This window comes from Kitasatospora albolonga (genome assembly GCA_002082585.1).
GTDB lineage: Bacteria > Actinomycetota > Actinomycetes > Streptomycetales > Streptomycetaceae > Streptomyces > Streptomyces stephensoniae.
In genome coordinates, this window is sequence record CP020563.1 from 286,917 (window position 1) to 748,289 (window position 461,373).

389 protein-coding genes, 11 pseudogenes and 1 riboswitch (2 of these 401 running past the window's edge) are annotated in these 461,373 nt (G+C 72.8%); of the genes and pseudogenes, 219 read left to right on the plus strand and 181 right to left on the minus strand.

The features are described 5' to 3' along the window. The 5 genes from B7C62_01145 to B7C62_01165 form a co-directional block, all read left to right on the plus strand. Positions 1–271 carry the 3' portion of an iron ABC transporter permease gene (locus B7C62_01145; GenBank protein ARF71016.1) on the plus strand. It extends 1,337 nt beyond the left edge of the window, so only the last 271 of its 1,608 coding nucleotides appear in the window; its start codon lies beyond the left edge, outside the window; its stop codon occupies positions 269–271. Further along, positions 268–1,326 (plus strand): ABC transporter ATP-binding protein, encoded by a 1,059-nt coding sequence (locus B7C62_01150; protein ARF71017.1) that lies wholly within the window; start codon positions 268–270, stop codon positions 1,324–1,326. Before B7C62_01145 ends, B7C62_01150 begins: the two co-directional genes overlap by 4 nt. A 426-nt stretch (positions 1,327–1,752) precedes the next feature. Further along, positions 1,753–2,172, plus strand: coding sequence for a tyrosinase (locus B7C62_01155; protein ARF71018.1), 420 nt, complete (start codon positions 1,753–1,755; stop codon positions 2,170–2,172). 65 nt (positions 2,173–2,237) lie between these two features. Further along, positions 2,238–3,065 carry a tyrosinase gene (locus B7C62_01160; GenBank protein ARF71019.1) on the plus strand — a complete coding sequence of 276 codons (828 nt, stop codon included), beginning with the start codon at positions 2,238–2,240 and terminating at the stop codon, positions 3,063–3,065. Positions 3,066–3,342: 277 nt separating this feature from the next. Then, positions 3,343–4,236 (plus strand): bile acid:sodium symporter, encoded by an 894-nt coding sequence (locus B7C62_01165; GenBank protein ARF71020.1) that lies wholly within the window; start codon positions 3,343–3,345, stop codon positions 4,234–4,236. A gap of 76 nt (positions 4,237–4,312) precedes the next feature. Here B7C62_01165 and B7C62_01170 read toward each other — a convergent pair whose 3' ends face one another. The 3 genes and pseudogenes from B7C62_01170 to B7C62_01180 all read right to left on the minus strand — a co-directional run bounded on the left by B7C62_01170 (position 4,313) and on the right by B7C62_01180 (position 7,531). Next, entirely contained in the window at positions 4,313–5,287 is a 975-nt protein-coding gene (locus B7C62_01170; protein ARF71021.1) for an esterase, read from the minus strand. 356 nt (positions 5,288–5,643) lie between these two features. Then, entirely contained in the window at positions 5,644–6,702 is a 1,059-nt protein-coding gene (locus tag B7C62_01175) for an NADPH:quinone oxidoreductase (GenBank protein ARF71022.1), read from the minus strand. Between the two features lie 116 nt (positions 6,703–6,818). Next, a pseudogene (locus B7C62_01180) lies at positions 6,819–7,531 on the minus strand (type 1 glutamine amidotransferase domain-containing protein). Between the two features lie 260 nt (positions 7,532–7,791). On the opposite strand from B7C62_01180, the gene B7C62_01185 reads away from it, so the two are divergent. The 3 genes from B7C62_01185 (at position 7,792) to B7C62_01195 (ending at position 10,864) form a co-directional block, all read left to right on the plus strand. Further along, a complete protein-coding gene (locus tag B7C62_01185; GenBank protein ARF71023.1) occupies positions 7,792–9,027 on the plus strand; it encodes a 2,4-dienoyl-CoA reductase in 1,236 nt (411 codons plus the stop codon). 163 nt (positions 9,028–9,190) lie between these two features. Further along, positions 9,191–10,147, plus strand: a complete 957-nt coding sequence (locus B7C62_01190; protein ARF71024.1) for an acetoacetate decarboxylase — start codon at positions 9,191–9,193, stop codon at positions 10,145–10,147. Between the two features lie 99 nt (positions 10,148–10,246). Next, the gene (locus B7C62_01195) at positions 10,247–10,864 is read left to right on the plus strand and encodes a TetR family transcriptional regulator (protein ARF71025.1); all 618 of its coding nucleotides are present in this window, start codon (positions 10,247–10,249) and stop codon (positions 10,862–10,864) included. Here B7C62_01195 and B7C62_01200 read toward each other — a convergent pair. After that, complete coding sequence (locus B7C62_01200) at positions 10,861–12,138, minus strand: MFS transporter (GenBank protein ID ARF71026.1); 1,278 nt, start codon at positions 12,136–12,138, stop codon at positions 10,861–10,863. The two genes, B7C62_01195 and B7C62_01200, sit on opposite strands and share 4 nt — an antisense overlap. Before the next feature lie 155 nt (positions 12,139–12,293). Between B7C62_01200 and B7C62_01205 the strand changes: the two genes are divergently transcribed. The 5 genes from B7C62_01205 to B7C62_01225 all read left to right on the plus strand — a co-directional run bounded on the left by B7C62_01205 (position 12,294) and on the right by B7C62_01225 (position 15,471). Continuing rightward, a complete protein-coding gene (locus B7C62_01205; protein ARF76920.1) occupies positions 12,294–12,653 on the plus strand; it encodes a transcriptional regulator in 360 nt (119 codons plus the stop codon). A gap of 112 nt (positions 12,654–12,765) precedes the next feature. Next, positions 12,766–13,758 (plus strand): dihydroxyacetone kinase subunit DhaK, encoded by a 993-nt coding sequence (locus tag B7C62_01210; GenBank protein ARF71027.1) that lies wholly within the window; start codon positions 12,766–12,768, stop codon positions 13,756–13,758. A 78-nt stretch (positions 13,759–13,836) separates the two neighbouring features. Further along, entirely contained in the window at positions 13,837–14,451 is a 615-nt protein-coding gene (locus tag B7C62_01215) for a dihydroxyacetone kinase subunit L (GenBank protein ARF71028.1), read from the plus strand. Beyond that, entirely contained in the window at positions 14,448–14,858 is a 411-nt protein-coding gene (locus B7C62_01220; GenBank protein ARF71029.1) for a PTS fructose transporter subunit IIA, read from the plus strand. The genes B7C62_01215 and B7C62_01220 overlap by 4 nt, the downstream gene beginning before the upstream one ends. Positions 14,859–14,967: 109 nt before the next feature. Next, positions 14,968–15,471: a DNA mismatch repair protein MutT gene (locus B7C62_01225; protein ARF71030.1), complete on the plus strand. Its 504-nt coding sequence runs from the start codon at positions 14,968–14,970 to the stop codon at positions 15,469–15,471. A 45-nt stretch (positions 15,472–15,516) separates the two neighbouring features. On the opposite strand, the gene B7C62_01230 is transcribed toward B7C62_01225, so the two are convergent. The 6 genes from B7C62_01230 to B7C62_01255 all read right to left on the minus strand — a co-directional run bounded on the left by B7C62_01230 (position 15,517) and on the right by B7C62_01255 (position 22,439). Further along, complete coding sequence (locus B7C62_01230) at positions 15,517–17,193, minus strand: ABC transporter ATP-binding protein (GenBank protein ARF71031.1); 1,677 nt, start codon at positions 17,191–17,193, stop codon at positions 15,517–15,519. A gap of 346 nt (positions 17,194–17,539) precedes the next feature. Beyond that, a complete protein-coding gene (locus tag B7C62_01235) occupies positions 17,540–18,580 on the minus strand; it encodes an alcohol dehydrogenase (GenBank protein ARF71032.1) in 1,041 nt (346 codons plus the stop codon). Between the two features lie 118 nt (positions 18,581–18,698). Continuing rightward, positions 18,699–19,478, minus strand: coding sequence for a short-chain dehydrogenase (locus B7C62_01240; GenBank protein ARF71033.1), 780 nt, complete (start codon positions 19,476–19,478; stop codon positions 18,699–18,701). Continuing rightward, positions 19,475–20,140: a TetR family transcriptional regulator gene (locus tag B7C62_01245; GenBank protein ID ARF71034.1), complete on the minus strand. Its 666-nt coding sequence runs from the start codon at positions 20,138–20,140 to the stop codon at positions 19,475–19,477. The genes B7C62_01240 and B7C62_01245 overlap by 4 nt, the downstream gene beginning before the upstream one ends. 106 nt (positions 20,141–20,246) lie before the next feature. Next, the gene (locus B7C62_01250) at positions 20,247–21,467 is read right to left on the minus strand and encodes a serine/threonine protein phosphatase (GenBank protein ID ARF76921.1); all 1,221 of its coding nucleotides are present in this window, start codon (positions 21,465–21,467) and stop codon (positions 20,247–20,249) included. Positions 21,468–21,692: 225 nt separating this feature from the next. Beyond that, entirely contained in the window at positions 21,693–22,439 is a 747-nt protein-coding gene (locus tag B7C62_01255; protein ARF76922.1) for a GNAT family N-acetyltransferase, read from the minus strand. A gap of 883 nt (positions 22,440–23,322) precedes the next feature. Here B7C62_01255 and B7C62_01260 point away from each other — a divergent pair. From B7C62_01260 to B7C62_01275, 4 genes are all read left to right on the plus strand, one after another. Then, positions 23,323–24,198, plus strand: coding sequence for a B/F/G family RNA polymerase sigma-70 factor (locus B7C62_01260; GenBank protein ID ARF71035.1), 876 nt, complete (start codon positions 23,323–23,325; stop codon positions 24,196–24,198). Between the two features lie 225 nt (positions 24,199–24,423). Then, positions 24,424–25,785 carry a bifunctional o-acetylhomoserine/o-acetylserine sulfhydrylase gene (locus B7C62_01265; protein ID ARF71036.1) on the plus strand — a complete coding sequence of 454 codons (1,362 nt, stop codon included), beginning with the start codon at positions 24,424–24,426 and terminating at the stop codon, positions 25,783–25,785. Continuing rightward, positions 25,782–26,987, plus strand: coding sequence for a homoserine O-acetyltransferase (locus B7C62_01270; GenBank protein ID ARF71037.1), 1,206 nt, complete (start codon positions 25,782–25,784; stop codon positions 26,985–26,987). The genes B7C62_01265 and B7C62_01270 overlap by 4 nt, the downstream gene beginning before the upstream one ends. Beyond that, positions 26,984–28,267, plus strand: coding sequence for a sulfite oxidase (locus B7C62_01275; GenBank protein ID ARF71038.1), 1,284 nt, complete (start codon positions 26,984–26,986; stop codon positions 28,265–28,267). Before B7C62_01270 ends, B7C62_01275 begins: the two co-directional genes overlap by 4 nt. Here the strand turns inward: B7C62_01275 and B7C62_01280 are convergent. Further along, complete coding sequence (locus B7C62_01280) at positions 28,260–29,108, minus strand: adenosylcobinamide amidohydrolase (protein ID ARF71039.1); 849 nt, start codon at positions 29,106–29,108, stop codon at positions 28,260–28,262. The genes B7C62_01275 and B7C62_01280 overlap by 8 nt on opposite strands. 217 nt (positions 29,109–29,325) lie before the next feature. On the opposite strand from B7C62_01280, the gene B7C62_01285 reads away from it, so the two are divergent. Then, a complete protein-coding gene (locus B7C62_01285) occupies positions 29,326–30,366 on the plus strand; it encodes a photosystem reaction center subunit H (protein ID ARF71040.1) in 1,041 nt (346 codons plus the stop codon). Between the two features lie 160 nt (positions 30,367–30,526). On the opposite strand, the gene B7C62_01290 is transcribed toward B7C62_01285, so the two are convergent. From B7C62_01290 to B7C62_01335, 10 genes are all read right to left on the minus strand, one after another. Next, entirely contained in the window at positions 30,527–31,321 is a 795-nt protein-coding gene (locus B7C62_01290; protein ARF71041.1) for a histidinol phosphatase, read from the minus strand. Further along, positions 31,318–32,397 carry an iron ABC transporter permease gene (locus B7C62_01295; protein ARF76923.1) on the minus strand — a complete coding sequence of 360 codons (1,080 nt, stop codon included), beginning with the start codon at positions 32,395–32,397 and terminating at the stop codon, positions 31,318–31,320. Before B7C62_01295 ends, B7C62_01290 begins: the two co-directional genes overlap by 4 nt. A gap of 71 nt (positions 32,398–32,468) precedes the next feature. Beyond that, complete coding sequence (locus B7C62_01300) at positions 32,469–33,518, minus strand: ABC transporter substrate-binding protein (protein ID ARF76924.1); 1,050 nt, start codon at positions 33,516–33,518, stop codon at positions 32,469–32,471. A gap of 61 nt (positions 33,519–33,579) precedes the next feature. Next, a riboswitch (cobalamin riboswitch) is annotated at positions 33,580–33,766 on the minus strand. Between the two features lie 100 nt (positions 33,767–33,866). Next, positions 33,867–35,090 carry a 3-oxoacyl-ACP synthase gene (locus B7C62_01305; GenBank protein ARF71042.1) on the minus strand — a complete coding sequence of 408 codons (1,224 nt, stop codon included), beginning with the start codon at positions 35,088–35,090 and terminating at the stop codon, positions 33,867–33,869. Beyond that, the gene (locus B7C62_01310; GenBank protein ARF71043.1) at positions 35,087–35,368 is read right to left on the minus strand and encodes an acyl carrier protein; all 282 of its coding nucleotides are present in this window, start codon (positions 35,366–35,368) and stop codon (positions 35,087–35,089) included. The genes B7C62_01305 and B7C62_01310 overlap by 4 nt, the downstream gene beginning before the upstream one ends. Before the next feature lie 151 nt (positions 35,369–35,519). Beyond that, entirely contained in the window at positions 35,520–37,544 is a 2,025-nt protein-coding gene (locus B7C62_01315; GenBank protein ID ARF71044.1) for an acyl-CoA oxidase, read from the minus strand. A gap of 63 nt (positions 37,545–37,607) precedes the next feature. Continuing rightward, positions 37,608–38,864 carry a 3-oxoacyl-ACP synthase gene (locus B7C62_01320; GenBank protein ARF71045.1) on the minus strand — a complete coding sequence of 419 codons (1,257 nt, stop codon included), beginning with the start codon at positions 38,862–38,864 and terminating at the stop codon, positions 37,608–37,610. Further along, a complete protein-coding gene (locus tag B7C62_01325; GenBank protein ARF71046.1) occupies positions 38,848–39,882 on the minus strand; it encodes a 3-oxoacyl-ACP synthase in 1,035 nt (344 codons plus the stop codon). Before B7C62_01325 ends, B7C62_01320 begins: the two co-directional genes overlap by 17 nt. 178 nt (positions 39,883–40,060) lie before the next feature. Further along, a complete protein-coding gene (locus B7C62_01330; protein ARF71047.1) occupies positions 40,061–40,993 on the minus strand; it encodes a carbohydrate kinase in 933 nt (310 codons plus the stop codon). Positions 40,994–41,167: 174 nt separating this feature from the next. Further along, a complete protein-coding gene (locus B7C62_01335) occupies positions 41,168–41,722 on the minus strand; it encodes a PadR family transcriptional regulator (protein ARF71048.1) in 555 nt (184 codons plus the stop codon). A 126-nt stretch (positions 41,723–41,848) separates the two neighbouring features. Between B7C62_01335 and B7C62_01340 the strand changes: the two genes are divergently transcribed. Further along, entirely contained in the window at positions 41,849–42,274 is a 426-nt protein-coding gene (locus tag B7C62_01340) for a serine/arginine repetitive matrix protein 1 (GenBank protein ID ARF71049.1), read from the plus strand. Between the two features lie 6 nt (positions 42,275–42,280). Here the strand turns inward: B7C62_01340 and B7C62_01345 are convergent, their stop codons facing one another. Further along, positions 42,281–43,153 carry an ABC transporter substrate-binding protein gene (locus B7C62_01345; protein ARF71050.1) on the minus strand — a complete coding sequence of 291 codons (873 nt, stop codon included), beginning with the start codon at positions 43,151–43,153 and terminating at the stop codon, positions 42,281–42,283. A 227-nt stretch (positions 43,154–43,380) separates the two neighbouring features. On the opposite strand from B7C62_01345, the gene B7C62_01350 reads away from it, so the two are divergent. Then, the gene (locus B7C62_01350; protein ARF71051.1) at positions 43,381–44,211 is read left to right on the plus strand and encodes a peptidyl-Asp metallopeptidase; all 831 of its coding nucleotides are present in this window, start codon (positions 43,381–43,383) and stop codon (positions 44,209–44,211) included. A 95-nt stretch (positions 44,212–44,306) separates the two neighbouring features. Further along, positions 44,307–45,317, plus strand: coding sequence for a zinc-binding dehydrogenase (locus B7C62_01355; protein ID ARF76925.1), 1,011 nt, complete (start codon positions 44,307–44,309; stop codon positions 45,315–45,317). Here the strand turns inward: B7C62_01355 and B7C62_01360 are convergent. From B7C62_01360 to B7C62_01410, 11 genes are all read right to left on the minus strand, one after another. After that, positions 45,301–46,239: a ribonuclease BN gene (locus B7C62_01360; GenBank protein ID ARF71052.1), complete on the minus strand. Its 939-nt coding sequence runs from the start codon at positions 46,237–46,239 to the stop codon at positions 45,301–45,303. The genes B7C62_01355 and B7C62_01360 overlap by 17 nt on opposite strands. Before the next feature lie 138 nt (positions 46,240–46,377). Further along, a complete protein-coding gene (locus B7C62_01365; GenBank protein ID ARF71053.1) occupies positions 46,378–46,695 on the minus strand; it encodes a cupin in 318 nt (105 codons plus the stop codon). Between the two features lie 137 nt (positions 46,696–46,832). Beyond that, positions 46,833–51,122 (minus strand): Secreted glycosyl hydrolase, encoded by a 4,290-nt coding sequence (locus tag B7C62_01370; GenBank protein ARF71054.1) that lies wholly within the window; start codon positions 51,120–51,122, stop codon positions 46,833–46,835. A 231-nt stretch (positions 51,123–51,353) separates the two neighbouring features. Beyond that, positions 51,354–52,571, minus strand: coding sequence for a peptidase S8 (locus B7C62_01375; GenBank protein ARF76926.1), 1,218 nt, complete (start codon positions 52,569–52,571; stop codon positions 51,354–51,356). A gap of 103 nt (positions 52,572–52,674) precedes the next feature. Further along, entirely contained in the window at positions 52,675–53,793 is a 1,119-nt protein-coding gene (locus B7C62_01380) for a type III polyketide synthase (protein ID ARF71055.1), read from the minus strand. Positions 53,794–53,827: 34 nt separating this feature from the next. Beyond that, complete coding sequence (locus B7C62_01385; GenBank protein ID ARF71056.1) at positions 53,828–55,108, minus strand: cytochrome; 1,281 nt, start codon at positions 55,106–55,108, stop codon at positions 53,828–53,830. 310 nt (positions 55,109–55,418) lie between these two features. Next, on the minus strand, positions 55,419–56,225 hold the full coding sequence (locus B7C62_01390) for an iron dicitrate ABC transporter ATP-binding protein (protein ID ARF71057.1): 807 nt from the start codon (positions 56,223–56,225) through the stop codon (positions 55,419–55,421). After that, entirely contained in the window at positions 56,222–57,295 is a 1,074-nt protein-coding gene (locus tag B7C62_01395; protein ARF71058.1) for an ABC transporter permease, read from the minus strand. The genes B7C62_01390 and B7C62_01395 overlap by 4 nt, the downstream gene beginning before the upstream one ends. Further along, positions 57,292–58,296 carry an iron ABC transporter permease gene (locus tag B7C62_01400; GenBank protein ARF76927.1) on the minus strand — a complete coding sequence of 335 codons (1,005 nt, stop codon included), beginning with the start codon at positions 58,294–58,296 and terminating at the stop codon, positions 57,292–57,294. Before B7C62_01400 ends, B7C62_01395 begins: the two co-directional genes overlap by 4 nt. Before the next feature lie 35 nt (positions 58,297–58,331). After that, entirely contained in the window at positions 58,332–59,363 is a 1,032-nt protein-coding gene (locus tag B7C62_01405) for an ABC transporter substrate-binding protein (GenBank protein ID ARF71059.1), read from the minus strand. Between the two features lie 241 nt (positions 59,364–59,604). Continuing rightward, positions 59,605–59,934 carry an antibiotic biosynthesis monooxygenase gene (locus tag B7C62_01410; GenBank protein ARF71060.1) on the minus strand — a complete coding sequence of 110 codons (330 nt, stop codon included), beginning with the start codon at positions 59,932–59,934 and terminating at the stop codon, positions 59,605–59,607. 59 nt (positions 59,935–59,993) lie between these two features. On the opposite strand from B7C62_01410, the gene B7C62_01415 reads away from it, so the two are divergent. Continuing rightward, positions 59,994–60,353, plus strand: a complete 360-nt coding sequence (locus B7C62_01415; protein ID ARF71061.1) for a MerR family transcriptional regulator — start codon at positions 59,994–59,996, stop codon at positions 60,351–60,353. 69 nt (positions 60,354–60,422) lie between these two features. On the opposite strand, the gene B7C62_01420 is transcribed toward B7C62_01415, so the two are convergent. After that, positions 60,423–61,196: an AraC family transcriptional regulator gene (locus tag B7C62_01420; GenBank protein ARF71062.1), complete on the minus strand. Its 774-nt coding sequence runs from the start codon at positions 61,194–61,196 to the stop codon at positions 60,423–60,425. A 342-nt stretch (positions 61,197–61,538) separates the two neighbouring features. Between B7C62_01420 and B7C62_01425 the strand changes: the two genes are divergently transcribed. The 4 genes from B7C62_01425 (at position 61,539) to B7C62_01440 (ending at position 64,795) form a co-directional block, all read left to right on the plus strand. Continuing rightward, positions 61,539–62,072 carry a calcium-binding protein gene (locus B7C62_01425; GenBank protein ARF71063.1) on the plus strand — a complete coding sequence of 178 codons (534 nt, stop codon included), beginning with the start codon at positions 61,539–61,541 and terminating at the stop codon, positions 62,070–62,072. A gap of 70 nt (positions 62,073–62,142) precedes the next feature. Then, positions 62,143–63,261, plus strand: a complete 1,119-nt coding sequence (locus B7C62_01430) for an isocitrate dehydrogenase (protein ID ARF71064.1) — start codon at positions 62,143–62,145, stop codon at positions 63,259–63,261. Next, positions 63,258–63,926, plus strand: coding sequence for a hypothetical protein (locus B7C62_01435; GenBank protein ARF71065.1), 669 nt, complete (start codon positions 63,258–63,260; stop codon positions 63,924–63,926). Before B7C62_01430 ends, B7C62_01435 begins: the two co-directional genes overlap by 4 nt. After that, entirely contained in the window at positions 63,875–64,795 is a 921-nt protein-coding gene (locus B7C62_01440) for an SAM-dependent methyltransferase (GenBank protein ARF71066.1), read from the plus strand. The genes B7C62_01435 and B7C62_01440 overlap by 52 nt, the downstream gene beginning before the upstream one ends. Here the strand turns inward: B7C62_01440 and B7C62_01445 are convergent. Continuing rightward, positions 64,785–65,201, minus strand: a complete 417-nt coding sequence (locus B7C62_01445) for a thioesterase (GenBank protein ID ARF71067.1) — start codon at positions 65,199–65,201, stop codon at positions 64,785–64,787. The genes B7C62_01440 and B7C62_01445 overlap by 11 nt on opposite strands. A 253-nt stretch (positions 65,202–65,454) precedes the next feature. Between B7C62_01445 and B7C62_01450 the strand changes: the two genes are divergently transcribed. Further along, complete coding sequence (locus B7C62_01450; GenBank protein ARF71068.1) at positions 65,455–68,484, plus strand: alpha-amylase; 3,030 nt, start codon at positions 65,455–65,457, stop codon at positions 68,482–68,484. Between the two features lie 232 nt (positions 68,485–68,716). On the opposite strand, the gene B7C62_01455 is transcribed toward B7C62_01450, so the two are convergent. Both B7C62_01455 and B7C62_01460 read right to left on the minus strand, forming a co-directional pair. Continuing rightward, the gene (locus B7C62_01455) at positions 68,717–69,772 is read right to left on the minus strand and encodes a hypothetical protein (protein ARF76928.1); all 1,056 of its coding nucleotides are present in this window, start codon (positions 69,770–69,772) and stop codon (positions 68,717–68,719) included. 5 nt (positions 69,773–69,777) lie between these two features. Next, positions 69,778–73,287, minus strand: a complete 3,510-nt coding sequence (locus B7C62_01460; GenBank protein ARF71069.1) for a DNA polymerase III subunit alpha — start codon at positions 73,285–73,287, stop codon at positions 69,778–69,780. Positions 73,288–73,622: 335 nt separating this feature from the next. Between B7C62_01460 and B7C62_01465 the strand changes: the two genes are divergently transcribed. The 5 genes from B7C62_01465 to B7C62_01485 all read left to right on the plus strand — a co-directional run bounded on the left by B7C62_01465 (position 73,623) and on the right by B7C62_01485 (position 79,683). After that, positions 73,623–74,492 (plus strand): alpha/beta hydrolase, encoded by an 870-nt coding sequence (locus B7C62_01465; GenBank protein ARF71070.1) that lies wholly within the window; start codon positions 73,623–73,625, stop codon positions 74,490–74,492. A gap of 397 nt (positions 74,493–74,889) precedes the next feature. Beyond that, positions 74,890–75,306 carry an ATP-binding protein gene (locus B7C62_01470; protein ARF76929.1) on the plus strand — a complete coding sequence of 139 codons (417 nt, stop codon included), beginning with the start codon at positions 74,890–74,892 and terminating at the stop codon, positions 75,304–75,306. Positions 75,307–75,510: 204 nt separating this feature from the next. Next, positions 75,511–77,874: an ABC transporter ATP-binding protein gene (locus tag B7C62_01475; protein ID ARF71071.1), complete on the plus strand. Its 2,364-nt coding sequence runs from the start codon at positions 75,511–75,513 to the stop codon at positions 77,872–77,874. A 9-nt stretch (positions 77,875–77,883) separates the two neighbouring features. Beyond that, positions 77,884–78,663, plus strand: a complete 780-nt coding sequence (locus tag B7C62_01480; GenBank protein ARF71072.1) for a hypothetical protein — start codon at positions 77,884–77,886, stop codon at positions 78,661–78,663. Between the two features lie 42 nt (positions 78,664–78,705). After that, complete coding sequence (locus tag B7C62_01485) at positions 78,706–79,683, plus strand: serine/threonine protein kinase (GenBank protein ARF76930.1); 978 nt, start codon at positions 78,706–78,708, stop codon at positions 79,681–79,683. Here B7C62_01485 and B7C62_01490 read toward each other — a convergent pair. Continuing rightward, entirely contained in the window at positions 79,680–80,633 is a 954-nt protein-coding gene (locus B7C62_01490) for an IS481 family transposase (protein ID ARF71073.1), read from the minus strand. The genes B7C62_01485 and B7C62_01490 overlap by 4 nt on opposite strands. Before the next feature lie 192 nt (positions 80,634–80,825). Beyond that, complete coding sequence (locus tag B7C62_01495) at positions 80,826–81,641, minus strand: NmrA family transcriptional regulator (protein ID ARF71074.1); 816 nt, start codon at positions 81,639–81,641, stop codon at positions 80,826–80,828. A 128-nt stretch (positions 81,642–81,769) separates the two neighbouring features. Here B7C62_01495 and B7C62_01500 point away from each other — a divergent pair, with 128 nt between their 5' ends. Next, positions 81,770–82,192 carry a transcriptional regulator gene (locus tag B7C62_01500; protein ARF71075.1) on the plus strand — a complete coding sequence of 141 codons (423 nt, stop codon included), beginning with the start codon at positions 81,770–81,772 and terminating at the stop codon, positions 82,190–82,192. A 34-nt stretch (positions 82,193–82,226) separates the two neighbouring features. Here the strand turns inward: B7C62_01500 and B7C62_01505 are convergent, their stop codons facing one another. Continuing rightward, the gene (locus B7C62_01505) at positions 82,227–83,537 is read right to left on the minus strand and encodes a hypothetical protein (GenBank protein ARF71076.1); all 1,311 of its coding nucleotides are present in this window, start codon (positions 83,535–83,537) and stop codon (positions 82,227–82,229) included. 179 nt (positions 83,538–83,716) lie between these two features. Between B7C62_01505 and B7C62_01510 the strand changes: the two genes are divergently transcribed. Continuing rightward, positions 83,717–85,099: a hypothetical protein gene (locus B7C62_01510; GenBank protein ID ARF71077.1), complete on the plus strand. Its 1,383-nt coding sequence runs from the start codon at positions 83,717–83,719 to the stop codon at positions 85,097–85,099. A gap of 132 nt (positions 85,100–85,231) precedes the next feature. Here the strand turns inward: B7C62_01510 and B7C62_01515 are convergent, their stop codons facing one another. Further along, complete coding sequence (locus B7C62_01515; GenBank protein ARF71078.1) at positions 85,232–85,957, minus strand: transcriptional regulator; 726 nt, start codon at positions 85,955–85,957, stop codon at positions 85,232–85,234. 66 nt (positions 85,958–86,023) lie between these two features. On the opposite strand from B7C62_01515, the gene B7C62_01520 reads away from it, so the two are divergent. After that, a complete protein-coding gene (locus tag B7C62_01520) occupies positions 86,024–86,719 on the plus strand; it encodes a flavin reductase (GenBank protein ID ARF71079.1) in 696 nt (231 codons plus the stop codon). On the opposite strand, the gene B7C62_01525 is transcribed toward B7C62_01520, so the two are convergent. From B7C62_01525 to B7C62_01540, 4 genes are all read right to left on the minus strand, one after another. Beyond that, complete coding sequence (locus B7C62_01525) at positions 86,716–87,069, minus strand: hypothetical protein (protein ID ARF71080.1); 354 nt, start codon at positions 87,067–87,069, stop codon at positions 86,716–86,718. The two genes, B7C62_01520 and B7C62_01525, sit on opposite strands and share 4 nt — an antisense overlap. Positions 87,070–87,173: 104 nt before the next feature. Further along, positions 87,174–87,431, minus strand: coding sequence for a WhiB family transcriptional regulator (locus tag B7C62_01530; protein ARF71081.1), 258 nt, complete (start codon positions 87,429–87,431; stop codon positions 87,174–87,176). An 81-nt stretch (positions 87,432–87,512) separates the two neighbouring features. Next, the gene (locus B7C62_01535; protein ARF76931.1) at positions 87,513–88,637 is read right to left on the minus strand and encodes a serine/threonine protein phosphatase; all 1,125 of its coding nucleotides are present in this window, start codon (positions 88,635–88,637) and stop codon (positions 87,513–87,515) included. 56 nt (positions 88,638–88,693) lie between these two features. Then, positions 88,694–89,527 (minus strand): transcriptional regulator, encoded by an 834-nt coding sequence (locus tag B7C62_01540; protein ID ARF71082.1) that lies wholly within the window; start codon positions 89,525–89,527, stop codon positions 88,694–88,696. A gap of 168 nt (positions 89,528–89,695) precedes the next feature. Here B7C62_01540 and B7C62_01545 point away from each other — a divergent pair, with 168 nt between their 5' ends. Beyond that, positions 89,696–90,097, plus strand: a complete 402-nt coding sequence (locus B7C62_01545) for an ATP-binding protein (protein ARF71083.1) — start codon at positions 89,696–89,698, stop codon at positions 90,095–90,097. Positions 90,098–90,215: 118 nt separating this feature from the next. Here B7C62_01545 and B7C62_01550 read toward each other — a convergent pair whose 3' ends face one another. Next, positions 90,216–90,917, minus strand: a complete 702-nt coding sequence (locus tag B7C62_01550; protein ID ARF71084.1) for a ribonuclease HI — start codon at positions 90,915–90,917, stop codon at positions 90,216–90,218. Between the two features lie 262 nt (positions 90,918–91,179). Then, a complete protein-coding gene (locus tag B7C62_01555) occupies positions 91,180–91,806 on the minus strand; it encodes a hypothetical protein (protein ID ARF71085.1) in 627 nt (208 codons plus the stop codon). Positions 91,807–91,959: 153 nt separating this feature from the next. Between B7C62_01555 and B7C62_01560 the strand changes: the two genes are divergently transcribed. Next, entirely contained in the window at positions 91,960–93,849 is a 1,890-nt protein-coding gene (locus B7C62_01560; protein ID ARF71086.1) for an ABC transporter, read from the plus strand. 12 nt (positions 93,850–93,861) lie between these two features. On the opposite strand, the gene B7C62_01565 is transcribed toward B7C62_01560, so the two are convergent. Then, positions 93,862–94,122 carry a hypothetical protein gene (locus tag B7C62_01565; protein ID ARF71087.1) on the minus strand — a complete coding sequence of 87 codons (261 nt, stop codon included), beginning with the start codon at positions 94,120–94,122 and terminating at the stop codon, positions 93,862–93,864. Between the two features lie 252 nt (positions 94,123–94,374). Here B7C62_01565 and B7C62_01570 point away from each other — a divergent pair, with 252 nt between their 5' ends. Next, entirely contained in the window at positions 94,375–95,019 is a 645-nt protein-coding gene (locus B7C62_01570) for an SAM-dependent methyltransferase (protein ARF71088.1), read from the plus strand. 646 nt (positions 95,020–95,665) lie between these two features. Next, a complete protein-coding gene (locus B7C62_01575) occupies positions 95,666–97,135 on the plus strand; it encodes a sulfate transporter (GenBank protein ID ARF71089.1) in 1,470 nt (489 codons plus the stop codon). A 15-nt stretch (positions 97,136–97,150) separates the two neighbouring features. On the opposite strand, the gene B7C62_01580 is transcribed toward B7C62_01575, so the two are convergent. Beyond that, on the minus strand, positions 97,151–97,927 hold the full coding sequence (locus B7C62_01580) for an AraC family transcriptional regulator (protein ID ARF71090.1): 777 nt from the start codon (positions 97,925–97,927) through the stop codon (positions 97,151–97,153). Positions 97,928–98,064: 137 nt separating this feature from the next. On the opposite strand from B7C62_01580, the gene B7C62_01585 reads away from it, so the two are divergent. From B7C62_01585 to B7C62_01600, 4 genes are read left to right on the plus strand one after another with little or no spacing between them, the layout of a single operon-like run. After that, entirely contained in the window at positions 98,065–99,117 is a 1,053-nt protein-coding gene (locus tag B7C62_01585) for an iron ABC transporter (GenBank protein ID ARF71091.1), read from the plus strand. Then, positions 99,117–100,214, plus strand: a complete 1,098-nt coding sequence (locus tag B7C62_01590; protein ID ARF71092.1) for an iron ABC transporter — start codon at positions 99,117–99,119, stop codon at positions 100,212–100,214. Before B7C62_01585 ends, B7C62_01590 begins: the two co-directional genes overlap by 1 nt. Beyond that, positions 100,211–101,014: an iron dicitrate ABC transporter ATP-binding protein gene (locus B7C62_01595; protein ARF71093.1), complete on the plus strand. Its 804-nt coding sequence runs from the start codon at positions 100,211–100,213 to the stop codon at positions 101,012–101,014. The genes B7C62_01590 and B7C62_01595 overlap by 4 nt, the downstream gene beginning before the upstream one ends. A gap of 3 nt (positions 101,015–101,017) precedes the next feature. Then, complete coding sequence (locus B7C62_01600) at positions 101,018–102,061, plus strand: ABC transporter substrate-binding protein (protein ARF71094.1); 1,044 nt, start codon at positions 101,018–101,020, stop codon at positions 102,059–102,061. 7 nt (positions 102,062–102,068) lie between these two features. Here the strand turns inward: B7C62_01600 and B7C62_01605 are convergent, their stop codons facing one another. Beyond that, on the minus strand, positions 102,069–103,772 hold the full coding sequence (locus B7C62_01605; GenBank protein ID ARF71095.1) for a multidrug ABC transporter ATP-binding protein: 1,704 nt from the start codon (positions 103,770–103,772) through the stop codon (positions 102,069–102,071). Continuing rightward, positions 103,765–105,546 (minus strand): multidrug ABC transporter ATP-binding protein, encoded by a 1,782-nt coding sequence (locus tag B7C62_01610; protein ARF76932.1) that lies wholly within the window; start codon positions 105,544–105,546, stop codon positions 103,765–103,767. Before B7C62_01610 ends, B7C62_01605 begins: the two co-directional genes overlap by 8 nt. 232 nt (positions 105,547–105,778) lie before the next feature. On the opposite strand from B7C62_01610, the gene B7C62_01615 reads away from it, so the two are divergent. Then, complete coding sequence (locus B7C62_01615; GenBank protein ARF71096.1) at positions 105,779–107,617, plus strand: phage tail protein; 1,839 nt, start codon at positions 105,779–105,781, stop codon at positions 107,615–107,617. Positions 107,618–107,621: 4 nt separating this feature from the next. Here B7C62_01615 and B7C62_01620 read toward each other — a convergent pair whose 3' ends face one another. The 3 genes from B7C62_01620 to B7C62_01630 form a co-directional block, all read right to left on the minus strand. Further along, the gene (locus B7C62_01620; protein ARF71097.1) at positions 107,622–108,059 is read right to left on the minus strand and encodes a hypothetical protein; all 438 of its coding nucleotides are present in this window, start codon (positions 108,057–108,059) and stop codon (positions 107,622–107,624) included. Positions 108,060–108,156: 97 nt separating this feature from the next. Next, entirely contained in the window at positions 108,157–108,552 is a 396-nt protein-coding gene (locus B7C62_01625; protein ARF71098.1) for a hypothetical protein, read from the minus strand. Between the two features lie 91 nt (positions 108,553–108,643). Further along, positions 108,644–109,075, minus strand: a complete 432-nt coding sequence (locus tag B7C62_01630) for a heat-shock protein Hsp20 (protein ARF71099.1) — start codon at positions 109,073–109,075, stop codon at positions 108,644–108,646. A gap of 128 nt (positions 109,076–109,203) precedes the next feature. Between B7C62_01630 and B7C62_01635 the strand changes: the two genes are divergently transcribed. Further along, entirely contained in the window at positions 109,204–109,881 is a 678-nt protein-coding gene (locus B7C62_01635; GenBank protein ARF71100.1) for an HSP18 transcriptional regulator, read from the plus strand. Between the two features lie 175 nt (positions 109,882–110,056). Here the strand turns inward: B7C62_01635 and B7C62_01640 are convergent, their stop codons facing one another. The 6 genes and pseudogenes from B7C62_01640 to B7C62_01665 form a co-directional block, all read right to left on the minus strand. Next, positions 110,057–110,842, minus strand: coding sequence for an S-adenosyl methyltransferase (locus B7C62_01640; protein ARF71101.1), 786 nt, complete (start codon positions 110,840–110,842; stop codon positions 110,057–110,059). A 145-nt stretch (positions 110,843–110,987) separates the two neighbouring features. Next, entirely contained in the window at positions 110,988–111,917 is a 930-nt protein-coding gene (locus B7C62_01645) for a short-chain dehydrogenase (protein ID ARF71102.1), read from the minus strand. Positions 111,918–111,989: 72 nt separating this feature from the next. Beyond that, the gene (locus tag B7C62_01650; protein ID ARF71103.1) at positions 111,990–112,472 is read right to left on the minus strand and encodes an NUDIX hydrolase; all 483 of its coding nucleotides are present in this window, start codon (positions 112,470–112,472) and stop codon (positions 111,990–111,992) included. Positions 112,473–112,502: 30 nt separating this feature from the next. Then, a complete protein-coding gene (locus tag B7C62_01655; GenBank protein ID ARF71104.1) occupies positions 112,503–114,095 on the minus strand; it encodes an apolipoprotein N-acyltransferase in 1,593 nt (530 codons plus the stop codon). Positions 114,096–114,336: 241 nt separating this feature from the next. Next, positions 114,337–114,876: pseudogene (locus B7C62_01660) on the minus strand (hypothetical protein). A 62-nt stretch (positions 114,877–114,938) separates the two neighbouring features. Then, positions 114,939–115,721 (minus strand): glutamate racemase, encoded by a 783-nt coding sequence (locus B7C62_01665; GenBank protein ARF71105.1) that lies wholly within the window; start codon positions 115,719–115,721, stop codon positions 114,939–114,941. A gap of 58 nt (positions 115,722–115,779) precedes the next feature. On the opposite strand from B7C62_01665, the gene B7C62_01670 reads away from it, so the two are divergent. After that, positions 115,780–116,979, plus strand: coding sequence for a glycosyl transferase family 2 (locus B7C62_01670; protein ID ARF71106.1), 1,200 nt, complete (start codon positions 115,780–115,782; stop codon positions 116,977–116,979). Between the two features lie 66 nt (positions 116,980–117,045). Here B7C62_01670 and B7C62_01675 read toward each other — a convergent pair whose 3' ends face one another. Then, positions 117,046–118,362: a Tellurium resistance gene (locus B7C62_01675; protein ID ARF71107.1), complete on the minus strand. Its 1,317-nt coding sequence runs from the start codon at positions 118,360–118,362 to the stop codon at positions 117,046–117,048. A 256-nt stretch (positions 118,363–118,618) separates the two neighbouring features. Here B7C62_01675 and B7C62_01680 point away from each other — a divergent pair, with 256 nt between their 5' ends. The 4 genes from B7C62_01680 to B7C62_01695 all read left to right on the plus strand — a co-directional run bounded on the left by B7C62_01680 (position 118,619) and on the right by B7C62_01695 (position 123,303). Then, on the plus strand, positions 118,619–119,104 hold the full coding sequence (locus tag B7C62_01680; protein ARF71108.1) for a hypothetical protein: 486 nt from the start codon (positions 118,619–118,621) through the stop codon (positions 119,102–119,104). An 86-nt stretch (positions 119,105–119,190) separates the two neighbouring features. Continuing rightward, positions 119,191–120,015 (plus strand): MOSC domain-containing protein, encoded by an 825-nt coding sequence (locus B7C62_01685; protein ARF71109.1) that lies wholly within the window; start codon positions 119,191–119,193, stop codon positions 120,013–120,015. Between the two features lie 34 nt (positions 120,016–120,049). Further along, positions 120,050–120,637 (plus strand): hypothetical protein, encoded by a 588-nt coding sequence (locus B7C62_01690; protein ID ARF71110.1) that lies wholly within the window; start codon positions 120,050–120,052, stop codon positions 120,635–120,637. A gap of 233 nt (positions 120,638–120,870) precedes the next feature. Continuing rightward, positions 120,871–123,303 carry a sporulation protein gene (locus B7C62_01695; protein ID ARF71111.1) on the plus strand — a complete coding sequence of 811 codons (2,433 nt, stop codon included), beginning with the start codon at positions 120,871–120,873 and terminating at the stop codon, positions 123,301–123,303. Here B7C62_01695 and B7C62_01700 read toward each other — a convergent pair. Continuing rightward, positions 123,273–125,687, minus strand: a complete 2,415-nt coding sequence (locus B7C62_01700) for a hypothetical protein (GenBank protein ARF71112.1) — start codon at positions 125,685–125,687, stop codon at positions 123,273–123,275. The genes B7C62_01695 and B7C62_01700 overlap by 31 nt on opposite strands. A gap of 299 nt (positions 125,688–125,986) precedes the next feature. Here B7C62_01700 and B7C62_01705 point away from each other — a divergent pair, with 299 nt between their 5' ends. From B7C62_01705 to B7C62_01725, 5 genes are all read left to right on the plus strand, one after another. Beyond that, the gene (locus B7C62_01705) at positions 125,987–126,832 is read left to right on the plus strand and encodes a DeoR family transcriptional regulator (protein ARF71113.1); all 846 of its coding nucleotides are present in this window, start codon (positions 125,987–125,989) and stop codon (positions 126,830–126,832) included. A 66-nt stretch (positions 126,833–126,898) separates the two neighbouring features. Continuing rightward, on the plus strand, positions 126,899–127,393 hold the full coding sequence (locus B7C62_01710; protein ID ARF71114.1) for an Immediate-early protein 2: 495 nt from the start codon (positions 126,899–126,901) through the stop codon (positions 127,391–127,393). A gap of 111 nt (positions 127,394–127,504) precedes the next feature. Next, positions 127,505–129,514: a hypothetical protein gene (locus B7C62_01715; GenBank protein ARF71115.1), complete on the plus strand. Its 2,010-nt coding sequence runs from the start codon at positions 127,505–127,507 to the stop codon at positions 129,512–129,514. Between the two features lie 77 nt (positions 129,515–129,591). After that, positions 129,592–131,178 carry an NAD(P)-dependent oxidoreductase gene (locus B7C62_01720; protein ID ARF71116.1) on the plus strand — a complete coding sequence of 529 codons (1,587 nt, stop codon included), beginning with the start codon at positions 129,592–129,594 and terminating at the stop codon, positions 131,176–131,178. Positions 131,179–131,238: 60 nt separating this feature from the next. Further along, complete coding sequence (locus B7C62_01725) at positions 131,239–131,718, plus strand: MxaD family protein (GenBank protein ARF71117.1); 480 nt, start codon at positions 131,239–131,241, stop codon at positions 131,716–131,718. 19 nt (positions 131,719–131,737) lie between these two features. Here B7C62_01725 and B7C62_01730 read toward each other — a convergent pair whose 3' ends face one another. Continuing rightward, positions 131,738–132,883 (minus strand): cysteine synthase, encoded by a 1,146-nt coding sequence (locus B7C62_01730; GenBank protein ID ARF71118.1) that lies wholly within the window; start codon positions 132,881–132,883, stop codon positions 131,738–131,740. A gap of 251 nt (positions 132,884–133,134) precedes the next feature. Here B7C62_01730 and B7C62_01735 point away from each other — a divergent pair, with 251 nt between their 5' ends. Together B7C62_01735 and B7C62_01740 are read left to right on the plus strand one after the other, a co-directional pair. Further along, positions 133,135–133,452, plus strand: coding sequence for a hypothetical protein (locus B7C62_01735; protein ID ARF76933.1), 318 nt, complete (start codon positions 133,135–133,137; stop codon positions 133,450–133,452). Positions 133,453–133,784: 332 nt separating this feature from the next. Then, positions 133,785–134,273, plus strand: coding sequence for a hypothetical protein (locus B7C62_01740; GenBank protein ARF71119.1), 489 nt, complete (start codon positions 133,785–133,787; stop codon positions 134,271–134,273). Between the two features lie 113 nt (positions 134,274–134,386). Here B7C62_01740 and B7C62_01745 read toward each other — a convergent pair whose 3' ends face one another. Then, a complete protein-coding gene (locus B7C62_01745) occupies positions 134,387–135,601 on the minus strand; it encodes a hypothetical protein (GenBank protein ARF71120.1) in 1,215 nt (404 codons plus the stop codon). Between the two features lie 353 nt (positions 135,602–135,954). On the opposite strand from B7C62_01745, the gene B7C62_01750 reads away from it, so the two are divergent. From B7C62_01750 to B7C62_01760, 3 genes are all read left to right on the plus strand, one after another. Continuing rightward, positions 135,955–137,082 carry an MFS transporter gene (locus B7C62_01750; GenBank protein ID ARF76934.1) on the plus strand — a complete coding sequence of 376 codons (1,128 nt, stop codon included), beginning with the start codon at positions 135,955–135,957 and terminating at the stop codon, positions 137,080–137,082. Positions 137,083–137,154: 72 nt separating this feature from the next. Continuing rightward, positions 137,155–137,949 (plus strand): hypothetical protein, encoded by a 795-nt coding sequence (locus B7C62_01755; protein ARF71121.1) that lies wholly within the window; start codon positions 137,155–137,157, stop codon positions 137,947–137,949. Positions 137,950–138,142: 193 nt separating this feature from the next. After that, on the plus strand, positions 138,143–138,430 hold the full coding sequence (locus B7C62_01760; GenBank protein ID ARF71122.1) for a hypothetical protein: 288 nt from the start codon (positions 138,143–138,145) through the stop codon (positions 138,428–138,430). A gap of 39 nt (positions 138,431–138,469) precedes the next feature. On the opposite strand, the gene B7C62_01765 is transcribed toward B7C62_01760, so the two are convergent. Continuing rightward, on the minus strand, positions 138,470–139,186 hold the full coding sequence (locus tag B7C62_01765; protein ARF71123.1) for a TetR family transcriptional regulator: 717 nt from the start codon (positions 139,184–139,186) through the stop codon (positions 138,470–138,472). A 207-nt stretch (positions 139,187–139,393) separates the two neighbouring features. On the opposite strand from B7C62_01765, the gene B7C62_01770 reads away from it, so the two are divergent. Then, on the plus strand, positions 139,394–139,849 hold the full coding sequence (locus tag B7C62_01770) for a deazaflavin-dependent nitroreductase (protein ID ARF71124.1): 456 nt from the start codon (positions 139,394–139,396) through the stop codon (positions 139,847–139,849). 84 nt (positions 139,850–139,933) lie between these two features. Here the strand turns inward: B7C62_01770 and B7C62_01775 are convergent, their stop codons facing one another. Beyond that, positions 139,934–140,623: a hydrolase gene (locus B7C62_01775; GenBank protein ARF76935.1), complete on the minus strand. Its 690-nt coding sequence runs from the start codon at positions 140,621–140,623 to the stop codon at positions 139,934–139,936. Between the two features lie 21 nt (positions 140,624–140,644). After that, positions 140,645–141,925: a hyaluronate lyase gene (locus tag B7C62_01780; GenBank protein ID ARF71125.1), complete on the minus strand. Its 1,281-nt coding sequence runs from the start codon at positions 141,923–141,925 to the stop codon at positions 140,645–140,647. A 197-nt stretch (positions 141,926–142,122) separates the two neighbouring features. Between B7C62_01780 and B7C62_01785 the strand changes: the two genes are divergently transcribed. Together B7C62_01785 and B7C62_01790 are read left to right on the plus strand one after the other, a co-directional pair. Next, on the plus strand, positions 142,123–143,487 hold the full coding sequence (locus B7C62_01785) for a dipeptidase (GenBank protein ID ARF71126.1): 1,365 nt from the start codon (positions 142,123–142,125) through the stop codon (positions 143,485–143,487). A 79-nt stretch (positions 143,488–143,566) separates the two neighbouring features. Further along, positions 143,567–143,845 (plus strand): annotated as a pseudogene (locus B7C62_01790) (MBL fold metallo-hydrolase). A gap of 88 nt (positions 143,846–143,933) precedes the next feature. Here B7C62_01790 and B7C62_01795 read toward each other — a convergent pair. Both B7C62_01795 and B7C62_01800 read right to left on the minus strand, forming a co-directional pair. Beyond that, positions 143,934–144,971 (minus strand): ATP/GTP-binding protein, encoded by a 1,038-nt coding sequence (locus B7C62_01795; GenBank protein ARF71127.1) that lies wholly within the window; start codon positions 144,969–144,971, stop codon positions 143,934–143,936. Positions 144,972–145,237: 266 nt separating this feature from the next. Further along, entirely contained in the window at positions 145,238–146,167 is a 930-nt protein-coding gene (locus B7C62_01800; GenBank protein ID ARF71128.1) for a hypothetical protein, read from the minus strand. 298 nt (positions 146,168–146,465) lie between these two features. Between B7C62_01800 and B7C62_01805 the strand changes: the two genes are divergently transcribed. Beyond that, on the plus strand, positions 146,466–147,443 hold the full coding sequence (locus tag B7C62_01805) for a LacI family transcriptional regulator (GenBank protein ARF76936.1): 978 nt from the start codon (positions 146,466–146,468) through the stop codon (positions 147,441–147,443). Positions 147,444–147,616: 173 nt separating this feature from the next. Next, positions 147,617–147,841, plus strand: coding sequence for a hypothetical protein (locus B7C62_01810; GenBank protein ARF71129.1), 225 nt, complete (start codon positions 147,617–147,619; stop codon positions 147,839–147,841). 19 nt (positions 147,842–147,860) lie between these two features. Here B7C62_01810 and B7C62_01815 read toward each other — a convergent pair whose 3' ends face one another. The 5 genes from B7C62_01815 to B7C62_01835 form a co-directional block, all read right to left on the minus strand. Further along, positions 147,861–149,159: an aldolase gene (locus B7C62_01815; protein ID ARF76937.1), complete on the minus strand. Its 1,299-nt coding sequence runs from the start codon at positions 149,157–149,159 to the stop codon at positions 147,861–147,863. A gap of 164 nt (positions 149,160–149,323) precedes the next feature. Then, positions 149,324–150,286, minus strand: a complete 963-nt coding sequence (locus tag B7C62_01820) for an electron transfer flavoprotein subunit alpha (GenBank protein ARF71130.1) — start codon at positions 150,284–150,286, stop codon at positions 149,324–149,326. Positions 150,287–150,347: 61 nt separating this feature from the next. Beyond that, on the minus strand, positions 150,348–151,133 hold the full coding sequence (locus tag B7C62_01825) for an electron transfer flavoprotein subunit beta (GenBank protein ID ARF71131.1): 786 nt from the start codon (positions 151,131–151,133) through the stop codon (positions 150,348–150,350). Between the two features lie 205 nt (positions 151,134–151,338). Further along, on the minus strand, positions 151,339–151,848 hold the full coding sequence (locus B7C62_01830; GenBank protein ID ARF71132.1) for a flavin reductase: 510 nt from the start codon (positions 151,846–151,848) through the stop codon (positions 151,339–151,341). Positions 151,849–152,044: 196 nt separating this feature from the next. Further along, positions 152,045–152,371: a thiol reductase thioredoxin gene (locus tag B7C62_01835; GenBank protein ID ARF71133.1), complete on the minus strand. Its 327-nt coding sequence runs from the start codon at positions 152,369–152,371 to the stop codon at positions 152,045–152,047. Positions 152,372–152,602: 231 nt separating this feature from the next. Here B7C62_01835 and B7C62_01840 point away from each other — a divergent pair, with 231 nt between their 5' ends. Then, entirely contained in the window at positions 152,603–153,325 is a 723-nt protein-coding gene (locus B7C62_01840; GenBank protein ID ARF71134.1) for a 1-acyl-sn-glycerol-3-phosphate acyltransferase, read from the plus strand. Between the two features lie 184 nt (positions 153,326–153,509). Here the strand turns inward: B7C62_01840 and B7C62_01845 are convergent, their stop codons facing one another. The 3 genes from B7C62_01845 to B7C62_01855 are packed head-to-tail and all read right to left on the minus strand — an operon-like array spanning position 153,510 to position 156,759. Continuing rightward, the gene (locus B7C62_01845) at positions 153,510–154,589 is read right to left on the minus strand and encodes a threonine aldolase (protein ID ARF71135.1); all 1,080 of its coding nucleotides are present in this window, start codon (positions 154,587–154,589) and stop codon (positions 153,510–153,512) included. After that, the gene (locus B7C62_01850) at positions 154,568–155,335 is read right to left on the minus strand and encodes a short-chain dehydrogenase (GenBank protein ID ARF71136.1); all 768 of its coding nucleotides are present in this window, start codon (positions 155,333–155,335) and stop codon (positions 154,568–154,570) included. Before B7C62_01850 ends, B7C62_01845 begins: the two co-directional genes overlap by 22 nt. Positions 155,336–155,361: 26 nt before the next feature. Beyond that, entirely contained in the window at positions 155,362–156,759 is a 1,398-nt protein-coding gene (locus tag B7C62_01855) for a hypothetical protein (GenBank protein ID ARF71137.1), read from the minus strand. A 293-nt stretch (positions 156,760–157,052) separates the two neighbouring features. Between B7C62_01855 and B7C62_01860 the strand changes: the two genes are divergently transcribed. After that, a complete protein-coding gene (locus B7C62_01860) occupies positions 157,053–157,736 on the plus strand; it encodes a glycerophosphodiester phosphodiesterase (protein ARF71138.1) in 684 nt (227 codons plus the stop codon). 29 nt (positions 157,737–157,765) lie between these two features. Here B7C62_01860 and B7C62_01865 read toward each other — a convergent pair whose 3' ends face one another. Beyond that, complete coding sequence (locus B7C62_01865) at positions 157,766–158,323, minus strand: GNAT family N-acetyltransferase (protein ID ARF71139.1); 558 nt, start codon at positions 158,321–158,323, stop codon at positions 157,766–157,768. 193 nt (positions 158,324–158,516) lie between these two features. On the opposite strand from B7C62_01865, the gene B7C62_01870 reads away from it, so the two are divergent. From B7C62_01870 to B7C62_01880, 3 genes are all read left to right on the plus strand, one after another. Beyond that, positions 158,517–159,137 (plus strand): DUF5134 domain-containing protein, encoded by a 621-nt coding sequence (locus tag B7C62_01870; protein ID ARF76938.1) that lies wholly within the window; start codon positions 158,517–158,519, stop codon positions 159,135–159,137. A gap of 97 nt (positions 159,138–159,234) precedes the next feature. After that, positions 159,235–160,170, plus strand: coding sequence for a hypothetical protein (locus B7C62_01875; GenBank protein ARF71140.1), 936 nt, complete (start codon positions 159,235–159,237; stop codon positions 160,168–160,170). A 136-nt stretch (positions 160,171–160,306) separates the two neighbouring features. Further along, on the plus strand, positions 160,307–161,008 hold the full coding sequence (locus B7C62_01880) for a hypothetical protein (protein ARF71141.1): 702 nt from the start codon (positions 160,307–160,309) through the stop codon (positions 161,006–161,008). 669 nt (positions 161,009–161,677) lie between these two features. On the opposite strand, the gene B7C62_01885 is transcribed toward B7C62_01880, so the two are convergent. Beyond that, positions 161,678–163,174: a hypothetical protein gene (locus B7C62_01885; GenBank protein ID ARF71142.1), complete on the minus strand. Its 1,497-nt coding sequence runs from the start codon at positions 163,172–163,174 to the stop codon at positions 161,678–161,680. Positions 163,175–163,353: 179 nt separating this feature from the next. On the opposite strand from B7C62_01885, the gene B7C62_01890 reads away from it, so the two are divergent. Together B7C62_01890 and B7C62_01895 are read left to right on the plus strand one after the other, a co-directional pair. Continuing rightward, positions 163,354–164,028, plus strand: a complete 675-nt coding sequence (locus B7C62_01890) for a DUF305 domain-containing protein (GenBank protein ID ARF76939.1) — start codon at positions 163,354–163,356, stop codon at positions 164,026–164,028. Positions 164,029–164,211: 183 nt separating this feature from the next. Then, positions 164,212–165,579, plus strand: coding sequence for an NADP oxidoreductase (locus B7C62_01895; protein ARF71143.1), 1,368 nt, complete (start codon positions 164,212–164,214; stop codon positions 165,577–165,579). A 9-nt stretch (positions 165,580–165,588) separates the two neighbouring features. Here B7C62_01895 and B7C62_01900 read toward each other — a convergent pair whose 3' ends face one another. Beyond that, the gene (locus tag B7C62_01900; GenBank protein ID ARF71144.1) at positions 165,589–166,317 is read right to left on the minus strand and encodes an SAM-dependent methyltransferase; all 729 of its coding nucleotides are present in this window, start codon (positions 166,315–166,317) and stop codon (positions 165,589–165,591) included. Positions 166,318–166,410: 93 nt separating this feature from the next. Beyond that, positions 166,411–166,815: a hypothetical protein gene (locus B7C62_01905; protein ID ARF71145.1), complete on the minus strand. Its 405-nt coding sequence runs from the start codon at positions 166,813–166,815 to the stop codon at positions 166,411–166,413. A 172-nt stretch (positions 166,816–166,987) separates the two neighbouring features. Here B7C62_01905 and B7C62_01910 point away from each other — a divergent pair, with 172 nt between their 5' ends. From B7C62_01910 to B7C62_01930, 5 genes are all read left to right on the plus strand, one after another. Continuing rightward, on the plus strand, positions 166,988–167,566 hold the full coding sequence (locus tag B7C62_01910; GenBank protein ARF76940.1) for a GNAT family N-acetyltransferase: 579 nt from the start codon (positions 166,988–166,990) through the stop codon (positions 167,564–167,566). Between the two features lie 108 nt (positions 167,567–167,674). Further along, positions 167,675–168,760 (plus strand): glycosyl hydrolase, encoded by a 1,086-nt coding sequence (locus B7C62_01915; protein ARF71146.1) that lies wholly within the window; start codon positions 167,675–167,677, stop codon positions 168,758–168,760. A gap of 70 nt (positions 168,761–168,830) precedes the next feature. Next, positions 168,831–169,508, plus strand: a complete 678-nt coding sequence (locus tag B7C62_01920; protein ID ARF71147.1) for a uracil-DNA glycosylase — start codon at positions 168,831–168,833, stop codon at positions 169,506–169,508. Next, entirely contained in the window at positions 169,505–170,725 is a 1,221-nt protein-coding gene (locus B7C62_01925) for an ATPase (protein ARF71148.1), read from the plus strand. The genes B7C62_01920 and B7C62_01925 overlap by 4 nt, the downstream gene beginning before the upstream one ends. Positions 170,726–170,787: 62 nt before the next feature. After that, positions 170,788–171,711 (plus strand): hypothetical protein, encoded by a 924-nt coding sequence (locus tag B7C62_01930; protein ID ARF71149.1) that lies wholly within the window; start codon positions 170,788–170,790, stop codon positions 171,709–171,711. Between the two features lie 140 nt (positions 171,712–171,851). Here the strand turns inward: B7C62_01930 and B7C62_01935 are convergent, their stop codons facing one another. The 3 genes from B7C62_01935 to B7C62_01945 all read right to left on the minus strand — a co-directional run bounded on the left by B7C62_01935 (position 171,852) and on the right by B7C62_01945 (position 175,199). After that, positions 171,852–172,910 carry a hypothetical protein gene (locus B7C62_01935; protein ID ARF71150.1) on the minus strand — a complete coding sequence of 353 codons (1,059 nt, stop codon included), beginning with the start codon at positions 172,908–172,910 and terminating at the stop codon, positions 171,852–171,854. 243 nt (positions 172,911–173,153) lie between these two features. Next, positions 173,154–174,662: a hypothetical protein gene (locus B7C62_01940; protein ID ARF71151.1), complete on the minus strand. Its 1,509-nt coding sequence runs from the start codon at positions 174,660–174,662 to the stop codon at positions 173,154–173,156. A gap of 216 nt (positions 174,663–174,878) precedes the next feature. Further along, positions 174,879–175,199 (minus strand): hypothetical protein, encoded by a 321-nt coding sequence (locus B7C62_01945; GenBank protein ID ARF71152.1) that lies wholly within the window; start codon positions 175,197–175,199, stop codon positions 174,879–174,881. Between the two features lie 256 nt (positions 175,200–175,455). Here B7C62_01945 and B7C62_01950 point away from each other — a divergent pair, with 256 nt between their 5' ends. From B7C62_01950 to B7C62_01960, 3 genes are all read left to right on the plus strand, one after another. Further along, on the plus strand, positions 175,456–175,941 hold the full coding sequence (locus B7C62_01950) for an AsnC family transcriptional regulator (GenBank protein ID ARF71153.1): 486 nt from the start codon (positions 175,456–175,458) through the stop codon (positions 175,939–175,941). A 60-nt stretch (positions 175,942–176,001) separates the two neighbouring features. Beyond that, positions 176,002–176,745 carry a hydrolase gene (locus B7C62_01955; protein ID ARF71154.1) on the plus strand — a complete coding sequence of 248 codons (744 nt, stop codon included), beginning with the start codon at positions 176,002–176,004 and terminating at the stop codon, positions 176,743–176,745. Between the two features lie 199 nt (positions 176,746–176,944). Next, entirely contained in the window at positions 176,945–178,159 is a 1,215-nt protein-coding gene (locus tag B7C62_01960; GenBank protein ID ARF71155.1) for a serine/threonine protein kinase, read from the plus strand. 95 nt (positions 178,160–178,254) lie between these two features. On the opposite strand, the gene B7C62_01965 is transcribed toward B7C62_01960, so the two are convergent. Together B7C62_01965 and B7C62_01970 are read right to left on the minus strand one after the other, a co-directional pair. Next, positions 178,255–179,247, minus strand: coding sequence for an aldo/keto reductase (locus B7C62_01965; GenBank protein ID ARF71156.1), 993 nt, complete (start codon positions 179,245–179,247; stop codon positions 178,255–178,257). A 137-nt stretch (positions 179,248–179,384) separates the two neighbouring features. Beyond that, a complete protein-coding gene (locus B7C62_01970; protein ID ARF71157.1) occupies positions 179,385–180,314 on the minus strand; it encodes a hydrolase in 930 nt (309 codons plus the stop codon). A 308-nt stretch (positions 180,315–180,622) separates the two neighbouring features. Here B7C62_01970 and B7C62_01975 point away from each other — a divergent pair, with 308 nt between their 5' ends. Beyond that, positions 180,623–181,210: a 3'-phosphoesterase gene (locus B7C62_01975; protein ARF71158.1), complete on the plus strand. Its 588-nt coding sequence runs from the start codon at positions 180,623–180,625 to the stop codon at positions 181,208–181,210. A gap of 72 nt (positions 181,211–181,282) precedes the next feature. On the opposite strand, the gene B7C62_01980 is transcribed toward B7C62_01975, so the two are convergent. After that, positions 181,283–181,750: a hypothetical protein gene (locus tag B7C62_01980; GenBank protein ID ARF76941.1), complete on the minus strand. Its 468-nt coding sequence runs from the start codon at positions 181,748–181,750 to the stop codon at positions 181,283–181,285. Positions 181,751–182,025: 275 nt separating this feature from the next. Here B7C62_01980 and B7C62_01985 point away from each other — a divergent pair, with 275 nt between their 5' ends. Next, positions 182,026–183,669, plus strand: coding sequence for a translation initiation factor 2 (locus B7C62_01985; GenBank protein ID ARF71159.1), 1,644 nt, complete (start codon positions 182,026–182,028; stop codon positions 183,667–183,669). 26 nt (positions 183,670–183,695) lie between these two features. Here B7C62_01985 and B7C62_01990 read toward each other — a convergent pair whose 3' ends face one another. Beyond that, entirely contained in the window at positions 183,696–185,699 is a 2,004-nt protein-coding gene (locus B7C62_01990; GenBank protein ID ARF71160.1) for a regulator, read from the minus strand. A gap of 171 nt (positions 185,700–185,870) precedes the next feature. On the opposite strand from B7C62_01990, the gene B7C62_01995 reads away from it, so the two are divergent. Further along, positions 185,871–187,013: a hypothetical protein gene (locus tag B7C62_01995; GenBank protein ARF71161.1), complete on the plus strand. Its 1,143-nt coding sequence runs from the start codon at positions 185,871–185,873 to the stop codon at positions 187,011–187,013. Here B7C62_01995 and B7C62_02000 read toward each other — a convergent pair. Next, complete coding sequence (locus tag B7C62_02000; protein ARF71162.1) at positions 186,959–187,918, minus strand: voltage-gated sodium channel; 960 nt, start codon at positions 187,916–187,918, stop codon at positions 186,959–186,961. The genes B7C62_01995 and B7C62_02000 overlap by 55 nt on opposite strands. Before the next feature lie 179 nt (positions 187,919–188,097). Here B7C62_02000 and B7C62_02005 point away from each other — a divergent pair, with 179 nt between their 5' ends. Next, a complete protein-coding gene (locus B7C62_02005; GenBank protein ARF71163.1) occupies positions 188,098–188,310 on the plus strand; it encodes a Sec-independent protein translocase TatA in 213 nt (70 codons plus the stop codon). Here B7C62_02005 and B7C62_02010 read toward each other — a convergent pair. Continuing rightward, positions 188,307–189,329 (minus strand): hypothetical protein, encoded by a 1,023-nt coding sequence (locus tag B7C62_02010; GenBank protein ARF71164.1) that lies wholly within the window; start codon positions 189,327–189,329, stop codon positions 188,307–188,309. The genes B7C62_02005 and B7C62_02010 overlap by 4 nt on opposite strands. Then, entirely contained in the window at positions 189,326–190,627 is a 1,302-nt protein-coding gene (locus tag B7C62_02015; protein ID ARF71165.1) for a hypothetical protein, read from the minus strand. Before B7C62_02015 ends, B7C62_02010 begins: the two co-directional genes overlap by 4 nt. Before the next feature lie 400 nt (positions 190,628–191,027). Here B7C62_02015 and B7C62_02020 point away from each other — a divergent pair, with 400 nt between their 5' ends. Continuing rightward, positions 191,028–191,249: a hypothetical protein gene (locus B7C62_02020; GenBank protein ARF71166.1), complete on the plus strand. Its 222-nt coding sequence runs from the start codon at positions 191,028–191,030 to the stop codon at positions 191,247–191,249. A 69-nt stretch (positions 191,250–191,318) separates the two neighbouring features. Here B7C62_02020 and B7C62_02025 read toward each other — a convergent pair whose 3' ends face one another. Together B7C62_02025 and B7C62_02030 are read right to left on the minus strand one after the other, a co-directional pair. Next, a complete protein-coding gene (locus tag B7C62_02025) occupies positions 191,319–192,257 on the minus strand; it encodes a hypothetical protein (GenBank protein ARF71167.1) in 939 nt (312 codons plus the stop codon). A 2-nt stretch (positions 192,258–192,259) separates the two neighbouring features. After that, positions 192,260–192,691 carry a transcriptional regulator gene (locus tag B7C62_02030; GenBank protein ARF71168.1) on the minus strand — a complete coding sequence of 144 codons (432 nt, stop codon included), beginning with the start codon at positions 192,689–192,691 and terminating at the stop codon, positions 192,260–192,262. Between the two features lie 229 nt (positions 192,692–192,920). On the opposite strand from B7C62_02030, the gene B7C62_02035 reads away from it, so the two are divergent. From B7C62_02035 to B7C62_02045, 3 genes are all read left to right on the plus strand, one after another. Next, a complete protein-coding gene (locus tag B7C62_02035) occupies positions 192,921–193,496 on the plus strand; it encodes a chemical-damaging agent resistance protein C (protein ID ARF71169.1) in 576 nt (191 codons plus the stop codon). 96 nt (positions 193,497–193,592) lie between these two features. Further along, complete coding sequence (locus B7C62_02040; GenBank protein ID ARF71170.1) at positions 193,593–194,174, plus strand: Tellurium resistance protein terZ; 582 nt, start codon at positions 193,593–193,595, stop codon at positions 194,172–194,174. A gap of 74 nt (positions 194,175–194,248) precedes the next feature. Then, positions 194,249–195,010, plus strand: a complete 762-nt coding sequence (locus B7C62_02045) for a hypothetical protein (GenBank protein ID ARF71171.1) — start codon at positions 194,249–194,251, stop codon at positions 195,008–195,010. A gap of 56 nt (positions 195,011–195,066) precedes the next feature. Here B7C62_02045 and B7C62_02050 read toward each other — a convergent pair whose 3' ends face one another. The 3 genes from B7C62_02050 to B7C62_02060 form a co-directional block, all read right to left on the minus strand. Continuing rightward, a complete protein-coding gene (locus B7C62_02050; protein ARF71172.1) occupies positions 195,067–195,810 on the minus strand; it encodes a gamma-glutamyl-gamma-aminobutyrate hydrolase in 744 nt (247 codons plus the stop codon). A gap of 80 nt (positions 195,811–195,890) precedes the next feature. After that, entirely contained in the window at positions 195,891–197,360 is a 1,470-nt protein-coding gene (locus B7C62_02055) for an ethanolamine permease (protein ARF71173.1), read from the minus strand. Positions 197,361–197,514: 154 nt separating this feature from the next. Continuing rightward, complete coding sequence (locus B7C62_02060) at positions 197,515–198,315, minus strand: GntR family transcriptional regulator (GenBank protein ID ARF71174.1); 801 nt, start codon at positions 198,313–198,315, stop codon at positions 197,515–197,517. Between the two features lie 73 nt (positions 198,316–198,388). Here B7C62_02060 and B7C62_02065 point away from each other — a divergent pair, with 73 nt between their 5' ends. From B7C62_02065 to B7C62_02075, 3 genes are read left to right on the plus strand one after another with little or no spacing between them, the layout of a single operon-like run. Beyond that, the gene (locus tag B7C62_02065) at positions 198,389–199,753 is read left to right on the plus strand and encodes a glutamine synthetase (protein ID ARF71175.1); all 1,365 of its coding nucleotides are present in this window, start codon (positions 198,389–198,391) and stop codon (positions 199,751–199,753) included. Between the two features lie 33 nt (positions 199,754–199,786). Then, positions 199,787–201,181 carry an aldehyde dehydrogenase gene (locus tag B7C62_02070; GenBank protein ID ARF71176.1) on the plus strand — a complete coding sequence of 465 codons (1,395 nt, stop codon included), beginning with the start codon at positions 199,787–199,789 and terminating at the stop codon, positions 201,179–201,181. Between the two features lie 5 nt (positions 201,182–201,186). Next, positions 201,187–201,972 carry a 3-oxoacyl-ACP reductase gene (locus tag B7C62_02075; GenBank protein ID ARF76942.1) on the plus strand — a complete coding sequence of 262 codons (786 nt, stop codon included), beginning with the start codon at positions 201,187–201,189 and terminating at the stop codon, positions 201,970–201,972. A gap of 19 nt (positions 201,973–201,991) precedes the next feature. Here the strand turns inward: B7C62_02075 and B7C62_02080 are convergent, their stop codons facing one another. Next, entirely contained in the window at positions 201,992–203,200 is a 1,209-nt protein-coding gene (locus B7C62_02080; GenBank protein ARF71177.1) for a hypothetical protein, read from the minus strand. After that, positions 203,197–203,385 (minus strand): hypothetical protein, encoded by a 189-nt coding sequence (locus B7C62_02085; GenBank protein ID ARF71178.1) that lies wholly within the window; start codon positions 203,383–203,385, stop codon positions 203,197–203,199. The genes B7C62_02080 and B7C62_02085 overlap by 4 nt, the downstream gene beginning before the upstream one ends. Before the next feature lie 151 nt (positions 203,386–203,536). On the opposite strand from B7C62_02085, the gene B7C62_02090 reads away from it, so the two are divergent. The 12 genes from B7C62_02090 to B7C62_02145 all read left to right on the plus strand — a co-directional run bounded on the left by B7C62_02090 (position 203,537) and on the right by B7C62_02145 (position 218,875). Continuing rightward, positions 203,537–204,520, plus strand: coding sequence for a hypothetical protein (locus tag B7C62_02090; GenBank protein ARF71179.1), 984 nt, complete (start codon positions 203,537–203,539; stop codon positions 204,518–204,520). A gap of 285 nt (positions 204,521–204,805) precedes the next feature. Beyond that, entirely contained in the window at positions 204,806–205,975 is a 1,170-nt protein-coding gene (locus tag B7C62_02095) for a glycosyl transferase (protein ID ARF71180.1), read from the plus strand. Next, positions 205,972–206,700, plus strand: coding sequence for an SAM-dependent methyltransferase (locus B7C62_02100; GenBank protein ID ARF71181.1), 729 nt, complete (start codon positions 205,972–205,974; stop codon positions 206,698–206,700). Before B7C62_02095 ends, B7C62_02100 begins: the two co-directional genes overlap by 4 nt. After that, the gene (locus B7C62_02105) at positions 206,691–211,043 is read left to right on the plus strand and encodes a coagulation factor 5/8 type domain-containing protein (protein ARF71182.1); all 4,353 of its coding nucleotides are present in this window, start codon (positions 206,691–206,693) and stop codon (positions 211,041–211,043) included. Before B7C62_02100 ends, B7C62_02105 begins: the two co-directional genes overlap by 10 nt. After that, positions 211,040–212,347, plus strand: a complete 1,308-nt coding sequence (locus B7C62_02110; protein ID ARF71183.1) for a condensation protein — start codon at positions 211,040–211,042, stop codon at positions 212,345–212,347. Before B7C62_02105 ends, B7C62_02110 begins: the two co-directional genes overlap by 4 nt. Continuing rightward, positions 212,344–213,072, plus strand: a complete 729-nt coding sequence (locus tag B7C62_02115; protein ID ARF71184.1) for an SAM-dependent methyltransferase — start codon at positions 212,344–212,346, stop codon at positions 213,070–213,072. Before B7C62_02110 ends, B7C62_02115 begins: the two co-directional genes overlap by 4 nt. A gap of 4 nt (positions 213,073–213,076) precedes the next feature. Then, entirely contained in the window at positions 213,077–213,973 is an 897-nt protein-coding gene (locus tag B7C62_02120) for a hypothetical protein (GenBank protein ARF71185.1), read from the plus strand. Between the two features lie 64 nt (positions 213,974–214,037). After that, a complete protein-coding gene (locus tag B7C62_02125; GenBank protein ARF71186.1) occupies positions 214,038–214,256 on the plus strand; it encodes a hypothetical protein in 219 nt (72 codons plus the stop codon). Beyond that, a complete protein-coding gene (locus B7C62_02130) occupies positions 214,253–215,020 on the plus strand; it encodes a methyltransferase FkbM (protein ARF71187.1) in 768 nt (255 codons plus the stop codon). Before B7C62_02125 ends, B7C62_02130 begins: the two co-directional genes overlap by 4 nt. Positions 215,021–215,068: 48 nt before the next feature. Then, the gene (locus B7C62_02135; protein ID ARF71188.1) at positions 215,069–215,734 is read left to right on the plus strand and encodes a DNA-binding response regulator; all 666 of its coding nucleotides are present in this window, start codon (positions 215,069–215,071) and stop codon (positions 215,732–215,734) included. A gap of 56 nt (positions 215,735–215,790) precedes the next feature. After that, positions 215,791–217,119 (plus strand): two-component sensor histidine kinase, encoded by a 1,329-nt coding sequence (locus B7C62_02140; protein ID ARF76943.1) that lies wholly within the window; start codon positions 215,791–215,793, stop codon positions 217,117–217,119. Between the two features lie 85 nt (positions 217,120–217,204). Beyond that, complete coding sequence (locus B7C62_02145) at positions 217,205–218,875, plus strand: transporter (GenBank protein ID ARF71189.1); 1,671 nt, start codon at positions 217,205–217,207, stop codon at positions 218,873–218,875. A 15-nt stretch (positions 218,876–218,890) separates the two neighbouring features. On the opposite strand, the gene B7C62_02150 is transcribed toward B7C62_02145, so the two are convergent. Then, the gene (locus B7C62_02150) at positions 218,891–219,304 is read right to left on the minus strand and encodes a hypothetical protein (protein ARF71190.1); all 414 of its coding nucleotides are present in this window, start codon (positions 219,302–219,304) and stop codon (positions 218,891–218,893) included. Positions 219,305–219,469: 165 nt separating this feature from the next. Here B7C62_02150 and B7C62_02155 point away from each other — a divergent pair. Beyond that, positions 219,470–219,655 (plus strand): annotated as a pseudogene (locus B7C62_02155) (hypothetical protein). Positions 219,656–219,698: 43 nt separating this feature from the next. On the opposite strand, the pseudogene B7C62_02160 reads toward B7C62_02155, so the two are convergent. Continuing rightward, positions 219,699–220,614, minus strand: a pseudogene (locus B7C62_02160) (resolvase). 90 nt (positions 220,615–220,704) lie between these two features. On the opposite strand from B7C62_02160, the gene B7C62_02165 reads away from it, so the two are divergent. Next, positions 220,705–221,853 (plus strand): IS630 family transposase, encoded by a 1,149-nt coding sequence (locus tag B7C62_02165; protein ARF71191.1) that lies wholly within the window; start codon positions 220,705–220,707, stop codon positions 221,851–221,853. 25 nt (positions 221,854–221,878) lie between these two features. Here the strand turns inward: B7C62_02165 and B7C62_02170 are convergent, their stop codons facing one another. From B7C62_02170 to B7C62_02190, 5 genes and pseudogenes are all read right to left on the minus strand, one after another. Next, positions 221,879–222,451 carry a transferase gene (locus B7C62_02170; GenBank protein ARF71192.1) on the minus strand — a complete coding sequence of 191 codons (573 nt, stop codon included), beginning with the start codon at positions 222,449–222,451 and terminating at the stop codon, positions 221,879–221,881. A 98-nt stretch (positions 222,452–222,549) separates the two neighbouring features. Continuing rightward, a pseudogene (locus B7C62_02175) lies at positions 222,550–223,502 on the minus strand (IS481 family transposase). Positions 223,503–223,790: 288 nt separating this feature from the next. Continuing rightward, a complete protein-coding gene (locus B7C62_02180) occupies positions 223,791–227,060 on the minus strand; it encodes a tetratricopeptide repeat protein (protein ARF76944.1) in 3,270 nt (1,089 codons plus the stop codon). A gap of 359 nt (positions 227,061–227,419) precedes the next feature. Further along, on the minus strand, positions 227,420–227,749 hold the full coding sequence (locus B7C62_02185; GenBank protein ARF71193.1) for a hypothetical protein: 330 nt from the start codon (positions 227,747–227,749) through the stop codon (positions 227,420–227,422). 172 nt (positions 227,750–227,921) lie between these two features. Further along, positions 227,922–228,167, minus strand: a complete 246-nt coding sequence (locus B7C62_02190) for a transposase (protein ID ARF76945.1) — start codon at positions 228,165–228,167, stop codon at positions 227,922–227,924. A 20-nt stretch (positions 228,168–228,187) separates the two neighbouring features. Between B7C62_02190 and B7C62_02195 the strand changes: the two are divergent. The 3 genes and pseudogenes from B7C62_02195 (at position 228,188) to B7C62_02205 (ending at position 231,702) form a co-directional block, all read left to right on the plus strand. After that, a pseudogene (locus B7C62_02195) lies at positions 228,188–228,541 on the plus strand (hypothetical protein). 204 nt (positions 228,542–228,745) lie between these two features. Further along, positions 228,746–230,818 (plus strand): alkaline ceramidase, encoded by a 2,073-nt coding sequence (locus tag B7C62_02200; protein ARF71194.1) that lies wholly within the window; start codon positions 228,746–228,748, stop codon positions 230,816–230,818. A gap of 125 nt (positions 230,819–230,943) precedes the next feature. Next, the gene (locus tag B7C62_02205; protein ID ARF71195.1) at positions 230,944–231,702 is read left to right on the plus strand and encodes a transcriptional regulator; all 759 of its coding nucleotides are present in this window, start codon (positions 230,944–230,946) and stop codon (positions 231,700–231,702) included. A 58-nt stretch (positions 231,703–231,760) separates the two neighbouring features. Here the strand turns inward: B7C62_02205 and B7C62_02210 are convergent, their stop codons facing one another. Both B7C62_02210 and B7C62_02215 read right to left on the minus strand, forming a co-directional pair. Beyond that, the gene (locus B7C62_02210; GenBank protein ID ARF71196.1) at positions 231,761–233,485 is read right to left on the minus strand and encodes an acyl-CoA dehydrogenase; all 1,725 of its coding nucleotides are present in this window, start codon (positions 233,483–233,485) and stop codon (positions 231,761–231,763) included. 64 nt (positions 233,486–233,549) lie between these two features. Further along, the gene (locus tag B7C62_02215; protein ID ARF71197.1) at positions 233,550–234,122 is read right to left on the minus strand and encodes a PadR family transcriptional regulator; all 573 of its coding nucleotides are present in this window, start codon (positions 234,120–234,122) and stop codon (positions 233,550–233,552) included. 154 nt (positions 234,123–234,276) lie between these two features. On the opposite strand from B7C62_02215, the gene B7C62_02220 reads away from it, so the two are divergent. The 4 genes from B7C62_02220 to B7C62_02235 all read left to right on the plus strand — a co-directional run bounded on the left by B7C62_02220 (position 234,277) and on the right by B7C62_02235 (position 237,910). Beyond that, positions 234,277–235,107 carry a hypothetical protein gene (locus B7C62_02220; GenBank protein ARF71198.1) on the plus strand — a complete coding sequence of 277 codons (831 nt, stop codon included), beginning with the start codon at positions 234,277–234,279 and terminating at the stop codon, positions 235,105–235,107. A gap of 99 nt (positions 235,108–235,206) precedes the next feature. Continuing rightward, complete coding sequence (locus B7C62_02225) at positions 235,207–235,401, plus strand: hypothetical protein (protein ARF71199.1); 195 nt, start codon at positions 235,207–235,209, stop codon at positions 235,399–235,401. Positions 235,402–235,484: 83 nt separating this feature from the next. Then, positions 235,485–236,369, plus strand: a complete 885-nt coding sequence (locus tag B7C62_02230; protein ARF71200.1) for an NAD(P)-dependent dehydrogenase — start codon at positions 235,485–235,487, stop codon at positions 236,367–236,369. Positions 236,370–236,428: 59 nt separating this feature from the next. After that, positions 236,429–237,910 (plus strand): ornithine decarboxylase, encoded by a 1,482-nt coding sequence (locus B7C62_02235; GenBank protein ARF71201.1) that lies wholly within the window; start codon positions 236,429–236,431, stop codon positions 237,908–237,910. A gap of 15 nt (positions 237,911–237,925) precedes the next feature. On the opposite strand, the gene B7C62_02240 is transcribed toward B7C62_02235, so the two are convergent. Together B7C62_02240 and B7C62_02245 are read right to left on the minus strand one after the other, a co-directional pair. Next, a complete protein-coding gene (locus B7C62_02240) occupies positions 237,926–239,962 on the minus strand; it encodes a peptidase S15 (GenBank protein ID ARF71202.1) in 2,037 nt (678 codons plus the stop codon). A 56-nt stretch (positions 239,963–240,018) separates the two neighbouring features. Continuing rightward, positions 240,019–241,335 carry a biotin carboxylase gene (locus B7C62_02245; protein ID ARF71203.1) on the minus strand — a complete coding sequence of 439 codons (1,317 nt, stop codon included), beginning with the start codon at positions 241,333–241,335 and terminating at the stop codon, positions 240,019–240,021. A 243-nt stretch (positions 241,336–241,578) separates the two neighbouring features. Here B7C62_02245 and B7C62_02250 point away from each other — a divergent pair, with 243 nt between their 5' ends. After that, positions 241,579–242,178, plus strand: coding sequence for an NADPH-dependent oxidoreductase (locus tag B7C62_02250; GenBank protein ID ARF71204.1), 600 nt, complete (start codon positions 241,579–241,581; stop codon positions 242,176–242,178). Positions 242,179–242,202: 24 nt separating this feature from the next. Here B7C62_02250 and B7C62_02255 read toward each other — a convergent pair whose 3' ends face one another. Together B7C62_02255 and B7C62_02260 are read right to left on the minus strand one after the other, a co-directional pair. Then, positions 242,203–242,931, minus strand: a complete 729-nt coding sequence (locus tag B7C62_02255; protein ID ARF71205.1) for a transcription antitermination regulator — start codon at positions 242,929–242,931, stop codon at positions 242,203–242,205. Between the two features lie 505 nt (positions 242,932–243,436). Continuing rightward, positions 243,437–243,934: a sulfate transporter gene (locus tag B7C62_02260; protein ID ARF71206.1), complete on the minus strand. Its 498-nt coding sequence runs from the start codon at positions 243,932–243,934 to the stop codon at positions 243,437–243,439. A 265-nt stretch (positions 243,935–244,199) separates the two neighbouring features. On the opposite strand from B7C62_02260, the gene B7C62_02265 reads away from it, so the two are divergent. Beyond that, entirely contained in the window at positions 244,200–244,931 is a 732-nt protein-coding gene (locus B7C62_02265) for an antitermination regulator (GenBank protein ARF71207.1), read from the plus strand. A 14-nt stretch (positions 244,932–244,945) separates the two neighbouring features. Here B7C62_02265 and B7C62_02270 read toward each other — a convergent pair whose 3' ends face one another. Further along, positions 244,946–245,170 (minus strand): DUF5133 domain-containing protein, encoded by a 225-nt coding sequence (locus tag B7C62_02270; GenBank protein ID ARF71208.1) that lies wholly within the window; start codon positions 245,168–245,170, stop codon positions 244,946–244,948. Positions 245,171–245,716: 546 nt separating this feature from the next. Between B7C62_02270 and B7C62_02275 the strand changes: the two genes are divergently transcribed. The 3 genes from B7C62_02275 to B7C62_02285 all read left to right on the plus strand — a co-directional run bounded on the left by B7C62_02275 (position 245,717) and on the right by B7C62_02285 (position 247,331). Further along, positions 245,717–246,043 (plus strand): plasmid stabilization protein, encoded by a 327-nt coding sequence (locus tag B7C62_02275; GenBank protein ARF76946.1) that lies wholly within the window; start codon positions 245,717–245,719, stop codon positions 246,041–246,043. A 54-nt stretch (positions 246,044–246,097) separates the two neighbouring features. Continuing rightward, positions 246,098–246,571: a hypothetical protein gene (locus B7C62_02280; protein ID ARF76947.1), complete on the plus strand. Its 474-nt coding sequence runs from the start codon at positions 246,098–246,100 to the stop codon at positions 246,569–246,571. Positions 246,572–246,671: 100 nt separating this feature from the next. Then, entirely contained in the window at positions 246,672–247,331 is a 660-nt protein-coding gene (locus B7C62_02285; protein ARF71209.1) for an HAD family hydrolase, read from the plus strand. A gap of 47 nt (positions 247,332–247,378) precedes the next feature. On the opposite strand, the gene B7C62_02290 is transcribed toward B7C62_02285, so the two are convergent. The 3 genes from B7C62_02290 to B7C62_02300 form a co-directional block, all read right to left on the minus strand. Further along, a complete protein-coding gene (locus tag B7C62_02290) occupies positions 247,379–247,879 on the minus strand; it encodes a hypothetical protein (GenBank protein ID ARF71210.1) in 501 nt (166 codons plus the stop codon). An 89-nt stretch (positions 247,880–247,968) separates the two neighbouring features. Beyond that, the gene (locus tag B7C62_02295; GenBank protein ARF71211.1) at positions 247,969–248,217 is read right to left on the minus strand and encodes a hypothetical protein; all 249 of its coding nucleotides are present in this window, start codon (positions 248,215–248,217) and stop codon (positions 247,969–247,971) included. 2 nt (positions 248,218–248,219) lie between these two features. After that, on the minus strand, positions 248,220–248,705 hold the full coding sequence (locus tag B7C62_02300) for a hypothetical protein (GenBank protein ARF71212.1): 486 nt from the start codon (positions 248,703–248,705) through the stop codon (positions 248,220–248,222). Positions 248,706–248,976: 271 nt separating this feature from the next. Here B7C62_02300 and B7C62_02305 point away from each other — a divergent pair, with 271 nt between their 5' ends. The 4 genes from B7C62_02305 to B7C62_02320 all read left to right on the plus strand — a co-directional run bounded on the left by B7C62_02305 (position 248,977) and on the right by B7C62_02320 (position 253,253). Next, entirely contained in the window at positions 248,977–249,807 is an 831-nt protein-coding gene (locus B7C62_02305) for a B/F/G family RNA polymerase sigma-70 factor (GenBank protein ID ARF71213.1), read from the plus strand. A gap of 78 nt (positions 249,808–249,885) precedes the next feature. Continuing rightward, complete coding sequence (locus tag B7C62_02310) at positions 249,886–250,983, plus strand: hypothetical protein (protein ID ARF76948.1); 1,098 nt, start codon at positions 249,886–249,888, stop codon at positions 250,981–250,983. 107 nt (positions 250,984–251,090) lie between these two features. Next, positions 251,091–251,900, plus strand: a complete 810-nt coding sequence (locus tag B7C62_02315; protein ID ARF71214.1) for an SDR family oxidoreductase — start codon at positions 251,091–251,093, stop codon at positions 251,898–251,900. An 84-nt stretch (positions 251,901–251,984) separates the two neighbouring features. Next, the gene (locus B7C62_02320; GenBank protein ID ARF71215.1) at positions 251,985–253,253 is read left to right on the plus strand and encodes a cytochrome; all 1,269 of its coding nucleotides are present in this window, start codon (positions 251,985–251,987) and stop codon (positions 253,251–253,253) included. Between the two features lie 123 nt (positions 253,254–253,376). On the opposite strand, the gene B7C62_02325 is transcribed toward B7C62_02320, so the two are convergent. Both B7C62_02325 and B7C62_02330 read right to left on the minus strand, forming a co-directional pair. After that, a complete protein-coding gene (locus tag B7C62_02325; protein ID ARF71216.1) occupies positions 253,377–254,426 on the minus strand; it encodes an NAD-dependent epimerase in 1,050 nt (349 codons plus the stop codon). A gap of 27 nt (positions 254,427–254,453) precedes the next feature. Next, the gene (locus B7C62_02330; protein ARF71217.1) at positions 254,454–255,644 is read right to left on the minus strand and encodes a glutathione-dependent formaldehyde dehydrogenase; all 1,191 of its coding nucleotides are present in this window, start codon (positions 255,642–255,644) and stop codon (positions 254,454–254,456) included. Between the two features lie 219 nt (positions 255,645–255,863). Between B7C62_02330 and B7C62_02335 the strand changes: the two genes are divergently transcribed. Further along, positions 255,864–256,400, plus strand: a complete 537-nt coding sequence (locus B7C62_02335; protein ARF76949.1) for an isochorismatase — start codon at positions 255,864–255,866, stop codon at positions 256,398–256,400. 92 nt (positions 256,401–256,492) lie between these two features. Here the strand turns inward: B7C62_02335 and B7C62_02340 are convergent, their stop codons facing one another. Further along, the gene (locus B7C62_02340; protein ARF71218.1) at positions 256,493–256,909 is read right to left on the minus strand and encodes a histidine kinase; all 417 of its coding nucleotides are present in this window, start codon (positions 256,907–256,909) and stop codon (positions 256,493–256,495) included. Positions 256,910–257,068: 159 nt separating this feature from the next. Here B7C62_02340 and B7C62_02345 point away from each other — a divergent pair, with 159 nt between their 5' ends. The 3 genes from B7C62_02345 (at position 257,069) to B7C62_02355 (ending at position 259,550) form a co-directional block, all read left to right on the plus strand. After that, positions 257,069–257,290: a hypothetical protein gene (locus B7C62_02345; protein ARF71219.1), complete on the plus strand. Its 222-nt coding sequence runs from the start codon at positions 257,069–257,071 to the stop codon at positions 257,288–257,290. A 118-nt stretch (positions 257,291–257,408) separates the two neighbouring features. Further along, the gene (locus tag B7C62_02350) at positions 257,409–257,888 is read left to right on the plus strand and encodes a polyketide cyclase (protein ARF71220.1); all 480 of its coding nucleotides are present in this window, start codon (positions 257,409–257,411) and stop codon (positions 257,886–257,888) included. Positions 257,889–257,927: 39 nt separating this feature from the next. Next, positions 257,928–259,550, plus strand: a complete 1,623-nt coding sequence (locus B7C62_02355; GenBank protein ARF71221.1) for an FAD-dependent oxidoreductase — start codon at positions 257,928–257,930, stop codon at positions 259,548–259,550. A gap of 97 nt (positions 259,551–259,647) precedes the next feature. Here the strand turns inward: B7C62_02355 and B7C62_02360 are convergent, their stop codons facing one another. Both B7C62_02360 and B7C62_02365 read right to left on the minus strand, forming a co-directional pair. Then, positions 259,648–260,352 carry a DNA-binding response regulator gene (locus B7C62_02360; protein ID ARF71222.1) on the minus strand — a complete coding sequence of 235 codons (705 nt, stop codon included), beginning with the start codon at positions 260,350–260,352 and terminating at the stop codon, positions 259,648–259,650. 206 nt (positions 260,353–260,558) lie between these two features. Then, a complete protein-coding gene (locus tag B7C62_02365) occupies positions 260,559–262,265 on the minus strand; it encodes a histidine kinase (GenBank protein ARF71223.1) in 1,707 nt (568 codons plus the stop codon). 165 nt (positions 262,266–262,430) lie between these two features. Here B7C62_02365 and B7C62_02370 point away from each other — a divergent pair, with 165 nt between their 5' ends. Beyond that, positions 262,431–263,051, plus strand: coding sequence for a hypothetical protein (locus B7C62_02370; GenBank protein ID ARF71224.1), 621 nt, complete (start codon positions 262,431–262,433; stop codon positions 263,049–263,051). 182 nt (positions 263,052–263,233) lie between these two features. Here the strand turns inward: B7C62_02370 and B7C62_02375 are convergent, their stop codons facing one another. Continuing rightward, positions 263,234–264,103 carry a universal stress protein UspA gene (locus tag B7C62_02375; protein ID ARF71225.1) on the minus strand — a complete coding sequence of 290 codons (870 nt, stop codon included), beginning with the start codon at positions 264,101–264,103 and terminating at the stop codon, positions 263,234–263,236. A gap of 230 nt (positions 264,104–264,333) precedes the next feature. On the opposite strand from B7C62_02375, the gene B7C62_02380 reads away from it, so the two are divergent. Both B7C62_02380 and B7C62_02385 read left to right on the plus strand, forming a co-directional pair. Continuing rightward, on the plus strand, positions 264,334–264,804 hold the full coding sequence (locus B7C62_02380; protein ID ARF71226.1) for a hypothetical protein: 471 nt from the start codon (positions 264,334–264,336) through the stop codon (positions 264,802–264,804). Further along, the gene (locus B7C62_02385; protein ARF71227.1) at positions 264,801–265,067 is read left to right on the plus strand and encodes a hypothetical protein; all 267 of its coding nucleotides are present in this window, start codon (positions 264,801–264,803) and stop codon (positions 265,065–265,067) included. The genes B7C62_02380 and B7C62_02385 overlap by 4 nt, the downstream gene beginning before the upstream one ends. A gap of 73 nt (positions 265,068–265,140) precedes the next feature. Here B7C62_02385 and B7C62_02390 read toward each other — a convergent pair whose 3' ends face one another. After that, positions 265,141–265,542, minus strand: coding sequence for a hypothetical protein (locus B7C62_02390; GenBank protein ID ARF71228.1), 402 nt, complete (start codon positions 265,540–265,542; stop codon positions 265,141–265,143). A 188-nt stretch (positions 265,543–265,730) separates the two neighbouring features. On the opposite strand from B7C62_02390, the gene B7C62_02395 reads away from it, so the two are divergent. Then, on the plus strand, positions 265,731–268,751 hold the full coding sequence (locus B7C62_02395) for an SARP family transcriptional regulator (protein ARF71229.1): 3,021 nt from the start codon (positions 265,731–265,733) through the stop codon (positions 268,749–268,751). Between the two features lie 315 nt (positions 268,752–269,066). Here B7C62_02395 and B7C62_02400 read toward each other — a convergent pair whose 3' ends face one another. Next, positions 269,067–269,294, minus strand: coding sequence for a hypothetical protein (locus B7C62_02400; protein ID ARF71230.1), 228 nt, complete (start codon positions 269,292–269,294; stop codon positions 269,067–269,069). A 256-nt stretch (positions 269,295–269,550) separates the two neighbouring features. On the opposite strand from B7C62_02400, the gene B7C62_02405 reads away from it, so the two are divergent. From B7C62_02405 to B7C62_02480, 16 genes are all read left to right on the plus strand, one after another. Further along, positions 269,551–271,038 carry a hypothetical protein gene (locus B7C62_02405; protein ID ARF71231.1) on the plus strand — a complete coding sequence of 496 codons (1,488 nt, stop codon included), beginning with the start codon at positions 269,551–269,553 and terminating at the stop codon, positions 271,036–271,038. Between the two features lie 164 nt (positions 271,039–271,202). Beyond that, on the plus strand, positions 271,203–280,739 hold the full coding sequence (locus B7C62_02410; GenBank protein ARF71232.1) for a non-ribosomal peptide synthetase: 9,537 nt from the start codon (positions 271,203–271,205) through the stop codon (positions 280,737–280,739). Continuing rightward, a complete protein-coding gene (locus B7C62_02415; GenBank protein ARF71233.1) occupies positions 280,736–281,521 on the plus strand; it encodes a thioesterase in 786 nt (261 codons plus the stop codon). The genes B7C62_02410 and B7C62_02415 overlap by 4 nt, the downstream gene beginning before the upstream one ends. A 64-nt stretch (positions 281,522–281,585) precedes the next feature. Then, on the plus strand, positions 281,586–282,617 hold the full coding sequence (locus B7C62_02420; GenBank protein ARF71234.1) for a hypothetical protein: 1,032 nt from the start codon (positions 281,586–281,588) through the stop codon (positions 282,615–282,617). A gap of 8 nt (positions 282,618–282,625) precedes the next feature. Further along, positions 282,626–284,533, plus strand: coding sequence for a thioester reductase (locus B7C62_02425; GenBank protein ID ARF71235.1), 1,908 nt, complete (start codon positions 282,626–282,628; stop codon positions 284,531–284,533). Between the two features lie 77 nt (positions 284,534–284,610). Further along, positions 284,611–288,402 (plus strand): hypothetical protein, encoded by a 3,792-nt coding sequence (locus B7C62_02430; protein ID ARF71236.1) that lies wholly within the window; start codon positions 284,611–284,613, stop codon positions 288,400–288,402. A gap of 174 nt (positions 288,403–288,576) precedes the next feature. Further along, positions 288,577–295,770 (plus strand): non-ribosomal peptide synthetase, encoded by a 7,194-nt coding sequence (locus B7C62_02435; protein ID ARF71237.1) that lies wholly within the window; start codon positions 288,577–288,579, stop codon positions 295,768–295,770. After that, positions 295,767–295,982: an MbtH family protein gene (locus tag B7C62_02440; GenBank protein ARF71238.1), complete on the plus strand. Its 216-nt coding sequence runs from the start codon at positions 295,767–295,769 to the stop codon at positions 295,980–295,982. Before B7C62_02435 ends, B7C62_02440 begins: the two co-directional genes overlap by 4 nt. Before the next feature lie 168 nt (positions 295,983–296,150). Further along, positions 296,151–296,564, plus strand: a complete 414-nt coding sequence (locus tag B7C62_02445) for a methylaspartate mutase (GenBank protein ID ARF71239.1) — start codon at positions 296,151–296,153, stop codon at positions 296,562–296,564. After that, positions 296,561–297,859 carry a methylaspartate mutase gene (locus B7C62_02450; GenBank protein ID ARF71240.1) on the plus strand — a complete coding sequence of 433 codons (1,299 nt, stop codon included), beginning with the start codon at positions 296,561–296,563 and terminating at the stop codon, positions 297,857–297,859. The genes B7C62_02445 and B7C62_02450 overlap by 4 nt, the downstream gene beginning before the upstream one ends. A 100-nt stretch (positions 297,860–297,959) precedes the next feature. Further along, positions 297,960–298,964, plus strand: a complete 1,005-nt coding sequence (locus B7C62_02455; protein ARF71241.1) for an asparagine ligase — start codon at positions 297,960–297,962, stop codon at positions 298,962–298,964. After that, complete coding sequence (locus B7C62_02460; protein ARF71242.1) at positions 298,961–300,295, plus strand: glutamate synthase; 1,335 nt, start codon at positions 298,961–298,963, stop codon at positions 300,293–300,295. The genes B7C62_02455 and B7C62_02460 overlap by 4 nt, the downstream gene beginning before the upstream one ends. A 104-nt stretch (positions 300,296–300,399) precedes the next feature. Next, positions 300,400–300,756 (plus strand): hypothetical protein, encoded by a 357-nt coding sequence (locus B7C62_02465; protein ARF71243.1) that lies wholly within the window; start codon positions 300,400–300,402, stop codon positions 300,754–300,756. 125 nt (positions 300,757–300,881) lie between these two features. Further along, positions 300,882–302,171, plus strand: coding sequence for an MFS transporter (locus B7C62_02470; protein ID ARF71244.1), 1,290 nt, complete (start codon positions 300,882–300,884; stop codon positions 302,169–302,171). A gap of 129 nt (positions 302,172–302,300) precedes the next feature. After that, positions 302,301–303,125 carry a 4-phosphopantetheinyl transferase gene (locus B7C62_02475; protein ID ARF76950.1) on the plus strand — a complete coding sequence of 275 codons (825 nt, stop codon included), beginning with the start codon at positions 302,301–302,303 and terminating at the stop codon, positions 303,123–303,125. A gap of 84 nt (positions 303,126–303,209) precedes the next feature. Continuing rightward, on the plus strand, positions 303,210–304,322 hold the full coding sequence (locus B7C62_02480; GenBank protein ARF71245.1) for an FAD-dependent oxidoreductase: 1,113 nt from the start codon (positions 303,210–303,212) through the stop codon (positions 304,320–304,322). Positions 304,323–304,520: 198 nt separating this feature from the next. Here the strand turns inward: B7C62_02480 and B7C62_02485 are convergent, their stop codons facing one another. Continuing rightward, entirely contained in the window at positions 304,521–307,022 is a 2,502-nt protein-coding gene (locus B7C62_02485) for a Clp protease (protein ID ARF71246.1), read from the minus strand. Positions 307,023–307,261: 239 nt separating this feature from the next. Here B7C62_02485 and B7C62_02490 point away from each other — a divergent pair, with 239 nt between their 5' ends. Beyond that, on the plus strand, positions 307,262–307,549 hold the full coding sequence (locus tag B7C62_02490; GenBank protein ARF71247.1) for a hypothetical protein: 288 nt from the start codon (positions 307,262–307,264) through the stop codon (positions 307,547–307,549). A 100-nt stretch (positions 307,550–307,649) separates the two neighbouring features. On the opposite strand, the gene B7C62_02495 is transcribed toward B7C62_02490, so the two are convergent. Further along, positions 307,650–307,952: a hypothetical protein gene (locus tag B7C62_02495; GenBank protein ID ARF71248.1), complete on the minus strand. Its 303-nt coding sequence runs from the start codon at positions 307,950–307,952 to the stop codon at positions 307,650–307,652. A 259-nt stretch (positions 307,953–308,211) separates the two neighbouring features. Here B7C62_02495 and B7C62_02500 point away from each other — a divergent pair, with 259 nt between their 5' ends. After that, positions 308,212–308,553 carry a hypothetical protein gene (locus tag B7C62_02500; GenBank protein ARF71249.1) on the plus strand — a complete coding sequence of 114 codons (342 nt, stop codon included), beginning with the start codon at positions 308,212–308,214 and terminating at the stop codon, positions 308,551–308,553. A 54-nt stretch (positions 308,554–308,607) separates the two neighbouring features. Here B7C62_02500 and B7C62_02505 read toward each other — a convergent pair whose 3' ends face one another. The 4 genes from B7C62_02505 to B7C62_02520 all read right to left on the minus strand — a co-directional run bounded on the left by B7C62_02505 (position 308,608) and on the right by B7C62_02520 (position 324,199). Beyond that, positions 308,608–311,358 (minus strand): hypothetical protein, encoded by a 2,751-nt coding sequence (locus B7C62_02505; GenBank protein ARF71250.1) that lies wholly within the window; start codon positions 311,356–311,358, stop codon positions 308,608–308,610. A gap of 2,989 nt (positions 311,359–314,347) precedes the next feature. Continuing rightward, entirely contained in the window at positions 314,348–318,055 is a 3,708-nt protein-coding gene (locus B7C62_02510) for a hypothetical protein (protein ARF71251.1), read from the minus strand. Positions 318,056–318,098: 43 nt separating this feature from the next. Beyond that, complete coding sequence (locus B7C62_02515; GenBank protein ID ARF71252.1) at positions 318,099–322,760, minus strand: hypothetical protein; 4,662 nt, start codon at positions 322,758–322,760, stop codon at positions 318,099–318,101. Continuing rightward, on the minus strand, positions 322,757–324,199 hold the full coding sequence (locus B7C62_02520; protein ID ARF71253.1) for a hypothetical protein: 1,443 nt from the start codon (positions 324,197–324,199) through the stop codon (positions 322,757–322,759). The genes B7C62_02515 and B7C62_02520 overlap by 4 nt, the downstream gene beginning before the upstream one ends. A 156-nt stretch (positions 324,200–324,355) precedes the next feature. Between B7C62_02520 and B7C62_02525 the strand changes: the two genes are divergently transcribed. After that, a complete protein-coding gene (locus tag B7C62_02525; protein ID ARF71254.1) occupies positions 324,356–325,312 on the plus strand; it encodes a hypothetical protein in 957 nt (318 codons plus the stop codon). A gap of 106 nt (positions 325,313–325,418) precedes the next feature. Here B7C62_02525 and B7C62_02530 read toward each other — a convergent pair whose 3' ends face one another. Beyond that, complete coding sequence (locus B7C62_02530; protein ID ARF71255.1) at positions 325,419–326,015, minus strand: TetR family transcriptional regulator; 597 nt, start codon at positions 326,013–326,015, stop codon at positions 325,419–325,421. A gap of 248 nt (positions 326,016–326,263) precedes the next feature. Here B7C62_02530 and B7C62_02535 point away from each other — a divergent pair, with 248 nt between their 5' ends. The 3 genes from B7C62_02535 to B7C62_02545 all read left to right on the plus strand — a co-directional run bounded on the left by B7C62_02535 (position 326,264) and on the right by B7C62_02545 (position 329,376). Beyond that, the gene (locus tag B7C62_02535; protein ARF71256.1) at positions 326,264–327,487 is read left to right on the plus strand and encodes a monooxygenase; all 1,224 of its coding nucleotides are present in this window, start codon (positions 326,264–326,266) and stop codon (positions 327,485–327,487) included. Between the two features lie 2 nt (positions 327,488–327,489). Continuing rightward, complete coding sequence (locus tag B7C62_02540) at positions 327,490–327,984, plus strand: hypothetical protein (GenBank protein ID ARF71257.1); 495 nt, start codon at positions 327,490–327,492, stop codon at positions 327,982–327,984. Between the two features lie 123 nt (positions 327,985–328,107). Beyond that, complete coding sequence (locus B7C62_02545) at positions 328,108–329,376, plus strand: pyroglutamyl peptidase (protein ID ARF71258.1); 1,269 nt, start codon at positions 328,108–328,110, stop codon at positions 329,374–329,376. A 144-nt stretch (positions 329,377–329,520) separates the two neighbouring features. Here the strand turns inward: B7C62_02545 and B7C62_02550 are convergent, their stop codons facing one another. Further along, positions 329,521–329,931, minus strand: coding sequence for a transcriptional repressor (locus B7C62_02550; GenBank protein ARF71259.1), 411 nt, complete (start codon positions 329,929–329,931; stop codon positions 329,521–329,523). Between the two features lie 388 nt (positions 329,932–330,319). Between B7C62_02550 and B7C62_02555 the strand changes: the two genes are divergently transcribed. Further along, positions 330,320–332,575, plus strand: coding sequence for a catalase/peroxidase HPI (locus tag B7C62_02555; protein ID ARF71260.1), 2,256 nt, complete (start codon positions 330,320–330,322; stop codon positions 332,573–332,575). 67 nt (positions 332,576–332,642) lie between these two features. Here the strand turns inward: B7C62_02555 and B7C62_02560 are convergent, their stop codons facing one another. Next, a complete protein-coding gene (locus B7C62_02560) occupies positions 332,643–333,065 on the minus strand; it encodes a hypothetical protein (protein ID ARF71261.1) in 423 nt (140 codons plus the stop codon). A gap of 102 nt (positions 333,066–333,167) precedes the next feature. Then, the gene (locus tag B7C62_02565; protein ID ARF76951.1) at positions 333,168–334,958 is read right to left on the minus strand and encodes a hypothetical protein; all 1,791 of its coding nucleotides are present in this window, start codon (positions 334,956–334,958) and stop codon (positions 333,168–333,170) included. A 296-nt stretch (positions 334,959–335,254) separates the two neighbouring features. Here B7C62_02565 and B7C62_02570 point away from each other — a divergent pair, with 296 nt between their 5' ends. Further along, on the plus strand, positions 335,255–335,848 hold the full coding sequence (locus B7C62_02570) for a hypothetical protein (protein ID ARF71262.1): 594 nt from the start codon (positions 335,255–335,257) through the stop codon (positions 335,846–335,848). A gap of 116 nt (positions 335,849–335,964) precedes the next feature. Here the strand turns inward: B7C62_02570 and B7C62_02575 are convergent, their stop codons facing one another. Further along, positions 335,965–336,627 carry a DNA-binding response regulator gene (locus tag B7C62_02575; GenBank protein ID ARF71263.1) on the minus strand — a complete coding sequence of 221 codons (663 nt, stop codon included), beginning with the start codon at positions 336,625–336,627 and terminating at the stop codon, positions 335,965–335,967. Positions 336,628–336,688: 61 nt separating this feature from the next. Here B7C62_02575 and B7C62_02580 point away from each other — a divergent pair, with 61 nt between their 5' ends. Next, positions 336,689–336,868, plus strand: a complete 180-nt coding sequence (locus tag B7C62_02580) for a hypothetical protein (protein ARF71264.1) — start codon at positions 336,689–336,691, stop codon at positions 336,866–336,868. Between the two features lie 150 nt (positions 336,869–337,018). Here B7C62_02580 and B7C62_02585 read toward each other — a convergent pair whose 3' ends face one another. From B7C62_02585 to B7C62_02595, 3 genes are all read right to left on the minus strand, one after another. After that, on the minus strand, positions 337,019–341,458 hold the full coding sequence (locus B7C62_02585) for a hypothetical protein (protein ARF71265.1): 4,440 nt from the start codon (positions 341,456–341,458) through the stop codon (positions 337,019–337,021). Between the two features lie 780 nt (positions 341,459–342,238). After that, entirely contained in the window at positions 342,239–345,331 is a 3,093-nt protein-coding gene (locus tag B7C62_02590; GenBank protein ID ARF71266.1) for a hypothetical protein, read from the minus strand. A gap of 76 nt (positions 345,332–345,407) precedes the next feature. After that, the gene (locus tag B7C62_02595) at positions 345,408–346,196 is read right to left on the minus strand and encodes a hypothetical protein (GenBank protein ID ARF71267.1); all 789 of its coding nucleotides are present in this window, start codon (positions 346,194–346,196) and stop codon (positions 345,408–345,410) included. Positions 346,197–346,833: 637 nt separating this feature from the next. On the opposite strand from B7C62_02595, the gene B7C62_02600 reads away from it, so the two are divergent. From B7C62_02600 to B7C62_02615, 4 genes and pseudogenes are all read left to right on the plus strand, one after another. Continuing rightward, on the plus strand, positions 346,834–347,169 hold the full coding sequence (locus B7C62_02600) for a hypothetical protein (GenBank protein ID ARF71268.1): 336 nt from the start codon (positions 346,834–346,836) through the stop codon (positions 347,167–347,169). After that, positions 347,159–347,822, plus strand: a pseudogene (locus B7C62_02605) (hypothetical protein). The gene B7C62_02600 and the pseudogene B7C62_02605 overlap by 11 nt, the downstream one beginning before the upstream one ends. Positions 347,823–347,824: 2 nt before the next feature. Next, positions 347,825–352,535: pseudogene (locus tag B7C62_02610) on the plus strand (type IV secretion protein Rhs). After that, on the plus strand, positions 352,523–353,005 hold the full coding sequence (locus B7C62_02615; GenBank protein ARF71269.1) for a hypothetical protein: 483 nt from the start codon (positions 352,523–352,525) through the stop codon (positions 353,003–353,005). The pseudogene B7C62_02610 and the gene B7C62_02615 overlap by 13 nt, the downstream one beginning before the upstream one ends. 447 nt (positions 353,006–353,452) lie before the next feature. Here the strand turns inward: B7C62_02615 and B7C62_02620 are convergent, their stop codons facing one another. Then, entirely contained in the window at positions 353,453–353,878 is a 426-nt protein-coding gene (locus B7C62_02620) for a hypothetical protein (protein ID ARF71270.1), read from the minus strand. Between the two features lie 476 nt (positions 353,879–354,354). On the opposite strand from B7C62_02620, the gene B7C62_02625 reads away from it, so the two are divergent. From B7C62_02625 to B7C62_02645, 5 genes are all read left to right on the plus strand, one after another. Further along, positions 354,355–355,215, plus strand: coding sequence for an ABC transporter permease (locus B7C62_02625; protein ARF76952.1), 861 nt, complete (start codon positions 354,355–354,357; stop codon positions 355,213–355,215). Beyond that, positions 355,188–356,069, plus strand: a complete 882-nt coding sequence (locus tag B7C62_02630; GenBank protein ID ARF71271.1) for a sulfonate ABC transporter ATP-binding protein — start codon at positions 355,188–355,190, stop codon at positions 356,067–356,069. Before B7C62_02625 ends, B7C62_02630 begins: the two co-directional genes overlap by 28 nt. 66 nt (positions 356,070–356,135) lie before the next feature. Continuing rightward, positions 356,136–357,167, plus strand: coding sequence for an ABC transporter substrate-binding protein (locus tag B7C62_02635; protein ID ARF71272.1), 1,032 nt, complete (start codon positions 356,136–356,138; stop codon positions 357,165–357,167). Beyond that, the gene (locus tag B7C62_02640) at positions 357,164–358,375 is read left to right on the plus strand and encodes an alkanesulfonate monooxygenase (GenBank protein ID ARF71273.1); all 1,212 of its coding nucleotides are present in this window, start codon (positions 357,164–357,166) and stop codon (positions 358,373–358,375) included. The genes B7C62_02635 and B7C62_02640 overlap by 4 nt, the downstream gene beginning before the upstream one ends. A gap of 62 nt (positions 358,376–358,437) precedes the next feature. Continuing rightward, positions 358,438–359,550, plus strand: a complete 1,113-nt coding sequence (locus tag B7C62_02645; GenBank protein ARF71274.1) for a pyridine nucleotide-disulfide oxidoreductase — start codon at positions 358,438–358,440, stop codon at positions 359,548–359,550. A 12-nt stretch (positions 359,551–359,562) separates the two neighbouring features. Here B7C62_02645 and B7C62_02650 read toward each other — a convergent pair whose 3' ends face one another. After that, entirely contained in the window at positions 359,563–360,420 is an 858-nt protein-coding gene (locus B7C62_02650; GenBank protein ID ARF71275.1) for an aminodeoxychorismate lyase, read from the minus strand. Positions 360,421–360,811: 391 nt separating this feature from the next. Then, on the minus strand, positions 360,812–362,626 hold the full coding sequence (locus B7C62_02655) for a multidrug ABC transporter ATP-binding protein (GenBank protein ARF71276.1): 1,815 nt from the start codon (positions 362,624–362,626) through the stop codon (positions 360,812–360,814). A 196-nt stretch (positions 362,627–362,822) separates the two neighbouring features. Between B7C62_02655 and B7C62_02660 the strand changes: the two genes are divergently transcribed. Next, positions 362,823–363,242 carry a MarR family transcriptional regulator gene (locus B7C62_02660; GenBank protein ARF76953.1) on the plus strand — a complete coding sequence of 140 codons (420 nt, stop codon included), beginning with the start codon at positions 362,823–362,825 and terminating at the stop codon, positions 363,240–363,242. 96 nt (positions 363,243–363,338) lie between these two features. On the opposite strand, the gene B7C62_02665 is transcribed toward B7C62_02660, so the two are convergent. Continuing rightward, entirely contained in the window at positions 363,339–363,737 is a 399-nt protein-coding gene (locus B7C62_02665) for a hypothetical protein (protein ARF71277.1), read from the minus strand. Between the two features lie 430 nt (positions 363,738–364,167). Between B7C62_02665 and B7C62_02670 the strand changes: the two genes are divergently transcribed. The 3 genes from B7C62_02670 to B7C62_02680 all read left to right on the plus strand — a co-directional run bounded on the left by B7C62_02670 (position 364,168) and on the right by B7C62_02680 (position 369,415). Next, the gene (locus B7C62_02670; protein ARF71278.1) at positions 364,168–365,649 is read left to right on the plus strand and encodes a glycosyl hydrolase; all 1,482 of its coding nucleotides are present in this window, start codon (positions 364,168–364,170) and stop codon (positions 365,647–365,649) included. A 164-nt stretch (positions 365,650–365,813) separates the two neighbouring features. Further along, positions 365,814–367,637 carry an ABC transporter permease gene (locus tag B7C62_02675; protein ARF71279.1) on the plus strand — a complete coding sequence of 608 codons (1,824 nt, stop codon included), beginning with the start codon at positions 365,814–365,816 and terminating at the stop codon, positions 367,635–367,637. Then, positions 367,634–369,415 carry a multidrug ABC transporter ATP-binding protein gene (locus tag B7C62_02680; GenBank protein ID ARF71280.1) on the plus strand — a complete coding sequence of 594 codons (1,782 nt, stop codon included), beginning with the start codon at positions 367,634–367,636 and terminating at the stop codon, positions 369,413–369,415. The genes B7C62_02675 and B7C62_02680 overlap by 4 nt, the downstream gene beginning before the upstream one ends. 21 nt (positions 369,416–369,436) lie before the next feature. Here the strand turns inward: B7C62_02680 and B7C62_02685 are convergent, their stop codons facing one another. Next, on the minus strand, positions 369,437–370,975 hold the full coding sequence (locus B7C62_02685) for a spermidine synthase (GenBank protein ID ARF71281.1): 1,539 nt from the start codon (positions 370,973–370,975) through the stop codon (positions 369,437–369,439). Positions 370,976–371,327: 352 nt separating this feature from the next. Here B7C62_02685 and B7C62_02690 point away from each other — a divergent pair, with 352 nt between their 5' ends. Further along, complete coding sequence (locus B7C62_02690) at positions 371,328–372,401, plus strand: hypothetical protein (protein ID ARF71282.1); 1,074 nt, start codon at positions 371,328–371,330, stop codon at positions 372,399–372,401. Positions 372,402–372,462: 61 nt separating this feature from the next. Here the strand turns inward: B7C62_02690 and B7C62_02695 are convergent, their stop codons facing one another. The 4 genes from B7C62_02695 to B7C62_02710 form a co-directional block, all read right to left on the minus strand. After that, entirely contained in the window at positions 372,463–373,365 is a 903-nt protein-coding gene (locus B7C62_02695) for a hypothetical protein (GenBank protein ARF71283.1), read from the minus strand. Continuing rightward, the gene (locus B7C62_02700) at positions 373,362–373,730 is read right to left on the minus strand and encodes a CopY family transcriptional regulator (GenBank protein ID ARF71284.1); all 369 of its coding nucleotides are present in this window, start codon (positions 373,728–373,730) and stop codon (positions 373,362–373,364) included. The genes B7C62_02695 and B7C62_02700 overlap by 4 nt, the downstream gene beginning before the upstream one ends. A gap of 112 nt (positions 373,731–373,842) precedes the next feature. Next, positions 373,843–374,505, minus strand: coding sequence for a disulfide bond formation protein DsbA (locus tag B7C62_02705; GenBank protein ARF71285.1), 663 nt, complete (start codon positions 374,503–374,505; stop codon positions 373,843–373,845). Positions 374,506–374,586: 81 nt separating this feature from the next. Next, positions 374,587–375,240, minus strand: coding sequence for a hypothetical protein (locus tag B7C62_02710; GenBank protein ID ARF71286.1), 654 nt, complete (start codon positions 375,238–375,240; stop codon positions 374,587–374,589). 211 nt (positions 375,241–375,451) lie between these two features. Here B7C62_02710 and B7C62_02715 point away from each other — a divergent pair, with 211 nt between their 5' ends. Continuing rightward, complete coding sequence (locus B7C62_02715; protein ID ARF71287.1) at positions 375,452–376,495, plus strand: phosphotransferase; 1,044 nt, start codon at positions 375,452–375,454, stop codon at positions 376,493–376,495. Positions 376,496–376,646: 151 nt separating this feature from the next. After that, on the plus strand, positions 376,647–378,008 hold the full coding sequence (locus B7C62_02720) for an NADH-quinone oxidoreductase subunit E (protein ID ARF71288.1): 1,362 nt from the start codon (positions 376,647–376,649) through the stop codon (positions 378,006–378,008). A 44-nt stretch (positions 378,009–378,052) separates the two neighbouring features. Here B7C62_02720 and B7C62_02725 read toward each other — a convergent pair whose 3' ends face one another. Both B7C62_02725 and B7C62_02730 read right to left on the minus strand, forming a co-directional pair. After that, on the minus strand, positions 378,053–379,588 hold the full coding sequence (locus tag B7C62_02725) for an ATP-dependent DNA ligase (GenBank protein ARF71289.1): 1,536 nt from the start codon (positions 379,586–379,588) through the stop codon (positions 378,053–378,055). Positions 379,589–379,718: 130 nt separating this feature from the next. After that, positions 379,719–380,510 (minus strand): hypothetical protein, encoded by a 792-nt coding sequence (locus tag B7C62_02730; GenBank protein ID ARF71290.1) that lies wholly within the window; start codon positions 380,508–380,510, stop codon positions 379,719–379,721. A 138-nt stretch (positions 380,511–380,648) separates the two neighbouring features. Here B7C62_02730 and B7C62_02735 point away from each other — a divergent pair, with 138 nt between their 5' ends. Together B7C62_02735 and B7C62_02740 are read left to right on the plus strand one after the other, a co-directional pair. Next, complete coding sequence (locus B7C62_02735) at positions 380,649–383,162, plus strand: DEAD/DEAH box helicase (protein ID ARF76954.1); 2,514 nt, start codon at positions 380,649–380,651, stop codon at positions 383,160–383,162. 33 nt (positions 383,163–383,195) lie between these two features. Continuing rightward, positions 383,196–384,062, plus strand: coding sequence for an acyl-CoA thioesterase II (locus B7C62_02740; protein ID ARF71291.1), 867 nt, complete (start codon positions 383,196–383,198; stop codon positions 384,060–384,062). Between the two features lie 12 nt (positions 384,063–384,074). Here the strand turns inward: B7C62_02740 and B7C62_02745 are convergent, their stop codons facing one another. Beyond that, the gene (locus B7C62_02745; protein ID ARF71292.1) at positions 384,075–384,311 is read right to left on the minus strand and encodes a hypothetical protein; all 237 of its coding nucleotides are present in this window, start codon (positions 384,309–384,311) and stop codon (positions 384,075–384,077) included. Between the two features lie 113 nt (positions 384,312–384,424). On the opposite strand from B7C62_02745, the gene B7C62_02750 reads away from it, so the two are divergent. Continuing rightward, the gene (locus B7C62_02750; GenBank protein ARF71293.1) at positions 384,425–384,949 is read left to right on the plus strand and encodes a GNAT family N-acetyltransferase; all 525 of its coding nucleotides are present in this window, start codon (positions 384,425–384,427) and stop codon (positions 384,947–384,949) included. A gap of 58 nt (positions 384,950–385,007) precedes the next feature. Further along, entirely contained in the window at positions 385,008–385,496 is a 489-nt protein-coding gene (locus tag B7C62_02755) for a glutathione peroxidase (GenBank protein ID ARF71294.1), read from the plus strand. A gap of 58 nt (positions 385,497–385,554) precedes the next feature. Here the strand turns inward: B7C62_02755 and B7C62_02760 are convergent, their stop codons facing one another. After that, positions 385,555–386,781, minus strand: coding sequence for an acyl-CoA dehydrogenase (locus tag B7C62_02760; protein ID ARF71295.1), 1,227 nt, complete (start codon positions 386,779–386,781; stop codon positions 385,555–385,557). Positions 386,782–386,969: 188 nt separating this feature from the next. On the opposite strand from B7C62_02760, the gene B7C62_02765 reads away from it, so the two are divergent. Beyond that, a complete protein-coding gene (locus B7C62_02765) occupies positions 386,970–387,635 on the plus strand; it encodes a TetR family transcriptional regulator (GenBank protein ID ARF71296.1) in 666 nt (221 codons plus the stop codon). A 37-nt stretch (positions 387,636–387,672) separates the two neighbouring features. Here B7C62_02765 and B7C62_02770 read toward each other — a convergent pair whose 3' ends face one another. Next, complete coding sequence (locus tag B7C62_02770) at positions 387,673–388,224, minus strand: peptide deformylase (protein ID ARF71297.1); 552 nt, start codon at positions 388,222–388,224, stop codon at positions 387,673–387,675. A 114-nt stretch (positions 388,225–388,338) separates the two neighbouring features. On the opposite strand from B7C62_02770, the gene B7C62_02775 reads away from it, so the two are divergent. From B7C62_02775 to B7C62_02805, 7 genes are all read left to right on the plus strand, one after another. Continuing rightward, positions 388,339–389,577: a ligase gene (locus B7C62_02775; GenBank protein ID ARF71298.1), complete on the plus strand. Its 1,239-nt coding sequence runs from the start codon at positions 388,339–388,341 to the stop codon at positions 389,575–389,577. Positions 389,578–389,611: 34 nt separating this feature from the next. After that, positions 389,612–390,337 (plus strand): glutamine amidotransferase, encoded by a 726-nt coding sequence (locus B7C62_02780; GenBank protein ARF71299.1) that lies wholly within the window; start codon positions 389,612–389,614, stop codon positions 390,335–390,337. A gap of 201 nt (positions 390,338–390,538) precedes the next feature. Beyond that, positions 390,539–391,564 (plus strand): 6-phosphofructokinase, encoded by a 1,026-nt coding sequence (locus B7C62_02785; protein ID ARF71300.1) that lies wholly within the window; start codon positions 390,539–390,541, stop codon positions 391,562–391,564. A 112-nt stretch (positions 391,565–391,676) separates the two neighbouring features. After that, positions 391,677–392,624 carry a hypothetical protein gene (locus tag B7C62_02790; protein ARF71301.1) on the plus strand — a complete coding sequence of 316 codons (948 nt, stop codon included), beginning with the start codon at positions 391,677–391,679 and terminating at the stop codon, positions 392,622–392,624. Positions 392,625–392,654: 30 nt separating this feature from the next. After that, positions 392,655–392,849 carry a hypothetical protein gene (locus B7C62_02795; protein ID ARF71302.1) on the plus strand — a complete coding sequence of 65 codons (195 nt, stop codon included), beginning with the start codon at positions 392,655–392,657 and terminating at the stop codon, positions 392,847–392,849. 171 nt (positions 392,850–393,020) lie between these two features. Continuing rightward, positions 393,021–393,737 carry a 1-acyl-sn-glycerol-3-phosphate acyltransferase gene (locus B7C62_02800; GenBank protein ARF71303.1) on the plus strand — a complete coding sequence of 239 codons (717 nt, stop codon included), beginning with the start codon at positions 393,021–393,023 and terminating at the stop codon, positions 393,735–393,737. 289 nt (positions 393,738–394,026) lie between these two features. Then, a complete protein-coding gene (locus B7C62_02805) occupies positions 394,027–395,061 on the plus strand; it encodes a reductase (protein ID ARF71304.1) in 1,035 nt (344 codons plus the stop codon). 60 nt (positions 395,062–395,121) lie between these two features. Here B7C62_02805 and B7C62_02810 read toward each other — a convergent pair whose 3' ends face one another. From B7C62_02810 to B7C62_02840, 7 genes are all read right to left on the minus strand, one after another. Next, complete coding sequence (locus B7C62_02810; GenBank protein ID ARF71305.1) at positions 395,122–395,901, minus strand: urease accessory protein; 780 nt, start codon at positions 395,899–395,901, stop codon at positions 395,122–395,124. Beyond that, positions 395,898–396,575, minus strand: coding sequence for an urease accessory protein UreG (locus B7C62_02815; GenBank protein ID ARF71306.1), 678 nt, complete (start codon positions 396,573–396,575; stop codon positions 395,898–395,900). Before B7C62_02815 ends, B7C62_02810 begins: the two co-directional genes overlap by 4 nt. A gap of 63 nt (positions 396,576–396,638) precedes the next feature. Further along, a complete protein-coding gene (locus B7C62_02820) occupies positions 396,639–397,301 on the minus strand; it encodes an urease accessory protein UreF (GenBank protein ARF71307.1) in 663 nt (220 codons plus the stop codon). Between the two features lie 13 nt (positions 397,302–397,314). Further along, positions 397,315–399,036 carry an urease subunit alpha gene (locus tag B7C62_02825; protein ARF71308.1) on the minus strand — a complete coding sequence of 574 codons (1,722 nt, stop codon included), beginning with the start codon at positions 399,034–399,036 and terminating at the stop codon, positions 397,315–397,317. Then, positions 399,029–399,361, minus strand: coding sequence for an urease subunit beta (locus B7C62_02830; GenBank protein ID ARF71309.1), 333 nt, complete (start codon positions 399,359–399,361; stop codon positions 399,029–399,031). The genes B7C62_02825 and B7C62_02830 overlap by 8 nt, the downstream gene beginning before the upstream one ends. Positions 399,362–399,373: 12 nt before the next feature. Continuing rightward, positions 399,374–399,676 (minus strand): urease subunit gamma, encoded by a 303-nt coding sequence (locus B7C62_02835; protein ID ARF71310.1) that lies wholly within the window; start codon positions 399,674–399,676, stop codon positions 399,374–399,376. Positions 399,677–400,085: 409 nt separating this feature from the next. Next, entirely contained in the window at positions 400,086–400,382 is a 297-nt protein-coding gene (locus B7C62_02840) for a prevent-host-death protein (protein ID ARF71311.1), read from the minus strand. Between the two features lie 153 nt (positions 400,383–400,535). On the opposite strand from B7C62_02840, the gene B7C62_02845 reads away from it, so the two are divergent. From B7C62_02845 to B7C62_02855, 3 genes are all read left to right on the plus strand, one after another. Then, the gene (locus tag B7C62_02845) at positions 400,536–401,150 is read left to right on the plus strand and encodes an ATP-dependent Clp protease proteolytic subunit (protein ARF76955.1); all 615 of its coding nucleotides are present in this window, start codon (positions 400,536–400,538) and stop codon (positions 401,148–401,150) included. 70 nt (positions 401,151–401,220) lie between these two features. Next, positions 401,221–401,526, plus strand: a complete 306-nt coding sequence (locus B7C62_02850) for a hypothetical protein (protein ARF71312.1) — start codon at positions 401,221–401,223, stop codon at positions 401,524–401,526. Positions 401,527–402,134: 608 nt separating this feature from the next. Then, positions 402,135–402,605, plus strand: coding sequence for a glycoside hydrolase (locus B7C62_02855; protein ARF71313.1), 471 nt, complete (start codon positions 402,135–402,137; stop codon positions 402,603–402,605). Between the two features lie 118 nt (positions 402,606–402,723). Here B7C62_02855 and B7C62_02860 read toward each other — a convergent pair whose 3' ends face one another. Beyond that, on the minus strand, positions 402,724–403,368 hold the full coding sequence (locus B7C62_02860; GenBank protein ID ARF76956.1) for a lysine transporter LysE: 645 nt from the start codon (positions 403,366–403,368) through the stop codon (positions 402,724–402,726). An 84-nt stretch (positions 403,369–403,452) separates the two neighbouring features. On the opposite strand from B7C62_02860, the gene B7C62_02865 reads away from it, so the two are divergent. Further along, positions 403,453–404,367: a LysR family transcriptional regulator gene (locus tag B7C62_02865; GenBank protein ARF71314.1), complete on the plus strand. Its 915-nt coding sequence runs from the start codon at positions 403,453–403,455 to the stop codon at positions 404,365–404,367. A 21-nt stretch (positions 404,368–404,388) separates the two neighbouring features. On the opposite strand, the gene B7C62_02870 is transcribed toward B7C62_02865, so the two are convergent. Further along, positions 404,389–404,820, minus strand: coding sequence for a hypothetical protein (locus B7C62_02870; GenBank protein ID ARF71315.1), 432 nt, complete (start codon positions 404,818–404,820; stop codon positions 404,389–404,391). A 244-nt stretch (positions 404,821–405,064) separates the two neighbouring features. Here B7C62_02870 and B7C62_02875 point away from each other — a divergent pair, with 244 nt between their 5' ends. Together B7C62_02875 and B7C62_02880 are read left to right on the plus strand one after the other, a co-directional pair. Then, positions 405,065–405,925, plus strand: a complete 861-nt coding sequence (locus B7C62_02875; protein ARF76957.1) for a transcriptional regulator — start codon at positions 405,065–405,067, stop codon at positions 405,923–405,925. Positions 405,926–405,952: 27 nt separating this feature from the next. Further along, positions 405,953–406,207, plus strand: a complete 255-nt coding sequence (locus B7C62_02880; GenBank protein ID ARF71316.1) for a DUF397 domain-containing protein — start codon at positions 405,953–405,955, stop codon at positions 406,205–406,207. Here B7C62_02880 and B7C62_02885 read toward each other — a convergent pair. After that, positions 406,200–407,372 carry an 8-amino-7-oxononanoate synthase gene (locus B7C62_02885; protein ID ARF71317.1) on the minus strand — a complete coding sequence of 391 codons (1,173 nt, stop codon included), beginning with the start codon at positions 407,370–407,372 and terminating at the stop codon, positions 406,200–406,202. The two genes, B7C62_02880 and B7C62_02885, sit on opposite strands and share 8 nt — an antisense overlap. A gap of 144 nt (positions 407,373–407,516) precedes the next feature. On the opposite strand from B7C62_02885, the gene B7C62_02890 reads away from it, so the two are divergent. The 4 genes from B7C62_02890 to B7C62_02905 all read left to right on the plus strand — a co-directional run bounded on the left by B7C62_02890 (position 407,517) and on the right by B7C62_02905 (position 411,715). Continuing rightward, on the plus strand, positions 407,517–408,806 hold the full coding sequence (locus B7C62_02890) for a biotin synthase BioB (protein ARF71318.1): 1,290 nt from the start codon (positions 407,517–407,519) through the stop codon (positions 408,804–408,806). Between the two features lie 97 nt (positions 408,807–408,903). After that, positions 408,904–410,181 carry an adenosylmethionine--8-amino-7-oxononanoate transaminase gene (locus B7C62_02895; GenBank protein ID ARF76958.1) on the plus strand — a complete coding sequence of 426 codons (1,278 nt, stop codon included), beginning with the start codon at positions 408,904–408,906 and terminating at the stop codon, positions 410,179–410,181. A gap of 42 nt (positions 410,182–410,223) precedes the next feature. Further along, positions 410,224–410,919 (plus strand): dethiobiotin synthase, encoded by a 696-nt coding sequence (locus B7C62_02900; protein ID ARF71319.1) that lies wholly within the window; start codon positions 410,224–410,226, stop codon positions 410,917–410,919. A 106-nt stretch (positions 410,920–411,025) separates the two neighbouring features. Then, positions 411,026–411,715, plus strand: coding sequence for an SAM-dependent methyltransferase (locus B7C62_02905; protein ID ARF71320.1), 690 nt, complete (start codon positions 411,026–411,028; stop codon positions 411,713–411,715). 19 nt (positions 411,716–411,734) lie between these two features. Here B7C62_02905 and B7C62_02910 read toward each other — a convergent pair whose 3' ends face one another. After that, positions 411,735–412,106, minus strand: a complete 372-nt coding sequence (locus B7C62_02910) for a fic family toxin-antitoxin system, toxin component (protein ARF71321.1) — start codon at positions 412,104–412,106, stop codon at positions 411,735–411,737. Next, positions 412,103–412,360: an antitoxin gene (locus B7C62_02915; protein ID ARF71322.1), complete on the minus strand. Its 258-nt coding sequence runs from the start codon at positions 412,358–412,360 to the stop codon at positions 412,103–412,105. Before B7C62_02915 ends, B7C62_02910 begins: the two co-directional genes overlap by 4 nt. A gap of 127 nt (positions 412,361–412,487) precedes the next feature. Between B7C62_02915 and B7C62_02920 the strand changes: the two genes are divergently transcribed. From B7C62_02920 to B7C62_02945, 6 genes are all read left to right on the plus strand, one after another. Continuing rightward, the gene (locus B7C62_02920; GenBank protein ID ARF71323.1) at positions 412,488–412,922 is read left to right on the plus strand and encodes a GNAT family N-acetyltransferase; all 435 of its coding nucleotides are present in this window, start codon (positions 412,488–412,490) and stop codon (positions 412,920–412,922) included. Positions 412,923–413,148: 226 nt separating this feature from the next. Further along, positions 413,149–414,486: a hypothetical protein gene (locus B7C62_02925; GenBank protein ID ARF71324.1), complete on the plus strand. Its 1,338-nt coding sequence runs from the start codon at positions 413,149–413,151 to the stop codon at positions 414,484–414,486. Next, positions 414,483–415,502, plus strand: a complete 1,020-nt coding sequence (locus B7C62_02930; GenBank protein ID ARF71325.1) for a hypothetical protein — start codon at positions 414,483–414,485, stop codon at positions 415,500–415,502. The genes B7C62_02925 and B7C62_02930 overlap by 4 nt, the downstream gene beginning before the upstream one ends. Positions 415,503–415,573: 71 nt before the next feature. Next, positions 415,574–416,413, plus strand: a complete 840-nt coding sequence (locus B7C62_02935) for a GDSL family lipase (GenBank protein ID ARF71326.1) — start codon at positions 415,574–415,576, stop codon at positions 416,411–416,413. Between the two features lie 158 nt (positions 416,414–416,571). Then, positions 416,572–418,005 (plus strand): adenylosuccinate lyase, encoded by a 1,434-nt coding sequence (locus B7C62_02940; GenBank protein ARF71327.1) that lies wholly within the window; start codon positions 416,572–416,574, stop codon positions 418,003–418,005. A 19-nt stretch (positions 418,006–418,024) separates the two neighbouring features. Next, on the plus strand, positions 418,025–418,597 hold the full coding sequence (locus B7C62_02945; protein ARF71328.1) for a double-stranded uracil-DNA glycosylase: 573 nt from the start codon (positions 418,025–418,027) through the stop codon (positions 418,595–418,597). Between the two features lie 59 nt (positions 418,598–418,656). Here the strand turns inward: B7C62_02945 and B7C62_02950 are convergent, their stop codons facing one another. Both B7C62_02950 and B7C62_02955 read right to left on the minus strand, forming a co-directional pair. Next, positions 418,657–419,400, minus strand: coding sequence for an ABC transporter permease (locus B7C62_02950; GenBank protein ID ARF71329.1), 744 nt, complete (start codon positions 419,398–419,400; stop codon positions 418,657–418,659). Continuing rightward, positions 419,397–420,329 (minus strand): multidrug ABC transporter ATP-binding protein, encoded by a 933-nt coding sequence (locus tag B7C62_02955; GenBank protein ID ARF71330.1) that lies wholly within the window; start codon positions 420,327–420,329, stop codon positions 419,397–419,399. The genes B7C62_02950 and B7C62_02955 overlap by 4 nt, the downstream gene beginning before the upstream one ends. Before the next feature lie 108 nt (positions 420,330–420,437). Between B7C62_02955 and B7C62_02960 the strand changes: the two genes are divergently transcribed. From B7C62_02960 to B7C62_02970, 3 genes are all read left to right on the plus strand, one after another. Beyond that, the gene (locus B7C62_02960) at positions 420,438–421,631 is read left to right on the plus strand and encodes a two-component sensor histidine kinase (protein ARF76959.1); all 1,194 of its coding nucleotides are present in this window, start codon (positions 420,438–420,440) and stop codon (positions 421,629–421,631) included. Continuing rightward, positions 421,603–422,253 carry a DNA-binding response regulator gene (locus B7C62_02965; GenBank protein ID ARF71331.1) on the plus strand — a complete coding sequence of 217 codons (651 nt, stop codon included), beginning with the start codon at positions 421,603–421,605 and terminating at the stop codon, positions 422,251–422,253. Before B7C62_02960 ends, B7C62_02965 begins: the two co-directional genes overlap by 29 nt. Positions 422,254–422,353: 100 nt before the next feature. Next, the gene (locus B7C62_02970) at positions 422,354–423,511 is read left to right on the plus strand and encodes a transcriptional regulator (GenBank protein ARF71332.1); all 1,158 of its coding nucleotides are present in this window, start codon (positions 422,354–422,356) and stop codon (positions 423,509–423,511) included. Between the two features lie 439 nt (positions 423,512–423,950). Here the strand turns inward: B7C62_02970 and B7C62_02975 are convergent, their stop codons facing one another. Beyond that, complete coding sequence (locus B7C62_02975; protein ARF71333.1) at positions 423,951–424,721, minus strand: GntR family transcriptional regulator; 771 nt, start codon at positions 424,719–424,721, stop codon at positions 423,951–423,953. Between the two features lie 566 nt (positions 424,722–425,287). Here B7C62_02975 and B7C62_02980 point away from each other — a divergent pair. Beyond that, positions 425,288–426,118, plus strand: coding sequence for an alpha/beta hydrolase (locus B7C62_02980; protein ID ARF71334.1), 831 nt, complete (start codon positions 425,288–425,290; stop codon positions 426,116–426,118). On the opposite strand, the pseudogene B7C62_02985 reads toward B7C62_02980, so the two are convergent. Beyond that, a pseudogene (locus tag B7C62_02985) lies at positions 426,062–427,087 on the minus strand (hypothetical protein). The gene B7C62_02980 and the pseudogene B7C62_02985 sit on opposite strands and share 57 nt — an antisense overlap. Here B7C62_02985 and B7C62_02990 point away from each other — a divergent pair. The 5 genes and pseudogenes from B7C62_02990 to B7C62_03010 all read left to right on the plus strand — a co-directional run bounded on the left by B7C62_02990 (position 427,081) and on the right by B7C62_03010 (position 436,249). Then, positions 427,081–428,538, plus strand: a complete 1,458-nt coding sequence (locus B7C62_02990; protein ARF71335.1) for a GntR family transcriptional regulator — start codon at positions 427,081–427,083, stop codon at positions 428,536–428,538. The pseudogene B7C62_02985 and the gene B7C62_02990 overlap by 7 nt on opposite strands. Before the next feature lie 436 nt (positions 428,539–428,974). Then, positions 428,975–430,567: an alkaline phosphatase gene (locus B7C62_02995; protein ID ARF71336.1), complete on the plus strand. Its 1,593-nt coding sequence runs from the start codon at positions 428,975–428,977 to the stop codon at positions 430,565–430,567. A 108-nt stretch (positions 430,568–430,675) separates the two neighbouring features. Further along, on the plus strand, positions 430,676–432,052 hold the full coding sequence (locus B7C62_03000) for a hypothetical protein (GenBank protein ID ARF71337.1): 1,377 nt from the start codon (positions 430,676–430,678) through the stop codon (positions 432,050–432,052). Beyond that, a complete protein-coding gene (locus B7C62_03005; protein ID ARF71338.1) occupies positions 432,049–434,808 on the plus strand; it encodes a hypothetical protein in 2,760 nt (919 codons plus the stop codon). Before B7C62_03000 ends, B7C62_03005 begins: the two co-directional genes overlap by 4 nt. An 85-nt stretch (positions 434,809–434,893) precedes the next feature. After that, positions 434,894–436,249: pseudogene (locus B7C62_03010) on the plus strand (GNAT family N-acetyltransferase). Here the strand turns inward: B7C62_03010 and B7C62_03015 are convergent. Then, positions 436,230–437,576 carry a cystathionine gamma-synthase gene (locus tag B7C62_03015; GenBank protein ARF71339.1) on the minus strand — a complete coding sequence of 449 codons (1,347 nt, stop codon included), beginning with the start codon at positions 437,574–437,576 and terminating at the stop codon, positions 436,230–436,232. The pseudogene B7C62_03010 and the gene B7C62_03015 overlap by 20 nt on opposite strands. A gap of 59 nt (positions 437,577–437,635) precedes the next feature. Here B7C62_03015 and B7C62_03020 point away from each other — a divergent pair, with 59 nt between their 5' ends. From B7C62_03020 to B7C62_03030, 3 genes are all read left to right on the plus strand, one after another. Next, complete coding sequence (locus B7C62_03020) at positions 437,636–438,124, plus strand: AsnC family transcriptional regulator (GenBank protein ID ARF71340.1); 489 nt, start codon at positions 437,636–437,638, stop codon at positions 438,122–438,124. A 153-nt stretch (positions 438,125–438,277) separates the two neighbouring features. Next, complete coding sequence (locus B7C62_03025; GenBank protein ARF71341.1) at positions 438,278–439,966, plus strand: hypothetical protein; 1,689 nt, start codon at positions 438,278–438,280, stop codon at positions 439,964–439,966. 84 nt (positions 439,967–440,050) lie between these two features. After that, a complete protein-coding gene (locus B7C62_03030; GenBank protein ID ARF71342.1) occupies positions 440,051–440,914 on the plus strand; it encodes a hypothetical protein in 864 nt (287 codons plus the stop codon). 9 nt (positions 440,915–440,923) lie between these two features. Here the strand turns inward: B7C62_03030 and B7C62_03035 are convergent, their stop codons facing one another. Next, positions 440,924–441,418 carry a sulfurtransferase gene (locus B7C62_03035; GenBank protein ID ARF71343.1) on the minus strand — a complete coding sequence of 165 codons (495 nt, stop codon included), beginning with the start codon at positions 441,416–441,418 and terminating at the stop codon, positions 440,924–440,926. 88 nt (positions 441,419–441,506) lie between these two features. On the opposite strand from B7C62_03035, the gene B7C62_03040 reads away from it, so the two are divergent. Beyond that, complete coding sequence (locus tag B7C62_03040) at positions 441,507–441,953, plus strand: ArsR family transcriptional regulator (protein ID ARF71344.1); 447 nt, start codon at positions 441,507–441,509, stop codon at positions 441,951–441,953. A gap of 24 nt (positions 441,954–441,977) precedes the next feature. Here B7C62_03040 and B7C62_03045 read toward each other — a convergent pair whose 3' ends face one another. The 3 genes from B7C62_03045 to B7C62_03055 all read right to left on the minus strand — a co-directional run bounded on the left by B7C62_03045 (position 441,978) and on the right by B7C62_03055 (position 447,016). Continuing rightward, on the minus strand, positions 441,978–444,986 hold the full coding sequence (locus tag B7C62_03045; protein ID ARF71345.1) for an ATP-binding cassette family protein: 3,009 nt from the start codon (positions 444,984–444,986) through the stop codon (positions 441,978–441,980). Beyond that, positions 444,983–446,152 carry an exonuclease SbcCD subunit D gene (locus tag B7C62_03050; GenBank protein ID ARF71346.1) on the minus strand — a complete coding sequence of 390 codons (1,170 nt, stop codon included), beginning with the start codon at positions 446,150–446,152 and terminating at the stop codon, positions 444,983–444,985. Before B7C62_03050 ends, B7C62_03045 begins: the two co-directional genes overlap by 4 nt. Before the next feature lie 237 nt (positions 446,153–446,389). Next, positions 446,390–447,016 carry a YigZ family protein gene (locus tag B7C62_03055; GenBank protein ID ARF71347.1) on the minus strand — a complete coding sequence of 209 codons (627 nt, stop codon included), beginning with the start codon at positions 447,014–447,016 and terminating at the stop codon, positions 446,390–446,392. Positions 447,017–447,091: 75 nt separating this feature from the next. On the opposite strand from B7C62_03055, the gene B7C62_03060 reads away from it, so the two are divergent. Further along, on the plus strand, positions 447,092–447,499 hold the full coding sequence (locus B7C62_03060) for a CoA-binding protein (GenBank protein ID ARF71348.1): 408 nt from the start codon (positions 447,092–447,094) through the stop codon (positions 447,497–447,499). A 20-nt stretch (positions 447,500–447,519) separates the two neighbouring features. Next, the gene (locus B7C62_03065; GenBank protein ARF71349.1) at positions 447,520–448,332 is read left to right on the plus strand and encodes an AAC(3) family N-acetyltransferase; all 813 of its coding nucleotides are present in this window, start codon (positions 447,520–447,522) and stop codon (positions 448,330–448,332) included. A 25-nt stretch (positions 448,333–448,357) separates the two neighbouring features. On the opposite strand, the gene B7C62_03070 is transcribed toward B7C62_03065, so the two are convergent. Together B7C62_03070 and B7C62_03075 are read right to left on the minus strand one after the other, a co-directional pair. After that, positions 448,358–448,912, minus strand: a complete 555-nt coding sequence (locus B7C62_03070) for a hypothetical protein (protein ID ARF71350.1) — start codon at positions 448,910–448,912, stop codon at positions 448,358–448,360. 45 nt (positions 448,913–448,957) lie between these two features. Further along, positions 448,958–449,707, minus strand: coding sequence for an acyltransferase (locus B7C62_03075; GenBank protein ID ARF71351.1), 750 nt, complete (start codon positions 449,705–449,707; stop codon positions 448,958–448,960). A 162-nt stretch (positions 449,708–449,869) separates the two neighbouring features. On the opposite strand from B7C62_03075, the gene B7C62_03080 reads away from it, so the two are divergent. Further along, positions 449,870–450,400 carry a gamma carbonic anhydrase family protein gene (locus tag B7C62_03080; protein ID ARF71352.1) on the plus strand — a complete coding sequence of 177 codons (531 nt, stop codon included), beginning with the start codon at positions 449,870–449,872 and terminating at the stop codon, positions 450,398–450,400. 93 nt (positions 450,401–450,493) lie between these two features. Here the strand turns inward: B7C62_03080 and B7C62_03085 are convergent, their stop codons facing one another. After that, complete coding sequence (locus B7C62_03085) at positions 450,494–450,931, minus strand: DUF4442 domain-containing protein (GenBank protein ARF71353.1); 438 nt, start codon at positions 450,929–450,931, stop codon at positions 450,494–450,496. 145 nt (positions 450,932–451,076) lie between these two features. Between B7C62_03085 and B7C62_03090 the strand changes: the two genes are divergently transcribed. Next, a complete protein-coding gene (locus B7C62_03090) occupies positions 451,077–452,249 on the plus strand; it encodes a hypothetical protein (GenBank protein ID ARF71354.1) in 1,173 nt (390 codons plus the stop codon). Between the two features lie 165 nt (positions 452,250–452,414). Here the strand turns inward: B7C62_03090 and B7C62_03095 are convergent, their stop codons facing one another. The 3 genes from B7C62_03095 to B7C62_03105 form a co-directional block, all read right to left on the minus strand. Then, the gene (locus B7C62_03095; GenBank protein ID ARF71355.1) at positions 452,415–453,260 is read right to left on the minus strand and encodes a spermidine synthase-like protein; all 846 of its coding nucleotides are present in this window, start codon (positions 453,258–453,260) and stop codon (positions 452,415–452,417) included. Positions 453,261–453,328: 68 nt separating this feature from the next. Then, on the minus strand, positions 453,329–454,504 hold the full coding sequence (locus B7C62_03100; GenBank protein ID ARF71356.1) for an elongation factor Tu: 1,176 nt from the start codon (positions 454,502–454,504) through the stop codon (positions 453,329–453,331). Positions 454,505–454,810: 306 nt separating this feature from the next. Further along, entirely contained in the window at positions 454,811–455,470 is a 660-nt protein-coding gene (locus B7C62_03105; protein ID ARF76960.1) for a DNA alkylation repair protein, read from the minus strand. A gap of 196 nt (positions 455,471–455,666) precedes the next feature. On the opposite strand from B7C62_03105, the gene B7C62_03110 reads away from it, so the two are divergent. Both B7C62_03110 and B7C62_03115 read left to right on the plus strand, forming a co-directional pair. After that, positions 455,667–456,389, plus strand: coding sequence for a hypothetical protein (locus tag B7C62_03110; GenBank protein ID ARF71357.1), 723 nt, complete (start codon positions 455,667–455,669; stop codon positions 456,387–456,389). Between the two features lie 190 nt (positions 456,390–456,579). Continuing rightward, on the plus strand, positions 456,580–457,452 hold the full coding sequence (locus B7C62_03115; GenBank protein ID ARF71358.1) for an undecaprenyl-diphosphatase: 873 nt from the start codon (positions 456,580–456,582) through the stop codon (positions 457,450–457,452). A 116-nt stretch (positions 457,453–457,568) separates the two neighbouring features. Here the strand turns inward: B7C62_03115 and B7C62_03120 are convergent, their stop codons facing one another. The 3 genes from B7C62_03120 to B7C62_03130 all read right to left on the minus strand — a co-directional run bounded on the left by B7C62_03120 (position 457,569) and on the right by B7C62_03130 (position 459,778). After that, complete coding sequence (locus B7C62_03120) at positions 457,569–458,126, minus strand: phosphotransferase (protein ID ARF71359.1); 558 nt, start codon at positions 458,124–458,126, stop codon at positions 457,569–457,571. Between the two features lie 119 nt (positions 458,127–458,245). Continuing rightward, on the minus strand, positions 458,246–458,908 hold the full coding sequence (locus B7C62_03125; GenBank protein ID ARF71360.1) for an RNA polymerase: 663 nt from the start codon (positions 458,906–458,908) through the stop codon (positions 458,246–458,248). Positions 458,909–459,088: 180 nt separating this feature from the next. Beyond that, positions 459,089–459,778, minus strand: coding sequence for a hypothetical protein (locus B7C62_03130; GenBank protein ID ARF76961.1), 690 nt, complete (start codon positions 459,776–459,778; stop codon positions 459,089–459,091). A gap of 230 nt (positions 459,779–460,008) precedes the next feature. On the opposite strand from B7C62_03130, the gene B7C62_03135 reads away from it, so the two are divergent. Both B7C62_03135 and B7C62_03140 read left to right on the plus strand, forming a co-directional pair. Further along, on the plus strand, positions 460,009–461,016 hold the full coding sequence (locus B7C62_03135; GenBank protein ARF71361.1) for a hypothetical protein: 1,008 nt from the start codon (positions 460,009–460,011) through the stop codon (positions 461,014–461,016). 66 nt (positions 461,017–461,082) lie between these two features. Further along, positions 461,083–461,373, plus strand: partial view of a stress protein gene (locus tag B7C62_03140; protein ARF71362.1) — the 5' end (the start) only. Its footprint extends 576 nt past the window's final position; 291 of the gene's 867 nt are visible here — the first part of the coding sequence; its start codon is at positions 461,083–461,085; its stop codon lies off the right edge, out of view.

Consider the following 461,373-nt stretch of genomic DNA (forward strand, 5'->3'; position numbering starts at 1 on the left):
GCTGGGCCGGGGGCCGCTGCGGGTGCTGCGGGAGGTGACGGTGCCGCTCGCCGCGCCCGGGGTGGCCGCGGGGGCCGCGCTCACCTTCGTGGTCTGCATGAAGGAGCTGCCCGCCACCCTGCTGCTGCGCCCCACGGGCATGGACACGCTGGCCACCCGGCTGTGGACCGAGACCGGCACCGCCTCCTACGCGGCGGCTGCCCCGTACGCCGCCGTCCTCGTCCTGATCGCCGCCGTCCCCGCGTACCTCCTCGGAAGGCACCGCACATGAGCGACCTGCACATCACCGGCCTGACCCACTCCTACGCCCCCGGCGCCCGGATTCTGGACGGGCTGGACCTCACCGTCCCCGGCGGGCGGCTGGCCGCCGTGCTGGGCCCCTCCGGCTGCGGGAAGACCACCATGCTGCGGGTCGTGGCGGGGTTCCTGCGTCCGGACGCCGGTACGGTCGAGCTCGACGGGCGGACCGTCACGGGTCCCGGCGTCCATCTCCCTCCGGAGCGGCGCAGGATCGGGATCGTCCCGCAGGAGGGCGCGCTCTTCCCCCACCTCAGCGTCGCCCGCAACGTGGCCTTCGGGCTGACACACCGGACACGTGCCGAGCGCAGCCGTCGTACGGAGGAGATGCTCGAACTCGTCGGCCTGCCCGGCTACGGGCCCCGTATGCCCCACGAGCTCTCGGGCGGTCAGCAGCAACGGGTCTCCCTCGCCCGCGCGCTGGCCCCGGCGCCCGCCCTCGTCCTGTTGGACGAACCGTTCAACGCCCTCGACAGCGCCCTGCGCGCCGGGGTGCGGGCCGACGTCCGGGCGGCGCTCCGGGCGACCGGGGCCACCGGCGTCCTGGTCACCCACGACCAGCAGGAAGCCCTGTCGACCGCGGATCTGGTGGCGGTCGTACGGTCGGGCCGGGTCGCCCAGTGCGGCACACCGCAGGAGGTCTACCGCAGGCCCGCCGATCCCTGGGTGGCGGGCTTCGTCGGCGGTGCCGTGCTGCTGCCCGGCACCGGAGAGGGCTCCACGGCCCGGACCGCCCTGGGCCCCGTCCCCCTGGAGGTCCCGGCCGACGGGGACGGCGGGACCGTCGTACTGCGCCCCGAGCAACTCGCCCTCACCGCCCCGCCGTCGGACGACACGGCACGCGCCACGGTGGCGGACGTCTCGTTCCACGGGGCCGACACGCTGGTGAGCGTCCTCGTGCCGGGGGTGGACGCCCTGGTGCAGGTGCGCGCCACCGGTCCGGTGGACCGGCGCCCCGGCGACCCGGTCGGGATCGCCGTCACCGGGACCGCCACCCTGCACCCGCACCGCACCGCCCGCGAACGGTAGGGCCGCGTGGGTGCGGTGGGGTGCTCGCGGCGCTCGTGGGTACGGTGCGCGGCGGAGGATTCCGGACAGCTTCGGGAGGTGAGTGAGGCCACACCCTTTGGGGTTTGACGGGAAATCCTTCACCGAATGGACGCCATTGCTTCAAAAACTTCCGATGCGATCCCGTTTCGTCACCCAAACAGCAAGATCAACATCGTTGAACCCTGCACTGCCCGCTTCACCCTGTCCGTATGGCGGTGAACCGGCCCTCCGCGACTACTGCTTCCCCCGCATATCGCTGTAGGCATATGCCGACACGGCCCGCCGGGCGCGCCGACCCCGACCATGTCGAGCGCGCCGCCGGTGACATGCCATCACTCAAGGGAAGTCCGGAGGCGTCCGCCTTCGGTTCCCGCTCACCACCGCCGTACCTGGGGGGACTTTCCCATGCCTCAACTCACCCGTCGCCGCACCCTCGGTGCCGCCGCGACCGCTCTGACCGGCCTCGTCCTGACCGGCTTCGCGCAGGCGGCCGGAGGGTCGACCGACCTCCGGACCACAGGCGAGAAGCGCCCCGAGGGGCACGAGGCCCACGGGGGACATGAGGGACACACGGGGCACGCAGCCCCGCAGCCGTTCAGCGAAACCTTCCAGGGGCGCCGCATAGAGGGCGCCCCCTCCCACGCCGACGGGCATCACGGCGGCTACACCGTGCTGGTCGACGGCGAGGAACTGCATGTGATGCGGAACGCGGACAACACCTGGGTCAGCGTCATCAACCACTACGAGACGTTCGCGACCCCGCGCGCGGTCGCCCGGGCGGCCGTGATCGAGCTCCAGGGCTCCGAACTCGTACCCCTGGCCTGATCCCCACGCCCGCCCGCGCATCCGCGCGATTCCGCTGACCTTTTCCTGAACCGGGGAGCAACCTCATGACCGTACGCAAGAACCAGGCGAGCCTCACCACCGCCGAGAAGCGGAGCTTCGTCGACGCGCTCCTGGAGCTCAAGCGCACCGGCCAGTACGACACGTTCGTCACCACGCACAACGCCTTCATCATGAGCGACACCGACAACGGCGACCGGGTGGGCCACCGGTCACCGTCCTTCCTGCCCTGGCACCGCAGATTCCTCATACAGTTCGAGCAGGCGCTCCAGGCCATCGACCCCTCCGTCGCACTCCCCTACTGGGACTGGACGGTGGACCGTACCGTCGGGGCCTCCCTGTGGGCGCCCGACTTCCTCGGAGGCACCGGCCGCGCCAGGGACGGGCAGGTCGCCGAGGGGCCGTTCGCCGTCAGCGGCGGCAGGTGGCCGGTCACGGTGACGGTCGACGGGCGCGGCTTCCTCCGCCGCGCCCTGGGGTCCGGCGTACCGCAGCTGCCGACCCGCTCGGAGGTCGACTCGGTCCTCGCGATGCCCACGTACGACACCGCGCCCTGGAACAGCGCGTCGGACGGCTTCCGCAACCACCTCGAAGGCTGGCGCGGCGTCAATCTCCACAACCGGGTGCATGTGTGGGTGGGCGGCCAGATGGCCACCGGGGCCTCGCCCAACGACCCGGTGTTCTGGCTGCACCACGCGTTCATCGACCGGCTCTGGGCACAGTGGCAGGCGCGCCACCCCCGCTCCACCTACCTGCCGGGCGCGCGGACCAGGAACGTCGTGGGCCTCGACGACGTCATGCGCCCGTGGAACGACGTGACGCCCGCCGACATGCTGGATCACACGAGGTACTACACCTTCGACACCGTTTCGTAGCACCGCACTTGGCGGTCCGGGGCCCCGGGGGGGGGCTGGTGGACCCGGGGGGCCGGGGGCTCGGGAAACGGGTGGCAGGTGGCAGGTGGCAGGTGGCAGGTGAAATGAACCGCGTCGGTTGAATGACGGGGATCGCCCAGAGTGTTGACGGTGCACACATGGCGCGTTACCTTCAGCCGCACAACCCGGCACCACGCTCTCGAAACCGGCAGTTCAGTACGACCTTTCCCCATCACCCCCCGGCCCCACTCCCCCTGCCCAGGAGACAAAGCCGCACATGGACTCTCCCCTCGCCACCGTCCTGCTCCCGCTCGCCCTCGCCATCATCATGTTCGGGCTGGGCCTGTCCCTGACAGCCGACGACTTCCGCCGGGTGCGTCGGCATCCACGCGCCGTCGTCGTAGCGCTGTTCTGCCAGGCGCTGCTTCTGCCCGCCGTGTGTTTCGGTCTGGTCATCGCCTTCGACCTCTCCCCCGTGCTCGCCGTCGGCATGATGCTGCTGGCCGCCTCTCCCGGCGGGACGACGGCCAACCTCTTCAGCCACCTCTTCGGCGGTGACGTGGCGCTGAACGTCACGCTCACGGCGATCAACGCCGTGGTGGCCGTCGTGACGCTGCCGATCATCACCAACCTCGCCCTGCTCCACTTCGAGCCGGGCATCGGGCAGGACGGCGTCGGGCTGCAGTTCGGCAAAGCGCTCCAGGTCCTGGCCCTGGTGCTCGCGCCGGTGGTGATCGGCCTGCTGGTGCGCCGACGTTCGGAGGAGTTCGCGCGGCGCATGGACCGTCCGGTGCGTCACCTGTCGGTCGTCGTCCTCGTCGCGGTGATCATCGGCGCCGTGGTGGCCGAGCGGAACAACATCGCCGACTACCTCGTGGACGCGGGGCCCGTAGCGCTTCTCTTCTGTGTGCTGAGCCTGGCCACGGGATACTTCGTGCCGCGCCTGGCACGCGTCGGCAAACGGCAGGCGATCGCCTGTTCCATGGAGATCGGCGTGCACAACAGCGCGGTCGCCATGACGCTGGCGATCAGCGTGCTCGGCAGCGTCGGCCTGGCCGTGCCCTCCGCCGTCTACGGCGTACTCGCCTACCCCGTCGCGGCGCTCGCCGGGCTGCTGATGACCCGTGTCGGCAACCGGCGCCCCACGGAGGAAGCCGCGCCGGTCGGCTGACGACCGGCGGCGCTCACCGCTCGATGCTCACCACTCACCGCTCACCGCTCGCTGCCGGGCAGTCCTCCAGGTCGTCTCAGTCGCCCCGCAGGGCTGTCCTGAGGGCATCGACGGCGAGGGTACGGGCGACGTTGGCCGCACGGGTGTCGCGCAGGCTGTCCAGGAGCAGGAAGTCGTGGACCATGCCCGCCACGCGGACGGAGGTCACGTCCACCCCGGCTTCGCGCAGCCTGTTGGCGTACATCTCCCCCTCGTCACGCAGGACGTCGGCCTCGTCGGTGATGACCAGGGTGGTGGGCAGCCCCTTGAGCTGGTCCAGGGAGGCCCGCAGCGGGGAGGCGTACACCTCGGTGCGGGCGGCGGGGTCGGGGATGTAGGCGTCCCAGAACCACTTCATGCCGTCGCGGGTGAGGTAGTAGCCCTCGGCGAACTGGAGGTAGGACGGGGTGTCGAAGTCGGCGTCGGTCACCGGGTAGAGCAGGACCTGTGCCTTGAGGCCGATCCCACCGCGCTCCTTGTTCATCAGCGCGAACACCGCGGACATGCAGCCGCCGACCGACTCTCCGGTGACGGCGATCCGCGAGGTGTCCAGACCGTGCTCCGCGCCGTGCTCCAGCACCCACTGGCCCACGGCGTAGTTCTGCTCCACCTGGGTGGGGTACCTGGCCTCGGGCGCACGGTCGTAGACGGGGAAGACACCCGCCGCACCGGCGCCGACGGCGAGTTCGCGGAAGAGACGGTCGTGGGTCCTGTCGTCGCCGAAGACCCAGCCTGCGCCGTGGATGTAGAACACCACCGGCAGCGCCCCGGTGGTCCCCTCGGGCCGGATGATCCGGGTACGGACCGTGCCCCACTGGCCCGCGTCCACATCGACCCACTCCTCGTCGACGTCCGGACGGGGCACGCTCTCGTCGCTCTGCAGGCCGAGCAGAAGGTCACGGCCCTTCTCCGGAGGCACCTCGTAGATCCGCGGATGCGGGTCCGTGGCCTCGCACAGCTCCTTCGCCTCGGGTTCCAGGTAGGGGGTGATCGGAGGAGGTAGATCAGTCATGTCAGCTCCATGTCGTGGGCACACCATGCGCCCCGTCCGCAGCACACCTGCCCGCCCCCTTGCCTGCCCTGTTCACAGCACACACGTGTGCCCTGTCCACGTGGCCCATCGGCTGCTGAAGCCATGCACACCCCAGACGGCAACGGCCGATTCCATACTTCGTGCCCCATTCGCCCCCCGCAACCCGCGCGGTGACCTGTCGGGCGCTCATGCCGCAGTGGCCCGATGAGCGGGAGCAGCCGGGAGGCAGCGGGGGTGACGGCGGCCCCCGGCACTCCGCCGGGTGGGGGTGAGCCCGTGACGTGACCGGGAGTCGGGGGCCCGATCCGGCCCGGCCCGATCCGGTTCAGCCCGGCTCAGCCATGGCGATGTTCGGCGGCTTCCCCTGACGCGCTCCCGCCTGATGCACTCCCGTCCGATGCACTCCCGTCCGATGCGCTCTCGCCCGATGCGCTCTCGTCGTTGAGGAGAAGGATCTTGCCGACGTGGCCGCCGGCTTCCATGAGACGGTGGCCTTCGGCGGCATCGGCCATGGACACCGTCCGGTCGACGACCAGTCGCACGGAGCCGTTCTCGATCAGGGGCCAGACGTTCTTCTGGACCTCGGCGACGATCTCGGCCTTCTGCTCCTTCGACCGGGTACGCAGCGTGGTGCCGTGCACGGACACCCGCTTGAAGACGATCTCGGCAAGGTTGAGCGAGCCCTCCAGGCCCTTCTGGAGACCGATGACGACCAGCCGCCCGTCGGCGGCCAGCGAACGGACGTTGCGCTCGAGGTAGTCGCCGCCGATGACATCGAGGATCACGTCATAGGGGCCGTGCTTGGCGAAGTCGTCGGTACGGTGGTCGATCGCTTCGTCGGCACCCAACTCCCGGGCACGGGCGGCTCTTCCGGGCCCGCCGACCGTGGTGACGACCCGGGCGCCGAGCGCCTTGGCGATCTGGATCGCCATCGTGCCCACACCGCCGACACCTCCGTGCACGAGGAGCGTCTCGCCCGCCTTCAGGCCCGCGGTCATGACGATGTTGGACCAGACCGTGGCGGTGACCTCGGGAAGCCCCGCCGCCTCCACCAGACCGACCCCCTCAGGAACGGTGAGCAGTTGACCGGCGGGAACGGCGACCTTCTGCGCGTAACCGCCCCCGGTCAGCAGCGCACAGACCTCGTCGCCCACCTGCCATCCGGTGACCCCCTCACCGAGGGCGCCGATACGGCCCGAAACCTCGAGCCCCGGGTAGGGCGAGGTACCCGGCGGCAACGGATACAGGCCCTGCCGCTGCATGACATCGGCCCGGTTCAGCGCACTGGCCACCACATCGACGACCACCTCGCCGGGGCCGGGCGAAGGGTCCTCGGCCTCCACCCACTCCAGCACCTCGGGACCGCCCGGCTCCTTGATCGACACAGCCTTCATGACATTTCCCTCCGCACAGGAACAGAATGTTTACAGTCCATACATTACGTTCGGGAGTGTGCACCGTCAACATTAGGGCGGCCGCCGAGGGGCCTACACAGGCGCCGGAGATGCAGCTAGCGCGCCGGAGTCGCGTTCACATCGGCGACAACGCGGCGGGCGAGGCGTTCGGAGGACGCCGGGTTCTGCCCGGTGTACAGGTCCCGGTCCACGACCACGTACGGCCGCAACGGCAGACGCCCCTTGGAGTACTCCGCCCCGCTCGCCCGTAGCCGGTCCTCCAGCAACCAGATGACCTTACGGCCGAAACTGTTGAACTTCCCCTCCAGGTTCGACAGCCCCGTCATCCGGTACCCCGCGAACGGCCACGCCCCGCCCTCACCCTTCGCGGCGAACGCGGCCGCCGGGGCGTGACACAGCAGCGCGAGCGGTCGGCCCGAAGCGAGCACCCGGGTCAGCAGCGCACCGACACCGGGTCCACCGCCAGATCCTCCATCGGACCGTGCCCACCGGGATAGAACACCACGTCGAACTCGTCCGGATCGATCTCGCCCAGCACCCGGGGATGCTTCAACTCCGCGTCGATCCGGTCGAGATACGCGGCCACCTCACGCAACGTCGATGGCCGGCCCGCCGTCCGCGACATGCTCAGCCGGTCCAGCGTCGGCGCCTTTCCGCCCGGCGTCGCGATCGTGATCCCCCACCCCGCCTCACTGAAGATCCGGTGCGGCACCGCCAGTTCCTCACCCCGGAACCCCGACGGATGGACCTCCCCGCCCCTCAGCGTCCAGCGGTCGGCCGCCGACACGACGAACAGCACCTCGGTCACAGCGATCACTCCTCCCGCGGAAACGGGCCTTCGCCGTCCTGGCGGGCACAACGACCGGCATCCACCCGCGAGTCCTCGCGCATCCTCGAACCATCACCTGCCGCGAGCGGCCTGACGGCGACCGGTCACTCCCACGGCCCCCACGCCCTTCGACCTGCGCAACGCAGACCACACCACCCGATGTTTACACCAATTACATCAGTGAGCTAATGTGAGTGGTGTACACATCGTAGGCGATCAAGAAGAAAGAGAGAATCGGTATGACCAGCGAGCTGTTCTCACCGCTGCACCTGCGCTCCGGGCGGGTACTGACGAACCGGATCGCGAAAGCGGCGATGGAGGAGAACATGGCCGGTGACGGCCAGCTGCCCGACGAGCGGCTGTTCACGCTGTACCGGCGCTGGGCGGCGGGCGGCACCGGGCTGCTGATCACCGGCAACGTCATGGTCCACGCCGAGGCGCTGACCGGTCCCGCCGGTGTCGTACTCGACGAGAACGCGCCGCTCGAACCGTTCGCCGAGTGGGCCGAGGCGGGCAAGTCCGGCGGCGGCGCGATATGGATGCAGATCAACCACCCCGGCCGCCAGGTCGCCTCCGGTATGCCCGGCGTCGTCTGGGGCCCCTCCGACATCGGCGTCAGCCTGGGCAGGCACAGCAGCCGGTTCGGCCGCCCCACCGCCATGACCGCGCAGCAGATCGACGAGACCGTGGCCCGGTACGCGGTGACCGCGCGCCGCGCCGAGCAGGCCGGGTTCGACGGTGTCGAGATCCACGCGGCACACGGCTACCTGCTGTCACAGTTCCTCTCCCCCCTGGTCAACAAGCGCACCGACCGGTGGGGCGGGTCCCTCGAGAACCGTGCCCGGATGCTGCTCGACATCGTCAGCGCCGTACGGGCCGCCGTCTCACCGTCCTTCGCGGTCGCGGTGAAGCTCAACTCCGCCGACTTCCAGCGCGGCGGGTTCGACGCGGACGACGCCCGCCAGGTCATCGCGATGCTCGAACCCCTCGGCGTCGACCTGGTCGAACTCTCCGGCGGGAGTTACGAGAGCCCCGCCATGACCGGCCGCGCCGCCGACTCCCGTACCCGGGCCCGCGAGGCGTACTTCCTGGACCTGGCCGAGGATCTGGTCGCCACCAGCCCGCTCCCCCTGATGCTCACCGGCGGCATCACCGGGCGGGCGACCGCGCAGCGGGTCCTCGACAGCGGCGTGGCGGTCATCGGCATGGGCACCGCGCTCGCCGTCACCCCGGATCTGCCCCACCGCTGGCTCCGGAGCCGCGAGGCCGACCGCCAACTGCGCCCGGTGAACTGGTCCGACAAGGCCCTCGCCTCCGCCGCAGGCATGGCCCAGGTCCGCCACCAGATGCGCCGCCTCGCCCGCGGCAGCACCCCTCGGCCGGGCACCCACCCGGTGATCGCCCTGGTCGCCGAACAGCGCAGGCAGCGCACCGCCCTGCGCCGCTACCGCGCCTGGCTGTCGAAGCCCCGGTAACCGCCGACTCCAGCCCCCGGCCCAGCCCCGACCGAACCCCGGCCCGGTTCGGCCGTCGAACCCGCTCGCAGAACATCACCGCACCCGTTGCCAACAGCGCAAGCATCAAACTCCACAGTCATGCACACATCGCCAACATGACGTCATGAAGGGAACCCACCCCATGCCTTCCGCACGACAGGACAAGGACCGGCAGGACAAGGACCGGCAGAGCCAGGACACCGTCAAGGTCGACCTCGGAGGCCGTGAGGTCTCCGTCCCCAAGGGCGGTCTGTACGACCGGTACCGGATGGACCCCGACCTCGACGCGATCGCCCGCGACCCGCGCGTCAGCGGCGTGGACTTCTTCCGGCAGCTGCCGAAGACCAGGGTCGACTCCCCGATCGGCCCCACGCTGACCCCGAACTTCTACTACACGGTCTCCACCGCCCGGCTGACGATGCTCGCGCCGTCCCGCGCGATCCGCACCCGGCTGCCCGGGGAGCTGGCGCCGCTGGAGGTCGCCCCCGGCCTCGGGCTGGTCTCGGTGATGTTCTTCCGCTACGACGTGTGCGACATCGACTTCTACACGGAGGCCGCCGTCGGCATCGCCGTCAAACCGGCCCGGCACGGGAAGCTCGGCTTCTTCGACCTCGTCTCCGGCCTGAAGAACGAGCGCCTCGACTCCTATGTGCTGTCCCTGCCCGTGAGCACGGAGATCGCACAGGTACGCGGCCACGACGGCTACGGCTTCCCGAAGTGGGTCACCGGCCTCGACGTCGGCATCGACGGCAACCGGACGACCGCCCGGGTGGCCAACGACGCCGGAGGGGTCGACCTGTCGCTCTCGGCCGCCACGCCGAAGCAGACCGCGCACCCCAGCGGGGAGCGCGTCTCCTCCCTCGTCTCGTACACGTCGGTCAACGGCGCCTGGCACTCCACCCTCAGCCAGACCAACGTGCTCAACGCGGGTACGACGCGCGGCAAGGGCGGCGTCGACCTTCAGGTCGGCGAAGGCCGCATGGCGGACGACCTGCGCTCGCTCAGGCCGAAGCGGACCGTCCGTTTCGACGTGATGACCGAGGGTCAGCTCGCCCTGCACATGCCGGTCCCCACCTCGGTCCCGCGCCGGAGCATGTAAACGTCCCGGTTTCCTCTTCCTTGACGATCCCCTAAGATGTATACATCGTTCACATCAGGGAGGAGATGTGGACATTGCGAACATGGAGGAGCCCGGCCCATGCCCCCGACCAGCACGTACCACCACGGTGATCTGCGCGCCGCCTGCCTTCGTGCCGCGCGCGAGCTCCTGGAGGAGGACGGCAGCGCCGCCCTTTCGCTGCGCGCGGTCGCCCGGCGCGCCGGGGTGTCGGCGACGGCCCCCTACCGCCACTACGCCGACCGCGAGGCCCTGGTCTCCGCCGTGGCCGCCGAGGGGTACCGCGAGCTCGCCGGATATCTGGCGCAGGCCCATCCCGCCCCCTCGACGCCCGACGAACTCGCCGCCGTCGCCGTCGCGTACGTACGGTTCGCACTGGAGCACCCGGCGCTGTTCCGGGCGATGTTCGCGGAGCCCTGCGACCCCACCAGCGAGGAGCGGGTCGCCGCGACGGAGGCCATCTCGCAGTACGTCCGTACGATCGTCCGCGCCACCTTCCCCGACGTGGACGCGGACGCCCTGGCGACCACGGTCTGGGCCCTCGTCCACGGCCTCGCGTTCCTGCACCTCGACGGCAAACTGGACTCCTCCACCCCCGAGGCCGTCGCCACCCAGGTCAACTCCGCCGTCCACGCGCTGTTCGACGCCTCCCCCGCGATGTCCCGTACGGCAGCCGTCACCGCCGAGCCGACGGCCTAGCGCCCCGCCGGAGAGAGCCCGGTGCGGAGACGGGTGTGGCCTTCACCCGCCTCCCGCGCACCCTCCGCACGGGCGGGCCAGGCCCGGACGGCGAGGAGGGCGGAGGCGAGGCAGACGGCGGCGAGGGTGAGCACGGCGGCCGGAAGACCGAAGGCGGCGCCGAGCCATCCGCCCAGCGGATACGCGGCGAGCCAGCAGGCGTGGGACAGGGAGAACTGGGCGGCGAAGACCGCGGCCCGGTCGGCGGGGCCGGTGGTATGGCGGATGACGCGGCCCACGGGGGTGAGGACGGCCGAGCACGCCGCGCCGAAGGCCGCCCAGGTGGCCAGGAGTACGGGCCGGCGCCAGTCGCCCGTACCGGCGAGAGTGACGGCGACGGCGCCCGTGAACACGGCGGGCAGGGCCAGCGTGCCGGTGAGCATGACGGCCCGGTCGCCGGTCCGGTCCAGGACGGCCGGGAGGAGCAGCGCGAGGGCCATGGACCCGGCACCGTAGGCGCCGAGGGCGATGGGCACGTCGCCGACGGTGAGCCCGAGGTGGTCGCGGACGTACACGACGGTGTTGACGAGGACCAGGGCACCGGCGGTCGCGACGGCGAGGTTCATCAGGAGCAGGGACCGCAGTTGGGGCGTGGCCAGGAAGAGCCGCGTACCGGCGGTCGCCTTCGCCCGGGTGCACCCCCAGTCCCCGCCGCCGCTCCGGCGGCCCTTCGGCAGGGCGGCCGAGACGACGAGGGCGGCGGAGGCGGCGAACCCCGCGGAGGTGCCGACGAACAGCCAGTTGTAGCCGGTCACGGTCAGCAGCGCCGCCGCGAGCGCGGGGCTGAGCAGGCTCTCGGTGTCGTAGGCGAGGCGGGCGAGCGAGAGGGCGCGGGTGTAGTCGCGTTCGTCGGGCAGCACCTCGGGGATGACGGCCTGGAAGGTGGGGGTGAAGGCGGCGGAGGCCGCTTGCAGGACGAAGATCAGTGCGTAGACCTGCCAGACCTGGTCGACGAAGGGCAGCGCCAGGGCGACCCCGCCGCGCAGGACGTCGGAGCCGACCAGCAGGGTCCGGCGGGGCAACCGGTCCGCGACCGCCGTGACGATCGGGGCGAGCAGGACGTAGGCGACCATCTTGATCGCCAGCGCGGTCCCCAGGACGGACCCCGCGCGGTCCCCGGCGATGTCCCAGGCCAGCAGCCCGAGGGCCACCGTGGCCAGACCCGTTCCCACCAGGGCGACGACTTGCGCGAAGAACAGGTGCCGGTAGTCGCGGTGGCGCAGGACCGTGAGCATGCCTCACTCCCTCTCTCCCTCTGGCGACCTCTTCATGTGGCGACGACGGCCTCTTCGTGGGCGACGACGACCAATCTACCTTCATGTGCGCACGTGCGCACATGAAGGTAGGTAAAGAACTGTCGGTGCTCCGGGCTGGTCGTACGCTGGTGCCCATGGGCACCAGCGGCACTCACTCACCTGCAAGTTCTGCGCATCAGGACGCGACGGACGCGACGAGGCTGGCCGAGGCCGCGTCCGTCTTCGGGATGCTGTCCGACCCCACGCGGCTCCACTTGCTGTGGCTGCTGGCGAAGGGGGAGGCGGATGTGGGGTCGCTGGCCGAAAGCTGTGCCGCGTCGCGCACGGCGGTGAGCCAGCATCTGGCCAAACTGCGGATCGGCGGGCTGGTGGAGACCCGGCGGGCTGGGCGCCATGTGTTCTACCGGCTGGTCGACGGACATCTGCGCCGCCTCGTGGTCGAGGCGCTCAGCCACGCCGACCACCGGGTGACCGGGACGGCTCCCCACGACTGACGGGGAGCCCCACCGTCACGGCGAAGGCGCGACACTTCACGCAGGACATCCTTGAGTACGTCGAAGGACGCAGGCCGCGAAGCCCTCTTCCAGGGCCCACGAGGAGACAGGCATGAAGATGCTCATCAACGTCCCGGAGACCGTGGTCGCCGACGCCCTGCGGGGTATGGCCGCCGCCCATCCGGAGCTGACCGTCGATGTGGAGAACCGGGTCGTCGTACGGCGGGACGCGCCGGTGGCCGGGAAGGTGGGGCTCGTCTCGGGGGGCGGGTCGGGGCACGAGCCCCTGCACGCCGGGTTCGTCGGGCCCGGGATGCTGTCGGCCGCCTGTCCCGGGGAGGTGTTCACCTCGCCGGTGCCGGACCAGATGGTGCGGGCGGCAGCGGCGGTGGACAGCGGGGCGGGGGTCCTCTTCGTCGTCAAGAACTACACCGGTGACGTCCTGAACTTCGAGATGGCCGCCGAACTCGCCGAGGACGAGGGCATCCAGGTCGCCCAGGTCGTCGTGGACGACGACGTGGCGGTCAGCGACAGCACCTTCACGGCCGGGCGGCGCGGCACGGGCGCGACGCTCTTCGTCGAGAAGATCGCCGGGGCCGCCGCCGACGAGGGCGCGCCGCTGGACCGGGTCGTCTCGGTGGCCCGCCAGGTGAACGGGTCCTCACGCAGCTTCGGGGTGGCCCTCAGCGCGGTCACCACCCCGGCGAAGGGCAGCCCGACCTTCGATCTGCCCGCCGGGGAGCTGGAGTTGGGCATCGGCATCCACGGGGAGCCCGGGCGGGAGCGGCGGCCGATGATGACCTCGGGCGAGATCGCCGACTTCGCGGTGGACGCGGTGCTGGAGGACCTCCGGCCGACCGGCCCCGTGCTGGCGCTGGTCAACGGGATGGGGGCGACCCCGCTGCTGGAGCTGTACGGGTTCAGCGCCGAGGTCCACCGGGTGCTCGGCGAACGGGGCGTGCCGGTGGCTCGTACGCTCGTGGGGAACTACGTGACCTCGCTCGACATGGCAGGCTGCTCGGTGACGCTGTGCCAGATCGACGAGGAGCTGCTGCGGCTGTGGGACGCGCCCGTGGAGACGCCCGCGCTGCGCTGGGGCCGCTGAGCCCCGCACTCCCGGTGACGGAACCGCACGGACGACCGTACGCACCGGGCCGGACCGGCCCGGGGAACAGGAGATCATGTGCTCGACGCCGACTTCTTCCGCCGCTGGATGGCGGCGACCGCGACCGCCGTGGACCGTGAGGCGGACCATCTGACCGAGCTGGACTCGGCGATCGGGGACGCCGATCACGGCAGCAACCTCCAGCGGGGCTTCACGGCGGTGGCGGCCGTGGTGGAGAAGGACGCGCCCGCGACTCCGGGTGCGGTGCTGACCCTCGCGGGGCGGCAGCTGATCTCCACCGTCGGCGGGGCGTCGGGGCCGCTGTACGGGACCTTGCTGCGCCGTACGGGCAAGGCGCTCGGCGAGGCCGCCGAGGTGGACCGGGACCGGCTCGCCCGGGCGTTCGCCGAGGGGGTGGCCGCCGTGGGGCAGCTGGGCGGGGCGCAGGCCGGGGACAAGACGATGCTGGACGCGCTGCTGCCGGCCGCCGAGGCGCTGGGCTCGTCGTTCCGGGGCGCGGCGGACGCGGCCCGGGCGGGCGCCGGGGCGACGGTGCCGTTGCAGGCGCGCAAGGGGCGGGCCAGCTATCTCGGTGAGCGCAGCATCGGGCACCAGGACCCGGGGGCGACCTCGGCGGCCCTGTTGGTCGAGGCGCTGGCGGAGACCGCGGCGGACGGGGGCGTGGACGCATGAGCGACGAGCGGCAGGTGGGTGTCGTCCTGGTCTCGCACAGCGGTCCCGTCGCGGAGTCGGTCGCCGAACTGGCCCGGGGCCTCGCCGCCGGAGGCGTGACGGCCCCCGTCGCGGCGGCGGGCGGACTGCCGAACGGCGGGCTCGGCACCAGCGCCGAGCTGATCGGCCGGGCCGCCGCGTCGGTGGACCGGGGTGCCGGGGTCGCGGTCCTCGTCGACCTGGGGAGCGCGGTCCTCACGGTGAAGGCGATGCTGGCGGAGGGCGACGAACTGCCGGAGAACACCCGGCTGGTGGACGCCCCGTTCGTGGAGGGCGCGGTCGCCGCCGTGGTGACCGCCTCGTCCGGCGGGGACATCGGTGCGGTGGAGGCGGCGGCCTCGGAGGCGTACGGGTATCGCAAGACGTAGCCGTACGGCGGCGGGCGCGAAGGGGCGGGGCCGGGTCGGCTCCGCCCCTTCCTCTTCGGTCCGGCCCCTCCGTTGGCGTACCGCCCACCATGATTGCAGACTTGTCGATATGTCGGCAGCCAGACGCAGTGCGGGGCTTCTTCTCTTCCGGACCGCCGGTACGGACGGTGAGCGGGATGTCGAGGTGCTGATCGGGCACATGGGCGGGCCGTTCTGGGCCGGGCGGGAGGAGGCCGCCTGGTCGGTGCCGAAGGGGGAGTACGGCCCCGACGAGGAGCCGGAGGAGGCCGCGCGGCGGGAGTTCGAGGAGGAGCTCGGGCTGCCGGTGCCGGACGGGGTGTGGCTGCCGCTCGGCGAGGCACGTCAGCGCAGCGGCAAGACGGTGACCGTGTGGGCGGTGGAGGCGGAGCTGGATGTGGCGGCCGTGGTGCCGGGGACGTTCACGATGGAGTGGCCGCGCGGCTCCGGTGTGCGGCGGGAGTTCCCGGAGATGGACCGGTTCGCCTGGTGCACGCCGGAGGAGGCCGCCGAGCGGCTGATCACCGGTCAGCGGGTCTTCGTGGAGCGGCTGCGCGACCGGGTGCGCGGGGAGGCCGCCGCCCCGGACGCGTAGACCGGGGCGGCGGACGACCGCCTCAGTGGCTCCGGCTCACGTACCTCAGGTGCGCGGGGAAGCCGGTGCCCCGGAGGCGCGGGCCGGTTCCGGGCGGGAGACCGGGCGGCCGTTCCGCAACTCCAGTACGTCCCCGGTGAAGCGGGCCCGGAAGCTGCGGTCGTGCGTCACGACGACGACGGCTCCCGGGTACCGCGCGAGGGCCTCCTCCACCTCTTCGACCAGGGTCAGGGCGATGTGGTTCGTCGGCTCGTCCAGCACCAGCAGATCGGCCGGCCGCGTCACCAGCCGGGCCAGGGCCAGCCTGCGCTGCTGGCCGATGGAGAGGGCCGCGACGGGCACACCGAGGTCCTCGGGGCGGAACAGGCCCAGCGCCAGCAGCTCGTCCGCGTACTCGTCCGGGAAGCCGGGGCGGCCCGCCGCGAAGGTGGCGAGCAGGGTGCGCCGGGTCGGCCGGACGGGCAGCTCCTGCGGGAGGTAGCCGACCCGGGCGCGGCGGGCGACCGTCCCGGTGTCGGGGGCCAGGTCCCCGGCGAGGACCCGCAGCAGGGTGGTCTTCCCGGCCCCGTTCTCCCCGGTGACCAGGAGGCGGGCTCCGGGCTCCACGCGCAGGGCGGGGAGGTGGAGCCGCTCCCCCACGGAGATGTCCGCCAGCTCCATCAGGGGGCCGGAGCCGGTCTCCCCCGCGAGGGCCGGGCGGCCGGTGAAGGCGAGCGGCTCGGGCGGGGCGGGTACGGGGGTGCGGCGCAGCGCCTCCAGCCGGGTGCGGGCCGCCCTGACCCGGCCGGAGAGCTTGGCCTCGTGGGAGCGGCGGTGCTTGCCGAACCCCTGCTTCGGGTCCTTGCCGGTGGCCGCGAGGCGCTGTCCTGCGGCGTCCACCAGCTCCGCCGTACGGGCCAGTTCGTCCAGGTACTCCTGGTGGTCCTGGGCCCAGCGGCGGCGGGCCGCCGCCTTGGCCGTACGGTAGCCGTCCCAGCCGTCCCCGTACCGGGTGACCGTGCGCAGATCGCGGTCCACCTCCAGGATCACGGAGGTGACCCGCTCCAGGAACGCCCGGTCGTGGGTGATGGCGACGACGGTGCCCCGGTGGGCGCGCAGGTGGTCCTCCAGCCAGGTCACCGCCCGTACGTCGAGGTGGTTGGTCGGCTCGTCCAGCAGGAGCAGTTCGGGGGCGGCGGCCAGCACGCAGGCCAGGGCCAGCCGGGACTGCTCGCCGCCGGAGAGGGTGGCGAGCGCGCGGTCGCGGGTGAGGTGGGCGAGGCCGAGGCCGTGGAGGGCGGCTTCGGTGCGGGCGTCGGCGCGGTAGCCGTCGCGCTCCTCGTAGGCGGTGAGGAGGTCTCCGTACGCGGCGAGTTCCGCCTCCGTCGGGTCGCCCGCCGACAGCCTCTTCTCCGCCTCCCGGACGGCCCGCTCCAGAGCGCGTAGTTCGGCGAGTGCGGCGTCGACGACGTCCTGCACGGTGTCGGCCGGACCGAGGGCGAGGGTCTGGGCGAGATAGCCGGTGGAGCCGGGGAAGCGGACGGTGATCTCCCCGCTGTCCGGCTGCTCGGCCCCGGCCAGCAGACGGAGCAGGGTGGATTTGCCGGAGCCGTTCTCGCCGATGACGGCGGCCTTCTCGCCGGGGCGGACGGTGAGCGTCACCTGGTCGAGTACGGAGCGGTCCCCGTACGCCTTGGAGACGTCCTTCATGGTCAGTTGGGCGCGGTCGCGCTGGGGGTGCATGGGTGCCTTTCCCCTGATTCCTGGGTGCCCGGCCCGCGACGGCGCGTGCGGGGACGCGCGGGGGCGGGGCGTGACGTGGGTGTCCGGACGGCGGAGGGACAGCGGCGCACCGGGGCCGGGGCGACGAGCGGGGCCGCCCGGTGAGGTCACGGGCGGTGCGATGCTCGGCGGCGGCCGGCCGGTGGGGGCCTGCCGGTGACGTCAGGCGTCGGGCGGCGGCTGTCCGGGCCGGGGAATCAGCGGAAGTAGTAGTACGAACGCATGGCATCGAGTGTAACGGGGTGGGGGAAGCGGGGCCGGGGATTTTTCCTTCCCCGGCCCCGCTTCCGGGCCTACGGCGGTCGGCTCAGCCGTTCGGCAGGATGACCGCGCGGCCATTGATCCGGCCGTCGTGCAGCCGCTCGTAGGCGCGGGGGGCCTCGTCGATGGAGTACGTCTCCACATGGACGTCCACGGCGCCCGCGTGGGCCAGGTCCAGCACCTCCGCGAGCTCCTTGCGCGAGCCCCAGTAGGGGGCGCTGACGTTGGTGCCGTACGGAAGCGTCCCGAAGCCGACCGGGAGGGCGCCGCCGCCGATACCGACGATCGTGACGTCGCCGTCGACCCGGGCGGCGGCCCCGGCCGTCCGCACGGTGGGCGGGGCGCCGACGAAGTCCAGGACGACGTGGGCGCCGAGTCCGCCGGTCAGCTCCAGGACGCGGTCCGCCGCCTTCTCGTCGGAGAGGACGGCCTCGTGCGCGCCGACGGCCCTGGCCAGGCCGAGCTTCTCCTCGGTGACGTCCAGGGCGATCACCCGCGTGGCCGTCATGGCGCGCAGCAGCTGGATCGCGACATGGCCGAGGCCCCCGGTCCCGATGACGACGGTCGTCGAACCGGGTACGAGCTTCGCCAGCGAGCGCTTGATCGCGTGGTACGGGGTGAGTCCGGCGTCCGTGAGCGACACCGTCTTCACCGGGTCCAGGCCGCCGATCGGCACGAGGTGGCGGGGGTCGTCGACGATCATGTACTCGGCCATGGCACCGGGGGCGCCGAGTCCGGGCGGCATGATGCCGAGCTCCCGGGCGCGCAGGCAGTAGTTCTCCTTGCCCTCGGCGCAGTTGACGCAGATGCCGCAGCCCCAGGGCCCGTACACCGCGACGGAGTCGCCTTCGGAGAGGCCCTCCACGCCGTCCCCGAGGGCGGCGACCGTGCCGACGCCCTCATGGCCCAGGGTGAGGGGCAGCGGGAAGGGGATCTGGTCGGCGGGCCAGCTCATCACCGCGATGTCGGAGTGGCAGACACCGGCGGCGGTGACCTTCAGCAGGACCTGGCCGGGGCCGGGCTCGGGGTCCGGGACGGTGACGACCTCGGGGGCGGCGCCGACGGCTCGGTACTGGACGGCTTTCATGGGTCTCCTCGCTTCTCTCGTCCTTCTTCTGGTTCGGCTTCGTCGCCCCCGCCCCGTCCCGCGCGCCCCGCATGTCCTTTGTCGCCCCCGGCTCCCCCGTCCGCCACCCGGGGCGCCGTCACGGGGCGGAGTAGCCGCCGTCCACCAGGTGGTAGCTGCCGTGGATGAACGAGGCCCTCTCGGAGAGGAGGAAGACGGTGAGTTCGGCGACCTCCTCGGCGGTACCGAGGCGTCCGGCCGGGTGCAGGGAGATCAGGTGCGCGCGGGCCTGCGGGTCGGCGTTCCGCAGGAGCGGGGTGTCGATGAAGCCGGGGCCGACCGCGTTGATCCGGACGTTCTGTGCCGCGTACTCGAGGGCCGCGCTCTTGGTGAGGCCGACGACACCGTGCTTGGCGGCGACATAGGCGGGCGAGCCCGCGAAGCCGTTGGTGCCGAGGATCGAGGACATGTTGACGATCGCGCCGCCGCCCGACGCGACGATGGCGGGCAGCTCGTGCCGCATCGAGTAGAAGACGCCACTGAGGTTGGTGGCGACGACCCGGTCCCAGTCCTCGACGGCGTACGCGCCGGTCGGGGAGGCGGGTCCGGCGATTCCGGCGTTGTTCACGGCCAGGTGGAGGGCGCCGAAGGTGTCCACGGCGAACCGCACCCCGGCTTCGACGGAGGCCGGATCGGTGACGTCCATGCGTACGGCTGCCGCCCGCGCTCCGGTGCTCTCCAGCTGGGCGGCGGCCTTGCGGGCGCTCTCCTCGTCGTGGTCCGCGACGACGACAACCGCGCCCGCCGTGGCGAGGAGCCGGGCCACGGCGAGGCCGATACCGGAGGCGCCGCCGGTGACGAGCGCGGTACGGCCGGCGAACTCGGCCGAAGGGGTGGCGGGGGCGGGGGTGGTGCTCATGAGGTTGCCTCTTCTGCTTCTGGTGTGTCGTGTGTGGTGTCCCGTGCCGTGAGCAGGTCCGCCGACAGCGCGTCGAACGCCTCGGTGACCAGCGCGGGCAGAGCCTCCGGACGGCCGCCGCGCACCCAGGCGGCCTGGGCCGCGAGGAGCGCGCCCGCGCCCGCCGCCACCGTCACGGCGGGGCGGATGTCGTGGCGCGGGTCGACGCCGAGCCGGTCCGCGACGATGCCGATCGAGTCCTCCTGGGCGTCCACCCGGATGTGGTGGAAGGCCGCGTAGAGCGTCGGCTCCTCCTCGGCGACGACCAGGAGGTCGAAGATCCGCGGGCGGCGGTGCCAGGGCTCCGCACCGGGGTCGGCGAGCCAGGCGAGGACGGCACGGCGGTAGGCGAGGAGCGGGGGCTCCCCGGCCGGGCGGGACCGCAGGGCCGCGTTGATCCGGTCGCCGTCGCCGCGCAGGGAGTCGAGGGCGGCGGCCTCCTTGCTCGCGAAGTACCGGCTGAACGTACGGCGGTCGACATCGGCGGCCTCCGCGATCTCCTCGACCGTGACGTTCCGCAGCCCCCGGTCGAGCACCAGCTCGAACGCGGCCCGCGCCAGGGTGTCGCGCGTACGGCGGGCCTTACGGCTGCGCCGCTCCGGGACCTTCTCTTCCGGGCTCATACATGCACCGTACACCCGAAAATGTCCCCACGCGACATTCGTCTCATGGGGACATCGGGAGTCAGGGGAACAGGGGACAGCGGACGCCAGGGGGCCAGGGGGGCACTCAGTCGCTCAGGGCTCCCGCTCCCGCGACCGGACGGGCGTCCTCGGCGGCCGACGCGGGCCGTGGGCTGCCGTCGCCCGGTGCCCGGCGCAGGGCGAGCGCCGCCACGTCGTCGCGCCTGATCCCTCCGGTGAACTTCTCCAGGTCGACGCGGAGCGCGTCCAGCAGCTCGCGCGGGCCCTGCCCGGCCCAGCCCACCAGCCGCTCGTCCAGCGGGTAGAAGGCACGGGCGGCGTCGCGGGCCTCGGTCACACCGTCGGTGACGACGAGGAGGGTGGCACCGGGCGGGAAGGCGAACGACTCCGCCGTACGGGTCTCACGGCTGAGCCCGGCGAGGCCGAGGGGTACGTAGGTCCGCTCCATCGGGACGGCCGAGGCCCGGCCGTCGTGCAGCAGCCGGGGCGGCAGATGGCCGCAGTTCACCGCCTGGACGCCGTCCTCCCCGCTCTCGCCGAACCCGAGGACCAGCGCGGTCACGAAGCGTTCGGCCTCACCGGTCTGGGCGGAGAACACGTTGTGCCGGACGACGGCGTCCTCCAGGGCCTCCACCACCCCGGTGAGCGTCGGCTCGCGGACCGCCGCCTCCCGGAACGCGGCGATCGCGGCGAACCCGGCTCCTATGGCGGCGAGCCCCTTGCCCTGGACGTCCCCGATGATCACGCGGGTGCCGTACGGGGACTCGACGACCTCGTAGATGTCGCCGCCGACGAAGCGGTCCTCCTCGATCGGCTCGTAGAGCCCGTACGCGAAGACCTGGTCCGTGACGACGGGCAGGGGGCGCAGGATCTGGCGCTGGAGGGCGACGGCGGCGGAGCGGAGCCGGGCCATCTCGGTGGCGTGCCGTATCCGGGCCGCGCAGGCGGCGACACCGAGGGCGCAGGCGAGCACGGTGAACCCGATGCCGAAGACGAAGTCCCAGAAGGTGCCGTCACCGCCGAGTCCGGACGCGACGACGACCACCGTGATCCACACGGCCACCCAGACGGTCTGCCGGAGGGTGCAGAAGACGGAGGCGAGGGCCGGGACGACCACGAGCAGCGGGACGACCCGCAGGTCCTCACCGGTGATCAGGTCGAGGAAGACGATCAGCGCGCTCAGCAGGGCCAGCCCGCCGGCCAGCGCCCAGCTCCCGATCCGGCCCGTGGACACCGCGGCGCCCGTGCCCGTACCGGGCAGGACCGTCTCCCGCTCCCGTACCGTACGCCGTTTCCCCAGGGCCACCGGCCTCTCCTCCCGTTCGTTCCTCGGTGCCGCCCGCAGTTCGACCGGTCCCTTCCAGTTGACCGGGGTCCGGCCCCCGCCGCAGGGGGGCATAGGGCCCGGAGGGGGTGCCGAAGGTCCCGGGCGGGACGTTCGGCCCGGGACCTCCGGCCCTCGGCTCGGAGGGCCGAAGGTCCCGGCGGCCTGCCCCGCCCCGGCGCGGACGGGCCCGGACCCGGCCGCCGGTCAACGCGGCGCCGCCCCGGCGGGCGGGAGCTCCGCCGGGGCCAGGGCGGAGATGAACTCCGTACGGCGGCGGAGCCGGAAGCCCAGCGATTCGTAGAGCCGGATGGCCGTCGTGTTGCCGGCCGAGGTGTGCAGGAACGGGGTCTCACCGCGCTCGCGGATGCCGTACGCCACCGCCAGGACCAGGCGGCTCGCCAGCCCCTGCCCCCGTACGGATGCGTCGGTGCAGACTCCGCTGATCTCGGTCCACCCCGGCGGGTGCAGCCGCTCCCCCGCCATCGCGACGAGGGCCCCGTTCCGGCGGATGCCGAGGTAGGTGCCGAGCTCGACGGTGCGCGGCAGGAAGGGGCCGGGGCGGGTGCGCGCCACCAGGTCCAGCATCTCCGGCACGTCCGCCGGGCCGAGCCGTACCGCGTCCGGGGCGGGCGCGGGGACCACCGATACGTCGACGAGCTGGACGCCGTCGATCCGGTGGACGATCTCCCAGCCCGGCGGCGGCCCCTCCCGGAGCGGGGGCAGACCGACTTCTCCGCCCGGCCCCGCGAGGGCCGCGAGATCGGCCCAGTCCCGCGCGTCCGGAACGTCGGGGAGATCGAGCCAGGGGCTGACGTCGACGGGGTAGCGCAGAATCCGCCCCCGGCGCTCGGCGAAGTGGGCGTGCGGCCCCGTGAGCGAGGACCGGGCGGGGTTGTCGAGCGGGTGGGGGTCGCCGGGGGTGGTGATGGTCGGGGCAGTGGTCCGGGCGATGGCTGACTGGGGCGCTGTGCCGGTGGCCGGGGCGACGGTCCGGGCAGCGGTCGAGCCGGTGGCCGGGCTGTTGGCCGAGCGGGGCGCCGCGCCGGTGACCGGAGCGGGGGTCGAGCCAATGGCCGACTGCGGCGCCGAGTCGGCGTCCGGGACCGTGATCGGCCGAGGCGCCGTGGTGCCGGATTCCGTGGTGCCCGGTTCCGTGGCGTGCACGGCGGAGGCGCCCGTCGCCGTGGCCGGTCGCCGTGTCACAGCGTCACCTCCCCGATCGGATCGGGCCGTTCCGTGGCACGGAGTGCCGCCCCTCCGCGGCCGTCCTCGAACGCGTACGTCTCGCGCATGTTCTCCCTCGTTCCGGTCCGTCGCGCGGTTGCTCCCGGCGGGCACCCCGGTGCCCTGGCGCCGCGCGTCCGCCAGCGGCGAAAAGCCGATGGGAGCAGGGCGTATTCCGCGGCGGGGAACTGTTCACGATGCCGCAATCAACCGGGCGCCACCGGGGGTCCGGCCGGCTCCGGGGCTCCGGACGGAGAGGTTCCGGCGCGCGGCGGACCCGGCGCACGCCCGCGTGGAAGGGTGTTCGACTTCCGTCTTCCATAGGCCAATACGCGCCGGTCCGGTCCCAACGGCGGTCCGGCTGTGGCACTCTGGTGGCGACCGCCCCACCGGGCTCCCCCGTACCGGTGGGGCGGTTCTGTGCGCCGTGTGTCCCGTGCGCCTCCCGGGGCCCCTGTTGCCCCGTGACACTCCTTCAGGGGTGAACTCCCCCTTCGTTCCGGCCCGATCGCCGCACCCGGCCAGATCGCATCCGTCCGGCACGCATGAGGGCCCCGCACCCGGGCAGGCGAGTAAACCTCATGGCCTACGACCTGGGGAACGTGACGAGATGACGGCACACACTGCGCAGACCACCGGTACGGAGCGGACGACGGGCACCACGGAGGATCTCCCGTGGATCGAGGACGCCGGGAAGATAGCCCCGATGGACGCCCGGCGGCTGTCGCGGCTCTTCTTCGACCGCCTCCAGGTCCTGGAGGAGGGCACGCACGAGTACCAGTACGCGCGCAACACCCTGATCGAGATGAACCTGTCGCTGGTCCGGTTCGCCGCGAACCGCTTCCGCAACCGGGGCAGCGGCGACATGGAGGACATCGTCCAGGTCGGCACGATCGGGCTGATCAAGGCGATCGACCGCTTCGACCTCTCCCGCGAGGTCGAGTTCACCTCTTTCGCGGTCCCGTACATCGTCGGGGAGATCAAGCGGTTCTTCCGGGACACCAGCTGGGCCGTGCACGTGCCCCGGCGCCTCCAGGAGCTGCGGGTCGACCTCGCGAAGGCGAAGGAGACCCTGGCGGGCGAACTCGACCGGGACCCGACGGTGCGGGAACTCGCCGAGCACCTGGGGATGGACGAGTCGGAGATCACCGAGGGGATCGTCGCCTCCAACGGCTACACGGCGGGCTCCCTCGACATGCCGACCGACTCCTCGGAGTCCGGCCCCCAGAACACCGGGGGCCGGACCTTCGCCGATGTCCTGGGCGAACCGGACTCCGCGATGGAGACCGTGGAGAACCTGCACGCCCTCGCACCGCTGCTGGGCGAACTGGACGAGCGGGAACGCCGGATCATCGACATGCGGTTCGGCCAGGAGCTGACACAGGCCCAGATCGGTGCGGAGCTCGGGATCTCCCAGATGCACGTCTCCCGGCTGCTGAGCCGGATGCTGGGCAAGCTGCGCAACGGGATGCTCACCCAGGAGTGACGCCCCACCGTGACACGGTGACGCACGAAGGCCGGTCCGGGCACCCACGCCCCGGACCGGCCTTTGCGTTGCCGCCGTATTGCAGGTTCGTGGCCAGGCGGGCGACACGCTTCCGGGCCGGTCCGGCACGTTCTACGGTCCGTAATCAGCCCGTCGCCACTCCCGGGCTTCCGCCGACCGGCGGACGTACGCCGTACGGCGACCGAACCACGTGCGAGGAACCACATGAGCCAGCCCCTCGACTCCGTCACCGCGGGCCACACCCCCGAGGACCAGAACCGGCAGGAGCCCGGCGCCGCCTGGTCGTTCGAGACCAAGCAGATCCACTCCGGGGCCGCCCCGGACCCGGCGACGGGCGCCCGAGCGGTACCGATCTACCAGACGTCGTCGTTCGTCTTCCGGGACACCCAGCACGCCGCCGATGTGTTCTCCCTCGCCGAGCCCGGCAACATCTACACCCGCATCCACAACCCCACGCAGGACGTCCTGGAGCAGCGCATCGCCGCCCTGGAGGGCGGGGTCGCCGCCGTGGCGCTCGCCTCCGGGCAGGCGGCCGAGACCCTCGCGCTGCTGACGCTGGCCGGGGCGGGCGACCACATCGTCTCCTCGCCCTCCCTCTACGGCGGCACCTACAACCTCTTCCGCCACACACTGCCCCGGTTCGGCATCGAGGTGACGTTCGTCGAGGACCCCGAGGACCTGGATGCGTGGCGGGCCGCCGTCCGGCCCAACACGAAGGCGTTCTTCGCCGAGACCCTCGGCAATCCGCGCGGTGACGTGCTGGACATCCGGGCGGTCGCCGACGCCGCGCACACGGCCGGGGTGCCGCTGATCGTGGACAACACCGTGCCGACGCCGTTCCTGCTGCGGCCGATCGAGCACGGCGCGGACATCGTCATCCACTCCGCGACCAAGTTCCTCGGCGGACACGGCACCACCATCGGCGGGGTCGTCGTGGACGGCGGCACCTTCGACTTCGGCGCCCACCCCGAGCGGTTCCCCGACTTCCACGAGCCCGACCCGAGCTACCACGGACTCCAGTACTGGCCGGCGCTGGGCCCGGGCGCGTTCGCCATCAAGCTCCGCGTGCAGCTGCTGCGAGACCTGGGCCCCGCGCTCTCCCCGCACTCGGCGTTCCTGCTGCTCCAGGGCGTCGAGACACTGAGCCTGCGGCTGGAGCGGCACACCTCCAACGCGCTGGAGCTGGCCCGCTGGCTGGAGCAGCGCGACGAGGTGGAGACCGTGCACTACGCCGGTCTCCCCTCGAACCGCTGGTACGAGGCCGGGCAGCGCTATCTGCCGCGTGGCGCCGGAGCGGTGCTGGCCTTCGAACTGAAGGGCGGGGCCGAGGCGGGCAAGCAGTTCGTGGACGCGGTCGAGCTGTTCAGCCACCTCGCCAACATCGGTGACGTACGGAGCCTGATCATCCACCCGGCGTCCACCACCCACAGCCAGCTGACCGAGGAGCAGCTCGTCGCGACCGGCGCCACGCCCGGTCTGGTGCGGCTCTCGGTCGGCCTGGAGAACGTGGACGACCTCAAGGCCGACCTGGAGTCGGGGTTCCGCGCCGCGAAGGCGGCGTCCTGAACCGTGGCGCCGCGCCCGCCGCACTCCCCCTCCCTCCGGCCTCCGGCGGCCGGAGGGAGGGGGACCCGCCCGGTCGTCGCCGCTGGGTGACGATCGAGGACCCGCTGCCCCTGGAGTCCGGCGCCCGGCTACCGGGGGTCCGCCTGGCGTACGAGACCTGGGGGCAGCGGGCGGCGGACGGCTCCAACGCCGTGCTGGTCCTGCACGCGCTGACGGGCGACAGCCATGTGGCCGGACCCGCCGGTCCCGGCCACCCCACCCCCGGCTGGTGGGACGCGCTGGTCGGCCCCGGCCGGGCGCTCGACACCGACCGGTGGTTCGTCGTCGCCCCGAACGTGCTGGGCGGCTGCCAGGGCAGTACGGGCCCCTCTTCCCCGGGGCCCGACCGCGCGCCCTGGGGCTCCCGGTTCCCGTATCTGACGGTACGGGACCAGGTGGCGGCCGAGGCGGCGCTGGCCGATGCGCTGGGCATCGGCCGGTGGGCGGCGGTGATCGGCGGGTCCATGGGCGGGATGCGGGCCCTGGAGTGGGCGGTGAGCAGGCCCGGGCGGACCGGTTCGCTGCTGGTGCTCGCCGCCCCGGCCGCCGCGTCCGCCGAGCAGATCGCCTGGGGCTCGGTGCAGATCGGCGCGATCCGCTCCGACCCGGGGTGGCGGGGCGGCGACTACCACGACGCGCCGCCCGGCGGCGGTCCGCACCGGGGCCTCGGCCAGGCGCGCCGCGTCGCCCACATCACGTACCGCAGCGAGCCCGAGCTCGGCTCCCGGTTCGGCCGCGCGCCGCAGCCGGGCGAGGAGCCGGGGCGCGGCGGGCGCTATCAGGTGGAGTCCTATCTCGACCACCACGCGGGCAAGTTGGTGCGCCGGTTCGACGCGGGCAGCTATGTGGCGCTCACCGAGGCGATGAACGGGCACGACGTGGGCCGGGGCCGGGGCGGCATCGAACGGGCGCTGGGCCGGGCGGAGTTGCCCGCGCTGGTCGTGGGCGTCGACTCGGACCGGCTGTACCCGCCGTCCCAGCAGGAGGAGCTGGCGGCGCTGCTGCCGGGATCGGACGGTCTGCGGATCGTCAACTCACCTTATGGACATGACGGTTTCCTCATCGAGACCGATCAGGTGGGTTCCCTGGTGAGGGAGTTGCTCCCTCCGGAACCCGCACCCCTCCCGTTCCCTCCCCCCGTTCTCTGCGAGGAGCTTCCATGAACCCGGCACCCCCACCGTCCGAGGGCGCCTACGACCGGATACGGCTGCGGCAGTGGTCCGCCGGGCGGGCGCGTTCCGCCGGGATCGACCGCCGCGATCTGCTGAGGCTCGTCGCGGCGGCGTCGGCCGCCGTGCCGCTGGCCTCGGCCGCCGCCCCGGCCCACGCGGCGCCTTCCGCCGCCGCCCCGGCCGCCGCCGGGCTGCCCGGTGTCGTCAAGCCGCTGCCGCCGGAGCTGTTCACGCTGCGCGGCACCAACGCGGAGACGAACTTCGCCGCGTTCAGGGGCACCGGACTGCTCACCCCCGCCGACCGGTTCTTCGTCCGCAACCACACCGCCACCCCGCGGATCGACCGGGACACCTGGAAGCTGACGGTGTGGGGCGACGGGCTGAAGGGCGGCCCGGTGGACTTCACGTACGCCGATCTGCTGCGGCTGCCCCAGGTGACCCGTACCGCGTTCGTGGAGTGCGCGGGCAACGGGCGCAGCTTCTTCGCCTCCCAGCAAGGCCAGACGGTCAGCGGCACCGCGTGGACGCTCGGGGCGATCGGTACGGCCCGCTGGCGCGGGGTACGGCTGGGGGATGTGCTGCGCCGGGCCGGGATCGGGCGCCACGCGGTGGACGTGCTGCCGCGCGGGCTGGACGCGGAGGTCGTCACGGACGGGGTGAACCTGGGGCGGGTGCGCCGGCCGCTGCCGGTGGCGAAGGCGCTGGACGACGTCCTGCTCGCGTACGGGATGAACGGCGGGCCGCTGCCGCCCGACCACGGGTATCCGGTCCGGGTGATCGCGCCGTCCTGGGTGGGCATCGCCAACATCAAGTGGCTCGGGGACATCGAGGTGAGCGCCGAGCCGCTGCTGACGCCGTGGAACACGGGCCTGTACCGGCTGTTCGGCCCCGGCCACCCCCCGGAGGGCAGCGCCCCGCTGACCCGGCAGACCCTGAAGAGCGCCTTCGAGCTGGAGCGGGGCGCCTCGTTCCGCGCCCACCGCCGTACGGTGCTGACCGGCCGTTCCTGGTCGGGCGGGGTGCCGGTGAAGTCGGTGGAGGTCAGCACCGACGGCGGGCGCCACTGGCGGCGGGCCCGGCTGCACGACGAGCCCCGGGCCGGGAGCTGGGTGCGGTGGTCGGCGGACTGGGTGCCGGTCCGGAAGGGCGCGACGGAACTGCTGGCCCGGGCCACGGACCGCTCCGGGCGTACGCAGCCGAAGGCGACGGCGCACAACACGCAGGGGTACCTGTTCGACGCGGTGGTACGGCATCCGGTGACGGTCAGCTGAGCCCCCGGGGCACCGCTTCCCGTACGGCGGTGTGCACGGCGCGGGCGATCCGTGCGCCCCAGGTGGAGCGGGGCCCGGCGAAGGGTTCGCCGCCGTCGGGCCCCGGCTCGGGGGCGGCGACGCACACGGCGTCCGTGGGGGTGCCCGAGCAGTCGAGTCCGGCGTCCAGGAGGGCCTGGACCTTGGCCTCGGTGGCGGTGGCGACGGCGTTGACCAGGGCGGCGTCGGAGAGCGCGGCGGGGAGCGTGACGACGATGTTGACCGTGCCGGGGCGGTACGGGGCGCCCAGGCCGACCGGGCCGGGGGCTGCGGCTTCGGAGGCCGTGGCTTCGGAGGCGACGGTTTCGGGGGCAGCGGCTTCGGGGGCAGCCGCCCCGGAAGCCGCGGTTTCGTAGACCGCCGCCCAGCCCCGTACGCCGAGGCCCGCGGTGACGGTCGCGGTGACGCCTCCGTCGTGCCCGGTGGTGTACGCGACGACGTCGGCCGCGGTCATCAGTCCGGCACCGGGGCCGGTGAGCCCCTCGGCGGCGGCGATCTCGGCGAGGTGGCGGTCCGGGTCCAGGCGGGGGTAGCCGCCGGGGACCTGGGCGTTGAGGAGCCAGGCACGGGGGCCGATGCCGCCGCCGAGGACCGCGCTGCTGCACACCCGCACCCCGGGCCCCAGCCGCCACACGAGGTGGTGGAGGTGGTGGCCGTCCTCGTACCGGTCGCGCAGCTCCGGGCACGGTTCGCCGCGCTGGGCGGGCAGGTCGACGTGTACGGAACGGATGGCGCACCCCTGGTGGCTCGGCGGGACCGGCTCCGGCCCGCCCTCCCGGGGCCGCCGTGCTCCGCCGATCATATGCGGGGCCCGCACCCCCTCACCCGATTGGCCTAACTGGTCCGGGGGCCGCTCAGCGCGCTCGTACGGGGCCAGCAGGGCCGCGCGACCTCCGGCGCCCCTTCGCCCGGGTGGCCGGGAGGTTGCAGCGTCCAGGCGGGTGAGGCGCGATGGAAGCCGGACGTGCCACATCTGGTGGAGCCACCCACAGGGCGCGCCCAGCGAGGAGGGTTCGGTTATGGGAGCCGCTGACGGTTTCACGGATTCCGGAGAGCTCGACGGTCTGACCGTGTACGACAACGAGGGCGAGAAGGTCGGCAGTGTGGGCCGGGTGTACGTCGACGACGACACCGGCAAGCCCGACTGGGTCACGGTCAAGACCGGTCTGTTCGGCATGAAGGAGAGCTTCGTACCGCTCGCCGGAGCCCGTCGAGTGGGCTCCGACCTGCACGTCTCGCACTCCAAGGAGACGGTCAAGGAAGCGCCCCGGGTGGACGCGGACGCCCATCTCTCCGTCGCCGAGGAAGAGGAGCTCTACCGGCACTACGGCATGTCCCGGAAGACCGGCAACCTCGGTGACACCAAGGGCACGGGCACCGGGGCCGATGCCCCCACCGTCGCCGGAACCGGCGCCATGGGCGCGGCCGGAGCGGGTGCGGGCGCCGCGGGCGCGGCCCGGGGCACGGGTGCGCCGCCGAGCGCCAAGGCGACCGGCAGGACCACCACGGCCGCCGGGACGACCGGAGCGGCCGGGATGGCCGGGGCGGGTGCCGGTACGGGCAGGCACCGCGACACGGACGTCTCCGCCACGTCCCGTCCGCTGGCGGGCGCCGGAGCGGGCACGTCCCGGGCCGCCGACGTGAGCGGCAAGGACGAGCTGATCCGCTCCGAGGAGCAGCTGCACGTCGGTACGGAGGAGTACGAGAGCGGCCGGGCGAGGCTGCACAAGTACGTGGTGACCGAGGAGGTCACCCGGTCCGTGCCCGTCTCCCACGAGGAGGTGCGGGTGGTCCGCGAGCCGCTCCAGCCCGGCGAGAAGGTGACCGGGACCACGGACTTCGGTGAGCAGGACGTGGAGGTCACCCTGCACGCGGAGCGCGCCACGGTCCGCAAGGAGGCCGTCCCGGTGGAGCGGGTCCGGCTGGAGACCGAGCGGGTCACCGAGCAGAAGGAAGTCTCCGCCGAGGTCCGCAAGGAGAAGATCGACTACGCGGACGGCAAGGGCATGGACACCGGCAAGGACACCGGTGGCGAGTTCGGCCAGGGGCGCCGCCGCTGACGGCACCCCCTCCGGCGGCCGGAAGGCCGCTCCCATGTCCTCGGCCGCCGGGCGGACCCGTGATCACGGGTCCGCCCGGCGGGCTGTCCGGGGCCGGTGCCTCTGACGTCGGCGGCGCGGCCGGAACCGTACGGTGACCGGCGCGCCCCGGCCCGTACGGCTACCGGCGCGGCAGGAACCGTACCGAAGGACGTCCGTCCGGCCCGTCGGGGGTGACGATCGCCCGGACCCCGTAGACGTCCTCGATCAGCTCCTCGGTGATGACCTCGGCCGGGGTGCCGCCCGCGACGACCCGGCCCGCCTTCATCACGGTGATCCGGTCGCAGAACATCGCGGCGAGGTTGAGGTCGTGCAGGGCGATGACGCTGGTGAGGGGCAGCGCGGCGACCAGGGCGAGCAGGTCCAGCTGGTGCTGGATGTCCAGGTGGTTGGTGGGCTCGTCCAGGAGGAGTTCGCGGGGCCGCTGGGCCAGTGCGCGGGCGATCTGGACGCGCTGGCGTTCGCCGCCGGACAGGGTGTGCCAGGACTGGGCGGCCCGGTCGGCGAGTCCGGTGCGCCGCAGGGCGTCGGTGACGGCCTCCTCGTCCACGTGGTCCGGGGCGGACCAGGCGCGGCGGTGCGGGATGCGGCCGAGGCGTACGACGTCCAGGACGCTCAGGTCGACCTGGGTGACGGCGTGCTGGTCGACCACGGCGATGCGCCGGGCCACGGTGCGGCGGCCGAGGGCGGTGAGCGGGTCGCCGTCCAGGGTGACGGTGCCGGTGTCCGGGGCGAGGAGGCCCGCGAGGACGCGCAGCAGGGTGGACTTGCCGGAGCCGTTGGGGCCGAGCAGTCCGACGGTGGCGCCGGGCGGCGGGGTGATGTCCACGCCGTCGAGGACGATCCGGCCGCCCGCCTTCCGGCCGACCCGTTCGGCGCGCAGGCCGCCGGTCGCGCCGGTCGTGGTGGGGCTCATGAGGCGCTCCGGGTGCGGTACAGGACGAGGACGAACGCGGGGACGCCGATCAGCGCGGTGACCACCCCGACGGGCACCTCCTGCGGGTCCAGGACGGTCCGGGCGAGGGTGTCCACCCAGACCAGGAAGATCGCCCCGGCGAGCGCGGTGACCGGCAGGAGGCGCCGGTGCCCGGAGCCGGTGAGGGCGCGGGCCGCGTGCGGGAGGACCAGGCCGACGAAGCCGATCGCCCCGGCCGAGCTGACGAGGGCGGCGGTCAGCAGGGCGGTGGTGCAGAGCAGCACGATCCGGGTGCGGGCCACGTTGACGCCGAGCGCGGCGGCGGCGTCCTGCCCGAAGGCGAAGGCGTCGAGCGTACGGGCGTGGGCCAGGCAGACGGTCAGGCAGACGGCGAGGACGGCGGTGCAGAGCGCCACCTCGCCCCAGCCGACCCCGCTGAGCGAGCCGAGCAGCCAGAACAGCACCCCGCGGGTCTGCTCGGCGTCGGCGGAGGTCATCACGACGAAGGAGGTCAGGGCGGAGAAGAGCTGCATCGCGGCGACCCCGGAGAGCACCACCCGGTCGGTGGTGGAGCCGAGGGTGTGGCTGAGCAGCAGGACCAGGGCGAAGGAGCAGAGGGCCCCCACGAAGGCCCCGGCCGAGAGCGACACCGCTCCCCCGCCGACCCCGAGGACGACCACCACGACCGCCCCGGTGGAGGCTCCGGAGGAGACGCCGAGGACGAAGGGGTCGGCGAGGGGGTTGCGCAGCAGGGACTGCATCACCGTGCCGCAGACCGCGAGCCCCGCGCCGCACACGGCGGCGAGCAGGGTGCGGGGCATGCGCAGGTTCCAGATGATGCCGTCCCGGATCGGGCTCAGCTCCGAGGTGCCGAACCCGAGGTGAGAGGCGACGGCGGACCAGACGTCGGGGACGGAGATCCGGGCGGGCCCGATCGTGACGGCGACGGCTATGGAGAGCAGCAGGAGCGCGAGTCCACCGGCCCAGAGCAGCGCCTGCACCGGCCCGCCGAACTGACGGGCGGCGAAGGGCTGTTGCCCGGCCGTCCGCTGCCCGACTGCCTGTTGCGCGGCTATCTGCTGCCCGGCTGTCTGTTCTGCGGCCGACTGCCGCCCGGCCGTCCGCTTCGCCGTCAGGTTGCCGTCGCTCACTCCGCGAGCCCGAAGTCGCGCAGCCCGGTGGCGACGCGCTCCAGTCCCTCGACCGTGCGGATGGTGGGGTTCATGGCCTGGCCGCTGAGCAGCACGTACCGGCGGTTCTTGACGGCGTCCATGGTCCTGGTGACCGGGTTGGACTCCAGGAACTCGATCTTCTTCTCGGCGCTCTCGGCCGTCTGCATCGTGCGGCTCAGATCGCCGATGACCAGGACGTCGGGGTTGCGGTCGGCGACGGTCTCCCAGCTGATCTGGGGCCATTCGTCGTGGGTGTCGTCGAAGACGTTCTTCGCGCCGAGCTCCCGGGTGATGACCCCGGGGGCGCCGCAGCAGCCCGCGAGGTAGGGGGCTTTGGAGTCGGAGAACCAGTACAGGAGGGAGGTGCTGGACCCGTCGATGCCCTCGGTGGCCTTCGCCACCCGGGCCCGGAGCTTCTTCACCAGGGCCTCGCCCCGCTCGGGGACGCCGAACACCTGGGCCAGTTCGCGGACTTCGGTGTAGACGCTGTCCATGGTGAGGGGTGCGGTACGGGCTCCGTCGCCGCCGCCGCTGTTGTCCTTGCCGGTGCAGTCGGCGGGCGAGATGTAGGTGGGGACGCCCAGCTTCTCGAACTGTTCGCGGGGTGCGACGCCGCCCTTGGCGAGGGTGGAGGCGAAGGAGGCGGAGAGGAAGTCGGGCTCCTTGTCGAGGACCTTCTCCGATGAGGGGCGGTTGTCGGAGATCCGCTCGACGCCCTCGTTGGCCTTTTCCAGGCCCTTCATCACCGGGTCGCTCCAGGTGGCGGTGGCCGCGATCCGGTCGGCGAGGCCGAGCGAGAGGAGGATCTCCGTCGATCCCTGGTCGACCGAGACAGCCCGCTGGGGCGGCGCCTTCACCGTGACGGTGCGCCCGCAGTTCTTCAGGGTGAGCGGAAAGCCGTCGGCCTTGTCGCCGCCGCCCTCGGCGGACGAGGCGGTGCCACCGCCGCCGCAGGCCGTGAGCAGGACGAGTCCCGCCGCGAGCAGGGCGGCGGTGCGTATGGGGGCGGGGGTGGCCTGGGGCAGCACGGAGGACCTCGGTGTCTCTGGGCCCAGCCGCGGAGCCCGTCGTACGGTTCCCGGCCCCGGGTGCGGGGCGGGTGCCAGCAGGTCTTCGGACTCGGGTTCATCCGGGCGGGACGCCTTCCCGGAGCAGGTGGTGCTCCAGTGGCCGTGGCCCCGCCCGTCCCCCTCACCGCTGCGCGTCAGTTCCGGTTTCGCACCGGATTCCCTGACCCCGTCGCTGGGGTTCGACTGGCCCCGGCAAGCTATCACGGGGCTTCGCGCAGCTCAGAGCCGGTTCGGGCGAGGGCGCCCGGGGCCGGTGCGGCGCGGGATCGTCCCGCCGCACCGGCCCGGTGACGGCCTTCCGGGTTACGGGGTCCGGAGGGCGATCACCGCGTTGTGTCCGCCGAATCCGAAGGAGTGGCTGACGGCCCGTCGTACGGGCAGCTCACGCGGGACCTTGGTGACGCAGTCGATGGCGAACCCGGGGTCGGGGGCGTCCAGGTTCGCGATCGGCGGGATCAGGCCGTGCTGGAGCGTCAGGACGGTCAGCCCCGCCTCGATGGCACCGGCCGCCCCCATGCAGTGGCCCAGGACACCCTTGGGCGCGGTGACGGGCGGCCGGTGCGGGTAGGCCCGGCCGATGAGGGCGGCCTCGGTCGCGTCGCCCTGGGGCGTCGCGGTCCCGTGCGCGTTGACGTGGTCGACGTCCTCGGCCCGCCAGCCCGCGTCGGCCAGCGCCGCTTCGACGGCCACCCGTGCCAGCTCCCCGGAGGGGTGCGGGCTGGTGGGGTGGTGGGCGTCGGTCGTGGCTCCGGTGCCGGCCAGCAGCGCCCGGGGGGCCGCTCCTCTGGCGCGGGCGTCGTCGGCCCGCTCCAGGACCATGATCGCGGCACCCTCGCCCATGACGAGCCCGGCCCGGTCGGCGGCGAAGGGGCGGCAGAGGCGGGCGGGGTCGCCGTCCCGCGGCGCCGCCGCGCCCGAGCGGGCGAAGCCGGTCATGGCGACCGGGAAGACGATCGACTCGGTGGCTCCGGCGATCGCGATGTCGCACTGGCCCAGCGTCAGCATGTCGCGGGCCACGGACAGGGCGGTCACCCCGGACGAACAGGCCGTGCAGGGTGCCAGGCTGGGCCCCGTGGCCTTCATCTGGATGGCGATCTCGGCCGCGGGCATGTTCGGGATGGTGAGCAGGATGCCCGAGGGCGAGGTGGCCTCGGGGCCCCGGCGCTCCAGGGCGACGGCCTGTTCGGTGAGTCCGGCGGAGCCGCCGCTGCTGGTGCCGACGACGACGGCGACCCGGGAGCCGTCCCAGTCGGCGGGGTCGAGCCCGGCGTCGGTCACCGCCTCCCGGGCGGCGAGGACGGCGAACTTGACGTACCGGCCCATGCGGAAGGCGGTGCGCCCGCCGACCGCGTCGTCCAGGTCGATGCCGGTGACCGTACAGGCAAAGTCGACGGCGCAGCCGTGCAGTTCGGGGACGGTGCGGGCGAAGGACCCGCCTCGGCGGACCCCGTCCCAGGTGGTGTCGGTGGTGTGGCCGGCCGGGGTGATCATGCCCAGGCCGGTGACGGCGATGGCGGGTCGGTTCATCGGGTGTTGCTCACCGGCACCGTACTGTCGGCCGCCTCGCCCGCGACGGCCGCGTCGATGAACGCGGAGATGTCGGCGAGCGTGGCGTCCTTGTAGAGCTTCTCGGAGTCGGCGGTGACGCCGAGGGTCTCCTTGATGATGACGGCGAACTCGGCGACCGCCAGGGAGTCCATCTCCAGGCTGTCCATCGTGGACTCCGGCAGGATCTCGGCCGCGGGCACCTTGAACGTCCCGGTCAGCACCTCGGCGATCTTCGGGTGGATGGTCTGGGTCTTCACGGTGTTTCCTCTCGTCGGCGAATCGTCGGCGGCCGGTCGGCGGCCCGTCAGCGGCTCGGGGCGCTGACCGGCAGCCCATCGGCGGCTTCCGTACGGCGGCGGCCGAACGTATCGGCCCCACCGCCGAAGTAACTGGATGACGATCTTCCGGTTACGCCCTGGGGCGAACCGATTCGTCTACGCTCACCTGCGGCTTCTCGAACCATCGGGAGAGCATCGAGGTGGTCCCCCAGTACGCCAGCAGCACGCCCCGGGTGCCGAGCGCCGCCACCTTCTCGCGCAGCGGGCGCCTCTTGCTGCCACAGGCGGCCCGCCGGAAACCGGCCGTGCGGGCCCCGGTGGCCCCCGGCCTGCGGTCGCGGTGCCAGGCCCCCTCCGGGTCGTCGTAGGCGTCCGCGTAGCCGGGTCCGGCGATCGGCCAGTCGGACATCAGGCGCTCCGGCAGCGCGAAGGACCTCACCAGGGCCGGGGCGTGCCGGGCCACGGTCGCGATGAGCCCCTCCACCGCGTCGGGCAGCAAGGACACCTGTTCGGCGGTCAGCCGTCCGGCGGCGAGGAGGTCACCGCTGTTGCGGGCGATCCACTGGAGGGCGAAGAGCCGGTGCAGCTCGGTCAGCCGCTCGCGGGCCGGTCCGTCGGGCAGCGCGGCGACGGCCTGCTCGTACGCCTCGCCCGCCTGCCGGTAGCCGTACGCCTCCACCCCGCGCAGCGCGGCCCCCGACGCGGCGTTCCAGCGGCCGAGCGGGTCGCCGGAGGGGGCCGCGCTCATCCGCTCCCGGGCCCGGGTGAACCAGAGGGCCTCCACGGCGGCGAGCAGCCGCCCGAGGAACCGGGGGTCGTCCAGCTCGCCGGGGCCCGGCTCCGCCTCCTCCCCGACCGTGGCGCTGAACAGCATCTCGGCGGCGGCCTTGGCGTGGACGGCGAGGTTGTCGCCCTCGGCGGTGATCGCGCCCTCGATACCGGTGAACAGCTCGGTCATGCCGTTGTTCTCCAGCAGCCCCTGCGCCCCGCACCGCTCCCGGCACTCGACGATGACGCCGCGCGCCTGCCAGGTGATCCACCCCTTGGCGACGGCGACCAGGCGCTCCGCCTCGTCCCGGTCGGGTTCGGGCGCGGACTCCCAGCGGTCCAGGGCCCGGCGGTGCAGGAGGCTCATCGCGAAGACGGTGGCCATCGCCCCGGCGAGCGGGCCGTGGTGGGTGCGGTGCGCGTAGACCGGAACGCGCTGCGCGGCCCGCGGTCCGGAGACCAGCCGGTGGCCGGCGTACCGGATCGCGATGGCGAGGGTGACCCGGGCGGAGCCGACCGCGCAGGCGCTCATGGAGAGCTTGCCGGGGGTGACGCGCCCGATGGAGTGGAGGAACCGCCTTCTGCGGTTGGCCAGTTCGCTGGTGAACCGGCCGTCCCGCCCGATCCGCCCCTGCTCCCCGGCGAGCAGCGCGTCGCGCGGGACGAAGTACCGGTCGAAGGAGGTCAGGCAGTGGTCGACCGGGGAGCCCATCCGGGCGGGCAGCCGCCGGACCCGTACGCCGGGCAGGGCGCCGGTGTCGTCGGTGAGCGGGGCGAGGAGGAGGAAGACCCCGTGGTCGGTGGAGTCGACGAGGAGCCGGGCGGCCACCACCCCGGTCTTGGGGCCCCCGGCGGGGCTGGTGTTGGGCATGAACTTCTGGGCCCCGGCGTGCGGGGTGTGCAGGACGAAGCCGTCGCGTTCGCGGTCGTACGTCGCGGTCGTCTCGACGGCCGCCGCGTCGTTGCCGTGCGCCACCTCCGTACAGAGGAAGGTGCCGATGCGCCGCAGCTCCAGGAAGTCCGCGAGGTCGCGCGGCGTGCCCGGGTCGTGGTCGAGGAGGGAGCCGAGGAAGAGGTTGTAGTGGATGCCCGCGACGGTGGTCATCGCCGGGTCGACCGGGCCGAGCCATTCGTGCAGGGCGGCGAGTGCGCGCGGGTCGGCGGCGAGCCTCGCGCCGCTGTCCAGTGCGCCGTTGAGGATGCGCAGCCGGTGGTAGGCGAGGGCGAGCCGTTCGTCGGGCGTGCCGCCACCGGCCCGCCGAAACGGTTCTGTTGTGAGCAGCCGTCGCCAGAAACCGTGCTCCTGGCGGAAGTTGTCGCCGTAGAGCACCCGGGTGAGCAGATCGGTGGTGGAGGGCGGGGGTGAATTATGCGTGGATAGGGTCACGACAGAGTAACGATCAAGGAACGGCGAGGACACCCCCCGCCGTTCCCGAACGGCCCTGCGGGGTCAGGCGCGTTGGAAAGCGAGCGCCACGTTGTGCCCGCCGAAGCCGAAGGAGTGGCTCACCGCGCGCTCGACCCGCTGGTGGCGGGGTTCCTTCACGACGCAGTCGAGCGGGAAGGCGTCGGGAAGGGAGTCCAGATTGGCGATCGGCGGGATGAGGGAACGTTCCAGCGTGAGGACGGTGGCGACCGCCTCGATCGCGCCCGCCGCCGCGAGGGTGTGGCCGATGACGCCCTTGGGCGCGGTGACCGGGGGGCGGTGCGGGAAGAGCCGGGAAATGAGGGTGGTCTCCATGGCGTCGTTGAGCGGGGTGGAGGTGCCGTGGGCGTTGATGTGGCCGACCTCGTCGGCGGCCCACCCCGACTGGTCCAGGGCCGCCCGCACCGCGCGTTCGGCGCCGTGCCCGTCGGGGGCCGGGGCGGTGGGGTGGTGGGCGTCGGTGCTGGAACCGGCCCCGGTGAGCAGGGCGCGGGCCCGGCCGCCCCGGGCGCGGGCGCTCTCCGCGCGCTCCAGGACGAGCATGGCGGCGCCCTCGCCGATCACGAAGCCGTCCCGGTCGGCGGCGAACGGCCGCGAGGCGCCCGCCGGATCGCCGGTACGGGTGGAGAGCGCGCCCATCCGGGCGAAGGCGGTCACCACCAGCGGGGTCAGCACCGACTCGGCGCCGCCCGCCACCACCACGTCGCAGGAGCCGCCGAGCAGCAGATCGCGGGCGACGGCGACGGCGGTGGCCCCGGAGGCGCAGGCGGTGGCGGGGGCGAGGGAGGGGCCGCCCGCCTTCAGCGCGATGGCGACCTCGCCCGCCGCCGCGTTGGGGATCATCATGGGGACGAGCAGCGGGGAGACCGCGTCGGGCCCCGAAGCGGCGAGCCTGGCCGCGTTGTCGACGAGGACGGAGACGCCCCCGACGCCGACGCCCAGCACCACGCCGACCCGGCCGCCGTCCCACACCGCCGGGTCCAGACCGGCGTCGGCGACGGCCTGCCGGGCCGCGACGACGGCCAGTTTCACGAACCGGGCCATCCGCCACACCGAACGGCCGCCCACCGCCCCGTCCAGATCGACCGAGTCGACCGGGCAGGCGAAGTCGACCGGGAGACCGGCCAGTTCCGGCAGCCGCCGGGCGGTGGAGTGCCCGGAGCACAGCCCCTCCCAGAAGCTGTGCTCATCAGCCCCTGCGGGTGTCACCAGGCCGACCCCCGTCACCGCGACGGCGGTGCCGGAACCGGCTCCGGTGCCCTGATCAGCGGACTGCGACATGCTGTGTTCCTTCCGTAGAATCCGTGGAAATCTCCTGCGGGGTCCCCGGCCAGCGGAGCGCCGCCGAACCCCAGGTCAACCCGCCCCCGAACGCGGTGAGCAGCACCCGGTCCCCGCTCCGGAGCACCCCCCGGCCCGCCGCGTCGGCCAGGGCGAGGGGGATGGAGGCGGCGCCGGTGTTGCCGACCCGCTCCAGATGGGTGACGCAGCGCTGCGGCCCGATGCCGACCCGGTCCGCGACGGCGCGCAGGATGCGGGCGTTGGCCTGGTGCGGCACGAAGTGGTCGACCTCGGCCGGGTCCCAGCCCACCCGGTCCAGCAGCGCCCGGCACGAACCGGTCATCCGTTCGACGGCGTGCTGGTAGACGGTGGAGCCCCGCATCCGGAAGTACGCGTCCGGGAGCGCGGGCGGCTTCCCCTCCGCGCGGGCGCGGGCTCCCCCGCCGGGGACGGTGATCAGGTCGTAGCCGGTGCCGTCGCTGCCCAGGTCGAAGGCGAGCAGCTCACCGGGGTCGCCGGTCCGCCCGGCCGCCACCAGGGCCGCGCCCGCCCCGTCGCCGAAGACGACTCCGGCGGAACGGTCCTCCGGGTCGAGCCAGGTCGAGTAGACGTCGGCGCCGACCAGCAGGACGCGCCGGTAGAGCCCCGAGGCGACGATCCCGTGGCAGAGGGCGAGCCCGTAGACGAACCCGCTGCACACGGCGGCGATGTCCAGCGCCGGTACGGTGCCGAGCCCGAGCCGGGCCGCGAGGGCGGGCGCGGTGCCGGGGCAGAGGTGGTCGGGGGTGGCGGTGGCGAGGACCACCGCGTCGACCGGGCCCGTCTCCGGGGCGCCCGCGAGCAGCCGGGAGGCCGCCTCGTAGGCGAGGTCACCGGTGGCGGCCCCGGGTCCGGCGCGGTGCCTGCTGCCGATGCCCGTACGGCGGCGGACCCAGGCGTCGTCGACGCCCCAGCCGTCCGGGAGCAGGTCATTGGGGACCGGCTCCCCCGGCACCCAGCCCGCCACCCGCTCCAGCACCGCCGTGCGTCCGCCGCCAGGCGCTAAACCGCGCTCCCGCGGTCCCGCCCCGCTGTCCGCCGTCCCTCTTCTCGCCACCCGCTGCCCCGATCCCGTTGTCATACTGCGGCCGGTTGACGAACGGCGGGACGCCTGGCGAGGATGCGTTCGACTGGGCCGAACGGGTCATGACGGCTTGTCAGTTACGGGCGAGCGCCTCTCGGAGCTCCTTCGCGTCGGGCGGGTTGGCGCCCGCCCGGGAGACGGTGACGGCCGCCGAGGCCACGGCGTGGCGCAGTACGTCGGTGACGGCGTCCCGGCCCACCGCGCGCAGCCGGTCCCTGGCCCCGGCGCCGATGAGCCCGTGCGCGGCCAGGGCGTGGAGGGTGCCCGACATGAACGCGTCGCCCGCGCCCACGGTGTCCACGACCTCGACCGGCGCGGCCCGCACCGCGACCGGCCCGCCGGGCAGCAGGGCCAGGGCCCCGGCACCGCCCCGGGTGACCAGCACGACGGCGGGCCCGTGCTCCAGCCAGCGGGCGGCGGCCTTCTCCGGCTCCTCCCCCGGGTACAGCCACGCCAGGTCCTCGTCGCTCGCCTTGACCAGGTCGCTCAGCCCGACGCACTCCTCGACCCGCCGCACGGCCGCGCCGCGTTCCCCCATGAGGGCGGGCCGCACGTTGGGGTCGTAGCTGACGGTCGCGGTGGTCCGGGCGGCCCGCACGATCTCCAGCACCGTGGCCGCCCCCGGCTCCGCCACCGCCCCGATCGACCCGGTGTGCACATGGCCCGGCGCGGGTTCCACGGCGACCGGTCCGAGGGTCCAGCCGACGTCGAACGCGTACGTGGCCTGCCCGGCCGCGTCCAGGGTGACGGCGGCCGACGGGGTCGGGGCCGTACGGCCGTCGGTGCGGACGGTGACTCCGGCGGAGTCCAGGTGGTCCCGGATGAGCCGCCCGTTCGGGTCGGGGCCGAGCTGGGTGAGAAGGGTGGCCCGGTGGCCGAGCCGGGCGAGGCCGTAGGCGACGTTGGCGGGGCTGCCGCCGGGGTGGACCCGGTCCTCCCGGTCCGGCTGCCGGACGATGTCGGCGACGCACTCGCCGACGACCAGCAGTTCGCTGTGGTCGAGCATGGGGGTGGATCTCCTCGGCTGCGGTGATGTGCGGTGTCCTGGCGGGCGGCGCGGCCCCCGCCCCCATTGAGCCCGATCCCGCGCCCCGGCGGAAGGCGCCCGTGGCGCGGGCGGCCGGTCGGGCACCGATCGGACGCCGGTACGGGGAGAAACGGGCGGGAACGGCCGGCCCCGTCAGGCGGACCGCGCCCGCAGCACCGCGATGACCTCCCGGCACCAGTCCCGGTTGGCGCGCTCGAAGTCCAGGCCCCGGCGGCAGGTCAGATAGGGCCCGATCCGCTCCCCGTACCGCAGGAACTCCGCCTCCGCCCGCTCTCCGCGCATCCCCTTCAGCAGCGCCTCGAACTGCGCGGCCTTGCCCTCGGCGAACTCCGCCCGTTCGGTGAGCCGCCCGATCAGCTCGGCGGTGTCGAGGTGGTCGGCCGCCTGGACCTTGACGAGCAGGTCGTCCCGGATGAACGAGGGCTTGGCCGCGACCGTCGCGAACCGCTCCAGCTCCGCCAGCCCTTCGTCGGTGACCCGGAACAGACGCTTGTTGGGCCGGGCCTCCTGGACGATCTCGCGCCCGGCGACCAGCCCCTCCCTCTCCAGCCTGGCCAGCTCCGCGTACAGCTGCTGGGGCTGGGCGTGCCAGAAGTTCGCGACGCCCAGGTCGAACGCCTTGGCCAGCTGGTATCCGCTCAGCTCCTCGTCGAGCAGCGCCGCCAGGACGGCATGGCGCAGGGCCATCGGACCGCCTCCCTCCCGTTCCCGCGCACCCCTGTCCAGGAGTGCGCGGTCCATGGTAGTCATAAAAGTGACTACTCATATTTATGACTAGTCACTTTCTTGACCGGCCATCTTCGAGGAGACGTCATGACCACCGCAGTGGACCGCTTCCGCACCGCCGTCAACACCCGCGACCTCGGCGCCCTGGAGGACCTGTTCACCGAGGACATCCGGTTCTACAGCCCGGTGAAGTTCACCCCGTTCGAGGGCCGGCCGATGGTGCTGGGACTCTTCGGGGTCCTCCTGCGCACCTTCGAGGACTTCCGTTACGTCGGAGAGTTCGCGGGCACGGCGCAGACCAGCGCCGACGGGGCCGAGGCCCCGGCAGCGGTCCTCCTCTTCCGGGCCACCGTGAACGGCCGGGAGATCCACGGCATCGACCTGGTCCACCTCGGCGAGGACGGGCGGATCAAGGAGTTCACCGTGATGGTCCGCCCCCAGTCCGCCGTCCACACGCTCAGCGAGGCGGTCCTCGCCGGGCTCGTCGCCGACGGACTGGTCCCCGCGCCGTAACCGCGCCTACCGCGTCCGGGGCGCCTCCAGCGCGTCCGCGACCAGGCCGAGGAAGCGGGCGTGGTCGCGGGGCCCGTACAGCGGCTCCGGGTTCCACGGCACGACCGGCGCCGAGCCGTCACCGTCCCCACGCAGCTCGTCGAGCGGGGCGGCGTGGGCGCGGATGTCGGTGAGGATCACGTCGGGGCGCAGCGCGAAGGTCTCCGCCCGGCCGAGGGTGGACCAGTTGGCCCCGGGGCCGGGGGCCGGTTCCACCAGCTGGACGCCCAGCTCGGTGAGGACGCGCAGCTCGGGCCACATCCCGGGGCGCGCCACATGGGCCTGGTCGGGACCGGCCGGGGAGAGGGCGACCACACGGCGGGCGCCGGCCGGGCCGGTGGCGGTGAGCGTCCGCAGCCGGTCCCGGGCGGCGTCGAGGTCGGCGTCGGCGTCCGCGCGGTCCTCGGCGCCGAGCGAGCGGGCCAGTTCGGCGAACCGGTCGCCGATCTCACCGAACGTACGGGCCTGGCTCACATCGATGACGACGACCGGGACCCGCTCCTCCAGCGGCTTGGCGGTCTCCGGCGCCAGCCCGTAGACATGGCCGCCGCCGTAGCTCACGGCCACCACCAGATCCGGCCGACCGTCCAGCAGCCGCTCCACGTCGAGCGCGGCCCCGGCGCCGACGTAGGCGACCTCGTCCAGCGGAAGCGTCCCGGTCTTGGCGCGGTCGGGCTCGGGGCCGTCGTGGTCGGAGCCGAAGACCGCCTGCGGCCGGATGCCGAGGCCCCAGAGCGTCGCCCCGGCCTGGACGTAGGCGAGCACCCGCCCGGGCCGTCGCGGGGCCGTCGACAGCTGGCCCCGGTCGTCGGAGAAACGCCATTCGCTCTGTTCCGTCACGTCACACACGCCCCTTTACCACCGACTGCCGTACCGCTTGTGCGAGTTCGTACAGGTGTACCTGCCCACCTGTTCACCGCCACACCCCTCGGCCCGGCATCATCCTTCCTGCCAGCCGGTATCGGGTGTGACGGGCGCCGGAGTTCACCGGGTGTTAGAAAGGAGACACGTTCGGCAAACCCGGGTGGCGCCCTCCGCCCGGCCTCTCCGGCTGGAGACAACTCCCCATGCGCGCAACCGTCCTGAAAGCGGCTCTGGCCGTCGGCATCGCCGCGTCCCTCTGCGCCGCCCCGTTCCTCGACGGCAGGTCCGCGAGCGCCCCGGCGGCGGGAGGGGCGGGCTGTCCCGTGGTCGACGTCCTGGTCGTCCATACGCCGAAGGCAGCGGAGCGGGTCGGCGGGGAGCACCGGGTCCCGGCGTCGGCCCAGCGGATCGCGACCCGGATGAACCGCTCGCTCGCGGCGGGCGGGCTCTGCGGGACCATCAGGGTCATCCACCCCTACACGGCGAGGGACTACGACGGTTCGGAGGAGTTCCGCGCCGCGTACGCCGTCCTCAAGGACCACACCTCGGGGCTCGGGCGCCAGGTGCACGAGCAGCGCGAGCGGTACGGCGCCGATCTGGTGACGCTCGTCGTGGAGCGGGCGCAGCGGGGCGGCGGCACCGCCGACTACACGCCCGCGCTCGACAGCTCCACCGACGAGTACGCGTACGCGGTCGTCGAGGTCGACGGCATCGAGCTGGATTCGGCGAGCCACGAGATCGGGCACAACCTGGGCCTCGCCCATGACCGTACGACACTGGCGGCAGGCGCCGAAGGGGCGATGCGGGTGAGCCGTACCCGCCCCTACAACACCGGCTGGATCACCGAGGACGGCACGCACTACACCCTCATGGCGTACCGCGCCTCGTGCGGCGCGCACTGCAAGCGCATCAGCCGGTTCTCCAGCGCGAAGGGGAGCTGGAAGGGGCACCGGCTCGGGGACGCGTCGAACGACAGTGTGCGGGTGCTGCGCGAGACGATGCCGATCGTCGCCGGTTACCGTTCGAAGAGCTGACCTCCCGGGCCCCGTCACTGCCGATCGGGCCCGCTCCGGCATGCTCCGTAACGACCTCACGGACCGTCATGAACCGTCACGACAAGGACCCCGCCATGGAACGCATGCGCGCCGCGCGCCTGCACCTGCCCACCCGCACGCTCTCCGTCCAGGAGGTGGCGAGGCCGGTACCGGGTCCGGGCGAGGTGCTGGTGAAGGTGGGGGCCGCCGGGGTCTGTCTCTCCGATGTGCATCTCGTCGACGGCACGCTGACCCCCCTGTATCTGGAGGGCGACCGGGTCACGCTGGGCCATGAGGTGGCCGGGACGGTCGACACGCTCGGCCCCGGGGTCACCGGCTGGACGGCCGGGCAGCGGGTGGTGCTCCAGGCGGGCGAGCGGCGCGGGGGCCGGACGCACACCCGGGGTGTCGACTACGACGGCGGCTGGGCCGAGTACGCCCTCGCCTCGGCCACCACCCTCGTCGCCCTGCCCAGTACGCTCCCCCTCGACCAGGCGGCGATCATCCCGGACGCGGTCTCCACCCCCTGGGCGGCGGTGACCGGCACCGGTGACGTACGCCCGGCGCAGGCCGTCGGGGTCTGGGGCGCGGGCGGGCTCGGCGCGCACGCCGTGCAGCTGCTGCGGGCCGTGGGCGCGTACCCGGTGATCGCGGTGGACCCGGCCCCGGCGGCCCGCGGCCGGGCCCTGCACTTCGGGGCCGACCTGGCGCTGGACTCCGGCGACCCGCTCCTGCGCGAACAGGTGCTCGGGGCGACGGGCGGGGCCGGTCTGGAGGCGGCCTTCGACTTCGCGGGCGCTCCCCCGGTGCGGGAGCAGGCGCTGAGTGTGCTGGCGCCCAAGGGGCGGCTGGTTCTGGTGGGGCTAAGCGACCAGCCGCTGACGGTCGACCGCTCCACCCGCTTCAGCTATCTCCAGCACCGCATCCTGGGCCACTACGGCTCCGAGGAACACCATGTGGCGCAGCTGGTCCGGCTGGCGGAGGGCGGGCGGCTGGACTTCTCGCGGTCGGTCACCGACGTACTGCCGCTGGAGGAGGCGGCGACGGCGGTGCGGCGGATGGAGACGAAGGAGGGCGATCCGGTCCGCCTCATTCTGCGGCCGTAACGTTTTCCCGCTCCGCGGCCCGGGCGTTCTCCCCCTCCGGCTCCGGCCGGTGCAGCTCCACGTTGAACTGGGCCCCGGCGAGCAGGGAGAGGTTGGCGAACCAGACCCAGATCAGGAAGACGACCAGGCCCGCGAGGGAGCCGTAGAGCCTGCTGTAGCTGCCGATCTGGGTCGCGTACAGCGCGAAGAGCGCCGATGCGGTCAGCCAGAGGAACGCTGCCAGGACCCCGCCGGGCAGGCCCCGGCGGATACCGCGCGCGGAGCGCGGCCCGGTGCTGAAGAGGACGACGATCAGGCAGGCGACGAGGCAGAGCAGCACCGGCCACTTCAGGACCATCCACAGGGTCTGGCCCTCGTGGGGCAGGCCGATGTGGCGGCCGAGCCAGCGGGCCAGCGGGCCGGTCAGGACGAGGGCGAGGGCGCTGGTCATCAGCAGGAGGAGGAGCCCGATCGCCGAGACGACGATGATGTGCGCCTGCCGCAGGGGCGGGCGGTTGTCCTGGACGTCGTGCATGGCGTGCATCGCGCGGCGGAAGACCGCGAGGTAGCTGCACGCGGACCAGACGGCGCTGACGGAGCCGGTGCCGACGAGCAGCCAGACGGCGGTGCGCTGCTCGGTCGCCGCCTCCAGCGGTCTGCGCAGCGCCTCACCGGACTCGGCGGGGGCGAAGGCGGTGATGTCGGCGATCAGGGCGGTGGTCGCGTCGGGGTTGGCCAGGCCGATCACGGAGACGGTGACCAGGAGGGCCGGGAGCAGGGCGAGGATGGCGTAGTAGGTGAGGGCGGCGGCCCAGTCGGTGATGTCGTCGTTCCACAGCGAGACCGGGGTGCGGCGCAGGGCGGTGAGCCAGTGGCGCGGTGTGCCGGGGCGGCCGGTGGCGGGAGCGGTGCGTTCCGCGGCTGCGGCGGTCTGGGTGGGCAAGCTGGTACTCCGGGGACGTGGTCGGACGCGGCGGGCGGGGTGCTCGTCCGTCGGACGCCCCGGCTTGTCTCGATCCTCTCCTGCCACGTCCTGGCCCGGACACACCTCCCCCGGCCGTACGGCCTCCCGGGGGTCCCGTCAGTCGTTGACGGCCGTGAGCAGGACCACCGCGTCCTGGAGGGCCAGCAGCCCGTGGCGCTCCTGCGGGATCGGGTGGAGCGTTCCGGCGGGGAGCTCGGTGTCGCCGGAGGCGGCGGTGAGGCGGACCGTGCCGCGCAGCACCAGGAGGGAGGCGGCGGGCGGCGCGTTGTGCTCGTCGAGCGCCGAGCCGGAGGTGAGCGCGATCACCGTCTGGCGCAGGGGCGGTTCCTGGACGAGGAGGTGGGCGCTGCGGCCGTGCGCGGAGGCGCGGGCGGCGGTCAGGTGCTCCTCGGCGAGTGCGTTGAGGTCGTCCATGGTGCCCACTCTGCCGCAGGGCCCGCCGCCCCGCGAACCTGAGAGGCGCCTCCCGCCGGGCGGGAGGCGCCTCTCCGTGGGACCCGGTTCTCCCTCGCCGGGTTCTGCTTCGCTACGGTTCGCCGGGTTCCGCTTCGCTACGGGTTGATGTCGATCCGGAAGGTGGAGGTGGTGTTCCGGATGTCCTGGGCGTTGCCGCTGAGCCTCAGCCGGTTGAAGGTGACCTCGCCGACCGCGGGCCCCTGCCCCGCCTCCGGCATCTCGTTGGCCCAGAGTCCGAAGCCGGACTTGGCGTCGAAGGCGTCACCGCTCTTGCGCGCACCGGAGATGGAGATGTCGGTGAGCACGGTGTCCTTGATCGGGAACTGCGGCTGTCCGCCGACGTAGTTCGTCTGGAACATGATCCCGCTGTACGTCGGATCGACGATGTCCACGTTCGAGATCCGGATGCCCTGGAACACCTTGGAGGCGGAGAAGAGCCAGATCCCGGGGAAGGTCTGCGATCCCCAGAAGTGGCCGCCGGACCGGACGATCGAGACGTTCTCGATCCTTGTCGGCCGGGTCCCGAAGCCGTTCATCGGGTAGCCGAAGTCCAGCGAGCTGACCGTGATCCCGGAGTAGACCAGGGTGTCGGCGATGTGGATGTTGCGGAAGGTGTTGTCGTAGCCGCCGTAGACGGCCACGCCCGCCGCGCGCCAGGTCAGGATCGAGGTCAGGTTCTCGTAGACGTTGTTCTTCATGTCCGCTCCCCCGGCGTCGATCGCCGAGAAGAGCGCGAAGCTGTCGTCACCGGTGGCACGCGCCTCGTTGTTGGTCACGAGGTTGTCCGTGGACCCGTTGGTCATGTTGATGCCGTCGGCGAACATGTTGCGGATGCGGGAGTTCCTGATGGTGATGTTGTCGGTGTTGGCGCCCCAGTAGAGGCACACCATGTGCTCGTTCCAGATGTTGTCGATGACGATGTCCGACACATTGGCGAAGTCGAACACCTTGCCGGGTCCGTCGATGCGGGAGGTGTAGTTGCCGAAGTAGGCGAAGTTCGCGAACGAGGACCCCTTGGCACTGGCCTCGGCCCGGAAGCCGATGTCGGTGTTGTCCTGTGTGGCGGGGGCGTTGAACCGGGTGTACCAGGGCCCGGCGCCGACCACCTCGACGGCCTTGCCGTACACCTGGAACTTGCTCGCCGTGCTGTACTCCCCCGGCGGCAGGTAGACGCCGGCCAGGTTTCCGGTGGTGTCCATGCGGACCCGGTCCAGGGCGTTCTGGACGTCCTGGTGGGTGAACCCGGCGGGCACGGTGTAGGTGGCGGGGTCCGGGTTGGCGACCGGTGCGACCTGCTCCAGACTGATGAAGTCGATCGCGTACGTGGTGGAGTTGGCGGCGTCCTTCTGGAGCCGGATCTTGGCTCCCGCCGGGACGGTCCGGCCCAGCATGACGTTGGCCTCGTCGTAGATGTGGCGGGGTGCCCCGGCGCTCGGGGAGTTGCCGGGCGCGGCCTCGTTCCCGTACAGCCAGGCGTACTTGGAGGTGAGGTCGATCGCCTTGAGGAAGGTGCCGTCCACGTAGATGTTCAGCGTGGAGTCGATGCCCCCGCCGCCCGGGGCGTCCGGGATGGAGAACCGGGTGACCAGGGTGTTGGTGGACTTGCGGGTGGTGAACTCCACGTAGTTGCCGGTGCTGTCGAGGGTGACGGCCTTGCGGCCCGACGCCTCGCCCGCGATGTCGCCGACGGTCCTGTTGGGGCCGACGACCCGGGCGCCGCCGCCCGTGGTGCCGTCCTCCGCCTCGTACATGTCGTACGGCATGTGGGCGCCGCGTCCGACGAAGAGGGGTTCGGTGGAGGTGTTGTTCTCGCGCTTGACGGGGAGTTCGTTGGCGTCGGCCGCGAGGACGGTGCGCAGGGTGTACGAGCCGTTGGCGGCGGTCCAGGTGCCGAGGGTGACGGGTGCGGTGGTGGCGCCCGGGGCGATGGTCCCGTTGTGTGCTCCGGTGAAGGTCTTCACGGTGGCGCCCCGGGAGTCGATGAGCGTGAGCGTGATGCCGTGGCCGCCGCTCGCGGAGGCGATGGTGCCCTGGTTCCTGATGGCGACGGAGAAGGTGACCGTGTCTCCGGCGGCCGGGGCGGAGGGCGAGGTGGTGACGGCCGCCGCGACCAGGTCGGAACTGGAGACCGGCCGCACGACCAGCGGGGAGGCGGCCGTGTAGGTGTTGTCGGTCTCGTTCTGCTCGATGATCTCGTTCTCCGGGTCGGCGACCGCGCTCAGGACGTAACTGCCCGCGGCCTGGGCGCCGATGGATGCGCTGGCCTGGGTGGAGGCACCGGCGGCCAGGGCGCCGACACTGCCGGTGGCGACCTTGGAGCCGCCGAGCCGGAACTCGACCTTGCTCGCCGGGGCGGCGAGCGCGCCGGAGTTGCGGACGGTGGCGGTCAGGGTGATGGCGTCGGACTCGACCGGGGTGGCGGGCGACGCGGTGATGCCGGTGATCCGGAGGTCGGGGTTGGCCGCCGGGGCGCCCAGCACCTGGAACTCGGCGACCTGGCCCGCGCCGGAGCCGCTGTTGGCGGTGAACTTCAGCTGGACGTCGGCGATACGGGCGGCGACCGGGATGGTCACCGTGTTGCCGCTCGCCGGGCTGAAGGCGTAGTCCCGGGCCGCGACCAGGGAGTTGAAGGAGGAGGAGCTCTGCTCCCGGCCCAGGACCTCGATGCGCTGGGTGCGCGGGCCCCAGCTGCTGTCCGGGTTGAGCTTGACGACGACGCTCTGTGTGTCGGCGTTGGAGCCGAGCCGGACGGTGAGCGTGTTCGGGTAACTCCCGCCCGCGCCCTCCCAGTAGGTGGCGGTGCTGTTGTCGTTGGCGTGGGCGGCGACGTAGGTGTGCACCACCGAGGAGGCCGTGATCGGCTTGTTGACCGCGAGGTTGGAGGCGGCGCCCGTGGAGCCGTTGCGGGTCACGGTGTTGCTGTCGGTGGAAACGTTTCCGGCCGCGTCCTTGGCCCGGACGGTGTAGCTGACCGTGGCGGTGGCCGGCTGGGTGTCGGTGTACGTCAGCACGTTGCCCGCGACCGAGCCGCGCAGCACGTTGTTGGCGTGGATGTCGTACCCGGTGACGCCCTTGTTGTCGGTGGACGGCTGCCAGCTGAGCCGGATCTGCCCGGCGGCCGGCTCGGTGAACGCGAGCGCGGTGGGGGCGGTGGGTGCCTGGGTGTCGCCCGTGTCGCCGGTCCGGGTGACGGTGTTGCTGTCGGGCGAGACGTTGCCCGCCGCGTCCCGGGCGCGCACATGGTAGGTGACGGTCTGCCCGGCAGGGCGGGTGTCGGTGTAGGTGGTGACGTCGCCCGCGACGGAGGCCAGCAGGGTGTTGTTGGCGTAGATGTCGTAGCCGGTGACGCCGGTGTTGTCCGTGGCGGCCTTCCAGGTCAGCCGGATCTGGCCGGTGGCGGGCTCGGTGAACGCCAGGTCGGCCGGTGCGGTGGGGGCCTGCGTGTCGCCGGTGGCGGGGCCGTAGACCTCCAGCTCGGCCAACTGGGCTGAAGGGCTACCGGTGTTGGCGGTGACCAGGACGCGGACGTACCGGGTGGTCGTGGGATCGAAGGAGATCGTCACCGACTGGCCGCCCGCCGCGTCGAAGCGGTAGTCCTTGGAGGCGGTCAGGTCGGTGAACTCCGTCCCGTTGGCGGAGGCTTGGAGTTTCAGCGTCTGACTGCGCGCCGCCCAGCCGTCGGGGAGCCGCAGAACGATCCGGTCCACGCGGAGCGAGGAGCCGAGGTCGGCCTCGATCCACTGCGGGAAGGCGTTCTCCCGGCTCTCCCAGTAGCTGGCCCGGTTGCCGTCGTTGGCGTGGGCGGCGACGTGACTCCCGTTGCCGCTGCTGGCCTTGAGGGTCTTCCCGGCGGCGAGGTTGCCCGACGAGGCGGCGGACGACCGGACCTCCAGCTCGGAGAGCTGGGCGGCCTGCCAGCCGGTGTTGGCGGTGATGTGCACCCGGACGAAGCGGGTCAGGGTGGCCGGGAAGGTCACCTTCACCGTGTTGGCGGCCCCCGGGGTGAAGGAGTACGCCGCCGGACTCTTCAGCGTCGCGAAGCCGGTGCCGTCCGCGCTGCCCTGGAGGGACAGCGTCTGCGTTCGGCTCTCCCAGGACGGCGGGAGCTTCAGGGTCACCTCGTCGACCCGGGCCGCCGAGCCGAGATCGGTCTGCACCCACTGGGGCAGGCTGCCGCCCGCGCTCTCCCAGTACGTCGACGCGTTGCCGTCGGTGATGTTGGGGGCGGGGTACTCCGCATGGGCGCTGCTCGCGGCCGCGGCCCGGCCCGCGGCGAGGTTGGGGCCGTCGGCGGCCGAGGCGGCGAGCGACGGCACGCCGATCATCAGAAGACTGGTGGCGACCACGGCGGATATCGCCCGCCATCTCCAGCGTAGGGCTCTCATAGCTCCCCGATCTTCGGCCTCGGCGCAGGGCGCGACGAGGGCGCGGCTCTGAATCCGTAGTCAGGAAACACGCGATTCTGCACGCACTACGGCTCGGTTTTGCGTTGTGCGGTCAGAGAGTTGCAGAGAAATGAGAGACCGTCCACCGTTCCGGCAACAGCCGGACCGGGCGGGGCCGGTGAGCGGGAGCCATGTCGCCCGCCGCTCACCGGCGCCGCCCGGCGGTGTCCGTCAGAGGCCGCCGGTGTACAGCAGCAGATCGGGCGAGCCCTGGCCGAGGCCGGAGAGCGCCTCGGGGGTGGCGTTGTCGGTGAGCCAGCGCGTGACGGCGGCCGGCGTGGCCGAGGGGTTCTCCTCCTTGTAGAGGGCGGCGACCCCGGCGACGTGCGGGGCGGCCATGGAGGTGCCGTTCAGGGAGACGGTCCCGCCGCCGAGCCGCGCGGAGGCGATGTCGGCGCCGGGGGCGTAGAGGGAGACGCAGGAGCCCCAGTTGCTGAACGGGGTCTCGCGGTCCTCACGGTCGCTCGCGCCCACCGTGACCACCCCGTCGGCCGCCGCCGGGGAGACGTCACAGGCGTCCCGGTCGTCGTTGCCCGCCGCCACCACCGGCAGGACGCCCGCGTCCGCGACCGCTTCCACCGCCGCGTCGACCGCACGCGAACGGGCTCCGCCGAGCGAGGCGTTGAGGACGGCGGGGGCGGAGTCGGCCGCCGCGTCCTTGGCGACCCAGTCGAAGGCGGCGATGATCCCGGCCCAGGTGCCCCGGCCCCGGCAGTCCAGGACCCGCACGCTGACCAGTGAGGCGTCCTTCGCCACCCCGGAGGTGGCGCCCCCGACGGTACCGGCGACATGGGTGCCGTGGCCGTTGCAGTCCTGCCCGTTCCGGCCGTCCCCGACCGAGTCGTAGCCGTTGACGACCCGGCTGCCGAACTCGGCGTGACCGGCCTCGATCCCGGTGTCGACGACGTACACCTTCACCCCGTCCCCCGTGGCGGCCGTGGTGAAGGTGCCGTCCAGCGGCAGGGCGCGCTGGTCGATCCGGTCGGTGCCCCAGGTGGCGGCGGGGGCCGCGGCACCCGGGAGGGCCGAGGGGGCCGGGAAGAGGCTGCCCGTCCGGGGCGCGCCCACGGCGACTTCGGCGTTCTCCTCGACGGCGACCACCCCGGGGACGGCCCGGACGGCCTCCAGCTCGGTGGCGGTGAGCGTGACGGCGAACCCGTGCAGGACGTTCCCGTACGTGAACAGCGGGCGGAGCCCGAACTCCTCCAGGACGGTGTCCGGGGAGAGTTCGGGCTCCAGGGTGACGATGTACTGCCCGGGGACGGCCCGGGCGGACCGCTCCACCGGGACCCCTTCCGGTCCGGTGTCGGCGGTGGCCGGGGGGGCGGTGCCGATCAGCGGGGCGATCAGCAGCAGGGCCGCCGGGGCCCATCGGGCGCGCAGGCGCATGCAGGTCTCCTTGGGTGGGGGGTCGTTCGCGGTGCGGGTACGCATCCGCGAAGCACGAACATCCGTTCCTTCGTCCCCGCCCGTGCGGCGCCTTAACACGGGTTCAGCCGGACAGCGCAACGCCCGTCGTGAGCTCCAGATCGGCCAGTTCCCGGTCGGGATCGGCCCCGGGGACGTGGTGCGTCCAGCTGCCGACCGCCACTTCGGCGGTGATGCCGGGCCCGAATCCGGCGATCATGCCCTGGGCCGATTCGGCCGCTCCCCCGTCGTCGAAGAGGCGCGCGAGGGCGTCGAAGACGACGGAGCTGGCGATGTTGCCGCGTTCGGTGAGGGTGGCCCGGCTGTAGCGGAACATCTCCATCGGCAGTTCGAGGTAGTGGCAGAGGTCGTCCAGGATGCGCGGGCCGCCCGCGTGGATGATGAAGAAGTCCATGGCCGGGACCGCCCAGCCGTGCAGGTCGACGATGTCCTTCAGGACCGGCGCGAGCATCTCCATGGTGCCGGGCACGCGCTTGTCGAGCAGGAAGTGGAATCCGGTGTCGCGGACGGCGTACGAGATCCAGTCCTCGGTGTCGGGCACCAGATGGGAGCCGTTGCGCTCCAGTTTCATCCCGGTGCCGCCCTGTCCCCGGACGACGGCGGCGGAGACGGCGTCCCCGAACAGGCCGTTGGAGAGCAGCGATCCGACGCCGATGTCGGTGGGCTGGTAGCAGAGCGAGCAGAACTCGCAGGAGACGATGAGGACGTTGGAGTCGGGGTAGGCACGGCAGAAGTCGTGCGCCCGGTTGATCGCCGCGCCGCCGGCCGCGCAGCCGAGCTGGGCGATGGGCAGTTGTCTGGTCTCCGGTCCGAACCCCATGGTGTTGATGAGCCAGGCGGTCAGCGAGGGCATCATGAAGCCCGTGCAGGAGACGTAGACGATGAGGTCGATGTCGGCCGGTTCGGTTCCGGCGTTGGCGAGGGCCTGTCGTACGACTTCGGGGACCCGGGTCTTGGCCTCGGCCTCGTACACCTGGTTGCGGAGCTCGAAGCCGGGGTGCTTGAGGGTCTCCTCGATCGGCCGCACCAGGTGCCGGGTCTGGACCCCGGTGTTCCGGATGAGCCTCAGGACCAGGTCCCGCTGGGGGTGCCCGTGGTGGGTCTCCCGGGCCAGCTCCAGGGTCTGCTGCATCGTGATGACGTGTTCGGGCACAGCGATGGCCGGTCGGCACAGGGTCGCCATGGGTTCTCCTCGTATCTGGGAGCGGAGGCGCCCGTCACCATGTGACGGGCAGCGCGAGCGGGTAACGCCAGATGGACGTGGTGTTCCACCGGATGTCCTCGGGTTCGGCGTCGAGGCGCAGGCCAGGGAAGCGGGCCAGCAGCGTGGCGAAGGCCACCTCCAGCTCCATGGTGGCGAGCGGCGCCCCCAGGCAGTGGTGGGAGCCCCAGCCGAAGGTCATGTGCGGGATGGACGGCCGGTCGGGGTCGAGCTCGTCGGGGCGGTCGAACTTGGCGGAGTCCCGGTTGGCCGTCAGGTACGACACATGGACGAGGTCACCGGCCCTGATGGTGACCCCGCCCAGCTCCACGTCCTCCGTCGCGACCCGGGGGATGCCGACGCCCTTGCGGAAGGGGATGTACCGCAGCAGCTCCTCGATCGTGCGGGGCAGCCGCTCGGGTTCGGTCTGGAGCGTCTTGAGGAGGCCGGGCCGGGTGAGCAGGGTGTAGGCGATGTTGCCGAGTTCGTAGGTGGTGGTGTCCTGGCCGGTGATGAGCAGGACCATCGCCATGACGGCGAGTTCCTTGTCGTCGAGCAGTTCGTCGCCGTCGCGGGCGGTGGCCAGGGTGCTGATGAGGTCCTGGCCCGGGGAGCGGCGGCGCTCGGCGGTCAGCTCGGTGAAGTAGCCGCGCAGTTCGGCCTTGGCCCGTACGGCGTCCTCCTTGCCCGCCGCCCCGACGTTCATCATCGTCATGGCGTGGGCGCGGAGCCAGGGGCGGTCGGCCTCGGGGATGTCGAGCGCCTCGCAGATGGTGATGAGCGGCAGCGGCGAGGAGACCCGGGCGACGAAGTCGGCGGGTGAGCCCTCCGCCTCCATCCCGTCGAGCAGCCGGTCAACGACGCGCTGGGTGCCCGCCCGCATCTGCTCGACGCGGCGCGGGGTGAAGCTCTTGGCGACCAGGCTGCGCAGCCGGCTGCTGGCGGGCGGGTCCATGAGGTTGATGGACTCGGCCTGGACGATCGGTTCCGGGGTCATCCGGGGGAAGTCCCGGCCGAGTACGGCGGCGCGGCTGAAGCGCCGGTCGGTGGTGACCGTCCGGACGTCCTCGTACCGGGTGACGAGCCATGCCTCGTCCTCGCCGTACGCCATACGGATGCGGGAGACGGGCTCCTCGGTCAGCAGTTCCTTCAGCTGGGGGTCGAACTCCAGTTGGTGTGCGAAGTCGAAGGGGCAGCTCCGTACGGTTTCCCTGTCCTGCGCCGAGAGGCTCTGCGCCGGGGTGTTCCGCGCGGAGGGGTTCTGCGCCGAGGCGTGTCGGACCGAGGTGTTCTCCACCGAGGTTCTCCCAATGACCGGTTCGGGGGTGTCAGACCGTCCCGGCTCCGGGCCCGGGAACAGACCTCCCCTGTGTCCCCCGTCACCCTGCGAAACATGCAGTTACGCTCCGCAGTCAGCCGATAGGGGGTGCCCGGCGGGTCAGGACCGGACAGGCCGCGGCGTCTGGTGCGGTGCATCGCAAGGCGCCGGAGCGTCCTCATCGCGGAGCGATTCGGGCGTTTCGGCAACGCCGCGAGGTGCCGTGCCAGGCGTCGCGGGCCCGGTCCTGACCCGCCGGGCACCCCCTGGGGGTGCCCGCTCCCCCTGGTCAGCCGGTCAGGACGTGGTGGCGGCCGATCGGGAGCATCAGGGGCCGGCCCGAGACGGGGTCCTCGATGACGCGGCTCTCCAGGCCGAAGACCGCGCGGACGGTCTTCTCGGTCAGCACCTCGGCCGGGGTGCCGAAGGAGTGCAGCTTCCCGTCCGCGAGGGCGATGAGGTGGTCGGCGTACCGGGCGGCGAGGTTCAGGTCGTGGAGGACCATCACGATGGTGGTGCCGCGCGAGCGGTTGAGGTCGGTGAGCAGATCGAGGACCTCGATCTGGTGGCTGGCATCGAGGAAGGTGGTGGGCTCGTCGAGCAGGAGCAGGTCGGTCTGCTGGGCGAGGGCCATGGCGATCCAGACGCGCTGGCGCTGGCCGCCGGAGAGCTCGTCCACCGCTCGGTCGGCGAGCGGTTCGGTGGCCGTCGCCTCCAGCGCCGAGGCGACGGCGGCGTCGTCCTTCTCGTTCCAGCGGGAGAACATCGACTGGTGCGGGTGACGGCCCCGGCCGACGAGGTCGGAGACGGTGATGCCCTCGGGGGCCAGCGGGGACTGGGGCAGGAGGCCGAGCGTACGGGCCAGTTCCTTGGCGGGGAGGCGGTGCACCTCCTTGCCGTCCAGGACGACGCGGCCCTCGCGGGGTGCGAGGAGGCGGGACATCGAGCGCAGCAGGGTCGACTTGCCGCAGGCGTTGGCGCCGACGATGACCGTGATGGCGCCGGGCGGTACGGACAGGTCGAGCGAGGAGACGACCGTACGGTCTCCGTAGCCGAGCGTGAGGTGTTCGGCGGTCAGTTGGTGGTCGGTGGTCACAGCGAGCCTCCCGCCCGGTTGGTGCGGATGATCAGGTAGACGAGGTAGGGGGCGCCGAGGACGCCGGTGACGACGCCCACGGGGTAGCGCTCACCGAAGGCGAACTGGCCGGTGAAGTCCGCGACGAGAACCAGCAGCGCGCCGACGAGCCCGGCGGGCACCAGCAGGGAGCCGCCCGCGCCGACGATCCGGGCCGCGATGGGACCGGAGAGGAACGCCACGAACGCGATGGGTCCGGCAGCGGCCGTGGCGAAGGCGATGAGCCCGACGGCGGCCACGATCACGGTGATCCGGGTGCGTTCGACCCGTACGCCGAGGGCGGAGGCGGTGTCGTCGCCCAGTTGCATCGCGGAGAGGTTGCGGGACTGGCCGAGGAGGAGCGGGGTGAGGACGGCGGCCGCGGCGAGGGCGGGGACGACCTGGTCCCAGTCGGCGCCGTTGAGGCTGCCGGTCAGCCAGCGCATCGCCTCCTGGAGGTCCCATTCGGCGGCCTGGGACAGGGTGTAGGAGGTGATGCTGTCGAGCATCGCGGAGATCCCGATGCCGATGAGGATGAGCCGGGTGCCGACGACTCCGCCCCGGAACGCCAGGGAGTAGACGAGGAGCGCCACGCCGAGACCGGCGGCGATGGCGAGGACGGAGACCTGGACCTCGTCGAGGGAGAGCGTGACGATCGCGATGGCCGCCGCCGCGCTCGCCCCGGAGCTGATGCCGATGATGTCGGGGCTGGCGAGCGGGTTGCGCAGCATCGTCTGGAAGGTGACCCCGGCGAGGCCGAAGCTGAATCCGGCCACCAGGGCGAGGACCGCGCGCGGCAGCCGCAGCCGCCCGACGGTGAAGGAGGCGCCCGGCACCTGCTCCCCGAGGATCACCCGGAGCACGTCACCGGGCGGGTAGAACGTACGGCCCGCCATCAGGGTGACGGCGAACGCGGCGAGGACGAGGAGGGCCAGGACCAGGATCACCAGGCGTCGGCGGGAGGCGCTGCGGATACGGCGGCGGGTGGCGGCCGCGACGGACGCGGGGGCGGCCTCGTGCGGGGCCGGCCGGGCCGGGGCGGGGGCGCTCACAGGGCACGGACCTTCTGTCGGCGGACGATGTAGATGAAGAAGGGGGCGCCGATCAGCGCGGTGACGATGCCCACGTCGATCTCCGCCGGGCGGGCCACGATCCGGCCCACCACATCGGCGGCGGTGAGCAGGGCCGCCCCGAGCAGCGCGGAGAGCGGCAGCAGCCAGCGGTGGTCGACGCCGACGAGCAGTCGGCAGGTGTGCGGGACGACGAGGCCGACGAAGGCGATGGGCCCGGCGACGGCGGTGGCGGCCCCGCAGAGCAGTACGGCGCCGAGCGCGGCCACCGCCCGGGCGACGGCGACGCGTTCACCGAGTCCGGCGGCCAACTCGTCGCCCAGAGCGAGGGAGTTGAGGGCGCGCGCGGAGAGCAGGCAGATCGCGAAGCCGACCGCGAGGAACGGCGCCACCTGTCCGATGCGCTCGAAGGAGGCCCCGCCGACGCCGCCGATCTGCCAGAGCCTGAAGCTTCCGGCGATGTCGTTACGGGGCAGGATGACGGCGCTCACCAGCGAGGCGAAGGCGGCGGAGGTGGCCGCGCCCGCCAGCGCCAGCTTCAACGGCGTGGCCCCTCCCCTGCCGAGCGTGCCGACGGTGTAGACGAACAGGGCGGAGAGGGCGGCGCCCGCGATGGCGACCCAGATGTAGCCGGTCGGCGAGGAGAGCCCGAAGAAGGCGACGGCGGTGACGACGGCGAGCGAGGCGCCCATGTTGACGCCGAGGATGCCGGGGTCGGCCAGGGGGTTACGGGTCACCCCCTGCATCACCGCTCCGGCGAGGCCCAGGGCCGCGCCGACGACGACCGCAAGGACCGTACGGGGAATCCGCTTGGTGGCGGCCGCCTGCCCCAGGGTCTCGTCGGCGCCGCCCAGCGCGGCCTGGATGTCGGCCCAGGGGACCTCGCGCGAGCCGAAGGCGACGGAGGCCACCATGACGGCGGCCAGCGCCATCAGGGCGAGCAGGAGCCAGAGCGTGCGGACGCCCGCCGGACGCCGGGCCATGGTGGCGTCCGGCGGGCGCCGGTCGGTGGAAGCGGTCACTTGACCTTGTCCGCGGCCTCGGCGAGGGCGGCGGCGTAGTCGTCGAGCACGTAACTGATCGACAGAGGCGTCGGGTTGGCGGCGGTGGCCAGCGGCGAGCTGCCGGGCAGGAGGTAGGCCGAGCCGCGGTTGATCGCGGGGATCTTGGAGAGCAGCGGGTCCTTGCTGATGGTCTTCAGCAGCTCGCCCTTGTCGTCGCCGTAGCCGGTGATGATGTCGACGTCGTCGAACGCGTCGATCTGCTCGGCGCTCTTGGTGAGGGCGAACTTCTCGGTGCCCTCGGACGCCTTGGCGATGCTGCCCGGGGTCGTCATGCCCAGGTCCTCGAAGAACTGCGTCCGGGTGTCGTGGGTGGTGTAGAAGCCGATCTCGCTGACGTCGTTGGGGTCGACGTGCGTCATGAACATCGCGGACTTGCCCTTGAGCTGCGGGTACTTGGCCGCGGTCTTGGCTATGTCCCCGTCGAGCTTGGTGATCAGCTTCTCGCCCTCGTCGGCGAGCCCGATGGCCTTGCTGTTGGTGCGGATGATCTCGCGCCACGGGGTGGCCCAGGCGGCGTCCGGGTAGGCGACGACGGGGGCGATCTCGCTGAGGGTGTCGTAGTCCTTCTTGGTCAGTCCGGAGTACGCGGCCAGGATGACATCGGGCTTGGTGTCGGCGACGGCTTCGAAGTCGATCCCGTCGGTCTCGTCGAACAGCACCGGCGTCTTGGCCTTGAGCTCCTTCAGGCGCTCCTCGACCCAGGGCAGCACCCCGTCGCCGTCGTCGTCGCCGAAGTTGGCGGCGGCCATGCCGACGGGCACGACACCGAGCGCCAACGGCACTTCGTGGTTGGCCCAGTTGACCGTGGCGACGCGCTTCGGCTCGGCAGGGATGGTGGTCTTGCCGAGGGCGTGCTCGACCGTCAGGGGGAAGCTGCCGGAAGCGCTTCCCGCGCTCTTGCTCCCGGCGTCGGTGGCCCCGCCGCAGGCGGCGACGGAGACGAGGGCGGCTGCCACGGCGAGCAGGCGGAGGCGGTGTGAGGACATGGGTGAGTACCCGGCTTTCCGGAGGGTCGGGTGCCGCTTCCCGCACGTCCGGGCGTGGGCCGCCGTCGTGGAGGGGTGCACTGCGAAGGCACAGCGGCTTAGGTAAGGCTTGCCTTCGCACTGTATGAGAGTCGGCCGGACTGTCGCAATCAACCGTTTGAGACAGCTGTTGTAGCGATCGGGACATGAGGCGCGCCCTCGGAGCCGACGCTCATGGCCGCCCCTCCACGGCGGGCGCCCCTCAGACGGGGACGGGTCCGGTTTCGGGGTACGGGCTGAGCATGGTGTTGAAGTAGCCCTCCGGGGCCCCTTCCAGGAATTCCGGGAGGTTCTCCAGGAAGGCGCGCAGCGGAGGTGTCGCGTTGTGCCGGTCCAGGTCCTCCTGGGAGCGCCAGACCTCGTACAGGAAGAAGCGGCCGTCCTCGTGCTCGTGCAAGTGGTACTGCAGGTTGCCGGGCTCCTGCCGGGTGGGCTCCACGAAGGAGGAGAGGATGCGCCGGACCTCGTCCGCGCGCTCCGGCCGGGGCCGCAGGAAACCGTAGAGGGAGATGGGGCGTTCGGTGTTCGTCATGACCCTCACGCTAAGATCTCACACCTGTGTGAGGTTCAAGGGGTTGTGAGGAGCACCACATGAAGATCGGCGAGCTCGCCACCGCCACGGGCGTCTCCGTCCGGCTGCTGCGCTACTACGAGGAGCAGGGCCTCCTGGCGTCCTCCCGCCTCGACAGCGGCCACCGCCGGTACGACGACAGCGCCCCCGATGTCGTCCGGCGCATCCGCTCGCTGCTGGACGCCGGTCTGCCGACCCGGGTCATCCGCGACCTGCAGCCGTGCGTCCGCCAGGACGGCACGGTCGCCGCGTGCAAGCTGGAGACCCTTCAGGAGCACCTCCGGGGCCTGGACGACCGGATCTCCGCGCTGTCGGAGACCCGCACCTCCCTGGCCGGGCTCATCTCCGCCGCCCGGCCCGACGAACCGGCCCTCGTGTAGGACCGCCCGTGGCGGCCCTCGGCGGCCCTCGGCGGATTGCCGCCCCGGCCGGAAGCCCCGCAGCCACCGTCACCCCGGCCGGAAGGTCCCCGGAGTCAGCCCGGTCGTCCGCCGGAAGGCCACGCCGAAGGCGCTCGCCGAGCGGTAGCCGACCTGCTCCGCCACCGACTCGACGTCCCAGCCCCGGGTCAGCAGGCCGATCGCGTGCTGGGCGCGGACCGCCGCCACCCAGCGCACGAAGCTCGTGCCCGTCTCGGCGCCGAAGGCGCGGGTGACCGTACGGGTGCTCACACCCAGCTCGGACGCCCAGTCGGCCAGCGTCCGGGGGTCGGCCGGGTCCTCGCGCACCGCGTCGGCGATCGGGCGCAGCAGCTCGGAGGAAGGGACCTGGACGAGCAGTTCGCGGGGTGAGGGGGCGAGCACGTCGAGCACCAGGGCCTCGGTCGCGGCCCGTGAGGAGCTCGCGAGCCCGGGTTCGCCCAGCCGTTCCAGGAGCAGGCGGAGCAGTGGCGTGATCTCCACGGCCACCGGTGTGTCGGAGATCGACGCGGTCGTCCCGAAGCCGAAGAAGCTCGCCCGGAACCAGGTTCCGGCGGTCGCCGATCCGGAGTGCAGGGTCCCGGCGGGCATCCACAGTCCCAGGGCCGGTGTGATCGTCCAGATCCGCTCGCCGACCACTGCCGAGGAGGCGCCCCGCTCGTTCCAGAGCAGTTCGTGGAAGGGGTGGGAGTGCGCGTCCCAGAGGGTGTCGTGGGAGACCACCTCGTCGTAGCCCTGGATGACGAAGGGGGTGTCGACCGCGCCGGGCGCGAGCGCGGGCAGCGTTCTGGTCTCCCTGGTCATGGACGCTCCCACCTCCCGGTACGTACGCCGCGGACCCCGGCCGTACGGAGGCCGGGCGCGGCGGATGCGGCACTCGTCCGCCCAGCCTAGAAGGTCGCCCGGCGGCCCGTACCACCGCTCCCGGGGCGGGCTTCGGGGGCCGGTCGGCCGGTACCGCACGGCACCGCGGGGCACTGCGCCCCCGCGTGCATCAACTCGACGTTTAGGAAAGATCAGTTACGTCCTTCAGGTGAAAGGGAACCGGCTTTCGTCGTACGCGCGGTCCCCCGGCCGGACAGTGGGTGGGCCGACCGGGCAGCGGGCCCGGGGCGGTGGGACCGTACGGCGAAAGGTGACGGATTCATGACCACAGAGGCCAACCGGCGGGTCGCGCTCGTCTTCTCCCTGCTCGACGCCAACGCGAACGGAGTCCTGGAGGCGGACGACTTCGATCTGATGGCCGACCGGGTCGTCCGCGAGGCGCACGCCTCCGACCGAGCGGCGAAGGACGCGATGCGCGCGGCGTTCCGGCGGTACTGGACGACCCTGCTCAGCGAGCTCGACGCCAACGGGGACGGCGAGATCAGCTTCGAGGAGTACACCGCCTGCGTGCTGTCCCCGGAGCGTTTCGAGGAGACGATCGGCGTCTTCGCGGAGGCGCTCGCCGCGCTCGGGGACCCGGACGGCGACGGTCTGATCGAGCGCCCCCTGTTCACGGCGCTGATGACGGCCATCGGGTTCGAGCCCGCGAACATCGACGCGCTCTTCGACGCCTTCGGCCCCTCGGACGGGGACCGCATCCGGGTGGAGACCTGGGTCACCGGGATCAAGGACTACTACGCGCCGGACAAGGCCGGCATCCCCGGGGACCACCTGGTCGTCGGCACCCCGGTCTGACAGCCGCCCGCCCCGGAAGCACCCGGCCGCCCCGGAAGCGCCGGCCGTCCCGAAGCAACGACGAAGGAGCATGTTGAAACCGGTCATCGGACTCGCTGTGGGCCGCGGAACGGGACCAGAGGTCGCCGCCGTCTTCGAACGCGTACTGGGCACACTGGCCCGGCTGTACGGGACGGAGATCGGCGTGGTGCGCTCTCCCCGGACCTACCACTCGTATGTGTCGCTCAAGGCGGAAGGAGATGTGGAGCGGGTCCGCCGGCTCACGGAGGAGGACGCCGGGCACTACGAGGAGTTCTGCCGCACGCAGGCCGCGCTCTCCACCCCGGCCGTCTTCCGCACGGCGGTCAACGCGCAGTCCCTCTACCTGGTGCGGCAGCGGCTCCAGGCCGTCAAGGTGGACGCCCTGCCGCCCGGGGACGGGGCGGCGGCCTCGCTGCTGCTGGTCCGCGACCAGGCGCAGGGCTTCTACACCGGGGAGAACCAGCACCTGGACGGGGTGGTCCGCCGGACCATGGAGTTCAGCCGGGACCTCACGGAGAAGGTCCTCTCCTACGCCGTGGGCCGGGCCTGGCAGCAGTGGCCGGACACCGGTCCCGCGCGGATCGTGATGGCGTACAAGTTCCATCTGCTGGACGGCGCCCTGGACTCCTGGGTCACGGACATCGCCGCCCGGTACGAGGTGCCGGTCGGGCTCTTCCAGCCGGACACGGTGAACCGGAACCTGATCACGCACGGGTTCCCGGACCGGACGGTCGTGGTCGCGGGCAACGAGTGGGCCGACATCATGCATGTCGTCCTGCTCGACCGGTTCGGCTCCGACCGGCAGGAGAACCGCTGCACGGAGAACGTCCTCCTGCACCCCGATGTGCACGGGCTGACCGAGTACCAGACGGTGCACGGGTCCGCCGACGACCTGGAGGGGCTGGACCGGGTCAACCCGGTGGCGACCGTACGGGCGGCGGCGGCGATCGCGGAGCGGTACGGGGGGTGCGTGGGCGCGGCGGAGGCGGTCGAGCGGGCGCTGCTCTCCGTCGCCGGGCGGGGCATCCGTACGCCGGACCTCGGCGGGCGCCACTCCACGACGGCGGTGGTGGACGCCCTGGTGGCGGCTCTGTCGGCGGACCTGGAGCCGGAACAGCCCTTACGCCGGGTGCCGTTGGCCCGGTCCGTACGGGCCGACGCCTCGTGACCGCGCCGGGCGGGACCGCGCTGGTCGTCGTCGACCTCCAGAACGACTTCTGCGCGGGCCCGCTCGCCGCGTCCCGCTATCCGGGCGATCCGGCGCGGCTGGAGAGGGTCGTGGCGAACACCTCCCGGGCCGTCGCGGCGGCCCGCGCGCGGGGTACGGAGGCTGTCTTCGTCCGCTTCCTCGGCGACACCCGCCATCAGAAGGGGAGCTGGCGGCGGCGGGACGCGGCGCTCGGCAAGCGGCCGAAGTGCCTGGAGGGTTCCTGGGGTGCGGAGTTCGCCGCCGGAGCGGAACCGGAGGCGGGTGAGGCGGTCTTCACCAAGCGGGCCTGCTTCGACGCGTTCCTGGCTGAGGGGTTCGAGCGGTATCTCGTCGGCCGGGGCGTGCAACACCTGGTGTTCGCCGGGCTGTTCACCGATGTCTGCGTGGACTCGACCGCGCGCACGGCGTTCCAGAAGGGCTTCCACATAACGGTGCTGCGGGACTGCACGACCGGCCTGCACCTGCCGGACGAGCAGATCCTGGGCTTCATGGGCCGGCTGTACGGGGCCCGGATCACGACCGGCGACCAGGCGGAGGTGTGGTCGCGCGGGCCCGGAGAGGAGGAGGAAGCGTGCCGGACACCGCCCAGCAGGACCGTGGCGTCGCCGGGGGCGTCGGTCTGACCGCGCTCCTGGTGGCCGCCGCGCGGGCCGTGGAGACCCACCGCCCCGACGCGCTGGCCCGGGACCCCTACGCGGAGCACTTCGTGCGCGCCGCGCGGGCGTCGGCGCGGTGGCCGGTGCGTCCGGAGGAGGTTCCGGGCGGGGAGGCCGATCCGCTGTGGGGGCGGCTGGGGCGCTACTTCGGGCTGCGGACCCGGGTGCTCGACGACCACCTGCTCCGGCAGGCGTACGGCGGGGTGCGTCAAGTGGTGCTGCTCGGGGCCGGGTTGGACACCCGGGCGCTGCGCCTGGACTGGCCGCCCGGCTGCACGGTCTTCGAGATCGACCAGGAGGAGGTCCTCGCGTTCAAGCACGGGGTGCTGGACGCCCTGCCCGCCGGGGACCGGCCGCCGGGGGCGTCCCGCGTCACCGTCGCCGCCGATCTGCGCCACGACTGGGGCGCGGCCCTCACCGGTGCGGGCTTCGCCCCGTCCGCACCGGCCGCCTGGCTCGCGGAGGGGCTGCTCCTCTACCTCCCGTCGGCGGCCGAACGGCGACTTATCGACATGGTGGACCGGATGGGGCGGGCGGGGAGCACCCTCGCGTACGAGGTGAAGCTCGGCGTCGAGTCGGCGGCCGTCCGCGACAGCCCGGTCTACGCCGAGGCGAAGGAGCGCATCGGCGTCGACCTGCTCGCCCTGTTCGACGGCGAGCCCCGGCCCGACTCCGCCGCGGACCTCGCCGCGCGGGGCTGGTCCACGACGGTCCGTACGCCCTTCGACTTCACCCGGCTCCACGGGCGCGGACCGCTGCCGGAGCGCCATGACTGCCTGGCGGCCAACCGGTGGGTCTTCGCCCGCCGACCGGGGGTTCCCGCTCTCACCCGGTGAGCAGGCCGGGGTTGTCGGCCAGGGCGGCGAGGCGGCCCCGCGGGTCCGGGACGAGGCGGCGTGCGGTCAGGTCCAGCACGCCGCCCACTCCGGTGATCTCGGCGGCCACCGTGCCGTCCTCCTTGATGACCCGCTGCTCCAGGGTGAACGTCTTCCCCGTGCCGTAGTCGAAGCGGCAGGTGACCCGCACCCGCTCCCCGCCCCGCAGCTCCCGGCGGAACTTCACCGTGACCTCCAGCGCCACCGGCCCGATCCCGTCGGCCAGCAGCTTCTCCTGGGGAAGGCCGGCGGCCCGCAGCAGCTCCCAGCGGGCGTGCTCCGCGTACTGGAGGTAAACGGCCTGGTTCAGATGGCCCTGGGTGTCGAGCTCGTAGCCGCGCACGGTCACATCAACGGAGAAGGTCATGACCGTGCGAACGCCCACGCCCCGTGATCCATTCCGGTGGGCCGGTCCCGCCGCACCCCTTTACTGGCCTGTCATGCACCGGTAACTTCCACCCCGCAAGAGATTGCAGCAACATTCCGGCAGAGTTTTCGGCCGGATCACGTTCACCACCGGACCGTGTCGACACCCGACCGTGTTCATCGTTCACACCCGACCGTGTTCATCCGCCGAACCCCGAGGCGCGTCAGGGTTCTCCCCTCCCCTGGAGACACGTATGAGACGCACCCCTCACCGGCCGTCCGGCCGCCCGCTCGCGGCGGCGGTGGCGGCAGCCGGGCTGCTGGGACTCCTCACCGCCGTACCGCAGTCCGCTCCCCCGCCGGTCGCCGAACCGGCCACCGCCCCCGTCGCCGCCTCGGAAACCACGGCGACCGTCTTCTACTCCACGAAGACCCGCAACTGGTCGACGTACTACCTCCATTACGCCCCCGACGGCGGTTCCTGGACCACCGTGCCCGGCACCCGTATGACCGCGGCCTGCGCCGACTGGGTCAAGCTGACCGTCCCCCTGGGCGGTGCGGGCGGGCTGAAGGCCACCTTCACCGACGGCTCGGGCACCTGGGACAACAACGCGGGCAGGAACTACGACCTGGGCACCGGCAGCATCACCGTCAAGGACGGGGCCGTGGCGCACAGCGACCCGTGTACGGGGACGGGCCCCGGAGAGCCGGACCCCACCGGGCCGAACACCGCCTCCGTCTACTACGCGACGTCGACCGTCGGCTGGTCCACGGTCAACCTCCACTACCGCCCGCACGGCGGGGCCTGGACGGCGGTCCCCGGCCTCGGCATGGAAGCCGCCTGCACGGGCTGGGTGAAGCGGACCGTGGACCTGGGCAGCGCCACCGGCCTCCAGGCCGCGTTCAACAACGGCAACGGGATCTGGGACAACAACAACGGCGGCGACTACACCCTCCCGGCCGGACTCACCACGGTGAAGGACCGCACGGTGACCACGGCCGCGAAGGACCCGTGCGCCGCCGAGGAACCGGACACCGAGGCGCCCTCGGCGCCCACCGGCGTGAAGGCCGTGGCCGACGGGGTGTCGGTGCTGCTCACCTGGGAACCCGCCACGGACGACCGGGGCGTGACGAAGTATCAGGTGACCCGGACCGGCGGCACGAAGGGCACGCTGGTCACCGATACCGGATCGACCGTCTTCGCGGACACCGGGCTCGAGGCGAGGACCGCCTACCACTACACCGTACGGGCGCTCGACGCCGCCGGGAACGTCTCCGCCGCCTCCGCCCCGGCCACCGCCACCACCGGCGAGAAGCCCACGGCTCCGGCGGCCGGGTCGCCCCTGGGCACCGACCCCCGCAAGGACCCGATCTACTTCGTGCTCACCGCCCGCTTCAACGACGGCGACCCCACGAACAACCGGGGCGGCAGCCAGCACGAGAAGTCCGGCAACGCGGCCAACGACGACCCCATGTTCCGGGGGGACTTCAAGGGGCTGGTGCAGAAACTCGACTACATCAAGGGGCTCGGCTTCTCCGCGGTCTGGATCACCCCGGTCGTGCTGAACCGCTCGGACTACGACTACCACGGCTACCACGGCTACGACTTCTACAAGGTCGACCCGAGGCTGGAGTCCGCCGGAGCCTCCTACCAGGACCTCATCAACGCGGCCCACGCCAAGGGCATGAAGATCTACCAGGACGTCGTCCACAACCACTCCTCGCGCTGGGGCGCCAAGGGGCTGTTCACCCCGAAGACCTACGGGGTGCGCGACGCCCAGTGGAGCTGGTACTACGACGAGCGCAACGACGGCTTCGCGTACGACGGCCTCACCGTCGAGCCCAAGTCGGGGAAGTCGTACTACAACGGCGACCTGTGGTCCACGGCCGAGCCGACGGGCAACACCTGCGTGGGCTGGGGCACCCCCACCGGGCACACCTCGCCGGAGGGCTACCGGATCTACAACTGCCAGTGGCCGAGCCCCACTTCGGGCATGTTCCCGAAAGCGCTGTACCACAACTGCTGGATCGGCAACTGGGAGGGCGAGGACTCCCGTTCCTGCTGGATACACGACGACCTCGCCGACTTCAACACCGAGAACGCCCAGGTCCAGAACTATCTGATCGGCGCGTACAACAAGTACATCGACATGGGTGTCGACGGCTTCCGGCTCGACACGGCGGTGCACATCCCCCGCACCACCTGGAACCGCCGCTTCCTGCCCGCGATCCAGGAACGGGTCACCCAGCGGTTCGGGGCGGAGGCGGCGGAGAACTTCTTCGTCTTCGGTGAGGTGGCCGCCTTCGTCAACGACAAGTGGAACCGGGGCTCGGTCAACCACTCCGCGCAGTTCTTCACATGGAAGGAGCGCAAGGAGTACAGCGCGGACGACGAGAAGGCCGCGCTGGAGATGTACGCCTACGAGCAGCAGCAGGGCACGGGGGCGCAACCCGTCTCCGACAACGCCTTCCTCAAGGGCAACGCCTACCACGCGCCCGACCGCAGCCGGTTCTCCGGGATGAACGTCATCGACATGCGGATGCACATGAACTTCGGTGACGCGAACAACGCCTTCCACAACGGCAAGGACTCCGACGACAGTTACCACGACGCCACCTACAACGTGGTGTACGTCGACAGCCACGACTACGGGCCCAACAAGAGCGGCGAGCGGTACACGGGCGGCACGGACGCGTGGGCCGAGAACATGGCGCTGATGTGGACCTTCCGGGGCATCCCGACGCTCTACTACGGCTCCGAGATCGAGTTCCGGAAGGGGAAGCAGATCGACTGCGGCCCCCGCTGCCCGCTGGCCTCGACCGGACGGGCCTACTTCGGGGACCATCTGGCCGGTGAGGTGACGGCCTCGGACTTCGGCAAGGTGTCCTCGGCCACCGGCAAGGTCGCGGAGACCCTCGCCGCGCCGCTGGCCCGCCATCTCCAGCGGCTCAACGAGATCCGGCGGGCCGTGCCCGCGCTCCAGATGGGCCAGTACTCCACGGAGGGCATCAGCGGCTCCATGGCGTACAAGCGGCGCTATACGGACGCGGCGAGCGGCACGGACAGCTTCGCGCTGGTGACGGTCTCCGGGGGCGCCACGTACACCGGCATCCCGAACGGCACGTACACGGACGCCGTCACGGGTGACACCAAGGTGGTGAGCGGCGGCACGCTCACGGTCCCGGCGCCCGGCAAGGGGAACCTGCGCGTGTACGTCCTGGACCTCGGCGGGAAGAACGCCGCGCCCGGGAAGATCGGCACGGCGGGCCCGTATCTGAAGTAACCCACGGGCCCGCGACCGGAGTTGCCCGGGCTCACTCCGCGGCCCGCCGCACCGTGCGCAGGAGGCACTCCTCGCGGTGCGGCGGGTCGTGGTCGGTGCGCGGCCGCCTCCGGGACCGGCCCGCCCGGCCCCTTCTCGGCCCCGGCGATGGGGCCGCGGACAGGACCTGATCAGCTCCAGACGTGCGGGGTGCGCGCACCCCGCACGATCAACGCCCTTGGGGGCACCGGAGTCACGCCGCCCGGGCTCCCCCTCGCCGCAGGCCCCGGCGCTCCCCCTCGGCAGGCAGCCGGCCCGGCGTCCGCGTCTCCGGCTCGGTCATCCCTGCGGTGCTGGCAGGCCGTACCGCGCCCGGGCCGAAGCGGGCGCGGGCGCGGTCGGCCGCGGCCTCGATGCGGCGGGCCCGGTCGTCGTCGGGGCCGAAGGCCAGCTGCCGGGGGGTGGAGGCGGCGGCGCGGAGTTCGCCCGCGCGCAGGGCGAGGGAGCGGACGCGGGCCCGCTGGAGCCCGAGGGAACCGTGCAGGGAGTGGGCTTCGGCGCGGAGCCGGGGGCTGTGCGCGGTGGGCTCGGACAGGGTCCGGGTGCGGGTGGTCGTGGAGCGGTCGGCGTACAGGACGGTCAGGGTCAGTGCCCGGCAGGTCTGCCGCTCGTCGCGGAGGCGGGCACCGAGCTGTTCGGTGAGGTGGGTCAGGGCCGCCCGTCGGCGGGCCGCGTCGGGCTCGTCGTGGCCGAAGCAGTGTTCGGCGTCGAGGGTGCGGGGCGGGGCACCGGCGGTGACGCGGGTGGGGTCGATGCCTGCCGCGCGTTCGCGCAGCTCGCGCCCGGCGGCCGCGCCGAGGATGCGCTGGAGGGTGAGCAGGGGGGTGGCGGCGATCCGGTCGGCGGTGCGCAGTCCGTACGAGGCCAGGGTGCGGGCGGTGGCCGGGCCCACGCCGGGCAGCGCGGCGGCGGGCAACCCGGCGAGGAACCGGGTGACGGCCTCGGGGTCGTCCGGGACGGTGCGGATGGCGCCGGGCTCGCCCCGGTGGGCGGCGAGCCGGGCGAGGAGGGGGTTGGGGCCGATGCCGACCGTCAGGTCCAGGCCGTGCAGCGCGGCCGCGCGCATCCGGATCAGGGCCGCGAGTCCGGTGGCGTCGCGGCCGAAGTAGCGGGTGCTCCCGGACACGTCGGCAAGGGCCGCGTCCGGGGGCAGGGCCTGGGCTAGAGGGGTGAACTCGCCCACCAGGTCCAGGAGTCGGCGGTACACCGGCTCCGGCTGCGGGGCACCGAAGTGCAGGTGGAGGATCATCTCCCTCACCCCGCGCTTCCGGGGCTCGCATGGTGGAAGGACCGCCCGTCGAGCGCGTCGAGGACGGGCAGGGCCGAGGAGGCGGGGGTGCCGGGCGGCCGGAGGTCGGCCCAGGGGTGCAGGGCGTAGCCGTTGGGCTGGGTGAGGGTGCGGTGCGGTGCGGCCCGGCGGGAGGCGGGCCCGGGGCGGGTGAGGTGGTCGGCGACGGCGGCGGGGCCGCCCTCGCGGTGCAGGTCGATCAGCTCGGCCAGGTCCCAGGCGGCGGTGCCGGTGATGCTGAAGGCGCGCGGCGGGCGGCGGGCGAGGGTGCCGCGGACGAGCAGCAGGCCGCTGTGGAACACCGTGTGGGCGCAGCGCGCGTGGCTGTCCTCGAAGAACGCCAGGTCGGACAGGCCGGTGGGGTCGTCGAGGGTGGCGAAGATGACGCGGCGGCCGGAGCGGATCGGCGGGGTCTGGGTGGCGACCTTGACTCCGGCGACGAGCACGGTGGTGCCGTGCCGGATGCCGGGAAGGCCGGCGGCGGGGGTCGCTCCGATGTCGGCGAGCAGGGAGCGGTGCTCGTCGAGGAGGTGGCGGGAGATGTCCATGCCGAGGACGTCCAGTTCGGCGGCGAGCTGTTCGGACGCGTCCATGACGGGCAGGCCCGTGGCGTCGACGGGATCGCCGTCCGGCCCGGCACCGGCGCTTCCCGCACCCTGCGGGCCGTCGGCCCGCTCCGGGTTCTCCGCGCTCCCCATGCCCGCCATCGGAAGCTGACCGGCGGCGGAGCCGGCGGCTCCGCGCCCCGAGCGGTGCAGCTCGGCGACCTTCAGCAGGAGCTCGCGGCGGGAGCCGAACGCGTCCAGCGCGCCGACCCGGGCGAGGCGTTCTGCCAGCGGGCGGCTGGGCCGGGCACGCTCCCAGAAGTCCTCGACCGAGGCGTACGGCTGTCCGCCCGTGATGCGTCCGCTCTCGGCCTCGGTGATGCCGCGCACCTGCGAAAGGCCGATCCGCACCCCCCACTTACCAGACACCAGTTCGATTATGTGTGCGGCCTGGGAGCGGTTGACGTCGGGCAGCAGCAGCGGCACCCCATGACGCCGGGCGTCGGCCGCCAGAACCCTCTTGTGGTACATCCCGGGGTCGTGGGTGAGCAGCCCGGCGAGCAGGGCCGCCATCCGGTGGGCCTTGAGCCAGCTGGACTGGTAGGCGGGCTGCGCGAAGGCGGCGGCGTGCGCCTTGGCGAAGCCGAAGCTGCCGAAGTTCTCCAGGGTCCTCCATACGTCCCGTACGGCCTGGACCGAGTAGCCGCGCCCGCGCGCCCGGTCCGCGAACCAGGCCCGGACCCGGCCCTGCCGCTCGGGGACGGACAGGGCGCGGCGGGCCTCGTCCGCCGTGCCCCGGTCGCAGCCGGTCATCGTCACCATGATCGCGATGACCTGCTCGTGGTAGACCACCTGCCCCTCGGTCTCGGCCAGGATCGGCTTCAGGTCGCGGTGCGCGTACCGGGTGACGCTCCGGCCCTCGCGGGCGCTGATCAGCGGCTCCACCATGTCGGCCGCGACCGGTCCGGGCCGGAACAGGCTGATGTCGAGCGCCAGGTCGGCGAAGGACCGCGGCCGCAGGTTCCGTACCAGCTCCCGCTGGCCCGGGCTCTCCAGCTGGAAGGTGCCCAGGGTGTCCCCGGAGGAGATCAGGTCGTACGTGGCGGGGTCGTCCGGCGGCACCTGTGCGGGATCGTCCAGGTCGAGGGGTTCGCCGGTGACGCGTTCGATCTCGGCGGCCGCGTGGGCGAGCGCCGACTGCATCCGCACACCGATGATGTCGATCTTCGGGTGTCCGGTGTCCTCGATGTCCTCCTTGTCGAACTGGGACATGGCGATGTTCTCGACGGTGGTCGGCGCCATCGGGGTGCGCTCCAGCAGCCGGCCGTTGGAGACGAGCAGCCCGCACGGGTGCATGGCCGCCTCGAACGGCAGCTCGTCGAGCGCCTCCACCAGCTCCCACAGCCGGCCGTGGTCCTCGGCGGCGACCTCGCGCAGCTCCGGCAGCTCGGCGAGCGCGGCCCGCACGTCCCTGGCCCGGATGTGCGGGAACGCCTTGCCCAGCCGGGCCGCCTCGTCCGGGGCCATGCCGCGGGCGCGGGCCACCACCTCGATCGCCCCGCGCGCCCGGTAGGTCTTGTAGACGGCGAGCGTCGCCACCCGGCCGGCCCCGAACCGCTCCCGTACGGCCCGGTAGACCTCCAGGCGGCGGGCCGACTCGACGTCCAGGTCGATATCGGGCAGGGCCGAGCGGTGCTCGGACAGGAAGCGCTCCATCACCAGACCGTGTGCCACCGGGTCGACCGGGCTGATGCCCAGCAGATGCGTGACCAGCGAGCCCACGCCCGAGCCGCGCGCGGCCACCCGCACGCCCAGCCGCCGGGCCTGCGCCGCGACCTCGGCGACGGTCAGGAAGTACCCGGCGAAGCCGTGCCCGGCGATGATCCGCAGCTCCTCCTCCAGCCGGTCCCAGCGCTCGCCGTCCCGGTGGTAGGCGCGGCCGAGCATGCCCGCCGCACACCGGTCCGCGAGCACCCGGTCCGCCGGTCCGCCGCCCGCGACGATCTCGGGCTCCGGAAGATTCAGCCGGCCGAGCCCGAACGCGCCACCCGGATCGACCACGCACGCTTCGGCCGTCTCCTCGGTGGCCGCGAGCAGCCGCCGCCCGTCCCCGCTCCGGCCGCCCGCGGCCTCCGCGATCCGCCCGGCGATCCGCTCCATCTCCCCGGCGTCCTTCAGCCACCGCTGCCCGCCGTCGAGCCGGGACGCGTCCCGGGCGTCGATCGGCACCAGGAGGCGGGCGGAGTCCAGGATGTCGGCGACCTCGCCCCGGTCCGGGTCCGCGTAGCGCACGGCGTTGGTGAGCACAGGGACCACCTGCTGCTCGGTGGCGAAGCCCAGCATGCGCGCGGCCAGCCGGAGCGACCCCGGCCCGGTGCCGGGCCGCCCGTGCCAGGACGTCTCGATGCGCAACGACCGGCCGAACCGTTCCCGCCAGGGGCCCAGCAGGGTCGCGGCCCGGTCCGGCCGCCCCGCCGCCAGCGCCTGCCCCACCTCGGAGTCCGCCCCGAGCAGGACGAACAGCTCGCCGTCCGGGCAGGACAGGTCCTCCCAGGTGACGCCCTGGTCGGCGGCGGCCGTCACCAGACGGCACAGCTCGGCCCAGCCGCGTTCGGTCCGGGCCAGGAACACCGCGCGCTGCGGCGCCTCCGCGACGAACGCACCGCCCCGGGCAGGAGTCCGCTGCCGCTTCGACGGCACCGGACCGGACGCCGGTACGCCGGGCACCGCCAGGTCGACACCGAACAGCGGCCGGACACCGGCCCCCGCACACGCCTTGGCGAAACGCACCGCACCGGCCAGGGAGTCCCGGTCGGTCAGCGCCAGGGCATCGAGACCCCGCTCGGCGGCCCGCTCGGCCAGCGCGTACGGATGACTGGCCCCGTACCGCAGCGAATAGCCGCTGGCCGCATGGAGGTGCGTAAACGACATACACACCTCCTGCTGCTCATGCTCCCCCTCGCTTCGTCCGTGTCATCCCGATTGCTACCGATCGAGGGAAGCATCCTACCCCCAGGTTCGCATATTAGTTCGATTCAATGATCGAGTCGAAGCAAAGAAGATAAAAGCCACAAAGATGGATCTACTCAGCGAGGAGCGGCACCGCGAACGCCCCGCCGACGGCGGGGCCCCTGCCGCCACCGGGCCCGCTTCGCGACCATGAAACCGTGCGGGTCCGGGCAGCAGGCCGTCCGGGCTCGCAATGCCCCCTGGGGAGGCGATACGATACGTCTCGTCTAGCCTCGGATTCGCCCTGGAGGAACACCATGGAACGTTTCATCGACGCAGCACCCGGCGTACGCCTCTGGACGGAAGACCGGGGTGCCACAGACGCGCCCCCACTCCTGCTGATCATGGGAGCGCAAGCGCCCGGCCTGGGCTGGCCAGACGAGCTGGTGGACATGCTCGCCTCCCGCCGTCGCGTGATCCGCTATGACCACCGCGACACCGGTCGCTCCACTTGGGCGTTCGACCAGCACCCCTATCCCCTCAGCCAACTCGCGGAAGACGCCATCGCGGTGTTGGACGGTCTCGGCATCGAACGCGCCCACATAGTGGGCATGTCACTGGGAGGGATGCTCACCCAACTCCTCATCGCGGACCATCCCGACCGGCTGCTCAGTGCGACGCTGATCGGCACGAGCGCGCTGAGCGACGTCCCGTACGTCCAGCCGAACGGAACCCCGATCCCGCCCGAGGAGCTCCCCGGTATCGCACCCCGCCTGCTGGAGATGTGGTCCCGTCCCGCAGAGGACCTCGGTCCGGAAGCGGAGCTGGAACGGCGGGTCGAGCACGGGCGCCTCCTGGGCGGAGACCGGCTTCCCTTCGACGCCGACTACGCGCGCGCCCTGGAGCTGAAGGTCATCGAGCACACCGGGCACTACGCCACCAGCACCGCGCACGCCCGCGCCGACGCGTCCGACCTGAATCGCACCGAACAACTCGCCCAGGCCACAGTGCCCACTCTCGTCATCTCCGCTCCCGCCGAACCAGTCTTCCCGCCGCCGCACCCCCACCACCTCGCCCAGGCGATTCAAGGCGCACGCATCATCGAAATCCCCGGCATGGGGCACGCACTCCCACGTGAGGTACACAGGCCGCTCGCTGCCGCGATCCTGGACCACACCGAACGCTGATGTGCAGCCGGGCCGAGGTGCTGCCGGAGCCAAGGCTTCCGACCCGTTGGCGCCGACGCCGCAGAAGAAGCTCGACACCCCGACGCCGGTCTTCAGAGCCCTCAACAGGGCACGGGGGCGCTGATGCCGTCGCCTCAGTGCATCGCCCTCGCCGGAGAGCGGGAGTACCTCGGGCCCATGAGTCACTACACACAGTCGAGCATTGGGCCACCACACCCAGCACAGCACAGCGGTCGCGCACGCAGAGCTCTCGACGAGAGAAGACGTGGGTCCGGAGGAGGAGGGGGAACAAACCGTAGCGGGGACGTCACTCCCGCCCCAGGGTCGTTGTCCATGAAATCCGGTTACGGGGGTACGCGCACGTCAGCCAGAAAGCTCACGCGACGGGGTGACCGCCATGAACGACCGCATGCTGATGACACTCTCGCCGGACGGGGAGACCCGCACCGACTTCGTGTGCCGGCCGGAGAGGGCCGCCGACGCACGGGACGCGATCAGCTCCTTCGTGGCCCTGCTCAACCCCGCACCGGCCGCGCACGTGGTGCAGAATCTGCTGCTCCTCGTCACGGAGCTGGTCACCAACGCCCTCCGGCACGCGGGGTCCGTCACCTCGCTCCGGCTGACCGCCGACCGTACGGGCGTCCATGTCCGGGTCGCCGATCCGAGCCCGGCGCACCCGCAGGACCGGACGCCGGACCTGACGGGCCGCACCGGGGGCTTCGGCTGGCCGATGGTCCAGCGGCTGGCCCAGGAGGTCACGGTCCGCGGGTCGGCGGACGGCGGGAAGATCATCCTCGCCACCGTGCTCCGCTGAGAGACGCGCACTCCGCCGAGAGGCCACAGCGCTCCGTCGGGAGACCGCGCACTCCGCCGAAGGGCCACCGCGCTCCACCGGGAGCCCCTGCCCCGCCGTGGGGCCGCCCCGCTCCGGAGTGCCGAGGGACCGCCCCGCCCCGGAGGCCCGTCGGACGAGCGCCGCGACGGGCGCCGATCGTGACGTATCGATAGAATTCAGGGCATGGGAGAGCGGCCCGCAGCGCCGACTGCGCCCGAGCTCGTCCTGGAGACCGATCTCGGCTCCACGGTGATGAGTCCGAGCCGGGACTACCATGTCGGGCGCGACCCCGAGAGCGACATCGTCATCGACGACGCCCGGGTCTCCTGGCACCACGCGGTGCTCCATCCCGAAGCTGGTCACTGGACGCTTCAGGACGAGGACAGCACCAACGGCACATACACCGGCGGCCACCGCGTCCATGAGTCGGGCGTCGGCGCGGGCAGCGTCATCCGCTTCGGCAGCCCGAGCGACGGACCGCGCGCCGTGCTGGTGGGGCGTGAGCCCCCTGCCCGTCCCGCCACCGCGGACCGGCCCTCGGCCGTCTCGATGCCCGCCGCCACCGGCACGTTCCGGCAGCCCACCACCGTACGGCCGCTGCCCGCGAAGACCGTGCGCATCGGCCGGGACGCGGGCAACGACCTCGTCATCGACGACCTCGTGGTCTCCCGGCGCCACGCCGAACTGCGGGCGCTCCCCGACGGCCGCCACGAGATCGTCGACCTCGGCAGCCACAACGGCACCTTCCTCAACGGCCAGCCCGTCGACCGGGCGGTCGTGGAGACCGCGGACATCATCGGTATCGGCCACTCCGCCTTCAGCCTCGTCGGGGATGTGCTCCAGGAGTTCGTGGACACCGGCGAGGTGTCGTTGGACGTCCAGGATCTGGAGGTCCACGTCGGCAAGGCGCGCAAGGCCGGCAGGACCCTGCTGGACAAGGTCTCCTTCCCGGTCGGCGAGAAGTGCCTGCTCGGGGTCGTGGGGCCCAGCGGCGCCGGGAAGTCGACGCTGCTCAACGCCCTCACCGGACTGCGCCCCGCCGACACCGGCACCGTCCTCTACGACGGCCGTGACCTCTACCGGGACTTCGCCGAGCTGCGCCAGCGCATCGGCCTCGTACCGCAGGACGACATCCTGCACTCCCAGCTGACCGTACGGAAGGCCCTCGGCTACGCCGCCGAGCTCCGCTTCCCGCAGGACACCGCGAAGGAGGAGCGGCAGGCCCGGGTCCTGGAGGTCATCCATGAACTGGGCCTGGAACAGCGGGTGGACCAGCCCATCCACAGCCTCTCCGGCGGCCAGCGCAAGCGGGTCAGCGTCGCCCTGGAGCTGCTGACCAAGCCCTCGCTGCTCTTCCTGGACGAGCCGACCTCGGGGCTCGACCCGGGGATGGACCGCTCGGTCATGCACATGCTGCGCGGGCTGGCCGACGACGGCCGTACGGTCATCGTCGTCACGCACAGCGTGCTGAGCCTGGAGGTCTGCGACCGGCTGCTCGTCCTCGCCCCCGGTGGCCGCATCGCCTACTACGGCCCGCCGGAGGACGCCCTCGCCTTCTTCGGCTTCACGGAGTGGCCGGAGGCGTTCGAGGCGTTCGAGAGCGACCGGGACCGGGACTGGGCGGCCACCTACGCCCGCTCGCCGTTCCACCGGCAGTACATCGCGGGCGCCTCGGCCCAGCCGCGGTCGGACCGGACCGCGCCCGGGGCGACCGTGGCCCCGCCGCCGAAGACCCGTAACTGGGGTGCGCAGTTGTCCACCCTGGTCCGCCGGTACGCCTCCGCGCTCGCCGCCGACCGCACGTTCCTGATCATCATGATCGCGCTGCCCTTCGTCATGGGCGCGATGGCCCGCGCCCTGGCCGGGAGCAGACTCACCCAGGAGACGGCGATGAACGCGCTGCTCATCCTGTGCGTGGGCGGCGTGCTGACCGGGGCGGCCAACGCCGTACGGGAGCTGGTCAAGGAGCGGGTGATCTACCGGCGGGAGAGAGCCGTCGGCCTCTCCAGATCCGCGTATCTGATGTCGAAGATCGTGGTGCTCGGGACCATCACGGTCCTTCAGGCCATCGTGCTGACCCTGGTGGGACTGGTCGGCGTCGACCTCAACGCACCGGGCGGCGAAGGGGTGTTCCTGCCACCACTGGTGGAAATCACCCTGGCCGTCGCCCTGTTGTCCTTCACCGCGATGATGCTCGGTCTGCTGGTCTCCGCCCTGGTGCGCAAGGAGGAGGTCACGATGCCGCTGCTCGTCCTCCTCGCCATCGTCCAAGTGGTGTTCTGCGGGGCCCTGCTGAAGCTGAACGGGGTGCCCGGGCTCGAGCAGCTGTCCTGGCTGGTTCCCTCGCGGTGGGCACTGGGTGCGATGGCCGGCACGATCGATCTGGCCCGGATCGTGCCGGGCGACCTGACGTCCGACCCGCTCTTCGGGCACTCCGCGGGGGTCTGGCTGCTCAACATGGGCATGCTCGTCGTCCTCTCCGCCCTCTTCGGATACGTCGTCGCGAAGCTGCTGCGGCGCCATGAGCCCGCGGTCATGCGGAAGTGAGGCGGTGCCATGGCGACCCCGGCCCCGGAGTTCCGTCCCACCCATGTCGTCCCGCCGGACGGGCTGGACGCCTGGGAGACGCCCGATGCCGCCCGGCCCACCGATCCGCTGGACGGACTGCTGCCGGTGCGGCTGGTGGACCGGCGCGGGGACTGGGCGTACGTCGTCTGTTCCAACGGCTGGGCGGCCTGGGTCGACGGGCGGCTCCTCGTCTCCGTACCGAAGGACCCTCCGGCCCCCGGTCAGCCGCTCGCCCGTACGGCGGACCCGCGCCCCCTGCTGGCCCGGGCGGAGGAGGCCCTGAACCAGTACCGGCGCGCGGCCCAGGACCTGGCCGAGGGCCGCAGCGACGGGGAGGGCTTCCAGCGGCGGACGCGGGGGATGCGGGTCGGCATGATCGTGGACGGGGAGTCGGTGTGGCTGTACGACGCCGAGCACGAGCGGTGGGTCTTCTGCGACGGGACCCAGCTCAGTACGTACGCGGCGGACGCCGGGCCGGGGGCGAGCTCGGGGCCCTCGAGCTCAGCCCCGGTGGCTCCCGAGGGGGCCGCGCCGGAGCCGACCCGGGTGGTGGAGCCGGACGATTCCGCGCCGGGCCGGGAGGCTGCTCCCGGATCACCCGAACCGACCCGGGTGGTCACTCCCGGGGAGCCGGAACCCACCCGCGCAGTCACCCCGGACGGGCCCGAACCCACCCGTGTCGTCACTTCCGACGGGCCCGAACCCACCCGTCTCGTCACTCCCGCCGACTCGCCGGACGGCGGGGCGCCGGGCCGCCCTGAGCGGTGACGGGCCGTGGCTCCCCCGCCTCCCCCGTCGCACGATGCCGGGCTGCCCGCCGGGCGCGACGACGAGCTGGTCGGGAAGCGGATCGCGGGCTATCTCGTGGAGGCCGAGATCGGGCGTGGGGGTATGGCGGTCGTCTACCGGGCCAGGGATCTGCGGCTGGACCGGATCGTCGCGCTCAAGCTGCTCGCCCCGGAACTGGCCCGCAACGACACGTTCCGGCAGCGGTTCACCCATGAGTCGCGGGTGGCGGCGGCGATCGACCACCCCCATATCGTGCCGGTGTTCGAGGCCGGGGAGACGGACGGGCTCCTCTACATCGCGATGCGGTACGTACCGGGCGCCGATCTGCGCGTACTGATCGACCGGCGCGGGCCGCTCGATCTCACCGCCGCCGTCCGGATCGGCGGACAGGTCGCCTCCGCGCTGGACGCGGCCCACGACCACGATCTGGTACACCGCGATGTGAAGCCGGGGAACATCCTGGTGGCGGCGGGGACCGACAGCGACCATCCGGAGCATGTGTATCTGACGGACTTCGGGCTGACGAAGAAGTCGCTGTCGCTGACGGGGTTCACCACGGTCGGCCAGTTCGTCGGGACGCTCGACTACGTGGCGCCGGAGCAGATCTCGGGGAAGCCCGTGGACGGCCGGTGCGATGTGTACAGCCTGGCGTGCGTCGTGCAGGAGACCCTGACCGGGGCGCCGCCCTTCCAGCGGGACGACGACATGGCCCTGCTCTGGGCCCACCAGTACGATCCGCCGCCTCCGCCGTCCGGGCAGCGGCCCGGTCTGCCGGGCGCGGTGGACGGCGTACTGGCGAAGGCGCTGGCCAAGTCGCCGGACGACCGTTACGAGACCTGTCTGCGGTTCGTGGCGGCGCTGCGGGCGGCGGCGTCCGGGATCGCGGCCGGGGACCACGCGCCGACCCGGGTGGACGCGCGGGCCGGTTCCTGGTCGGCGACGCCCGAGCCGCCGCCCCGGCCGCCGCGCTGGGCCCGCCCGGTCTTCCCGGAAGCCTAGGTGTATTGCCCTGTGAGGTTGGGGACGCGGGTGGCGGGTGGTTTGCCTGCGAGCGCGGTGTGTCCGCGGTGGTGATTGTAGGTGTGCAGCCAGGCGGGGAAGGCGTCGCGTCGTTCCTGTTCTGAGCGGTAGGGACGGGCGTAGGCCCATTCGTCCAGCAGGGTGCGGTTGAGGCGTTCGACCTTGCCGTTGGTCTGGGGCCGGTAGGGCCGGGTTCGCTTGTGGGCGATCCCGGCTGCTGCCAGGGTGTCGCGCCAGGTGTGGGACTTGTAGCAGGCGCCGTTGTCGGTCAGGACGCGTTCGACGGTGATTCCGACGCCGGTGAAGTAGGCGTGGGCCCGCTGCCAGAAGGCGGTGGCGGTTTCCTTCTTCTCGTCGGTGAGTATCTCGCTGTAGGCCAGGCGGGAGTGGTCGTCGACGGCGGTGTGGATGTACTGGTAGCCGACACCGGACCTGGTCCTGCGGCCCGCCGGGCGGCCCAGGACTTTGTGGCCGCCGCCGTCGGGGATGTTCCCGAGTTTCTTGATGTCCACGTGTACCAGCTCGCCGGGGCGGTCGTGTTCGTAGCGGCGTATGACGCGGCCGGTGGCCCGGTCCAGATGCTTCAGGCGGGCCAGGCCGAAGCGGGTCAGGACCCGGTGCACGGTCGAGGGGGCCAGGTTCAGCAGGTGCGCGATGCGGGCTGGTCCCCAGCGCCGCAGGACTCTGACCTTGATGATCCGGCGTTCGGTTCGGGTCGCGGTCCGGCGCGGGCTGTGGTGCGGGCGGGAGGAGCGGTCGCTCATGCCGGCCTCGCCCGTGGCCCGGTAGCGGGTGGCCCACCGCTGGGCCGTGGTGGGCGAGACCTGGAAGCGTTCTGCCGCGCGTCGAAGAGGCCAGCCATCCTCGACCACGCAGCGGGCCAGACGCAGGCGGCCGGTCTCGGTCAGAGGTGCATTACGGTGGGGCACGAGGGCCTTTCGGTCAGGTGTAGACGTCGCAATCCACACCGAACCGGCAGGCCCTCACCCATTTCAAGATCCCTCAGCCGAGATGTACCTCACCGCCCACAACCTCCCGGGACAGAACACCTAGGCCCTGTCGTCGAACGGCCGCCCGCAGCTCGGGCGGCCGTCCGGCGCGTGGCGGTGGACCGCTCCGGGTCAGCGTGCGCCGGGACGCATCGCGGCCGCGGTGGCCGACGCCACGGTCAGCGCGTCGGTGAGCGGCCGGTCGAGGAGCCCGGCGAGGTCGGGACCGGAGCCGCCGAGGAGTCCGTGCCGGACGCTCGTGGCGATCGAGGCGAGCATCGGCGGCTGGAACGGCAGCAACGTGTCGTCCGCGAGGAGCCGGGCGCGGTACTCGCCGAGCCCGATGGTCCGGTGAGCGACACGCAGACGCTCGGCGACGCCATCGGCGGTGATCGGGGTGCCGACCAGTTCGTAGACCCGGCCGACGTGCGCGGTCCTGTCGCCCGCGACGACGGCCGCCGCGGCGGCCAGATCCGCCCGGGCCACCGCGGCGAGAGCGCCGTCGCCGAAAGCCGACTCCACTCCGTCGGGCGTCCACGCCAGCAGCGCCCCGAAGAGCTCGGCGTAAAGACCGTTGCGCAGAATCGTCCACGCGAGGCCACTGGCCCTGACGAGGCTCTCCGTGACGCGGTGGGCGAGCGCGAATCCGAGGTGGTCCCCGGTAGCGGTCAGGCTCGTGTAGACCACGTGCTCGACGCCGTCGCGGACCGCGGCATCGAGCAGTGCCCGGTGCCGGGCGATGACCTGGTCGTCCTCGGCGTACCCGGCCGAGATCAGGACCAGGGTCGAGACACCGGTGAGATCCAGCCCGGCGGGGTCGTCGAAATCCAGGCGGCGCTGCCCGTCGGCGGGGGTTCGGCTGCCGCCCAGGGCGGGGACCTTCCGGTCGGCCAGCTCCTGGAGCGTCAGGGAGGCGAGCTGTCCGCTTGCGCCGGTCACCATGATCATTGCGGTTCGGTCTCCTGCCGTGGTTCTCTTCAGTAACCAGAGTGATCGTGGACATCAGTAACAGAGTTGATCGTGAAAACTAAGGTGATCGTGGAGCCGCCGAGGTCGGCCCACAAGGAGGCAGTCCGATGTCAGTGACGCACACCGGGGTAACCGCTGGACCCGCGGAGCTGGACCCGTGCGGGCAGCCGCACCATCCGGACTGCGGAATCCGCGATGTCCTCGACCGCATCGGCGACAAGTGGTCGGTCCTCGTGATCGTCGAGCTGGCGAACGGGACGCGGCGTTTCCGGCAGCTTCAGCGCGCGATCGAGGGGATCTCCCAGCGGATGCTGACCCTGACCGTGCGCCGGCTGGAACGCGACGGGCTGGTGCTCCGGACCGTCTACCCGACCGTGCCCGCCCAGGTCGACTACCGGCTCACCGAGACCGGCGCGAGTCTGACCCACCTGGTCAAGGCACTGGCCGACTGGTCGCTCGATCACCGGGAGACCGTCGCCGAGGCCCGCCGGGCCTACGACGCGCAGCATCCCGGCCACGAGATCCGCTGACCGCCCGCGTCACCGACGTACCGGGACAGCGCGTCTAAGGGCTGTCCGGCGGGACCTCGCCGTGCCGCCGGTGCACCCGGGAGGCGGCGAGCGCGCCCAGGAAGCCGGCGGCCAGGCCCCAGAGGAAGGCGATGCCGAGCGCGGTCCACAGGCGGGGGCGCAGCGAGACCTCGCCCCCGAGGCCGCCGCCGAGGTCCCCGATGCCCAGCAGGGACAGGCCGTACCGGGCGGAGACGGCGGCGGTCAGGCCGATGAGCAGCACGGTCAGGGTGAGCGCGACCGCCAGGTGCAGGGCGTGCTGCCAGGGCCGCGTCCGGGCGGGCGAGCGCACCGCCATCAGGAACGCGGCGCCGAGCACGAGCAGGACGGTGACGACGAGCAGCCACCAGACGCGCCCGTCCTGGGCGGCGAGGGTGCGCAGGTCGACCGTGGAGAGGTCCGGCGTACGGAGTACGGAGTCGAGGACCTGGGGCATCGGCAGCCCGAAGGGACCCTGCACCTTGCCCTCCCAGGAGGCGCCGAGGCCCACGGTGAGCGCGAGCCAGACCAGGTTCGGCAGCCCGAGGAGGATCACCGCGAGGGTCTGGGCGGGGTGGCCCCGTACCACCATCACGACCAGCCCCGCCACGGCCCCCAGGGCGACGGACACCAGGAGCAGCGCCACCATGGCGGACGCGGCCGGGCGCACGGTCTCCTGGAAGCGCACCAGCCGGGGCGGCAGCGGTGCCCGGCGCGAGACGAGGAGCGCCAGTACGAGGACACCGGCGAGCCACAGCAGGCCGAGGAGCAGGGTCGGCGGGAGGTCGGCCCGGAATCCGATCCGGGCCGAGTCGCCCAGGACGTCCCCGAAGGCGTCCTCCGCGCCGTCGCCGGTCCCGTCCCCCGTGAGGTTCTCGGCCGGGAGGGTGAACGTGTGCCGGGCCACGAGGGAGAGGACGACCAGCACCACGGCCCACAGGGCGGCGACGCGGCCCGCCCAGCCCGCCAGTTCCCGGCCCCCGGCGACGGCCCGGTGGCGCAGCGGGCGGAGGAACCCGTGGGCGATGAGGAGCGCGCCCGCGAGGGTCACCGAGAGCGGGAGCACCGAGAGGCCCGCCTGCGCCCCCACGAGGGAACCGGCGTCGCCCGCCAGCCCGACGGAGCCGCCCGCCGCCATCACGACGACCGCGGCGACCACCTGGGGGAAGCCGCCGCCGGGCAGGCCGGTGGCACCGGCGGCCCAGAGGCCGAGGGCCGCCGTCACCAGCATGGCCAGGGTTCCGGCCAGCACCGCCGCGAGCGCGTCGCGCCAGCCGTGCGGTGCGCGCGCCGCGCTCTTCCTGTCGTTGCTCGCCCGGACGTTCACGCTGCCACGCTAAGCAGTGGCCCGGAACTCCGCTTCCCGGGGAGAACGGTCTCTCCCTCCGCTTGCGGGGAGCGCCCGGGCGGAGCACACAATGAGTGCGACAAGGCCCGGATTGCCCTGTTATGCCCTGAAGGTGGATCAGGAGTCCGGGGCGTTACCGACTTCGGGGAGCAGAGCCCGTGAGTGTCCAACCGCCGTCCTCCGGCCGCCCCTCGGGACCGCCTTCCGGTCCGCTCTCGGGCCCCTCCCAGTCCGGTCCGACGCCCCCGCCCCCCACCACCGTGTCCGGCTCGCCGCCCGGTCCGCCGAGCGGCGGGGACCACGGCGGGCCAGGGGGGCCGGGCGGCTCCGGCGGCGGCCCGGGCCCGGGGGACTCCGGCGGCTCCGGCCCGGGCAGTGGTTCCGGGGCCTCCTCCGGTTCCGGTTCCGGCCCCGGGCGTCCGTGGTGGCGGTCCGTGCCCCGGATCGCCATGATCGCGACGGCCGTGGTCGCGGCCGTCGTGCTGGTCGTGTTCCTGACCCGCCCGGACAGCGGCGGTTCGAAGGCGGGCGGTGAGGTGTTCCTCCAGGCGGCGGGCTCCTCCGGCCCGGACCCGTTCACGGAGTCCACGGCGCGCGAGAGCGACCCCGAGCCCGGCACCTCCTCACCGTCCGCGGCGCCGAGCCCGTCGGACCGGGGATCGCAGGTGACCCGTGGGGTGGACGGGGCGGAACCCGGTCTGTACGGGGGGACCCGCGAGGTCGCGAGCTGTGACGTGGAGCAGCAGATCAGGTTCCTGAGCGGGGCGCCGGAGAAGAACCGGGCGTTCGCCTCGGTCCAGGACATCGAGCCGTCGGCCGTCCCCGGCTATCTCCGCTCGCTCACCCCCGTACAGCTGCGCATGGACACCCGCGTGACCAACCACAGCTTCCGGGACGGGGAGGCGACGGCCTATCAGGCGGTGCTCCAGTCCGGTACGGCGGTGCTCGTGGACGACCGCGGGGTCCCCCGGGTGCGGTGCGCCTGCGGGAACCCGCTGCTGCCGCCCGTTGCCCAGGAGAGCACCCCGAAACAGACGGGGAAGGCATGGCCGGGATACCGGGCGTCGGACGTGGTCGTGGTGGAACCGTCGTCGAAGCCGGTGGAGGAGTTCGTGATGGTCGACCCGGAGAACGGTGACTGGTTCACCCGTCCGGCGGGTGACACCGGAAGCGGGGACAAAAAGACCGATCCGCCCGAGGACAAGAAGAAGGACGGGTCGGAGTCGCCCTGCCCGCCGGGAGCCGGTGACGGAAACCGCTCCTGCCCTCCGAGCCCGGGCGCATCGCCGCCCGAGGGCGAATCCCCGCCGCCCGGCGACTCCCCGCCCCCGGCCGACGACGGGACCACTCCGCCGCCGGACAGCCCGCCCGCCAGCGATCCCCCGCCGCCCGACAGCCCGCCCGGCGACTCGCCCGCCAACCCGCCCGGGGACTCGCCCGGCTCGCAGCCCGCGCCGCCGCAGGAACAGCAGCAGCCGGAGCAGCAGCCGCAGGATCAGCAGTCCGGCTCCCGGTCGGCGCCGCTGCCGCAGGACGTCTGACATCTGACGCCAGGGCCGGGTACGGATCGGCAGTGGACGGGGCGGCCGTCCGTCCGGCCCCGGCGGCAGTCGGCCGACGGCATACGGTTCCGGGTCCGCACCGGTGTTCCCCGGCGGGGGCAGGCCCATCGATCACGACCCGTTGGGCGCAAGGAGTTCATCGGACAGACCGAGGTGGCGGCGGAACGCCTGCCGGCCGAGGGCGGTGACCGCGACGGCGCGCGTGGTGCCGACGGGAGTGATCCAGCCGGTGTCGAACGCGTGGCGGCACAGGGCGGCACCGACGGCACCGGCCAGGTGGGGGCGGCGTTCGGTCCAGTCCAGGCACGACCGTACCGACGGCCGGCGCGTGCCGGCCGGGACGGTGATGCCGAGATCGTCGAGCCAGGCCGCTCCGGCGCCGGTGAGCCCGAGTCCGAGGTCCTGGTCCAGCAGCCTTCGGCCGAGCATCGCGTCGGTGATGGCGACCCCGACGGTCCCGGCGAGGTGGTCGTAGCAGGTGCGGGCGTGGGCGAGGGCCTGCCGTCGGCCGGCCGCCGACAGGGAACGGGGTGCCGGGGTAGGCGCGGGTGCCATGGAGGCGAGGCTCTCGACCAGCTCGGCCACCTGCGGACCGGCCAGACGCACATAGCGGTGGCGGCCCTGCCGTTCCTCGGCCAGCAGGTTCCCACGGACGAGCGCGTGCAGGTGCTCGGTCGCGGTCGAGGGCGCCACCCCCATATGACGCGCCAGTTCTGTCGCTGTCCACGCCCGGCCGTCGAGCAGGGCCAGGCAGAAACCCGCCCGCGTACCGTCGGCCAGAAGCTTCGCCACGGTGGCCAGGTCGGGACCGGCCACCTGTGCACGCCGCATGTCCATGTGCCCCATTGTCCCCCCGTGACACTTCGGCCCTGACCGAAACGACCGGACCCTAGGCTGCGCACCATGAACACGGCACCTCCCAGCATCCTGCCCGCACCGACAGCAGCCACCCGACCGACAGCCGCCACCCATCTGGAGATCGAGCCGAGCGTCCTGTACTTCGGGACGCCGGTGGTGCTCCTGTCGACAGAGAATCAGGACGGCTCGTTCAACCTTGCCCCGATATCGTCCGCGTGGGCCCTCGGGCGGACGGTGGTGATCGGACTGGGCCGTGAGGGGCAGACCGCGTACAACCTCGGCAGCCGCCCCGGCCTGGTCATCAATCTGCCGGCCCCCGACCAGTGGCCGGCCGTGGAGCGGCTGGCGCCGCTGACCGGCCGGAATCCCGTGCCCTCCGGCAAGCCCGAGGGCTGCCGTTTCGAGCCGGACAAGTTCGCCGCGGCGGGGATGACGGGCGAGCCCTCCCATCTGGTCCGGCCGCCTCGCGTCGCCGGATGCCCGATCCAGCTGGAGGCCCGTGCCGAACGGGTGCGGCCGGATGTCTCCGGGGAGTTCGTCATCGTCGAGGCCGCCGTGTGCAAGGTGCACGCCGACTCCCGCATCGTCGTTCCGGGCACCGATCACATCGACCCCGTCGCCTGGAGCCCGCTCATCTACAACTTCCGCCACTACTTCGGACTCGGCCCGGAACTCGGCCACTCCTACCGGACCCGGACACCCCGCGGCTCCGAGGGGCCCGGCGCACGCGCGGACGCCTAGCGCACCGCGTCCGGCCGGCGCCCGGCCGTCTTCCCTGGCGTGGGGATCTCCACCGGGGCTCCGGCCCCCTTGGCCGCCCCCAGTCCGGCCGCCGAGGCGGCGGAGTGGAGCGAGCGCAGGGCCAGCAGCAGGAATCCGATGTCGTCGAGGTAGACGGGGTCCGGCAGCAGGTCGACCGGGGAGACCGTGTAGATGACGGCCGCCCAGACGAGCGCCTTGTTCCGCAGCGGGATACCGGCGTCGACCAGGAGCTTCCTGGCCTTGAAGACGCGCACCAGCAGTACGGCGGCCAAGGCCAGCATGAGGAGTGCGGCGACGGCGCCGACGACGAGCCAAACGGTGGTGTCCATGGCTCATCGTCTACCCACTGGGCCGCCCCTGACGAGGGTGCGGGCGGCGGTGTCGTACGTATCACCGTTCTGCCACCGTCCTGGAGCGCGCCCGACCGGCCGGGTCAGCTCGCGGTGTTCCTGGCCCGCCTGCGGCTGCGGCGCTTCAGCGCGCGTCGTTCGTCCTCGGCGAGACCGCCCCAGACGCCGGAGTCCTGGCCGTTCTCCAGGGCCCATTCCAGGCACTGGGCCTGGACGGGACAGGTCCGGCAGACCGCCTTGGCCTCCTCGGCCTGGACGACGGCGGGGCCGGAGGTCCCGATGGGGAAGAACAGGTCCGGGTCCTCCTCGCGGCAGGCCGCGTGCGTACGCCAGTTCTCCATGCTGCTCACTCCCGGTGTCGGATGCGTGCCGCAGGCGCTCGCCGTACGGCCGTACCGTGCGGGTGACCGACGATCCGCGCCTCAAACACCCGGGCGCCGGGGAACCGGGCCGGTTTCCGGGGCGGGGCGGTGCAGGGCGAGGAGGGCCTGGTCGTCCTGGATACGGCCGCCCGTGTGGCGTCCGACGTCGTCGATCAGCAGCTGGAGGATCTGCCCGGGGGTCGGCGGGTCGCCGACGAGTGAGCGGGGGCGCAGGAGGCGGGGCAGGCGTACCTCCGCGTCGTAGAAGACCCCGGCCTCGTCGCGGGCCTCGGTGACCCCGTCCGTGTAGCACAGGAGCGTGGAGCCGGGCGGGAAGGGGAACGTGTCGACCGGGAACGACCAGGTGCCCAGCGCCGCCATGCCGAGCGGGGGCGCCTCCCGGGACGGTTCGAGGGCGGTGGCCGTGCCCTCGGCGTCCAGCAGCAGCGGGGGCGGATGGCCCCGGTTGACGATCCGTACGGCGTCGAGGCCGACGGCGAACTCCGCGATCAGCGCCGTGGTGAACCCCTCGTCCCGCTCCTGGTCGCCGCTTCGGCCGCCCTCCCGCAGCAGGGCCCTCTCCAGCGCGTTCACCAGTCCGGGCAGGTCCTCCGCCTCGTCCGCCGCGTACCGGAAGGCCCCCAGGTCCGCGCAGACCGCGCCCACGGCGCCGAGGCCCTTGCCCCGGACGTCGCCGACCATCACGCGCACCCCGTGCGGGGTCTCCTGCACCACGTAGAGGTCGCCGCCGATCATGGCCTCGTCCTCGGCGGGGACGTAACGCGCCGCGATCCGGAGGTCGCCCAGCCGCGACGGGGGCCGGGGCAGTACGGCGGCCTGGGCCACGGCGGCGACCTGGCGGGCGCGCCGGGTCCGGGCGCTCTGGCCCGTGAGGGTGCGGTTGATGAGGACGGCGAGCACGGTCACGGCCACCAGGGTGAGCTGGTTGGCCACGCCCCCGTGCCAGCCGAAGGTGTGGTCGACCCGGGCGAGGACCACCTGGACGACCATCGAGAGGGCACCGATCGCGATGATGCCCGGCGGGGTCAGCAGGGGGGCGGCGGCGACGGGCGCCGTCGCGAGCAGGGGTGCGGACGTGATGTCGGTCGGGGTCACCAGGTCGATCACGACGGCCAGCATGACGACCCCGACCGGAATCCACTGGGCCCTCCGCTGCCGCACCACTCCCTCACCCTGGACGGCCCGGGCCCGCGCCGCATCCCGGAGTGGGCTGCGCGGGTTCAGAGCGGCAGCGGGGTGCCGGGGGGCGGGGCGGCGGCGCACGCCGCGTCGAGCCGGATGCGGTAGGCCATCACGGCGTCCGGGTCGTCGACGAGGTCGACGCGTACGCCGGGGGTCTCCAGCACCGCCTGGTCCCCGATCTCGGGGGCGGGGACCCGCAGCAGGTGCAGGGGCGGCATGGCGGTCATGGCGTGCGGCGGGTGGTCCAGCGGCACCACCTGGACGGTGATGTGCTGCCGCTCCATCGCCGCGGCCAGCGCCCGCCGCTGCTCCGCCATGGTCTGCGGGTCGCCCACCCGGGTGTGCAGGGCGACGGCCGGGAGCAGAGCCCACAGGGCCGTACCGCGCTCGCCGAGCCTGCGCCGCCGCTCCCGCAGCAGCTCCACACGGCGCTCCCGGCGGACGGGGCTGTCGTCGGGGTAGCGCATCCGGTAGAGGGCGGCGGCGTAGGCGGGGGTGCGCAGCAGCTCGGGCACGAGGGCGGGGTGCCAGGTGCGGACCAGGCTGGCCGAGGACTCGACCCCGATGACGTCCTGCTGCCAGCCCTCCATGACGTCCCGCCAGTGGTGCCACCAGCCGGGCAGGTTCGCGGCTCCGAGCCCGGCCAGGATCGGTTCGGCGACGGCGGGCGGGACCCCGTAGCGGCGCAGCAGCCCGGTGACCTGCCGGGCGTCGAGCCCGGTCTCGGCCCGTTCGATGCGGCGTACGGTCGCGGGGTGCGCACCCAGGGCGTCGGCGGCGGCCTTGAGGGAGATGCCCGCCTGTTCCCGCAGTATCCGCAGCCGGGCCGCCAGGACGCGGTGCTGCACCGTGGGACCGGAGCGGGGGCGCATGCTCGTACCTCGTTCGTCGAGCCCCGGGTCGGAGCCTTGGACACTCTGTCGCTTGCAAAATATGCTCTTTGCGCTGAGAGTGCATACATGTCGGAAATAGTCATGGGTGCCGAGCGCGCCCCGGAAAGCGGGGGAGTCAGAGGTGCACACAGCTGGTGGGTTCCCCGATTGCCAGGGGGCGTTCCCGAGGCCCGTCACCGGGTGCAGGAGGCGATGCGCGCGTGGGGAGAACCCGCGGAACGCATCGAGGCGGCGGCCCTGATAGTGACCGAGCTGGTCACCAACGCCGTGCAGCACACCAGTACCCGCCGCATCCGCTGTCGGCTCCTCCGCTCGGCGGACGGGGTCCGGATCTGCGTGTGGAACCGCGGCCGGGCCCGTATCCCGGCCCCGGCCACCCCGGCGGGGCGGCCCGTGGAGGCGGCTCCGGCGGCGGACGGTCCCGACGGTGACGATTCGCTCGACTGCCTGGCCGAGGACGGCAGGGGCCTGCTGCTCGTGGATGCCCTGGCGGCCCGCTGGGGCACGCGCGCCGCGCTGGCCGGGTGTCTCGTCTGGGCCGACATCTGAGCCCGGCGCCTGCGCCACGTGCATGATCAGGCTCCGGGACTCCCCCGCGTGATCATGACCCGGACCCCCGTGTGACCGAGGTCCGGGACTCTCCCCCGCGCGTCCGGGCGGGCCGTGATCAGGCGGGAACCGTACGGCACTCCGGGTGACCCCAGCCGTTCGGGTTCTTCGCGATCGGCTCCTTGGCCGCGTACGGCCTTCCGCAGTGGCACCGCCCGGCGAACCGCGCCTTGATCGTGCCGTTGGACCTCCCGGTACGGGACGCGCCCGACGCACCCTTCCCCTTCGCCTCGCCCGTCTCCGTACGCCCCTTCGTGGAGCGCGCCGGGGCGGGTACGGGCAGGGCCGTGGCTCCGTGCGCCGTACCCGCCGCCCGCTGCGTCACCGCCACCTCGCTGGCGGCCTGGTCGGCGAGGGCGTTGAGCGGGTCGCCGTCCACCTGGTGGGCGGGAACGTAGCGGAACGTCACCGGACGGTCGGTGAGCAGGGCGTCGATGCGGGTGACCAGCTCGCGGTTGGCGACCGGCTTGCCCGCCGAGGTCTTCCAACCGTTGCGCTTCCACCCCGGCAGCCACTTGGTCACGGCGTTCATGGCGTACTGCGAGTCCATCCGCACCTCGACGCTCGCCGCCGGGTCCGTGGACTCCAGGAGCTCGGCGAGCGCGGTGAGCTCGGCGACGTTGTTCGTCGCGGTGCCCAGCGGGCCCGCCTCCCAGCGCCGCGGGTTCCCCTGCGCGTCGGCGACGACCCAGGCCCAGGCGGCCGGTCCGGGATTTCCCTTGGACGCCCCGTCACAGGCGGCGATGATGCTCTCGTTCATCCCTCGATCATGCCAGTGCCGCATGACCGCCCCGACCGGCGGCGCCCCGCCCCTGGGCGGTCCGGACCTCTCGCTCAGGGCACGATGCCCTGCGAGGAGCCGGTGACCACCGCGTTCCTGCCCGTCAGATCGATGCGCGCGCCGCTTCTCCCTCTGCCTGTACGTCGGCTGCGTCTGCCGCCTGTACGTCGGTTGCCTCGCGGGACCGTTCCTCCCGCCCTCAGGCTCGCACCGGCCGGGCGCCGACGCCCCTCGGCCGTTCTCACCCGCCGGGTACGGCCGAAGGGGTGGGGCGGTGCGCCCAGCCGAGCAGGACCACCGAGCAGACCGCCGCGAACGCGCACCAGGTGGAGATGAACTCCGTCCGCCACAGCACGACGCAGACGACCGCGCCCACCGCCACCAGGACCCCGAGGAGCCGCAGGACGCGGTCGCCGGAGAGCAGGAGGGCGCCGACGGTGGCCAGGAGGTAGCCCGCGACGAGGAGCGGGGCGTGCGGGAGGTCGACCGCGTACCCGAGGGTCCGGCCGCGCACCTCCGCCGTCACGGGCCGGGAGGCAAGGGCGTACGCGAGGAAGGCGGCCGTAACCGCTCCGGCCGCGAGCGGCACCGCCAGCCGGGCCCGGGGCTGCTCCGCCGAGCAGAACACGCCCAGCGGCACCCAGAGCGCCAGCAGGGGCAGGGCGATCACCGCCCAGGCGAGGGTGGCGGGGCCGGGGCCGCCGTCGGCGTTCCACACCACCGACTCGACGATCTGGTGGGCGCCGAGCAGCAGCGGCAGCGCGGCCAGCGGGAGATCACGGGCCCGGCGGGTGCGGGCGAGGGTCACCGCTCCGATCGCGGCGATGCCCGTACCGGCCACCAGGTCGGCGGTCGCGCTCCAGCACATGGCGTCACCCCGGGGCCCGGACTCGCGCGGACAGGTCGTCGTCCGGCCCACGCTACGGCTCCGGGGGCCGGAGCACGCGGTGACGCAGGCGCGGCGAGCCGGTCCTCGCGCCCCCTTGACCTCAACCAAACTTCAGGTTTTAGCGTTCTCGCTATGGACATGGAAGTCACCGCATGGACATCGCTGCACAGCGCGATGAACGCCGAACAGGACCGACGCCCCTTCTCCCGGGCGGCGCTACGCCGCATCCTGGTCTTCGCCCGGCCCCATAAATCCCGTATCTACCGATTCCTCCTGCTCAGTGTGGTGACCGCGCTGCTCGCGGTGGCCACCCCGGTCCTCGCCGGGCGCGTGGTCGACGCCATCGTGCGGGGCGCGGACCCCGGTACGGTCACCCGGCTCGCCCTGCTGATCGCGCTGATCGCGGTCGCCGAGGCCGGGCTCGGGCTGCTCACCCGGTGGCTGTCGGCCAACCTCGGCGAGGGGCTGATCCTCGACCTGCGCACGGCGGTCTTCGACCATGTGCAGCGGATGCCGGTGGCCTTCTTCACCCGCACCCGGACCGGCGCCCTGGTCAGCCGGCTCAACAACGACGTGATCGGCGCCCAGCGCGCGTTCAGCAACACGCTCTCCGGAGTGGTCTCCAACCTGGTCACCCTGCTGCTGACGCTCGCCGTGATGCTCACGATCTCCTGGCAGATCACCGCGCTCGCGCTCGTCCTGCTGCCCGTCTTCGTCGTCCCCGCCCGCCGTATGGGGGCCAGGATGGCCGGGATGGAGCGCGAGGCGGCCAGCCACAACGCCTCCATGGGCAACCAGATGACCGAGCGGTTCTCCGCCCCCGGCGCCACCCTCGTCAAACTGTTCGGGCGCCCGGCGCGGGAGTCCGCCGAGTTCGCCGAGCGGGCCCGCCGGGTGCGGGACATCGGGGTGCGCTCCGCCATGGCGCAGTCCGCGTTCATCACCGCCCTCACCCTGGTCTCCGCCCTCGCGCTCGCCCTGGTCTACGGGCTCGGCGGCTACTACGCACTGCGCGGCACCCTGGACGCGGGCGCCGTGGTGGCCCTCGCCCTGCTGCTGACCCGGCTGTACGCCCCGCTGACCGCGCTGGCCGGGGCCCGGGTCGAGGTGATGAGCGCGCTGGTCAGCTTCGAGCGGGTCTTCGAGGTGCTGGACCTGAAGCCGCTGATCGCCCAGAAGCCGGACGCCCGCGAGGTGCCGGAGGGCCAGGTCTCGGTGGAGTTCGAGAAGGTCTCCTTCGGCTACCCCTCGGCGGAGAAGGTCTCCCTCGCCTCGCTGGAGGAGGTCGCGACGCTGGACAACCGGGGCGGCACCCCGGTCCTGCACGAAGTGTCCTTCCGCGCCGAACCCGGGCAGATGATCGCCCTGGTGGGTTCGTCGGGCGCGGGCAAGTCGACGATCGCCCAGCTGCTGCCGAGGCTGTACGACGCGGACGCCGGTTCCGTACGGCTGAACGGTGTCGACGTACGGGATCTGAGCGCCGACTCCCTCCGCGACACGCTGGGGATGGTCACCCAGGACGGGCACCTCTTCCACGAGTCCGTACGGGCCAATCTGCTGCTCGCCCGGCCGGACGCCTCCGAGGACGACATCTGGGACGCCCTGCGCCGCTCCCGGCTGGAGGGGCTGATCGCCTCGCTGCCCGAGGGGCTGGACACGGTGGTGGGCGAGCGCGGGTACCGGCTCTCCGGCGGTGAGCGCCAGCGGCTCACCATCGCCCGGCTGCTGCTGGCCCGTCAGCGGGTCGTCATCCTGGACGAGGCGACCGCGCACCTGGACTCCACCTCCGAGGCCGCCGTCCAGGAGGCGCTGGCCGAGGCGCTGGAGGGGCGGACCGCCGTGGTGATCGCCCACCGGCTCTCCACCGTGCGGGCGGCCGACCAGATCCTGGTGGTGGAGGCGGGCCGGATCGTCGAGCGCGGCACCCACACCGAACTGCTCGCGGCGGGCGGGCGGTACGAGGAGCTGTACCGCACCCAGTTCGAGCGGCCGTCGGCGGACGAGGCCCAGCCGGTCGGCTGAGGAAGGCCCCGCTCAGCGGCGGACGAGGCGGGGGCGTCCCGCGGCGCGCAGGCGCCGCAGGGCGTCCCCGCCGCAGCCGCGCAACTGCTTGGGCGAGACCCGGGCGCGGTGCCCGCCGTTGGTGACGAGCGCGTTCACGGAGGTCATCGGGTCCGCCGCCATGGACTTGGCCAGCAGCACACCGACCACCAGCGGGAGCAGCGTGACGGCGAGGGCGGTGCCCGCGGTGGTGACGTGCTGGATACGGGGGCGGCGGAGGGCTTCGGAGTCCATGGCCCCATTCGAACAGCGGCGGGGCGGCGGAACATCGGGGCGGGTACTCAGCGGTGACGGCACCACATACTCAGACGCCCGCCCACTCGGACGCCCGCGCCCGAGGATGCCCGCACACGTACGTACCCGCATGCGTACGTGCCTCCGTGAGCCCGTGCCCGTATCCGCGTACGCCCGCATACTCCGGCGCCCGTACGGGGACGCTGGGGACGCGGCCACGGACGGCCGCCGGACCATGGGAGGACGACGCCGATGAGTGACGACCCCGGAGAGCGGGCGGGGCTCCCCGCCGCGACGGTGTTCGACGCGCTGGGGGCCGAGTACGAGCGGGCGTTCGCCGGTTCGGCGGCCCACCACGCCTCGCTGGACCTGCTGCTGGAGCGGCTCGGACCGGGCAGCCGGGTGCTGGACGTGGGCAGCGGGACCGGCGTACCGACGGCGCGGCGGCTGGCCGGGGCGAGGCACCGGGTGGTGGGCGTCGATGTCTCCCCGGTGATGACCGCCCTGGCGGCCCGGCAGGTGCCGGACGCCGAGTTCCGCCTCGGGGACGTGCGTGAGCTGCCGTGGGAGGACGGGGAGTTCGACGCCGTCTGCGTCTACTTCTCGCTGCTCCAGATGTCCCGCGGCGAGCAGGCGGAGCTGCTGGGGCGGCTGGCCCGGGCGGTGCGGCCCGGCGGCCTGCTGGCCGTGGCCACCGTGCCGGTGGACGTGGCGGAGGCGAGCGCGGTGTTCATGGGGCAGCCGGTCGTGGTGTCGAGCTTCGGCGAGGAGGAGTTCACCGCCCTGGTGGCCGGGGCGGGGTTCGCGGTGGAGGAGCGGCGGAGCGTGCTGTTCACCCCGGACCACCCAGCGGGCGCACCAGAGCCGCATCTCTTCCTGCACGGCCGCCGCGTCTGACGGCCGCGCCTCTTCCGAAGTGCCCGTGAAGTGCCCCCGGCGGACCGCCGCCGGGGGCACTTCCGCATGTCCTGGCCCTGCTGTCCCGCAGGGCTCGAACACCCCATTGGCAATCACAAAGAACAAGCCGAATGAATGACAAGAATGGCGCATTCGCGTTCCTTCACGAGAAGGTAATGCGATAGCAAAGTTCTCGTCTATATGCTGAGCTGTACTCGTATCCACCGAATCGCCAAAGGAATGGCCGGACACGTTCAACGACCGGTAAAACATGAGGTGAAGCGCAGTACCTAATTCCGAACACGCATACGGATTTAAGCAACGCATTCGTCAATATGCCCCGACCACACCGCTCCCCGGCACCCCCGGATGCAGGAGGCAGGCCACCTTGGACCCGCTTGTCGAACACCCCCGGACTTTCACCCGGCACGGCGCCGCGAACGCAAAGGAGACCGGCCGCCCCGCGCACGGCCGGCCCCCCAGACCCGCCCGCGTGGGCCGGGGCATCGTGCACCCCGGCCCGATCAGCGTTCACCGGCCGGAGAGCGGCCTGTTGTCCGGCCGCCTCTGACGGCTTCCCGCCCCCCACCCGTCCACGCCCGGCCCCCGCCGGGAGCGGACCTCACCCTCAAGGGAATCGTCACCCGTGATCTCCGTGAAGGAACTCAAGAACCCCCACGTCGTACGGCGCGACCTGATGGCGTCGCTCGTCGTCTTCCTGGTCGCCCTCCCTCTCTGCCTCGGCGTCGCCGTCGCCTCCGGCGTACCGGCCGAACTCGGCCTGGTCACCGGGATCGTCGGCGGGATCGTCGTCGGTCTGCTGCCGGGCAGCAAGCTCCAGGTCAGCGGGCCCGCCGCCGGGCTCACCGTGCTCGTCTACGAGGCGGTCACCGAATTCGGCCTCGCCACGCTCGGGCCGATCGTCCTGGCCGCCGGACTGCTCCAGGTGGTCATGGGCGTGGCGCGCTTCGGCCGCTGGTTCCGGGGCATCTCCGTCTCCGTGGTGCAGGGCATGCTCGCCGGGATCGGCCTGGTCATCGTGCTGGGCCAGCTGTACGCCATGGCCGACACCGAACAGCCCGGCACCGCCCTCGCCAAGCTGGCCGGACTTCCCTCCCTGGCCGTCGAGATCGCCACGAACAACGAGGCCCTCACCGCCTTCGGCCTGGGCGCCGGGACCGTCGCCGTGCTGCTGCTCTGGCCGAAGCTCCCCGCCCGCGTACGGATCGTCCCCGCGCCCCTCGCCGCGGTCGGCCTGGCCACCGCCGTCGCCGCCCTGGCCGGGCTGCGGCCCCTGGTCGCCGATGTGAACGGCCTGCTGCACGCCATCGAACTGCCGGGGGCGGCCGAATTCGGCAACCTGGCGAACGTGGCCGTCATCGGCACCGTCCTCGCCTTCGCCCTCATCGCCTCGGCCGAGAGCCTGTTCAGCGCGGCGGCCATCGACCGGATGCACGACGGGCCCCGTACGGACTACGACAAGGAGCTCGTCGCGCAGGGCGTGGGCAACACGATCTGCGGGGCGCTCGGCGCGCTGCCCATGACGGCGGTCATCGTCCGCAGCGCGGCCAACGTCCAGGCCGGGGCCACCACCGCGCTCTCCCGGGTCGCCCACGGTGTGTGGCTGCTGCTCTTCGCGGCGCTGCTGCCCGCCGCCATCGGCATCATCCCGCTCGCCTCGCTCGCCGGAATCCTGGTGCACGCCGGATGCAAGCTGGTGCCCTGGAAGGAGTTCGGCCCGCTCTGGCGCGAACACCGCGGGGAGGCCGTGCTGCTGGCGGTCACCGCGCTGGCCATCGTGGTGACCAACCTCTTCGAGGGCGTGGTGCTGGGGCTGCTGCTCGCCGTGGTGAAGTCGGCCTGGGAGACCTCCCACGTACAGCTCTCCACCCGCGAGCTGACCGGCGGCCGGGTCGTGGTGACGCTCACCGGCAACGCGACCTTCCTGCGGCTGCCGCGCATCCTGGAGCAGTTGGAGAAGCTGCCGCAGGACCAGCCCATGGAGCTGGACCTCAGCGGTCTGCGCCACCTCGACCACGCCTGCCGGGTGGCACTGGAGAACTGGGCGCGCCGCCACAACGACGCGGAGACCGACCCGGTGACGATCCGCCGGTAGCCCCGGGCTCCGGCCCTACGCGGCCGTACGGGTCGCCGAGCGCTTCACATAGGCGCCCGGCGTCTCGCCGAAGTAGCGGCGGAAGGCGAGGATGTAGCCGTTGGTGGAGACGAAGCCGACCCGGGCGGCGACCGTGCTCACCATGTGCCCGGCGGCAAGCAGTTGCAGCGAGTGGTTGAGGCGCACCCGGGTGCGCCATTCGGAGAAGGCGAGCCCGGTCTCGGCGCGGAAGGCCCGGCGCAGGCTGGTCGAGCTGGTGTAGAGGCTCTCGGCCCACTCGGAGGCCGTACGGGCATCCCCCGGGTTGCGCATCAGCTCACCGGCCACCGTCGCGGCGGACCGTCCGGTGGGCTGGGGCAGCGGCAGGACGTCACGGTGACCGGAGCAGAGGGCGGCGAAGACCGCCGGGTCCTCCTCGGTCGGCTCCGACGCGCGCATCCGGCTGAGCAGCAGCTGCCGCTGGGCGTCGGAGACGTTGACGCTGGTCACCTCGGAGTAGGGCAGGCGGTGCAGCTCGGGGTCGAAGTTCTCCGGCACCACCAGGGAGTCGGGGGCGAAGCGGGCGCTGTGCGGGATGCCCGCGGGAATCCAGAGCGCGACCGACGGGGAGAGCTCGTGGTCGCGGCCGAGGGCGGTGACGACGATCCGGCCCAGCGGCACGTGGAGGAACTGGTGGAAGGCGTGCACATGGGTCGGGTGTCCCCCGGCCGCGATGAAGTCGTCGTCGACCGGGGTCCCGGGTGCGGGCTCGGCTCCGGTCGGGGCCACGGTCCGCAGGGCAGCTTCCGCCACACCGTCCTCCAAGCAGCGCGGGGCCCGTTTGTTGACCCCTGATTGTGAGCGGAACGGCTCCGGCATTGGACCGCCCCAAAGCTGGATAAGGGTAACCTAACCTGCCGCTTGCCCAGGTGAGGAGCCCAGGAATCCCCATGTACGCCACGTCCCCGCCGGCGACATCACCACCACCGCCGCCCCTGGCGAGGACCTCCTCCTCGCGCGGTACGGCTCTGGTGGTGACCGCCTGCGCCGTCCTCTTCCTCGCGGTCGTCGCGAGCATCGCGCTCGGCTCCCGTGACATCTCCCCGCCGGAGGTGGTGCGCATCCTGCTGCACCCCGACGGCACCGGTTACAACAGCCATGTCCTGTGGACCGAGCGCATCCCGCGCACCCTGCTCGGGCTGACCGTGGGGGCCGCGCTGGGCGCCTCGGGGCTGATGATGCAGGCGCTCACGATGAACCCGCTGGCCGACCCAGGCATCCTGGGCGTCGAGCAGGGCGCGGCGATGTTCGTCGTCCTCGGCATCCTGTTCCTGGACATCACGGGGGTCACCGGCTACTTCTGGCTGGCCCTGGCGGGGGCCGGGATCACCTCGGCGCTGGTCTACCTGATCGGGACCCGGACCAACGCGGGCAGCTCCACCCTCGGGCTGGTGCTGGCCGGGGTGGCGCTCGCCGCCGTGATGTCCTCGCTGATCACCCTGCTGGTCGTACGGGACGAGGCGGTCTACGCGCACCTGCGGTTCTGGTCGGTGGGTCAGCTCACCGGGCGGGCGAAGGTGCTGGACGAGATCCTGCCGTTCGCGGTCGCCGGACTGCTGCTGGCGCTGCCGTTCGGGCGCACCCTGAACGTGCTGAGCATGGGCGAGGACGCGGCGCGCGGCCTCGGGGTGCGGGTCGAGCGGGCCCAACTGCTGGGCGCCGCGGTGGCGGTGCTGCTCTGCGCGGCCGCCACCGCCGCCGTGGGGCCGGTGGCGTTCGTCGGTCTGGTGGCCGCCCACTGCGCCCGGATGCTGGCGGGGGCCGACCACCGCTGGTCGCTGCCGCTGTCGATGGCGTGCGGGGCGATCCTGCTGATCGGCGCGGACATCGCGGGCCGGCTGGTGCTGGGCCACGGCGAGATCCAGGTGGGCGTGATGACGGCGGTGGTCGGCACCCCGTTCTTCGTCTGGCTGGCCCGCCGCCGGAATCTGGTGCGTGTCTGATGGAGCTGCTGATACGTTCCACCGCCCCCGGTTCCACGCCCGGTTCGGCGCCCGCCTCCGCGCTCCGTACGGCGACCCTGGCCCGGCTGCTGGCGGACCGGCGGGCCCGGTCGCGGCGTACGGCCCTCACCGTCGCCGTCCTCACCGTGCTGCTGCTCGGGCTGCTCGCCGCCTCGGTGCTGCTCGGCGGGGTGGGGCGGGTCGACCCCGCCGACGTGCTGCCCGCCGCGTTCGGGATGCGTACCGGACTCGCCGACTACATGATCTTCCGCATCCGGATGCCGCGCGCCCTGTCCGCCCTGCTCTCCGGCGCGCTGTTCGGCCTGGCCGGGGCGCTGTACCAGCGGCTGATCCGTAACCCGCTGGCCACCCCGGACATCGTCGGGATCTCGGCGGGGGCGGGGGCCGGTGCCGCGACCGTGCTGCTGCTCGCCCCGGCCCTCCCCTTCGGCACCCCGCTCGCCGCCGTCGCCGGGTCGCTGGTGCTGCTGGGCCTGGTGTACGCGCTGAGTCTGCGCGGCGGGCTGAACACCTACCGGCTGGTGCTGGTGGGGATCGGGCTGAGCGGGGTCTGCACCGCGTACACCAACTACCTGTTCAGCCTGGCCGACCAGCACAGCATCGCCGTCGCGATGCGCTGGCTGATCGGCAGCGTCAACGGGGCCGACTGGACCGGGGTGTCCACCCTCGCCGTCGGGCTCGCCGTCTGCGTGCTCTGTGCCGCGCGGCTCGGCCGCCCGCTGGGCAGCATGTCGCTCGGCGACGACCTGGCCACCGGGCTCGGCACATCGGTGCCCGCCGCCCGGGTCGCCGTCCTCGCCCTGGGCGCGGGGGCGGCGGCGCTCGCCACGAGCGTCGTCGGGCCGATCGGGTTCGTCTCGCTGATCAGCGGGCCGATCGCGGCCCGGCTGGTCGGCGCGGACCGGGCCTTCGGGCTCGCCCCGTTCGTCGGCGCGGTCCTGGTGCTCGGCGCGGACGTCCTCGCCCAGAACGCCCCTCTGATCAGCCCGGTCCCGACCGGGGTCCTCACCGCGCTGCTCGGCGCGCCCTACTTCGTCTGGCTGATCCTTCGGCGCAGACCCGGAGCCACGTCGTGACCCACCACATCGAAGCCCGCTCCATCACCGCCGGGTACGGCAAGGTCCCGGTCATCGACGGTCTGTCGGTCGCGATCCCGGCCGGGGAGATCACGGCGCTGGTCGGCCCGAACGCCTGCGGGAAGTCCACCCTGCTGAAGTCCGTCGCGCGGCTGCTGCCGATCGCCTCGGGCTCGGTGCTCCTGGAGGGCTCCGACATCCACGCGATGCCGACCCGCGAGGTGGCCCGGAAGCTGGGCATCCTGCCGCAGTCCCCCATCGCCCCGGAGTCCATCACCGTCGGCGATCTGGTCTGGCGGGGCCGCCATCCGCACCGCAGGTTCGGCCAGCGGCGGACGGCGGCCGACGACGGGCTGATCACCGACGCGCTGCTCGCCACCGGGACCGCCGAGCTCATCGACCGCCCGGTGGACGAGCTCTCCGGCGGCCAGCGGCAGCGCGTCTGGATCGCTCTGGCGCTCGCCCAGGACACCCCGGCGCTCCTGCTGGACGAGCCCACCACCTACCTGGACATCGCCCACCAGTTCGAGGTCATGGACCTGCTGGGCGATCTCAACGAGAAGACCGGCAAGACCATCGTGCTGGTCTCCCACGACCTCAACCAGGCCGCCCTGTACGCCGCGTCGATCGTCGCCATGCGCGACGGCCGGATCGTGCACCAGGGACCGCCCGAGCATGTGCTCACCGAGGAAACCGTCGCCGACGTGTTCGGTCTGAACTGCGTCGTCGTCCCCCACCCCCGTACCGCGAAGCCCCAGATCTTCCCCCTGGGCCGCCGCACCCTCACGCTGGAGAAGTGAACGATGTCCCCTTCCGTACGCCGTCGGCCGCTCACCGCCGCCCTGCTCGCCTCCGCCACCTGCCTCGGCCTCCTCACCGGCTGCGGGGGCTCCTCCGGCACCGGCTCGTCCGACGGGAAGGACGGGAAGGCGGCCTCCGCCGCCGACGGCTCCTTCCCCGTCTCCCTGACCAACGCCTGGGGCCGTACGGAGGTCAAGGAGAAGCCCGTCCGGGTGGCCACCGTCTCGGACGGCGACACCTCCATCGCCCTGGCCCTCGGCCTGGTCCCGGTGATCACCCCGGACGTGGAGGACGGTGACCCCGTCGCCGAGTACAAGCAGCGGGCGATCGAGAAGCTGGGCGAGAAGAAGCTCAAGACGTACGACAACACGGACGGCACCGACTACGAGGCGATAGCCGCGGAGGAGCCGGACGTGATCCTCGGGGTCAACACCTGGGAGATGGACACCGACTACGCCAAGCTCACCCCGATCGCCCCGGTCGTCACCTTCGCCGACAAGAAGGACGCCAACACCCTGACCTGGCAGGAGCGGCTCAAGACCGCCGCCAAGGCGCTCGGGCTGAGCGAGAAGGCGGAGGAGGTGATCGCGGCCAACGAGAGGACCGTCAAGGAAGCGGCGGCGGCGCACCCGGAGTTCAGGGGGAAGACGTACACCTACTCCGTCGTCCACCCCGAGCAGATCACCTACATGTCCTTCGCCGACCAGGACCCGGGCGTCTTCGAGCAGTTGGGGCTGGTCAAGCACCCCCGGTCCAAGAACTACTCCGCCGACAAGGACAGCGTCAGCCTGGAGAACCTGGACGAGCTGGAGGCCGATGTCCTGCTGATGACCTACCCGTTCGGGGACGAAGGGCTGCTCTCCGCATCGGAGCTGGAGAGCAACAAGCTGTTCCGGTCGCTGGACGTGGTGAAGAACAACCACTTCGCGGTGGTGCCCTCGGAGAACACCCTCGCCTCCGCCATCGCCTACCCGGACGCGCTGAGCGCGCCGTGGGTGGTGGAGAACCTGACGCCGATCCTGGCGAAGGCGGTCGCCGGTAAGTGACCTTCCCCTAGGACCTGTCGGCCGTCTCCCGCACGATCGCGGTGAGGCGGCCTTCGGGCATCCGCAGGAGGCGGCGGCCCCGGGCGAGGGTGTCGGCGCGGTGGGCGATGACGATGAGGGTGCGGTCGGCGGCGAGGGCGGAGAGCGCCTCCTCGATGCGGGCGGCGGCCCGGTGGTCGACCCCGGCGGTCGCCTCGTCCAGGATCAGCACCGCCGGATCGGTGAGCGCGGCCCGGGCGACGGCGACGAGCTGGCGCTCCCCGGCGGAGAGGGTCCGGCTGGAGACGGCGGTGTCGAGCCCGTACGGGAGGGAGTCCACCCACTCCGCCAGGCCGAGCAGCCCGAGGGTGCGCTCCATGGCCGCCCGGTCCGGACTCCCCGCCGTCATCGCCAGGTTCTCCGCGAGCGTGCCGTCGACGAGGGGCACGTCCTGGGGTACGAGGACGATTCTGGAGCGCAGCCGGACCGGGTCCACCGCGGCGAGGTCGTGGCCCGCGAAGCGGACGGTGCCCCGGTCGGGGGCGTACAGACCGGCCAGGAGCTTGCCCAGGGTGGACTTGCCGGAGCCGGTCTCCCCCGCGATGACGAGCCGTTCGCCGCTGTCGACGGCGAGGGTGAGCCCGTCGAGGACGTTGCGCCCTTCGCGGTAGCCGAACCCGACATCCTCGACGGTGAGTTCGCCGCGCCCGGGCAGCTCGGGGCCGGTGGCCGCACGCCGCTCCCCGCCGGTCGCCCGCAGCAGGTCCAGGAGGCGCGCGAGCCGTACGTGGGCCTCGCGGGCGTCCCCGACGGCTCCCGCGAGATCTTCGAAGCGGTGGAAGATGTCCCGGGTCGCGAGGACGAACACCACCGCGACGCCGACGCTCAGCGTCCCTCGGCCGACCATGACCGCGCTGATCACCAGCAGTCCCGCCACACAGCCCGCCTGGAGCAACGCCAGCTGGTTCAGGCGCAGTTCGGTGCGGACCTCGGCGCTCTGGGCCTTCTGGAGCCGGGCGTTGTCACCGGCGAACCGCTCCAGCCAGCGCGGTACGGAGCCACTCGTCCTCAACTGCTCCTGCGCGGGCAGCGATTCGGCGAAGCCGGAGGCCACCGCCGCCTCGGCGGAGGCCACTTCGGCGTAGACGGCTCCGGCCCGGCGGTGGAACGCGCACACGATCAGCAGGGCGGGAGGAACGAAGGCGAGCAGCAGGAGGGCGGTCAGCGGCCAGGAGTACAGGGCGAGCATGACGGCGGTGAGGAGGAGGACCGTGGCGGCGGTGGCCAGATCGGGCAGGGTGGCGGCGGCGAAGGAGGCCAGTCCGTTGATCTCGCCCGTCAGTCTGCGGAGCAACTCGCCGCTGCGGTGGGCCTCCAGGAAGCGCAGCGGAGCCGCGCCCACGGCGGCGGTGGCCCGTTCGCGGAGTCCGGCGAGGACGTGTTCGCCGGTCCTGATCAGCCAGTAGCGGGAGAGCCAGGTGAGGACCCCGCTGCCCGCGACGAGCAGCAGCAGGAGCAGCACCCCGCGCAGCAGCCCCGGCCGGTCGCCGCCGCCCGCCGCGTCGACGACCCGCCCGATAGCCGCGGTGACGCCGACGGCGGCCCCGGCCCCGGCGAGGTTGAGGAGGACGGTGGCGGCGAGGGCGAGGCGGTGTCCGGCGAGGAAGGGGGCCGCCCGGCGGAACACGGCGCGCTGGTCGGGGAGATCGGTGAGCGGCGCGGGGTCAGCCATGGAGGGATTCCTGTTCACGGGCGGGCGTGCTGATGGGGGCGCTCTTCCCGGTGCCGGGCTTCCGGGGCGGGGTGTTCCCTGCCCCGGGCGACTCCCCGGTGCCGGGCTCCCGGGGCGGGGTCTCCCGCGCGCCCGGCGCCGCGAGGGTGATCTCCCGGTCGGCGCGGGCGCGGACGGCGGGGGCGTGGGTGGCGAAGAGGACGATCCGGTCGGCGGTGGCGGCCCGGAGCCGGTCCAGCACCTCGGCCTCGGTCGCCGCGTCGAGGGCGGAGGTCACGTCGTCGAGCAGCAGCACCGGGCAGTCGCGCAGCAACGCCCGGGCCAGGGCGACCAGTTGGCGCTGCCCGCCGGAGAGCGCCCCGCCCCGCTCCCCCACCTCGGTGTCCAGGCCGTCGGGCAACTGGGCGAGGGCCAGGTCCAGTCCGGCGGTGTGCGCGGCGGCGGCGACCTCGGCGGGCGGGCGGTCACCGGGGAGGAGGAGGTTCTCGGTGACGGTGCCGTGGAGCAGGAGGGGCCCTTCGGGGACGAACCCCACCAGGGCGTACAGCTGTTCCGGGTCCAGGGTGTCCAGCCGTACGTCCCCGTAGGCGGCGGTGCCGGAGGCGGGCACGAGCTGGGCGACGGCCCGGAGCAGGGTGCTCTTGCCCGAGCCGGTGGGGCCGGTGAGCGCCACCCACTCACCGGGGGCGGCTGTGAGGGTCAGCGGCCCGACGGTGGCCCGATCGGGTCTCCGTACGGTCAGCCCGTCCACCCGCAGGACGCCCCGCCCGGGGAGCTCGGCGTACGGGCGGGGCGGTGCGGGCAGCTCCAGGACGCGGGCGATCCGGTCCGCCGCGACCCGGGCCTCGGCGAAGTCCCCGAGGCGGCCGATCAGGGCGTTGACGGCGAGGGAGACCGTGCCCATCCAGAGGACGAAGGTGGTCAGCGCCCCCACCGTGATCCGCCCGTCGGCCACCGCGAGACCACCGGCGAGCAGTCCGGCGGTGACCGCCAGCAGCGGTACGGAGAACGCGACGGCCTCCCACACCGACCCGACCGAGGCGAGCCGCAGCGTGGAGCGGGTCACCTCGGAGCTGTGCCGGTGGTGCCGCTCCACCAGGACGTGGTCGGCGCCGACGCCCCGCAGCGGCAGGAGGGCGGAGAGGAGTTCGTCGGCGGCGGAGCTCCGGGCCCCGTGCGCTGCCGCGAGGTGCTCGGCGCGGCGGCCGAAGACCGGCGGGAACACCCGGTTCACGACGAGGAGGACGGGCACGGTGGCGGCGGCGACCAGCAGGAGGAGCGGGTCGAGACCGCCGATGGCCGGGACCAGGACGAGCGCGGTGAGGCCGATGACGACCCAGGTGGTCAGGCCGTGAATCCAGACGAGGACGGTGTCCACGTCACGGGTGGCGCGGGTGGTCAGATCGCCGAAGGTGCCGGTGCGGCGCTGGAGGGTGTCGGTGTCGACGGCGAGGATCGCCTTCAGCAGCCGGGTGCGGAGCCAGGTCCCGGCCCGGTTGTCGGCGAGCGTGGCCCACAGCTGCCAGCCGCGCATCCCGGCGTACTCGACGCAGGCGGCGGCCAGGAAGGCGCCCCCGTACAGCAGGGCACCGCCGGGCGATCCGGTCTGGACCTCGGCGTCGACGGCCCGGCCCAGCAGCCAGGGCATGGCGAGGAAGGCGCTCTGCCGCAGGGCGGCCCAGGCCACCGAGCGCAGGAAGTGGCCCCGGACCCGGGAGAGGGCGTGGCGCAGGAGCCGTGGCGCGGGGTCGGCGGGGCGGCGGGAGAAGATCACGGGCGGCTGCTGTCCTCGGTCACGGGCGGTGGTGCGGGCGGGTCCGGTCACCGTAGGAGCGGGGCTCCGGCCGTGGTCCAAGGCAGAGAGCGGCCGGTCGAAGCAGCGGGCCGGTAGCGGGCGCCTTGCCCGGAACGGGGCGCGCAGTGGCACCGGGTGGACGGCTGGTTGGATTCCGGGGCGCCCGTCCGGCCTAGCCTGGGGGCGTACCGCGTCCGAAGGAGCAGCAGCTGTGTCCACCCGCAACCCCCGCCCCGTCGTCACGTTCCCCATCGTGCTGAGGGAGCTGACGGTGCTGCGCGTCGCGGACGTCACCCCGGGCATGCGGCGGGTCACCCTCGGCGGTCCGCAGCTGCACGCGTTCCACCGGGACGGGCTGGACCTTCCGGCGCTGCGCACGGAGGGGTTCGACGACCATGTGAAGTTCTTCTTCGCGGAGGGCGACGCGCCTCCGGTGCTGCCGGGGCAGAACGTCAGCAGCCTGGAGTGGCCGGTGGACGCCCGGCCTCTCGCCAAGGACTACACGCCGGTGCGGTTCGACCCGGAGGCCGGGGAGATCGACTTCGACTTCGTCCGGCACGAGGGCGGGGTCGCCTCGTCCTGGGCGCAGCGGGTGAAGCCCGGTGAGGTGACCTGGATCGCCGGGCCGAAGATGTCGCACGGTCACCCGGAGGGCGCGGACTGGCTGCTGGTCATCGGTGACGAGACGGCGCTGCCCGCGATCGCCCGGTGGCTGGCGGAGATGCCAGCGGGCACCCGGGCCCGGGTCTTCATCGAGGTCGGTGAGGAGAGCCACCGCCAGGAGCTGCCGACCGCCGCCGACGCGGTCGTCACCTGGCTGTCGCGCGACGGCGCCCCGGCCGGGACGACGGACCTGCTGGAGCAGGCCGTGCGGTCCATGGAGTGGCTGCCCGGCACGGTCTATGTGTGGGCGGCGGGCGAGGCGGTCACGCTCAAGGGCATCCGCCGCCATATCTCCGCCGACCGCCAAGTGCCGCGCGAGCAGATGCACTTCACCGGCTACTGGCGGCGCACCGAACCCGCCCCGGGGGCGGCCGACACCGTGCCGGAGGACGAGGAGGCGCACGAGCGGCTGCATGAACTCACCGATCTGGCCCCGGGGTTCGCCATCCGGACCGCCGTCACGCTCGGCCTGTTCGATCTCGTACGGGACGGGGTGACCGGCTCCGCCGAGCTGGCCCGGCGCACGGGCACGGACGCGTCGCTGCTGGGCGCGCTGCTGGCGTACCTGGTGACGCTCGGGCTGCTGGAGGCGGACGGGGAAGGCGGCCACCGGCTGACGCCGGTGAGCGAGGAGCTGGTCGAGGACGACCACTCGTCGGAGGAGTACCACCTGGGCGGTGCGCAGGCGGCGATGGACCTCTCCCTGTCGGGTCTGCTGCACACCCTGCGGACCGGCGAGCCCGGCTACCGGACGGCGGGCGGCGACTGGGTGGCCACGGCGATGCGCACCGACGAGCGGCTGGCCGGAAGTGCCCGCGCGGCCGTGGAGGAGGAGGCCCGCTGGGTCGCGCCCGGGGTTTCGAAGGCGTACGACTGGGCCTCGGTCACCACCCTGACGGCGGGCGGCCACGGAGTCGGCACACTGGTGAACGCGCTGGTCAAGGCGTATCCCGCGCTACGCGTCCGGATCGCGGCGCTGCCCTCCGAACTCCGGGTGCTCGACGAGCAGATCCTGGACACCGACGTCTCACCGAACGTCGAACTGATCCCGCAGACCGGGCCGGTGCCGCATGGGGGCAGCACCGTCCTGGTCTCGCGCCTTCTGGAGCGGCTGGCCGACGAGGACGCCGTACTGGCGCTCGCGGAGGCGGCCGGCGCCCTGCCCCCGGACGGGACGCTGCTCCTGGTCGAGCAGATCCGCCCCGTGGCCGGGGACGAGGACGCTGTGCTCCAGCACCTGCGGCTGGCCTGCCTGTTCGGCTCGGGGCTGCGCTCGCAGGACGAGCTGGGTGCCCTGGCCGTACGGGCCGGTCTGCGGGTGCGCAGCTGCGACGACATCGGCTGGGACCACCGGCTGTGGGTGCTGGAGCGCCCGGCGGAGGGGTGAGGGCTCAGGCCGCCGTGGTGAGGAGCTGGGCGCGGCCGAAGAGCAGGGCGTAGCCGGTCGGCAGGGACTCGATGACCCGGGTGACGAGGTCCGGGTCCATCCGTGCGGAGACCGCCGTCAGCACGGTGCCCGCGTCCCAGCGGGCGGTGGCCGCCGTGCCGCCCGTCCGCGCGGCCAGGTCGTCCACGAAGCGGGCGGCCGGGGCCGGGTCGATGCCGGGGGCCTCGGCGGTGAACACCTGGGCGGCCTCCCTGGGGAGCGCGGCGGCGAACGCGACCCGCTCCTCGCCGGTCACCTGGCGGCCCAGCCCGCCCAGTACGGCGCGCAGCGCCTCCTCGGCCCGCTCCCGGGTGGGGTAGGCGCCCTCGTATCTGATCTTCTCCAGCAGCCGGTCGAACGTCATGGCCTTCGGGGCGGCGATGGTCCGGGGCTCAGGAATCATGGCGGCGGCAGCCCTTCTCGTCGTCATGCGGTGTCGGTGGTCTCTGGCTTCTTCTCCGAAAGCGCCGCCGTACACCCCCTGGGGGGTATCGGTGCGGTCACGGGGACTGCGGATGGCCGAAAAGGAGGTCGTACCCCGTCGGCAGCTGCAGCAGGACGCGGCGCAGGAGGTCCTCGCCCGCCGCTTCGGCGGCGACGCTGAGGACGGCTCCCACGTCCCAGACGGCGGTGCGTTCGGTGGCGCCCTCGATCCAGGCCGCCGTGGCGCGGACGAACCGCTCCGGCGAGAGCGGTTCGGCGGCCTGGAGCGGGTTGAGCAGGATCAGGGCCATGGTCTCGGGGAGCCGGGCGGCGAGTTCCGCCCGCTCCCGGCCCACCAGGTGGGCGCCGAGCAGGGCCAGTACGACGCGTGCGGCGCGCTCGGCCTCGTCCCGGCTCTCGTACGTGCCGCGTTCCCGGACCCGGTCCAGGAACGCCTCCCATCGCAGGGTCACGGCGACCGCTCCCTCGGGCGGGGACGGGAGCCGGGCCGGGACGGGGGAGAAGGTCCGGCCCGGCTCCCGTCACATGGACGGGCGTACCGGTTCAGCCCTTGATCTGCTTGTGCGAGGAGCCCCCGCCGACGGAGATCTTGCGGGGCTTGGCCCGCTCGGCGATCGGGATGCGCAGGGTCAGGACACCCGCGTCGTAGTCGGCGTCGATGCGTTCGGTGTCCAGGGTGTCGGCCAGGACGATCTGCCGGGAGAACACGCCGAGCGGACGCTCGGAGAGCTCCATCTGCACGTTGTCCGTGTTGACGGCCGGCCGGCGCTCGGCCCGGACGGTCAGCATGTTGCGCTCGACGTCGATGTCGATCGCGTCCGGCGAGACACCGGGAAGATCGAACGCCACCACGTACTCCTCGCCCTCGCGGTACGCGTCCATCGGCATCGCCGAGGGCCGCGACCAGGTGCCGGGGCGCAGGATCTGCTCGGTGATCCGGTCGAGTTCCCGGAAGGGGTCGGTACGCATGAGCATTGCGGAAACACCTCCAGTCGGTCGGGCGGTAGCCCGCGCGTTTCACCTGACACCGTTGTAGCATGTCATCCATTCGATGACAAATGAAATGTCACCGGAAGGACGACAACCACGCAGAAGGAGTCACCGTGCCGACAGCGAAGCAGCCCGACCCGACCCGCCACCCCGATCCCGACGCCGTCTCCCTCCTCGCCGCGACGGCGGCGCTGGGGGCCATCGACGACGCGGTCCAGGGCGCCCGGGCCGCCACGGCGGAGCGGTCCGAGGGTTCGGCGGACGACCGGGAGCGGGCGCTGGCCTCGCTCCAGCTGCTGCGGGAGGTGCGGGAGCGGCTCGCAGGCTGGGAGAGCGGGCTGATCGAGGCCGCCCGTGCGGCGGGCGCCAGCTGGGCCGAGCTGGCGGACCCGCTCGGGGTCGCCAGCCGCCAGGCGGCCGAGCGCCGCTATCTGCGGCTGCGGCCGGGCTCGCTGGGCTCCACCGGGGAGCAGCGGGTCCGGGCCACCCGGGACCGGCGCGCGGCCGACCGGACCATCACCACCTGGGCCCGGGAGAACGCGGCGGACCTGCGCTCGCTGGCCGGGCAGGTCACCGCGCTGACCGGCCTACCCGCCCCCGGGGAACCCCCGCTGGACGAGCTGCGCCGGGCGCTGGCCGCCGACGACGCCGCGCTCCTCGTCGCCCCGCTCGCGGCGGTCCGGCCGCATCTGCCGCCGGACCAGCGCCACCTGGCCGCGCGGATCGACTCGCTGACCCGCCGCACCGGAGAGCTGCGCGAGGACAGCGCGGCCCGCAGGCAGAACACCTGAGGGACGCGACAGCTGAGGGACGGAACAACCTGGCCCGACCGAGCACCTGGGCCGACGGAACAACCTGAGCCGACCGAGCACCTGCGCCGACGGAACAGCCGGGCGGCACAACGCCCGGTCGGCGGGGGCTCCGGAAGCCCTCCGCCGGCTCGTCCGCTCCGCCCCGGCCGACCGGCTACGGCTTGCGGGCCACCAGCCCCCACTGGTCGACCAGGACCGGGTCCTCCTCCTCCGGGCGCCACAGCGCGATCGTCAGGAAGCCGGGGTCGATGATCTCCAGGCCCTCGGCGCAGGCGGTGATCTCCTCCGGCTCCCGGACCAGGTACGGCGGGTTCTCGCCGGAGTCGTACGCCTCCTGCGCGGCCAGCGTCTGCGGTGTCTTCACCGTGTCGCAGAGCACCAGGTAACTCCCGGACGGCATCCGGGCCATGTACCGCTGAACCACCGCGATGCCGTCGGCGGGGGTCAGATGGCCGAGCGTCGACAGGAGCAGCACGGCGACCGGCTCGGACAGGTCGAGCGTCTTCGCCGCCTCGCCGACCACCGTGTCCGTCTCGGAGAGATCGGCCTCCACATAGGCCGTACGGCCCTCCGGGGCGCTGGTCAGCAGGGCGTGCGCGTGGGCGAGGACGATGGGGTCGTTGTCGACGTAGACGATCCGCGCGTCGGGCGTGATGCCCTGCGCCACCTCGTGGGTGCTGTTCGCCACCGGCAGGCCGGTGCCCACGTCCAGGAACTGGCGTACGCCCAGCGAGGCGAGGTGCCGGATCGCGCGGGCCTGGAAGGCGCGGGAGGCACGGGCGATGTCGACCATCTGGGGGTAGGCCGCGCTCACCGCGTCGGCCAGTTCACGGTCCACCGGATAGTTGTCCTTGCCGCCCAGCCAGGCGTTCCACACCCTCGCCGAGTGCGGGACGTCGGAGCGAATCCTGCGGCGGAACTCGACGTCGTCGACGCTCATGTCTCTCCTCCACTCGCTTCCCGTCCAAGGCCGTTGACCGCGTGACCGCCGGTAGGAGCCCGGTCCGACCGTACATCGCCCGTCCGCCGCCCGCCGGTCCCGCCTTCCGCCGGGACCGTCTCCCGCCCGCCGGTCCCGCATCCGTTCAGACGGCGTCCGGGTCCAGTCCGGTGAGCCGCGCCGACTCCTCCCACAGCGCCCGCGCCATGGCCAGGTCCCGCGCCCGGGCGGACCTGCGGGCCTCGGCCGGGGCTCCCCGGGTCTCGCCCAGCCGCCCGGGGCCGTAGTACGAGCCGCCGGGCGCGGCCGGGAGGGTCGCCGCGTACAGCGTGGGCAGGGCTCCGGCGGAGGCGGGCTGGGTGTACAGCCGTGAGGCCCGCTCCAGCTTCGCCGCCCACCTCCGGCCGGACAGCTTCGGCCCCGCCTGCCCCAGCTCCGTGGCGGCGAGGCCGGGGTGGGCGGCGAGCGCGGTGAGGTCGCGGCCGGAGGCCCGGGCGCGCCGGTCGAGTTCCGCGGTGAAGAGCAGGTTGGCGAGTTTGGACTGCGCGTAGGCGCCCCACTTGCTGTACCCGCGTTCGGCGTTGAGGTTGCCGAGGTCGATACGGCCGATCCGGTGGCCCAGCGAGGACAGGGTCACCACCCGGGCCGGTCCCGTCACGCCGAGGACCGGGAGCAGCCGGAGGGTGAGGGCGAAGTGGCCGAGGTGGTTGGTGCCGAACTGCATCTCGAAGCCGTCCGCCGTGCGCAGGGGCGGCAGGGCCATCACCCCGGCGTTGTTGATCAGGAGGTCGAGGCGGCCGTCGACCTCCTTGGCGATGGTGTCGGCCGCCTCGGCGACCGAGGCCAGATCCGCCAGGTCCAGGCGGACCAGCCGGGTGTCCGAGCACGGCGCGGCACGGCGTACGGCCTCCAGCGCGCGCCGTCCTCGTTCGGGGTCGCGGCAGGCGAGGACGGTACGGGCGCCGGAGCGGGCCAGGGCGAGCGCGGTGACCGCGCCGATGCCGCTGTTGGCGCCGGTGACCACGGCGGTCCTGCCGGAGAGGTCGGGCATGTCGTGCAGGTTCCAGGAGCTCATACCCGCACACCTCCCCGATGGCGGCCGGGTCACACCCGGGCTTCCCCGGTGGGGGTCGGGGTCACACCCGGGTCAGCCCTCCGCCGACGTGCGCCGGAACCAGGCCGGTCCCTCCGTGAGGGCCTGCTTGATCCGGAAGAGGGCGAACTCGGCGAGCGGCGGCAGCCCGTCCAGCGGGAACCAGCCCACCTCCAGCGACTCGTCGTCGTTCACCCGGGCCTCGCCGCCGGTCGCCCGGCAGCGGAAGGTGAGGTCGAGGTACTGGCAGCGGTCCCCGTTGGCGTACTGCACGGGCTTCAGCGCCTGGGTGAGCACCAGCCGCTCCGCCACGCAGTGCACCCCGGTCTCCTCCAGCACCTCGCGCTCGGCCGTCAGCGCGGGCTCCTCGCCGGGCTCCGCGATGCCGCCGATCACCGACCACTTCCCGGTGTCCGCGCGCCGCCCCAGCAGCACCTGCCCCTCGTCGTCGAAGACGACGGCGGTCACCCCGGGCAGCAGGAGCAGCTGGTGTCCGGCGGTGGCGCGGATGGTGCGGATGAAGTCGGGAGTCGCCATGGCCCCGAGCCTACGTGGCCGGGTCGCGGTCTACCGCGCGGTGCCCCGCTCCTTCCGGGCCCGTACCGCCGACGCTCCCGCCCAGCCCAGGCCCGCCGCGGCCAGCAGGGCGATGAGGCCCTCCGGCAGCGGGCCCATGCGGGTGGCCGGGGTGAGCGAGGAGCGCAGCGGGACCTCGGCGACCAGGGCGTCGGGGGTGAACATGCCGCTCCGGTCGGCGATGGTGCCGTCGGGCCGGATCACGGCGCTGACCCCGCTGGTGACGGGGACGACGACGGCCCGGCCGTGCTCGACGGCCCGCACCTGGGACATGGCGAGCTGCTGGTAGGTCATCTCGCTGCGGCCGAAGGTGGCGTTGTTGCTCGGTACGGCGATCATCTGGCCGCCGTGGCGGACGGTGTCGCGGGCGGCGGCGTCGAAGGCGGCCTCGTAGCAGGTCACCAGCCCCACCTTCGTACCGGCGAGGTCGAAGACGCCGACCTTCGTACCGGCGACGAACTCGCGCTGCACCCGGTCGACGTCCTTGCTGAAGACACGGGCGACCGTCCGCATCGGCATGTACTCGCCGAACGGCTGGATGAACCGCTTGTCGTAGGTGTCGACGGGGCCCTTCTCCGGGTCCCACTCGATCAGCGTGTTGCGCAGGCTGTCGGTGCCCTTCTCGACCACCGAGCCGATGACCGTGGGGGCGCCGATCTCCTTGACCGCGTCGTCGATGATCTGGTGGGCGTCGGCGTTGCGGTAGGGGTCGAGGTCGGAGGAGTTCTCCGGCCAGAGGACGAAGTCGGGCTGCTTCGCCTTGCCCGCCCTCACCTCGTCGGCGAGCTGGATGGTGCGGTTGGCGTGGTTGTCCAGGACCGCGCGGCGCTGGGCGTTGAAGTCCAGGCCGAGGCGGGGCACGTTGCCCTGGATCGCGGCGACGGTGGCGGTGCCGTCCTCGGCGGAGGCGTCGACCAGCGGAAGGGCGGCGAGCGCGGCCACCACCGGGGCGAGGACGCAGGCGGCGGCTCCGGCCGCGGCGGCGCGGTGCGTCGTGCCGGAGGAGCGGTACGTACGGAGGTGGCGTACGCCCTCGTACAGCCCGAAGCCGCACAGGACGACGGCGAAGGTGAGCAGCGGGGTGCCGCCGAGCGCGGCGAGCGGCAGGAACGCGCTCTCCGCCTGGCCGAAGGCGATCTTGCCCCAGGGGAAGCCGCCGAACGGGATACGGGCGCGGACCGCCTCGTCCAGGGTCCAGACAGCGGCGGCCCAGACCGGCCAGTACGCGAGCCTGCTCACGGCGGCGATCCCGAGGCAGCCCACCGCGATGAACAGCGCCTCGGCGGTGGCGAGGGCGAGCCACGGCACCGGGCCGACGTCCTCGCCGGTCCAGCGCAGCAGCGGGAGCATGAAGCCGAGCCCGGACAGCAGCCCGAGGCCGAAGGCGGCGCGCAGTCGGCGCCCGTGCAGGACCCAGCCGAGCAGGGCGAAGCCGGGCAGGACGAGCCACCAGAGGGGCCGGGGCGGGAAGCTCGCGTAGAGCAGCACCCCGGAGAGGACGGCGGCGGCCGGACGCAGCAGCCGCCGGGGCCATCCGGCGGGCGGGGGCGTCGGCCCGGGCGACGGGGCGGCGACGGGGGTCATAGTGGCGCTCACCCGGCGGAGTCTACGGCGGCCGGCTGTGCGCGGGGGCTCCGGCCTGCGGGGCGGTCGGCTGTACGCGGGGCTCCGGCCTACGGGCCCGGCCGCCCCGCCGCCCGCTCCCGGCTCCGTACGGTCAGCCCCGGTCCCGGCGCCGGTCGCCGCTCCGGCCCCGGCTCAGGTTCGGGTCCTGGCTCAGGCCGTGGGCCCTGCTGAGGTCCCGGCCCCGGCTGCGGTCGGCGACGGCGGCCAGGTGCAGGCGTGCGCGGATGAACCGTACGGCGCTCTGCGCGTCGTCGACCGTCACGGTGAAGGTGCGGCCGTCCCCGAGCCGGAGGGCCATGCCCTCCCCCTTGCGCACGACGACGGCGGTGCCCTGTTCGGGGCGCCAGCGGTAGCCCCAGCCGCCCCACTGGCGCGGGTTGATCCGGGGGACGTACTCCGCGCCGACCACATGGGTGAGCAGGATGCGGCGGCGCGGCAGCCCGGCGTGGCCGCAGCGGACCTCCAGGGCGTCCCCGTCGACCTTCACGGCGACATGGACGAAGGCGAGCGTCCCGAAGAGGATCAGCAGTCCGACGGCGACACAGCCGATGACGGACATCAGCAGCGGGGCGATCCCGGAGGACCAGGGCGAGCCGACGGCGAGCTCGATGCCCAGGGCCATGCAGCCCGCGCCCGCGAGGGCCAGGAGCCACTGGAAGCGGTTGGTCGCGCGGCCGGTCCAGACGGTGGACGGTGCCTGCGTCGAGCCGTGGTGGGCGCGCTCGGGGTGGTCCGTCATATTCAGCAGCGTACCCACGTTCCCGCTGCCCGGCCCGGGGTCGGGCAGGGGTGGCGGGCGGCTCAGCGGGCGGGGGCGGCGGCCTGGAGGGCGCGGCCCTCCGCGTAGGTGAGGGCGGGGGCCGGGAGGGTGCCGGGACGGCCGCCGAGCAGGACGGTGAGGGTGCCGGTCGGTCCGGCGATCGGGGCGGGTCCGGCGCCGATACGGCGGAGCGCCTGGGCGGCCACGGCCCCGGCGGAGCCGTGCAGGACGAGCGGCGGGCCGGGGCGCTGGACGGCGGCGCGGATGCGGTCGGCCACCAGCTCGTAGTGGGTGCAGCCGAGCACCACGGACCGTACGCCCGGTGGAGTGAGAGCGGCGGCGGCGGCGACGGCCCGGTCGATGCCCGCCTCGTCCCCGTGCTCGATGGCGTCGGCGAGTCCGGGGCAGGGGACCTCGGTGACATCGACAGCCCCGGCGAACTCGGCGATCAGCCCGCGCTGGTAGGGGCTGCCGGTGGTGGCCGGGGTGGCCCAGATGGCGACGGGGCCGCCGCCCGCGGCGGCCGGCTTGATGGCGGGGACGGTGCCGATGACGGGCAGCGCGGGCTCCAGCGCGGCGCGGAGCGCGGGCAGGGCGTGGACGGACGCGGTGTTGCACGCGACGATCAAGGCGTCCGGCCGGTGGGCGGCGGCGGCGCGGGCGACGGCCAGCGCGCGGGCGGTGATCTCCTCGGGGGTGTGCGGGCCCCAGGGCATCGAAGCGGGGTCGGAGGAGATGACGAGTTCGGCGTCGGGCCGCAGTCGGCGAACGGCGGCCGCTGCCGCCAGCAGGCCGATTCCGGAGTCCATGAGCGCGATCTTCACCCGGTCACCCTAGCCGACAGCCCTTGCGGGCCGGGCTCAGTGGGGCAGACTGCGGCGAATGAGCGCCGTTGCCTGGATCGCCGTGGGTTCGCTGGCCGTATGGGTGTGGCTGCTGCTGGGGCAGGGGTTCTACTGGCGGACCGACCAGCGGCTCCCCCGGCGCGCCGACCCGGTGCGCTGGCCGTCGGTGGCGGTGGTGGTACCGGCCCGCGACGAGGCCGAGATGCTGCCGGTGTCCCTGCCCTCGCTGCTGGTCCAGGACTATCCGGGCGAGGCGTGGATCATCCTGGTGGACGACTGTTCCGGCGACGGTACGGGGCGGCTGGCGCGGGAGCTGGGCGACCGGTTCGGCGGGCTGCCGCTGACGGTGGTGGAGCCCGGGGAGCCGGAGCCGGGGTGGACGGGCAAGCTCTGGGCGCTGCGGCACGGGATCGCGCTGGCCCGGCGCCACAAGCCGGACTTCCTGCTGCTGACGGACGCTGACATCGCGCACGAGCCGGACAGCCTGCGGGATCTGGTGGCGGCGGCCGGGGACGGCGGGCCGGAGGGGTACGACCTGGTGTCGCAGATGGCGCGGCTGCGGGTGGAGAGCTTCTGGGAGCGGCTGGTGGTGCCCGCGTTCGTCTACTTCTTCGGGCAGCTCTACCCGTTCCGCCGGGTGAACCGGGCCCGGTCGCGTACGGCAGCGGCGGCGGGCGGCTGTGTGCTGCTGCGGACGGAGGCGGCCGAGCGGGCGCGCGTCCCGGAGTCGATCCGGCAGGCGGTGATCGACGATGTGTCGCTGGCCCGGGAGGTGCGGCGCGGCGGCGGCCGGATCTGGCTGGGGCTGGCGGAGCGGGTGGACAGCGTGCGGCCGTATCCGGGGCTGAAGGACCTGTGGCGGATGGTGGCGCGCAGCGCGTACGCGCAGTTGCGGCACAGTCCGCTGCTGCTGGCGGGGACGGTGCCGGGGCTGCTGCTCGTGTACGTGGCTCCGCCCGCGACCCTGGCGGCCGGGCTGGCGGCGGGCGACGCGGTGGCGGCCTGGGCGGGCGGCGCGGCCTGGGCGGTGATGACGGCGACGTACCTGCCGATGCTGGCCTACTACCGGCAGTCGCCGTGGCTGGGGCCGCTGCTGCCGTTCACGGCGGTGCTGTACCTGCTGATGACGGTGGACTCGGCGGTGCGGCACTACCGGGGGCGGGGCGCGGCCTGGAAGGGGCGTACGTACGCCCGGCCCGGTCCGGACGCGGCGCCCGAGGCCGCGCCCGACCGGTGACGCCCCTCGGGAGCGGGCGCCGGGTCCGGCCGGGCGGCGGCGGGGCAAGTGCGGCTAACGGGCGGCTCACTTGCGGCCCGGGGTCCAGTTCATGCCCCAGCCGTAGGCGGCGTCGATGGTGCGCTGCGGGCTGACGCCCCGGTTCGGGACGAGGTAGCGGGCCTCGCGCTGCACGGTGAGGTCGCCGCCGTTGTTGGTGATCAGGGCAAGCGCGCAGACCGTGGAGGGCACGGTGCATTCGTCGAGGGAGAAGTCGATCGCCGCGCCGTTCTGCGGCTGGAGGGTGACCGTGGCGTGGAGATCGGCGAAACTCCGGGCGCCTTCATAGATGGTGACGAAGATCAGTACGCGGCGGAGCAGGTCCTTGCGGTCGAGGTTGACGGTCATGTTCTCTCCGGTGGAGAGCGCGCCGGTACGGTCGTCGCCGTCGAGGTGGATGAACGGCGGCTGGTTCAGCGAGCCGAACGCGTTTCCGAGTGCCTGGACAACTCCCTTGCGGCCGTCGGTGAGTTCGTACAGCGCGCAGAGATCCAGATCGAGATCTCCGTGCATCGCGACGGCCCGGCCGAGTTTCGCTCCCCAGCCCTTGAACTGCTTGCGCACTTCCCAGTTGAGATTGACGCGGAGCGCGCCGGAGGTGCCGCCCTGCTTGGCGAGGGAGACGGCCGGCGCCTCCTTCGTCAGCGTGATCTTGGACAGCCGTACGGGCTGGGTGACGGGCGGGGCCACGGGGGCGGGCGGCGCGACAGGGGCCACGGGAGGTGCGGGAGGTGCGGGAGGCACGGGGGCCGCCGGGGGTACGGGGGCCGCGGCGGGCCGGGACGGCGTGGGCGCGGGGGCCTGCTGCGGTTCGTCGACGGAGATGCCGAAGTCCGTCGCCAGCCCTTCGAGCCCGGTGCTGTAGCCCTGTCCGACCGCGCGGAACTTCCAGGCGCCCTGGCGCCGGTAGAGCTCACCGAGGATGAACGCGGTCTCGACCGTGGCGTCCGTGGAGTCGAAGCGGGCGAGCTCGGCGCCGTTCGCCGCGTCCACGATCCGTACGTACAGGCCGTTCACCCGGCCGAAGCTGCCGCCGTCGGCCGACGCGGCGACGACGATCCGCTCGATCGCCGGCTCGACCCGGCCGAAGTCGACGGCGAGGGTGTCGGTGACCCCGTCACCGGCGGTCCGCTTGCCCTCGTGGCGGACGGCGCCGGACGCGTGGGCAGGCTGGTTGTAGAAGACGAAGTCGGCGTCGTCGCGGACCTTTCCCGACACCAGCAGGAGCGCGGAGCCGTCGACATCGGGAGCGCCCGCGGCGGACCGCCACCCCAGTTCCACTCGGACGGTGCCCGCAGGCACCGGAACGTTGGTTCCTTTTTGCATGGTCATGCTCGCCCCCATCGGAGTCCGGCTGCCCGCAGGCATTTCCCCCAACCTAATCCCCGGCCCCGGCGCGGTGTGCCGCCCGGTACGGAGACGGTTCCGGCGATCCGCCGGTAACCCCTCGTGAACTCGGCCTTTACACGATCATCGATGGTCGGTGCGCCCTTTTTTGCCAAGTTCGCTCGCATTGGGGATTGCGGTTCACTCACATCGCGGAAACGAACCCTCTTATCGGACTCCCCAACCAGCACATCGTGGGCTTAACTTAGGTGGCATGACCTCCCCTCGCTCCGCCTTCGGCGGCGGCTACTACGCCGCGTCGTTCCCCGACACTCCGATCTACGACTCCCTGGTCGCGGAGCGGGGCACCCCGCAGATCGCCCCGATCCGCGTCCCGGCCGCGTACGACACCTCCAGCAGCTATCTGCCGGCCCTGCCGTCGGCGCTGCCTGCGCTCCCCGCGGCCCCCTCGCAGCCCACCGGTTCCTACGGCTACCCGCAGCAGCAGCCGGTGCCGCAGTACCAGCAGGCCCCCGCGCAGCAGGCGCCGATGTATCCGGCCGGGCTCCAGAGCGCCCCGGCGCCGTACATCCCGCAGCAGCCCTCGGCGGTCCGCGGCTACGGGCAGCAGCCCCAGCCGCAGCGCCCCGCCCCGGGCACCGGGTACGAGTCGATGCGCCCGGCCTCGCCGCGCCCCGCGCCGGCCCCGTCGCCGTACGAGGACCCGTACAACCGGCCGTACCAGAGCCGGGGGTACTGACCCGGGCGACGGTCACGCACGGGTACGGCCGGAGGCCGAAAAAAACCGGGCGTACGGGGACGGGGGTGGCTGGCAGGATGGGCGGCATGTCGCATCCCGTACTCCGCTCCGCCCATGTGTATCCGGTCAAATCGCTGGCAGGCCAGGCATCCGACGAGGTTGCCGTCGAGCCATGGGGACTCGACGGCGACCGCCGCTGGATGCTGATCGACAAGGCGTCCCGGGCGATCACACAGCGTCAGCAGCCGTTCATGGCGCGGATCTCCGCGGTGCTGCTGCCGGGCGGCGGGATCGCCCTCTCCGCACCGGACCGGCCGCCACTGCGGGTCGAGGTCCCCGCGCCGGAGCGCCTGATCAGTGTGGAGCTGCACCGGGACACCGTGACGGTGGCGGAGGCGGCGCCCGAGGCGCACGACTGGTTCAGCGAGGCCCTCGGCTCGGAGACCCGGCTCGTCCACCTCGACGACCCGGCGCGCCGCAGACATGTCGACCCCGAGTTCGCGCGCCCCGGGGACATGGTCTCCTTCGCCGACGGCTATCCGCTGCTGCTCACCACCACGCCCTCGCTCGACGCCCTGAACGCCCTGGTCGCGGCGGGCGACCGGCCGGACGAGGGCCCGCTGCCGATGGACCGTTTCCGGCCGAACGTCGTGGTGGACGGCACCGAGGCATGGGCCGAGGACGGCTGGCGGCGGATCGCCATCGGTGAAGTCCCGTTCTCCGTGGTGAAGCCCTGCGGCCGGTGCGTGATCACCACCACCGACCAGCGCACGGCCGAACGCGGCAAGGAACCGCTGGCCACCCTGGCCCGCCACCGCAGGGTGGGCAACCAGCTGCTCTTCGGCCAGAATCTGATCCCGGACGGGCCGGGAGTGATCCGGGCCGGGGACCCCGTCAAGATCCTCGACTGAGGACGGCGTACGGGCCGGGGGAAGGTGCCAAGGGGTGGGGGCGGTACGGGGAGTCCGGCGGTGGTGGCGTACCGCCGACCGCCGCGAGGCACGGGTGACGCTGGGCGCGCTGCTGCTCCTGGTGCCGGTGGCACCGGCGGCCGGATGGGCGGGCGGCGCGCTGGCCGACGCCTCGCTCCAGCGGGAGGTCCGGGCCCAGCAGGAGGAGCGCCGGGCCGTGGACGCGGTCGTGGTGGACCGGGTGCCGGAGGCCCGGCGGTCCGCCGGTGACCCGGACGCGGCGTCGGAACGTACGACGGTGGTGGCGGCCTGGCGGGCGCCGGACGGCACCCCGCGCAGCGGAGAGGCCGCCCCGGTGTCGGCGCCCGGCGGCGGTCCCGGGGCGCAGGTACGGATCTGGACGGACCGGGACGGGCTTCCCGTACCGCCCCCGATGAAGGCGCGGACGGCCCGCACGCACGCGCTGCTCGGCGGTGCCGGGGCGTTCCTGCTCGCCGTCGGGTGCGTCGAGGCGGGCAGGCGGCTGGCCGTGGCACGCATGGTGCGGCGGCGGTACGCGCGCCTGGACCGGGAGTGGGCCGAGGCGGACCAGGACTGGGGCCGGGCCGGGACGGGCGGCTGAACCGGGCGGGGAGCAACAGACGGCCGGCCTCGGGCGGGAAGCGGTGGCCGCCCGTCCCGGCTTCACGGCCGCCCCGGAGCGGGCGACACCGCCCCGGCTCCCCGAGTCGTCAACTCCCGCCCCTCCCGCGCGCTACGGTGGTCCGACCGCGTCCGCCTCCCCGAGCAGACACCCAGGCAGGCAGGCGGTCGGACCCGAGGCAGCACAGCACGAGGTGGGGGCAGAGCAACTCCATGGCACAGGGCACGGTCCAGGTGACGCACACCGGCACATCGCGATGGCGCCGCCGCACGGGCGAGTACGCCTCCCTCTCCGCGGCCCTGGAAGCGGCGGCCGACGGGGACGTCCTCACCGTCGCGCCCGGGACCTACCGGGAGAACCTCGTCCTCCACCGCGCGGTGACCCTGCGCGGCCCCGAGGGCTCGGTCGGCTCGGTGCGGATCGCGCCGGTCGACGGCGTACCGCTGACGGTCCGCGCCTCCGCGATCGTCCAGGATCTGCACATCGAGGGGCAGGACTCCGCCGCCCCGGCGCTGCTGGTGGAGGACGGCACCCCCGAGTTCACGGATCTGCGGATCGTGACGCGGTCCGCCGCCGGGATAGAGGTACGGGGAGCGGCCCGGCCCACCGTGCGGCGCTGCACCGTCGACAATCCGGCCGGGGTCGGCATCGCCGTCCTGGACGGGGCGGGCGGGGTCTTCGAGGAGTGCGAGATCGTCTCGGCCGGGCAGTCCGGCGTCTCGGTCCGCGACGGCGGCCACCCGCGTCTGGACCGCTGCCGTATCCACCACTCCTCCGGCGCGGGCATCGGCGTCACCGGTGAGGGCAGCGGTCTGGAGGCGATCGGCTGCGAGGTGTACGAGATCAAGGGCAGCGGCGTCCAGGTGACCGCCCGCGCCACCGCGCACCTCACCGACTGCACCGTGCACCGCACCTCGGGCGACGGGGTCACGCTGGACACCGACGCGGTGCTGACGCTCGCCGACTGCGACATCCACGACATCCCGGAGAACGCGGTCGATCTGCGGTCGCGTTCGGTGCTCACGCTGACGCGTTCCACGGTCCGCCGCTTCGGCCGCAACGGGCTCTCGGTCTGGGACCCGGGGACCCGCGTGGACGCCAACCAGTGCGAGATCCACGACAGTACGGGCGACTACCCGGCGGTCTGGGTCAGCGACGGGGCCACGGTGATACTGGACGCCTGCCGGGTCCACGACGTGCCGGACGCCCTCTTCGTCCTCGACCGGGGCTCGCGCGCGGACGTGGTGGACAGCGACCTCTCGCAGATCCGCAACACCGCCGTCTCCGTGAGCGACGGGGCCACCGCCCAGCTGGACGACTGCCGGATCAGGGAGACCTCCACCGGCGCCTGGTTCCGCGACCACGGCAGCGGCGGCACGCTGAACAACTGCACCATCGACACGGCCCAGACCGGGGTCATCGTCACCAAGGGCGCCGACCCCGTCATCGAGCGGTGCACGGTCACCAACCCCGCCGAGGCCGGATTCTACGTCTCCGCCGAGGGCCGGGGCACCTTCGACAGCTGCCGGGTGACGGGCAGCGAGGGGTACGGCTTCCATGTCATGGACGGCTGCCGCACCACCCTGACCCGCTGCCGCACCGAGCGGTGCGCGCGCGGCGGGTACGAGTTCGCCGAGGGCGGCGACGGGTCCGGCGCGTCCGGCCCGGTGGTCACCGACTGCACGAGCGACGAGAGCGGTCTGCGGACGGCACCGGCTCCGGCCCCCGCCGTGCTGACGGCCACGCAGACGACGCCGGGCCTGCTCTCCACCCTGCCCGGCCAGCGGCCCGTGGCGGCGGAACCGGCCGCCCCGGCCACCCCCGCCGAGCCCGCCCGCGACTCCTCGGCGGTCCTCGGTGAACTGGACGCGCTGGTGGGGCTGGACAGCGTCAAGCGCGAGGTGCGGGCGCTGACCGACATGATCGAGGTGGGCCGCCGCCGTCAGGAGGCCGGGCTCAAGGCCGCATCCGTCCGCCGCCACCTCGTCTTCACCGGCTCCCCCGGCACCGGCAAGACCACGGTCGCCCGGCTGTACGGGGAGATCCTGGCCTCCCTCGGGGTGCTGGAGCGCGGCCATCTGGTGGAGGTCTCCCGGGTGGACCTGGTCGGGGAGCACATCGGCTCGACGGCGATCCGCACCCAGGAGGCGTTCGACCGGGCGCGCGGCGGGGTGCTCTTCGTGGACGAGGCGTACGCCCTCTCCCCCGAGGACTCCGGGCGCGACTTCGGCCGGGAGGCCATCGACACGCTGGTGAAGCTGATGGAGGACCACCGGGACGCGGTGGTGGTGATCGTCGCCGGGTACACCCACGAGATGGAGCGGTTCCTCACCGTCAACCCCGGGGTGGCCTCCCGTTTCTCGCGGACCATCACCTTCAGCGACTACGTCCCCGACGAGCTGCTGCGGATCGTCGAGCAGCAGGCCGAGGAGCACGAGTACAGCCTGGCGGACGGGACCGGGGAGGCGCTGCTGAAGTACTTCACCGAGCTTCCCAAGGGCCCCGCCTTCGGCAACGGCCGCACCGCCCGGCAGACCTTCGAGTCGATGGTGGAGCGGCACGCGGGCCGGGTCGCCCAGCTCGCCGAGACGAGCACGGACGATCTGACCCTGCTCTACCCGGAGGACCTCCCGGAGCTCTTCTGAGTGCTGACTCCGCCCGCCGCCTGCCGGGGCAGCCGGGGGCCGAGCTCCTCCAGGAGGGCGGTCCGCTCCTTCGCGAAGACCGGGTCGGCCTGGTAGTCGGAGTGGCCGAGGATCGGTTCGGGCAGCGGGAGCGCGGTCGTACGTCCGTACGCCAGCGGGTCCTTCAGCGGCCCCCGGTCGACGCCGGGGTCGGGGTCGGTGGCCAGCCGGACGGGCCCGCCGATCGGGTCGGTGGCCCGCCAGAGGTTGCGCCAGCAGTGCACCGAGCGGTTCAGGCCGAGCAGGGGTACGGCCCCGAAGTAGGCCGGGAACCAGCGCCCGTACAGCCGCTCGATCGGGGAGCCGTAGGTGAGCAGCCCGACCCGGCGGCGGGCGGTGTCGGGGAGCTGCCAGACGGCGGCGGCGGCGAGGACGCTGCCCTGGGAGTGGCCCGAGATGATGAGCCGGCCCTTGGTGGTGGCCGTCCAGGCGCACATGCGGGACGCCAGGTCGGGGACGGCGCGCTCGGCGTAGCAGGGGGGCGCGAAGGGGTGGGCGGCGCGCGGCCAGAAGGTGCCCACGTCCCAGAGGATGCCGATGGTGCGCCGGGCGGAGGCGTCCCGGTAGGCGCGGCGTCCGCTCGCGACGAACAGTATGAAGCCGAAGCCGATCAGCCAGGAGCCGGTCGACTGGGCGGCCTCGGCGAGCGCTTCGACAGGGGCGGCGGCCCCGTCCGTCGCACGGCCGGGCACTTCGCCGCTGGTCCAGGAGCCCACGACGGCCGCCGCGCCGAGGAGCAGGGTGGCGGCGGAGACCACACCGACGATCCAGGGGGCCGAGTCGGTGAGGGCGGCGGTGGCGCGGATACGGGCGATGCGCCGGGTGCGGGCCCGGTCGGGCGGTTCGGGGGCGTACTCCGCCTCGATGTCCGGTCCCATGCGGCGGGCCCGGCGGGCGGTGCGGACGGTCAGGTAGAGGACGGGGGCGAGCAGGAGGAGCAGCAGCACCGGGATGACGGACGCCTGCCAGCTGAGCAGGACCGGCGGGCCCTCGATGATGGAGCCCTCCCCCATGCCCGGGGTGCCGGGGCCGTCCAGCCAGTCGGCGACGCGCTGGGCCACACCGCCGGTCATCACCCCGCCGAGGGCGCAGGCGAGCATGGCGACGGACGGGCCGCCGAGTCCGTACAGCGTGGTACGGGGTTCGGGGGTGCGCCGGTAGAGGCTGCGGGCGACCAGGGCGAGGACCACGACCAGAAGGCCCTGGCCGAGGGCGAGGAACCGGAAGGCGGTCTCGCCGGGCAGGCTGCCGGAGGACTGCCACTCCGGGCGCGACCACCCGGCGTGGAGGACGGCGAGGCCGAGCAGGACGAGCGCCGAGCCGGGGAGGTAGGTGATGAGAGCACCGTCGAGGCGCATGTCGCGGGCGCGTTCGCTGCGGCCCCGGCGGCAGACGACCCAGACGGCCACCGCGGCGCAGACCACGATGGCGCCCTCGATCACCGCGCCGAACACCTGCGGCACCGAACTGCCGGCGGTCCGGTCGTGGCGGGCGGCGGCGCCGGAGACGGCCGCCGCGACGGTGAGGAACCCCGCGGCGGTGTGCGCGGCACGGAGCCGGGCTACGAGCCGGCGCCCGTACCAGAAACCGGGCCTGCCGAGCGCCGGGGGCACCGGGTCCCGGCCGTCGTCCGAGGGGTCCGCCGCACCGGGCCCGTGGGCCTCCTCCGCCCCGTCCGGGTCGCACGCGTCGGCGTCCGCCGCGTCCAGCGGGCTCTGGGACTCGTAGGCGCTCCAGGTCCGGTTGGAGAGGTACCAGAGCAGCCCCACCAGGGCGGCGGGGACGAGGGCGGCGAGCGCGAGCCGCCGTCCGGGCTGGGACCACCAGCCGCCCTGATGGCTCGACAGGAAGCCCAGCCAGGAACGGCGTTCGGAGCAGGCCGAGGTGCCCGCGCACTGCCAGGCCACCAGGTCCAGCGCCACTTCGCAGGCGGCGGCGGTGAGCAGCACGGTGAGGCTGAGCGCGACGAGCCGCACCACGACGCCGTACAGCCGGACCGCGCGGGTGCGGCCGGTGGCGGTGGGGCGCATCCAGTGGGCGAGGTTGACCACCATGAACGGCAGAAGCAGCAGCCAGAGGGCGCGGGAGCCGTTGCCGGAGGTGAGCCCGGACCAGCAGTACGCCTCGGCGACGGGCTCGTCCCGGTAGCGCTCGGGGTACTTCTCGCCGTGGGCGTCCTCGGTGCGCCGGTACACGGCGGCGGTCGCGTCCCCGGTGACCCGGACGGTACGGGGGTCGCCGAGCATCTCCTGCGGGGTGGCGCCTCCGACACCGTGGACCAGCAGCTCCAGCGCTGCGCCGGTGTTCTGGGGAGGCGGCGACGGGGGCGGGACGGCAGGAGCCAAGGGGGAACTCTCTCTCGGGCGCGACGGCTGCGTCAGCCGACGGGGAGGTGACAGGGGATGTGACGCGGGACGTGACAGCGGTCGAGCGGGAAACGCAGGAGAGGGTGGCGGGGAAGCCGTCGGCTCCGGCCCGTGGCCCGGCACCAGAATTCCGGACGCGGGGCGGGTGTGTGAGCGGTCTTACGGAATCTCCCCAGGTGGAACGCCGGACATGCCCGCGTGACAGGATGAGCCTGTCCCGCAGGCCGCTGCGGGCGGCAGGACAGCGGGACGGCAGAGGGAAGGGCGGGGCACCGGTCTTGAGCGAGAATCAGAACCTCCTCGCGGAGCAGCGGCGTGCCCTGATCCTCGACGAGGTGCGCAAGCGCGGCGGGGTCCGGGTCAACGAGCTGACCCGCAGGCTGAACGTGTCCGACATGACGATCCGTCGGGACCTGGACGCGCTGGCCCGGCAGGGGGTCGTCGAGAAGGTCCACGGCGGTGCCGTCCCGGTGGTCGAGGCGAGTACGCACGAGCCCGGCTTCGAGGCGAAGTCGGCGCTGGAGCAGGGCGCCAAGGAGGAGATCGCGCGGACCGCCGCGGCGATGGCCCCGCCCGGCAGCGCCGTCGCCCTCTCGGGCGGTACGACGACCTACGCCCTCGCCCGGCATCTGCTGGACGTACCGGATCTGACGGTGGTGACCAACTCGGTGCGGGTGGCCGATGTGTTCCACGACGCGCAGCGCCCGGCGCCCGGCCGGGCGGCCCGGCCGGGGGCGGCGACGGTGGTGCTGACGGGCGGGGTGCGGACCCCTTCGGACGCGCTGGTGGGCCCGGTCGCCGACCGGGCCATCGACTCGCTCCACTTCGACCTGCTCTTCCTCGGGGTGCACGGCATCTCCGCCGAGGCCGGTCTGTCCACCCCGAACCTCGCCGAGGCCGAGACCAACCGCCGGTTCGTCCGGGCGGCGCGCCGGGTCGTGGTGGTGGCCGACCACACCAAGTGGGGGACGGTGGGGCTGAGTTCCTTCGCCGCGCTGGACGAGGTGGACACGTTCGTGACGGACGCGGGGCTGGACCCGGCGGTGCGCGAGGAGATCGGCGGATACCTGCCGGGTCTCGTGGTGGCGGGCGGACCGCCGGAGGAGGCCGTGTCCCCCGGCTGACGGGGCGTGGGAGGGGGCGGATTCCGTTCGGGTCGCCGTACGGCTGTGACGTCCTAGGATCGAGGAATGGCCGTCTTCCGGATCGAGCGCTTCTCCCCCCTTCCCGCAGCCGAGGCATGGCGCCGGGTGACCGACTGGGAACGGCACGCCGCACATGTCCCGTTGACCGCCATCACCGTGGCGGGCGGGTCCCCGACCCGGGTCGGCACGGTGTTCACGGCGCGTACGGGGGTGGGCCCGCTGGCCTTCGACGACCCGATGGAGGTGGTCCGCTGGACCCCGCCCGCCGGGGGCCGGGCCGGGATCTGCCTGCTGGAGAAGCGGGGGTCCGTGGTGCTGGGCCGGGCCTCGATCGATGTGCTGCCGACGCACTCCGGCTCCCATGTGGTGTGGGTGGAGGAGCTGCGGGTGCGGCTGGTGCCCCGGTGGGGTGATCCGCTCCTGGCCTCCGCCGGGCGACGGCTGTTCGGCGGGGTGCTGGACTCCCTGCTCGCCTCGCCGGGTGAGGGCCGGAGCCGCGACCCGGGCGAGGGCCGGGGCGGAAGCCGGGACGGCGGCTGAGGATCGCAACGACCGGGGCGCCGATCCGGTGCGGGTGATGTGACCGTCACACGATTGACTCGTTTGTCGGTATGACACCTCCCCGCCACGGCCCCGGAAGGCACCGAACTCATGCCGATCCATCAACCGCAGCACCGGTCCGCCGCCGCACCGCGTCAGCCCCTGGGCGTGCAGCAGGCCGAGGCCGCCCTCGTGGAGCACTACCCGCGCCTGGTGCGGCTCGCCTATGTCGTGCTGCCGCCCGCGCTGGGGCGGCACCGCCGGGTCCTGGCCGCCCACGGAGCCGTACAGCGCGCCCTGCCCGGACCCCGGAGCGCCCCGGACCGGGTGCGGGTGCCCGCCCAGTCCCGCCGCCGCTCCCCCGAGGCGGAGGGGGCGGCACGTGCGGAGGGGCCGGAGAGCGCCCCGTACGCGTGGATGCGGCTGCGGGTGCTGCGGACGGCCCTGGCGTACGAGCGCAGGCCCCGGTGGTGGCCCGGGCGGCTCCCGGCACCAGCCGCGCTGCGCCCGGCGCTGCCGGTGGTCTGGGGGCTGCGGCTCTTTCCCCGGGCGGGCGGTGTCGACGAACTGGCCCTGGACCGGGCCCTGTCGGGGGTGCCGGGTGCCGTACGGGCCGCGTTCGCCCTCCAGTTGCTCGACGGGCTGCCGGAGTCCGGCGTACGGGCGCTGCTGGCCGAGGCGGGGGCGGACGACCCGGCGGGGGCGGTGCGGCGGGCGGCCCGGCTGGGGAGCCCGGACCGGGCGGCGACCCAAGTCCTGCTGCGGTCCGGGGAGTTCGACCCGTGCACCGTGCAGACCCGGCCGAGCGATCTGCTGCGGCGCAGGCACCGGATGCGGGCGGTGGCCCTGGCGGCGGCGCTCTGCGTGGTGGCGGGCACGCTGGCGGTGGCCGCCGAGAAGGGGGCGCGCGGCCCGGACGGTGCGGGGGCCGGTGTCTCCGTACCGGCGCTGGACCCGGCGGCGCTGCTGCGGACGGCGGCGGAGCAGTGGGCGGACACCTCGCGCATCGACTTCACCGCCTGGCCCGTACGCGGTGACCGGCGGGACGACGGCGAGCTGCTGGGCCGGGCGCTGCGGGCCTGGTCCGCGCCGCCCGGGACCGTACGCGTTTCGGCCACCCCGGAGACGGCCGACGGGCCGCCCGCGCAGCCGCCCCGGCTGCTGTTCGCGGGCGAGGTGGACGGGGCGGCCGTGGTGCTGTTCCACGACGGCGGGGTCCGGGTGGTGCGGTACGCGGAGCCGCTGTCGGGCGGGGGCGGGGCGGCGCTGGACTTCGCCCGGACCGATGACGCGGACGTGACGACGGCGGCGGCCGTGGTCGTGAACCGTACGGGCGCGAAGGCGCGGTTCCTGCTCGCCCCCTGGGTCTCGGAGACCACCACCCGGGACCTGCTCGCACCGGACACGCCCGGCCGTCCCCTGGAGGTGGGCCCGGACGGGATCACCGCCCCGGTGGAGCGCCCGGCGGCGGGCGGCGGCTGCGACGTGTGGCCGGTGCTCCAGCTGCGTTCCTCCGAGCGGATCGTGGAGAACCACGCGTTCCTGGTGACCGATCTGGGTGATCTGGCCCCGGCGCATCTGACGTACACCCCGCAACCGGGCCGGGGCGCACCGGCCCGGCAGCCCCGTGAGGCGACCGGCCCGGAGGCGCTGGGCGCCTGGGCGCGTACGGCGTGTTCGCTGCGGGCGCTGTCGGGTTCGGGGGTGCGGGCGGTGAACAACTGGGCGTTCGCGGAGCAGAAGCTGCCCGAGGGCGGGGCGCGGGCGGAGTGGCTCTGCACCCGCGCCGACACCTGGCGGGGCCCCGGCCGGGTCCTGGTGCAGTTCCTCCAGCCCGCCGCCTCCCCCACCGCCCCGGCGGCCGTCGTCGCCGACCGGGACGACACCGCGCTGTGCAGCAGGTTCGGCCAGCACATCCTGGCGGGCACCCACTGGAAAGCCGCCTCCGGCCGGTGGTACGTCCTGGCGGCAGGCAGCCGGGCCGTCGACCGGATCGAGGCCACCGGGCAGGTGCAGGGCGCGGCGGGCGGCCCGACGCTCGCGGTACGGGCGCCGCGCGACGCCTCCGTACAGCTGACGGCCGGGCTGCGCGGGGGCGGGACGCTGACGGCGGTGCGCTGAGCCGTCGGGACCGCGCGCTCCGCCGTACGGAGTCCTCGTACCGCCTCCGTACGGGAACGGGTGCGAGACTCGGACAGATGACGGATCTTCCTGAGGAACCCGGCGTGTCCGACCCTGCCGACGAGCTCTCCGACCGTACGGAGCTGCGCTGCCTGGTGACCGGTGCCACCGGTTATATCGGCGGCAGACTGGTGCCCGCCCTCCTGGAGGCCGGGCACCGGGTCCGGGCGCTGGCCCGTACGCCGCAGAAGCTGCGCGACTACCCATGGGCGGACCGGGTCGAGGTGGTGCGGGGCGATGTCACCGACGCGGACTCGCTGACGGAGGCGATGCGGGACGTCGATGTGGCGTACTACCTGGTGCACGCGCTCGGCTCCGGCGCGGACTTCGAGGAGACCGACCGCAGGGCGGCCCGGAACTTCGGCGAGCAGGCGCGCGCGGCCGGGGTGCGGCGGATCGTCTATCTGGGCGGGCTGACCCCGGAGGGCGTACCGGAGAAGGAGCTGTCGCCGCATCTGCGTTCGCGCGCCGAGGTGGGGCGCATCCTGCTGGACTCCGGGGTGCCGACGGCGGTGCTGCGGGCGGCGGTGGTGATCGGTTCGGGGTCGGCCTCGTTCGAGATGCTGCGCTATCTGACCGAGCGGCTTCCGGTGATGGTGACCCCGAGCTGGGTCTCCACCCGTATCCAGCCCATCGCCGTACGGGATGTGATCCGGTACCTGGTGGGGAGCGCCGCCCTGCCGCCCGAGGTGAACCGGACCTTCGACATCGGCGGCCCGGACATCATGACGTACCGCGACATGATGCAGGGCTACGCCCGGGTGGCGGGGCTGCCGCGCCGGGTGATCGTGCCGGTGCCGGTGCTGACGCCGACGCTCTCCAGCCACTGGATCGGGCTGGTCACCCCGGTGCCCCGGTCGATCGCCCGGCCGCTCGCGGAGTCGCTGCGCCACGAGGTGGTCTGCCGGGAGCACGACATCACGCGGTACGTCCCCGACCCGGCGGAGGGGCCGATCGGCTTCGACCGGGCCCTGGGGCTGGCCCTCCAGCGGATCAAGGACGCCCGGGTGGACACCCGCTGGTCCTCCGCCTCGCTGCCGGGGGCGCCGAGCGACCCGCTGCCGACCGACCCGGACTGGTCGGGCGGCAGCCTCTACCGGGACGAGCGGGAGCTGGCCGTGCCGGTCGACCGGGCGGACCTGTGGCGGGTGATCGAGGGCATCGGCGGCGAGAACGGCTGGTACTCCTTCCCGCTCGCCTGGGCGGTACGGGGCTGGATCGACCGGATCGTCGGCGGGGTGGGGCTGCGGCGCGGGCGGCGGGACGCCCACCGGCTGCGGGTCGGGGACTCGCTGGACTTCTGGCGGGTGGAGGAGATCGTGCCGGGGCGGCTGCTGCGGCTGCGGGCGGAGATGCGGCTGCCGGGCCTGGCGTGGCTGGAGCTGTCCGTCGGCGCGGACGACCGGGGGCGCACGCTCTACCGGCAGCGCGCCCTGTACCACCCGCAGGGGCTGCTCGGCCACGCCTACTGGTGGGCCGTGTCGCCGTTCCACGCGGTGGTGTTCGGCGGGATGGCCCGCAACATCGCCGAGGCCGCCGTGACCGCCGCCCGGGCGCGGTCGGCGGGCCGGGAACCGGTGGCCGACAGTGGTACAGACAACTGACGCCCCGGCCGCTATGGTGTGCGCGGCTCCATCAGCGCAGACCGCCGGGAGGTGCACACGATGGCACGCCGACTCCGTACCGTGGGACTGGAGTTCACCGAATCCGCGCCGATACGTCTGGTGTTCGCCGCCGAGGTGGCCGCACCCCCGGACGTGGTCTACCGGGCGCTCGCGGAGGACGTCGCCTCCTGGCCCTCCTGGTTCACCGCCGTCACCCGGGCCACGCCCACCGACGGGGGCGCGGGCCGGGAGGTGCGGCTGCGGGGCGGTGTCCGCTTCCGCGAGACGATCGTGGCGGCGGAGCCGGGCGAACGGTACGCCTACCGGGTGGACGAGACGAACGCCCCCGGCCTGCGGGCCCTGGTGGAGGAGTGGCGGCTCACGGCGGACGGGACCGGGACCCGGGTGCAGTGGACCTTCGCCGCCGACGGGACGGGCCCGTTCCGCTCGGTGCTGGGGCTGGCGCGCCTGGGCATGGGCCGCTCCTTCCGGGACGCGGTGCGCCGCCTCGACGGACGGCTGACGGCACCGGCGGCGTGATCCGCAGGAAGCCCCTGGCTCAGCCGGTCAGGGTCCCGGTGGTCAGGAAGGTGTCGATCGCCGCGCGGTACGGGGCGATGTCCAGGCCCTGTTCCTCCAGCCAGGAGTCGGAGTAGTACTTGTCCAGGTAGCGGTCGCCCGGGTCGCAGAGCAGGGTGACGACGCTGCCGGTCTCCCCCCGCTCCACCATCTCGGCGATCAGCTTGAAGGCGCTCCACAGGCCGGTACCCGTGGAACCGCCCGCCTTGCGGCCGATGGCCCGCTCCAGGGCCCGTACGGCGGCGACGCTCGCCGCGTCGGGCACCTTCATCATCCGGTCGATGGCGCCGGGCACGAAGCTGGGCTCCATGCGGGGGCGGCCGATGCCCTCGATCCGGGAGCCGCAGTCGCTGCTCGCGTGCGGGTCGTGGTGGGTCCAGCCGTCGAAGAAACAGGAGTTCTCCGGGTCGGGCACACAGACGCGGGTGTCGTGCTGGAGGTAGTGGACATAGCGGGCGATGGTGGCCGAGGTGCCGCCGGTCCCGGCCGTGGCGACGATCCAGGTGGGTTCCGGGTAGCGCTCCAGCCTGAGCTGCTGGTAGATCGACTCGGCGATGTTGTTGTTGCCGCGCCAGTCGGTGGCGCGCTCGGCGTAGGTGAACTGGTCCATGTAGTGCCCGCCGGTCTTGGCGGCGAGGGCCGCGGACTCCTCGTACATCTTGCGGGAGTCGTCGACGAAGTGGCACTGCCCGCCGTGGAATTCGATGAGCCGGCACTTCTCGGGGCTGGTGGTGCGCGGCATCACGGCGACGAACGGCACGCCGATCAGCTTGGCGAAGTACGCCTCCGAGACGGCGGTCGAACCGCTGGACGCCTCGATGACCGGCTTGCCGGGCCTGATCCAGCCGTTGCAGAGCCCGTAGAGGAAGAGCGAGCGGGCGAGCCGGTGCTTGAGGCTGCCGGTGGGGTGCGTCGACTCGTCCTTGAGGTAGAGGTCGATGCCCCACTCCTCGGGCAGCGGGAAGCGCAGGAGGTGGGTGTCGGCCGAGCGGTTGGCGTCGGCCTGGACCTTGCGGACGGCCTCCTTCAGCCAGGCCCGGTACTCCGGGTCGCTGCGGTCGACGTCCACGGTCTCCATGACCGTCCCCGTGGCCCCGCGGTCCTGTCCCAGCTCATGGGTGTCCATCGCCGTGCTCCTGTTCGCCGCTGCTCTTCGCTGTTCTTCCGCCTGGTTCTCCTGCCTCCACGATATGCCCCCGACCTGCGCAAACGTTGACTTTGATGGTCCATAGCCCTGCCTTTGACCCTGCCTGCGGGGGCAGTTGGGGCAGGCGGGTGCGAGCAGCGCGGGGCGGGCTTCCGCGCCCTCTGGCGGCCGGGGGCGCGGCCGGGCACACTGCAACAGGAGAAGTGGTGACGAAGGGGGGCGAAGTCGCGATGGCGGACGCCGAGTTCAGCGCGTCGGGGGTCAGGATCGAACGGTTCACCCGGTCGCTGACCAGGGCCGGTCAGGTGGTCGTCAAGGACGGCCGGCTGTCCCTGCTCATGAGCAACGGGCGGGAGATCGACAGCGCCCCGGTGGGCACGGTGAGCGCGGGCAAGCGGTGGTTCTTCGCCGCGGACTCGGCCATCGCCCGGGTGAACGGGGTGCGTTACCGGTTGACGATGGGGCAGCGCAACCGCAGACGCGACGGGGCCGCTCCGCTGCGCCGCTTCCTGGAGGCACTGCGCAGCGCGGGAGGCCGCCGGGGCTGAGCGGCCGGGGCCCCGGGCCCGGATCGGGGCTGCGGCCGGGGCTGGGACCGGGGCCTGCGGGGGTGTACCGGCGTGCGGTACGCGGCTCCGCGAGTTGCGGAGCCGCACGGGCTGGGCCACGCTGGACCCACGTCACTGAAGGTGCACCGTCGGTGACAGAGCGATCCGCTCCACGGACCGGGTCGCGCGACACGAGCAGACACGACAAGAGCAGAGCGGATCCGGCAGTCACCTCGGTCGTCCGCCGGCTCCGTTCGTTCGTCTTCCGTCTTCTTCCGGACCTATTTCGGGGAGTCGCAGCCGTGATCAGCGAGCCAAGCAGGCACTGCACGGTGGAGCTCCAGGCCCTGCCGTCGCGGATCGGTCAGGTCCGCAGAATCATCTCGGCGCAACTGCGCTACTGGCATCTCGATCCTCTGATCGACCAGGCGGCCCTGGGCGTCACCGAGCTCCTGACCAACGTCCACCGGCACGCACAGCCGGACAAGTCATGCACCGTCGACATCGAGCTGCTGCTCGACCGGCTGACGGTCTCCGTCCACGACCACGACCCCCGTGTCCCCACGGTGAACGAGGCGGATTCCTTCGCCACCTCGGGCCGGGGTCTGGCCCTGATCGCCGCGGTCAGCGAGAGCTGGGGCGTACGGCCGAGCGGCGCGGCCGGAAAGGTCGTCTGGTTCACCCTGCCGGCGACCTGCGACACCTCGACCCTGCCACCGCTCGCGGTCTACGGGTCGACGACCGACGGGCCGTTCGGGTCCGTCTCCATCAGCCCCGAGGCCATCGCGACCGTCCCGGAGCGGTCGGCCGTCGTCGGCTGAGGACCGGACCGCGCCCGCGCCCGCTTCCGGAGGGGCAGGAACCGGCCGCCCCGGAGTGGGCGGCCGGGCGGAGGCGTTCCGGGGGCGTTCCGGGCTGCGGGCCCCGGTGCCCGTCAGGCGAGAACAGCCAGCGGGTCGTCGAGGACCGGCTGCCAGGCCAGTTCGGCCGCGCCGACGAGGCTGTTGTGGGACAGGGTGCAGGGCAGGATCGGCACACTGCCGCTGCGGCCCCAGAGGCTGCGGTCGGCGACGACGGCCCGCAGCCGCTCCGGGTCCGCCTCGAGCAGCTCGCGGTGGAGTCCGCCGAGGATGATCCGGTCCGGGTTGAGGATGTTCACGAGCCCGGCGAGGCCCAGGCCCAGGCGGTCGATCAGCTCCTCGGCGGCGTGCCGTACGTCCACGTCCTCGTACTCCGTACTCAGCAGGTCACCGGCCTGCTTGAGCAGCGACTCCTCCGGGCCCGGCTCACGGCGCGCGGTGGTGAGGAAGGCGAGCGGGTCCGTCTCCACGTCGAGGCAGCCGCGTCCGCCGCAGTGGCAGGGCCGCCCCTCCGGGTTCACGGTGAGGTGCCCGACCTCCAGCGCGAGCCCCGAACTGCCGCTGTGCAGGCGGCCGTCGAGGACCAGGGCGCCGCCGACGCCCCGGTGGCCGGTGGCGACGCAGAGCAGGTGCTGCGCGCCGCGTCCGGCGCCGTGCCGGTGTTCGGCCAGCGCGGCGAGGTTGACGTCGTTGCCGGTGAAGGCGGGGCCCGTGATGCCCGCTTCGCGTACGCAGGCGGCGAAGATGTCCCGTACCGGGGAGCCCGCGGGCCAGGCGATGTGCAGCGGGTTGAGCGCGGTGCCCTCGGGTTCGGCGACCGCCGACGGGACGGCGAGTCCGGCGCCGACACAGCGCAGCCCGCTCGCGCGCAGCAGCTCCGCGCCCGCGGCCACGACCTCGCCGAGGACCTGCGCCGGGTCTGCCATCACGGCGACGCACCCCGGGGCCGTGGCGACGATCCGGCCGCCGAGTCCGACGAGGGCGGCCCGGAAGCCGTCGGCGTGGACCTGGGCGGCGAGGACGACGGGTCCGGTCTCCAGGACGGCCAGCCGGTGCGAGGGGCGGCCCTGCGAACCGGCCGCGGACCCGGGGCTGGAGTCGACCCGGATCAGCCCGAGCGCCTCCAGCTCGGCGGCGACGGCCCCGGCGGTGGCCCGGGTGACCCCGAGCTCGGAGGTGAGGACGGCGCGCGTGGGGGCGCGCCCGGTGTGGACCAGCTCCAGTGCGGGTCCGAGCGCGCTGCGGCCCCTCTCCAACTTCGTCCGGGTGGTGGTCGCCTTGCCGTTCATGAGGGCGAGTCTCCCATGATCCGGAGGCGCCCCGGACGCCGAGGGAGAGCGCCGGGACGGGTGACGTGTCCCTCCGTCAGGTGCGCCGGGCCGGTCCTGTGAACCGTGTCGCATCCGCCCCGACAGGCATGCCGCGTCTGTCCCCTCAGCCGTGCCGCGTCCGCCCTGACAGCTGTGCGCGCCCGTCTGTCAGCCGTATCGCGACCGCTCTGTCAGCCGTGTTGCGTCCGCCGTCCGGCCGCCCCTATGCTGAGTTTGTGCCGCAACTAAACAAACTGCGGACGGCCCTACCGGGGGGACCTGGCGGAGACACCGCCCCACCCGTGTCGGCCCGCCTCCGTACCGCGCTGACCGTGTTCTTCGCCCTCGACGGCTTCCTCTTCGCAGGCTGGGTGGTCCGTATCCCGGCCATCAAGCAGCAGACCGGAGCCTCCGCCTCCACCCTCGGCCTCGCCCTGCTCGGCGTCTCCGCGGGCGCCGTGATCACCATGATGCTCACCGGCCGGCTCTGCCGCCGCTACGGCAGCCATGCCGTCACCGTGGCCTGCGGGGTCCTGCTCCCCCTCTCCATCACCCTGCCCGCCCAGACCCATTCCGCACTCTCCCTCGGCCTCGTGCTGCTGGTCTTCGGAGCGGCGTACGGCGGGATGAACGTGGCGATGAACAGCGCGGCCGTCGACCTGGTGGCCCAGCTGCGCCGACCGGTGATGCCGAGCTTCCACGCGGCATTCAGCCTCGGCGGCATGGTCGGCGCCGGGCTCGGCGGGCTGGTGGCGGGCGGCCTCGCCGCCTCGACGCACCTCTTCCTGCTGGCCACGATCGGCCTGCTCGTCACCGCGTTCGCGGGCCCCGCCCTGCTGCGCCACCGCCCGGCCCGTACGGCGTACGAACCGCGCACGCCCCGGCAGCAGGGCCCTCGGCAGAAGCTCGACCCGCGGGCCCGCCGGATCGTGCTGCTCTTCGGCGTGATCGCGCTGTGCACGGCGTACGGGGAAGGCGCACTGGCCGACTGGGGCGCGCTCCACCTGGAACAGGACCTGGGCGCCCACCCCGGGCTCGCCGCCGCCGGTTACGCGCTGTTCGCCCTGACCATGACCGTCGGCAGGCTCACCGGGACCCTGCTCCTGGAGCGGCTCGGGCAGACCCGCACCCTCGTCCTCGGCGGGGCGGTGGCGGCGGCCGGGATGCTGCTGGGCTCCCTGGCCCCGACCGTCTGGCTCGCGCTGGCCGGGTTCGCGGTCACCGGGCTGGGGCTGGCCAACATCTTCCCCGTCGCCGTGGGCCGGGCCGGTGAGCTCGCCGGACCCAGCGGGGTGGCCGCCGCGTCGACCCTCGGCTACGGGGGGATGCTGCTCGGCCCGCCCGCGATCGGCTTCCTGGCCGACTGGTTCTCGCTGCCGGTGGCACTGACGACGGTGGCCCTGCTGGCCGTGGCGGCGGCAGCCCTGGGGTACGGGGCCCGCAACGCGACGCACGCCTGACCGGGCGGCCTCTCCGGGCGGCCCGCACCAGCCGCGGGACCGCCCGCCCCTGCCCCTGGCACAATCCGCGCCATGGAGATCATCGAGCACATCGCGTCCCTGTCCGAGGAAGGGCGGCTCCTCGCGGCAGCCGCCGAGCGGTCGGGGCCGGGTGCCTCGGTCCCGACCTGCCCCGGCTGGCAGATACGCCACCTCCTGCGTCACACCGGCATGGTCCACCGCTGGGCGGCCGAGTTCATCACCGAGGAGCACACCGCGTACCACCCCGACAGCGGTGAACCCGATCTCGACGGTGGCGAACTCCTCGACTGGTTCCGGGCGGGCCACCGCCACCTGGTCCGGTCGCTGGAAGCCGCCCCCGCCGACCTGGAGTGCTGGACGTTCCTGCCCGCCCCCTCGCCCCTGGCGTTCTGGGCCCGCCGCCAGCTGCACGAGACGACCGTGCACCGGGTCGACGCGGAGTCGGCGCTCGGCGGGCCGCTGACGACGGTGGGCGCCGACCGGGCGGTCGACGGCATCGACGAACTCCTCACCGGCTTCCACGCCCGCCCCAGGAGCCGGGTGCGCTCCGCCGTCCCGCGCACGCTGCGGGTGCGGGCCGTGGACACGGACGCGGTGTGGACCGTACGGATCTCGGACGAACCGCCCCGGGCCGTACGGACATCCGTGGCGGGCGACGGGCACGGCGGAACCGGCCCGGACGGCGAGGACGACACCGAAAGCGACCGCGTGGACTGCGAGTTGAGCGGCACGGCCGAGGGTCTCTACCTGACGCTCTGGAACCGGCTGCCGCTCGGCGCCGTCACGCTGCGGGGCGACCGTTCGGTGGCCAGGCTCTGGACGGACAACTCCGCGGTCACCTGGTGAGGAGGGCCGGGAGCCCGGGCGCGGCAGACGCGGCGGATGCACGGGGCGCGCGCCCGGAGTTCGCGCCCGCCCTGAGTTCACGCCCGAGCGAGCGCCCGCCGGAGCTCGCGCCCCCGCTCCCCCTGAACTCTCCCGCTCCCCCGCAGCGAGCGCCCGCTTGCCCGGGGCGCGCGGCGCCTGTGACACTGCGGCCATGGGGCGACGGACGCAGGCCGAGCGGGACGCGATGACGATCGAGATCGGTTACGCGCTGGTCAGCGCCACCGTGCTGGCCGCCGTCACCTTCGCGGGGATTCTCGCGCCCTCCCTGTACGTCTTCGACCTCGGCCGCACCGCGCGGCAGATCGTCCTGGGGGTGGCCGCCGTGGCCGCCGTACTGGCCTTCGTCACACGGGTCGTCCACGTCCTGTGGCGCTTTCCGCGACGGGAGGGACAGCCGCTGCCCGTGCCGCCCCCGTCCCGGCCGGACCCCGGCGCGTAGACGGGAACCACGGGCCGTCGGCGGTCGGCCGGACCCGGCTCAGCCTGCCGGAACACCCCGCAGGCCCACCGACCGGGCGAGCTCGCCCGCCGCCTGCCGGAACAGCGGCTCGCGCGCCTCGACCACCCGGTTGAACTGGCCGAAGAGCTCGAAGGAGATCAGGCCGAAAAGCTGCGCCCAGGCGGCGACGAGGGCCGCCACCGCGGCGGGCGGGAGGTCCGGCGCCAGGTCGGCGGCCATCCGCTCGGCCTCCGGGCGCAGCTCCCGGGCGAGCGGGGGCACGGCGAGACCGTCGGACCGGAACGCGTCGCGGACGAGGCCGAAGAAGACCAGGCCGACCCGGGAGGCGGGTCCCACCGTGTCCATGGGGGCGCTGTACCCGGGGACGGGCGAGCCGTAGATCAGGGCGTACTCATGGGGGTGGACGAGGGCCCACTCCCGTACGGCACCGGCCACGGCGACGAAGCGGTCGGCGTACGGGGCGGGGCGGGGGCGGGCCCGGTCGGCGGTGGCGCGAGCACCTTCCGCGACCTCGCCGATCGCGTCGTACGCGTCGACGATCAGCGCGGTGAGCAGATCGTCGCGGCTCGGGAAGTAGCGGTAGAGCGCCGAGGAGACCATGCCCAGCTCGCGGGCGACGGCGCGCAGGGAGAGTCTCGCCGCGCCCTCCGCCGCCAGCTGCTTTCTGGCTTCGTCCTTGATGGCGGCGGTCACTTCGACGCGGGCGCGTTCCCTGGCCCCTCGGATGGTGCTCATGGTGATCAGTCTGCCACGCAAGCAGAGCACTGAACAATAACGAGAGCAGTGCTCTTGATTTTGCGCACCGCTTCCGTGCACACTGATCTCAAGAGAGAGCACCGCTCTCACATTCGGATCACCGCTCTCTCTATGTTTCGGAGCGCCGCCCACATCCCGCTCGGAAGATCCACACATCCGCACACCCACACGCCCCTGGGGGTCACCATGTCTCAGCCGTACTACCTCCGGGCGAGCTCGGCCGCCAACCGCCTCAACAAGGTCGTCGGTCGGCTCGCCCGGCACGGCGTCAGCCTCCTCGGCTCCGCCGAGATGTCGGTACGGGGACGCAAGAGCGGGCAGATGCAGCGCATCCCCGTCAACCCTCACACCTATGAGGGCGCCGAGTACCTCGTCTCGGCCCGGGGCCACTCCCAGTGGGTGCGCAACATGCGTGTCGCGGGCGGCGGTGAGCTGCGGGTGGGGCGCAGGACCCGCTCCTTCTCCGCCGTGGAGATCGCCGACGACGAGCAGAAGGCCAGGATTCTCCGCACCTATCTGGAGCGGTGGGGCTGGGAGGTGAACCAGTACTTCCGGGGCGTCACCGCGAAGTCCACGGACGCCGAGATCCTGGCCGCCTGCCCCGACCACCCGGTCTTCCGCATCACGACGGCCGAGGGCTGACGCGGTGGATGCCCGAGGGCTGACACGGCACCGGAGCCGGGAGGGGGCGGCCGCGTCATCCGGAGCCGGGGGCCGACCGCCGTATCAGGGCCGGGGCCCGGCCCCGGCGATCAGCTCCCGCACCAGGCCGACCAGGAGCGCGGGCCGGGACACGAACGGGGAGTGTCCCGTACCCCACGTGCGTACGTCGGTGCAGCGGGCGGCCAGCGTCCGTTGCAGAGCGGGATCGATCGCCCGGTCCCGCGCGCAGACGACGTATGTGGAAGGGGTCCGCTTCCAGCTGTGGTGCGCCGGGACGCCCCGGCCGCAGCCCGGGGCCTGCGAGCGCAGCAGGCCGACCGCTCGGGCGGCGAGAGGTCCGGGGCAGTCCCCGTAGAGGACGTCGGCCGCCCGGCCGGGGTGCAGACTCGTCGTCCCCTCGGGCCCGTCCGCCGTCGGCACGACCGCGTCGCGCAACTGCGGGGTCGCCCCGCCGAGCGCGGCGGCGCTCTCGCCCTCGTCCGGTACGAAGGCCGCCACATAGACGAGGTGGCGGGCTCCGCGCACCCCGGTGATCACCGACCCGCCGTAGGAGTGGCCGAGCAGGATCGGGGGCTCCCCCAGTGCGTCGACAGCGGCCTGGACCGCTGCCGTATCGGCGGCGAGGGAGCCCCGGTGGAGCTCGGGGGCGGCCACCGCGATCCCCTCGGCCCGCAGACCTGCGGCGACCTCGGCGAAGTGTTCGGGGCGGTGGTAGAGGCCGTGGACGAGCACCGCGCCGGCCCCTTCACCCACGCCCGTCACCCGCCGCTCGCCTCACGCACGCTCACCGGGTCCGGCACTCGCCGCCTCGCCCGCGCCCGGCGCTCCTCGCCCGCTCCGGCGGTCGCTCGCGCTCAGCGCGCGCTGTGCCATCGGGTGTGTACGCACGAGCTCGGCCAGCGAGGTCGTGCCCCGGGTGATCCCGGCGAACGCCTTCCAGGCCGGACGGAAGCCGGTCAGCACCGCGTGCAGCACCCCCGGGCGGCGTTCGAACAGCTTGAGCATCCGGCGGCCGACACCCATCTCCACGCCGAGCCCGGCCTTGATGGCGAAGGCGTAGTTGAGGGCCTGGCGGCGGGCGTCCACCGCGTCGTGCGACTCGGCGATCCTGACGGCCCATTCGCCCGCGAGGCGGCCGGAGCGCAGGGCGAAGGAGATGCCCTCCCGGGTCCACGGCTCCAGGAGGCCCGCCGCGTCGCCGCAGACCACGACCCGGCCGCGCGAGAGCGGCGAGTCGTCGCTGCGGCAGCGGGTCAGATGGCCCGAGGAGATCGACGGCTCGAACCCGGCGAGGCCGAGGCGGGCGATGAAGTCCTCCAGATACCGCTTGGTGCCCGCGCCGTCGCCGCGCGCCGAGATCACCCCGACCGTCAGCGTGTCGCCCTTGGGGAAGACCCAGCCGTAACTGCCGGGCATCGGGCCCCAGTCGATGAGCACCCGGCCCGCCCAGTCCTCCGCCACCGTCGCCGGAACGGGGACCTCCACCTCCAGGCCGAGGTCCACCTGGTCGAGCTTCACCCCGACGTGTGCTCCTATCCGGCCCGCGCTGCCGTCCGCGCCGACGACCGCCCGCGCGAGCACCGTCTCACCCCCGGCCAGCACGACCGCGACCGTACGCCGGTCGGGCACGGCGGGTCCGTGCTGCTCCACCCGCACCACCGAGGCTCCGGTGCGCAGTTCGGCACCGGCCTTCTGCGCCTCCTCCACCAGCCCGGCGTCGAACTCCGGGCGGTTGATGAGCCCGAAGAGCATCCGCCGGGAACGCCGGGTGCGGGAGAGCTTCCCGTTGAGCGAGAAGGTGACCGCGTGGATGCGGTCCTTCAGGGGCAGTTCGAACCCCGGTGGCAGGGCGTCACGGGAGAACCCGATGATGCCGCCGCCGCAGGTCTTGTAGCGCGGCAGTTCCGCCTTCTCCAGCAGCAGAACCCGTCGGCCCGCCACGGCCGCCGCGTACGCCGCCGATGCGCCGGCCGGTCCGGCGCCGACGACGACGACGTCCCAGACCGACGACGACTCTTCGTTTTCCCGCCCGGCGTCTGCGTTCTCGCTGCTCACGATGTGCTTCTGCTCCTGATCCGACCAGTGGCCCCAAGCTGCTCACGGCATCCTACGGCGCGTCCCGGCCGAGCCCCCCTGTGGGAGGATCGGCCATGATTCTGTCGTACGCACGGCACCGCGATCCACGGTGTCGTGGATAGGGCGCGTACTCACCGTGCCCTCCTCTTAACGTCGCACCCACGAGGAGCGTGCCCATGACCGCCCGTCCGATTTCCGAGACCGTCGCCTCGCTGATGCCCCGCGCCCGGGCGGAGCTCGCCGAGCTGGTCGCGTTCCAGTCGGTGGCGGACCCCGCGGTGTTCCCGAAGAGCGAGTGCGAGGCGGCGGCGAACTGGGTCGCGGACGCGCTGCGCACCGAGGGCTTCACGGATGTCGCCCTGCTCGACACCCCCGACGGGACCCAGTCGGTCTACGGTTTCCTGCCCGGCCCGGCCGGGGCGCCGACCGTGCTGCTCTACGCCCACTACGACGTACAGCCGCCGCTGGACGAGTCGGCGTGGCTCTCCCCGCCGTTCGAGCTGACCGAGCGCGACGGCCGCTGGTTCGGCCGGGGCGCGGCGGACTGCAAGGGCGGGTTCATCATGCACCTGCTCGCGCTGCGCGCCCTCAAGGCGAACGGCGGTGTCCCGGTCTCGGTGAAGGTGATCGCCGAGGGCTCCGAGGAGCAGGGCACCGGCGGTCTGGAGCGGTACGCGGAGGCGCACCCGGAGCTGCTGGCGGCCGACACGATCGTCATCGGGGACGCCGGGAACTTCCGGGCCGGGCTGCCGACGGTCACGGCGACGCTGCGCGGGATGACGATGCTGCGCGTGAAACTCGACACCCTCGAAGGGAACCTGCACTCGGGCCAGTTCGGCGGCGCGGCCCCGGACGCGCTGGCCGCGATGATCCAGCTGCTGGCCTCGCTGCGCGACGAGAACGGGACGACGACGGTCGACGGTCTGACCGATGACGCCGACTGGCAGGGACTCCAGTACCCGGAGGCCGATTTCCGGCGGGACGCCAAGGTGCTGGACGGCGTGGAGCTGATCGGTACGGGCACGGTCGCGGACCGGATCTGGGCACGCCCCGCCGTCACCGTCATCGGTATCGACTGCCCGCCGTGCGTCGGCGCCACCCCGTCGGTCCAGGCGAGCGCGCGGGCCCAGATCAGCCTGCGGGTGCCGCCGGGCCACGACGCCGCCGAGGCGACGAAGCTGCTCACCGCCCACCTGGAGGCGCACACCCCGTGGGGCGCGCGGGTGGCGGTGGAGCAGGTGGGCCAGGGCCAGCCGTTCCAGGCCGACACGTCCAGCCCGGCGTACACGGCGATGGCGGACGCGATGCGGGACGCCTACCCGGGCCAGGAGATGCAGTCCGCGGGCATGGGCGGCTCCATCCCGCTCTGCAACACGCTGGCGTCGCTCTACCCGGAGGCGGAGATCCTGCTCATCGGCCTCAGTGAGCCCGAGGCGCAGATCCACGCGGTGAACGAGAGCGTGTCGCCCGAGGAGCTGGAGCGGCTGTCGGTCGCCGAGGCGCTGTTCCTGCGCAACTACGCGGAGTCCAAGAAGGTCTGAGGACCCGCCGGGCCCCGGCCGACGCTCTCTTCGGAAGCGTCGGCCGGGGCTTCTCCGGAAGCACCTGCCGGGGGCGCCCGCCCCGGTGATCCAAGGCGAGCTCCCCGTACCGGAACCGGACCTCCTCGACGGGGAACGCCCGCTGTACGAGCACGGGTCGGCGGTCCCCGAGGCCCCGCCCACCCGGGCCGACCGCGAGGTGGCCGACGGCGAGGTGCTGCCGTTCGGCGGCGGGGCCCGGGTGGTCCATGCCCCCGGCCACACGCCGGGCCCCATCGCCCTCCATCTGCCGCGCCACGGAGTCCTGTTCACCGGGGGCTGCGTGGCAGAGGCCGGGGAGGTGACGCCCGGCGTGTTCACCCAACAGGAAATCCCGTGGGCGCTTTCAGCCCACCGCGCCGCCCGTGGACACGTTCAGGCCACCGCGCCACCCGTGGACACCACGTTCAGCCCACCGGCACGCCCGCCTCCAGGTTGAGCACCGTGGACCGTTCGCGCGCCCGCAGGGCCCAGCGCAGCCGCTCGTAGCGGGTGGGCGGCAGCATCCCCGCCGCCTCCTCCTCCGTGGCGAAGCGCCAGCCGCGCAGTTCGGAGCCGGGGAGCAGCAGCCGGGCGGCGTCCTCGGAGCGCAGCAGCCCGCCGTCGAAGAGGAAGCGCAGTCCGCCGTAGCCGGGCGGGGAGGGCGACTCCCAGTCGACGAGGAGCAGCGTGGGGACCCGGTCGAGCCGGAGCCCGATCTCCTCGGCCACCTCCCGCACCCCCGCCTGCGCCGGGGCCTCGCCCTCCTCCACGACCCCGCCGGGGAACTCCCAGCCGGGCTTGTACGTGGGGTCGACGAGCAGCACCCGGTCCTGTTCGTCGAAGAGGAGCACCCCGGCGGCGACGGTCGCGGCGGTCGGTTCGGGGCTCTGGACGATCTCGCACACCCCGGCGGCGCCGGTGCGGACGGCCTCGGCGATCCGCTCGGCGGTCTCGCGCGGGGTGAGCGCGCCGTTGTCGACGACGTGGGCGTCCTCGGTGATCCAGCCGAGGGCGTCCCGGTAGGGGCCGATGTGGTCGTACGCCCACCGGTTGACGCGCTCGCTCTGCTCACGGTCACCGGGGTGCTCCACCCGGCCCGCTATCCGCCTGCGCAGGATCGTTTCCTCAGGTGAGAGGAGCACATGCCGGACCGGGATGCGCCGGGAGGCGAGCCCGCCGAATATCTCGTCCCGGTACTCCTGCCGCAGCAGGGTCATCGGCACCACCAGCACCCCGGGCACCTCGGCGAGCAGCGCGGCCGCCGTGTCCACCAGGAGCCGCCGCCAGATCCTCAGGTCCTGGAAGTCGTCCACCTCGGCCAGCTTCTTCTGGGGCAGCAGACCGCGCAGCGCCGCCCCGGTGAGCTCCGGGTCGTACAAGGTGCTGTTCGGGATCAGATCGATCAGTTCGCCTGCGACGCTGGACTTGCCCGCGCCGAACGCCCCGTTGAGCCAGACGATCACGGTTCCCCCTCTTCGTAGCCCCCTGTGGCTTGCCCGCAACACCCTGCCGTGGAAACCCCGCGGCGGCGACGGCGTTGCCGGGATGCGGGCATCCGGCCCGTTTTGGGCCGAGGAGTGCACGGCGCGTACGAAGGCGCACTCCTCGGCGCACGGCCACGCGCGACGGCAAGCGGGCCGCCAGGGCAAGCAGGCCGTCAGAGGACCACCAGGGCGGCCAGGAGCTGCCAGAGGAGCCCAGAAGAGCCGCCAAGGCCGCCAAGAGGCGTCTACCGCAGTGCGATCGCCGCCGCCGCGGCCCCGACCAGCCCCGCGTCGGTGCCCATCACAGCGGGGGCGACCGTGAGTCCGCGCACGAAGGAGAGCGTGGCGTAGTCGGCCAGGCTGCGCCGCAGCGGCGTGAAGAGCACGTCACCGGCGCCCGCCACTCCCCCGCCGATCACCGCGATGTCGATCTCGACCAGAGTGGCGGTGGCGGCGATCCCGGCCGCGAGCGCCTGGGCGGCCCGCTCGTACGAGGCGGTGGCCACCGGGTCCCCGGCGCGCGCGGCGGCGGCCACCGCGGCGGCCGTGGCGTCGCCGTCGGGGCCCGGGAGCCAGCCGTCCGCCAGGGCGCGGCGGGCGATGTTCGGGCCGCTGGCGATGCGTTCGACGCAGCCGCGCGCTCCGCAGGGGCACGGGTCGCCGTCCAGGTCGACGCTGATGTGGCCGATGTGCCCGGCGTTGCCGGAGGGGCCCGGGTGCAGGGAGCCGCCGAGGACCAGACCGCCGCCGACGCCCGTCGACACGACGAGGCAGAGCGCGTTGTCGTAGCCGCGCGCCGCCCCGAGCCAGTGCTCGGCCGCCGTCATCGCGACCCCGTCGCCGACGAGCGCGACGGGCAGCCCGCCGATGGTCTTCTGCACCCGCTCCACCAGCGGGAAGCCGCGCCAGCCGGGGACGTTGACCGGACTGACCGTGCCCGCGCCCGCGTCGACCGGCCCCGCGCTGCCGATCCCGGCGGAGCCCGCGCGGGCCCACAGCGGAGAGGCCGTCAGCTCGCCGAGCACCTCGTCGACCGCGCCCATCACCGCCTCGGCACCCTCCCGGGCGGGCGTCGGCCGCTGCGCCCGTACGAGGAGGGTTCCATCGCCGTCGACCAGCGCGCCGGCGATCTTGGTGCCGCCGATGTCGAGCGCGGCGACGAGGTCGGTATCCATCGGTGTGGCTTCTCCGGGTGAGTGAAGGGCGGGACCTGCGGGTTCAGTCAATAGTCTGCACAGTCTCTCTGGCGTTGACAACGTTGTCCAGGGCCTATGCTCGACGCCACGGCCTCCGTTCGTCTCCGCGACAGGCTCCGCGGGCCGTCCGGAGACGCCCGTATGCCGCCCGAATCGCCGATCGCCGACCCCGCCAGAGCCCCCGCCCGCCCCTCCCCGCCCGTATCCGACGACAGGACAGCGCACTGTGGACCGGACCCCCCGTCATTCCGAGACCCGTTACGGCAACCGGCCGACCATGAAGGACGTGGCGGCCCGCGCCGGAGTGGGCCTCAAGACGGTCTCCCGGGTGGTGAACAGCGAGCCCGGCGTCACGCCCGACACCGAGCGCCGCGTACAGGAGGCCATCGACGCGCTGGGCTTCCGCCGCAACGACAGCGCCCGCGTCCTGCGCAAGGGGCGTACGGCCTCGATCGGCCTGGTCCTGGAGGATCTGGCGGACCCCTTCTACGGCCCGCTGAGCCGCGCCGTGGAGGAGGTGGCCCGCGCGCACGGGGCCCTGCTCATCAACGGTTCCAGCGCCGAGGACCCCGAGCGCGAGCAGGAGCTCGTCCTCGCCCTGTGCGCACGCCGGGTGGACGGTCTCATCGTGATCCCGGCGGGCGACGACCACCGGTATCTGGAGCCCGAGATCAAGGCGGGCATCGCGACGGTCTTCGTGGACCGCCCGGCGGGCCGGATCGACGCGGACATGGTCCTCTCCGACAGCTTCGGCGGCTCCCGGGAGGGTGTGGCCCACCTGATCGCCCACGGCCACCGCCGGATCGGGTTCATCGGTGACCAGCCCCGCATCCACACCGCCACCGAGCGCCTGCGCGGCTACCACGCGGCCATGGCGGACGCGGGGATCACCGTCGAGGACCGCTGGGTCTCCCTCGGCACCACCGACCCCGGCCGGGTCCGGTCGGCCGCCGAGGCGATGCTCGGCGGCCCCGAGCCGGTCACCGCCCTGTTCGCGGGGAACAACCGGGTGACGGTGACGGCGGTCCGGGTGATCGCGGAGCGGGAACGGCCGGTGGCACTGGTCGGGTTCGACGACATCGAGCTGGCCGATCTGCTCGGCATCACCGTCATCTCGCAGGACGCGGCGGCCGTCGGCAGGACCGCCGCCGAGCACCTGTTCCGCCGGCTCGACGGCGCGGACCACGCCCCGGCCCGGGTGGAGCTGCCGACCACGCTGATCCCGCGCGGCTCGGGCGAACTGCCGCCCGCCTGAGCCCGGTACGGGTCCGCGTCTTCGCGTACGGGCTCGTACGGCTCTCCACGCTTCGCGCAAGTGCCCCGTACGGCCGCAGGCTTCACCCGCACGCGCCTGTACGGCTCGCACGCTTCCTTTACACGCCCGTACGACCCCGGCACCACGCCCGGGGCCGGGCCGCTCGGGGCCTGGTGCCGCAGGAACGGCCGGAGCGGTTCCTGACGTCGGCCGCTGACGGCACGTCAACCGTCGGCCGCCGACCACCGGCCCGTCGTCCCCACCACCGGGCTGCCGATCCGACGGGCACGCTGTACGTTGCCGACTTCAGCGACAACCGGGTGGTGGAGCTGCCGGTACGCGGCGGCCCGCGCACCCCGGCCGGACTGTCCGTACCGCAGCCGGGGCACGACGCCTGACCGCTACTGGCGGCCGCCCCTACGGAGCCGTGACCGTCAGGTCGCCCCGGCGCGGCGAGGCGAAGGCGTCCAGGTCGGCGCGGGTCAGGCCGGTCAGCCGGGCGACCTCGGCGGTGTCGAGCGCGCCGCAGTCGATGCCGCGCAGCAGGTAGCCGCTGAGCGCCTTGGCGGTGGCGGGCTCGTCCATCACGTCACCGTCGGTTTTGGCGACGTACGCGGCGAGCCGGGCGGCGGCGGGCTCCAGGCCCTCGCGGTAGAAGGCGTAGACGGCCGCGTAACGCGTCGGCAGGTGCCCGGGGTGCATGTCCCAGCCCTGGTAGTACGCGCGGGCCAGAGCGCGGCGGGTGAGGCCGTAGTGCAGCCGCCAGGCTTCGTGCACCCGGTCGGTCGTGCCGACGGGCAGGACGTTGGTCGAGCCGTCGGAGACCCGTACGCCGGTGCCCGCGGCGGCGACCTGCATGACGGCCTTGGCGTGGTCGGCGGCCGGGTGGTCGCTGGCCTGGTAGGCGGCGCTGACGCCGACGCAGGCGCTGTAGTCGAAGGTGCCGTAGTGCAGCCCGGTCGCCCGGCCCCGCGCCGCGTCGATCATGCGCGCGACGGCGGCGGTCCCGTCGGCGGCCAGGATGGACTGGCTGGTCTCGATCTGGATCTCGAAGCCGATGCGGCCCACGTCGAGGCTGTGGGCCTTCTCGAAGGCTTCGAGAAGCTGGACGAAGGCGGTGACCTGCTCGGGGTACGTCACCTTCGGCAGCGTCAGCACGAGCCCCTCGGGGAGCCCGCCCGCCGCCATCAGGCCGGTGAGGAAGACATCGGTGGTGCGGATGCCCCGGTCGCGTACACCGGCCTCCATGCACTTCATCCGGATGCCCATGTACGGGGCGGCGGTGCCGTTCGCGTACGCCTCGGAGACCAGGCGTGCGGCACGGGCGGCGGCCTCGTCCTCCTCGGCGTCGGAGCGGGGCCCGTAACCGTCCTCGAAGTCGATACGGAGGTCCTCCACCGGCTCACGCTCCAGCTTGGCGCGTACGCGGTCGTGGACGGGGCCCGCGAGCTCCTCGGGGATGCCGAGGACGGCGGCGAAGGAGGCGGCGTCGGGGGCGTGTTCGTCGAGGGCGGCCAGCGCCTGGTCGCCCCAGGAGCGGAGGGTGCCGGGCTCGAAGACGTCACCGGGTACGTAGACGGTGTGCACGGGCTGGCGGGTGCCGGGGTCGCCCGGGTAGCGGCGGGCGAGCTCTGCGTCGACCGCCGTGAGGGAGGCGCTGATCTCCTCGCTGACCGTGCCCGCGAGGCTCGTCGCCACCTTCTCCTGCTGACCCATGACCGTACCCTCCACGCTCTCGCTGTTTCCGCTTCCCGGAATCAACAATCCGTATAGTGAAGTTATAAGGCCGTTCGACCTGCGTCAATGGTGGCCCGGAACGGCGCTGGGCCGCGCGGTGTGGTCACCGTGCGGCCCAGCGTTGTGGAAGGAGCAGGGGGATGTCAGCCCTTGCGGTTGTTGATCTCTTCGGTGAGCTGGGGGACGACGGTGAAGAGGTCGCCGACGACGCCGTAGTCGACGAGGTCGAAGATCGGGGCTTCGGGGTCCTTGTTGACCGCGACGATGGTCTTGGAGGTCTGCATCCCGGCCCGGTGCTGGATCGCGCCGGAGATCCCGGAGGCGATGTAGAGCTGGGGGGAGACGGACTTCCCGGTCTGGCCGACCTGGGAGGTGTGCGGGTACCAGCCCGCGTCCACCGCCGCCCGCGACGCACCCACCGCAGCACCCAGACTGTCGGCGAGGGCCTCGATCAGGGGGAAGTTCTCCGCCCCGTTCACCCCGCGCCCACCGGAGACCACGATCGCGGCCTCGGTCAGCTCCGGGCGCCCGGTCGACTCACGCGGCGTCCGCGAAACCACCTTCGTCCCCGTGGCCGCCTCGCTGAACGACACGCTCAGGGCCTCCACCGCACCCGCCGCAGGGGCCGCCTCGACGGGGGCGGAGTTCGGCTTGACCGTGATGACCGGAACACCCTTAGAGACACGGGAGCGGGTGGTGTAGGAGGCGGCGAACACGGCCTGCGTGGCGACGGGTCCCTGGTCACCGGCCTCCAGATCGGTGGCATCGGTGATGATCCCCGACCCGATGCGCAGGGCGAGGCGGGCGGCGATCTCCTTGCCCTCGGCCGAGGACACCACCAGCACCGCCACCGGCGACACCGCATCAAACGCCGCCTGCAACGCATCCACCTGCGGAACCACGAGATAGTCCGCGAACTCCGCCGCATCAGCGGTCAGCACCCGTACCGCACCGTGCTCACCCAGCACACCCGCGGTCGCCTCCGCACCGGCACCCAGCGCGACGGCGACCGGGTCACCGATCCGGCGGGCCAGCGTCAGCAGCTCCAGGGTGGGCTTGCGGACCGCACCGTCCACGTGATCGACCAGAACAAGAACTTCAGCCATGACAACGCACTCCAGACGAGAGAAAGAAGAGGGGGAGGGACATACGGGGTGTGCGCGGGGGCTAGATGAACTTCTGGCCCGCGAGGAACTCGGCCAGCTGCCTGCCGCCCTCGCCCTCGTCCTTCACGACCGTGCCCGCCGTCCGCGCCGGACGCTCCGTCGCCGAGTCCACGGCCGTCCACGCACCCGCCAGACCCACCAGGTCCGCGTCCAGATCCAGATCATCCAGATCCAACGACTCGACCGGCTTCTTCTTCGCCGCCATGATCCCCTTGAACGAGGGGTAACGCGCCTCACCCGACTGGTCGGTCACCGACACCACCGCAGGCAACGACGCCTGAAGCTGCTCGGATGCGGTGTCACCGTCACGCCGCCCGGTCACCACACCGTCCGCGACCGCCACCTCCGACAGCAGCGTCACCTGCGGCACACCCAGCCGCTCCGCCAGCAGCGCCGGGAGAACACCCATCACACCGTCGGTCGAGGCCATCCCGCAGATCACCAGGTCATACCCGGTCTTCTCGACCGCCTTCGCCAAAACCAGCGAGGTACCGATCACGTCCGTGCCGTGCAGATCGTCGTCCTCGACATGCACCGCCTTGTCCGCACCCATCGACAGAGCCTTGCGCAACGCGTCCTTCGCGTCCTCCGGACCCACCGTCACCACCGTGATCTCCGCACCGTCCGCCGCATCCGCGATCTGCAACGCCTGCTCGACCGCGTACTCGTCCAGCTCCGACAACAGACCATCGACATCCTCACGGTCCACCGTCAGATCATCGGCGAACCCCCGGTCACCGGTCGCGTCGGGCACGTACTTCACACAGACAACGATCCTCAAGCTCACGCCGGCTCTCCTACTGCATCGTCATTTCTGGGCTGCCTTGTTGCACGCAGCATAGGCGCCTTACAGGGCCGTTTCCGGCCGGGTGGGCCGAGGCCCCACCCGATATTACTCGCCAGTACACCCAGTCTCTTACCCCTGAGCAAGCGCTCCGTACTGTGACCTTGCCTACGGCGGAAACGGTCCTGCACGCACCACTCGCTCGCCCTCAGTCTCGCAGAGCCGTGAACCGTCCCTGGTGGTAGACCAGCGGCCGGCCCGCCCCCGAGGGGTCGCCCGCCACGGCTTCGGCGATCACGATGCGGTGGTCCCCGGCCGGGACCCGGGCCACCACGCGGCAGACCAGCCAGGCGGGGACCCCGGCCAGCACCGGAACACCCTCGGGGCCACTGCTCCAGTCGGTGGACGGGCCGAAGCGGTCGGCGCCGCTGCGGGCGAAGGTGGCGGCCAGCTCCTGTTGGTGCTCGCCGAGTATGTGGACGCCGACGTGCTCGGCCCCGGCCAGCACCGGCCAGCTGGAGGAGGACGTACCGATCCCGAAGGAGATCAGCGGGGGCTCGGCGGCGACGGAGTTGAGCGAGGTGGCCGTGAATCCGACCGGGCGGCCGTCACCGGTCGCGGTGATCACCGCGACGCCCGCGGCGTGGCGGCGGAAGACGGAGCGCAGGAGCTCGGGCGAGGCCGCGAGGGAGGGGGCGAGTTCGGGGGAGGCCGTCATGGAGGTGTCCTTCTGCGAGGAGGGCGTACGGGGCCGTGGTTGCTCAGGCACCCGGACAGCGCGCACTCGCGTGGCGTGCGAGGTCCACATGGACCCGGCCGTAGAGAAGGAGTTCTGGCGGCATAGCGTCAGACTGACGATGCGTGGCGGGTGCAGTCAAGTGCGTCCCGCAATGTGGGAGATGCGTCACGGTCCGTCATATGGCTCGCCCCAGCGCCGCGACGACGTCGGCGGTGCGCGGCTGACCGGACGCGCGGCGGACCACTTCGCCCGTGCTGTCGAGCACGAGCACGGTCGGCGTCCTCGTGATGCCGAGCTGCCGCACGAGCGTGAGATGCGCCTCGGCGTCGATCTCGATGTTCGCGACCCCTTCGACCATGGCGGCCACCTCCACCAGGGTGCGGCGGGTGGCCCGGCACGGCTGGCAGAAGGCGGTGGAGAACTGCACGAGCGTCGCCCGTTCCCCCAGTTCCGCGCCGAGTTGGGCCGCGTCGAGCCGCTGCGCGGGTGTTCCGCCGTCCACGTGTCGCCTCCTGGTCCAGAGCCCTTCGCAAGGAGTCAGCACCGGCAGGACGCCGGGCATTCCCGCAGCTCGGAGGTGACGGGCACGTGACGAGAATCTCGCCGTCCGAGCCCACCGGGACTGGTCACGGGCCCGCGCATGGGGCACCATCGCCACAATGCCGAAAACCTACGGCTGCGTAACTTCCGCCGGGAGAACCCTCCCCAGGCACTGAAGAAGGGTCTTCCCCAGATGGCAGAACTCGTCTATCGACCGGTCGTCGGCGCCGCTCTCACTCTGTTCAAGGCGCTCGACCTGAAGATCGACACTCAGGGTTCGGAGCACATCCCGAAGACCGGCGGGGCGGTGCTGGTCAGCAACCACATCAGCTACCTCGACTTCATCTTCACCGGCCTGGGCGCTCTGCCGCAGAAGCGGCTCGTGCGCTTCATGGCGAAGGAATCGGTCTTCCGGCACAAGGTCTCCGGTCCGCTGATGCGGGGGATGAAGCACATCCCCGTCGACCGCAACCAGGGCGAGGACGCGTACGCGCACGCGCTGCGGTCGCTGCGCTCCGGTGAGATCGTCGGCGTCTTCCCCGAGGCCACGATCTCGCAGTCGTTCACGCTGAAGAGCTTCAAGTCGGGTGCCGCGCGCCTGGCCCAGGAGGCCGGGGTCCCGCTGATCCCGATGGCGCTCTGGGGCACGCAGCGGATCTGGACCAAGGGGCGGCCGCGCAACTTCAAGCGCAGCCACATCCCGATCACGATCCGGGTGGGCGAGCCCGTGGAGGCGCCCGCGGACCAGTACGCGGGCGCGATCACCCGGCGGCTGCGGGAGCGCGTGCAGGAGCTGCTGGAGGCCGCCCAGCGGGCGTACCCGGTGCGTCCGAAGGACGCGAGTGACACGTGGTGGGTCCCGGCCCATCTCGGCGGTACGGCCCCGACGCCCGCCGAGGTCCGCGAGCGCGGCTGACCGGCCGCGCACCCCCTGCGCACCCTCCGAACACCCTGCACACCCCCCACTCAGACCTCTGAGCCCCCGACGCACACCCGCCGGGGGCTCAGAAGTGTGTGGGAGGGGGCACGCGCGAAGCGGCCGACCGGAGATCAGTCGATCTCCGGTCGGCCGCTTACTCATGCGGGCACAAGGGGCCGCGCTACCGCGCCATCTCTTCCTTCAGCGCCTGGAGGAAGGCGTCCACGTCGTCCTCGCGGGTGTCGAAGGAGCACATCCAGCGGACGTCTCCCGCGTTCTCGTCCCAGAAGTAGAAGCGGAAGCGCTCCTGGAGCCGCTCACTGACCGCGTTCGGCAGCCGGGCGAAGACGGCGTTGGCCTGGACCGGGTAGAGGATCTCCACGCCGTCGACGGCGCGGACGCCCTCGGCGAGCCGCTGGGCCATGGCGTTGGCGTGCCGGGCGTTGCGCAGCCACAGGTCCTTGGCGAGCAGCGCCTCCAGCTGGACGGAGACGAAGCGCATCTTGGAGGCGAGCTGCATGGAGAGCTTGCGCAGGTGCTTCATCGCCCGGACCGCGTCGGGGTTGAGCACGACGACGGCCTCGCCGAACAGGGCGCCGTTCTTGGTGCCGCCGAAGGAGAGCACGTCGACGCCGACCGTGTTGGTGAACGTGCGCATCGGCACGTCCAGGGAGGCGGCGGCGTTGGCTATCCGGGCCCCGTCGAGGTGCACCTTCATGCCGCGCTCGTGGGCGTGGTCGCAGATGGCGCGGATCTCGTCGGGGGTGTAGACGGTGCCCAGCTCGGTGTTCTGGGTGATCGAGACGACCTGCGGCATGGCCCGGTGCTCGTCGTCCCAGCCGTACGCCTGCCGGTCGATGAGCTCGGGGGTGAGCTTGCCGTCCGGCGTGGGTACGGTGAGGAGCTTCAGGCCGCCCATCCGCTCGGGCGCGCCGCCCTCGTCCACGTTGATGTGCGCGGACTCGGCGCAGATGACCGCGCCCCAGCGGTCGGTGAGCGCCTGGAGGGCCACCACGTTGGCTCCCGTGCCGTTGAAGACCGGGAACGCCTCGGCGGTGGGGCCGAAGTGGCTGTGCATGACGCGCTGGAGGTGGCCGGTGTAGTCGTCCTCGCCGTAGGCGACCTGGTGGCCGCCGTTGGCGAGGGCGATGGCCGCGAGGATCTCGGGGTGCGCGCCCGCGTAGTTGTCGCTCGCGAACCCGCGCACCTGCGGGTCGTGGTGGCGGCGCGCGTCGGTCCTTACGGTTGCGGGGTCAGCCACAGGCGCTTTCCGTTCACTTCGGGGGCGGGCTTGTCCCAGACGCCGGCGATGGCCTCGGCCAGCTCCGTGACGTCGGTGAAGCCCGCGAACTTCGCATTCGGGCGTTCGGCGCGCATCGCGTCGTTCACCAGTGCCTTGACCACCAGGATCGCAGCAGCGGCCGCCGGCCCGTCCTCGCCCCCCTCCTTGCGGAAGGCGTCGCCGAGCGCGAGGGTCCATGCCTCGGCGGCGGCCTTGGAGGCGGAATAGGCGGCGTTGCCCGCGGTGGGCTTGCCGGCGCCCGCGGCGCTGATCAGCAGGTAACGGCCCTTGTCGCTGCGCTGAAGGGGCTCCTGGAAGGCCAGTGAGGTGGACTGGACGGTGCGGATGAGCAGCTTCTCCAGCAGGTCCCAGTCCGCGAGGCTGGTCTCCTGGAACGTGGCGCTGCCGCGCCAGCCGCCGACGAGGTGCACCAGGCCGTCGATCCGGCCGAACTCGGCCTCGGTCCGCTTGGCCCAGTCCCGGGTGGCGTCGACGTCGAGCAGGTCGATGGTCTCCCCGGTGACGGTCGCGCCGCCGTGGGCGTAGCGGGCGGCGTCCACCGCCTCCGCGAGCCGCTCGGGGTTCGCGTCGCAGCCGACGACGGTCGCACCGGCCTCCGCGAGCCGCAGCAGTGTCGCGCGGCCCGCGGGCCCCGCAGCTCCCGCGACCGCGATCACAGCACCTTCGAGCACGCCTGTCCCCTCGCCCTTACTCGTTCCGTTCATGGCCACCGCCTCCTCAGGAGATGCGTTCACGCGGCTGCCTTCTCGGCGCTCGCGGCGGTAATTCCCTTGGCGGAGGCAATCACGTGCTTCAGCTTCTTGGCGAGCGCCTCATAGAACATGCTCAGGGGAAACTCGTCCGGAAGCACGTCGTCGACGAGCTTGCGAGGCGGCTGAGTGAGGTCCAGGGCGTCGGGACCCTTGGCCCAGGTGGACCCGGGGTGCGGGGCGAGGTAGGTGGAGACCAGGTCGTAGGCGGCGAACCAGTGGACCAGCTTGGGGCGGTCGATCCCGTCGCGGTAGAGCTTCTCGATCTCGGCGCAGAGCTGGTTGGTGACCTGCGGGGCACGCTCCCAGTCGATCTTCAGGGTGTTGTCCGTCCAGCGGACGACGTCGTGCTTGTGCAGGTAGGCGAAGAGAAGCTGGCCGCCGAGGCCGTCGTAGTTGCGGACGCGGTCGCCGGTGACCGGGAAGCGGAACATCCGGTCGAAGAGGACCGCGTACTGGACGTCACGGCCGTGCGCGTTGCCCTCGGCCTCCAGTTTCACGGCCTCCTTGAAGGCGGTGAGGTCGCAGCGCAGCTCCTCCAGGCCGTACATCCAGAACGGCTGGCGCTGCTTGATCATGAACGGGTCGAACGGCAGGTCGCCGTGGCTGTGGGTGCGGTCGTGGACCATGTCCCACAGGACGAACGCCTGCTCGCACCGGGTCTGGTCGCCGATCATGTCGCGGATGTCCTCGGGCAGCTCCAGGCCGAGCAGCTCGACGGACGCCTCGGTGACACGGCGGAAGCGGGCGGCCTCGCGGTCGCAGAAGATGCCGCCCCAGCTGAAGCGCTCGGGGGCCTCGCGCACGGCGATGGTCTCGGGGAAGAGGACCGCGGAGTTGGTGTCGTAACCGGCGGTGAAGTCCTCGAAGGTGATCCCGCAGAAGAGCGGGTTGTCGTAGCGGGTGGCCTCGAGGTCGGCGAGCCACTCGGGCCAGACCATCTTCAGGACGACGGCTTCGAAGTTGCGGTCCGGGTTGCCGTTCTGCGTGTACATCGGGAAGACGACCAGGTGCTGGAGGCCGTCGACCCGGTTCCGCGCGGGCTGGAAGGCGAGCAGCGAGTCCAGGAAGTCGGGTACGCGGAAGCCGTCGGCGACCCAGCGGCGCAGGTCGGTGACGAGTGCACGGTGGTAGGCGGTGTCGTGCGGCAGCAGCGGGGAGAGCTCCTCCACCGCGCCGATCACGCGCTCGACGACACGCTCGACGGTCGCGGGCGACGGGGCGCCCTCGGCCTCGAAGTCGATGGAGCCGTCGGCGGACTGCCAGGGGCGGATCTCCTCGACGGCGTCCCTGAGCACAGGCCAGGCCGGGTGCTCGACCACCCGGGGGGCAGTAGCTATCGCGCCGTCGGCGGCATCGTGCACAAGAATTTCCGTCATAACACTTCCTCCACGGGAGAACCTCGCGTGGAGCCACCGTAGCCGGGCCGGGTTCCTTCACACAAGTGAAGTCCCGAAAATTATCCTGCGTACCCCCTATGGTCACCGCTGTTTTTCCTGTCGCATGCGGGGTAGGCGCACACTTCTCACCGCTGTTGCGGTGCCCGGCCGACCGGGCCCGCACGGCGGCAGACATCCACGGCCCCGGCCGTTACCCTCCCCAGTGCCGTAAGCCGTAACTCCGCGCGGACAGCAGCAGTCGGCGGCCGGACGCCGACGGAAACGAGGTCGCCTTGTCCTTTCTCACCCTGGGCCATCGCGGAGTGATGGGCGTCGAGCCCGAGAACACCCTGCGCTCCTTCGTGGCCGCGGAAGCGGCGGGGATGGACGCCATCGAGCTGGATCTGCACCTCAGCAAGGACGGCGCGCTCGCGGTGATGCACGACGCGGCCGTGGACCGCACCACCGACGGCACCGGGCCGATCGCGGGCAAGACCCTGGCGGAGCTGCGGGAGCTCGACGCCGGGAAGGGTGAGCGGGTCCCCGTCTTCGAAGAGGTCCTGGACGCGGTGAAGGCCCCGCTCCAGGCCGAGATCAAGGACGTGGCGGCGGCCCGGGCCCTGGCGGAGGTGATCCTCGCCCGCGACCTGGCCGGGCGGGTGGAGGTCTCCTCGTTCCACGACGAGGCCGTCACGGAGATCGCCCGGCTGGTGCCGGGGGTGCGTACGGTCCTGATCGCCAGCCGCTGGGGCGGGGACATCGTGGACCGGGCGCGGGCGGCGGGGGCGGCCACGCTCGCGCTGAACATCCGGCGGCTCACCCTGGAGACCGTGGAGCAGGCGCACGCCGAGGGGCTGAAGGTGATCGGCTGGGTGGTGAACACCCAGGACCATCTGCGGCTGGCCCGGGCGCTGGGGCTGGACGGCGCGACCACGGACTTCCCGGAGATCCGCCGCACGGGCCGCTTCACGGCCTGAGCCCGGCGCCCTGCGCGACCCGCGAGCGTTCAGGCGGTTCCGATGTCCTTGACCAGGAGCTCGAAGGCCAGATCGTCGCGCTGCGGGACGCCGAAGCGCTCGTCGCCGTACGGGAACGGCGTGAACTGCCCCGTACGCCGGTAGCCCCGCCGCTCGTACCAGGCGATCAGCTCCTCGCGCACCGAGATCACCGTCATGTGCATCTCGGTGACGCCCCAGCTCTCCCGGGCCGTGCGCTCGGCCTCCGCGATGATCACCTTGCCGAGACCGCCGCCCTGGGCGCCGGGGCGGACCGCGAACATCCCGAAGTACGCCGCGTCGCCGCGGTGTTCGAGCTGGCAGCAGGCGATCAGCTCGCCGTCGCGCTCGACCGCCAGCAGCCTGCCCGCCGGAGCGTCGATGACCTCGCGCACGCCCTGCTCGTCGGTCCGCTGCCCCTCCAGGAGGTCCGCCTCGGTGGTCCACCCCGTACGGCTGGAGTCGCCCCGGTAGGCGGACTCGATGAGCGCCACCAGCGCCGGGGCGTCCGCCGCGGTCGCGTCGCGGAAGGTCAGGCGGGCCGAGCCGGGGGGCGTGGCGGTGTCCATGGGGAACGCTCCGTTCTCTGCTGCTCTCTGCGTGCCGTACACACGCGGGTCGAGGGTAACGCGACCCGGAGCGCCCCTCCCGGGCCCCGACGCACCCCTTTCACGCCCCTGCGCGCCGGGTTCGGCGGCTGCGTCCCGGGCATCGATTGACCGACCGATGACCGACCGACTGGGGACCGGGGGGAGGTTCGGCGTGCACGGAGGGGCCCTGGCCGGGTGGCTGCTGATGGCGTTGTGCGCGGTGAGCGCCGCCTCCTGCCTGCTGCGCGCCCGCACCGGCACCCCGCAGGAGCGCGGAACGGCACGCTCCGAGGCGCTGATGGGCTTCGGCATGGCGGCGATGGCCCTGCCGACGGCGGTGCTGACGCCTCCGGAGTGGGCCTGGACGGTGTACGCGGCGGTGTTCGGCGCCGCCGCGCTGCGGGCGCTCCGGCCGGCCCGGCGTGGCTCCCACCATCTGCACCACCTCGTCGGTTCGCTGGCGATGGTCTACATGGCCGTGGCGATGGCTCCGGGGGCCGGAGGCGCGGGCGGGCACGCGGGGCACGGGGCGGCGGCGGGGGGCGCCGGGGGCATCCCCCTGCTGACGGGGGCGCTGCTCGTCTACTTCGCGTTGTACGTGCTCCGCTCGGCCGGGCATCTCATACCGGCGGGCACGGCCGTCGCGAGCTTCGCGGGCGGCTCCGCCGAGGGCGTCGTACGCGGGGGTGCGAGTGGTGCCGCGGGCGGTGCGGCGGGCGGGCGGGCCGAGCTGACGAGGGCCTGCCGGCTCACGATGGGCATCGCCATGTTCGCCATGCTTCTCACGCTGTGAGACAGATCGTGGGACAGGGGCCTTCCAAACCGTGGTCTACGTCACTTGCCGGGCGCAGCCATACCCGTGGGTCGCCCGCCCCTCATAGGCTGGCGGCATGCTGGTCTCCCTCGCGCTGCTGCTGCTCGGTGCACTGACCGCTCTGGTGACCCCGCGTCTGATGGCGCGGGCCCGGTGGCCGGAGCGCGAGCCGGTGGTGGCGCTGTGGGTGTGGCAGTGCGTGGTCGCCGGGGTCCTCATGTCGTTCGCGCTCTCCATGACGTTCAGCGCGGCCGCCGCCTGGCAGGCGGTGCGCGGCCATGTCTTCGCCCCCGCCCCGACGGCCGTGGTCGAGGCGTACGCCCTGGGGGCGTACGGGCCCTGGTCGGCGGTCATCGCGGTGCTGCTGGCGCTGGGCGGTCTGTGGAGCGGCGCGATGCTCGTACGGGAGATCCTGCGGGCGCGGCGGCGGCGCAGGCAGCGCCGGGCGGAACTGCTCGTCCGCTCCCCGCTGATGCCGGGCGAGGAGCCCGGCGCCGACCGTCTCGTGGTGCTGGAGGGTGCGCGCCCGGACGCCTGGTGGCTGCCCGGCACGGCGCCCCAGCTGGTCATCACCACCGCCGCCCTCGGACGCCTGAAGGGCCGTCAGCTGGACGCGGTGCTCGCCCATGAGCAGGGCCACGCGGAGGCCCGGCACGACTGGCTGCTGCACTGCTCGTCGGCGCTGGCGATCGGCTTCCCGCAGATCCCGGTGTTCGCCGCGTTCCGCGACGAGATGCACCGGCTGGTCGAGCTGGCCGCCGACGACGTGGCCTCGCGCCGCTTCGGCCGGCTGACGACCGCGCTCGCCCTGGTCGGGCTCAACGAGGACCGCGGGGTCTTCGGCCCCTGCCCCACCCCGGACGCCCAAGTGCCGTTGCGCGTCAACCGGTTGCTGGCCCCGGTCGAGCGGCTGACGGCGGGCCGGCGGCTGCGCCTGACGGCGGCCGCCGCGCTGGTGCCGGTCGTTCCCCTGGCGGTGGCCTTCGTTCCGGGGCTCAGCGCTCTGGGGTAAGGGCCCGAGTCCGGGCCGGTCGCGGGGCCGGGAGCTTCGCGTCGGCCGCACGGGGCAGGGAGTTCCCCGGGTGTGTCGTGCGGGGCCCGGGGCTCCGGGTTGGTCACGAGGGCCGCCCGTCCGGGAGTATCGCCCCATGTACTCCCCCCACATTCCCCGGACGGACCGCTCCCCCCGCCCCGCGGCCGCCCTGACCGCCGGAGCCGTCGGCACCGCCCTGTTCGTGGTGCTGCTCGCCCTCGTGGCCGGACGGTGGTCCCCGCTGATGGCCCTGGACCGTACGGTCGCCGACGGCCTGCACCGGCACGCCGTGGCCGACCCCGGACTGGTCCGGGTCAACCGGGTGCTGACGGACTGGTTCTGGGACCCCTGGACGATGCGGGCGCTGGTCGCGGTGGCCGTGGTGGTCCTGTGGTGGCGCGGTGCCCGGCTGCTCGCCCTGTGGGTGGCCGCGGCCAGTCTGGTCGGCTCCCTCCTCCAGCAGGGCGTGAAGGCCGCCGTGGACCGCGACCGCCCGCGCTGGCCGGACCCGGTGGACACGGCCCACTTCGCGGCCTTCCCGTCCGGGCACGCCATGACGGCGGCGGTGAGCTGCGGGCTGCTCCTGTGGCTGCTGTGGCTGTACGGGGCGGGTCCGGCCCTGTGGGCCGGTGCGGCGGTCGTGGCGGCCCTCTCGGTGGCCGGGGTGGCGGTGACCCGGCTGTACCTGGGGGTGCACTGGCTGACCGATGTGGTGGGCGGGGTGCTGCTGGGTGCGGCGGTGGTGGCGTTCACCATGGCCGGCTACCGCTGGAGCCTGGCCCGCCGGGCGCCGGAGGGGGCAGCGCACGGGGCGTGAGCGGCCTCCTGCGCCGCTTCCCGTCGGTGTGCGGAGCCTCTGTTTCCTCTGCGGCGTCGGGGCATCACGTGCGGTGTGCGGGGCATCACGTCTCCAACGCCCGTGATGTGAGGGACATCCCGTCCCTCTCCCCCGCGATGTGAGGGATATCCCGTCCCGGACGGGGTCGGATCATCGCATCGGGGCCGTAGCCTTGTATCCATGTCCCCGATGTCGTCGTCGTCCGTTTCCACGCGTCCCGCCACAGAGATCAACGCGGACATCCGCGACCTGTGGCAGCGCTCGGGCGGATACCTGTCCCCGCAGGACGAGGCGGAGTACCAGCGGCTGCTGGTGGAGTGGGCCGCCGCGACCGGTGAGAGCGGCCGGACCGCCGTCTGAGCCCCCGGCCGGAGTCCGTGGCGCGCGCCTGACTCCGGCGATCCCCCGCGTCGCCGGATGCCAGGCGCGCCCCTCGGCCGCGCCTGGAGGAGACGGGCCGTGGACCGCGTCGGGGACCGGAGTTGCGGGGCCCGCCGACACAGGAATACAGCATGTCCCGGCCCGGCTCATCGGTCAATGAATATTCTGCGGCGCACGCGCGGGGGCCGGTGTCCGCCGGGCGGCGGCAACCGCCCGGCGGACACCGGCCCCGTCAGTGCGTGAGGGACGGCTTCTTCTGCCGGTGGATCAGCGGGCGAAGTAGTCCGGCTGGGTCTGCACGTTGAGCTCGTCCAGCTTGACCCGGTTCGCCGGGTCGGTGCGCTTGTCCGTCAGCTTCAGGACGTCCAGGCCCTTGGCGATGTCGCTGGAGTAGATGTGGCCGTTGTAGTAGTACGTCGACCAGGGGCCGGCCGTGGTGACCTGTCCGAGCGTGACCGGGCCGCGCTCGAAGAAGGCGATCTCCTTGGGCTTCGCCGAGTTGGTGAAGTCCCAGACGGAGATGCCGCCCTGGTACCACGCCTGGACCATCAGGTCCTTGCCCTTCACCGGGATGACCGAGCCGTTGTGGGCGACGCAGACCTCGACGTCGGCCTGGTGGCGGTCGATCTTGAAGTAGCTGCGGAAGACCAGCTTGCGGTTGTCGCCCTTGCCCACGATGTCGTAGATGCCGTTGGCACCCCGCTTGGGCCCGATCTCCTCGTTGCAGGTGGCCGCGCCGCCGCCGCCGAGCTCGTCGGTGAAGACGACCTTCTTGGCGCCCTGGTTGAAGGTGGCCGAGTGCCAGAACGCGAAGTTCACGTTGTCCTGGACCCGGTCGATGATCTTCGGGCGCTCCGGGTTCTTGATGGAGAACAGGATGCCGTCACCCATGCAGGCACCCGCGGCCAGGTCCTTGGAGGGCAGGACCGTGATGTCGTGGCAGCCGGTCGTCTTGGAGACGCCCGGGTTCTCGGGCGCACCCGGGTTGCCGCCGTCCGGGAAGAGGTTCGAGAAGTTGACGAGCTTGGCCTTCTGAGGCGCCTTCAGCGGCACCTTGATGATGGAGATCCCGTCGTGCGGCGGCTGGCAGTCGGGGAACGCCTCGTTCGGCGAGTACGAGGAGACGTAGATGTAGATGTTCTTCTTCTTGCCGTCCGGCACCAGGGTGTGGGTGTGCGAGCCGCAGGCGGTCTCGACAGCCGCGATGTACCGGGGGTGGCGCTTGTTGCTGATGTCGAAGATCTTCATGCCCTCCCAGGAGGACTTCTCCGTGGCGGGCTGGGTGGTGCTGGAGCAGGAGTCGTCGCTCCGTGAGGAGTCGGTCGACAGGAACAGCAGGTTCCCGGAGACCGAGATGTCGTTCTGCGCGCCGGGGCAGAGGACTTCGGAGACGGTCTTCGGCTTCTTCGGGTTGCTGATGTCGTAGATGACGAAGCCGTCGTAGTTGCCGACGTAGGCGTACTTCCCCTGGAACGCGAGGTCCGTGTTGGTGCCCTTGAGGGCGCCCTTCGGGACGTTCGCCAGGTGCTTGATGTTGGAGCTGTGGACGATCTCGTCCACGCCGGGTATGTCACCGCCGCGGATCGCGGCGCGGGCCTCGGCCTGCTGATTCGTGGTCACGGAGCCGCGCTGGAGCGGGGCATCGCCCGGGTCGGGCGTCGCGGCTGCGGGTGCGGCCGTCAGCAGCGCGGCGAAGAGCCCGGCCGCGGCTGCTGCCACGCCCAGACGTCTGCGCCGCACGCGGGTGGTGTGCAACGAGATCACTGCTGTCCTCCCTTGTATCCGTTCGGGGTTCGAACGGTTCACGGACCCCGGCAGTATCGTCCCTCACATGTACACATCAACAGATGGCAACAGAGACGTAATCAAGTTTTTGATCTTCGCCCCCGCGCAGGCGTGCTAGGAACGGTCTGCAACACACCCATGTGGCACAGGAGGTCGCCGTGTTGATCCACCGTCCGTCCGCCCGTCCGCGCGCAACCGCCCTGGCGGCAGCGGCGGTTGCCGCCGTACTCGCCCTGGGCGGCTGCGACGGCGACGGCGGCGATCCGAAACCGGCCGCGGGCAAGGACGCAGGTCCGGGGGTGGTGGCCCCCGGCAGACCGGGCGAGCCTGCCCGTACGCTCACCGCCGAGGAGGCCGCGAAGGAGGCGAGCAGGGACACCGCGAACTCCGCCGACTTCCGTTACGCGCAGATGATGATCGAGCACCACGCGCAGGCCCTCGTGATGACCGAACTCGTCCCGGACCGGGCCTCGTCCCCGGCAGTCAAGAGGCTCGCCGAACGCATCGCGGCAGGCCAGAAGCCGGAGATCGGCGCGATGGAAGGTTGGCTGAAAAGGAACGGTGGTGAGGACCGCAAGCAGCCCCACGACCACGACCACGCCGGGATGCCCGGCATGGCGACCGAGGCCCAGCTGAAGGAGTTGCGCGCGGCGAAGGGGAAGGCTTTCGACGAGCTCTTCCTGAAGCTGATGATCACCCATCACCAGGGGGCGGTCACCATGGCCACGGAGGCGCTCTCCGAGGGCAACGACGTGATCGTCGAGGAGATGGCGAGCGATGTCGCCGCCCAGCAGACGGTGGAGATCAACCGGATGCGCGCGCTGATGCCGTGACCGCCCGCGCACCCGGCTCTCCGGCTCCGGGGGCTGTGCCCCGCGCCCCGCACGCCCTGCCTCCCGGGTGCCCCGCGCGACCGGCGTCCCCGCCTCCCGGTGCCGTGCCCGGCCCGCACGCCGTGTTCCGGCCGTCGGTGCGATGCTGGAATCACCCTCCGGGAATCCGGGAAGAGGTGCGCCGTGCTCCGTGTCGCCGTCGTCGGTTCCGGTCCCAGCGGGGTCTACACCGCCCAGGCCCTGCTGAACCAGTCGCTGGTGCCCGAGGTCCGGGTGCACGTCCTGGACCGGCTGCCGACCCCGTACGGCCTCGTGCGGTACGGGGTCGCGCCCGACCACGAGAAGATCAAGTCGCTCCAGAACAGCCTGCGGGCGGTCCTGGAGGACGAGCGGGTCACCTTCGTGGGCCATGTGCAGATCGGCGGGCCGGACGGCGTCCCCCCGGCCCGGCTGGCGGAGCTGTACCACGCGGTCGTCTACTGCGTCGGGGCCGCCGCCGACCGCCCGCTGGCGGTGCCCGGGGAGGATCTGCCGGGGAGCTGGTCCGCCACCCGGTTCGTCTCCTGGTACAGCGCGCATCCGGACACCGCCCCCGACGGCTTCGCGCTGGAGGCCCGCTCGGCCGTGGTGATCGGGGTCGGCAACGTGGCGGTCGACGTGGCCCGCATCCTGGCGCGCGGCGCCGACGAGCTGCGCGCCACCGATGTGCCGAGGGCCGCGCTCGGCGCGCTGGCCGGGAGCCGGGTGCGCGAGGTGCTGGTGGCGGGGCGGCGCAGCCCCTCCCAGGCCCGGTTCACCACCAAGGAGCTGCGGGAGCTGGGGGCGCTGCCCGGGGCGCGGATCACCGTCGACCCGGCGGAGCTGGCCCTGGACCCGGCGTACGCGGCCCCGGACGGGCTGCCGCTGCCTGCGGTGGTGCGGCGGAACCTGGAGGTGCTGCGGGGCTGGTCGGCGTACGGGGAGCCCGCCGTTCCCGATGCCGTACGCCGTATCCGGCTGCGGTTCTTCCTGCGGCCGGTCGAGCTGCTGGAGCGCGGCGGCCGGGTGGCGGGGGTGCGGTTCGCCCGGACGGCTCCGGACGGTGCCGGGGGCGTACGGGACACGGGCGCGTACGAGGACGTCGAGGCCCAGCTCGTGCTGCGGGCCATCGGCTACCGGGGCGTGGAGCTGCCCGGCCTGCCCTTCGACCCGGTGCGCGGGACGGTCCCGCACGAGGCGGGGCGGGTCCTGCGGGACGGGGCGCCCTCGCCCGGTGAGTACGTGGCGGGGTGGATCAAGCGGGGACCGACCGGGGTGATCGGTTCGAACCGGTCCTGCGCCAAGGAGACGGTCGCCTCGCTGCTCGAGGACGCGCCCCTGCTCGCCCGGCGGGCGGCGGCGGACGACCCGCTGGCGGTGCTGCGGGCCTGGGGGCTGCGGCCGGTGGAGTGGGACGGCTGGCTGTCGATCGAGCGCGCGGAGGCGGAGCTGGGGCGCTCCCTGGGGCGGGGGCCGGTGAAGATCCCCGACTGGCGGGGACTGCTGGCGGCGGCGCGGGGCGAGGAGGGGTGAGCCCGCCCGTCACTCCCGGGTAGCCACCACGAGCCGGGCGCGCGGGGAGCCGTCGGGGCGCTGTCCCAGGTCGGTCAGGGCCATCAGCCGCACGGAGAATCCGGCGTCGGTGAGGTCGTCGAGCACCTCGGAGAGCCGGAACGTGCGGTAGTACATGATGAACTTCGGGCGCCACACGGCGTTCCGCACCCGCATCGCCGCGTCGAAGCCGAGCAGCGACCAGTAGGCGCGCGACCCCACGGCGGGCGGGGCACCGATCGGGAAGACGAACCGGCCGCCCGGCCGGAGGGACCCGTACACCTCGGCAAAGAGGCCGAAGCGGTCGGCGGGCAGGAAGTGGCCGAACGCGCCGATGCTCAGGGCCAGATCGAAGGCCGGGGCGAACGGGAGCGCCAGGGCGTCGGCCCGTACCCAGTCGACCACCGGCCCGCCGTCCCGGGGCGGCAGCGCCGCTCGGGCCTGGTGGAGCATGCCCGCGCTGAAGTCGACGCCGGTCACCCGGTCCCGGCACACCTGCCGCAGCACGCCCACGCCCGCGCCGGTCCCGCAGCAGACGTCGAGGCCGGTGCCGAAGGGGCCGAGCGGCTCCAGTGCGCGGGTGACGCTGTCGAGCACACGGTCCGGGGTCCGGTAGGGCGTGTGGTCGAACTTCGGGGCGAGGAGGTCGTATCCGCGCTCGGTCGACGAGAGCGCCTGGACGGCCAGTTCACGGAGGGTGGGGCCCTGTTCGGTAAACATCGGGGCCAGCCTAGCGAGGGGGAAGGCGGGCCGGGGGCCGTGGTCGCCGCTCCTGGCGGGGGCGCGGCGGCCCGGGCCTGCGCGCGGAGGGTTTCAGCGGCTGCCGGACAGCCGGCGCCTGAGGGTGATCGCGGTGTTGACGTCGTAGCTCTGGGTCCAGGTGCGGCCCTCCCCGGACTTCCAGGTGATGTGGGCCGTCGCCCCGTCGGTCCGTACGCCGTCCACGGTCATGGTCCGGTCGCCGTCCCGTACGTCACCCCGGCGCAGCTCGCCCGCCCCGACCGTGACGGGCCCGTCGGCGGACGCGTTCTCGCTCTCCTCGGCCGCCCGGACCAGCGCGGCGGCCAGCTCCCGGGCGGCGGCCGGGGTGCACGACCAGAGCAGCTCGCCCGCCGGGGGCCCCAGCGTCAGGGAGACCCGGGGATCGGGCCCGGCCTCCCCCGGGGTCACCGCCACCGGCACCTCGTGACCGTCGGCGTCCGTGATCCCGCTGCCCATCGTCTGCTCCTCGTGCCCGGTCCTGCCGTGTGTGCCGTTCCAGGATCGCAGGACCGCGCGCCTCTGCCGTTCCGCCGTTCTGCCGTGACCAGGGAATCCGGTTGTACGGGCCGTGGGACGACCCGTAGCTTCACGCCCTGTGAATCCCCCTGTGAACCCTTCCGCGAATCCCCTGCTGCGCACCGACCGCCTCCTGCTCACCCCGTACACACCCGCCGACGAGGAGGAGTTCGTCGCCCTCTTCCAGGACGTCTCGGTCTCCCGGTGGATGGGCGACGGGCCTTCCACGGAGGCCGAGGACCGGGCGCTCTTCGGCCGGCTCTTCACCCGGGTCTACGCCGGGCACCGCTTCGAGGTCTGGGCGGTCAGGGCCGGTGGCGAACTGGTGGGGCACGCCGAGATCAAGCCGACCGAGGCGTCCGGCGGGTACGAGATCATCTACGCGCTCGCCCCCGGGGCCTGGGGCCGGGGCCTCGGTACGGAGCTGGCGCTCGCTCTCGTCGGGCACGGCTTCGACACCCTCGGGCTGCCGGAGGTGCACGCGACCGTGGCCGCCGAGAACGCCGCCTCGCTGGCCGTGCTGGGCCGGATCGGCTTCGAGCACGTCAGGGACATCCAGGAGGACGACGGGAGCACCACGCGGCTGCTGACCTGCACCCGTGCGTCCGGGGCGGACGCACGGGCAGCACGGGCCCGGGCCGCACGGGCCGCTCAGGTCTCCCGAGGGGCCGGGAAGCCGTCGCGGGGGTGATCGCGGTGCCGGTGGCCGGGTGTCCGCGGAGCGTGCGCGAGCCACTGTCAGTGGTCGGGTGCAGACTGGCTCACATCCGGCACAACGGCGTTTCGGGAGGTCTCGACCATGACCGACGTACTGCTCACCGTGGGCACCCGCAAAGGTCTCTTCATCGGCCGCAGGCACGAGGGGAACTGGAAGATCGAGGGGCCGCACTTCAACGCGCAGGCGATCTATTCGGTCGCCGTCGACACCCGTGGGGATACTCCCCGGCTGCTGGCGGGCGGTGACAGCGCGCACTGGGGGCCGTCCGTCTTCCACTCCGACGACCTGGGCGAGACCTGGGTCGAGCCGCAGCGGCCGGCGGTGAGGTTCCCCGAGTTCACCGGGGCCTCGCTGGAGCGGGTCTGGCAGTTGCAGCCGGCCGGCCCCGAGGCGCCGGACGTGGTCTACGCGGGCACCGAGCCGGCCGCCCTGTTCCGCTCCGAGGACCGGGGCGAGTCCTTCGAGCTGGTCCGCCCGCTCTGGGAGCACCCGACGCGGTCCCGGTGGGAGCCGGGCGGCGGCGGGGAGGGCCTGCACACCATCCTCACCGACCGCCGGGACGCCCGTGCGGTGACGGTCGCGGTCTCGACGGCGGGCGTGTTCCGGACGAAGGACGGCGGGGAGAGCTGGGCCCCGGCGAACAAGGGCGTCTCGGCGGTGTTCCTGCCCGACCCGGACCCGGAGTTCGGGCAGTGCGTGCACAAGGTCACCCGGGACGCGGCCGACCCCGACCGGCTCTACCTCCAGAACCACTGGGGCGTCTTCCGCAGCGACGACGGGGGCGACAGCTGGAGCGACATCGGCGCGGGCCTGCCCTCCGACTTCGGGTTCGCCGCCGTCGCCCACCCGCACCGGGGCGACACGGCGTACGTCTTCCCGATCAACGCCGACGCCGACCGGGTCCCGGCGGAGCACCGCTGCCGGGTCTTCCGCACCCGCGACGCGGGGCGCACCTGGGAGCCGCTGACCGTGGGCCTGCCGGCCGGGGCGCACTACGGCACGGTGCTGCGCGACGCGCTCTGCACGGACGACGCCGACCCCGCCGGGATCTACTTCGGCAACCGCAACGGCGAGCTGTACGCGAGCGCGGACGACGGCGACAGCTGGCAGCAGCTCGCCTCGCACCTGCCGGACGTGCTCTGCGTACGGGCGGTGGCCCTCGGCTGAGCGCGGGCATCGGCCACCTCGGCCGACGGCAGTTGATCGGAGTGGTCGTATCACCAGTAGAGTGCGGCGCGTGGCAGCACGACCGTTGAAAGAAGTCATTGAGCCGGGGTGGGCCGATGCCCTCGAACCCGTGGCCGAACGCATCGCCGCGATGGGCGACTTCCTCCGTGCGGAGATCGCCGCGGGGCGTACGTATCTGCCCTCCGGGGCCCATGTACTGCGGGCGTTCCAGCAGCCGTTCGAGGAGGTGCGGGTGCTCGTCGTCGGGCAGGACCCGTATCCCACCCCCGGGCACGCGATCGGGCTGAGCTTCGCCGTGGCCCCCGATGTCCGGCCGCTGCCGGGCAGTCTGGAGAACATCTTCCGGGAGCTGAACGCGGACCTCGGCCTGCCCCGCCCGTCCAACGGCGATCTCACGCCGTGGACCAGGCAGGGAGTGCTGCTGCTCAACAGAGCGCTGACCACCGCGCCGAGGCGGCCCGCCGCCCACCGGGGCAAGGGCTGGGAAGAGGTGACCGAGCAGGCGATCAAGGCGCTGGTGGCCCGGGGCACCCCGCTGGTGTCGGTCCTGTGGGGGCGCGACGCCCGCAATCTCCGCCCGCAGCTGGGCAATTTCCCGGCGATCGAGTCCGCGCACCCCTCGCCCATGTCGGCCGACCGCGGGTTCTTCGGCTCGCGGCCGTTCAGCCGCGTCAACGAACTGCTGGAGCGCCAGGGGGCGCAGCCGGTGGACTGGCGCCTGCCGTGACGGACGGCCCGCCGGAGTCCTCCCCGCTCGCCCCGGGCGCGTATGTCCTCGGGGTCGACTCCGGCGGGTCGGGGCTGCGCGTGGCGCTCGGCCGGGCGGACGCGGAGGGCCCGCTGTTCACGACCGTCTGCGCCGAGCCGGTGCGGACGGGGGCCGGGGGCATCGACGCGGCCCATCTGCTGGAACAACTGCTCCCCGCGGCGGCGGAGTTGCTGGGCCGGGCGGCCCGGGACGACGCCGACGCCATGGACAACGCCCCTGCGACGGTCGTCGCGTTGGCGGTCGGGGCCGCCGGAATGGCCACGCTCGGCGAGCGGTTGCGGGCGGAGCTGCCCGGTGCGCTCGCCCGGGCGCTGGGCGTCCGCAGGCTGGCGCTGGCCGCCGACGCGGTGACAGCGTACGCGGGCGCGGTGGGACAGCGCCCCGGGGCGGTCGTCGCGGGCGGCACGGGCATGATCGCCCTCGGTACGGACCTCACGGAGTGGCACCGGGCCGACGGCTGGGGTCATCTTCTGGGTGACAGTGGCAGCGGGGCGTGGATCGGCCGGGCGGGGCTCGAAGCGGCGATGCGCGCCCATGACGGGAGGCGCGGCGGCTCCCCCGCCCTGCTGGCCCGGCTGCATGCCGTGTTCGGTCCCGCCGAGGGGCTGCCGGGGCTGCTCTACCCGCGTCCGGACCGCCCGGCCGTTCTCGCCTCGTTCGCCCCGGAGGTGGCGGCGTGCGCCGGAGCGGACGAGGTCGCGGCGGACATCCTGCGGAAGGCCGCGACGCATATCGCCGAGGCTGCGGCGGCCGTCTGCCCCGGGGCCGGGTCCGAGGCCGGTCACAGGACCGGGCACGGGACCGGCGAGACGTATGAAGTGGCCCTGACCGGTGGGCTGTTCCGGATGGGCGAGCCCCTGCTCGGGCCCCTGCGCGAGGAGCTGGCGCGGCTGGTTCCGCAGGCCCGGACGACCACCGGCACGGGCGATCCGCTGACCGGCGCACTACGGATCGCGCGTGCCCTGGCCGTGGACGGACTGCGGCTCCCGCACCACCCGACGATGCTGTTCGTGGAGACCGGGGACGGGCCCTCCGCAGAGGTGGGAGCGAGGGTGCGGACCGGAGAGCCGGAGCCCGGCGGCGTACCGCCGGAAGGGCCAGGGAAAGGGCCTGCAAACAGGGCGACAGACGCGGACACTTCACCGGTAGGCCACTCATCGGACATAAGCGGATAGTTAACGCTCGACCGGACCCTCCCCGAACGGAGGAGCACCCAAAACCAGTAGCATGCGGCGCCATGAGCACCCCCACTGGGCCCGCTTCCGGCCTGCCTGTACGAATGCCGCGACCTCGCCAGTCCGGACGGCACCGCCGCCCGGAGCCGGTGGTCGCACCCGAGGGCGCTGCCGCGCTCGTTCTCGCCGTTCCCGGCGTCCCTTCCCCGGCCACGCGCAGCCTGGCCGAGGAAGTCATCAGCATCGCCCGTTCCGAGCTGCCCGGCCTCAACGCGCGGATCGGCTACCTCGACGGTGACGACGCCGAGTACCCCGCCCTTTCGACCGTTCTCGCCCACTCCGCCGCCGAGCGCGTCGCGCGCTACGAGCAGGCCGTCGCCGTCGGCCGTGAGGCCGCCGAGCCCACCGGTCCGGCCTCCGTCGTGGTCCCGCTGCTCGCGGGTCCCGACAGTGAGCTGATCCGGCGGATACGGCAGGCCGTGATGGACAGCGGTACGCAGGTCGAGCTGACCGACGTGCTCGGTCCGCACCCGCTGCTCGCCGAGGCCCTGCACGTACGGCTCTCGGAGGCCGGTCTCGCGCGCGCCGACCGGGCCAGGCTGTTCACCGTCGCCACCGCCGCCGACGGCATCGTGCTGGCCACGGTGGGCGGCGAGGAGGCCGTGCAGGCCGCCGGGATCACCGGCATGCTGCTGGCCGCCCGGCTCGCCGTGCCGGTGATGGCCGCCGCGCTGGACGTGGAGGGTTCCATCGCCTCGGTCGCGGAGCAGCTCCAGGGTTCGGGCTCCGCGCAGCTCGCACTGGCGCCGTACCTGGTGGGCCCGGAGGTCGACCCCGGTCTGCTGGACGCCGCCGCGAAGGAGGCGGGGTGCGCGACGGCCGAGCCGCTGGGCGCCTACCCGGCGATCGGCAAGCTCGTGCTCTCGCTGTACGCGACGGCTCTGGGCATCACGCCCGCGACCCCGCAGGGCGCCCAGGCGCACTGACCCGCGTCCACGGAAGCGGCGCGGAAGTCCACGGAAGCAGCACGGAAACACGCACGGAGACACGAAGGCCGCAGGCCGGGACCGGAGAATCGATCCGGCCCCGGCCTGCGGCTTTCCGGCTACGGGGGTACGGGGCCGGGTCAGCCGAGGACGACGCAGGAGGCCGCCGGGACCTCGACCGAGCCCGCGTGGCGCGGGACGCCCGTCTCGGCGTCCACGGCGAACCAGCTGACGTTCCCGGAGCGCTCGTTGGCCGCGTACAGCCACTGTCCGCCCGGGTCGAGGGTGAGGTCGCGCGGCCAGTGGCCGCCGCAGCCCACGGTGGCCACCAGGGCGGCCTTCTCCCCGGTCTCGTCGAGGGTCAGGACCGAGATGCTGTCGTGCCCCCGGTTGGCGGTCCACAGGAAGCGCCCGTCGTGGGCGACGACCACCTCGGACGGATAGGTCCGTACGGAGCCGTCGGCGGGCGCCGAGGGCTCGGGCAGCACCGGCACCTCCCCCAGCGGTTCGATCCGGCCCGCCGCCGCGTCCCAGCGGCACACGGTGAGGGTCGGGACCAGCTCGTTCAGGACGTAGGCGTAACGGCCCGAGGGGTGGAAGGCCAGGTGGCGCGGTCCGCTGCCCGGCCGCAGGGGCGTCTCGCCGTGCGGCTCCAGGACGCCGGTGGCGGGGTTCAGGGTGCCGACCCGTACCGAGTCGGTGCCGAGGTCCACACTCACCACCCAGCGGCCGGAGGGGTCGGCCAGCACCTGATGGGCGTGCGGGCCCTCCTGGCGTTCGCTGTCGGGGCCGCCGCCCTCGTGCCGGAGGACGGAGGTGGCCTCGCCGAGCGATCCGTCGGCGCGCACGGGCAGGACGGTGACGCTGCCGGAGCCGTAGTTGGCGGTGACCAGGTGGTTCGCGGCGAGCGCGAGGTGGGTGGGCCCGTCGGCGCCGACCGGCCGTACGGGGCCCAGGAGGGCCGGTGTGCCGCCGCTGACGCCGAAGGCGGCCGCCACCCCCGGGGCGCTCTCGCCGACCGCGTACAGGACCGTTCCGCCCGGTCCGAGCGCGAGGAACGACGGGTCCGGCACGGCGTCCGAGGAGCCGAGCACGGTCAGCGCCCCGGTGCTCCGGTCCACCTCCGCGACGGTGACGCCCGGGCCGCCCGCCGAAGTGAACGACCCCACGAATGCCCGCCCGGCGCTGCTGCCGCCCATCGCACTACCCCACTTCACCGTCGCCGCGATCTTCCCGCCGACGGTAGCAGGCGACCCGCCTCAGGTCTGGACCAATCTGCAGGACGGGCACAGGGCGTTCGCGGGACGGGCGTGCCGGGTCCGTGGGGCGGGTCGCGCGGGCTTCGTGGGGGGGGCGGGCTCCGTGGGGGCGGGTCGCGCGGGGGCCGTGGGGCGGTCGTACGAGACGGTCGGCAGGCCCACGGACCCCCGGCCGGCGCGTGATCAGGCGGCGAGCGGGGCCCTCGGGGAGCTGTGCAGGGGCGTGGCGAGGTCGGCGAGCGCGCGCTCCAGGCCGTGCAGGTGGGCCAGCGCGGGGTGGTCGGCGGCCGTGCCGGGCTGCGCTCCCGCCCGGGCGACTCCCCGTGCCTGGAGGCTCTCCTGCCTCAGGAGCGCTTCCACGGTCGCCTCGACGCGGGAGCAGGCGGCCGAGAGCCGGGCGTCGTGCGAAGCGGCCGGGTCGGCGGCGATGGAGGCCAGGCCGCGTACCTCCCGTACGCAGTCGTCGAGCAGGGCCAGTACCTGCCGCGCCCGCGCCTTGCGGGCCTTCAGCGGGCTCAGGGGGTGCACCAGCGGCGCGAGCGAGAGCCGGACCCGGCCCAGCAGCACTTCCAGTTCGGCGACGCGGGGGCCGGGGTCCGCGCTCAGGGAGCCGGCGAGGCGTTCGGCGGCCTCGGCCGTGCAGGCGTGGACGCACCGCAGGGCCTTCTGTATCCACGCGTCGGTGACGGCGTGGGTCGTCACGGGCAGGACCAGCAGCACCGCGAGTACGGCGCCGAGCGCACCGACAGCCGTCTCGGCGACGCGCAGCCAGAGCAGGGAGGCGTCCAGGACGCCCAGGACCCCGTAGAGCACGCCGACCATGACGGTGACGAAGAACATCATCCAGCTGTACGAGACGGCCGCTGTGTAGAAGATCCCGAAGACGCAGACCGCGACGATGGCGGCGGTCGGCGCCCCGGCGCCCTCCAGCGGGATGGCGACGAAGAAGCCGGCCCCGATGCCGATCACGGTCCCCAGCACCCGGCGGAAGCCGCGTACGAGGGTCTCGCCGCGCGAGGTGGTGTTGACGAACACCCACCAGGTGGCGCCGACGGCCCAGTACCAGCGCTGGTCGGAGAGGACCTGGCCCAGGCCCAGCGCGAAGGCGCCGCCCAGGGTGGCCTGCACGGCCTGCCGGGTGGTGATACGGGCCAGCCCCCGGCCCTCCGGGGGCGCGGGCACGGCCACGGCGGGCAGCCGCCGCTCGTAGCACCAGAGGCCGAAGCGGACGGCGGCGGAGGCGGCCAGGGACAGCACGACGGCCGCGTACAGCTCGGGCAGCTGCCCCGGCACCGTGTGCAGGAACTGGGCGGCGAAGAAGGTCATGAACGCGAAGATGCCCAGCGCGTGCCCGCGCGGCCCCCAGCGCCGGGCGTAGACGCCCAGACCCACGACGGCGAGGAAGACCAGGTCGCGGGCGACGGGCTGGTCGTGCAGGACGGCGGCGACGGCGAGGACCGGGAGCCCGGCGGCGGGGAGCAGCGCGGTGGTGACCGCCTGCTGCCGGACCGTCGCGTCGGTCACGGTGAAGAGGGCGAGCAGCGCCGCGAGGCCGCCGGTGATGGCCGCGACGAGCGAGTGGCCGACGAGTCCGCACAGCGCGACCGCGAGCGCGACCCCGATGACGGCCCGGCCGGCGAACCGCAGCCGCACCCGTCCCGGGTCCGGCGCCACGAACACCCTCTTCAGCACACTGTGCCCCTTCCGCGTCCCCGCAGGTCCGCGCTCTCCGCATGAAAAAGGCGCCGCGGAGATCCGCAGCGCCATCGACAGGAGTATCAGAGCATCCAAGGGGCTCATGGATCAAACGAAGCGGAGAACCCTGGGCCAATGGCACAGATCTCTCCGCACCCGGTCGGCCAGGAGAGGGCCATCGGACCATTGCGGGCAGAGGCCCTGAACCCCGGCCTACTTGAAGGAGGCGGCGAGCTGGAAGGAGAAGACACCGGCGGAGAGCCCGAGCGCCAGGACCACCGCCGTGCCGGGCACCCGGCCCAGGAACCTCGTGACCGCGAGCAGGGGAAGGAAGGACGAGCCCACACCGAGGACGAAGACGGTCACGTGGAAGCCGCCGCCGCCCGCGTATCCGCCGAGAACCGTTCCGGCGACGGACGCGAGCACGATGACGCCCGCGGACGTCCAGCGGATCGGAAGAACCCCTTTCGGGGCCTTCGGGGCACCCGCCTTCACGGCCTGTCGGTCGCGGTACTCGGCCACCCCGAAGAGCACGGCACTCAGGAGAGTCGGAATGATGAAAAGAAAAGTAGGTATACGCATGTGAAGTCCCCGCCTCTTTCTCCGCGACCGTCACCATGACCGTCGCCGCAGGCCACCACCGGTCATACCGTCACACCGGCCGCCACTGCCCGGAGATCTTCACACATCGCACACAGGCCACCAAGAGCGTTCGGGCCCGCTCGCGGGGTGCTGTGCCGTCGGTACAGTCGGATCGGCACCGTACGGACCGGAAGGAGGCCACCGGACCATGGCCGTGGACGCCCTCGACACCCGGATTCTGCGCCTGCTGATCGAGCAGCCGCGCACCAGCGTGCGGGAGTACGCACGCATCCTCGGGGTGGCCCGCGGCACCCTTCAGGCCCGGCTCGACCGGCTGGAGCGGGACGGCGTGATCACCGGGACGGGGCCGGTCCTCTCCCCCGCCGCCCTCGGCCACCCGGTCCTCGCCTTCGTCCACCTGGAGGTAACCCAGGGGCATCTGGTGGAGGTCGGTGACGCGCTGGCGGCGGTCCCGGAGATCATCGAGGCGTTCTCGACCACCGGGGGCGGGGATCTGCTGACCCGGGTCGTGGCCCGGGACAACGGGCACCTGGAGGATGTGATCCAGCGGCTGATCCAGCTGCCGGGCGTCGTACGGACCCGGACGGACGTGGCGCTGCGCGAGCGGGTGGCGCACCGGGTGCTGCCGCTGGTCGAGGCCGTGGGGCGGGCGGCCGGGAACCGGGCCGACTGAGCGGGCGGGACGGCCCGCCGCGCCATACCGCGGACGGCCCGCTGCGCCATACTGAAGATCATGACTCCTCGGCAGATCATGGCTTCCCGGCCTGCCCTTCACGTGATCTTCGACCTCGACGGAACGCTGGTCGACAGCGAGGCGAACTACTACGAGGCGGGGCGGCGCATGCTCGCCCGGTACGGGGTGACGGACTTCAGCTGGGAGGACCACACCCGGTTCATCGGGATCGGCACCCGGGAGACCGTGACGACCCTGCGCGCCGAGTACGGGATCGACGCCCCGGTCGACGAGCTGCTCGCCGGGAAGAACGAGCTGTACCTGGAACTGGCGGGGACCTCGACCGAGGTGTTCGGGCAGATGCGGGTCTTCGTGGAGCGCCTGCACGCCGACGGGGTTCCGATGGCGGTGGCCTCCGGCTCCTCCAGGGCCGCGATCGGGGCGGTGCTCGCGGTCACGGGGCTCGACGCGTACATCCCCCTGTACGTGTCCGCGGAGGAGGTCGCGCACGGCAAGCCGGAGCCCGACGTGTTCCTGGAGACGGCCCGGCGGATGGGGGCGGAGCCAGCCGACTGCGTGGTGCTGGAGGACGCGGCGCCGGGGGCGGCGGCCGCGCACGCGGCGGGGATGGACTGCATCGCCGTCCCCTATGTGCCCGCGACCGCCTCCGACCCGGCGTTCGAGGCTGCGGGTCTGGTGTTCCCGGAGGGGCAGTCCGCCTTCACGGCCGAGGCCGCGTACGACTGGCTGCGCGGCGGACCAGGACCGGCGACCGCGTCCGGTGCGTCCGGTCCGCGCACCTGAACGTGCCGGTCCGTCAGTACCGCGGCGACGGGGGGCCGTCGGGACAGGGGCGGCCCGCGGACCGATATCCTGATCATGTCGTTCACTCCGCCGTGCCGGACTCCTCAGGGGGCGAGCCGGGGCGCGGTGGACCGGCAGTCGGAGCGGGCCACGATGCGAGTTAGGTGAACAGGTGCTGGTAGCTGGTCGGTACCGGTTGATGTCCCCCATCGGCCGTGGCGGCATGGGCGAGGTGTGGCGCGCCGCGGACGAGGTGCTGGGCCGCGCCGTGGCCGTGAAGCTGCTGCTGGGGGACCAGGCGGACGCCTCCTCGACGGCCCGGTTCCGGCTGGAGGCCCAGACCGCCGCCCGGCTGAGCCACCCGCATCTGGTGGCCGTCTTCGACTTCGGGGCCTGGGAGGACCGGTTCTTCCTGGTGATGGAGCTGGTCGAGGGGCAGAGCCTCGGTGATCTGCTCGCCGCCCAGGAGCGGGTCCACCCCGAGCAGGTCGCGCGGATCGCGGGCCAGGCGGCGGCCGGTCTCGCCGCCGCGCACCGCCAGGGCATCGTCCACCGGGACATCAAGCCGGGCAACCTGATGCTGGACGCGGACGGTTCGGTGAAGATCGGCGACTTCGGGATCGCCCAGTTCGTCGACGACCCCTCGACCGCGCTGACGACGGCCGGACACATCGTGGGCACCAGCCTCTACCTGGCGCCCGAACGGGCTCTGGGACGTACGGCGGACTCCGCGTCCGACATGTACTCGCTGGGCTGTGTCGTCTACCAACTGCTGCTGGGGCAGCCCCCGTTCACGTCCGACACGGCGACCGCCACGCTGTACCAGCACGTCGACACCCCGCCGGTCCCGCTGCGGCAGCGGGGCGTGGACATCTCGGCGGCCTTCGACTCCTACCTCCTCGGGCTGCTGGCCAAGAAGCCCGAGGAGCGGCCCACCGCGCAGCAGGTCTCCGACTGGTTCCGTACCGACGCCTGGCGCGGCCGGGCGGAGCCCCTCCCGGTGCAGACGGCCGCGCCGCGCACCCGCCGGGCACCCTCGCCCGCCCCTGTCCCGGCCGCCCCGGCGGTGCCGCCCGCCCCGGCGACGTACCGGCTTCCGCAGCCCACGGGGCGAAGACGCGGCACCGCGTCCCGGTCCGCCCCGGCCCGCCGCCGCAGTACGCGTGAGGCGATCCGCCGGCGTCCGAGGGTGGCGAGCGCCATCGCGGGGACGGCGACGTTCCTGGCGGCCGTGTATCTGGGGATGGTCCTGTTCTCGCCGGACTCCAGCTCCGCCGACACCCCGGCCCCCGGCCCCTCCTCCGGCCCGGCCTCGCAGGAGGTCCAGGACGGCGGGGAGCAGCCGGAGCAGAACCAGCAGGGGCAGAACGAAGACAGGCAGGGCGAGCGCGACGAGCAGGACGAGGACGACTGAGTCCCGCCCTCCCCGCCGACGGCTGAGTCCCGCCCGGTCCGCCGTCGCTCGTCCCGCCGTCCCCGTACCCCCCCAGCCGTTCGTCCCCCTGCCGGTCACCAGCGGTCGTGGACCTCCGGCCGGATCGACCGGTCGTACAGCTCCCGTACGGCGTCCAGCGTGGACTGCGGCAGCGGCGGCAGGGAGGCCGCCGCCGCGTTGGCGCGGGCCTGTTCCACCGAGCGTGCGCCGGGGATCACGCTGGTCACGCCGGGCTGCTGGATGATCCAGCGCAGCGCGGTCTGCGCGGGGGTGGCGCCCTCGGGGGCCAGCGCGGCGAACTCCGCGGCGGCGGCGATCCCGGTCGCGTAGTCGATCCCGGAGAACGTCTCGCCCTGGTCGAACGCCTCGCCGTGGCGGTTGTACGTACGGTGGTCGTCGGGGCCGAAGACCGTGTCCTTCGTGTACTTCCCGGAGAGCAGTCCGGAGGCGAGCGGGACCCGGGCGATGATGCCGACGCCCGCCGCTGCCGCCGCCGGAAGGACCTCGTCCAGGGGCTTGAGGCGGAACGGGTTGAGGATGATCTGCACGCTCGCGACGCCGGGGCGGGCGATGGCGGTGAGCGCCTCGGCGCAGGTCTCCACGCTCACCGCGTAGGCGGCGATCCGCTCTTCGTCGACCAGGGTGTCGAGGGCGTCGTAGACGGCGTCGGAGGAGTAGACGGCGGTGGGCGGGCAGTGCAGCTGTACGAGGTCGAGCGTGTCGGTCCCGAGGTTGGCGCGGGAACGGTCGTTCCAGGTACGGAAGTTGTCCAGGACGTAGTTCTCGGGGAGCTGATCGGCGCGGCGGCCCATCTTGGTGGCGACGAGGATGTCCGCGTCCGGGCGGTTCTTGAGGTAGCGGCCGATGAGCTGTTCGCTGCGGCCGTCGCCGTACACGTCCGCCGTGTCGAAGAAGGTGACGCCGGAGTCGACGGCCGCGTCCAGGACGTCGAAGGCGTCCTTCTCCTCGACCTCTCCCCAGTCACCGCCGAGCTGCCAGGTGCCCTGTCCGACGACCGAGACGTCACGGCCGGTCCTGCCGAGTGTGCGCTGTTCCATGAGGATCATGCTATTCCGCTTCTTCCGCCGGGGGCCTCCGCCGAGAGGGGGGTGGGCGGCGGCAGGAGCACCTCTGCCGCCGTCCACCGTTCAGGGCCCGCCCGGGACGGGTGTCCGTCGGACGGGGGGAGTCGTCCGGACGGGGATCAGTCGTTCGTCGTCACGCGGACGTAGTCGACGACGAGTTGCGAGGGGAAGGGGGTGGAGCCGTCGGGGTCGCCGGGCCAGTAGCCGCCGACCGCGAGGTTGAGGATGAGGAAGAAGGGCTTGTTGAACACCCATTCCCGGCCGCCCAGGTCGGCGGGGGTGCGCCGCTGGTAGACCTGGCCGTCGACGGACCAGGTGATGGAGTCGGGGGCCCAGTCGACAGCGAAGGTGTGGAAGTCGTCGGCGAACGCCTCCCCGTTCGGCAGGGTGTATCCGGCGCCGATGCCGTCGGCGCCCGAGTAGCCGGGCCCGTGCAGGGTGCCGTGGACGGTACCGGGTTCGAAGCCGACGTTCTCCATCACGTCGATCTCGCCGCTCTGCGGCCAGCCGACATCGCCGAAGTCGTCGCCCAGCATCCAGAACGCGGGCCACATGCCCTGTCCGCGCGGCACCTTCATACGGGCCTCGACATGTCCGTAGGCCGCCGAGAACTTCCCTGCGGTGTTGAGGCGGGCCGAGGTGTACTCGCAGGAGCCGTACCAGCACTGGTAGTTGCCGGGGTTCTCCTTGCGGGCGGTGATCACGAGGTTGCCCTGCCCGTCGAGGGCGGCGTTGCTGTTGCCCCCGGTGTAGTACTGCCGCTCGTGGTTGTTGACGTTGTCGCCGGTCTCCAGCTGCCACCTGGAGCCGTCGACCGCCGAACCGGCCGGCCCGTCGAACTCGTCGGCGAAGGAGACGGCCGCGGGCCCGGGAGCGGGGGCGGGGGCCGCGGAGGCTCCGCCGGGCAGCGCGGCGAGGACGGCGGAGCAGCAGAGCGCCGCCGCCATGCCGAGAGCGGCGCGGCGGCGCCCGGAGCGGGGGCGTACGGGGGTGCGTACCGGAGTGCGTACGGAGGTGCGTACGGCTTGGTGCGACACGTGCACGGTCATCACATCGCTTCGCGTGGGGGGACATGCGCATGACAGATCAACACCGAGAGGTGAACGGTTGGGGCGATCACCTCGGGCGGATATTTCACTTCTTGATTTAAGGGAGTGCCACAGGGGCCGTCAATAACCTGGTCCGGACCGGAAGGCGAACGGGGCGTGCCGGGGTCATATGCGCTCGAAGGCGGCCGGGCCCGCCGTGCGCTTCCCTTCCCCCGGCGGCAGAGTGGAGATGACCGGCCCGGTGGCACGACCGGTCCGCACCGGACAGTGCGGCACGATCCGGGCGGTACGGGAGGAGGGAGCACGACGTGGAGAACGACGGCGCACCGCGGCCCCGTTTCGACGGCGTACCGCGACCTCATTTCGTCGTGCAGATCCATGACGCACGGCGTATGCACTTCGACTTCCGCCTGGAGGTCGACGGCGTGCTCAAGTCCTGGGCGGTACCCCGGGGCCCGTCCGAGAACCCGAGCGACCGGCGGCTGGCCGTGGAGACGGAGGACCATCCGCTGGAGTACCGCGAGTTCGAGGGGGTCATCCCGCCGGGCGAGTCCGGCAGCGGCACGGTGATCGTCTGGGACCAGGGGACCTACGAGCCGCTCAGCCACGACCGGCAGGGCGACGCCGTCCCCTTCGCCGATTCGCTGGCCCTCGGCCACGCCACGTTCTGGCTCCACGGGTCCAAGCTGCACGGCGAGTTCGCCCTCACCCGCTTCCGCGTCGGCGACGAGCCGGAGAGCGGGGGCCAGGAGGCATGGCTGCTGATCAAGGCCAACGACCGCCTCGCCGTACGCGGCCGCCCCGGCTCACCTGACCCGTACCACGCCCGCTCCGCCCGTACGGGACGGACGCTGCACCAGGTCGCGGTGGCGGCGGCACGGGGGGACAGGGGCTGACCCGGGGTTCCGTGCCGGGCGTACGGGGGCTGCCCCGCGGGCCGTGTTCCGGCGCGGCAGGCACGGATCGCCCTACTCCGGTCCGGGCCCGGGGCGCAGGCACCGCTGGGCGGCGGCGATGAACGCTTCCTTCGCGTCCTCCAGGTCGTCGGGCCGCGCGTTCCTGCGGAGGCCGTCGGCGATCCACCGGGCGGCCGCGTACACCTCGGGCGGTCCCTCCAGGGCGACTTCGGCGAGGGCCGACGGCAGCGCGACCGCCTCCTCCTCGCCGCCCACTCCCGTCCGGGCAGCCGTGACAGCGCGCTCGGCGGTGTGGAGGAACCGCACGTAGGTCTGCCGCCGCAGGTCGAGCACGCGGACCGCGGCCTGGTCCCGCAGGGTCATACGGACCGTCTCGAGCGCGGCTTCCGCCTGCCGCTCACCGGCCAGCCGGGCGGCCTCGGCCTGGCGGATACCGGCGCTGCGGCTGTACCAGCCGGTGACCGCACCGCCCACGATGGCCGCGCCCGCCGTGATCAGTGCGATCGCCCATTCACTCATGACCGGCATTGTCCCGCCCGGCCGACGGCGCCCGCCGCCCGCCGCCGCGAGTGGGACGCGGATCACGTGGGTCCGGGCGGGAAGGGCGCCGAGGGATACGATCCCCGTATGCCGTCCGAACCGAAGCGAAGGGCTCTGCCGTGGCCGAACGCCCCTACCGCGCCCAACGCCCACGGTAAGATCCATGATTGAAGCGACGGGCGACGGGCGACGGGCGACGGGCGACGGGCGACGGGCGACGGGCGACGGGCGACGGGCGGACAGTCCTCTTTGCGGTGAGATCCGCGGTGGCGCTGTACCGCCTCCTCGACGTGCTCCCCGTCTTCGCCGGTGACGGCCGGATCAGCCCGTCCTTCACCCTGGTACCGGGATCGGAGTTCAGCGCCGACGCCCTGGCGGCGGTCGACGGTTCCGGAGCGCGCATCGTGCCGTGGGAGCAGGCGCTCACCACCTCCTACAGCCTCGTCCTCGTGGCCAGCCCGAAGGGGGACCTGCGGCTGCTGCACGGGCACCGGGTGCTCCTCCCGCACGGCGCGGGGTTCAGCAAGACGATCCGCGGCGAGGGGTCACCGGGCTCCGCCTCCGGTCTGGACCCGAAGTACCTCCTGCCCGGCGGGGCCACGGGCGCGGCGGAAGAAGAGGAAGAAGGCGGGTGGGCCACCGTCCATGCCCTCGCCCACCCCCATCAGGTCGACCGGCTGCGCGCCGCGAGCCCCCGTGACGGCGAGCAGGCCCGGGTGGTGGGCGATCCCACCCTGGAGCGGCTCCTCGCCTCGCACTCCCTCCGCGACCGGTACCGCGCCGCGCTGGGCACCGGAGCACGGCAGTTGGTCGCGATCGCGTCCACCTGGGGCCCCGAGTCGCTGCTCCGGCGGCGCCCGGGTCTACCGGCGGAGCTGGCCGCCGTGCTGCCCCACGACACCCATCAGCTGGCCCTGGTCGTGCACCCCAACGAGCGTGCCCGGATCGGTGACTTCGAGCTGAGGGAGCATCTGGCACCCGCTCTCGACGCGGGCATGGCGCTCGTCGGGGCCCATGAGCAGTGGGCGGCCACGCTCATCGCCGCCGACGCTCTGATCACCGACCACGGATCGGCGGCCCTGTACTACGCGGCGGTGGCCGACCGGCCGGTGCTCGGCGCCTGTGACGGGGGTGACGAGCTGATCGCGGGCACCCCGATGGCCCGGCTGCTGGGGTCGGTCCCCCGGCTGGGCCCGGCCGGGGAGATCCACCGGCAGCTGACGGCGTACCGCCCGGGAGCCGGACGTGACGCGGCCCGGGCCGCGTTCGCCGAGCAGGGGCACGCCCTGGACCGTATGAAGGAGCTGCTCTACCGGCTGCTCGGCCTCCCCGCGCCGTCCGCTCCCGTCGAACCGCGCACGCTGCCCGCTGCCGCCCCCACGACCCGTACGCCTGCCGCCTTCGACGTCTTCGTCGACCGTGACGGGGACCGGGTGCGGGTGGACCGGGTGCCCGCTCATGCCGGGCCCCCGGGGCACCATCTGGCCGTCGAGCACGGTGCGGCCGGTGAGCGGAGCGTACGGAGCGCCGGGCTGCTCTACCGCCGCGCCCTCGCCGCCGGGCCGGGGCCCCTGGACACCGCGTGGACGGCGGGCGGCTGGTCGGCCCACGCGCTCGGCCGGTACCCGGGCTGCCGGGCCGCCGCCGCTGTGCTGCCCTGCGGGACGGGCGTCCTGCGGGTGCGGGGGGACGACCGGCTGTTCGCCGTCCGGATCGAGCCCGTGGCCGAGGACGGCCGTGTGGTGCGGGCCGATCCGGCGGCGGCGCTCTCCGCCGTGCACTCCTGGGTGGCGAAGCGGGAGGACCCGCCCGCCTCCTTCCACTGCCTGCTCGGCCACCGCGCCTTCCGGGTCCTGGTCTCCCCCGCCACGGAGGCCGAGCAGGACCGGACCTTCTGAACCGCGCCCCCACGCTCCCCGGAGCCTCAGGCCAGTCCGTGCCGTCCCCTGAGCTCCGCGGCGGCGCTCCGGTGCTCCTCGGCCTCCTGTGCGTCGCCCTCGTCCTCCGCCACCTGGGCCAGGGCGTCCAGGACTCCGGCCGTTCCGATGTCGGAGTTCCTCGCCCGGGCCGCCGTCAGCGCCGCCTCGATATGGGTACGGGCTTCGCCGGTGCGGCCGGCCAGACGGAGCGCCCGGCCGAGGGCGAGCCCCGTACGGCCGGTCATCCGCACCCGCCCCAGCTCCTGGGCCGTGCGGTGGGCCAGGTCGAGCAGCTCCACCGCCGCCCCCGCGTCGCCGAGCTTGAGGCGGGCCTCCCCCAGACGGTAGGTCAGCAGCATCTCGCCGTACGGGTTGGGGATGGCCCGGTGCAGGGCCCGGGACTCCTCGAAGTCCCGGGTGGCGGCGGCCCAGTCGCCCCGTACCCCGTTCAGCGTCCCCCGGAACTCCACGACGGAGGCGCGCAGTTTCGCGTCCCGCTTCGATCCGCCCAGCAGCCGGGCCCCGGCCGCCGCCCGGTCCAGCGCTTCGCCCGCCTCCTCGGTCCGGCCCGACTGCCAGAGCGCGCGGGCCAGTTGGGAGTGGGTGCGGACGATCGCGGGGACGTTCCCGGCCCGTACGGCGGCCTCGGTGGTCGTACGGAAGACCTCGGTCACATCCGCCTGGTGCGGGTGGTCGAGGAAGAAGGTCCACACCGGCTCGCCGAGCATCCACGTCTCGTCGTCCCAGTCCCGTGCGGCTGCCAGCCGTACGCAGGCGAAGAGCGTGTGCCGCTCGTCGTAGAGCCACCGTGCGGCCCGCAGCTTCCGCGCCTCGGCGACCGTGGCGTCCACGGCCGTTTCCGGGTCCTCCAGGGGCGCGTCCGGGGCGCCTTCGACCGGGGGCACCTCCTCGGCGACGGTCAGCCTCCGGCCCGCGGCGAACCGGTCCGCGCGCTGGCTCTGGCGCAGGACCCAGCGGACGAACCGGCGCTGTGCCCCGGCCAGTTCGCCGTCGGCCGCGTCCAGCCGGGCCCGCCGCCGGGCGTGGTCCCCGAGCCATTCGGGGAGCCGTACCCGGCCGTCCTCCCGGTGCAGCAGATCCCGGATGTCCAGGAATCCGGCCCGGTTCAGCTCCTGCAACGCGTCGTCGCAGGCGTCGCCGCCCAGCCCCAGCAGCGCCGCCGCGGCCTCCCTCGTCAAGGAGATGTCGGGGACACCGGCGAGCAGGCGGTACAGGAGTGCGGACGTCGGCGGTAACTCCCGGTAGGTCTCGTCCCAGAGCGATTCCACTTCCGTGATTCCCTTCTCGCGGAACTGCTCGGTGAGCTCGGCCAGCAGCCGGGGCAGGGGGAGCAGCGGGTTCCGCCGCACCCAGGCGCCCGCGGCCCGCAGCGCGGCGGGGAGTCCGGAGCAGAGCCGGGCCAGCTCTCCGGCCGCCGCCGGGTCTCCCGTGAGCCGCCGGTCGCGGACGAGGAGGCTCAGCAGTTCCAGCGCCACCGGCTCCGGGAAGGGCGAGAGCGCGATCTCCAGCGCCGTGCCGTCGGCCAGGTCGTGGAGGGGGCCCCGGCTCACCACGAGGACCAGGGCGGCCCCCGACGGCGGGAGCAGCGGCTCGACCTCGGAGGCGTACCTCACGTTGTCCAGGACCACGATCAGCGGTTCACCGGCCGTCATCCGCCGGTACTGCCTGCACCGGGCGTCGAACTGGGGCGCCAGCGCCTCCACCCCGAGGGAGTTCAGGAGCTGGCCGAGCACGTCCCCGACGTCGAGCTCGCCGCGCAGCCGGAACCGGTCGAGGTCGGCGCTGAGCACCCTGGCGCCGGTCCGCGCGTGCAGCGTACGGGCGGTCCTGAGGGCGAGTTCCGTCCTGCCCAGTCCGGCAGGTCCCCACAGGACCACGGGGAAGGGCCGGTCGGGGGCGGTCCACTCCTCCAGCCCGGCGTAGATCTGCGCCCCTTCGCTCTCCCGGTCGACGAAGTGCGCGATCTCCGGCGGTAGTTCCGTCGTCATCCTGGTCCGGCCCCGTCCGTGCGATCAGCATTCCCCAGCCGAAGAGTACGCAGGATCGGGGGGAAACAAACAGGATGCCGGGATCGTGTCCGGTACCGCCGGGTGGCGGGCGGAGGGGCGGGCGTACGGTTTCCGCTGCCACCGAAGCGGGAGAACGGGAGCGTTGACGCCATGAGGATCACCGAGCGGGAGCTCAACCGCTCCACACTCGTCCGGCAGTTGCTGCTGCGGCGGGAGCCGCTGGACGCCGTCGAGGGCGTACGGCGGGTGGTCGCGCTCCAGGCCCAGCAGCCCGCCTCGCCGTACATCGCGCTGTGGAACCGCCTCGCGGGCTTCGATCCGGCCGGGCTCGACGAGGCGTTCACGGATCACCGGGTCGTGAAGGCGACGCTGATGCGGCTCACGCTCCACGCCGTGCACGCCGGTGACCATCCGGCCTTCCGGGAGGCCATGCATCCGGTGGTGCGCGCTTCCCGGCTGGGCAGCCGGTTCACCGCCTCCGGGCTGACGGCCGAGGACGCCGACGCGCTGGTGCCGCAGTTGCTGGAGTTCGCGGACCGGCCCCGGACCAACGCCGAGTGCGAGGCGTGGCTGGGCGAGCGGCTGGGGGCGCCGCCGAAGGACGGGGCGTGGTGGGGGCTGCGGCAGTACACGCCGCTGCTCCACGCGCCCACCGCCCCGCCGTGGTCGTTCGGTCACCGGCCCGCGTACATCGCACCGCCGGGCGGGCCGGTACGGACGGACGCGGAGGCGTCGGCCGCGTCCCTGCGGACGCTGGTCGTGCGCTACCTCGAAGGGTTCGGTCCCGCGTCGGTGCTGGACGTGGCCCAGTTCGCCATGGTCACACGGACCCGGGCGAGGGCGGCGCTGGCGGAGCTCGGCGGGGAGCTGGAGCGGCTGACGGGCCCGGCGGGCGAGGAGCTGTTCGACCTGCCGGGCGCCCCGCGCCCGGACGGGGACCGGGCGGCTCCGCCCCGGCTGATGGCGATGTGGGACAGCGTCCTGCTGGCGTACGCGGACCGGGGCCGGGTCCTGCCGTCCGCGTACCGGAAGGCGGTGATCCGGACGAACGGTGATGTACTGCCGACGCTGCTGGTCGACGGGTATGTGGCCGGGGTGTGGCGCCCGGTCGCCGGGGGCATCGAGGCGACCGCGTTCCATCCGCTGTCCGACGGGGTCTGGGAGGAGCTCGCCGCCGAGGCGCGGTCGCTGGTGGGCTTCCTCGCCGACCGTGAGCCGGAGGTGTACCGGCGTTACGGTCACTGGTGGAGCCGGCTCCCGGACGCCTCCGTGCGGGTGCTGCCCGGCGGTTGATCCGGGGGCCCGGGGTGCGGTGCGGCGGCCAGGGCGCGTTCGAGGTCGTCCAGGGCCCGCCGGGCGGTCGCGATCCGGTCGCGGAGCAGTGCCGGGTCGCCGGTGTACGGGGGGTGCGGGGCCCCGGTCCGGTCGGGGGCGGTGTCCGCCGCCTCCGCCTCCTCCTCGGCCTCCAGGGAGCGGGCCTCGTCCAGGGAGGTGATCACGACCCCGATCAGTACGTTGACCAGGACGAACGAGGCGAGCAGGACGTATGAGGCGTAGTAGAGGAGGCTCCACCGGGAGATCTCCAGACCGGCCCGCACCGCGTCGCCGAGGCCGTCCAGGGTCATCAGCAGGAAGAGGGTGAGGACGGCGCGGCCGAGGGAGCCGAAGTGTTCGGGGTCCTCGGCCGAGAAGCAGATCCAGCCGACCATCGCGTAGAGGTAGAGCAGCAGGCCCCCGACGAGCAGGAAGCTGGCGGTGCCCGGCAGGCTCCTGCCGACCGCGACCAGGATGATCCGCAACTGGGGCAGGAAGCGGGCCGCGCGGAGCACCCGGGCCAGCCGCAGCAGGCGCAGGACGGTCCCGTTCTCGCGGATGAACGGGAAGTACGCGGAGAGGACGACGGCAAGGTCGAAGAGGTTCCAGGGGTCGCGGAAGAAGGCCGCGGGGCGGTCGGCGTGGGCTCCGGCGCGCAGCAGGATCTCCACGGTGAACGCGGTGAGGAACGCGTACTCGGCGACGCGTAAGCCCAGGTGCCAGCGGCCGACGAGGCCGGAGTACGTCTCGACGCCCAGGACCACCGCGTTGGCGAGGATCAGGGCGAAGACGGCCACGGCGAACCAGCGGGCCTCGGTGATCTCCCGGCAGCGCCCGGCCACCGCCTGGCGGCGGCGCGGTGTCCGCGCCGTACCGTCGGTCATTCTGCTTCCCCGGTCGTCCGGGACCGCCCAACAAGAGCGGCCTGAAAGGCGGTTGTACGGGGAGCATGAACACAGACACCCGCGAGCAGATACTCTACAGCCCTGTAGATTCATCTCTGCCGGTCCGTCAGGAATCCGGATGAACCGTCGTCCGGCCGGCCTCAGAGAAAGCAGCCACCATGTTCGGGATCGGCGAGCTCACTATTCTTCTTCTGGTGATCGTGGCGGTGCTGGCCGTGAAGAGGCTGCCCGGCCTCGTCCGGTCGGCCGGTCAGGCCGCACGCATCCTCAAGAGCGAGAAGCAGGCGCTCAAGGACGACGCCGCCGGGGCCCCGGACCGGCCGGCCCCCCGCGTGATCCGCGGGGAGACGGCCGAGCGGGACGTTCCCTAACGGGCCGTCGGGGGGTGGAGCAGCCTGGAGAGAAGGTCGTCGAGGCTGACCAGGCCGGTGAGCCGGCCCTCCCCGTCGCGTACGACGGCGATCGTCGCGCGGCGCTCGCGCAGCCGCTCCACGGCCTGGGCGGCCGTCTCGTCCCGCGTCAGTTCCGGTACGGGCCGGGCCAGGCCCCGGGCGCGGACGTCCCGGCCCCCGGCGCGGGCGACCAGGGCGTCCCGGGCGTGCACCGAGCCCAGGACCCGCTCCCCGTCCCGGACCAGCAGACGGGTCCGGTCGGCGGCGGTGGCGGCGGCCAGGATGCGGTCAAGGTCCGCGTCCGCGGGCACGGTCACGATCCGCTCGGCGGGGATCTGGAATTCCGCCACCGGGGTCTGCGGTTCGGTCAGCGTCCGGGTCACCAGTCCGGAGTCGCCCTTGCTGATCAGCCCGAGGCGCTCGGACTCCTCGATCAGATGGGTCAGCTGGTCGCGGTTGTGCACGGAGGTGAGCTCGTCGCGCGGGGTCACCCGGCAGAGCCGTACCAGCGCGTTGCTGATCGCGTTCAGCATCCGGATCAGCGGGCGTACGACCTTGACCACGGCGCGGAACGCCGGGCTCAGGAGCATCGCGGAGCGCTCCGGGTGGGCGATGGCCCAGGACTTGGGCGCCATCTCGCCGACCACCATGTGCAGGAAGACCACGAGGGCCATCGCCAGGGCGAAGGCGATCCCGTAGCTGAGGGCGGTCGGCAGTCCGAGCCGCTGGAGCAGCGGGTCCAGTTCGTGCGAGATGGCGGGCTTGGAGACGGCGCCGAGGCCCAGGGTGCAGAGGGTGATGCCGAGCTGGGCGCCCGCGAGCATCAGGGACAGCTCGCGCATCCCGGCGAGGGCCGCCTTGGCGCCGCGCTGCCCGGCGAGGGCCGCCTGTTCCATGCGGTGGCGCTTGGAGGCGACCAGGGCGAACTCGGCGGCGACGAAGAAGCCGCTGCCGATCAGCAGCAGCACGGTGACGAAGAGCGCCATGGGGAAGCTCATGCCTGGGGCTCCTGTTCGATGCGGACGTACTCGGCCACGTGCCGGTCGAGCGTGCGGACCGTGATCCGGACGCCGGAGACGGTGAGGCGGTCCCCGACGGTGGGGAAGCGGCCGAGCCGGTCGATGATGAGACCGGCGAGGGTGTCGTAGCCGCCCTCCTCGGGCAGCACGATGCCGGTGGCCTCCTCGATCTCGTCCAGGCGGCGCCCCGCGTCCACCACCCAGCCGGTTCCGTCGGCGACCGCGAGCTCGACGACCGTGTCGGACTCGTCGGCGATGTCCCCGACGAGCTCCTCGGCGATGTCCTCGTACGTGACGATGCCCGCGAGGCCCCCGTGCTCGTCCAGGACGACGGCGAACTCGTCGTCCCGCTCCCGCATCTGCGCGACCGCGGCGGGGAGCTTCAGGATCTCGGGCAGCAGGAGCGGGCGGCGGGCCAGCTCACCGGCGGTGGTGCGGCCGACGTCGGCGGTGGGCAGCCCCATCAGCTCCCGTACGCCCAGCACTCCGGCGGGGTCGTCGGGGTGGTCGCCGAGGACGGGGTAGTTCGAGTGGCCGTGCCGGGCGATCAGCTCGACGGCCTCGGAGGCCATGGCCTCGCGGCGTACGAAGGTGACGTCGGCGCGCGGCACCATCACCTCGCCCAGGTTGCGCTCGGAGAAGTCCAGAGCGTGGTCGACCAGTTCGGCCGTGGCGGCGGGCAGCTCGCCCTGCTCGTGGGACTCGCCGATCAGATGGCCGAGCTCCTCCAGGGTGGCGCCGTGGTGCAGCTCCTCGACCGGCTCGATGCCGATGCGGCGCAGGAGCCGGTTGGCCGCGCTGTCGAAAATGTGGATGAGCGGGCCGACGACGCGCAGGTAGATCAGGGTGGAGGTGGCCAGCGACTTCGCGAGCCTCTCGGGGACGGCGAGGGCGAGGTTCTTGGGCGCGAGTTCGCCCAGCACCATCTGGATGAAGGTGGCCAGGACGAACGAGAGCACCACGGAGATGGCCGACACCGCCCCGTCGGGCAGGCCGATGGAGCCCAGCACCGGGCGCAGGAGCGTGGAGACGGACGGTTCGGCGAGGAAGCCGACGATCAGCCCGGTGACGGTGATGCCGAGCTGGGCGCCCGAGAGCATGAAGGAGAGCCGCTCCAGGACTCTCACGGCGCGGGCGGCCCGCTTGTCACCGGCCGCCGCCTCGCGGGAGAGCGTCAGGCGGTCGGCGGACACATAGGCGAACTCCTGGGCCACGAAGTAGCCCGTTCCCGCGGTCAGGACGATCACGGCCAGGAGACCGGTCAGGGCGGCGATCATCGCCCACCCGCCCGGTGCGGGGCCGGTACAACACTCGATGGAGTCCTAGGGTCGGACTCCGAAGGCCCCGAAGGGCCCGTACTGGCGGACAACGCGTAACTCCTCATCCGGCTGGGGGCTCCAGCCAACGAATCGGTCCGGTGCTCACCGGACCGGTGACGGCCGGCGGCACTGGGGGCCGATTCTCCCTGCCCGTGGGAGACGAATCCGCCGTACGCCCCGCCGGGTCAGAGAACTCTACAGCCACGTAGACCTCAGGAGACAGGAGCCCCGCCTGGCTCGATTCCATCGGCCTCCGGAGCCGCGGGGAACTCCCCCGCCGCCCCGCGCAGTTCTGCTGGCGGCCCCTCCCGGGGCCACCCGCCGCCACGGCGGAGGAACGAGTTCTCAGGAGGCAGCAGTGGCCCAGATCGACCTGGACAAGGTGCTCGACAAGGCTTACGCGGACAAGGACCTGACCACCATCCTCGAGGCGCCGGTCTCGGCGCTGAAGGGCGTCTCGGACCGCGACGGCGAGCTGCTCCAGGAGGCGTTCAACGTCAAGACGGTGGCAGATCTGGCCAACTTGAAGTACGCCCGCTGGGCCCAGGCGCTCGCCGCGCTGGACGTCAGCAGGTCCTGACCCGAGGGGCCCGGCCCGCCGGACCGCTCCGGCGGGCCGGGCCCGAGCCCCCGCCGACCCCTGAGAGCGTCACAGGGGGGTCGTCGCCGCTTCCAGGACGAGGAAGAGGGCGACGGCCGCGTTGAGCGCGGAGAGCGCGGAGACGGTCGTCCCGGCGGCGGCGACGAACGCGGCGGCCCCGGCCGGGGTGAGCGCGGGCGGCCAGCCCCGGTCCGGCGGGACCGGGCCCAGGAGCGCGGCCACCCGGCGGGGCACCGGCCCCGCGGCGGCGAAGCCTGCCACGGCGGCGGCAGCGGGGCCCGGGCCGGAGATGAGCGCCGCCTTGCCGACCGCCCGGGCCGTCAGCCGGCGGTCGCCGGTGACCCGGGCCGCCTCCTCGTCCGCCCAGCGCTCGGTGGAGTAGACCAGGGCCGACTGCAGGGGCCGCAGCAGCGGGTTGACGCATCCGGCCAGCCGGGTCGCGAGCAGCAGCCGGTGGTGGCGGCCCGCCAGATGGGCCCGCTCGTGGGCGAGCAGCGCCCGGCGCTCCGCCGGGTCCAGGGAGGCGAGCATGGCGGTGGAGACCATGACGCGGCCCGGGGAGCCGGGCAGCGCGTAGGCGTACGGCACGTCGTCGGGCAGGACGGCGAGGTCGCCGCCGCCCGGCAGTCCGGCGAGCGTCCGGTGGGCGCGCGCACGGAAGCGGTAGTGACGGTGGAGGGTGATGCCGCAGGCCGTGGTGACGGCGACGAGCGCCAGGATGGACGCCTTGCCCGCGAAGGCGTCGTGCGGAACGGCCTCACGGACCTCGTCGTCGGACCAGCCGTCGGGCAGCGGGTTGCCGGGCAGCTGGGCGGTGCCGACCACCACCAGCAGCCCGAGGCAGACCAGACTGCAGGAGGCAAGGATCACGGCGACGGTGGTCAGCAGGCGTGCGGCTCTCCGTGGGTGCAGGTGCTGCTCGGCCAGGCGCGCGATGGGCAGCGCGGTCAGCGGCAGGACCAGGGGCAGATACACGAAGACGCCCATCGTCAGCCCTCCGGCCGGTCCGCCGGAGCGGCGGGGGCGCCGGGGCCGCTCTCCGCGAGCAGGGAGCGCAGCAGCTCCTCGTCGTCCGCCGACAGGACGGAGACGAAGCTGGAGAGCACCGCGTCCCGGTCGCTCTGCTTGTCGAGGAGGCGGCGCATGCGGAGCGCGGCGAGACCGGCCTCGTTCGCCACGGGCTGCCAGAGGACGGGGCGCTTGGGCCCGGTGCGGGTGACGGCCTGTTTGGCGTGCAGCCGGGTCAGGATGGTGATGACGGTGCTGTACGAGAGCCCGCTGCCGAGGCGTTGGAGGACCCAGGCGGCGGTGACCGGTTCGGTCGCCTCGCCCAGCACCGACAGCACCTGGGCCTCCAGCTCGCCCTGGCCCCGTCTGCGGGCAGGTGTCTCCCGTCCGTCACCGGCTGTTTCGGTGTCCACCCTCCGGCCCCCTCTCCCTCGGCCGCCCGGACACGGCCGTTCACCTGCCGGGCACCGGGGAATCGTATCCAGCCGGGGAGCGGCCGGTGACAGCTCCGGACGCTTCCCACCTGGCCCGTAAAATCTACAGTGTTGTAGATTTTGAGGTGTTGCCGCAGCGTGTCCGCACCGTCACCCCCGGCAGCGCGGGCACCACGTACGCACCCGTCACCACGTAAGGGAGAACACCATGGGCGTGAGCCTGGCCAAGGGCGGAAATGTCTCGCTGACCAAGGAGGCCCCGGGGCTGACCGCCATTCTCGTCGGCCTCGGCTGGGACGTCCGTACGACGACCGGCACCGACTACGACCTCGACGCCAGCGCGCTGCTCTGCGACGAGTCGGGCAAGGTCCTCTCCAACGAGCACTTCGTCTTCTACAACAACCTGAAGAGCCCGGACGGTTCGGTCGAGCACACCGGGGACAACCTCACCGGTGAGGGCGAGGGGGACGACGAGATCGTCAAGGTCGACCTCTCCGCCGTGCCGGGGACCGTCGCCAAGATCGTGTTCCCCGTCTCGATCCACGATGCGGAGAGCCGGGGCCAGAGCTTCGGCCAGGTCCGCAACGCGTACATCCGCGTGGTGAACCAGGCGGGCGGTGCGGAGATCGCCCGCTACGACCTCAGCGAGGACGCCTCGACCGAGACGGCGATGGTCTTCGGCGAGCTGTACCGGCACGGCGCGGAGTGGAAGTTCCGTGCGGTCGGGCAGGGTTACGCCTCCGGGCTGAGCGGCATCGTCGCCGACTTCGGCGTCGGTCTCTGAACCACGGCCTCTGCGTCGGCCTCCGAAAACGGCCTCCGAACACTCCGGGCCGGTCCGGACGTACCCCTTTCCAGCGAAGCCACCGAAGGCGGAAACATGACGATCAACCTCTCCAAGGGCCAGCAGGTCAGCCTCACCAAGTCCGGCGGCGGTGAACTCGGCGTCGTCCGGATGGGGCTGGGCTGGAAGTCCGCGCCCCGCAAGGGCTTCCTGGCCCGGCTGACCGCCCGTGACATCGACCTGGACGCCTCGGCCGTGCTCTTCGCGGGCAAGGAGCCCCAGGACGTCGTCTTCTTCCAGCATCTGACCAGCGACGACGGTTCGGTCCAGCACACCGGGGACAACCGGGTCGGCGGGGCGGGCGAGGGCGGCGACGACGAGTCCATCGTCGTCGACCTGCGGCGCGTGCCCGTCCACGTCGACCAGATCATCTTCACGGTCAACTCGTTCACCGGGCAGACCTTCGAGGAGGTCGAGGCCGCCTTCTGCCGCCTGGTCGACGAGAGCAACGGCCAGGAGCTCGCCCGGTACACGCTGACCGGCGGCGGGCGGCACACCGCGCAGATCATGGCGAAGGTCCAGCGGGCCGGTTCGGGGTGGCAGATGACGGCCATCGGCGAGGCGGCCGACGGGCGCACCTTCCAGGACCTGATGCCCGCCGTCGCGCAGCACCTGTAGCAGTACCGGCCCGGGGCCGCGGGGACCGGTGGGTTCCCGCGGCCCCCATGGCAACACATCGACAGAGGGACAGTATGGGCAGGCCATCCCCGCTCGGGGACGAGGACAGATCCGACTACGCGGAAGTGCTCGACGAGGTGCTCGCCTCGGCGGAGGTACGGCGGCTGCTGGAGCGGTCGGAGGTCGGCGGCGGCCAGTTGCGCGTCCGGGCCCTGGCCTCGGCGCCGCACACGGCCCGGGCCGCCGGGGCGGAGTACCGGGCGTACGCGGAGCTGCGGCGCGAGCTGTCCGGCCGGGGACCCGGCAGCGCCCCCGCTCCCCTGTCGGGGCCGGGGCACCAGGAGCGGCCGGGCGCGGGCGCGCTGGCGGTCCTCGGGGTGCTGACCCCGATCCTCGCTGCCGTCGCCGCGGCGACCTTCCTCCTGCTGGGGTACGGGCTCCGTCTGACCGGGAGTCTGGCGGCCCTCGCCGACACGCTCGTACGGGTCGGCTGGATCAGCCTCGCCGTCGCCGCGGCCACCTCCCTGATCAGCATCGTCGCCCTCTACCGGACCGCCGCGCTCCAGTCGGCGCCCGTCCCGCCGCCCGGGGCGGACCGATCGGCCGACCTCGACCGCGCCCGGCGGGCCTGGCGCACCGCCCTGCGGGACAAGGGCATCCGCCCGTTCCTGCTCCAGGAGCTGGCCGGGGCCGCCGGGGACGGGGCGCCCGGCCACGGCCCGCGCTTCACCCCGCCCGCCTTCGCGGGCCCCGACTTCACCGGTCCGGGCTTCTCCAGCCCCGGCCACGGGACCCCGGGCGCCGGATCACCGCGCCTTCCCGACACCCGCCGCTGACACCGGGCGCCGCCGGGCCTCGCCGGGCCGCCCTCGTCGACGCGGCCCCGTACCGCTCAGCCCGCCCCGCACTCCGCCGGTTCGGCGCCCGCCCGGGCTCCGGGAGCGCGCGAGCGGCCGCGGGCCGCGTCGACGAGGGCGGTCATCACGCGGAGGTCCTCGCCCATCTCCGGGTGCCACTGGACCCCGAGCACCAGGCTCCCGTGGTCCGGGAGTTCCAGCGCCTCCACCGTTCCGTCGGGGGCGTGGGCGGAGGCGACCAGGCCGGTGCCCAGGCGGTCGACGGCCTGGTGGTGGTAGGCGGGGACCGTGGTCTGCTCGGGGACGGCCGCCGCGTACACCGTGCCGGGCACGGGGTCCACCGGGTGCCCGCCGAAGACGGCGTGGCCCCCGGTGTGGCCGTCCAGGTGCTGGTGCAGGGTGCCGCCGAGGGCCACGTTCAGCAGCTGCATGCCCCGGCAGATGCCCAGCAGCGGGACGCCCTGCTCGATCGCGGCCGCGATCAGGGCGAGCTCCCAGGCGTCGCGCTCGCGGGCCGGAGGCCCCGTACGGGGGTCGGGGTCGGCTCCGTACCGTACGGGTTCCACATCCGCTCCCCCGGCGATCACCACCCCGTCCAGCGCGGCCACGGTCTCCCGGGCCGCGTCCTCGGCCTCGTCCGGCGGCAGCAGCACCGCCAGTCCGCCCGCCGCCCGGACCAGGCGGGGGTAGGCGGCGGGAAGGAGCACCGCGGGCATCTCCCAGACGCCCCAGCGGGCGGGGTCCTGGTAGGTGCTGATGCCGATGACGGGCCGGGGCATGGGACGGCTCCTTCGGTTGTCCGGTTACGGGGTGGGGGCGCGGTCGGTCGTCTCGTGACGAGGCAGGGGTACGGGCGCGGTCAGTCGCGCCGGAGTTCGGCCTCGGCCGCCGCCAGTGCGGCGAACTCCTCCTCCGGGGCCCCCGCGACCAGCCGGTGGCGGCTGTAGAAGGCGAAGTAGGCCAGCGCCACCGCGTACACACCGAGCGCGATGAACGCCGCGTCCCGGTCCACCAGGAAGGTCGCCACCAGTGCCGAGCATGCCAGAACGAAGGCGACCGACGAGGTGCGCGCGCCGCCGGGGGTGCGGTAGGGGCGGGGCAGCTCCGGCTCGCGGCGGCGCAGCACGATGTGGGAGAGGGCCATCAGGGCGTAGCTGATGGTGGCGCCGAAGACGGCGACGTTCAGCATCCGGCCGCCGTTGCCGCTCCAGGCGGCCAGGGTGAAGCCGATGACCCCGGGGATGAGCAGGCCGAGGTAGGGGGATTTGCGGCGGTTGGTGAGGGAGAGGAAGCGCGGCAGATAGCCGGCCCGGGAGAGGGCGAAGAGCTGGCGGGAACCGGCGAAGATGAGGGAGAAGAAGGAGGCCACCAGCCCCGCGAGGCCCGCGTAGTTGACGAACCGGCTCAGGACGGTGGGCTCTCCGTCGCCCTGGAGGGCGACCACGAGCGGGTTCCCGGCCTCCTTGATGGCGTTGGCGCCCTGGGCCCCGGTGGCGGAGACGAAGGTGATGAGGGCCAGGAAGACCAGCACGGCGAGCGAGATGGCCAGGGCCTTCGGCATCGAGCGGACCGGGTCCTTGGCCTCCTCGGCGGCGAGCGGTACGCCCTCCACCCCGAGGAAGAACCACATGCCGAACGGGAACGCGGCCCAGATGCCGAGGAGTCCGTACGGCAGCCAGGAGCTGGAGCCGAAGGCGGCGGGGTCGGCCGGGATGTCGTTGAGGCGGCCCGCGTCGAACTCGGTGAACGCGCCGATCGCGAAGATGAGCAGCGCGGCCACCGCGATGGCGGTGACGACCAGGCTGAAGCGGAGCGCCTCGCCGACGCCCCAGAGGTGGATGGAGATGAAGAGCGCGAAGCAGGCGAGGTAGACCGGCCAGCTGGACGTCAGCCCGAACAGGCCGAGCGATTCGACGTAGTCGCCGATGAAGAGGGAGATCGCGGCGGGGGCGAGGATGTACTCGATGAGGATGGCCGTGCCGGTGAGGAAACCGCCCCAGGTGCCGAGCGCGCGCCGGGCGAAGCCGTAACCCCCGCCCGCCGTGGGAAGGATGGCGGAGAGTTCGGCCAGGGCGAAGACGAGGCAGGCGTACATGACGCCCATCAGGAGCATGGCCACGGCGAGCCCGCCGAAGCCGCCCTTGGAGAGGCCGATGTTCCAGCCGGAGAAGTCACCGGAGACGACATAGGCGACGCCGAGGCCGGTCAGCAGCAGCCAGCCGGCGCTGCCCCGGCGCAGGGTCCGGCGGTGCAGATAGGCGGCGGTGCCGGAGGCTCCCGGGCTCGCGGAATCGGGGGGTCCGGCCGGTGTTTCGGTTCCCTGAGCCATGAGGCGCTCCAGACGTCTGTCGACTTCTCGGTGGCACTGCGTCGATCAAAGGTTCGTCGGCACACCTTTGTGGAACGTCGGGGCGGATGGCAAGGGGCGCGCGTTAAAGAGTGGTTACGGATTCGCCTCCGGGACGGGGCACCCCTCAGGCCCCTCAGGCCAGGAAGCCGCGCAGCAGCGCCGCCGTACCGGCGCAGTGTTCGCGCATCATCTCGCGCGCCGCCTCCGCGTCCCGGTCGAGCACCGCCTCCACCACGGCCGCGTGCTGCTGCTGGGAGTGCTCCAGGTTCCGTACCAACAGGGGGATGCCGTCGAGGAGTTCGTTGAGGGTGGCGCGTACGGAGGCGTACCCGTCGGCGAGCGAGCGGGAGCCGGAGAGTTCGGCGAGGGTGAGGTGGAGCAGGGTGTCCTGGCGGCGGTAGTCCTCCAGCCGGGCGCCCTGGGTGGCCTCCAGCGCCGCCCGCAGCCGGCCGGCCCCGTCCGCCGTGAGCCCGTCGGCGCAGAGCCCGGCGGCCCCGGTCTCCAGCACCTCGCGGAAGCGCAGGGTGTCCTCCACGTCGACGGCGGCCACCCGGCGGCGGAGCTCGTCGCTGCCGTCGGCGGCGGTGGTGCGCGGCAGGACGAACGTTCCGCCGTAGCGGCCCCGGCGGCTCTCGACCATGCCCTGGTCCTGGAGGACCTTGAGGACCTCGCGGAGGGTCACCCGGCTGACGCCCAGATGCTGGGCGAGCTCGCGCTCGGCGGGGAGCCGGTCGCCGGGCGGGACGAGGCCGAGGCGGAGCAGCTGGAGGACCTGCTGAAGGGTCTCCTCGAAGCCGTTGCCCGCGCGGACGGGGCGCAGGACGGAGGAGAGCGGGCCGGGTCCGGTGCCCGCCTCCCCGCTGTCGACGTCGGCGTGGGGGGCGTCCGTCGCTGCGGCCGGACGGGTGCCGTCGGCTCTCCTGTTGGTGACCATTCGCAGCTCCCCTTCCCAAGCAATGGTTCTCTGTCATACCTTAAGCCTCCCGGTTCACCCAAGGAGGAATCCCGTGGCAGACCGCACATCCCCGCTCACCGTCGACGAGCTCCGCTCACGCGTCGCGGACGGCTCGATAGACACGGTGGTGCTGGCCTTCCCCGATATGCAGGGCCGGCTCCAGGGGAAGCGGTTCGCCGCCGGGTTCTTCCTCGACGAGGTGCTGGAGCACGGTACCGAGGGCTGCAACTACCTGCTGGCCGTGGACACCGAGATGCGTACGGTCGACGGTTACGCGATGTCCTCGTGGGAGAACGGCTACGGCGACTTCGGCATGGTCCCCGACCCCGCCACGCTCCGCCCGGTCCCCTGGCACGAGGGCACCGCCCTGGTGATCGCCGACCTCGCCTGGCACGACGGCGGCCCGGTCGTCGCGGCACCGCGCCAGATCCTGCGGCGCCAGCTCGACCGGCTGGCCGCGCTCGGCTACACCGCCCAGGTCGGCACGGAGCTGGAGTTCATCGTCTTCCGGGACAGTTACGAGGAGGCATGGGACCGCGACTACCGCGGGCTGACCCCGGCCAACCAGTACAACATCGACTACTCCATCCTCGGCACCGGCCGGATCGAACCGCTGCTGCGCCGCATCCGCAACGAGATGCAGCAGGCGGGGCTGACCGTCGAGTCGGCCAAGGGCGAGTGCAACCCCGGCCAGCACGAGATCGTCTTCCGCTACGACGAGGCGCTGACCACCTGCGACCAGCACGCCGTCTACAAGACGGGCGCCAAGGAGATCGCGGCCCAGGAGGGCGTCTCGCTGACCTTCATGGCCAAGTACGACGAGCGCGAGGGCAACTCCTGTCATATCCATCTCTCCCTCACCGACGAGAACGGTGAGAACGCGATGGCGGGCGACGGGCCGGACGGGATGTCCGAGCTGATGCGCCACTTCCTGGCCGGTCAGCTCGCCGCCCTGCGCGACTTCTCCCTCCTCTACGCGCCCAACATCAACTCCTACAAACGCTTCCAGCCCGGCTCGTTCGCCCCCACCGCCGTCGCCTGGGGCGTGGACAACCGCACCTGCGCGCTGCGGGTCGTCGGCCACGGCCGGTCCATGCGCTTCGAGAACCGGCTGCCCGGCGGGGACGTCAACCCGCACCTCGCCGTGGCCGGACTGGTCGCCGCCGGACTGTACGGGGTCGAGCACCGGCTGCCGTTGCCGGAGGCGTGTACGGGCAACGCCTACACCTCCGCGTACGACCAGGTGCCCACGACCCTGCGCGAGGCCGCCGAGCTGTGGGAGGCCAGCCCCATCGCGAAGGAGGCGTTCGGCGAGGAGGTCGTCGCGCACTACCTGAACATGGCGAAGGTCGAACTCGCCGCCTACGACTCCGCGGTGACGGACTGGGAGCTGCGCCGCTCCTTCGAACGCCTCTGACCACTCCCCGCTTCCCCCGATCGAGGTCCGTACGTGTCACAGCACCCCGCGGCGTCCGCCCTGGACGTCCTCAACCCGGCCACCGCCGAGGTCATCGCCACCGTCCCCGCCGCCTCCGCCGCCGATGTGGACGCGGCCGTCGCCCGCGCCGCCGCCGCGCAGCGCCCCTGGGCCGCCGCCGCGCCCGCCGACCGGGCCCGGCTGCTGCGCCGCTTCGCCGCCACCGTCGACGAACACATCGAGGAACTGGCCCGGTTGGAGGTCCGGGAGGCCGGGCACACCATCGGCAACGCCCGCTGGGAGGCGGGCAACGTCCGCGATCTCCTCGACTACAGCGCGGGCGGCGCGGAGCGGCTGCTCGGCCGGCAGATCCCGGTGGCGGGCGGCATCGACTTCACGGTCCTGGAGCCGCTCGGCGTCGTCGGTGTCATCGCCCCCTGGAACTTCCCGATGCCCATCGCCGCCTGGGGTCTGGCCCCGGCGCTCGCGGCGGGCAACGCCGTCCTCCTCAAGCCCGCCGAGACCACCCCGCTGACCGCTCTGCGGCTGGCCGAACTCGCCCTGGAGGCAGGGCTTCCCGAGGGGTTGTTCCAGGTGCTGCCCGGTGAGGGGCCGGTCGCCGGGAGCGCCCTGGTGGAGCACCCGGGCGTCGCGAAGATCGTGTTCACCGGCTCCACCCGGACCGGGAAGCACATCATGACCCGGTGCGCGGAGCGCGTGAAGCGCCTCACCCTCGAACTGGGCGGCAAGAGCCCGAACATCGTCTTCGCCGACGCCGATGTGGCGGCCGCGGCGGCGGCCGCCCCGATGTCCTTCCTGGACAACGCGGGCCAGGACTGCTGTGCCCGGACCCGGATTCTGGTCGAGCGGTCCGTGTACGACGCGTTCCTGGAGCTGCTCGTCCCGGCCGTCGCCGCCGTGGTGGTGGGCGACCCGGCCGACGAGAAGACGCAGATGGGCCCGCTGATCTCGGCCCTCCAGCTGGAGCGGGTGCGGGGCTTCACCGACGGGGTGCGGGAAGCCGACGGCGTACGGGCCGTTCTCGGCAGCTCCCCCCAGGGGCCCGGGTTCTGGTATCCGCCGACCGTGCTCGCCGGGGTGGCGGCCGATGCCCCAGTGGCCGTCGAGGAGGTCTTCGGGCCGGTCGCCGTGGTCCTGCCGTTCGACGGCGAGGAGGAGGCGCTGCGCCTGGCGAACGCCACCGACTACGGGCTCGCGGGGTCGATCTGGTCCCAGGACATCGGGCGCGCGCTCCGCGTGGGCCAGGGGCTGCGGGCGGGGAACCTCTCCGTCAACTCGCATTCCAGCGTGCGCTATTCGACCCCCTTCGGCGGTTTCAAGCAGTCGGGTCTGGGCCGTGAGCTCGGTCCCGACGCCCTGGCCGCCTTCACCGAAACCAAGAACGTCTTCATCAGCACGGAGGCATGAGCACCATGACCGACACTTCCCCTGTCTGCCGCCGCCTGGTCGGCCGCACCGCCGTCGTCACCGGAGCCGGCAGCGGCATCGGCCTGGCCACCGTGCGGCGGCTGGCCGCCGAGGGCGCCCATGTCGTCTGCGCCGATGTGGACGAGGTGAGCGGCAAGGCCGCCGCCGAGGAGGCGGGCGGGCTCTTCGTCCGTACCGACGTCACCGACGCCGAGCAGGTCGACGCCCTCTTCAAGGCGGCGTTCGACACCTACGGTTCGGTGGACATCGCGTTCAACAACGCGGGGATCTCGCCGCCCGACGACGACTCGATCCTGGAGACCGGTCTCGACGCCTGGCGGCGGGTGCAGGAGGTCAACCTGACCTCCGTCTACCTCTGCTGCAAGGCGGCCATCCCCTACATGCGCGCCCAGGGCCGGGGCTCCATCATCAACACGGCCTCGTTCGTGGCCCGGATGGGGGCGGCGACCTCGCAGATCTCGTACACCGCGTCCAAGGGCGGGGTGCTGGCGATGTCCCGTGAGCTGGGGGTGCAGTTCGCCCGCGACGGCATCCGGGTCAACGCGCTCTGCCCGGGGCCGGTGAACACGCCGCTGCTCCAGGAGCTGTTCGCCAAGGACCCGGAGCGGGCCGCGCGGCGGCTGGTGCACATCCCGGTCGGGCGGTTCGCCGAGCCGACGGAGATCGCCGCCGCCGTGGCGTTCCTGGCGAGCGACGACTCCTCGTTCGTCAACGCGACGGACTTCCTGGTGGACGGCGGGATCGCCGGGGCGTACGTCACCCCGGTCTGAGCCCGCCCCCGTCCGGGGGTCACTCGCTCCCGTGAGCCAGTGACCCCCGCAGCCGCTGCGAGCGGAGCACCAGCAGCATCTCGAAGCGCTGGTCGGGGTCGTCGATCGCGTCGCCCCACAGCTCGCGGATCTGCCGCAGCCGGTAGCGCGCGGTCTGCGGGTGGACGCCGAGCCGCTGGGCCACCTCGGGCGCGCCGCCGGGGGTCTCGATCCAGGCGAGGAGGGTCTCGGCCAGCCGCCGGGACGCGGTCGGCCCGAGGCCGTCCAGCGGGGCGAGGCAGCGGCGGGCCGCCGCGTCGATCAGCTCCCGGGACGGCAGGAGCACCAGCTCCTCCGTGCGCTCGGTGCAGTGCAGCACCTCGCCCTGCGGGAGCAGGTTCTTCTTGATCAGCTGGACGGCGGTCTCCGCCCAGCGCAGGGAGGTCGCGGCGGCGGCCAGCGGCACCGGCGGACCGATCGCGCCGGACCAGCCGGCGGTGGCCCGGCGCAGGGTCTCCGCCCGGCCCGCCGTCTCCGGGTCGGGGATGACGATGCGGGGCTGCTCGCTCTCCATCTCCAGCAGGATGCCCTGCCCCACCGCCGGGGCCACGGCCTCCCGGGCGGGGCGCATCAGGACGCCCACCGCGATGGTCTCCGGCAGCTCCCAGCCGACCCGGGCGGCCCGCTCGGCGAGCGTACGGGCGGAGTCGCCGCGGTGCTCCACGAGCAGCAGGTCGATCAGCTGGCGCTGGAGGCGCAGCCGCTCGCTGGCGCGGCGGGCCGCGGCTTCCGCATAGCCCAGTACCGACTGTTCCACGAGCCCGTCCAGATACTCGAATCCCGATTCGGCGAGCTCGTACATGGCGGGGGCGGCGATGTCGACCTGCTGGCCGATCTCGGCGAACCTGCGCCAGGTGAGCCGGACCCCGAGCCGGTAGACGGCCTGGAGCGAGTCGAGGCTGCGGCCGTGCAGTCCCTCGCCCCGGCCGAACTCCTGGAAGACCTCCGGCGGCACCCGGGGGTCGGCGGCGCCGGAGGCGAGGTGGCGTACGAAGCCCTCGATGGCGCGGCGGATGCCGACGAGCGCCATCGGCTCGCCGGACTCGTCCTCGACGAGCTGGAGGTAGGGGTATGCCTGCCGGATCTCGGTGAGGATCTTCTGCGCGATCTCCGGCGCCTCGGCCAGGGCGATGGAGGCGAACCGCTCCACCTTCGACCGGGGCACCTCCTGCCAGGCGTGAGACTTCACGAGCCCGCCGACGCGGTCTCGTAGCTGATCAGCGGTGTGTTGGGCTGCTCGGGCGTGGCGTCGAGCAGGGCCACGATGCCGACGGCGGCACCGACGGCGAGCGCGGCGGCCACCAGGGCGGTGGCGGCGGCGGCGATGATTCTGCGCATGGTCGGGTTCAGCTCCTTGCTGGAGTCGATCCCCACTCCGTGAAGCCGGGCCCCTCCGGCTGGAACACAGTGTCGACAGTCCATTGACATCCCGTCAAGGGCTTGCCTACTGTTCACGCGAATCAAGGGCTGACCGGCCCGGGGCCCGTGCACCTCCCGCGAAGAGATTCGACTCAGGAGTGCCCGGATGCACCGCAATGCTTCACCTCTGTCACTTTTCCTGCTGGGTGCAGGGGTCTTTCTACTCGTCCTCGCGCCGCTGCTCGTCTGGTACGTCCAGCCGCAGGCCAAGCGCACCCCCATCGACACCGACACGACCACCGTCTTCACCGGGACCGGCAGCTACTTCGACACCGGCGAGGTGAAGACGGTCACGGGCAAGGAGATCACGATCACGCGCCAGGTGCGCGGGGACGTGGCCGAGAGCCTCAAGAGCGGCCATGCCGTGTGGGACGTGTCCACGTCGGTGGACCGCAAGGAGAGCCTGCCCGCCTCCGACCCCCGCGACGCCCTCCAGTGGACCCTGGAGCGCTGGGTGACCGACCGGTACACCAATGAGCCGGTGCACTGCTGCGAGGAGACCCCCCGGTTCGACGGGGAGGCGTACCTGAAGTTCCCGTTCGATGTCGAAAGACGTGCTTACCGCTGGTGGGACGGGACCCTCGGCGGGGTCGTCCGGCTCGACTACGCGGGCCGGAAGAAGATCCAGGGCTACGAGGGATACCTCTTCAAGGGCACCGTCGAGCCGACCCGGACCGGGGAGCGCCAGGTGCCCGGCGTGCTCGTCGGAGAGTCGGACACGCCCCAGATCCTCGCCGAGGAGTGGTACTCCAACAGCGGCATCGAACTGGTCGTGGACCAGCGGACCGGGCGCATCATCAACGCCGCGATCGGCCCGAAGAAGACGCTGCGCGCCCCGGGCTCCTCGAAGGACGCCGTCACGCTGCTGGAGAGCGAGCGGGTCGAGTTCACCGAGGAGACCCAGAAGAAGCAGGTCGAGCTGGCGTCGGCGGACAGCGACCGGCTGGCTCTGCTCTCCGGGACCGCGCCGGCCGGTGCGGTCGGGGGCGGTCTCGTCCTCACCGCGGTGGGCCTCGTGCTCGTCATCCGGGGGCGTCGGACCGAGCCGGAGGCCCCGAACACTCACATGATGACGAAGTTGCCCACCTGAGTTACCGGCAAGTTGTCGCACCGGTGAGTAGCCGGGCGGGTAACCGTGCCGAAAACTGTCTATCCCCACCAAAGCACGGCCCCCGGTCTCGTTCTCCCTTGTTCTCCCACGTGTTCTCGCACGTCACAGCCCAGTTCGTCCACTCGTTACCGAACCCGCTCCGCTCCATCAAGGCCCCTCCCCTTTTCACCCTTCTCGTCCTCTCTCGTCCCCTCGCTTTCCCTCTCCGTGTCTTCCAGCCCCCCGCCCCTCGTCCCCCGCACCCCGAGCCGAGTTGGAGCGCCCATGCCCCAGCACGTTCCTTCCCCGCTGCTCGACGCAGCCGCGCCACAGGGTCAGGGCCAGGTCTCCCCCAGGGTTTCCGCCTCCCCTAGACGCATCGTCTTCCTCGCCCACCGCGATCTGGGCAACCCCGCCGCAGGCGGTTCCGAGCTGCTCGTCGACCAGCTCGCCCTCGGCCTCACCGAACGGGGCCACGACGTCACCCTCCTCTGCGGCGGACAGGCCGCCCGCAGGCCCTACCGGGTCGTCTCCGCGGGCTCCACGCTGGGGCACTACCTCGGCGCGCGCTCCGCGTTCGCCCGGCAGGTCGGCAGCTGCGACCTGCTGGTGGAGGTCTGCAACGGCATGCCGTACCTGGCGCCCCTGTGGCACCGGGGTCCGACGGTGTGCCTGGTCAACCACGTCCACACCGATCTGTGGGAGATGCGTTTCCCGGCGCCGGTGGCCCGCGCCGGGCGGCAGCTCGAACACTGGGCCCTGTCCCGGGCCTACCGGGACCATCTGATGATCGCCGTCTCGCCGTCCACCGCGGGCGCCCTGCGTGAGCTGGGCGTTCCGGACGAGCGCATACGGCTGGTGAACAACGGTGTCCAGGAGCCGCGCCCGCAGAGCGAACGGTCGGCGACCCCGCTGTTCCTGGCGCTCGGCAGGCTGGTCGACTACAAGCGCATCGATCTGCTGCTCCAGCTCTGGGAGCGGGTGCGGCCGGTCACCGGCGGCCGGCTCGTGATCGTCGGTGACGGTCCCGAGCGCGAGAAGCTGGAGCGGCTCGCCGGTCCCGGCGTGGAGTTCGCCGGGCATGTGTCCGAGGAGGAGAAGCACCGGCTTCTGTGCGCCTCCTGGATGCTGCTGCACCCGGCGGCCGTCGAGGGGTGGGGGCTGGTCGTCACGGAGGCAGGCACCCGTTCGACGCCGACCCTCGGCTTCGACGTCCCCGGGCTGCGCGACTCCGTCGAGGACGGGGTCACGGGCATCCTCGCCCGGGGCGAGTCGTCCTTCGCCGCGGCCTGGTGCGCGCTGGCGCTGGACGAGGAGCGCCGCGAGGCGATGGGCAAGGCGGCGCGCGAGCGTGCGGCGGCCTACCGGTGGAGCAGCAGTGTGGACCAGTTCGAGGCCGTGGCCGCCGAGGCGACCAGCGGCACCCGGTCCCGGCCTGCGGGTGCCGGCTCGTGAAAGACCCGTCCTTCCGCCGTTCCCTCGCCCTGTTCCGCGCCTTCATCCGCGAGCGGGAGGACCCGGCCGTCGCGTACACCCTGCTGGCCAGGGACGCGGCGGACCAGGTCGAGCGGTATCTGCCGCTGGAGGGCAAGGTCGTCGTCGACATCGGCGGCGGCAACGGCTACTTCACCCAGGAGTTCCGGCGGCGCGGCGCGCAGAGCTATCTCTTCGAGCCGGACCGCGGCGAGCTGGGTGACCCGCGGCCGCAGGGACCGCGGAACACCGTCGTGGCCGACGGCTACCTGCTGCCGCTGGCGGACGGGGCGGCCGATGTCGCCTTCTCCTCCAACGTGCTGGAGCACGTCGCCGACCCGCACACCTTTCTCAGCGAGATGGCGCGCGTCACCCGCCCCGGCGGGCTGATCTACGTCTCGTTCACCAACTGGTACTCGCCGTGGGGCGGCCACGAGTGGGCCCCCTGGCACTACGCCGGAGCCGAGCGCGCCCGCGCCCGCTACGAGCGGCGCACGGGCCACCCGGCCAAGCACCGCCTCGGCGAGAACCTCTTCAGGATCGGCGTCGGCCAGACGCTGCGCCACGTCCGGGGCCGCACCGATGTGGACGTGGTGTCCGCCCGGTCGCGGTACTGGCCGGTCCTGCCAGAACTTGTTACCCGGGTGCCCGGACTGCGGGAATTCGCCACCTGGAACCTCCTTCTCATTCTCCGGCGGTGTTCATGACCAGCGCAGTCCACCACCCACCCCACCAGGCCCCGGACGGCGGCGATCCGTCGTCCGCCAGACCGGCCGACGGTCCGGCGCCCCGTTCGCGGCGCTGGCTGCTGGGGTTCTGGGCCACGGTGTTCGTGGCGTTCCTGGCGGTGTCGCCGGGACGCATGACGTTCGACACCAAGCTCGGTGTCGTCGTCGATCCCGGCCGGTTCCTCGGCGAGCTGGGCCAGCTGTGGCAGAGCCGCAACGGGTTCGGCGGGATCACCGACCAGTACATCGGCTACCTCATGCCGATGCTGCCGTACTACGGCCTGGCCGACCTGCTCAACACCCTGCTCCGGGTGCCCACCTGGTTCGCGGAGCGGCTGTGGCTCTCGCTGATCGTGACCGTTGCCTTCTGGGGCGCGCTGCGGCTGGCGGAGCGGCTGCGCGTGGGCTCCTCGGCCACCCGGCTGCTCGGCGCCCTCGTGTACGCGCTGTGGCCGACGTACACCATCGTGGTCGGCTCGACCTCGGCCGCCGCGCTGCCCGGCGCGATGCTGCCGTGGGTGCTGCTGCCGCTGATGAACCCGCGGCTGGCGCCGCGTATCGCCGCCGCCCGGTCCGCGCTGCTGATCCCGCTGATGGGCGGGGTGAACGCGGCGTCCACGCTGGCGTCGCTGCTGCCGGTCGGGCTCTATCTGCTGACCCGGCCGGGCGGTCCCCGCAAGCGGGCGCTGCTGGCCTGGTGGATTCCGGGCGTGATCCTCGCGACCTCCTGGTGGATCGTTCCGCTGCTGCTGCTCGGCATCTACGGCGAGAACTTCATGCCGTACGTGGAGTCCTCGTACACCACGACGACGACCATGTCGGCGCCCGAGCTGCTGCGCGGGGCGGGCAACTGGGTCGGCTATCTGAACTTCGGTGAGGCGTGGCTGCCCGCCGGGTGGACCGTCGCCACCGCGACCGTCACCATCCTGGGCTCGGCGCTGGCCGCCGCCCTGGGGCTCGCCGGGCTGGCCCGGCGCGATCTGCCGGAGCGCCGCTGGCTGGTGCTGACGGTGCTGTCCGTCGCGCTCGTCACGCTCGCCGGGTACGGCGGTGCGCTGGGCGGTCTCTTCCACGGGACCGTGCAGGCGTGGCTGGACACCTGGCTGGTGCCGTTCCGCAACATCTACAAGTTCCAGACCGGTCTGGGGCTGGCCCTGGCGCTGGGTCTGGCGCACATCGCGGCCGTCGCCTCACTGCGGGCGGAGCGCGAGGACCGCGTACCGCCCCGGGCGCGCCGGCTGGTCCCGGTGCTCGCCGCCGTGCTCGTCCTGCCGGGACTCGCGTGGCCGTACGCCAACGGGTCGATCCTGCAACCGGGTTCGTTCAAGGAGATCCCGGAGCACTGGGAGAAGGCCGCGGGCTGGCTCAAGGAGAACTCGCCGGACGACCGGGCTCTCGTGGTCCCCGCCACCGCGCACGGCATCTACACCTGGGGCTCCACCATCGACCAGCCGCTGGACGTGCTGGCCGACACGCCGTACGGGCAGCGCGACTACGTGCCCTTCGGGACGCCGGGCAACCGGCGGGCGATGGACGCCGTCGAGCAGGCGCTGACGTCCGGTGGCCAGGTGCCGGGGCTGAGCGAGTTCCTCAACCGGGCGGGCCTGCACTACGTCGTGGTCCGCAACGACCTGGACCCGGACCAGCTGGGGTACGTCCCCACCACCACGGTCAAGCGCACCCTGGAGGCGTCCGGCTACCAGCGGGTGACCGGCTTCGGCCCGGTGATGACCGGGGGCCGCATAGCGAGCGGCACGCCCGTACAGATCGAGGGCCTCTACCCGCGTCAGGAGGCGGTGGAGATCTACGAGCCGCCCACCGGCACCGAGCGTCCCGGCCGGGCGAGCGCCGCCCCGGCCTCCTCGACCGCCGTCGTCAGCGGCGGGCCGGAGTCCCTGCTGCCGCTCTCGGCGAGCGGCGCCCTCCAGGGGCGGCCGACCGTTCTGGCCGGTGACGCCCACCCGGGCGTGGGCAAGCCGTCGCTCTACGCGGCGGGCGACGGGCTGCGCCGCGCCGACACCCGGTTCGGCCTGGTCAACACCAATACGTCGCACACCTACACGGCCGACGAGCGCAATGCGCCGGAGTCGGCGCAGGACCCCGGGGCCGAGCCCCGCCAGATCCTGCCGGCCTCCGGCAAGGAGCACCAGACCACGGCCGTCCTGCGGGGCGCGAAGTCGGTCAGCGCCTCGTCCATCGGCAACTGGCTGTTCCACCTGCCGCAGTACGACCCGGCCAACGCCTTCGACGGCAACCCGGAGACCGCCTGGGCCGAGGGTGCCCCGGACTCCCCCAAGGGCGAGTGGGTACGGATCGACTTCTCCGGTACCAAGGAGATTCCGGACTCGCTCCAGCTCACCCCGCTGCCCAGCAACGACGTCCGGGCCGCGGCGACCGAGGTACGGGTCGAGACGGACCAGGGCTCCGAGGACAGCCCGCTCCGCCCCGACGGCTCCCCGCAGGAGGTGGCCGCGCCCGCCGGGCCGGCCAAGTGGCTGAAGGTGACGATCCTCAAGTCCCAGCAGGGGCGCCCCGGGCTCTCCGGTGCCGGGTTCACCGACATCGCCGTCCCCGGCGTGCAGGTCACCCGGATGCTGGAGCTGCCCTCCGACGCACCCCGTGAGGGCGCCGACTCCACGGTGTACGCGCTCAAGCGCGGCAGCGACCCCGGCGGGCTCTCCGCGGTGGCCGCGGAGACCGGTCTGCACCGCCAGTTCACCCCGGCGGAGGCCGGGGAGTACACGGTCGCCGCGAGCGCGCTGCCCGTACCGGGCGAGGCTCTCGACAAGCTGCTGTTCGAGCTGACGGGCAAGCGGAAGCAGATCGTGGTGAGCGCCGACTCCACGGCGCGTCTGGGCACCAACATCAGTGCGCGGAACCTGACGGACGGCGACCTCACCACGGCGTGGATCGCGGGCGACCGCCCCACACTGCGGCTGTCCTGGCCCAAGAAGAAGAAGGTCGGGGAGATCGTGTTCGTGGCGGCCGGGGGGCTCTCCACCCGGCCCGAGCAGGTGAAGATCACCTCGCCGGACGGTCTGGCGGTGGCCGGGGTGGACGAGAACGGCATGGCCCGCTTCCCGGTCATCAACACCGACAGGATGGACATCACCATCTCGCGCACGGCCCCGCTCACCGTCCACAACCCGTTCGCGGGCGACCGGCTGCAGCTGCCGGTCGGACTGAGCGAGGTCCACATCCCCGCGCTGAAGGAGTTCGCCTCACCGCAGCCCGACCCGGAGAAGACGTTCAGCCTGCCCTGCGGGCAGGGGCCGGTCCTCTCCGTGGACGGCACGTTCATGGAGACGAAGGCCGAGGGCCGGATCAGCGACCTGACGCAGCGGCGGCCCGTCTCCGTCTCGCTCTGCACCGAGCGGAGCACGGTGGAGCTGAACGCGTCGGCCAGCACCGTGGAGGCCGGTGACGCCGGTCCGCTCGCCATCACCGATGTCACGCTGAGCAAGGGCGAGACGAAGGCTCCGGAGACCACCGCCCGGACGGTGGAGGTCGAGAAGAGCGACGGTGACCGGCGGACGCTGACGGTCGGCGCCGGTGAGGCTTCGTATCTCCAGCTCCACGAGAACCACAACAAGGGCTGGAAGGCCACGCTGAACGGCAAGGAGCTGACGCCGCTGCGGATCGACGGCTGGCAGCAGGCGTGGCTGGTTCCCGAGGGCGAGGGCGGCAAGGTCACCCTGGAGTACGGGCCCGCGCGGATCTACCAGGCCGGTCTGTTCGGGGCCGGGGTGCTTCTCCTCGTCCTCGTGGGGCTCGCCTTCGTACGCCGCCGGGGCTCCGCTCCGTACGAGGCCGAGGAGCAGCCCGCACCGCCTGCCCCCGGGCTGGTTCTGGGCACGGTGGCGCTGACCCTGGTGGGCATCGTGATCGCGGGTCCGGTCGCCCTGGTGGTGCCCGTCCTCGCCGTACTCGCCCACTTCCGCCCGTCGTGGCTGTCGCCCGTCGCCTTCGCGGCGATGGCCGGGGCCGGGGTGGTCGTGGCGGTGGGCACGGGAAGCCACATCACCACGGGACAGGGCGCCTTCGGGCCGACGGCCCAGCTCCTGGCCCTGATCGCCCTGTTCGCCGCGCTGGTCACGGTGTCCGCACCGGGCCGGGGCCGTCGGGCGGCGGGCCGGAGCACGGAGCCGTACGCGGCCGGGTACGAAGGCGGTACGGAGCCCGCGACAGCGGCGGGCGGCGAAGGCGGTACGGTCCCGGCGCAGCCGGGGCCGCCGTCCGGCCGGACCCTCTCCGCCGATGCGAAGAGGCCGCACACCGACCCGCCCGCGCAAGGTCACAGCGGCGGAGGAAGCAGCGGATGACCGCCGTCCAGCCCGCCCGGCCGCACACCGCGGCCGGGCGGCTGCCCCGGGTGCCGTTCCCCGTCGTCGACGAGGTGGACCGGCACTGCGCCCAGGACGCCGAGCCGAGCACCGTGCACATCGAGGTGCATCTGCCCGGCCGGGTCGAGGAGGACCGGCTGCGCGCCGCGTTCGCCGCGTCGCTGGCCCGCCATCCGCGGGCGCTGATGCGGGAGCGCCCGCGCGGCCGGTTCGCCCGGCGGTACGAGTGGGAGCTCACCGAAGGACCGGACCGGGACCCGGTCACCTTCCGCCCGGCCGCGCCCGGGGCGCTCGACCGGGCGCGGGCGGATTCCCTCGGCAGCGCCCCGCCGCTCACGCTCTCCCCGCCGCTGCGGGTGGACGTGGTGGAGGAGCCCGGCCGGGAGGGATGCGTGCTGGTGTTCACCGTGCACCACACCGCGCTCGACGGGCCCGCCTGTCTGCGGCTGGCGGCCACCGCAGCCGAGATCTACAGCGGGCGGTCCGTCCCTCCGCCGCCCGCCCCCGCCCGTCCGGCCTCCGCGCCGCCGCCCCGGAGCACCGGTCCGGCGGCCCTGGCCCGGCCGGCCCGGGTGGCGGCGGGCAGCACCCCGGGCACGGTGCCGGGCAACGCCCAGCTGCTGGCCGAACTGCCGGTGCCGCGGCGGGAGTCCGGCGCGCCCTACACGGTCAACGACCAGCTGATGGTGGCCACCGCGCTGACGGTGGCCGACTGGAACCGGCAGCGCGGGGCGGGCGAGCGCCCGCTGCGGATCACCATGCCGGTCGACGACCGCACCCGGGGGCCCCGGATGCCGATCGGCAACGGCACCCGGCTGGTCGAGGTCGGCTTCGGAGCGGCGGAGGTGGCGTCCGGTGCGGACATCCCCGCGCTGCTGCGCCTGACCGCCGAGCGCACCCGCGCCCTGAAGGCGGAGCCGCGTCCGCAGCTGGGCCGTTCGGCCGCGCTGCTGACCACCCCGCTGCTGCCGGTCGCCGCACGTGCGGCGTACACCCGGGGGCTGCGGGTGCTGGCGGGGCCGTGGACCTCCACGACCCTGCTCAGCAACGTCGGCCGCGTCCCCTACCCGCTGGACTTCGGCGAGGCGGGAAGATCCCGTGCCCTGTGGATGTCCGCGCCCGCCCGGCTCCCGAGGGGGCTGACCTTCACCACCGCGTCCACGGACGGCAGGCTGCATCTGGCCCTGCGCTGGTCGCGGACCCTGCTGAGCGACGAGGACGGCGGGGCGCTGCTCGCCCTGTTCACCCGTCATCTGGCCGCGATATCCTCGGAGGCGCCGTGACCGGCACCGTTTCTCCCCCGCCCGGCCTGCGGGACTTCTACGAGAACCCGGCCGTCCCGGTGGCGTCCGGCGACGGGCGCAGCAGGCGCCAGGCGCGGCTGCTGGCCGACGCCCTGCGCGGACGGCCGGGCCAGGTCATCGTGGACGTCGGCTGCGGCGACGGGACGGCCGCCGCGACCGCCGCGCCGATCCTGACCGGGCACCGGCTGATCGGCGTCGACTGGTCGCAGGACGCCCTGCGCCGGGCCCGCCCCCGGATGGGTTCGGTGGTCCGGGGCGAGCTGGAGCACGGCGGGCTGCCGCTCGCCGACGGGTGCGCGGACGCGGTGCTGTTCAGCGAGATCCTGGAGCACCTCGTCGACCCGGACCAGGCGCTGGACGAGCTGCGGCGCATCCTGAAGCCCGGCGGCCATCTGATGCTGTCCACCCCGAACCTGGCCGCCTGGTACAACCGGGCGCTGCTGCTGGCCGGGGTGCAGCCGGTGTTCTCGGAGGTCAGCCTGCGCGGCATCCACGGCCGCCCCGGCTCCGAGGTGGTGGGCCATCTGCGGCTGTACACCGCCCGGGCGCTGCGCTCCTTCCTGACCGCCTCCGGCTTCGAGGACGTGACGATCACGGGCGCCCCCTTCCACGGGGTGCCGCGCCCGCTGCGGCTGCTCGACCGGGCGGCGTGCGCGGTGCCCGGTGCGGCGTCCATCCTGCTGGCCCACGCTCGGCGGCGATAGGGCGATGTGGTGGGGTGTGGGGGCCGCGCTGGTGGCCAACCTGCTGTACAGCGTGGGCTTCGTGCTGGAGAAGCGGGCGCTGGGCAGTCTGCCCGCGCTCTCGGCCGGCCGGCCGCTGCGCGTGATCCTCGTCCTGCTCACCAGCCCGCTGTGGATCGTGGGCGCGCTGGCGCTGGCGGCCGGATTCGGGGCCCAGCTGATCGTCTACCGGGCGCTGCCGATCGCGGCGGCGCAGGGCATCTTCGTCTCCGGCCTGGTGCTGCTCCTGCTGCTCTCGTCGGCCGTCCTCGGCGAGGAGTCGACCGGCCGCGAGCGCTATGCGCTGGGCGGTGTCCTGGTGGCGCTGCTGATGGTCGTCGCCTCGATCCGCGAGGGCGAGGACCAGGTGAGCGGCGGCGCCCCCTGGATGCTGGTGCTGCTGGTCTGTCTCCCGGCGCTGGCGGCGGGCGTCTGGCTCTACGTACGGGTGGAGCGCCGGGCGAACCAGCGCCACCGGGTGCCGACCAGCGGCATCGGCTACGGGGTGGCGGTCGGGCTGCTGTACGGCGTCAGCACCCTGGCCGTGAAAGGCGTCTCCAGCCGTCTGACGACGACCGATCTCGGGGAGGCGGCCCGTTCGCTGTTCGGCTCGCCCTACCCGTATCTGCTGCTCTTCACCGCCGTGGCCGGTCTCGTCATGTCCCAGACGGCCCTGCAACGCTGCCGGGCCTCCCTCATCGTGCCCGTCTGCACCACGGTGACCTGCCTGTTCACCGCGGTCCTCGGGACGTTCGCCTTCGGGGAGTCCCTCCCCGACGACCCGCTGCTGCTGGCACTGCGGGTGGCCGGCACGGCGCTGGCCCTCACCGTCCTGCTGGCGATGCCCCGTCACGATCCCCCGGTGGAGGCGGTCCCGTCCTGACGCCCGCTCCACCGTCCACCGACCCCTGTCCTGAAGTCCGCCCCGACCCTGAGGGAGCCCCCGAATGAACCCCGACGACCCGCTGCTCGCCATCCTCGCCTGCCCGCTCGACAAGGGCCCGCTGTCGCTGCTTCCCGAGGAGGAGGCGCTCTACAACCCCCGGCTGCGGCTGAGTTACCCCATCCTGGACGGCATACCGCAGCTGCTGCCCTCCTCGGGCCGCAAGGTCGACGCCGACGCCCACGAGAAGTACCTCGCGGGCCTGAAGACCTCGGCCCGGTGACCACGCTCGCCGCGGCGGTGGCGTCCCGGCTGCCCACCGGCCTGGTCGCCTCCGCCGCCGTCGCCCTCTACCCGCGCTTCGAGCCGGAGCTGCGCCGGCTCGCCGACTTCTGCCCGCCCGGCACCACCGCCGTGGACATCGGCGGCTGGTACGGCCCCTGGTCGCACCGGCTCGCCCGGCGCTGCGCGGAGGTCGTCACCATCGAGCCCGTACCGCATCTGGCCGACCATCTGCGCCGTACGCTGCCCTCGAACGCCCGAGTGGTCCAGGGGGCGGCGACGGACCGGGCCGGTTCCACGGTCCGGCTCTGGTTCCCGGAGGGCGACCACGGCGACCGGGGGGTCTCCTCGCTGGAGCGGCGTGACATCCACGCGCACTGCGTCGAGGTGGAGTCCCTCACCGTCGACGGCCTCGGCCTGCGCGGGGTCGGCTTCGTGAAGATGGACGTGGACGGCGCGGAGGTGGCCGCGCTGCGGGGTGCGCAGGAGCTGCTGCGGCGGGAGCGCCCGGCGCTGCTCGTCGAGCTGGAGAGCAGGCTCGGCCCGATCGGTCCGGCGGTCGCCCTGCTCACCGGCCAGGGGTACGCGGGGTGGGTGCTGGCCGGGCGGAGCTGGCGGCCGCTGGCCGGTTTCGACCTGCCGGGCCACCAGGCGAGGACGGAGCACCTCGTCCATCAGGGGCTGCTGCGCCGGGCGTTGCCGCGGCGCGAGCGGTACATCAACTCGGTGCTGTTCCTCCCCGAGGGGCGGAGACCGGGTGTATAGACGCTGAACGCGGTTGCGCCCCAGGTCAACTAGGGTGTCGCCGTGAGAGTGCTGCTGGTCGAGGACGACACCAACCTCCGGTTCGGGGTGGCCGCCGCGCTGCGGGCGGCCGGTCTCGCGGTCGACGAGGCGGTCGATCTGCCGGAGGCCGACGAGGCCCTGTTCGTCACCGCGTACGACTGCGTGGTCTTCGACCGGATGCTGCCCTCGGGGGACGCCGCCGCCTATGTGGAGGAGCTCCGGCGGGGCGGGCGGGCCGTTCCGGTGCTGTTCCTCACCGCCCGGGACACCGTGGCGGACCGCGTCGAGGGTTTCGCCCGGGGCGGTGACGACTATCTGGTCAAGCCCTTCGCCGTGCCGGAGCTGGTGGCCCGGGTGCGCAGCCTGTGCCGCCGCGCGCCGGACGTGAGCCCGCCGGTGCTGCGGGTGGGGGACGTGGAGATCGACACCGCCCGGCGCCAGGTGCGCCGGGCGGGCGTCCTGCTGACCTTCACCCGCCGGGAGTTCGCCGTGCTGGAGGTGCTGGCCACCCGCGCCGACCAGGCGGTGGGCCGGGCGGAGCTGATCGAGAGCTGCTGGGACGAGATGGCGGAACCGCAGTCCAACGTCCTGGAGGTGCTGGTCTCGCAGCTGAGGCGGAAGCTCGGTGACCCTCCGGTCGTGCACACCGTGCGCGGTGTCGGCTACCGCCTGGCCGCCGGGCCCGCCCGGTGAGGAGCGCACGCCGCCGGGATCGCGCGGTGCGGGCCGTACGCCGTCCGTTCCGCCCGGTGAGGACCGTACGCACTCCGTTCCGCTCGCCCCGCGCGCTGACGCCGACCGCCCGCGTACGGCGGCTGCGCCGACGCATCACCGTGCTGTTCGCGCTGACCAGTGCGGTGGGGCTGGTCGCGATGGCCGCTCTGGCGGTGCGCAGCGACGGCGTGCGCTGGCGCGAACAGCTGGACCAGGCCATGAGCGCCGACACCAACTGGGCCCTGGGCCTGCTGGAGACCGACGAGGACGGCCGGCTGGACACCGGGGTGCTGCTCGACAACGCGGGGACCGCGTGCCCGCCGCTCTTCCTGCTCGCGGCCCGGGACACCGCCACGGATCTGGTCGTCCAGCACGCTCCCCGCCGCCCCTGCCTGACCGTCGCGCCCGCCTCCGTCCAGCGGGCCGCGCTGGCCGCCGTACGGGCCGATGATCCCCGGTCCCTGGACGCGCGGACGACGGCGGGCGAGCCGGTACGGATGTTCGCGCTGCCCTTCTATCCGCCGGACGCGGAGGAGGACGCGGAGCCGCAAGGGGTCCTGGTGACCGTGGCGGACGCCTCGGCCCCACGGGCGGACCACCGGCGGCTGACGTGGGTGGTGACCGGCGGCTGTGCCCTGCTGGTCCTCCTGTCGGCGGGGGTCGGGCATCTGCTCTCCGGGCGGGCGGTCCGGCCGGCGCTGGAGGTCCTGGACCGGCAGGAGGCGTTTCTCACGGACGCCGCGCACGATCTGCGGACCCCGGCGGCCTCGCTGCGGACGCTCGCCGAGACCGCGCTGCGCGGCGAGACCGACAGCACGGATGTCCACCGGCGCACGCTCCGGCTCGCGGAGGGCATGGGCACGCTGGTCGACGGGCTGCTGACCCGGGCCCGGCTGATGTCGGGGACCGCCGTGCTGGCGGTGGAGCCGCTGCGGCTGGACCAGCTGGTGGAGGCCGTCGTCGAGGACACGGCCGCCGGGGGGCCGGTGACGGTACGGGCGGAGCAGGCCGTGGTGGTGGCCGCCGACCCCGATCTCGTACGCCGTGCGGTGGCCAATCTGGTCGGCAACGCGCTCGTCCACGGGCACCGGCCCGGTGAGCCTGCCGAGGTGGAGGTCACGGTCGGCGGCGAGGAGGCCACGGCGACCGTCACGGTGGAGGACGCGGGGCCGGGGCTGCCGCCCGAGGTGGCGGGGGCGCTCTTCGACCGGTTCCGCAGCGGTTCGGGCTCGACGGGGCTCGGCCTGTCCATCGCCTCGTGGGTCGCCCACGCCCACGGGGGCGGTCTCACGGCGGAGCCGGGGCGGCGCGGCGGGGCCCGGTTCGTGCTGCGCCTGCCCGCCGGGGGACCGCCCGCCCCCTGACCCGTACTCGGGCCTCATCAAAACCTCAGCATCGCTCGGGAATGCTTCGGGCCGGAACCACCCGACCCCCTTCAGGGAGCACTCGTTGAACCGCGCCGTCCGCCGCCGCCCCGCCCTCGTCACCGCCCTGGCCCTCCTCGGCGCCCTCACGGTCACCTCCTGCACGGGCGGCCCGGTCCCGAAGGCGGAGGTGGGCGCGGCGAAGGCCACCGACCCGGCCTCCCGCGCCGATCTGAAGCCCTTCTACGGTCAGCGGCTGAAGTGGACCGACTGCGCGACCGACGGCTACGAGTGCGCTCGGCTCACGGTCCCCCTGGACTACGCGCGCCCGGACGACGGCCGGACGTTCGTGCTCCCGGTCGCCCGCGCCGCCGCGACGGGCCCGGCCAAGCGCATCGGCTCGCTCGTCTACAACCCCGGCGGCCCCGGCGCGGGCGGGGTGAGCTCGCTCGAGGAGGGGATGGACGAGTCGTTCGGCGCGGCGGTGCGGGCCCGCTTCGACATCGTCAGCTTCGACCTGCGCGGGGTCGGGGGAAGCGTTCCGGCCCTGACCTGCGAACCGGCCGAGGGGGAAGAGGAGGAGGCGGAAGAGGAGACCACGGAGGGGAACGAGGAGGAAGCCTCCGGCTCCGTGGCGCCTCTGTACCCGCGTACGGAAGCCGACCGCCGGGCAGCCGTCGAGGGTGCCCGGATCGCGGCCGAGGACTGTGCGAAGCACAGCGGCCCCATCCTGCGGCACGTCGGGACCGAGGACGCGGCCCGGGATCTGGACGTCCTGCGCGCGGCCCTCGGTGACCGCGAGCTCACCTATCTGGGCTGGTCGTACGGGACGAGCCTGGGCACCTCGTACGCCGAGCAGTTCCCGCGCCGGGTCCGCGCGATGGTCCTGGACGGGGCGATCGACCCGTCGCTGGACTGGTCGCAGCGGGTCATCAGCCAGTCGGCCGGATTCCGGCGGAGCGTGGACGACTACGCCGAGCAGTGCGCGGAGATCGCCGGTGACGGCTGCCCCGGCCGGACCCCCGGTGAGATACGGGCGCTGATCGAGCGCCTCTACCAGCGGGCGGAGCGGGAGCCGCTGCCGGTCGCGGAGGACAGTACGTACGCGGAGTACGGGGGTATGGACGCGACCGCCGTACTGGACGCGGTCTCCATGGCGATGTACACGCCGGAGGACCAGTGGGAGGGCCTGTCGGAAGCGCTGCGGGAGGCGGACCGGGGGGACGCGACGAAGCTGGCCGCGCTGGGCGACGAGGAGACCGACGAGGAGCTCGGCCCCGAGGGCGGGACGGAGACCGAGGAGGCGGAGGAGGGAGCGGAGGACCAGACCCCCGACATCCCGGCCGACAACGAGGGCGCCGCGCTCACCGCCGTCAACTGCCTGGACGTCCCGCGCCCCCGGGGCATCCGCCCCTACTGGGACGCCCTCGCCCCCGCCGACAAGGCCGCGGGCGTGTACGGCACCGCCGGGGTGACCGCCGAGCTCACCTGCCGCAACTGGCCCTCGGGCGACCGGCGACCGCACCGGGTGAACGCCGAGGGCGTGCCGCCGGTCCTGGTCGTGGGCACCACGGGCGACCCGTCCACGCCGTACGAGGAGGCGGTGAGTCTGGCCGAGCAGTTCCCGGAGGGGATGCTGCTGACGTACGAGGGGCTGGGCCACACCGCGTACGGCCGGGGCGGTGCCTGTGTCACGGCGAAGGTCGACGCCTATCTGGTGAAGGGCGAGCGGGTCGCTCCCGGGGCCACCTGCTGAGCGGCGCCGCGCGCGTCAGCCCGTGACGATCCCGGTGACGAGGTTGATGGTGGTGGCCAGGATGTTGAAGTCGATACCGCCCTCGGGGGGCAGGTAGTAGAGGTACGCGTACCGGGTGGCGTACATCAGGTGGAGCGAGGCCCAGGCGGTGAAGACGCCGCCCAGCGCGGTGGCCGCCGCCGCGTGGCTCAGGTCGGAGTCGCCGGTCAGGAGCAGCACCACGATGCCGACGAGCCCGCGTACGTCCGCCGCGACGACGACCAGTTCCTCGAGGACGGGGCGGAACTCCTCGCGGCGGACGTTGTGGTGGGTGGTGGCCGCGTCCATGGGCCAGAGTGCGAGCCACCCGGCCACGACGAAGATCGCCTCGGCGGCGGCGGTCCCGGCCAGGATGCCCAGCGGGGCGTGGGTCAGCGCCCCGGTGGCCACGCCGACGACGTCCCCGAGGACCGCCGGGACGACGAGCCGGGGGGACGGCGGAGAGCATCGGGCGGCGGGGCGGGTAGCTCAAGGGCGTGGTCTCCTCGGCGGAGCGGCGGACAGACGGACGGGCAGACGGGCAGACGGCCCGGCACCCCGGTCCCCTGGGCGGCGCTGCGCTCCTGCGAGCTGACCGCCCAGGTGAGCACCAAGCTGAACCGGAGCCACCTCGTCCACGGCCTCCGGGCCCTGATCCTGCCCTGCCTGGGCCGGACCGAGAAGGGCCATCAGCGCAAGGGTGTGCAGTCCACCTCCGTGGAGGACTTGATAAGCATGGTCCACCTGTCGGTCGGCATGAAGGGGTGCCGGTAAGAACTCCGTCACCAGCCGCAAACGGCGGTGATCACTCCACGAGGGCGCTGACGCGGGTTTCGTACTCGCGACGGGCCTTACGCTGAGCTGGGACGACCGGGATGCCCTGGGTGCCGTCGAGGTACTGGCAGCGGTCGAGGAGTTGGCGGTGTACCGCCGGGATGGCGCTGACGCGCAGGGTGTACCCCTGGCCGCGTCGTGCTGTCACGCCCTGGTCGAGCGCGGCACGCTCGACGTCGTCGAGTTCGGCGGCACGGAGGAAGTCGGCGACCTTGCCCGGCATGTCGAGGGTGACTGGCAGCTTGAGGACCGGGGCGCCGAGGTCGGCGGCCGTGCGCTCGCGCAGGAGGTCGGCGACAGCGGTGCGGATGGCGCCGCGGCCGGCGTCGTGCTCGCGGGCGAGGGCGGCGATGGACTGGCCTTCCAGGTATGCGCTGCGCAAGGCGTCGGTCTTGTCGGCGGGGACTGCGGGGCGACGCCCGCCCTTGTTGCCCTTCGCCTCCGCGGCCCGCAGCCCGTCGTACGTCAGCTCGCGCCGGAGGTCACGTTGGAGTTCGCCGGCGGCGGCGAGGGTCTGCACCATGAACTTCACGGTGGACAGCAACTCTCCGGTGCGCGGGGGGGGGCGGTGAGGTCCATCGCGGAGAACGCGCCGTCGTGGATGCACAGGGCGAGACGGTCGCGGTGGAGGACGTCGAGCACGTCGAGGATGTGCCCGGTGCCTCGCCCCGGCGGGACATATCGGAGATGTGCACGGTGTCGCCCGGCCGCGCGTACGTGAGCAACTCGCTGAACTTCGGCCGTTCCAACGGGTGGAGGCGACTGGAGGTGCCGACCTGTCCCTCGAAGACGACCGGGTCCTCGATCCCGGCCTCGGTAAGGACAAGGTCCTGACGGTCGGTCGACTCCTGGTCGGTCGACACCCGCTTGTAGACCAGGTTGGCCATGCCGCTCCCCGTTGTGGTGGTCGCATCCGACCCTAGTGCTCTGACCGGGAAGGTTCGCCGGGTTGGCGATTGGAGCGGTTGGATGGGCGGGTGACGTCCGTTCCGACCGCTGGAGGTGTGGTGGCTGAGCCTGTGCGGGTGCGCAGACTGACCGACCAGGAAGGGCAGAAGCTGCAGCAGATCGTGCGCCGGGGAAGTACCAGCTCCGTGCGTTACCGGCGTGCGATGATGCTGCTGGCCTCGGCGGGCGGGAACCGTGTTCCGGTGATCGCCCAGTTGGTCCAGGCCGATGAGGACACGGTGCGGGATGTGATCCACCGGTTCAACGAGATGGGCCTGGCCTGCCTGGACCCTCAGTGGGCGGGAGGCCGTCCCCGCCTGCTCAGCACTGACGACGAGGACTTCGTCGTCCAGACGGCCGCCACCCGCCCCGCGAAGCTCGGCCAGCCCTTCACCCGCTGGTCGATCCGCAAACTCGCCGCCTACCTGCGGAAAGTGCACGGACGTGTCATCCGCATAGGCCGTGAAGCCTTACGGTGCCTGCTCCGGCGCCGCGGCATCACCTTCCAGCGCACCAAGACATGGAAGGAGTCGCCCGACCCCGAGCGCGACGCCAAGCTCGACCGCATCGAGCACGTCCTGGAGCACTTCCCGGACCGGGTCTTCGCCTTCGACGAGTTCGGGCCGCTGGGGATCCGGCCCACCGGAGGCTCCTGCTGGGCGAAGCAGGGCAAGCCCGACCGTCTGCCGGCGACCTACCGCCGCACGCACGGCGTGACCTACTTCCACGGCTGCTACTCCGTCGGGGACGACCGGTTGTGGGGCGTCAACCGCCGCCGCAAAGGCACCGCCAACACGCTGGCCGCGCTGAAGTCGATCCGCGCCGCCCGGTCTGACGGCGCCCCGATCTACATCATTCTGGACAACCTCTCCGCCCACACCGGTGCGGACATCCGCCGCTGGGCGAAGAAGAACAAGGTCGAGCTGTGCTTCACCCCGACCTATGCGTCCTGGGCCAACCCGATCGAGGCGCACTTCGGCCCGCTGCGGCAGTTCACCCTGGCGAATTCCAACCACCGCAGCCATCCCGCGCAGACCCAGTCACTGCACCGCTACCTGCGCTGGCGCAACGCCAACGCCCGCCACCCCGACGTCCTCGCCGCACAGCGCAAGGAACGCGCCCGCATTCGCAGCGAGAAGGGCATCCGCTGGGGCGGCAGACCAGCCCTCGCGGCGTGATCAAGAACGGTCCACGCCTTCCTCGCTAGAGGCGGCGTGCCGCAACAACCGCTGAGCTGGCGGGCGTTGTGAGAACTTCAGTGGCGTCCAGGGCCGGATGAGTGAGGTAGAACAGGCGGAGCTCATCGACTTCGCCGCCGAAACGAGGCGGCCAATGGGGCGATGGGGTGAAGTCGTCCAGGATGAGAAGGCCACCGGGAGCCAGCAGCTCGACGACCTGCTCGGGGTCGTCACGCTTGCCTCCGCCGTCGCAGAAGAAGACATCGAAGGGAGCGTGCTGCTCAAGCAGCCGCCAGTCCCCGGTGAGGACGCTGACGCGGTCGTCGTCCGCGAAGACACCAGCCGCTCGACGCGCAAGCTCCTCGTCCCGTTCCACGGTGACCAAGCGGGCACCGGCGCCAAGCCCGCTGTGCAGCCAGGCGGTACCCACGCCCGAGCCGGTGCCGCTCTCCGCAATGACTCCGTGGGGTTTCGCAGCAGCGGCCAGCCTGAGCAACCTGCCCACCTCGGGGATGCAGCTCTTCTTGAAACCCGCCTCGGAGGCGACACGCTCCGCGGCCACCACGCGAGACGGAACCGCACGCTCTGCCATGATCACGAATCCCCCTTCACCCTGGACATGACGCTATCCGCCGGCAGAGGCGTCCGTACGGAGTTTCGCCTGCCCACACCCGGCAAACCTTCCCGGTCAGAGCACTAGCTGTATTGCCCTGTGAGGTTGGGGACGCGGGTGGCGGGTGGTTTGCCTGCGAGCGCGGTGTGTCCGCGGTGGTGATTGTAGGTGTGCAGCCAGGCGGGGAAGGCGTCGCGTCGTTCCTGTTCTGAGCGGTAGGGACGGGCGTAGGCCCATTCGTCCAGCAGGGTGCGGTTGAGGCGTTCGACCTTGCCGTTGGTCTGGGGCCGGTAGGGCCGGGTTCGCTTGTGGGCGATCCCGGCTGCTGCCAGGGTGTCGCGCCAGGTGTGGGACTTGTAGCAGGCGCCGTTGTCGGTCAGGACGCGTTCGACGGTGATTCCGACGCCGGTGAAGTAGGCGTGGGCCCGCTGCCAGAAGGCGGTGGCGGTTTCCTTCTTCTCGTCGGTGAGTATCTCGCTGTAGGCCAGGCGGGAGTGGTCGTCGACGGCGGTGTGGATGTACTGGTAGCCGACACCGGACCTGGTCCTGCGGCCCGCCGGGCGGCCCAGGACTTTGTGGCCGCCGCCGTCGGGGATGTTCCCGAGTTTCTTGATGTCCACGTGTACCAGCTCGCCGGGGCGGTCGTGTTCGTAGCGGCGTATGACGCGGCCGGTGGCCCGGTCCAGATGCTTCAGGCGGGCCAGGCCGAAGCGGGTCAGGACCCGGTGCACGGTCGAGGGGGCCAGGTTCAGCAGGTGCGCGATGCGGGCTGGTCCCAGCGCCGCAGGACTCTGACCTTGATGATCCGGCGTTCGGTTCGGGTCGCGGTCCGGCGCGGGCTGTGGTGCGGGCGGGAGGAGCGGTCGCTCATGCCGGCCTCGCCCGTGGCCCGGTAGCGGGTGGCCCACCGCTGGGCCGTGGTGGGCGAGACCTGGAAGCGTTCTGCCGCGCGTCGAAGAGGCCAGCCATCCTCGACCACGCAGCGGGCCAGACGCAGGCGGCCGGTCTCGGTCAGAGGTGCATTACGGTGGGGCACGAGGGCCTTTCGGTCAGGTGTAGACGTCGCAATCCACACCGAACCGGCAGGCCCTCACCCATTTCAAGATCCCTCAGCCGAGATGTACCTCACCGTCCACAACCTCCCGGGACAGAACAACTAGCTGTCAGCGAACCCTGTCTTCATCCACCATCGGATCCGATGGGCCTCGCGGCACCGCGAGGCCCCGGAAAGCCTGGGTCATTGGATGCCCGCCGTCGCTGTCTTCATTCGTTTGCAGACACCATTGGCAAAGGGCAGAGACCCCTTCGAGCCGAACCCTGGCAGTCAGGCTCTGCAATCGGGATCATTTGGCGGTGGGGGCGCCGCGCGGCCGGAGCGCTCGGCTTTCGCGTACTGGTCCACCAGCTTGTTGTAGGTGAGGTCCGGGAGCGCTGGGTGAGACTCGCGCAGGGCGTCCCGGTAGGCTCGGGTAGCCACGGTGATGTAGTGGTCGGGGCCCAGGACGCGCAGGCAGTCGTCGGTGAGTGCGGCGAAGGCGGCGAGGCCGTCGGCCGGGGCGGTGTCGCGGCGGGTCCGCGCCTCGGCCAGACAGCCGCGGACTATCAGGGTCAGGAGGTGGTCTGGTCCCACGATCCGCAGGGCTGCCGGTAGCAGGTCCTCGTACGCGGCGACCGCCCTGGTGAAGTCTCCGCTATCCGCGAGCAGTCCGGCGTAGGTGGCGCGGACGGGCAGTGTCTCGACATGGTCGGGCGGCATGAGCCGCTGGTAGTCGTGGAGTAGTTCGCGGCATGCCTCGGCCGCCCCGGCCGGGTCGCCCGCCTCCGCCCGGCAGCCGAGCAGGCGGCTGCGCAGGTCGAGGGTACGCGGATGGTCGGGGCCCAGGGCGCGCGTATAGTCCGCGATCAGCTCCTGGTAGACCGGGATCATCGTCTCCGCCTCCGCGTCGTGGGAGCGGCAGTCGGCAAGGTCGCTGCGCAGCCGGAGGGTGTCCGGGTGGTTCGGGCCCAGCACTTGGCCGTGCACGGTGATCAGGTCCTCGTACGCCGCGATGGCCATGGCCGTGTCGCCCGCTTCGCGCAGCTTCTCGGCAAGCAGCCTGCGGGTGCGCAGGGTCTCTGGATGGTGCAGGCCCAGTACCCGGGCCATGTCTTCCTGTAGTTCGCGGAGGTCGGTGACCGCCTTGGAGTGGTCGCCTGCTTCGCCGCGCCAGTTGGCCAGTTCCGCGCGGGTTGTCAGGGTGAGGGGGTGCTCGGGGCCCAGGGCCTGTTGGCAGTCGGCGAGCAGCGCGGCGAACGCCTCGGCTGTCTGGCCCGGATCACCGATCACGCCCTCGATACTGAGGAGGACGCTGCGCAAGAGCAGCACCTCGGAGCGGTTGGGGCCCCAAAAAGGGCGCAGGGCGGCAATCATCTCCTTCAGGACCTCGGCGGCGGCGACCGGATCACTCTCCGCAAGGCCGTGCTGCCACACCCGGAGGAAGCTGCGGTTGCTGATGACAAGCGGATGTTCAGGCCCGAAGGTCTGCTCCAGCAAGCGGGCCGACTCGTCCATGCCGACCGGTGCCGCGGTGACGGCTCCCGCCTCGTTGCGCAGCAGTCCCAGGGCGTAGCGGGCACGGGAGATGTCGATGTGATGGGCGCCCAGGACTCGCACGGCGTCGTCGATCATGTCCGCCAGCTCGGCGGCGGCTCCGGCTGGATCTCCTGCGGCGGCACGCCACTCGGCCAGCTCGTGCCGCACCGCCAGGGTGCGGTGGTCGTCGCGGCCGAACTCCGCCACGTGCTCGTCCAGCATCTCCCCGAACCGGTCGCGGGCCCCGACAGGGTCGCCCGCCTCACCCTGCAGGCGCGCGAGCTTCATGCGTACGTCCAGGGTCATGACGTCGAGGGGCCCAAGGTATGCCCGGCAGTCGCCGAGCAACTCCTCGTACAGGGCTGCGGCGCGCGGCGCGTCTCCCCTCTCGCGGTGTAGGAAGGCGATCCGAGAGCGGACCGAGAGAGTGTTGCGGTGGTGTGGACCCCGGACGCGCCGGTAGTCGACGAGCAGTTCCTCGTAGTCGGCCAGCGCACCGGCCAGATCGCCACCGCTGACTCGGGCGGCTGCAAGCTCGCCGCGAGCGTCGAGGGTGGTGAAGCCGTCGGGTCCGACCAGACGGGTGCAGTCCGCGGCCAGCTCCGTGTACGCCGCCACGGCCTCTGCGGGGTGTGCGGTGAATCTCAGGAAACGGAGGGAGTTGCTGCGGCAGGTGAGGGTACGGGGGTAGTCGGCGCCATACTTGTGCGCGGAGGTGGCCGCGAGCTGCCGGTAGTGGTCATTCGTCGCCTGGTAGAGCCCCGCATGGCCGAGGCTCTGGCCCAACCGGAGCAGGACCTCGTGCACATCGTGGTCCGACCACAGCAGGTGCTCGTCATGGGACCGCAGCGTCTCGGTGTTGGCGCGGAACCGCTGGCCGGTGGCGAAGTCACGTTCCGGCTCTGGCCATGCGTGGAGCAGGGCGTCGGCCGCCGCCCGGACGGTCCGGGCCAGCAGTTCCGGCGGAAGCTGCTCGCGCACACTGCGCTGCACCAGCCCGTGGACCTGAACAGGCTGGCCTGGCGTGTAGGTGACCAGGCTGAGCCGGTGCAGGGCGTGCAGCGCGCCTGCAGCGTCCTCAGCTGTCGCGGGGATCGGTTGCTGGGTGTCGGGGGGGCGGTGGCGGGCGAGGTGGGTGAGTGCGGGGCGGCTGGTCAGGACATCGGTGGGGATGCCATTGGGGTCGAGCATTGCGGCGAGTTGGAGCATGGGGCGTGCCAGGCCGGCGGGGCGGAGCCGGTCGGCGTGTTCGATGGACAGGGACCAGGTGGCCGCCACCGTGACGGCTTGGTCGTCGGGCAGAGCGCTGGTTTCGGGGAGCAGGTCGGCCAGTTTCCTGAGCCGGTCGGCCAGCAGACGGCGGTAGCGGGCACAGGTGACGTTGGTGTCGATGATGTAGGCGGCGGCCTGGGCCAAAGCAAGGGGCAGGTGCCCAAGGTCGGCGGCGAGGCTGTTGATCTGGTCGGTGGGCTCGTGACGGTCGTGCGCGGCGAGTACGGCGGTGAGATAGGCGGCGGCGTGCTGGGGGGTAAACAGGCCCACAGTCACCCGGCGTCGGCCGGCGCCGGTCAGGGCGGCCTCGCGGCGGCGTGTGGTGACCAGGACACGCCCGCGCGGGCTGGCGGGCGGCCACCAGCCACGTATATCGGCCGGGTCCGCGACGTCGTCCAGCACGACCAGCCACCGGCACGGCTTCTGGCCGGCCTTCGGCTCCAGCCAGGCCAGGAACGCCCGCGCGGCCTGCTCAGGGTCGCCGGGGTCGGCGGCAAGGACCTCCACACCGGCCTGCGCGTACCCGGCCGTGATCGCTGAGCGGCTGCTCGCGCTGATCCACACCAGTACGTCGACCCCGCCGCTGTCCCAGGCGGTGCGGGCGTAGTCGGCGGCCAGCTGGGTCTTGCCCACGCCACCGGTCCCAGTCAGCACCTGGGTGAGCACCGCGGTGCCCCCGTTGTCGACTGCCGTCCGCAACTGGTCGACCTCGGCCCGGTGCTGGAAGGACTGGGCGCGGGGTGGGATCACGCCGACCTGGTGTGGCCAGGTGGCGGGTGTGCGCGGCGCGGCCTGCCGCACCAGGGTGAAGCGGTCGATCGCCAGGTACCCGGTGACGGCCAGGCCGCCCTCGCTGGCGGTAGCGTCCCCCGTACGGCTTACGTGTACTGGGCTGTCGGTGCCTGGGTCCGGTCCGGTGTAACCGGTCACCGCCGTGGCGCCATCGCGGGCGGTGGCAGCGCCGGTTTCCGCGGCGGTGGCCGACGGCTCGCGTTTCGGGTCCGCGACCTCGGGACCAGCGTTGGGGGCACCGTCCGGGTCGGGATGGCGGTTGGACCATCGTGCCATCGGACAGAAACCTCCCACACGCTCTGGCCGTTCCGGCCCGGTCAGCTGAAGTCGATACCCGTGCTCGCGCTGCTGCCAGGCCCGTCCGCAGTGGCGTCCCCGGTTCGCTCTGCCCGAATCGCCCCACTCCCGGCATCTTGCGGGCGTCGCACGCCCGTAGACGCCCGGCCTCCACCGGTGGCCTCGGCCTTTCCGGTATCGACCACCACAACCCCAGGCTGTGGGGTGGTTGAGGACTGAAGCAGCGCCCAAACCAGGGCGGCAATACCAGTGGCGCCCTGGACTGAAGCGGCAACCAGCTGGCCGGTATCCGGGCTGTCCAACAGCCAAAAGAACGGCGTCGACACGGTCAACACGACCGCTGCCACCATGACCGTGGTCTTCCTACGTCGCGACACCCCCGCCCCCTCCCCCTCGGCAGTACGGATGGCCTTTAACTGTTAGCACAGGACGCCTCTGCACAACCGTCAGTTCCCCGATCGTGCTGAAACCCGCCGTCCCCACGGTAGACCGGCACAGGTGGCAGGGTCCGCAATGGCCCTGCTACTGCTTTGCCTGCATCTGCGAAGGCTCCGCCCTTTCCCGGCCCCGGGGCGGGGACGGCTGCCCATCCAGCGCGGCCCGAGGGCCGGGCACGGTGGCCGCAGCGAGGTTGAGACGGGCATCCATGTCGAGGTTGGCCTCCCCGTACGGGCGCACATGGGACCAGAACAGCGGGGTCAGGCCGCGCCGGTCGGCGGGCGTGAAAAGGCCGGCCCACTCGGGTTCGCCGAGGACGTCTTGGAGCATGAGGGTGCTGACGTAGACCAACGCTGGCACTGGGCACCATGCGCTCGCACGACCAGTGGAACACCACCATCTACTCCGACAACGACCGCTACCGGGGCATCAGGAACCTGCGGACGCTCGTCTTCATGAACCGGGCCGACATGCGCGAACGCGGTATCACCGAGCTCGGCCCGGTCGACATCACGAGCACGGCGAAGGACGGCAGCCGACGCCGTCTCAACGGCTGTCTGGCGATCCCGTACGACATTCCGCGCGGCTGTGCGGCCGGGTACATGCCCGAGATGAACGTGCTGTGCGCGCTCGGCGACTACAGCACCCAGAGCGACCAGCCGATCATGAAGCATGTGAAGGTGACGATCGCGCCCGCCGTCTGAGCCGAGCGCATTCCCGGCTTTCGGGGGCACAACACACCAGGCCGGGCGGGGTTCCTGAGGAATGCTCATTTACCCACCGGTAGAGATCTATGCGACGCAGGTCACACCCCTCTACCGTCGGGGCAGTGCTCCGGGTCCCGCCGATGTCGGTGAGCCGCCGACCGGGCCCCGGGGTCCCGCACGTCTCCCGCCCCAGGAGGTCCGATGCCCCCATTCCCCAGCCGCTCCCCGCGCTCCCGCCGCAGGCTCCCCGCCCTCGCACTCGCCGCCGCCCTGGGAGCCGTGGCTCTCGGCGCGCCCTCCCCCGCGTCGGCCGCACCGGCCGCCGCGGCCGAACCGGACTACCTGATCGGACGCGGCATCGCCGATGTCACCGGGGAGGCCGCCGAGACCGGGATGATGGGCTACTCCAGCTTCGACCAGAAGACCTCCGGCATCCACCAGCGCCAGCGGTCGCGCGCGTACGTCGTGGCCGACCGGGCGACCGGCAAGCGCGTGGTCTACGTCAACGCCGACCTGGCGATGATCTTCCAGTCGGTGCGGCAGGGCGTCCTCGCCCGCCTTGAGGAGCGGTACGGCAGCCTGTACGGGGAGGAGAACGTCCTCCTCTCCGCCACCCACACCCACTCCGGCCCCGGCGGCTACTCCCACCACGTGGCGTACAACCTCTCCGTGCTCGGCTTCCAGAACGGCACCTACCGGGCGATCGTCGACGGCATCGCGGAGTCCGTCGCCAAGGCCCACGACGATCTGCGGCCCGGCTCCATCAGCCTGGGCACGGGCACGCTCACCAACGCCAGCGTCAACCGTTCCCGTGAGGCGTTCGACCGCAATCCGGCGGCCGACCGGGCGGCCTTCCCCGGCGGGATCGACCCGGCGATGACCGTGCTGCGGTTCCGGCAGGGCGACAAGGACGCGGGCGCGATCAGCTGGTTCGCCACCCACAACACCTCGATCACCAACAAGAACACACTGATCAGCCCGGACAACAAGGGCTATGCCGCCTACGCCTGGGAGCACGGCCACGAGGGCGTGCGCTATCTCGACAACACCCCCGGTTTCGTCGCCGCGTTCCCCAACACCAACGCCGGGGACATGTCCCCGAACCTCAATCTGAAGCCCGGATCGGGGCCCACGGAGGACGAGTTCGAGAACGCCCGCATCATCGGTGAGCGCCAGCTCGACAAGGCCCGCGAGGTCTACCGGGACGCGCGGCCGGTGTCCGGCGGGGTGGATGCCCGGCTCGCCTATGTGGACATGGAGAACGTCACCGTACGCGGTCAGTACACGAGCGACGGGAAGGAGGCCCGCACCTGTCCCGCCGTCGTGGGCGCCTCCACGCTCGCGGGCAGTGTGGAGGACGGCCCGGCGATCCCCGGCTTCGAGGAGGGGATGCGCACCCCGGTCGCCGGAATCATCGACGCGCTGCGCATCGATACCCCGTCCTGGCTCGCGGCCTGCCAGTACCCGAAGGCGAGCCTGATCCCGACGGGTCTGCTGAGCAACGTGCACCCGGTGACCCCGAAGATCCTGCCGCTCCAGATCATGCGGATCGGGGAGCTGTACCTGGTGGCGGGCCCGGGCGAGTTCACGATCACCGCCGGGCTCCGGGTGCGCCGGACCGTGGCGCAGGAGCTGGGGGTCCCGCTGGACCGGGTGCTGCTCCAGGGGTACGCCAACGCCTACAGCCAGTACGTGACGACGCCGGAGGAGTACGACACCCAGAACTACGAGGGCGGCTCCACGCTCTACGGCCGGCACACGCTCCCCGCCTATCAGCAGGAGTACGCCCGGGTCGCGGCCGCCCTGCGCCAGGGCACCCCGGTGGAGCGCGGCACGGCCCCGCCGGACGAGTCGGCCCGGCAGTTCACGTTCCAGACGGGCGTGGTCTACGACAACCCGCCGCTCGGCAAGGCGTTCGGCTCGGTCCTGACCGGCCCGGCCTCCTCGTACGCGCGCGGCTCCACGGCCACCGTCGAGTTCGCCACCGGCCACCCGAAGAACAACGTGCGCCGGGGCGGAACGTTCCTGGAGGTCCAGCGTCTGGCGGCCGACGGACGGTGGACGCGGGTGCTGGACGACGGTGACTGGGAGACCACGTACCGCTGGACCCGGATCAACGGACTGACCGGTACGTCGAAGGCCACGGTCACCTGGAGGATCGGGGCGGACACCCCGCCCGGCACCTACCGGATCGTGCACCACGGGGACGCGAAGAACCTGCTGGGGAGGATCACCCCGTTCACGGGCACGTCCTCCGCGTTCACCGTGACATGACCGGGTGAGGGTGCGGGCGGGGTGCGGACGCCCCGCCCGCACCCCGGCCCGGCCTCCGGGCCCCGCCCACCACGGGTTTCCCCACCCGAGATGCCGCACCCCGGCGCCGGGTCCATGCTGGTGGCATGGGTGACCAGCCCGGCGCCGAGCCCACTGTGTCCGTCCAGCGGGACCTCCGGTTGCTGGAGGCCGCAGGAGCACATCCGGCGGGTGCCCCCGCAGCGCAGCTGGCCCGGGAGGCCGAGCTGCCCCCGGTCGTGGCCGGGGAGCACCTGCACGCGCTGGCCGAGGACGGTTACCTCAGGGAGCTGGACGACGGGGCGTTCGCCCCCGCCGACCGGAGCCTGTCACCGCACGCCAGACCCGGGGGCCGGTCGTGGACGGAGCGCGTCCGCCCCCTGCTGACCTCGCTGCGCGACAGGGTGTCCGCCGCCGCCTACCTGACGCTGTACGACGAGGGGGAGATCCGGGTCCTCCAGATCGTGGACAGCCCCCGGGCGCCCCGGGTCGACCTCTGGGTCGGCTTCGAGGACGCCGGGCACGCCACGGCCCTGGGCAAGAGCGTGCTGGGCGGCCTGGACGAGGAGGCCCGCGCCAACTACCTCTCCCGCCACCCCCTGGCCGACCTCACCTCCCACACCATCACCCGCCGCGAGGAACTCCTCCGGGAGCTGGACTCCCCGCCGATGGCGCCGCTCGCCAGGGACCGGGAGGAGTACAAGCGCGGGACGACCTGTGTCGCCGTACGCGTGTACAGCGGTGACCAGGTCGGATCGCTCGGCATCTCCTTCCGCTCGGACCGGATGTACCGGACGAGCGAGATCAGGGAACAGCTCCTGTCCTCGGCGCTGCGCATCACCCGCAGGCTGACGATCCCTGAGTGACGGGAGCCCCCGGGTGACAGGGGCTCCCTGAGCGACGCGGCTCCCTGAGCGACGGGGGCTATTCGGCCATCTCGTACGCCCCCGAGAGCGCCTCCACACGCTCCCAGACCCGCGCCGAACGCGCCGCGTCCACGACGGGACGCCGTACCGCCCCGAGCGCCCAGTCCTGCTGCGCCTGGGTGGCGGAGTCCTTGCCGTGCAGCTCCACGGCGTGCGCGGAGAAGTCGCGTACGAGGACGGCGAACAGCTCGTCGAGCAGGTCCTGGTCCAGGCCGGTCAGCCGGGCCTGCTCCAGGATCAGCTGGCCGTGCACGACGAGGGCGAAGAGCTGGCCGACGGCGAGGAGGAGGTCCAGGTCGCGGCTCTGCTCCTCGTCGGGAGCGGCGGTCTCCACGAAGGCGCACAGGGCGTCGGCCTGCTCGCGGAAGCGGGCCACGTTCGCCACCTCGGCGTACGCGTCGAACGCGGGGCGCCAGTCGTGGAACCGTACGGCACCCAGACCCCGCGCCGGTCCCTGCCGGAACAGGAAGTCGTCGTCGGCCGCGTCCAGGCGGGAGGGGACGGCCGGGTAGTCGACGGGGTTCAGCAGGTGGTTGCGCATGAACTTGAGGATCAGCGCGAGGTTGACGTGGACCGTGCCCTCCAGCTTGGGCAGGCCCCGGATCTCGATCGCGGCCTGGGCGAAGTAGTTGTCCTTCTCGAAGCCCTTGGCGGCGATGACGTCCCACATCAGGTCGATGACCTTCTCGCCCTCCGTGGTCACCTTCATCTTCGTCATCGGGTTGAAGAGGAGGTAGCGGCGGTCGTCGGGCCCGGCGGAGCGGAAGTAGTCGACGGCGCGGTCGCTGAACAGCTTCATCCCGACGAGCCGGACGTAGGCGTCGGTCAGCTCGCGCCGCACATGCGGGAAGGCGGTCACGGGGCGGCCGTAGAGGATGCGGTTGCTCGCGTGGGTGACGGCCTCGTACATCGCGTGCTCGCAGATGCCGATGGAGGCGGTGCAGAGGTTGAACTTGCCGACGTTGACGGTGTTGAGCGCGGCGTCGAAGGCGGCGCGGCCGGTGTGCAGGATGTCGGCGGGCGCCACCGGATAGTCGGCGAGGCGGAACTCGCTGACGAACTTGGAGGAGTCGACGACGTTCTTCACCAGGTGGTAGGCGGCGTGGCGGCTGTCGGCGGCGAAGAAGACGTAGCCGTCGGGGCCCTCGACGTCGGTGCGGCGGCCGAAGACGGAGACCAGACCGGCGGCGTTGCCGTTGCCGATGTAGTACTTGGAGCCGGAGGCCAGGAAGCCGCCGTCGCCGTCGGGCGTGAGCAGCATGTCGGTGGAGTAGATGTCGGCGCCGTGGGTCTTCTCGGAGAGGCCGAACGCGAACACCTCACCCTGGTCCAGGAGTTCGGCGGCCCGGGCACGGGCCTCGGCGTTGTCGCTCTGCCAGACGGGGCCGAGGCCGAGGATGGTCACCTGCCAGGCGTACCAGTAGTCGAGCCCGTAGAAGCCGAAGATCTCGTTGAGGGCGGCGATCCGGGCGGTGTCCCAGCGCCGGTCCGTCTCCTTCGCGGCGGCGGCCGGGGTGAGGAAGGTGGCGAACAGGCCCTCCTTCGCGGAGAAGGCGAGGAAGTCGGCCAGCCAGGCTCGGGAGCGGTAGTCCTCGATCAGCCGCCGCTTGCCCCGCGCCTCGAACCAGTCGACGGTGGCGCGCAGCAGCCTGCGGGTCTCCGGGTCGAAGTGCTCGGGGTCGTAGGTGCGCGGGTTGAAGAGCAGGGACGCGGACTCAGCCATGGAGATCGCCTTCCAGGAGGGAGGGTTGAGGGTTTCGGTGGTACGGAGGTGGCGGCCGGTGCCGTCAGGCGCCGGGGCCCGGCGGTGGACCGGCGAGCCGGTGGAGGGTGTCGAGTACGTCGTCGAGCCAGGCGATCGTCATGCGCTCGTACGCGATGCCGCCGCGCAGCACGACGTGCTGGAGCTCCTGGCCCGCGTCCGGGGGCACGGACGCCTCGGGCCCGGTGAAGTCGCGGACCTCTCCGGCGAGGTAGTGGGCGAGGCGGTCCCGGTGAGCCTGCCGGTGGCGCTCGACCTCGCGGACCAGGGCGGCCGGGTCGTCGAAGGCGGCGCCCCGGATCTTGACGGCGAGGTCGTGCCGGAGGCTCTCGGGCTCGATCGGTTTGTGCAGCCACTCGGCGAGGGCGGCGCGGCCGGGCCCGGCGACGGAGTACTCCTTCTTGTCCGGCCGCCCCTGCTGCTCGACCTCGCGGACGGTGAGCCGGCCGTCGGCCTCCATCCGGGCGAGGACGCGGTAGATCTGCTGGTGGCTGGCGGTCCAGAAGTAGCCGATGGACCGCTCGAACCGGCGGGCCAGCTCATAGCCGGAGCCGGGTCTCTCCAGCAGGGAGACGAGAATCGCGTGTTCGAGCGCCATACCGCGATCCTTCTATGCAACGAGTTGCATAGACAAGTCGCCGGGCCCGGGTGAGACACGGCTCACCCGCCCCTCCCCCGCGCTCGGGGCCCGTGCACCTCCGGGCGACAATGGCCAGGAGCATCCGCCCGCCTCACCCAGGAGAGCCACCGCCTTGTCCCGGCCCACCGCCCCGCACGCCGACCACCCCGACCTGCGGGCCGACTGCGGGAGCTGCTTCGGCCTGTGCTGCGTGGCGCTGCCCTTCGCCCGCTCGGCGGACTTCGGCGCGGACAAGGCGGCGGGGACCCCGTGCGGCAACCTCCAGGAGGACTTCGGCTGCGGTATCCACGCCCGGCTGCGCGAGCGCGGATACCCCGGCTGCACGGTGTTCGACTGCTTCGGGGCGGGCCAGAAGGTCTCCCAGGTCACCTTCGGGGGCCGCAGCTGGCGTACGGAGCCGGAGTCGGCCCGCACGATGTACGAGGTCTTCCCCGTGGTGCGGCAGCTGCACGAACTGCTCCGGTACACAGCCGAGGCCCTGGACCTCCCGGCGGCGAAGGCGGCCCACCACGAGCTGCGCCGCGCCTACGACCGGCTCGACGCGCTGACCCGGGACACCGCCGAAGCCCTCCTCGCCACCGACGTACCGGCGCTCCGCGCGGAGGTGAACACCCACCTCCTGCGGGCCAGTGAACTGGCCCGCGCCGCCGTCCCCGGCAAAAAGAGGAACCACCGGGGCGCCGACCTCCTGGGCGCCCGGCTGCGCGGCGCGAAGCTGCGCGGAGCCACCCTGCGCGGCGCCTGCCTGATCGCCGCCGACCTCTCCGGCGCCGATCTGCGCGAAGCCGACCTGATCGGCGCCGACATGCGCGACACGGACCTGAGCGGCGCGGATCTGACCGGCGCGCTCTTCCTCACCCAGCCGCAGCTGAACGCGGCCCGGGGCGACACGGCGACCAGGATTCCGGCGGCCCTGCGGCGGCCGGGACACTGGGGCTCCTGAGGGAGCCGTACCGGCCAAAAGGGGTGTTTCGGTCAGGCCGGGAAGGGCACCCGGTCTGTGGTGACCATCCGACCCCCACGGAACGAGGGAGCGTTCGTCATGGCGAACCCGCAACAGCCGGAACAGCGGCGCAGCGACAAGGGCGGAGCCACGCCCCAGGACAGTGCCGAGCTCAAGGCCAGGCAGCCGGGGACGCCCCGGGGCAGCGGCCGCGCCCACGGTACGGACAAGGGCGGCAAGGGAGGCGGCCCGGGCGGCGGTACACCGCCGGAGCAGCAGCCCGACCATCCGTGACAGCCGGGGCGGCCGTCCGGGCCGGGCACCGCCCGGCCCACGACGCCCCGGGGCCATGCCCGTACAGAGCAGAGAGGCAGCCCATGACGAGCGAACAGCCGCAGGACCCCCACCGCCTCCACCCCCGCCCCGACTTCCCTCAGCAGGACCAGGAGCCTCCCGGCCGCACCGGGGACATGGACCCGCCGCCCGACCACGGCGAGGACTCCTACCGGGGCTCGGGCCTCCTCACCGACCGCAGGACCGTGATCACCGGGGGTGACTCCGGCATCGGCCGTGCGGTCGCCCTGGCCTTCGCACGCGAGGGCGCGGACGTGCTGTTCACCCATCTCCCCGAAGAGGAGGAGGAAGCCCGGGAGACCGCCCGCCTGGTGGAAGGCGCGGGCCGCAGGGCCGTGCCCGTCGTGTGCGACATCCGGGACGAGAAGCAGTGCCGCTCCCTCGTCGAGCGGGCCGTCTCCGACTTCGGCCGGATCGACGTCCTGGTCAACAACGCGGCGTACCAGATGTCCCAGCCGGACGGGATCTCCGCGATCTCGACCGAGCAGTTCGACCGGGTGGTGCGGACCAACCTGTACGGGATGTTCTGGCTCTCCAAATTCGCCCTGCCCCACATCCCGGCGGGCGGGTCGGTCATCAACACCACCTCGGTGCAGGCGTACAAGCCCAGCCCCCACCTCCTGGACTACGCCATGACCAAGGGCGCGATCGTCACGTTCACGCAGGGGCTCGCCCAGATGCTGGCCTCCGACGGCATCCGCGTCAACGCGGTGGCCCCGGGGCCCGTCTGGACGCCGCTCATCCCGGCAACCCTGCCGGACACCGCGGAGTTCGGGAAGCAGAGCCCGCTGGGGCGCCCGGCGCAGCCCGCCGAGATGGCGCCCGCCTATGTTTTCCTCGCCTCCGCGAACGCCTCGTTCATCACCGGCGAGATCATGAACGCCACCGGCGGCACCCCGCTGCCCTGACCTGCCCCTGCCATGGCCTGGCCTGATTGGCCGGTGGCGAGCCCGGGAAGGCATCGGGAATGGCAGCAAACCATCACGAAGCACCCGTTCTCGATGCTCTCGCCGCCTACCAGGACCGGGACGAGCTGGGCTTCTCGCCGCCCGGCCACAAACAGGCCAGGGGCGCCGATCCGGCCGTACGCGCGGTGCTCGGCGACGCCGTCTTCTTCGGTGACCTCCTGGCCACGGGCGGGCTGGACGACCGCCGGGAGAAGTCCTCCGTGCTCCGGCGGGCCGAGGAGCTCATGGCCGACGCCGTCCACGCGGAGCACACCTTCTTCTCCACCTGCGGCAGCTCGCTCTCGGTCAAGGCGGCCATGCTCACCGTCGCCGCCCCGCACGAGAAGCTCCTGGTGGGCCGGGACGCCCACAAGTCCGTGATCGCGGGGCTCATCCTTTCGGGCGTCGAGCCCGTCTGGCTGGAGCCGCAGTGGGACGCGGAACGGCATCTGGCCCATCCGCCGTCGGCCGCGTCCGTGGAGCGGGCCTTCGCCGCGCACCCGGACGCCCGGGGCGCGCTGGTCACCAGCCCGACCCCGTACGGTACGGCGGCGGACCTGCCCGCGATCGCGGACGTGTGCCACCGGCGGTCGAGGCCGCTGATCGTGGACGAGGCGTGGGGCGCCCATCTGCCGTTCCACCCGGAGCTGCCGTCCTGGGCGATGGACGCGGGCGCCGACATCTGTGTCACCAGCATCCACAAGATGGGCAGCGGCCTGGAACAGGGCTCGGTCTTCCATCTCCAGGGCGGTCTGGTGGACCCCGGCACCCTCGCATCGCGCGCCGATCTGCTGGGCACCACCAGTCCGTCCGTGCTGCTGTACGCGGGCATCGACGGCTGGCGCCGCCAGATGGCCCTGGACGGGCACCGCCTGCTCTCCCGGGCCCTGGAGCTGACCCGGTCGGTCCGTGAGCGCATCGAGGAGATCGAGGGGATGCACGTCAACGGGGAGGACGACTTCTGCGGTCCTGGCGCGGCCACCGAGTTCGACCCGCTGCCGGTGATCATCGACATCACCGGGCTAGGCACCACCGGCTACCGGGCCGCCGACTGGCTGCGCGAGCACCACCGTATCGACATGCACCTGGTGGACCACCGCCGGATCAGCGCCCAGTTCACCCACGCCGACGACGCGGGCACCGCCGAGCGGCTGCTGACGGCCCTGCGCGGCCTGTCCCGCGACGCGCGCACCCTCCGCCCCGCCCCCGAGGTGCACGTGCCCACGCCGGACGAGCTCCGCCCCGACCAGGTGTGCCTGCCCCGCGACGCCTACTTCTCCCGCACCGAGGACGTGCCGGCCGAGCGGGCGGCGGGCCGGGTCGCGGCCGAGATGATGACCCCCTACCCGCCCGGCATCCCGGCCGTCCTGCCCGGCGAGCGGATCACGGAGCCGCTGCTGCGCTACCTCCGCTCGGGCGTCGCGGCGGGCATGAACGTGCCCGACACCGCCGATCCGGCCCTGGAGACCGTCCGGGTCCGCGCCGAGGGGGAGGGCCCCTGACGGCGCGGGGACGGCTCAGGCCAGGTTGCGGGGGACGGTCTCGTTCCAGGTGCGGGAGAAGACCCGGCGGCCGTCCTCGTAACCGTCCAGGGTCGCGTCGACACGGAACTCCTCCGCGTCCGCCGTCAGTACGGTGCTCGTCTCGACCCGTACGTCCCAGCCGGGCCGGGAGAAGGTCATCGTCCACGCCGACCGGCCGCTCGGGGAGGAGAAGTCGTCGGCGACGGAGGTGTACTTCTCGCAGGCCCGCAGCCCGACCTCGATGCCGTTCTCCTCGTACCGCTGGAGCCCCCGGTCCTTCACGATGTCGAGGGCGGAGCGGTAGTCCACCAGGCTCCTGGAGACGTTCCACGCCTGCTCGGGCTCGGTGAGCCGGGTGACGGGGGGCGGGCGGCAGCCCTCCGGTTCACCGAAGGCCGTCTGCGGCATGCCGTCCGGCTCGTCCGTGGGGCGTACCGGCAGGGTCAGCGCGGCGCCTTCGCCGTGGACCGTCAGCAGGGCCGGTTCGGGGGCCGGCCAGACCAGGGGCCAGTACGAGGTCGAGAGGGAGAGCCGGATGCGGTGCCCGGGCGGGAACGCCTGGGCGACCCCGTTCAGGGTGATCCGGGCGCGGTAGCGGCGGCCGGGCTCCAGCGGCCGGGGGTGCTCGTCGCTCTCCCGGTGGGTCAGGTTCAGCACACCGTACGTCACCCGGGTGGCGCGGCCGTCCGGGGCCACGTCGGAGATCCGGGCGGTGACCTGGGCGACGGGGGCGGAGGCCGCCACCTCCAGGCCGACGGAGGGCGAGCCGAGGATCTCCACCCGTTCGGTGAGCGGTTCGCTCTCGTAGACGAGGGAGCCGCCGTCCTCCTCGCGCTGGTCGTAGGGCAGGTCGGGCGGGGCGTTGTAGGAGGCCCACTTGCCCGCGAACTGGCCGACGGAGAGCGGGGATCGGACCGTACGCGTACGGCCGGGCACGGCGGCGGGTTCCGCCTCCTCGGCCGTCACGATGGCGGAGCCCCGCAGCGGGTGCACCACCTCCTCGACGTGCGGCGAGGGCCAGGAGGGTTCGCCCACCCAGCGGCCGGGGCGCTCCTCGTACGACGTGGAGGGCGGCACGCTCTCCTGCATCCAGGCACGGAGCATCGGCCCGTCCATGGCCCCGTTGTCGATGCCCTTGAGCCAGTGGTCCCACCACCTGACGACCTCCTGGAGGTAGCCGATGGCGGGGCCGGGTTCGCCGAGGTGCGGCAGCTTGTGGGACCAGGGGCCGATGAGGCCCTTGCGGGGCACGTCGGCGCCTGCCAGGAGGCGGGTGACGGCGTTGGAGTAGCCGTCCGCCCAGCCGCTGGAGGCGAGGACGGGGCACTTGAGCCGGGTGTAGTCCTCGCTGAGTGAGGCGTGCTGCCAGTAGGCGTCGCGATGCGGGTGGCGGAGCCACTCCAGGACCCACGGGCGGGCGGCCTCCAGCCGCTCCCGCCACATGTCCCGCCACCGCTCCCCCACCACCTCGGGGTCGGGCGGGCAGGTGGCGTAGGCGAACATCGTGCCGGCCTCGGCGAGGTTGTCGGAGAGCATGGCACCGCCGAGGTAGTGCATGTCGTCCGCGTACCGGTCGTCCGTGAACGAGGCGATGACGATGGCCTTCAGGCTCTCCGGCCGCCGCGCCGCCGTCTGGAGCGCGGCGAAGGCGCCCCAGGAGATGCCCGTCATGCCGGTGTTCCCGTCGCACCAGGGCTGGGCGGCGACCCAGGCCAGCACCTCCTCGGCGTCGCGCTGCTCCTGCTCCAGGTACTCGTCCAGCAGGACGCCCTCCGACTCCCCGGTCCCGCGCAGGTCCACGCGTACGCAGGCGTAGCCGTGGCCCGCGATGTACGGGTGGTGGATGGCGTCCCGGGTGGAGGTGAGGTCATTCTTGCGGTACGGGATGCACTCGACGACCGCGGGGACCGGCTCCCGGCCGGAGGAGACGGGCCGCCAGATCCGGGCGGACAGGCGCACCCCGTCCGCCATGGTGATGGTGACGTGGTTCTCTTCCTCGATCTCGTACGGGAGTTGCTCGACGTAACGCATACGGGTGGCAGGGTCCTTCCTGTCGTCGGGTCCGGCGGGGGCGGCTGCCCGGGGTGTCACGGAGAATTCCGGCCGCGCCCGCCCGGTTCCGTCTCGTCGAAGCTGAGGCCGAGGGCGGCGACGCAGGCGTCGAACTTGCGGCGCAGGTCGTCCTCGTCGTCACCGCCGGTGAAGATGTGGGCGACCTCGTAGCTGTAGCTGTCCTGGCCCCGGACGGTGGAGAGCCGCTGGCCCTCGGCGGGGACCAGGTCGATGTGGACGCCCGGGATGTCCCGCTCGATGGCGGCGATCTCCTCGGCGGTCGGCACCTGGTGGACACGGCCCTCACCGAACCAGCGGTAGTACCACTTGGCGGCCACCCGGTAGCGGCCACCGCCCGGCGGGACGGCCGGGTCGCCGCCCAGGGCGAGCCGGAACATGCGGTGGTGGTTGGGCACCCCGTCGACGAAATGAAACATCTCCGCGTGCGACTGGGAGTGCCGGGGGTTGATCTCCAGCAGCCGGATGTCGGCGGTCCTCGGATCGTAGAAGTACTCGATGCTGAACGTGGCCCGGTCCATGCCGATCTGCCGCATGGTGCGTTCGCTGACCTCGTGCAGCCGCCGGATCACCGGGGCCGGGAGGGTGCTGGGGTACTGGTGGCGCAGAAAGGACGAGGAGCCGGGGTAGTTGATGGAGTCGAGCACGCCGTAGACGGTGACCTCGCCCTGGTGCACATATCCTTCGACGGCCACCTGGATACCGGTCATGGCCTCCTCGGCCAGACAGACCTGGCCTCCGACGCCCGCCATTTCCGGCGGGAGTTCCAGAAGACCGAGAACGGCCTCGAAGGGCTTTCCGACCCGGGCGATGCCCTCGCGTATCTCCGCGACCGCCGACCGGAATTCATCCAGGTCCGCGACGCCGAACGCCAGCTCGGAGGAGTAGGCGAGGGCGGGCTTGACCCACATCGGGAAGCGCAGGCCCTCCGGGGGCCTCGGATCGTCGCTCTCCAGGTCGACCATGCCGAAGCGGGGGTAGGCGTCCGTGACCTTCCGCTGTTCCAGCCTGCTCCAGTACTTGTGCTCGCACTTGACGACGGATTCGAGGCTGGTGCTGACCGTCCCGTACTCCTTGCTGAGGAGGGGGACGAGGGTGCTGACCGGGAAGTCCCAGTAGCCGACGATGGCGTCGACGCTGCCTTCGTGGGCGTCGAGCACGGCGCGGGCCCGGCCCAGCAGTTCGTCGACGGTGACCTGGCCCTCCTGCAACTCCTCGATGGTGAGCAGCGGGTGGAGCCGGTGGCGGTCGGCGTCCGGAACGGCTTCGAGGGTGCGGCGGTTGGCCTCGTCCATTCCGATGACGAATATGTTCTTGCGCGGATCTCCGGACATGGCATTCCTCTCGGGGCGGCACAGGGGGATCTGCGCCGTGTACCCCTGAGCGGGGGTTCAAACGGAAACGTGAGCGGGGGTTCAAACGGGAACGTGTGGGCCACCGGAAATTCCGGACCACTTCCTTTCGGGGAATTCCGCGGTGCCGGTGCGTACGGCCGGGCCTGACGGGGCACCAGTGCAGCCGTGCCCACCGACCGGCACCTTTCCCCCCGCACCCCACTCCCAAGGAGACGCCCCGTCATGCGCGCACTCGCCCTCGTCTGTACGTTGAACTCCTCCCCCGAGCCCTCCAGCAGCCACCACCTCGCCCAGCAGGTCATGACCGCGTTCGAGGGCCACGGAGTGCGGGGCGAGATCGTCCGGGTGGCCGACCACGACGTCCGGCCGGGGATCGGCGTGGACCTGGGGGACGGTGACGCCTGGCCCGCGATCCGGGAGAAGGTCCTGGCCGCCGACATCCTCCTGATCGCCACGCCCATCTGGCTCGGCCACCCCTCCAGCGTCTGCCAGCGGGTCCTGGAGCGGCTGAACGCCGAGTCCTCCGAGACCGACGACGAGGGGCGCCCGCTCGTCTACGGGAAGGTGGGCGCCGTGGCCGTCGTGGGCAACGAGGACGGGGCGCACAAGGTGAGCGCGGACGTCTTCCAGGGGCTGAACGACGTCGGCTTCTCGCTGGCGGCCCAGGCGGTCACGTACTGGGTGGGCGAGGCCATGCAGGGCACCGACTACCAGGACCTGGACGAGACACCCGAGGCCGTCGCCTCGACGACGAAGGCGCTCGCCGCCAACGCCGTCCACCTGGCCCGGCTGCTCGCCGACTCCCCCTACCCGGCGTCCTGATCCGGCGCGCCACCCGACGGCACGTCACCCCCGGGGCTGGAACCGCGCCTCGGGGGGCGTCTCGCCGGTGATGCTGGCGATCAGCTCGGCGCACAGGTCGCGGAGCTTGATGTTGCGGTGCTGGGAGGCCGTACGCAGCACCTCGAACGCCTTCTCCGGGGAGCAGCGCTGCTGGCCGATGACCACGCCGATCGCCTGGTCGATGACCGTACGGGACTGGAGGGCGGCCTCCAGATCGGCGGCGAACTCCTCGGTGTCCGCGATGCGCTGGGCCAGGGCGATGGCTCCGGTGGCCTGGGCGGTGAGCAGCCGCAGGGCCGTCAGGTCGGCGTTCTCGAAGGCGCCGGGGACCGGGGCGTACAGGTTGAGGGCGCCGGAGGTGTGGCTGTGCGGGGCGATGGGCAGCGACAGCGAGGACCGGGCGCCGCAGACGGCCGCGTAGGCGGGGTAGTCGGCCCAGCGGCTCTCCCGGAGCGTGTCGGGCACGCTGACCTCCAGGCCGGTGCGCATCGCCTGGAGGCAGGGGCCGTCGTCCTGGCCGTACTGGGCCTCGTCCAGCTTCGTGGCGATGGCACCCGCGCTGGACACGGTGACGGGGCGGCCCTGCCGCTGCACCGTGATGCCGCACCCGTCAGCCTCCGCGACCAGGGCCAGGGCGCTGCGGGCGAGCGCCTGGAGGAAGTCGTCCAGGGACTCCGTCTCCAAGAGCAGTGCGGTCGTGTCCGGCGCCTCGGCCACGGGCCTGTCAGTCATGTTCATCTCGTTCTGGGCGGTGACCCGCCTCCCGAAAGGGCGGGGCAGAGCTGGCGCGGCGCAGTCCGGGGCCGCTGGGACAGGGCAAGCTCCACCGGCGCACGGGTGCCTGGGGACAGGCTCCGGTGCGTGCGGCGGGGAGGTCAGGCGTGGGCGAGCGGACGCCGTACGGGCGCGGGCGCGCCACCGGCCGTGCTCAGGGGACTGCCGGGGGTTCTGCGGCGCCCGGTCGCGGGCGGGCGACTTCGGGCGGGGGCCGCCGGGGCGGGCGTACGCGCGGCGCGGGAGGCGGCGGCGGAGGGGGCCGCGGCGACGGGGCGGCGGGAGGGAGAGCGGTTCACGGGGACTCCACGGAGGCAGGGAGAAATCTCAAGGGCCGCTTCCTGACCTCCAGCCCTTCATTATGCCCTCTCGGCCGGGACGGTCCGCCCCGTGGTCGCGAACCACCGGGCGGAGACGGCCGGAAGACGACCCCGGTGTCCGCGTCTCCGGCCCGCCCGTGCCCTCATCGCTCCCGGGGGAGGCGGGGCAGGGATGTGGCGGCGTACGGTCCGACGGCCCGGGTCCCGGGACCCGGGCCGTCCGCCCCCTGGGTGCGCCGCTTCAGCCGTTCCCGCAGGCCGCTCGGACGGGGTTCCTCGGGTGCCTCCGCGCCCGGCAGGCAGCCCCGGCTGCGGAGTTCGGCACCCGCGAGGGTGTGCGCGACGCGCAGAATCCGGTTGAGGGCCGCGGCGCTCAGGACCTCACGTGCCGTCTGGAATCTGGCCACCACCGCCAGCGACACACCGCGCTGCTCGGCATCGGCGCGGACCCGCAGCAGTACGCCCAGGGCGCGCGCGGTGAGCAGGGGGGTGACGACATCCACGATGAGGGTGCTGGGGCCGCAGCACGGCATCAGCCTCAGCAGCTCCCGCTCGATCGCGGCCTCGTTGTCGAGATCGACGGCATCGGACAGTTCGACGACGAGGTGGGCGTCGTCGAGGTGGTAGCTGAGCAGGACCATCACGTACTCCCTGGAAGCAGGCTGATGAGAAGGCCGCTTCCTGACCTCGCTGCGCGCCTTCCCGCCCCCGCACGTTCCACACCCGTTCCGTCGGGCCTCTCCGGACTTCCGTGGCGACTCCGGACTTCCGTGGCGTTCTCTGCGGACTTCCGTGAGGTCTCTGCGACCGAGGACCAGGACGGAGGGGCACGGGCGGGGGCTGCGACGCCGCCTCCCGTATCGTGCCATGCTGGCTGCGAGGGCTACGGCCCGGAAGGGAGCGACCATGTCCGACGGCCTGACCCCCGGGACACCCGACCTCATCTCGCTTCTTCTCGACAGCGACACGCTGGACGACTTCCTCCAGGTGCTGGCCGAGAGCGCCCTTCTCAAGGCCCCGGCCGCCGATGGCTGCGGCATCACCCTGGAGCGGGAGAACCGGCCGCTGACCGTGGTCAGCGCCGGGGTGAGCGCTCCGGCGCTGGACGAGGCGCAGTACGGGCAGGACGACGGCCCCTGTCTGGAGGCCCTGCGCGAGGGGCACGAGGTCAGCGTGGGGGACATGCAGACCGAGAGCCGGTGGAACGGCTATCCGGCCTTCGCCGTCGCCGCCGGGACCCGGTCCTCGCTCTCCCTGCCGGTCGCCGCCCGCTCCCACACGGCGGGCGCGCTGAATCTGTACTCGCCCAAGGTGGACGGCTTCGCGGAGGCCGATCTCGGCGGTCTGCGCGCCCTGGCGGCCCAGGCGACGGGGGCGATCGCCCTGGCCCAGCGGCTCTCCGACGCCCGGACGTTCACCACCGACCTCCAAGCGGCTCTCCAGTCGCGTGCGGTGATCGACCAGGCGGCCGGCATCGTGATGAACCAGCGCCGCTGTACGCCGGAGGAGGCGCTCCAGACCCTGCGCAGCGCCTCGCAGCACCGCAACGTCAAGCTGCGCGACCTCTGCGCGCAGCTCGTCGGCTCCGTCTCGGGAGGCGTGCCGCCGGGCGGCCCCCCGTTGCGCCCCCGGCCCTGATCCGCTCCGGCCGCTCAGGCGGAGACCACGTCGTCCCGTCTGGGGGCGGAGCGGCGCACCTGCTCACGGGCCGCCACGAGCGCGGCGGCGATGTCACGGGTCCCCGTGGAGACGCACAGCGTGTAGCTGACGTCATCCAGCCGCCGGGCCACCCCTTCGCCGCCCTCGCCGTGCTGGGTCCGGAGTTCCTCGTAACGGCGCAGCAGTTCCTCGAGAACCGCGGGGTGTGCCATCAGCATGGTGTGCTGCCTTTCTCTAGGACCCGGAGCACCCGTCGGGGGGAACGGGCGCGGACAACGTTCTCCGAGACGGACCGCGGACACACGGAGATACGTATTCAGCGGCGCGTCGCGCATACAGCAAAAAAAGGGAGATACCAGGGGGCTATCCACCGGAGCGGCCCGGTAACAGCACGGACCGCCTGGGGAAATGCGGACGGATTGAAGCAGGCCGCTTCCTGACCCAGCCCTATAACTGTGCCCAGCAGGGCGCGGTTCATGCAAGCGTGGGAGCTTTCCCGCCACACGTTTAGCGGCCGCGCCAGGGGTACTCAGCAACCAGGTATCCGACGTACGCGGAACTCAGGCGCCGGTGGGTTCGGAAAGCAGCCTCCGGCGCTGCCCCCTGCCGGGGCCAGGCGGTCGCACGGGTCACTCCAGTGGCCCCGGAACCCACGGGCGGGCGTGCTGCCCGCCCCCCGGCGCTGTTTATTGGGGCTCGTACGGGAAACGCGGGTGGCGGCCCCCCGGGAACGCGGGCGGGCGGCCCCGGAAAAGGAGGACCTCATGCCTGCTGGATCGAATGCGAAGCGTGAACGCCAGTACGAGCACATCAAGGAGAGCCAGGAGGAGCGGGGAGCATCCGAGAAGCGCGCCAAGGAGATCGCCGCCCGTACGGTGAACAAGGAGCGGGCCCGGTCCGGTGAATCGAGGACGGCCAGCAAAACGTCCACCCAGGACAAGAAGTCCGCGTACGAACGCGGCGGCGAACGCTCCCACCGGGGTGCGCAGGGTCCGACGAAGGACCAGCTGTACGCGGAGGCACGGAAGAAGAACATCGACGGACGCTCCTCGATGAACAAGGCGGAGCTGAAGAAGGCCCTCGGGCGCTGACCTTCCGCGCAGCCGACGATTTTCCCCCACGCAGAGAAGGGCGCGATGAGCGACATGAGCGACCAGGCACGCGGTGACGATGTGTACCAGCCGCAGAGCGACAACGGCCAGGACCCGCCGAACGACGAGCTCGACATGGAGAACGCGCTCGGCGAACGCGATCTGGACGACCAGCTGGAGGAGGGCTACTCCCCTCCCGAACGGCCGCTGGGCGTGAACAAGTTCGGCACCACGGGCGCGGAGGAACGCGAGGGGGAATCGCTCGACCGGCGGCTCGCCCAGGAGGTCCCGGACGTCGAGCCGCCGGCCGGTGACGGCATCGGCGATGTCGCGGAGGGCGAGGGCGAACCGCAGGAGCGGATCGACGGCGGCGCGCGCGCCGGACGGCTGACGGCGGCGGACGACGCGACCGGCCGGAACACTGATGTCTTCGCCGAGGACGTCGGCATCGACGGCGGGGCCGCGTCGGCCGAGGAAGCGGCCGTGCACGTGGCCGAAGAGGCGGACGGCGGGGGCCGGGGAGCCTGACCCGGCCGTACGGGGCACGACAGCGGCACCCCGGGCGCACGGCGGGGCATCGGCGCACGGCAGGAGCTCGGCGCACTATCAGGGAAGGAAACCGGTGCACATGGCAGCAGGCGCGGCGATCTTCGACGTGGACGGTACGCTCACCGACACCAATCACCTGCATGTGGTGGCGTGGTGGGAGGCGTTCCGGCAGGCGGGGCACACCGTGCCGATGCCGGACATCCACCGGGCGGTCGGCCTCGGCTCCGACGATCTGATCGACCGGCTGCTCGGCGAGGGCCGGGACCGTGACCAGGACTCCGCCATCGGCTCCGCGCACACGGTGCTCTACGGGACGTACTTCGACCGCCTCCCGGCCTTCGAGGGCGCGGGCGACCTCCTGCGCACCCTGGCCGGACGCGACTGGCAGGTGGTCCTGGCCACCTCGGCGAGCGGGCCCGAGCTGGCGGCCCTGCGGCGGGCGGTGGACGCGGACGAGGCCGTCAAGGACACGGCGAGCTCGGACGACGTCGACGAGGGCAAGCCGTCCCCGGAGCCCGTACAGCTGGCCCTGGAGCTGGCCGGGGTGGCGGCCGGGCAGGCGGTGTTCGTGGGCGACACGGTGTGGGACATGGAGGCGGCGGCGCGGGCGGGGGTGCGCTCGGTGGCGCTGCTGTCGGGCGGCATTCCGCGGGCCGACCTGGAGGCGGCGGGGGCGGACGCGGTCTTCCGGGATGCCGCGGACCTGCTCGCCCGGCTCGACGAGAGCCCGTTCGCCTAGACGTTACGGTTCACCGGGCCCGAGGAGCACTCTTCAGGGGGCGCTGTTCACCGGGACGACACCGTGAACAGCGCCCCTTCCGGATCACGGACGACGTATTCGGCCGCGCGGGTGCCAATACCGGCTTCGGCAAGCGGCGCGGAGGAGACCGGGCCCGGCGCGGGGAAGACCGCTCCGCCCGCCCTGACGGCCTTCTCCGCCGCCCGTGGCACGTCGTCCACCGCGAAGTGGACGGCCCAGCGCGGGCGGACCGCCGGATCGGGGGCGCTCTCGACGCCTCCCCCGGAGAGCACGGCGACGGGCCGGCCGGCCACGCGGGCGACGATCCGCTCCTCCTCGTACGCGACGTCGATGCCGTCGGGCCCGGGGCTCGGCCAGGAGAAGACCTCCCCGTAGAAGCCCTCGCCCAGCGGGCCGGAGTCGTCGAACTCCCAGCCGAGCACGGCGGTGTAGAAGGCCCGTGCGGCGAGCGGATCGCGTACCAGCAGGTTGACCCAGCAGGGTGCGCCCCGCACCGGCGGGGCCTGCGTCGTGGTCGGCATGGTCATCGTCTCCTCGGCAGCGGCACCGGTCCGGTGCGGGCGGATCGGGGCCGTCGGTGGGCCGTCTGCGCGGGCCCGGTCCGCCCGGCCCGGTGTCAGGTGCCGGATTCCACCAGCGGGTGGTCCCCGCCGGTGGGCCAGCGCAGTACGGCTCCGAGGCCGCCCACCGGCTCGGCCCCGTCCGGCCCGGTCTCCGGGCGGTTGTCGGCCGCCAGGTCATCGGCAAAGCTCCGGCCGCGGGTGGCGCCCGCGCCGACGACGACCACGTCCGCGCCCGTCCTGCTGACCGCCTCCTCGATCGCCGAGGCGACCGAGCGGGCGTTCTCCTCCCAGGTGTTCTCCACGCTCAGCTGGAAGTGGCGCTCGGACCAGTCGGAGGAGGCCGTGTCGCGGCCCTCGACCGTGCCCTCGGGGCGGCTGCCGGAGGCCGTACGGAGTGCGAGGTCGGCGCCGGTCCGGTCGATCCGACGACGAGCGTGTCCGGTTCGTCCGGCGTCAGCTCCGGCAGCGGTGCCACGTGCGGGAGCGGGCCCCAGACGGCGGAGGACTCGTCGGGCGGCGGGAGGGCCAGGACCGGTTCGAACACGACCTCGCCGTGGGCGGCGAAGACGGCCCGGCCGGGCGTCTGCCCGTACGCGTACGAGCCGATGGCCCGGCGCACGGCCCGGCAGGTCTCCTCGTCCGCTCCCTGCGCGGCCAGTTCCTCGCTGGTCTGCCGTCCCTTGAGTTCACGGCGGCTGAGCGTGGCTTCGTCGGCGAACGAGGTGTCGAGGTAGGCCGACGCCCAGGGGCCGGGGCGTTCGTACAGGGGCGTCAGAGGGGCGAGATCCATGGGTTCCTCCCGTTCTGTCGGGATGTCTCGAGCGAGGCGGGTACCCGTTCCGGCCGGTCCCATACGCCCCGATCCGCTCCCCTGGCCGACACAACGCCGTCGACTTACCCTTGTTTCATATGTTTGGCCCCTATCCGCACGGGTATGAGGCTGAAAGTGCTTCGGACAAGAGGCGCCCGTGGGAGTCCCGGGCGGCATCTGTCCGGTTCATGTGTGCTCCCACGGTGATCGAGCATCGTCCCGCTGACGTCACCGCAGAGGAGTGAGCACCATGCAGCCTGCACCTGTCCCCCAGCCCTCCACGGACACGGGTGCCCCGTCGTCCGACGAGGCATTCCGGAAGCTGAGCACGCTTCCCCGGGGGCCGGAGCGGGACGCCCTGCGCGAGGAGACCGTCTGCGCCTGGCTGCCGATGGCGTACCGGCTGGCCTCACGCTTCCGCAACCGGGGCGAGCCGATGGACGACCTGCGCCAAGTGGCCGCGATGGGACTGGTCAAGGCGGTGGACCGGTACGACCCGGCGCGGGGCAAGGCATTCGAGACCTACGCCGTACCGACCGTGACGGGCGAACTGAAGCGGCACTTCCGCGACCACACCTGGGACGTCCATGTGCCGCGCCGGGTCCAGGACCTCCGCAACCAGGTCCGGACGGCGCGGCGCGACCTCGCCCAGCGGCTGGGCGGACGCGCCCCCACCTGCGCCGAGATCGCGGCGGAGGCGAACCTCTCCGAGGAGGACGTCCTGATCGGTCTGGAGGCGCTGGAGAGCTACAGCGCCCTGTCCCTGGACGCCGAACCGGCGGGCGTGGACGGCGGGGCCACCCTGGCCGACCGGCTGGGCTCCTGGGACCACGCCCTGGACGTCGCCGTCGACCGCGAGGCCGCCAAACCCGGCCTGCGGAAGCTCCCCGAGCGCGAGCGGACCATCCTCTACCTGCGGTACTTCCGCGACATGACCCAGCTGGGCATCGCGCAGCACCTCGGCATATCGCAGATGCACGTCTCCCGGCTGATCAGCCAGTCCTGCGCACGGGTCCGCGCCGGGGCCCTCAAGGAGACCGGAACCCTCGACAGGGCCGGGGCTCTCTCGGGGACCGCGTGAGGGGACGGAGTGAAGGAACGTCCCACCCGGACCACCCGGACCACCCGGACCACGCGGCTCACCCGGCTCACCCGGCGTGTGCGGCCCCCCGACCGCTACCAGGTGGTGCAGTCCCTCAAAGCCGCCGGTGCGGCGGCCATCGCCTGGGCGGTGACGGGGTGGTGGCTGGAGGCCCCGATGGCCCTGATGGCGCCGTGGGCGGCCGTGGCCCTGGTCCAGGGGACCGTCTACCGGTCCCTGCGCAGCGCCGTCCAGCTCTTCCTGATGATCGCGGCCGGGACCCTGATGGCCGCCGGTGCCGTCCTCCTCACGGGCAACACCATGACCGCCCTGCTCATCGCCCTCCCCCCGGCGGTGCTCCTGGGCAACTGGGCCCGGGCCGGGGGCCAGGGGCTGTACGCACCCACCACCGCGCTGTTCGTGCTCGCGTACGGCTCCTACTCGCTGCCCGCCGTGGGGCACCGGCTGCTGGAGACGGCGGTCGGGGCCGCCGTGGGCATCGCGGTGAACGCGCTCGTCCTGCCGCCCGTGCACTCCCAGCACGTCAACAAGCTGGCGTACGCCCTGCCGCGCGACTGTGCGCGGCTGCTGCGGGAGCTGAGCGAGGGCATCCGCGACGGTTACGACGAGGAGCGGGCGGAGCGGTGGTACCGGTCGGCCGGTGACATGCTCGGGGCCCTCGCGGAGCTGCGGACCGCACGGGGGTGGGCCTCCGAGAGCTTCCGGCTCAACCCCGGCCACCGCCTCCGCCGCCGCGCACCGGCCCCGTCCGACGCCTGGGACGTGCTCTGGGCCCGGGTGGGGGACCGGCTGCTGACCCTGACGCTGACGTTGTGGGAGGCCGCCTCCGAGCGGCGCGGTCTGCCCCGGCCGCCGCCCCGGGCCCTGGCCGGGCTCGCCGCACTGCTCGCCGCCGCGGCGGAGGTCTGCGCCGTCGACCAGGAGGTCATGGAGCACGGCCCGGACGAGGAGCGGCGGGGGCGGCGCAGCGCCCGGCTGGCCGATGCGCGCCGGGCCCTCGCGGGAACAAGGGAGCACCTCCAGGGGTCGGACGTCGACGCGGAGGCATCCCTCGGCAGCCTGCTGGCGGCCTGCCGGGCGCTGCTGGACGACCTCACACCCGAGGAGGGCCTCACACCCGAGGCGGAGGAAGGCCCGGCGACCACCGCCGGATGACTGTGCCGGACAGCCCTGTCCGGCGCCCGGCATCCCACACCCACACCCACACCCACACCCACAAGATCCACAGATCCACAGATCAGAGATCCGCACCAGGAGAAGAAATGACCGCACACACCTGGCCCGTCGCCCCGGTCGCGCTGGTGACCGGCGCGGATTCGGGCATCGGCCGAGCCGTCGCCGTGAAGCTGGCGCAACAGGGCATGGACGTGGGCATCACCTACCACAGCGACCGTGCGGGCGGCGAGAACACGGCAGAAGAGGTGCGCTCGGCCGGCCGGCGGGCCGCCGTGGCCCGGCTCGACCTCACCGAGCTGCCGGAGGCCGCCGATGTGGTGGACGCCCTCGCGGACGAACTGGGCCGGGTGGACGTCCTGGTCAACTGCGCGGGAACGGGGGCCGCCACCCGGTTCCTCGACCTGGACCACACGACGGTCCGGCAGGTCATCGACGTGGATCTCATCGGCCCCTTCCTCTGCTCGCAGCGTGCGGCCCGCCGCATGATCGCCCAGGGGGACGGCGGCCGCATCGTGAACATCACCTCGGTCCACGAGCACCAGCCCCGGGTCGGCGCGGCCCCCTACTGCGCGGCCAAGGGCGGGCTGGGCCTGCTGACGCAGGTGATGGCCCTGGAGCTGGCCGAGTACGGCATCACCGTGAACTCCGTGGCCCCCGGCGAGATCGCCACCCCGATGACCGGGCAGGAGGACACGGACGTCGCGGGCGTGGACCGGCCGGGCATCCCCCTCCGGCGGCCCGGCGACGCCCGTGAGGTCGCCTCGGTCGTCGCCTTCCTGGCCGGTCCCGAGTCCTCGTACGTCACCGGCGCCTCCTGGGCGGTGGACGGCGGGATGCTGCGCATGGGGCCGCAGGCGGGCTCCCATCTGCGTTCCGACGACTGGCGCCGCCCCTGAGCCCACGGCCACACCCCGAACGATCCCCTTCCATCCCACCCCCACGAGACCCACGCATCCCCACGACCCTCACGGAGGACCCCCATGGTCGACGACACCCTCCCGCTTCTGCTGCGCGGCTATGGCTGGCTGCCCGACCGCAGGCGCCGCAGCGGCGGAGCGCCCGTGGAGACCCGCCTGCTCGGCAAGCGGGTCATCGCCCTGCACGGCCCGGCGGCCGTGCGGTTCTTCTACGACGAGCACCACATCCGCCGCACGGACGCCCTGCCCCAGCCCGTGATCGACACGCTCTTCGGCCGGGGCGCGGTCCACACCCTGGACAGCGAGCGCCACGGGGTGCGCAAGGCCCTCTTCACCGGCCTGCTCAAGGAGCCCGCCCGGGTACGTGACCTCTCCGAGCGGGTTGCCCGGGAGCTGGAGCGGGCCCGGGCGGTGTGGGCCGCGCGGGGGCGGGTGGTCCTCTTCGACGAGGTGGCGGAGGTCCTCACCCGTGCGGTGCACACCTGGGCCGGGGTGCCGCTGGCCGAGGACGCGGTGGCCCCCACGGCCCGGGACATGATCGCCATGGTGGACGGTTTCGCCTCCGTGGGCCCCTGCCACCTCAGGGCCCGGCGGGCCCGCCGCCACCAGGAGGAGCGGCTGGCCCCGCTGGTGGAGGCCGCGCGCCAGGGGGCCGCGCTGGAGGGCGACGGCTCCGGCCCCACGGTCTTCCGTACGGTCGCGGCGCACCGGCACGCGGACGGGGCGCTGCTCGATCCGCGCACCGCCGCGGTGGAGGTGCTGAACGTGCTGCGGCCGACGGTGGCGATCACCTGGTTCGCCGTGTTCGCGGCCCATGCCCTGCACCGCCATCCGGAGCACCGCGAGGTGCTGGCGGGCGGGGACGGTCCCGAGTACGCGTGGGCGTTCGCGCAGGAGGTGCGCCGGTTCTATCCGTTCGCGCCCTTCGTGGGCGGGCTGGCGGCGGAGCGGCTGGAGTGGGCCGGGCGGACGATCGAGCCGGGCACGATGGTGCTGCTCGATCTGTACGGGCTGGATCATGACCCGGACCTGTGGCCCGAGCCGTACCGCTTCGACCCGACCCGGTTCCTGGGCAGTGCCCCGCCCGTCGACGGGCTGGTCCCGCAGGGAGGCGGCCCGGTGGACGGTCACCGGTGCCCCGGGGAGGACATCACGGTCGCGGTCCTGGCCGAGGTGGCGAGGTTCCTGGCGCGGACTTCGTACGACGTCGTGGAGCAGGACCTGCGTATCCCGCTGAACCGGATTCCGACGGCGCCCAGGAGCGGTTTCGTGATCGGCGAGGTGGCCGCGGCCCCGGCCGGTGTCGGCGCGGGGGCGGCGGGCCGGAGCTGAACCGGGGCGAGGACGCGGCGGGAGGAGTGCGGCGGACCGGGGCGGGGACACGGCCCCGGTCCGCCGCACCCGTCGGAGGTTCGGTTCATCGCCCCCCGGCACGCACAGACACCGTCCCGCCGCTCAGCCGATCTTCCGGCCGGCCAGCGGTGCGGTGTCCTCGCCCCGGCCCTCCCGCACCCCGCGCAGAAAGGCGCTCAGCGCTTCCTCGGCCGTACGGGCCGGCCGCCACCCGAGCTCCTCGTGCGCGCGGGTGGAGTCCAGCACGGGCAGCCGCAGCACCGCGTCGAAGAGGTGCGGGGAGGCCGGTACGGCGTGGGCGCGCCAGGCGGTCGCGAGCGCCGTACGGACCAGCGCCCTCGGGACCCGTACGGTACGGGCGCCGAGCAGCTCCGCCAGGCGGTGGGCGTCGAGCACCGGGGCCGCCGCCAGGTTGAAGGGGCCGCGTACGTCGCGGAGCACGGCCAGCCGGTACGCCTCGGCGGCGTCGTCGGTGTGCAGGACCTGGAAGCGCAGCCCCTCCAGGTCGGGCACGAAGGGCAGCAGGTCGGGGCGGACGAGGGTGCCCGGGACGTGGCGGCCCGCGAAGATCCGGCGCTGCTCGGGCGCGGCCGTCTCCTTGAAGAGGAAACCCGGCCGCATCCGTACCACCCGGATCTGCGGGTGCAGCAGCTCGAAGGTGTCGAGGACGCGCTCCAGGTATGCCTTCTCCCGGCAGTAGGCGGCGTCCGGCCAGCCGTCGGTCGGCCACTGCTCGTCCACGCCGGGCTCGTCCTTGGGCCCCGGCGAGTAGGCGCCGACGGACGAGGCGTGCACCAGGGCCGGGACCCCGCTCCGCTCGACCGCGCGGAAGACCCGCTGCGAGCCGAGGACGTTGCTCCGCCAGGTGGTGACCGGGTCGTGGGTGGGCTGGAAGCGCCACGCCAGGTGGACGACGGCGTCCGCGCCCTCCAGCAGGCCGGTGAGCCGCTCCTCGCTGTGCTCGCGCGAGAGGTCGACGGTGTCCCAGGCGACTTTGGCGATGTCCAGGCCGGGGCGCCTGCGCGCCAGGCCGAGTACGGAGCCGATCTCCGGGTCCGCCGCCAGCGCGCGAACCACGCCGGTGCCGACGTTGCCGGTGGCACCGGTGACCACGACCCGCTTGCCGCCGGGCCGTTCGGTACGGGTCTCCATCGAAGCGTCCTTCCGTCGGGGTGGTGATCAGGGGACCAGCAGGGTCTTGATCATGCCGTCGGCCTTCTTCTGGAACGTCTCGTACGCCTTCGGTCCCTCTTCGAGCGGCAGATGGTGGGTGGCGAAGGAGTCCACGCCCAGGGGGTCGCCGTCGACCAGCAGCGGCAGCAGATCGTCGACCCAGCGTTTGACGTTGGCCTGGCCCATCCGCAGCTGTATCTGCTTGTCGAACAGGGTCAGCAGCGGCATCGGGTCGGCGGAGCCGCCGTAGACGCCGGAGATGGAGATCGTGCCGCCCCGGCGCACCAGGTCGATGGCGGTGTGGAGGGCGGTGAGCCGGTCGATGCCCGCCGTCTCCATCAGGCGCCGGCCGACCTTGTCGGGCAGCAGGCCGACCGCCGCGTGCGCCGCCCTGGCGACGGGTGCCCCGTGGGCCTCCATGCCGACGGCGTCGATCACCGCGTCCGTGCCGCGCCCGTCGGTGAGGTCCCGGACGGCGTCGCCGAGCTCCTTGCCCTTGTCGTAGCGGCGCAGGTCCAGGCAGGTGGCCCCGTACCCGCTGACCCGGTCCAGGCGCTCGGGGACCAGGTCCACGCCGATGACGAGTCCGGCGCCCCGGTGCAGCGCGATCCGGGCCGCCATCGCCCCGATCGGGCCGAGACCGAGGACGGTGACGCTGCCGCCGGGCGGGATGTCCGCGTACTCCACGGCCTGCCAGGCGGTCGGCAGGACGTCCGAGAGATAGACGAACCGGTCGTCCGAGGGGCCGTGCGGCACCTTGATGGGCAGGGCGTTCCCGAAGGGCACCCGCAGGTATTCGGCCTGGCCGCCGGGCACCTGCCCGTACAGCTTGGTGTAGCCGAAGAGCGAGGCGCCGGTGCCGTACTCATGGACCTGGGTGGTCTCGCACTGGGAGTGCAGCCCCTGACCGCACATGTGGCAGTGGCCGCAGGACACGTTGAAGGGGATGACCACCCGGTCCCCCGGCGCGACGGCGGTCACCTCGGGCCCCACCTCCTCCACCACACCCATCGGTTCGTGGCCGAGGATGTCGCCCGGATCGAGGTAGGGGCCGAGCACCTCGTAGAGATGCAGGTCCGAGCCGCAGATCCCGGTGGAGGTGATCTTGACGATGATGTCCGTCGAATGCTGTATCCGGGGGTCCGGAACCGTCTCCACCCGGACATCCCGCTTTCCCTGATAGGTCAGTGCGCGCACGGTGCCACTCCTCTTTTCGCGTCGTTCGAGCGTTTCGTTCGGTGTCTGTCCGTGTTTTCCGTGATGCGTTCCGCATTTCTTCCGCGTTCTTCCGCAGCGGATTTCCCGGCCGTTTCCCCCGGGCCGCGGACGAGTGCCGGGTTCCCATGGGGCCCCGGGTGAAACACCGAGTGTGTGGCGCCTTGGCCGGGTGTCAGGATGGAACGCATGGGAAAACGCATCGCAAACAGCGCTCTCATCGTCATCGACATGATCAACGCCTATGACCACCCCGACGCCGAGCTGCTCGTTCCGTCCGTCCGCGCGGCTCCCCCCCAGCTCACCCGGCTGATCGACCGCGCCCGTACCGAAGGCGTCCCGGTCATCTACGCGAACGACAATTTCGGTGAATGGCGGTCCCACCACGGCGAGATCATCGAGAAGACGCTCGCCGGGAAGAACGCGGAGCTGGTCGAGCCGATCCTGCCGGACGACGATTCCCTCTTCGTCGTCAAGGCACGGCATTCCATCTTCTACGAGACCCCGCTCAGCTATCTGCTCTCCCAGCTCGGGGCGGACCATGTCGTGCTCTGCGGGCAGGTGACGGAGCAGTGCGTCCTGTATTCGGCGCTCGACGCGCATATCCGGCAGCTGCGCGTCACCGTGCCGAAGGACGCGGTGGCCCATATCCACGAGGATCTGGCGGAGGCCGCGCTGCGCATGATGGAGCGGAACATGAGCGCGGCCGTCCGCACGGCGGAGACGGTCGCCTTCTGACGGGGCGTCCCACTGGGCCCGGGCCCAGTGGGACGCCCCGGCCGGTTCGCTGTCCGGCCGGGGCGTGGAGGGGCCTGCGGGGAAAGGGCGGTTCAGTCGGTGGAGAGGGCCTCGATGAGGTATCCCACGTCGGGGTCGGGCAGGGAGCGGGCCACGTCAGCGGTGGCGACCATGCCGACGAGGGTGTGGCCGTCGATGACCGGCAGCCGGCGGACCTTGTGCCGGGTCATGGTGCGCAGGATCTCCTCCGCCCGGTCGTCGGCGCCGATGGTGACCGCCTCGCCCTGCGCCAGCTCACCGGCCGTACAGCCGGCCGGGTCCTTTCCGGCACCGAGCACCTTGGTCACGATGTCGCGGTCGGTCAGCATGCCCTTGAGCTTGTTGTCGGTGCCGCAGATCGGCAGGGCGCCGACGCCGAGCCCCGTCATCTTCTTCGCGGCCTCCAGGACGCTCTCCTTCTCACCTACGCACTCGGTTCCGCCGGTCATGATCTCGCGTGCGGTTGCCATGCTCTTTCCCTTCCTGGGGGGATCGGGTCCGTGGCGCCGGGTTCCCGGGGGCGGGCGTTCCTAACGCGGCCGTACGCGGCGCGTCCCGCGCGATCCGCGCCGTACGGACCGATTCGGGTTGTTCCGGTGTAACGGCGCGCAAAGGGGTACCCGGGAGGCATGAACATCGGAAATCCCGACCCCGACCCGCGCAACACCCCGGGGCTGGAGCCGGGCGGCTCCGTCCCGGCCGGGGAGACCCCGCCGGCCGAGGGCAGCACATCGGAGGCGGGGCCGCGCCACGCACCGCCCCGGGGCTGGGCCGCGGGCCCGCTGATCGCCATCGTGACGGTGGCGGTGGTGGTGGCCGCGTTCTTCCTCGCCTACGCGCTGCTCCTGTGACGCGCTCCCGGCCCCCGCCGCACGGCGGACCCGCTGCACAGCGGGCCTGCCGAACGGCGGGCCCGACCGACGCGCGGCAGAATGGAACGCATACCGACCTCACGAACCGAGGAGGGTCATGGCTGTACGTCATCACCTCATCGACCGGTCACCCGCAGCCGTCTGGTCGGTCCTGGAGGACGGGAGGCTCTACGGGGAGTGGGTGGTCGGCACCTCGGACTCGCACCCGGAGCGGGGCGACTGGCCGGAGACCGGGTCGTCGATCGCGTACCACGTGCATGTGGGGCCCAAGCGGTTCGCCGGGCGCACCGTCGTCCGGCACATCGACCGGCCGGGGACCCTGGAGCTGGAGGCGGAGGGCGGCCCCTGGGGCACGGCCCGGATCGCCTTCGACATCCGCCCCTGGGGTGAGCGGACCCTCGTGATCGTCGACGAGCACCCGCTGCGCGGTCTGGGCGGCACGCTCCACAACCCGCTGCTGGACACGTTGCTCCAGCTCCGCCACCGCACCATGCTGGCGCGTCTGGCCCGGCTGGTCGAACGCGTGACGGCTCCGGCGGCGGACGGCGGTACGCGGACAGGCTCCCAGGCCGGCTGAACCCCGCACCTCCCGCGCACGCCGGGGAAGGACGATGCCATGGTCGACGCGGTAGTGATCGGAAGCGGTCCCAACGGCCTGGTGGCGGCCAATGTGCTCGCTGACTCCGGCTGGTCCGTGGAGGTCCTGGAGGAGCAGGGCGAGCCGGGGGGTGCGGTCCGCAGCGACCGGGGCGTCGATCCCGCCTACGTCAACGACCTGTTCAGCTCGTTCTACCCGCTGGCGGCGGTCTCCCCGGTGCTGGCGGCGCTGGACCTGGAACGGGAGGGGCTCCGCTGGAGCCACGCGCCCCGGGTGCTCGCTCATCCGCTGGCCGACGGCAGGTGTGCCGTCCTGGACCGGGACCGGGCGGTGACCGCCGAAGGACTCGACGGATTCGCGCCCGGTGACGGACGCGGCTGGCTGGAGCTGTGCGCCGTCTGGGAACGGCTGGGCGACGACCTCGTCAAGGCCCTCTTCTCGCCCTTCCCTCCCGTCCTGGCGGGTGCCGGGCTGCTGGCCCGGGTGCGGGCGGCGGGCGGGCTGCGGCTGGCCCGCAGCCTCCTTCTTCCCGTACGCAGGCTGGGCGAGGAGGAGTTCCGGGGCGAGGGCGGCCGGCTCCTGCTGGCGGGCAACGCCCTGCACGCGGATCTGGCGCCCGAGGCGGCGGGCAGCGGCGGCTTCGGCTGGCTGATGTCGATGCTGGGGCAGTTCCACGGGTTCCCCGTTCCGGTGGGGGGCTCCGGCGCCCTCACCGAGGCCCTGGTGCGGCGGTTGCGGGCGCGCGGGGGAACCGTGCGGTGCGGGCAACGGGTGACCGAGGTCGTGGTGCGGCGGGGCCGTGCCGTCGGGGTCCGTACGGCGTCCGGGGACGCGTTCCCGGTCCGGCGTGCGGTGCTGGCCGACGTCTCCGCGCCCGCCCTCTACGGGGAGTTGGTCCCCGCCGGGCATCTGCCGCCCCGGCTCCTCGACGACCTGCGGCGCTTCCACTGGGACTTCGCCACGTTCAAGGTGGACTGGGCGCTGGACGGCCCCGTCCCCTGGAACAGCCCGGCGGCCGCCACCGCGGGCACCGTGCATCTGGCGGAGGGGGTCGACGAACTCAGCCGATGGGCCTCCCAGCTGGCGCGCGGCCTGGTCCCCGACCGCCCGTTCCTGCTCCTCGGCCAGATGACCACGGCGGACGCGACCCGGTCACCGCACGGCACCGAATCGGCGTGGGCCTACACGCATGTGCCCCACCGTGTGAAGGCGGACGCCGACGGGGGCGGGCTGACCGGCACATGGGACGCCGGGGAGCAGGAGAGGATGGCCGACCGGGTGGAGGAGCAGGTGGAGCGGTACGCACCCGGGTTCCGCGACCGGGTCCGGGCCCGCCGGATTCTGGCGCCGCCGACGCTCCGTGAGGCGGACCGCAACCTCCACCACGGCGCGATCAACGGGGGCACGGCCTCGCTCCACCAGCAGCTGGTGTTCCGCCCCGTCCCGGGCACGGGCCGCCCCGAGACGCCGGTGAAGGGGCTGTACCTGGCCTCGGCCTCCGCGCACCCCGGTGGCGGTGTGCACGGCGCACCCGGCGCCAACGCGGCCCGGGCGGCGCTGCGTTCGACCCGCGCCACCGCCACCGTACTTTCTGCGGCACAGCGGTTGACGGCCCGTCGGGGGCGGGGCGGGGAGACCTGAAGCAGCTCCCCCGTGTCCCTGTCTTGTCCCTCCCCTGGGGCTCCCGTGTCGCCTGTGTTCCTGTGCGGGGGCGGGGCTACGGGGCCGGGTTCCGTCGCTATCCGGGGCGGCGCGCCTGGGTGGCGATGACGGCGGCCTGCACACGGCGTTCGACGCCGAGTTTGGCCAGGATGCGGGAGATGTTGTTCTTGACCGTCTTCTCCGCGAGGTAGAGCCGCAGGCCGATCTCGCGGTTGGTGAGCCCCTCGCCGATGAGCGCGAGGATCTCCTGCTCCCTGGCGGTCAGCGCGGCGACTCCGGAGGGGCGGTCGTCCTGGGCCGCGTCGTTGCGGAGGCGGGCCATCACGCGGGCGGTGGCGCCGGGGTCGAGCATCGACCGGCCGGAGGCGACCGTCCGCACGGCCTGGACCAGGTCCGTGCCGGTGATCTGCTTCAGTACGTAACCGGAGGCGCCCGCCACGATCGCGTCGAGCAGCGCTTCCTCGTCGTCGAAGGACGTCAGCATCAGGCAGGCCAGGTCGGGCATCCGTGAGCGCAGTTCGCGGCAGACGCTGACGCCGTCCCCGTCGGGCAGGCGCACGTCCAGGACCGCGACCCGGGGGCGCAGGGCGGGGACACGGGCGAGCGCCTGTTCCACGGTGCCCGCCTCTCCGACGACGGTCATGTCGGGCTCGGCGTCCAGCAGGTCGTGGACGCCCCGGCGCACCACTTCGTGGTCATCGAGGAGGAAGACCGTCACCGGTGCCGTATCCGGTGTGCTCACCGGTGTCTCCTCGGTGGTGCCCGCACCGCTGTCCGTCATCGCACGCTCCGTCATCTCTCTTGTCCGTGCCCGCCCCGGCGGACTCTCCCGATGGTGCCGCACGGCCGGGGCGTGCGAACAGGGCCGGTCGGCCCTCATCGGCGGGTGTACGGGGGTCGGCGGGGCATACCGGGCGGCCGGGCCGGGTGTACGGGGTCGGCGGGACGTACCGGGCCGGGCGGAGGCGTACGGGGCCGACCGGGCGCTCAGCGCAGCGGGGCGCGCCAGAGCAGCCGGCTGCCTCCGCCGTCGGGCGTCGACAGTTCCAGGGCCCCGCCGACCTGGAGGGCGCGCTCGGCGAGGTTGTCCAGCCCGCTGCGGCGGCCCTGTTCGGGGATGCCCCGGCCGTTGTCGGAGACCGTCAGGCGGACCTCGTCGGCGGTGGCCTTCAGGCTCACCTCGACCCGGGTGGCGTGCGCGTGGCGGGCCGCGTTGCTGAGGAGTTCGCCGAGCACCGCCACCACATGTTCGGCCACGTCCGGCGGTACGTCGGTGTCGAGGAGGCCCTCCATGCTGAGCCGGGGCGGGAAGCCGAGCGAGGTGACCGCGTCCCCCACCGCCCGGGAGGCCCGGGCGCGCAGGCTCGTACCGGCCCCGTCGTCGCGGGCCCGCAGGCCGAAGATGGTGGACCTGATGATCTTGATGGTCTCGTCCAGGTCGTCGACGGCCCGGCCGACCCGCTCGGCCGCTCCGGTGTGCTCGATCAGCCGGGCGGCGCTCTGGAGCGTCATACCGGTCGCGAACAGGCGCTGGATCGCCAGGTCGTGGAGGTCGCGGGCGATCCGGTCGCGGTCCTCCAGGAGCGCGACGTGTTCGGCGTCCCGTCTCCGTACCGCCAGTTCCAGGGCGAGCGCGGTCTGCCCCGCGAAGGCGAGCAGCGGCTCCAGCTCCGCCTCCGTGAAGACGGGTTCGCCGGGCTCCCGGGCCAGCAGCAGCACGGCCGATCCGGCGGCCCCCAGCGGTACGGCGACGGCGGGGCCGGGGTCGGCGGGCAGGAGCGGGTCGGCGGGGAAGCGGGGGTCCTCCCGCAGGCAGGCGGAGACCACGTGCGTGCCCGCCGCCGACGCCGCGCCCGCCAGGGTGCCGTCGGCCGGGACGACCAGGCCCTGCCGCATGCCGACGGCGCCGCCCTCGCCGACGGACAGCTCCACCACCAGGCCGCCCGTACCGGGGACGGGCGCGGACACCTCGGCCAGCCGGGCACCGGTGATCTCCCCGGCCCGCCGCGCGATCAGCTCCAGCACGTCCTGCCGGGCGTCGCCCGAGAGGAGCTGGTTGGTGACCTCGGCGCCCGCCCGGAGCCAGCGGTGCTGGCGCTGCGAACCCTCGTACAGACGGGCGTTGTCGATCGCCACCCCGGCCGCCACCGCCAGCGTGGTGATCACGGACTCGTCCTCGGCGTCGAAATCGAGGCCGCCCCGCTTGTCGGTGAGATAGAGGTTCCCGAACACCTCGTCCCGCACCCGGATCGGCACGCCCAGGAACGTCCGCATCGGCGGATGGTGCTCCGGGAACCCGAACGACGCCTCGTGCGCACCCAGTTCGCTCAGGCGCAGCGGCTCCGGGTGCCGGATCAGCTCGCCCAGCAGGCCGTGCCCGGCGGGCAGCGGCCCGATCTTCTCCCGCTGCTCCGGCGTCAGCCCCGAGGTGAGGAACTGCGACAGGGTCCGCCCGTCGGGCCCGATCACCCCGAGCGCGCCGTACTGCGCGTCCACCAGGTGCGCTCCGGCCTCGACGATGCGCCGCAGCACCTGGGACAGGTCCAGCTCACGGCCGACCGAAACGACGGCCTCCAGCAGGCTGTGCACCCGGTCCCGGGTCCCCCTGGCGGCGTTGATCCTCGCCTGCAGCTCCTCCAGCAGCTCGTCCAGCCGCATCTGCGGCATCCGCGACAGCGGCTGCTCATCCCCCACCGTGTCCTCTTCCCCTCCACCCCCGACACCTTCCGCACCACTCTATGGGGCCGCCACCACCGGGACGGCACAGGAGCGGCACCGGGACGATCAGGGACGTTCAGCCCCGGGCCGGGACCGACCGGACCTCTCGCGGGCGGGCGGGGGCGCGGAACCCTGGGAGACATGCGCGAGCACACAGTGGGCGAGGTGATGACCCGCACCGTCGTCACCACCACCCCCGGCACCCCGGCCCAGGAAGTGGCCCGGCTGTTCGGCCTGCACCGGATCGGCGCGGTGCCCGTACTGGACGACGAGGACCGGGTGGTGGGGGTGGTCTCCCGTACGGACGTGGAGCAGAGGGCGGCCCGATGCTTTCCCCGTACGGACATGGCCGAAGGCTCCGGTCCCGTGGTACGCGACCTGATGACGAGCCCCGCCGTCACGGTCCACCCGGAGCAGCGGGTGAAGGACGCGGCACGGGTCATGGAGCGGCGGGGCGTGGACCGGCTCCCCGTGGTGGACCCCGAGGACCGGCTGATCGGCCTCGCCACCCGCCGCGATCTGCTCCGCGTCTTCCTCCGTACGGACGAGGAGGTACGCGCCGAGGTCCAGGAGAGGCTGCGCCGCGCGGGCGAGGGGCTCGCCGTCTCCGTACGGGAGGGTCTGGTCACCGTCAGCGCCACCGGGGCCGGGTCCGGGGCCGCGCCGCCGGACGGTCTGGCCGGTCTGGTCGCGTCCCTCTGGGGCGTCGACGGCGTTACGGGGGTGGTCAGCGCCCTGGACCCGCCGCGTCCGAGCCCCTGACCCGGGCCGGGGGCGGCACGCGCCGGAGCCCGCCCTGTGGGGAGACAGGGCGGGCTCCGGCTGTTGGGGACGGGGGCGGACTCGGGCGGGCGGGGACGGGAGGCGGAGGGCGAGGGTCCGGCGTACGGGACGACGGCCTCGGGCCGGGTCGGTTCGGTTCGGGGTTCGGGGCGAGTCCGGAGTCAGGCGTGCGGGACGACGGCGACGGGGCAGCGGGCATGGTGCAGGACCGCGTGGGCGGCCGAACCGATCCGGGTGCCGATCGGGGCCCGGCGGGCACGCCTGCCGACCACCATCAGCTGCGCCTCGGCGGACTCCTCCACCAGGACCTGCCCGGCGCTGCCCATCTCGACGTGCTCCGTGACCTGGACGCCCGGGTACTTGTCGCGCCACGGGGCCAGGGCCTCCTGGAGCGCCTTGCGTTCGAAGGGCTCCAGCCCGCCCGCCGCGTCGGCGAGGGCCAGCGAGGCGCTCCAGGTGTAGACGGACGGCAGGCTCCAGGCGCGGACCGCCCGCAGCGGGGCTCCCCGTACAGCGGCGGCCTCGAAGGCGAAGCCGAGCACGTCCGCGCTCTCCTCCGGTGTGCCCTGCTGGCCGACGACGACCTCGCCGTTCTCCCGGACCGGGTACTCACCGTCGTAGGCCCGCACGGAGACGACGGGGCCCTTCGCCCCGGCGATCACCTGCTGCCCGTACGAGCCGAGGAGGAAGCCCAGCAGGGCCCCGTGGCCCCGGGTGCCCAGGCAGAGCAGGGCGGACCGCTCGGCCTCGGCCAGCAGCGCCACGACCGCCGTCTCGGGCAGCACCCGGCTGGAGACGGGCAGTTCGGGGTACCGGGCGCTCACCTGGTCCTCGGCCTCGCGCAGCACGGCGCGGGCGGCCTGGGCCTCCGTGTCCCGGTTCTGGACGAGCGGGATGTCCAGCGGCTGCCAGAGCCAGGCGTGCACGATGCGCAGCGGCAGCCCCCGCAGGACCGCCTCGCGCGCCGCCCAGTCGGCCGCCGCCAGACTCTCCGGCGAACCGTCCACCCCTACGACTACGGCGTTCTTCACGGGTCTGCCTCCGTACGTCCATGAGAACCGGCCCCTCGACCGGCCGCTGGAACCAGCATCACGGGCGGAGCCGCGCCGGGGGGAGGGCCGATCGGCCCTCCCCCCGGGCCCGTTGGGCACCGGGTCCCCTCGAGCCGCCCCGGGGCGGATGCCGACGCGGTTGCCGGGTAGCCGGACGGAGAAGCAGATGTCCGCGTCTCCATCTCCGAGGTCGAGGAAAAGGCAGACCGATGAACGACGAATCCGTGAACAAGATGGGCACCCCCACCCCCGAGGAACTGCGCGAGCAGGTCCAGCGGACGCGGGACGGCCTCGGGCGGACCGCCGGGGCGCCGCCGACGGCCGGGGCCGACATCAGGACGCAGGTGAAGGAGAGGGCCGCCGCGGTGAGGGAACAAGCCTCGGAGAAGGCCGCGTCGGCTTCCGGCCTGATGCGTGGGACGACGGAGCAGGCCGCGCGGCTGGTGAAGGACAGGACGCCCGATGCCGTCCTGGAGAAGACGGCGGAGGCCGCCGCGCAGGTGCGTGAGGGTGCGGTACGGGCGGGTCGGTACGCGGCGGACAGGACGCCCGACCCGGTGCTCGACCGGGCCGGGCGGGCCGCGTCGGCCGCACGCGCCCACCGCGTCCCGCTCCTGGCGGGCGGTGCGCTGTTCGCCGTCCTCCTGCTGGTGCGCCGCGGCCGTGGACGTAAGCAGTGAAGGGGTCCAAGATCGCCTACAAGCCGGTGGGGCTGGCCCTGGGCATGGTCAGCGGCATGATCGCGGGCGCCGCGTTCCGGCAGACGTGGAAGCTCGTCGAGGGCGAGGGCGACGCCCCCGATGCCCTGGACGAGGACCGTCCCTGGCGGCAGGTCCTCCTGGCCGCCGCCGTCCAGGGGGCGATCTTCGCCGTGGTCAAGGCGGCGGTCGAACGGTCGGGCGCCCAGGTCACCCGCCGGGTGACGGGCACCTGGCCGGGCTGACCTCCCGCGGGGGTCGTGCGCCCGCCCTTCACCGCGTCATGGACGTCGTGCGTGAGGTGCGCGGAACCGTGCTTCACGGAGTCGTGTGGTAGTAGCGCGTACAGGAGCGCACCATCGCGTCGTCGGCGATGCCGAAGCAGTCGATGAAGCGCAGACAGCTCTCCTCGGTACCCGGGCCGACGATGCGCCCGACGGCGACCACACAGTGGTCGTGGGCGACGATGCGGTCGATCTCGTGGCGGGTGGTGAGCGCGGCGTCCGTGCGATGGGCGTGGAGGACCGCCGTACGGCCCCGGGCCGTCGGCCGGCCGGGGAGTTCGAACTCGACGTCGTCGTGCAGCAGGGAGGCGCAGGCGTCGAAGTCGCCCGCGTTGAGGTAGTCGTAGACCAGGCGGATATGGTCGACCCCCGCAGCGGTGACCGGATCGGCAGGGAGCGCCCAAGGTCCGGCACCCGCGGAGTAGTTGCTGTTCATCACTGTCCCTTTCGCATCCACGGTCCATCCTGCGAATCACCTGCAACTTCTCCCTATCGCGGGGCTATCGCACACGGAAGAACCACATGCCATAGACAGGAACCACACGAATGTGGAGACTGTCCGGCAAGTTGACCCGGCGGCGTCGTCAACTCTCTTGGCTGGTGGGGGAATCAGTGGCTGACGGTATGACGGAGAAGGTCCTTGGGCTGCCCGAAACGTCCGCCCCGCCCTTCCGGGTCCTGGGGCCGCTCCAGGTGCGGGGCTCCGAGGAACCGCTGAGAGTGCCTCCCGGCCGTCAGGAGGTGATCCTCGCCGCGCTGCTCCTGGAGAGCAACCGAGTGGTCAGCACCCACTATCTGGTCGACCTCATCTGGCAGGACGATCCGCCGGAGACCGCACGCACCCAGGTCCAGATCTGTGTGTCGCGGCTGCGGAAACTGCTGGCGGACGCGGACTGCGAGGTCTCGATCACCACCCGGCCGCCGGGGTACGTGCTCAACACCGACGCCGTCAACGTGGACTCCGCGCTCTTCACCGAACAGGTCACGCGCGCCCGGCGGCTGAGGGACCAGGGCGCCCCGGAGCAGGCGGTGGAGCGGCTGAAGGCCGCGATGAGACTCTGGCAGGGGGACTGTCTGACAGGCATGGACAGCGGTCCGCTGGCCAACCGGGCCCGTCAGCTCAACGAGGAACGGCTCGCCGCCCTCGAACTGCGCATGCGGATCGAGCTGGAACTCGGGCGGCACGACCGGCTGGTCGGCGAGCTCCAGATGCTCACGCACGAGCACCCCCTGCGGGAGAGGCTGCGCGGCCAGCTCATGCAGGCCCTGTACTGGTCGGGGCGGCAGGCGGAGGCGCTGGACGTCTTCCAGGCCGGGCGGGTGCTGCTCGACGAGGAGCTCGGGCTGGAGCCCGGCCGCGAACTCAAGGACCTCCAGTCGGCGATCCTCGCGGGCGAACTGCCCCCGCCCGCCGGACCCGGGCCCGGACCCACCGCCCGTACGCAGGCAGAGCCGGAGGACTCGGCGGAGGGGGCCGCCACCGCCCCGCCGACGGCCGAGCGGCACGACGAGATCCCGCACCAGATGCCCGCCACCACCGCGGACTTCGTCGCCGACCCGGGCCGGCTCGCGGAGCTGGAGCGGGCGCTGACCGGAGGGCCGGGGCGGCACACCGCCGGTCTCGTCGCGATCACCGGAAAACCCGGCACCGGGAAGTCCACGCTCGCCGTCCACATGGCGCACATGCTGGCCGAGACCGGGTTCCCGGACGGCCAGCTCTACTGTGACCTGCGCGGTACGACGGGGGCTCCGGCCACTTCCGCGGAGGTCCTCGGCCGGTTCCTGCGGGCGCTCGGCATTCCCGGCCAGCTCATCCCGGAATCGCTGGACGAGCGGGCGGAGATGTACCGGACCCGGCTCGCCTCCCGCCGGGTGCTCGTCGTCCTGGACGACGCGCTCAGCGAGGGCCAGGTGCGGCCGCTGCTGCCCGGCAGCCGGGACTGCGCCGTCCTCGTCACCAGCCGGGCGCGGCTGACCGCCCTGCCCGGTGCGCACCGCGTCGAACTGGACGTACTGGAGGAGGACCGGGCGCTGGAGCTGCTGTCCCGGATCATCGGGGAGGACCGGGTGCGTGACGAGGCCGTGGCGGCCGAGGCGCTCGTCCGCACGGTCGGGCGGCTGCCGCTGGCGCTGCGCATCGTGGCCGCCCGCCTCGCCGCGCGTCCGCACTGGACGCTCGCCTCGATGGTGCACCGGCTCGCCAACGAGCGGCACCGGCTGGACGAGCTGACCCACGGTGAGATGACCATGCGGGCCAGCCTCTCCCTGACGTACGACGGTCTGGCGGCGGCGGACGCCCGGCTGCTGCGGCTGCTGAGCATGGCCCAGGCGCCGACCCTGCCCAGCTGGCTCGCCGGGGCGCTCCTGGACGACGACCGCCCCTTCCCGTCGGACCTGATGGAACCCCTGGTCGACGTACAGATGCTGGATGTGGTCGGGGTGGAGAGCACCGGGGGCTACCGGTACCGCTTCCACGAGATCATCCGTGTCTACGCACGTGAGCAACTGGCCGCGCAGGAAATGCCGGAGGACCGCGAGGCGGCGCTCGTCCGTATGGCGGGCGGCTGGATGCACCTGGCCGAGCAGGCCCACCGCAAGGTGTACGGCGGCGACTACACCGTCCTGCACGGGACCGCCCCCCGCTGGGAGCCGCCCGTCGTCGGCACGGACCAGCTGCTGGCCGACCCGATGGCCTGGCTGGACGCCGAACAGGGCGCGCTGTGCGGGATGGTGGAGCAGGCGGCGGACGAGGGGCTGCACGATGTCAGCTGGGACCTGGCGACGACCCTGGTCACCCTCTTCGAGGTGCGCGGCCACTACGACCTGTGGGAGCAGACCCATCTGAAGGCGCTGGGTGCCGTCCGCAAGGCGGGCAACCTGCGGGGCGCGGCGGCGGTACAGGCGTCGCTCGGCTCGCTGTACATGAGCCGCAACCAGTTCGACCGGGCGCGGCAGACGCTCGGTTCGGCGCTGGACATCTTCGAGACGCTCGACGAGCCGGAGGGCCGGGCGCTGTGCAGGCGCGATCTGGCCCTCATCGCGCGGACGAGCGGCGACGACGACGGAGCGCTGGAGCTGTACGGGCGGTCCCTCGCCGACTTCGACCGGGCCGACGACGTGGTGGGGCGCGCCATCGTCCTGACGCAGAGCGCCCACATCCGGATGCGCCGGGGTGACAGGGCGGCGGCGCAGACGCAGCTGGACGAGGCGCTGGCCATTTACGAGGGGGTCGGTTACACGGGCGGACGGGCCAGGACGCTGCGCCGCGTCGGCCAGCTGCTGCTGGAACGGGGCGACCACGACCAGGCGGTGCTGACCTTCACCGAGGTGCTGGAGCTGTGCCACGATTCCGGTGACGTCATCGGCGAGGGTCATCTGCTGCGCGACCTGGGACACGCCTTCACCCTGATGGGGCGGCCCGAGCGGGCCAGGAGCTTCTACGACCGGGCCATCGCGACCCGGGAGCACATCATGGATTTTAGTGGTGGCGCGCTGGCGCGCCTGGATCTGGCGCGACTTCTCGAGGGGGACGCGGCGGAGGCGGCGGGGTCCCGGGAGCTTCTGCTCCCTGCGGTCGATGTTTTCCGGGACCGTGGGATGGTGCGGGAACTGACCGAGGCGAAACGATTGCTCGGCGTGGGCTGAGACCGTTCGGGGGGCTGCTCTGAGGGGCCTGCCCTGAGGCGGGGGCCGATGGTGCGGCTGGGACCGTCTGGGGTCTGCCCCGAGGGGCGGTGCTCTTGTTCCGGACGGGTGCTCTCGGTCCGGGGCGGCGCTCTCGGTGAGGGCGGGCGCTCTCGGTGCCTGGCAGATGCTCTCGGTGCCGGGCGGGTGGTCTTGTTCCGGACGGATGCTCTCGGTCCGGGGCGGCGCTCTCGGTCCGGGGCAGCGCTCTCGCTGTCCGACGGGCGCTCTCGTTCTGGACGGGCGTTCTCGCTGTCGGGCGGGGCGCGAAGGGGGTCAGTCCCAGGGGTTGTTGTCCGTGCCGGAGCCGGCCGGGGGCTTGGGGGTCGTGCCCTCGGTGGTGCCGTCCCCGGTCGTGGTGGTGGTCGCCGTGGCGGTGGCCGGAGCGGTGGTGGCGGCCTCGGCGGCCCAGCCCGTCTGGGCGCCCAGGCCGGTCACGATCACGATCAGGGCCGAGGCGGCGGCGGTGCGGAGAGCGGTGCGGGCGGAGGTCTTGTTCGTCATCGGATTCCCCTTCGGTGGTGGTGTTTCCTTCTGACCACCAAATTAGGAAGGCCCGGATTCACGGGGCCGCCCGTGGCCCTATCACCCCGCTATCACGGCGCCGGTCCGCTATCACCGCGCCCCTGAACCCCATCACGGGCCGGGATAGCGGAGGTCCACGCGGGGTTAGGACCGGGATGCTCCCTGGATAGCCAGCGTTCGAAAGATGGCCGAAGAACTACTCACCAGGTCCCGCACCCACCAGCAGGAGCCTCCCATGACGATCGGCCTCCCTCCCCAGAACGCCGCCGCCCCCGACTCCGCGCTCCTCGGCTCCCTCATACGGGGGCACCGGCTCCGTATCGGCCTCACACAGCGGCAGTTGGCGGATCTCTCCACCATCAGCGTCCGCGCCATCCGCGATCTGGAGAAAGGGAAGGCGCAGCGGCCCAGAACCGACACGGTCCGGCTGATCGCCGACGCCCTGCGGCTGGGCCCCCGGGCCCGTACCGCCCTGGAGGAAGCGGCCCGGCGCGGACACCGGGGAGGAGGCGACGGCAGACACACGGGCGCCGAGCGTCCGTCGCCGCCCGTCCCCCTGCACCCCGTCATCGGGCGGGACGCGGAGACCGCGGTCGTCGTGGAGGAGCTGCGGTCGGGGGCCGAACGGCTCGTCACCGTGGTGGGGTTGAGCGGTATGGGCAAGACCCGGGTCGCTCTGGAGGCGGCGGCAAGGCTCCACGAAGCGGGCCTCTCCGTGCTGTGGCACACCGCGCCGGGCCCGGTCCCCGACTTCCTGCCGGCCGAGGACGACTCCTTCACCGCCCTGACCGGGGAGTGCGCCGCCTATCTGCACGGCGGCGGACAGACCGGGGAACGCTCCACACGGACCGGTGAACTCCCGCAAAGGGCAGGTGAACTCCCCGCGCAGAACGGCGAACTCTCCCCATGGACCGGCGAATCCCTCGCGCGGACCGGTGAACTCCCGGCGCGGCTCGCGGACCTCGCGGGCAGCCGCGGCGTCCTGCTGGTGCTCGACGGCGTCGATACGGGCCTGCTCGACGGCCACCGGCTGAACCGGCTGCTGCGTGACGTCCCCGGCCTCCGCGTGCTCGTCACCGCGGAGGAGCCCTGGGACGTTCCCTGCGAACGCCTCTTCCTCCTCTCGCCGTTGGAGGCACCCGCCCCGCCCGACGGCTCCGACTCCCCCGCCACCCGGTTCTTCCTCAGCCAACTGCGCCGCGTCCGCCCCGACATCGCGGCCGACGCGCGGTCGCTGGCGGACATCGGGCGGATCTGCCACCGGCTCGACGGCCACCCCATGGCACTGGTCGCCGCCGCCTCCTGGCTGGCCGTCTGCGATCTGCCGACCCTCTGCGGCATCGTGGAGTCGGACCCCGCCGCCCTGCTCGACCACCTGTCCGGCGACCCGGCGGTCTCGCGCCTGCCGGAGCGGACCGCCCGCACCATCAGCCGGCTGCCCGCCGGCCATCAGAGGCTCCTGTCGGCTCTGCACGAGGCGGACGCGGACGAGTTCGACCTGGGTGACGTCGTCCGGCTGACCGGTCTCCCGCTGCCCAACTGCGGCCGTATGGTGCGTGATCTGCTGGTCAGCGGGGTCATCCGGGCCAGTACGGAGACGGGCCGCTCCGCGTTCCGGGTGCTGTGCGTCGTACGGGCTCTCGCCCCGGCCCCGACCCGAGCCCCGGCCCCCGCCCCGGCCACTGCTGCCGCCGCTGCCACTGCCGCCGACGCTGCCTCCTGACTGCCGCCGCACCGCCGAACTGCTGACGCACCGCCGGGCGGGCTGCCGCTCCCCGGGGCCGCCCGACGGTTGTATGGCACTGCCCCGCCCGGCGCAGCTCCCCGGCCCCGGCCGCGTTCCCCGCCCTCGCCCTCATCTCCGCAGCGACTTCCCCAGGAGTTCCCATGCCGTCCGATGCGCCCGTCGCACCCGCCCCGGCCGCCGTCCGGTTGCCGCTCTCGGTGGCCCAGCACGACATCTGGACGGCCCACACCCTGGACCCCACCGGCCTGCGGTACAGCGTCGGTGAGTGCAGGGAGATCCTCGGCCCGGTGGACCCGGAGCTGATGTCGGCCGCCTGGCGGCGCCTGGCCGAGGAGGCGGACTGCCTGCGGGTCCTGCGCTTCGAGGACGACGGGGAGCAGGTGTGGCAGCTGGTCGACCCGGACGTCGGCTCCCGCACCCTGCCGTTCACCGACGTGAGCGCGGCGGACGACCCGGAGGCGGAAGCCTGGCGCCGGATCGACGCGCTGGTCTGCGACCCGTACGACCTGACCCGCCGGGCCCCCGTACGCTGCGCGCTCTTCAAGCTCGGCGAGGAGAGGTACTTCTACTTCTACGGTTTCCACCACCTGGTCGTCGACGGGGTGGGCGTCTCGATGCTCCTGGCACGGCTCGTCGCCCTGTACGAGCAGGCGGTGGCGGGCGAGCCGTGGGACGCCTCCCCCTTCGGGCGGCTCACCGACCTCCTGACCGAGGACGCGGCGCACCGGAGCTCCGAAGAGGCCGCCGCCGAACGGGCGGGCTGGCGTGAGCACTTGGCCGGTGCGCCGGACGCCCCCAGCATCGTCCGGGGAACCGGCCGGGCCGCCCCCGCGCACGGCGGACTGCCCTTCGCGCGGCGCAGCGTACGGATCTCCCCGGCGGACGCCGAGCGGCTGCGGACCGCCGCCCGTGCCGAGCGCGTCTCCTGGTCCGTCCTCCTGGTGGCGCTGCTCACGGTCTACCTGCACCGGGTCACGGACCGGGACGAGCTGGTGGCCGCCCTGCCGGTGACGGGCCGGAAGTCGAAGACCGCGCGGAGCACGCCCGGGATGATGTCGAACATCGTTCCGCTGCGGCTGCGCGTGCGGCCCGAGGAGCCGCTCGGCGCACTGGTCCGGTCGGTGTCCGCCGAGATCAAGCACGGGCTGCGCCACCAGATGACCCGGTACGAGGACCTGTGCCGGGACGCCGGGGTCATGGACGGTTCCCGCAGGCTCGCCTCACCCGTCATCAACATCATGGGCTTCAACGCGGAGCTGACCGTGTGCGGTCACCCGAGCGTCAACCACAACGTCAGCAACGGCCCGGTCGACGACCTGAGCATCGCCGTGTTCGACCTGGGAGCGGCGAGCGGGCTGCGCATCGACTTCGACACCCCGGTGGAGGGGGTCGACGTGGACGCGGTCGCCGCCCACCAGGACCGGTTCGCCCGGTTCCTTGCGGAGGCCCTCGCCGTCGAGGAGCCGACCGCGCGCCGGGTGGCCGATCTGGAGGTGCTGTCCGGGGCCGAGCGCGAGCTGCTGACCGGGCGGTGGGCCGGGCCGGTGGTGGCGGCCGACGACACGACGCTGGTGGAGCGGTTCGAGGAGCAGGCGGCACGGTTCCCGGACAGCACCGCGCTGATCGACCGGGACCGGCGGGTCACCTACGCCGAGCTCAACGCCGACGCCAACCGGTGGGCCCGGCACCTGCGCTCGCGCGGCCTGGGCCGCGGTGACATGGCGGGCATCCTCTTCGAGCGCGGCGCCCTCTTCGTCACCGCCCTGCTCGCCGTCCTGAAGACCGGTGCCGCGCACGTGCTGCTCGACCCCGACTTCCCCGACGAACGCCTCCGCTCGGCGGCCGGTGACGCGGGCATCGGCCACCTCGTCACCCGCCAGGAGCTCGCGGACCGTGTCTCCGGCGACTGGGCCACCCACACCGGGACCCCCGCCGAGCTGCTGGACCAGGGGACCGGGGACCTCGGCCTCCCGCTCACCGCCGAGGACGCGGCGTGCCTGATGTTCACCTCGGGCTCGACCGGCAGGCCCAAGGGCATCCTCTCCTCCCACCGCAACCTGGTCTCGACCCTCACCCGGCAGAGCTATCTCCCCTTCGGCCCCGACCAGGTCATCCTGCAGTGCTCCCCCGTCTCGTGGGACGCGTTCAGCCTGGAGCTCTGGGGCGCGCTTCTGCACGGCGGCACCGCGGTCCTCCAGCCGGGGCAGAAGCCGGAACCGGCGATCGTCGACGAGCTGGCCCGGCGGCACGGCATCACCACCCTGCTGCTGTCCGCCACCCTCTTCAACTATCTCGTCGACGAACACCCCGGCGCCTTCGCCTCCGTCACCACCGCGTTCACCGTCGGCGAGGCCGCCTCCCCCGCCCACGTACACGCTCTCCAGCGGCTGCGGCCCGGTATGGCCGTCGTCAACGGTTACGGACCGGCCGAGGCGATGATCTTCGCGACCACGCACACCGTCGAGCCCGGCGCCGAGCCGCACCCGGTGATCCCCATCGGATCGCCCCTGGTCAACAAGCCCGCGTACATCCTGGACCACCACCTCAGGCTCTGCCCGCCCGGCACCACGGGGGAGCTGTACCTCGCGGGCGACGGCCTCGCCCACGGGTACCAGGGGCGCCCCGACATCACCGCCGTCCGCTTCGTCCCGCACCCCTTCGGAGGCCCGGGCAGCCGCCTCTACCGCACCGGCGACCTCGCCCACTTCGACCGGAACGGCATCCTCCATTACGAGGGCCGGGCCGACGACCAGGTCAAGGTCCGGGGCTTCCGGATCGAGCCCGGTGAGATCGAGGCGGCTCTCCTCACCCACCCGCGCATCAGCCAGGCGGTGGTCACCCTCCACGAACAGCGGCTCGCCGCCTACGTCGTGGCCGATCAGCCCGTCCACCCCGAAGAGGTCCGCCGCCACTTGGCGGACCGGCTCCCCGAACACCTCGTACCGGCTTATCTCACGTCGCTGGACCGGCTGCCCTTCACCGCGAACGGGAAGATCGACAAGCGGGCGCTGCCGGCCCCGTCGATCGCCTCCCAGGGCGGCCGTGCGGCTCGCACGGCCGAGGAAGAGATCGTGGTGGCCCTGTTCGCGAGGACGCTCGGCCTGCCCGACAGCCCCACGCTCGACGACAACTTCTTCACGCTGGGCGGGCATTCGCTGCTGGCCGCGCGTCTCACGAACCACATCGCCGATGTCCTGGGTGTCCGGCTCACCATCCGTGATGTCTTCCAGCACCCCACGCCTGCTCGGCTCACCGAGCACATCGCGGGGAGGAAGGGCGCCCCCGCACTGCCTCCGCTCGTCGCTGCGGAGGGTGGAGACGGGCTGCCGCCGGCCTCGTACGCCCAGCAGCGGCTGTGGCTGCTGGCCGATCTCGACGGCGGAACCGCCGCGTACAACGTCCCCATCGCCATACGCATCCAAGGAACCCTGGACACAGAGGCGTTGGAGGCCGCACTCAACGACGTGGCAACCCGTCACGCACCGCTGAGGACCGTCTTCGAGACCGTCGACGGCGAGCCCCGCCAGCGCGTTCTGCCCCCGTCACCCGACCGCATCACCCTCACCCACCGCCGGGTGGACGCCGGGGACCTTGATACGGAACTGGCCGCGGCAGCGGGTCACGTCTTCGACCTCCGTACCGAAGTCCCGCTCCGGGCAACCGTGTTCGACACGGGCAACGGCTCACAGGTCCTGCTGCTCCTGCTTCACCACATCGCCACCGACGGCGCCTCCAACGCCCCCTTCTTCACCGACCTCTCCCGGGCTTATGCAGCCCGCCTCACCGGCGCCACCGGGCCCGTCCTGGATCAACTGGCCGTCCAGTACGCCGACTACGCCCAGTGGCAGCGCCGCGTCCTCGGCTCCCCCACCGACCCCGAAAGCCTCCTCGCCCAGGAACTCGACTTCTGGCGACACACCCTCAGCGGCCTCCCCCAGGAACACACCCTCAACCTCGACCGCCCCCGACCGGCTCATGCCACCCACCAGGGCGGAGAAGTCACCGTCGACCTGGGCCCCGACCTCTACGAGCAGATCGGCACACTGTCCCGGGCTGAAGGGTGCACGCCGTTCATGGTCGTGCACGCCGCACTCGTCGCAGCCCTCACCCGCCTCGGTGCGGGCACCGACCTCGCCATCGGCTCACCCGCCGCAGGCCGCAACGACGAGCAACTCCAAGAACTGGTGGGGTTCTTCGTCAACACCCTGGTCCTGCGCACCAACACCACCGGCAACCCCACCTTCCGCGAACTCCTCCACCACGTCCGCACCACCGACCTCGACGCCTTCGCCCACCAAGAAGCCCCCTTCGACCTCGTCCTCGACACCCTCAACCCCACCCGCACCCTCACCCGCCACCCCCTCTTCCAAATCTGCCTGGCGCTGGAGACGGGTGGCGCACCCGCCCTCGACCTGCCGGGGGTCCGGGCGGCCGGTGCCGAGACGTTCGCCAACGGATCGGCCAAGTTCGACCTGGAGTTCTTCCTCCGCTCCGACGACGAGAAGGAGTTCCGGGCCACCGTCGTCTTCGCGCGGGATGTGTTCGACGAGGCGACGGTACGCAGGATGGCCACGGTTCTCGGCTCGGTCCTCCACCAGGTCCTGTCCAACCCGGAACTGCACCTGGCCGACCTGAACGTCCTCACCGAGACCGAACGCGAGCTCCTCACGGGCCCCTGGGCCGGCACCCCCGTCGCCACCGACCACTCCACCATCGTCGAGCGCTTCGAGGAACAGGCCACGCTCCGCCCCGACAAGACCGCCCTCATCTTCGAAGACCTTGAACTCTCCTACAGGGAGCTGAACAGCGCCGCTAACCGCCGAGCTCACCACCTGCGCGAACTGGGCCTGAAACGCGGTGACATCGCCGGAGTCCTCCTGGAGCGGGGCACGGACTTCGCGACCGCGGTCATCGCCGTCACCAAGACCGGGGCCGCCTACACCCTCCTGGACCCCGACTTCCCCGACGAGCGACTGCGCACCGCCGCTGACGACGCCGGTATCACCCACCTCATCACCGATGCGACTCTCGGCAGTCGGCTGGCAGGGCCGTGGCAGGCAGTCATCTGGACGGGCGAGGAACTGGAAAGCCGGTCGGGAGAGAACCTGAACCTGCCGCTGACCAGTGCTGATGTGGCGTGTCTGATGTTCACCTCAGGCTCCACCGGACGCCCCAAAGGCATCCTCTCCTCCCACCACAACCTCACCTCCACCATCACCCACCAGAACTACGGAACCTTCGGACCCAACGAAACCTTCCTCCAATCCTCACCCGTCTCCTGGGACGCCTTCAGCCTCGAATTCTGGGGCGCCCTCCTCCACGGAGCCACCACCGTCCTCCAACCCGGACAAAAACCCGAACCCACCCTCATCACCCAACTCACCCACCACCACAACATCACCATGCTCCAACTCTCCGCCAGCCTCTTCAACTACCTCACCGACGAACACCCCCACGCCTTCACCACCGTCACCACCACCTACACCGCAGGCGAAACCGCCTCACCCACCCACACCCACAAACTCCACCAACACCACCCCCACCTCACCATCACCAACGGCTACGGCCCCGCCGAATCCATGGGCTTCACCACCACCCACACCACCCACCCCACCACCCAACCCCACACCACCATCCCCATCGGAACCCCCCTCACCAACAAACACACCTACATCCTCGACAACCACCTCAACCTCACCCCACCCGGCACCACCGGCCACCTCTACCTCGCCGGCCACGGCCTCGCCCACGGCTACCACAACCGACCCGACACCACCGCCACCCACTTCATCCCCAACCCCTACGGACCCCCCGGCACCCACCTCTACCGCACCGGCGACCTCGCCCACCACGACCACCACGGAAACCTCCACTACGACGGCCGCGCCGACAACCAAATCAAAATCCGCGGCTTCCGCATCGAACCCACCGAAATCGAAACCACCCTCCTCACCCACCCCCACATCACCCAAACCACCATCACCACCCACCAGGAACAGCTGGTCGCGTACGTGGTCGAGGAGCCGCCCGGAGGAGAGACCGACTCCTCCCCCTCCTCCCCCGAGGAGCTGCGCCGGTACGTCGCGGAACGCCTGCCGGAACACCTGGTCCCGTCGCACATCATCGTGCTCGACCGACTGCCGCTCACCCCCAACGGGAAGATCGACAGACGCGCCCTGCCCGCTCCCGCGCCGCAGTTGGCCCGGGGGACGCGGCGGGCACCGCGCACCCCGGGGGAAGAGATCCTGGTCTCGCTGTTCGCCAAGGCCCTGCGAACGACGGAGCCGCTCGGCATCGACGACAACTTCTTCACTCTGGGCGGGCATTCACTGCTGGCCGCGCGTCTCACGAACCACATCGCCGACGTCCTGGGCGTCCGGCTCACCATCCGCGACGTCTTCCAGCACCCGACCCCCGCCCGACTCACCGAACACATCGCCGGGAAGAAGGGCACCCCCGCACTGCCTCCGCTCGTCCCCACGGACAACGCGGAGAACCCGGGCGAGCTGCCCCCGGCCTCGTACGCCCAGCAACGGCTGTGGCTCCTGGCCGATCTCGACGGCGGAACCGCCGCATACAACGTCCCCATCGCCATACGCATCCAAGGCACTCTGGATACGGGTGCGTTGGAGGCCGCACTCAACGACGTGGCAACCCGCCACGCCCCGCTGAGAACCGTCCTCGAGACCGTCGACGGCGAACCCCGCCAGCGCGTCCTGCCCCCCTCACCCGACCGCATCACCCTCACACACCGCCGTATCGACCCCGCGAACCTCGATACGGAACTGGCCACGGCAGCAGGTCACGTCTTCGACCTCCATGCCGAAGTCCCCCTGCGCGCAACCTTGTTCGACACGGGCAACGGCTCACAGGTCCTGCTGCTCCTGCTCCACCACATCGCCACCGACGGCGCCTCCAACACCCCCTTCTTCACCGACCTCTCCCACGCCTACCAAGCCCGCCTCAACGGAACCAGTACCCCCGTCCTGGATCAACTGGCCGTCCAGTACGCCGACTACGCCCAGTGGCAGCGCCGCGTCCTCGGCTCCCCCACCGACCCCGAAAGCCTCCTCGCCCAGGAACTCGACTTCTGGCGACACACCCTCAGCGGCCTCCCCCAGGAACACACCCTCAACCTCGACCGCCCCCGACCGGCTCATGCCACCCACCAGGGCGGAGAAGTCGACATCGACCTGGGCCCCGACCTCTACGAGTGGGTCACCGAACTCTCCCGGGCCGAAGGATGCACGCCATTCATGGTCGTGCACGCGGCGCTCGTCGCAGCACTCACCCGCCTGGGTGCGGGCACGGATCTCGCCATCGGGTCACCGGTCGCGGGCCGGGGCCACGAAGGGCTTCAGGATCTGGTGGGGTTCTTCGTCAACACCCTGGTCCTGCGCACCAACACCACCGGCAACCCCACCTTCCGCGAACTCCTCCACCACGTCCGCACCACCGACCTCGACGCCTTCGCCCACCAAGAAGCCCCCTTCGACCTCGTCCTCGACACCCTCAACCCCACCCGCACCCTCACCCGCCACCCCCTCTTCCAAATCTGCCTCGGGCTCGAGGCGGGCGGTCTGCCGGAGGTGAGTCTGGCCGGGGTGCAGGAGGCCGAAGTCTTCGGTGTCATGAACGGCTCGGCCAAGTTCGACCTGGAGTTCCTCCTCCGCTCCGACGACAGCAAGCGCCTGCACGGCGCGATCCTCTTCGCGCGGGATGTGTTCGACGAGGCGACGGTACGCAGGATGGCCACGGTCCTCGGTTCGGTCCTCCACCAGGTCCTGTCCAACCCGGAACTGCACCTGGCCGACCTGAACGTCCTCACCGAGACCGAACGCGAGCTCCTCACGGGCCCCTGGGCCGGCACCCCCGTCGCCACCGACCACTCCACCATCGTCGAGCGCTTCGAGGAACAGACCGCACTCCGCCCCGAGAAGACCGCGCTCATCTTCGAAGACCGGCGGGTGACCTACGCCGACCTCAACGCCTCCGCGAACCGCCTGGCTCACCACCTCCGCACCTTGGGTCTCAAGCGCGGTGACATCGCGGGAGTGCTGTTGGAGCGGGGCACGGACTTCGCGACCGCGGTCATCGCCGTCACCAAGACCGGGGCCGCCTACACCCTCCTCGACCCCGACTTCCCCGACGAACGACTCCGCACCGCCGCCCACGACGCCGGTATCACCCACCTCATCACCGACACCGTGCTGTCCCAACGCCTCAACGGGCCCTGGACCACCGTGACCGAGCAGCCCGGCGACCTCACCGCTCTGCCGGACACCAACCTCGGCATACCCCTCACCCGTGCTGATGTGGCGTGCTTGATGTTCACCTCAGGCTCCACCGGACGCCCCAAAGGCATCCTCTCCTCCCACCACAACCTCACCTCCACCATCACCCACCAGAACTACGGAACCTTCGGACCCAACGAAACCTTCCTCCAATCCTCACCCGTCTCCTGGGACGCCTTCAGCCTCGAATTCTGGGGCGCCCTCCTCCACGGAGCCACCACCGTCCTCCAACCCGGACAAAAACCCGAACCCACCCTCATCACCCAACTCACCCACCACCACAACATCACCATGCTCCAACTCTCCGCCAGCCTCTTCAACTACCTCACCGACGAACACCCCCACGCCTTCACCACCGTCACCACCACCTACACCGCAGGCGAAACCGCCTCACCCACCCACACCCACAAACTCCACCAACACCACCCCCACCTCACCATCACCAACGGCTACGGCCCCGCCGAATCCATGGGCTTCACCACCACCCACACCACCCACCCCACCACCCAACCCCACACCACCATCCCCATCGGAACCCCCCTCACCAACAAACACACCTACATCCTCGACAACCACCTCAACCTCACCCCACCCGGCACCACCGGCCACCTCTACCTCGCCGGCCACGGCCTCGCCCACGGCTACCACAACCGACCCGACACCACCGCCACCCACTTCATCCCCAACCCCTACGGACCCCCCGGCACCCACCTCTACCGCACCGGCGACCTCGCCCACCACGACCACCACGGAAACCTCCACTACGACGGCCGCGCCGACAACCAAATCAAAATCCGCGGCTTCCGCATCGAACCCACCGAAATCGAAACCACCCTCCTCACCCACCCCCACATCACCCAAACCACCATCACCACCCATCGCGACGCACTCGCCGCCTACTTCGTCGCCGACTCCGACCGGCTCACCGTGGACGAGGTCCGCCGACACCTGGCCGAGCGGCTTCCCGAGCACCTCGTACCGACCTATCTGACCCGGCTCGACCGGCTTCCCCTGACGCCCAACGGGAAGATCGACAAGCGAGCCCTGCCCATTCCGCAGGCCACCGTCGCCCCGGGCGGGCGCCCGCCGCGCACCCCGCTCGAAGAGACCCTGGTCGCCCTGTTCGCCGGAACCCTCGGCACGAGCGCCGCCCTCACGATCGACGACGACTTCTTCACGCTGGGCGGCCATTCGCTGCTGGGTGCCCGGCTCACCAACCACATCGCCGGTTCGCTGAGGGTCCGGCTGACCGTGCGCGACCTCTTCCAGCACCCGACGCCTGCCCGGCTCGCCGAGCACATCGTCTCCCTCCAGGCAGCGCCCGCCCCGAAGGCCCGGCCCGCCCTCCGCCGCCGTACCCGGACAGAACGGATCAGCTCATGACCATCTCCCCGCCGCCCGCCGCAGACGACGTCGTCTGGGACCTGCCGGGCGAGGCCCCGCACCGCCTGTCGCTGCTGGTGCTGCCGCACGCCGGGGGCAACGCCCACGCGTACGGCGTCTGGCGCGAGCATCTGCCGGCGGATGTGCGGCTGCTGATCGGCCAGTACCCCGGCCGGGGCGCCCGCTACAGCGAGGACCTGCCGGAGTCGGTGGACGACCTGGCGCTGCCGGTCCTCGACTCCCTGCCCGCGGACACCGGTGACCTGGTGGTCCTGGGCCACAGCATGGGGTCCCTGGTCGCCTTCGAGGTGACCCGCGCCCTCCAGGCGGCCGGCCGCACCCCCCGGGGGCTGATCGCCTCCGCCTGCCGGGCCCCGGTGCTGCCCAACCAGTGCCCGGTCCACCCGGAGCTGCTCGACGACGACCAGCTGGTGGCCGCCATCAAGGAGCGCGGGGGCACCGATGACGGCATCCTCGACGAGCCGGAGCTCCGCGAGATCGTCCTGCCGTCCATCCGGGCCGACTTCGCCATCGACGACGCCTACCGGTGCACCGTCCCCGACGTCCGGCTCGACTGCCCGGTGGCCGTGTTCGGCGGCGACGCGGACCCGATCGTGCCGACCGGGATGCTCGGCGGCTGGTCCCTGGTGACCGGGGGCGAGGTCGTGCCCGAGGTGCTCCCGGGCGACCACTTCTACTTCCAGCAGGACCTGCCGGGGTTCTTCGCCCGGCTCAACCCGGTCCTCGGCACCCTGCGGGACGCACCGGCCACGGCCGGCTGACTCCCTGCCGCTCCGGTCGGCCCCATCAACTTCCAGCCCATCTCCGCGAAGACGAGGAACTCCCATGACCACACTGTCCCAGCCCACCGCCACCGGCATCACCCCCGTCCGGGAGCCCGGAAAGCCGGTGGTCGTCCACACCCCGGACTTCACCGGCATGGCGGAGGCCACCGCCTGGCTCACCGCCCACCGCCCTGCCATCCAGGCCGAGTTGCACCGTTCCGGTGCGGTCCTGCTGCGCGGGCTGCCGGTCGAGGACGCGGCCACGTTCGCCGAGGCGCGTGACGTCCTCATCGCCGAGCGGGCCGGGTACAAGGAGAAGGCCACCCCGCGCACCGACTTCGGCGAGGGCGTGTTCTCCTCCACCGACCTGCCGGCCGTCCAGCCCATCCGGCTGCACAACGAGAACAGCTACACCCTGGACTTCCCCGGCGTGCTCCTGTTCGGCTGCGTCACCGCGCCCGAGACCGGCGGCGCGACCACCGTGGGCGACATGCGCAAGGCGCTCGCCCTGCTGCCGCCGGAGCTGGCGGCCCGGTTCGCGAAGGCCGGCTGGCTGCTGGAGCGCAACTACTCCGACCTGGCGGGCATGCCCTGGCGCAAGGCGTTCTCGTCCGAGGAGCCGAAGGGGGCCGAGGAGTACTGCGACGCCAACGCCATCGGCTACGAGTGGCTCGACGAGGACACCCTGCGCACCCGCCAGCTCCGCTCCGCGATCATCACCCACCCGGTGACCGGTGAGCGCTCCTGGTTCAACCACTTCGCCTTCTGGAACGCCCGCACCCTGGACGAGGACGTCCGGGAGGTGCTTGTCGAGACCTTCGGCGCGGACGGGCTGCCGTTCAACACCTACCTGGGTGACGGCACTTCCCTCACCGACGCGGAGGTGGACACGATCAACGAGGTGTACCAGGCGGTCACCGTACGGGAGACCTGGCAGCGCGGTGACGTGATGCTGGTCGACAACATCCTCTCCGCGCACGGCCGGGAGTCCTACACCGGAGCCCGCAAAATCCTCGTCGCCATGGGTGAGCCGGTTCCGCTGGCCGACTGCTCCCCGAGCACCGCCCCGTCCACCGCCCCGTACGGAGAGTGAACCCCGCCATGACCACCGTCCTTCCCGAGCGCACCGCCGACCTGCTCGTCCCGCCGCACACCGCGGGCGCCGACGACGGCACCCGTACCGCCCCGGCCGGCCACCCGGGCACCTGCTCCTGCGGCGACTGCACGACCGGCACCGGACCGGCCGACCTGATGGCCCGGCTCGCCACCGTCCCCGGCGGGCGCACCGCCGTCGTCGGCGGGGACCGGGAGCTCACCTTCGCCGAACTGCGCGCCGAAGCCGCCGCGTTCGCGGCCGGTCTGGCCGCCCGGGGGCTCGGCCGGGAGAGCCTCGTGGCACTCTGCCTGCCGCGCGGGGCCGAGCTGGCCGTGGCGATCATCGGGGCCCTCACCGCCGGGGCCGCCTATCTGCCGGTCGACCCGGCCCTGCCCGAGGAGCGCCGCCGCTATCTCGTCGAGGACTCCGGCGCCGACCTCCTGGTCGTCCCGGACGGCGCCTCCCCGGCCCGGTTCTCCGCCGCCGCCCCGGCCCTCACCCCGGCCGGGCTGACCGCTCAACAGGACGGCTCGCAGCGGGACTTCGCTCCGGAGCCGGTCTCCGCCGGGACCCTTGCCTATGTCATCTACACCTCCGGTTCCACCGGCCGGCCCAAGGGCGTGGAGATCGGCCGCGGTGCCGCCTCCCTGCTGCTGAGGGAGCTGGAGGGCGTCGGTGCCGCGACCGGTGAGGGCCGCCGGGTGGGCTGGAACGCCTCCCCGTCGTTCGACGCGTCGGTGCAGCAGTGGATACGGCTCTCCCGGGGTGACACCCTCGTGATGATCGACGAGGAGACCCGCCGGGACCCCTCGCTGCTCGCCGCCTTCGTCGACGCGCAGGCCCTCACCGACCTCGACATCACCCCCTCGCACGCCGACCCGCTGCTCGACCTGCTCAGCGCCGACGGCGGCCCCCGGCCGCTGACCCTGCTGGTGGGCGGGGAGCCGATCGGCCCGGCTCTGTGGGACCGGCTGGCGGCCGCCCATGGCTCCGGGCTGCTGCGGGCGCTCAATGTGTACGGGCCGACCGAGTGCACCGTGGACGCCACCGCCGGGTGGATCGAGGGGCCGGGCCCGGCGCACATCGGTACGGTCCTGCCGGGGCTGCGGGCGCTCCTGCTGGACGAGCGGCTCGTGCCCGTCGCCCCGGGGGAGGCCGGTGAACTGTATCTGGCGGGCCCGCGCGTGGGGCGTGGCTACCGGAGCCGTCCCGGGCTGACGGCGGAGCGCTTTGTGGCCGACCCGGCCGGGGGCCCGGGTGAGCGGATGTACCGTACGGGCGACCGTTGCCGGTTGCTGCCGGACGGCCGGTTCGGCTATCTGGGCCGCGCCGACGGCCAGGTCAAACTGCGGGGCCACCGTATCGAGCTGGCGGAGATCGAGGCCGCGCTGACCCGGGTGGACGGGGTGGCCGAGGCCGCCGTGATCCTCGGTGCGGACGCGGGCGGCACCGCTTCCCTGATCGCCTACCACCGGGGCGGTGAGGCCGGGGCGCTGCGCGCGGCGCTGGGCGCCACGCTGCCCTCGTACATGGTTCCCTCGGCGTTCGTCGCCGTGGACCGCTTCGCGACGACGCCGAGCGGGAAGCTGGACCGGTCCGCGCTGTCCACCGAGCTCCCCGCCGACCCGGCCGAGACCGGGGCGGACGCGGGGCAGGAGGCCGGGGCGGCGCTGGAGGGCCGGGCGGAGGAACTGATCGCGCGGGTCTGGGCCCAGGTGCTCGGCCGTCCCTCGATCGGGCCCGACGACAACTTCTTCAAGCTGGGCGGCCATTCGCTGCTCGCCATCAAGCTGGTCTCCCGCGTACGGGCCGAACTCGCCCTGTCCCTGCCCGTGAAGGCCGTGTACGCGCACCCGCGACTGCGTGATCTCGCCGCTCACATCGGTGAGCTCATGGCCGCCCGGGATGCCTGAACTCCGCCCGCGCGTCCGTAGTTTCCGCTGTCCGCCCGTCCCCCGCCCGCCTCCGTCGTCCACGAGGAGCAGCAACCGTGATCCCCCTCTCCTACGCCCAGCGCCGGCTGTGGTTCATGAACCGGCTGGAGGGCTCGTCCCCGGCCTACAACGCACCCGTCGTGCTCCGCTTCGACGGCGCCCCCGACCGGGGCGCCCTCGCAGCGGCGGTGCGGGACGTGGTGGAGCGGCACGAGGTGCTCCGTACGGTCTATCCGGCCAAGGACGCCGAGCCGTACCAGGACATCGTCGGTGATCCCGACGTCCGGTTCGAGGTCCAGGAGTGCGCCGCGGGTGACGTGGCCGACGCCGTCACCGCGTTCGCGCGTACCCCCGTCGACATCACTCGGGAACTCCCGCTGCGGGCGAGGCTGTTCACCGTTCCGGCGGGGCAGGACGTGCTCGTCCTGCTGATCCATCACATCGCCACCGACGGCTGGTCCGTCGGCTGCCTGCTGGCCGATCTCGACGCCGCCTACCGGGCCCGCGCCGAAGGCCGCGCCCCCGGCCGGGAGCCGCTGCCCGTCCAGTACGCGGACTACGCGCTGTGGCAGCGGGACATGCTCGGTGATCCCGAGGACCCGCAGAGCACGGCCCACGAGCAGCTCGCCCACTGGCGCGCGGCTCTGGACGGCGCACCGGCCGTGACCCGGCTGCCCGCCGACCGGCCCCGTCCGGCGGAGCCCTCCCACCGGGGGGCCACCGTCACCGGGCGTCTCGACGCGGCGGCCCACCGGGCGCTGATCCGGCTGACCCGGGCCCGCCGTGCGACGTTCTTCATGGCCGCCCGGTCGGCGCTCTGCCTGGCGCTGCGGGCGGCGGGCGCCGGACCGGACGTGGTGGTGGGCACGCCGGTCGCCGGGCGTCCCGAGGAGGATCTGCACGAGCTCGTCGGGTTCTTCGTGAACTCCCTCGCGCTGCGCGCCGATCTCTCCGGTGACCTCGATCTCGACGGGCTGCTGGACCAGGTCCGCGACACGGACCTGGCCGCCTACGCCCATGAGGACCTGCCCTTCGACCTGCTGGTGGAGCACCTCAACCCGGAGCGCTCCCTCGGCCGTCACCCCTTCTTCCAGGTGATGCTGACCGCGCAGACCGCGCAGGACACCACCGTCTCCATCGGCGGCATACCCGCCGCCCTCGACGGGGCCGACCTGGCGACCGCCAAGTTCGACCTCAGCTTCCACTGCGCCGAGACGCACCGGCCCGACGGCGATCCCGACGGTGTGCGGCTCGGACTCCAGTACGCGACGGACCTGTACGACGAGGGCACCGCGCACCTCCTGCTGAGCCTGTTCCGGCGGGCGCTGACGGCCCTCGCCGAGCAGCCCGGCGACACGCCGCTCCGCCGGATCGACCTGCTCACCAGGGGCGAGCAGCGGGAGCTCGACCGCCGTCATGAGGCCCTGACCCGGGCCGAGTCGCGGCGCGCCGCCACCCCTGGCGCGTCGCGGGACGGTGAGCGGTCCGGACCCCGGCCCGCCACCGATCCCCGCGAGGAGATCCTGCGCGGGCTGTTCGCCGAGGTCCTGGGCCGCGACGAGGTGCTGGCGTCGGACAACTTCTTCAAGCTGGGCGGGCACTCCCTGCTGGCCGGGAAGCTCAGCAACCGCGTCCGGACCGCGCTCGGTCTGCCCGCCTCCATCCGTGACGTGTTCCTCGCCCCCACGCCCGGGCAGTTGCTGCGGCGCCTCGGCGAGGGCCGTGACACCTCCGTACGGCCTGCGCTGCGGCCCGTGCCGAAGGCACTGCGGCCCGCGCGGACGCCGCTCTCCGCCGCCCAGCAACGCCTGTGGTTCGTGGGGCAGTTGCAGGGGCCGAGTGCCACGTACAACATTCCGGTGGTGACCCGGCTGCGGCGGCGGGTCGAGCCGGGCGCGTTCGCCGCCGCGCTGGCCGATGTCGCCGAACGGCACGAGGTGCTGCGCACGGTGTACCGGTCGGCGGACGGTGAGCCGTACCAGGAGGTGCTGGAGGACGTGCGGCCCGTACTGGAGCAGGTGACGACGGACGGGCCGGACGGGCTGCGGGCGGCGGTGGACGCCGCCGCCGGGTACGTCTTCGACATCGGCGCCGAAATCCCCTTCCGCGCCTGGCTGATGGAGGAGGCCGACGGGGGCCAGGTGATGGTGCTGCTGGTGCACCACATCGCCGGGGACGGCTGGTCCACCGGCTGCCTGCTCGCCGACCTGGACCGCGCCTACCGGGCCCGCGTCCAGGGGTGTGCGCCCGAACGGGGGCCGCTGCCGGTCCAGTACACCGACTACACCCTCTGGCAGCACGAGCTGCTCGACGGTGAGCATGGTGTCGCCTCTGAGCAACTCGCTTACTGGCAGAAGACCTTGGACGGGATGGGGCCGCTGCTCGCGCTGCCCACCGACCGGCCCCGGCCTGCGGAGAGCGACGGGGTGGGCGCGCTCACCGGGTTCGAGGTAAGCGCCGAGACGCACCGGGGGCTGCTGCGCGTCGCCCGCCGCAACGGCGCGACCCTGTTCATGGTGGTGCAGGCCGCCCTCGCCTCGCTGCTCACCCGGCACGGCGCGGGCACCGATGTGGCGCTGGGCACCACCGTGGCGGGCCGCGGTGACGACGCCCTGCACCCGCTCGTCGGGTTCTTCGTCAATACGCTGGTCCTGCGCACCGACACCTCCGGCGACCCCGCCTTCACCGACCTGCTGCGCCGGGTGCGGGACGCCGGGCTCGCCGCCTACAGCCACCAGGACCTGCCCTTCGACCGGCTCGTCGAGCACCTCAGCCCGCACCGCTCCGCCGCCCACGCGCCGCTGGTCCAGGTGATGGTGCAGGTGCACGCCGCCGGGGCCGCGCCCGGGGCGCCCTCCGCCCTGGACGGCGAACCGCTCCTCTTCCGCAGCACCGGGGCCAAGTCCGACCTCACCTTCGCCCTGACCGAACGGGCGGGGCCGGACGGCGGTCCGGCCGGGCTCCAGGGCGTCCTGGAGTACGCCACCGCGCTCTACGACGAGGAGACGGCCCGCCTCCTGGCCCGGCGGCTGGCCGAGACCCTCGACGCGTTCGCCGCCGCCCCGGGAGCACCGCTGTCCGGGCCGCAGTACGGTCCGGCGGCGGCCCCCGTCGGCGGGGAGGCGGTCCTCGACGGGCGGGGGCTGCCGGTGCCGGTGCGGGTGCCCGGCGAGGTGCACGTGCTCGACCCCGGCGGGGCGCCGCGTGCCACCGGGCGGTGGGCCTATCCCGGTGCCGACGGTGCGCTGCACCCCGTCGCCACGCGGACGGTGGGCGGCTATCCGGTGGAGCCGGGCCGGGTCGAGGAGGTGCTGACCGGGCACCCCGCCGTGTCCGGCGCGGCCGTCGCCGTCCGGGACGACCGGCTGGTGGCGTACGTGGTCTGCGCGCCCGGGGCGGGCGAGGCCGAGCTGCGCGGCTGGGCCTCGGAGCGGCTGCCCGAGTATCTGGCCCCGGCCCGGGTGGTGAGGGTGGCGCGGCTTCCGGAGCCGGGCGAGGAGACCGCCGAGGTGCCGGAGGAGGAGGCCCCGGCCGCCGCCGTGCCGGCCGACTGGGAGGAACGCCTGCTGGGTGTCTTCCGCGAGGTTCTCGACGGCCGCGCCATCGGGCGTACGGACAACTTCTTCAAGTCGGGCGGCCATTCGCTGCTGGCGGTGCGGCTGCTCAACCGCATCCGCGCCGAGTTCGGCCACGACCTCACACTGCGGGACGTGTTCCGCAACCCGACGGTGACGTCCCTGGCCCGGCGGCTCGCCACGGAGGACACGGACGCTCCGGCGCCTCCCGGGCGCGGCGCGTCCCCGGCGCTGCGGCGCCGCACCCGCGCGGGCACCCGCAACCGGGGCTGAGCGCCCCTCCGGGGAGGGGGAGACCGGGACCGGCAGCTCCGGGCGGCTTTCTGCCGCCCGGAGCTGCCTGGCGTACTGCCCCGTCCGGGGGCGCGGCGCCCCTAGCGTGAAGGTCACGGAGGCGAGAGGAACCGTTCGCCCCGGTCTCTCGGCCCTTTACCGGAGGAATGCAGCATGGCCCCCATCAGAACGGAAGACCTGCTCGACGGCGGACCCCCTCCCTCCCCCGCCCCGCCGGTGCTGGACCTCATCGCCCACCAGGTGCGCGTCCGCCCCGGCGCCTGCGCCCTCGTGCACGGTGACGCCCGGCTGACCTACGCCGAGCTGGCCGACGCGGTCGGCGACCGGGCCCGGGACCTCGCCGGGGCCGGTGCGGGGCCCGGCCGGCTCGTCGCCCTCCACCGGCCGCGCGGTATCGACGCGATCGTGGGCCTGCTCGCCGTGCTCAGCACCGGCGCCGCCTACCTCCCCCTCGACGTCCAGGCCCCCGACGCCCGCAACGCGGCGATCCTCAACGACAGTTGCGGGGACGCGGCGCCCGCTCCGGCGGAGGTCGCCCGGCTCGGCGAGGTCGTCCTGGCCGGTCCCGGCAGCGCCGAGGACGCCGCGTACGTCATCTACACCTCCGGGTCGACCGGCACGCCCAACGGGGTGGTTGTGGCCCACGACTCGCTCGCGCACTTCATCGCCGGGGCCATCCCCGTCTACGGCATCGGCGCCGAGGACCGGGTCCTCCAGTTCAGCCCGCTGCACTTCGACGCCAGTGTCCAGGAGGTCTTCGCGACCCTCGGGGCGGGCGGCACCCTCGTGCTGCGCACCGAGGACATGCTCGACATCGGGGAGCTGCTGGCCGGGTGCGCCCGCCACGGCATCACGGTGCTCGATCTGCCCGCCGCCTACTGGCACGAGCTCGTCCACGTCCTGTCGACGGGCTCCGCGCGGCTCCCGGAGTGCCTGCGCACCGTGATCATCTACGGTGAGGCCGCCCTGCCGGAGCGGGTCGCCCAGTGGCGCGCCCTGACCGGGGAGCGGGTCCGGCTGCTCAACGCCTACGGCCCCACCGAGACCACGGTGGTGGCCACCGTCGCCGACCTCACCCGGTACGAGGAGGGGCCCGTCCCCATCGGGCGTCCGCTGCCCGGTGTCCGGGCCGCCGTGGTGGGCGGTGAACTGCTGCTGCTGGGCGGTGGTCTGACGCGGGGTTATCTCGGCCGTCCCGAGCTGACCGCTCGCCGCTTCATCGAGCTGGACGGCGAACGGGCCTACCGCACCGGCGATCTGGTGACCATCGGGGAGGACCGCCAGATCATCTACCACGGGCGGGCCGACGACGAGGTGAAGATCGGGGGCCAGCGCATCGACCCGGCCGCCGTCGACTCCGTCCTGGCCGGCCATCCGAAGGTCCGGGAGGCGGCCGTCGTCGCCCAGCAGGACGGCGACGGGGTGAAGCGGCTCGTCGCGTTCGTGGTCACCGAGGGCGGGACCGGTGCCGAGGAGCTGCGTTCCTGGGTGCGCGAGCGGATGCCCGCCGCCGCTGTCCCGGCCGCCGTCAGCGTCGTCGTCGCGCTGCCCCGTACGAGTTCGGGAAAGATCAACCGGAAGGTGCTGCGCACCACCGACCCCCGGCTGCCGGTCGTGGACGAGGAGCCGCTGCCCGCCGAGGACCGGGTGCCGCTCTCCCACGCCCAGCGCCGCCTGTGGCTGATCGATCAGCTCGACGGCCCGTCCTCCGTGTACAACCTGCCGATCGTGCTGGAGCTGGAGACCGCGCCCGACCCCGCCGTGCTGGCCGCCGCCGTGGGTGATCTGGCCGACCGGCACGAGGCGTTGCGCACCGTGTTCCTGGCGCCCGGGGACGAGCCGTACCAGCATGTCCTGGCGCCGTCCGCGATCCGGCCGCGCACCGTCCGCTGCCCGGCCGATGAACTCCCTTACCAGGTCGCCCTGTTCACCTCCGAGACCTTCGACCTCTCGCGTGAACTCCCGCTGCGGGTGGCCCTGTTCCTGCCCGAGGACGGTCCCGGCGCGACCCTGGCCGTACTGCTGCACCATGTCGCGGGCGACGGCTGGTCGCTCACCCCGCTGCTGACCGACCTGGCCCACGCCTACCGCGCCCGGGCCGGGGGCCGCGCCCCGGAACAGGAGCCGCTGCCGGTCCAGTACGCCGACTACACCCTCTGGCAGAACGAACTGCTCGGCGGGGCGGACGACCCGGACTCCGCCGTCGCCCGGGGCCTGGAGCACTGGCGCGAGGCCCTGGGCGGACTGCCCGCCGTGACCGGGCTGCCGCTCGACCGGCCGCGTCCCGCCGTCCCGAGCCACCGGGGCGGTCTGGTGGACGTGACCCTGGAGGCCGACGTCCACGCGGAGCTGGTCCGGCTGGCCGCCGACCATGACGCCAGCCTCCTGATGGTGCTCCAGGCCGCGCTGGGGCTGGCCCTGCGCGCGGCGGGCGCGGGCGACCGGGTCGCCCTCGGCACGCCCGTGGCCGGGCGCGACGACGAGGCGCTCGACGCGCTGGTGGGCTTCTTCGTCAACACGCTCGCCCTGCCCACCGACACCTCCGGCGACCCCGCCTTCACCGAGCTGCTGGACCGGGTCCGTGACACCGATCTGGCTGCCTTCGCCCATCAGGGCATCCCCTTCGACCTGGTCGTCGAACACCTCAACCCGCCGCGCTCGCCCGGCGTCCACCCGCTGTTCCAGGTGATGCTGACCCTGACGGCGGCGGGCCCCGACGACCGCGCCTTCCGCTTCGGCCCGATCGACGGCCGCTTCGCCGCGTCCGGGCCGGCCACCACCAAGTTCGACCTCACGGCCTCGTGCGTGGAGCACCGGGACGCCGAGGGCGCGCCCGCCGGGCTGCAGCTCGGCATGGAGTACGCGCTCGACGTCCTCGACCGGGACACGGCGGGCATCCTGCTGGCGGCGCTGGAACGCGCCCTGCGCACCGCCGCCGCCCGGCCCGCCGAACGGGTCACGGACACCGCGCTGGTCACGCCCGAGGACCGCCGCGCCCTGGACGTACGCCGCGAGCGGACCGCCGCCGAGGCGGCCGCCGCCCTGAACCGGGCCGCCGTACCTGCCGCCGACGCGCCGCCCGCCGAACACGTCGGCACGCTCTGCGAGATGTTCGCCGAGGTCCTCGGACTGGACCGGGTCGGCCCGCACGAGGGGTTCTTCACCATCGGCGGCCACTCGATGAGCGGGGTGCGCCTCGCCAACCGGATACGGGCCCGGCTCGGCGCCGACATCGCCGTCCGCGACCTGCTGCTGGCGCCCACCCCCTCGGCCCTGGCCCGCCGGATCGCCGACACCGCCCCGGCGGCTGAGGGGGAGCACCGGCTCACCCCGTACGCGGACCGGCCCGAACGCGTCCCGCTCTCCTACGCGCAGCGCAGGCTCTGGTTCATCGACGCGTTCGAGGGGCCGAGCGCCACCTACAACATCCCCCTGGTCCTGCGCCCGGCCGCACCGCTCGACGCGGACGTCCTGGCCGAGGCGCTGGCCGACCTCGTGGGCCGCCACGAGGCGCTCCGCACCCGCTACCGGGCCGTGGACGGCGAACCCCACCAGGACATCCTGCCGACGGCCCGGCCCGCGCTCGACGTGCGTACCGTCCCCGCCGGAGCGCTCGCCGCCGCCGTCGCCGCGGCCACCGGACACGTCTTCGACCTGGCCGAGGAGATCCCCCTGCGGGCCACGCTGCTGGAGCCCGACGACGGCTGCGGGGGCGGGCAGGTCCTCGTCCTGCTCGTGCACCACATTGCCGCCGACGGCTGGTCCACCGGCCCGCTCCTCGCCGACCTGGCCCACGCCTGCGCCGCCCGGTCCGAGGGCCGCGCGCCCGGGTGGCGGCCGCTGCCCGTCCAGTACGCCGACTACGCCCTGTGGCAGCGGGAGTCGAGCACCGGAGAGGCGGCCAAGGCGCACCTGGCGTTCTGGGAGAAGACCCTCGCCGGAGCTCCCCCGGTGCTCGAACTCCCCGCCGCCCGCCCCCGCCCCGCCGAAGCCTCCCACCGGGGCGGGCACGCCCCCGTCACGGTCGACGCGGCGACGCACGAGGCGCTGGAAGCCCTGGCCCGCCGCAGCGGCGCCACGCTGTTCATGGTCCTCCAGGCGGCGCTGGCCGCCGTACTCACCCGGCACGGGGCGGGCACCGATCTGCCCCTGGCGACCATGACAGCGGGCCGGGACGACGAGGCGCTGAACGATCTGGTCGGCTTCTTCGTCAACACGCTGGTGCTGCGCACCGACACCTCCGGCGACCCCACCTTCGAGGAGCTCCTCGCCCGGGTCCGGGAGACCGATCTGGCCGCCTACGCGCACCAGGAACTCCCCTTCGACCGCCTGGTGGAACACCTCAACCCGGCCCGCAGCACCGCCCACCACCCGCTGACCCAGACGGTGGTGCAGCTCCACCACGACTACACCGGCGACGCTTCCGGCGCCGACGCGTTCTTCCACCCGGCCGAACCGGGCACCGGTGAAGGGCTGTCGACCAAGTTCGACCTGACCTTCGCCCTGTGGGAGCGGCAGGACGGCGACGGCGGCCGCGCCGGGCTGACCGGCGGTCTGGAGTACGCCACCGATCTCTTCGACGCCCCGACCGCGGCGCTGCTCGCCGGTCATGTCGAGCAGGTGCTGCGGACCGCCGCCACGGACCCGGCGACCCGGATCGGGAGGATCGGCCTGCTCACCCCGGCCGAGCGGTTCAGGCTCGTGGACGAGTACAACGACACCGCCACGGCGACACAGAACCCGGGCACGGTGCATGAGTTGATTGCCCGTCAGGCCACCGTGGCTCCCGACACCCCGGCGCTGATCACCGACGAGGAGACCATCGGGTACGGGGAGTTCGACGCCCGTGCCGAGGCGCTGGCCGCCCGCCTCCGGGAGGCGGGGGTGCGCCGGGGCGACACCGTGGGCGTCCTGCTGGAGCGCGGGGTGCCGCTGGTGGTGTCGGCGCTCGCCGCCCTGAAGTGCGGTGCCGCGTATCTGCCGCTGGACCCTCGGCTGCCGTCGGCCCGGATCGGGCTCATGGTGGCGGACGCGGCGGCCGTCCTGGTGGTCACGGACGAGGAAGGAGCCTCCTCCGTACCGCAGTTGGAGGGAACGGACACGGACCTGCCTGTGCTGATCGTCGGCAGCGAGGCCCCGGGGGAGGCGAGCACGGGCCCCGCCCCCGAGGACTCCGGGGCCACCGGGGACGATCTGATGTACGTGATGTTCACGTCCGGGTCCACGGGCCGCCCCAAGGGGGTCGGCGTCACCCACCGGAACGTGGCGGCGCTGGCGGCCGACCGCGACATCGCCGCCGGGGGCCCGCACCGGATGCTGGTCCACTCGGCGACCGGGTTCGACGCCTCGGTCTTCGAGATCTGGGTGCCGCTGCTCAACGGCGGCAGTGTCGTGATCATGCGCGGCGACGGTACGGACCTGGCCGAGACCGCCCGTACCGTACGCGAACACAGCGTCACCGCCGCCTACTTCACCATGGGCCTCTTCCATGTCATGGCGGACGAGGGCCTGGACACCCTGGGGCTGCTGCGCGAGGTGTGGACCGGCGGGGACACCGCGTCGCCCCGGGCCGTCCAGCGGGTCCTGGAGCACTGCCCCGACACCGTCCTGGTCCACTCGTACGGGCCGACGGAGACCACCTTCGCCTCGCACAACCAGTGGTTCACGGCCGGTCGGCGCTCCCTCGGGGCCTCCGGGGTGCACCTCGGGCAGCCGATGGACAACACCCGCAGCCATGTCCTCGACGAGGCCCTGCGGCCCGTGCCGCCGGGGGTGCCCGGGGAGCTGTACATCGCCGGTTCCCATGTGGCGCGCGGCTACACGGGCAGGCCCGAGCTGACCGCGCTGCGGTTCCTTCCCGACCCGTTCGAGGCGGACGGCAGCCGTATGTACCGTACGGGTGACCGCGTGGTGTGGACGGCCGGCGGTGAGCTGCGCTTCCTCGGGCGCACGGACGGCCAGGTCAAGCTGCGCGGCGTACGGATCGAGCCGGGCGAGGTCGAGCAGGCGCTGTCGGCGCACCCGGCGGCCGGACAGGTCCTCGCGGTGGTCCGCGAGGACACGCCGGGGCAGAAGAGGCTGGTCTGCTACGTCGTACCGCGCACCGGCGAGAGCGTCACCGAGGCGCAGCTGCTGGCCACGGCCCGGGCCGCGCTGCCCGAGCACCTCGTGCCCTCCGCGGTCGTCCTTCTCGACGCGCTGCCGCTGACCGTCAACGGCAAGCCGGACCGGGCGGCGCTGCCCGCACCGCGCCGGGACTCCGGGACGGGCGGCGGGGGGAGGCGGCCCCGCAACGCCCGCGAGGAGGTGCTGTGCGGGCTGTTCGCCGAGATCCTCGGCGTGCCCCGGGTCGGCATCGACGACAACTTCTTCACGCTGGGCGGGCATTCGCTGCTCGGCATCCGTCTGGTCAGCCGCGTCCGCTCGGTCCTGGGCATCGAACGCACCGTCCGCGACCTGTTCCGCTCCCCCACCCCCGCCGGACTGCTCGGCTCCGCCGAGGAGGGGGCGGCGGGTGCCATGGGCGTCCTGCTGCCGCTGAGCACACGGGGCGCCCGCCGCCCGCTGTTCTGCGTCCACCCGGGCACGGGGGTCGGCTGGGCCTATGCCGGTCTCGCCGGGCACCTGGGCGACGACCAGCCGCTGTACGCCCTCCAGGCGCGGGCGCTGAGCGAGCCGGGGTACCGGCCGCGCAGCGTCGAGGAGATGGCCGACGACTATCTGGAGCGCGTCCGGCAGGTCCAGCCCTGGGGCCCCTACCGGCTGCTCGGCTGGTCCTTCGGCGGGATCGTCGCCCACACGATGGCCGTCCGGCTCCGCGAGGCCGGGGAGCGGGTCGAGCTCCTCGCGCTGATGGACGTGCACCAGACGGGGCCCGGCAGCGTGTCCGTACTGCCGCCGCAGGCCGTCCCGGAGTCGGCCTCCGCGTCGGCGTCGGCATCGGCTTCGGCGCCGACCGGGGACATCGCGAGCGCGGACACGGCAGGCGCGGACATCGCTGCCGAGGTGGAGCGCATCCGCCGCGAGGACCCCGTCCTCGGCGGGTTCAGCTCCGCCGAGATCCGGGGCGTGCTCGCCGCCTCCGAGACGCACGCCGCTCTCATGGCCCGGCATGTTCCGGGGGTGGCCGACACCGGAGCCGTATTCTTCACCGCCCGCAGAACAGGGGAGGCGGAGGGCGCCCTCGCCGCCACCTGGATTCCTTTTCTGGAAGGAATCATCGAGAACCACACCGTGGAATCCGGCCATCTCAAAATGGCCGGGCAAGAGCCTCTTTCACACATCGGAAGAGTCATTTCCGAGAAACTCTCCGCCCTGCAGGAAAACGAACTGAGGAGCCAGTCATGAGTAACACCGTCAACCCCTTCGACGACACCGAGGGCATCTTCCACGTGGTCGTGAACGACGAGGGCCAGCACGCGCTGTGGCCCGAGTTCGCCGACATCCCCGCAGGCTGGAGCAGCGTCTGGGGAGCCGGCAGCCGCGCCGACGCCCTCGACTACATCACCGCGAACTGGACGGACATCCGCCCGCGGAGCCTGGTCGCCCAGTACTCCTGAAACACCTGGGGAAGAATCACGGAAAGGGCCGTGACCCGCGCATGAATGCGCGGGTCACGGCCCTTTCTGCTACCCCTGGCACATGCAGAAACTGCCGCTTCCTGCTGCCGCCGCTACTTCCCCTCCGACTTCCCCTCGGGGAATCATCAGGCCCCTATTCTCAAAGGCATGAAGATACTCCTGAGCGGTACCGCTTCGGATTCACACACCTGGAATCTCGTGTACCTCGGGCTCTTTCTGGAGGAGCTGGGGCACGAGGTCACCAACCTGGGGCCCTGTGTGACCCCCGAGCTGCTGGTGGCCTCCTGCCGCCGGCACTCCCCCGACCTGGTGGTGCTCAGCAGTGTCAACGGCCACGGCTACCGCGACGGCCTCGCCGCCGTCGAGCGGCTGCGCGCGGAGCCCGCGACGGCCGCGCTGCCCGTGGTGATCGGCGGCAAGCTCGGCGTGGCCGGCTGCCGCCAGGAGGCCGACGTCACCGCACTGCTGCGGGCAGGCTGCGACGCGGTCTTCGGCGACGGCGACCTCGACGCCCTGCGCGAGTTCCTGGCCGCGCGCGACCGCGACCGGGTGGCGACGTGAGCACCGCCCCGCCGCCCTTCGGGGCCTTCGTCGCGGCGGGCGCCTCGGTCGGCCGCCTCGTCGTCCAGCCCCGCATGGGGTTCAGCGACCCCGGCGCGATGCGGGACGGACTGACCCGGACCAAGGCCGCCACCGCCACCACCGTCGGCACCCTGACCATCGACAGCTACACCCGGGTGGGCGATCTGACGGCGGCCCGGGACGCCGTCGCCGAGGGCGCCCGGCTCAACGGCTACCCGATCGCCACCCACCCGCGGGCCGTCACCCGGTCCCTGCTCGACGCGGTGATGGACGACGGCTTCCCCGTACAGGTACGCCACGGCTCCTCCCGGCCGGAGGCCATCATCCGCGCCCTCACGGCGGCGGGCCTGGACGCCACCGAGGGCGGCCCGGTCTCCTACTGCCTGCCCTACGGACGCACCCCGCTGCGGGAGTCCGTCGCGTCCTGGGCGCGCGGCTGCGAGCTGCTCGCCGACGGCGCCCGCCCCGGCGGCGTACCGCACCTGGAGAGCTTCGGCGGCTGCCTGCTCGGGCAGCTCTGCCCGCCGGGGCTGCTCGTCGCCATGAGCGTGCTGGAGTGCGTGTTCTTCGCCCGGTACGGCCTGCGCAGCGTCTCCCTGAGCTACGCCCAGCAGACCGACCGGGCCCAGGACGAGGAGGCGGTACGCGCGCTGCGGCGGCTGGCCGGGGAGTTCCTCCCGGCGGGCGTCGACCACCATGTGGTGCTCTACACCTATATGGGCGTCTACCCCCGCACCGAGCAGGGCGCGACCCGGCTGCTGGAGTCGTCCGCCCGGCTCGCGGTACGGGCCGGGGCGCAGCGGCTGCTCGTCAAGACGACGGCCGAGGCCCTCCGCATCCCCACCGTCGAGGAGAACGTCCGGGCGCTGGAGACGGCGGCCGCGGCGGCCGCGCTCGCCGGGAGCCCGCCGTCCCCGGGAGAGGGTCCGGGGGCAGGGCCGGGGGCGGACGCCGACAGCGAGGTGTACCAGGAGGCCCGCACGCTGGTCGAGACCGTCCTCGGCCTCCACACCGATCCGTCCCGCGCGCTGCTCATGGCGTTCGAACGCGGCCTGCTGGACGTCCCGTTCTGCCTCCACCCCGACAACGCGGGCCGCTCCCGCAGCTTCATCGACCCCGCAGGCCGGCTCCGGTGGTCGCGTACCGGGTCGATGCCGATCCGTCCGGACGCGGGGGCCGACGCCACCGAGCTCACCGCGTCCGGCCTGCTCACCGCCCTCAACCATGTCGCCGAACGCTACGACCGGGCAGCGGCGCCCCAGCCCGTCGGCTGACCCCCGCCCACCACTGCCATCGCCATCGCCATCGCCATCGCCATCACCAACTCCCCACGTCCCCCGGATGCTTCGGGACACACCGAACAGGAGACCTGCCATGGACCAGACCCCGCGAACCGGCGGAGCGACCACCCCGCCCCCGCTCGGCGAACACCTCCGCTCGCCGCAGCTGCGCGCCGCCATGCTCGTCCAGCAGGAGGCCCTGCACGCGGCCAGGGACTATCTGCGCGGCGAGGGCTTCGTGGAGCTGCTGCCGCCGCTCGTCGGCCCGGTCACCGACCCCGGCGGCCGGGGCGCCAAGGCCCTGGACGTCGACTACTACGGCCACTCCTACAAGTTGATGACCAGCGCCATCCTCTACAAGCAGGCGTCGCTGCGCGGCTTCCCCCGGCTCTTCTACATCGCCCCGAACGTCCGGGTCGAGCCCGAGGAGACCGCCACCACCGGACGCCACCTGGTGGAGTTCCACCAGATCGACGTGGAGATCGCCGAGGCGAGCCGTGAGGAGGCGCAGGAGATCGCCGCCGGACTCCTCACCCATGTCACCGAGCAGGTGTTCACGGCGATCCCCGGCGTCCTGGCCGAACTCGGCCGCGACGAGGCAGGCTTCGCCGACGTACGGAGCGGGAAGTACGACGTGTGCACCCACCACGAGGCGGTCACCCGGCTGCTGGCCTCCGGCCACCCGCAGAACCCCGACGGCGAGATCGACTGGGCCGGTGAGCGGCTCCTCTCCCTGGAGAGCGACCGGCCGTTCTTCATCAACGACTACCCCAAGGGCTCCCGCGGCTTCTACGACCGGGAGGACCCCGAAAACCCCGGCGTGCTGCGCAACTTCGACCTGATCGCCCCGCACGGCTACGGCGAGATCGTCTCCGGCAGCGAGCGGGAGTCCGACTACGCGACCATCGTCACGCGGATGCGGGAGAGCGGCGAGAACCCCGCGAAGTACGCCTGGTACCTGAAGGAGGCCCGTGAGGGCATCCCCGCCAGCGCCGGTTTCGGCATGGGCCTCCAGCGCCTCGTCCGCTTCCTCACCGGCCTCGACGCCGTATGGCAGGTCAGCGCCTACCCGAAGCTCCCCGGGGTGATGGCCCCGTGAGCGCCCTCGCCGCACCGGGCTTCCCCGAGGCCCTGATCCGCGCCCGGGCCCGCAACGGGACCGCCGAGGTGTTCCCCGCCCCGGACGCGTACGGGAGGGAACTCTTCGGCCCTGAGGCGTACGGGACGGGTTCGGGCTCCGAGCACGCCCCCGGCACCGGCCCCCACTCCCTGGGCTCCGGCCCCGGCGACAGCCTCGACCGTGCCCGGATCGTCCCGCCGGTCTTCACCCCCGAACGCCTCGAGAAGCTCATCGACCTCGCCCGCGAACCGGAGTTCACGGACGTCGACCTGACCACCCGGATCGGCGGCTTCGCCTCGCGGCTCCCGCTGTACCTGTCCGCCTTCGGCTCCACCCGGGCAGGCAGCGGCGACCTGGCCCTGCACGCCACCCGGCAGGCCGCCCGGCTCGGCATCCCCATGGTGATCGGGGAGAACATGATCCCCGTCCACGGCTACCGCCGGGCCGGTGACGCCGGACGCTCCGCGCTCCTCGGCCGCATCGGGGCCTATCTCGACGCCGTGCCCGACGGAGTCGGCGGCATCGTCGTCCAGCAGTCCACCGAGGACGCCGACTCCGAGGTCTGGAACCTCCTCTACAGCGACCCCGCCCTGCGCCCGCTCCTGGAGACCGGCCGCCTCGCCTTCGAGCTGAAGACGGGCCAGGGCGCCAAGCCGGGGCTGGGCGGGATGACCGTCGTCGGCGGTGCCGAGGCCGAGCAGCTCGCCCGGCGCTTCACCGTGCGCAAGGTCTTCGACGAGCCGGGCGAGAGGCAGCTGCGCTGCGCCACCCCCGGCACGTTCACGGACGAGATCCTCCGCCAGCAGCTGCGCTTCATGCGGAACAACTTCCCCCGGGCCGGTACCTGGGTGAAGTTCCACCCCGGCCGCGACATCGCGGACGCCGCGCGGACCGCCTGGGCCGCCGGTGCCGAGGCGGTGACCGTGGACGGCGCGGAGGGCGGCACGGGCTACGCGCCCCGGGTCTTCCTGGGCCAGGTCGGCCTGCCGCTCGCCGAATGCCTGCGCCGCATCGGCCGCCCCGACGGCTGCCTGCTCGCCAGCGGCGGTATGTGGGAGGGCGGACGCGCGCTGCGCGCCCTGGCCCTCGGCGCCGGTGCCGTCGGGCTGGGCCGCGCCGCCCTGATCGCCGTGGACGAGGACCCCGAACACGGCCTGGAGCGCCTCGTCGACGCCCTCGCCCTCGAACTGCGCCTGCTCATCAGCGCCCTCGGCAAGTACGGCGTCACCGCCGTCGGCCCCGAGGACCTCTGGTGGCCGGACGCACCGGAGCACCGGTCGGTGCCCGATCCGCTGGGAGCGGTGCGGTGAGCGCGGGCCGCCGAGGGGGCCGTACGGTATCCGCCGCCCGCCGGGGAAGCCGTACCGCGTCCGCTGCTCGTACGGTATCCGCCGCTCGCCGGGGAAACCGTACGGTGGCCGCCGGGCGGCGCCCTCCCGGGGGGCGCGCCCCGGCCGCCCGCAGCCGTCACCTCGCGAACTGCACCGTCCACGCCCGTTTCGCCCTCTCCGAGATCCCCCGGATCAGCGTGGCCACCGCCCCCGACGAGGGCTCCGCGACCGTGGCCCGGGCCGCCGCCGTACGGGCCCTCGCCGAGGCCGGGCGCGGCTACCTCGGCGGCCGCGTCGACGTGCGCACCTACGGCGGGCCCGCCCGCCCGCGCTCGGTGCGCCGGGCAGCCGACCGCGCGGTGGCCCTCGCCGTCGCGGCGAGCCTGCGCGGTGACATGACCGGCGTACGGGTCCGGGTCCGGGTGCGCCCGCTCGCCTGACCGACCCCGCCTGCCGCAGGCCACGCAGCCCTCAGACCCGCAGAAACCGCCGTACCGCCACCGCGACCCCGCCCTGCCCCACCCGCCCTGTCCCGCCCCGACCGACTCCGCAGAAGGCCGACCCCATGGAACCGAGCTCCACCACCAGCACACCGGCCGACGCCGGTCCCGGCGTCGACTGGCCCCGTATCAACAGCCTCGTCGTGGGCCAGGCCGCCGTCCAGGCAGGAAGTTTCGCCCTGCTCATCGCCATGAGCTGGACCGCGATCCAGCTCGGCGGGCACGGCGCCGTCACCTTCGTCATCCTCGCCTCCACGCTTCCGCGCGCCCTGATGCTCCTGTTCGGCGGGGCCCTCACCGACGCGCTGGGCCCCCGTGTCCTGCTGCTGCGCGCGACCTCCACCCGGATCGCCGTCCTGGCCGCCGGGGCCGTGGTCACCGCGACCACGGACGCGCTGTGGCCGCTGATCGCCATCGCCGTCGTCGAGGGGTCGCTCCTCGGACTCACCGGACCGGCCTCCGGGGTCCTGCTGACCCGTCTCGCCCCCGACGAACACCTCGGCCGCGCCAACTCCCTCTTCTCGATGGTGCTGCGCCTGGCGCCGATCGCGGGAACCCCGCTCGGGGCGTGGCTCGTCACCGTCGGCGGGCTGTCGGGGGTCATGGTGCTGGCCGCCGTCGGCTGTGCCGTCTGGCTGGTCTGCGCCGCCCACGTCACCCACCGGATGGCACGCCCCGAACGCCGGGCGTCCGGGCCCTCCGTCCTGCGCCGGTCCGGCGACGGTTTCCGGCTCCTGGCCGCCCACCCGCGCCTGCTGTGGATGTTCGTCGCCTGCTTCTGCCTGGACCTGGCGTTCGCGTGGCCGGCCGAGGTGGCCCTGCCGCTCCAGGCGTCCGGCAAGGGCTGGGGGGTCGGCGCGGTGGCCCTGGTGCTCGCCGCCTTCAGCGCGGGGGCCCTGGCGTCGGCAGCGGCCGGTGCGGCCCTGGCCCACCGCATCCCGGTCTTCCTCAAGCTGGTGGTGACGGGCACCGGGCTCGCCGCCGGTATGGCCGCGATGGCGCTCATGCCCTCACCCGGCACGCTCGCCGGGGTGGCCTGTGCCGTCGGCGTCTTCTCCGGCCTCAACGGACCCGCTCTCGTGACGGCCTATCAGCAGGCCGTCCCCGAGGGCCGGATGGGCGCGGCGATGTCCGTCCTGAGCCTGGCCACCATCGGCGCGGCCCCGCTGTCCCTCGCCCTGTTCAGCGCCGTCTCCCTGTACCTCGGGGTGACGGGGACCTGGCTGCTCTGCGCGGCGATCGCGTTCCTCTCCCCGCTCGCGGCGGCCATGGCGCTGCGGACCCCGCCGGGGAAGACGGCGGAACCCCGGACGGAGGCCCGTCCCGTACCCGACACGACCACCACTCCCGTATGAGGCCGACATGCCCCCTGTCATGACCCCTGTGAGGCAGACATGACCCCACCCCTGGCATCCCGCATGCCCCCGCCGCCGACGTCCCGCTCCCGGCCCGGCTCCGCGACGGACGGCTCCCCGTCCGGCTCCATGACGGGTGGTACCCGGCCCCCCGGCTCCACGGCGTCCGGCCCCCTGTCCGGCTCCGCGGCGGACGGTACCCGGCCCCCCGGTTCCGCGGCGGGCGGCATCCTGTTCCCCGATCCCCTCCCGCCCCTGACGTCGGCCCTGCCCCGGCAGCCCCCGCCCACCCCGGCCCGTCCGCACCTGTGGCTCGTCACCACGGCCGTCCACCAGGAGACCGTCACCCGCTACGCCCCCCTCGTCCTCGACCCGGCCGAGCTCGCCCGCGCCGAGGAGTTCCGCCGCCCCGGCGACCGGGCCACCTACATGTGCGCCCACGTGGGACTGCGCCGCCTGCTCGCCGCACACCTGGGCATCGCCCCCCGGGCCGTGTCGGTGGCCCGGGCCCCCTGCCCCTGCTGCGGGGAGCCGCACGGGCGCCCGGTGCTCCCGGACGGGCGGCTGCACTTCTCGCTCTCCCACTGCGAGGGGCTGAGCCTGATCGCGGTCGCCGCCACCCCGGTCGGCGTGGACGTCGAGCCGGTGCCCCCGCCGCAGACCGTCGCGGAGGCCGCCGATGTCCTCCACCCGGCCGAGTCGGCCGAACTCGCGGCGCTGGCCCCCGGTCCGGGTGCCGCCGCCTTCGCCCGCGTATGGACCAGGAAGGAGGCGTACCTGAAGGGGACCGGCGTCGGCCTGGGCGCGGACCCGGCGGCCGAGTACGTGGGCTCCGGGCCGGTGCCGACCGACCCGGCCGGCTGGCTGCTGGCCGATGTGGCGGTCCCCGCCGGCCACCGCGCGGCCGTGGCGGTGCGGATGGTGAGGGGGGCTTCCCCGCCGAAGCCTCCCTGAGACCCCTGAGGCGTCTTCTCCTCGCCCTGTGCCGGTACCGTCCAGCTACCGGCGCCCGGTCCGGCACAGGAAAGGAACACGCTCATGGCTCTTCGCGTTCTCGTCGTCGGCGGCGGGCTGATGGGGGCGGCTGCCGCCTGGCGCCTCTCGGCGCGCGGTCACCGGGTCACCGTGCTGGAACGTTTCGGTCCGGGGCACGACCGGGGCAGCTCGTACGGCACCTCCCGGATCTTCCGGCTGGCGTACGCGGAGCCCTCGTACACGGAGCTGGCGCTCCGGGCGCTGCCCCTGTGGCGGCGGCTGGAGGAGGAGAGCGGGCAGCCGGTCCTGACGCTCACCGGGGCCGTCGACCACGGTTCGCCCCGGGCGCTGGACCGGCTGGCCGAGGTGCTCGGCGCGGCGGGCCGGTCCGCGCGGCGGCTGTCGCCCGGGGAGGTGGCCGACCGGTGGCCGGGGCTCCGGGCCGACACGGCCGCGCTGTACCACCCGGACGCCGGCCGGGTGCACGCGGACGACGCCGTGTCCGCGCTGCTGAAGGCGGCCGGGCAGCGGGGCGCCGAGGTACGGCACGGGGTGCGCGTGACGGAGATCCGGCGTTGCGGACGTACCGGGGACGGGGTCACCGTACTCACGGACGCCGACGAGGCGTTGACGGCGGACGCGGTCGTGGTCGCCGTGGGCGGGTGGGCGCCCGGTTTCCTGCCGGCCGTGGTGAGCGGTCTGCCGCCGATGCGGGTCACCCAGGAGCAGCCGGTGCACTTCCCGGTCCCGGACGCGCTGGAGTGGCCGTCGTTCATCCACCACCCGGGGGCCGGTTTCCGGCTGCCGGGCGGTGTGTACGGGCTGGGCAGCGTCGACGGCGTCAAGATCGGCCTGCACGGTGTCGGGCCGGTCGTGGACCCCGACCACCGCGACCGTACGCCGGACCCGGCGGTCACCGAACGCCTCCGCGCCTACGCCGAGGAGTGGCTGCCCGGGGCGGCGGGCACCGAGCCGACCCCCCTGACCTGCCTCTACACCACCACGCCCGACGAGGACTTCGTCATCGACCGGCAGGGGCCGGTCACCGTGCTGGCGGGCTTCTCCGGGCACGGGTTCAAGTTCGGCCCGGCCATCGGCGACCTGGCCGCCGACCTGGTCGAGGGCGGACCGGGTCTCCCCCGGTTCGCCCTCGGCCGGACGGCCCCCGCACGCTGAAGCCGCTCAGGACCGGAGCAATCAGGTCCTAGTCGGCCCGGGAGTCCTCCTCCGGAGGACGGCGTACCTCCTCGCGGTCCTTCTCCAGGCGCTCGTCGAGCTTCCTCTCGTCCGGGCGCCGGGGCATACCGCGGCTGTGGCCGGTGTCGGGGTCGCCCTCGACCTCTTCGTTGGACTTGTGGTGGTGATGGGACATGGTTACTCCTTTTCCGTACCGTTCGTGCGGATCGTGCAGTGGAGGGAGTCGTCCTTCACATCGGCGACGATCGTGTCGCCGGGCTCGGCCTCGCCGCCGAGGAGCAGGGAGGCGACGCGGTTGTCCAGTTCCGTCTGGATCGTGCGGCGCAGCGGACGGGCCCCGAACGCCGGCTGGTAGCCGTGGGCCACGAGGAGCTTCTTCGCCGCGTCGGTGACCTCCAGCGTCAGCCCCTGCGCGTGGACGCGGCGCTTGCTGCGGTCCAGCAGGTGGTCGACGATCTCGGACAGGTCGTCCTCGGTGAGGCTGTGGAAGACGATGATGTCGTCGATGCGGTTGAGGAACTCGGGCAGGAACCGGCCCCGCAGATCCTCCATCAGCTCGTCCTTGAGCTCGGCGGCGTCGCCCTCGTGGGCGAGGATGCGGTGGGCGCCGATGTTGGACGTCATGATGACGACGCAGTGGCGGAAGTCGACCGTGCGGCCCTGGCCGTCCGTGAGCCGGCCGTCGTCGAGGATCTGGAGCAGCGTGTTGAAGACGTCGGGGTGCGCCTTCTCCACCTCGTCGAAGAGCACCACGCTGTACGGGCGGCGCCGCACCTTCTCCGTCAGCTGGCCGGCCTCCTCGTACCCGACGTATCCGGGCGGGGCGCCGACGAGCCGGGCGACCGTGTGCTTCTCCTGGAACTCGCTCATGTCGAACCGGATCATCCGGTCGTCGTCGCCGAACAGCAGCTCGGCCAGGGTCTTGGCCAGCTCGGTCTTGCCCACGCCGGTGGGCCCGAGGAAGAGGAACGAGCCGACGGGCCGGTCCGGGTCGCCCATGCCCGCGCGGTTGCGGCGTACGGCTTCGGAGACGGCGGTGACGGCCTCGTCCTGGCCGACGATCCGGGCGTGCATCTCCTCCTCCAGCTTGAGGAGTTTCTCCTTCTCGCCCGCGGTGAGCTGGGCGACCGGGATGCCCGTGCGGCGGGAGACGATTCCGGCGATGTCGGCGGCCGTCACGGAGACGACGCCCTCACGGCGTTCCTCGATGCCCGCGAGCTCGCCCTCCACCTCGGCGATCTGCTCCTTGAGCTCCTTGGCCCGCTCGAACTCCTCGGCCGCCGCGGCCTGGTCCTTCTCCCGGCGCAGCTTCGCGAGGCGGTCCTCCCGGCTGACGACCTCGGTGGAGCGGTTCGCGCTGCGCAGCCGTACGCGGGCACCGGCCTGGTCCATCAGGTCGATGGCCTTGTCGGGCAGGAAGCGGTCGGAGATGTAGCGGTCGGACAGCTCGGCCGCCGCCGTCAGGGCCCCGTCGGCGAAGCGGACCTGGTGGTGGGCCTCGTACGCGTCCCGCAGCCCTTCGAGGATCTGTACGGTCTCCTCGACGGTGGGCTCCGGGATCAGGACGGGCTGGAAGCGGCGCTCCAGGGCGGCGTCCTTCTCGATGTGCTTGCGGTACTCGTCGATCGTCGTCGCGCCGACCACATGGAGCTCGCCGCGGGCGAGGGCGGGCTTGAGCATGTTGCCCGCGTCCATCGAGCCCTCGCCGGTCGCACCCGCGCCGACGACGGTGTGGAGTTCGTCGATGAAGAGGATGATCTCGCCCTCGGCCTGCTGGACGTCCTCGATGACCTTCTTCAGCCGTTCCTCGAACTGGCCGCGGTACTGGGCCCCGGCCACCATGCCGGACAGGTCCAGCGAGACGACCCGCTTGTCCTTCAGCGTGTCGGGGACCTCGCCCCCGACGATGCGCTGGGCGAGCCCCTCCACGATGGCGGTCTTCCCGACGCCGGGCTCACCGATGAGCACGGGGTTGTTCTTGGAGCGCCGCGACAGGATCTCGATGGTCTGCTCGATCTCCTCGGCCCGGCCGACCACGGGGTCCAGCCTGCCCGCCCGGGCCTCCTCGGTCAGGTCCCGGCCGAACTCGTCCAGGGTCGTGGCCGGCTGCTGCTTCGCGGAGCCGGGGGCGTTGCCCTGCCCGCGTACCGCCTGATCGGCCATGCCACGCAGCTCGGAGACGTCCAGGTCCTGGGCGCGCAGGAACCGGGAGGCGCCGGAGTCGGCGTCCTTGAGGAGGGCCCCGAGGATGTGCTCGGGCCCGATGTAGGAGACCTCGGCCGCCTGCGACCTGGCGTGGGCGAGGGCGAGGGTCCGCTTGGCGGCGGGGGTGAGACCGGGTTCGGAGGACGGCTCCTCGGACTCCCGGGGCAGCACCTCGGCGATCCTCTCCCCGAGCTTCACGGGATCGACCCCGGCCCGGGCGAGCAGTCTGCGGGTGGGCTCGACCTGGGTCGCGGCCCACAGGAGGTGCTCCGTATCGAGGTCGGACGTACCGTCCTCGACCGCTCTGCGGGCGGCGGCGTCCAGGAGCTCGCGTGCGGGCTCCGTGAGGAGCCGGCCGATGGGTACCCGCTGCACGGCCGGGGGCGATGAGGCGGGCGACATACCGAAGAAACGATTCAGCAGCTCGCTGAACGGGTCGGGCGAACCGGAGGGAGAACCGAATGCCATCGACATGCCAGCTCCTGATGAGCGACGGGAGGGACCCACCCACTCAAACCCGACGCCTCTCGCTCCGCAAACGGTACGGACGGCCACCGCACGGCCACCGCGGCGACGGCACAGTCCCGGACGAGGCGACGGCACAGTCCCGGCCAAGCAGTCGCATGTTCCCTTACGGGTCACCCGAATGCCGCATTCCCCCCGGCGGGAAAGATCGTTGTGCGGGGTGCGATAGCGCAGGAAACGAGGAGCAGATGTACGAAGGAAGCATTCCGCTCGAGGACTTTCTCGACACCATGAACCGGTTGCAGGCCGACTTCGAACGACGCCTTGGAGGCATCGAGAGCAGGACACCGCCCGCACCCCTGGTACACGCTCACACGCAGGAACGTTCCAGCGCATCGGCCTGGGCGCCGGAGGACGGCTACCGCCCGCTCGGGATCGAGGCCATCTGGGCCACGGCCCGCACCTCGCCGGACGAAGGTCCGAACAGCCCGCGGGAACACCCCTCCTCCCGCCGCTGGGGCGCTCCCGCCGACTAGTCAACCCGGGACCGACTGGTCAACCCGGGAAGAAACGTTCATCCCTCCTACCGCCCCAGCCCCCGCTCCCACCCTCCCCCGGCAGGCCACAGGTCAGCGATCAGTGGTCGTCCCAGTGCCCGTCGTGCTCGGAGTGCCGGTGGCCGTCGTGGACGTAGTCCACGTGGTCGCCGTGCGGGACGGCGACATGGCCGCAGTCCTGGCCGTGCTGGTGGTCGTGGCCCTCGTGGACCGCGTGGCCGGACTTCACGCACTCGTCCACATGGTCACCGTGCACACGGTGCAGATGGTCGTCATGGACGTAGTCGACGTGGTCCTCGTGCGGGATCGCGACGTGTCCGCACCCCGGAGCGTGCCGGTGGGCGTGGTCGGAATGGGGGCGGTGCTCCGTGGTGGCGGACATCTGCGCGGCTCCTCTTCGACTGGGGCATGACTGTCCCGGCCGGAGGCCGGGCACGCATACCTCGCGGCTTATAAGCAATTTTATCGCTATTTGCCCAGGAATTCCGAGGGAACCGTGGGGACTGGGTGAAGCACCAGCTCCCCCAGGGCGCGCGGGACCGGCCTGACCGACTGGAGGGGTGCCGGAGAGGGTGAAGGCGATCACCGGGCGCACCGTTCCTCTATCGTGATCACGGCAACTCCCGCGCCCAGAGGAAGCGTTGATACCGGTGACAGCGCACGTGACCGCCCTCCGTCCGCTGCCCGACCTGCTCCGGGAGCACGCCCGGCGCCTCGGCACCAGGACCGCCTTCCAGGACAGCCGTTCCCGGGTGACCTACAGCGAACTGGAGCTGCGGACCGGCCGGTTGGCGGGACATCTCGTCAACCTCGGTCTGCGGCACGGGGAGCGGGCGGCGATCCTCCTGGGCAGCCGGGTGGAAGCCGTCGAGAGCGTCCTCGCAGCCCTCATGGCCCCCACCCTCCTCGTCCGGGCCGGAGGCCACGGCCCTGCACCGGACCTGACGCCGGGGTCCCTGCTCGTACGGCCCCGGGGCTCGTAAGCTCGTACGGCCCCGGGACGGACTCGGGGCCGTACAGCTCTCCGGGTCGTGGCGTCAGGCCATGGGCAGGACCAAACGGAAGTGTGCGCCCTTCAGGACCGGATGGCTGTCGGCACGGGCGTGGAGGGTGAGATCGCCCTCCACCCTCAGGGCGATCTGCCGGGCGCGGAAGAGCCCCCGCCCCCGGCCCTCGCCGCGTGTCGACTTCCGGTCGCGGAAGACGAGGTGCTCACGCCCTTCCGGGAAGCCGATACCGGGGCCGCTGTCCAGCACGTCGACGAGCCAGTCGTCCTCGCCCTGCGGCTCGACCGAGACGGACACGGTGCCGGTGCCGGACCCGTCCAGCGCGTCCGCCGCGTTCGCGAGCAGCTCGTACAGCAGGACCTGGGCGGCGCGTGCGCTGACCCGGGCGACCGCGGCCGGCGGGGTGCGGATGGTCATCGTCCAGTCCGGATGGGCGCTCTCCCACTTCGCTCCCAGGGCGCGGAGCAGCGGAGCGAGGTCGGTCTCCCCGTCGATCTGCGGGGCGCCCGCCAGGAGGTCGTCCGTCTGCTCCGTGAGCCGGAGCCACCGGGGGTCGGCGGGGTCGATGTCCCCGTTCTCCTCCAGCAGGGCGGTGACGTCCTCGTAGTCGGGGCTGAGCGCGTGCCGCCGCAGGTTCCACTCCCAGGCCCGCCGCGTCCGCTCGGCGCCGGAGCCGCTCTCCTCGGGGCGGGCCCGCCACTCGGCGAGGGTGTCGACAAGTCGCTCCCCGGCTGCCGCGCCGAGCACGAGCAGGACGCCGCAGGGGATGAACCGCACCCGCTCCGTGGACGCGTCGGCGGTCAGGCGCAGCCGGGCGAGCTGCGCCAGACCGCCCCTCAGCTCCTCTTCGTCCGGAAGATCCGGAACATCCGGAAGACCCGGAGCACCCGGAGCACCCGGAACATTCGGAAGGCCCTCGGAAGCCCCGTCCTGACTGTCCGGCCGGGCCTCCGCCGCGATCCGCCGCACCGTTGACAGCACGGCGGAGACGGTCACCTCGCCCTCGGGTCCCCCCGCCTCTGGCCCGGAGGACGCCGCTGCCGCCAGCGCGCCCCAGAAGGCGATGCGGGCGACCGGCACCGGTTCCAGGGGGCGCAGCACCGCACGCTCGACCGACGCGGCGAACTCCCGGTCGTGCCGCCAGTCCGCGAGCCACGGCCGGGAGCCGGTCCGCGCGTGCTCCTGGCTCCGGGCGAGGGCCCTGAGGAAGAGCTGGAGCAGCTCCGGGTCCGGCCCCGCCTCGTACGCCACCGCGTCGGCGACGGTCGCCCCGCCGAGACCGGTGAGGTCCACGATCCAGCGGAGCATCGTCCAGCGGGTCGCTTCGCCCGCTCCGAGGTACTCGTCCAGTTGCTCGGGCGTCTCGCCCACGAAGGCCGACAGCGGCCACTGCGGTCCCAGGATGCGCAGCAGCGCGGCGGTCCGTCCGGTCCGCAGGTTGACCAGTTGCAGCAGCGAGCGCAGGTCGAGCACCGCGACCCGGCCGCGACCGGTCCGCCGCACCATGTCGGGGCCCACCGCGACGAACGGGCGGAGCCCCGGGAGTTCCTCGGGGTGCCGGGTCCCGGAGCCTCCGACGAAGAGGTCGACCGAGCCCTGGGGGCGGAAGCGGCGGAGCTGCGGGGAGGCGAAGACCGAGGGGAGGACGGTCAGGAATTCGCCGCCGACCGGATCGAGCTTCCCGTTCCACTGGGGTTCGGGGTGGAGGAAGCCGTCCAGGGCCTGGACGAATTCCGCGGCGATGTCGTGTCCCCCGGTGGGAAGGCCGGAGAAGGCCCGGATCAGTGCCTTGGCCGTGTCGTCGATGTCCAGCCAGGCCCTGAAGGTGTTCGGCCAGCGCCTGCTGGGGTCGAGGTGCCAGTCCAGCACCTGGGCCGGGGTGGTGTCCGCCCAGGCCCAGTAGGGCAGCGGGGGGACCGCCTCCGGGCCTTCGTCCTCCGCCCCCTGTTCGATCATCCGGGCGGCGGCGCGCAGGAACCCCGCCTGGACCAGGGAGTCGAGCCGGTCGTTCCAGGGCGTCTCCCGCCGTTCCTGCGGGACTCGGGCGTACAGTTCCTGCCGCCCCGCCTCGACCGCGAGGAGCAGGTTCTCCTCGATCCCGCCCAGATGCCGGCGCGCCTCGGGAAGGGAACGGCGGCACATCTCGGCCAGCAGGGACCGCTCCAGGCCCGCCGGAACCGGGAAGCCCGCGTCGTTCGCCTGCTGCGCGAGTTCGCTCGCCTTGCGCTGCATGTCCTGGAGCGCCTCCGACCGGCGGTTCTTCAGGAGCCTGCGCCGCAGGGTCCTGATCCGGCGCGTCGCCGGGGACTCCTCCAGCAGGTGGTCGGCCATGCCGAAGTCACCCGTCTCCAGCAGGCTCAGGAAGACGCTCTGCTCGTCGTCGTCGTTGGCCAGTCCGCTGAGTACGGCGTCGACGGCGTCGACCTCCTGCGGGTTCTCCTCGTCGTGCAGGGCGGTCACCAGCCTGCGGAACCGGAAGCGCTCCGGCCATACGCGCAGGATCTCGTCCATCGCGTCGGTCACCGGTGCTCCCTCGACCACTGGGCGAGCGGTCCCAGCCGGTGCAGGACCGCCGACAGGGGATGGCGGTAGGGGTGGGGAAGGGCTTCCGCCTCGCTGGACAGGGCGTTCCAGTGGAGCGCGGTGGCGGCGGCGAATTCGCGCCAGCCGCGTTCGATCCCGGGGGCGGTGCCGTCCCGGTTCTCCTCGTGGTACGTGAGCCTCCTCGCCTCCAGTACGAGACCCTCGATGCGCCGGAAGTACGGGCGCTGCTTGCGCCATTCGACCGGCTGCTCCCCCGCGTCGGACACCAGCCGGTCCATGTGCTCCTGGAGGTCGAGGTGGAACCGGGGGGCGATCTCCGTCCGGACCAGCACATCCCCGCGCGCGGCCCGCTCCACCTGGGTGAGCAGCCCGTCGGCGCCGAACAGGCCGTCGTGGATGGCCAGTCCCGAGTTGAAGCTGAACCGCTGCCGTCGGCGCCGGATCTGGTCCGAGAGCTCGGCGACGGCCTCCCACCGCGCCTCGACCTCCGCTTCGGACGGCGCGCTGCTCAGCTGGGTCTCGAAGAGGTCCAGGGGCAGGGCGTGCCTGGTCCCCCGGGCGTGTACGACGGCGCTCTCGGCGAACTCCCGCCAGACGCGGGGAAGGGTGTCACCGACCGCCTCCACCACCACTTCGCCCTCGCGCCCGTTCCAGAACAGGACCTCCGCCAGGCCGCCGACCGCGCCCACGGCGTTCGCGTGGTCGCTCTCCAGGGTGCTCACCGCGTCCCCCAGTCCGGCGCCCAGCGGCCCCAGCTCGACGGGGACGGCGGCGACGCACAGATGGGACGTCAGCCCGTCGCCGTCGGCGGGCAGGAGACGGCCGATGAGGGATGCCTCCACGAAGCGGTGGCGCCCCCAGGCGTCGCCGACCAGCCACCCCGCCCAGCGGTCGCGCTGTGCGCCGGGAATCCGGTCCCCCAGCCGAAGCAGGGTCGCGGCGCCGCGCCGTATGTCGGTCACGGGAATCCCCTGGTCCTGCCAGACCTCCAGGAGCGTCCAGGGGTCGTCCAGCGCGGACATCACCTCGGTGAGGACCTCGCCGTACCGGGTGCCGGGTGCCTGTCTGACCCGTACCAGCGCTCCGCAGGCCATGGTGACGGCCCCCGTCCGGGCCGCGACGGGTGCGAGGCCCGGTCCGGGGCGGCCGGTCGGGGGTGCCTGGTCCGGGGTCTGCGCCACGCCGAGCAGGGTGGCGACCTCGGTGGCGAAGGCGCCGCTCTGCACCCGGATTCCCAGGTGCCCTCCGGCCTCCGGCCTGCCCGCGGCAGGGGACCGGGTATGGCCCAGGGGTGCGAAGCTGCCGATCTGGACCGTGTCGTCGGCGATGACCACCCGGGCCGGGGCTGCGGTGCGCCGGACGACGAGGCCCGGTCGGTTCGAGCTCGCGAGGGTGGCGAAGGACTTCACGGCGTCGGTGTCGTGGAGGCGGGGATGGGCCACATGGACCCGGGCACCCTCGGCGGCCCGTGTCCGGAGGGCGGTGGCGACCCGTTCGGTGGCCGCCTGGGGCGTGACCCGGTCGTCGGCCAGGACGAGCCGGTCGACGGCCCCGTGCAGTGCCTGCCACAGGAAGTCGTCGTGCTCCCCGCCCGCCACCAGGGTCACACTCGGATCTTCCCGGACCACCGCCCGGACCACGGCGTGCAGCGCCTCACGGTGCTCGCGCCAGCTCTCCAGCCAGATCCGCCGCATCTCCGCGGTTCCGTCGGCGGGCAGGGGCGGCGCCGACACGGGTACGAAGCCGGAGACGGGCGCCGCCCCGTCCTCGGCGTCGGCGTTGAAGTCCTGGCTCCTGGAACGGATCTGCATCGCCTCCTGCCCCGGATACCAGGAGCGCTGGAGCCCCCGCAGGAGATCGGCGATGCACTGGGGGACCGCCGCGCCGTGCTCGGAGGGTTCGACGAGTACGCCGAGGCTCCGGGCCCCCGCCCTGGCCGGGACCTCCAGCAGGCTGTGGGAGGAGACCAGTGCGCGCAGGTTGTCCTGGATCACGACGCAGCCTCCGGTCCTGGCGCTCCGCTGGGAGAGCAGGACCTGGGACTTGTAGCGGTACGCCAGCTCGCTGAAGGCGGAGCGCACCTCCGGAGGGAGGGAGTCGCTGGGGGTCCGCCCCCAGCTGACGACCAGCCGGATTCCGCGGTCCAGCGCCGAACGCAGGTCGCCGAGGAGGGAGTTCAGCGCGGCGTAGTGGATGGTGGGGGTGATGATCACCACCTGGGTGCGGGCCTGGGAGAGCAGTTCACGGAAGGCCCAGAGGTGTCCCTGGGCGTCCTGGACGGTGGTGAGCCGGGCCCGGGCCTGGCGCAGCGCCTCGGTCCTGTCCTGGATCTGCCATGCGGTGGACTCCATCTCCTTCGGCAGATCCTCCTCGGCGCTCCCGGTCTCCGGCAGGCCGGAGACCGCGATCCGGTCGATCGCGTCGTCGAGTCTGCGGAAGAGCGTGGACATCCCGTCCTGGGCCACCAGCACCCGCTCCGCCGAGCCACGGAGCTCCTGGACCAGGGGGAAGTCCGGCCGCTCGTCCCCGAGCGCCGCGAAGTAGTCGTGGATGCGCTCGCCCGCCAGCACGCTCCAGGTGCGGATCTCGGTCTCGTCGAGGAGGACGTTCAGCCGGTCGGTGTCCTCGTCGATCTGGATGCGCGCGCTGACGGTGAGCCAGCGGATGTCGTCGGCGGGGCGGAGCAGGGGGTTCCCGAACCCGACGCTGAGGATGCGGCGCCGGTAGCCCGCCTTCCGGTCCCGGGCCGTCGCGACCTGGACGGCGGCGAGCAGTTCCCCGGGGGGCAGGTCGTGCGCCCTGATGCTCTCGTTGACCGGGGCGCGCAGGGTGCCCTGGGGCGGCGTGCGGGTGCCGTTGTTGTCCGGGAAGAAGCTCCCGGAGATGGGCTCGTACAGATAGTCGCGCGACTCGGTCACGGCACTGGCGTCCTCGAGGGCCGAGTCCGACGCGGCGTTCATGGTCTCGCGCACCGAGTCGCCGAGGTCGAACCTGCCGCTCACCAGGTCCACCGAGAGCAGGCCCCGCCCCCAGAGGGAGGCGACCACGTCCCGGGTGACCCGGTACGGCAGGACGAACAGCCTGGCCAGGTCCTCTACCGTGGTGACCTCGGCCGCGACGGCCTTCATCACCAGGTCCTCCAGAACGCTCCTGCCGTTCTCGGGACAGACCACCACCTTGAGGGTCAGCCGTCGGCAGGGCAGCGCTATCTGGACCAGGTGCCTGCTCATCCGATCACCTCGGCGGCCGGCACCACGACGCCGAACTCGTCGATGACATCGGCGATCTGGCACCAGTCCTTGCCGCCGTGCGCCACGAAGTGCTGCCGGTCCCCCACGATGACCAGGAGCCGTTTGGCGCGGGACAGCAGGACGTTGATCAGTTCGGGCTGGCTGACATGGCCGACCCGGTGGGTGTTGGCCGGGCGGGCGACCAGGGACTCGGGCCCGGCGGTGGAGCCCGGTCCGCTCCGTACCAGGGAGACGATCACCCGGTCGGCCTCCGCTCCCTGGAAGGAGTGGATCGTGTGCTGACGGCCCGCCAGGACGGATCTCGCGCCGAGCAGGTCGAGTTGGGCCCGGTAGGGGGTGAGGACCACGAGGCTGTTGTCGTCCTTGAGGTCCTTGGGCGGCACCGACACCGGCCTGAGGTCCTGCACCACCCGTTCCACCAGGTCGACCTCACCGGTGTTGTACCACTGCGGCTGCTCCACGAAGCCCTCGCAGCCGGCCGTGTCGATCCACACCAGGGGGCGGTCCAGCAGATAGTCGGGGCCGGTGAGGCCGTGGGGCGCCACCTTGGTGGTCGTGAGGAAGCTCAGCGGCAGCCCGGCGGCGTCGACCTTGCGGGGCACCACCGGATAGAAGGTACGGCTGACGGGTTCGGCGATGCTCTTGACCATACGGAACTGCTGCTCCAGCCGTCCCACCGCCGAATCGGCGGCCGTGTAGGTGGAGGAGCTCTTCCCTTCGAAGAAGTGCTCGAACATTCTCAGCACCTTGAGATGGGACTCCTGGTTCTCGTGCTCCGTTCTGGCCGGAGTGTCCTGGTGCTCGGCCAGGGAGCCGAGGAAGGCGCGGAACGCCTCCTGGCGGTGCGGGCCGAGCTGCTGGTGGTCGCCGATGAGCGTCCAGCGGACGCCGAGGACCAGGGGGACCACGATCTCCGTGGGCCATGCCTTGGCGGCCTCCTCGACGATCACCCAGTCGAACAGGTCCTTGGGGTTCCACCGGCCCTCGTTGACGGTCGCCGCGATGTTGCAGGTGGCCAGGGTGACGCTGGCCCCGGCCCGTACGCGCTCGGTCAGGTCCACCAGATCGGAGCCGACGTGCTCCAGCCACTCCTCGGCGAGCTTGCGCAACGTCCCGGTCAGCGGGGGCAGATCCTCCAGGGCGATCCCGCGCTTACGGGCCCGTTCCAGCGTCTCCGTGCTGTACGGACGGTCGTGGTACGGCGCCTCCTCCTCGCTCCCCCGTGCCAGCCTCGCGCCCAGAACCTCGGTGACCGTGTCGGCGACGTCCGCCGTGAGGTTCTGGAGGGTGTGCCTCCTGACCACTTCGTCGGTGACCTTCGAGTCGTCCCCGAGCGAGGTCTCGCGGAGAATGAGCGAGTTCGGTCCCTGACCGTCGATCAGCTTCCGGGCCAGCCCGTCGAGGGTGTGGTTCGACTGGGAGCTGACCAGGATGCGCGCGCCCTTCTCCGCCTCCAGGTTCTTCTTGATCGCCGCGGCGGTCAGCGTCGACTTCCCCGAGCCCGGCGGCCCCTGGAGGGCGTAGAAGGGATGCGTGCCCAGCATGGTCTCCATGATCTTCCGGGACTCCAGGCTGAGCTTGCTCTCCTCGGGCACGGTCTGCTCGAGCCAGCGCCCCCTCCCGAGGTCGAAGGAGCGCGGGTCGCGCAGGGCCTCGACCAGCATCGGCTGGGCCTTGAGCAGGGCGAGCGCACGCTCCTGGCGGTCGAGCTGCGGTGTGGTGCCGCCGTCCCCGTGGGGCCGGACCCAGCCTCGCTCGGGGACCTCCGCGCCGACGGGGACCTGCACGCGGACCGCGTTCTCGTTGACCCACCGCAGGAGGCCGGCCGTCACCGTCGAGCTCCGGCTGAAGTAGGGATACCGCCCGGATCTGGGGACGAGGTCCACCTGGCCGAAGCCCTTGTCGCTGTCGAGGAGCTGGAAGAAGTCCCCGAACGGGGGCCTGCGGCGGGGGTCCCCCGCGTAGGCGGTCAGCAGCCAGTCCCTGTGCCTGCGGTCGTCGTCCGCCTCGGTGTCGAGTTCGATGACCACCTGACCGCGCGCGCCGGACCCGACCCGGCGGAAGGCGTAGCAGCGGGCGTCGACCCCGGCGCGCTGGTAGTCGAGGAGGAACTGGAGCGAGCGGAGGTACATCGCGTTGGGGCCGTCGGAGCCCAGGTGGTCCCGGACCGCCTCCTCCAGGTCGGTCCACTTGGGGCGGCCGGTGAGCACTCCGCTCAGGTCCTGCCCCGGCCGGAAGGGCACCAGCTGGACGCTCTCCACCTTGCGGCGCCGTTTGGCATAGACGAGCTCCCGGGTGATGTCCTTCTCCCGCAGGTACTTGATCACCAGGACCTCGTGGTGGAGCGTCCGTTCACTGGTCATCGGCTTGTACTCGCGAAGGACGGCGCAGAACCACACGGCCCGCTCGCCGACCAGCACCCACTCGGCCTCCTGCAGGCGGTCCGCCGGGCCGTTGGCATAGCCGAGCGCGCCGTTCGGGGCGTGGACCAGCTCGGCCGACGCGAGCTCCTTCTCCAGGAACGCCTTCAGCTCCTCCCGGCCCGCCGTGCCGGTCGGACTGTGCTGAATCCACCGCCTCTCCTGGTAGAGCATCTCGCACTCCTCGGGCATGAACGCCACCAGGCGCGGTGCCGTCTCCTCCTCGGCGATCCAGTGCGCCCGGATCGTCTCCCAGTGCGTCTCCAGGTGCTTCGCCGCCTCGAAGGAGGTGAACCGCGACTGCGGAAAGGGGTCGAGCATCCGCCGCAGGGTGTGGACGAGGGCCTCGGGCAGGCCGGAGGAGCCCAGGTGCTGGGCCATCGCCCCGTGCAGATGGCGCAGGGCCGTCGTGCGCTGCGGCCCGCGGGCCGCCTCCAGATCGGCGTACGGGCCGGGCAGGACCGTGGAGATCTGTCCGCAGAACCACTCCCAGGCGATCACGCCGAGCCCGAAGACATCCGTGGTGACCCAGTCGCGACGGGCGCTGGCCCTCTCCTCGAAGAGGTAGGCGTGCAACTCCGGTGCCAGATAGGCGTGGTGGCGGGCCTGCGCCACCCCCGGCGGCGGCATCGTGTAGAACTGGCGTGCGCCGCCCGCCGCGTCCCCGGCGTCTCCCGCGCCCACGTTCCGGATCACGTTGCCGATCAGGGTGCTCATCTCGAAGCGGGAGAGAGTGATGGCCACGTTGTCGGGGTCGTCGAGGTCGAGCGGCTGGACGTTGAGGGCGGCGGCGGTGAGGTTGCGGTGGATGATCCCCGCACCGTGCAGCTCGCTGAGGGCGTCGAGCAGCAGACTGAAGTGTTCGAGCGCCTTGAGCGGCGCGTTCCGGGCCCAGGTGATGCTGTCGTCGATGGTGATCGGCCGGCCGCGCTCCCGTGTGAGGGTGAAGGCGACCCTCTCGGCGGGGACGAACTTGCCCATGACGATCCGCGGGAGCGCGGGGTGGTTGAGGGCCCCCACGCGGAGCAGGTTGCGGGCGGCGTGCTCCCAGAGCTCCCCGGCGAACTTGTGGATGTCGCAGAAGACGGTCAGCTGGAAGAGGTCGTGGCGTACGTCCTCGCCGTCGGGCTGGAGTGTCGCGCGCACCAGCCGGTCGGTGACCACGACGACCGGGTCACCGACACAGCTGTAACCGCCGAACGGAGCGCCGTCCCGGCAGAAGAGCCGGTCGATGAGGTCTCTGTGCTCGTCAAGACGTGCCATGGTCACCGATTCATTCTGGCCGGAGTTGTGGGGGCTTGTCAGCTCAACCTCCGGAGAGGGGAACGGGGTTGAGCGTGAGAAGACCGGGGCCGGGCGTGTGGAGCCCGGGGTTGAGCGTGAGGACGAGGACGCCTTCCTGGGTACCCACCGCCAGTGCGCCGTCCCCGGCGTCGGCCAGGGCCCGGGGCCGTACCCCCAGCCGGACGGTGTGCAGCAGCCGCAGCCCCGCCGGGGCCCACAGGTCGAGCGCGCCGTCCGAGCCGCCGGAGACGAGAACGCGCCGCATGCCGCCGGTGCCCCCGGCCACGGCGAGCGCCTGGACCTGTCCGGCCGTTCCTCCTCGCGCCCGGGGGAAGCGGCGGGCGGTCGCCGGGTCGAACAGCTGGATCTCGGTGCCGTTGCGGCAGGCGATGGCGAACCCGGCGCTCCGGCTCCGGCGCGACAGGGCCGCCATCGCGGTGAAGGGGCCCGGGAGTCCGGTGTCGGTCCGGGAGCGCGGTCGGCCGTCGCGGGGATCGTAGAGGCAGAGCTCACCGGAGTCCGTCAGAGCGGCGAGGAGATCCGTCCCGTCCGGCTCCGGGGCAGCCGCCACCAGCCGGAATCCCGGACCCTCCCCGTAGGGCGAGCCGGGCGGGCGGATCTCCCGGACGTCCTCGACGCCGAGGACGTCGTACACCCGGATGCGGCCGTCCTCGCCCACATCGGCCAGGAACTCCTCGCCCCGGGTGCCCCTGACCGCCGTCATGGCGACCTCGCCGCCGCCCCGGACCCCGGGGAACCCGGAGCGGCGGCGCCCGTCGTGCAGGTCGCGCCAGACGATCCCCTCGCCGGTGCCGGCCGCGAGGACGGGGCGCCCGCCCGGTACCGCCATCCGGGCCAGCGTCCTGACCTGCCCCGGCCCCGAGTCGCCGGTCCTCGGCGCGTACGGTCCCCGGACATCCCAGAGCCGGACGCTGCGGTCCTGGCCCGCCGTGGCGAGCAGGACCGCGCCCTCCGGCCCGGCCACGCCGGTCACCGCGTTCACCGGGCCCCTGTGCCCGGTCAGCCGGAGGAGCTCCGACCGGTCGGGGAAGAGGTTCCAGATCCGCAGCGTCCCGTCCTTCCCGCCGCTGGCGAGGAGGGTCACCGCACCCGGCCCCGTGACGGGGACGACCGCGTTCACCGCGCCTTCGTGGCCGGTGAGCGGATCGCCCGCGGGCGTGCCGGACTCCGGGTCCCACAGCGTTACGTTCCCGTCCTCGCCCGCCGTGGCCACCAGCGGCTCGCCCTCCGGGCCGACGAGGGCCGCGACCCCGTGGACGGTGACCGGGTCCGCCTGCCAGGACCGCACCGGGTGCCGCCGCCCGCGCCGCCAGACCATCACGCACCCCCCGGCGTCCACCGAGACCAGCCGTTCGGAATCCGCGTCCGGCCCCGCGCGGTAGACCGCCATGCCCTGCACCGGCCCCTGGTGCCCGATGCCGGGGCGGTGCACCGCCTCCCCGGTCCCCGGGTCGACCCACCCGATCCGGCCCTGCCCGTCGCCGATCGCCAGAACCCCGCCGAGCGGGGCCATGGCGGTGGCCCGGCCGGTGGCGAGCGGGACCGGGCCCGGGAGCAGCTCGCCGGTCCCCGGGTCCCAGCGGTGCAGTACGCCGTCCTCCCCGGCGGCGGCCAGGAGGTCCTGGCACCCCTCCGGTCCGAGGGCGGCCAGCGCCGACTGCACCGCGGAGGTCCCGGCCGCCCTGAGCGGCGGGAGGGCCTCCCGTCCCGTACCGAGGTCCCACGCCCGGACCAGACCCGCGTCGCCCGCGGCGACGACCAGTCGGCGTCCGGAGGCCCCGTACAGCGGAACGACCGAGCGCATCGGGTGGCGCAGCCGCGCGAGGACGACATGGGGGACGTGCGAGGGCATCGCCGCCCACCGGACGGACCAGGCGTCCGTCGAACGGGCGGGCGGCTGGGGGGCCGTACGGGCGGCGGGTGGTCCGGGAGACGCGGCGCCGGAGGGTCCGGGGGCCGCGATGCCGGGGGATTCGGGGGACGCGGCGCCGGAGGGCTCGGGGCCCGCGACGCGGAAGAGGTCGGGAGACGCGGCATCGGAAGGCTCGAAGGACGCGGCACCTGGGGGCTCGGAGGGCGCGACACCGGAAGGCCCGGGAACCGCGACACCGCAGGACCCGGCGTCCGCGACGCCGGACAGCCTCGGGGCCGTACGGACAGCGGGAGATTCGGAAGGCGCGGCGCCGCAGGACCCGGCGTCCGCAACGCCGGGCAGCCCCGGGACCGTACGAACAGCGGGAGATTCGGAAGACGCAGCCCCGCAAGAGCCGGGCTCCACGGCACCGGGCAGCCCCGGGACCGTACGGACAACGGGAGATTCGGAAGACCCGGCGTCCGCGACGCCAGGCAGCCCGGCAGTCGCAGCACCGGGGTGCCCGGGAACCGCGGCGCCGGAAGGCCCGGGCAGCGGCCCCTCGGTGACGGTTCCGCCCATGCCGAGCTCCCGCAGGCCGCGCCGGTCGGCGCCGGTGCCGAGCAGGGCGAGGTGGGCCGTGGCCAGGGTGCCCGCCACGGCCGGCGGGAGCGAGCCCAGCCGTACGCCGAACCGCAGCACCGCCCCCGCCACGGCCGCCGGATCGAGGAGGTCGAGCACGCCGGGGCTCGCGGCGAGCGCCTCCCAGCCCCGGGCGCCACCGGCGGCGGCGTGGTCGGCGAGGTGGCGGATCAGATAGGGGTGGGGCCGCCAGGAGGCGATGTCCTCCCCCTCCGCGGCGGCCGTCAGCCGCACGAGCGCCTCGGTGACCTCGGCGTGGGCGGTCGCGGGCTCGTGCGGAGCGGGTCCGTCGAGGAGGACCTCCCGGAAGGCGCCGTGCGCCAGCCGGTACACGGCCTGGCCGTCCTCGGCGTCCAGCATGATGTACGGGCCCGCGGCGACGGCCACGTCCGCGAGGAGCCGGGCGTCCACCGGTGCCCCGCCGAGCGCGGAGGCCACCGTCGCCCAGATCCGCTCCGCCCGGGGAAGCCCCCGCCCCTGGGCGAAGGCCAGGGCGCGCAGCACCGCACGGCTCCCGGGGAGCACGCCTTCCAGCCGGTCGACGACCGCGCCGAAGAGCGAGCGGTGGTCCCGGCCGACGAGTTCGGCGAGTCCGTGGCGGTGCTCCTCCTCCAGCAGCTCCGGCCGGGCGATGATCTCGTGGACCACCAGGACGGTGTGCAGGAAGTCCCGTTCGCTGCCGGACACCGGGGTCTGCGCGCCGATCAGGGCCGCCGTACGGGCCACCGCCTCGCCGAGGTCCACCCCGGTCCCGGCGAAGCCCGGCCGCTCGGACAGGAGGCGGTGGCGGACGAACTCCGCGAGGTCCTGCGGGTCCCGGGCCAGCCGGTGCACCGTCACCCCGGCCTCCCCGCGGCCCAGGGCGTCGAGGAGGTCCTCGACCGGTGACGGCGGGCGGTCGAGCCCGTCCGTGGCGGAGGGCCGGGTGCCGACGACGACGCGGATGCCCGGCCGGGCCGCCAGTTCCCGCAGCAGGTACGCCATGCGCCCCGGGTCCACGGCCGCGTCCAGGGCGTCGACGACCATGGTCGTCCGGCGTTCCGGGGCGCGGTCGATGCGGTCGATCCGCTCCAGGAGGTCCTCGACGCGGGGGTCGTCGCTGACCGTCCAGGCCGGGATCTCCGTACCGAACTGCCCGGCCAGGCTGTCGACCACCTGGGACATCGAGGCTCCGGTCAGGTTCAGGGCCACGTCGGCCCCCGGCTCCCCCGCCGGGCCCCGGCGCAGCAGGTCGGCGAGGAACGCGGACTTCCCGCAGCCGGGCGGCCCGCTGACCGCCAGCAGACCGTGCTCGTGCTCCTCCAGCCACCGGGTCACCGCCGTGCGGTCGGCCGCCCGGCCGACGAAGAACCGGGAGAGCTCGCCGCCGGGCGCGCTCAGCCCGGAGGCGGGCGGGCCGGTCGACGGCCCCGCCTGCGGACCGGTGGGCGCGGTGGTCCCGGCCGCGCCCGGCCGGGACAGATCGTCGAGCGTCATGGTCACCGGCGGTACGGGGGGTGACGTCCGCACCAGCCGTGCTCCCCCGATCCCCTTCGCGAGGACGCTCCCCGGCAGCAGCAGGTCCTCGATGCGCTGCCCCAGGTCCCGCAGGCCGATGTAGGAGTCATTGCCGTTCAGGTCGTCGATCACCTTGGCCAGGACCGCGCGGAACGCCGCGAGATAGCCCTTGCCCTGCCGCGCCCCGGAGCCGATGAGCAGAATCCGCTCCGCGGCGCCCCGGCGCAGCAGTTCCGCCTGGAGGAGGTCGACGAAGAGCGCGGCGCCGCACGCCTCCACCACCACGACGACCCAGTACGGGTCGTCCGTCCGGAACCGGTCGACCAGATACCGCGCCATGGCCGCCGGGGTGAGCTCGTCGTCGCGGTCGTTGGTCTCGTCGCCCCGCACGACCAGATACGCCTCCTGGTCGTTGCTGTTGCCGTGTCCCACCCACAGCAGGACGGAGTTGCGCGGGTCGTCCTGCCGGGACCACGAGCCCAGCCGTGCGCTGACCGCCGAGAGCGTCCGCCTCGGTGTCTCCCAGGGGACCGGTTCCCCTCCCCAGGGTTCGAGGAGTTTCGCGATGGCCTCGACCTCGGCGGTCGCCTCGATGTCCGCGCAGTCGACGGAGTCGACGTAGGTGTCCATCGGCAGCCCGACTATGTCGAAGCCCTGGCCCGGGCCGGTCACACCACCATGACCAGTCGGGTGACGGGGTCGCCGCCGCTGCCGGCCCCGATCCGGTAGAGGCCGGGCGACGGGAGCGTTGCCCGGGCGCGCCACAGGTCCTCCTCGCCCCGGACCCGTTCCATGCGGGAGCCCATCACCCTCGCGCGCGGTTCGGGGGCGTAGGGGTCCTCGACGGTGAAGGTGACGTCCCTGTGCCGCCGGGTGCGCGCCAGGATCTCGAAGGGCTCACCGGCACCGACCGTGTCGGGGACCTCCAGGCCCAGATCGCCCCCGGCCAGGTGCGCCCCGCTGTGGGCCGCGCCGGTGAGCATGCCGCAGGCGACGTCGATGACGGAGCCGGTCCTCGGCAGCGCCGTGTGCTGCTGTGCCACCGGGATCGCCGTCACGTCCCCGTGCGAGGCGGCGTGGCGGAAGACCGTGCCGTCCCCTCCATGGTCCGTCGTGACCGGGGCACCGCTCACCGGGTCGCGGACCAGGGCGCCGTCGCTGTGCCGGGTGAAGCCGACGCGGAGGAACTCGGCCTCGCCCGCGCTGATCCGCAGGGACTGGAGGGTCCGCTGCGCGGTGCCCTGGACGATCCGGTGGCCCGGGAGCACCGCGGTCCGCAGCCGGGCGTGCAGATCGAACGACCGCTGTGCCAGCTCGCGGTCCCCGCCGAGCGACTCCACGGCGGCCGCGTCAAGGGGGACCACGTCGTCGCCCACGACCAGGCAGCGGTAGCTCGGCAGCAGGTCGTGGATGCCCGGGAGGGTCCGGGCGAGCCGCCGGAGGTTCTTCCGGGGCAGGCCGGGCAGCCCGCGCCCCGCGCTGAGCACCTGAACCGCCTTGACCGCTCCGTGGAACGGGGACCCCAGGGTGAGGACGGCGCGCACGTCCGCCATCGCCCCGGGGATGAGCGAGGCGGCGGCGGCCACCAGCCCGCCCATGGAGTGGGCGATGAGCACCATTCCCGGGGGCCTTCCGTCCGGCACGAACGGCCGCGCGGCCTTGGACTCCTTGTGCTCGCGCCAGAAGGCCAGATGGCGTTCGATCTTCTCGGCCAGCCGTCCGGCGTTGTACTCCGTCGGCAGCCGCCAGTCGTACCCGAACTCCGCGATGGCGTCGGGGTGGACGACCACGGTGCGCAGCCTCTTCAGCAGCCGGTCGTAGGGTTCCACACCGCCCAGGAGGGGTGCCCAGGAAGGGGTTCTGATGATGCCCTTGGGCACGATCCGCCCGAACCGGCCCTCGCGTTCCGCCGGGCTGAGGGCGAGGGCGTCCATCCCGCCCTCCAGATCCCACCGGCCCGCGTACTCGGCGGCTTTGCGCATTCCCCAGAGCTCTTTGCCGGTGGCGGCTTCGGCCAGCCGGGTTCCCATGATCCCCGGGATGACGAGAACTGCGTCGTGCGTGGCATCGGAACGGACGAACGGTAAACCGATACCGTCGGGCGGCTTCATGCGCCGACTATACTCACGACGCACCTCCGCAAGGGAGTTGTCGGATCAGCACGGGAGTCTGCCGGAGATCTTCGAGACGGACCGGCCTTCCGGCCGCCGCCTCCCCCGGCACCGGCCCGGGCACGGGGGAACGGGGGCGGCGGCGTGTGGGGTGCCATGGTCCGGGACGAGCGGTGGATGCTGGCGCTTGTTTGCGTCTGCTATCTGACGGTGGTTTACATCACCAGCAGGGGGCTGATCGCGGCTCCGCGCTTCCGGCTGCTCGAGACCCGCATACGGGACTGCCGCACCCGGGCCGCCGTGCTGGCGGGCACGGAGCCCGGGGATTCCGGGAGGGCCGCGTCACTGGGGGCCCTGAGCAGTCGGCTGGACGAGCTGGAGCTGGGCAGGACGGTGGTCTGGCGGCTGGTCCGGGGTTCCTGGGTGGTCGCCATTCCGCTGTCCAAGCTGGCGGCGGCCTGGCGGGCCCTGCACAGCGCGGAACGACGGCTGCTCCAGCTGGAGACGCCGGTGGAACGCGCCGCGTCGCTCGAGTCGGCCCGCCTCGCGCTGCTCGCCGCCCAGCGCCCCGGTGACGCCGATCTCGCCGCACGGCTGGCGGCGCACCCGCCGGAATCCCCGCAGACCCAGGCGCTCCTTCTGGCCGTGACCGAACTGCTGCACCAGCGTGAGGACAGCGAGGCGGAGCACGAGTACGAGCAGCAGCGCATCGCCCTGTGGCTGGCGCTGACCGGCCTCGGCGCGCTCCTGCTGGTCGGGCTGGCGCTGGGCCATACGACCACGATGCTGCTGGGGGCGCTCGGCGGCTTCCTCTCCCCCGTCGTCGGCGTGATGCGCTCGCAACGGCACTCGTCCTGGGGCGTCCTGGTCCTCGCGCCTGTCGGCGGGGCGCTGGCCGCCACCGGGGGCCTGCTCCTGATCCGGATGCTGGCCGACCCCCAACTCGGCGTCCTCGGCGAGGTCTTCCTGGAGAACTCCTGGAACGCGCCCGACCGGCCGGTGGCCATGGCGACCGCGCTGCTCTTCGGCTTCTCCGGGAACCTGTTCTCCCGCCTGGCCCTGACGGCGACCGGCCAGATCGCCACCCCGCCCGACCCGGCCCAGCCCCAGTAGGCCGCCCGCCGCCCTCGGCGTTCCCCCGCCGGTACGGGCTCCGGAACGTACGGGGCACGGCGCGGCGGTCCGCGCTTCAGGGCCGGGGTCAGGGCCGGGTCCGGAGTCAGGGCGAGAGCACGGCGGCGAGCATCCGCCGCACGACCGGGGCGAGTTCGGCCACATCGGGCACCGCGCGGCCTGCGGCCGGTGCCCCGGCGAGCCGGTCGTACAGCAGACCGTCGGTCCAGGCCACGAGCAGGTCCGCCGCCTCCGCCGGACGGGGGGCGCCGAGCGCCGCCAGCAGACCGGCGGCCCTGGAGCGTGCGGCGAGACCGGCGGCCTCCAGGTCGGCACGCAGTTCCGGACGGCGGGTCGCCTCCAGGCTGAGCTCGAAGCGGGCGAGCTGCCGGTCCCGCCCCACGGTCAGCCAGTGGTGCAGAAGCGCGGCCAACGCCTCCGCGACGGCGTCCCGGTCGAGGTCCGGGCCCGGATCACCGTGCTCCGCTTCCCATCGGTCCACGTCGGCGACCGTCAGTTCGGCCAGGCGGAGATAGCAGGCGCTGATCAGGGCGCTCCGCGTGCGGAAGTAGTACGACGTACTGCCGGCCGGCAGCCCGGCGGCGGTGTCGACCGCGCGATGGGTCAGACCGCGCAGACCGGCGGAGGCCACGGTGCTGATGGCGGCGTCGGAGATCAGGTCTCGGCGTTCGGGGAGGGACACACCACCACTCTACAGATGTAGAGTGACGAACATCGACCTCTACAGATGTAGAGGCGGTGTCCGTGGTGCCCCGGCGGCTTCCGACGGCCCGTCGGCGAGCTCCGGTGGCGCCCAGGTGAGTCCAACGGGCCCATCGGTGAGCTCCGGTGGCACCTCGGCGGGTCCGAGGGACCCATCGGCGGGTTCCGGTGCACACCCGGCGAGTTCCGGGGGCGCACCCGATGAGCGAGACGAGAAAGGCAGTCGCTGTGCGTGTTCGTCATGCTGTTGTGGCCGGAGGCGGTATCGGGGGCCTGACCGCGGCGGTGGCTCTGAGCCGCCGCCGCGGTTGGCGGGTGACCGTGTGCGAACGGGCTCCCGTGCTCACGGGCGTCGGGGCCGGGATCATCCTCGCCCCCAACGCCCTGCGGGCCCTGGACTCGATCGGCCTGGGCCCCGAGGTGTGGGCGGGCGCCGCCCTGGCCGGTCAGGTCGGGGTGCGTACCCCCGACGGCGGCTGGCTGAGCCGGACCGGTGCCGCGTCCTCGCAGCACGGGCTGCCCGCACGCGCCGTGCACCGTGCCTTCCTGGCCGACACCCTCGCCGCCGCCCTGCCGCCCGGCACCCTGCGCCTCGGCGTGTCGGTGACCGGTGTGGACGACTCCGGGGACGCGGTGGTCGTCCGTACGTCGGCGGGCGACCTGCGTGCCGATGCCGTCGTGGCGGCCGACGGCCTGCGCAGCACGCTCCGGGGGCAGCTCTTTCCCCGGCACCCCGGTCTGCGGCACGCGGGTGAGGCCGGATGGCGAGCGGTGCTGCCGGGCGACGGCCCGCCCGCGCGGACAGCGACCGAGACATGGGGCCGGGCGGAGCGGTTCGGCATCGTCCCTCTCGTCGACGGCCGGATCTACGTGTACGCCACCGCCGCCACCGGCCCCGGCCCTCGTCCCGGTACGAAGCAGGCCGACCACCTCGCGGAACTGACCCGGCGCTTCGGCGGGTGGCACGATCCGATACCCGCGCTGCTGGACCGGCTGGGCCGACGGAGCCCCGGACCCGTGGACGTACTCCACCACGACTTCCACGAACTGGCCTCGCCCCTCCCCCGGTTCCACTCCGGCCGGGTGGCCCTGCTCGGGGACGCCGCCCATGCGATGACGCCCAACCTGGGGCAGGGCGGCTGCCAGGCGATCGAGGACGCGGTCGTCGTGGCGCACCTCCTCGCGACCGACGCCGACGCCGACGTACCGGCCGCGCTCGCCGCCTATACGGAGGCCAGACACCGGCGTACCACCCGGATCAGCCGCCACTCCCGACGCCTGGGGGCGCTCGCGCTGCTCTCCCATCCTCTCGCCGTCTCCGTCCGGAACCTCGCCGTACGGGCCACGCCGGGAGGGGTCACATCGAGGGCCCTGGACTCGGTTCTCGGCTGGCAGCCCCCGCCCGGCCCCGCCTCCGTCACGCCCCCTTCCACCGGTATCAAGGAGCAGTAACCATGACCAGCACGTCCACCCCCCGCCCCCTCTCCCCGGCGGCCCCCGTGCGGCCCTTCAAGGTGGGCGCGTACGGGTTCGTCTTCCTCGGGCTCGGCCACCTCGCCCTCTCCGCCGTCACGGCCTCGGCCGCCCGGACGCCGGAGCAGGACGCGGCGGACAGGGCCATGCGGGAGTCGACGTTCGCCCTGTTCGGCCTGGAGCGCACCACCCTTGACGTCACCAACGGCATGAGCGTCGCGATGGCTCTCTTCAACATCGCCTGCGGCCTGCTCCTCCTCACCGCCGTCCGCCGTGCCCCTGCCCTGGTGGAGCAGCGCACGGCCTTCGGATGGATCGCCCTGGCGGCCTCCCTGGCCGCGCTGGCGACAGCGCTGCTCCTGCTGCCCGTTCCGCCGATCGCCGTCCTCACCGTCACCAGCTGCGCCTTCGCCCTGTCGCTGCGCAGGGCCGCCGCCCGTACCGCTCCCACCGCCCGCGCGGCCGCAGGCGCATGACACCGGCGGGGGCGGCAGACCGTGCCGCCCCCGCCGTACCGGGAGCACCCCCTGCCCCATGGCGTCGCCTCCGGTGCTGCCGCGATACTGCGCGGGACCGGCCGTTCCGTCGAAAGGGCCCCCGTGACACACCAGTTATCCGCACCCGCCCGGCTCAGCCTCGGGGGCGTGGCGCTCCTGCTCGTCCTGGCGGGCTCCGCCCTCCCCGCCACGGCGTCGCCCGCAGGCACCGCCTCCGGCACCGCGCGGCTCACCGTCGAGGAGGAGCGCCTCGACCGGGCGGCCCCACGGGAGATCCTGCGGCGCAGCGGATTCGACGCCCTCGCCCCGCGCTTCGCCCGGGCCCTGGAGGGCTCCCGCGGCTACGCGCAGGCGGAACGGGCGGTGACCCGTCACGCCTCGGCGCTGTGGAAGCGTGCCGTGGACCGCGCCCAGGGGCGCGGACCGGCCACGGGCGACCTGAGCCGGGGCGACGACCGCCCGCTGTACTGGGCCCGGCTCGCCCTCAGCCGTGAACTGCGTACGTGGACACCTCGGTTCGGGCTGGACGACCGGCAGCGCGGGGCCCTGCACACCGCCCTGGAGACCTCCTCGCGCGGCCAGGACGACATCCGCCGCCCGGGCCGTCAGGTGAAGCGGGTGCTCGTCACCGGCTTCGACCCGTTCACACTCGACAGGGACGTCCGGATCGGCAACCCCTCGGGGGCGAGCGTGCTCGCGCTGGACGGCACCCTGGTGCGGACCGCCGAGGGACCGGCCCGGATCGAGGCCGTCGTCTTCCCGGTGCGCTGGACGGATTTCGCCGAGGGGGCCGTCGAGCGGGCCCTCGCCCGGCAGCTGCCGCACCTGGACGTGTTCGCCACCATCAGCCAGGGCCGCCAGGGCCGGTTCGACGTGGAGCGCACCAACGGCGCCTGGCGGGGCGGCTTCCCCGACAACGAGAACCTGTCGCGCACGGGGACCGTTCCCGTCACCGACCCCGCGTCGCAGCCGCAGTGGACGTCCACGACCCTCCCGTACCGTGAGCTCACCGAAGCGGACACGGGCCGCTTCCCGGTGTACGACAACACCGAGGTCACCGAGATACCGGCGGGCTCGGACCGGCCGGTGACCAGGCCCGACGGGCCCACCCCCGGCTCGGCCGCGCGGGCCGGTGGCGGCGGGGACTACCTCTCCAACGAGATCGCCTACCGGGCCACTCTGCTGCGCGACCGGCTGGGGCTGGCGAAGCTGCCCGGCGGCCATCTGCACACGCCGGTGCTCCAGTTCGGCGCGGGGAACACGGACCCGGCGACGGGCGGGGTCACCGACCCGGAGTTCGAGCGCAACCGCGCGGACATCGTGCGTCAGATACGGGCGCTGGTGAGGACGGCGGTGGGTGCGGCGCCCTGAGCTCGCTCAGCGACCGGCTTTCGCGGGTCGCCGTCGTGCCGCGTGACCGCTGCTCGTACGTCACCCCGTTTCTGCCTCGGGCAGGGTCCGGCCCGGGGAGGCACGGCGGATACGGGACCCGGATACGCACCGGATACACAGCGGTCAGGCGCAGGCCGGACACAGCCCGCGGTAGGTGATCTCCACCGAGCCGACGGTGAACCCGAACCGCTCGGTCTCGGGCAGATCGCCGAGGGCGTCGCCTGCCGGGTGGACGTCACGGACCGTGCCGCAGCCGGAGCACACCAGGTGCTGGTGGGGGCGGCGCGCGTTCGGGTCGTAGCGCTTGGCCCGGCCCACGGTGGAGACCTCCAGCACCTCGCCGAGCGCGACGAGCTCCCCCAGCGTGTTGTAGACGGTCGCGCGGGAGATCTCGGGCAGCCGCGCGGCGGCCCGCAGATGCACCTCGTCGGCCGTCAGGTGGACATGGTCGCCGTCGAGGACCTCCGCGACGACACGCCGCTGCGAGGTCAGCCGCCAGCCACGGCCCCGCAGCCGTTGAAGGAGGTCGCTCATCCCGTATCACCCGCTCCGCTTCACGGGGGACGCGCGGCCCCGTGAAGGAGTCCGACGACGACGCGCCCCAGCCGATATGATTTTAGTGCAGTTCTTGACTTGGACGAAGTCCATCGTAGGATCGATCCTGGCGACATCCAAGAGACAGGAAGGCTCCGGTACGGCAGCAGAGACACGTGACGGGACACCGTCGGCCGACCGTGCCCGCCGCCCGCCCGCCGGGCGCCGTCCTCGTCGCATCGCCCGGGACCGTCCGGTCCGGTGATCCGCGAGGCGCCCGAACGGCCTGCGGCGAGGTCCCGGCTCTCAGCGTGCCCCTTCTGCACGGCCCGAATCCTCCTCCCCCGTTCAGCGCTCCCACGACCCGCCGGGTCCGGAAGGATTTCCCATGACCGAGAACCACGAGTCTCACGTCTTCGACCCCGTCACCCCGGATTCGCCCGAGACGGCCATCCCCGAGGTGCCCGAGGCGCAGGCGAGCGGCTGCCCCGTGGCCCACGGCCGCGCGCCGCACCCCACCCAGGGCGGGGGCAACCGCCAGTGGTGGCCGGACCGCCTCAACCTGAAGATCCTCGCCAAGAACCCCGCCGTGGCGAACCCGCTGGGTGAGGAGTTCGACTACGCCGCCGCGTTCCAGGCGCTGGACCTGCCCGCCGTGAAACGGGACATCGCCGAGGTGCTCACCACCTCGCAGGACTGGTGGCCCGCCGACTTCGGCAACTACGGGCCGCTGATGATCCGGATGGCCTGGCACAGCGCCGGCACGTACCGCATCAGCGACGGGCGCGGTGGCGCGGGCGCCGGTCAGCAGCGCTTCGCCCCGCTGAACAGCTGGCCGGACAACGGCAACCTGGACAAGGCCCGCCGTCTGCTGTGGCCGGTCAAGAAGAAGTACGGCCAGGCGCTCTCCTGGGCCGACCTGCTGATCCTCACCGGCAACGTGGCCCTGGAGACCATGGGCTTCAAGACCTTCGGCTTCGCCGGTGGCCGCGAGGACGTCTGGGAGTCGGAGGAGGACGTCTACTGGGGCCCGGAGACCACCTGGCTCGACGACGAGCGCTACACCGGCGACCGTGAGCTGGAGAACCCGCTCGGCGCGGTCCAGATGGGCCTGATCTACGTCAACCCGGAGGGCCCCAACGGCAACCCGGACCCGATCGCCGCCGCCCGCGACATCCGTGAGACGTTCCGCCGGATGGCGATGAACGACGAGGAGACCGTCGCCCTCATCGCCGGTGGCCACACCTTCGGCAAGACGCACGGCGCGGGCCCGGCCGAGAGCGTCGGCGCGGACCCCGAGGGCGCCCCGCTGGAGGAGCAGGGCCTCGGCTGGCGCAGCTCGTACAAGTCGGGCAAGGGCGGGGACGCCATCACCAGCGGTCTGGAGGTGACCTGGACCAGCACCCCGACCAAGTGGGGCAACGAGTTCTTCCACAACCTCTTCGCGTACGAGTACGAGCTGACCAAGTCGCCGGCCGGGGCGCACCAGTGGGTCGCCAAGGACGCCGAGGCGACCATCCCGGACGCGCACGACGCGTCGAAGAAGCACAAGCCGCAGATGCTCACCACGGACCTGTCGCTGCGCTTCGACCCGGCGTACGAGCAGATCTCGCGCCGCTTCCACGAGAACCCGGAAGAGTTCGCGGACGCCTTCGCCCGCGCCTGGTACAAGCTGACGCACCGTGACATGGGACCGATCCAGCGCTACTTGGGCCCCGAGGTGCCCTCCGAGGTGCTGCTGTGGCAGGACCCGCTGCCCGCGCGCACCGAGGAGCCGCTGGACGCCGCGGAGGCCGCCGCGCTCAAGGAGCAGATCCTCGCCACGGACCTGACGGTGGCTCAGCTGGTCTCGGCCGCCTGGGCCTCGGCCGCGTCCTTCCGCGGCAGCGACAAGCGCGGCGGCGCCAACGGCGCCCGGGTCCGGCTGGAGCCGCAGCGCGGCTGGGAGGCGAACGACCCGGACGAGCTGGCCCAGGTCCTGCGCGCCCTCGAAGGCATCAAGGAGTCCTTCGACGCCAAGGGCGGCAAGAAGGTCTCGCTGGCCGACCTGATCGTCCTGGCGGGCAACGCGGCCGTCGAGCAGGCGGCCAAGGACGCGGGCGTCGAGGTCGAGGTGCCGTTCACCCCGGGCCGGGTCGACGCCACGCAGGAGCAGACGGACATCGAGTCCTTCGCCGCCCTGGAGCCCGCGTACGACGGCTTCCGGAACTACGTCGGCAAGGGCACCCGCCTCCCCGCCGAGTACCTGCTCCTGGACCGCGCCAACCTGCTGACGCTGAGCGCCCCGGAGACCACCGTCCTGGTCGGCGGCCTGCGCGTGCTGGGCGCCAACACCGGCGGCTCGAAGCACGGCGTCCTCACCGACCGCCCGGGCACGCTGACCAACGACTTCTTCGTGAACCTGCTCGACCTGGGCATCACCTGGAAGTCGACGTCGTCGGCGCAGGACGAGTTCGAGGCCCGCGACGCGAGCGGCCAGGTCAAGTGGACCGGCACCCGCGCCGACCTGGTCTTCGGCTCCAACTCCGAGCTCCGCGCCCTCGCCGAGGTCTACGCCAGCGACGACGCCCGGCAGAAGTTCGTGACGGACTTCGTCGCCGCCTGGGCCAAGGTCATGGACCTGGACCGCTTCGACCTGGTCTGACCGTTCCGGCCGCGGGGGCGGGGGCGCACCTGCCCCCGCCCCCGCGGCACGTCACAGGTCACACACGTCACAACAGACCGGATGAACCGCCATCGCGCCCGGAGCGGGGCGCTGGCTGCTCGTCGTCGAGTCGCTGAAGAATCTTCGTGAAGTCTCCGGCGTCGAGCAGGTCGGCGAAGACCTGGGTCATGTTGTCGATACCGGGTTCCCGGGCCATCAGCCCGTCAGAACACCAGAAGTAGCTGCCGCCGAACTCCTCGCCTGTTCGCGACCACCTCTTCATCAGGCGCTCGGCCTCGGCGACCGTGAACACGGTCGCGCTCCAGCGGGAGCCGTCCGCCACCAGCCGTACTTCCACGTCCACGTTGCAGACGGCATCCAGGTCTTCGCCCTCACCGGGCAGGAAGGACGCCTCGAACCGATCTGTGCGGACGCGGTACCAGGGTTCGTCCCAGCCCTGATCGGTCTCCTTGCCCCCGGTGTCGGTCATCCCGGGAGTATGCCCATCCGGCTCGACGCGCTCAACCGGGTTCTCCGAGACCGGAGGGGGCAGCCGAGCGGTTACTGCCGACGCCCCCGCCGCGCGGCCGGGTCAGAGGTCGCCGTCGAACGTCAGCTTCCTGACCAGTTCTCCGTCCCGGAAGCAGAACCGGAATATCGTCGAGGTGTCTTCGGCGTCGTCGGACGCGAAGTGCCGGCAGGTCGCTCCCTCGGGCAGCGGCGGGCCCGCGTCGCCCAGGTCGGCGGTCAGGAACGAGTCCTCGTCCGGCAGCCTGTCCTGTACGTCGTCCTCAGGGTCTCCCACCTTCACCGATTCGTAGACCTCCGGCGGAATCGTGGCCTTGTCCACCTCCTCCATCAGCGCGCTCACCCCCCAGGCCCCCAGGGCGATCACGCCCACCACGAGGACGACGGCGGTGCCCGCACAGCCCAGGGCCAGCTTTCCCCTGCGGCTCATGATGGCGGCGAAATCCCCCCGGTCCTCCCGCGCACCGGACGGAGCGATGGCCACGTCACCGGCGTACGCCGACGTAGGCCCGGCCGGGTCCGAGAACTCAGGACCGGGCCGGTCGGACACCGCGCCCGGGTGCCCGGCACCGGCCTCGCCCGTACCGGAGCCGGAGCCCGTACCGGAGCCGTAGGGCAGCATGCCCGCGACGCGGAACCCGCCGTCCGCCGTGGGACCGGTGTGCAGCATGCCGCCGACCAGCCGAATGCGTTCCGCCATGCCGGTCAGCCCCTGGCCACCGCTGACCACCGGCGGGCCCGCCGAACTCCCGTGCTTCGGCGGCCCGTTGGTGACCTCCACGATCAAGGTGTCGGGCTCGTACCGCAGGGCGAGGCTGATCGGGGCGCCCGGCGCGTGCTTGTGGGCGTTGGTCAGGCCCTCCTGGGCCACCCGGTAGGCCGCGTGATCGGCCGCCGGGGCCAACGGCCGTACGGAGCCGGACCGGTGGATCTCGACCGTCGCACCCGCGGCCCTGGAGGACGCGACCAGGTCGTCGATGGACGCCAGGACCCGGCCGGGCCGCTGTTCGCCGCCCGCGCCGGACACGGGAACGACGCCGACGGCCGCGGAGGCGGCCGGTCCACCGGCCCGGCCCAAGGCATCCCGACCTTCCCGGCCGTCACGGTCTTCCCGGCCGTCATGGTCTTCCCGGTCGTCACGGAGGATGCCGACCGTCTCGCGCAGCTCCTCCATCGCGGCCACCGAGGCGTCCCGCAGGATGCCCACCCCTTCCCGCTGGCGGTCGGTGAGGTCGGGATCGACCTGGAGAGCGCCCGCGTGCACGGTGATCAGGACGAGCTGGTGGCCGAGGCTGTCGTGCATGTCCTGGGCGATACGGCCCCGCTCCAGCAGGCGCGCCTGCCGGGCCACCATCGCCTGCTCGCGCACGAGCTGCTGATTCGTCCGCCCCAGCGCCTCCAGTAGCGAACGGCGCTGCGCCCGGTACCGGGCCATCAGCCCGGGAACGACCGCCAGTACGAGGAACGCGGCCGTGCTGAAGGCACCTGTGACGAGCGGCAGTTCGGCTTTCGCGCGGATCTCCTCATAGGTGGACAACGCGGCGTAGAGGAGAAGCGCGGAACCGTAGGCGGCGGCCAGGCGTCCGGGGCGCGTGACGCGGCTTCCGGCCGACCAGCTCGCGCAGACCAACAGGAGTGCCGCCGAGGGCAGTTGCGCCGCCATGACGGTGGAGGCGACCAGGACGGTCGCCGGGAAGACACGCCTGGCCGGCGACAGCAGGGCGACGCCCGTCACGATCAGGACGGTACGCACGCCGAACCCGGAACCCAGGGCGTCCAGCATCCCCGGAACACCGGCGAGGACGACGGCCAGCACGCTCTCCCCGGCGATCCTGGGGCGGCTCCACCGGGGCATCCGGGAGAGGCGCTCCCGGACAGGCCGGGCGATGCGGTCGGTCAGCGCTTCGTGCGATATCACGGGCCGACGATAGCCAGCGGCCTTGCGCACCACATCATCCCTGTGCAGGAGGCAGGAGCGACGAAAGTGAACAGGGCCAGGTGTGCCGGTGCCGGTGGGAGCACGCACGGGAGCGCCTTTGGTCGTCCCGGGGCGCGACTTTCCGGGGCTGCTCCGCAGGGGCCCGGGTCACGACGATGGTTCGGCAGCCGAGAGACGGCGGCGCGGAGGATGCGAGCAGAGGGAGACACCCCATGGAGACCACGCACCTGCAGGCGACCGACCGGTTCGTCGTGAGCCGGAAGACGGCCCTGATGACCAACGAGTACGTGGTGACGGCCGCCCGGTCCGACGGCACGGCGGGCGAGGTCGTCGCGTTCGCCCGGCAGACCCCGATGGCCCTCACGGAAGAGGTGACCATCTACACCGACGAGTCCCGGAAGTGGGTCCTGTGCACCTTCGAGGCCGACCAGATCATGGACGTGGGCGCGGTCTACACGGTGCGGGACGAGGACGGGCGGCCCATCGGTTCGTTCCGTGAGAAGACCATGACCTCGCTGCTGCGCTCGACCTGGGTCCTCGATCAGCCGGAACTCGCCGAGCTCACCGGGCGGGAGCGCAACGCGGCGCTGGCCGTGCTGCGCCGGGTCTGGGACTTCCTGCCGGGCACCGACTTCGTACCGTTCGCATGGCCGCGCCACTTCGACTTCGCCGAGGGCGACAAGCGCTGGATGGCGGTCGAGCGGAAGTTCGGGCTGCGCGACCGCTACCTGGTGGACATCGCGAGCGCGGGCCTCGACCGCCGTCTGGCCATCGCCCAGGCCGTGGCGCTGGACGCCCTGCGATGACATCGGAGGCCGGACATCGGATATCGGACGTCCGACGTCCGACGTCCGACGTCCGACGTCCGACGTCGGCGAGAAGAGGAACCCCCGGACCCGCGACCACATCCGCCACAGCCGGTTCAGACCCCGCCGGGACGCAGCCCGGCGTCCCGGGCGAGCAGCGCCGCCTGCACCCGGTTGTCGCAGCCGAGTTTGGCCAGGATGCGACTGACGTACGTCTTCACGGTGGCCTCGCTGGCGTGCAGCCGCCTGCCCGTGTCCGCGTTGGACAGCCCCTCCCCGAGGAGGGCCAGGACATCGCGTTCCCGCGCGGTCAGCTTCTCCAGGCGCCGTCTGGCCTCCTCCGCGCGGGCGGTCGCCTCCGGCGCCGAGATCGTGTCGACCACATGCCGGGTGGCCGTCGGCGAGAGGTAGGCGTTCCCCCCGGCCACCGCCCGTACAGCCTGGATCAGTTCACCGGGCGCGGAGTCCTTGAGCAGGAAGCCCGCACTGCCGTGCCCGAGCGCCCGCAGCACGTTGTCGCGTTCACCGAACGTCGTCAGCATCAGCACCCGTGCACCGGGCACGGACCGGCGCAGCTCCGCGAGGGCCGTCAGGCCGTCCATCACGGGCATCTGGATGTCCAGCAGCGCGACATCGACGGCGGTCTCGCGGACGGTCCGCACCGCCTCCCGGCCGTCGGCGGCCTCCGCGACCACGTCGATGTCGGCGGCCGAGGTGAGGATCGCCCGGATGCCGGCCCGGATGAGCGGCTCGTCATCGGCGATGAGGACCCGGATCACTAGGTCTCCTGCGCGGTAGCGGTAGCGGTGGGGAATTGGCGGGGAAGACGGATGGCACAGCGTGGCTATCATGCCCGGTCCGACCGCGGTGGAGCGGGCGGGGAGCCGGGAGGGCCAACCGAGCTCAACCTCCCGTACCCGGTTGTTCTCACCTGCGACGCACAGGCGTGCCCTCGCCCACAACCTGACCGGCTTGATCAACCGGCTGGTGTACTCGGACACCACCAGGATGCGCACGTGATGCCATAGCAGCGGAAGGAGTCGCCCGTGAGCTCACGGGCGATTTCCCCGCCCCCCTTCTCGTGATGACAAGGAACTGGGAGTTCTCGGTTCCGTTGAGACTGAACGGTACGGAAGCCTGGCTCCCTCACCGGCTCGGTCTGCCGGCGAATCAGCCGACGTCGTTCGCAGTCCTCCCGGAGAAGAGCCGTGTGGTGCTCTGGCGCAGGCGACGGGTGTCCAGCGAGGCAACCGAGGTGGCGGCCTGGATATGAGTTTCGAAGCAGGCACGGTGCGGGCGGAGCACCGCAGCGAGGTCGGGGTGGGACTCAGCGAACTCGGTCAGGTCGGCCAGGTCCCTGGTGGCCGCGTCGAAGAGTCGGCTGAGGTCACCGAGCTGTTTGACGAGTTCGCCAAGTCGACCGGCCGCTGTGGCGCCGACCAGCCCCAGAGCAAGGTCCCGGGGCGAACGCGGCGGATGGCTGACAAGACGGTCCACCGCCAGAATCTGGTGACGGTCCCGCCAAGGGGTGGCGGGCAGCCGGCTCAGGGCGCGGGAGACCGATGGGGCGTCCGCAAGCAACGGCTCCCGCGCCGACGGCCTTCCGAGGTTGCGGACGCCGAAACCGAACGTCGACAGGGCATGGCAGGCATGGCCCACGTCCCACCACATGGCCGAGTCGTCCAGGACGATCTCTTGGGACAGCAGGGAGACGACCCGGTCGTTGACGGCCGATGCGACGGCGCCGGCGCACTGAGGCTGCAGCCGGACCGCGAGCCGCAGCAACAGCACCCCCACATGCGGGTCGACGTGCTTCACCACCTTGGCCCAGCCGACCTCGTTGAGCGCGTCGAGCACCACCAGCGCCCCGGCATTGTCATCAAGGCTGGTCAGGAGGGCGGCGAGGCCGATGGCCGGTTCCAGATCGGCGAGAACAGCAAGCCTCAGCCGCCGTTCCAGCTTCCTGTGGTCGATCTTCGGAACCAGTTCGAGCGCCCAGCGCCGCTCCCACAGGGCCATGGTTCTCAGGATGTCCCGGATAACCCGCGGGCTGGAGACGGTGGTGATGATGAGCTTCTTCAGCTCGTACGTCGTCGTGGTCCAGTCCGCGTGGAGCGCTCTGCCGGGTCCGACGCCTATCCGCGCGAGGTGCAGGGCCGCCGTGTACTGCTCGGACGGGTTCTGCAGCAGCTGCAGTTCCTCGGTGAAGATCCTCATCAGCGTCGCGTCGCCGGTGAGCCCCTGGTAGACGGGCTCCCCCAAGCCCGCCAGGTCCTCGAGGGCCGCGAGCAGCCCGGCCGCCGCCACCGGGTTCTGGTACATCTCGCTGCGCGTCCGCCAGGCCAGACGTGACTCCTGCGTCGAGTGGACGGTGCGCATCGTGAGTCCGCCGTATCTGGTGAGCAGCCTGGTGACGAAGCCCCGGTCGACATGACCGAGGACACGCAGCAGCTGCGCGAACTCCCCACCGGTCCGAACTGAGTTGAGCCGGTCCATCCAGACGTCCGGACGGCCGGTGATCTTGCTTGTCCTCTGGAGGAGGGCCGCCCCGGAGATACCGTCGGTGTGCCGCATCGTGCGGGCTATCTCCCGGCATGCCTCAGCGACCGGGATGGTCTGCGCGTTTGCCAGGCGCTGCGCCAGTTCGCGAACGTCGAATGTCTGCGCGTACCGGCGGGGGGCTTGAGGGTAGAGAGCACGGGCCAGCCGGTGAAACTCCGCCTGCGCGTCCGGGGGATACCAGACGCTCATACCGTCCAGGAGATCGCCGATACCGACCTTTTCACGCAGTTTCTCCAGGAAACCCGTGCCCAGCTCGGGGTCGGCTCCGAGTCGCAGGGCAAGCCGGGGACCCCACACCCGTCGGGATGTGGTGAGGGTCTGCGTGACGATGTCGACCATCAGGTCCAGGCAGTTCACGCGGTACGAGACCTGCGCCTCCCACAAGCCTTTCACCACGTGGTACTTCACGGAGGGACGTGGGTCTGTCTGCAGCCAGTCGGCCACGGTCTCCTCACCGAACGCGTCACCGAGCCGCTGCGCGAAGGTCCTGCCGTGCTGGTGGTAGGGGTCCTCCACCGCAGACGTCACGGACAGCAGCATCCCCGCAGCCCTGGGGTCATTCTTCGCAGCTTGGGCCAGGCTCCTGATGAACGCCTCGTCGGGTTCGAGGTCGGCAGCACTGCGCACCGGTCGCCGGGCGGGAGCGGCCAACAGCAGGCAGGCGCACCAGGCGTGCAGGCTCTGTACCACCCTCAGAAGAGCGACGGTCTCCATCGGCGAGGCACGGCGCAGCAGGGCACGGAGCGCGTCCAGATAGCGGCCCCGGTCCCAACTGGTGTCCACGGCCCGCTTGAAGATCTCGTTGCGGTGCATACCCGAGGTCCGCCGCAGCTCCTGCAACGCGATGATGACGTCGCGGGGACTGCTGTGGTCGAGCGCGGGCTGGAGAAGGTCCTGGTACTCGTCGATCATTTCTGCCCACTCGGTCCGCTCCACCTGACGCCGCAACATCATTCCGGCGAGCATGACGGCGAATCCGTCCTGAGCCTTGACCCGGTACTCGGCCAGCAGTTCGGGTCCCGGCTCCCGGTCGACCGGGTGGTATCCGGCGGCGTCCTCGTAGTGGATCTCGGTGTCCTCCGCCACGCGCCGCCATAGCCGGCGCTGCAGCCGCAGGGCTCGCAGCACCAGGAAGTAATCGGCCACCCGGGTGGGGCTCAGGTCAGTGACGACCTCCGCGACTCGCTTGACGATGACCTCGTTCAGATCCGCGCTCTGGAACCACTCGATCAGGCTGAGTAGGTGGAGGCGTTCCTGAGCGGTTCCCTCACCGCTGCTGACAGCGGCGTTCACTTGAACCTTCAGCCACGAGGCGACGTCGTTGAAATCGAGTCGGCCGGTGGACATCGCGTGCCGGATCCCGCGGATGACGTTCACCAGGTCGTGCAGCCGAAGGGGAGCTGGATCTTCCTTGAGCCGCTGCGTCAGCTGCAGGACGAAGTCGTCGGCCGTCGCCTCGTCGAGAGAGGTGCCGAGCGCCGTCAGACAGCGGGCCAGTTCAACAACCTGCGCCCGTTGGAGCCAGTCGTGGAGCACGCCGTCGGCACGGGTGAGGTCAAGGAGGTCGGCCGCCACCTGGGCTCGGTAGAGCCGGGCGCCGAGCAGCCACAGGAGGACCTCGTGGGGGGCCTCACGCATCAGTGTCCCGACCCGGTGCCGCACCAGTTCGACGACCTTCTCCCGCACCCGTCGCTCGCCCGCCCGGGGCACCAGGTCGGGTTCTTCGGGGTCCTCCTCGATCTGCAGCACTCGTCGCAGTATCCGCTCGCTGTCCTCGACGCTCCCGACCCTCGCCAGCCCCTCCCCGGCCAGGAACTCGACACCGAGGACCTGTAGTTGATCCTCGGTGAGGTCGATGAGGGTCTCCTCGGGGACTGCCGCATGAATCAGGGAGGTCGCAGCGGCCCGGGCCACGGCCTCCTGTTCGCGAAGACCCAGCCCGTCGAAGCAGGCGAGGACGGGGTCATCGCCCCCGCCGGTACGCATCTGCCTGATGAGCACTCCGGGGTCCCGGGTGCCGTCCTCCCGTTCGATCTCGGCCAGCCCGGCCCGGCGGTCGAGAGTGCCGGGGTGAGCCCGGTTCGCCTGCTCGACAAAGGCCCTGAGGCGCGGCTTGCCCACAACGGACGGAACGATGTCGATGCTGTCCGTCTTCCACTCATTGGCGGCGGAGAGGTCGTACTCCAGAACGGCGAGCACGCTCGCCCGGACGGATTCCGACACCATGGGAAGCAGGTCGCCCACCGCGTTGTTGCCGCTTTGGAGCGGCAACAGGCCGTCCAGGATCAGAAGGCGGGGCTTGGTGGGTCCGTCCTGCTCCAGCAGAGCGGTCGCATGGTGGCAGGCTTCGATCAGCGGGTCACGGTCGGGCAGTTCGCCACGGCGGGACCGGAGCGCCTGCACCTGCCAGCCCTGGCCTCGCAGCTCTTCGGCCAGCAGCCGGGTGATGGTGGTCTTCCCACTGCGCACAGCGCCGCCGATCACGGCCAGGCGCCTGCTGTCAGCGGCCCGCTTCCGGGGGACAGCCTGCTTTCCGACCGTGGCCTTCGCCCTGCGGTGCGCGCCGTCCGGCCCGGACTCTTTCGGCTTCTCCCCGTGGAAGAATGTCACAAGCTCGCCGACCTGGCTCATCGGGATGTCACCGGACCGGGGCTCCAGCGGATCGGGCACCCAGCCCAGGCGCGCCAGCTCCTCGACGTGGCGAGCGCGCTTCCAGGTGACCCAGCGCGAGCCCCAGACGGCTGTGGCGGCAGCGTCCAGGGTCGGCTCGGCGGGCACGTCGGCGGGCGATGCTCGCTCGTCTCCTGGGCCTGCCAGGACCCAACCACTCTCAGTGGGGGCGAGGACGGTGGTGATGCCCATCTGTCCGAACGCCTCCACTCTGCCGGACAGCTCCGTCGACCGCATCGGCGCGAAGAGCTGACCCTCCGTCCGGGCGCCGACGGCCAGGATGCCGGGGCGGGGAAGACCCGTGGTCTCCGCGAGGATGTCGAGTGCATAGCCGAGCGCGATCGCGGGGTCATCAGCAAAGTGCGAGGCGGGCCACACGCCGACCGGCAAGGGTGGTCTCCCCGCCGGGCCGACGACTCCGAAGCCGGTGAGGAGCCCCACTGCCGCTTCCCATGCCGCCACGAGGTGCGGGCCGGCCCACGTCTGGGGCCTGACCCACTCCGGTGGACCGGCCGGGAGCAGCCTGTCCACGGCCGGTTCCACTGCGGCTGCCATTACCTCCGCGATCTTCCCGGACGCTATGGTCTCCACCCTGCCCGCCGGACCCGTCGCGTCCAGTCCGTCGGTCAAGGTGATCGCGAGGTGTCCTCCGGGCACGTCGAACACCGCCGCACGCGTCGGTGCCCTCCGGGGACTTGCTTCGTCGGCCTCGGCCTCCGGAGGGGAAGCCGCGGGGCCCTGGGCCCACAATGTCGCGAGCTGGTCCAGTACTTCCTCGGACAGCTCGTGGATGACGCGACGCAACGGGCCGGGTACCCCCGCTGAGCCGTCGAGTTCCGGCGACTCGGCTGCAGCCCGCTGGGCATCGCCGTCCAAGTAGGCATCGACGAGGAGGGCGAGCCCACTGTTCTCGGCCACCGTCAGCCAGCCCGGCAGAGAGACAGCGGCGTCCGGCCCGTCCAGCAGTGTGCCGAGCCAACCGTCGTCCAGATCGAACTCCCCTAGGGCATCTGCGAGTTCCTGCCCGTCGATGGTCCGGGCGGCCGCCTGGTTCAGCAACAGAAGGAGTCCGGCCAGCCGATCGCGGACGAACGCGCTGCCGGGCGTACGAGCCGAGGTGTGTGGTGCTGTTTCCATCCTGATTGCCTCCTGGTGCCGTTACCGCGTCCCACCGGGCACGGGACTCTGACCGGTCCGGACGCGCAGCAGGGCGAGCGCGCCGGACGTGGCCACGATCAGGCCGCCGGAGCCGTGAGAGCAGATTCCGGCCGGCAGTCCGTCGAGCGGCCAGCGGGTGCCGAGCCCGTCGACCGCGCTGTAGGTGTCCAGCCAGCTGCCGCCGCGGTCGCCTCCGGCGACGGCGAAACAACCGCCCGTCATGAGGGCAGCACGTACGGAGTGTCCGAGTGGTGGTACGGAGCCCACGAGCGGGGCAGCACCCCCTACGAACGTGCAGGTGCCACTGGCGTCCACGATCACCGCGGTCTCGCCGTCGGCCGAGGCCGTCAGGCGCACGGGATGCGGGCACAGTGCCACTCTCTTGGGTGTGGCCTGCCCGTACGGGGCCCATCGGTGGACCACTCCGTCGAGGGTGGCCGCCCACACGACCGGTTCCTCCCGCCGGCCGGCCATGGCCAGGGCGACGACTGGTTTCCGGAACACTTCGCCACGCACGGGATCGGCGCCGGAGGCGGACAGCACCTCGACGGCACAGCCATCGGCCAGGGCCAGCATGCCTGCCGGGTGGGACGCGGAAGGCCCGGGGAACTCGCCGGACCCTTTCCTCAGCACCTGGCCGACATCTGCCGCGTCCCGTGAGCATCGGAGCACGGACCCGTCGGTGAGAACGAGCAGCGCGCAGGCCCCCTCGGCATCCGCGCCGACTCCGGCCTCCGCCGGGTTTCCCATGGCCTGGATCGCATGCAGGTCCTTGATGGGGCCGACACCGGGCCTCGACGCCACCTGCTCGCCGTCGGCGCCGTTCCACCAGATCAGCGTGCCGTCGTCGTGCGCGGTGATGAGCGACCCCGGTCCGGGTTCCCCGGCCGCCGACACACGTGTGGTCGTATGGCGGTCACGGGCTCCCGCGTTCGCCCAGAGCACCTCCAGTGATCCGCCGGGTACGACGACAGGCCCAGCCGCACGGGCGAGGTCGGTCAAGCCCTGACGGGCAGCCGTGAGGGCGAGGGCGAACCGCCGTTGCTGCCGTGTCCCACGCCGAGGCTGGCTGTTCCACACGGCGGTACGGGCGGCCTGGTCCGGGGCACTCAGGGCGCGAACCATTCGCGTCATGGTGGGGCCCGGCAGTGCGAGCAGGAAGTCGGGATCGTCCAGGAGGCACTGCATACCGCTCGTCGGATCGGCCGCGGCGGCGGCGAGGACGGCCAGCACGTGTGGCGGGACGCCTTCCCAGCCGCAGTCGGCCACGCGGAGTTCGTCGAGCAGGTGACGCAGCACGGTACGGCGGGGTCCCTGCGCACCGGCGGGCGGTGGGTGACGTGGTCGCCATAAGCCCTGGACGTCCGTCGCGTCCCCCTTGACCGGCTGCCCGCCGGGAGCGTCTCGCCACACGAGAAGGGGCCCGCAGGCGGACAGGCAGGACACCAGCTCCGACGCCGACAGCGGGCCGGACGCCGAGGTGCCGGCCAGACGTGAAGCGACGGCGGCCCAGGTGCGCGCGTCGAGGAACAGGTCGTTGCCGAAGGAGCACAGCGCGGTCAGGGTGTCCGCGACCGCTGTGGCGGTCTGCGGAAGGAACTCCTGGAGCGTGCGACGGAGCAGGCCGTCGAGCCGGACGGCGGCGGCCTCGCAGGCACGTTCCAGAGAGCCGCTGCCCTCCCGGAGCAGGACGTCCGCGGCGGCGACGGCCGCGGCGAAGCAGCCGTCGCAGATCTGCTCCAGGGTGGCGATGGCACCGTCGGACACCTGCCCGCCGTAAGCGAGTCGAGTCCGCAGATAGGCGCCCACGGACGAGGCTCCCAGGCGCACTGGGGCATCCAGATCGAGGATCAGCCGTGCGGGCCGGTCGGTCGGCTGACGGGTGGTGCCTACCACGACCCGGACAGCCGGCAGCGTGGCCAGTGCCTCGACCAGTTCGGTGAGTACGGCGGCGGGCTCCTTGGCCTCGTACAGGTGGTCGATGACGATGCTGCGGACGGAGCCTGAACCGTTCTTCCTGAGCTCGGCCAGCAGGCTGGGGACGCTCGCGGCGGTAAGCCCCAGCGACCTGGCGATGTCGGCAGCAAGCCGGTCGGCCGTTCGGCCACTGGCGTTGACCGCGGCCAGGGTCAGTTCGCCGGTCGGCAGGACGCCGTGCCGGGCCACCGTGGGGAGAGCGTCGCGCAGGCCGGCGGTCGCCGTGGTGACGACACGGCCCAGCAGCGCGGTCTTGCCGCTGCCGTGCGAGCCGGACAGCCACAGCACAGGGGCAGTCCCGGTGCCGGTCAGATGATCGAGGACGGTGCGCAGCTCGGCGTCACGGCCGGTGAAGTACCAGCCCGGCGAAGCGTCGTTGACCACTCCGCGGGAGGCCCAACCCCAGCCGGGGGGCAGCCAGGTCGGCGGTTCGGGCCGCATGTACCGGGGATTGGGCAGCACCCGGCAGCGAGGTTCGCCGTGACCGGCCACGATCCGCGCCTTCTGACGGGTGTGGCTCAGGGCGTTCTGTACGGATTCCATCACCTGGGTCAGGTCCAGGTACGGCTGATCGGTGGAGGGGACGGCGGCGTCGCGCAACGCGGTGGTGAGGGCCCGGGAAAAGACGGTTTCCAGTGCCTGGTCGGTCCGCCGGGCCGCCGCCACGACCCACAGGTCCAGCTGGTCGTCGTCGGTCCGGTGGACCGACTGCGCGATGGTGTCCAGCAGAGCCTGCTCGCCACCGGGGGCGGCACCGCACGCGTCCAGGATCAGCAGAACCTGGGCGAGGTCTCGACGCTGCCACAATGCCCTGATCAGATCAGCCGGTTTGGTGACCACCCGGTCATCCGTGCTCTGCTGGTCGTCGGGAGCCTCATACTCCGTCGGCGCCAGCACCCAGTCCGTTCTGAGCTTGAAACCGTGGCCCGTGGCGTAGATGACAAGGGTCGCCGTTCGCGCGCCGGTATGACCGGCGGCGCCCTTGCTCCAGGTGAACAGGGAGTCCCGCAGGTCGGTGTGGGACAGTGCGTCCCCGTCGCCGTCCGTGCCGGGGAACAACTCGGTCAGGCCGAGTGCGCCGAGACCCGCACGAACGGCCCGGACTTCTTCCGGCACCTTGTCCAGGTCGCCGAACGATCCGCCGTATACGGGGCGCCCGGAAATACAGAAATACCCCGTGTGGCTCCCGCTGTCAGTCAAGGGCCACCTTCACGGCCTGCGCGGTCCGGACGTTCTTCAGGTACGTGGCCGCATCATGTGCGGTGCCACGGGAGTTGGAGGCCGGAAGGTCATGGATCTTCCCGGCGAAAAGGCCGTCAAGCTCCTTGACCGAGGCTACGACGTCTTCCTTCGCAGCGATGTTGACCCAGGTGGCGATACCAGTGGGCCAGGGAGCCTGACAGGCGTCACAGAGCGGATGCAGTTCGCGCAGCACCGGGCGCAGGCCCAGCGGGGAGCCGAGGGTGATCAAGGTCGTTGCGGAAGTCGCCTCGTGGCACCTCAACCAGTCGTAGGCGACCACGCTCCCCAGCGAGTGGGCGATGATCAGACGGGGCTGTGACTCCATGGCGGTGCTGAACTCGGCAAGGACCGCCTTCCTGAAATCGTCGTCGCGCAGGTAGCGGGCCACCTGCTTGATGAAGCCGATGATCCTGGCGGCCGTGCCTCCGAAGACCTTGCGCGACTGGAGTACGCGGATCGCCCACTGCACACTCCGTGGAGCGTATGCCGCCTTGCTCGACGCCTCGTATGAGGGCTCCTCGACCGCTTCGGCCAGCGCGACCAGGAGATCCTCCTCGACGCCCGGCCTCAGGTCGCCGACCACGTACTGCCAGCCGGTACCGGCCTTTCCGTCGTTGTACAGGTGCCCGTAGAACGCGCACTCCACGGTGAGGTCCTCAGCCTCCGAGAACCTGACGTTCCGCAGGCCCTCCCGCAGAGCGGCCAGCCAGGAGTCGTGCATCTCGTCACGGCTCGACATATTGGCGCAAATGCCATGTACTGCGACAACGTCAGCCATCACAACCACCCCCGTGTCGTCCTTTGCCCCCGCTGTTCATCAAGTGAACAGCGATGTCAGGCGAATCCTCCCCCGCAACGATACGGAAGCGCCGTTCTCTTCGTACAGCAACAAGGATGCACGGCATACGACGTGGCGTCACAGATCTCCGGATACTGTGACGCGACACCCGCCCCGGGGGCACGCCTCGCCCCAGGAAGCTCAGCCGCACCCGACGCTCCGGACCGCCCCTGTCCGTGTCCACCGAAACTCCGTCAGGACAGCCCTGGTGCGTGGGACCGCAAACGAGGACCGGAGACGGTCGTGCAGGTTCGCAGGGTGGTCGGCCGAGGCCCCATCGGGACCTGTCGTGCTGTCAGATGCGATGCCTGGTCCGGCTCAGAACCGGCGTTCGCCTCATGTGTTCATCCTCATGAGGCACCTGGGCTGGACGCACGGGCGAGAGCGAACCGCCCGACCCGAACGACCCGTCTGATATCACGATGCCATTGGCTGACCGGCTTGGGGAGGGCCGATGGAACAGCGAAGAACGGCACTTGCCCGACGAATTTCCGAGCAGAGGGCGGGAGTCGGCGACCCAAGGGCCTTGGTGGGTGAGATGCGGCGCGCAGTTCTTCTGGTCCCGTCGGCCGGGCCCGGTCTGTGGAGTGCCCGATCGGGCGGTGTCCGGTGGATCTGCGCGTTTACGGACGAGACGGCACTGGCCCGCTTCGCCGTTCACCATGGTCCTGGTGATCGGCCCATGGATTACGCGGCACTGCTCGGGGCCCGCATCGTGGACGAGGTCGTACCGGCCCTGGGCGAACCCGCCGGGCTCGCTGTGGACATCGCCGACGAGGACGGGGCGATGTTCTTCCCGCCGGTCACCGGAATCGTTCCGGACGGCGTCGCGGTCGACACCGGCGCGGCGGAGGTACGCAGCCATGGGCGGTGACGAAGCGAACCTGGCCTTCGATCAGGCGTCGGTGGCGAAGTTCACCCAGGGCGTAGGTGCGACGATCGACCAGCTCGGCGACCTCGGCGGCGCCACGGGCTCCGTAATGGGCAAGGGATTCTCGGGTCTGGCCCTGACGGGAATGGAAGCCGGGCACCACGGGCTGTCGGTGGATTTCGAGGACTTCTGCGAACGGTAGGAGTGGGGGGTGCGCGCTGGTGAGCGACGCGAGCGGGCTCGCGACCCGTCTCGGGCTGGCGGCGGGCACCCAGTGGGAACACGACCAGTATGTCCAGGACTCGCTGAAGATCGGCGTCAACTCCCTGACGGGCGGCAGCCCCCACGCCAGTCAGGAGGACATCGCCCAGCAGGACTGGGAGGACGTCTTCACACCCGACTACCTGGACCCGGACTGGAGTTCCGAGTCGTTCGAGAAGGCCGGCCAGGACATGGAACAGACCTGGAAGGACACCGGCCACAGCGTCCTCACCGAGGGGCAGGGCGGTCGCGAGGCGGAGAGGCTCAGGACCGGCCTCGGCATCGGTGACGAGCAGTGGGACCGGGCACTGGACGACACGTTCGGGCCGTCGCCCGAGGAACGCGCCCAGCAGGCGCAGCGACAGGGCGATTCGGACACGGCTGGGGACGACTGAAGTTGGGCGTCGGGGACTTCATCAGGGACATCACGCCGGACTCGGTCGAGGACGTGATCGAGGACGGTGTCGAGTGGGCCGGCAACCGGGTCGAGGACGCCGGGAACTGGACGGCGGACCGGCTGGACGACGTGGGCTGGGAATCCGGTTCGGACTGGGTGCGGGAGCAGTCGCGTTCGGCGGCTGATCGGATGGGCGCCGAAGCAGACGAGATGGATCTCGGGCAGACCGAGGACAAGACCAAGCTGGTCTACGGAAGCCCTGGCAAGATCCGCTCCACGGCAAAGCAACTGCGTTCCTTCCAGAAGGCGTTCGAGGACGTCGGCGGCGGATTGAAGGGGCTCGACTCCTCACGCCTGAAGGGCGAGGCGGCCGATGCGCTGCGCACCGCGGTGAGCACCCAGCCACCGAAGTGGTTCACCGGTGCCGATGCCTGTGAGAAGGCAGCTGCCGCCTGGAGGCGTACGCCGGCACCGTAACCTGGGCTCAGAACCAGGCGCAGACGGCGATCGCCGTGTGGAAAGAAGGCGTCAAGGCATCCCGGGAAGCAGCTGAAGGCCACGCAAGCGGATCGACGACTACAACAAGGCCGTCGACCGCTACAACGCGCAGGCCCCCGAGCAGCGCAACCCCGGCACTCTGCCGCCCTGCCCCGCGCCGACGTTCGACGACCCGGGCAAAGCGCTGTTGCAGGACGCGCAGGAACTCCTCGCCCAGGCTCGCGAGCAGCGGAACACCGCCGCGGAGACCGCCCGGAGCGCGGTCCGGGCCGCCCGCGACACAGCCCCGGACAAGCCCTCGTACGCACAGCAGGTGGGTGACGGTCTGCGGGAATTGCAGATCATCAAGGGCCACGTCGGCGGTGGCGCCATCAAGGGCACCGCGGGGCTGGTGAACTTCGTCCGGGGAATCAATCCGCTGGATGCGTACAACATCACCCACCCCGCCGAGTACGTCACCAGCCTCGCTGCCGGCCTGGTGGTCACCGCCAACGACCCGGTCGGCACCGGCAAGCAGATGATCAGCGACTTCATGAAGGACCCTGCGGAAGGGGTCGGCCGACTGCTGCCCGACGCGGCGCTGACCGCGGCCACCGGTGGAGGCGGAGGCGTCGTCAAGGGTGTCCGCGTCGCCTTGGACGCGGCCAAGGCGTCCCGGGCGCGGAGGCTGCTCGACAACGCTCCCGACGGCGCCCACACTCGCCCCGACGGGCACCGCGTCGTCGCCGGTACCGACTCGGTCGACCTCGCCTCGGGCCGGATGTTCCTGCCTCAGACAGATCTGGTGCTGCCCGGCACCCTGCCGCTGGTCTTCGGTCGCCGCACCGAATCCGGCCTGTTGGCAGGCCGGTTCCTCGGCCCTTCCTGGACCTCCACCGTCGATGAGCGACTGGAGATCGACGCGGTCGGCGTGGTACACGTCACCGCCGACGGGCTGCTGTTCCCCTATCCCCACCCCGCCCCGGGTGCCCCGACCAGTCCTGAGTCCGGGACCGCCCGCACGCTCCTGGCCCGTGAAGTGAGCGGCGACTACACGGTCACCGACCCCGGCACGGGCCTGGTCCGGCACTTCACCGCCCCGGCGGACAGCGAACCGGGCGAGGACGGCGATGCCTGGCTGGACCGGGTCGAAGACCGCCACGGCAACTGGTGGGCCGTGGAACGAGGCGAGAACGGCACGCCGCTCGCCCTGACCTGTTCGGCAGGTCGTCGGGTCACCGTCACGGTGACCGACGGCAGAGTCACGGCCCTGTCCCTGGCGGGAGCGGGTGAGGACGGGTCCGCCCTGCCCCTGATGGGCTACGGCTACAAGGACGGAAACCTCACCACCGTCGTCCGGCCGTCCGGCGCGACCACCACTTTCCTTCACGACGAACGCCGCCGCGTCGTCGCCGAAGGCGGTCGGGCCGGCCACATCCAGATCACTCTCACCTACACGGACCCGGACCCGGACACCGGCCTCCGTACCACCAGCCTCACCACTGCCGACGGACGCACGACCCGGCACCAGATCGATCGCCGCTGCCAGGTGGTGGCCACCACCGATCCGCTCGGTCACACCACCCGCTTCACCCATGACGCCCGCGGCAACACCCTGACCCGCACCGATCCTCTGGGCCTTACCACCGCCTTCACCCACGACGAGGACGGCCGCCTGCTCGCCGTCACCCGCCCCGACGGAAGTGAACTGCGCACCGTGCGCGACCCGTCGGGGCTGCCCACAGAGTTCCGGGGGCCGGACGGTGCCCGCTGGCTGCAGGAATTCGACGACCAAGGCAACCGCACCGCCGTCGTCGACCCGGCTGGGGCCACCACCCGCTACGCCTACGACGGCCGGGGCAGGCTGACCACCGTCACCGACGCCCTCGGCGCCACCACCACCGTGGTCTGCGACGCGGCGGGGCTGCCGATCGCGGTGACCGATCCGGTCGGTGGCACCACCCGCCTGGAACGCGACGCTCTGGGCCGGGTCGTGCGGACCATCGACCCGGTGGGCAACGTCACCCGGGCCGTCCTGGACGAGGACGGCAATCTCGCCCGCCGTGTGGCCCCGGACGGTTCCACCGAGTCGTGGACGTACGACGGTGAGGGGAACCCCCTCAGCCACACCGGCCCGGCCGGCGGCATATCCCGCTTCACTTACACACACTTCGACCTGCTCACCATGCGCACCGGTCCCGACGGCACGTCCCACACCTTCGAGTACGACGCGGACCTGCGGCTCACCCGGGTCACCGGCCCGCACTGCAGCTGGTCCTACACGTACGACGCCGCCGGCCGGCTCACTTCCGAGACGGACTTCGACGGCCGCACCCTCACCTACCGGCACAACGCCGCGGGGCAGCTCATCGCCCGGTCCGACGCACTGGGCCGGACCGTGTCCTACACCTACGACCAGCTCGGCCAAGCGGTCCGCAAGGACGTGGCGGGCAGGGTCACCACCTACGTGTACGACCGGGCCGGGCGCCTGTCGCACGTGGCCGGACCGGACAGCGAGATCGTCTACGTGTACGACCGGCGTGGCCGAACCAAGACCGAACTCATCGACGGCCGCGCCATGAACTACACCTACGACATCCTGGGCCGCCGGGCTCGCCGCATCACTCCGACCGGCGCGATCACCGAGTACGCCTACGACAACGCCGGCCGTGCCGCCCGTATGACCAGCGGCGGCCATGAGATCGCCTTCACCCACGACGCGGCCGGCCGGGAACTCGAGCGTGTCTTCGGCGGATCTCTCACCCTGGCCTCCGCCTGGGACGAGGCAGGCAGGATCAGTGCCCAGCACCTGACGGCCGAGGGCCGTTCCCTCAACCGCCGTCACTACACACACCGTGCCGACGGCCACCTCAGGTCCATGACCGACGATCTGTCAGGCTCACGCACCTTCGATCTGGACCCGACCGGCCGGGTCAACGCTGTCCACGCCGAGGGATGGACCGAGCGCTACACCTACGACGCCGCCGGCAATCAGACGACGGCTTCCTGGCCCGACTCCCATCCCGGCCACGAAGCCACCGGTCCCCGCGTCTACAGCGGGACCTCCGTGACCAGGGCCGGTAACGTTCGCTTCGAACACGACGCCCTCGGCCGTGTGACCCTGCGCCGGAGAGCCCGCCTGTCGCGCAGGCCCGACACCTGGCACTACGAATGGGACGTCGAGGACCGTCTCGCCGCCGTCGTCACTCCCGACGGCACCCGCTGGCGCTATCTCCACGACCCTCTGGGCCGCCGCACCGCCAAACAGCGCCTCACCGACGACGGGCAGGGCATCGCGGAGGAAATCCGCTTCACCTGGGACGGTATGACCCTGTGCGAACAGACGGTCCACGCACCGGGTCTTCCCCATGTGGTTGCTCTCACCTGGGACCATCGTGGCCTGGTACCGCTGTCCCAGACGGAACGCCTCCTCAGCCCGGACAGCCGTCAGGAAGAGATCGACCGCCGGTTCTTCGCCATTGCCACCGACCTCGTGGGAACGCCCACCGAGCTCGTCGACGAATCCGGCGAGATCGTCTGGCGTGCCAGGAGCGCCCTCTGGGGCACCACCGCCTGGGCCCGCTCCAGCACCGCCTACACCCCGCTGCGCTTCCCCGGCCAGTACTACGACCCGGAAACCGGCCTCCACTACAACCTCTTCCGCCACTATGACCCGGAGACCGGTCGCTACACCTCCCCGGACCCTCTCGGCCTCGGCCCCGCACCGAATCCTGTCGCCTATGTGCACAACCCGTTCACCGTCTGCGACCCACTCGGCCTCTCGCCCTACTCGAAGTTCAAAGGTTTGGGCTGGCTGACGGACAAGCTGCTCGAGCGCCCGTCGTACCGGTACCAGCGGCTCGTCACCGACCAGAGCTACGAGCAACAGTGGGTCCTGCCCGACGGCCGGGAAGTACACGTCGACGGCGGCCCGCGGGACGGCTGGATCACGGAGGCGAAGTGGACCGGCGGCGACAAGGTCGGCGAGTGGGAGAATCCCCCTACAACCCCGATTTCAAGTACTACAACGAGAGCAGAATCACCGCCCAGGCAGACAAGCTGCTCGCCCTCAATGAGGACCTCGGAGGCAAGGGCGTCCGCTATATGGTGTCCAATGAATGGGGCGCCGCGCATGTGAACGAAGTGCTGGCCAAGGCATTCCCTGAGGCATACGCCAGCGGGCAGCTGAAGGCGTATCACGTGCATGAGTGGAATGAGTTCATGGCTGCAGTGATCGCAATGCTGGAAGAGCTGAGGAGCCTCGCCCCGCTGACCGTCGAAGGTGCGGCGGCGCGGTTCTCGGCCCAGGAGTGGACGCCCGGGGGCAAGCTCCGTGACGGCGTGGAGACGTCATGGGACAAGGACGGCGTCGGGGCCTGGGTCCAGAGGTTCAGCGGTGGGGCGGTCAGCGTCTCGTTCGCCGTCTGGATCCGCGACGTGGACGAGTCGGGCTATTTCGACGACGTGGAGGCCGTCTACGAGCAGGGGGAGCAGGCGCTGGCCGCCTTCCTGCCGGAGATCGAGGAATCACCTCTCACCGGTCACCTGGTCGAGGCCGAGCAGACGGACGCCGACAAGGAGGAGTTCGTCCGGGTGAAGAAGTGGACCCTCGACGGCCGGACCTTGACCGCCGGCGTGGTCCAGCAGGACGCCGACCTTCCGGTGATGGTGATCGTGGCACTGGAGGAGCCCGGCACCGCGTGACCCGGCCCGCGCCAGGGTGCCGTACTCCCACCGAGGGCCCAGGCTCCCTCCGGTGCGCAGGGAGGGGTTGAGCGCCTCGCCTTCGCGGCCGTGCCCGCCTACCGGCACGGCCGCGAGTGCGGTCGGCTGTGTTCGCGGACCGACGGGCGGCTGTGGGGCTCCTTCGCGGCGGCGATCACGGTCGCGTCGTTCACCGTTCCGAGCCGGGCAAGCTCCAGGGCCACGGTGCTCCGACATCGCCAGTTGACGATGAAGATCCGGACCATCCCTAGGCCAGAGCTCGCCCCCCCCTGCTTGATAGCCAGCATTCGCAAGGGCAGAGGCCATGTGCGTTGTGCACTACCAGCAGGCGAAGAGCCTGATGCCAGATGTGACGCTCCGCCCGGCGACCCCGGTGCTCTCCGTTGATAGGGCCGGAGATTCCCTCTGCGGTCGCAGCAGAGCGGCTCAGTGACCGAGGAAGCTCAACCGCACCCGCCGCTCCGGGTTGTCCTTGTTCGTGTCCACCAGGCACACCGACTGCCAGGTCCCCAGCTCCAGTTGGCCCCCGATCACCGGCAGGGTCGCGTGGGGCGGTACGAGAGCGGGGAGTACGTGGTCGCGGCCGTGGCCCGGGCTGCCGTGGCGGTGTTGCCAGCGGTCGTCCGCCGGGAGCAGGTGGTGGAGGGCGGTCAGGAGGTCGTCGTCGCTGCCCGCGCCCGTCTCCAGGACGGCGATGCCCGCTGTGGCGTGGGGGACGAAGATGTTGAGCAGGCCGTCACGGCCGGATGCCGCGCGGGTGAGGAACTCCTCGCACTCCCGCGTCAGGTCCGTGACGGTCTCCGCCGTACCCGTGGTGATGTTCAGGACAGTGGTGGTGAAGGAATCGGACATGCCGCCATCTTCTCTTCCGGGAGGCGAGATGGCACGTCCACGCTCCGAGACACCATTGACCGTGTCCTGACCGGATGACTACGTTCATCGCCATGTTCCGATCAGCTCTGCTCACCTCGCGCGGTCACATCGACCTGCTGCGGGTGGCATCCGCCGCGTGTTGTCGCGGCTGCTGACGTTCCCTCAGCGCCTTTCGCGCCCCTCCTGACCGGAGCCTTCATCCGGTTCCGGCCCATCGGCTGCGCCCTGCCCTCGCGCACGTGCTCCTGCGTGCCGCTTCGCCCTGCCGACAGTCGGGGCGCCCCGCCTCTGGTCTGCCGGTTCTCGTGACGTCTCCTATCGCTTCTGTCGCTTCCTGATGCTTTCTGACGTTTTCGGGGTGCCGGGTGCGGCCCCGGCATACCAACGGCCTCGTTCGCCGCCTCCGTACGACCTCCTGTGGAGTCCTCGTGACCATCAGCCACGCACCGCCCGACCTGTCCGCGACTCCGGAGAAGACCCCGGCCCCCGTCGGCCGTACGGCCCCCGATCTGGAGCCGATCGTCCCCGCGTCCGTACGCCGGGCGCGGCTGCGGTCCGTGCCCCGGTGGCTGCGGCGTACCGTGGGGCCGTTGCTGCTGCTCGCGCTCTGGCAGGTGTTCAGCGCCACGGGGGTCCTGCACCCGGACGTGCTCGCGTCGCCGGGAACCATCGCCCGTGCCGGGGGCGATCTGATCGCCGACGGGACCCTTCCGGCCGCCATGGGCGTGTCGCTCCAGCGGGTGGCCGTGGGGCTGGTGCTCGGCGGGGTCGTCGGGACGGCGCTCGCGCTGGTCTCGGGGCTCTCGCGGCTCGGTGAGGACCTGGTCGACGCGACCGTACAGATGCTGCGCACGGTCCCCTGGGTGGGGCTGATCCCGCTGTTCATCATCTGGCTCGGGATCGGTGAGGCTCCGAAGGTCGCGCTCATCGCGCTCGGCGTCGCCTTCCATCTGTATCTGAACGTGTACGCGGGGATTCGCGGCGTGGACGCCCAACTCATCGAGGCCGGTGAGTCGTTGGGGCTCAATCGATGGGGGCTCATCCGTCATGTGGTGCTGCCGGGGGCGTTGCCCGGGGCGATGACCGGGCTGCGCTACTCCCTCGCCACCGCCTGGCTCGCGCTCGTCTTCGGCGAGTCCATCAACGCCGACGCCGGGATCGGGTTCCTGATGAACCAGGCCCGGGAGTTCTTCCGGACCGACGTGATCGTGGTCTGCCTCGTCGTGTACGCCTTCCTCGGCCTCACCGCCGACGTCATCGTCCGGACCCTCGAAAGGCTGCTGCTGCAATGGCGACCGACCTTCACCGGCCAGTGACCGCCCCGGTCCCCTCCCCCGGCGGGGAGTCCGAAGCCGCCGTACGGGTCGAAGGGCTCACCCGGGCCTTCGACGGGCGTGCTGTGATCGACGGGCTCGATCTCACCTTGAAAGCCGGGGAGTTCACCGCTCTGCTGGGGCGCAGCGGGTGCGGCAAGTCGACCCTGTTGCGGGTGCTGGCCGGGCTGGACCGGGAGATAGCGGGGACCGTGCTGGTGCCCCGGCGTCGCGCCGTCGCCTTCCAGGCGCCGCGCCTGATGCCCTGGAAGCGGGTCTGGCGCAACGTTCTGCTGGGGCTGCCGGGGAAACCCGAACGGGCCCTGGCGGAGAAGGCGTTGGCCGAGGTCGGGCTGACCGACCGGGCCGGTGCCTGGCCCAAGACACTCTCCGGCGGCGAGGCCCAACGCGCTTCTCTGGCGCGTGCGTTGGTACGGGAGCCCGATCTGCTCCTGCTCGACGAGCCGTTCGGCGCGCTGGACGCCCTGACCCGGATCAAGGCGCAGCAGCTCGTGGCGGAGCTCTGGCAGCGACGCGGCTGCGCGGTCCTGCTGGTCACCCATGACGTGGACGAGGCCCTGCTGCTGGCGGACCGGGTGCTGGTGATGCGGGAGGGCGGGATCGCGTACGACACAGCCGTCGGCCTGGACCGCCCGCGCGGTGTCGGCGCCCCCGGTTTCGCCGCCCTGCGCTCGCGGCTGCTCAGCGAACTGGGCGTCGAGGGCGGTGACGTTGAGAGCCGTGACGCCCGGGGCGGCGACGCCGGGAGCCGTGAGCTCCGGGGCGGTGATGTCGAGGGCGCCTTGGCCGACGCGCAGCCGGAAGCGCCCGCCGCCGCCCCGGCCAAGGCCCTCTGACCTCGTACCCCCGGGTCTTTACGAAGACCTGTCCCCTGCTCGCCTTCCCCGTCACGGAGAACCACCATGAAACGCCGTACCCTGCCCGCCCTGCTCCTCCCGCTCACCCTGCTCCTCGCCGCCTGCGGCGGTGGTGCCTCGTCCGCGGGGGCGGGGAGCAGCACCGACGGAAAGGGCAGCGTCACGCTCAACATCGGTGACCAGAAGGGGGGTTACGAGGCCATCCTGCGGGCCTCCGGAGAGCTCGACGACCTCGACTACCGCATCAAGTGGTCCACCTTCACCTCCGGCCCACCGCTGCTGGAGGCCGTGAGCGCGGGGGCCGTGGACATCGGGGGCGTGGGCAACACGCCGCCCGTCTTCGCCGCCGGGTCGGACTCGAACATCGTCGTCGTGGGCGCCAGTCACGGTTCGTCGGCCGGTGAGGCCATCGTCGTACCGAAGGACTCGCCGCTCAGGAAGCCCGAGCAGCTCAAGGGCAGCTCCATCGCCGTGGCGCAGGGCAGTTCGGCCCACTTCCAGCTGGTCGCCTCGCTCAGGAAGGCCGGTCTCTCCATCACGGACGTGAAGCTCAACTATCTGCAACCGGCCGACGCGCTCGCCGCGTTCAGCCGGGGGAAGGTCGACGCGTGGGCGATCTGGGACCCGTACACCTCGCAGATCCTGCGGGCCGGGAACGCCCGGGTGCTGACCACCGGTGAGGGGGTGGTCAACGGCCTCGGTTTCCAGGTCGCTTCGCCCGCCTCGCTCAAGGACCAGCAGAAGTCGAAGGCCATCGGTGATCTGCTCGTCCGGCTGGAGCGGGCGCAGAACTGGGTCTTCGAGCACCCGGAGGAGTGGGCCAAGGTGTGGGCGAAGGAGACCGGGCTCCCCTACGAGGTGGCGCTGGACGCCGTGAAGCGCAGCTACGGCACCCGCGTCCCCGTGGCGATCGACGAAGCCGCCATCGCCTCCGAGCAGGAGATCGCCGACACCTTCGCCGAACTCAAGCTGATCCCGAGGAAGTTCGACTTCGAGGACTACGTCGACACCCGCTTCAACCGGGATCTTCCCGCCTCCACCACCGCACCCCGCTCGTACGGAAAGGTCTCGTCGTGAACGTACATCTGCACTGGTTCCTGCCCACCGGAGGTGACGGCCGGACGCTCGTGGACCGGCACGCGTACACCGACGGCGGGATCAGGCGCGACCGGATCACCCCGGTGAGCGGGGTGCGCGCGCCGGACATCGAGTATCTGGCGCAGATCGCCAAGGCGGCCGAACAGCTGGGTTTCGAGGCCGTGTTGACGCCGACCGGTACGTGGTGCGAGGACGCCTGGCTGACCACGGTGGCGCTCGCTCAGCACACCGAGCGGCTGAAGTTCCTGGTGGCGTTCCGGCCGGGGGTCATCTCGCCGGTGCTCGCCGCCCAGATGGCCGCCACCTATCAGCGGATCACCCGGGGGCGGCTGCTGCTCAACGTGGTGACCGGGGGCGATTCGACCGAACAGCGGCGGTTCGGGGACCACTTGGACCACGACCGGCGTTACGCGCGCACGGCGGAGTTCCTGTCGGTGGTGCGGGGTGCGTGGAGCGGGCAGCCGTACGACTTCGACGGTGAGCACTACCAGGTGGAGGGCGGGCTGACCGCGCTGCCGCCGGACCCGCTGCCGGAGGTCTTCTTCGGCGGGTCGTCGGCCGCCGCCGGTCCGGTGGCAGCGGCCCATGCCGATGTCTATCTGACCTGGGGCGAGCCGCCGGCGGCGGTGAAGGAGAAGATCGACTGGATTCGCGGACTGGCCGAGGAGCAGGGGCGTACGGTCCGGTTCGGTATCCGGCTGCACACCATTTCGCGGGATTCGTCGGCCGAGGCGTGGGCCACCGCCGACCGGCTGCTGGGCGGCCTGGACGCGGACACGATCGCGGCGGCGCAGCAGGCGCTGGGGCGGAGCGAGTCGGTCGGGCAGCAGCGGATGCTGGCGCTGCACGGCGGTTCGCGGGAGAAGCTGGAGATCGCGCCGAACCTCTGGGCGGGCGTCGGCCTGGTGCGGGGCGGGGCCGGGACCGCGCTGGTGGGCAGCCACGCCGAGGTGGCGGACCGGATCGAGGAGTACCACGCGCTGGGGGTGGAGCACTTCGTGCTCTCGGGCTATCCGCATCTGGAGGAGGCGTACTGGTTCGGCGAGGGCGTGACGCCCGAGCTGGCCCGGCGCGGGCTGCTGTCGACCGTGCCCGCCTCTCCGTTGCTGGGGGCGCCGGGCCACGGGGACGGCCGCGCGGCTCCGGGGTCCGGTGGAGTGCCGTTGCTGGTCGCGGGCGGGCGCTGAGCCCGGGCCATATGAGCGGGGCGCCCGGGAAGATCCCGGGCGCCCCGCGAGTTAGTAGAAACGTGAACATTAATGGGGTGCGTGAACTGGACGTGGTCGTCATCGGCGCCGGGCAGGCGGGGCTGTCCGCCGCCCACCACCTGAGCCGCGTCGGTCTGGAACCGGACCGCGACTTCGTGGTGCTGGACCACGCGCCCCGGCCGGGCGGCGCCTGGCAGTTCCGCTGGCCCTCGCTGACGTACGGCAAGGTCCACGGGATGCACGCGCTGCCGGGCATGGAGCTGACCGGCGCGGACCCCGACCGGCCCTCGTCCGAGGTGATCGGCGAGTACTTCACGGCGTACGAGGACCGCTTCGGCCTGCGGGTCCACCGGCCCGTCGAGGTCAGCGCCGTACGGGAGGGGAGCGGCGGGCGGCTGCTCGTGGAGACGTCCGAGGGGGCGTACGCCCCGCGCGCGCTGATCAACGCGACCGGCACCTGGGACCGGCCGTTCTGGCCGCGCTACCCGGGGCAGGAGACGTTCCGGGGGCGGCAGCTGCACACGGTGAACTATCCGGGGCCGGAGGAGTTCGCGGGGCTGCGCGTCGTCGTGGTCGGGGGCGGTGCCTCCGGTACGCAGCATCTGATGGAGATCGCGGAGTACGCCGCCGAGACCTTCTGGGTGACCCGGCGCGAGCCGGTCTTCCGCGAGGGGCCGTTCACCGAGGAGTGGGGGCGGGCCGCCGTGGCGATGGTCGACGAGCGGGTGCGCAACGGGCTGCCGCCGCAGAGCGTGGTCAGCGTGACCGGGCTGCCGGTCAACGACGCCGTGCGGCGCGCCCGTGAGCAGGGGCTGCTCGACCGGCTGCCGATGTTCGACCGGATCACGCCGACTGGGGTGGCCTGGGACGACGGCCGCACGGTCGAGGCGGACGTGATCCTCTGGGCGACCGGCTTCCGGCCCGCCGTGGACCACCTGGCCCCGCTGAAGCTGCGTGAGCCGGGCGGTGGCATCCGGGCCGAGAACACCCGTGCCGTACGGGACGGACGCGTCCACCTGGTCGGGTACGGGCCGTCCGCCAGCACCATCGGCGCCAACCGGGCGGGGCGCGCCGCCGTCCGGTCGGTGCTGCGGCTGCTCAAGAGCGGGGACGGCCGGCGGAACGTCGAGGAGAAGGCCGCGGCGGTCGTCTGACGCGCGCCGCCGTCAGCCCGTGGCGGCGCGGCGGTTGCGGTTGAACTCCTCGACGTTTCTCTGCTGTTCGTCGTAGCTGTCGGTGAACCGGGTGTCCCCGGGCGCGACCGTGACGAAGTAGAGCCAGGGGCCGGGCGTGGGGGTGACCGCGGCGCGCATGGCCTCCTCCCCCGGGTTGCCGATGGGGGTCGGCGGCAGCCCCTTGCGTACGTAGCTGTTGTACGGGCTGTCCAGCCGGGTGTCGGCGGTCGTGGTGTCCAGGGTGGAGCGCTTGAGGGCGTAGTTGATGGTGGAGTCCATCTGCAACGGCATGTCCTTGAGCAGCCGGTTGTAGACGACCCGGGCGACCTTGCCCATGTCGGAGGCGGTGTCGGCCTCGGCCTGGACGATGCTGGCGATGGTGGCCGTCTCGTAGACCGTGACGTTGTTCCGCTGCGCTCCGGCGGTGATGTGGTCGGCGCCGAACCGCTTGCGGGCGGTGTCCGCCATGTAGCGCAGGAGGCTCGCGGGCGTGGTCGTGGAGTCGACCGGATACGTGGCCGGGAAGAGGTACCCCTCGGGGTTGCCCTCGGCCTGGTCCGGCAGCCCGAGGTCCACCGTCGGCACGGTCTTCTGCGTGGAGCCGGACTTCAGGCCGAGCTCCCGGTCGACGGCGGTGTACACCTGCGATGCGCGCCAGCCCTCCGGGATCACCAGGGTGCTCTGCGGGCGCTCCTGCTTCTTCTCCTTCTTCTCCGGGCCGAGCAGGGAGAGCGGGATCAGCACGGCGGCCGACACGACGAGCAGCGCCGCGACGACCAGGACGATCTTCCCGCGGCGGGTCGGGCGGAGTCTGCGACGGGGACGGGCGTCCGGGGACTCGTTCACCATGCGGGCACGTTAACCCGGCCCGCTCCCCCGGGCCGGTAGCCCGGCTGCGGCGTCGGCCCCGGCGACACGAACGCCGTACGGCTCGACCAGAACACACGAACAGGGGATCGGATGTTCGCTGGAACGCGTGATCGTACGGGGATTCGTTGCTGATGCCTCCCGCCGGGCGTGATGATTGCAGAGCGCAGTCAACGGGCTGCAGACCGCTACTGCGCATGTCCCACACATGCACCACGCACCAAGGAGAAAGTCCCGATGAACTTCCTGACCAACCTGCTGGCCGGCATCGTCCACTTCGTGGGTTGGCTCGTCTGACCATCGCTCCGCCCGGCGCCGTCGCTCCCCGTCCCACGGGAGCGGCGGCGCCGCTGCGTGGGGAGGGCAGCGGCGGTCAGGGGGCCGGAACCGGTGTCCGCCGGTGCGCGTCGCGGCGGATCAGGGCCGCGTACCGGCCGTCCCGGCCGAGCAGCTCCTCGTGCGTACCGCGTTCGGCTATGCGGCCGCCGTCCAGGACGACGATCTGGTCCGCGTCGCGGACGGTGGAGAGGCGGTGCGCGATGGTGAGGGTGGTACGGCCCTCGGAGAGTGCGTCGATCGCTTCCTGCACGGCGTGTTCCGTACGGGTGTCGAGCGCGCTGGTCGCCTCGTCGAGGATCAGCACCGGCGGGTCGCGGAGGATGGTGCGGGCGATGGCGAGGCGCTGCTTCTCACCGCCCGAGAAGCGGTAGCCGCGCTCGCCGACGAGGGTGTCGTAGCCGTCGGGCAGGGAGGCGATGTGGTCGTGGATCTGTGCGGCGCGGGCCGCGGCCTCGATCTCCTCGTCGGTGGCGCCCGGCTTGGCGAAGCGCAGGTTGTCGGCGACGGAGGCGTGGAAGAGGTAGGTCTCCTGGGAGACCACGCCGACCGCCCGGGCCAGCGTGTCGAAGTCCAGGTCGCGGACGTCGACCCCGTCGAGCGTGACCCGGCCGCCGGTGACGTCGTAGAGGCGGGGCACGAGATAGCTGAGTGTGGACTTGCCGGAGCCGGTCGGGCCGACCACCGCCAGGCTGTGGCCCGCGGGAACGGTCACGTCGATGGCGCTGAGCGCGGGGCCGCTCGTGGCGTCGTAGCGGAAGTCGACGTTCTCGAAGGCGATCTCGCCGCGGATCTTCTCCAGCCGGACGGGCTTCTCCGGTTCGGTGATGTCCACCGTGAGGTCCAGGTACTCGAAGATCCGCTGGAACAGGGCCAGGGAGGTCTGCATCTGGACACCGGTCGAGAGCAGGCTCACCGCCGGGCGGAACAGCCCCTGCTGGAGCGTGACGAAGGCGACCAGTGTGCCGATGGAGACGGCGGTGGAGCCCGGCGGGGCGGTGAGGCCCGCGAACCAGTAGATGACGGCGGGCATGGCGGCCATGACGATGCCGATGACGGCCATCCGCCAGCGGCCCGCCATGCTGGAGCGGACCTCCAGGTCGACCAGGCGCTCGGACTCCTCGGTGAACCCCTTGGTGAGGGAGTCGGAGCGGCCCATCGTGCGGCCGAGGAGGATGCCGCTGACCGAGAGGGACTCGGTCACCGTGGCGGCCATGGCGGCCATCTGCTTCTGGCGCTGGGTGGTGATCCGCTTCCGCTCCCGGCCGACGCGGCGGCTGATCGCGACGAACACCGGCAGCAGGAGCAGCGAGACGACGGTGAGGCGCCAGTCGAGCGCGAGCATGGCGACGACGGTCGCGATGACGGCGGTGAGGTTGGAGACGAGCGAGGTCGCCGTGGAGGTGACCGTCGCCTGCATACCGCCGATGTCGTTGGCGATGCGGGACTGCACCTCGCCCGTGCGGGTGCGGGTGAAGAAGGCGAGCGGCATCCGCTGGAGCTGGGCGTAGACGGCGGTGCGCAGGTCGTGCATGACGCGCTGGCCGACGGTCGTCGAGATCAGGGTCTGGAGGACGCCGAAGACGCTGTTCAGCACGGCGGTGAGGACCATGCCGAGCGCGAGCAGGGTCAGCAGCCCCGTGCGGCCCTGGGGGATGGCGGTGTCCAGGATCTCGCGCAGCAGGAACGGGGAGGCGACCGACACCAGGGAGGAGGCGCCGACCAGCAGCCCGACCACGGCGAGCCGGCCGCGGTAGGGACGGAAGAGGCGGAGGATGCGGCGCACCTCGCCGGGCGACCGGTCCGGGGCCGCGTCGGGTGGGGGCGTCCAGGTGGATTCGTCGGGTTTCATGGGCTCCTTCGTGGGGCGTGAGGAACAGCCGGACGTGTCCGACGTTCAGAGCTTAGCTCACTGTTACCTATACTCACAATGAACGGGGTCCTGATATTGTTCCTGTATGGACGCCCTGGATTCCCCCGACGCCGACGCCACGGATGCGGCGGACACCGCCGCCCGGCCCCACGACCGGGACCGCGACCCCGACGGCATGCTCGCCGAGCAGCTGCTGCGGCTGACGCGCCGGCTGCACCGCATCCAGAGCCGTCAGCTGGAGCCGATCGGCATCACCCCGGCCCAGTTCCGGCTGCTGCGGACGGTCGCGAGCTACGACGCGGCCCCCCGGATGGCCGATCTCGCCCAGCGTCTGGACGTCGTCCCGCGCGCCGTGACGACCCTGGTCGACGCCCTGGAGGCGAGCGGGCGGGTCCGGCGCGCCCCCGATCCCGACAGCCGCCGGGTGGTGCGCATCGAGATCACCGACGAGGGGCGCGCCACGCTCCGCTCCCTGCGCAACGCGCGCCGGGCGGCCGCGGAGGAGATCCTGGCCCCGCTGACCGCCGACCAGCGCGAGGTGCTCGGCGGGCTGCTCTCCGCACTGGTCGACGGAATGCCGGAGCGCCGCTGCTGAGACCGGGCGCGGGCCGGAGACCACCGGAGCCGGACGGCTTCGACAGGGCCCCCGTCAACCACCCATCGGGCGGTCAGGCGGTCAGCGGCGAAAGGTTCAGTACCCCCGGCCCCACCAGAACAGCGATACCGCCGCCGCCAGCAGGAAGCCCGCCCCCGCCAGGTACTTGGCGCTCCCCGGGCGCCGCCGCGGGTCCGAGAGGACCGAGAGGAGAAGGAGCGGGACCGAGAGGAAGAAGACGAACATCCCCCACCAGGAACCGATGAGCGACCACGGCAGCAGCACCGCCGCAATGATCCCGGCCGCCCGCCGGAAGACGGAAGGCCGGGCGTGGAAGAACAGGGGCGCAGCGGTCAGCGCCGCGGTCACGACCACCAGGGGAAGCACGAAGGAAGGATCGCCGGAGACGGCGACCGGCAGCAGCGGGGCGGCCACGGCGCACACGGCCAGACCGATCTGCCACGGATGAACGCTCTCGCGCGTGATGACCTGCATGACCGCCCCCAGGAACCAGACTTTTTGAACGCGTTCAGCCTATCCCGGCCGGTGACGCCCTGGACCACCGGGCTCGACGCGGTCCCCACCCGGCCGACGGCAAGGACAAAGGGCCGGGCCACCGGACACCCCTGCCGCTCGGCCCCGGCCGAGCCGGAACGCGCCACCCGGCCACCGGGCCGCCGATCCCCCGGAGACCCGGCCGAGCGCAGGTCAGAGGCCCCAACTGGTTGAACCAGTCGGGGCCTTCGCGCGCTCCGGAGAAAAGTCCATGGTTTGAGTACGAGAGTCCAATTGGCTCCCTTGCGCACCATCAGCCTCTCCGTCCAGGGTCCTTACCGAGGCCCGGTCCCACGGCCGTTGACCCGCCCGCAGGGGACCGGCCCCGCTCGCGCACGTCCAGAACCCCCACACCCCACCTGGAGGCTCGATGAACGACGACGCCCGGCCCGGACAGACACCGCAGGACCTCCCCCCGCAGCACACCGGTGACAACGCCGACCGGCAGGCCCCCAGCCGCCGTTCGGTGCTGTGGACCACGGCGGGCGTGGCCGGGGCCGGACTCGGCCTCGGCGCGCTGGCGCCGGGCACCGCGTCGGCCGCCGGGACCGCCGCCCCGGAAACCGCGGCCGCCGCGGAAGCCGCGACGGCGGCCCCCACCCGGCAGGGCCGCACGATGGTGGACGTCCCCTTCGAGCGGCGCTCGACCGTACGAGTCGGGATCATAGGTCTCGGCAACCGGGGCGACAGCATGATCGACCTCTTCCTCGCCGTCCCCGGCGTCCGGGTCGTGGCAGTCTGCGACCCCGTCCGGGACAAGGCGGAGAAGGCTGCGGCCAAGGTGACGGCCGCCGGGCAGCCCACCCCGGCCGTCTACGCCAAGGGGGAGCACGACTACGAGAACCTCTGCCGACGCGGGGACATCGACTTCGTCTATGTCGTGACGCCCTGGGAGCTGCACTTCCCGATGGCGAAGGCGGCGATGCTGAACGGCAAGCACGTGGGCGTGGAGTGCCCGGTCGCGATGCGGCTGGAGGAGCTCTGGCAGCTCGTCGACCTCTCCGAGCGCACCCGGCGGCACTGTATGCAGCTGGAGAACTGTTGTTACGGCAAGAACGAGATGCGGGTGCTCCGGATGGCGCACGCGGGCCTCTTCGGGGACCTGCTGCACGGCGCGGGGGCGTACAACCACGATCTGCGCGAGCTGATGTTCGACCCGGACTACTACGAGGGTCCCTGGCGGCGGCTCTGGCACACCCGGCTGCGCGGCGATCTCTACCCCAACCACGGGTTCGGGCCGGTCGCCAACTACATGGACCTCAACCGGGGCGACCGCGCCGTCTCCATCACCAGCGTCGGCACCCCCGCCCTCGGCCTCGCCGAGTACCGCAAGGAGCACATGCCCCCCGGTGACCCGAGCTGGAAGGAGTCGTACATCGGCGCCGACCGGACGATCAGCCTCGTGCAGACCGCCAGGGGCCGGGTGATCCGGCTGGAGCACGATGTGTCGACGCCGCACCCGTACTCCCGTATCAACAGCCTCGGCGGCACCCGGGGCGTCTTCGAGGACTACCCGGAGCGGATCTACCTGGAGCCCACGAACACGGACCACCGGTGGGACGACTTCAAGAAGTACGCCGAGTGGGACCACTGGCTCTGGAAGGAACACGCCAACCCGCCGGGCGGCCACGGCGGGATGGACTACATCATGGTGTTCCGGCTGATGCAGTGCATGCGGCTGGGCCTGGTCCCGGACTTCGACGTGTACGACGCGGCCCTCTGGACGGCCCCGGTGCCGCTGAGCCATCTCTCCATCAAGGCGAAGGGCGCCCCGCTGCCCATCCCGGACTTCACCCGGGGCGCGTGGAAGAAGGCCAGGTCCGGCATGGACTCGGAGAAGCCCGCCGCATGACGGTGCCGGGGTCCCGGGCTGTTCGGTCCGGGGCCCCGCGGGGCGGGGGGCGGCCGTGAAAACCGGTTGCCCCGGAGGTGGACGGAGGGCGAACCTTGCACGGTTTGGTCATCCCCCTCTCCGAGGTCCGCACGGGCCTTGCGCATTCCTAGCCCTGGGACGTCATGCAGATTCGCGATCTTCCGTACTCGAATCCCGGCGACCCCGATGTACGGTCGGGCCCACGCTTCCTGTACTGGCTCGGGCGCAATCAGCTGGGCGGGCAGCTCAAGGCCCTCGGCTGGGGACTGCTCCACCAGCTGAGCATCGCCGGGTTCCCGATCGGCGTCGGCATCGCCGTCCAGGCCGTCGTGGACCGCTCCGGTTCGCGCCTCGCGCTGGCCTGCGGGCTGGTCGCGCTCCTGGGCGTCACGATCGCGGTGGGCGACACCATGCTCCACCGGACCGCCGTGACCAACTGGATCACCGCCGCCGCCCGGGTGCAGCAGCTCCTGGCGCGCAAGACCGCCGAGCTGGGCGCCGCCCTGACCCGGCGGGTCGCGGCCGGTGAGGTCGTCGCCGTGTCGACGGGGGACGTGGAGAAGATCGGCTGGTTCGTGGAGGCCCTCTCGCGCTTCGCGGCCGCCGCCACCGCCCTCGTCCTGGTCTGCGTGGGGCTGGTCGTCTACCTCCCGGCCCTCGGCGTCCTGGTGGCCGTCGCCATGCCGGTGCTGGCCCTGGCCGTGCTGCCGCTGCTCCCCCGCGCCACCCGGCGCGCCGACGAGCAGCGCGAGAAGGCCGGAAAGGCGACCGAGCTGGCCTCGGACACGGTGGCCGGGCTGCGGGTGCTGCGCGGGATCGGCGGCGAGGAGCTGTTCCTCGGCCGCTACCGCCGGGCCTCGCAGGAGGTCCGCAGGGCGGCCGTGCGCTCCGCGCGGATGTGGGCGCTGATCTCGGCGGTGCAGGTGCTGCTGCCGGGCGTCCTGCTGCTCTCCCTGATCTGGTACGGAGCGACGCTCGTCCGCGACGGCCGCATCGACGTGGGCCAGTTGGTCACGGTGTACAGCGCGGCCACGCTGATGATCTTCCCTCTCCGTCACTTCGAGGAGATCGCGATGGCCTACTCCTTCTCCCGGCCGTCCGCACAGCGTGCGGTACGGGTGCTGTCGCTGCGCCGCAGCGACCGGACGGCCACCGAGGCGGGCGGCGTCCCGTCGGGCGATCTGTACGACCCCGCCACCGGACTGATGGCCGCCCGGGGGCAGTTCACGGCCGTCGTCTGCGGTGACCCGGACGAGGCGGGGCGGCTGGCCGAACGGCTCGGCGGCCACGCCCAGGGCGACGACTCCCGAAAGGCCCCCTCGGTCCTGCTCGGTGCCGTCGCGCTGGACGAACTCCCCCTGGACACCGCACGGGCGGCGGTCCTGGTCCAGGACAAGGACCCGGTCCTGCTCTCCGGCACGCTCCAGGAGCTGCTGGACGTGCCGTCCTCGGGGCTGGTCACCGCCGAGGAGGCGCTGAAGGCCGCGCAGTGCGGCGATGTGCTCGCCGCACTGCGCCAGGCGTCCCCCGACGACGACGGGGACCCGATGCGGACCCGGATCACCGAGCGGGGCCGGTCCCTCTCCGGCGGGCAGCGCCAGCGCCTCGCGCTGGCCCGGTCGCTGATCACCGACCCGGAGGCGCTGGTGCTGGACGAGCCGACCTCGGCCGTCGACTCGCACACCGAGGCGCGCGTCGCCGCCGGGGTCGCGGAGCTGCGCCGGGGCCGTACGACGGTCGCGTTCGCCTCCTCGCCGCTGCTGCTGGATGTGGCCGACCGGGTCGTCCTCGTCCACGGGGGGACCGTGGTCGCGGCGGGCACCCACCGCGAACTGCTGCGCACCGAACCGCGTTACCGGGCCGTCGTCACCCGCGAGACCGACGAGGAGGCGGCGGCCGCCGCCCGTACGGGGACCGACGCGGCCCCCGCCGTGAAGAGCACCCAGGAAATCGAGGAGAGGGCATGATCGGCGTCGCACCTCCGGCGTACGACCCGGCCGCCCCGGAGTCGGCCACCACCCTTCCCGTCGGCACCCCGTCGACCGTACGGAGTTACGTACGGGATCTGCTGCGGCGTCACCGCAAGGCTTTCGCCCTGCTGGTCGGCGCCAACGCGGTGGCGGTCATCGCGTCGATCGTCGGCCCGTATCTGCTCGGCGGGCTGGTGGAGGACCTCTCCGACGGGGTCACCGACCTGCATCTGGAGCGCACCGCCGCGGTCTTCGCCCTCGCGCTGGTGATCCAGGCGGTGTTCACCCGGTCGATGCGGCTGCGCGGGGCCATGCTGGGCGAGGAGATGCTCGCCGATCTGCGCGAGGACTTCCTCGTACGGTCCGTGGGACTGCCGCCGGGGGTTCTGGAGCGGGCCGGGACGGGCGATCTGCTCTCCCGGATCACCACGGACATCGACCGGCTGGCCAACGCGATGCGGGAGGCCGTGCCGCAGCTGGCCATCGGCATCGTGTGGACCGGGCTGCTGGTCGGCGCGCTCACCGTGACCGCTCCCCCGCTGGCGCTGGCCGTGGTGGTCGCGCTGCCGGTGCTGATCGTCGGCTGCCGCTGGTACTTCCGGCGCGCGCCCTCCGCGTACCGCTCGGAGGCGGCGGGTTACGCGGCCGTCGCCGCCGTGCTCGCCGAGACCGTGGACGCCGGGCGGACCGTGGAGGCCCACCGGCTCGGCGCCCGCCGGGTGGGGCTGTCGGACCGGCGCGTCACCGAATGGACGGCGTGGGAGCGCTACACCCTGTTCCTGCGTTCGGTGCTCTTCCCGGTCGTCAACGCCACGTACGTGACCGTCCTCGGCGCGGTCCTGCTGCTCGGCGGCTGGTTCGTGCTGGAGGGCTGGCTCACGGTCGGGCAGCTGACGACGGGCGCGCTGCTGGCCCAGATGCTGGTCGACCCGATCGGGATGATCCTGCGCTGGTACGACGAACTCCAGGTCGCCCAGGTGTCGCTGGCGCGGCTCGTCGGCGTACGGGAGATCGAGCCGGACGGCGGGGACGCGGAGGCAGGCCCGGACGGCCGGGACGTGCGGGCGGACGAGGTGCGCTTCGGGTACCGGGAGGGCGTCGACGTCCTGCACCAGGTGTCGCTGGACGTGGCGCCGGGCACCCGGCTCGCGCTGGTCGGCCCTTCGGGTGCGGGCAAGTCGACGCTGGGCCGGCTGCTGGCCGGGATCTACGCCCCGCGCACCGGGGAGGTCACGCTCGGCGGCACCGAGCTGTCCCGGATGACGGCGGAGCGGGTCCGTGAGCATGTGGCCCTGGTCAACCAGGAGCACCACGTCTTCGTCGGTTCGCTGCGGGACAACCTGCTGCTGGCCCGGGAGGGGGCGCAGGATGCCGAGCTGTGGGCCTCGCTGGCCGCCGTGGACGCGGACGGCTGGGCGCGGGCCCTGGACAAGGGGCTGGACACGGAGGTCGGTTCGGGCGGGTTCGCGCTGACCCCGGCGCAGGCGCAGCAGATCGCGCTGGCCCGTCTCGTCCTGGCCGACCCGCACACCCTGGTCCTGGACGAGGCGACCTCGCTCCTCGACCCGAGGGCCGCCCGCCATCTGGAGCGTTCCCTGGCCCGCGTGCTGGAGGGCCGTACGGTGGTGGCGATCGCGCACCGGCTGCACACCGCGCACGACGCGGACGTCATCGCGGTCGTGGAGGACGGCCGGATCAGCGAGCTGGGCAGCCATGACGAACTGGTCGCGGCGGACGGGGCGTACGCGGCGCTGTGGCGGTCCTGGCACGGGTGAGGCCGCTGTGCGCCCCGGAGGTCACCGTACGGTCCGGGTGCGGTGGGGCTGGAGGAGCTGGTCCACCGGGGCGTAGTCGTCGGTGAGGACCGGGGCGTCCCCGGTCCAGGCGGTGACGGTGTCCCCGGTGGCGATCCGCCAGCCGGTCTCCCGGGTGTCCAGGGCCTCCTGGACGGCGGGGGCGTCGACCGGCCGGGCGGAGGCGACCACCAGCAGGTTGCCGCCCACGGGGGTGGCGGCCGGGTCGAGGCCGATGTCGACGGGGGCGCCGATGAGGGCGACGTGCGCGAAGAGCTTGCGGAGGGTGGCGACCTCGGCCCGGGCGAAGGCCAGTTCGCCGTGGTCGATGAGGTTGGCGACGTACAGGCCGTCGTCCTTGAGCACCCGGCGTACGTCCCGCAGCGCTTGGAAGGTCGTGAGGTGCCAGGGCACGCTGACGCCTCCGAAGGCGTCGCCGACGACGACGTCGCGGCTGTCGGCGGCCAGCCGCTTGAGGCCCAGCCTGCCGTCCTCCACGCGGACGTCGATGCCGGTGGACGTGTCGAGGCCGAGCTGTTCGCGGTCGATGCGGACGACCCCGCCGTCGATCTCGGAGACGAGGCTGCGGGTCCCGGGGCGGACGGTGGCGAGGTAGCGGGGGAAGGTGAGGCCGCCGCCCCCGATGTGGTGGGCGGCGAGCGGCTCGCCCTCGGGGAACGCGGTGTCGACCACCGCCGCGATGGCCCGCACGTAACCGAACTGAAGGTGCGTCGGGTCGTCGATGTCCACATAGGAGTGGCGCAGCCCGTCCAGGACGAGGGTGCGGCCGGTGGCCCGGTCGGGGTCGGCGACGATCCGGGCGCAGTGGTACCGGGTCTCCGCGTCGCAGCCTCCGGGGGCGAACCCGGTGGCGAGGGAGCCGGCGGCGACGGTGGCCAGCGCCACGGCCGAGGCCCGGAGCCGGTGGCGCGCCCGCCACCGGACCAGCGCGGAGGCGATCACCAGCAGGCCGCCGAGGCCGGTCAGGATGAAGCTGACGGGCAGCCGCGAGACCAGGACGAATCCGGTGAGGACCGTGCCGACGATGGCACCGAAGGTGCCCACCCCGGAGAGCCGTCCCACCACCGTCCCGGTCTCGGCGAGGCTGGTGAGCCGCAGCTTGGTGACGATCGGGGTGACGGCGGAGAGCAGGGCGCCGGGCACCAGGAGGGTCCCCGCCGCGACCAGCAGGAGCAGCGGAGTCGCCCACTCCGCCGTGGTGCGGAGCAGCAGCGGGGTGAGCGAGACGACCACGCCGGAGACCCCGAGCGCGGGGCCGATGAGGCGGTACGGGTCGACCTGGTCGGCGGCGCGCCCGCCCAGCCAGGAGCCGAGCGCGATCGCGGTGAGGGCGATGCCGATCACCATGGTGCTGGTTTCGAGGGTGAGGCCGAGGTAGGGGGCCAGGAGCCGCAGGGCGACGATCTCGACCACCAGGACCGCGGCCGATGAGCCGAACACGAGGGCCACGGCGGCGCGCTGGCCGAGCCCCTGGTCGCTGGGCGGGTCGTCGGCCACGGGAGGGGAGGGCGGTGTGGTCACGCCAGCATCCTCGCATGCGGCGGACGGGCTCCCGCCGCCCGGCCGATGGGAGCCCGGGCACTCGCGCCACCTGGAAGCCGGGGCCGGACGCAGATCGCTGCCGGGCCCGGACACACCGGGCACAAGTGGCTGCCGATGTACGGCCGCAGGCCGCCGTCGGCGCTTCGGTACGGGTCGCCGTCGGCGCTTGGATGCGGGTCACTAAGGTGATTAGTATGCGAGGACCGGCCGCCGCACGGCCGGTCACCCGCCGGGGTGCCGGTGGAAGTGTCGCTGAATCCGCAGCATCGCCGCGTGACGTGACGGACGGTCCGGCCGTCCCTTGGCGGCCGAGGAAAAGGAGCCCGCCCCGGTGGCGTCCCATCGTCGTCCCAAGCAGCCCGGCCAGGGTTACGTGTCCGTGATCACGGCGACCGCCGCGGTGAGCGTCGCGCTGTCCGCCCAGTCGGCGTCGGCCGATCCGCTGCCCGATCCCAACAAGAAGGGCGTCCAGGCGCAGATCGACCGCCTCTACGAGGAAGCCACCCAGGCCACGGAGAAGTACAACGGGGCGAAGGAGACGGCCGGGAAGCTCCAGAAGGAGGCCGACAACCTCCAGGCGGCCGTGGCGCGCAAGCAGGACGACCTCAACGAGCTGCGGCGCGGCCTCGGTTCCGCGGCCACCGCCCAGTACCGCAGCGGCGGCCTCGACCCCTCGGTCCAGCTGCTGCTCTCGTCCGACCCGGACGCCTTCCTCGGCGAGGCGGCGGTGCTCGACCGGATCGGCGCCCGGCAGTCGGAGGCGCTCCAGCGGTTCCTCTCGGAGCAGCGCGCCCTGCGGCAGCAGCGCGTCCAGGCCGGGGAGAAGCTCGCCGGTCTCCAGGACACCCGCAAGGAGCTGGGCAACCGGAAGAAGGAGATCCAGGGCAAGCTGGCGGAGGCGCAGCGCCTCCTCAACACGCTGACCGCCAAGGAGCGGGCCGAGATCGCCGCCAAGGAGGAGCGGGCCAACCGGGCCAGCGAGCGGATCGAGCTCAGCAAGAAGACCGCCGTCGGCAACAGCACCGGGGGCGGCAGCCAGGCCGCCGCGCCGGGGCGTACCGGCTCGGCCTTCGAGGCGGCGAAGACCAGGGTCGGCATGCCGTACGTGTGGGGGGCCACCGGTCCGGGGTCGTTCGACTGCTCCGGGCTGACCTCCTGGGCGTTCCGGCAGGCCGGGGTGGACCTGCCCCGCACCTCCCAGGCCCAGGCCAGCTTCGGCACCCGGATCAACTCCCTGGGCGACCTCAGGCCCGGTGACCTCGTCATCATGCGTACGGACCTGAGCCATGTCGGCTTCTACGCCGGGAACGGCCAGATCCTCCACTCGCCGAAGCCGGGGGCGCAGGTGCGCTACGAGTCGATGGCGCGCAGTGGGATGCCGTTCATGTGGGGCGTACGGGTCTGAGCCCGTCGGCGGCGTACGGCCCGGCCCCATCCGGCGGCGGGCGGGGCCGGGCCCGCGGCCGTCACCCGAGTCCGGCGTGGCATGTCAGCAGGACGGGCAGCAGCGGGGCCATGAGGGCGCCGGTGCCGACCGTGCAGCGCAGGGCGGGGTGCGCGGCCGGTCCCGGGGCCAGGACGCGCTTCAGGCGGATCACCACACTCCCGCCCCCGACCGCGAGCGCCCCGCGCGGGGCCCGGCCTGCGGCGAGGGTGAACATCGCCGTGGCCAGCGCGTGGTGCGGGGAGCGGCGCAGGGCCCGGTCGTCGGCGGCCATCTCCAGCAGCAGGGGGACCTGTTCCCGCAGGTGGCGGGCGAGGGGCAGCCCCGGGAAGACCCGGGCGAAGGCGTGGGCCGCCGCGAGGACCAGGTGGTGGCGGCCGCGGATGTGGGCCCGCTCGTGTTCGACGACGGCGCCCAGTTCGGCGCGGGTCAGGACGTCGACGGCCCCGCTGCTGACGACGATCCTCGGCCGGCGGCCCGGGAGGCAGTAGGCGGCGGGCTCGGCGTGCTCCACCACGGTGGCCCGCAGCCGCGCCGAGGGGCGGCCCACCTTGTCCAGCACGTCCCGGTGCCGGGCACGCGCGGCCCGGGCCCGTACGGCGTGGTGGGCGAAACCGGCCAGATGGGCGGCGAGCAGCACGGCGACCGCCACGAGCCCCCAGGAGAAGCCCGCGCCCCCGTCGGGCTCGCCGCCGAGCCCCAGGGCCGCCCGGCAGGAGTAGAGGATTCCGTGCAGATGCGCCCCCGGGTCGGCGAGGTGCAGGACGGCCAGGGCGACGCAGAGCGAGAAGGACGCCGCGAGGGCGAACCAGGCGGCGACCGCCTGCAGGGGCGCGCGCCGGGGCCAGCCGCTGCGGAGCAGCAGGGGCGGGGCCAGGACGCCGACGGCCGCCGCGTAGCCGAGGAAGGCGGGGGCGGCGTTCACAGCTCGCCGCCCCGGCCCGTCGCGCGCAGCGCCTCGCGCAGGGCGGCGACCTCCTCGTCGGTCATCCGTTCCACGAAGTGGACGAGGGCGGCCGAGCGGTCCCGGCTCGCCCCGAGGGCGTCCTCCATCAGGGCCGCCGAGTACGCCTCACGGCTGCGCACCGGGGTGTAGAGCCATGCCTGCCCCTGCTTCCGCCGGGTCAGCCAGCCCTTGTCGTAGAGGATCGTGGCCACGGTCATCACCGTCGTATAGGCGGCCGGGCGGCGGAGGTTGATGTCGTCGACGACCTCGCGGACCGTCGCCGGTCTGTCCCACTTCCACAGACAGTCCATGATCTCGGCCTCGAGCTCTCCGAGCCGTCGCATTCCCCGTCCCTCTTCCGTCCCGCCCGGCGCCCTTTTCGTGCGCCCGCGTCCCCATACTAGGTTCGCGCGGCACCTTCAGGAGTACGTGATGGCCGGGTGCGCGCAGCGGGCGTCACCGGGGTGCGAGCTTCTTCTCGATGAGCGCGCGGAACTCCTCGTACGAGCCGGGGTTGGGAATCCTGAGCCCGTCGACGAAGAACGTGGGCGTGCCCTGGACCCCGAGGCCGAGTCCGTCACGCTGGTCGGCCTCGATGCGCTCGGTGGTCGCCGGGTCGTTCAGGGCGGCGGTGAACTTCTCCATGTCGAGGCCGAGTTCCCCGGCGTACTCGCGGAAGAGCTCTTCCTTGGACTCGGTGGCCTCGCCCCACTGCGCCTGCGTGGTGAAGAGCTTGCTGTACATCTCCTCGAACTTGCCCTGCCCGGCGGCGGCTTCCACGGTGCGGGCGGCGAGCTGGGCGTTCTTGTGGCCCGGCATGGGGAAGTAGCGGGCGACGAAGGTGACCCGGTCCCCGTACTCCGCGCGCAGCTTCTCCACCGCCGGGTAGACCGCTCCGCACGCCTCGCACTCGAAGTCGAGGAACTCCACCACCGTCAGCTCGCTGTTCTCGGGCGAGGTGAGCCGGTGGCTGGATTCCCGTATGTGCTGGGGCTGGCCCGCGGCCTCGACGCCCACCGTCCCCCGGTCGCGGTCCTCGGGTGCCAGCAGCAGGAAGGAGCCGAGTCCGGCGGCGAAGGCCGCCAGGATCACCGCGGCGACGATCAGATGCTTCTTCATGGGTCGTTCGTCCTCAGGTAGAGGGCCGGGCACGGCGGTGCCGGTGGGCCCGGCGGGGCAGGACGGGCCCCGCAGGACCCGTCAGGGCAGGCAGAGGCCGCCGACCGGGATCGCCCGGCTCAGCGGCGGCGTGGGCCCGCCGGGCGGCGGGGCCCGCCCCGACCGCAGCCGCGCGAGGACGGCCGACTTCGGGCGCCGGGTGCGCCCCCGGTGCCCACTGTGCGGCCACGGGACACGGAGGCCGGACGCCGGGGGCCGTACGAGGGTGAGGAGGCGGCCGACCGCCGCCAGCAGGGGCCGTCCCCGCCCGAGCAGCAGTTCCGTGAGGCCGAGGGCGCGGGCCGCGACGAGCAGGGCGACCAGCTGCCCGGAGAGCAGCACGCCCGAGGGGACATGGGTGCCGGCCGCGTGCCCGGTCCAGAGCGGCACCCCGCCCGCGCTCACCGCACGGCAGACCCCGGGCAGCGCGTACGCGAGGTGGTAGGCCAGCTGGGAGGCGGCGAGGACCCCCACCACCTGGGTGTCCGACAGCCGCCGCCGGGTCAGCACCACCGCCGCCGGAACGGCCACCCCGGCGACCGCCGCGAGGAGGACCCACACAGGGGCCCGGCAGCGGGCGAGCAGATGACCGGCCAGCGGCAGCGACACGCACAGCACCGCGAGCGCCCCCGCCCGCACCCCGCGCACGACCCCGGCCGCCGGGGAGGCGGGACCGGGCGGGCGGAGCGGCGGCATACCGGTGGCTTTCGCGGGAGAGCGGGAGAGACGGGAGAGGGCGAGACGGGATCGGGGCGTCCGGGCGGACGGCCTGCGCCGCGCGACCGCGCACGCACCGGCAGCGTACTCGCCGCCCCTCCCCCGCCCTTCGACGGGGATACGGGAGGCTGTTCGGCCGGGCTCCGAATTAGGGATGCAGGGCCGGGCGGGCGGGTGGTCGAATGCTCCGATGCGCAGAGTTGCTGATATCGGCGGATGTGATGATGACGGCCGGGCCGGGACCGTGGACCGGGGGCGCTTCCCGGACGCCAGGACCCCCTGGGACGACGCGGACCGCCGGGCGGAGGCCCTGGAGTGGGTGACCGGGCATCTGGCGGCCCACGGGCTGCGCGAGTCCGGGCCCCGGGAGGTGCGGCTGCGGCCCTGGTCGGTGCTCGTACGGTTCTCCGTCGCCGGTGCCCCCGGTGACCGGCCGGTGTGGTTCAAGGCCGTGCCCCCTGCCGCCGCCTTCGAGGCGTCTCTCGCCGCCGCCCTGGCCGACTGGGTGCCGGACCACGTCCTGGCGCCGCTCGCCGTCGACGCGGAGCGCGGCTGGTGCCTGCTGCCGGACGGCGGACCGCTGCTGCGGCAGGTGCTGGACGAGGGCGCGGGCACGCTCGCGGACTGGGAGGACGCCCTGCGCGGTTACGCGGTGATGCAGCGGGCGCTCGTCCCGTACGCGGAGAAGATGACGGGTCTCGGGGTGCCCAGTGCCCGACCGCACGAACTGCCGGGGCTGTTCGACACGCTGACGGCGGAGAACGAGGCGCTCACCCGGGAGGAGCGGGTGGCGCTGGAGGGGCTGCGGCCCCGGCTGGTGGAGTGGTGCGAGGAGCTGGCCGCGGTGGGGGTGGCCGCTTCGCTGGACCATGCCGATCTCCACGACGGCCAGCTCTTCCGGCCCGCCCCCGGCCGGTTCGCCTACTTCGACTGGGGCGACGCCCTGGTCGGCCACCCGTTCTCCAGCCTGCTGGTCCCCGCGCGGTCGGCCGAGGACCGGTTCGGGCCCCGGGTGCTGCCCCGGCTGCGGGACGCCTATCTGGAGCCGTGGACGGGCGACGGGGTGGCGGCGGGCGATCTGCGGCGGGCGGTGAGCCTGGCGTGGCGGCTCGCGGCGCTGGGCCGGGCCGCCTCCTGGGGGCGGATGTTCGCCGTTCCCGGCGCCCCGGCCGCCCCCGGCGGCGCCGAGACGGCCCGCTGGCTGCGTGAGCTGCACACGGAGCCGCCGCTGTGATCCCGGGCCGCCGCGCGTCCACCGCGCGGCGGCCCGTTCACCCCCGCCGGGAGGCGGACCGGGGCGCATCCGGTGAGGATGAGGAGTGCATCGGCCGGTATACGGGGCAGGCGAGCGCAGAACCACGCAAGCCCGAGAAGGGACGCAGACCGTGGCACCACCCAGGATTCTCGTCGTCGGCGCCGGCTTCGCAGGTGTCGAATGTGTACAACGGCTGGAGCGCAGGCTCGCTCCGGGCGAGGCCGAGATCGCGCTCGTCACGCCGTTCTCGTACCAGCTCTATCTGCCGCTGCTGCCCCAGGTGGCCTCCGGCGTGCTCACCCCCCAGTCGGTGGCGGTCTCGCTGCGCCGCAGCCGCCGCCACCGCACCCGGATCATCCCCGGCGGCGCGATCGGCGTGGACACCGAGGCCAAGGTCTGCGTCATCCGGAAGATCACGGACGAGGTCGTCAACGAGCCGTACGACTACATCGTGCTGGCGGCCGGGAGTGTGACCCGGACGTTCGACATCCCCGGGCTGCTGGACCACGCGCGCGGGATGAAGACGCTGGCGGAGGCGGCGTACGTACGCGACCACGTCATCGCCCAGCTCGATCTGGCCGACGCCAGCCAGGACGAGGCGGAGCGGGCGTCCCGGCTCCAGTTCGTCGTGGTCGGCGGCGGTTACGCGGGCACGGAGACGGCCGCCTGCCTCCAGCGCCTCACCACCAACGCGGTCCGGCACTATCCCCGGCTGGACCCGAAGCTGATCAAGTGGCATCTGATCGACATCGCGCCCAAGCTCATGCCGGAGCTGGGCGACAAGCTGGGGCGGGCCGCCCTGGAGATCCTCCGCAAGCGGAACATCGAGGTGTCGCTCGGCGTCTCGGTCGCCAAGGCCGCCGCCGAGGAGGTCACGTTCACCGACGGCCGGGTGCTGCCCTGCCGGACGCTGATCTGGACGGCGGGGGTGGCGGCCAGTCCGCTGATCGCCACGCTCGGCGCGGAGACCGTACGCGGCCGGCTGGCCGTCACCCCGCAGATGAGGCTGCCGGGGGCGGACGGGGTGTTCGCGCTCGGGGACGCGGCGGCGGTGCCCGATCTGGCGAAGGGCGACGGCGCGGTCTGCCCGCCGACGGCCCAGCACGCCATGCGCCAGGGCAAGGTGCTGGCGGACAACCTGATCGCCTCGCTGCGCCGTCAGCCGCTCAGGGACTACGTCCACAAGGACCTTGGGCTCGTCGTGGACCTCGGCGGCAAGGACGCGGTCTCCAAGCCGCTCGGCGTCGAGCTGCACGGGCTGCCCGCGCAGGCGGTGGCGCGCGGCTACCACTGGTCGGCGCTGCGGACGAATGTGGCGAAGACCCGGGTCATGACGAACTGGCTGCTCAACGCGGTCGCCGGGGACGACTTCGTACGGACCGGGTTCCAGTCGCGCAAACCGGCGACGCTGCGGGACTTCGAGTACACGGACGCCTATCTGACGCCCGAGCAGATCAAGGAGCACACGCAGTCGTCGGTCATCAGGCACTGAGCACCGGCGTCCGAGCCGCGCCCCCGCTGCCTCGGGGGCGCGGCTCAGCGCTGCTGTGAGAGGACCGTCTCCACGGTGTCGGCCTCCTGTGCGGTCTTGTCCTCGCGGTAGCGCAGGACGCGGGCGAAGCGGAGGGTGACCCCGGCCGGGTAGCGGGTGGAGCGCTGGAGTCCGTCGTAGGCGATCTCCACGACGAGTTCCGGGCGTACGGTCACGATGTGGCCGTCCTCGCCGGTCGCCAGCTCCCGCAGCTTCTCGGTCTGCCACTCCAGCAGGGCGTCGGTGAGCCCCTTGAAGGTCTTGCCGAGCATCGCGAACGTGCCGTCGGGGCGGCGGGCGCCCAGGTGGAGGTTGGAGAGCTTGCCGGTGCGCCGGCCGCTCCCCCATTCGGCGGCCAGTACCACCAGGTCCAGGGTGTGCACCGGCTTGACCTTCAGCCAGGACGCGCCCCTGCGGCCCGCGCTGTAGGCGGCGGCCAGGTCCTTGACGACGACACCCTCGTGGCCGCGTTCCAGGGTCTCGGCGAGGAACGCCTCGGCGGCCCGGCGGGCGTCCGCGTCGCCCGGGTCGGGGACGAGGGTGCGCCGGACCCGCAGGGGCTCGGGGACCAGCCGGGCCAGGGCCGCGTGGCGGTCGGCGAAGGGGAGGTCGAGCAGGTCGTCGCCGTCGGCGGAGAGGGCGTCGAAGAAGACGGGCACGATCGGTACGTCGGCGGCGGCTGCGGCCACGTCCCGGCGCGAGCCCACCCGGGAGGCGGTCTCCTGGAACGGGCGCGGCCTGCCGTCCTCGCCCAGCGCGATCACCTCGCCGTCCAGGATGAACCGCCCGGTCTCCAGCCCGGCAACGGCGGCCACCAGTTCGGGCAGCCGGTCGGTGATGTCGTCGAGGGTCCGGGTGTAGGCGCGGACCCGGTCGCCGTCCCGGTGGACCTGGACGCGGATGCCGTCGAGCTTCTCCTCCACCGCGCAGGCGCCGAGCTTCTCGACGGCCTCGGTGACCGAGGCGGCGGTGTGGGCCAGCATCGGCTGGACGGGCCGCCCCACGGTGAGGCGGAAGGAGGCGAGCGCGCCGGGGCCCTCCGCGAGGAGGGGCCTGGCCACCTCCGGGAGCGATCCGGCGAGCATCACGGCCCGGCGGACGTCGGCGGGCGGGGCCTCGGCGGCCCTGGCCAGCGCGTCGGCGGCGACGGCGTCCAGGGCGCCCTGGCGGAGCTCCCCGGTGAGCAGGGCCTTCAGGAAGTGCTGCTCGTCGGCGGTGGCGGCGGCGAACAGGGCGCGCAGGCGCTCCCGGCGCAGGGCCTGGGAGCCGGTGCCGGAGATCGCCGCGAGCGCGGTCAGCCCGGCGTCGACCCCGGTGACGGTGAGGGTGGGCTCGGCGGCGGGTTCGACGGGGTCGCCGAGGGACCGCCAGCCGACGCCGATCCGCCCCTGGGGCAGCCGTCCGGCGAGGTACGGGATGGCCACGGGCACATCGTCGGGACCGGCGTCCCGGAAGAGCGCGGCGAGGAGCGCCACCTTCCGGGAGCGGGCGGAGGTGGCGGCGACCTCCAGGGAGACCTGGGCGAGCTCGGCGAGCAGCATGCGGCCATGGTGCTACGGGCGCGGGCGGACCGCCCGCTCAAGAGGCACCGGGCGCGCCCAAAAGAAGGCGTCGCCTTCCTGCGCGGCACATGAGGGCACCGCACCCTGTGCCGCACAGGAAGGCAACGCGTCATATGTAGTTGAGCGCGGCCGCCCCGCCCACTCCCCCGAGCACCATGAACGCGGGCATCAGCACCTTCATCTCCACCCAGCTGCCGGCCCGGAACCGCATGAACTTCGGCGGGCCGAGCGGGTACCAGCGCTTGCCGCCGATCGGGAGCGGCCACAGGATCGGGCACCCCGAGACGGTCAGCGCGTCCCCGATGTCGTGGACCAGCGCGCCGAGCACGATGGGCAGGCCGAGCCACATGTACTCCTGGCCGGGCGCGTCGAAGAGCCAGCCCGCGCCGTTGCCGGGCTGGTCGAGGACGCCCGCGAGAATCCAGGCGCTGGTGGCGCCGAGCAGCCAGACGAGGACGTCGCTGGAGACCCGGGCGGCCCGCCAGAGCAGGCCCTCGACGGCGAGCACCAGGTGGACGAAAAGGATCGCGAGGACCGCCCAGCGCCCACCGCTGACCGCGGCGAAGGAACAGCCGGCGCCCATCAGGACGGCGAAGAACCAGGTGTGGGTGAGCGTGCGGTGGCCGCCGGTGCGGCGGGGGTCGGCCTTGCTCTTGGTGGCCTTGTAGACGGCGTACGAGAGCTTGTCGGTGATCTCGCAGAGCCCCTTGGAGAGCGGGCCGAAAGCGCGCGAGATGGTCGCCGACTTGTGGTCGAGGTCGGGGGCGAGCGCGGCGCCCGCGCAGATCAGCGCCCCGACGACGAGGACGGGCCAGGGCATCGTGTGGCCCGTGGCGGCGGCTGCCGCGCCCACCCCCAGCCAGGCCGCTGCCCCTGACAGAGAGTGTGCCGGTCCCATCATGGTCGCTTCCGCCCCCAGTACGTCCTTGGCCCATCACCGGTACGGAGCGGGCTCGTTGAGTGCGCAGCGTATCGCCCATGATCTTGGTGGTGCCCGCCGGTTCCCTGATCCGGGCGGAAGACAGGCAAGATGGGGGGTGTGACCCTCATCGACCAGCTGCCGCAGACCGCCGACCCGGACGCCCTCTTCGAGGCTTTCTCCTCATGGACCGAGAGCCAGGGCATCACGCTTTATCCGGCTCAGGAGGAGGCACTGATCGAGGTGGTCTCCGGGGCGAACGTGATCCTTTCGACCCCGACCGGCTCCGGGAAGAGCCTGGTGGCCGCCGCCGCGCACTTCACCGCGCTGGCCCAGGACAAGGTGACCTTCTACACCGCGCCGATCAAGGCGCTGGTCTCGGAGAAGTTCTTCGACCTGTGCAAGCTCTTCGGTACCGAGAACGTCGGGATGCTCACCGGTGACGCCTCGGTCAACGCGGACGCCCCGGTGATCTGCTGTACGGCCGAGGTGCTGGCCTCCATCGCGCTGCGCGACGGGAAGTACGCCGACATCGGCCAGGTCGTGATGGACGAGTTCCACTTCTACGCCGAGCCGGACCGGGGCTGGGCGTGGCAGATCCCGCTGCTGGAGCTGCCGCAGGCGCAGTTCGTGCTGATGTCGGCGACGCTCGGCGATGTCTCGATGTTCGAGAAGGACCTGACCCGGCGCACCGGCCGTCCGACGTCGGTGGTGCGCTCGGCGACCCGCCCGGTGCCGCTGAGCTACGAGTACCGCTTCACGCCGATCACCGAGACGCTGACCGAGCTGCTGGACACCCGGCAGTCGCCGGTCTACATCGTGCACTTCACGCAGGCGGCGGCCGTGGAGCGGGCGCAGTCGCTGATGAGCATCAACATGTGCACGAAGGAGGAGAAGGAGAAGATCGCCGATCTGATCGGCAGCTTCCGCTTCACCACCAAGTTCGGCCAGAACCTCTCCCGGTACGTGCGCCACGGCATCGGGGTGCACCACGCGGGGATGCTGCCCAAGTACCGCCGCCTGGTGGAGAAGCTGGCGCAGGCGGGGCTGCTGAAGGTGATCTGCGGTACGGACACGCTCGGCGTCGGCGTCAACGTACCCATCCGTACGGTGCTGTTCACGGCGCTCACGAAGTACGACGGGACCCGGGTGCGGACCCTGCGCGCGCGGGAGTTCCACCAGATCGCGGGGCGCGCCGGGCGGGCCGGTTTCGACACGGCCGGGTTCGTCGTGGCGCAGGCCCCCGAGCACGTCATCGAGAACGAGAAGGCCGTCAAGAAGGCGGGCGACGACCCGAAGAAGAAGCGCAAGGTGGTCCGCAAGAAGGCGCCCGAGGGGTTCGTCGCCTGGTCGGAGACCACGTTCGACAAGCTGATCCAGTCGGAGCCGGAGCCGCTGACCTCCCGTTTCCGGGTCACGCACACGATGCTGCTCGCGGTGATCGCCCGCCCGGGCAACGCCTTCGAGGCGATGCGGAGCCTGCTGGAGGACAACCACGAGCCGCGCCGGGCGCAGCTGCGGCACATCCGGCGGGCCATCGCCATCTACCGCTCGCTGCTGGACGGCGGGGTGGTGGAGCGGCTGGAGACGCCGGACGCGGAGGGGCGGATCGTGCGGCTGACGGTCGACCTCCAGCAGGACTTCGCGCTGAACCAGCCGCTGTCCACGTTCGCGCTGGCCGCGTTCGACCTGCTGGACGCCGAATCCCCGTCGTACGCCCTGGACATGGTCTCGGTCGTCGAGTCGACGCTGGACGATCCCCGGCAGATCCTGGCCGCCCAGCAGAACAAGGCGCGCGGTGAGGCCGTGGGGCAGATGAAGGCCGACGGGGTGGAGTACGAGGAGCGGATGGAGCGGCTCCAGGAGGTCACGTACCCCAAGCCGCTGAGCGAGCTGCTGTGGCACGCCTACGACGTGTACCGCAGGAGCCACCCGTGGGTGAACGACCACCCGGTGTCGCCGAAGTCGGTGATCCGGGACATGTTCGAACGGGCCATGACGTTCACGGAGTTCACCTCGCATTACGAGCTGGCCCGGACCGAGGGCATCGTGCTGCGGTATCTGGCGAGCGCGTACAAGGCGCTGGAGCACACGATCCCGGACGACATCAAGTCCGAGGACCTCCAGGACCTGATCTCCTGGCTCGGCGAGATGGTGCGCCAGGTGGACTCCAGTCTGCTGGACGAGTGGGAGCAGCTGGCCAACCCGGAGGTGGAGACGGCCGAGCAGGCGCAGGAGAAGGCGGACGAGGTCAAGCCGGTCACGGCCAACCCGCGCGCCTTCCGGGTGCTGGTGCGCAACGCGATGTTCCGGCGGGTGGAGCTGGCGGCGCTGGACCGGGTACGGGACCTGGGCGAGCTGGACGGCGGCTCCGGGTGGGACGAGGACGCGTGGGGTGATGCCCTGGACGCGTACTGGGACGCGCACGAGGAGATCGGTACCGGTCCGGACGCGCGCGGCCCGAAGCTGCTGAAGATCGAGGAGGACCCGGCGCACGGTCTGTGGCGGGTCTGGCAGGCGTTCGCCGATCCGGCGGGCGACCACGACTGGGGCATCCAGGCCGAGGTGGACCTGGCGGCCTCCGACGAAGAGGGCCGGGCGGTCGTCCGGGTCACCAAGGTCGGCCAGCTGTAAACAGGCCCACAACGGCAAAGGGAAAGGCAGCGCATGACGAATCCGGCCGAGCGCCTGGTGGACCTTCTCGACCTGGAGCGGATCGAGGTCGACATCTTCCGGGGCCGCAGCCCCGAGGAGTCCCTGCAACGGGTCTTCGGCGGGCAGGTCGCGGGCCAGGCGCTGGTGGCGGCGGGCCGCACCACCGACGGGGAGCGCCCGGTGCACTCGCTGCACGCCTATTTCCTGCGCCCGGGCCGCCCCGGCGTACCGATCGTCTACCAGGTGGAGCGGGTGCGCGACGGCCGCTCCTTCACCACCCGCCGGGTGACGGCCGTCCAGGAGGGCCGGACGATCTTCAACCTAACGGCCTCCTTCCACCGCCCCGAGGAGGCGGGCTTCGAGCACCAGCTGCCGCCGGCCCGGACCGTCCCGGACCCGGAGGAGCTGCCGACGGTCGCCGACGAGGTGCGCGAGCACCTGGGCGCGCTGCCGGAGGCGCTGGAGCGGATGGCCCGGCGCCAGCCCTTCGACATCCGGTACGTGGACCGGCTGCGCTGGACGAAGGAGGAGATCCGGGACGCCGATCCGCGCAGCGCGGTGTGGATGCGGGCGGTGGGCCCGCTGGGCGACGACCCGCTGGTGCACACCTGCGCGCTGACGTACGCGAGCGACATGACGCTGCTGGACGCGGTGCGCATCCCGGTGGAGCCGCTGTGGGGCCCGCGCGGCTTCGACATGGCCTCCCTGGACCACGCGATGTGGTTCCACCGGCCGTTCCGGGCCGACGAGTGGTTCCTGTACGACCAGGAGTCGCCGATCGCGACGGGCGGGCGCGGGCTGGCGCGGGGCCGGATCTACGACCGTGCGGGGCGGCTGCTGGTGTCGGTGGTGCAGGAGGGCCTGTTCCGTCGGCTGTAGTACGGGCCCGGCTCAGGTGCCCGGCAGCGGGTCCTGCTCGACCTCGTGGCGGCGGGTGCGGATGTCGGGCGGCGCGGGGTGCAGTTTGGCGTCGCAGGACGGGCCGAGGCCCGTCCTGCGGGAGTCCGCTCCGGTGAGCGGACGGCCGCAGAGGCGGCAGCGGATCAGGCGGCGGGACGGGGCGTCACCGGAATGCTCCTCGCGGTCGACTGCGGGCAGCGGTTCGGGGAAAGGTTCGGGAGACTGCACAGGGGGAGATCCTTCCTCATCGGGAGCCGTACCGGGCCCTGACCGGTGCGCCCGATGAGCGCGCCGCCGACCCTTCCGCTGTGATCGTTCCGCTGGAAAGGACCCCCTAACCCATGACCGAGATCGTCCACGTGAGCGGCCCCGAGCTGGTCACGTACGCCGACGAGATGGCCGAGCTGCTGGTGGAGACCGTCGAGGAGGGATCGTCGGTGGGCTTCCTGGCCCCGCTGGACCGGGAGGCGGCGGCTGTCTGGTGGCGGGAGCGCGCGGCGGCCGTGGAGTCCGGGCAGGTCTCCATCTGGATCGCCCGGGAGGGCTGCCGGGTCGCCGGAACGATCGCCCTGGTCCGGGCGCCACTGCCGAACGCCCGCCACCGCGCGGAGGTCGCCAAGCTGATGGTCCGGCCCTCGGCGCGCGGCCAGGGGCTCGGGCGGGCGCTGCTGGCGGCCGTGGAGGCGTACGCGGAGATGCAGGGCATCACGCTGCTGATCCTGGACACCGAGAGCGGCAGCCTGGCCGAGCAGGTGTACTGCAAGGCGGGGTGGACGGAGGTGGGCTCCGTACCGGGATACGCGGCCGATCCGGCGGGCAGCCTCAAGCCGACCACCTTCTACTACAAGGAGCTCGCCGGGCCGTGAGCGGCAGCCGGGGAGCGGCACAATGAGCACCACACGCGATGATCAGGGAGAGAGCTTCATGACGCTGCACGACATTCCGCTGCGCACCCTCACCGGCGAGCCGACCACCCTGGGCGCCTGGAGCGGCCGGGCCGTCCTGCTGGTGAACGTGGCGTCCAAGTGCGGGCTCACGCCGCAGTACGAGGGCCTGGAGCGGTTGCAGCAGGCGTACGGGGACCGGGGCCTGACCGTGCTCGGTGTGCCGTGCAACCAGTTCGCCGGGCAGGAGCCGGGGAGCGCGGAGGAGATCCAGACCTTCTGCTCGACGACGTACGGGGTCACCTTCCCGCTCCTGGAGAAGATCGACGTCAACGGGGCGGACCGGCACCCGCTGTACGCGGAGCTGACGAAGCTGGCCGACGCGGACGGGGAGGCCGGGGACGTCCAGTGGAACTTCGAGAAGTTCGTGATCTCTCCGACCGGTGAGCCGGTGGCCCGTATCCGGCCGCGCAGCGAGCCGGAGTCGACGGAGGTCGTGGCGGCGATCGAGGCGCAGCTGCCGGGCTGAGCGATGGCGTGAAGGAAGGGGGCCGTCCTGGACGGCCCCCTTCTTCCCGGTCTGTCCGCTAGCGGATCGGCATCCCCGAGAGCGTCCGGGCGATCACCAGGCGCTGGATCTCGCTGGTGCCCTCGAAGATGGTGTAGATCGCGGCGTCCCGGTGCATCCGCTCGACCGGGTACTCCCGGGTGAAGCCGTTGCCGCCGAGGATCTGGATGGCCTGCGCGGTGACCTGCTTGGCGGTCTCGCTGGCGTACAGCTTGGACATGGAGCCCTCGGCCGAGGTGAACGGCTTGCCGGTGGTGGCCATCCAGGAGGCGCGCCAGACCAGCAGCCGGGCCGCGTCGATCCGGGTGCGCATGTCGGCGAGCTGGAAGGCGATGCCCTGGTTGTCGATGATCGGGCGGCCGAACTGGGTGCGGGTCTTCGCGTAGTCGAGCGCCACCTCATACGCCGCCCGGGCGGTGCCCACGGCCATCGCGCCGACGGCCGGGCGGGATGCCTCGAAGGTGGCCATCGCCGCGTTCTTGACCCGCTCGCCGCCCGCCTTGGCACGCTCCCGGGCGCGGGCGAGGCGCTCGTCGAGCTTCTCCTTGCCGCCGAGCAGGCAGTGGCCGGGGACGCGGACGTCCTCCAGGACCACTTCGGCGGTGTGGGAGGCCCGGATGCCGTGCTTCTTGAACTTCTGGCCCTGGGAGAGGCCGGGGGTGTCCGGCGGCACGATGAAGGAGGCGTGGCCCTTGGAGCCGAGGTCGGCGTCGACGACGGCGACGACCACGTGGACGTTGGCTATGCCGCCGTTGGTCGCCCAGGTCTTGGTGCCGTTGAGGACCCACTCGTCCTTGGCCTCGTCGTAGACGGCGCGGGTGCGCATGGAGGCGACGTCGGAACCGGCGTCGGGCTCGGAGGAACAGAAGGCGGCGACCTTCACGTCGTTCGCGTCGCCGTACATCTGCGGTATCCAGGTGCCGATCTGCTCCTCGGTGCCGTTGGCGAGGACGCCGACGGCCGCCAGGCCCGTACCGACGATGGACAGGGCGATGCCCGCGTCGCCCCAGAAGAGCTCTTCCATGGCCATGGGGATGCCGAGCCCCGTAGGGTCGAAGAACTGCTGGGCGTAGAAGTCGAGGGAGTAGATGCCGACCTTGGCCGCCTCCTGGATGACGGGCCAGGGCGTTTCCTCACGCTCGTCCCATTCCGAGGCCGCGGGGCGGATGACGTCCGCCGCGAAACCGTGAAGCCAGTCACGGACCTGCTTCTGGTCGTCGTTGAGATCGAGCGTGAACTCGGCCATGTTCCCCTCCATGCGCTGCCGTGAAAAGCACGCGTTACTTGCGGTAACCGCAGTCTGTTACCGGACAGTAGCCGCTGTCAACCGCCCCGGAGCTGATCGACAGGGGCGCCGGGCGTGGTGCTACGTTGCGCAGGCGCGAAGAAGCAGACGTGAAGAAATCGCATGGCCAGGGGCGGGAGAGAGACGACATGGAGACCACACGCGGCGCCGAGCGACAGCGGACCGCGGCCGAGGCTCGCCGCCGCGAACTGCTCGAAGCGGCGGACCGGGTGGTGCTCAGGGACGGCCCGCAGGCGTCGATGAACGCGATCGCCGCCGAGGCCGGGATCACCAAGCCCATCCTCTACCGCCACTTCGGGGACAAGGGCGGCCTCTACCGCGCGCTGGCCAAACGCCACACCGACGCCCTCCTCAGCGCCCTGCGCGCGGCCCTGGACGCCCCCGCCGAGCGCCGGGCCCGGGTCGAGGCCACGCTCGACACCTACCTCGCCGCGATCGAGGCCCGCCCGCAGGTCTACCGCTTCCTGATGCACCCCGCCGACGGAACGGCCGACTCCGCCACCTCCCCCGAGCAGGGCTTCGACGTCGGCCGCCACTCCGCCCCGCTGCTGCGCCTCCTCGGCGAGGAGCTGGGCCAGGTGATCGTCGAGCGGGTGGACCTGGGGCCGGACAGCGAGCAGATGGCCCGCATCTGGGGCCACGGCATCGTCGGCATGATGCACGCGGCGGGCGACTGGTGGCTCGCCGACCGGCCCTGCTCCCGCGAGCGGCTGGTGCGCAGCCTGGCGGACCTGCTGTGGGGGCGGCTGGCGGAGGCGGGCGACCGCGACGTCAAGGGCGGCCCGGGGTTCTAAAAAGCCCCGGGTTCCAGGACACGTCCGGCCCGGGGTTCTAAGGCGTGTCCTTACGGGCCCACGGCGCCCTGCGCGCCGCCCGCAGCGCCCGGGACCGCCGCAGCCCGGTCAGCCGGTCGGTGTAGACCCTGCCCTCCAGGTGGTCGCACTCGTGCTGGAGGCACCGGGCGAACCACCCCGTGCCCGTGATCCGCACCGGCTCGCCCGTCATCGTCAGGCCCTCGACGACCGCGCGGTCGAAGCGTTCCGTGCCCGCTTCCAGCCCCGGAAGTGACAGACAGCCCTCCGGTCCGCGTACGGTGAGTCCGTCCGCCTCGACCAGTTCGGGGTTGACGACATGTCCCAGATGACGGACGTCATCGTCGTCCGGGCAGTCGTAGACGAACACTTTGAGCGGGACGCCGATCTGGTTGGCGGCGAGCCCGACACCCTGCGCGGCGTACATCGTGGCGAACATGTCCTCGACCAGCCTCGCGAGCGACGGGCCGAACTCCGTGACGTCCTCACAGGCGCGGTGGAGCAACGGGTCGCCGAGCAGACTCATCTCACGGACGAGTCCGGAACTGCCGGGGATCGGGCGGTTTCGCATGGCGGCAAGCGTACGTTCCGCCGCCGCCGGGGAGTTCCCGTGGTGCCGCGGTGCGGTCGCCGCGGCGGACATCGATAGGCTGGGCGCGGACCGATGCAAGGAGGATCTAGGACGATGGCAGGCAACACGGAGCCGTTGTCGCCGCGGGCCAAGCTGGCCGTGACGGCGGGCAAGGCCGCGGCGGCGGTGTCACGCGCCGCGGGGCGGGGCAGCGGATCGGTGATCGGCGGCCGGGTGGCGCTCAAACTCGACCCCGACCTGCTGGGGCGGCTGGCGCAGCACCTGGACGTGATCCTCGTGTCGGCGACGAACGGCAAGACGACGACCACCCGGCTGATCGCCGAGGCGCTGCGGGCCGCCGGGCCCGTCGTGTCGAACGCGCTCGGCGCGAACATGCCCGCGGGCATCACCTCGGCGCTGGCCGGCGGCTCGGACGCGAAGTTCGGCGTGATCGAGGTCGACGAGAAGTACCTCGCCGGGGTCGCCCGCGACACCACCCCCAAGGCGATCGCGCTGCTCAACCTCTCCCGCGACCAGCTGGACCGCGCGGCCGAGACCCGGATGATGGCCGAGCACTGGCGCGAGGGCCTCTCCGGCTCGAAGGCCGTGATCATCGCCAACGCGGACGACCCGCTGGTCGTCTGGGCGGCCTCCTCCTCGCCCAACGTGGTGTGGGTGGCGGCCGGCCAGGCGTGGAAGGACGACGCCTGGTCCTGCCCGTCCTGCGGCGGTGTGATGCAGCGCCCCGGCGACGACTGGTTCTGCGGGCAGTGCGGCTTCCGCCGCCCCGCCCCGAGCTGGGCACTCAACGGCGACTACGTCCTGGACCCGCACGGTTCGGCCTGGCCGATCCACCTCCAGCTGCCCGGCCGCGCCAACAAGGCCAACGCCGCCAGCTCGGCCGCCGTAGCCGCCGTCTTCGGAGTGCCGCCGCAGGTAGCGCTGGAGCGCATGTACCAGGTGCAGGCGGTCGCGGGGCGTTACGACGTCGTGAACTTCCAGAACCGCGAGCTGCGGCTGCTGCTGGCGAAGAACCCGGCCGGCTGGCTGGAGACGTTCTCGCTGATCGACCCGCCGCCGACGCCGGTGATCCTCTCCGTCAACGCGCGCGGCGCGGACGGCACGGACACCTCCTGGCTCTGGGACGTGGACTACACCCAGCTGGCCGGTCACCCGATCTTCGTGCTCGGCGACCGCAAGCTGGACCTCGCGGTCCGCCTGGAGGTCGCGGGGCTGGACTTCCGGGTCTGCGAGAGCCTCGACGAGGCCGTGCAGTACGCCCCGCCCGGCCGCATCGAGGTCATCGCCAACTACACCGCCTTCCAGGATCTGCGCCGTCGTGTCGGCAACTGACCCCGGCCCCGGCCACCTCCGGAGAGGACGAAGCATGAACAACGGTCTGCGTCTGGTCTGGGTCTACCCCGACCTGCTCAGCACCTACGGCGACCAGGGCAACGCCCTGGTCGTGGAGCGGCGGGCCCGGCAGCGCGGTCTGGACGTACAGCGCGTCGACGTGCGCAGCGACCAGCCGGTGCCGACGTCCGGCGACATCTATCTGATCGGCGGCGGCGAGGACCGGCCCCAGCGCCTCGCGGCGGAGCGGCTGCGCCGCGACGGCGGGCTGAGCCGGGCCGCGTCCAACGGCGCGATCATCTTCTCGGTCTGCGCGGGCTACCAGATCCTCGGCCACGAGTTCATCAACGACCTCGGTGAGCGCGAGCAGGGTCTCGGCCTGCTCGATGTGATCTCCACGCGCGGCGAGGGCGCCCGGTGCGTCGGCGACGTACTGGCGGACATCGACCCGCAGCTCGGCCTGGAGCCGCTGACCGGGTTCGAGAACCACCAGGGCGTCACCCATCTCGGCCCGACGGCACGGCCGTTCGCCCGGGTGCGGTACGGCCGGGGCAACGGCACCGGGGACGGCACGGAGGGCGCGTACAACGACACGGTCTTCGGGACGTACATGCACGGTCCGGTGATGGCCCGCAACCCGCAGATCGCCGACCATCTGCTGAAGCTGGCCCTCGACGTGAACGCGCTGCCGCCCACGGACGACCGCTGGTACGAGGCGCTGCGCGCCGAGCGCATCGCGGCCGCGACCCAGCCCGCCTGAGGTCACCGGCCCGGCCCGCCCGATGAGGCGTTTCCCGCTCGCCCGAGCGGCGTCCGTCTGAGGCGATTTCCGCTCGATCGAGCGGAGTCCAGCAGGCGGACGGCCGGTTCGGTCCCGCCACCCTGCGCCGGTAGGGTGGCGGAGATCCAACCGGACGACGTGGTCCGGTCGTCGACTTAACGTTGCAAAGGTTCTCGGGCCATGCGCATTGGCGTACTCACCTCCGGCGGCGACTGCCCCGGCCTCAACGCCGTCATCCGTTCCATCGTGCACCGCGCGGTGGTGGACCACGGCGACGAGGTCATCGGCTTCCACGACGGGTGGAAGGGCCTGCTGGAGGCCGACTACCGCAAGCTGGACCTCGACGCGGTGGGCGGCATCCTGGCCCTCGGCGGCACCATCCTCGGCTCCTCCCGGGTCCAGCCCGCGCATCTGCGGGACGGTGTGGAGCGGGCCCGCGGCCATGTCGCCGACCTCGGCCTGGACGCCATCATCCCGATCGGCGGCGAGGGCACGCTGAAGGCGGCCAACCTCCTCTCCGAGGCCGGGCTGCCCATCGTCGGGGTCCCCAAGACCATCGACAACGACATCGCCTCCACCGATGTGACCTTCGGTTTCGACACCGCCGTCGGGGTCGCGACCGAGGCCCTGGACCGGCTGAAGACCACCGCCGAATCGCACCAGCGGGTGCTGATCGTCGAGGTCATGGGCCGCCACACCGGCTGGATCGCCCTGCACTCCGGGATGGCCGCCGGTGCCCACGCCATCGTGGTGCCCGAGCGCCCCTTCGACATCGACGAGCTGACCGAGCTGGTCGGCAAGCGCTTCTCGGCGGGCAAGAAGTTCGCCATCGTGGTGGTCGCCGAGGGCGCCAAGCCCCGCGCGGGCTCCATGCAGTTCGAGCAGGGCGTCAAGGACATCTACGGCCACGAGCGGTTCGCCGGGGTGGCCACGCAGCTCTCCGGGGAGCTGGAGAAGCGGCTCGGCAAGGAGGCCCGCCCGGTCATCCTCGGCCACGTCCAGCGCGGCGGCACCCCGACCGCGTACGACCGCGTCCTGGCGACCCGGTTCGGCTGGCACGCTGTGGAGGCGGCGCACCGGGGCGAGTTCGGGATGCTGACCGCGCTGCGCGGCACCGACATCGTGATGGTCCCGCTGGCGGAGGCGGTCGAGACGTTGAAGACGGTCCCGGCCGAGCGGTACGCCGAGGCGGAGTGCGTGCTCTAGCGGAACCGGCCCCCGAGAACTGCCCCCGCCCGCAGCCGCGGCCGGGGGCAGTTCTACGCTGTACCGGACAACCGGCACGAAACGGGGACGTGTCCCCATCGGGAGTGGACAGATGGATCACAGCGGGCACGGCATGAACATGGATCTGCCGCCGTTCACGCTGGGACGGGGGCTGGAGCTCTCCGTCGAGCCGTTCTTCCTGACCGGCTGCCTCCTGGCGCTCGCCCTGTACGGGTACGGCGTGGTGCGGCTGCGCAGGCGCGGGGACGGCTGGCCGGTCAGCCGGGTGATCTCCTTCACCGTGGGGGTGCTGAGCATCCTGCTGGTGATGTGCACCAAGCTCAACGACTACGGCATGGTCATGTTCAGCGTGCACATGGTGCAGCACATGGTGATCAGCATGCTGTCGCCGATCCTGCTGCTCCTGGGCGCCCCGGTGACCCTGGCGCTGCGTGCGCTGCCGCCCGCCGGACGGGGGCGCGTCGGGCCGCGCGAGCTGCTCCTGAAGCTGCTGCACAGCCGGTACATCAAGATCGTCACGCATCCGGCGTTCACGATCCCGATCTTCATCGCCAGCCTCTACGCCCTGTACTTCACGCCGCTCTTCGACTTCCTGATGGGCTCCAAGCCCGGCCACATCGGGATGATGGTGCACTTCCTCGCCGTGGGCCTGGTCTTCTTCTGGCCGATCATGGGCGTCGACCCCGGCCCGCACCGGCCCGGCTATGTGATGCGGATGCTGGAGCTGTTCGCCGGGATGCCGTTCCACGCGTTCTTCGGGATCGCGCTGATGATGGCGACCACGCCGATGGTGGGGACGTACAGCGATCCCCCGGCCTCGCTCGGCATCGACGCGCTCAGCGACCAGAACTGGGCGGGTGGTATCGCCTGGGCCTTCAGCGAGATCCCCTCCGTGCTGGTGCTGATCGCGCTGGTCTACCAGTGGTACCACTCCGAGCAGCGGGCCGCCCGGCGCTCGGACCGGGCCGCCGACCGCGACGGCGACAAGGAGCTGGAGGCGTACAACGCCTATCTCGCGTCATTGCAGGCGCGACAGTAGCGCGGGGGGCGCTCACGGGGTGACCATGGGGTGAACGGCCGCGCGGCCGACGAGGAGGGTACGCGCATGTCCGGATCGACGAGAACCATGGGATATCTGACCGTCGGGGCGCTGGTCACGGTGACCGCCTACACGGTGGCGCTGGGAAGCAGCGGCTGGCTCTGGTTCGGCTGGGTGGTGCTGGGTCTGTGCACCCTCGGCATGCTGGCCACCCAGGACACCTGACCGCCCCGGCGGGAGACGCCTGACGGGCCCGGCGGCGGGTACGAGCCGGGTGACCGGTTCGCCACGGTCGCACGGTGCGGCCGGGGACCTACACTGACGGTCCCCGCACGACCACGACCTGGCAGTACGCAGCCCTGACGCCGACCCGGCAGAGCGAGGAGCACCCACAAGGTGTTTTATTACGTCCTGAAGTATGTCGTGCTGGGGCCCCTGCTGCGGGTGCTGTTCCGTCCTCGTATCGAAGGGCTGGAGAACATCCCGGAGGAGGGCGCGGCGATCGTCGCCGGGAACCATCTCTCCTTCTCCGACCACTTCCTCATGCCCGCCATCATCAAGCGGCGCATCACGTTCCTCGCGAAGGCCGAGTACTTCACCGGCCCCGGGATCAAGGGCCGGCTCACCGCCGCGTTCTTCCGCAGCGCGGGCCAGATCCCGGTGGACCGCTCCGGCAAGGACGCAGGGCAGGCGGCGATCCGCGAGGGGCTCGGGGTGCTGGGCAAGGGCGAGCTCCTGGGGATCTACCCGGAGGGCACCCGCTCGCACGACGGCCGGCTCTACAAGGGCAAGGTCGGGGTCGCGGTCATGGCGATCACCGCGCAGGTGCCGGTGGTCCCGTGCGCCATGCTCGGTACGTTCGAGATCCAGCCGCCCGGCCAGGTCGTCCCGAAGATCAAGCGGGTCGCGATCCGGTTCGGCGAGCCGCTGGACTTCTCGCGCTACGCGGGCATGGAGAACCAGAAGGCCGCGATCCGGGCCGTGACCGACGAGATCATGTACGCGATCCTCGAACTCTCCGGCCAGGAGTACGTCGACGAGTACGCGGCGAAGGTGAAGGCGGCCGAGCAGGAGGCCGCCCCGCCGAAGAAGTTCCGCAAACTGCGACGCTGACGGCGGATTCGCCGACGGCAGAGCGGCCTGGTCCGGCCGGCCCCACTCCCCCTAGGGCGTGTCCGGCGGATCAGGACCGGACAGGCCGCGGCGTCTGGTGCGGTGCATCGCAAGGCGCTGGAACGTCCTCATCGCGGAGCGATTCGGGCGTTTCGGCAACGCCGCGAGGGATGGGGCCTCCCCTGCTCGAGCGAAGCCGAGAGCTTGGGGAAGTGCCAGGCGTCGCGGACCCGGTCAAGATCCGCCGGACACGCCCTAGCGTCGAGCCATGAGTCAGGGACACGCGTGGGTGCTGGGAGCGACGGGACAGATCGGGCGGGCGGCGGTGAGCGCGCTCGTCCGGGACGGCTGGGAGGTGACCGCCGTATCGCGCGGCGGCGGGCGGGACGACCGGTGGGGTGACGGGGTACGGGCCCTGGCGCTCGACCGGGACGAGGAAGGGGCGCTGGAGAGCGCGCTCGGTGAGGGCTGTGACGTCCTGGTCGACATGGTGGCGTTCTCCCCGGCGCACGCACGGCAGCTGAGGTCTCTGTCCGGACGCGTCGGTTCGGCGGTCGTGATCTCCAGCGGTGCGGTGTACGAGGACGACCGGGGCCGCAGCTTCGACACCCAGGCCGAACCGGACGGCTTCCCGCGCTATCCGGTCCCGCTCCCGGAGACCCAGCCCACGGTGGCCCCGGGGGACACCACGTACGGGACCCGGAAGGTGGCGCTGGAGCACGAGCTGCTGGCGGCGGGCGACGCGCTGCCGGTGACGCTGCTGCGGGCGGGCGCGGTCCATGGCCCGTACTGCCGCACCCCGCGCGAGCTGTACTTCGTGAAGCGGCTGCTGGACGGACGGGGGCTGCGGGTCCTCGCGTACGGCGGCGGGAGCCGCTTCCACCCGCTCCACGTGACGAACGCGGCCGAGCTGATCCGCCTGGCCGCCCGCCGCCCCGGCTCCCGGGTGCTCAACGCGGCAGACCCTGAGGCGCCGACGGTCGCGGAGATCGGGGCAGCGATCGACGCGGTGCTCGGCCGGGAGACGGAGACGGTCCTGGTCGACGGTCCACCGCCCGAGGAGGGCGTGGGCGACACGCCGTGGAGCGGGGCTCATCCGGTGGTGTACGACATGACGGCGGCGGAGCAGGAGCTCGGGTACCGGCCGGTGACGGGGTACGTCGAGTCGCTGCCGGGGACGGTGGAGTGGCTGGCCGGGGAGCTGGCGGGGCGGGACTGGCGGGAGGCGTTCCCGAAGATGGCGCGGAACTACGGGGAGGCGCTGTTCGACTATGCGGCGGAGGACGCCTGGCGGGCGCGGTACGACCGGAGCCCGCGTGCGTGAGCCGGGCGGCGACGGCGTACGCGGCCGGGTCACGGCTTCGGTGGGGCGTACGGGCTCACCTCACCCGTCCTCCTTCAGCCCCTCCAGCAGCTCGTGCACCGCCCCGTCCAGGATCGCGCGCAGCAGGCGGGCGTCCTCCGCCACCGCCGTGACCAGGACGGCGGGGCCCGCGAGCGGGGTGAGGGCGGCGGTGGGGCCGAGGAGGCGGGCGGGGAGCGGGGACTCCTCGAAGGACGGGTCGGCCAGGAGGAGCTGACCGACCGCGCGGTGCTCGCCGAGGACGGCGGGGCCGTCCCAGCCGCCGGGGGCGCCGGGGCCGTAGGCCAGTTGCTGGTCGAGGAGCGGGCGGCCTCCCCGGTGGACGGTGAGGCGGGTCGTGAGGGTACCGGTGGGCTCGCCATGACGGCCGAGGATCTGCTCCTCGCGCAGCAACAGGCGTGCGGTGGGGGCGAGTTCGACGCGGGTGGTCTGGTGCAGGTCGCTGCCGTGGGCGGAGACGAGCTGTTCGGGGAGCCAGCGCAGGACGGCCCGCTCCCCCACCCGTAGAGCCACGGTGTACGTGGACGGGGCGGCGTCCGGCCGGGCGCCCGGCAGCGCGATGGTGGCCGCCGCCGCGTCGACGGTGAGGTGGGCGCCGTCGGCGGCCTCGGCCTCGATCGCCAGCCGGTCGCCGTTGAGCGGGGCGCTCATGGCGCCGACCACGGTGACCCGGGCGTGGGTGGAGTGCGGTGAGCGGGTGCGGCGGAGCGCGAGGGGGCCGGCGCTCTCCAGGACGGGCAGCGCGGTCCCGCCCCGGCCGTCGGGTTCGGCGCGGAGGCGGGCGGTGGCGTGGACGCTCATGCGGTCCAGGCGGCGAGCCGTGCCCGCACCCAGTCGGCGACCGGTCCGACGCCTTCGGCGGAGGTCAAGGAGGTGAAGAGGACGGGGAGTTCGCCGCGCTGTTCCTTGGCGTCCCGGGCCATCCGCTGGAGGTCGGAGCCGACGTGGGGGGCGAGGTCGGTCTTGTTGATGACGAGCAGGTCGGCGGTGGTGACGCCGGGGCCGCCCTTGCGGGGGATGTCGTCGCCGCCCGCCACGTCGATGACGAAGACCTGGGCGTCGACGAGCCCCTTGGAGAAGGTGGCGGTGAGGTTGTCGCCGCCGGACTCGACGAGGATCAGATCGAGCGGGCCGACCGCGTCCTCCAGGTCCTCGACGGCTTCGAGGTTGGCGGAGATGTCGTCGCGGATCGCGGTGTGCGGGCAGGCTCCGGTCTCGACGGCCTGGATGCGTTCGGGCGGCAGGACGGCGTTGCGGAGGAGGAATTCGGCGTCCTCGCGGGTGTAGATGTCGTTGGTGACGACGGCGATGGAGAACCGGTCGCGCAGCTCCCGGCAGAGGGCGGCGACGGTGGCCGTCTTGCCGGAGCCGACGGGTCCGCCGAGGCCGATGCGCAGGGCGCGCCGGGTGCCGTCGGGGCGGGTGGCGTCGGCGCTGACGGCGGCGGGGGCGTCGTGGGTGTGGCCGAGGTGCATGGGGCTGCTCCTGTCGGGGTGCGGGTGTGAGGATGTCCGGCCCACAGGCCGAACGGCTGCGGGCTAGGAGGCGAAGAGGCGGACCGGCCAGGCGGCGTGCGCCTCGGCGGTGATGTCGAGGAGCGGGGCGGAGGCGGCGGGCAGGGCGTCGATGCCGTGCCGGGCGGCCTCGGCCGCCCGGGCGGCCACCTGGTCCAGCTCGGGTGCGAGGCGGGCGAGTACGGCGGTGGCCTGGAACGGGTCGAGGGAGAGCAGCCGGACCACGGCGGTGGCCGGGCCGCTGACCGTCTCGTACGCCACGCAGTACGCCGCGTCCTCGGGCCCCAGCCCCGCCGCCCGGGCCGTGAGGCCGAGGACGACGGGCTGGTGGGCGCCGCGCGGCCGGGCCAGGGCGAGCGCGTCGAGTCCGGGGCTCGGCCAGGTGGCGCGGGCGGCCCGCATCATCTGGCGGCCCAGCTTGCGGGCGGTGGCCCGCAGGGCGGGTGAGGGCGTACGGGCGTCGGCGGCCTCGTCGAGCGCGAGCGGGTCGAGGCCGTGGGCGGCGGCCGCGGCGAGGGCGGCGGCGGTGAGCCCGGTGGTGTGCAGGCGGCCCCGGCAGAAGGCGGCGAGGTCGTCGGCGGTGCGGACGCGCCCCTGGGTGACGGCCGGTTCGGCACCGCCGGAGTGGGCGTGGCCTCCGGCGGGGAACCGGCCGTCGGCGAGGACGAGGAGGGCTGCGCGTGACATGGCGGGCCCCGGCTCAGAAGAGGAAGTAACGCTGGGCCATGGGCAGTTCGGCCGCCGGTGCGGGTTCGACCGGTTCGCCGTCGACGGTGACGGCGAAGCTGTCGGGGTCGACGTGGACGTGCGGCATCGCGTCGTTCTCCCGCATGTCCGCCTTGGTGACCGTCCGGGTGCTGGTGATGGCCCTGAACTCCTTCTCCAGGCCGAGCCGTTCGGGCAGCCCGTCCTCGATCGCCGTACCGGAGACGAAGTTGTACGAGCCGCGCGCCGCCGCCCGGCCCAGCGCGCCGAACATCGGCCGGGGCATGACCGGCTGGGGTGTCGGGATGGAGGCGTTGGCGTCGCCCATCTGCGCGTACGCGATCTGGCCGCCCTTGATGACGGTCTGCGGCTTCACCCCGAAGAACGCCGGGTCCCAGAGCACCAGGTCCGCGAGCTTGCCGGTCTCCACCGAGCCGATCTCCCGGTCCAGGCCCTGCGCGACCGCCGGGTTGATGGTGTATTTGGCGACATAGCGACGGACCCGGTGGTTGTCGGCCCGTCCGTCCCCGGGCAGGGCACCGCGCCGTTTCTTCATGACGTGGGCGGTCTGCCAGGTCCGCAGGATCACCTCCCCGATGCGCCCCATCGCCTGCGAGTCCGAGGAGATGATCGAGATGGCGCCGAGGTCGTGGAGGATGTCCTCGGCCGCGATGGTGGAGGGCCGGATACGGGACTCCGCGAAGGCCAGGTCCTCGGGGACGGCCGGGTTGAGGTGGTGGCAGACCATCAGCATGTCGAGGTGTTCCTCGATGGTGTTGACGGTGTGCGGCCGGGTCGGATTGGTCGAGCTGGGCAGGACGTACGGCTCGGAGACCACGGTGATGATGTCGGGCGCGTGCCCGCCGCCCGCGCCCTCGGTGTGGTACGCGTGGATGGTGCGTCCGGCGATGGCGGCGAGGGTGTCGGCGACGAACCCGGCCTCGTTCAGGGTGTCGGTGTGGATGGCGAGCTGGGCGCCGGTCTCCTCGCAGACGGTGAGGCAGGCGTCGATGGCGGCCGGGGTGGCGCCCCAGTCCTCATGAATCTTGAACCCCAGGGCTCCGCCGCGCAGTTGGGAGTACAGGGCGTCCCGGGATGTGGTGTTGCCCTTCCCCAGCAGCCCGATGTTGACGGGGAAGGTCTCCAGCGCCTCGAACATCCGGGCCAGGTGCCAGGGGCCGGGCGTGATGGTGGTGGCCTTGGTGCCCTCGGCGGGGCCGGTGCCGCCGCCGACGAGGGTGGTGATGCCACTGGAGAGCGCCTGGTCGACGAGGGTGGGGGTGATGAAGTGGACGTGCGCGTCGACCGCTCCGGCCGTGAGCAGCTTCCCGTTGCCCGCGATGATCTCGGTCTCCGGGCCGATCACCAGGTCGGGGTGGACGCCGTCCATGGTGTCCGGGTTCCCGGCCTTGCCGATGCCGGTGATCCGGCCGTCGCGGATGCCGATGTCGGCCTTGACGATGCCCCAGTGGTCGATGACGACCGCCCCGGTGATGACGGTGTCGGGCGCGCCCTCGGCCCGGGTGGTGCGGGCCTGGCCCATGGACTCGCGGATCACCTTGCCGCCGCCGAAGACCGCCTCGTCGCCCGCGTGGCCGGGGCCGCCCGAGCGGTCCTCCTCGATCTCGACCAGGAGGCCGGTGTCCGCGAGGCGGATGCGGTCGCCGGTGGTGGGGCCGAACAGGTCGGCGTACACGGCCCTGTCGAGGTCAGGCATCGGGGGCACCTCCGGTCCCGTCGAGGGCGCCGCCGGTCTCGCCGCGCAGTCCGGGGACGATGCGGCGGCCGGCGAGGGGGACGAGTTCGACGTCGACCGGGACGCCGGGCTCGAAGCGGACCGCCGTACCGGCCGCGATGTGCAGCCGCAGCCCGTGCGCGGCCGCCCGGTCGAAGCGCAGCCCGGGGTTGGCCTCGGCGAAGTGGTAGTGGGAGCCGACCTGGACGGGGCGGTCGGCGGCGTTGAGGACGGTGAGGCGGGTGACGGGGCGCCCCTCGTTGAGGGCGATGTCCCCGTCTCCGTACAGGATCTCTCCGGGAATCACGGCGCAGCCCCGTCAGACGATCGGGTCGTGGACGGTGACGAGCTTGGTGCCGTCCGGGAAGGTGGCCTCGACCTGGACGTCGTGGAGCATCTCGGGGATGCCGTCCATGACCTCGTCCCGGGTGAGGAGCTTGCGGCCGGACGCCATGAGTTCGGCGACCGTACGGCCGTCCCGGGCGCCTTCCAGCAGATGGGCGGTGATCAGGGCGACGGCCTCGGGGTGGTTGAGCCTCAGCCCGCGCGCCCGGCGCTTCTCGGCCACGTCGGCGGCCACATGGATGAGCAGGCGTTCCTGCTCGTGCGGGGTCAGTTGCACGCTTCCACCTCATCGTCTTCCGCCCGGCACCGGCCTCCGGGCGCAGCGGGACCCTATCCCCGTTCAACAGTCCGTTGAACGGGGAACCCGGCTCTCGCGACCAGGCATTGCACGTTAGGGCGGAAGTTTTTCCATTGCGTTAACTGGCCTTTTGCGGCGCCATAGGCATCCCGGCACACCTCCGGCCGGGCGGTGGTGCGCCCGGCCTCCTCGAAAGCGGCGCGGCGGCGGGGAGGCGGCCGGGGGCCGGGTCGTATACGGAGCCGCCGGACCCACCACGCGCCGAGCCGGGTGTCCCCTCCTCAAGGGGGCACCCGGCTTCGGACTGTCGGCGCGCGCGTTCGGGCCGCCCCGGTCGCGCCGTCGTCGGCGGACGGGGTGTCAGTTGTCCCGGTCGGCGGACAGAGCGTCAGGCGTCCCGGTCGCCGTGGGGGCGGTGCTCGGCGGCGATGCCGAACCTGCGCCGTTCGCCCTGAGCGGAGGAGGGGGCGGAGCCGATGGAGGAGACCGAGCTGATCACCTGCTCCTCGGCAGCGGCCTCAGCGGCCTCCTCCGCTTCCAGTCGTTGCAGGTCAGCGGCGGACACCAGCGCGATGAGCGGCTTGCCGTGCCGCGTCACGACGACGCGCTCGCCGCCGTAGACAACGCGGTTGATCAGTTCGGCGAGCTCCGCCCGTGCTTGCGTCACCGGAATCTCGTAGGCCATACCCCCATCATAACCTTCTGTACGTCCTGTACATTTTTTACGGACGGGTCGGCCGGGGTCCTCATGGCTCCGGCCGACCCGCGCGCCCCGGCACACGTCCGGTCGCGCACCCAGCCGCGCACGGAGTCCCGCGCCCAGGAGGAAGGCACCGCCATGATCCGCCCCGCCGCCCGTTATGTACTGCCCGAGTTCCACGAGCGCACCGCGACCGGAACCCGGACCATGGACCCGTACTCCAAGCTGCTGTCCGAGCGGATCGTCTTCCTCGGGAGCCCCATCGACGACACCGCGGCGAGCGACCTCATCGCCCAGCTCATGTATCTGGAGCACGCCGATCCGGACCGGCCGCTCTCGCTCTACATCAACTCCCCCGGCGGCTCGTTCCCGGCCATGGCGGCGGTCTACGACACCATGCAGTTCCTCACCTGCGATGTGGAGACCTTCTGCCTGGGGCAGGCCGGCTCCTACGCGGCGGGCCTGCTGGCGGCCGGGGCTCCGGGCCGCCGACATGCTCTGCCCGGTGCGCGGGTAGTCATTCAGCAGCCCGCCCTGGAGGAGCCAATGCGGGGCCAGCCGTCCGACCTGGAGATCCACGCGCGCGAACTGGTGCGTACCCGCGAGATGTTCACGGCCATGCTGGTCCGGCACACGGGCCGGACCGCCGAGCAGGTCACCGCCGACATCGAGCGCGACACCGTCCTCGACGCCGAGGCCGCCCGCGCCCACGGGCTGATCGACCACGTCGTGGAGAACCGCTCCCTCTCCTAGAGGGTGCCGCCCCCTCCCCCGAGGGGGCCGTCGAACCGCCGCCTGCCGTACGACACGAGGTGAACCGCACATGGAGCCGACGGAGTTCCCGCCCCTGCCCGCGCTGACCCAGGCCGAGGGCGAGTTCGTCGACTGTTATCTGGCGGTCCTCGACCAGGTGGGCCGGATCAACCCGGCGCGCGGCAGCGACACCTACAGCGCGCTGCGGGCCGCGCAGGCCCTCGCCTCCCGGGCGGCGGCCCTGCGCGACGCCCTGACCCTGATGCACGAGCGCGGCGAACGGCAGATCCACGCGGCGACGCTGGCGCGGGCCCTGCGAGTACTGGACGGCGAACGGCGGGCGGGCCGGGTCGCGATGCCCCCGACCTCGAAGTGAGCCGGATCTCCGCGCTCCAGACCCCGAACCGATCCGGATCTCCACGCCCCTGACCCCGAACTGAGCCGCTCCGCGCGCCGGGAGCGCATTACGGGAGCGGGCCGGTCGCGACGCTGTGCGACACGCCCGGTCACGTGACCGGTTTTCCTCGCTCGTTCGGCGTAGACGATCACCCGCACGAGCGACGGCCCGACTTGCGCCCAACGCGCGTTCCGTGCTCGGAATCTGACCTTTTGTCGCTGGTACGGGGCGGGTCGCCGGGCCCGTCGGCGAGCCCGTATCCACCCTGTCCACCTGAACGGGTCAGTGGTGAGGAGACTCACAAATCACTGTTTCGGCTCGGAAATCCGGCACTCGGTGAGTCAAGATCCCTGGGACGACAAGCCCCCGCCACCGCGGCGGGGCGGTCCGGGTGGACGCCGAGTCCTGCCGCCACCCCGGATGACTGGTCGACAGGAGTGGATCGGCAGGAGTGGAGGACCCGAGCACAACGGGCCGACCGGGAGACCGGAAAGCCCTCGGGGTGAAGCCGCATCGCGCGGCCGGGCAACTTCGCCAGCCCGAACCCGACAGGTCATCCTTCACAGGCGGCTGACGAAGGGTTGCGCATGTCTGCGCAGGTTCATGTCCCGTCTCTGCTCACCCGGGTCGGTACGGCCTCGGTGCTCACCTTTGCCGTGACGTCCGCGATGCTGGCGCCGGGCCTGGTCAACGATGCGGAGGCCGCCACCCATTCGACGAAGGCGCTCAAGGTCGCCGCGTCGAAGAAGGGGGCTCCCTACAAGTACGGGGCCGCGGGTCCCCACCGTTTCGACTGCTCGGGGCTGACTGTCTACTCGTTCAAGAAGGCCGGGAAGAAGCTCCCCCGCACGGCACAGCAGCAGTACAACAAGACCCGCCATATCCCGAAGACCAAGCGCAAACAGGGTGACCTGGTCTTCTTCCATTCCGGACGCGGCGTCTACCACGTGGGCATCTACGCCGGGGGCGGAAAGATCTGGCACTCCCCCAAATCGGGAGACGTGGTACGGAAGGCAAAAATCTGGTCCAAGAGCGTCTCGTACGGACGGGTCCGCTGACCCTCTGAACCGGACGCTCTTCCCTTGCGGGCGGTACGGGCACGCCTCCCGGCTCCGCCCGGCACCGCCCGCAAGGCCCCGGCCCCGCCTCCGGCGCTTTCGAGCTCCCCAGACGCTCTCAGCGCAGGAGCGGGCCGGTCACCAGCACCAGACCCAGTCCGGTGAGCGCCACACCGCTGCCGCCCTCGATGGCGCGGGCGGTACGCGGTCGGCGCAGCCACCGGCCCAGCCGGTCCACGAGCAGGGCGACCGCCGGGAACCAGATCAGGGCCAGCGCCACCACGAGGGCGGCGAGCAGCAGCGTCCTGGGCAGCGGCGGCTGTCCGGCCGGGACGAACTGCGGCAACAAACTGAGGAAGAGGACCGGCGCCTTCGGGTTGAGCGCGTTGGTCAGGAACCCCTGGCGCAGCGCACGCCCGAACGCCTGGGGAGCCTCCGGCCCCGTCCCGTTGCCGGGTGTGCGGTTCTTCTCCGAGATCCGGCGCCGGAGCGCGTACAGCCCGCTGATCCCGAGGTAGAGCACGTACGCGCCGCCGAGCAGCTGGACGGTGCGGAACAGCACGGGAAGCGTCACCAGCACCGCGGCCAGCCCCGCCACGGCGAGCGCGGTGTGCACGAGCAGTCCCCCGGCGACGCCGAGCGCGCTGGCCAGACCGGCGGTGCGCGATGCCAGGGCGTTGCGTACGACGACGGTGAAGTCGGCGCCGGGCAGCGCGACCATACCGGCGGCGACCCCGGTGAAGGCGATCAGTTGTGCGTCCAGTTGTCCGTCCATGGGTACAGCCTGGACCTGCGGAGCCTTTAGCGTGTACTTGCAATCTTCTGGGTCTGCCTAAAGGAACGCTTCATGTACGACCCGACGCGGCTCGCCGCACTCGTGGCGGTCGCCGAGGCCGGATCGATCACGCGGGCCGCCGCCCATCTGGGCTACACCGCGCCCGCGCTCTCCCAGCAACTGGCCAAACTGGAGCGCGAGGCCGGGGCGGTGCTGCTGGTGCGCCACCATCGCGGGGCGCGGCTGACGGCGGCCGGTGAGCTGCTGGCGGTCCGGGCCCGGCGGGTCCTGGACGAACTGGACCAGGCGCGGCACGAGCTGGCGCGGCTGGCCGGGCTCTCCGGCGGCAGGCTGCGGGTGGGGACGTTCACGACGGCCGGGGTGCATCTGCTGCCGCCGGTCCTGAGCGCGTTCCGGCGGGCCCATCCGGACGTCGAGCTGACCGTCACCGAGTACGAGCCGCCGGCCGGGGTCGCGGCGGTCGTCGCGGGCGAAGTGGACCTGGCGCTGACCCACACCTACGAACCGGCGGTGACGGACCCGCCGCCGACGGGCGTCACCCTCGAACCGCTGCTGGTCGAGGAGCTGGTGCTGGCGACCGCCGTCGGGCACCGGCTCTCCGAGGGCACCGGACGGCTGGCGGTCGCGGAGCTGGCCGGGCGCCCGCTGATCAGCAGCGCTCCGGCGCATCCGCCCCGGCGCGGGGTGGAGGGCGCGCTCGCGGAGGCGGGCGCGACTCCGGCGGTGGTGTGCGAGTCGCCCGGCTATGCGCTGGTGTGCGCCCTGGTCAGCGCGGGGCTCGGCGTGGCGGTGGTGCCGGAGATGGTCGCGTCGCTGTCGTCCGCCCCGCTGGCCGTCCGGCGGCTGGAGCCCGCGGCCTTCCGCCGGACGATCTCCGTGGTGCACCGGGGCGACCGGGCGACCGCCGCCGCCACGACCCTGCTCGCACTGCTGCGGAGCGGCTTCGGCCGGGGAACGCCCCGCTGATCCCCGGCCGGAGCCCGGGTGTCACCCCTGGACCGGCACCGCCCAGGGCAGGGCGATCCAGACCGTCTTTCCGCCCTCGGCCGTCGGGACGACCGTGAGCCGTCCGCCGTACTCCTTGGCCAGCGACCGGATGATCACCATGCCCCGGCCGTTGTCCTGGCGTACGGCGGCGGGCAGCCGCTGGGGCCAACGGGGGTGACTGTCCGTCACGCCGAGGCGCAGTTCCTCGTCCCGTTCCAGGCGCAGATCCACGGTGAAGGTGGGCGACTGGCCGAAGGTGTGCTGGACGGCGTTGGTGGTGAGTTCGGAGATGATCAGCCGGATGGTGTCGGCGAGATCCGTGTCCTCGGAGAGGCCCCATTCGGCCAAGGTGCTGGCCACATATCTGCGGGCCGCTGAGACCGAGACCGGCTCGCTCGGCAGAGTGACGGTTGCTTCCTGATGGTCTGCCATGGCGACGCCGTCCCTTTCGCGCCCCGGCCGACCGGCGGTCGGCCAGGATTGTGCTTCGCGCCAGACTGCCACTGTTGGAGCTCGCTGTAACGACGTTCGACCAAGATATGCATATATCTGTCGCTCGAAGCGGTGAATTCGGGCCCCGTACGGCGTGGACGGAGGGCACACTGACCCCTCTGCGGGCCCGGACCGTGCGGTGCATACCGGTCCCGTCCCGTTCCGCGAGCGCGAGGAGATCCGGATGCTGCACGGCCCCGTCGTCCGACGGCGGAAGCTCGGCGAGGAGTTACGGAGGCTGCGGCACGCCTCCGGACTGACCAGCCGGGAGGCGGCGCTCCTGCTCGGCTGGCACCAGTCGAAGGTGAGCCGCGTCGAGACCGGCGCCAGCGGGGTGAGGCCCGACGACGTGACGCGCCTGCTCGACGTCTACGCGGTGCGCGACACGCAGCTGCGCGCCCTGCTCGAAGTGCTCGCGGGGTCGGCGGGCGGCGGCGGCTCGGGGTGGTGGCACGCGTACCGGGGGCTGATCCCGCCCCAGTACCGCGACTTCATCAGTCTGGAGTCCCAGGCCGCCACGGTGCGGACGCTGGAGACCTCGGTGGTGCCGGGGCTGCTCCAGACCGCCGGCTACGCGCGGGCGGTGACCCGCGCCTCGCTCGACGGCCTGCCCGCGGACCACCTGGACTCGCTGGTCGAGGTGCGGCTGACCCGGCAGAGGGTGCTGCGCGCGAAGCCGCCGCTGCGGTTCACCGCCGTACTGGACGAGGCCGTGCTGCACCGGGAGGTGGGCGGGACCGAGGTGATGCGGGACCAGCTGCACCATCTGACCCAGGTGGCCCAACTCCCCCACGTGGAGCTCCAGTTACTGCCGTTCTCCGTCGGCGGGCATGTCGGGCTCACCTGCCCTTTCGTTATCTTCTCCTTTCCGAATATTTCCGATCTGGATGTGGTCGTTCTCGACCACTTGACGAGTAGCCTCTATCTGGAGCGGAAAGAAGACCTCGAGGCGTACAGCTCGGCCTTCCGCACCTTGCAGGCGCACGCACTGACGCCGGACCAATCGCTGGAGCACATCGCGGCGATCCGCCGCGGTTGTCGTTAGGACGTCCGACTGCCCGAGGGGGGCATCATGTCCGACCGTCTCGCACCGCGCACATCACCGGCCGCCGGGGAGCCACTGGTGTGGCGCCGCAGCAGCCGCTCCACCGGAATGAACAACTGCGTGGAGACCGCCCGGCTTTACGGCCCCGGGTCAGGCCCCGGGTCCGGCGACGCACTCCTCGCCGTACGCGACTCCAAGGACGTGGAACGGCCGCCGCTGCGCTTCTCCGCCCCGGCCTGGACCGCCTTCGTGTCCGGACTGGGGCCGCGCGTCCTCAGCTGAGCGGAACGAACGCCTCCCGAGGAGCGGTCGAGACGATCGTGGCCACCGCGTCCCCGATCTGCTCCTCGGTCAGGTCCGCCCGGGCGGTCAGCCGCAGCCGGGAGATGCCGTCCGGCACCGACGGCGGGCGGAAGCAGCCCACCACCACCCCGGCCGCGCGGCAGTTGGCCGCCCAGCGCACCGCCGTGTCCGCCGAGGGTGCCCGGACGGAGACCACGGCCGCGTCGGGCCGGGCGGAGGTCAGCCCGGCGGCGGTGAGCCGCCCGTACAGTGCGGTGGCAACCTCCCGGGCCCTGGCCGCCCGTTCCGGTTCCCGGCGCAGCAGCCGGAGCGCGCCCAGCGCCCCGCCCGCCGCCGCCGGGGCGAGACCGGTGTCGAAGATGAACGTACGGGCCGTGTTGACCAGGTGGTCGATGACCCGGGCCGGGCCGAGGACCGCGCCGCCCTGGCTGCCCAGCGACTTGGAGAGGGTGAGCGTGGCGACGGTCCCCTCGCCGCCCGCCAGTCCGGCGGCGGCGAGCGCGCCGCGTCCGCCCTCGCCCAGGACGCCCAGGCCGTGGGCGTCGTCCACGACGAGGGCCGCGTTCGCTCCGCGGCAGACCTCGGCCAGCGCGGTGAGCGGTGCCGCGTCCCCGTCGACCGAGAAGACCGAGTCGGTGACGGCGAGCGCCCGCCCGTCGTGGGCCGCCAGCGCCTTGGCCACGGCCTCCGGATCGGCGTGCGGGACGACGGCGGTCTCCGCGCGGGAGAGCCGGCAGCCGTCCACGATGGAGGCGTGGTTGCCGGTGTCGGAGACGATCAGCGAACCGCGCCCGGTCAGCGCCGTGAGGGCCGCGAGGTTGGCCGCGTAACCGGAGGAGAGGACGAGGGCCGCCTCGAAACCGCAGAAACCGGCGAGTTCCCGTTCGAGTTCGGCGTGGAGCGCGGTGGTGCCGGTGACCAGCCGCGATCCCGTCGCGCCCGCACCCCAGCGGTGTGCGGCACCGGCCGCCGCCGCGACCACCTCCGGGTGCCGGGTGAGGCCCAGGTAGTCGTTGCTCGCGAGGTCCAGGAGTTCGGCTTCCGCGCTCCTCGGGCGCAGGGTCCGGACGAGTCCGGCCGCCGCCCGGCGGCGGGCCTCGTCGTCGATCCAGTCGAACGGGGCGAAGGGCGGGGCGGAGGACATAGGAGGGTCCCTTTTGTAGGCAGCTCACAGACCCTAGCGGGGTGCGCAGCAGGTCAGGGTGTGGCAATACACACACCCGCACCCCGGTCTGCTGTCTGGTTCCTCCTTGGCTGGAGGTGGTGCCGTAAGCGAGGATCACCTTTCATGGACCTGCTGAACACGCTGGTGGACAAGGGGCTGCGGCGCGAACTGCCGACCCGCGAAGAAGCGCTCGCCGTGCTGGCGACCTCCGACGACGACCTGCTCGACGTGGTGGCCGCCGCGGGCAGGGTACGCCGCCAGTGGTTCGGGCGGCGCGTGAAACTCAACTACCTGGTCAACCTGAAATCGGGGCTCTGCCCCGAGGACTGCTCGTACTGCTCCCAGCGGCTCGGCTCCAAGGCCGGAATCCTCAAGTACACCTGGCTGAAGCCGGACGAGGCGTCCAAGGCCGCCGCCGCCGGGGTGGCGGGCGGCGCCAAGCGGGTCTGCCTGGTGGCGAGCGGGCGCGGGCCGACGGACCGGGACGTCGACCGGGTCACCAGGACCATCGAGGCGATCAAGGAGCAGAACGAGGGCGTCGAGGTCTGCGCCTGTCTCGGTCTGCTCTCCGACGGACAGGCCGACCGGCTGCGCGAGGCGGGCGCCGACGCGTACAACCACAACCTGAACACGTCCGAGGAGACGTACGGGGCGATCACGACCACCCACACGTACGCGGACCGGGTGGAGACCGTGCAGCAGGCCCAGGCGGCCGGGCTCTCGGCGTGCTCCGGGCTGATCGCCGGGATGGGCGAGAGCGACAAGGACCTGGTCGACGTCGTCTTCGCGCTGCGCGACCTGGACCCGGACTCGGTGCCGGTGAACTTCCTGATCCCGTTCGAGGGCACGCCGCTGGCCAAGGAGTGGAACCTCACCCCGCAGCGCTGCCTGCGCATCCTCGCCATGGTCCGCTTCGTCTGCCCGGACGTGGAGGTCCGGCTCGCGGGCGGGCGCGAGGTGCATCTGCGCTCGATGCAGCCGCTGGCGCTGCACCTGGTGAACTCGATCTTCCTGGGCGACTACCTGACCAGTGAGGGCCAGGCGGGCCAGGCCGACCTGGACATGATCGCCGACGCCGGTTTCGAGGTGGAGGGCGCGGGCACGACGACCCTCCCCCGCCACCGGGCCGACGCGCTGACCGGTGGCGGCTGCGGTTCGCAGGCGTCCGCACCGGAGAAGGCGGGCGGCTGCGGCTCGCACGGCTCGTCCGAGTCCCCGGGCTGCGGATCGCACGGGGGTGGCGGTGGCTGCGGACCGTGCGGAGGTCATGCGGCCGTCGCGGGCGGCGAGGAGAGCGCGCCTGCTACGGAGACCGTCGGCGCTCCGGCCGCGCCTGCGGGCGGGCCCGCGCGTACGGATCTGGTGGCGGTCCGCCGCCGGGGCGCGGGGACGGATCTCGCGCCCAATGCCTGAGCCGTACGCCCCAGGACTCCGCCGGCCCCCCGAGCCGGACCCGTACACCGCCGGACTCCCCCCGGCCGCCGCCCCGAAGCCGTACTCCCCGGACGAACTGCGGGCGCTGGACCGCGCGCACGTCTGGCACCCCTACGGTCCGATGCCGGGGCGGCAGGAGCCGCTGGTCGTCGAGTCGGCCTCCGGCGTACGGCTCAGGCTCGCCGAACCCATCGAGGGGCAGCGCGAGTTGGTGGACGGCATGTCGTCCTGGTGGTCGGCGGTGCACGGCTACAACCACCCGGTCCTCAACGAGGCCGCGCGCGGCCAGCTGGACCGGATGAGCCATGTGATGTTCGGCGGGCTCACCCATGAGCCCGCCGTCCGGCTGGCGACCCGGCTGGTGGAGATCACGCCGGAGCCGCTCCAGCACGTGTTCCTGGCCGATTCGGGGTCCGTGTCGGTCGAGGTCGCGGTCAAGATGTGCCTCCAGTACTGGCGTTCGGCCGGGCGGCCGGACAAGCGGCGGCTGCTGACCTGGCGCGGCGGCTACCACGGGGACACCTGGCAGCCGATGTCGGTGTGCGACCCGGAGGGCGGGATGCACGAGCTCTGGTCGGGCTCGCTGCCCCGGCAGGTCTTCGCCGACGCGCCCCCGGACGGCTTCGACGCGGAGCCGGACCCCGCCTACGTGGGCCATCTGCGGGAGCTGATCGCCGCGCACGCCGACGAGTTGGCGGCGGTCATCGTGGAACCGGTGGTGCAGGGGGCCGGTGGGATGCGGTTCCACTCCCCCGGCTATCTGCGGGTGCTGCGCGAGGCGTGCGACGAGCTGGACGTCCTGCTGGTGTTCGACGAGATCGCGACCGGGTTCGGGCGGACGGGCACGCTGTTCGCCGCCGGACACGCCGGTGTCTCACCGGACGTCATGTGCGTCGGCAAGGCGCTGACCGGCGGTTATCTCACGATGGCGGCGACCCTGTGCACCTCGCGGGTGGCCGAGGGGATCTCGCGCGGCGAGGTCCCGGTACTGGCGCACGGCCCGACCTTCATGGGCAACCCGCTGGCCGCATCGGTCGCCTCGGCCTCGGTGGACCTGCTCCTCGGGCAGGACTGGGAGAGCGAGGTGGCCCGGATCGGCGCCGGTCTGCGCTCCGGTCTGGCGCCCGCGGCGGATCTCCCCGGGGTCGTGGACGTACGCGTCCTGGGGGCGATCGGGGTCGTCCAGCTCGACCACGAGGTGGACATGGCGGCGGCGACCCGGGCGGCGGTACGCGAGGGCGTGTGGCTGCGGCCGTTCCGCGATCTGGTGTACACGATGCCGCCGTACGTCACCGGGGACGACGACGTACGACGGATCTGCCGGGCCGTGTGCGCGGCGGCTCGGGAGGGCTGAGATGACTGTGGTGCTCGTGGGACCTGGTGCGGGAGGGCTGACATGACGATGCTCGTGGTGACGGGTACCGGCACGGAGATCGGCAAGACGGTGGTGACCGCCGCCGTGGCCGCCGCCGCGCGGGGCCGCCGGGTGGCGGTGCTGAAGCCCGCGCAGACGGGGCTCGCGCCCGGGGAGCCGGGTGACGCGGCGGAGGTGGCGCGGCTGGCGGGTGACCATGTGACCGCGGTCGAACTGGCCCGGTTCCCCGAGCCGTTGGCCCCCGCCACCGCCGCGCGGCGGGCGGGGCTGGCCCCGGTGCGGCCGTACGAGGTGGCCGAGGCGGCGCGGAAGCTGGCCACCGGGCACGATCTGGTGCTGGTCGAGGGGGCGGGCGGGCTGCTGGTGCGCTTCGACGACGAGGGCGCCACGCTCGCGGACGCCGCCCGGCTGCTGTCCGCCCCGGTCCTGGTGGTGGCGCCTGCGGGCCTGGGCACGTTGAACGCCACCGCCCTCACGGCCGAGGCGCTGCGGGCCCGCGGGCTGGAGTGCCGGGGCGTGGTCGTCGGCAGTATGCCGGAGCGGCCGGACCTGGCCTCGCGGTGCAACATCGAGGACCTGCCGGTGGCGGCCGGTGCCCCGCTGCTGGGGGCGGTACCGGCCGGTGCGGGTGCGCTGCCGGCCGCCGACTTCGCGGCACGGGCGGCCGGTTGGCTGGCCCCGGAGCTCGGCGGGACGTGGACCGTACCGTCCGTATGACGGGGGCGGGCCGGGCCCGGTGACGTACGGACATGCCTGTACCGCTCCGTACGGGGGAGAATCAGGGGGAGAGCCGACCGCGCCCGCTGCCTCCCGGAGGTCCCTCATGCATCTGCGCAGCAGGAAGCTCCCGCGCGACGCCGTGCACCACCCGGTCTTCGCCCGCGTCTACGCCCGGCTGAGTGTGACGGCCGACCTGAAGGGCGGCGTCGCCGCGTACCGCGAGGAGCTGCTGGCGGGGCTCTCCGGCCGGGTCATCGAGATCGGTGCGGGCAACGGGCTGAACTTCGCCCACTACCCGGGCGCGGTCTCGGAGGTCGTGGCGCTGGAGCCGGAGCGCTCGCTGCGGCAGCTCGCCGTCCGCTCCGGGCTGCGCGCCGAGGTGCCGGTGGACGTGGTGCCGGGGGCGGCGGAGGCGCTGCCGGTCAAGAGCGAGGCGTTCGACGCGGCGGTGGCCTCACTGGTCCTGTGCACGGTACGGGACCTGCCGAAGGCGCTCGCCGAGATCAGGCGCGTCCTGCGGCCGGGCGGCGAACTGCGCTTCTTCGAACACGGGCTGGCCCCGGGCCGGGCTCTGGCGGCGGCACAGCGCACGGCGGACCGGACGGTGTGGCCTCTCCTCTTCGGCGGCTGCCACACGGCCCGGAACCCGCTGGCCGCGATCGAGGCGGCGGGCTTCGAGCTGGGGACGTACCGCAGACTGCGCATCCCGGAGAAGGGCGTGCCGTTCCCCTCCTCCCCCTGCGTGCTGGGCGTGGCCCGCAAGCCGTTCGTTCCGGACATGCCTCATATTTAGGGCGGAGAAGGCCGGTGCCTCACACGCTCCACTGGCGCAGCTCGTCCGCGATGGCCCGCACGTCCGCCTTGCCCTGCTTGACCAGGAGGGCCAGATCGCGCACCTGCTCGGGCGAGGTGATGACCTTCAGCCCGGAGGCGACCAGATAGCCGTAGGCGACGGCCGAGGCGAACATGGCGTTGGAGTGCTCGAGGGCGGGGACGTGCAGCAGCAGCTGGAGCAGGGCGGCGGCCCGCGTGTGCGGGTCGCTGTAGACGGCGCTGCCGAAGATCTCCGCCTCGTGCCGGGCGACCGCGGCGACGAGCGCGCCCCAGTCCACGACCTGGGGGTCGCCGGGGGTCTTGTGCTCGGCGACCATGAGCAGCCAGGAGAGGTCGATCCGCAGGTTCAACGGGTGCCTTCGCGCCGGGTGACTTCCCGCCGGGGGCCTTCGTGCTCCGGGCCGAACTCCTCGGCGAAGACCGACTCGTACTGCTTCATGAAGTCGGCGGCGGCCTCGACGAAGGTGTGTCCCACCTCACCCGCGTCCTGTTTGACGAGCTCCTCTATATAGCGGTTCACGCTGATCCCCCTCTGGAGCGCGCGCTGCCGCGCGGCCTCGGCGGTGGCCTCGTCCACTCGAACGTTCAGCTGCGTCTTGGGCACCCTTCCAAGCTAGCGCGGTCGCGCTAGTACCGGCAAGAGGAAGGGCGCGGGCGCCTTTCGGAAGCGGTCGGCCCCCGGCCCGCGCGGGCTCGAAAGCGGTCGCCTTCCGGGGTGGGCGGGTGGTGGGATGGCCGCCATGAACGATCTTTCGACACGGTCCGCGACGGCGGCCGATCTGGACGAGGTGCTCGCGTTCTGGAAGGTGGCCGCCGAGGGCACCAGCATCAGCGACGACGCCGACGGCATCGCACGCCTGGTGGAACGGGACCCGGATGCCTTGATCCTCGCGGAACGGAAGGGGGTGCTGGTGGGCACGGTGATCGCGGGATTCGACGGCTGGCGCTGCCACCTCTACCGGCTGGCGGTCCATCCGGAGCAGCGCCGCCGGGGCGTGGGCGGCGCGCTGCTCGCGGCGGCGGAGGACCGCTTCACCGCTCTGGGCGGCCGGCGCGCGGACGCGATGGTGCTGGACCGCAACGACCTGGCGCAGCACGCGTGGCGCGCGGCGGGGTACGGGCCCGAACCGCAGTGGAGCCGCTGGGTGAAGCATCTGACGGACTGACTGGCGTTGGTGCACGGTCCAAGGCGGTGCGCGGCGCGGTGCACGGTCCTGGGTGGTGCACGGTCCTGGGCGGTGCGCAGGGTGATGCGGTACGCGGGTGACGGCTGGGCAGACGCTCTACGGTGAGCCTCTTTTCCGTCCCCCGTCTCCTGTCCCCCTCTCCTCCCCGGAGCCGATACCGCGCGGTCCGTCCGCCCCTGCCCGATCATGGGACGGAGGTGAACCGATGACCGAAGTGCTTCTGCTGCTCGTCGCCCTGCTGCTCTGTGTCGCCTGCGGTGCCTTCGTCGCGGCGGAGTTCTCGCTGACCACGGTGGAGCGCGGGGAGCTGGAGCGGGCCGCCGAGCGGGGCGAGCGGGGTGCCGCGAGCGCCCTGAAGGCCGTACGCAGCCTGACCTTCCAGCTCTCGGGCGCACAGCTCGGCATCACCGTCACCAACCTGGTGATCGGGATGCTCGCCGAGCCGTCGATCGCCCGGCTGATCCGCAGCCCGGTCGAGGCGGCGGGGCTGCCTCCGGCCGCCGCGTCGACGCTGGCCCTGGTCATCGGTACGGCCCTGTCGACGGTGGTCCTGATGGTGGTCGGCGAGCTGGTGCCGAAGAACTGGGCGATCTCCTCGCCGCTGGCCGTGGCCAGGGCGGTCGCCACCCCGCAGCGGGTGTTCACCGCCGTGTTCCGCCCCTTCATCAGCCACCTCAACAACACGGCGAACCGGATCGTGCGCCGCCTCGGCCTGGAGCCGACCGAGGAGCTGGCCTCCGCGCGCAGCCCGCAGGAGCTGGTCGCGCTGGCCCGGCACTCGGCGAAGGAGGGGGCGCTGGAGGCGGACACCGCCGAACTCTTCGTACGGACCCTGAATCTGGCGGAGCTGACCGCGGAGAACGTGATGACCCCCCGGGTGCAGGTGACGGCCCTCGACATGCGGGCGACCGCCGAGGACGTGGCGAACGCGACCCGGGCCACCGGTCTCTCCCGCTTCCCTGTCTACCGGGGCAGCCTGGACACCGTGGTCGGGGTGGCCCTCATCAAGGACGTGCTGGCGGTCCCGGCCGACGAGCGGCCCCGTACCCGCGTCTCGGAGATGCTGCGCGAACCCCTGCTCGTACCGGAGACGCTGACCGTGGACCGGCTGCTGGACCAGTTGTCGGGCAAGCTCGCCATGGCCGTGGTGATCGACGAGTACGGCGGTACGGCGGGAGTCGTGACCTTGGAGGACATCGTGGAGGAGGTCGTCGGCGAGGTCCGCGACGAGCACGATCCGCATGAGACGCCCGACCTCGCGCCGGCCGGGGAGGACGCCGACGGCCGCGTCCTGTGGTCGGCCGACGGCGCGGCCCGCACCGACCAGCTGCGCCGGATCGGGCTGCGGGTGCCCGAGGGGCCCTACGAGACGCTCGCGGGGCTGGTCGCCGCCGAGCTCGGCCGGATTCCGACGGTGGACGACACCGTCGAGCTGGCCGGGTGGCGGATCGACGTGGTGGACGCCACGGGCCGCCGGGCCGCGCGGGCGCTGCTGCACGCCCCGCCGCACGGTGCCGAGGAGCGGGCGGAGGGGGGCCGGTGATCGTCCTTCAGCTCTTCATCGGTCTGCTGACCCTGGTGGTCAACGCCTTCTTCGTGGGCGCCGAGTTCGCCCTGATCTCCGTACGCCGCAGCCAGATCGAGCCGGCGGCCGAGGCCGGGAACCGGCGGGCCCGCAGTGTCATCTGGGGGCTGGAGCACGTCTCCGCGCTGCTGGCCGCCGCCCAGCTGGGGATCACGCTCTGCACCCTGGTGCTGGGCATCGTGGCCGAGCCGGCCATCGCCCATCTGCTGGAGCCGGTCTTCGACGCGGTGGGGGTGCCGCATCCGCTGGTGCACCCGATCTCGTTCGTGATCGCGCTGACCGTGGCGACCTATCTGCACATGCTGCTGGGCGAGATGGTGCCGAAGAACATCGCGCTCGCCGAACCGGCCCGCAGCGCGCTGCTCCTCGGTCCGCCGCTGGTCACGGTGGCCCGTGCGCTGCGTCCGGTGATCTTCGCGATCAACGCCTTCGCCAACACCCTGCTCAAGCTCCTGCGGGTGGAGACGAAGGACGAGGTGGCCGCGACGTTCTCGGACGACGAGCTGGCGCGGCTGGTGAAGGACGCCGGGGACGCGGGGCTGGTCGACGACCGTTCGGCGGAGCGGCTGCACCACGCCCTGGAGCTGGGCCGCCGCCCGGTACGGGATGTGGTCATGCCGGTGGACCGGGTGCTGTACACCCGGGTCGGCACGACCCCCGAGGAGCTGGAGCGGCTCTCGCACGAGTCCGGTTTCTCCCGCTTCCCGGTGATGGACAGCGAAGGGCGCATCCTGGGCTACCTCCATGTGAAGGACGCCCTGGACGCCACGCCCCGGGACGCGCCCTTCCCGGTGACGGCCCTGCGGCCGATCGCCCGGGTGCGGGCGGCGACGCCGCTGGACGACGTGCTGACCGCGCTGCGGCGCAGCCGGACGCATCTCGCGGCCGTCCTCGACGAGGATGACCGGCTGGTCGGCATGGTCACGCTGGAGGATGTCCTGCGCGAACTCGTCGGCCGGGCACAGTCGCTCTGAACACGCGCCGTCCGGGGGCTCCCGTACCGGCCGGACGGTATGGGAGCCCGTCACGGTAGAATCGGCGGGTCATGGAATTGAATGCCTCCTACACCAGCCTTGTCGCGGTCGGCGACTCGTTCACCGAGGGCATGTCGGACCTGCTTCCCGACGGCACCTACCGGGGCTGGGCCGATGTCCTGGCCTCCCGGCTCGCGGCCCGGTCCCCCGGGTTCCGGTACGCCAACCTCGCCGTACGCGGCAAGCTCATCAGCCAGATCGTCGACGAGCAGGTGGACGCGGCGGCGGCGATGCAGGCCGATGTGGTGACCCTCGTCGGCGGGCTGAACGACACCCTGCGCCCGAAGTGCGACATGGGCATGGTCAGGGGGCGGCTCGAAGAGGCCGTGGAGTCCCTCGCCCCGTCCTGCAAGAAGCTGGTGCTGATGCGCAGCCCCGGGCGCAACGGTCCGGTGTTCGACCGGTTCCGTCCCCGGATGGAGGCACTGTTCGCCCTGATCGACGATCTGGCCGGACGGCACGGCGCCTCGGTGGTCGACCTCTACTCCGCGCCCTCGCTCAGCGACCCGCGCATGTGGGACGCCGACCGGCTGCACCTGACCGCCGAGGGGCACCGCCGGGTGGCGGAGGCGGTCTGGCAGGCGCTGGGGCTCCCGCCCGAGCTCGACTGGCAGGCGCCGGTCCCCGCCTCCCCGCCGCCGCGCTGGGCGGACCGCCGGGTCGACGACATCCGCTTCGCCCGCCGCCATCTGGGCCCCTGGATCGGCCGTCGGCTCACCGGCAGATCGTCCGGCGACGGCCGGTCGGGCGCCCAGTTCGACACCGGGACGTCCTCGGCCTTCTGGATCACGCCCGCGGACACCACGGCCCCCGGCCCGGTGACGGGGTGGCGCCGGGTCTCCCCGGAGTAGCTCCCCCGAGGAAGGCGCGGAACCGGGGCGCCGCGGCCAGGACTCTCCGCCGCAGCCGGGACTCCTCACCGCAGCCAGGGCTCTTCGTAGCAAGCCACAAACCGGACCGCGGCGCTGGCCTGCAGAAACCGACAGTAGAATCCATGCACGTGACTGCTGTGTCTGCGAAGCCTCGCATCCCCAATGTCCTGGCCGGCCGCTACGCCTCCACGGAGCTGGCCGTCCTCTGGTCCCCCGAGCAGAAGGTGAAGCTGGAGCGTCAGCTGTGGCTGGCGGTGCTGCGCGCTCAGAAGGACCTCGGGATCGAGGTGCCCGACGAGGCGCTGGCCGATTACGAGCGGGTGCTCGACCAGGTCGACCTGGCGTCGATCGCCGAGCGCGAGAAGATCACCCGGCATGACGTGAAGGCCCGGATCGAGGAGTTCAACGCTCTCGCGGGCCATGAGCAGGTCCACAAGGGCATGACCTCCCGGGACCTGACGGAGAACGTCGAGCAGCTGCAGATCCGGCTCTCGCTGGAGCTGATGCGCGACCGCACCGTGGCCGTGCTGGCCCGGCTCGGCAAGCTGGCGGCGGAGTACCGCGAGCTCGTGATCGCCGGGCGCTCGCACAATGTCGCCGCGCAGGCGACGACGCTCGGCAAGCGCTTCGCGACGGCGGCCGACGAGCTGCTGGTGGCCTACGGACGGCTGGAGGACCTCCTCTCGCGTTACCCGCTGCGCGGGATCAAGGGCCCGGTCGGTACGGCGCAGGACATGCTGGACCTGCTGGGCGGCGACGCGGACAAGCTGGCCGACCTGGAACAGCGCATCGCCGCGCACCTCGGCTTCGCCGAGGCGTTCACCTCGGTCGGCCAGGTCTACCCCCGTTCTCTCGACTACGACGTGGTGACCGCTCTGGTGCAGCTCGCCGCCGCGCCCTCGTCGGTGGCGAAGACCATCCGGCTGATGGCCGGCCACGAGCTGGTGACCGAGGGCTTCAAGCCGGGCCAGGTCGGCTCGTCGGCGATGCCGCACAAGATGAACACGCGCTCCTGCGAGCGGGTCAACGGCCTGATGGTGATCCTGCGGGGCTACGCCTCGATGACGGGCGAGCTGGCGGGCGACCAGTGGAACGAGGGCGATGTGTCCTGTTCCGTGGTCCGCCGGGTGGCGCTCCCCGACGCGTTCTTCGCGTTCGACGGTCTTCTGGAGACCTTCCTGACGGTGCTCGACGAGTTCGGCGCCTTCCCCGCCGTCGTGGCCCGCGAGCTGGACCGCTACCTCCCCTTCCTGGCGACCACCAAGGTCCTCATGGGTGCCGTACGGGCCGGGGTCGGCCGCGAGGTGGCCCACGAGGCGATCAAGGAGAACGCGGTCGCCTCCGCCCTGGCGATGCGGGAGCAGGGCGCCGAGCGCAACGAGCTGCTCGACAAGCTGGCGGCCGACGAGCGCATCCCGCTGGACCGGGCGCAGCTGGACGCGCTGATGGCCGACAAGCTGTCGTTCACGGGCGCGGCGGGCGACCAGGTGGCGGCGCTGGTGTCCCGGATCGAGGAGATCACCAAGCAGCACCCCCAGGCCGCGGCCTACGCCCCCGGCTCGATCCTGTGACCGGCACCGCCTCCACCGCATGACCCCCGAAGAGCTGAACGCCGCCCGTGGCCGCATCGTCCCCGATGTGGCCGCGGGTGGTCTGCGGGTGCTCTTCTGCGGGATCAACCCGAGCCTGATGACCGCGGCCACGGGCCACCACTTCGCCCACCCCGGCAACCGCTTCTGGCCGGTCCTGCACCGCTCGGGCTTCACGCCCCGGCAGCTGCTGCCCTCGGAGCAGTCCGAGCTTCTGCCCCTCGGCCTCGGCATCACCAATGTGGTGGCCCGGGCCACGGCTCGGGCGGACGAGCTCGGCGCGGAGGAGTTCCGGGAGGGCGGGGCGGCCCTCACCGAGAGGGTCGAGCGGCTCGCGCCCGCGTGGCTCGCGGTCGTCGGCATCACCGCCTACCGCACGGCCTTCAGCGAGCCCCGTGCCCGGATCGGCCGGCAGGAGCGCACGATCGGCGGTGCCCGGGTGTGGGCCCTGCCCAACCCCAGCGGCCTCAACGCCCATTGGACGATCACGACGATGGCCGAGGAGTACGCCCGCCTCCGCGAGGCCGTGTCGGCATCGGCATCGCACCCTTCCCCCTCGCCCCCTTCCCGCTGACACCCGGGACCGACGATGTGCGTTCCCGGGGAAGCCCCGGTGGGCCCTGCGTCCCGGGCTCAGGCGTCCCGTCGGCCCATCGCCCACCAGCCCGCCAGAAGCGCGGCCGCCACCCAAGCGGCTGTCACGGCGAGCCCTGACCATGGCCCGAGACTCCCCTCCGGATTCTGGTGGAGCACCAGCTGACCGGCACGGTCCGGCAGATACCGCGTCACCGCGGTGGCTGTGCCCGCGAAGACGAAGGGGAAGATCAGCAGGAAGGGTATGAGGAAGCTGAGCACCGCGACCGCACTGCGCAGGAGCGCCGTGAGTCCCGCAGCGAACAGCGCCATCAACGCGAGGTAGATCCCTCCACCGACTGCCGCGCGCAGCACTCCGGGGTGTCCCAGGCCGATCGCGTGCTCCCCCATGAAGAGCTGGCCCACCAGGAAGGCGCTGAAGCTGGTCAGCAGGCCGACGACGAGCGCTGCCCCGCCGATGACCGTCATCTTCGCCGCGTAGAAAAGGGAGCGGCGGGGCACTGCGGCGAGCGATATGCGGAGGGCTCCGCCGAGGAACTCCGAGGAGACCGCCGTCGCACCGAACGCGATGGCAGCGATCTGCCCGAAGTTCAGCGCGTAGAAGGCGTCGAAGACCGGTTCGGCTCCCGCCCGCTCCGCCTGTTCCTGACCGACGGTCCCGAGCGCGAGGACGGTGACGGCGAGCGTGGTCACGAGGACGGCCGCCAGGGAGCCGTGGATGGACCGTACCGATCTGATCTTGATCCACTCGGAGTGGAGGACTGTCGCCGGGGCCATGATCACGCCTCCTGGCGGGTGCTGGTCGTCGATGCGGCGAAGGGAGCCTCGTCCGCCGTGAGGTCGAGATACGCCTGTTCCAACGAGGCCCGCTCATCGGTCAGTTCGAGCAGGGGAATGCCCTCGTCGGCGGCGAGCGTGCCGACCGTCTCCGAGGTGGCGCCGTCGATCGTCCAGCGGTCGTCCTCGGCCTGTACCGCGGTGAGTCCCCTGGCGGCCAGCGCCGATCGGAGCCTGGCCGGTTCGGTCGTCCGCAGGCGTACGCGGGGGCGGCTGCGGGAGTCGAGGAACTCCCGGATCGGTGTGTCGGCGAGGAGGCGGCCCCGGCCGAGCACCACCAGGTGGTCGGCGAAGGAAGCGGTCTCGTTCATGAGGTGGCTGGAGACCAGGACCGTCCGGCCCTCACGCGCGAGCCGCTTCATCAGCTCGCGAATCCAGATGATCCCTTCGGGGTCCAGCCCGTTCGACGGCTCGTCCAGCATCACCACTTCCGGCTCCCCGAGCAGGGCGGCAGCGATACCGAGGCGCTGGCGCATGCCGAGGGAGAAGGTCTTGATCCGGCGTGTTCCCACCTCGCCGAGCCCGGTCTCCTCCAGCACGGCCGCCACCCGCGAGAGGGGTATGCCGTTGCTGACGGCGAGCACGGACAAGTGACTGCGCGGCGTGCGCGAGCCGTGTGCGGCCTGGGCGTCGAGCAGCGCTCCGACGGTGCGCAGCGGCTCGGCGAGCTCGGCGTAGGGCCGCCCGCCTATGGTGGCCGTGCCGCCGGTCGGCCGGTCCAGGCCGAGAACGAGGCGCATGGTCGTGGACTTGCCTGCGCCGTTGGGGCCGAGGAATCCGGTGATCCTGCCCGGTCGCACGCGGAAGCTGAGGCGGTCCACCGCACGGGTGGTTCCGTATGCCTTGGTGAGCTGGTGGACGTCGATGCTGGTCATGTCCCCAAGCCTGGCCGCCGGGCAGGGCGCCCCGCCTCCCCCGTCGGCGGGAATCGTCTCCCTCCCACGGGGGAGCCGCCGTGGGAGGGCCGCTGGGACGATGGAGCCATGCACCGCATCCTCGCGCCGCTGACCAGGGCGGACACCTACAGCCGCTGGTTGCACATGCTCATTCCGGCTGCCGCGGCCAGCGTGTGGTTCTTCGTGTCGGACGCCTTCTGGGCGCCGCTGCTCTTCGCGGTGCCCATCGGTCTGGTCCCCGCGATGCGGCTCGAGGAGGGCCTGCAGGCCCAGTTGCTGCTGACTCCGTCCGAGCGCGGGCAGCCCGACGCCTCCATCGCGGTCGCACCCTCGTCGAGTTGGGCGGAGCGGTGGCGGACCGTGCTCTGGCTGGAGGTGCGGCTCCTGATCTCGGGGGCGGCGATCCTGGCGCTCTGGCTCCCCGTCGCCTCGATCGAGCTCGTCCTGTCGGCGGCGGGCAGGCCGCCGGGCGGGCTGGTCGAGGGGTTGAGCCCGCACGGGTGGAACGTGCTGCTGGCTCCGCTGCCGATCGTTCCGCTGCTTGTCCTGGTGGTGCTCGGGGGCCGGGTGACCACGGCGGCCGCCCGATGGCTGCTGGGGCCGTCCCCGACGGACCGGCTGACCGTGCTGGAGGGGCTGACCGAGGAGCTGTTGGAGCGCAACCGGATGGCCAGGGAACTGCACGATTCCATCGGCCATGCGCTGACGGTGGCGGTGGTGCAGGCCGGTGCCGCGCGTGCGGCGAACGATCCCGCGTTCACCGAGCGGGCGTTGGCCGCCATCGAGGAGACCGGGCGCGACGCCCTGGAAGACCTGGAGCGGGTGCTGCGAGTGCTGCGCGAGTCCGGCACCCCCGTGAGCCGGCGGCCCACGCTGGCGGAGGCCGAGCGGTTGCTCGACTCCGCGAGGAGCTCCGGGGCGAAGGTCGATGCGCGGGTGTCCGGGGATCTCCGCCTGGTCCCGGCGCCGGTGTCGCGGGAGGGGTATCGGATTCTTCAGGAGAGCCTGACCAACGTGCTCCGTCATGCCGGGCCGGTCACCGTCCGGGTGACCATCACGGTCGCCGCCGGGCAGCTGGAGCTGGAGGTGGCCAACCCTCTCTCGGGGGCGGCCGGTCTGCCGGGGAGCGGCAGTGGCCTGCGCGGCATACGGGAGCGGGCCGCGCTGCTGGGCGGGAAGGCACACGCGGAGTCGCGCGAGGGCGAGTGGAGGGTGAGCGTGAGCCTCCCGCTGGACCGCATACGCTGGCCGGATGCCGTTCACCGTTCTTCTGGTAGATGACGAACCGCTCGTCCGGGCGGGCCTGCGGGCCGTGCTGGAGGCGCAGCCCGACATCGAGGTGGTGGGTGAGGCGGCCGACGGTGCCGCGGTGATCCCTCTGGTGAACCGGCTGCGTCCCGATGTGGTGGCCATGGATGTGCGGATGCCGCTGATGGACGGCATCGAGGCGACCCGGCTGGTCCTGCGGACCGTGCCGGACCCTCCGAAGATCCTGGTGGTGACGACATTCGAGAACGACGAGTACGTCTACGAGGCGCTGCGGGCCGGGGCCGACGGCTTTCTGCTGAAGCGCGCGAGACCCGCGGAGATCGTGCATGCCGTGCGTCTGGTGGCCGAGGGAGAGTCGCTGCTGTTCCCGGCGGCGGTCCGGCAGCTCGCGGCCGAGTACGGCACGAGCGAGGCGCGGGCGGCCCTGGAACGGGCCGCGCTCACCGACCGGGAGGAGGAGGTGCTCCGGTTGGTGGCCCGGGGGCTGTCGAACGCGGAGATCGCCGCCGGGCTGACCGTCGGCATCGAGACCGTGAAGACCCATGTCAGTTCGATTCTCGCGAAGTTGGGTGCCCGGGATCGCACCCAGGCGGTCATCGCGGCGTACGAGTCCGGTTTCGTCGCTCCGAGCTGAGCCAGGTTGCGGCTCGGTACCGGGTTGCGGGGCTGCTCGCAGGGCCTGCGAGCAGCGAGTACGATCCGGCAGACATGCGCACGAGCTGGGAGGACACACCGTGGGCCGGCTGACCGGGGGAGATCCGTCGCTGCTGCGGCGGATCAATTCAGCGGTGGTACTGCACGCCCTGCGAGGGGCCGGTTCGCCGACGCTGACCGACCTGACCCGGGTCACGGGTCTCTCCCGGCCGACGGTCGAGGGTGTGATCGAGGGGCTGTTCGAGGCCGGTCTGGTGGTCGAGGCCCTGCCCGACGAGAGGGAGGCCCGGCGCCAGGGGCGGCCCGCCCGAAGGTTCCGCTTCCGGGCCGAGGCCGGACATCTGCTGGGGGTCGAGATCGGCCCGCACCGGGTTTCGGCGCTGCTGTCGGGGCTCGACGGCCGGGTGACCGGGGCGGGTTCCCGTACGGTGTCGGAGACGGCGGGCGCCGACGACCGGCTCGACCAGGTGAGAGCCGTGATCGCGGACCTGCTGCGCCGCACCGGGGTGGCCCGGAGCAGTCTGCGCGCCGTCGGTGTCGGCAGCCCGGGCATCGTGGAGGCGGACGGGACCGTACGCCTGGGCACGGCGCTGCCGGAGTGGACGGGCCTCGCGCTCGGAGAGCGGCTGCGGCGTTCGTTCCGCTGCCCGGTCCTCGTGGAGAACGACGCCAACGCGGCGGCGGTCGCCGAGCACTGGAAGGGCGCGGCCACCGAGTCCGACGACATCGTCTTCGTCCTGGCCGGGCTCAGCCCGGGGGCGGGGTCCTTGATCGGCGGACGTCTGCACCGGGGGTTCGGCGGGGCGGCCGGGGAGATCGGCGCGCTGCACCTGCTGGGCAGGGAGGTGACACCGGAGCATCTGCTCTCGACCACGGGCACCCCGCTGGAGCCGCTGGACGAGCAAGCGGTGGCCGCGGTGTTCGCCAAGGCGCGGCAGGGCGATGCCGAGGCGCAGGCGGCCGTGGAGCGGTTCCTCCAGCGGCTCGTGCACGATGTGGCGGCCCTGGTGCTGGCACTCGACCCGGAGCTGGTCGTCGTCGGCGGCTGGGCCGCCGGGCTGGACGGTGTGCTGGAACCCCTGCGCGAGGAGCTGGCCCGCTACTGTCTGCGCCCGCCACGGGTGACGTTGTCGCTGCTCGGTGAGGCCGCGGTCGCGACGGGGGCCCTCCGGCTGGCGCTCGACCATGTCGAGGAGCAGTTGTTCGCCGTCGAGGGAGCGGTGACGGCCCGCCGCTGACCGCGAGCGGAAGACGGGCCGGATGGCGTCCGGCCCGGGTCGGAAGGAGCGGGTGGCGTCCGCCCCTGGGCCGGGGCCGGGGCCGAAGGTGACGGCCTCCCGGGCCGGAAGGGCCGAGTGACGGCTGGCCTCGGATCGGAAGGGCCGAGTGACGGTCGGCTCAGGGGCGGAAGGACCGGCTGCCGTCCGCCCCGGACCAAGGGGTCAGGTGACGGTCGCCCCAGGGCCGGAAGACCGGAAGGACAGGGAGGACCGGACAGCGTTCGGCCCCGGAGCAGAACGGCTGGATGACGCGCGAAGGGCGCCCCGGCCGGTCGGCCGGGGCGCCCTGTCGGGTCTCGCTTCTCACCGTCGGCCTGAGCTTCCGGCCGACGGCTCGCAGGCACCCTGCGACGGAGCCGCTCACGGGCGGGCGGCGTCGCTCAGGGGCGGGCAGGCATCAGGACGCCTGCCGCTCCTGCTGCTGCTCGTCGTGGCTGATCTCCAGTGCGCCGGAGTCCCCGAAGGTGAGTCGGCAGGTGTCCGCCCGGTAGGTGGCGACGGACACGGCCGCCGTGCCGCCCGAGGCGAAGTACCGGGTGGTGACGACGAGGACGGGTGCGCCGGGGAGCCTGTCGAGCTCCTTGGCGTCGTCCGCGCGCGCCGATCCGAGCTCCACGGTGCGGTCCTGCCCCTCCAGGCCCAGACGGTGCAGTTCGCGCATGACGCTGCGGGCGCGCACCGGTCCGGACGGTGCGTCGATCGCGGAGAGGTCGGGCACCGAGGAGGCGGGGACGTAGAGGAGCTCGGCGGCCACCGCCTGGCCGTGGGTGACCCGGATGCGGCGCACCACGTGCACGGGCTCGCCGCCGGTCCTGAGCATCGCGGCCACGGCGGTCGGGGCCACCTCGCTGACGCAGTCGACCGGCTGCCACGCCTCGCCGGAGACGCCGCCCGTCCACTCGTGCTGGGCCGTGGAGACGGCGACGCCCACGCGCGGCGGGGCGACGGTCGTGCCGACGCCACGGCGGCGCTGCAGCCTGCCTTCGAGCTCGAGCTGCTCCAGAGCCTGCCGGAGCGTGGCGCGTGCGACTCCGAACCGTGCCGCGAGGTCCCGCTCGTTGGGGAGGATCTCGCCCACCGCAAAGTCCGAGTCGAGTGCCTCACTGAGCACGGTCCTGAGGTGCCAGTACTTCGGCTCCTGTACCGATTCCAGCTGCGTGGTCCCCACCCTGTCCTCCGCAATCGCCGAGCGGCTTTTCCGCGACGTTATTTATTAAAGGTTCCTGTCTTAAGTTGAAACCCTAGGGCGGCGCTCCCCCTTGGTCAAGACCAATCCTTATTCCGTAACGGAACGAAACGGGACTTCGGCGCAGAGCGTTCACAAGACGTTCGTGGTGCCGTGAGGCGCGCGCAGCACGGAGCCCCACCACCGGACGGTGGCAGGGCTCGGGCCGGGGGCGCCAGGGGGCCCGGTCGCGCCCGGTTTCCCTTTGGCCTGAACTATGCACTGCCGTAAGGAAGGCAGGTCGATGAGCTTGTCCGGATTGCGAACGATATAGGGGTATTGGATTACCCCATTCCGGATCTTCGAGCCGGAGGAAGGTATCGGGCTTTCCCTCGATAAAGCACGCCACGGCGGGTCCACCGCCAGGCCCGGCGCCGTACACGCCCCGTCCCGGACCGGCCGACCCGCGGGATCGTGCCGACGGGAACCGCCCGGGCCCTTGAACTCCAAGCTACCGAGCGGTAAGTGTTGTTGACGCGATGTCTACACCCACTTCAGGGAGCAGCTCCATGCCCAGCACGGTCTCCTTCACCGTCGATTCGGCGCACGGCCCCCGTACGGTCTCGGTGGAGTACGAACGGACCGGTGCGGGAGAGCCGCTGGTCCTGCTCCACGGTATCGGCCACCACCACCAGGCATGGGAGCCGGTGACCCGGATTCTGGCCGCCGAGCGTGAGGTGATAGCCCTCGACCTGCCCGGTTTCGGCGCGTCCGCCGCCCTGCCGGACGGAGTTCCGTACACCCTGGACGCCGTCACCCCGGTCCTCGGAGCCTTCTTCGCGGCGCTGGGCGTCGACCGCCCGCATGTGGCCGGAAACTCCCTCGGGGGCCTGTTCGCCCTGGAGTTGGGGCGCAGGGAGCTGGTCCGCTCGGTCACCGCCCTGTCGCCCGCGGGCTTCTGGAACGAGCCGGAGCGCCGCTACGCCTTCACCACGCTGCGGGCGATGCGCCGCGCCGCGCTGGCCCTCCCGGTACCGGCGATCGAACGGCTCTCCCGCAGCGCGGCCGGCCGTACGGCACTGACCAGCACCATCTACGCCCGGCCCGGCAGGCGGTCACCCGAGGCGGTCGTCGCGGAGACCCTGGCCCTGCGGGGAGCGACCGGTTTCCACCAGACGCTGGCCGCCGGTGTGGGCACCTCCTTCACCGACGACGTGAAGGGCATCCCCGTCACCGTCGCCTGGGGCACCCGCGACCGCATCCTGCTGCGTCGGCAGGGAATCCGCGCCAAGCATGTGATCCCGGAGGCCAGGCTCGTGCGGCTGCCCGGCTGCGGGCACGTCCCGATGAACGACGACCCGGCCCTGGTCGCCCGGGTGATCCTCGACACCAGCCGCTGACGGGACGGTACGGGGCGTCGGCCCGGCGGTCGCGCGGCGCCCCAGGACCCCCGAGCCGAGCGCCACTCCGGCGCCGACCAGGAAGCTCCCCGCACCCTGCGCCATGCCGTACGTCCCGGCGCCGACGAGCGGTGCGGTGAGCGCGGCGGAGACCGGGATGAGGCCGGAGAAGAGGGTGGCGCGTTCGGCGCCGATGCGCTGGAGGCCGATGTACCAGCAGACGAAGCCGATCACGGTCACGACGACCGCCTGCCAGAGCAGGGCCGCCGTCTCCACGGAGGTCGGGGCCCGCAGGAACCCGCCGCCGTCCATGAGCAGACCGAGCAGTGCGGACTGTACGGCGGCGATGCCGCAGACCGTCGCGGCGAGCAGCCTCGGGCCGAGCGGGCGCAGCATCGGTACGGCCAGGACCGCGAAGCCGACCTCGCCCGCGAGCGCCCCCACCGACCAGCAGATGCCCGCCAGGTCGGTACGGCCCCACCCCTGGACGGTGAACGCTCCAGCGGCGACGAGCCCGGCGGCGTACAGCGTGACGCGGGAGGGGCGGCGGCTCTCCAGAAGGGGGACCAGCACCCCGACGACGATGGGCGCACAGCCCACGAAGACCCCCGGAACAGCTGGTTCCGCACTCCGTTCCGCCGCCAGGACCGCCAGGTTGAAGCCGACCATCCCGACCGCGGCGAGCAGGCCGAGCCGCAGCCACTGGCCGACGGAGAGACCCCGCAGCGGGGCGGCCACGGGCATCGGGCCCCGTCGCATCAGCGCCGCGAGCAGCAGCGCGGCCAGACCGTAGCGGAGCGCCTGGCCACCCGCGTACGGGTAGTCGCCGAGGACGCTGTTGGCGGTGAAGGAGGCCCCCACCAGCACACAGGCGAAGGCCGCCAGGAGGGCTCCGCGCAGAGAGTTCGCGTTCATGGCGGTGACGCTAGGTCCGGCACCGGACCGGTTTAAGGTCCATTGCCATGACATCTTCGGGGACCAATTCGACCGGTGCGACGGGGCGCGAGGGGACCGGTGGCCTTGGTTCCGCCTCTCCGGCCTGGGAGTTGCTGCTCCCCGCCGCTGCCGCCCCGGTGCGCGGGCGCGGGCGGGCACTCCGGTCCGCCCTGCGGGAGGCCGTCCGCTCGGGCCGTCTCACCGCGGGCACGAGGCTGCCCTCCAGCCGGGAACTCGCCGCCGATCTCGGGGTGTCGCGCGGGCTGGTCACCGAGGCGTACGAGCAGCTGACCGCCGAAAGCTATCTGCGCAGCGGGCAGGGCGCGGGGACCTGGGTGAGCGACGGAGTGCGCGCGGCGGCGCATTCCGTACGGGATCTGGCGCCGCGTACGCCGGGCGCTCGCGTGGACTTCCGGCCGGGCGTCCCCGACCTCTCCCTCTTCCCGCGCGCCGCGTGGACCGCCACCCAGCGCACGGTCCTCGGACGGCTGCCGCACAGCTCGTTGGGGTACCCCGACCCGCGCGGGCTGCCGGAGCTCCGGGAAGTGCTGGCCGGTCTGCTGGCCCGGCGGCGCGGGGTGGTGGCCGATCCGGAACGGCTGGTGGTCTGTTCGGGGGTGGCGCAGGCGACGACGCTCCTCGGCTTCGTACTCCGGGAGCAGGGCCTGGTTTCGGTCGGTGTGGAGGACCCGGGGAGCCCGGAGCACGCGTCGCTGTTCGCGTCGACCGGTCTGGGCGCGGCCCCGCTGCCGCTCGACGGAGAGGGACTGGCGCTCGGACCGCTGCGGCGCTCCGGCGTGCGCGCCGTGGTGACCACTCCGGCGCACCAGTTCCCCACCGGAATCGCCTACTCCGCGGAGCGCCGCCGCCAGTTGCTCGACTGGGCGCGTGACGTGGACGGCGTGGTCCTGGAGGACGACTACGACGGGGACTTCCGGTACGACCGGGCTCCGGTGGGGGCGTTGCAGGGGCTCGATCCGGAGCGGGTCGTGTACACCGGGTCGGTGAGCAAGTCGCTGGCTCCGGGGCTGCGGCTGGGCTGGCTGATCGCCCCCGCCCCGCTCACCGGCCGGATCATCGCCCGCAAACGGACCATGGACCTGGGGAACCCCGCCATCGACCAGGCGGTTCTGGCCGATTTCATCACGCGCGGCGCCTACGACCGGCAGCTGCGCCGCTGCCAGCGCGCCTACCGGGAGCGCCGCGACGCCCTGGTGGCCGCGCTCGGCGAGCACTTCCCCGGCACCACGGTCAGCGGCATCGCGGCAGGTCTGCACATCATCGCGCGACTGCCGGAACGGTACGGCCCCGAGGGCGCGTTCCTGAGCCGGGCGGCCGGGGCGGGCATCGCGCTGCGGCCACTGAGCGACTGCGGCGACGCGGGGCCCGAGGACGGCACGGTGGCGCTCGTACTCGGCTACGCCCACCTGGCGGCGGCCGACATCGCCCGGGGCATCGGGATGCTTGCGGCGGCGCAGGCTTGAACCCGGGCCTCCGGAGCGGTGGGGTCCGGCCGGGCGCCCGAACCCGGGCGGTGAAGAGGTCCTGAGGGGCCTGGCGGTCAGTCGGTCGGTCGGTCAGCCGGTCAGCCGGTCAGCCGGTCATGGTGTCGGTTCCGGCGTCGGACGTGGTTCCCGGCCCGGCCGACCGCCGGGCCCGGCCGACCGGTCCCGTTCACCTGGGGTTGGGGCAGCGGCCTTCCCCGGCCACTAGGCATGAGGCGGAGACCGGCTCCGCCCCGGCGGAGCGCCACGGCCGCCCCGGCGGCCCGGTGTCCGCGCGTCCGTTCCGCCCACCGCGGACCGGTCCACCCGTCCGTTCCGCCTGCCCCGGACCGGTACGCCTGTCCGTTCCGCCCGTCCCGGAGCGAACCCGTACACCTGTCCGTCCGTTCCGACCCACCGCCCAGGAGGCGCCTCGATGCCGCACCGTCCGCGTATCCCCTCGCCCGGCCGCCGTACCGTTCTGCGCGGTTCGCTGCTCGTCCCCGCCGCCGCGGCCCTGCCCACGGCCGGTGCGGCGGCGCCCGCCCTGGCTCTGGCGGGGCGGCCGGAGGCGGCGTGGGGGGTGCAGGTGGGGAGCGTCACCGCCTCATCGGCGCTGGTGTGGGTGCGTTCGGACCGGCCTGCCCGGATGCTGGTGGAAACCTCGGCGACCGAGTCCTTCCGCCGGTCCCGGCGCTGGTACGGGCCGCTGACCGGCCCGGGTACGGACTTCACCGGCACCACTCCCCTGTACGGCCTTCCGGCGGGTGAGCAGGTGCACTACCGGGTCACGCTGACCGACCCGTACGACCCCCGCCGTACGGGAAAACCGGTGTACGGAACCTTCCGTACCGCCCCGGCCCGGCGGCGGGACGGGGTGCGCTTCCTCTGGTCCGGGGACATCGCGGGGCAGGGGTGGGGCATCAATCCGGACATCGGCGGCTACCGGGTGTACGAGGAGATGCGCCGTCTGGACCCGGACTTCTTCCTGTGCAGCGGCGACACCGTCTACGCGGACGGGCCGCTCCAGCCGAGTGTGGCCCTCCCCGACGGCCGGATCTGGCGCAACGTCATGACCGAGGAGAAGGCCAAGGTCGCCGAGACGCTGGACGAGTACCGGGGCAACTTCCGCTACAACCTGCTCGACCACAACGTCCGCCGCTTCAACGCGCAGGTCCCCTCCGTCGTCCAGTGGGACGACCACGAGGTGCGCAACAACTGGTACCCCGGCCAGATCCTCGACGACGCGCGCTACACGGAGAAGAACGTCGACATCCTCGCCGCCCGTTCCGCGCGCGCCTTCCAGGAGTACTTCCCCGTCTCGGCGTCGCACGGCCCGTCCGGCTCCTCCGGGCGGCCGTCCCGGATGTACCGCGCCGTCCACCACGGGCCGCTGCTGGATGTCTTCGTGCTCGACATGCGGTCGCACCGCAACCGGAACTCCCCCAACCGGCAGGCCGACGACACGACCGGCATCCTCGGTGCCGAGCAGCTCCGTTGGCTCAAACGCGCCCTCGCGCAATCCCGAGCGGTGTGGAAGGTGATCGCGGCCGACATGCCGCTCGGCCTGGTGGTCCCGGACGGGGCGACGGACTTCGAGGCGGTGGCCCAGGGCGATCCGGGGGCTCCGCTCGGGCGGGAGCTCCAGATCGCGGAGCTGCTGCGGTTCATCAAGCACCGCAGGATCACCGGCACCCTGTGGCTGACGGCCGATGTGCACTACACCTCGGCGCAGCACTACGCCCCCGAGCGGGCGGCGTTCAAGGACTTCGCGCCGTTCTGGGAGTTCGTCTCGGGCCCGCTGGCCGCAGGGGGTTTTCCGGCCAACGCGCTGGACGGCACGTTCGGGCCGGACCGGGTCTTCGTCCGGGCACCGGACCGGGCCAACGTGTCGCCGATGGAGTCGCCGCAGTTCTTCGGCGAGGTCGAGATCGACGGCGACAGCGCGGACCTGACGGCACGTCTGCGGGCGGAGGGCGGCGGGGTGCTGTTCACCAAGGTGCTGCGGCCGGGGCGTGTCGGCCAGTGAGGGTGCGCCGTCGGCCCGGTCCCGTGGAGAGCCTCGAGGTACGCCTCTGACCTGCACGGACGGCTGTGCCAGGGGCCGTTGTCAGTGGTGGGTCCTACCGTTTTTCTCATGACCCGATCCGTTCAGGCCCTGGCCTACGCACGACCGTCCGCCCTGGAATCCTCGCAGGTGGGGGCCTCCCTCGGCCTGGAGACCGCGGGCGGCCTCACCCCGCGCGGGGCGGAGGCGCACCCGCGGTTCTTCGCCGGTTTCCTCTCCTCGCCCCGCATCGCCGCCCGCGGGCTGCTGGCGGTCGCCGACGTGGCCGCCGCGCGCTACTACCAGCGCACCCTGCGCGCCTCCCTCGACCCGGTGGTGACGGGGAACGGGGACCGGTTGCGCTTCGAGTCGTTCTCCGGCTGCTGCGGGGTGTACGCGCGCCTCGATGTGCTCCAGGAGGGGCTGGACGGGCAGCGCACGGAGCACGGGACGACCAATGTGGACGTCAACAATCCGCTGCGGGAGGCCCTTTCCCGGATAACGGCGGACGACCCGCTGCATCTGCGGGTGGGCCCGGAGGAGCTGGCGGTCACCACGCTGGACGGCCCGGTGGTGGAGAAGAAGGTTCCGCTGCCGGACCGGTGGCTGCGGGGGTTCGCCGAGGCCCAGGTGGCCTCGGCCGGGTTCGATCTGCGGGCCGAACTGACGGCGGCGCGGGCGGTGGCGTTCCTGCGCTCCCTGCCGCGCGGCACCGGTAACGCGGCGCGGGGCGCGCAGTGGGTGGTGGCCACCGGCTCCGGACTGCGGCCGACGACCCGGCCGGTGCCGGGTGCGGTGTGCCTGCCGGGGCCCGAGCGGCTGGTGGCCCTCCAGCGGGTGCTGCGTCATGCGACGGCGCTGCGGGTGTACGGGCCTCCGGTGGCGGACGGTGCGGCGGCGGCGAGCGCCTGGGAGGTGGTCCTGCCGGGGATGCGGCTCACGTTGACGCTGTCGCCGGACCCGTCGCGCGGGTTCTCCGGCGAGGGCGGTGTCCTGGAGGCGCTGGCCACCGACGACGCGGCGGCCGACGCCGAGCTGGTCTCCGTCCTGCTCGCGTGGGAGCCCACGATCGAACCGGCCTCGCTGGCCGAGCGGTCGGGACTGAGCGTCGAGCGGGTACGGGCCGCGCTCACCCGGCTCGGTACGGCGGGGCGGGTCGGTTACGACCTGGCGGACGCGGCGTACTTCCATCGCGAGCTGCCGTACGACGCGGACCGGGCCGAGCGGCACAACCCGCGTCTGGTGGCGGCCCGCGAGCTGGCCGGTGCGGGGGCGGTGTCGCTGGACGGCGCGCTGGCGTCCGTGGCCTCCGGCGACCGGCGCTACCAGGTGCGCGAGAACGGCGGGACGCTCACCTGCACCTGCCAGTGGTGGGCGGACTACCGGGGCAAGCGGGGCCCGTGCAAACACGCGCTGGCCGTGACGATGGTCCGGCGTGGGGCGACGGTCGCCGGGGGTGCGCGATGAACGACCTGCTCACTGCGGTACGCGCGGGAGCGCACCGCGAAGTCCCCGCCCTGGTGCTCGGGCTGGACCGGGCCGGGCGCAGGGCGGCGCTGGCCGGGCTGAAGGAGCTGCGCAAGGAGGCCCGGGGCTGGGAGTGGCAGCGCCAGGACAAGATCCGCAAGGCACTCCAGGTGGCCGGGGCCGGGTGCCACACGGGGGCCGCGGGCTGCGCCGGCTGGATCGGCGGCCGGGATCTGCGCGGCTGGTCCCGGTCCCCCTACCCACTGATCCTGGCGGCGCTCGGGGACCGCGACCCGGCCTGGCTCGGTGACCTCGCCCGGCGGCTGGCGGCGAAGTCGCTGGACTCCGAGGCGGATTTCACGTTCATCAGCGAGCTGGCGCGGATGGCGGGCTGCCCGGTCCCGGCGACGGACAGTCTCGTCGAGGGGTGGGCGGAGCGGATCAGCACGGCACGGTGGCACGCCAGGTCCGGCCGGGTGCCGCTGACCGGCGTCCTCCGCTCCGACCCGCACGTCACGGTGCTCGCTCCCCGGCTGTTCGAGATGGCGGAGCTTCCGGCGCAGGTCGGCTGGTACGAGAGCGCGGACTCGGCGGACCACTGGCCGGCCGCGCTCTCCACCCTGGCAGCGGAGGGGGTGCTCGACCGGTCGCAGCTGGTCGAGCGGTGCGTGACCCGTCTGGTGCGCGGCGGAAAGCCGGGTGACCAGCGGTTCTTCCTGACCCTGCTCCAGCAGTTGGGCCTCACGGAGGACGAGGAGGGCAGCCGCCTCCACGACTGGACGGTGCTGGCGGCGGACGGCATCTCGGTGGTGGCCTCCCATGCGCAGGACGTGCTCGGACGGCTGGACGCGCGGGGCGAGCTGTCCGTCCGGGAGCTCGCGGAGGTGTCGGGCTCGGTGCTCTTCCGGCCGGAGAAGAAGCTGGTACGTGCCCAGTTGATGCTGCTGGGGAAGGCGCTCGGCCGGGACACGACGACGGCGGGCGAGCTGCTTCCGGTGGTCGCCGAGGCGTTCGGGAACGAGGACATCGCGCTCCAGGAGCGGGCGCTCAAGCTGATCGCGCGCCATCTTCCGGCCGCCGGTGAAGCGCTGCGGGAGGAGCTCTCCCTCGCGGCCGCGCAGTTGGGACCGCTGCACCGGGACACGGTCACCGCCCTGTTCGGGGCGGTGGGCGGGGAGGCCCCGGCGGAGGGGCCCTACGAGGAGCTGCTGCCGCCCGCCCCGGTGCTGTCCCGGCTCGATCCGGCGCCGCGGACCGTGGCGGAGCTCGTCGAGGAGGTGGCGGCCCAGCTCAAGTCCCGTTCCTGGCAGCCCGCCACTCCGGGGGCCTCGGCCGCCGCGTCCGGGATCTCCGGCTTCGAGCGTGCCCTGGACGGGCTCGTCCGCCTCGCCCGCACCGACCGGGCCGAGCTCACGGAGGCCCTTCAAGAGGCTCTGGCCGGGGTGTGGTCCGTCGAGGACGGCATCGAGCGGCAGCCCGAACCGGCGTACATGACCACGGCCTACGCACTCGCCCTGGTGGTGGGCTCGTTCCTCGGCCGGATCTCCGGCGAAGCCGTCGCCGAGGGGAAGCGCCGCTGGACCGGCACCGGGACGTGTGCCCACGCCGCGCTGAACGGGGTGCTCCTCGCCCGTGCGTGGGAGGCGGCCGGCGATGTGCGGACCGACCGGGTGCCGTTCCTGCTCGCGACGCCCACCTGGCACACCGGTTCGCTGGACCCGGCGGAGCTGGTCGGGCGGCTGCGGACGTACCGGCGCTTCGGGGCCCCCCCGGGGCCCGCCGACTTCGCCCAGGCCCTGCTGCGTGTGTGCCGGAGCGGCGAGGAGGGGGTGGCGGAGGCCGCGGCGGACCTCGGGACGCCCGAGGGGGACCGGCTGGCCGCCTGGATACGGGCCGGTGAACCGGTCGCCTCCGTCCTGCGGCACGGTCTCACCAGCGACCGGCCGTCGGCGGGCAACTGGTGGCGGCGCTCGGCGTCCGGGGCCCGGAAGGTGCTCCTCGCCACCAGGGAACGGCCGCTGATCCAGGAGGAGTTCCCGCGCTCCTTTCACTGGCTGGGCCGCCCGCATGTGCCCGACTCCCGGGACTGCTACCACTGGGGCGCCGAGCAGTGCCCGCACTGGGCCGCCACGCTGCCCGAGGACGGGGAGACCCTGGCCGCCTGGCTGATGCCGGACCTTCTGCGCACCGCCGACGAGGGGCCCCGGGGCGGGGCCTGGGTCCTGCCGTCGCTCGTGGAGACCGGTGGCGGGGCAGGTGTCGCGATGCATCTCGCGCTCGCCTACGGGCTGGGGGCCCGGCACCCCGAGGACCGGATATCCGCCGTGGACGCGCTGCTCGTCCTGGCCGCGCGGGACCGGCTGGACACCGCGCTGCTCGGGCGCGAACTGGCGGTCCTGGTCGACCACGAGCTGCTCAAGGTGGTCCGGCTGGCCGACTCCGCCCGGACCGCCGCGGCGACCGGGGCGTACCGGACGGTGCTGGGCGTGCTGGCCGCCGCGCTGCCCACCCTGCTGGCGTACGAGAAGGCACCCCGGGGGCTCGGGGACCTGCTGGCCGTGGCGGCCGAGTGCGCCGAGCGCTGCGGTACGGAGGAGATCGAGCCGATCGCGGGGCTGGCTGCGACGGCCGGACGCAAGGGGACCTCGCAGACCGTCCGGCAGGCCGCCCGCCTGCTGGCCGCGTTCCCGACGGCGTCCCCGTCAGTGCCGGAGGTGGCTCACGAACAACAAAACACGACCGAAAACCGACGATAGCCGGTCAGATCCACACTTAACCCATCAGTCACAAAGTGTTCGTGATCAGGCAACACCATGCGTTCACAGTAAGGATATGACCGATGTGACGTCTTCGAAGACCGCCCGCCGCCCGCACCACTGGCGGCGGGACCTGATCGAGCTGGCCGCCCTGTTCACCGCGGTCGCCGTGGCCGACGCGATCGCCAACCTGATCGGGCACCAGCCCGACGGGCCCTACCTGCTCATCGCGTCGGCCGTGGCCCTGGTGGCCACGGCGGCGTTCCACACCTGGTGGGCACGGCGCCACAGCAACGCTCCCCCGCCGGAGGAACCGGGCGCGTCCGGTCCGGCCCCGGACGCGTCCACCGGCCCGGCCGCCGGGTCCGGGTCCGGGTCCGTGGGCGTGGCCGGGGAGACGGTCCTGTGGCGGATGCGGACGACCGTGCGCGACGCCCCGGGCAGCCTGGCCGCCCTGTGCCTGGTCCTCGCCCGCCTCCGGATCGACATCCTGACGCTCCAGACCCACCCGCTGGCCGAGGGCACGGTCGACGAGTTCCTGCTGCGGGCGCCCGCCTCGCTCCCGGCGCAGGAGCTCACCCGGCAGATCGCGGCCTCGGGCGGAACCTCCACCTGGATCGAGCGGGCGGACGCCCACGATCTGGTGGACACCCCGACCCGGGTGCTCTCGCTGGCCACCCGTACGGCCCTTGACGCCGCCGAACTCCCGCTCGCACTGCGCCAGTTGCTCGGCCGGTGCACCATCCACTCACTGCCTGCCGTCTCCATCACCGGCCGCCCGACCGGGCAGAGCGCCCCGGTCGAAGGCGTGCTGGAGGAGACGGTGATGCGCCTGCGCGACCCGTCGGGCGGGGTCATCTCCGTCGAGCGCCCCTATCTGCCGTTCACCCCGACCGAGTTCGCCCGGGCCCGCGCCCTGGTGGAGCTGGATGCCCGGCTCGGCCCGCGCGTGCCCCGCAGCACGGACATCCTCACGCTCCCCGAGGGCAACGAGATCACCGTGCGCCGCGCGGACCGCGGCGACCTCGCCGCCGCCCGCGCCATGCACGACCGCTGCTCCCCGGACACCCTGGGCCTGCGCTACCACGGCCCGGTGGGCGACGCCGACCGCTACCTGGACCATCTGCTGAGCCCGCGCTTCGGCCGCACCCTGGCCGTCCAGACCGCCTCCGGCAAGCTGGTGGCGCTGGGCCACCTCCTGTGGGACGGCGACGAGACCGAGGTGGCCCTCCTCGTGGAGGACGACTGGCAGCGCCGGGGCATCGGCTCGGAGCTGCTCGGCCGCCTGGTGCAGCTCGCCCGGGAGGCAGGCTGCGACAGCGTGTACGCCGTCACCCAGTCCCGTAACACCGGCATGGTCGCCGCGATGCGGGCGCTGGAACTGCCCCTGGACTACCAGATCGAGGAGGGCACCCTCGTCATCACCGCACGGCTGACGAGTGCGACGGAGACACAGCAGATGGAGACACGGCAGACGGAGAGCCGGCCGACGGAGACGCGTGCGGCGGAGACGCGGCAGACGCAGACCCGGCCGCTGGAGACGCGTGCAGCGGAGACACGTGCGACGGACGAGCGGACCGTCCGGCCGTCCGGGCCTGCTGCGGAAGGGGCCCGTCGCTGAGCGCCCGGCACAGATCGGCCCAGAGGTCCTCGACGTCCTCCAGCCCGACCGACATGCGCAGCAGCCGGTCGCCGACGCCCGCCGCCTGCCGGTCGCCCTCCTCCACGATGCGGTGGCTGATGGAGGCCGGATGCTGGATCAGCGAGTCCACGCTGCCCAGGCTGACGGCGGGCGTGATGAGCCGTACCCCGGCGATCACCGCGTGCGGGTCCCCGTACACCTCGAAGGAGACCATCGCCCCGCCGATCTCCGGGTAGTGCACCCGGGCGATCCGCGGGTCGGCGGTCAGCCTGCGGGAGAGTTCGGCGGCGCTCGCCGACGCGGCCCGTACGCGTACGGGAAGGGTGGAGAGCCCCCGCAGCAGCAGGTAACCGGCCAGCGGGTGCAGCACCCCTCCGGTGGCGAACCGCACCTGGCGCAGGGTGGCCGCGAACTCCTCGTCGCAGGCGACGACCCCGCCCATCACATCGCCGTGGCCGCCGAGGTACTTGGTGGCGCTGTGCAGGACGATCCGGGCGCCGTGCTCGACCGGGCGCTGGAGCACGGGGGTGGCGAAGGTGTTGTCGACGAGCAGCGGCACGGAGCCGCAGGAGTGCGCGACGGCCCGGATGTCGATCTCGGCCAGGGTGGGGTTGGCCGGGGTCTCGACCATGACCAGGCCGGTGTCCGGCCGGATCGCGTCGGCGATACCCGCGGGGTCGGTCCAGGTGACCTCGGTGCCGAGCAGCCCGGCGCCCAGCAGGTGATCGCTGCACCCGTAGAGGGGCCGGACCGCGACGACATGACGCAGCCCCACGCTCGCGCGGGCCAGCAGGACGGCGGTGAGGGCCGCCATGCCGCTGGCGAACGCGACGGCGCTGTCGGTCCCCTCCAGCCGGGCGAGCGCGGTCTCGAAGCGGCCGGTGGTCGGGTTGTCCAGCCGGGCGTAGACGGGCGGGCCGTCCGGCCGGGCGCCCGTGGTGGCGAAGGCGTCGATCCGCTCGGCCTCGCCGCGCGAGTCGTAGGAGGGGTAGGTGGTGGACAGGTCCAGCGGAGGGGCGTGCAGGCCGAGGGAGGCGAGGTCGTCGCGTCCGGCGTGCACGGCTTCGGTGGCCAGCGCCCTGGTCGGGGTGGGGGCAGGGGGCGTCATCGAGACTTCGTTGTCCATGACAACAGCCTGAACAGTTACCGGCTCGTAGCGGTGAAAGGCCGTGTTACGTTCGCCGCATGGCCGATTCTGTCGCTCTGGACCCGGTGGATCTGCATATTCTGCGGCTGTTGCAGAACGACGCACGGAGCACCTACCGGGAGCTCGCCGCCGAGGTGGGGGTGGCCCCCTCGACCTGTCTGGACCGGGTGACCCGGCTGCGCCGCTCCGGAGTGATCCTCGGCGATCAGCTGCGCCTGGACCCGGCGAAACTCGGCCGGGGCCTTCAGGCGCTGCTCCTGGTGCAGGTCCGGCCGCACCGCCGGGAGCTGATCGGCCCGTTCGTCGAGCGGGTCCGGGCCCTGCCGGAGTCGCGGGCGCTCTTCCACCTCACCGGCCCCGACGACTATCTGGTCCAGGTGGCGGTGGCCGACACCGCGGATCTCCAGCGGCTGGTCCTGGACGAGTTCACCTCGCGCCGGGAGGTGGCCCGGGTGGAGACGCGGCTGATCTTCCAGCAGTGGGACTGCGGGCCGCTGCTGCCGCCCGGGGAGCCGGTCCGCCCCTGACGGCCGCGAAGACCGCCGCGAACCGGCCGCCCCTGACCGCCGCGCCCCGGCGGCCCGTCACCGCCGGCGACCGGGCCCGCCCGTGATCGTCTTTCGGACGCGCACCCGGTAAGTGTGGTGACGGAGAGGGTCCCGCCATTGGAAGATGTCCCCATGTCAGACACCTCGAGCAGCGCGCTGCCCCGTCAGGTCGCCGACGCCTACGTCGACGCAATCATCGGACTCGACCCCATCACGGGCACCTATCTGGGTGACCCGGAGAGCTCGCGCCGCCTGCCCGATTTCTCACCGGCCGGCCAGGAAGCGACCGCCGACCTCATTCGCGCCACGCTGCTGGAGCTGGACGACGCGGAGCGGCTCCCGGGTGCCGACAACGATGCCGAACGCCGCTGCGGACGGCTCCTGCGGGAGCGGCTGACGGCGCAGCTCGCCGTGCACGAGGCGGACGAGGGGCTGCGGACCGTGTCGAACCTGCACTCGCCCGCCCACAGCGTCATGCAGGTGTTCACGATCACGCCCACCACGACGCGGGAGGAGTGGGCGGCGGTCGCGGAACGGCTGCGCGCCGTTCCGGCCGCGTTCGAGGGGTACCGCGCCTCGCTCGGCCTCGGGCTGGAGCGCAAGCTGTACGGCGGCCCGCGCGCGACCGGCACCTTCATCGGCCAGCTGGCGGAGTGGGGCGGCGAGAGCGACAGCCCGGCGTTCTTCGAGGACTTCGTCGCGACCGGCCCCGAGGAGCTGCGGGCGGAGCTGGACGAGGCCGCCCGCGGCGCCACGGCCTCGGTGCTGGCGCTGCGCGACTGGATGCGTGACGTCTACGCCCCCGCGATCGAGGGTGCCCCGGACACGGTGGGCCGGGAGCGCTATGCCCGCTGGTCGCGGCAGTACAACGGGACGGACCTCGATCTGGACGAGGCGTACGCGTACGGCTGGTCCGAATACCACCGCCTGCTCGCGGAGATGAGGACCGAGGCCGAGAAGATCCTCCCGGGGGCGAGCCCGTGGGAGGCGCTCGCCCACCTCGATGTGCACGGCAAGCACATCGAGGGCGTGGACGAGGTACGGGAGTGGCTTCAGGGCCTGATGGACGAGGCGATCGAGGCGCTGGACGGCACGCACTTCGAACTCGCCGAGCGGGTACGGAAGGTGGAGTCCCGCATCGCCCCGCCCGGCGGCGCCGCGGCCCCGTACTACACGGGCCCCTCCGAGGACTTCTCGCGCCCCGGGCGGACCTGGCTGCCCACGATGGGCGAGACCCGCTTCCCGGTGTACGACCTGGTCTCCACCTGGTACCACGAGGGCGTTCCGGGCCACCACCTCCAGATCGCGCAGTGGACGCATGTCGCCGACAGCCTCTCCCGCTACCAGGCGTCGGTCGGCCAGGTCAGTGCCAACGCCGAGGGCTGGGCGCTGTACGCGGAGCGGCTGATGGACGAGCTGGGCTTCCTGCCCGACGCGGAACGGCGCCTGGGGTATCTGGACGCCCAGATGATGCGCGCCTGCCGGGTGATCGTGGACATCGGTATGCACCTGGAGCTGGAGATCCCGGCGGACTCGCCGTTCCACCCGGGCGAGCGCTGGACGCCCGCCCTGGCGCAGGAGTTCTTCGGCAGCCACAGCGGGCGGCCGGCCGACTTCGTGGAGAGCGAGCTGACCCGCTACCTCTCGATGCCGGGCCAGGCCATCGGCTACAAGCTGGGCGAGCGGGCCTGGCTGCTGGGCCGGGAGAACGCGCGGGCCGCCCACGGCGACGCGTTCGACCTCAAGTCCTGGCACATGGCGGCGCTTTCGCAGGGTTCGCTGGGCCTGGACGACCTGGTGGACGAACTGTCCCGGCTCTGACCCATCCCGGTGCCCCGGTCTCTCCCGCCCCGTCGGTGGCGGGAGAGACCGGGGCACCGCGTGACGAAAGTGAGGCGGCCCGCCATGCCTGAGCGGACCGGATTCCTTTTCTGCGCCGACCCGTTGCGGCCGAACCGGCCCGACCCGCAGGCCGCCGACGAGGTGGCGGCCGTGCGCGCGGCGGGCGCCCCGGTCGCGCTCCTCGACCATGACGCGCTCCTCGCCGGGGACGCGGCCGGGGCGGTGGCCCGGGTCGCGCGGGGCTCCGGCCCGTACTGGTACCGGGGCTGGATGGTCCCGTCCGGCCGGTACGCGGAGCTGGAGGAGGCTCTGTCGCTCCGGAGCTGCGCCCTGCTCACCGGCGCCGCCGACTACCGGCGTGCCCATGAACTGCCCGGCTGGTACGAGGTGTTCGCCGCCCTCACTCCGTACAGCGTCTGGTGCGAGGGCCGCCCCCGGGACGCCGGGGAGCTGGCGGCACCGCTGGGCCCCGGGCCGGGCATCGTCAAGGACTACGTGAAGTCCCGCAAACACGAGTGGCACACGGCCTGTTATGTGCCGGAGCTGACGGACCGGCGGCAACTGGCCGCCGTGGTCGACCGGTTCGTGGAGTTGCAGGACGCGTTCCTGGCCGGTGGGGTGGTGCTGCGTGCCTTCGAACCGTTCGTACGGGGCGGGGAGGCGCGGGTGTGGTGGCTGGACGGTGAGCCGGTGCTCGTCACCGCCCACCCCGACACCCCCGACCGGCGCCCCGCTCCCCCGCTGGACGCGGTGCGTGAGGCGGTGCGGCGGCTGGGGGCGCGCTGGGTGACGACCGATCTGGCGGTGCGGGAGGACGGGGTGTGGCGGGTGGTGGAGGTGGGCGACGGCCAGGTCAGCGGGTTGCCCGCGGGCGCCGACGCCGGGAAGCTGTTCGCCGCGCTGACGGCCGCCCGGCCCCTGCGGTGACGGCCGGGCTCAGCAGCCGCAGTCGGCGTCGTCGACCGGGGCGGTGAGCGGGTCGGCGGCGCGCCGCCCGCCGCCCTCCCAGGTCTCGTAGGCGAAGCCCTCGCGCGCCCAGTACTCGAAGCCGCCGAGCATCTCCTTGACCTGGTAACCGAGTTGGGCGAGCGCCAGGGCGGCCCGGGTGGCACCGTTACAGCCCGGGCCCCAGCAGTACGTGACCACCGGGACGGCCGGGTCGAGCAGCCGCGCCGCCTGCTCGGGGATCAGGGCGGTGGGCAGATGCACCGCGCCGGGGATGTGCCCCTGGTCCCAGGAGACGGTGGAGCGGGAGTCCACGACCACGAACCCGGGGTCGCCGTCGGCGGCGAGTGCGGAGGCGACGTCGGAGACATCGGCGTGGAAGGCGAGCGAGGCGCCGAAGTAGGCGGCGGCCACGGCCGGTGAGGCGGGCGGGACGCGCAGGACGGAGTTGACGGCCGGGGCCGTGGGCTGGGAGGTCATGACCATGAATCTATGACCGCCTCTCGGGAGCAGGAAGGGGGATTCCCCGGCACTCCCCTTGATCTGCCGGGGATTTCCGTGTTGTCTCGGCGGCGTGACCGACTATTCCCCGGACGCCACCGACTGGCGCATTCTCGATGTCCTCCAGCGCGACGGCCGCGCCACCTTCGCCGAGCTGGCCCGCGCCGTCGCCATGTCCCCCAGCGCCGTGACGGAGCGGGTGCGGCGCCTGGAGGAGACCGGGGTGATCAGCGGTTACGCGGCGGTGGTCGACGCCGAGCGGATCGGGCTGCCGGTCCTCGCGTTCGTACGGCTGCGCTATCCGAACGGCAACTACAAGCCGTTCCACGACCTCCTGGAGACCACCCCGGAGATCGTGGAGGCCCACCACGTCACCGGTGACGACTGCTTCGTCCTCAAGGTGACGGCTCGGTCGATGCGGCACCTGGAGGAGGTCACCGGCCGGATCGGCGCGCTCGGTTCGGTCACCACCAGCGTCGTCTACTCCTCACCGCTCCCGCGCCGTGCGATCGGCCGCTGACCCGCCGTACCGGCCGCACAGGGCTCACAGCCGGTGGTGCACCGTCGATCCGTGCCGGTCCTTGGCCACTTCGAGGCGGGCGGGGATGCGGCGGCGCAGATCGGCCACATGGCTGACGATGCCGACGCTGCGGTCCCGCTCCCGCAGCGAGTCCAGCACGTCGAGCACCTCGTCCAGGGTCTGGTCGTCCAGGCTGCCGAAGCCCTCGTCGATGAAGAGGGTGTCCAGGCGCACGCCCCCGGCCTCCTCGGTGACGACATCGGCGAGCCCGAGCGCCAGGGCCAGGGAGGCGAAGAACGTCTCCCCGCCGGAGAGCGTCGCCGTGTCCCGTTCGCTGCCGGTCCAGGCGTCCACGACGTGGAGCCCGAGCCCGGCCCGGCGCCCGCCCGTGCGGGCGTCGGAGTGGACGAGGGTGTAGCGGCCGGAGGACATCCGCTGCAACCGGGCGGTGGCCGCAGCCGCCACCTGTTCGAGGCGGGCGGCGAGGACGTACGACTCCAGGCGCATCCTGCGCTCGTTGTCGGCGGAGGTCCCGGCGGTCAGTCCGGCGAGCCGGGCAACCCGCTCGTACTCCTCGCGCACCGGGCCCAGCCGCCGCACCTCTTCCACAACTCGCCTGGAGAGCCGGTCGAGTTCGGCGCACCGGTCGCGGGCCGTCACGAGCCCCGAAGCGGCCTCGCGCAGCAGCCACTCCGCCGTCGCGTGGACGCTCTCGGCCCGCTCGGGCCGCGCGGGCGGAAGCTCGGCGGCTTCCCGGGCGTCCCTTTCCGCACGGCGGTCCGCGACGGCCGCCGCCTCCGCCTGCCAGGCGTCGATACGGTGCTGGAGGTCGCGCTGTGCGGCGGCGCCGAGAAGGGTGGCGGCAGCGGCCCGCGGGGTGTCGAACCCGGCTTTGAAGGCCGCGTCGGAGAGCCGGTCGTCGGCCTCCTTCCGGCGCCGGTCCGCGTCCTGTTCGGCGCGTACGGCCTCGGCGGCCTCGGCGAGGAGCGCCACCCGGCGGGTCAGCTCCCCCGCGCGGGCCGCGACGGACGCCGACTCGCCCCGGGCGGCGGCGATCTGCTCCGCCAGGCGGATCTGGTCGCGGTCGAGCGCCTCGCGCGCGGCGGTACGGGCCGAGATCCGGCCGTGCGCCTCCTGGCGCTGCTCCAGCCGTCCGGCGTGCTCGCGCTCGGCGACGGTGAGCGCTTCCCGCGCGGCGTGCGTACCTGCGGCGAGACGGTGGGCTTCGGTGTGCTCGTCGGCCAACCGGTCGACGAGGGTGCCGAGTTCAGCCACGGTGGGGGGTGCGGAAGTATCGTCCCCACGGGCCTCCGTCTCCGCCGTCGCATACCGTTCGCGTACGAGTCCGCGTTCCTGTTCCGCGCGGGCGCGGGCTTCCTCGGCGGACCGCTGGACGGCGAGGGCCTTCTCCTCCGCGGCCCGGTCCACCTGGCCGTCACCGGGGCCCGCGGGGGCCGGGTGTTCGGCCGAACCGCAGACCGCGCAGGGCTCGCCCGCGACAAGCTCCGCGGCCAACTCCGCCGCGATGCCGCGCAGTCGGCGTTCCCGCAGGTCGAGCGAGAACGTCCGGGCGTCCAGCTCCTGTTCCCGTGCGGCGGCGAACCGCTTCTCGGCCTGCTGTACGTCGGTGGCGAGCGCGTCACGGCGGCGCGCCGCGTCCAGGCGGCGGCGGGCCGGGGCCAGTTGTCCGGCGAGCTGCTCGGCACGGGTGGCGGCCTCCTGCGCCGCGTCGATGCGCGCCTTCAGGGCCGTACGGGTGGTGTCCCAGTCGGCCAGCCACGCGTCCGTGTCGCGGATCAGCTCCTCGTCGGCCCGCGCCTCCCGGTTCAGCCGGACGCGCTCCTCGGCGATCCGCGCGCTGCGCTCCTCGGCCTCGCGGGCCGCGTCGAGCGCGTACAGCTCCTGCTGGAACCGCCGCTCCAGACCGGCCAGTTGGTCGGAACCGGCACCGGCCAGCTCCGGGGGCAGCAGTGCCCGGGCCCGGTCGAGGCCGTCGCTCGCGGCCCGGTACGCCCGCTCGGCCTCCTCGCGCAGCTCCAGCGCCGGGGCCACCCGGTCGGCCTTGCGGGCGCGCTCCAACCGCTCCTGGCAGGCGTCGTGTTCGGGGCGCCGCTCCTCCAGCGCCTCGGCGCGCCGCAGCGTCTCGGCGTACCGCTGCTGGAGGCGGTCCCGTTCGCGTTCGGCCTCCAGGGAGCGGCGGGCGGCGAGTTGGCGGTCCTCGGCGCCCGCCAGCACGGTGGCGGCGATGGCGAGGTGTTCGCGGGCGGCGCTGCGGGTGAGGGCGGCCCGCTCCAGCACGGCTTCGGCCAGGCCCGGTTCGCCGGGCCGTACGGTGGGCGGCGCGGCCTCGGTCGCGGCCGGGCCGCCCGCCTGGGCGATGCGCTGGGCGAGGGCGAGGATCTGCTCGTCGCCCGCCTTCACCCGGGCCTCGGCGCCCCGGCGCAGCTCCGCGAGGCGCTCCTCCACGGCGGCGAACCGGCGGGTGTCGAAGAGGCGGCCCAGCAGCTTGCCGCGTGCCTCGGCGTCGGCGCGCAGGAAACGGGCGAAGTCGCCCTGGGGCAACAGCACGACCTGGCAGAACTGGTCCCGGCTCATCCCGATGAGCTGGGCCAGCTCCTCGCCGATCTCCTGGTGCGACTTGCTGAGCGCCTTCCAGCCGCCCTCGGGGCCGCGCTCCCGCAGCCTGCTCTGGGCCTTCTCCTGGGTGAAGCCGTCGCCGCGCTTCTTGGGGCGCAACTGGGCGGGGCTGCGGGTGACTTCGAGGCGGCGGCCGCCGACGGTCAGCTCCAACTGGACCTCGGTGGAGAGACCTTCGGGCGCGTGGTCGCTGCGCAGGGTGGCCCCGGGGCTCTGCCGGGCGCCGGGGACGGCTGCGTACAGCGCATAGCAGACGGCGTCCAGGACGGAGGTCTTCCCGGCGCCGGTCGGGCCGTGGAGCAGGAAGAGTCCGGCGGAGGAGAGGGCGTCGAAGTCGACTTCCTGGGTGGCGCCGAACGGGCCGAAGGCGGTGAGGGTGAGGCGGTGCAGTCTCATCGGGACACCTCGCGCACGCTCTCGTCCACCCGTACGTCGTCGAACGCGGCGCGCAGCACGGTGCGTTCGGGGTCGCTGGGTCCGCTGCCGCCGCGCACATGGGCCACGAAGTCCTCCGCGATCTGGTGGTCGTCGCGGCCCTTGAGGCGCTGGGCGTAGGAGGCGAGCGGGTCCTCGGGGGGCCGCTCCGGGTCGAAGACCAGGTTGAGGATGTGCGGGAAGCGGGCGGCGAGGCGGGCCATGGGGTCGGCGGGACGGACGGGGTCGGTGAGGGTGGCCTCGACCCAGGCGTGCTCGTGGCGGTCCAGGGCGGGGTCCTCCAGGAGGGTGTCGAGGCGGCCCCGGAGCCGGGCGAGGGGGCGTTCGACGGGGCAGTCGATCCGTTCCTCGGCGGCGATGGCGCCGCTGCCGTCGAGCTCGATCAGCCACATGGTCTTGCGGTGGTCGGCCTCGGAGAAGGAGTAGGCGAGCGGGGAGCCGGAGTAGCGGACGCGCCCGGTGACCCGCTGGGAGCCGTGGAGGTGGCCGAGGGCCACGTAGTCGACGCCGTCGAAGACCCCGGCCGGGACGGCGGCGACCCCGCCGACGGTGATGTCGCGTTCGCTGTCGCTGGGTTCGCCGCCCGCCACGAAAGCGTGCGCGAGGACGACGGAGCGGGTGGTGGCGGGGCGGGCGGCGAGGTCGGCGCGGACCTTGTCCATGGCGGCGGTGAGGACCGCCTCGTGTCCGGCCCTGGCGGCGCGGAGGGTGTCCTTGACCAGGGCGGGTTCCAGGTACGGGAGGCCGTAGAGGGCGATGTCGCCGTGGGCGTCGGTGAGGACGACGGGGGTGGCGCAGCCCTCGGGGTCGGTACGGAGGTGGATTCCGGCCCGGTCCAGGAGTCCGGCGCCGACGCCGAGCCGGCGGGCCGAGTCGTGGTTCCCGGAGATCATGACGGTGGGCACGCCGAGGTCGGCGAGCCGGTGCAGTGCCCGGTCGAAGAGTTCGACGGCGGCGAGCGGCGGGACGGCCCGGTCGTAGACGTCGCCGGAGACGAGGACGGCGTCCACCTCGCGGGCCCGGGCAGTGGCCACCAGGTGGTCGAGGAACGCGGCCTGGGCGTTCAGCAGGGGCACCCGGTGGAAGGACCGGCCCAGGTGCCAGTCCGAGGTGTGCAGCAGCCTCACGCGGCCGCTCCGCCGGTGGTGCGGGGCGTGCGCCGTGTCTGCCGGGGCGCACTCTGCCGCGTGCGCCGTGTGTGCGTGGCTCCGCGCCCTGTGCGCTGCATGTACGTCGTCCTCCACCCCGTGGGCCGCGCCGGGCGGCCCGTGATCCCGACCGGCTCGGACCACGCTAACGCCGCCGGGCCGCCGATCCCGCATCGACCAGGAATTCGCCGCCCGCGGGACCGGTCTCGAGGGCGCTCACACGTCCCCGTACGCCTCGCCGCCCAGCTCCAGCGCGGCGGTCCCGGCGGTCACGTCGGCCAGCCAGGCGGTGAAGGCGGGGACATCGGCGTCCGGCAGCCCGATCTCGATGGTCACGGCCTCCGCGTACCGCACCTCGCGCACATCCCGTCCGGTGGCCCGCAGGTCGTTCTCCAGCTTGCCCGCCCGCTGGTGGTCGACGCGGACGGTGGCCAGCCGGAACCGCTGCCGGGTGATGGTGCCCAGCGCGTCGAGGGCTTCGCCGACCACGCCCCCGTACGCCCGGATCAGTCCGCCCGCCCCGAGCTTGACCCCGCCGTAGTAGCGGGTGACGACGGCCGCGACGTACCGCATCTCCCGGCGCATCAGCATCTGGAGCATCGGGACACCGGCGGTGCCGCCCGGCTCGCCGTCGTCGCTGGCCTTCTGTACGGAGGCGTCGGCGCCGATCACGTACGCGAAGCAGTTGTGGGTGGCGGTGGGGTGCTCCTTGCGGACGCGTGCGACGAAGTCCTGCGCCTCCTGTTCGGTGGCGGCGGGGGCGAGCGAGCAGAGGAAGCGCGATCGGTTGATCTCGCTCTCGTGCACACCCGCGCGGGCGACGGTCCGGTACTGCTCCTGCATCCGTCCACCCTATGCGCCGCCGGGCGGGCGGGCTCCGGCGGGAATGGCGGGGCCGGGGCCGTCGGTTGTCCCGGCATGGACAACGAGACAGAGACGATCCGGCGGATTCTCCAGGACACGGGCGACACCTGGGCGGTGGTGGGCCTCTCCACCAACCGCTCCCGCGCCGCCTACGGGGTGGCGGAGGTCCTCCAGCGCTTCGGCAAGCGGGTCGTGCCGGTGCACCCCAAGGCCGAGACGGTGCACGGGGAGCAGGGGTACGCCTCGCTGGCGGAGATCCCGTTCCCGGTGGACGTGGTGGACGTGTTCGTCAACAGCGAGCTGGCGGGCGGGGTCGCGGACGAGGCGGTGGCGGTGGGGGCGAAGGCGGTCTGGTTCCAGCTGGATGTCGTGGACGCGGAGGCGTACGGGCGGACGCGGGCGGCGGGGCTGGAGATGGTCATGGACCGGTGCCCGGCAATCGAGATCCCGAAGCTGGGGTAGGGGTGTGCGGGCCGGGCGGCATGGGCAGGGTCTCCGCCGTGAGCGACCCCGACAGCATCGAGCGGTTGGCCGCCGCGCTGTCCGCGCTGGGCGTGCGCCCCGGTGACGTCCTGCTGGTGCATGCCTCCCTGCGGGCGACGGGGCCGGTGCCGGGCGGGCCCGCCACCGTGCTGGCGGCGCTGCGCCGGGCGGTGGGGAGGGCCGGGACCCTGGTGGTTCCCTCCTTCACCACGGAGAACTCGGACACCTCCCCGCAGTACCGCGCCCGCGTGCACGGCCTGGACGCCGGGGCGCGCGAGGCGGTCCGCGCGTCGATGCCCCCGTTCGATCCGGCGCTCACCCCCGCACCGTCCATGGGGGCGCTGGCCGAGACCGTACGGACGGCGGCGGGGGCGCGGCGCAGCGGCCATCCGCAGACCTCCTTCGCCGCTCTCGGCCCCGCCGCCGGGAAGCTGCTCGCCGGGCACCGGCCGGACTGCCACCTCGGTGAGGACTCCCCGCTCGCCCGGCTGTACGAGGCCGACGCCCGGGTCCTCCTGCTCGGCACCGGCTACGCCACCTGCACCGCCTTCCACCTGGCCGAGTACCGCACCCCCGCCCCGCCGCTCCGCCGCTACCGCTGTGTGGTGGCGCCGGGGGGTGTGCGGCAGTGGTGGGAGTACGAGGATGTGGCCCTGGACGACGGCGACTTCGCGGCCCTGGGCGCCGCGTTCGAGGAGTCCGCCGCCCCCGGTGACGTACGGAAGGGCCTGATCGGGTCCGCGTCGTGCGGGCTGCTCCGGCTGCGGGCGGCCGTCGACTTCGCCACCGGGTGGCTCACGGCCCACCGGTAATCCCTCTCGGGTCCCCCGCGCCGCCTCAGACCCCGAGCCCCGCCACGACCACCGCGCCGGGGAGGGCGGCGAGCGCCTTGCCGGGCACGATGAGCTTGCCCCGGCGGCTGCCGCTGCCGATCAGGACCCACTCCTCGTCCACCACGGCGGGGTCGAGGAGGAGCGGCCAGTCGGCGGGGAGGCCGATCGGGGTGATGCCGCCGTACTCCATGCCGGTCGCGCCGACCGCCGTGTCCATCGCGGCGAAGGACGCCTTGCGGGCGCCGAGGTGCTTGCGTACGGCGCCATTGACGTCCACCCGGGTGCGGGAGAGCACCACGCACGCGGCGAGGGTGGTCTCCCCGCCGCGCCTGCCCGCCACGACGACGCAGTTGGCCGAGGTGTCCAGCAGGTCCCGCCCGTGGTGCTCGACGAAGACGGCGGTGTCGGCCACGGCCGGGTCGGTGTCGACGTGGATGATCCGGTCGGCGGTGATGCCGCCCCACCCGGCGGCGAGGGCCGTCGCGACGGGGGCGGGGAGCAGGTCGAGCCGTTCGGAGGCGGGAGAGGCGTCCTCGAAGGTGCCGATGGGTGCGCGCATACGGCTCACACTAACGGCGGCGCCCCTTGCCCCGGCGGGCCTTCGTCACCGGTCGTCCGGCGTCTCTCCCCGTTCGGCCAGCGCGACCAGCTGTTCCGGGGTCACGCCCTCCGGAATGGGTACGGGGGCCGGGGTGCGCAGGGGCGGCTGCCAGCCCTTCTCCGGGTCCCAGCTCCGTACGACCCGGGCCGGGGCCCCCGCGACCACCGCGTGGTCGGGGACCTCGCCGCGCACGACCGCGCCCGCCGCGACCACCACGTTCCGGCCGAGCCGGGCGCCGGGCAGGATCACCGCTCCGGTGCCGATCCAGCAGCCGGGGCCGATCGCGACCGGCTCCATGCGGGGCCACTGCTTGCCCACGGGCTCGTGCGGGTCGTCGTAGCTGTGGTTGGTCGAGGTGACGTAGACGTACGGACCGCAGTACGTGTCCGGGCCGATGGTCACCGTCGTGTCCGCGATCACATGGCTGCCGCGCCCCAGGACCACCCCGTCGCCCAGGGTGAGGATCGGGTCGGGCCCCAGGTCCAGGTCCGGCATCATCCCGGCGGTCAGGGTCACCTGCTCGGCGATGATGCAGTGGCTGCCCAGCTCGATCCACGGCTCCCCGAAGACCGTGCCCTGCGGGAACGCCAGCCGGGTCCCCTCCCCGATCGCGCCGAAGCGCAGCCGGCCGGGGTGCTCGGCGGTGACGGCGCCCGCCTCCCGCGCCCACTCCCAGCCGCGGTGGACCAGCCAGGAGGCGGCACGGCGGCCCCGGCGGGCGAGGAAGGAGAACGTGTTGCGGTTTTTCGGCACGGGCTCACGGTAGTCGGCGCGGGTGGCGGCGATCCGTGCGGTGACCTGTGATGTTCACCCCACCCCCCGGCGCGGGCGAGGAGCCGTCGCCTACCGTGTGAGTCGGCCCGATCCCGATCGCAGGCCCCAGGAGCAGCACACCGGACCACCGAGGAGCAGGCCATGGCGGAACAGGCGTTGATCACGGGCATGGGCGGCAAGGAGCCGGTCATCGACGCGGACGCGTTCGTGGCCCCGACCTCCGTGGTGATCGGAGAGGTGGTGCTGGCCCCCGGTTCCAGCGTCTGGTACCAGGCCGTGCTGCGCGCCGACTGCGGCCCGATCACGGTCGGCCCGGACAGCAACATCCAGGACAACTGCAGCGTCCACACGGACCCGGGCTTCCCGCTCACCGTGGGCGCGCGGGTCTCGGTCGGCCACAACGCGGTGCTGCACGGCTGCACCGTGGAGGACGACGTCCTGGTGGGGATGGGCGCCACCGTGCTCAACGGCGCGCACATCGGCGCCGGGTCCCTCGTCGCGGCGCAGGCGCTCGTCCCGCAGGGGATGCGGGTGCCGCCGGGGTCGCTGGTCGCGGGGGTGCCCGCCAAGGTGAAGCGGCCCCTGACAGCGGAGGAGCTGGAGGGCATCCGGTTCAACGCGGCCGGTTACGTGGAGCTGGCCAAGGCCCACCGCGCGGCGCACGAGGGCTGAGCCTCGCCCGTGTGGGCCCGCACATACCGGAAGCCGCCGCTCCCCTCCCCGACCGGAGGGGGCGGCGGCCCCGGGAACGTACGCCCGCGGGCGTCAGCTGTTGGGGCGCAGGGTCCACACGACGGTCATCTCGCCCGTGACCGCCCCGTCCGCCCGCTGGATCTCGATGGCGACGGGGAACTCGGGGCGCTCCCCGGCGTCGAGCTGGGCGACGACGTCGGCGATCGGGCGGCCGAGGGTGGCGGTCGCGGTGACCTCTCCCATGGCGAGCTTCTTGTAGCCGATCTCGGCCTTGACGGCGAGCGGCACGGCCCGGGACATCTGGTCGCCGAAGGCGGCGATGACGATGGCACCACTGGCGGACTCGGCGAGCGTGAACATCGCTCCGGCGTGCGGCCCGCCGACGTGGTTGTGGTACTCCGCCTGGTCCGGCAGCCGGACGACGGCGCGCTCGGGGGTCGTCTCCAGGAATTCGAGGTTGAGGGTCCGGGCCATCGGAACCGTCGCGACGAGCATCTCGCCGACGGTCATCTGTTCAGCGCTCATGGACCGAAGGTTACTCATGAGTAGCCAGGTTTGGCCATCCCCCGCCCTCCCCCCTGTTACGGCACCGGGACAGCTCTGGGACAGGGGCGGGCGTGGCAGTGGACACGCCACCCATCTATGGTTACTGGCCATGTGGCCAGGACAGCAGCCGCCCGGGGGCGAGCAGAACCCGCAGGACCCGAACCAGAACCCGTACCAGCAGCCGGGGTACCAGCAGCCGAACCCCTATCAGCAGCCGGGGTATCCGCAGCAGGGGCAGCAGCCCGGCCAGCAGCCGGGACAGCCCGGCGCGCCCGGATACCCGCCGGGCCAGCCCGGACAGCAGCCCGGTCAGCCGGGGTACGGACAGCCGGGGCAGCCGGGGTACGGACAGCCCGGGTACGGGCAGCAGCCGGGTTACGGGCAGCCCAACCCGTACCAGCAGCCGACCGTCCCGCAGTACGCGGTCACGGGGCCGCCCGGCGGGCCGAAGCCCGGCGACGGCAAAAAGAAGACGACCGTCATCGCCATCGTCGCGGCGACCGCGGTCGTCGTGGCCGCCGTCGTCACCGGCGTCATCGTGATGAACAACAAGGACGACGACGGCGGCTCGACCGTCGCCGACGACAAGAAGTCCGCCTCCCCGAGCGCGAAGCCGAGCGTGTCGGAGGACGCGAGCTCCGCCCCGGTGGAGAACCCGCGCGGCTCCGAGGGCGACCCCGAGCCCCTCGTGCCGGGGTGGAAGGTCGTCACCAACCCGAAGTGGGGCACGCAGTTCGACGTCCCCGGTGACTGGGAGGTCTCCAGCTCGGGTGTGTTCGCGGGCTTCGAGGACTCCAAGAACCCCGAGAACGCGCCGGTCGCCGGATTCACCGCGCCCGCCTTCTACAAGAGCAAGTGGTGCGTCGAGGACTCCGACAAGGACGGCCGCGACGAGGAGACCGAGCTGGCCGGCGTCGGGACGAAGGGCGCCCGCGGGGCGAAGAGCACCGACGAGGCCGCGAAGGCCGAGGCGGGCACCTGGGTCTGGGCGGCGTACGGCCAGAGCGACCCGAAGGAGAAGGTCAAGGTCGGCGATCCGAAGCCGTTCACCACGCAGTCGGGCCTCTCCGGCAGCGTCGTGACCGCCACCGCGACCGGGCTGGCCAAGAAGCAGAAGTGCGACACCGACGGGAAGTCGATCGCCTTCTCCTTCAAGAACTCCAAGGGCGACTTCTCGACCTGGGTCCTCTACGCCGTCGCGGGCGTGGACGACGAACTCCCGGACGCCACCGTCCAGAAGATCCTGAGCACGGTCCGGCTCTCCGGCGACCCGACCGGCTGACGCCCGTCCGCCCCGGCCCGGGCACGCTGTCCCCCGGGCCGGGACGGGGCTTCCCGTGTCCGGTCGGCCTCCCGCATCCAGCCGACGCCCGCCGCAGGCCGACCCACCGTCCTCAGCCAACTCTCCGTCTTCAGCCGACCGCCACCCTCAGCCGATGCTCCGTCCTCAGCCGATGCTGAAGGCGCCCTCCGGCGGTTCGGGCGAGGCGACGGCGTCAGCGTCCCGCACCGGGCGGGCCCCACCGATGAACCGGACCAGCGCGTCACCGTGCGTGACCCTGGCCGGAAAGGCGTCGGCGGCGCAGCGGCGGATGAGCGGCGCCGTGTCGATGGGGGCGTGCGAGGCCAGCAGCACGACATTGCCGAAGCGCCTGCCGCGCAGCACCGCCGGTTCACCGATCAGCGCCAGCTCCTCGAAGGCCGCCGCGAAGTTGGCGAGTTGGGAGCGGAGGAACGCGAAGGGCGCGCTGTCGGCCAGGTTGGCCGCGTAGATCCCGTCGCGCCGCAGCACCCGCCCGGCGGCCCGCGCGTACTCCACCGAGGTCAGGTGGGCCGGGACCCGGGAGCCGCCGAAGACGTCCGCGACGACGAGATCGGCGGACCGGGCCGGTGCCGCTTCCAGCCGGGCCCGGGCGTCGGCGGCGTGCACGCTGATGCCGCTGCCGTCGGGCAGCGGCAGATGCTCCCGCACCATCCGCAGCAGCTCGCGGTCCGCCTCGACGACGTCCTGCCGCGAGCCGGGGCGGACCGCCGCGACGTACCGGGGCACGGTCAGCGCGCCGCCGCCGAGGTGCAGGACGTCCAGCGGGGTACCGGCGGGCGCCGCGCACTCCACGACATGCGCGAGGCGCCGTACGTACTCGAACTCCAGGTACGTCGGATCGTCGAGGTCCACGTACGACTGGGGCGCTTCGTCGACCGTCAGCAGCCAGGCCCGGTCGCGGTCCACATCGGGCAGCAGCCGGGCGGTGCCGCAGTCGACCTCGCGGATGACGGGTATCGGATCGTTCACCCCTCCATTGTCGCGCGGCCCCGCCGCCCGTCACCCCCGTATCCAGGGGTGGCGGGCGGCGGCGGCCCTCAGAACAGCCCGGTGACCGTGCCCGCGCCGACCGTGCGCCCGCCCTCGCGGATCGCGAAGCCGAGGCCGGATTCCAGCGGGACGTCACGGCCCAGCTCCACGGTCATGGTGACCGTGTCACCGGGGCGCGCGACCGCCGTCCCGCCGAGGTCGACGTCCCCGACGACGTCCGCCGTACGGATGTAGAACTGCGGCCGGTAACCGGTGGCGACCGGGGTGGACCGGCCGCCCTCCTTCGCCGACAGGACGTACACCTGCGCGGTGAACCGGCGGCTGGGCGTGACACTGCCGGGCGCGGCCACGACATGGCCGCGCCGGACCCGGTCACGCTCCACGCCGCGCAGGAGCAGCGCCACGTTGTCCCCGGCCTCGGCGGACTCCATCGGCTTGCCGAAGGTCTCCAGACCGGTGACGACCGTCTCGATGTCCGCGCCCAGCACCTGGACCCGGTCCCCCACGCGGACGGTGCCGCGCTCGACGGCGCCGGTGACGACGGTGCCCCGGCCGGTGATGGTCAGGACGTTCTCGACGGAGAGCAGGAACGGCGCGTCGGTGTAGCGCACCGGCATCGGTACGTATGTGTCGACGGCGTCCAGCAGCCCTTCGATCGCCGCCGTCCACCGTGGGTCGCCCTCCAGCGCCTTGAGCCCGGAGACCCGGACCACGGGAACGGTGTCGCCGCCGTACCCGTGCGCGGAAAGCAGCTCACGGACCTCCAGCTCGACCAGGTCGATCAGCTCGGGGTCGCCCGCGTCGGCCTTGTTGAGGGCGACGACGATGTGGTCGACGCCCACTTGACGGGCCAGCAGGACGTGCTCGGCGGTCTGCGGCATGATCCCGTCGAGCGCGGAGACGACGAGGATCGCCCCGTCGAGCTGCGCCGCGCCGGTCACCATGTTCTTGATGTAGTCCGCGTGACCGGGCATGTCGACGTGCGCGTAGTGGCGGGTGTCGGTCTCGTACTCGACGTGCGCGATGTTGATGGTGATACCGCGCTGGGCCTCCTCGGGGGCCCGGTCGATCCGGTCGAAGGACACGTAGGAGGTGGAGCTGCCGCCCCGCTCGCTGAGGACCTTGGTGATGGCGGCGGTGAGGGTGGTCTTGCCGTGGTCGACGTGGCCCATGGTGCCGATGTTGAGGTGCGGCTTGGTGCGCACGTAAGCCGTCTTGGACATGGCTCGTTCCTTAAGAACTCGAAGCTGAGAAGAGAGAAAGACCCCAGGGCCCCGCCGACCCTCCCCTTGCGGGGTCCGCCGGACTGTCGGGGGAGGGTCAGCTTCGGGCGCCGCCGATGGGCGCCGCCGCTGCGATGACGGCTGCGGTGGAGGCCGTGGCCACGTCGTTGACGGCAGCCTTCGGCGCGTCCGCGACTGCGGACGGCGCTGCGAGGAAGGCGTACCGGAACATGCCTCTGATCATGGCGGGGCGGGACCGCGGCGTCGAATGGTTTTCCGCGTGGCTTCCCGTGGCTTCCCCGCGCCTCAGAGGTTCTTGAGCGCCTCGCGCACGGAGAGCGGGGACAGCCGGGTCCGGGCACCCTCGACGAAGTCGCGTACGGCGGTGGGGTCGGTCTTCGCGTACTCCCGCAGCGCCCAGCCGATCGCCTTGCGGATGAAGAAGTCCGGGTGGTCCGCGCGGCGCAGGCAGTAGCCGAAGAGGCGGTCGGTGTCGGTGGCCTCCTTGTAGCGCAGCTGGTGAAGGAGGGCGGTACGGGCGACCCACAGGTTCTCGTCCTCGGCCCACCGGTCCATCTCCCGGGCGAGCGCCGGATCGGCGGCCACCAGCGGCCCCGCGACATGCGCGGCGAGCAGATCGACCGTGTCCCACCAGGGGGTGGTGGTGACGAGGTGGTGCAGGACGGGCAGGAAGCCGGAGGAGCAGGAGGCCACGTACCGGCGGAGGTAGTCGACGGCGAAGTACTGGTACTCGCGCTCGGGCAGCTCCCAGCAGCGCAGCGCGACCGCCGTGCAGTCCCGCTCGTCCGGCCGCCCGGTGCCCGCCAGCACGGCCTTCGACAGGGCCCGGCGCCGAGGGGTGGGAATCCCGAGGAAGGGGGCGATGTGCTTCATGTACGCGGCGGCTCCCTCGGCCCGTACGGGATCGGCGGCCGGGGCGTACGCCTCGGTCAGCCGCGCGAGCACGGTGTCGGCGAGCGGACTGTCCGGTACGGCGGGAGCGTCCGGTACGGCAGCGGGAAGCGGGCTGTCCGTTACGTCAAGGTCGTCCGGTACGGCACCGGGAAGCGGGTCGTCCGGTTCGGCGGGGGCGGAGGCTGCTGCAGGGTCCACGCGACGTACGTTACGGCGATCATCCACCGTTTTCGGTTACTCTCCCCGAATGTTCGACCCCGTCCCCACCACCCGTCCCGCCGGTGGTGCGGCCCTTCGCTTCTCGAAGGCGCTGCTCTCCCCCTGGTCCCGGTTCTCACTGCTCGTCGCGGTGCTGCTGGCCGCCGCGTCGACGATGCTGCTGTTCGAACCACAGCGGCTGCTGGCGTCGGGCTGGCCGGAGCAGCTGACCGGTGGTGGTGCGGCGATGCTGTTCGGGCTCGCGTACGGGGCGCTGACCGTGGCGTTCGTGCCGCGCCCGCTCCTGAACCTCGCCGCCGGGGCGCTCTTCGGTACGCAGACGGGGCTGATAGCGGCGCTGGCGGGCACGGTGCTGGGCGCGGGCGTCTCGTTCATGCTGGGCCGGGTGCTGGGCCAGGACGCGCTGCGCACCCTGCTGCGCGGGCGGGTGCTCACCGCCGCCGACGGGGTGCTGAGCCGGCACGGCTTCCGCTCGGTGCTGGCGCTCCGCCTCTTCCCCGGTATCCCCTTCGCCGCCGCCAACTACTGTGCGGCGACCTCCCGCATGGGTTATCCGCCCTTCCTCCTGGCCACCGGGATCGGCTCCATCCCTAACACGGCGGCGTACGTGATAGCGGGCAGCGAGGCCGCGTCGCCGACCTCGCCGCTGTTCCTGGCCGCGACGGGGTTCATCGTGCTCTCCGGTCTCGGCGGCGCGCTGGTGGCCTGGCGCAAGCGCCACCGGCTCCGCCGGGACACGCCGAAGGGCTGACCGGGACACGGCGGAAGCCCCGGCGGACGACGGCACCGGAACGACCGGTGCGGTCAGCCTGGCGTTCACTTTCAGGCGATACGCTGCCCGCGACCTCGATGTCCTTGACGTCGCTCCGCACTCCGCACGCAGCCGACGGGCCCGCCGCCCGTGGCCGATGCACGATCACCTCCGGGATGGCTTAAGCCCCATGAGCTGGTTCGAATCATTCGTCCTGGGACTCGTTCAGGGACTGACCGAGTTCCTGCCGATCTCCTCCAGCGCCCATCTGCGGCTGACCGCCGCGTTCGCCGGCTGGCAGGACCCGGGGGCGGCCTTCACCGCCATCAGCCAGATCGGCACGGAGGCGGCGGTGCTGATCTACTTCCGCAAGGACATCGCGCGCATCCTTTCGGCGTGGTTCCGCTCGCTGACGGACAAGGAGATGCGCAGCGACCACGATGCCCAGGTGGGATGGCTGGTCATCGTGGGCTCGCTCCCCATCGGGGTGCTGGGCATCACGCTCAAGGACCAGATCGAGGGCCCCTTCCGCGACCTGCGGCTGATCGCGACGACGCTCATCGTCATGGGCATCGTCCTCGGGATCGCCGACCGGCTGGCCGCACGCGACGAGGCGGGCGGCAAGCACCGCGCCGTGAAGGAACGCAAGACGCTCAAGGACCTCGGCGTCCGGGACGGTCTGATCTACGGCTTCTGCCAGGCGATGGCGCTGATCCCCGGTGTCTCGCGCTCGGGCGCGACGATCAGCGGTGGTCTGCTGATGGGCTACACGCGCGAGTCGGCCGCCCGCTACTCCTTCCTGCTGGCCATCCCGGCGGTGCTCGCCTCGGGCGCGTACGAGCTGAAGGACGTGGGCGAGGGCCATGTGTCCTGGGGGCCGACGATCTTCGCGACGCTGGTGGCGTTCTTTGTCGGATATGCCGTTATCGCGTGGTTCATGAAGTTCATTACGACCAAGAGCTTCATGCCGTTCGTGATCTACCGGGTGGCGCTCGGTATCCTCATCTTCATCCTCGTCTCGGCCGGTGTGCTGAGCCCGCACGCGGGTGAGTCCGCGGGCTGACGCCACGGTTGCGCGTCCCCGCCCGGGAGCAGCCGGGCGGGGACGATCCAGCAGCGCAGCAGCCAGCAGCGCGGATAGATGTCACCACCGTAGAGCGAGGGTCTGACAACGCCGGTTCAGCGGCCCGTGAGCCCCGTCGCCGCCAGGACCGCGTCCACCGTCTCTTCCACCGTCAGCCCGGCGTTGTCGATCCAGAGGCCCTCGTCGGCCAGTTCGGTGCGCATCGCCGCGTCCAGGAAGGACCAGTCCGTGGTGAGCGTCTTGTCCCGGGCGAGGTTGCGCTCCCCCGCCTTCGCCGCACCCGGGGCGAGGACCACGAAGTGCAGCGGCCCGACGGCGGTCTGCCGCCGGTAGAAGCCGAGGTGGGCCCGGCGGACGACCACGTCGTCGATGACCGGGACGAACCCGGCGGAGACGAAACTGTCCGCCAGCAGGCAGGCGTTGCGGGCCCGGAGGAAGATCTGCCGGTCCGCCTCGGCGTCCGGCTCCGGGGAGGGCCACCGCCCGCCCGTGACAATGAGTCCCTGGAGCGCGTCCACCTCGATATGGGCCGAGGCGGCGAACCGGGCCGCCAGCGCGGCGGCCACCGTGGACTTCCCGCTGCCGGGGATACCGCTCAGCAGGACCGCCCCCGCCGCCGGTTCGCCGTCCACCGGCACTTCGTTCCAGGTCATCGTCCCCGCTCCGCCCCCGGGCGGCCCGCGCCGCGCCCCCGGTGATCGTAGGGCACCGGGGGCGGGGAACGTCTCCGGCCGGACGGACGGGCGGCCAGGCCGTACGCGGAGACGCCCCGCTAGCAGAGGGCCGGGCCAACGGCCGCCATCACCCGCTCACCCGGTTCCGTACGCCACTGCCCGGCCAGCTCCCGGCGGGCGCGCGCCACGCGGGAGCGCACCGTACCGACGGGGCATCCGGCGGCGTCGGCCGCCTCCTCGTAGGAGAGCCCCAGCACCTGCGTCAGCACGAATGCCTGGCGGCGCGCGGGGTCCAGGCGGTGCAGGGCGTCGAAGACGGCGACCGACTCGTCGAACCCGGGGAGGTGGCGCGGCTGGACCCGTTCCGCCGCGCCCTGCCAGTCGGCGGTGTCGGCGGTCCGGGGGCGCACGGCGGCCGTGCGGTGGCGGTCGATGACGACGCGCCGGGCGATGGAGAGCAGCCAGGTGCGGGCGCAGGAGCGTCCGGCGAACCGGGCCAGTCCGCTCATCGCCCGCAGATAGGTCTCCTGGGCGAGGTCGTCGGCGCCCGGGACGTCGGCGCTGAGGTAGGCGACGAACCTCCGGACGTCCTCGTAGGTCGCCCGGACGAAACGGTCGGCGGCCTCCTGGTCACCGCCGCCCGCGGCCAGCGCCCAGTCGGTGATCTGTACGTCGTTCCGGCGGGTGGTGTACGCGCGGGGCCGGGGTTCCGGGGCGGTCGGCGGCCGGGTGGGGAGGGAGGGGATGGCAGTCGGGGTCACAGCAGTCCTTCGCGTCCTGGCGGAGCCGCGGCGCGGTCGGCGGGCCCGGCTCCGCGTGACCGGCCTCGCGGACGCCCTGGGGGCGGTTCCGCGGACCGGCATGCCTGTCACGGGTGTGCGCGGGAGCGCGCACACCCGTACCGCCACCGGGCCGTACGGGACCGGGTGGTCGGTCGGAGGTCACGGGGAGGGGACGGGAAGCGGTGGACCGCGCCGGGAGATGGCGTGCAGGGCGAGAAGGTCCTGCGGGCGGCGGCCCGGTCTGCGGCGGGTGCGCCGCCGTACGGGCGGGACGCCGTCGAGCGGGGCCGCCGACCAGAGGCGCCAGGCTGTCCGCAGCGGCGCCCGGACGAACAGGGCCAGGCAGCGGCCCAGCCGGGCGAGGGCCACCTCTCCGCGCCACAGCCACCAGCCGCAGACCAGCCCGGCGACCGCGTGGGCGGCGGCCATGCCGAGGGTGAACACCGAACCGTCGAAGGCCGCCAGAAGCCCCGTCAGATGCGCGGTGTCCCCGGCCGCCGGACCCGCGCCGAAAGCATGGGAGGCGTGGCTCGCCATCGCCCCGTGCGCGTGGTGCGCGCTCCCCGCGCCGCCCGCTCCGGAGGCGGCCGGGAGGCAGGCGGCGGCAGCGCTGAAGCAGGCGTGCAGACCCAACTGGCCCAGGACATGGGCCGATACGGTGACCGGGGCGCTCCGTTCGCGGCCCGCGAGCCACCAGCCGGCGGCGGCGACAGGCGCGAGGACGGCCACCAGGGGCAGGAGCGGCAGCGGCCCGTCGGACATCAGGGCATGGCCGAGTCCGGACACGGCGACGCACACGACCGCGAACAGCGCGGTGCGGGCGAGGCGGAGTGCGGTTCCGGCTCCCATGGCGGTCATGGTGCCAGCCGTACCCGCCCCGCGGAGAAGGCCAGCAGATGCGGAAACAACGGGAGTTCACCCCGTTTGCCCCAGCCGTTTCTCATGTGATTCATGTCACACAAACCTCGGGGGAACTTTCCTCCCTCCCCCGCCGACTGCTCCAACAGCGCGCCTGCACACGCCTCGTGGCCCGGGGCCTGCGCATCCGCTCCGCCAGCCGACGCCCCCGAAGAGGCCGCATGACGAACCAGCCCCCCGCACCCGAACCGGCAGCGGCCGCCGAAACCCCCACCGAATCAACCGAGTTCACGGCACCCGGCGCCCCGCGGCCCCGGACAGCATCGCGACGCGTCACCCTCCGCTCCGACCTGCGCGCCTCCTGGCCCGACGGTCTGGTGGCGCTCCTCGTGACGGCGGCCGTCTTCGTCCTCCTCTACGTACGCATCCGCGACAAGACCTCCTCCACGGTCTCCGTGATGCCGTTCATGGCCGACGCGGGCGGCTTCTGGATGTACTTCCTCAGCCAGGCGTTCGGCTGGTCCGCACTGCTCTGGGCCTGGGGGACGGTGATCCTCGGGCTCCTGCTCTCCGGCCCCCGCCCGCGATGGCCGCGGATCTCCGCACCCCGGCTGGAGCGCCTCCACCGCACGACGAGCCTCAACACCATCGCGCTGATCCTCGCCCACGCCCTGTTCTTCGGCGCCGAACTGTTCCGGCACGACACGGCGGCCTGGAACTCGGCGCTGGGCACCGCCTTCGTCGAGACGTTCGTCCCCGGCGGCTACGGATCGGGGACCGGACAGATCGCCATCCCGATCGGCCAGGCCGCGCTGTACCTCGCGGTCCCGCTCGGCCTGCTCTTCTACGTACGCCACCGCTTCGGCCCGAAGACCTGGCGCGTCCTGCACCGGTTCGTGATCGTGGTCTACGTCCTGAGCGTCTGGCACACCCTGCTGTACGGGACGAACGTCTGGTACGACGGCTGGTTCCGCACCGGTATCTGGCTGCTCCAGCTGCCCATCGCCGCCCTGCTCCTCGTCCGGCTGCTGCGCCCGGCCCGCCGCTCCGAGAAACTGCCCGCACGGCCCGGTGCCACCGCCTCGCGGACCGGCTGGGCGCTGCGCCTGGGCGGCCGGCTCGCGGTGGTGGGGGTCATGGTGGCGCTGGTCGTGGTGGTGGTCAGCGGGAACGACGGCGGGCGGAGCGTACCGCCGGACGACACCTCCTCCACCCACAACCACGACTGACCCGCACCCCCGCCTGACCTGCGCCCCCGCCCGGCGGCCCGGGCCCGGCGACGTACGCTCGGGTCCATGACCACTACCGATCTTCCCGTGATCGCCGCCGTCGACGGTTCCACGCACAGCAGGCAGGCGCTCGACTGGGCCGCGCGGGAGGCCGCGCGGCGCCGGCTCCCGCTGCTGATCGTCCACGTCATGCCCCTCACCCGGAACGCCGACGAGGAGACCCGGCAGCGCGAGGCGGACGGACTGCTGGCCGAGGCCGTACGCCGGAGCGAGCTGATCGCCCCGGCGCTGCGCCCCTCGACGCTGGCCCCGCTGGACTTCCCGGCGGCGGCCCTCGTCTCGCTCGGCCGGGACGCG

Coding starts and splice junctions, on each gene's coding strand:
- B7C62_01150 (ARF71017.1), top strand. CDS start 268: ATGAGCGACCTGCACATCACCGGCCTGACCCACTCCTACGCCCCCGGC.
- B7C62_01155 (ARF71018.1), top strand. CDS start 1,753: ATGCCTCAACTCACCCGTCGCCGCACCCTCGGTGCCGCCGCGACCGCT.
- B7C62_01160 (ARF71019.1), top strand. CDS start 2,238: ATGACCGTACGCAAGAACCAGGCGAGCCTCACCACCGCCGAGAAGCGG.
- B7C62_01165 (ARF71020.1), top strand. CDS start 3,343: ATGGACTCTCCCCTCGCCACCGTCCTGCTCCCGCTCGCCCTCGCCATC.
- B7C62_01170 (ARF71021.1), bottom strand. CDS start 5,287: ATGACTGATCTACCTCCTCCGATCACCCCCTACCTGGAACCCGAGGCG.
- B7C62_01175 (ARF71022.1), bottom strand. CDS start 6,702: ATGAAGGCTGTGTCGATCAAGGAGCCGGGCGGTCCCGAGGTGCTGGAG.
- B7C62_01185 (ARF71023.1), top strand. CDS start 7,792: ATGACCAGCGAGCTGTTCTCACCGCTGCACCTGCGCTCCGGGCGGGTA.
- B7C62_01190 (ARF71024.1), top strand. CDS start 9,191: ATGCCTTCCGCACGACAGGACAAGGACCGGCAGGACAAGGACCGGCAG.
- B7C62_01195 (ARF71025.1), top strand. CDS start 10,247: ATGCCCCCGACCAGCACGTACCACCACGGTGATCTGCGCGCCGCCTGC.
- B7C62_01200 (ARF71026.1), bottom strand. CDS start 12,138: ATGCTCACGGTCCTGCGCCACCGCGACTACCGGCACCTGTTCTTCGCG.
- B7C62_01205 (ARF76920.1), top strand. CDS start 12,294: ATGGGCACCAGCGGCACTCACTCACCTGCAAGTTCTGCGCATCAGGAC.
- B7C62_01210 (ARF71027.1), top strand. CDS start 12,766: ATGAAGATGCTCATCAACGTCCCGGAGACCGTGGTCGCCGACGCCCTG.
- B7C62_01220 (ARF71029.1), top strand. CDS start 14,448: ATGAGCGACGAGCGGCAGGTGGGTGTCGTCCTGGTCTCGCACAGCGGT.
- B7C62_01225 (ARF71030.1), top strand. CDS start 14,968: ATGTCGGCAGCCAGACGCAGTGCGGGGCTTCTTCTCTTCCGGACCGCC.
- B7C62_01230 (ARF71031.1), bottom strand. CDS start 17,193: ATGCACCCCCAGCGCGACCGCGCCCAACTGACCATGAAGGACGTCTCC.
- B7C62_01235 (ARF71032.1), bottom strand. CDS start 18,580: ATGAAAGCCGTCCAGTACCGAGCCGTCGGCGCCGCCCCCGAGGTCGTC.
- B7C62_01240 (ARF71033.1), bottom strand. CDS start 19,478: ATGAGCACCACCCCCGCCCCCGCCACCCCTTCGGCCGAGTTCGCCGGC.
- B7C62_01245 (ARF71034.1), bottom strand. CDS start 20,140: ATGAGCCCGGAAGAGAAGGTCCCGGAGCGGCGCAGCCGTAAGGCCCGC.
- B7C62_01260 (ARF71035.1), top strand. CDS start 23,323: ATGACGGCACACACTGCGCAGACCACCGGTACGGAGCGGACGACGGGC.
- B7C62_01265 (ARF71036.1), top strand. CDS start 24,424: ATGAGCCAGCCCCTCGACTCCGTCACCGCGGGCCACACCCCCGAGGAC.
- B7C62_01275 (ARF71038.1), top strand. CDS start 26,984: ATGAACCCGGCACCCCCACCGTCCGAGGGCGCCTACGACCGGATACGG.
- B7C62_01280 (ARF71039.1), bottom strand. CDS start 29,108: ATGATCGGCGGAGCACGGCGGCCCCGGGAGGGCGGGCCGGAGCCGGTC.
- B7C62_01285 (ARF71040.1), top strand. CDS start 29,326: ATGGGAGCCGCTGACGGTTTCACGGATTCCGGAGAGCTCGACGGTCTG.
- B7C62_01290 (ARF71041.1), bottom strand. CDS start 31,321: ATGAGCCCCACCACGACCGGCGCGACCGGCGGCCTGCGCGCCGAACGG.
- B7C62_01305 (ARF71042.1), bottom strand. CDS start 35,090: ATGAACCGACCCGCCATCGCCGTCACCGGCCTGGGCATGATCACCCCG.
- B7C62_01320 (ARF71045.1), bottom strand. CDS start 38,864: ATGTCGCAGTCCGCTGATCAGGGCACCGGAGCCGGTTCCGGCACCGCC.
- B7C62_01330 (ARF71047.1), bottom strand. CDS start 40,993: ATGCTCGACCACAGCGAACTGCTGGTCGTCGGCGAGTGCGTCGCCGAC.
- B7C62_01335 (ARF71048.1), bottom strand. CDS start 41,722: ATGGCCCTGCGCCATGCCGTCCTGGCGGCGCTGCTCGACGAGGAGCTG.
- B7C62_01340 (ARF71049.1), top strand. CDS start 41,849: ATGACCACCGCAGTGGACCGCTTCCGCACCGCCGTCAACACCCGCGAC.
- B7C62_01350 (ARF71051.1), top strand. CDS start 43,381: ATGCGCGCAACCGTCCTGAAAGCGGCTCTGGCCGTCGGCATCGCCGCG.
- B7C62_01355 (ARF76925.1), top strand. CDS start 44,307: ATGGAACGCATGCGCGCCGCGCGCCTGCACCTGCCCACCCGCACGCTC.
- B7C62_01365 (ARF71053.1), bottom strand. CDS start 46,695: ATGGACGACCTCAACGCACTCGCCGAGGAGCACCTGACCGCCGCCCGC.
- B7C62_01370 (ARF71054.1), bottom strand. CDS start 51,122: ATGAGAGCCCTACGCTGGAGATGGCGGGCGATATCCGCCGTGGTCGCC.
- B7C62_01375 (ARF76926.1), bottom strand. CDS start 52,571: ATGCGCCTGCGCGCCCGATGGGCCCCGGCGGCCCTGCTGCTGATCGCC.
- B7C62_01380 (ARF71055.1), bottom strand. CDS start 53,793: ATGGCGACCCTGTGCCGACCGGCCATCGCTGTGCCCGAACACGTCATC.
- B7C62_01400 (ARF76927.1), bottom strand. CDS start 58,296: ATGGCCCGGCGTCCGGCGGGCGTCCGCACGCTCTGGCTCCTGCTCGCC.
- B7C62_01405 (ARF71059.1), bottom strand. CDS start 59,363: ATGTCCTCACACCGCCTCCGCCTGCTCGCCGTGGCAGCCGCCCTCGTC.
- B7C62_01410 (ARF71060.1), bottom strand. CDS start 59,934: ATGACGAACACCGAACGCCCCATCTCCCTCTACGGTTTCCTGCGGCCC.
- B7C62_01415 (ARF71061.1), top strand. CDS start 59,994: ATGAAGATCGGCGAGCTCGCCACCGCCACGGGCGTCTCCGTCCGGCTG.
- B7C62_01420 (ARF71062.1), bottom strand. CDS start 61,196: ATGACCAGGGAGACCAGAACGCTGCCCGCGCTCGCGCCCGGCGCGGTC.
- B7C62_01425 (ARF71063.1), top strand. CDS start 61,539: ATGACCACAGAGGCCAACCGGCGGGTCGCGCTCGTCTTCTCCCTGCTC.
- B7C62_01430 (ARF71064.1), top strand. CDS start 62,143: ATGTTGAAACCGGTCATCGGACTCGCTGTGGGCCGCGGAACGGGACCA.
- B7C62_01445 (ARF71067.1), bottom strand. CDS start 65,201: ATGACCTTCTCCGTTGATGTGACCGTGCGCGGCTACGAGCTCGACACC.
- B7C62_01450 (ARF71068.1), top strand. CDS start 65,455: ATGAGACGCACCCCTCACCGGCCGTCCGGCCGCCCGCTCGCGGCGGCG.
- B7C62_01455 (ARF76928.1), bottom strand. CDS start 69,772: ATGATCCTCCACCTGCACTTCGGTGCCCCGCAGCCGGAGCCGGTGTAC.
- B7C62_01460 (ARF71069.1), bottom strand. CDS start 73,287: ATGTCGTTTACGCACCTCCATGCGGCCAGCGGCTATTCGCTGCGGTAC.
- B7C62_01465 (ARF71070.1), top strand. CDS start 73,623: ATGGAACGTTTCATCGACGCAGCACCCGGCGTACGCCTCTGGACGGAA.
- B7C62_01470 (ARF76929.1), top strand. CDS start 74,890: ATGAACGACCGCATGCTGATGACACTCTCGCCGGACGGGGAGACCCGC.
- B7C62_01475 (ARF71071.1), top strand. CDS start 75,511: ATGGGAGAGCGGCCCGCAGCGCCGACTGCGCCCGAGCTCGTCCTGGAG.
- B7C62_01480 (ARF71072.1), top strand. CDS start 77,884: ATGGCGACCCCGGCCCCGGAGTTCCGTCCCACCCATGTCGTCCCGCCG.
- B7C62_01495 (ARF71074.1), bottom strand. CDS start 81,641: ATGATCATGGTGACCGGCGCAAGCGGACAGCTCGCCTCCCTGACGCTC.
- B7C62_01500 (ARF71075.1), top strand. CDS start 81,770: ATGTCAGTGACGCACACCGGGGTAACCGCTGGACCCGCGGAGCTGGAC.
- B7C62_01515 (ARF71078.1), bottom strand. CDS start 85,957: ATGGACATGCGGCGTGCACAGGTGGCCGGTCCCGACCTGGCCACCGTG.
- B7C62_01520 (ARF71079.1), top strand. CDS start 86,024: ATGAACACGGCACCTCCCAGCATCCTGCCCGCACCGACAGCAGCCACC.
- B7C62_01525 (ARF71080.1), bottom strand. CDS start 87,069: ATGGACACCACCGTTTGGCTCGTCGTCGGCGCCGTCGCCGCACTCCTC.
- B7C62_01530 (ARF71081.1), bottom strand. CDS start 87,431: ATGGAGAACTGGCGTACGCACGCGGCCTGCCGCGAGGAGGACCCGGAC.
- B7C62_01540 (ARF71082.1), bottom strand. CDS start 89,527: ATGCGCCCCCGCTCCGGTCCCACGGTGCAGCACCGCGTCCTGGCGGCC.
- B7C62_01550 (ARF71084.1), bottom strand. CDS start 90,917: ATGAACGAGAGCATCATCGCCGCCTGTGACGGGGCGTCCAAGGGAAAT.
- B7C62_01555 (ARF71085.1), bottom strand. CDS start 91,806: ATGTGCTGGAGCGCGACCGCCGACCTGGTGGCCGGTACGGGCATCGCC.
- B7C62_01560 (ARF71086.1), top strand. CDS start 91,960: ATGGACATGGAAGTCACCGCATGGACATCGCTGCACAGCGCGATGAAC.
- B7C62_01565 (ARF71087.1), bottom strand. CDS start 94,122: ATGGACTCCGAAGCCCTCCGCCGCCCCCGTATCCAGCACGTCACCACC.
- B7C62_01570 (ARF71088.1), top strand. CDS start 94,375: ATGAGTGACGACCCCGGAGAGCGGGCGGGGCTCCCCGCCGCGACGGTG.
- B7C62_01585 (ARF71091.1), top strand. CDS start 98,065: ATGTACGCCACGTCCCCGCCGGCGACATCACCACCACCGCCGCCCCTG.
- B7C62_01590 (ARF71092.1), top strand. CDS start 99,117: ATGGAGCTGCTGATACGTTCCACCGCCCCCGGTTCCACGCCCGGTTCG.
- B7C62_01600 (ARF71094.1), top strand. CDS start 101,018: ATGTCCCCTTCCGTACGCCGTCGGCCGCTCACCGCCGCCCTGCTCGCC.
- B7C62_01605 (ARF71095.1), bottom strand. CDS start 103,772: ATGGCTGACCCCGCGCCGCTCACCGATCTCCCCGACCAGCGCGCCGTG.
- B7C62_01620 (ARF71097.1), bottom strand. CDS start 108,059: ATGATTCCTGAGCCCCGGACCATCGCCGCCCCGAAGGCCATGACGTTC.
- B7C62_01630 (ARF71099.1), bottom strand. CDS start 109,075: ATGCTCATGCGTACCGACCCCTTCCGGGAACTCGACCGGATCACCGAG.
- B7C62_01640 (ARF71101.1), bottom strand. CDS start 110,842: ATGAGCGTCGACGACGTCGAGTTCCGCCGCAGGATTCGCTCCGACGTC.
- B7C62_01645 (ARF71102.1), bottom strand. CDS start 111,917: ATGAGCTCCTGGAACCTGCACGACATGCCCGACCTCTCCGGCAGGACC.
- B7C62_01650 (ARF71103.1), bottom strand. CDS start 112,472: ATGGCGACTCCCGACTTCATCCGCACCATCCGCGCCACCGCCGGACAC.
- B7C62_01655 (ARF71104.1), bottom strand. CDS start 114,095: ATGACCCCCGTCGCCGCCCCGTCGCCCGGGCCGACGCCCCCGCCCGCC.
- B7C62_01670 (ARF71106.1), top strand. CDS start 115,780: ATGAGCGCCGTTGCCTGGATCGCCGTGGGTTCGCTGGCCGTATGGGTG.
- B7C62_01675 (ARF71107.1), bottom strand. CDS start 118,362: ATGGGGGCGAGCATGACCATGCAAAAAGGAACCAACGTTCCGGTGCCT.
- B7C62_01680 (ARF71108.1), top strand. CDS start 118,619: ATGACCTCCCCTCGCTCCGCCTTCGGCGGCGGCTACTACGCCGCGTCG.
- B7C62_01685 (ARF71109.1), top strand. CDS start 119,191: ATGTCGCATCCCGTACTCCGCTCCGCCCATGTGTATCCGGTCAAATCG.
- B7C62_01695 (ARF71111.1), top strand. CDS start 120,871: ATGGCACAGGGCACGGTCCAGGTGACGCACACCGGCACATCGCGATGG.
- B7C62_01710 (ARF71114.1), top strand. CDS start 126,899: ATGGCCGTCTTCCGGATCGAGCGCTTCTCCCCCCTTCCCGCAGCCGAG.
- B7C62_01715 (ARF71115.1), top strand. CDS start 127,505: ATGCCGATCCATCAACCGCAGCACCGGTCCGCCGCCGCACCGCGTCAG.
- B7C62_01720 (ARF71116.1), top strand. CDS start 129,592: ATGACGGATCTTCCTGAGGAACCCGGCGTGTCCGACCCTGCCGACGAG.
- B7C62_01725 (ARF71117.1), top strand. CDS start 131,239: ATGGCACGCCGACTCCGTACCGTGGGACTGGAGTTCACCGAATCCGCG.
- B7C62_01730 (ARF71118.1), bottom strand. CDS start 132,883: ATGGACACCCATGAGCTGGGACAGGACCGCGGGGCCACGGGGACGGTC.
- B7C62_01735 (ARF76933.1), top strand. CDS start 133,135: ATGGCGGACGCCGAGTTCAGCGCGTCGGGGGTCAGGATCGAACGGTTC.
- B7C62_01745 (ARF71120.1), bottom strand. CDS start 135,601: ATGAACGGCAAGGCGACCACCACCCGGACGAAGTTGGAGAGGGGCCGC.
- B7C62_01755 (ARF71121.1), top strand. CDS start 137,155: ATGGAGATCATCGAGCACATCGCGTCCCTGTCCGAGGAAGGGCGGCTC.
- B7C62_01760 (ARF71122.1), top strand. CDS start 138,143: ATGGGGCGACGGACGCAGGCCGAGCGGGACGCGATGACGATCGAGATC.
- B7C62_01765 (ARF71123.1), bottom strand. CDS start 139,186: ATGAGCACCATCCGAGGGGCCAGGGAACGCGCCCGCGTCGAAGTGACC.
- B7C62_01770 (ARF71124.1), top strand. CDS start 139,394: ATGTCTCAGCCGTACTACCTCCGGGCGAGCTCGGCCGCCAACCGCCTC.
- B7C62_01785 (ARF71126.1), top strand. CDS start 142,123: ATGACCGCCCGTCCGATTTCCGAGACCGTCGCCTCGCTGATGCCCCGC.
- B7C62_01800 (ARF71128.1), bottom strand. CDS start 146,167: ATGGATACCGACCTCGTCGCCGCGCTCGACATCGGCGGCACCAAGATC.
- B7C62_01805 (ARF76936.1), top strand. CDS start 146,466: ATGAAGGACGTGGCGGCCCGCGCCGGAGTGGGCCTCAAGACGGTCTCC.
- B7C62_01815 (ARF76937.1), bottom strand. CDS start 149,159: ATGGGTCAGCAGGAGAAGGTGGCGACGAGCCTCGCGGGCACGGTCAGC.
- B7C62_01820 (ARF71130.1), bottom strand. CDS start 150,286: ATGGCTGAAGTTCTTGTTCTGGTCGATCACGTGGACGGTGCGGTCCGC.
- B7C62_01830 (ARF71132.1), bottom strand. CDS start 151,848: ATGACGGCCTCCCCCGAACTCGCCCCCTCCCTCGCGGCCTCGCCCGAG.
- B7C62_01840 (ARF71134.1), top strand. CDS start 152,603: ATGGCAGAACTCGTCTATCGACCGGTCGTCGGCGCCGCTCTCACTCTG.
- B7C62_01850 (ARF71136.1), bottom strand. CDS start 155,335: ATGAACGGAACGAGTAAGGGCGAGGGGACAGGCGTGCTCGAAGGTGCT.
- B7C62_01855 (ARF71137.1), bottom strand. CDS start 156,759: ATGACGGAAATTCTTGTGCACGATGCCGCCGACGGCGCGATAGCTACT.
- B7C62_01865 (ARF71139.1), bottom strand. CDS start 158,323: ATGGACACCGCCACGCCCCCCGGCTCGGCCCGCCTGACCTTCCGCGAC.
- B7C62_01875 (ARF71140.1), top strand. CDS start 159,235: ATGCTGGTCTCCCTCGCGCTGCTGCTGCTCGGTGCACTGACCGCTCTG.
- B7C62_01880 (ARF71141.1), top strand. CDS start 160,307: ATGTACTCCCCCCACATTCCCCGGACGGACCGCTCCCCCCGCCCCGCG.
- B7C62_01900 (ARF71144.1), bottom strand. CDS start 166,317: ATGTTTACCGAACAGGGCCCCACCCTCCGTGAACTGGCCGTCCAGGCG.
- B7C62_01905 (ARF71145.1), bottom strand. CDS start 166,815: ATGGGCAGCGGGATCACGGACGCCGACGGTCACGAGGTGCCGGTGGCG.
- B7C62_01915 (ARF71146.1), top strand. CDS start 167,675: ATGACCGACGTACTGCTCACCGTGGGCACCCGCAAAGGTCTCTTCATC.
- B7C62_01930 (ARF71149.1), top strand. CDS start 170,788: ATGAGCACCCCCACTGGGCCCGCTTCCGGCCTGCCTGTACGAATGCCG.
- B7C62_01935 (ARF71150.1), bottom strand. CDS start 172,910: ATGGGCGGCAGCAGCGCCGGGCGGGCATTCGTGGGGTCGTTCACTTCG.
- B7C62_01950 (ARF71153.1), top strand. CDS start 175,456: ATGGCCGTGGACGCCCTCGACACCCGGATTCTGCGCCTGCTGATCGAG.
- B7C62_01955 (ARF71154.1), top strand. CDS start 176,002: ATGACTCCTCGGCAGATCATGGCTTCCCGGCCTGCCCTTCACGTGATC.
- B7C62_01960 (ARF71155.1), top strand. CDS start 176,945: ATGTCCCCCATCGGCCGTGGCGGCATGGGCGAGGTGTGGCGCGCCGCG.
- B7C62_01965 (ARF71156.1), bottom strand. CDS start 179,247: ATGATCCTCATGGAACAGCGCACACTCGGCAGGACCGGCCGTGACGTC.
- B7C62_01970 (ARF71157.1), bottom strand. CDS start 180,314: ATGACCGTGCACGTGTCGCACCAAGCCGTACGCACCTCCGTACGCACT.
- B7C62_01980 (ARF76941.1), bottom strand. CDS start 181,750: ATGAGTGAATGGGCGATCGCACTGATCACGGCGGGCGCGGCCATCGTG.
- B7C62_01990 (ARF71160.1), bottom strand. CDS start 185,699: ATGACGACGGAACTACCGCCGGAGATCGCGCACTTCGTCGACCGGGAG.
- B7C62_01995 (ARF71161.1), top strand. CDS start 185,871: ATGAGGATCACCGAGCGGGAGCTCAACCGCTCCACACTCGTCCGGCAG.
- B7C62_02000 (ARF71162.1), bottom strand. CDS start 187,918: ATGACCGACGGTACGGCGCGGACACCGCGCCGCCGCCAGGCGGTGGCC.
- B7C62_02005 (ARF71163.1), top strand. CDS start 188,098: ATGTTCGGGATCGGCGAGCTCACTATTCTTCTTCTGGTGATCGTGGCG.
- B7C62_02010 (ARF71164.1), bottom strand. CDS start 189,329: ATGAGCTTCCCCATGGCGCTCTTCGTCACCGTGCTGCTGCTGATCGGC.
- B7C62_02015 (ARF71165.1), bottom strand. CDS start 190,627: ATGATCGCCGCCCTGACCGGTCTCCTGGCCGTGATCGTCCTGACCGCG.
- B7C62_02025 (ARF71167.1), bottom strand. CDS start 192,257: ATGGGCGTCTTCGTGTATCTGCCCCTGGTCCTGCCGCTGACCGCGCTG.
- B7C62_02035 (ARF71169.1), top strand. CDS start 192,921: ATGGGCGTGAGCCTGGCCAAGGGCGGAAATGTCTCGCTGACCAAGGAG.
- B7C62_02040 (ARF71170.1), top strand. CDS start 193,593: ATGACGATCAACCTCTCCAAGGGCCAGCAGGTCAGCCTCACCAAGTCC.
- B7C62_02045 (ARF71171.1), top strand. CDS start 194,249: ATGGGCAGGCCATCCCCGCTCGGGGACGAGGACAGATCCGACTACGCG.
- B7C62_02050 (ARF71172.1), bottom strand. CDS start 195,810: ATGCCCCGGCCCGTCATCGGCATCAGCACCTACCAGGACCCCGCCCGC.
- B7C62_02055 (ARF71173.1), bottom strand. CDS start 197,360: ATGGCTCAGGGAACCGAAACACCGGCCGGACCCCCCGATTCCGCGAGC.
- B7C62_02060 (ARF71174.1), bottom strand. CDS start 198,315: ATGGTCACCAACAGGAGAGCCGACGGCACCCGTCCGGCCGCAGCGACG.
- B7C62_02075 (ARF76942.1), top strand. CDS start 201,187: ATGACCGACACTTCCCCTGTCTGCCGCCGCCTGGTCGGCCGCACCGCC.
- B7C62_02090 (ARF71179.1), top strand. CDS start 203,537: ATGCACCGCAATGCTTCACCTCTGTCACTTTTCCTGCTGGGTGCAGGG.
- B7C62_02095 (ARF71180.1), top strand. CDS start 204,806: ATGCCCCAGCACGTTCCTTCCCCGCTGCTCGACGCAGCCGCGCCACAG.
- B7C62_02110 (ARF71183.1), top strand. CDS start 211,040: ATGACCGCCGTCCAGCCCGCCCGGCCGCACACCGCGGCCGGGCGGCTG.
- B7C62_02120 (ARF71185.1), top strand. CDS start 213,077: ATGTGGTGGGGTGTGGGGGCCGCGCTGGTGGCCAACCTGCTGTACAGC.
- B7C62_02125 (ARF71186.1), top strand. CDS start 214,038: ATGAACCCCGACGACCCGCTGCTCGCCATCCTCGCCTGCCCGCTCGAC.
- B7C62_02185 (ARF71193.1), bottom strand. CDS start 227,749: ATGGTGGCAGCGGTCGTGTTGACCGTGTCGACGCCGTTCTTTTGGCTG.
- B7C62_02190 (ARF76945.1), bottom strand. CDS start 228,167: ATGCTCCAAGACGTCCTCGGCGAACCCGAGTGGGCCGGCCTTTTCACG.
- B7C62_02200 (ARF71194.1), top strand. CDS start 228,746: ATGCCCCCATTCCCCAGCCGCTCCCCGCGCTCCCGCCGCAGGCTCCCC.
- B7C62_02205 (ARF71195.1), top strand. CDS start 230,944: ATGGGTGACCAGCCCGGCGCCGAGCCCACTGTGTCCGTCCAGCGGGAC.
- B7C62_02210 (ARF71196.1), bottom strand. CDS start 233,485: ATGGCTGAGTCCGCGTCCCTGCTCTTCAACCCGCGCACCTACGACCCC.
- B7C62_02215 (ARF71197.1), bottom strand. CDS start 234,122: ATGGCGCTCGAACACGCGATTCTCGTCTCCCTGCTGGAGAGACCCGGC.
- B7C62_02225 (ARF71199.1), top strand. CDS start 235,207: ATGGCGAACCCGCAACAGCCGGAACAGCGGCGCAGCGACAAGGGCGGA.
- B7C62_02230 (ARF71200.1), top strand. CDS start 235,485: ATGACGAGCGAACAGCCGCAGGACCCCCACCGCCTCCACCCCCGCCCC.
- B7C62_02235 (ARF71201.1), top strand. CDS start 236,429: ATGGCAGCAAACCATCACGAAGCACCCGTTCTCGATGCTCTCGCCGCC.
- B7C62_02240 (ARF71202.1), bottom strand. CDS start 239,962: ATGCGTTACGTCGAGCAACTCCCGTACGAGATCGAGGAAGAGAACCAC.
- B7C62_02245 (ARF71203.1), bottom strand. CDS start 241,335: ATGTCCGGAGATCCGCGCAAGAACATATTCGTCATCGGAATGGACGAG.
- B7C62_02250 (ARF71204.1), top strand. CDS start 241,579: ATGCGCGCACTCGCCCTCGTCTGTACGTTGAACTCCTCCCCCGAGCCC.
- B7C62_02255 (ARF71205.1), bottom strand. CDS start 242,931: ATGACTGACAGGCCCGTGGCCGAGGCGCCGGACACGACCGCACTGCTC.
- B7C62_02260 (ARF71206.1), bottom strand. CDS start 243,934: ATGGTCCTGCTCAGCTACCACCTCGACGACGCCCACCTCGTCGTCGAA.
- B7C62_02265 (ARF71207.1), top strand. CDS start 244,200: ATGTCCGACGGCCTGACCCCCGGGACACCCGACCTCATCTCGCTTCTT.
- B7C62_02270 (ARF71208.1), bottom strand. CDS start 245,170: ATGCTGATGGCACACCCCGCGGTTCTCGAGGAACTGCTGCGCCGTTAC.
- B7C62_02275 (ARF76946.1), top strand. CDS start 245,717: ATGCCTGCTGGATCGAATGCGAAGCGTGAACGCCAGTACGAGCACATC.
- B7C62_02280 (ARF76947.1), top strand. CDS start 246,098: ATGAGCGACCAGGCACGCGGTGACGATGTGTACCAGCCGCAGAGCGAC.
- B7C62_02285 (ARF71209.1), top strand. CDS start 246,672: ATGGCAGCAGGCGCGGCGATCTTCGACGTGGACGGTACGCTCACCGAC.
- B7C62_02290 (ARF71210.1), bottom strand. CDS start 247,879: ATGACCATGCCGACCACGACGCAGGCCCCGCCGGTGCGGGGCGCACCC.
- B7C62_02300 (ARF71212.1), bottom strand. CDS start 248,705: ATGGATCTCGCCCCTCTGACGCCCCTGTACGAACGCCCCGGCCCCTGG.
- B7C62_02305 (ARF71213.1), top strand. CDS start 248,977: ATGCAGCCTGCACCTGTCCCCCAGCCCTCCACGGACACGGGTGCCCCG.
- B7C62_02315 (ARF71214.1), top strand. CDS start 251,091: ATGACCGCACACACCTGGCCCGTCGCCCCGGTCGCGCTGGTGACCGGC.
- B7C62_02320 (ARF71215.1), top strand. CDS start 251,985: ATGGTCGACGACACCCTCCCGCTTCTGCTGCGCGGCTATGGCTGGCTG.
- B7C62_02325 (ARF71216.1), bottom strand. CDS start 254,426: ATGGAGACCCGTACCGAACGGCCCGGCGGCAAGCGGGTCGTGGTCACC.
- B7C62_02340 (ARF71218.1), bottom strand. CDS start 256,909: ATGGCAACCGCACGCGAGATCATGACCGGCGGAACCGAGTGCGTAGGT.
- B7C62_02345 (ARF71219.1), top strand. CDS start 257,069: ATGAACATCGGAAATCCCGACCCCGACCCGCGCAACACCCCGGGGCTG.
- B7C62_02350 (ARF71220.1), top strand. CDS start 257,409: ATGGCTGTACGTCATCACCTCATCGACCGGTCACCCGCAGCCGTCTGG.
- B7C62_02355 (ARF71221.1), top strand. CDS start 257,928: ATGGTCGACGCGGTAGTGATCGGAAGCGGTCCCAACGGCCTGGTGGCG.
- B7C62_02360 (ARF71222.1), bottom strand. CDS start 260,352: ATGACGGACAGCGGTGCGGGCACCACCGAGGAGACACCGGTGAGCACA.
- B7C62_02370 (ARF71224.1), top strand. CDS start 262,431: ATGCGCGAGCACACAGTGGGCGAGGTGATGACCCGCACCGTCGTCACC.
- B7C62_02380 (ARF71226.1), top strand. CDS start 264,334: ATGAACGACGAATCCGTGAACAAGATGGGCACCCCCACCCCCGAGGAA.
- B7C62_02390 (ARF71228.1), bottom strand. CDS start 265,542: ATGAACAGCAACTACTCCGCGGGTGCCGGACCTTGGGCGCTCCCTGCC.
- B7C62_02395 (ARF71229.1), top strand. CDS start 265,731: ATGACGGAGAAGGTCCTTGGGCTGCCCGAAACGTCCGCCCCGCCCTTC.
- B7C62_02400 (ARF71230.1), bottom strand. CDS start 269,294: ATGACGAACAAGACCTCCGCCCGCACCGCTCTCCGCACCGCCGCCGCC.
- B7C62_02405 (ARF71231.1), top strand. CDS start 269,551: ATGACGATCGGCCTCCCTCCCCAGAACGCCGCCGCCCCCGACTCCGCG.
- B7C62_02410 (ARF71232.1), top strand. CDS start 271,203: ATGCCGTCCGATGCGCCCGTCGCACCCGCCCCGGCCGCCGTCCGGTTG.
- B7C62_02415 (ARF71233.1), top strand. CDS start 280,736: ATGACCATCTCCCCGCCGCCCGCCGCAGACGACGTCGTCTGGGACCTG.
- B7C62_02420 (ARF71234.1), top strand. CDS start 281,586: ATGACCACACTGTCCCAGCCCACCGCCACCGGCATCACCCCCGTCCGG.
- B7C62_02425 (ARF71235.1), top strand. CDS start 282,626: ATGACCACCGTCCTTCCCGAGCGCACCGCCGACCTGCTCGTCCCGCCG.
- B7C62_02435 (ARF71237.1), top strand. CDS start 288,577: ATGGCCCCCATCAGAACGGAAGACCTGCTCGACGGCGGACCCCCTCCC.
- B7C62_02440 (ARF71238.1), top strand. CDS start 295,767: ATGAGTAACACCGTCAACCCCTTCGACGACACCGAGGGCATCTTCCAC.
- B7C62_02445 (ARF71239.1), top strand. CDS start 296,151: ATGAAGATACTCCTGAGCGGTACCGCTTCGGATTCACACACCTGGAAT.
- B7C62_02455 (ARF71241.1), top strand. CDS start 297,960: ATGGACCAGACCCCGCGAACCGGCGGAGCGACCACCCCGCCCCCGCTC.
- B7C62_02470 (ARF71244.1), top strand. CDS start 300,882: ATGGAACCGAGCTCCACCACCAGCACACCGGCCGACGCCGGTCCCGGC.
- B7C62_02475 (ARF76950.1), top strand. CDS start 302,301: ATGACGGGTGGTACCCGGCCCCCCGGCTCCACGGCGTCCGGCCCCCTG.
- B7C62_02480 (ARF71245.1), top strand. CDS start 303,210: ATGGCTCTTCGCGTTCTCGTCGTCGGCGGCGGGCTGATGGGGGCGGCT.
- B7C62_02485 (ARF71246.1), bottom strand. CDS start 307,022: ATGTCGATGGCATTCGGTTCTCCCTCCGGTTCGCCCGACCCGTTCAGC.
- B7C62_02490 (ARF71247.1), top strand. CDS start 307,262: ATGTACGAAGGAAGCATTCCGCTCGAGGACTTTCTCGACACCATGAAC.
- B7C62_02495 (ARF71248.1), bottom strand. CDS start 307,952: ATGTCCGCCACCACGGAGCACCGCCCCCATTCCGACCACGCCCACCGG.
- B7C62_02505 (ARF71250.1), bottom strand. CDS start 311,358: ATGGCGCAAGCAGCGCCCGTACTTCCGGCGCATCGAGGGTCTCGTACT.
- B7C62_02510 (ARF71251.1), bottom strand. CDS start 318,055: ATGGCACGTCTTGACGAGCACAGAGACCTCATCGACCGGCTCTTCTGC.
- B7C62_02520 (ARF71253.1), bottom strand. CDS start 324,199: ATGAAGCCGCCCGACGGTATCGGTTTACCGTTCGTCCGTTCCGATGCC.
- B7C62_02525 (ARF71254.1), top strand. CDS start 324,356: ATGGTCCGGGACGAGCGGTGGATGCTGGCGCTTGTTTGCGTCTGCTAT.
- B7C62_02540 (ARF71257.1), top strand. CDS start 327,490: ATGACCAGCACGTCCACCCCCCGCCCCCTCTCCCCGGCGGCCCCCGTG.
- B7C62_02550 (ARF71259.1), bottom strand. CDS start 329,931: ATGAGCGACCTCCTTCAACGGCTGCGGGGCCGTGGCTGGCGGCTGACC.
- B7C62_02555 (ARF71260.1), top strand. CDS start 330,320: ATGACCGAGAACCACGAGTCTCACGTCTTCGACCCCGTCACCCCGGAT.
- B7C62_02560 (ARF71261.1), bottom strand. CDS start 333,065: ATGACCGACACCGGGGGCAAGGAGACCGATCAGGGCTGGGACGAACCC.
- B7C62_02565 (ARF76951.1), bottom strand. CDS start 334,958: ATGCCCCGGTGGAGCCGCCCCAGGATCGCCGGGGAGAGCGTGCTGGCC.
- B7C62_02570 (ARF71262.1), top strand. CDS start 335,255: ATGGAGACCACGCACCTGCAGGCGACCGACCGGTTCGTCGTGAGCCGG.
- B7C62_02595 (ARF71267.1), bottom strand. CDS start 346,196: ATGTCGAGCCGTGACGAGATGCACGACTCCTGGCTGGCCGCTCTGCGG.
- B7C62_02600 (ARF71268.1), top strand. CDS start 346,834: ATGCGGCGCGCAGTTCTTCTGGTCCCGTCGGCCGGGCCCGGTCTGTGG.
- B7C62_02615 (ARF71269.1), top strand. CDS start 352,523: ATGGCTGCAGTGATCGCAATGCTGGAAGAGCTGAGGAGCCTCGCCCCG.
- B7C62_02620 (ARF71270.1), bottom strand. CDS start 353,878: ATGTCCGATTCCTTCACCACCACTGTCCTGAACATCACCACGGGTACG.
- B7C62_02630 (ARF71271.1), top strand. CDS start 355,188: ATGGCGACCGACCTTCACCGGCCAGTGACCGCCCCGGTCCCCTCCCCC.
- B7C62_02635 (ARF71272.1), top strand. CDS start 356,136: ATGAAACGCCGTACCCTGCCCGCCCTGCTCCTCCCGCTCACCCTGCTC.
- B7C62_02650 (ARF71275.1), bottom strand. CDS start 360,420: ATGGTGAACGAGTCCCCGGACGCCCGTCCCCGTCGCAGACTCCGCCCG.
- B7C62_02655 (ARF71276.1), bottom strand. CDS start 362,626: ATGAAACCCGACGAATCCACCTGGACGCCCCCACCCGACGCGGCCCCG.
- B7C62_02660 (ARF76953.1), top strand. CDS start 362,823: ATGCTCGCCGAGCAGCTGCTGCGGCTGACGCGCCGGCTGCACCGCATC.
- B7C62_02665 (ARF71277.1), bottom strand. CDS start 363,737: ATGCAGGTCATCACGCGCGAGAGCGTTCATCCGTGGCAGATCGGTCTG.
- B7C62_02670 (ARF71278.1), top strand. CDS start 364,168: ATGAACGACGACGCCCGGCCCGGACAGACACCGCAGGACCTCCCCCCG.
- B7C62_02675 (ARF71279.1), top strand. CDS start 365,814: ATGCAGATTCGCGATCTTCCGTACTCGAATCCCGGCGACCCCGATGTA.
- B7C62_02680 (ARF71280.1), top strand. CDS start 367,634: ATGATCGGCGTCGCACCTCCGGCGTACGACCCGGCCGCCCCGGAGTCG.
- B7C62_02700 (ARF71284.1), bottom strand. CDS start 373,730: ATGCGACGGCTCGGAGAGCTCGAGGCCGAGATCATGGACTGTCTGTGG.
- B7C62_02705 (ARF71285.1), bottom strand. CDS start 374,505: ATGAAGAAGCATCTGATCGTCGCCGCGGTGATCCTGGCGGCCTTCGCC.
- B7C62_02710 (ARF71286.1), bottom strand. CDS start 375,240: ATGCCGCCGCTCCGCCCGCCCGGTCCCGCCTCCCCGGCGGCCGGGGTC.
- B7C62_02715 (ARF71287.1), top strand. CDS start 375,452: ATGCGCAGAGTTGCTGATATCGGCGGATGTGATGATGACGGCCGGGCC.
- B7C62_02725 (ARF71289.1), bottom strand. CDS start 379,588: ATGCTGCTCGCCGAGCTCGCCCAGGTCTCCCTGGAGGTCGCCGCCACC.
- B7C62_02730 (ARF71290.1), bottom strand. CDS start 380,510: ATGATGGGACCGGCACACTCTCTGTCAGGGGCAGCGGCCTGGCTGGGG.
- B7C62_02740 (ARF71291.1), top strand. CDS start 383,196: ATGACGAATCCGGCCGAGCGCCTGGTGGACCTTCTCGACCTGGAGCGG.
- B7C62_02750 (ARF71293.1), top strand. CDS start 384,425: ATGACCGAGATCGTCCACGTGAGCGGCCCCGAGCTGGTCACGTACGCC.
- B7C62_02755 (ARF71294.1), top strand. CDS start 385,008: ATGACGCTGCACGACATTCCGCTGCGCACCCTCACCGGCGAGCCGACC.
- B7C62_02760 (ARF71295.1), bottom strand. CDS start 386,781: ATGGCCGAGTTCACGCTCGATCTCAACGACGACCAGAAGCAGGTCCGT.
- B7C62_02765 (ARF71296.1), top strand. CDS start 386,970: ATGGAGACCACACGCGGCGCCGAGCGACAGCGGACCGCGGCCGAGGCT.
- B7C62_02770 (ARF71297.1), bottom strand. CDS start 388,224: ATGCGAAACCGCCCGATCCCCGGCAGTTCCGGACTCGTCCGTGAGATG.
- B7C62_02775 (ARF71298.1), top strand. CDS start 388,339: ATGGCAGGCAACACGGAGCCGTTGTCGCCGCGGGCCAAGCTGGCCGTG.
- B7C62_02780 (ARF71299.1), top strand. CDS start 389,612: ATGAACAACGGTCTGCGTCTGGTCTGGGTCTACCCCGACCTGCTCAGC.
- B7C62_02785 (ARF71300.1), top strand. CDS start 390,539: ATGCGCATTGGCGTACTCACCTCCGGCGGCGACTGCCCCGGCCTCAAC.
- B7C62_02790 (ARF71301.1), top strand. CDS start 391,677: ATGGATCACAGCGGGCACGGCATGAACATGGATCTGCCGCCGTTCACG.
- B7C62_02810 (ARF71305.1), bottom strand. CDS start 395,901: ATGAGCGTCCACGCCACCGCCCGCCTCCGCGCCGAACCCGACGGCCGG.
- B7C62_02815 (ARF71306.1), bottom strand. CDS start 396,575: ATGCACCTCGGCCACACCCACGACGCCCCCGCCGCCGTCAGCGCCGAC.
- B7C62_02820 (ARF71307.1), bottom strand. CDS start 397,301: ATGTCACGCGCAGCCCTCCTCGTCCTCGCCGACGGCCGGTTCCCCGCC.
- B7C62_02825 (ARF71308.1), bottom strand. CDS start 399,036: ATGCCTGACCTCGACAGGGCCGTGTACGCCGACCTGTTCGGCCCCACC.
- B7C62_02840 (ARF71311.1), bottom strand. CDS start 400,382: ATGGCCTACGAGATTCCGGTGACGCAAGCACGGGCGGAGCTCGCCGAA.
- B7C62_02845 (ARF76955.1), top strand. CDS start 400,536: ATGATCCGCCCCGCCGCCCGTTATGTACTGCCCGAGTTCCACGAGCGC.
- B7C62_02850 (ARF71312.1), top strand. CDS start 401,221: ATGGAGCCGACGGAGTTCCCGCCCCTGCCCGCGCTGACCCAGGCCGAG.
- B7C62_02855 (ARF71313.1), top strand. CDS start 402,135: ATGTCTGCGCAGGTTCATGTCCCGTCTCTGCTCACCCGGGTCGGTACG.
- B7C62_02865 (ARF71314.1), top strand. CDS start 403,453: ATGTACGACCCGACGCGGCTCGCCGCACTCGTGGCGGTCGCCGAGGCC.
- B7C62_02870 (ARF71315.1), bottom strand. CDS start 404,820: ATGGCAGACCATCAGGAAGCAACCGTCACTCTGCCGAGCGAGCCGGTC.
- B7C62_02875 (ARF76957.1), top strand. CDS start 405,065: ATGCTGCACGGCCCCGTCGTCCGACGGCGGAAGCTCGGCGAGGAGTTA.
- B7C62_02880 (ARF71316.1), top strand. CDS start 405,953: ATGTCCGACCGTCTCGCACCGCGCACATCACCGGCCGCCGGGGAGCCA.
- B7C62_02885 (ARF71317.1), bottom strand. CDS start 407,372: ATGTCCTCCGCCCCGCCCTTCGCCCCGTTCGACTGGATCGACGACGAG.
- B7C62_02890 (ARF71318.1), top strand. CDS start 407,517: ATGGACCTGCTGAACACGCTGGTGGACAAGGGGCTGCGGCGCGAACTG.
- B7C62_02900 (ARF71319.1), top strand. CDS start 410,224: ATGACGATGCTCGTGGTGACGGGTACCGGCACGGAGATCGGCAAGACG.
- B7C62_02905 (ARF71320.1), top strand. CDS start 411,026: ATGCATCTGCGCAGCAGGAAGCTCCCGCGCGACGCCGTGCACCACCCG.
- B7C62_02920 (ARF71323.1), top strand. CDS start 412,488: ATGGCCGCCATGAACGATCTTTCGACACGGTCCGCGACGGCGGCCGAT.
- B7C62_02925 (ARF71324.1), top strand. CDS start 413,149: ATGACCGAAGTGCTTCTGCTGCTCGTCGCCCTGCTGCTCTGTGTCGCC.
- B7C62_02935 (ARF71326.1), top strand. CDS start 415,574: ATGGAATTGAATGCCTCCTACACCAGCCTTGTCGCGGTCGGCGACTCG.
- B7C62_02945 (ARF71328.1), top strand. CDS start 418,025: ATGACCCCCGAAGAGCTGAACGCCGCCCGTGGCCGCATCGTCCCCGAT.
- B7C62_02955 (ARF71330.1), bottom strand. CDS start 420,329: ATGACCAGCATCGACGTCCACCAGCTCACCAAGGCATACGGAACCACC.
- B7C62_02960 (ARF76959.1), top strand. CDS start 420,438: ATGCACCGCATCCTCGCGCCGCTGACCAGGGCGGACACCTACAGCCGC.
- B7C62_02965 (ARF71331.1), top strand. CDS start 421,603: ATGCCGTTCACCGTTCTTCTGGTAGATGACGAACCGCTCGTCCGGGCG.
- B7C62_02980 (ARF71334.1), top strand. CDS start 425,288: ATGCCCAGCACGGTCTCCTTCACCGTCGATTCGGCGCACGGCCCCCGT.
- B7C62_02990 (ARF71335.1), top strand. CDS start 427,081: ATGACATCTTCGGGGACCAATTCGACCGGTGCGACGGGGCGCGAGGGG.
- B7C62_02995 (ARF71336.1), top strand. CDS start 428,975: ATGCCGCACCGTCCGCGTATCCCCTCGCCCGGCCGCCGTACCGTTCTG.
- B7C62_03000 (ARF71337.1), top strand. CDS start 430,676: ATGACCCGATCCGTTCAGGCCCTGGCCTACGCACGACCGTCCGCCCTG.
- B7C62_03005 (ARF71338.1), top strand. CDS start 432,049: ATGAACGACCTGCTCACTGCGGTACGCGCGGGAGCGCACCGCGAAGTC.
- B7C62_03015 (ARF71339.1), bottom strand. CDS start 437,576: ATGGACAACGAAGTCTCGATGACGCCCCCTGCCCCCACCCCGACCAGG.
- B7C62_03020 (ARF71340.1), top strand. CDS start 437,636: ATGGCCGATTCTGTCGCTCTGGACCCGGTGGATCTGCATATTCTGCGG.
- B7C62_03025 (ARF71341.1), top strand. CDS start 438,278: ATGTCAGACACCTCGAGCAGCGCGCTGCCCCGTCAGGTCGCCGACGCC.
- B7C62_03030 (ARF71342.1), top strand. CDS start 440,051: ATGCCTGAGCGGACCGGATTCCTTTTCTGCGCCGACCCGTTGCGGCCG.
- B7C62_03035 (ARF71343.1), bottom strand. CDS start 441,418: ATGGTCATGACCTCCCAGCCCACGGCCCCGGCCGTCAACTCCGTCCTG.
- B7C62_03045 (ARF71345.1), bottom strand. CDS start 444,986: ATGAGACTGCACCGCCTCACCCTCACCGCCTTCGGCCCGTTCGGCGCC.
- B7C62_03055 (ARF71347.1), bottom strand. CDS start 447,016: ATGCAGGAGCAGTACCGGACCGTCGCCCGCGCGGGTGTGCACGAGAGC.
- B7C62_03060 (ARF71348.1), top strand. CDS start 447,092: ATGGACAACGAGACAGAGACGATCCGGCGGATTCTCCAGGACACGGGC.
- B7C62_03065 (ARF71349.1), top strand. CDS start 447,520: ATGGGCAGGGTCTCCGCCGTGAGCGACCCCGACAGCATCGAGCGGTTG.
- B7C62_03070 (ARF71350.1), bottom strand. CDS start 448,912: ATGCGCGCACCCATCGGCACCTTCGAGGACGCCTCTCCCGCCTCCGAA.
- B7C62_03080 (ARF71352.1), top strand. CDS start 449,870: ATGGCGGAACAGGCGTTGATCACGGGCATGGGCGGCAAGGAGCCGGTC.
- B7C62_03085 (ARF71353.1), bottom strand. CDS start 450,931: ATGACCGTCGGCGAGATGCTCGTCGCGACGGTTCCGATGGCCCGGACC.
- B7C62_03090 (ARF71354.1), top strand. CDS start 451,077: ATGTGGCCAGGACAGCAGCCGCCCGGGGGCGAGCAGAACCCGCAGGAC.
- B7C62_03100 (ARF71356.1), bottom strand. CDS start 454,504: ATGTCCAAGACGGCTTACGTGCGCACCAAGCCGCACCTCAACATCGGC.
- B7C62_03110 (ARF71357.1), top strand. CDS start 455,667: ATGTTCGACCCCGTCCCCACCACCCGTCCCGCCGGTGGTGCGGCCCTT.
- B7C62_03115 (ARF71358.1), top strand. CDS start 456,580: ATGAGCTGGTTCGAATCATTCGTCCTGGGACTCGTTCAGGGACTGACC.
- B7C62_03120 (ARF71359.1), bottom strand. CDS start 458,126: ATGACCTGGAACGAAGTGCCGGTGGACGGCGAACCGGCGGCGGGGGCG.
- B7C62_03130 (ARF76961.1), bottom strand. CDS start 459,778: ATGGGAGCCGGAACCGCACTCCGCCTCGCCCGCACCGCGCTGTTCGCG.
- B7C62_03135 (ARF71361.1), top strand. CDS start 460,009: ATGACGAACCAGCCCCCCGCACCCGAACCGGCAGCGGCCGCCGAAACC.